Origin of the sequence: Pedobacter sp. (assembly GCF_965279535.1) — a bacterium.
In the GTDB taxonomy this organism is placed as follows: domain Bacteria; phylum Bacteroidota; class Bacteroidia; order Sphingobacteriales; family Sphingobacteriaceae; genus Pedobacter.
Genome location: NZ_OZ257244.1, coordinates 2,191,515 through 2,652,887 on the forward strand (window position 1 = coordinate 2,191,515; position 461,373 = coordinate 2,652,887).

Annotated in this window: 388 protein-coding genes, 7 tRNA genes, 1 pseudogene and 2 riboswitches (2 of these 398 running past the window's edge); of the genes and pseudogenes, 176 read left to right on the top strand and 220 right to left on the bottom strand. The window is 38.5% G+C overall.

Going from position 1 to position 461,373, the window contains the following annotated elements:
- From ACQY77_RS08640 to ACQY77_RS08650, 3 genes are all read left to right on the top strand, one after another.
- Positions 1–30: the 3' portion of a hypothetical protein gene (locus ACQY77_RS08640; protein ID WP_421938379.1), read on the top strand. It extends 561 nt beyond the left edge of the window; only the last 30 of its 591 coding nucleotides appear in the window; its start codon lies beyond the left edge, outside the window; its stop codon occupies positions 28–30.
- 2 nt (positions 31–32) lie between these two features.
- Positions 33–479, top strand: a complete 447-nt coding sequence (locus ACQY77_RS08645; RefSeq protein ID WP_421938378.1) for a GNAT family N-acetyltransferase — start codon at positions 33–35, stop codon at positions 477–479.
- Positions 480–563: 84 nt separating this feature from the next.
- Entirely contained in the window at positions 564–1,679 is a 1,116-nt protein-coding gene (locus ACQY77_RS08650; RefSeq protein WP_421938377.1) for a M42 family metallopeptidase, read from the top strand.
- A gap of 853 nt (positions 1,680–2,532) precedes the next feature.
- Here ACQY77_RS08650 and ACQY77_RS08655 read toward each other — a convergent pair.
- Positions 2,533–2,955 (bottom strand): hypothetical protein, encoded by a 423-nt coding sequence (locus tag ACQY77_RS08655; RefSeq protein WP_421938376.1) that lies wholly within the window; start codon positions 2,953–2,955, stop codon positions 2,533–2,535.
- Positions 2,956–3,223: 268 nt separating this feature from the next.
- Between ACQY77_RS08655 and ACQY77_RS08660 the strand changes: the two genes are divergently transcribed.
- From ACQY77_RS08660 to ACQY77_RS08690, 7 genes are all read left to right on the top strand, one after another.
- A complete protein-coding gene (locus ACQY77_RS08660) occupies positions 3,224–3,637 on the top strand; it encodes a DUF1801 domain-containing protein (protein ID WP_421938375.1) in 414 nt (137 codons plus the stop codon).
- 107 nt (positions 3,638–3,744) lie between these two features.
- Positions 3,745–6,162, top strand: a complete 2,418-nt coding sequence (locus tag ACQY77_RS08665; protein WP_421938374.1) for a prolyl oligopeptidase family serine peptidase — start codon at positions 3,745–3,747, stop codon at positions 6,160–6,162.
- 152 nt (positions 6,163–6,314) lie between these two features.
- A complete protein-coding gene (locus tag ACQY77_RS08670) occupies positions 6,315–7,208 on the top strand; it encodes a DnaJ C-terminal domain-containing protein (protein WP_421938373.1) in 894 nt (297 codons plus the stop codon).
- A 4-nt stretch (positions 7,209–7,212) separates the two neighbouring features.
- Positions 7,213–7,509, top strand: a complete 297-nt coding sequence (locus ACQY77_RS08675) for a chaperone modulator CbpM (protein ID WP_421938372.1) — start codon at positions 7,213–7,215, stop codon at positions 7,507–7,509.
- A gap of 124 nt (positions 7,510–7,633) precedes the next feature.
- On the top strand, positions 7,634–9,208 hold the full coding sequence (locus tag ACQY77_RS08680) for a helicase HerA-like domain-containing protein (protein ID WP_421938371.1): 1,575 nt from the start codon (positions 7,634–7,636) through the stop codon (positions 9,206–9,208).
- Between the two features lie 128 nt (positions 9,209–9,336).
- Positions 9,337–10,236: a nucleotidyltransferase family protein gene (locus tag ACQY77_RS08685; RefSeq protein WP_421938370.1), complete on the top strand. Its 900-nt coding sequence runs from the start codon at positions 9,337–9,339 to the stop codon at positions 10,234–10,236.
- A complete protein-coding gene (locus ACQY77_RS08690; RefSeq protein ID WP_421938369.1) occupies positions 10,227–11,303 on the top strand; it encodes a phosphotransferase enzyme family protein in 1,077 nt (358 codons plus the stop codon). Before ACQY77_RS08685 ends, ACQY77_RS08690 begins: the two co-directional genes overlap by 10 nt.
- 114 nt (positions 11,304–11,417) lie before the next feature.
- Here the strand turns inward: ACQY77_RS08690 and dnaK are convergent, their stop codons facing one another.
- Positions 11,418–13,313, bottom strand: a complete 1,896-nt coding sequence (gene dnaK, locus ACQY77_RS08695; protein WP_421938368.1) for a molecular chaperone DnaK — start codon at positions 13,311–13,313, stop codon at positions 11,418–11,420.
- Positions 13,314–13,732: 419 nt separating this feature from the next.
- Here dnaK and ACQY77_RS08700 point away from each other — a divergent pair, with 419 nt between their 5' ends.
- Positions 13,733–14,161, top strand: a complete 429-nt coding sequence (locus ACQY77_RS08700) for a CBS domain-containing protein (RefSeq protein WP_421938367.1) — start codon at positions 13,733–13,735, stop codon at positions 14,159–14,161.
- A 4-nt stretch (positions 14,162–14,165) separates the two neighbouring features.
- Here ACQY77_RS08700 and ACQY77_RS08705 read toward each other — a convergent pair whose 3' ends face one another.
- From ACQY77_RS08705 to ACQY77_RS08715, 3 genes are all read right to left on the bottom strand, one after another.
- Positions 14,166–15,611, bottom strand: a complete 1,446-nt coding sequence (locus ACQY77_RS08705; protein ID WP_421938366.1) for a M20/M25/M40 family metallo-hydrolase — start codon at positions 15,609–15,611, stop codon at positions 14,166–14,168.
- A 112-nt stretch (positions 15,612–15,723) separates the two neighbouring features.
- The gene (locus tag ACQY77_RS08710) at positions 15,724–16,779 is read right to left on the bottom strand and encodes a TerC/Alx family metal homeostasis membrane protein (protein ID WP_421938365.1); all 1,056 of its coding nucleotides are present in this window, start codon (positions 16,777–16,779) and stop codon (positions 15,724–15,726) included.
- On the bottom strand, positions 16,779–17,750 hold the full coding sequence (locus tag ACQY77_RS08715; RefSeq protein WP_421938364.1) for a polyprenyl synthetase family protein: 972 nt from the start codon (positions 17,748–17,750) through the stop codon (positions 16,779–16,781). The genes ACQY77_RS08710 and ACQY77_RS08715 overlap by 1 nt, the downstream gene beginning before the upstream one ends.
- 292 nt (positions 17,751–18,042) lie before the next feature.
- Between ACQY77_RS08715 and ACQY77_RS08720 the strand changes: the two genes are divergently transcribed.
- Positions 18,043–19,029, top strand: a complete 987-nt coding sequence (locus ACQY77_RS08720) for an alpha/beta hydrolase (protein ID WP_421938363.1) — start codon at positions 18,043–18,045, stop codon at positions 19,027–19,029.
- A gap of 365 nt (positions 19,030–19,394) precedes the next feature.
- Complete coding sequence (locus ACQY77_RS08725; protein WP_421938362.1) at positions 19,395–20,114, top strand: NIPSNAP family protein; 720 nt, start codon at positions 19,395–19,397, stop codon at positions 20,112–20,114.
- 204 nt (positions 20,115–20,318) lie between these two features.
- On the opposite strand, the gene ACQY77_RS08730 is transcribed toward ACQY77_RS08725, so the two are convergent.
- The 5 genes from ACQY77_RS08730 to uvrA all read right to left on the bottom strand — a co-directional run bounded on the left by ACQY77_RS08730 (position 20,319) and on the right by uvrA (position 27,833).
- Positions 20,319–21,284: a YpdA family putative bacillithiol disulfide reductase gene (locus tag ACQY77_RS08730; RefSeq protein ID WP_421938361.1), complete on the bottom strand. Its 966-nt coding sequence runs from the start codon at positions 21,282–21,284 to the stop codon at positions 20,319–20,321.
- Between the two features lie 26 nt (positions 21,285–21,310).
- Positions 21,311–22,723 carry an MBL fold metallo-hydrolase gene (locus ACQY77_RS08735; protein ID WP_421938360.1) on the bottom strand — a complete coding sequence of 471 codons (1,413 nt, stop codon included), beginning with the start codon at positions 22,721–22,723 and terminating at the stop codon, positions 21,311–21,313.
- Between the two features lie 169 nt (positions 22,724–22,892).
- Entirely contained in the window at positions 22,893–23,915 is a 1,023-nt protein-coding gene (locus ACQY77_RS08740) for an asparaginase (RefSeq protein ID WP_421938359.1), read from the bottom strand.
- 128 nt (positions 23,916–24,043) lie between these two features.
- A complete protein-coding gene (locus ACQY77_RS08745) occupies positions 24,044–24,811 on the bottom strand; it encodes a TatD family hydrolase (protein ID WP_421938358.1) in 768 nt (255 codons plus the stop codon).
- Positions 24,812–24,989: 178 nt separating this feature from the next.
- Positions 24,990–27,833 carry an excinuclease ABC subunit UvrA gene (gene uvrA, locus ACQY77_RS08750; protein ID WP_421938357.1) on the bottom strand — a complete coding sequence of 948 codons (2,844 nt, stop codon included), beginning with the start codon at positions 27,831–27,833 and terminating at the stop codon, positions 24,990–24,992.
- A 212-nt stretch (positions 27,834–28,045) separates the two neighbouring features.
- Here uvrA and ACQY77_RS08755 point away from each other — a divergent pair, with 212 nt between their 5' ends.
- Both ACQY77_RS08755 and ACQY77_RS08760 read left to right on the top strand, forming a co-directional pair.
- On the top strand, positions 28,046–28,255 hold the full coding sequence (locus ACQY77_RS08755) for a DNA-directed RNA polymerase subunit alpha C-terminal domain-containing protein (protein ID WP_421938356.1): 210 nt from the start codon (positions 28,046–28,048) through the stop codon (positions 28,253–28,255).
- Between the two features lie 111 nt (positions 28,256–28,366).
- The gene (locus tag ACQY77_RS08760; RefSeq protein ID WP_421938355.1) at positions 28,367–28,807 is read left to right on the top strand and encodes a VOC family protein; all 441 of its coding nucleotides are present in this window, start codon (positions 28,367–28,369) and stop codon (positions 28,805–28,807) included.
- A 73-nt stretch (positions 28,808–28,880) separates the two neighbouring features.
- On the opposite strand, the gene ACQY77_RS08765 is transcribed toward ACQY77_RS08760, so the two are convergent.
- A complete protein-coding gene (locus ACQY77_RS08765) occupies positions 28,881–29,927 on the bottom strand; it encodes a 2Fe-2S iron-sulfur cluster-binding protein (RefSeq protein WP_421938354.1) in 1,047 nt (348 codons plus the stop codon).
- A gap of 579 nt (positions 29,928–30,506) precedes the next feature.
- A complete protein-coding gene (locus tag ACQY77_RS08770; RefSeq protein ID WP_421938353.1) occupies positions 30,507–31,286 on the bottom strand; it encodes a lytic transglycosylase domain-containing protein in 780 nt (259 codons plus the stop codon).
- Between the two features lie 264 nt (positions 31,287–31,550).
- On the opposite strand from ACQY77_RS08770, the gene ACQY77_RS08775 reads away from it, so the two are divergent.
- From ACQY77_RS08775 to ACQY77_RS08790, 4 genes are all read left to right on the top strand, one after another.
- Positions 31,551–32,978 (top strand): pseudouridine synthase, encoded by a 1,428-nt coding sequence (locus ACQY77_RS08775; protein ID WP_421938352.1) that lies wholly within the window; start codon positions 31,551–31,553, stop codon positions 32,976–32,978.
- A gap of 114 nt (positions 32,979–33,092) precedes the next feature.
- The gene (locus ACQY77_RS08780) at positions 33,093–34,208 is read left to right on the top strand and encodes a lactonase family protein (RefSeq protein ID WP_421938351.1); all 1,116 of its coding nucleotides are present in this window, start codon (positions 33,093–33,095) and stop codon (positions 34,206–34,208) included.
- A gap of 4 nt (positions 34,209–34,212) precedes the next feature.
- Entirely contained in the window at positions 34,213–34,707 is a 495-nt protein-coding gene (locus ACQY77_RS08785) for an SRPBCC family protein (RefSeq protein WP_421938350.1), read from the top strand.
- Between the two features lie 4 nt (positions 34,708–34,711).
- Positions 34,712–35,428, top strand: a complete 717-nt coding sequence (locus ACQY77_RS08790) for a phytanoyl-CoA dioxygenase family protein (RefSeq protein WP_421938349.1) — start codon at positions 34,712–34,714, stop codon at positions 35,426–35,428.
- Positions 35,429–35,797: 369 nt separating this feature from the next.
- Here ACQY77_RS08790 and ACQY77_RS08795 read toward each other — a convergent pair whose 3' ends face one another.
- From ACQY77_RS08795 to ACQY77_RS08810, 4 genes are all read right to left on the bottom strand, one after another.
- Positions 35,798–36,244: a KTSC domain-containing protein gene (locus ACQY77_RS08795; RefSeq protein WP_421938348.1), complete on the bottom strand. Its 447-nt coding sequence runs from the start codon at positions 36,242–36,244 to the stop codon at positions 35,798–35,800.
- 151 nt (positions 36,245–36,395) lie between these two features.
- Positions 36,396–38,282 (bottom strand): glycoside hydrolase family 35 protein, encoded by a 1,887-nt coding sequence (locus ACQY77_RS08800; protein ID WP_421938347.1) that lies wholly within the window; start codon positions 38,280–38,282, stop codon positions 36,396–36,398.
- 258 nt (positions 38,283–38,540) lie between these two features.
- Entirely contained in the window at positions 38,541–39,683 is a 1,143-nt protein-coding gene (gene bshA / locus ACQY77_RS08805) for an N-acetyl-alpha-D-glucosaminyl L-malate synthase BshA (RefSeq protein ID WP_421938346.1), read from the bottom strand.
- 91 nt (positions 39,684–39,774) lie between these two features.
- Positions 39,775–40,236, bottom strand: a complete 462-nt coding sequence (locus tag ACQY77_RS08810) for a hypothetical protein (protein ID WP_421938345.1) — start codon at positions 40,234–40,236, stop codon at positions 39,775–39,777.
- 13 nt (positions 40,237–40,249) lie between these two features.
- Between ACQY77_RS08810 and ACQY77_RS08815 the strand changes: the two genes are divergently transcribed.
- Positions 40,250–40,447, top strand: coding sequence for a hypothetical protein (locus ACQY77_RS08815; protein ID WP_421938344.1), 198 nt, complete (start codon positions 40,250–40,252; stop codon positions 40,445–40,447).
- Positions 40,448–40,509: 62 nt separating this feature from the next.
- Here ACQY77_RS08815 and ACQY77_RS08820 read toward each other — a convergent pair whose 3' ends face one another.
- Both ACQY77_RS08820 and tilS read right to left on the bottom strand, forming a co-directional pair.
- Positions 40,510–40,998, bottom strand: coding sequence for a hypothetical protein (locus ACQY77_RS08820; RefSeq protein WP_421938343.1), 489 nt, complete (start codon positions 40,996–40,998; stop codon positions 40,510–40,512).
- Entirely contained in the window at positions 40,999–42,330 is a 1,332-nt protein-coding gene (tilS, locus tag ACQY77_RS08825) for a tRNA lysidine(34) synthetase TilS (RefSeq protein ID WP_421938342.1), read from the bottom strand.
- 65 nt (positions 42,331–42,395) lie between these two features.
- On the opposite strand from tilS, the gene ACQY77_RS08830 reads away from it, so the two are divergent.
- Entirely contained in the window at positions 42,396–44,732 is a 2,337-nt protein-coding gene (locus ACQY77_RS08830) for an OstA-like protein (RefSeq protein WP_421938341.1), read from the top strand.
- A 9-nt stretch (positions 44,733–44,741) separates the two neighbouring features.
- Here ACQY77_RS08830 and ACQY77_RS08835 read toward each other — a convergent pair whose 3' ends face one another.
- Complete coding sequence (locus ACQY77_RS08835; RefSeq protein ID WP_421938340.1) at positions 44,742–45,317, bottom strand: non-canonical purine NTP diphosphatase; 576 nt, start codon at positions 45,315–45,317, stop codon at positions 44,742–44,744.
- A gap of 138 nt (positions 45,318–45,455) precedes the next feature.
- Positions 45,456–46,109 carry a hypothetical protein gene (locus ACQY77_RS08840; protein WP_421938339.1) on the bottom strand — a complete coding sequence of 218 codons (654 nt, stop codon included), beginning with the start codon at positions 46,107–46,109 and terminating at the stop codon, positions 45,456–45,458.
- A gap of 104 nt (positions 46,110–46,213) precedes the next feature.
- Here ACQY77_RS08840 and ACQY77_RS08845 point away from each other — a divergent pair, with 104 nt between their 5' ends.
- From ACQY77_RS08845 to ACQY77_RS08865, 5 genes are all read left to right on the top strand, one after another.
- A complete protein-coding gene (locus ACQY77_RS08845) occupies positions 46,214–46,801 on the top strand; it encodes a hypothetical protein (RefSeq protein WP_421938338.1) in 588 nt (195 codons plus the stop codon).
- 57 nt (positions 46,802–46,858) lie between these two features.
- Positions 46,859–48,223, top strand: a complete 1,365-nt coding sequence (locus ACQY77_RS08850; RefSeq protein ID WP_421938337.1) for a foldase protein PrsA — start codon at positions 46,859–46,861, stop codon at positions 48,221–48,223.
- Positions 48,224–48,228: 5 nt separating this feature from the next.
- Positions 48,229–49,191: an AAA family ATPase gene (locus ACQY77_RS08855; RefSeq protein WP_421938336.1), complete on the top strand. Its 963-nt coding sequence runs from the start codon at positions 48,229–48,231 to the stop codon at positions 49,189–49,191.
- An 878-nt stretch (positions 49,192–50,069) separates the two neighbouring features.
- Positions 50,070–50,591, top strand: a complete 522-nt coding sequence (locus tag ACQY77_RS08860) for a hypothetical protein (RefSeq protein ID WP_421938335.1) — start codon at positions 50,070–50,072, stop codon at positions 50,589–50,591.
- A 159-nt stretch (positions 50,592–50,750) separates the two neighbouring features.
- A complete protein-coding gene (locus ACQY77_RS08865; protein WP_421938334.1) occupies positions 50,751–50,924 on the top strand; it encodes a hypothetical protein in 174 nt (57 codons plus the stop codon).
- A 69-nt stretch (positions 50,925–50,993) separates the two neighbouring features.
- Here the strand turns inward: ACQY77_RS08865 and ACQY77_RS08870 are convergent, their stop codons facing one another.
- The 6 genes from ACQY77_RS08870 to msrA form a co-directional block, all read right to left on the bottom strand.
- Positions 50,994–51,884 carry a glycerophosphodiester phosphodiesterase family protein gene (locus ACQY77_RS08870; protein ID WP_421938333.1) on the bottom strand — a complete coding sequence of 297 codons (891 nt, stop codon included), beginning with the start codon at positions 51,882–51,884 and terminating at the stop codon, positions 50,994–50,996.
- A 231-nt stretch (positions 51,885–52,115) separates the two neighbouring features.
- The gene (locus ACQY77_RS08875; protein WP_421938332.1) at positions 52,116–52,973 is read right to left on the bottom strand and encodes a DUF4440 domain-containing protein; all 858 of its coding nucleotides are present in this window, start codon (positions 52,971–52,973) and stop codon (positions 52,116–52,118) included.
- Between the two features lie 80 nt (positions 52,974–53,053).
- Positions 53,054–54,034 carry a M28 family peptidase gene (locus ACQY77_RS08880; protein ID WP_421938331.1) on the bottom strand — a complete coding sequence of 327 codons (981 nt, stop codon included), beginning with the start codon at positions 54,032–54,034 and terminating at the stop codon, positions 53,054–53,056.
- Positions 54,035–54,090: 56 nt separating this feature from the next.
- Entirely contained in the window at positions 54,091–55,551 is a 1,461-nt protein-coding gene (gene cysS / locus ACQY77_RS08885) for a cysteine--tRNA ligase (protein ID WP_421938330.1), read from the bottom strand.
- Between the two features lie 60 nt (positions 55,552–55,611).
- A complete protein-coding gene (locus tag ACQY77_RS08890; RefSeq protein WP_421938329.1) occupies positions 55,612–55,965 on the bottom strand; it encodes a VOC family protein in 354 nt (117 codons plus the stop codon).
- A 17-nt stretch (positions 55,966–55,982) separates the two neighbouring features.
- A complete protein-coding gene (gene msrA / locus ACQY77_RS08895; RefSeq protein ID WP_421938328.1) occupies positions 55,983–56,582 on the bottom strand; it encodes a peptide-methionine (S)-S-oxide reductase MsrA in 600 nt (199 codons plus the stop codon).
- 224 nt (positions 56,583–56,806) lie between these two features.
- Here msrA and ACQY77_RS08900 point away from each other — a divergent pair, with 224 nt between their 5' ends.
- The 3 genes from ACQY77_RS08900 to ACQY77_RS08910 all read left to right on the top strand — a co-directional run bounded on the left by ACQY77_RS08900 (position 56,807) and on the right by ACQY77_RS08910 (position 59,875).
- Complete coding sequence (locus ACQY77_RS08900; RefSeq protein WP_421938327.1) at positions 56,807–57,769, top strand: isopenicillin N synthase family dioxygenase; 963 nt, start codon at positions 56,807–56,809, stop codon at positions 57,767–57,769.
- 91 nt (positions 57,770–57,860) lie between these two features.
- Positions 57,861–58,712: a DUF6929 family protein gene (locus ACQY77_RS08905; RefSeq protein ID WP_421938326.1), complete on the top strand. Its 852-nt coding sequence runs from the start codon at positions 57,861–57,863 to the stop codon at positions 58,710–58,712.
- A gap of 629 nt (positions 58,713–59,341) precedes the next feature.
- Positions 59,342–59,875, top strand: a complete 534-nt coding sequence (locus ACQY77_RS08910) for a hypothetical protein (protein ID WP_421938325.1) — start codon at positions 59,342–59,344, stop codon at positions 59,873–59,875.
- A gap of 261 nt (positions 59,876–60,136) precedes the next feature.
- Here the strand turns inward: ACQY77_RS08910 and ACQY77_RS08915 are convergent, their stop codons facing one another.
- From ACQY77_RS08915 to ACQY77_RS08925, 3 genes are all read right to left on the bottom strand, one after another.
- Positions 60,137–61,954 carry a serine hydrolase domain-containing protein gene (locus ACQY77_RS08915; RefSeq protein WP_421938324.1) on the bottom strand — a complete coding sequence of 606 codons (1,818 nt, stop codon included), beginning with the start codon at positions 61,952–61,954 and terminating at the stop codon, positions 60,137–60,139.
- Complete coding sequence (locus tag ACQY77_RS08920) at positions 61,941–63,572, bottom strand: amidohydrolase (protein ID WP_421938323.1); 1,632 nt, start codon at positions 63,570–63,572, stop codon at positions 61,941–61,943. Before ACQY77_RS08920 ends, ACQY77_RS08915 begins: the two co-directional genes overlap by 14 nt.
- 74 nt (positions 63,573–63,646) lie before the next feature.
- On the bottom strand, positions 63,647–64,210 hold the full coding sequence (locus ACQY77_RS08925; protein WP_421938322.1) for a DUF4870 domain-containing protein: 564 nt from the start codon (positions 64,208–64,210) through the stop codon (positions 63,647–63,649).
- Between the two features lie 184 nt (positions 64,211–64,394).
- On the opposite strand from ACQY77_RS08925, the gene mutL reads away from it, so the two are divergent.
- The 6 genes from mutL (at position 64,395) to ACQY77_RS08955 (ending at position 73,640) form a co-directional block, all read left to right on the top strand.
- Complete coding sequence (gene mutL / locus ACQY77_RS08930; RefSeq protein ID WP_421938321.1) at positions 64,395–66,236, top strand: DNA mismatch repair endonuclease MutL; 1,842 nt, start codon at positions 64,395–64,397, stop codon at positions 66,234–66,236.
- Positions 66,237–66,350: 114 nt separating this feature from the next.
- Entirely contained in the window at positions 66,351–67,091 is a 741-nt protein-coding gene (locus tag ACQY77_RS08935; RefSeq protein ID WP_421938320.1) for a rhomboid family intramembrane serine protease, read from the top strand.
- The gene (locus ACQY77_RS08940) at positions 67,084–67,938 is read left to right on the top strand and encodes a rhomboid family intramembrane serine protease (protein WP_421938319.1); all 855 of its coding nucleotides are present in this window, start codon (positions 67,084–67,086) and stop codon (positions 67,936–67,938) included. The genes ACQY77_RS08935 and ACQY77_RS08940 overlap by 8 nt, the downstream gene beginning before the upstream one ends.
- Entirely contained in the window at positions 67,938–69,047 is a 1,110-nt protein-coding gene (locus tag ACQY77_RS08945; protein ID WP_421938318.1) for an endonuclease/exonuclease/phosphatase family protein, read from the top strand. Before ACQY77_RS08940 ends, ACQY77_RS08945 begins: the two co-directional genes overlap by 1 nt.
- Before the next feature lie 1,028 nt (positions 69,048–70,075).
- The gene (locus ACQY77_RS08950; protein ID WP_421938317.1) at positions 70,076–70,708 is read left to right on the top strand and encodes a nitroreductase family protein; all 633 of its coding nucleotides are present in this window, start codon (positions 70,076–70,078) and stop codon (positions 70,706–70,708) included.
- 205 nt (positions 70,709–70,913) lie between these two features.
- Positions 70,914–73,640 carry a carboxypeptidase regulatory-like domain-containing protein gene (locus ACQY77_RS08955; protein WP_421938316.1) on the top strand — a complete coding sequence of 909 codons (2,727 nt, stop codon included), beginning with the start codon at positions 70,914–70,916 and terminating at the stop codon, positions 73,638–73,640.
- Between the two features lie 71 nt (positions 73,641–73,711).
- On the opposite strand, the gene ACQY77_RS08960 is transcribed toward ACQY77_RS08955, so the two are convergent.
- The 9 genes from ACQY77_RS08960 to ACQY77_RS09000 all read right to left on the bottom strand — a co-directional run bounded on the left by ACQY77_RS08960 (position 73,712) and on the right by ACQY77_RS09000 (position 91,041).
- The gene (locus tag ACQY77_RS08960; RefSeq protein WP_421938315.1) at positions 73,712–74,671 is read right to left on the bottom strand and encodes a 2-hydroxyacid dehydrogenase; all 960 of its coding nucleotides are present in this window, start codon (positions 74,669–74,671) and stop codon (positions 73,712–73,714) included.
- Positions 74,672–74,793: 122 nt separating this feature from the next.
- Complete coding sequence (locus ACQY77_RS08965) at positions 74,794–75,594, bottom strand: DUF4249 domain-containing protein (RefSeq protein WP_421938314.1); 801 nt, start codon at positions 75,592–75,594, stop codon at positions 74,794–74,796.
- A gap of 3 nt (positions 75,595–75,597) precedes the next feature.
- A complete protein-coding gene (locus tag ACQY77_RS08970) occupies positions 75,598–77,919 on the bottom strand; it encodes a TonB-dependent receptor (protein WP_421938313.1) in 2,322 nt (773 codons plus the stop codon).
- Between the two features lie 782 nt (positions 77,920–78,701).
- Complete coding sequence (locus ACQY77_RS08975; protein WP_421938312.1) at positions 78,702–79,820, bottom strand: multiheme c-type cytochrome; 1,119 nt, start codon at positions 79,818–79,820, stop codon at positions 78,702–78,704.
- 90 nt (positions 79,821–79,910) lie between these two features.
- Positions 79,911–81,686 (bottom strand): cellulase family glycosylhydrolase, encoded by a 1,776-nt coding sequence (locus ACQY77_RS08980; protein WP_421938311.1) that lies wholly within the window; start codon positions 81,684–81,686, stop codon positions 79,911–79,913.
- Between the two features lie 35 nt (positions 81,687–81,721).
- Positions 81,722–83,134 carry a glycoside hydrolase family 30 protein gene (locus ACQY77_RS08985; RefSeq protein ID WP_421938310.1) on the bottom strand — a complete coding sequence of 471 codons (1,413 nt, stop codon included), beginning with the start codon at positions 83,132–83,134 and terminating at the stop codon, positions 81,722–81,724.
- Between the two features lie 86 nt (positions 83,135–83,220).
- A complete protein-coding gene (locus ACQY77_RS08990) occupies positions 83,221–84,750 on the bottom strand; it encodes a RagB/SusD family nutrient uptake outer membrane protein (RefSeq protein ID WP_421938309.1) in 1,530 nt (509 codons plus the stop codon).
- A 10-nt stretch (positions 84,751–84,760) separates the two neighbouring features.
- Positions 84,761–87,880 (bottom strand): SusC/RagA family TonB-linked outer membrane protein, encoded by a 3,120-nt coding sequence (locus tag ACQY77_RS08995; RefSeq protein WP_421938308.1) that lies wholly within the window; start codon positions 87,878–87,880, stop codon positions 84,761–84,763.
- Positions 87,881–88,137: 257 nt separating this feature from the next.
- Entirely contained in the window at positions 88,138–91,041 is a 2,904-nt protein-coding gene (locus ACQY77_RS09000) for a triple tyrosine motif-containing protein (RefSeq protein ID WP_421938307.1), read from the bottom strand.
- Positions 91,042–91,283: 242 nt separating this feature from the next.
- On the opposite strand from ACQY77_RS09000, the gene ACQY77_RS09005 reads away from it, so the two are divergent.
- Positions 91,284–92,783: a carboxylesterase/lipase family protein gene (locus ACQY77_RS09005; RefSeq protein ID WP_421938306.1), complete on the top strand. Its 1,500-nt coding sequence runs from the start codon at positions 91,284–91,286 to the stop codon at positions 92,781–92,783.
- Positions 92,784–93,205: 422 nt separating this feature from the next.
- Here ACQY77_RS09005 and ACQY77_RS09010 read toward each other — a convergent pair whose 3' ends face one another.
- Positions 93,206–93,874 carry a GDSL-type esterase/lipase family protein gene (locus tag ACQY77_RS09010; RefSeq protein ID WP_421938305.1) on the bottom strand — a complete coding sequence of 223 codons (669 nt, stop codon included), beginning with the start codon at positions 93,872–93,874 and terminating at the stop codon, positions 93,206–93,208.
- Positions 93,875–94,155: 281 nt separating this feature from the next.
- On the opposite strand from ACQY77_RS09010, the gene ACQY77_RS09015 reads away from it, so the two are divergent.
- The gene (locus ACQY77_RS09015) at positions 94,156–96,552 is read left to right on the top strand and encodes a TonB-dependent receptor domain-containing protein (RefSeq protein WP_421938304.1); all 2,397 of its coding nucleotides are present in this window, start codon (positions 94,156–94,158) and stop codon (positions 96,550–96,552) included.
- Between the two features lie 202 nt (positions 96,553–96,754).
- A complete protein-coding gene (locus ACQY77_RS09020) occupies positions 96,755–97,867 on the top strand; it encodes an acyltransferase family protein (protein ID WP_421938303.1) in 1,113 nt (370 codons plus the stop codon).
- Between the two features lie 40 nt (positions 97,868–97,907).
- On the opposite strand, the gene ACQY77_RS09025 is transcribed toward ACQY77_RS09020, so the two are convergent.
- The 3 genes from ACQY77_RS09025 to ACQY77_RS09035 all read right to left on the bottom strand — a co-directional run bounded on the left by ACQY77_RS09025 (position 97,908) and on the right by ACQY77_RS09035 (position 102,892).
- Positions 97,908–99,158, bottom strand: coding sequence for a DUF2264 domain-containing protein (locus ACQY77_RS09025; protein ID WP_421938302.1), 1,251 nt, complete (start codon positions 99,156–99,158; stop codon positions 97,908–97,910).
- Positions 99,159–99,179: 21 nt separating this feature from the next.
- Positions 99,180–100,520, bottom strand: a complete 1,341-nt coding sequence (locus ACQY77_RS09030; RefSeq protein ID WP_421938301.1) for a glycoside hydrolase family 88/105 protein — start codon at positions 100,518–100,520, stop codon at positions 99,180–99,182.
- 119 nt (positions 100,521–100,639) lie between these two features.
- Positions 100,640–102,892 carry a glycosyl hydrolase family 95 catalytic domain-containing protein gene (locus tag ACQY77_RS09035; RefSeq protein WP_421938300.1) on the bottom strand — a complete coding sequence of 751 codons (2,253 nt, stop codon included), beginning with the start codon at positions 102,890–102,892 and terminating at the stop codon, positions 100,640–100,642.
- Positions 102,893–103,936: 1,044 nt separating this feature from the next.
- Between ACQY77_RS09035 and ACQY77_RS09040 the strand changes: the two genes are divergently transcribed.
- Together ACQY77_RS09040 and ACQY77_RS09045 are read left to right on the top strand one after the other, a co-directional pair.
- Positions 103,937–104,305 carry a hypothetical protein gene (locus ACQY77_RS09040; RefSeq protein WP_421938299.1) on the top strand — a complete coding sequence of 123 codons (369 nt, stop codon included), beginning with the start codon at positions 103,937–103,939 and terminating at the stop codon, positions 104,303–104,305.
- 127 nt (positions 104,306–104,432) lie between these two features.
- Entirely contained in the window at positions 104,433–104,861 is a 429-nt protein-coding gene (locus ACQY77_RS09045; protein ID WP_428430130.1) for a hypothetical protein, read from the top strand.
- A 401-nt stretch (positions 104,862–105,262) separates the two neighbouring features.
- Here ACQY77_RS09045 and ACQY77_RS09050 read toward each other — a convergent pair whose 3' ends face one another.
- The 4 genes from ACQY77_RS09050 to ACQY77_RS09065 form a co-directional block, all read right to left on the bottom strand.
- Positions 105,263–106,417 carry a putative phage abortive infection protein gene (locus ACQY77_RS09050; RefSeq protein WP_421938297.1) on the bottom strand — a complete coding sequence of 385 codons (1,155 nt, stop codon included), beginning with the start codon at positions 106,415–106,417 and terminating at the stop codon, positions 105,263–105,265.
- A gap of 408 nt (positions 106,418–106,825) precedes the next feature.
- Positions 106,826–107,293, bottom strand: coding sequence for a nuclease-related domain-containing protein (locus ACQY77_RS09055; RefSeq protein WP_421942390.1), 468 nt, complete (start codon positions 107,291–107,293; stop codon positions 106,826–106,828).
- A gap of 35 nt (positions 107,294–107,328) precedes the next feature.
- Positions 107,329–110,085 carry a class I SAM-dependent DNA methyltransferase gene (locus ACQY77_RS09060; protein WP_421938296.1) on the bottom strand — a complete coding sequence of 919 codons (2,757 nt, stop codon included), beginning with the start codon at positions 110,083–110,085 and terminating at the stop codon, positions 107,329–107,331.
- A gap of 73 nt (positions 110,086–110,158) precedes the next feature.
- Positions 110,159–110,812, bottom strand: coding sequence for a hypothetical protein (locus tag ACQY77_RS09065; RefSeq protein ID WP_421938295.1), 654 nt, complete (start codon positions 110,810–110,812; stop codon positions 110,159–110,161).
- Positions 110,813–111,066: 254 nt separating this feature from the next.
- On the opposite strand from ACQY77_RS09065, the gene ACQY77_RS09070 reads away from it, so the two are divergent.
- From ACQY77_RS09070 to ACQY77_RS09080, 3 genes are all read left to right on the top strand, one after another.
- On the top strand, positions 111,067–111,690 hold the full coding sequence (locus tag ACQY77_RS09070) for a hypothetical protein (RefSeq protein ID WP_421938294.1): 624 nt from the start codon (positions 111,067–111,069) through the stop codon (positions 111,688–111,690).
- Positions 111,691–111,911: 221 nt separating this feature from the next.
- Complete coding sequence (locus tag ACQY77_RS09075; RefSeq protein ID WP_421938293.1) at positions 111,912–112,376, top strand: hypothetical protein; 465 nt, start codon at positions 111,912–111,914, stop codon at positions 112,374–112,376.
- Between the two features lie 111 nt (positions 112,377–112,487).
- Positions 112,488–112,560, top strand: a tRNA-Lys gene (locus ACQY77_RS09080).
- Positions 112,561–112,666: 106 nt separating this feature from the next.
- Here the strand turns inward: ACQY77_RS09080 and ACQY77_RS09085 are convergent.
- Both ACQY77_RS09085 and ACQY77_RS09090 read right to left on the bottom strand, forming a co-directional pair.
- Positions 112,667–113,149 (bottom strand): GNAT family N-acetyltransferase, encoded by a 483-nt coding sequence (locus tag ACQY77_RS09085; RefSeq protein ID WP_421938292.1) that lies wholly within the window; start codon positions 113,147–113,149, stop codon positions 112,667–112,669.
- A gap of 515 nt (positions 113,150–113,664) precedes the next feature.
- A complete protein-coding gene (locus ACQY77_RS09090; RefSeq protein WP_421938291.1) occupies positions 113,665–114,447 on the bottom strand; it encodes a hypothetical protein in 783 nt (260 codons plus the stop codon).
- A 574-nt stretch (positions 114,448–115,021) separates the two neighbouring features.
- On the opposite strand from ACQY77_RS09090, the gene ACQY77_RS09095 reads away from it, so the two are divergent.
- The 4 genes from ACQY77_RS09095 to ACQY77_RS09110 all read left to right on the top strand — a co-directional run bounded on the left by ACQY77_RS09095 (position 115,022) and on the right by ACQY77_RS09110 (position 119,707).
- Entirely contained in the window at positions 115,022–115,672 is a 651-nt protein-coding gene (locus tag ACQY77_RS09095) for a heavy metal-binding domain-containing protein (protein ID WP_421938290.1), read from the top strand.
- A 125-nt stretch (positions 115,673–115,797) separates the two neighbouring features.
- Positions 115,798–116,448, top strand: a complete 651-nt coding sequence (locus ACQY77_RS09100) for a hypothetical protein (RefSeq protein ID WP_421938289.1) — start codon at positions 115,798–115,800, stop codon at positions 116,446–116,448.
- 633 nt (positions 116,449–117,081) lie between these two features.
- Positions 117,082–117,735 (top strand): hypothetical protein, encoded by a 654-nt coding sequence (locus ACQY77_RS09105; protein WP_421938288.1) that lies wholly within the window; start codon positions 117,082–117,084, stop codon positions 117,733–117,735.
- 1,345 nt (positions 117,736–119,080) lie between these two features.
- Positions 119,081–119,707 (top strand): hypothetical protein, encoded by a 627-nt coding sequence (locus tag ACQY77_RS09110; RefSeq protein WP_421938287.1) that lies wholly within the window; start codon positions 119,081–119,083, stop codon positions 119,705–119,707.
- A gap of 1,370 nt (positions 119,708–121,077) precedes the next feature.
- On the opposite strand, the gene ACQY77_RS09115 is transcribed toward ACQY77_RS09110, so the two are convergent.
- Entirely contained in the window at positions 121,078–121,350 is a 273-nt protein-coding gene (locus ACQY77_RS09115) for a hypothetical protein (protein ID WP_421938286.1), read from the bottom strand.
- Positions 121,351–121,625: 275 nt separating this feature from the next.
- Between ACQY77_RS09115 and map the strand changes: the two genes are divergently transcribed.
- Both map and ACQY77_RS09125 read left to right on the top strand, forming a co-directional pair.
- A complete protein-coding gene (gene map, locus ACQY77_RS09120; RefSeq protein ID WP_421938285.1) occupies positions 121,626–122,387 on the top strand; it encodes a type I methionyl aminopeptidase in 762 nt (253 codons plus the stop codon).
- A 100-nt stretch (positions 122,388–122,487) separates the two neighbouring features.
- The gene (locus ACQY77_RS09125; RefSeq protein ID WP_421938284.1) at positions 122,488–122,673 is read left to right on the top strand and encodes a KOW motif-containing protein; all 186 of its coding nucleotides are present in this window, start codon (positions 122,488–122,490) and stop codon (positions 122,671–122,673) included.
- A gap of 556 nt (positions 122,674–123,229) precedes the next feature.
- Here ACQY77_RS09125 and ACQY77_RS09130 read toward each other — a convergent pair.
- The 4 genes from ACQY77_RS09130 to ACQY77_RS09145 all read right to left on the bottom strand — a co-directional run bounded on the left by ACQY77_RS09130 (position 123,230) and on the right by ACQY77_RS09145 (position 128,316).
- On the bottom strand, positions 123,230–123,592 hold the full coding sequence (locus ACQY77_RS09130) for a hypothetical protein (protein WP_421938283.1): 363 nt from the start codon (positions 123,590–123,592) through the stop codon (positions 123,230–123,232).
- A gap of 230 nt (positions 123,593–123,822) precedes the next feature.
- Positions 123,823–126,270 carry a TonB-dependent receptor domain-containing protein gene (locus ACQY77_RS09135; RefSeq protein WP_421938282.1) on the bottom strand — a complete coding sequence of 816 codons (2,448 nt, stop codon included), beginning with the start codon at positions 126,268–126,270 and terminating at the stop codon, positions 123,823–123,825.
- A 72-nt stretch (positions 126,271–126,342) separates the two neighbouring features.
- Positions 126,343–127,962, bottom strand: a complete 1,620-nt coding sequence (locus ACQY77_RS09140; RefSeq protein WP_421938281.1) for a PspC domain-containing protein — start codon at positions 127,960–127,962, stop codon at positions 126,343–126,345.
- 18 nt (positions 127,963–127,980) lie between these two features.
- Complete coding sequence (locus ACQY77_RS09145; protein WP_421938280.1) at positions 127,981–128,316, bottom strand: PadR family transcriptional regulator; 336 nt, start codon at positions 128,314–128,316, stop codon at positions 127,981–127,983.
- A gap of 360 nt (positions 128,317–128,676) precedes the next feature.
- Between ACQY77_RS09145 and ACQY77_RS09150 the strand changes: the two genes are divergently transcribed.
- Together ACQY77_RS09150 and ACQY77_RS09155 are read left to right on the top strand one after the other, a co-directional pair.
- A complete protein-coding gene (locus tag ACQY77_RS09150) occupies positions 128,677–130,134 on the top strand; it encodes an amino acid permease (protein ID WP_421938279.1) in 1,458 nt (485 codons plus the stop codon).
- A 250-nt stretch (positions 130,135–130,384) separates the two neighbouring features.
- Entirely contained in the window at positions 130,385–130,549 is a 165-nt protein-coding gene (locus ACQY77_RS09155; RefSeq protein WP_421938278.1) for a hypothetical protein, read from the top strand.
- Positions 130,550–130,610: 61 nt separating this feature from the next.
- Here the strand turns inward: ACQY77_RS09155 and ACQY77_RS09160 are convergent, their stop codons facing one another.
- The 3 genes from ACQY77_RS09160 to ACQY77_RS09170 all read right to left on the bottom strand — a co-directional run bounded on the left by ACQY77_RS09160 (position 130,611) and on the right by ACQY77_RS09170 (position 133,125).
- Positions 130,611–131,507 carry an NAD(P)/FAD-dependent oxidoreductase gene (locus ACQY77_RS09160; RefSeq protein ID WP_421938277.1) on the bottom strand — a complete coding sequence of 299 codons (897 nt, stop codon included), beginning with the start codon at positions 131,505–131,507 and terminating at the stop codon, positions 130,611–130,613.
- 70 nt (positions 131,508–131,577) lie between these two features.
- Entirely contained in the window at positions 131,578–132,201 is a 624-nt protein-coding gene (locus ACQY77_RS09165) for a class I SAM-dependent methyltransferase (RefSeq protein WP_421938276.1), read from the bottom strand.
- A gap of 12 nt (positions 132,202–132,213) precedes the next feature.
- Entirely contained in the window at positions 132,214–133,125 is a 912-nt protein-coding gene (locus ACQY77_RS09170; protein WP_421938275.1) for a hypothetical protein, read from the bottom strand.
- A 150-nt stretch (positions 133,126–133,275) separates the two neighbouring features.
- On the opposite strand from ACQY77_RS09170, the gene ACQY77_RS09175 reads away from it, so the two are divergent.
- Positions 133,276–133,917: a DNA alkylation repair protein gene (locus ACQY77_RS09175; protein WP_421938274.1), complete on the top strand. Its 642-nt coding sequence runs from the start codon at positions 133,276–133,278 to the stop codon at positions 133,915–133,917.
- Here ACQY77_RS09175 and ACQY77_RS09180 read toward each other — a convergent pair.
- The 5 genes from ACQY77_RS09180 to ACQY77_RS09200 form a co-directional block, all read right to left on the bottom strand.
- Positions 133,886–134,182, bottom strand: a complete 297-nt coding sequence (locus ACQY77_RS09180) for a GIY-YIG nuclease family protein (protein WP_428430131.1) — start codon at positions 134,180–134,182, stop codon at positions 133,886–133,888. The two genes, ACQY77_RS09175 and ACQY77_RS09180, sit on opposite strands and share 32 nt — an antisense overlap.
- A gap of 120 nt (positions 134,183–134,302) precedes the next feature.
- Positions 134,303–135,073: a hypothetical protein gene (locus tag ACQY77_RS09185; RefSeq protein WP_421938273.1), complete on the bottom strand. Its 771-nt coding sequence runs from the start codon at positions 135,071–135,073 to the stop codon at positions 134,303–134,305.
- Positions 135,074–135,077: 4 nt separating this feature from the next.
- Positions 135,078–135,956 (bottom strand): SMODS domain-containing nucleotidyltransferase, encoded by an 879-nt coding sequence (locus tag ACQY77_RS09190; RefSeq protein ID WP_421938272.1) that lies wholly within the window; start codon positions 135,954–135,956, stop codon positions 135,078–135,080.
- A 93-nt stretch (positions 135,957–136,049) separates the two neighbouring features.
- The gene (locus tag ACQY77_RS09195) at positions 136,050–136,808 is read right to left on the bottom strand and encodes a hypothetical protein (RefSeq protein WP_421938271.1); all 759 of its coding nucleotides are present in this window, start codon (positions 136,806–136,808) and stop codon (positions 136,050–136,052) included.
- A 404-nt stretch (positions 136,809–137,212) separates the two neighbouring features.
- Positions 137,213–137,662 carry a hypothetical protein gene (locus ACQY77_RS09200; RefSeq protein ID WP_421938270.1) on the bottom strand — a complete coding sequence of 150 codons (450 nt, stop codon included), beginning with the start codon at positions 137,660–137,662 and terminating at the stop codon, positions 137,213–137,215.
- A gap of 165 nt (positions 137,663–137,827) precedes the next feature.
- On the opposite strand from ACQY77_RS09200, the gene ACQY77_RS09205 reads away from it, so the two are divergent.
- Complete coding sequence (locus tag ACQY77_RS09205) at positions 137,828–138,304, top strand: hypothetical protein (RefSeq protein ID WP_421938269.1); 477 nt, start codon at positions 137,828–137,830, stop codon at positions 138,302–138,304.
- Positions 138,305–138,422: 118 nt separating this feature from the next.
- On the opposite strand, the gene ACQY77_RS09210 is transcribed toward ACQY77_RS09205, so the two are convergent.
- Positions 138,423–139,124 carry a hypothetical protein gene (locus tag ACQY77_RS09210; RefSeq protein ID WP_421938268.1) on the bottom strand — a complete coding sequence of 234 codons (702 nt, stop codon included), beginning with the start codon at positions 139,122–139,124 and terminating at the stop codon, positions 138,423–138,425.
- 167 nt (positions 139,125–139,291) lie between these two features.
- On the opposite strand from ACQY77_RS09210, the gene ACQY77_RS09215 reads away from it, so the two are divergent.
- The 7 genes and pseudogenes from ACQY77_RS09215 to ACQY77_RS09245 all read left to right on the top strand — a co-directional run bounded on the left by ACQY77_RS09215 (position 139,292) and on the right by ACQY77_RS09245 (position 142,335).
- A complete protein-coding gene (locus ACQY77_RS09215; RefSeq protein WP_421938267.1) occupies positions 139,292–139,453 on the top strand; it encodes a hypothetical protein in 162 nt (53 codons plus the stop codon).
- Positions 139,450–139,731 (top strand): recombinase family protein, encoded by a 282-nt coding sequence (locus ACQY77_RS09220; protein ID WP_421938266.1) that lies wholly within the window; start codon positions 139,450–139,452, stop codon positions 139,729–139,731. The genes ACQY77_RS09215 and ACQY77_RS09220 overlap by 4 nt, the downstream gene beginning before the upstream one ends.
- Positions 139,677–139,847 (top strand): annotated as a pseudogene (locus ACQY77_RS09225) (recombinase family protein); the annotation flags it as partial. The gene ACQY77_RS09220 and the pseudogene ACQY77_RS09225, both read left to right, overlap by 55 nt.
- A 290-nt stretch (positions 139,848–140,137) precedes the next feature.
- Entirely contained in the window at positions 140,138–140,521 is a 384-nt protein-coding gene (locus ACQY77_RS09230) for a hypothetical protein (RefSeq protein ID WP_421938265.1), read from the top strand.
- 74 nt (positions 140,522–140,595) lie between these two features.
- Complete coding sequence (locus tag ACQY77_RS09235) at positions 140,596–140,898, top strand: hypothetical protein (protein WP_421938264.1); 303 nt, start codon at positions 140,596–140,598, stop codon at positions 140,896–140,898.
- Between the two features lie 65 nt (positions 140,899–140,963).
- Positions 140,964–141,374 carry a hypothetical protein gene (locus ACQY77_RS09240; protein ID WP_421938263.1) on the top strand — a complete coding sequence of 137 codons (411 nt, stop codon included), beginning with the start codon at positions 140,964–140,966 and terminating at the stop codon, positions 141,372–141,374.
- Positions 141,375–141,639: 265 nt separating this feature from the next.
- On the top strand, positions 141,640–142,335 hold the full coding sequence (locus ACQY77_RS09245) for a recombinase family protein (protein ID WP_428430144.1): 696 nt from the start codon (positions 141,640–141,642) through the stop codon (positions 142,333–142,335).
- A 634-nt stretch (positions 142,336–142,969) separates the two neighbouring features.
- Here the strand turns inward: ACQY77_RS09245 and ACQY77_RS09250 are convergent.
- From ACQY77_RS09250 to recO, 3 genes are all read right to left on the bottom strand, one after another.
- Positions 142,970–143,044 (bottom strand) — tRNA-Val (locus ACQY77_RS09250).
- Positions 143,045–143,081: 37 nt separating this feature from the next.
- Positions 143,082–143,156, bottom strand: a tRNA-Val gene (locus tag ACQY77_RS09255).
- Between the two features lie 103 nt (positions 143,157–143,259).
- Positions 143,260–143,985, bottom strand: coding sequence for a DNA repair protein RecO (recO, locus tag ACQY77_RS09260; RefSeq protein ID WP_421938262.1), 726 nt, complete (start codon positions 143,983–143,985; stop codon positions 143,260–143,262).
- A 122-nt stretch (positions 143,986–144,107) separates the two neighbouring features.
- On the opposite strand from recO, the gene ACQY77_RS09265 reads away from it, so the two are divergent.
- Positions 144,108–146,459: an efflux RND transporter permease subunit gene (locus tag ACQY77_RS09265; protein ID WP_421938261.1), complete on the top strand. Its 2,352-nt coding sequence runs from the start codon at positions 144,108–144,110 to the stop codon at positions 146,457–146,459.
- Positions 146,460–146,558: 99 nt separating this feature from the next.
- On the opposite strand, the gene ACQY77_RS09270 is transcribed toward ACQY77_RS09265, so the two are convergent.
- Positions 146,559–146,825, bottom strand: coding sequence for an isoleucyl-tRNA synthetase (locus tag ACQY77_RS09270; RefSeq protein ID WP_421938260.1), 267 nt, complete (start codon positions 146,823–146,825; stop codon positions 146,559–146,561).
- Between the two features lie 269 nt (positions 146,826–147,094).
- Here ACQY77_RS09270 and ileS point away from each other — a divergent pair, with 269 nt between their 5' ends.
- The 4 genes from ileS to ACQY77_RS09290 all read left to right on the top strand — a co-directional run bounded on the left by ileS (position 147,095) and on the right by ACQY77_RS09290 (position 152,225).
- The gene (ileS, locus tag ACQY77_RS09275) at positions 147,095–150,496 is read left to right on the top strand and encodes an isoleucine--tRNA ligase (RefSeq protein ID WP_421938259.1); all 3,402 of its coding nucleotides are present in this window, start codon (positions 147,095–147,097) and stop codon (positions 150,494–150,496) included.
- Between the two features lie 30 nt (positions 150,497–150,526).
- Positions 150,527–150,910 carry a TraR/DksA family transcriptional regulator gene (locus ACQY77_RS09280; RefSeq protein ID WP_090881725.1) on the top strand — a complete coding sequence of 128 codons (384 nt, stop codon included), beginning with the start codon at positions 150,527–150,529 and terminating at the stop codon, positions 150,908–150,910.
- Positions 150,910–151,512 (top strand): lipoprotein signal peptidase, encoded by a 603-nt coding sequence (locus ACQY77_RS09285; RefSeq protein ID WP_421938258.1) that lies wholly within the window; start codon positions 150,910–150,912, stop codon positions 151,510–151,512. The genes ACQY77_RS09280 and ACQY77_RS09285 overlap by 1 nt, the downstream gene beginning before the upstream one ends.
- Before the next feature lie 197 nt (positions 151,513–151,709).
- Entirely contained in the window at positions 151,710–152,225 is a 516-nt protein-coding gene (locus tag ACQY77_RS09290; protein ID WP_421938257.1) for a DUF4269 domain-containing protein, read from the top strand.
- A 141-nt stretch (positions 152,226–152,366) separates the two neighbouring features.
- Here ACQY77_RS09290 and ACQY77_RS09295 read toward each other — a convergent pair whose 3' ends face one another.
- The 4 genes from ACQY77_RS09295 to ACQY77_RS09310 all read right to left on the bottom strand — a co-directional run bounded on the left by ACQY77_RS09295 (position 152,367) and on the right by ACQY77_RS09310 (position 158,505).
- Positions 152,367–152,726: a DUF2809 domain-containing protein gene (locus tag ACQY77_RS09295; RefSeq protein ID WP_421938256.1), complete on the bottom strand. Its 360-nt coding sequence runs from the start codon at positions 152,724–152,726 to the stop codon at positions 152,367–152,369.
- 145 nt (positions 152,727–152,871) lie between these two features.
- The gene (gene odhB / locus ACQY77_RS09300; protein ID WP_421938255.1) at positions 152,872–154,101 is read right to left on the bottom strand and encodes a 2-oxoglutarate dehydrogenase complex dihydrolipoyllysine-residue succinyltransferase; all 1,230 of its coding nucleotides are present in this window, start codon (positions 154,099–154,101) and stop codon (positions 152,872–152,874) included.
- Positions 154,102–154,192: 91 nt separating this feature from the next.
- Positions 154,193–156,988: a 2-oxoglutarate dehydrogenase E1 component gene (locus ACQY77_RS09305; protein WP_421938254.1), complete on the bottom strand. Its 2,796-nt coding sequence runs from the start codon at positions 156,986–156,988 to the stop codon at positions 154,193–154,195.
- Positions 156,989–157,230: 242 nt separating this feature from the next.
- Positions 157,231–158,505: a DASH family cryptochrome gene (locus ACQY77_RS09310; protein ID WP_421938253.1), complete on the bottom strand. Its 1,275-nt coding sequence runs from the start codon at positions 158,503–158,505 to the stop codon at positions 157,231–157,233.
- Positions 158,506–158,683: 178 nt separating this feature from the next.
- On the opposite strand from ACQY77_RS09310, the gene ACQY77_RS09315 reads away from it, so the two are divergent.
- The 3 genes from ACQY77_RS09315 to ACQY77_RS09325 are packed head-to-tail and all read left to right on the top strand — an operon-like array spanning position 158,684 to position 161,265.
- Positions 158,684–160,066: a DUF4139 domain-containing protein gene (locus ACQY77_RS09315; protein WP_421938252.1), complete on the top strand. Its 1,383-nt coding sequence runs from the start codon at positions 158,684–158,686 to the stop codon at positions 160,064–160,066.
- A gap of 29 nt (positions 160,067–160,095) precedes the next feature.
- The gene (locus tag ACQY77_RS09320; RefSeq protein ID WP_428430145.1) at positions 160,096–160,299 is read left to right on the top strand and encodes a DUF4139 domain-containing protein; all 204 of its coding nucleotides are present in this window, start codon (positions 160,096–160,098) and stop codon (positions 160,297–160,299) included.
- A gap of 48 nt (positions 160,300–160,347) precedes the next feature.
- A complete protein-coding gene (locus ACQY77_RS09325; protein WP_421938251.1) occupies positions 160,348–161,265 on the top strand; it encodes a TIGR01777 family oxidoreductase in 918 nt (305 codons plus the stop codon).
- 4 nt (positions 161,266–161,269) lie between these two features.
- Here ACQY77_RS09325 and ACQY77_RS09330 read toward each other — a convergent pair whose 3' ends face one another.
- On the bottom strand, positions 161,270–162,355 hold the full coding sequence (locus ACQY77_RS09330; protein WP_421938250.1) for a hypothetical protein: 1,086 nt from the start codon (positions 162,353–162,355) through the stop codon (positions 161,270–161,272).
- A gap of 363 nt (positions 162,356–162,718) precedes the next feature.
- Between ACQY77_RS09330 and ACQY77_RS09335 the strand changes: the two genes are divergently transcribed.
- The 14 genes from ACQY77_RS09335 to ACQY77_RS09400 all read left to right on the top strand — a co-directional run bounded on the left by ACQY77_RS09335 (position 162,719) and on the right by ACQY77_RS09400 (position 173,626).
- On the top strand, positions 162,719–162,913 hold the full coding sequence (locus ACQY77_RS09335; protein ID WP_421938249.1) for a hypothetical protein: 195 nt from the start codon (positions 162,719–162,721) through the stop codon (positions 162,911–162,913).
- Between the two features lie 94 nt (positions 162,914–163,007).
- On the top strand, positions 163,008–164,666 hold the full coding sequence (locus ACQY77_RS09340; protein ID WP_421938248.1) for a tetratricopeptide repeat-containing sensor histidine kinase: 1,659 nt from the start codon (positions 163,008–163,010) through the stop codon (positions 164,664–164,666).
- 10 nt (positions 164,667–164,676) lie between these two features.
- Positions 164,677–165,342, top strand: a complete 666-nt coding sequence (locus tag ACQY77_RS09345; RefSeq protein WP_421938247.1) for a response regulator — start codon at positions 164,677–164,679, stop codon at positions 165,340–165,342.
- 170 nt (positions 165,343–165,512) lie between these two features.
- Positions 165,513–165,848 (top strand): YegP family protein, encoded by a 336-nt coding sequence (locus ACQY77_RS09350; RefSeq protein ID WP_421938246.1) that lies wholly within the window; start codon positions 165,513–165,515, stop codon positions 165,846–165,848.
- A 10-nt stretch (positions 165,849–165,858) separates the two neighbouring features.
- The gene (locus ACQY77_RS09355; RefSeq protein ID WP_421938245.1) at positions 165,859–166,923 is read left to right on the top strand and encodes a type I restriction endonuclease; all 1,065 of its coding nucleotides are present in this window, start codon (positions 165,859–165,861) and stop codon (positions 166,921–166,923) included.
- A 186-nt stretch (positions 166,924–167,109) separates the two neighbouring features.
- A complete protein-coding gene (locus ACQY77_RS09360) occupies positions 167,110–167,478 on the top strand; it encodes a hypothetical protein (RefSeq protein ID WP_421938244.1) in 369 nt (122 codons plus the stop codon).
- Positions 167,479–167,813: 335 nt separating this feature from the next.
- Positions 167,814–168,050, top strand: a complete 237-nt coding sequence (locus ACQY77_RS09365) for a hypothetical protein (protein ID WP_421938243.1) — start codon at positions 167,814–167,816, stop codon at positions 168,048–168,050.
- Positions 168,050–168,334, top strand: coding sequence for a membrane protein insertion efficiency factor YidD (gene yidD, locus ACQY77_RS09370; RefSeq protein ID WP_428430146.1), 285 nt, complete (start codon positions 168,050–168,052; stop codon positions 168,332–168,334). Before ACQY77_RS09365 ends, yidD begins: the two co-directional genes overlap by 1 nt.
- A gap of 138 nt (positions 168,335–168,472) precedes the next feature.
- Complete coding sequence (locus ACQY77_RS09375; protein WP_428430147.1) at positions 168,473–168,856, top strand: DUF6804 family protein; 384 nt, start codon at positions 168,473–168,475, stop codon at positions 168,854–168,856.
- Positions 168,857–168,861: 5 nt separating this feature from the next.
- The gene (locus tag ACQY77_RS09380) at positions 168,862–169,269 is read left to right on the top strand and encodes a hypothetical protein (protein WP_421938240.1); all 408 of its coding nucleotides are present in this window, start codon (positions 168,862–168,864) and stop codon (positions 169,267–169,269) included.
- Between the two features lie 5 nt (positions 169,270–169,274).
- Positions 169,275–170,603 carry a hypothetical protein gene (locus ACQY77_RS09385; protein ID WP_421938239.1) on the top strand — a complete coding sequence of 443 codons (1,329 nt, stop codon included), beginning with the start codon at positions 169,275–169,277 and terminating at the stop codon, positions 170,601–170,603.
- Between the two features lie 11 nt (positions 170,604–170,614).
- On the top strand, positions 170,615–171,463 hold the full coding sequence (locus tag ACQY77_RS09390; RefSeq protein ID WP_421938238.1) for a hypothetical protein: 849 nt from the start codon (positions 170,615–170,617) through the stop codon (positions 171,461–171,463).
- Between the two features lie 215 nt (positions 171,464–171,678).
- A complete protein-coding gene (locus ACQY77_RS09395) occupies positions 171,679–172,257 on the top strand; it encodes a thermonuclease family protein (RefSeq protein WP_421938237.1) in 579 nt (192 codons plus the stop codon).
- 64 nt (positions 172,258–172,321) lie between these two features.
- Positions 172,322–173,626, top strand: a complete 1,305-nt coding sequence (locus tag ACQY77_RS09400) for a cryptochrome/photolyase family protein (RefSeq protein WP_421938236.1) — start codon at positions 172,322–172,324, stop codon at positions 173,624–173,626.
- On the opposite strand, the gene ACQY77_RS09405 is transcribed toward ACQY77_RS09400, so the two are convergent.
- The 10 genes from ACQY77_RS09405 to ACQY77_RS09450 all read right to left on the bottom strand — a co-directional run bounded on the left by ACQY77_RS09405 (position 173,616) and on the right by ACQY77_RS09450 (position 186,922).
- Entirely contained in the window at positions 173,616–174,518 is a 903-nt protein-coding gene (locus ACQY77_RS09405) for an FKBP-type peptidyl-prolyl cis-trans isomerase (RefSeq protein WP_421938235.1), read from the bottom strand. The two genes, ACQY77_RS09400 and ACQY77_RS09405, sit on opposite strands and share 11 nt — an antisense overlap.
- Before the next feature lie 5 nt (positions 174,519–174,523).
- The gene (locus ACQY77_RS09410) at positions 174,524–175,000 is read right to left on the bottom strand and encodes an FKBP-type peptidyl-prolyl cis-trans isomerase (RefSeq protein WP_421938234.1); all 477 of its coding nucleotides are present in this window, start codon (positions 174,998–175,000) and stop codon (positions 174,524–174,526) included.
- A gap of 177 nt (positions 175,001–175,177) precedes the next feature.
- On the bottom strand, positions 175,178–176,971 hold the full coding sequence (locus ACQY77_RS09415; protein ID WP_421938233.1) for an acyl-CoA dehydrogenase family protein: 1,794 nt from the start codon (positions 176,969–176,971) through the stop codon (positions 175,178–175,180).
- A 205-nt stretch (positions 176,972–177,176) separates the two neighbouring features.
- Entirely contained in the window at positions 177,177–178,352 is a 1,176-nt protein-coding gene (locus ACQY77_RS09420) for an acetyl-CoA C-acyltransferase (RefSeq protein ID WP_421938232.1), read from the bottom strand.
- A 70-nt stretch (positions 178,353–178,422) separates the two neighbouring features.
- A complete protein-coding gene (locus ACQY77_RS09425; protein ID WP_421938231.1) occupies positions 178,423–178,779 on the bottom strand; it encodes a four helix bundle protein in 357 nt (118 codons plus the stop codon).
- A gap of 126 nt (positions 178,780–178,905) precedes the next feature.
- On the bottom strand, positions 178,906–181,311 hold the full coding sequence (locus ACQY77_RS09430) for a 3-hydroxyacyl-CoA dehydrogenase NAD-binding domain-containing protein (RefSeq protein WP_421938230.1): 2,406 nt from the start codon (positions 181,309–181,311) through the stop codon (positions 178,906–178,908).
- Position 181,312: 1 nt separating this feature from the next.
- Entirely contained in the window at positions 181,313–181,747 is a 435-nt protein-coding gene (locus tag ACQY77_RS09435; protein WP_421938229.1) for a MarR family winged helix-turn-helix transcriptional regulator, read from the bottom strand.
- 135 nt (positions 181,748–181,882) lie between these two features.
- Positions 181,883–183,202 carry a DUF6089 family protein gene (locus ACQY77_RS09440; RefSeq protein ID WP_421938228.1) on the bottom strand — a complete coding sequence of 440 codons (1,320 nt, stop codon included), beginning with the start codon at positions 183,200–183,202 and terminating at the stop codon, positions 181,883–181,885.
- 251 nt (positions 183,203–183,453) lie between these two features.
- Positions 183,454–185,175 carry a gamma-glutamyltransferase gene (ggt, locus tag ACQY77_RS09445; protein ID WP_421938227.1) on the bottom strand — a complete coding sequence of 574 codons (1,722 nt, stop codon included), beginning with the start codon at positions 185,173–185,175 and terminating at the stop codon, positions 183,454–183,456.
- Positions 185,147–186,922 carry an AMP-dependent synthetase/ligase gene (locus ACQY77_RS09450; protein ID WP_421938226.1) on the bottom strand — a complete coding sequence of 592 codons (1,776 nt, stop codon included), beginning with the start codon at positions 186,920–186,922 and terminating at the stop codon, positions 185,147–185,149. Before ACQY77_RS09450 ends, ggt begins: the two co-directional genes overlap by 29 nt.
- Positions 186,923–187,190: 268 nt before the next feature.
- On the opposite strand from ACQY77_RS09450, the gene ACQY77_RS09455 reads away from it, so the two are divergent.
- The gene (locus tag ACQY77_RS09455) at positions 187,191–187,655 is read left to right on the top strand and encodes a hypothetical protein (RefSeq protein ID WP_421938225.1); all 465 of its coding nucleotides are present in this window, start codon (positions 187,191–187,193) and stop codon (positions 187,653–187,655) included.
- Between the two features lie 191 nt (positions 187,656–187,846).
- On the opposite strand, the gene ACQY77_RS09460 is transcribed toward ACQY77_RS09455, so the two are convergent.
- Positions 187,847–189,676 (bottom strand): M61 family metallopeptidase, encoded by a 1,830-nt coding sequence (locus ACQY77_RS09460; protein ID WP_421938224.1) that lies wholly within the window; start codon positions 189,674–189,676, stop codon positions 187,847–187,849.
- A 433-nt stretch (positions 189,677–190,109) separates the two neighbouring features.
- Here ACQY77_RS09460 and ACQY77_RS09465 point away from each other — a divergent pair, with 433 nt between their 5' ends.
- The 6 genes from ACQY77_RS09465 (at position 190,110) to htpG (ending at position 199,171) form a co-directional block, all read left to right on the top strand.
- Entirely contained in the window at positions 190,110–191,201 is a 1,092-nt protein-coding gene (locus tag ACQY77_RS09465; RefSeq protein ID WP_421938223.1) for an efflux RND transporter periplasmic adaptor subunit, read from the top strand.
- Between the two features lie 2 nt (positions 191,202–191,203).
- Positions 191,204–194,314, top strand: coding sequence for an efflux RND transporter permease subunit (locus ACQY77_RS09470; RefSeq protein WP_421938222.1), 3,111 nt, complete (start codon positions 191,204–191,206; stop codon positions 194,312–194,314).
- 1 nt (position 194,315) lies between these two features.
- Positions 194,316–195,626 carry a TolC family protein gene (locus ACQY77_RS09475; protein ID WP_421938221.1) on the top strand — a complete coding sequence of 437 codons (1,311 nt, stop codon included), beginning with the start codon at positions 194,316–194,318 and terminating at the stop codon, positions 195,624–195,626.
- 17 nt (positions 195,627–195,643) lie between these two features.
- Positions 195,644–196,507 carry an N-acetylglucosamine kinase gene (locus ACQY77_RS09480; protein ID WP_421938220.1) on the top strand — a complete coding sequence of 288 codons (864 nt, stop codon included), beginning with the start codon at positions 195,644–195,646 and terminating at the stop codon, positions 196,505–196,507.
- A gap of 103 nt (positions 196,508–196,610) precedes the next feature.
- A complete protein-coding gene (locus tag ACQY77_RS09485) occupies positions 196,611–197,003 on the top strand; it encodes a response regulator (RefSeq protein ID WP_090881799.1) in 393 nt (130 codons plus the stop codon).
- Positions 197,004–197,284: 281 nt separating this feature from the next.
- Positions 197,285–199,171, top strand: coding sequence for a molecular chaperone HtpG (gene htpG, locus ACQY77_RS09490; protein ID WP_421938219.1), 1,887 nt, complete (start codon positions 197,285–197,287; stop codon positions 199,169–199,171).
- 182 nt (positions 199,172–199,353) lie between these two features.
- On the opposite strand, the gene ACQY77_RS09495 is transcribed toward htpG, so the two are convergent.
- Both ACQY77_RS09495 and ACQY77_RS09500 read right to left on the bottom strand, forming a co-directional pair.
- Positions 199,354–199,839 (bottom strand): type I restriction enzyme HsdR N-terminal domain-containing protein, encoded by a 486-nt coding sequence (locus ACQY77_RS09495; RefSeq protein WP_090881801.1) that lies wholly within the window; start codon positions 199,837–199,839, stop codon positions 199,354–199,356.
- 24 nt (positions 199,840–199,863) lie between these two features.
- Positions 199,864–200,235: a hypothetical protein gene (locus ACQY77_RS09500; RefSeq protein ID WP_421938218.1), complete on the bottom strand. Its 372-nt coding sequence runs from the start codon at positions 200,233–200,235 to the stop codon at positions 199,864–199,866.
- A gap of 363 nt (positions 200,236–200,598) precedes the next feature.
- On the opposite strand from ACQY77_RS09500, the gene ACQY77_RS09505 reads away from it, so the two are divergent.
- Positions 200,599–201,342: a LytR/AlgR family response regulator transcription factor gene (locus tag ACQY77_RS09505; protein ID WP_421938217.1), complete on the top strand. Its 744-nt coding sequence runs from the start codon at positions 200,599–200,601 to the stop codon at positions 201,340–201,342.
- On the opposite strand, the gene ACQY77_RS09510 is transcribed toward ACQY77_RS09505, so the two are convergent.
- Entirely contained in the window at positions 201,343–201,489 is a 147-nt protein-coding gene (locus tag ACQY77_RS09510) for a hypothetical protein (protein WP_421938216.1), read from the bottom strand. It abuts the gene before it with no gap.
- Between the two features lie 135 nt (positions 201,490–201,624).
- On the opposite strand from ACQY77_RS09510, the gene ACQY77_RS09515 reads away from it, so the two are divergent.
- On the top strand, positions 201,625–202,752 hold the full coding sequence (locus tag ACQY77_RS09515; protein WP_421938215.1) for a sensor histidine kinase: 1,128 nt from the start codon (positions 201,625–201,627) through the stop codon (positions 202,750–202,752).
- On the opposite strand, the gene ACQY77_RS09520 is transcribed toward ACQY77_RS09515, so the two are convergent.
- The 4 genes from ACQY77_RS09520 to ACQY77_RS09535 all read right to left on the bottom strand — a co-directional run bounded on the left by ACQY77_RS09520 (position 202,749) and on the right by ACQY77_RS09535 (position 218,876).
- Positions 202,749–205,541: a thiopeptide-type bacteriocin biosynthesis protein gene (locus tag ACQY77_RS09520; RefSeq protein WP_421938214.1), complete on the bottom strand. Its 2,793-nt coding sequence runs from the start codon at positions 205,539–205,541 to the stop codon at positions 202,749–202,751. The two genes, ACQY77_RS09515 and ACQY77_RS09520, sit on opposite strands and share 4 nt — an antisense overlap.
- 103 nt (positions 205,542–205,644) lie before the next feature.
- Positions 205,645–207,645 carry an OmpA family protein gene (locus ACQY77_RS09525; protein ID WP_421938213.1) on the bottom strand — a complete coding sequence of 667 codons (2,001 nt, stop codon included), beginning with the start codon at positions 207,643–207,645 and terminating at the stop codon, positions 205,645–205,647.
- Positions 207,646–207,657: 12 nt separating this feature from the next.
- Positions 207,658–208,659: a PorP/SprF family type IX secretion system membrane protein gene (locus ACQY77_RS09530; RefSeq protein WP_421938212.1), complete on the bottom strand. Its 1,002-nt coding sequence runs from the start codon at positions 208,657–208,659 to the stop codon at positions 207,658–207,660.
- A gap of 41 nt (positions 208,660–208,700) precedes the next feature.
- Positions 208,701–218,876 carry a putative Ig domain-containing protein gene (locus ACQY77_RS09535; RefSeq protein ID WP_421942372.1) on the bottom strand — a complete coding sequence of 3,392 codons (10,176 nt, stop codon included), beginning with the start codon at positions 218,874–218,876 and terminating at the stop codon, positions 208,701–208,703.
- Between the two features lie 239 nt (positions 218,877–219,115).
- On the opposite strand from ACQY77_RS09535, the gene ACQY77_RS09540 reads away from it, so the two are divergent.
- A complete protein-coding gene (locus ACQY77_RS09540; RefSeq protein WP_421942371.1) occupies positions 219,116–221,698 on the top strand; it encodes a hypothetical protein in 2,583 nt (860 codons plus the stop codon).
- Positions 221,699–221,738: 40 nt separating this feature from the next.
- Here ACQY77_RS09540 and ACQY77_RS09545 read toward each other — a convergent pair whose 3' ends face one another.
- From ACQY77_RS09545 to ACQY77_RS09670, 26 genes are all read right to left on the bottom strand, one after another.
- Positions 221,739–222,578: an OmpA family protein gene (locus ACQY77_RS09545; RefSeq protein WP_421942370.1), complete on the bottom strand. Its 840-nt coding sequence runs from the start codon at positions 222,576–222,578 to the stop codon at positions 221,739–221,741.
- Positions 222,579–222,622: 44 nt separating this feature from the next.
- Positions 222,623–223,285, bottom strand: coding sequence for a DUF2461 domain-containing protein (locus ACQY77_RS09550; protein ID WP_421942369.1), 663 nt, complete (start codon positions 223,283–223,285; stop codon positions 222,623–222,625).
- Between the two features lie 54 nt (positions 223,286–223,339).
- Positions 223,340–223,735 carry a DUF983 domain-containing protein gene (locus tag ACQY77_RS09555; RefSeq protein ID WP_421942368.1) on the bottom strand — a complete coding sequence of 132 codons (396 nt, stop codon included), beginning with the start codon at positions 223,733–223,735 and terminating at the stop codon, positions 223,340–223,342.
- Positions 223,736–223,741: 6 nt separating this feature from the next.
- Positions 223,742–224,014, bottom strand: a complete 273-nt coding sequence (locus ACQY77_RS09560) for a hypothetical protein (protein WP_421942367.1) — start codon at positions 224,012–224,014, stop codon at positions 223,742–223,744.
- A 105-nt stretch (positions 224,015–224,119) separates the two neighbouring features.
- A complete protein-coding gene (locus ACQY77_RS09565; RefSeq protein ID WP_421942366.1) occupies positions 224,120–225,460 on the bottom strand; it encodes a DUF4302 domain-containing protein in 1,341 nt (446 codons plus the stop codon).
- Between the two features lie 11 nt (positions 225,461–225,471).
- Positions 225,472–226,833 carry a zinc-binding metallopeptidase gene (locus ACQY77_RS09570; RefSeq protein ID WP_421942365.1) on the bottom strand — a complete coding sequence of 454 codons (1,362 nt, stop codon included), beginning with the start codon at positions 226,831–226,833 and terminating at the stop codon, positions 225,472–225,474.
- A 2-nt stretch (positions 226,834–226,835) separates the two neighbouring features.
- The gene (locus ACQY77_RS09575; RefSeq protein WP_421942364.1) at positions 226,836–228,296 is read right to left on the bottom strand and encodes a RagB/SusD family nutrient uptake outer membrane protein; all 1,461 of its coding nucleotides are present in this window, start codon (positions 228,294–228,296) and stop codon (positions 226,836–226,838) included.
- Positions 228,297–228,306: 10 nt separating this feature from the next.
- Positions 228,307–231,927: a SusC/RagA family TonB-linked outer membrane protein gene (locus ACQY77_RS09580; RefSeq protein ID WP_421942363.1), complete on the bottom strand. Its 3,621-nt coding sequence runs from the start codon at positions 231,925–231,927 to the stop codon at positions 228,307–228,309.
- Between the two features lie 330 nt (positions 231,928–232,257).
- Positions 232,258–233,409, bottom strand: coding sequence for a FecR family protein (locus ACQY77_RS09585; RefSeq protein WP_428430132.1), 1,152 nt, complete (start codon positions 233,407–233,409; stop codon positions 232,258–232,260).
- Between the two features lie 73 nt (positions 233,410–233,482).
- On the bottom strand, positions 233,483–234,082 hold the full coding sequence (locus ACQY77_RS09590; RefSeq protein WP_421942361.1) for an RNA polymerase sigma-70 factor: 600 nt from the start codon (positions 234,080–234,082) through the stop codon (positions 233,483–233,485).
- 143 nt (positions 234,083–234,225) lie between these two features.
- A complete protein-coding gene (locus ACQY77_RS09595) occupies positions 234,226–234,768 on the bottom strand; it encodes a DUF420 domain-containing protein (RefSeq protein WP_421942360.1) in 543 nt (180 codons plus the stop codon).
- A 26-nt stretch (positions 234,769–234,794) separates the two neighbouring features.
- A complete protein-coding gene (locus ACQY77_RS09600) occupies positions 234,795–235,490 on the bottom strand; it encodes an SCO family protein (protein WP_421942359.1) in 696 nt (231 codons plus the stop codon).
- Complete coding sequence (locus tag ACQY77_RS09605) at positions 235,490–235,846, bottom strand: cytochrome C oxidase subunit IV family protein (RefSeq protein ID WP_421942358.1); 357 nt, start codon at positions 235,844–235,846, stop codon at positions 235,490–235,492. Before ACQY77_RS09605 ends, ACQY77_RS09600 begins: the two co-directional genes overlap by 1 nt.
- 27 nt (positions 235,847–235,873) lie before the next feature.
- The gene (locus tag ACQY77_RS09610; RefSeq protein ID WP_421942357.1) at positions 235,874–236,587 is read right to left on the bottom strand and encodes a cytochrome c oxidase subunit 3; all 714 of its coding nucleotides are present in this window, start codon (positions 236,585–236,587) and stop codon (positions 235,874–235,876) included.
- Positions 236,588–236,618: 31 nt separating this feature from the next.
- Entirely contained in the window at positions 236,619–237,185 is a 567-nt protein-coding gene (locus ACQY77_RS09615) for a cytochrome c oxidase subunit 3 (RefSeq protein WP_421942356.1), read from the bottom strand.
- Between the two features lie 15 nt (positions 237,186–237,200).
- Positions 237,201–238,109 (bottom strand): heme o synthase, encoded by a 909-nt coding sequence (gene cyoE, locus ACQY77_RS09620; RefSeq protein WP_421942355.1) that lies wholly within the window; start codon positions 238,107–238,109, stop codon positions 237,201–237,203.
- A 12-nt stretch (positions 238,110–238,121) separates the two neighbouring features.
- On the bottom strand, positions 238,122–239,180 hold the full coding sequence (locus tag ACQY77_RS09625; protein ID WP_421942354.1) for a COX15/CtaA family protein: 1,059 nt from the start codon (positions 239,178–239,180) through the stop codon (positions 238,122–238,124).
- A gap of 80 nt (positions 239,181–239,260) precedes the next feature.
- Entirely contained in the window at positions 239,261–241,141 is a 1,881-nt protein-coding gene (locus tag ACQY77_RS09630; RefSeq protein ID WP_175474467.1) for a cytochrome c oxidase subunit I, read from the bottom strand.
- A gap of 24 nt (positions 241,142–241,165) precedes the next feature.
- Positions 241,166–242,398: a cytochrome c oxidase subunit II transmembrane domain-containing protein gene (locus ACQY77_RS09635; RefSeq protein ID WP_421942353.1), complete on the bottom strand. Its 1,233-nt coding sequence runs from the start codon at positions 242,396–242,398 to the stop codon at positions 241,166–241,168.
- Positions 242,399–242,468: 70 nt separating this feature from the next.
- The gene (locus ACQY77_RS09640) at positions 242,469–243,722 is read right to left on the bottom strand and encodes a quinol:cytochrome C oxidoreductase (protein ID WP_421942352.1); all 1,254 of its coding nucleotides are present in this window, start codon (positions 243,720–243,722) and stop codon (positions 242,469–242,471) included.
- Between the two features lie 16 nt (positions 243,723–243,738).
- Positions 243,739–244,362, bottom strand: a complete 624-nt coding sequence (locus ACQY77_RS09645) for a c-type cytochrome (RefSeq protein ID WP_421942351.1) — start codon at positions 244,360–244,362, stop codon at positions 243,739–243,741.
- Positions 244,334–244,870, bottom strand: a complete 537-nt coding sequence (locus ACQY77_RS09650) for a DUF3341 domain-containing protein (RefSeq protein ID WP_421942350.1) — start codon at positions 244,868–244,870, stop codon at positions 244,334–244,336. Before ACQY77_RS09650 ends, ACQY77_RS09645 begins: the two co-directional genes overlap by 29 nt.
- Before the next feature lie 2 nt (positions 244,871–244,872).
- Positions 244,873–246,345 carry an NrfD/PsrC family molybdoenzyme membrane anchor subunit gene (nrfD, locus tag ACQY77_RS09655; RefSeq protein ID WP_090881858.1) on the bottom strand — a complete coding sequence of 491 codons (1,473 nt, stop codon included), beginning with the start codon at positions 246,343–246,345 and terminating at the stop codon, positions 244,873–244,875.
- 26 nt (positions 246,346–246,371) lie between these two features.
- Entirely contained in the window at positions 246,372–249,404 is a 3,033-nt protein-coding gene (locus ACQY77_RS09660; RefSeq protein WP_421942349.1) for a TAT-variant-translocated molybdopterin oxidoreductase, read from the bottom strand.
- Positions 249,405–249,453: 49 nt separating this feature from the next.
- Positions 249,454–250,746: a c-type cytochrome gene (locus tag ACQY77_RS09665; RefSeq protein ID WP_421942348.1), complete on the bottom strand. Its 1,293-nt coding sequence runs from the start codon at positions 250,744–250,746 to the stop codon at positions 249,454–249,456.
- A gap of 254 nt (positions 250,747–251,000) precedes the next feature.
- On the bottom strand, positions 251,001–251,981 hold the full coding sequence (locus ACQY77_RS09670) for a deoxyhypusine synthase family protein (RefSeq protein WP_090881864.1): 981 nt from the start codon (positions 251,979–251,981) through the stop codon (positions 251,001–251,003).
- A gap of 456 nt (positions 251,982–252,437) precedes the next feature.
- On the opposite strand from ACQY77_RS09670, the gene ACQY77_RS09675 reads away from it, so the two are divergent.
- Complete coding sequence (locus ACQY77_RS09675; protein WP_421942347.1) at positions 252,438–253,517, top strand: BamA/TamA family outer membrane protein; 1,080 nt, start codon at positions 252,438–252,440, stop codon at positions 253,515–253,517.
- 4 nt (positions 253,518–253,521) lie between these two features.
- Here ACQY77_RS09675 and ACQY77_RS09680 read toward each other — a convergent pair whose 3' ends face one another.
- Complete coding sequence (locus ACQY77_RS09680) at positions 253,522–254,190, bottom strand: DUF1345 domain-containing protein (protein WP_421942346.1); 669 nt, start codon at positions 254,188–254,190, stop codon at positions 253,522–253,524.
- Positions 254,191–254,194: 4 nt separating this feature from the next.
- Positions 254,195–254,977, bottom strand: coding sequence for an O-methyltransferase (locus ACQY77_RS09685; protein WP_421942345.1), 783 nt, complete (start codon positions 254,975–254,977; stop codon positions 254,195–254,197).
- 44 nt (positions 254,978–255,021) lie between these two features.
- Here ACQY77_RS09685 and ACQY77_RS09690 point away from each other — a divergent pair, with 44 nt between their 5' ends.
- On the top strand, positions 255,022–255,879 hold the full coding sequence (locus tag ACQY77_RS09690) for a transglutaminase-like domain-containing protein (RefSeq protein ID WP_421942344.1): 858 nt from the start codon (positions 255,022–255,024) through the stop codon (positions 255,877–255,879).
- Between the two features lie 18 nt (positions 255,880–255,897).
- Entirely contained in the window at positions 255,898–257,034 is a 1,137-nt protein-coding gene (locus tag ACQY77_RS09695) for a glycoside hydrolase family 18 protein (RefSeq protein WP_421942343.1), read from the top strand.
- 48 nt (positions 257,035–257,082) lie between these two features.
- On the opposite strand, the gene ACQY77_RS09700 is transcribed toward ACQY77_RS09695, so the two are convergent.
- The 5 genes from ACQY77_RS09700 to ACQY77_RS09720 form a co-directional block, all read right to left on the bottom strand.
- On the bottom strand, positions 257,083–257,907 hold the full coding sequence (locus ACQY77_RS09700; RefSeq protein ID WP_421942342.1) for a hypothetical protein: 825 nt from the start codon (positions 257,905–257,907) through the stop codon (positions 257,083–257,085).
- 38 nt (positions 257,908–257,945) lie between these two features.
- Positions 257,946–258,821 carry an alpha/beta hydrolase gene (locus tag ACQY77_RS09705; RefSeq protein WP_421942341.1) on the bottom strand — a complete coding sequence of 292 codons (876 nt, stop codon included), beginning with the start codon at positions 258,819–258,821 and terminating at the stop codon, positions 257,946–257,948.
- 46 nt (positions 258,822–258,867) lie between these two features.
- A protein-coding gene (prfB, locus tag ACQY77_RS09710; protein WP_421942340.1) for a peptide chain release factor 2 occupies positions 258,868–259,942 on the bottom strand; the annotation gives its coding sequence in 2 pieces (ribosomal slippage) (positions 258,868–259,881 and positions 259,883–259,942; 1,074 coding nt in all).
- Positions 259,943–260,019: 77 nt separating this feature from the next.
- Complete coding sequence (locus tag ACQY77_RS09715) at positions 260,020–261,324, bottom strand: amidohydrolase (RefSeq protein WP_421942339.1); 1,305 nt, start codon at positions 261,322–261,324, stop codon at positions 260,020–260,022.
- A 256-nt stretch (positions 261,325–261,580) separates the two neighbouring features.
- Positions 261,581–262,090 carry a hypothetical protein gene (locus tag ACQY77_RS09720; RefSeq protein ID WP_421942338.1) on the bottom strand — a complete coding sequence of 170 codons (510 nt, stop codon included), beginning with the start codon at positions 262,088–262,090 and terminating at the stop codon, positions 261,581–261,583.
- Between the two features lie 158 nt (positions 262,091–262,248).
- Here ACQY77_RS09720 and pgi point away from each other — a divergent pair, with 158 nt between their 5' ends.
- The 7 genes from pgi to ACQY77_RS09755 all read left to right on the top strand — a co-directional run bounded on the left by pgi (position 262,249) and on the right by ACQY77_RS09755 (position 270,642).
- Complete coding sequence (gene pgi, locus ACQY77_RS09725) at positions 262,249–263,895, top strand: glucose-6-phosphate isomerase (RefSeq protein ID WP_421942337.1); 1,647 nt, start codon at positions 262,249–262,251, stop codon at positions 263,893–263,895.
- 143 nt (positions 263,896–264,038) lie between these two features.
- Complete coding sequence (locus tag ACQY77_RS09730) at positions 264,039–265,355, top strand: M16 family metallopeptidase (protein ID WP_421942336.1); 1,317 nt, start codon at positions 264,039–264,041, stop codon at positions 265,353–265,355.
- A gap of 35 nt (positions 265,356–265,390) precedes the next feature.
- Entirely contained in the window at positions 265,391–267,466 is a 2,076-nt protein-coding gene (locus ACQY77_RS09735) for a M16 family metallopeptidase (protein ID WP_421942335.1), read from the top strand.
- Positions 267,467–267,977: 511 nt separating this feature from the next.
- Positions 267,978–268,538 (top strand): YceI family protein, encoded by a 561-nt coding sequence (locus ACQY77_RS09740; RefSeq protein WP_421942334.1) that lies wholly within the window; start codon positions 267,978–267,980, stop codon positions 268,536–268,538.
- Between the two features lie 4 nt (positions 268,539–268,542).
- Positions 268,543–269,481: a DUF5777 family beta-barrel protein gene (locus ACQY77_RS09745; RefSeq protein WP_421942333.1), complete on the top strand. Its 939-nt coding sequence runs from the start codon at positions 268,543–268,545 to the stop codon at positions 269,479–269,481.
- An 11-nt stretch (positions 269,482–269,492) separates the two neighbouring features.
- Positions 269,493–269,948: a ubiquinol-cytochrome c reductase iron-sulfur subunit gene (locus ACQY77_RS09750; RefSeq protein WP_421942332.1), complete on the top strand. Its 456-nt coding sequence runs from the start codon at positions 269,493–269,495 to the stop codon at positions 269,946–269,948.
- A 163-nt stretch (positions 269,949–270,111) separates the two neighbouring features.
- Complete coding sequence (locus ACQY77_RS09755) at positions 270,112–270,642, top strand: DUF4251 domain-containing protein (RefSeq protein ID WP_421942331.1); 531 nt, start codon at positions 270,112–270,114, stop codon at positions 270,640–270,642.
- A gap of 98 nt (positions 270,643–270,740) precedes the next feature.
- Here the strand turns inward: ACQY77_RS09755 and ACQY77_RS09760 are convergent, their stop codons facing one another.
- From ACQY77_RS09760 to secA, 8 genes are all read right to left on the bottom strand, one after another.
- Positions 270,741–271,823 carry a glutaminyl-peptide cyclotransferase gene (locus ACQY77_RS09760; protein ID WP_421942330.1) on the bottom strand — a complete coding sequence of 361 codons (1,083 nt, stop codon included), beginning with the start codon at positions 271,821–271,823 and terminating at the stop codon, positions 270,741–270,743.
- Positions 271,801–272,166, bottom strand: coding sequence for a YraN family protein (locus ACQY77_RS09765; protein ID WP_421942329.1), 366 nt, complete (start codon positions 272,164–272,166; stop codon positions 271,801–271,803). Before ACQY77_RS09765 ends, ACQY77_RS09760 begins: the two co-directional genes overlap by 23 nt.
- 7 nt (positions 272,167–272,173) lie before the next feature.
- A complete protein-coding gene (gene dnaG, locus ACQY77_RS09770; RefSeq protein ID WP_421942328.1) occupies positions 272,174–274,168 on the bottom strand; it encodes a DNA primase in 1,995 nt (664 codons plus the stop codon).
- 160 nt (positions 274,169–274,328) lie between these two features.
- Positions 274,329–274,988, bottom strand: a complete 660-nt coding sequence (locus ACQY77_RS09775) for an SGNH/GDSL hydrolase family protein (RefSeq protein ID WP_421942327.1) — start codon at positions 274,986–274,988, stop codon at positions 274,329–274,331.
- Positions 274,989–275,030: 42 nt separating this feature from the next.
- Complete coding sequence (locus tag ACQY77_RS09780) at positions 275,031–275,978, bottom strand: hypothetical protein (RefSeq protein WP_421942326.1); 948 nt, start codon at positions 275,976–275,978, stop codon at positions 275,031–275,033.
- Between the two features lie 96 nt (positions 275,979–276,074).
- Complete coding sequence (locus ACQY77_RS09785) at positions 276,075–277,259, bottom strand: M20 metallopeptidase family protein (RefSeq protein ID WP_421942325.1); 1,185 nt, start codon at positions 277,257–277,259, stop codon at positions 276,075–276,077.
- Entirely contained in the window at positions 277,246–277,686 is a 441-nt protein-coding gene (locus ACQY77_RS09790) for an SPOR domain-containing protein (RefSeq protein WP_421942324.1), read from the bottom strand. Before ACQY77_RS09790 ends, ACQY77_RS09785 begins: the two co-directional genes overlap by 14 nt.
- Before the next feature lie 314 nt (positions 277,687–278,000).
- A complete protein-coding gene (gene secA / locus ACQY77_RS09795) occupies positions 278,001–281,303 on the bottom strand; it encodes a preprotein translocase subunit SecA (protein ID WP_421942323.1) in 3,303 nt (1,100 codons plus the stop codon).
- Positions 281,304–281,707: 404 nt separating this feature from the next.
- On the opposite strand from secA, the gene ACQY77_RS09800 reads away from it, so the two are divergent.
- Positions 281,708–282,397, top strand: coding sequence for a hypothetical protein (locus ACQY77_RS09800; protein ID WP_421942322.1), 690 nt, complete (start codon positions 281,708–281,710; stop codon positions 282,395–282,397).
- Between the two features lie 422 nt (positions 282,398–282,819).
- Here ACQY77_RS09800 and ACQY77_RS09805 read toward each other — a convergent pair whose 3' ends face one another.
- Complete coding sequence (locus ACQY77_RS09805; protein WP_421942321.1) at positions 282,820–283,773, bottom strand: Smr/MutS family protein; 954 nt, start codon at positions 283,771–283,773, stop codon at positions 282,820–282,822.
- Positions 283,774–283,987: 214 nt separating this feature from the next.
- Here ACQY77_RS09805 and ACQY77_RS09810 point away from each other — a divergent pair, with 214 nt between their 5' ends.
- Together ACQY77_RS09810 and ACQY77_RS09815 are read left to right on the top strand one after the other, a co-directional pair.
- A complete protein-coding gene (locus ACQY77_RS09810) occupies positions 283,988–287,038 on the top strand; it encodes a SusC/RagA family TonB-linked outer membrane protein (RefSeq protein ID WP_421942320.1) in 3,051 nt (1,016 codons plus the stop codon).
- Positions 287,039–287,056: 18 nt separating this feature from the next.
- Positions 287,057–288,508 (top strand): RagB/SusD family nutrient uptake outer membrane protein, encoded by a 1,452-nt coding sequence (locus ACQY77_RS09815; RefSeq protein WP_421942319.1) that lies wholly within the window; start codon positions 287,057–287,059, stop codon positions 288,506–288,508.
- A 49-nt stretch (positions 288,509–288,557) separates the two neighbouring features.
- Here ACQY77_RS09815 and rsgA read toward each other — a convergent pair whose 3' ends face one another.
- Complete coding sequence (gene rsgA, locus ACQY77_RS09820) at positions 288,558–289,478, bottom strand: ribosome small subunit-dependent GTPase A (RefSeq protein WP_421942318.1); 921 nt, start codon at positions 289,476–289,478, stop codon at positions 288,558–288,560.
- A gap of 177 nt (positions 289,479–289,655) precedes the next feature.
- Between rsgA and ACQY77_RS09825 the strand changes: the two genes are divergently transcribed.
- The 4 genes from ACQY77_RS09825 (at position 289,656) to thrC (ending at position 295,435) form a co-directional block, all read left to right on the top strand.
- Positions 289,656–290,105 (top strand): GyrI-like domain-containing protein, encoded by a 450-nt coding sequence (locus ACQY77_RS09825; RefSeq protein WP_421942317.1) that lies wholly within the window; start codon positions 289,656–289,658, stop codon positions 290,103–290,105.
- A gap of 433 nt (positions 290,106–290,538) precedes the next feature.
- On the top strand, positions 290,539–292,989 hold the full coding sequence (thrA, locus tag ACQY77_RS09830; RefSeq protein ID WP_421942316.1) for a bifunctional aspartate kinase/homoserine dehydrogenase I: 2,451 nt from the start codon (positions 290,539–290,541) through the stop codon (positions 292,987–292,989).
- A 96-nt stretch (positions 292,990–293,085) separates the two neighbouring features.
- Positions 293,086–294,021, top strand: coding sequence for a homoserine kinase (locus ACQY77_RS09835; RefSeq protein WP_421942315.1), 936 nt, complete (start codon positions 293,086–293,088; stop codon positions 294,019–294,021).
- Between the two features lie 106 nt (positions 294,022–294,127).
- Complete coding sequence (thrC, locus tag ACQY77_RS09840) at positions 294,128–295,435, top strand: threonine synthase (RefSeq protein ID WP_421942314.1); 1,308 nt, start codon at positions 294,128–294,130, stop codon at positions 295,433–295,435.
- A gap of 45 nt (positions 295,436–295,480) precedes the next feature.
- Here thrC and ACQY77_RS09845 read toward each other — a convergent pair whose 3' ends face one another.
- The 12 genes from ACQY77_RS09845 to murQ form a co-directional block, all read right to left on the bottom strand.
- Positions 295,481–296,248: a LytR/AlgR family response regulator transcription factor gene (locus tag ACQY77_RS09845; RefSeq protein ID WP_421942313.1), complete on the bottom strand. Its 768-nt coding sequence runs from the start codon at positions 296,246–296,248 to the stop codon at positions 295,481–295,483.
- Positions 296,248–297,426 carry a sensor histidine kinase gene (locus tag ACQY77_RS09850; protein WP_421942312.1) on the bottom strand — a complete coding sequence of 393 codons (1,179 nt, stop codon included), beginning with the start codon at positions 297,424–297,426 and terminating at the stop codon, positions 296,248–296,250. The genes ACQY77_RS09845 and ACQY77_RS09850 overlap by 1 nt, the downstream gene beginning before the upstream one ends.
- 234 nt (positions 297,427–297,660) lie before the next feature.
- Positions 297,661–298,080: a tail fiber domain-containing protein gene (locus tag ACQY77_RS09855; RefSeq protein ID WP_421942311.1), complete on the bottom strand. Its 420-nt coding sequence runs from the start codon at positions 298,078–298,080 to the stop codon at positions 297,661–297,663.
- 85 nt (positions 298,081–298,165) lie between these two features.
- A complete protein-coding gene (locus ACQY77_RS09860; protein WP_421942310.1) occupies positions 298,166–298,471 on the bottom strand; it encodes a hypothetical protein in 306 nt (101 codons plus the stop codon).
- Between the two features lie 35 nt (positions 298,472–298,506).
- Positions 298,507–299,901, bottom strand: coding sequence for a pyridoxal phosphate-dependent decarboxylase family protein (locus ACQY77_RS09865; RefSeq protein ID WP_421942309.1), 1,395 nt, complete (start codon positions 299,899–299,901; stop codon positions 298,507–298,509).
- An 18-nt stretch (positions 299,902–299,919) separates the two neighbouring features.
- Positions 299,920–300,873, bottom strand: coding sequence for a methylenetetrahydrofolate reductase [NAD(P)H] (gene metF, locus ACQY77_RS09870; RefSeq protein ID WP_421942308.1), 954 nt, complete (start codon positions 300,871–300,873; stop codon positions 299,920–299,922).
- 42 nt (positions 300,874–300,915) lie between these two features.
- Positions 300,916–301,119 carry a four helix bundle protein gene (locus tag ACQY77_RS09875; RefSeq protein WP_421942307.1) on the bottom strand — a complete coding sequence of 68 codons (204 nt, stop codon included), beginning with the start codon at positions 301,117–301,119 and terminating at the stop codon, positions 300,916–300,918.
- Positions 301,055–301,291 carry a four helix bundle protein gene (locus ACQY77_RS09880; RefSeq protein ID WP_421942306.1) on the bottom strand — a complete coding sequence of 79 codons (237 nt, stop codon included), beginning with the start codon at positions 301,289–301,291 and terminating at the stop codon, positions 301,055–301,057. The genes ACQY77_RS09875 and ACQY77_RS09880 overlap by 65 nt, the downstream gene beginning before the upstream one ends.
- Positions 301,292–301,521: 230 nt before the next feature.
- The gene (gene metH, locus ACQY77_RS09885; RefSeq protein ID WP_421942305.1) at positions 301,522–305,220 is read right to left on the bottom strand and encodes a methionine synthase; all 3,699 of its coding nucleotides are present in this window, start codon (positions 305,218–305,220) and stop codon (positions 301,522–301,524) included.
- A 170-nt stretch (positions 305,221–305,390) separates the two neighbouring features.
- Positions 305,391–305,493: riboswitch (SAM riboswitch) on the bottom strand.
- Between the two features lie 136 nt (positions 305,494–305,629).
- A complete protein-coding gene (locus ACQY77_RS09890) occupies positions 305,630–306,385 on the bottom strand; it encodes a Bax inhibitor-1/YccA family protein (RefSeq protein ID WP_421942304.1) in 756 nt (251 codons plus the stop codon).
- Positions 306,386–306,422: 37 nt separating this feature from the next.
- Positions 306,423–306,989, bottom strand: a complete 567-nt coding sequence (locus ACQY77_RS09895; RefSeq protein ID WP_421942303.1) for a hypothetical protein — start codon at positions 306,987–306,989, stop codon at positions 306,423–306,425.
- A gap of 66 nt (positions 306,990–307,055) precedes the next feature.
- On the bottom strand, positions 307,056–307,871 hold the full coding sequence (gene murQ / locus ACQY77_RS09900; protein WP_421942302.1) for an N-acetylmuramic acid 6-phosphate etherase: 816 nt from the start codon (positions 307,869–307,871) through the stop codon (positions 307,056–307,058).
- A gap of 190 nt (positions 307,872–308,061) precedes the next feature.
- Between murQ and ACQY77_RS09905 the strand changes: the two genes are divergently transcribed.
- The 4 genes from ACQY77_RS09905 to blaB1PEDO all read left to right on the top strand — a co-directional run bounded on the left by ACQY77_RS09905 (position 308,062) and on the right by blaB1PEDO (position 311,863).
- Entirely contained in the window at positions 308,062–309,669 is a 1,608-nt protein-coding gene (locus ACQY77_RS09905) for a S41 family peptidase (RefSeq protein WP_421942301.1), read from the top strand.
- Positions 309,670–309,735: 66 nt separating this feature from the next.
- Positions 309,736–310,332 carry a short chain dehydrogenase gene (locus ACQY77_RS09910; RefSeq protein WP_421942300.1) on the top strand — a complete coding sequence of 199 codons (597 nt, stop codon included), beginning with the start codon at positions 309,736–309,738 and terminating at the stop codon, positions 310,330–310,332.
- A 314-nt stretch (positions 310,333–310,646) separates the two neighbouring features.
- Positions 310,647–311,150 carry a GNAT family N-acetyltransferase gene (locus ACQY77_RS09915; RefSeq protein WP_421942299.1) on the top strand — a complete coding sequence of 168 codons (504 nt, stop codon included), beginning with the start codon at positions 310,647–310,649 and terminating at the stop codon, positions 311,148–311,150.
- Between the two features lie 8 nt (positions 311,151–311,158).
- Positions 311,159–311,863: a PEDO-3 family subclass B1 metallo-beta-lactamase gene (gene blaB1PEDO / locus ACQY77_RS09920; protein ID WP_421942298.1), complete on the top strand. Its 705-nt coding sequence runs from the start codon at positions 311,159–311,161 to the stop codon at positions 311,861–311,863.
- Positions 311,864–312,871: 1,008 nt separating this feature from the next.
- Here blaB1PEDO and ACQY77_RS09925 read toward each other — a convergent pair.
- The 3 genes from ACQY77_RS09925 to era all read right to left on the bottom strand — a co-directional run bounded on the left by ACQY77_RS09925 (position 312,872) and on the right by era (position 315,879).
- On the bottom strand, positions 312,872–313,387 hold the full coding sequence (locus tag ACQY77_RS09925; protein WP_421942297.1) for a GNAT family N-acetyltransferase: 516 nt from the start codon (positions 313,385–313,387) through the stop codon (positions 312,872–312,874).
- Positions 313,388–313,493: 106 nt separating this feature from the next.
- Positions 313,494–314,795, bottom strand: coding sequence for a ribosome biogenesis GTPase Der (gene der / locus ACQY77_RS09930; protein WP_421942296.1), 1,302 nt, complete (start codon positions 314,793–314,795; stop codon positions 313,494–313,496).
- Between the two features lie 184 nt (positions 314,796–314,979).
- On the bottom strand, positions 314,980–315,879 hold the full coding sequence (era, locus tag ACQY77_RS09935) for a GTPase Era (protein WP_421942295.1): 900 nt from the start codon (positions 315,877–315,879) through the stop codon (positions 314,980–314,982).
- 113 nt (positions 315,880–315,992) lie between these two features.
- Between era and ACQY77_RS09940 the strand changes: the two genes are divergently transcribed.
- Positions 315,993–316,068: transfer RNA gene (locus ACQY77_RS09940), tRNA-Met, on the top strand.
- Between the two features lie 74 nt (positions 316,069–316,142).
- Positions 316,143–316,214: transfer RNA gene (locus ACQY77_RS09945), tRNA-Glu, on the top strand.
- Positions 316,215–316,268: 54 nt separating this feature from the next.
- Here the strand turns inward: ACQY77_RS09945 and ACQY77_RS09950 are convergent.
- On the bottom strand, positions 316,269–316,862 hold the full coding sequence (locus ACQY77_RS09950; protein ID WP_421942294.1) for a dihydrofolate reductase family protein: 594 nt from the start codon (positions 316,860–316,862) through the stop codon (positions 316,269–316,271).
- A 113-nt stretch (positions 316,863–316,975) separates the two neighbouring features.
- Positions 316,976–317,371 carry a hypothetical protein gene (locus ACQY77_RS09955; protein WP_421942293.1) on the bottom strand — a complete coding sequence of 132 codons (396 nt, stop codon included), beginning with the start codon at positions 317,369–317,371 and terminating at the stop codon, positions 316,976–316,978.
- 495 nt (positions 317,372–317,866) lie between these two features.
- Here ACQY77_RS09955 and ACQY77_RS09960 point away from each other — a divergent pair.
- From ACQY77_RS09960 to ACQY77_RS09975, 4 genes are all read left to right on the top strand, one after another.
- Positions 317,867–317,942: transfer RNA gene (locus tag ACQY77_RS09960), tRNA-Met, on the top strand.
- A gap of 72 nt (positions 317,943–318,014) precedes the next feature.
- Positions 318,015–318,086: transfer RNA gene (locus ACQY77_RS09965), tRNA-Glu, on the top strand.
- Positions 318,087–318,148: 62 nt separating this feature from the next.
- Positions 318,149–319,027, top strand: coding sequence for a PfkB family carbohydrate kinase (locus ACQY77_RS09970; protein ID WP_421942292.1), 879 nt, complete (start codon positions 318,149–318,151; stop codon positions 319,025–319,027).
- Between the two features lie 64 nt (positions 319,028–319,091).
- Positions 319,092–319,271, top strand: a complete 180-nt coding sequence (locus ACQY77_RS09975) for a hypothetical protein (protein WP_421942291.1) — start codon at positions 319,092–319,094, stop codon at positions 319,269–319,271.
- A 33-nt stretch (positions 319,272–319,304) separates the two neighbouring features.
- Here the strand turns inward: ACQY77_RS09975 and ACQY77_RS09980 are convergent, their stop codons facing one another.
- Positions 319,305–319,670, bottom strand: a complete 366-nt coding sequence (locus tag ACQY77_RS09980; RefSeq protein ID WP_421942290.1) for a DoxX family protein — start codon at positions 319,668–319,670, stop codon at positions 319,305–319,307.
- 100 nt (positions 319,671–319,770) lie between these two features.
- On the opposite strand from ACQY77_RS09980, the gene ACQY77_RS09985 reads away from it, so the two are divergent.
- The 7 genes from ACQY77_RS09985 (at position 319,771) to ACQY77_RS10015 (ending at position 329,078) form a co-directional block, all read left to right on the top strand.
- Positions 319,771–320,157 carry a winged helix-turn-helix transcriptional regulator gene (locus ACQY77_RS09985; RefSeq protein WP_421942289.1) on the top strand — a complete coding sequence of 129 codons (387 nt, stop codon included), beginning with the start codon at positions 319,771–319,773 and terminating at the stop codon, positions 320,155–320,157.
- A 71-nt stretch (positions 320,158–320,228) separates the two neighbouring features.
- Positions 320,229–320,753 (top strand): hypothetical protein, encoded by a 525-nt coding sequence (locus tag ACQY77_RS09990; RefSeq protein WP_421942288.1) that lies wholly within the window; start codon positions 320,229–320,231, stop codon positions 320,751–320,753.
- 662 nt (positions 320,754–321,415) lie between these two features.
- Positions 321,416–321,718, top strand: coding sequence for an ArsR/SmtB family transcription factor (locus tag ACQY77_RS09995; RefSeq protein ID WP_421942287.1), 303 nt, complete (start codon positions 321,416–321,418; stop codon positions 321,716–321,718).
- Positions 321,719–321,728: 10 nt separating this feature from the next.
- Entirely contained in the window at positions 321,729–322,829 is a 1,101-nt protein-coding gene (locus tag ACQY77_RS10000) for an NADH:flavin oxidoreductase (RefSeq protein ID WP_421942286.1), read from the top strand.
- 514 nt (positions 322,830–323,343) lie between these two features.
- Positions 323,344–326,370, top strand: coding sequence for a SusC/RagA family TonB-linked outer membrane protein (locus tag ACQY77_RS10005; RefSeq protein WP_421942285.1), 3,027 nt, complete (start codon positions 323,344–323,346; stop codon positions 326,368–326,370).
- 10 nt (positions 326,371–326,380) lie between these two features.
- A complete protein-coding gene (locus ACQY77_RS10010) occupies positions 326,381–328,039 on the top strand; it encodes a RagB/SusD family nutrient uptake outer membrane protein (RefSeq protein WP_421942284.1) in 1,659 nt (552 codons plus the stop codon).
- A 148-nt stretch (positions 328,040–328,187) separates the two neighbouring features.
- Positions 328,188–329,078, top strand: a complete 891-nt coding sequence (locus ACQY77_RS10015) for a pirin family protein (protein ID WP_421942283.1) — start codon at positions 328,188–328,190, stop codon at positions 329,076–329,078.
- A gap of 79 nt (positions 329,079–329,157) precedes the next feature.
- Here ACQY77_RS10015 and ACQY77_RS10020 read toward each other — a convergent pair whose 3' ends face one another.
- Entirely contained in the window at positions 329,158–330,327 is a 1,170-nt protein-coding gene (locus ACQY77_RS10020) for a hypothetical protein (protein WP_421942282.1), read from the bottom strand.
- Positions 330,324–330,962, bottom strand: a complete 639-nt coding sequence (locus ACQY77_RS10025) for an RNA polymerase sigma factor (RefSeq protein WP_421942281.1) — start codon at positions 330,960–330,962, stop codon at positions 330,324–330,326. Before ACQY77_RS10025 ends, ACQY77_RS10020 begins: the two co-directional genes overlap by 4 nt.
- A 248-nt stretch (positions 330,963–331,210) precedes the next feature.
- Between ACQY77_RS10025 and ACQY77_RS10030 the strand changes: the two genes are divergently transcribed.
- Positions 331,211–331,963, top strand: a complete 753-nt coding sequence (locus tag ACQY77_RS10030) for a hypothetical protein (RefSeq protein WP_421942280.1) — start codon at positions 331,211–331,213, stop codon at positions 331,961–331,963.
- A gap of 49 nt (positions 331,964–332,012) precedes the next feature.
- Here the strand turns inward: ACQY77_RS10030 and ACQY77_RS10035 are convergent, their stop codons facing one another.
- Positions 332,013–332,411, bottom strand: a complete 399-nt coding sequence (locus ACQY77_RS10035) for an HIT family protein (RefSeq protein WP_421942279.1) — start codon at positions 332,409–332,411, stop codon at positions 332,013–332,015.
- A 423-nt stretch (positions 332,412–332,834) separates the two neighbouring features.
- Complete coding sequence (gene greA / locus ACQY77_RS10040) at positions 332,835–333,308, bottom strand: transcription elongation factor GreA (RefSeq protein ID WP_421942278.1); 474 nt, start codon at positions 333,306–333,308, stop codon at positions 332,835–332,837.
- A gap of 255 nt (positions 333,309–333,563) precedes the next feature.
- Here greA and ACQY77_RS10045 point away from each other — a divergent pair, with 255 nt between their 5' ends.
- Positions 333,564–335,447, top strand: a complete 1,884-nt coding sequence (locus tag ACQY77_RS10045) for a M1 family metallopeptidase (RefSeq protein WP_421942277.1) — start codon at positions 333,564–333,566, stop codon at positions 335,445–335,447.
- Between the two features lie 48 nt (positions 335,448–335,495).
- On the opposite strand, the gene ACQY77_RS10050 is transcribed toward ACQY77_RS10045, so the two are convergent.
- The 10 genes from ACQY77_RS10050 to ACQY77_RS10095 all read right to left on the bottom strand — a co-directional run bounded on the left by ACQY77_RS10050 (position 335,496) and on the right by ACQY77_RS10095 (position 342,636).
- Positions 335,496–335,972, bottom strand: a complete 477-nt coding sequence (locus ACQY77_RS10050) for an OsmC family protein (protein ID WP_421942276.1) — start codon at positions 335,970–335,972, stop codon at positions 335,496–335,498.
- 357 nt (positions 335,973–336,329) lie between these two features.
- Positions 336,330–337,058, bottom strand: a complete 729-nt coding sequence (locus ACQY77_RS10055) for an energy transducer TonB (RefSeq protein ID WP_421942275.1) — start codon at positions 337,056–337,058, stop codon at positions 336,330–336,332.
- 22 nt (positions 337,059–337,080) lie between these two features.
- Positions 337,081–337,377 carry a TonB-dependent receptor plug domain-containing protein gene (locus ACQY77_RS10060; RefSeq protein ID WP_428430134.1) on the bottom strand — a complete coding sequence of 99 codons (297 nt, stop codon included), beginning with the start codon at positions 337,375–337,377 and terminating at the stop codon, positions 337,081–337,083.
- Positions 337,377–337,685 carry a hypothetical protein gene (locus tag ACQY77_RS10065; RefSeq protein ID WP_428430135.1) on the bottom strand — a complete coding sequence of 103 codons (309 nt, stop codon included), beginning with the start codon at positions 337,683–337,685 and terminating at the stop codon, positions 337,377–337,379. Before ACQY77_RS10065 ends, ACQY77_RS10060 begins: the two co-directional genes overlap by 1 nt.
- A 13-nt stretch (positions 337,686–337,698) precedes the next feature.
- Positions 337,699–339,687, bottom strand: coding sequence for a TonB family protein (locus tag ACQY77_RS10070; protein WP_421942273.1), 1,989 nt, complete (start codon positions 339,685–339,687; stop codon positions 337,699–337,701).
- Positions 339,684–340,061 (bottom strand): BlaI/MecI/CopY family transcriptional regulator, encoded by a 378-nt coding sequence (locus ACQY77_RS10075; RefSeq protein WP_421942272.1) that lies wholly within the window; start codon positions 340,059–340,061, stop codon positions 339,684–339,686. The genes ACQY77_RS10070 and ACQY77_RS10075 overlap by 4 nt, the downstream gene beginning before the upstream one ends.
- 140 nt (positions 340,062–340,201) lie before the next feature.
- Positions 340,202–340,843 (bottom strand): response regulator, encoded by a 642-nt coding sequence (locus ACQY77_RS10080; protein ID WP_421942271.1) that lies wholly within the window; start codon positions 340,841–340,843, stop codon positions 340,202–340,204.
- 6 nt (positions 340,844–340,849) lie between these two features.
- Positions 340,850–341,503 (bottom strand): sensor histidine kinase, encoded by a 654-nt coding sequence (locus tag ACQY77_RS10085; RefSeq protein ID WP_421942270.1) that lies wholly within the window; start codon positions 341,501–341,503, stop codon positions 340,850–340,852.
- Between the two features lie 104 nt (positions 341,504–341,607).
- The gene (locus ACQY77_RS10090; RefSeq protein ID WP_421942269.1) at positions 341,608–342,255 is read right to left on the bottom strand and encodes a hypothetical protein; all 648 of its coding nucleotides are present in this window, start codon (positions 342,253–342,255) and stop codon (positions 341,608–341,610) included.
- A gap of 3 nt (positions 342,256–342,258) precedes the next feature.
- Positions 342,259–342,636, bottom strand: coding sequence for a hypothetical protein (locus tag ACQY77_RS10095; protein WP_421942268.1), 378 nt, complete (start codon positions 342,634–342,636; stop codon positions 342,259–342,261).
- Between the two features lie 185 nt (positions 342,637–342,821).
- Here ACQY77_RS10095 and ACQY77_RS10100 point away from each other — a divergent pair, with 185 nt between their 5' ends.
- Complete coding sequence (locus ACQY77_RS10100) at positions 342,822–343,052, top strand: response regulator transcription factor (RefSeq protein WP_421942267.1); 231 nt, start codon at positions 342,822–342,824, stop codon at positions 343,050–343,052.
- 103 nt (positions 343,053–343,155) lie between these two features.
- Here the strand turns inward: ACQY77_RS10100 and ACQY77_RS10105 are convergent, their stop codons facing one another.
- Genes ACQY77_RS10105 through ACQY77_RS10115 form a run of 3 tightly spaced genes read right to left on the bottom strand, consistent with a single transcriptional unit; the run spans position 343,156 to position 345,121 of the window.
- A complete protein-coding gene (locus ACQY77_RS10105) occupies positions 343,156–343,956 on the bottom strand; it encodes an ABC transporter permease (RefSeq protein WP_421942266.1) in 801 nt (266 codons plus the stop codon).
- Between the two features lies 1 nt (position 343,957).
- Positions 343,958–344,866: an ABC transporter ATP-binding protein gene (locus ACQY77_RS10110; RefSeq protein ID WP_421942265.1), complete on the bottom strand. Its 909-nt coding sequence runs from the start codon at positions 344,864–344,866 to the stop codon at positions 343,958–343,960.
- Positions 344,867–344,869: 3 nt separating this feature from the next.
- Positions 344,870–345,121: a hypothetical protein gene (locus ACQY77_RS10115; protein WP_421942264.1), complete on the bottom strand. Its 252-nt coding sequence runs from the start codon at positions 345,119–345,121 to the stop codon at positions 344,870–344,872.
- Between the two features lie 243 nt (positions 345,122–345,364).
- On the opposite strand from ACQY77_RS10115, the gene ACQY77_RS10120 reads away from it, so the two are divergent.
- Both ACQY77_RS10120 and ACQY77_RS10125 read left to right on the top strand, forming a co-directional pair.
- Positions 345,365–346,396: a sensor histidine kinase gene (locus ACQY77_RS10120; RefSeq protein ID WP_421942263.1), complete on the top strand. Its 1,032-nt coding sequence runs from the start codon at positions 345,365–345,367 to the stop codon at positions 346,394–346,396.
- 38 nt (positions 346,397–346,434) lie between these two features.
- The gene (locus ACQY77_RS10125) at positions 346,435–347,184 is read left to right on the top strand and encodes a LytR/AlgR family response regulator transcription factor (RefSeq protein WP_421942262.1); all 750 of its coding nucleotides are present in this window, start codon (positions 346,435–346,437) and stop codon (positions 347,182–347,184) included.
- Positions 347,185–347,192: 8 nt separating this feature from the next.
- Here ACQY77_RS10125 and ACQY77_RS10130 read toward each other — a convergent pair whose 3' ends face one another.
- The 3 genes from ACQY77_RS10130 to ACQY77_RS10140 form a co-directional block, all read right to left on the bottom strand.
- Positions 347,193–347,930: a lysophospholipid acyltransferase family protein gene (locus ACQY77_RS10130; protein ID WP_421942261.1), complete on the bottom strand. Its 738-nt coding sequence runs from the start codon at positions 347,928–347,930 to the stop codon at positions 347,193–347,195.
- Positions 347,931–347,962: 32 nt separating this feature from the next.
- The gene (locus tag ACQY77_RS10135; RefSeq protein ID WP_421942260.1) at positions 347,963–348,517 is read right to left on the bottom strand and encodes an NUDIX domain-containing protein; all 555 of its coding nucleotides are present in this window, start codon (positions 348,515–348,517) and stop codon (positions 347,963–347,965) included.
- Between the two features lie 71 nt (positions 348,518–348,588).
- Positions 348,589–351,075, bottom strand: coding sequence for a TonB-dependent receptor domain-containing protein (locus tag ACQY77_RS10140; RefSeq protein ID WP_421942259.1), 2,487 nt, complete (start codon positions 351,073–351,075; stop codon positions 348,589–348,591).
- 259 nt (positions 351,076–351,334) lie between these two features.
- Between ACQY77_RS10140 and ACQY77_RS10145 the strand changes: the two genes are divergently transcribed.
- Positions 351,335–352,261, top strand: coding sequence for an NAD(P)-dependent oxidoreductase (locus tag ACQY77_RS10145; RefSeq protein ID WP_421942258.1), 927 nt, complete (start codon positions 351,335–351,337; stop codon positions 352,259–352,261).
- Between the two features lie 67 nt (positions 352,262–352,328).
- Here the strand turns inward: ACQY77_RS10145 and ACQY77_RS10150 are convergent, their stop codons facing one another.
- From ACQY77_RS10150 to ACQY77_RS10175, 6 genes are all read right to left on the bottom strand, one after another.
- The gene (locus ACQY77_RS10150) at positions 352,329–353,099 is read right to left on the bottom strand and encodes a succinate dehydrogenase/fumarate reductase iron-sulfur subunit (RefSeq protein WP_421942257.1); all 771 of its coding nucleotides are present in this window, start codon (positions 353,097–353,099) and stop codon (positions 352,329–352,331) included.
- 85 nt (positions 353,100–353,184) lie between these two features.
- Complete coding sequence (locus tag ACQY77_RS10155) at positions 353,185–355,164, bottom strand: fumarate reductase/succinate dehydrogenase flavoprotein subunit (protein ID WP_421942256.1); 1,980 nt, start codon at positions 355,162–355,164, stop codon at positions 353,185–353,187.
- 17 nt (positions 355,165–355,181) lie between these two features.
- Positions 355,182–355,862, bottom strand: coding sequence for a succinate dehydrogenase cytochrome b subunit (locus ACQY77_RS10160; RefSeq protein WP_421942255.1), 681 nt, complete (start codon positions 355,860–355,862; stop codon positions 355,182–355,184).
- A gap of 342 nt (positions 355,863–356,204) precedes the next feature.
- A complete protein-coding gene (locus tag ACQY77_RS10165) occupies positions 356,205–356,396 on the bottom strand; it encodes a cold-shock protein (RefSeq protein WP_090882055.1) in 192 nt (63 codons plus the stop codon).
- Between the two features lie 227 nt (positions 356,397–356,623).
- A complete protein-coding gene (locus tag ACQY77_RS10170) occupies positions 356,624–357,130 on the bottom strand; it encodes a hypothetical protein (RefSeq protein WP_421942254.1) in 507 nt (168 codons plus the stop codon).
- A 194-nt stretch (positions 357,131–357,324) separates the two neighbouring features.
- Complete coding sequence (locus tag ACQY77_RS10175) at positions 357,325–358,881, bottom strand: trypsin-like peptidase domain-containing protein (RefSeq protein WP_421942253.1); 1,557 nt, start codon at positions 358,879–358,881, stop codon at positions 357,325–357,327.
- Positions 358,882–359,132: 251 nt separating this feature from the next.
- Here ACQY77_RS10175 and dapF point away from each other — a divergent pair, with 251 nt between their 5' ends.
- The 5 genes from dapF to ACQY77_RS10200 all read left to right on the top strand — a co-directional run bounded on the left by dapF (position 359,133) and on the right by ACQY77_RS10200 (position 367,274).
- Entirely contained in the window at positions 359,133–359,915 is a 783-nt protein-coding gene (gene dapF / locus ACQY77_RS10180; protein WP_421942252.1) for a diaminopimelate epimerase, read from the top strand.
- Between the two features lie 394 nt (positions 359,916–360,309).
- A complete protein-coding gene (locus ACQY77_RS10185; RefSeq protein WP_421942251.1) occupies positions 360,310–361,479 on the top strand; it encodes an efflux RND transporter periplasmic adaptor subunit in 1,170 nt (389 codons plus the stop codon).
- Between the two features lie 43 nt (positions 361,480–361,522).
- Entirely contained in the window at positions 361,523–364,699 is a 3,177-nt protein-coding gene (locus ACQY77_RS10190) for an efflux RND transporter permease subunit (protein WP_421942250.1), read from the top strand.
- An 11-nt stretch (positions 364,700–364,710) separates the two neighbouring features.
- Positions 364,711–366,111, top strand: a complete 1,401-nt coding sequence (locus ACQY77_RS10195; RefSeq protein ID WP_421942249.1) for an efflux transporter outer membrane subunit — start codon at positions 364,711–364,713, stop codon at positions 366,109–366,111.
- A 104-nt stretch (positions 366,112–366,215) separates the two neighbouring features.
- Entirely contained in the window at positions 366,216–367,274 is a 1,059-nt protein-coding gene (locus tag ACQY77_RS10200; protein WP_421942248.1) for a nucleoid-associated protein, read from the top strand.
- Positions 367,275–367,333: 59 nt separating this feature from the next.
- Here the strand turns inward: ACQY77_RS10200 and ACQY77_RS10205 are convergent, their stop codons facing one another.
- The 6 genes from ACQY77_RS10205 to ACQY77_RS10230 are packed head-to-tail and all read right to left on the bottom strand — an operon-like array spanning position 367,334 to position 373,411.
- Positions 367,334–368,680 (bottom strand): DUF58 domain-containing protein, encoded by a 1,347-nt coding sequence (locus ACQY77_RS10205; protein WP_421942247.1) that lies wholly within the window; start codon positions 368,678–368,680, stop codon positions 367,334–367,336.
- Positions 368,681–368,683: 3 nt separating this feature from the next.
- A complete protein-coding gene (locus ACQY77_RS10210; RefSeq protein WP_421942246.1) occupies positions 368,684–369,661 on the bottom strand; it encodes an AAA family ATPase in 978 nt (325 codons plus the stop codon).
- A gap of 2 nt (positions 369,662–369,663) precedes the next feature.
- Positions 369,664–370,845 (bottom strand): DUF4350 domain-containing protein, encoded by a 1,182-nt coding sequence (locus tag ACQY77_RS10215; protein WP_421942245.1) that lies wholly within the window; start codon positions 370,843–370,845, stop codon positions 369,664–369,666.
- Positions 370,842–371,609 (bottom strand): hypothetical protein, encoded by a 768-nt coding sequence (locus ACQY77_RS10220; RefSeq protein ID WP_421942244.1) that lies wholly within the window; start codon positions 371,607–371,609, stop codon positions 370,842–370,844. Before ACQY77_RS10220 ends, ACQY77_RS10215 begins: the two co-directional genes overlap by 4 nt.
- Complete coding sequence (locus ACQY77_RS10225) at positions 371,572–372,459, bottom strand: hypothetical protein (RefSeq protein ID WP_421942243.1); 888 nt, start codon at positions 372,457–372,459, stop codon at positions 371,572–371,574. Before ACQY77_RS10225 ends, ACQY77_RS10220 begins: the two co-directional genes overlap by 38 nt.
- Entirely contained in the window at positions 372,443–373,411 is a 969-nt protein-coding gene (locus ACQY77_RS10230) for a stage II sporulation protein M (protein WP_421942242.1), read from the bottom strand. Before ACQY77_RS10230 ends, ACQY77_RS10225 begins: the two co-directional genes overlap by 17 nt.
- 98 nt (positions 373,412–373,509) lie before the next feature.
- Here ACQY77_RS10230 and ACQY77_RS10235 point away from each other — a divergent pair, with 98 nt between their 5' ends.
- Positions 373,510–374,244, top strand: coding sequence for an RDD family protein (locus ACQY77_RS10235; RefSeq protein ID WP_421942241.1), 735 nt, complete (start codon positions 373,510–373,512; stop codon positions 374,242–374,244).
- A gap of 3 nt (positions 374,245–374,247) precedes the next feature.
- Here the strand turns inward: ACQY77_RS10235 and ACQY77_RS10240 are convergent, their stop codons facing one another.
- From ACQY77_RS10240 to ACQY77_RS10260, 5 genes are all read right to left on the bottom strand, one after another.
- The gene (locus ACQY77_RS10240) at positions 374,248–374,589 is read right to left on the bottom strand and encodes a DUF2752 domain-containing protein (RefSeq protein ID WP_428430137.1); all 342 of its coding nucleotides are present in this window, start codon (positions 374,587–374,589) and stop codon (positions 374,248–374,250) included.
- 3 nt (positions 374,590–374,592) lie between these two features.
- Positions 374,593–375,081 (bottom strand): DUF5684 domain-containing protein, encoded by a 489-nt coding sequence (locus ACQY77_RS10245; protein ID WP_421942239.1) that lies wholly within the window; start codon positions 375,079–375,081, stop codon positions 374,593–374,595.
- A gap of 74 nt (positions 375,082–375,155) precedes the next feature.
- The gene (locus ACQY77_RS10250; RefSeq protein WP_421942238.1) at positions 375,156–375,815 is read right to left on the bottom strand and encodes an SGNH/GDSL hydrolase family protein; all 660 of its coding nucleotides are present in this window, start codon (positions 375,813–375,815) and stop codon (positions 375,156–375,158) included.
- A gap of 81 nt (positions 375,816–375,896) precedes the next feature.
- Positions 375,897–376,637, bottom strand: a complete 741-nt coding sequence (lipB, locus tag ACQY77_RS10255) for a lipoyl(octanoyl) transferase LipB (RefSeq protein WP_421942237.1) — start codon at positions 376,635–376,637, stop codon at positions 375,897–375,899.
- Positions 376,637–377,281 (bottom strand): 4'-phosphopantetheinyl transferase family protein, encoded by a 645-nt coding sequence (locus tag ACQY77_RS10260; protein WP_421942236.1) that lies wholly within the window; start codon positions 377,279–377,281, stop codon positions 376,637–376,639. The genes lipB and ACQY77_RS10260 overlap by 1 nt, the downstream gene beginning before the upstream one ends.
- Positions 377,282–377,352: 71 nt before the next feature.
- On the opposite strand from ACQY77_RS10260, the gene dcd reads away from it, so the two are divergent.
- The 5 genes from dcd to purD all read left to right on the top strand — a co-directional run bounded on the left by dcd (position 377,353) and on the right by purD (position 383,781).
- Positions 377,353–377,889 carry a dCTP deaminase gene (gene dcd / locus ACQY77_RS10265; protein ID WP_421942235.1) on the top strand — a complete coding sequence of 179 codons (537 nt, stop codon included), beginning with the start codon at positions 377,353–377,355 and terminating at the stop codon, positions 377,887–377,889.
- 83 nt (positions 377,890–377,972) lie between these two features.
- Positions 377,973–380,663 (top strand): TonB-dependent receptor plug domain-containing protein, encoded by a 2,691-nt coding sequence (locus tag ACQY77_RS10270; protein ID WP_421942234.1) that lies wholly within the window; start codon positions 377,973–377,975, stop codon positions 380,661–380,663.
- Positions 380,664–380,671: 8 nt separating this feature from the next.
- Complete coding sequence (locus ACQY77_RS10275; RefSeq protein WP_421942233.1) at positions 380,672–381,433, top strand: enoyl-CoA hydratase/isomerase family protein; 762 nt, start codon at positions 380,672–380,674, stop codon at positions 381,431–381,433.
- A gap of 73 nt (positions 381,434–381,506) precedes the next feature.
- Positions 381,507–382,382 (top strand): SDR family oxidoreductase, encoded by an 876-nt coding sequence (locus ACQY77_RS10280; protein ID WP_421942232.1) that lies wholly within the window; start codon positions 381,507–381,509, stop codon positions 382,380–382,382.
- A gap of 127 nt (positions 382,383–382,509) precedes the next feature.
- Positions 382,510–383,781, top strand: coding sequence for a phosphoribosylamine--glycine ligase (purD, locus tag ACQY77_RS10285; protein ID WP_421942231.1), 1,272 nt, complete (start codon positions 382,510–382,512; stop codon positions 383,779–383,781).
- Between the two features lie 72 nt (positions 383,782–383,853).
- Here purD and ACQY77_RS10290 read toward each other — a convergent pair whose 3' ends face one another.
- Positions 383,854–384,999, bottom strand: coding sequence for a redoxin domain-containing protein (locus ACQY77_RS10290; RefSeq protein WP_421942230.1), 1,146 nt, complete (start codon positions 384,997–384,999; stop codon positions 383,854–383,856).
- 65 nt (positions 385,000–385,064) lie between these two features.
- Positions 385,065–386,246 carry a formimidoylglutamase gene (locus tag ACQY77_RS10295; protein WP_421942229.1) on the bottom strand — a complete coding sequence of 394 codons (1,182 nt, stop codon included), beginning with the start codon at positions 386,244–386,246 and terminating at the stop codon, positions 385,065–385,067.
- Between the two features lie 72 nt (positions 386,247–386,318).
- Here ACQY77_RS10295 and ACQY77_RS10300 point away from each other — a divergent pair, with 72 nt between their 5' ends.
- Entirely contained in the window at positions 386,319–387,281 is a 963-nt protein-coding gene (locus ACQY77_RS10300) for an NAD-dependent epimerase/dehydratase family protein (protein WP_421942228.1), read from the top strand.
- Entirely contained in the window at positions 387,281–388,582 is a 1,302-nt protein-coding gene (locus ACQY77_RS10305; RefSeq protein ID WP_421942227.1) for an HAD-IB family phosphatase, read from the top strand. Before ACQY77_RS10300 ends, ACQY77_RS10305 begins: the two co-directional genes overlap by 1 nt.
- Positions 388,583–388,632: 50 nt before the next feature.
- On the opposite strand, the gene ACQY77_RS10310 is transcribed toward ACQY77_RS10305, so the two are convergent.
- Positions 388,633–389,910 carry a voltage-gated chloride channel family protein gene (locus ACQY77_RS10310; RefSeq protein ID WP_421942226.1) on the bottom strand — a complete coding sequence of 426 codons (1,278 nt, stop codon included), beginning with the start codon at positions 389,908–389,910 and terminating at the stop codon, positions 388,633–388,635.
- Positions 389,911–389,927: 17 nt separating this feature from the next.
- A riboswitch (Fluoride riboswitch) is annotated at positions 389,928–389,989 on the bottom strand.
- 62 nt (positions 389,990–390,051) lie between these two features.
- Here ACQY77_RS10310 and ACQY77_RS10315 point away from each other — a divergent pair.
- Positions 390,052–391,017 (top strand): tryptophan 2,3-dioxygenase family protein, encoded by a 966-nt coding sequence (locus tag ACQY77_RS10315; RefSeq protein ID WP_421942225.1) that lies wholly within the window; start codon positions 390,052–390,054, stop codon positions 391,015–391,017.
- A 136-nt stretch (positions 391,018–391,153) separates the two neighbouring features.
- Positions 391,154–392,218 carry a branched-chain amino acid aminotransferase gene (locus ACQY77_RS10320; RefSeq protein ID WP_421942224.1) on the top strand — a complete coding sequence of 355 codons (1,065 nt, stop codon included), beginning with the start codon at positions 391,154–391,156 and terminating at the stop codon, positions 392,216–392,218.
- A gap of 189 nt (positions 392,219–392,407) precedes the next feature.
- Here the strand turns inward: ACQY77_RS10320 and ACQY77_RS10325 are convergent, their stop codons facing one another.
- The 5 genes from ACQY77_RS10325 to ACQY77_RS10345 all read right to left on the bottom strand — a co-directional run bounded on the left by ACQY77_RS10325 (position 392,408) and on the right by ACQY77_RS10345 (position 398,363).
- A complete protein-coding gene (locus ACQY77_RS10325) occupies positions 392,408–392,872 on the bottom strand; it encodes a DUF4920 domain-containing protein (protein WP_421942223.1) in 465 nt (154 codons plus the stop codon).
- Positions 392,873–393,813: 941 nt separating this feature from the next.
- Positions 393,814–395,190 (bottom strand): DNA repair protein RadA, encoded by a 1,377-nt coding sequence (gene radA, locus ACQY77_RS10330; protein ID WP_421942222.1) that lies wholly within the window; start codon positions 395,188–395,190, stop codon positions 393,814–393,816.
- A gap of 149 nt (positions 395,191–395,339) precedes the next feature.
- Positions 395,340–396,890, bottom strand: a complete 1,551-nt coding sequence (locus ACQY77_RS10335) for an Rne/Rng family ribonuclease (RefSeq protein WP_421942221.1) — start codon at positions 396,888–396,890, stop codon at positions 395,340–395,342.
- Positions 396,891–397,170: 280 nt separating this feature from the next.
- The gene (locus tag ACQY77_RS10340) at positions 397,171–398,049 is read right to left on the bottom strand and encodes a tetratricopeptide repeat protein (protein ID WP_421942220.1); all 879 of its coding nucleotides are present in this window, start codon (positions 398,047–398,049) and stop codon (positions 397,171–397,173) included.
- An 11-nt stretch (positions 398,050–398,060) separates the two neighbouring features.
- Positions 398,061–398,363 carry an HU family DNA-binding protein gene (locus ACQY77_RS10345; RefSeq protein WP_055909222.1) on the bottom strand — a complete coding sequence of 101 codons (303 nt, stop codon included), beginning with the start codon at positions 398,361–398,363 and terminating at the stop codon, positions 398,061–398,063.
- 170 nt (positions 398,364–398,533) lie between these two features.
- On the opposite strand from ACQY77_RS10345, the gene mutY reads away from it, so the two are divergent.
- Complete coding sequence (gene mutY / locus ACQY77_RS10350) at positions 398,534–399,589, top strand: A/G-specific adenine glycosylase (RefSeq protein WP_421942219.1); 1,056 nt, start codon at positions 398,534–398,536, stop codon at positions 399,587–399,589.
- Positions 399,590–399,647: 58 nt separating this feature from the next.
- Positions 399,648–400,091: a single-stranded DNA-binding protein gene (locus tag ACQY77_RS10355; RefSeq protein WP_421942218.1), complete on the top strand. Its 444-nt coding sequence runs from the start codon at positions 399,648–399,650 to the stop codon at positions 400,089–400,091.
- Positions 400,092–400,144: 53 nt separating this feature from the next.
- On the opposite strand, the gene glmS is transcribed toward ACQY77_RS10355, so the two are convergent.
- From glmS to ACQY77_RS10370, 3 genes are all read right to left on the bottom strand, one after another.
- The gene (gene glmS, locus ACQY77_RS10360; RefSeq protein ID WP_421942217.1) at positions 400,145–401,983 is read right to left on the bottom strand and encodes a glutamine--fructose-6-phosphate transaminase (isomerizing); all 1,839 of its coding nucleotides are present in this window, start codon (positions 401,981–401,983) and stop codon (positions 400,145–400,147) included.
- A gap of 129 nt (positions 401,984–402,112) precedes the next feature.
- A complete protein-coding gene (locus ACQY77_RS10365; RefSeq protein WP_421942216.1) occupies positions 402,113–403,522 on the bottom strand; it encodes a DUF4270 domain-containing protein in 1,410 nt (469 codons plus the stop codon).
- A gap of 21 nt (positions 403,523–403,543) precedes the next feature.
- Positions 403,544–404,368: a glycogen/starch synthase gene (locus ACQY77_RS10370; protein WP_421942215.1), complete on the bottom strand. Its 825-nt coding sequence runs from the start codon at positions 404,366–404,368 to the stop codon at positions 403,544–403,546.
- Between the two features lie 149 nt (positions 404,369–404,517).
- Here ACQY77_RS10370 and panC point away from each other — a divergent pair, with 149 nt between their 5' ends.
- The 4 genes from panC to ACQY77_RS10390 all read left to right on the top strand — a co-directional run bounded on the left by panC (position 404,518) and on the right by ACQY77_RS10390 (position 408,126).
- Positions 404,518–405,363: a pantoate--beta-alanine ligase gene (gene panC, locus ACQY77_RS10375; protein ID WP_421942214.1), complete on the top strand. Its 846-nt coding sequence runs from the start codon at positions 404,518–404,520 to the stop codon at positions 405,361–405,363.
- Between the two features lie 159 nt (positions 405,364–405,522).
- Positions 405,523–405,873, top strand: a complete 351-nt coding sequence (panD, locus tag ACQY77_RS10380) for an aspartate 1-decarboxylase (RefSeq protein WP_029274491.1) — start codon at positions 405,523–405,525, stop codon at positions 405,871–405,873.
- A 4-nt stretch (positions 405,874–405,877) separates the two neighbouring features.
- Positions 405,878–406,870: a lysylphosphatidylglycerol synthase transmembrane domain-containing protein gene (locus ACQY77_RS10385; RefSeq protein WP_421942213.1), complete on the top strand. Its 993-nt coding sequence runs from the start codon at positions 405,878–405,880 to the stop codon at positions 406,868–406,870.
- A 116-nt stretch (positions 406,871–406,986) separates the two neighbouring features.
- Positions 406,987–408,126 carry an acyl-CoA dehydrogenase gene (locus ACQY77_RS10390; protein WP_421942212.1) on the top strand — a complete coding sequence of 380 codons (1,140 nt, stop codon included), beginning with the start codon at positions 406,987–406,989 and terminating at the stop codon, positions 408,124–408,126.
- 67 nt (positions 408,127–408,193) lie between these two features.
- Here the strand turns inward: ACQY77_RS10390 and ACQY77_RS10395 are convergent, their stop codons facing one another.
- Entirely contained in the window at positions 408,194–408,538 is a 345-nt protein-coding gene (locus tag ACQY77_RS10395) for a phage holin family protein (RefSeq protein WP_421942211.1), read from the bottom strand.
- 43 nt (positions 408,539–408,581) lie between these two features.
- On the opposite strand from ACQY77_RS10395, the gene ACQY77_RS10400 reads away from it, so the two are divergent.
- The 4 genes from ACQY77_RS10400 (at position 408,582) to infB (ending at position 413,912) form a co-directional block, all read left to right on the top strand.
- Complete coding sequence (locus ACQY77_RS10400; protein WP_421942210.1) at positions 408,582–408,989, top strand: hypothetical protein; 408 nt, start codon at positions 408,582–408,584, stop codon at positions 408,987–408,989.
- A gap of 120 nt (positions 408,990–409,109) precedes the next feature.
- A complete protein-coding gene (gene rimP / locus ACQY77_RS10405) occupies positions 409,110–409,574 on the top strand; it encodes a ribosome assembly cofactor RimP (RefSeq protein ID WP_421942209.1) in 465 nt (154 codons plus the stop codon).
- A 2-nt stretch (positions 409,575–409,576) separates the two neighbouring features.
- On the top strand, positions 409,577–410,818 hold the full coding sequence (gene nusA, locus ACQY77_RS10410; protein WP_421942208.1) for a transcription termination factor NusA: 1,242 nt from the start codon (positions 409,577–409,579) through the stop codon (positions 410,816–410,818).
- A gap of 61 nt (positions 410,819–410,879) precedes the next feature.
- Complete coding sequence (gene infB, locus ACQY77_RS10415) at positions 410,880–413,912, top strand: translation initiation factor IF-2 (protein WP_421942207.1); 3,033 nt, start codon at positions 410,880–410,882, stop codon at positions 413,910–413,912.
- Between the two features lie 89 nt (positions 413,913–414,001).
- Here the strand turns inward: infB and ACQY77_RS10420 are convergent, their stop codons facing one another.
- Positions 414,002–414,748, bottom strand: a complete 747-nt coding sequence (locus tag ACQY77_RS10420; protein ID WP_421942206.1) for a DUF268 domain-containing protein — start codon at positions 414,746–414,748, stop codon at positions 414,002–414,004.
- Between the two features lie 212 nt (positions 414,749–414,960).
- Here ACQY77_RS10420 and ACQY77_RS10425 point away from each other — a divergent pair, with 212 nt between their 5' ends.
- Complete coding sequence (locus ACQY77_RS10425) at positions 414,961–416,052, top strand: acyltransferase family protein (protein ID WP_421942205.1); 1,092 nt, start codon at positions 414,961–414,963, stop codon at positions 416,050–416,052.
- Here the strand turns inward: ACQY77_RS10425 and ACQY77_RS10430 are convergent.
- A complete protein-coding gene (locus ACQY77_RS10430) occupies positions 416,049–417,053 on the bottom strand; it encodes a glycosyltransferase family 2 protein (RefSeq protein ID WP_421942204.1) in 1,005 nt (334 codons plus the stop codon). The genes ACQY77_RS10425 and ACQY77_RS10430 overlap by 4 nt on opposite strands.
- On the bottom strand, positions 417,050–417,907 hold the full coding sequence (locus tag ACQY77_RS10435; protein ID WP_421942203.1) for an alpha-1,2-fucosyltransferase: 858 nt from the start codon (positions 417,905–417,907) through the stop codon (positions 417,050–417,052). The genes ACQY77_RS10430 and ACQY77_RS10435 overlap by 4 nt, the downstream gene beginning before the upstream one ends.
- Before the next feature lie 170 nt (positions 417,908–418,077).
- Here ACQY77_RS10435 and ACQY77_RS10440 point away from each other — a divergent pair, with 170 nt between their 5' ends.
- Positions 418,078–419,196 carry a glycosyltransferase family 4 protein gene (locus ACQY77_RS10440; protein ID WP_421942202.1) on the top strand — a complete coding sequence of 373 codons (1,119 nt, stop codon included), beginning with the start codon at positions 418,078–418,080 and terminating at the stop codon, positions 419,194–419,196.
- A 29-nt stretch (positions 419,197–419,225) separates the two neighbouring features.
- Complete coding sequence (locus ACQY77_RS10445; protein ID WP_421942201.1) at positions 419,226–420,098, top strand: glycosyltransferase; 873 nt, start codon at positions 419,226–419,228, stop codon at positions 420,096–420,098.
- Between the two features lie 2 nt (positions 420,099–420,100).
- On the opposite strand, the gene ACQY77_RS10450 is transcribed toward ACQY77_RS10445, so the two are convergent.
- From ACQY77_RS10450 to ACQY77_RS10475, 6 genes are all read right to left on the bottom strand, one after another.
- Complete coding sequence (locus tag ACQY77_RS10450; RefSeq protein WP_421942200.1) at positions 420,101–421,042, bottom strand: glycosyltransferase; 942 nt, start codon at positions 421,040–421,042, stop codon at positions 420,101–420,103.
- A 9-nt stretch (positions 421,043–421,051) separates the two neighbouring features.
- Positions 421,052–421,945, bottom strand: coding sequence for a glycosyltransferase (locus tag ACQY77_RS10455; RefSeq protein WP_421942199.1), 894 nt, complete (start codon positions 421,943–421,945; stop codon positions 421,052–421,054).
- Between the two features lie 2 nt (positions 421,946–421,947).
- Complete coding sequence (locus ACQY77_RS10460) at positions 421,948–422,745, bottom strand: hypothetical protein (RefSeq protein WP_421942198.1); 798 nt, start codon at positions 422,743–422,745, stop codon at positions 421,948–421,950.
- A 2-nt stretch (positions 422,746–422,747) separates the two neighbouring features.
- On the bottom strand, positions 422,748–424,568 hold the full coding sequence (locus tag ACQY77_RS10465; RefSeq protein ID WP_421942197.1) for an ABC transporter ATP-binding protein: 1,821 nt from the start codon (positions 424,566–424,568) through the stop codon (positions 422,748–422,750).
- Positions 424,569–424,697: 129 nt separating this feature from the next.
- On the bottom strand, positions 424,698–425,684 hold the full coding sequence (locus tag ACQY77_RS10470; RefSeq protein ID WP_421942196.1) for a glycosyltransferase family 2 protein: 987 nt from the start codon (positions 425,682–425,684) through the stop codon (positions 424,698–424,700).
- On the bottom strand, positions 425,685–426,563 hold the full coding sequence (locus ACQY77_RS10475) for a glycosyltransferase family 2 protein (protein WP_421942195.1): 879 nt from the start codon (positions 426,561–426,563) through the stop codon (positions 425,685–425,687).
- A 97-nt stretch (positions 426,564–426,660) separates the two neighbouring features.
- On the opposite strand from ACQY77_RS10475, the gene meaB reads away from it, so the two are divergent.
- On the top strand, positions 426,661–427,557 hold the full coding sequence (meaB, locus tag ACQY77_RS10480) for a methylmalonyl Co-A mutase-associated GTPase MeaB (protein ID WP_421942194.1): 897 nt from the start codon (positions 426,661–426,663) through the stop codon (positions 427,555–427,557).
- A gap of 61 nt (positions 427,558–427,618) precedes the next feature.
- On the opposite strand, the gene ACQY77_RS10485 is transcribed toward meaB, so the two are convergent.
- On the bottom strand, positions 427,619–428,908 hold the full coding sequence (locus tag ACQY77_RS10485) for an aminopeptidase P family protein (protein ID WP_421942193.1): 1,290 nt from the start codon (positions 428,906–428,908) through the stop codon (positions 427,619–427,621).
- Between the two features lie 171 nt (positions 428,909–429,079).
- Here ACQY77_RS10485 and ACQY77_RS10490 point away from each other — a divergent pair, with 171 nt between their 5' ends.
- From ACQY77_RS10490 to ACQY77_RS10525, 8 genes are all read left to right on the top strand, one after another.
- A complete protein-coding gene (locus ACQY77_RS10490) occupies positions 429,080–430,432 on the top strand; it encodes an OmpA family protein (RefSeq protein WP_421942192.1) in 1,353 nt (450 codons plus the stop codon).
- Positions 430,433–430,546: 114 nt separating this feature from the next.
- Positions 430,547–430,684: a DUF6728 family protein gene (locus ACQY77_RS10495; protein WP_421942191.1), complete on the top strand. Its 138-nt coding sequence runs from the start codon at positions 430,547–430,549 to the stop codon at positions 430,682–430,684.
- Positions 430,685–430,706: 22 nt separating this feature from the next.
- On the top strand, positions 430,707–431,087 hold the full coding sequence (locus tag ACQY77_RS10500; protein WP_421942190.1) for a RidA family protein: 381 nt from the start codon (positions 430,707–430,709) through the stop codon (positions 431,085–431,087).
- A gap of 2 nt (positions 431,088–431,089) precedes the next feature.
- Positions 431,090–431,989, top strand: coding sequence for an EamA family transporter (locus ACQY77_RS10505; RefSeq protein WP_421942189.1), 900 nt, complete (start codon positions 431,090–431,092; stop codon positions 431,987–431,989).
- 8 nt (positions 431,990–431,997) lie between these two features.
- Complete coding sequence (gene recG / locus ACQY77_RS10510; protein WP_421942188.1) at positions 431,998–434,103, top strand: ATP-dependent DNA helicase RecG; 2,106 nt, start codon at positions 431,998–432,000, stop codon at positions 434,101–434,103.
- Positions 434,104–434,570: 467 nt separating this feature from the next.
- Positions 434,571–437,843 (top strand): SusC/RagA family TonB-linked outer membrane protein, encoded by a 3,273-nt coding sequence (locus tag ACQY77_RS10515; protein WP_421942187.1) that lies wholly within the window; start codon positions 434,571–434,573, stop codon positions 437,841–437,843.
- Positions 437,844–437,878: 35 nt separating this feature from the next.
- Positions 437,879–439,753, top strand: coding sequence for a RagB/SusD family nutrient uptake outer membrane protein (locus ACQY77_RS10520; RefSeq protein ID WP_421942186.1), 1,875 nt, complete (start codon positions 437,879–437,881; stop codon positions 439,751–439,753).
- Between the two features lie 180 nt (positions 439,754–439,933).
- Entirely contained in the window at positions 439,934–441,217 is a 1,284-nt protein-coding gene (locus tag ACQY77_RS10525; protein ID WP_421942185.1) for an MFS transporter, read from the top strand.
- Positions 441,218–441,309: 92 nt separating this feature from the next.
- Here ACQY77_RS10525 and ACQY77_RS10530 read toward each other — a convergent pair whose 3' ends face one another.
- From ACQY77_RS10530 to ACQY77_RS10540, 3 genes are all read right to left on the bottom strand, one after another.
- Complete coding sequence (locus ACQY77_RS10530) at positions 441,310–443,061, bottom strand: ABC transporter ATP-binding protein (protein WP_421942184.1); 1,752 nt, start codon at positions 443,059–443,061, stop codon at positions 441,310–441,312.
- A gap of 98 nt (positions 443,062–443,159) precedes the next feature.
- On the bottom strand, positions 443,160–446,318 hold the full coding sequence (locus tag ACQY77_RS10535; RefSeq protein ID WP_421942183.1) for a carboxypeptidase regulatory-like domain-containing protein: 3,159 nt from the start codon (positions 446,316–446,318) through the stop codon (positions 443,160–443,162).
- 185 nt (positions 446,319–446,503) lie between these two features.
- Complete coding sequence (locus tag ACQY77_RS10540; RefSeq protein ID WP_421942182.1) at positions 446,504–447,064, bottom strand: DUF1543 domain-containing protein; 561 nt, start codon at positions 447,062–447,064, stop codon at positions 446,504–446,506.
- A 131-nt stretch (positions 447,065–447,195) separates the two neighbouring features.
- On the opposite strand from ACQY77_RS10540, the gene ACQY77_RS10545 reads away from it, so the two are divergent.
- Both ACQY77_RS10545 and ACQY77_RS10550 read left to right on the top strand, forming a co-directional pair.
- Positions 447,196–447,891: a hypothetical protein gene (locus ACQY77_RS10545; RefSeq protein ID WP_421942181.1), complete on the top strand. Its 696-nt coding sequence runs from the start codon at positions 447,196–447,198 to the stop codon at positions 447,889–447,891.
- A 29-nt stretch (positions 447,892–447,920) separates the two neighbouring features.
- Positions 447,921–448,334, top strand: a complete 414-nt coding sequence (locus ACQY77_RS10550; protein ID WP_421942180.1) for a hypothetical protein — start codon at positions 447,921–447,923, stop codon at positions 448,332–448,334.
- 287 nt (positions 448,335–448,621) lie between these two features.
- Here the strand turns inward: ACQY77_RS10550 and ACQY77_RS10555 are convergent, their stop codons facing one another.
- From ACQY77_RS10555 to fumC, 6 genes are all read right to left on the bottom strand, one after another.
- Positions 448,622–449,353, bottom strand: coding sequence for a ThuA domain-containing protein (locus ACQY77_RS10555; RefSeq protein ID WP_421942179.1), 732 nt, complete (start codon positions 449,351–449,353; stop codon positions 448,622–448,624).
- A 42-nt stretch (positions 449,354–449,395) separates the two neighbouring features.
- Positions 449,396–449,830: a low molecular weight protein-tyrosine-phosphatase gene (locus tag ACQY77_RS10560; protein ID WP_421942178.1), complete on the bottom strand. Its 435-nt coding sequence runs from the start codon at positions 449,828–449,830 to the stop codon at positions 449,396–449,398.
- A 2-nt stretch (positions 449,831–449,832) separates the two neighbouring features.
- Entirely contained in the window at positions 449,833–450,273 is a 441-nt protein-coding gene (locus ACQY77_RS10565) for a hypothetical protein (protein ID WP_421942177.1), read from the bottom strand.
- A gap of 156 nt (positions 450,274–450,429) precedes the next feature.
- Positions 450,430–451,236 (bottom strand): S1/P1 nuclease, encoded by an 807-nt coding sequence (locus ACQY77_RS10570; RefSeq protein ID WP_421942176.1) that lies wholly within the window; start codon positions 451,234–451,236, stop codon positions 450,430–450,432.
- A 1-nt stretch (position 451,237) separates the two neighbouring features.
- On the bottom strand, positions 451,238–451,753 hold the full coding sequence (locus tag ACQY77_RS10575; protein WP_421942175.1) for a fumarate hydratase: 516 nt from the start codon (positions 451,751–451,753) through the stop codon (positions 451,238–451,240).
- 198 nt (positions 451,754–451,951) lie between these two features.
- Positions 451,952–453,349: a class II fumarate hydratase gene (gene fumC, locus ACQY77_RS10580; RefSeq protein ID WP_421942174.1), complete on the bottom strand. Its 1,398-nt coding sequence runs from the start codon at positions 453,347–453,349 to the stop codon at positions 451,952–451,954.
- A gap of 377 nt (positions 453,350–453,726) precedes the next feature.
- Between fumC and ACQY77_RS10585 the strand changes: the two genes are divergently transcribed.
- Both ACQY77_RS10585 and hisS read left to right on the top strand, forming a co-directional pair.
- Positions 453,727–454,329, top strand: coding sequence for a LytR/AlgR family response regulator transcription factor (locus ACQY77_RS10585; RefSeq protein ID WP_421942173.1), 603 nt, complete (start codon positions 453,727–453,729; stop codon positions 454,327–454,329).
- 172 nt (positions 454,330–454,501) lie between these two features.
- Positions 454,502–455,893 (top strand): histidine--tRNA ligase, encoded by a 1,392-nt coding sequence (gene hisS / locus ACQY77_RS10590; RefSeq protein ID WP_421942172.1) that lies wholly within the window; start codon positions 454,502–454,504, stop codon positions 455,891–455,893.
- 87 nt (positions 455,894–455,980) lie between these two features.
- Here hisS and ACQY77_RS10595 read toward each other — a convergent pair whose 3' ends face one another.
- On the bottom strand, positions 455,981–456,712 hold the full coding sequence (locus tag ACQY77_RS10595) for a class I SAM-dependent methyltransferase (RefSeq protein ID WP_421942171.1): 732 nt from the start codon (positions 456,710–456,712) through the stop codon (positions 455,981–455,983).
- 147 nt (positions 456,713–456,859) lie between these two features.
- On the opposite strand from ACQY77_RS10595, the gene ACQY77_RS10600 reads away from it, so the two are divergent.
- On the top strand, positions 456,860–458,155 hold the full coding sequence (locus ACQY77_RS10600; protein WP_421942170.1) for an MFS transporter: 1,296 nt from the start codon (positions 456,860–456,862) through the stop codon (positions 458,153–458,155).
- 2 nt (positions 458,156–458,157) lie between these two features.
- Here the strand turns inward: ACQY77_RS10600 and ACQY77_RS10605 are convergent, their stop codons facing one another.
- Positions 458,158–458,538 carry a VOC family protein gene (locus ACQY77_RS10605; RefSeq protein ID WP_421942169.1) on the bottom strand — a complete coding sequence of 127 codons (381 nt, stop codon included), beginning with the start codon at positions 458,536–458,538 and terminating at the stop codon, positions 458,158–458,160.
- 132 nt (positions 458,539–458,670) lie between these two features.
- Here ACQY77_RS10605 and ACQY77_RS10610 point away from each other — a divergent pair, with 132 nt between their 5' ends.
- Both ACQY77_RS10610 and ACQY77_RS10615 read left to right on the top strand, forming a co-directional pair.
- Positions 458,671–459,951 carry a replication-associated recombination protein A gene (locus ACQY77_RS10610; protein ID WP_421942168.1) on the top strand — a complete coding sequence of 427 codons (1,281 nt, stop codon included), beginning with the start codon at positions 458,671–458,673 and terminating at the stop codon, positions 459,949–459,951.
- 53 nt (positions 459,952–460,004) lie between these two features.
- Positions 460,005–461,373 carry the 5' portion of a DUF5687 family protein gene (locus tag ACQY77_RS10615; protein ID WP_421942167.1) on the top strand. 104 nt of this gene lie beyond the right edge of the window, so the window shows 1,369 of its 1,473 coding nt (coding positions 1–1,369); it begins with the start codon at positions 460,005–460,007; its stop codon lies off the right edge, out of view.

Below are 461,373 nucleotides of genomic sequence, written 5' to 3' on the forward strand. Positions count from 1 at the left end.
GCTAAAATCGGCTTTAACTATTTATTATAAACATGTCTTTAGTCCAAATTGAACAAATATTTCCTTCGCTAACCTGGAGAATCAGGCATGAAACGATGTACCCAGATCAGCCTTTCGACATTGTTAAACTAAAAGATGATTTCGAAGGCATTCATTTTGGCTTATATGCCGATCACAAACTCACAGGGGTAGTGTCATTATTTCAAGATGGAACAGAATATCAGTTTAGAAAATTAGCCATTCTACCACAAGCACAAAAATTAGGTTATGGCACCATGTTAATGGCGTATATATTAGATTTCTGTAAAATTCAGAAAGCGACCAGACTATGGTGCAATGCACGTGCGAATGCTAAAGAATTTTATCATAAATTTGGCTTTCATGAAACAGAAACCACCTTTTTAAAAAACGGTTATGATTTTGTAATTATGGAATTAATCTTAAATTACGAAGCCGGGGAACAAAACCAGGTGAGTTAATAAAAAAATATAAAATTTGGACGAGCATGATTGAATCAGGCCAGTTTAAATCACTCATCCAATCATTCAACAATTTGAATACATATGGCAAAGAAAAAAGAAGAAGAAAAGAAAAAGCACCAGGCGGTTGTCACTAAAAAATCGCTTCAGTTTTTAGAAGAATATATCAACAACCCTGCTCCTACCGGCTATGAGTGGGAAGGGCAAAAACTTTGGTTAAACTATTTAAAACCTTACATCGACGAGCATTTCGTTGATAATTACGGTACAGCTGTCGGAGTAATCAATCCTAAAGCCCCATATAAAGTGGTTATCGAGGCGCACGCAGATGAAATTTCATGGTACGTAAATTACATTACAGCCGATGGTTTAATCTATGTGATTCGTAACGGAGGTTCAGATCATCAGATTGCCCCTTCTAAACGTGTAAATATCCATACAGAAAAGGGCTTGGTTAAAGCAGTATTCGGTTGGCCCGCAATCCATACCCGTCATGGAGAAAAGGAGCAAACACCCGAATTAAAAAACATCTTCTTAGATTGTGGCTGTACTTCTAAAGATGAAGTAGAGCAGTTAGGAATCCACGTAGGTTGTGTAATTACTTACGAAGATGAGTTTATGGTTTTAAACGATCGCTATTACGTTGGCCGTGCACTGGATAACCGTGTAGGTGGATTCATGATTGCAGAAGTGGCGCGTTTACTAAAAGAGAACAAGAAAAAACTTCCTTTTGCCTTATACATTGTGAACTCCGTGCAGGAAGAAATTGGTTTAAGAGGTGCAGAGATGATTGCTCAACGCATTAAACCCCATGTGGCTATCATTACCGATGTAACACACGATACTACCACGCCAATGATTAACAAAAACACACAGGGTGAGTTGTTTGCAGGTAAAGGACCAGTTGTTTCTTATGCGCCTGCAGTTCAAACCAACCTAAATAAATTGTTAATTAAAACAGCAGAAAAAAATAACATTCCATTCCAACGTCAGGCTTCATCGCGGTCTACAGGTACCGATACGGATGCTTTTGCTTATTCTAACGGAGGCGTACCTTCTGCGTTGATTTCCTTACCATTACGTTACATGCACACTACCGTAGAAATGGTACATAAAGAAGACGTAGATAATGTAATCAGCTTGATTTACGAAAGCCTATTGAACATTAAAGACGGACAGGATTTCAGAGAATTCAAATAAGCTATGGCTGATCTAAATAACGGAAGAATACCTCATGGTAAAATTTTACTCAGCACCCTTTTAAAGGTCTTGCTGATGATAGTGATTATCGTTACCCTGAACTCCTGGCCCTCTATTAAGCAAAGTTTTAATGGAGAGATACCTCCTTTCGAATATTGGCTGGACCATAGTATAAAACCCAGTAACATCATTTTGATCCTGGGTTTTGGGGCGTATTTTTACTATAAGGATTTAACTGACCGCAAGGAAAAGCTGAACGCGGAAAATTAGGTTACAATTGTTAAATACCAGAATGCTCATAGAGAACTGCCCAATTATTTAGCTATTAAGATGACTTGATTGTTAATTCAAATCATTCAACATCTGACATTCAAAATTCGGTCCCCGGTCTAAACAATCGGGGACTTTTTGTTTATCTTATTTCACTTTAAACCTGGTGATGAGGGCATTTTGCCCTATAACTTACAACAGGCACCTTTTATGGCAAAAAGATATTAACATTATCCACAGGATGTGTAAAATTTTTAGGCGAAACAAAACCAACTTATGCCTAAATTGTTATCAACAAAAAGAGATACAAAAAGTCCTGTGAGCGGGATATCCGCGGAGGGCAGGCACACCATAAAAAGAATTATTCTTTTAAACCAATAGCTGCTTTCGGGTGGCTATTTTTATGTTGGCAGAGAAGGGAAAAAAATGAAGCAGAACCTTTCAACTCTTTCAATTATTAACGGGACACATTAATCAAGATCAAAGTTCTACTTCACAAGGTTGGAGTGTAGATTTAAAAATTAGTTACTTTTTTAAAAATACAGTTTTCAGAAGTTGCTGCTGTCTCAGCAGGTTAAACAAATTACTGGTACAAAAAAGTCTCTGTCCTCTTGTTTCGAAGCGGCAAATCTTTTGAAATTGGGTCGAGTAATAGTTTCTGTTCCTCCGCACTTAATAAATCATTGTACTTTTCGAGCAAGTGGATGTACTTGTTCATCCAGAAATACACAGAGTTACCATCTGTACCTACCATTTTTCCATCGGATTGACTATCCTGCTCCAAATTTTGCTTTGGAAATGCATCAGGAAATGAGGTTGATAAATCCTGGCCTAATAAGTTTCCTACCTGCCAAATGATTTCATGGTTAAGACGATCCTGTCCAAACCAATTGTAAATGGTTCTGCGGCTAACATTAAGCTTTCTGGAAAGTTCGCTAATGCCCATCCGGTCACGGCGTACTAACCGTTCGAGAATTTCTCCTTGTTTAAGTGTTTGTGGTGTCATAGAGTTAATTTATTTTTAAGGGATGACTAAAAATAATTAAATCTGTATCAGGGACGATTGACAATACGAATGTAAGTAAAAGAGTATAACTTTGTATAAAATATGCGCATTTTTTGACATATGTCAAAAATTTAGCCCAAAAAACTGTAAAACAGCTGTTTTCGGAGACCATAAAAAACTACCAAAGTACTTTTAAAATCAATGATCGGGTAAAAATTCGGATCGGAATTACATTTTTTTGTACCTTAAAACAATCAAATCAGCGCAAATGGCACAGAATAAAACCCAGGAAACCGAGAATAGTGTTAGCGATTTCCTAGAAACTGTTTCCAATGAAACAATGAAAAAAGACAGTTACGAGCTTTTAAATATTTTTGAGGAAGTTACGGGTTTTAAAGCCCGAATGTGGGGACCAGCTATAGTTGGCTTTGGTCGTTATCATTACAAATATGATAGTGGCAGAGAAGGAGATGCACCCATCGCCGCATTTTCACCCAGAAAAGTTGCGATCAGCTTGTATCTCGATACAGAGTTTGAGGAAAAGACCTTGCTGCTCTCCAAATTTGGAAAGTACAAAGCCGCGAAAAGTTGTATCTATATCAAAAAACTCTCCGACGTTAGCATAGACATTCTCAAAATCATGATCGCCAATTCTACGGCACAAACAAACAGACATTGTTAAACAGCTGTATTCTTAAGTAAATAAGCAGTTACTAACATAAATAACTGCCCTTTTTTTTCAATCTTTGGTATTAACTCATATTCAAACGAACTATTAACTAACTTAATATGATCAAAAGACTACACCTCTATTTCCTAATAGCAGGCGCTTGCATTTCATTACATGTAAATGCTCAGGATGCTATTAGCTACCAAACTCCACCCAAAGAAATTGCTGATTTACTATTGGCAAAACCTACACCAGGCGTTAGCATTGATGGAAAGGCTGAGTGGATACTGTTTAGCGAACGCAATTCATACCCTTCTGTAGAAGAACTGGCTATGCCAGAATATAGAATCGCAGGTTTGAGGTTAAATCCGAATAACTACTCGCCTAGCAGGCAGAATTTTATTAATAATTTCAGCTTAAAGAATATTAAAAGCAATCAAACCTCTCCGGTTACAGGATTACCAACACCTTTATATGCTGGCAATATATTATGGAATCCTGCAGAAAATAAAATTGCTTTTACCAATACCACGCAAAAAGGTGTTGATTTGTACATCATCGATATTGCCACTAAAAAAGCGACCAAAATTAACAAAGCCTACTTAAACGTAGTTTTGGGAAGCGGTCTTACCTGGTTAAACGATAATACCATCATTTACCGCACAGTAACAAAACCTGCAAGCGCCGCTCCTGCTAAACCTTTAATGCCTAAGGGTCCAACCATTCAACAGAATTTGGGTAAGGCAGCACCAAGTGCAACTTTTCAGGATTTAATTAAATCTCCATTTGATGAACAATTATTCGAATTTTTCGGCACTTCACAATTGGTAAAAAATACCAGTGGCATAGAAACACCAGTAGGTAAACCAGCCATTTATTCTTCCGTGAGCTTATCACCAGATAAGAATTATATGATGATAGAAACCATCCGTAAGCCATTTTCTTATTTGGTATCGGCTGGAGGTTTTCCTTCTACAGTTACCATTACAGACCTTGCAGGCAAAACGGTTAAAGTAATAGCCGAACTTCCTTCAGCTGAAGGTACCCCATCAGGTTATGATAATACACAAAATATACCAAGAGGCTTTGATTGGAGAAGTGATGAAGCCGCTACTGTAGTATGGGCCAAACCTTTGGATAGTGGATTAATTAAGAAAAACGTACCCTTTCATGATGCAGTATATGCTTTGAGTGCACCTTTTACCGGATCGGAAAAAGAATTATTCAAAACTCAAACCCGCTATCGTGGTGTTCAATGGGGCAATGCAACACTTGCCTTAGTGATGGAAGGTTTAAGAAGCAAGCAAACCAATAAAGTAAGTGTTTACAATCCAACAACCGGAAATATTGAAGAACTTTATACCAGGAACCAAACCGATGCATATGGCAACCCTGGTACTCCTGTAACTACCAAAAACAAATTCGGCCGTCAGGTAGTACATGTGGTGGATAATGGTACCAAGTTGCTGATGAATAACCCTGTGGGCTCATCAGAAAAAGGAGATTTACCATTTTTAGCTAAGTTTGATCTCAGCAGTAAAAAGAATGAGATTATATGGAGAAGTGCTGAAGGAACTTATGAATATGTAAGTGACGTAATTGATCCGGACAAATTGGTATTGCTTACCCGCAAGGAAAGTCAAAAACTGGTGCCTAACTACTACATTAAAAACCTGATATTACGTGTTGCAGACAGACCAGTAACTAATTTCAGTAATCCATACCCTTCTTTAGACGGGATTACAAAAGAAAAAATCTCGTATAAAAGAGCTGATGGTGTAGATTTAACAGGCGATTTATATTTACCAAAAGGTTATAATAAAGAAAAAGACGGACCACTGCCTACTTTAATCTGGGCATATCCAAGAGAATTTAATTCTGCAGCAGATGCGGCGCAAATTCGTGGCTCTAAAGATAAATTTACAGCAATTAACTGGGGCTCTCCAATTTATTGGGTAACCAGAGGTTATGCCATCCTGGATAATGCTGAAATGCCAATTGTTGCCAAAGATGGTAAAAAACCAAACGACACCTTTGTAGAACAATTAAAGCTTAATGCTGAGGCAGCTATCAACAAATTATCAGATTTAGGTGTTGGAGATAAAAACCGTATGGCTGTTGGAGGCCATAGCTATGGTGCGTTTATGACCGCTAACCTGTTGGCCCATACCAATTTATTTGCCGCAGGTATTGCCAGAAGTGGTGCTTATAACCGTACCTTAACACCATTTGGTTTCCAAAATGAAGAGCGCACATACTGGCAGGCTCCTCAAATGTATTATGAAATGAGCCCTTTCAGCTATGCTGATAAAATTAAAACACCTATTTTATTAATCCATGGCGATTCTGATGATAACCCAGGTACATTCCCAATCAACAGTGAGCGTTTATTTAATGCCATAAAAGGTGCAGGCGGAACTACCCGTTTTGTATTTTTACCTTACGAAGCGCATGGTTACCGCGGTAAAGAAAATATTCTGCACACCTTGTGGGAAGAAGATCAGTGGCTTGAAAAATATGTAAAAAATAAAAAGTAATCTCTCTACTGTCTAAATACAAAAATGCCTCCAATCGGAGGCATTTTGCATTTAATTAATAGTATAATAAGGCTATTGAAACCCGATTCTATAAAGCTTACCTTTAACATTTTTCAACCTGAACATTCAGGCTAATTATTTGTTATGCATTTATGGACTACATAGACTATTATAAAATTCTCGAACTAAAAAAAGATGCCAGTACCGAGGAAATCAAAAAAGCCTATCGAAAACTAGCGAGGAAACATCATCCGGATCTTAATCCGAATAATGCAGAATCTAACAAGAAGTTTCAGCAGATTAATGAGGCCAATGAAGTTTTAAGTGATCCGGAGAAACGAAAAAAATATGACAAATATGGTAAGGATTGGCAACATGCCGATCAGCTAGATGCCCAGCAGGAACAACAGCGTCGATATCAATCACAAAGTAGAAACGGAGGATATTCGGGTTACAGCGGAGGCTTTGAAGATGGCGATTTTTCAGACTTCTTTTCTTCCATGTTTGGTGGAGGAGCCAGAAGCAGTGGACGATCGCCGTTTAAGGGACAGGATTACAACGCCAGTTTGAACCTCAATCTTATTGATGCTTATACCACACACAAACAAACCTTAACGGTAAATGGCAAACAGGTACGGATTACTATTCCTGCAGGGGTAGATAATGGGCAAAAGATCAAACTACCCGGATATGGTGCTCCAGGCGCTAACAACGGCCCACCAGGCGATCTTTATATCACTTTTAATATTGCAGAAGACCCTAAGTTTACACGAAAGGGAAACGACATTTATCTTCAGGAGGAAATAGATTTATATACGGCCATTTTAGGTGGTGAAAAAATTGTAGAAACACTCAATGGAAAGGTAAAATTAAAAATCCCTGCAGAAACTCAACCCGATACCACTCTTCGCTTAAAAGGCAAAGGCTTTCCGGTTTACAAAAAAGAAAATCATTTTGGTGATTTGTATGTTAAATGGCAGGTAAAGTTACCTACAAACCTTAACGCCGATCAAAAAGAACTGTTTGAAAAACTTTCTAAACTATAATCTGATGGGAACAAAATTAATTCCAGTTAATGATGTCTGTACACACCATAAGGTAGAAATCCAATTTATCCAGTCGCTAGAAGAAATAGGATTAATTCATACCAAGCTCGTTAAAAGCTCAATTTTTATTGATATGACTGAGCTGGCTAAGCTGGAGCGCTACCTCCGTTTGGCGCAGGATTTAGAAATTAATGTAGCGGGACTTCATGCTGTTGCTACACTTTTAGAACAGATTGAAAACATGCAAAATGAACTTGCATCACTTAAAAATGAATTAATCTATTATAAAAAAATCAATTAATTTCTAAATCCACTTACAGTATACAATTTTAAAGATCTGAGTTTTACATTTCTAAACCCTTAACACAAAAAGACTTTACTTTTAAGATTAGTTTCTTAAATTGTGCGAATAAAATATCTGATGTATGAGTAATTCTTCTGCTAAATTTATCGAAAAAATAAAATCATCCTACGCCCCCACGGGCTCTTATATCTATCTAGGTGCTGGAATTTTAGACGGACAGGTTTACAGCGAGGCAGAGGTTAACTTATCATTAAAAATGATGAACAGGCATGGTTTGATTGCCGGAGCTACAGGAACAGGTAAAACACGTACCCTACAGCTTTTAGCCGAACAATTATCGGATGCAGGAGTTCCGGTTTTCATGCTTGATGTTAAAGGAGATTTATCCGGTTTACATCAGCCAGGGGCTATCAATCCGAAAATTGAGGAAAGAGCAAAACAACTGAATAAACCATTTACACCGGCTGGTTTCCCACTGGAGATTTATTCTTTATCCGGAAAACTTGGCTCGCAAATGCGCGCAACGGTTTTAGAATTCGGACCAACATTGTTATCCAAAGTGTTGGATTTAAATGATACCCAGGCTGGAGTTATGGCGGTAATTTTTAAATATGCCGACGACAACAAAATGCCTATTATTGATCTAAATGATCTGAAAAAATTGGTTTCCTACCTTTCTGAAGGAGCTGGTGCTGCCGAAATTAAAAGCAGTTACGGCACCATTTCAACCGCAACTTCAGGTACCATCTTAAGAAAAATAGTTGCAATAGAGCAGCAGGGCTTAGGTGGTATGTTCGGAGAAAAATCATTCGATATTGAAGATTTATTTGAACGCGTGGATGGCAAAGGTGTAATTAGTCTTTTAAATATTGCTGATGTTCAAAATCAGCCGGTTCTGTACTCTACTTTTCTATTAAGCCTTTTAGCTGAACTATTTAATACCATGCCAGAGGTTGGCGACCTGGATAAACCTAAACTGATTTTCTTCTTTGATGAGGCACATTTACTATTCAAGAACTCTTCTAAGGCGTTCTTAGAACAAATAGAAACCATCATCAGGTTGATCCGATCTAAAGGAATTGGCGTATTCTTTTGTACGCAAGCGCCGACTGATGTTCCTGAAAGCGTTTTAGGGCAACTCGGAAACCGGGTTCAGCATGCCCTCAGAGCTTTCACACCAAATGATGTAGATGCACTTAAAAAAACAGTAAATACATACCCGAAATCTGAGTTTTATCAGATTGATCAAATCCTGACATCTTTAGGTACCGGACAGGCCCTGGTTACCGTACTCAATGAAAAAGGTATACCAACCGAAGTTTCAGCAACAATGCTTACACCGCCAAGGGCCATTATGGGGCCTTTAACAGCGGCTGATTTTGAAAGTGTGGTGCATAGCAGCCAAAAGTACGCGAAATATAAAGATGTTGTAGACCCTGAAAGTGCCTACGATATTTTAACAAAACGTATAAATGAACAAACGCAGGCCGCAGAAGAAGCTAAGCAGGAAATAGAAGCAAAAAAACAAGCTGAGGCAGAAAGCAAACCTAAACCTGGAGAAAAAAGTTTGGTTGAACAAGTAATGGGTGCAACCATAACCAGACAAATCGGCAAGGAAATTGTTAGGGGAATATTCGGAATGTTAACCGGCAAGAAAACACGATCAAAAAGCGGTGGCGGACTATTTGGATTTTAACTTTAATAATAACATTAATAATCACAACTCAATTACTATTTTCGCAAAATGTATTTCGCAATCGCTCAACGTTCTCGTTACCAATCAGTGCTAAAGCAGCGCGAATACTATAAAATCAATTATAATTAATGAAACCAACCCTATTAATATTGGCCGCTGGGATGGCGAGCCGCTACGGAAGTATGAAACAAATTGATGGCTTTGGCCCAAATGGCGAAACCATTATCGATTACTCTATTTATGATGCCATTAATGCTGGCTTTGGTAAAGTAGTTTTTATCATCAAAGAAGAATTTGTAGAGAACTTCAAAGCCATTTTTGAACCTAAGTTAAATGGTAGAATCGAAACTGACTATGTTTTCCAGAATTTCGATTTAACACAGTTCGGCATTGAAGAAGAAATCTACAGAGAAAAACCATGGGGTACAGCTCATGCAATTTTATCTGCCAGAAACGCCATTAAGGAGCCTTTCTGCGTAATTAATGCGGATGACTATTATGGATTCGATGCGTTCAAAAAAATGGTCGATTTCTTAACTACGGATGTTACAGACAGCAATTATTCAATTATAGGATATCAGATTGGAAAAACACTTTCTGAGTTCGGTGCAGTGTCCAGAGGCGTTTGTAAAGTAGATGCTTCAGGTAACCTGACTGAAATTGTGGAGCGTACAAAGGTATACCCAAAAGATGGTGCTATTTTCTATGAGGAAGATGGAGAAGAGTTTCCATTAGATTATGAAACTCCTGTATCTATGAATTTCTGGGGTTTTACGCCTGCAGTTTTCCCAATCACAGAAGAACTGTTCGTAAAGTTTGCAGCCGAAAATAAAGACAAACCTAAAGCGGAATTTTTTATCCCGCTTATTGGTGAAACTTTAGTAAAAACAGGACAAGCAACCTTTAAAGTGGTTCCTACAGCTAACAAATGGTTTGGTGTAACATATAAAGAAGATAAGCCTTTTGTTCAGGACAGCATTGATCAATTGATCAAAAACGGGGCATATCCCGAAAAATTATGGAACTAAGCTTAGATGACCATATCTTAAAAGCTTACGGACTCCAAAAAGAACATTTAAAAATAAGTCAGGTAGGTTCGGGTTTAATTAACCGAACCTACCTGATTTCATCTTCCGCTACCACCCGGCAGTACATTCTTCAAAATATTAATACAGAAGTATTTCGGCAACCTCAGCTAATTGCTGATAATCTCAGGCTTATTGCAGCCTACCTCCATTTAGAACATCCTGATTATCTTTTCATAAAACCAGTTAAAACCACTTCAGACGAAGAAATGGTACACCTGGATAATGAATATTGGCGAATGCTGCCTTTTGTTGCAAATACCGTTTCACTTGATGTACTAACGACTGAAAAACAGGCATACGAAGCAGCCAGGCAGTTTGGTAAACTTAGCCGCATGCTTGATGGATTTGAAGCGCATAAACTGCATGCCACAATTCCTGATTTCCATAACCTCAGCCTACGCTATGATCAATTTGCCTTAGCACTAAAAAAAGCTGATCATAAGCTCAAAGTACCCGCTGAAGAAGAAATTGAACGGGCAATTGATTACCGGCATATTCTGGAATATTTCAATTCTTTCCAACATCGACAAGACTTTCCAGACCGGGTTATGCATCATGACACAAAAATCAGCAATGTGTTGTTGAACAAGCAAAACAATGAAGGAATTTGTGTTATCGATTTAGATACCATAATGCCTGGTAAATTCTTATCAGATTTAGGCGACATGATCCGTACCTACACCTGCGCTTTTTCAGAGAATGAAACAGATCTCAGTAAAATTAAAATCAGAATATCTTATTTTGAAGCACTCATCAAAGGCTATTTATCGGAAATGAAATCCATACTTACCGAAACGGAAAAGGAACTGATCCTTTTCTCAGGCAAATATATGGTTTACATGCAAGCATTGAGGTTTCTAACCGACTTTCTAAATGGAAACCCCTACTATCCGATTCAATACCCTCAGCAAAACCTGGATAGGGCCAGAAACCAATTCAAACTGCTACAGGAGCTGTATCATAATGAAAAGGAATTGCAGGACATTATTGAAGAAAATTTAATTTAGTCGCTTTTATACAGAGAATTCCATTCCACCTCATAAAAATAATAGTGCAAAAAAAAGCGTCCCTGAAATGAATCAGGAACGCTTTTTTATTAAGGATTCGTTTATAATTTAAACTTATTTCACTTCTTCGAAGTCAACATCAGTTACATTATCACCACCTTGAGGTTGTGCTTCAGCCTGTGGTTGTTCAGCACCACCCTGAGGCTGCTCACCTGCTTTATACATCTCTTCAGAAGCTGCATTCCAGGCGTTTTGTAACTCTTCCTGAGCTGCATCGATATCTGCGAAGTTACGAGCTGAATGAGCCGCTTTTAACTTCTCTAAACCAGCTTCGATTGGCGCTTTTTTATCAGCAGATAATTTATCACCAAACTCTTTTAATTGTTTCTCAGTTGAGAAAATTAAAGCATCAGCTCCGTTAATTTTATCAGCTTCTTCTTTTGCTTTTGCATCATCTGCAGCATTAGCTTCTGCTTCTTCTTTCATTTTCTTAATCTCAGCATCAGTTAAACCTGAAGAAGCTTCGATACGGATTTTTTGCTCTTTACCAGTAGCTTTATCTTTAGCACTTACGTGTAAGATACCGTTAGCATCGATATCAAAAGCAACCTCTACCTGAGGAACTCCACGAGGTGCTGGTGGAATACCATCTAAAATGAAACGTCCAATTGTACGGTTTTGAGCAGCCATTGGACGCTCACCTTGTAAAATGTGGATCTCTACTGATGGCTGATTATCGGCAGCAGTTGAGAAAGTTTCAGATTTTTTAGTTGGGATAGTTGTGTTAGACTCGATTAATTTAGTCATTACACCACCCATTGTTTCAATACCTAATGATAAAGGCGTAACGTCTAATAACAATACATCTTTTACATCACCAGTTAATACACCACCTTGAATGGCAGCACCAATTGCTACTACCTCATCAGGGTTAACACCTTTACTAGGCTCTTTACCAAAGAAAGCTTTAACAGCATCCTGAATTGCAGGAATACGAGTTGAACCACCTACTAAGATAATTTCATCAATATCACTTGTGCTTAAACCGGCGTTTTTCAAAGCAGATTTACAAGGATCGATGGTACGTTTAATTAAGCTATCAGCCAATTGCTCAAATTTAGCACGGGTTAAAGTACGTACCAAGTGTTTAGGGCCGCTGGCATCAGCTGTAATATATGGTAAGTTAATCTCAGTTGAAGTAGTGCTTGATAACTCAATTTTAGCTTTCTCAGCAGCTTCTTTTAAACGTTGTAAAGCCATTGGATCTTTACTTAAATCCATGCTGTTCTCAGCTTTGAATTCAGCGTTTAACCAATCAATGATTACGTGGTCAAAGTCATCACCACCTAAGTGCGTATCACCATCAGTAGATTTTACTTCGAAAACACCATCACCTAATTCTAGAACAGAAACGTCATGTGTACCACCACCACAGTCAAACACAACAATTTTCATGTCTTTGTGTGCTTTATCTAAACCATAAGCTAAAGCAGCTGCAGTAGGCTCGTTAATGATACGTTTTACTGATAAACCAGCAATTTCACCTGCTTCTTTAGTTGCCTGACGTTGTGCATCGTTGAAATATGCAGGAACAGTAATTACTGCTTCTGTAACTTCCTGACCTAAGAAATCTTCAGCAGTTTTCTTCATTTTCTGCAAAATCATTGCAGAAATTTCCTGAGGTGTATATTTTCTATCGTCAATTTCAACACGTGGAGTGTTGTTATCACCTTTAACCACTTTATATGGTACACGACCAGCTTCTTTCGAACTTTCGTCGTAGCTGTTACCCATAAAGCGTTTAATTGAGTATATAGTTTTGGTTGGGTTAGTTATAGCCTGACGTTTAGCAGGCTCGCCAACCTTACGCTCACCGTTTTCTGCAAAAGCAACAATAGACGGTGTAGTACGTTTACCCTCACTGTTCGCAATAACTACAGGCTCGTTACCCTCCATTACTGCTACGCAAGAGTTTGTTGTTCCTAAGTCTATTCCAATAATTTTTCCCATTGTATTATATATTTCTTCTTTTTTAATTTTAATTCTACTCCTATTAAACAATGCTTGTGCCAATTGGTTTTTGTCAGTTAAATCTCTCAAAACACTGAAAAAATGTAAACAAACCTGTAAATTCCTACTGACAGCATGACAGAAAAGAAGTATGGAGTTGGAAGATTAGGGTGGAGAGTTGGGGGTTTGGAGTTGGGACAGGCAGGGAGGTAAAAGAGTAAATCTGTTCTTAAATCCTTAATGGTTTCATGAAAAAGAAATAAACAGATTAGCCAACCCCAATTTAGCGGAATTGCCAAATGTTTGCTTGGTAATGGTGTACAGGTGTGGTAAAACATTTCACATCGCGAACAAACCGAAACAAAACTTTGATTTACAGACAATTATTTAGTAAATTTCAGTAACCTAATTTGAATGTTATGAAAATTGTAAAACATTTACTCGACACCAAACCCAGCAGGGTGATTTCTGTTTCTGAAAACATCTCCGTTTTAGATGCACTGAAAGTAATGACCGAGAAAAATATCAGTGCAGTACTGGTAATGGAAAGCGATCAGTTGAGAGGCATTTTTACTGAACGTGATTATGCCCGCAAAATCATTCTACAAGGTAAAGCTTCCAAAGATACGCTGATTAAAGAAGCCATGACCCCTAATCCGATTACCATCTCACCGGCCGATAATATTGATTTTTGTATGGAACTCATGACTGAAAAGCACATCCGGCACTTGCCTGTAGTTGCCAACGGTGAAGTTAAAGGAATGGTTTCTATCGGAGATGTGGTAAAATTTATAATAGAAGATCAAAAACAAACGATATCTCAACTGGAAAGCTATATTAGTGGATAATTAATTACCACCTCCATTCTCCGGCAATCATCAAAGGCTCTTTTAAATTCTGAGCTTCTAAGAATGCTTTCAGTTCTGCCTTCCCTTGTATCCCTACAGGGATTTTTAAGGTATTGGCCAGGGCGTAAGTAAGCATGGCGCTATAACGTACTGTATTTTTTAGCTCCTGTTCATCAACTAAGTTGAATGAATCACCATCCGAGTGATAAAAAGGGCCGGAATTATTAGGTAATTTACCGCCAAAGCCCCCTCCTGTTGGAATACCTTCCAGCATAAAAGGTTGGTGATCGCTATGTAAACCTGCACCTGCATTAAACAAATTTTTGAATCCCGTATCAATTTGGGCAATATCTGATCCCCAAGCGGTAAATAATTCCTTCATTTCTGCTCTGGAAGTGGAAAATCCCTTAGGGTCGTTCGTCATGTCATAATTGAGCATAAACTTAACTTCATTCAATATTCCTGCTTTCTTCGCTTGTTCTACGTAAGCTTTGGAGCCTAATAAGCCCTGCTCCTCACCCATAAAAAGTACAAATTCTACAGTGCGCTTAGTTTTAAGATTTAATTTTTTAAAGGTTCTGGCCATATCGATTATTGCAAAAGAACCAATGCCATTGTCAATTGCTCCTGTCGCTAAATCCCAGCTGTCCAGGTGACCGCCCACCACAATTTTTTCTTTAGGGAGTTCAGTACCTTTGAAAGTGGCAATTACGTTTCTGGCTTTGATTATTCCCGAGAAATTGGTCATGGCAATGTGTGCGATCTGCATGCCTGATTTTAATTTTTCTTTCAGCGCCATTCCATCTTCTAAACCAATGCAAACCGCAGGAATTGGAATAAGCTTACCCGTAACCGAGGCCGTTCCGGTTAAAAGAACGCCGCCTTTAACAGTATTGATAATGATCACACCTTTAGCACCATGCTTTGTGGCTATTGCTGTTTTTTCTGAACGGTGCAGTGATTTTGTTCCTTCAGCAGATCCGGGTAAAACCCCCAGATAAATCAACGCAATCTTTCCCTTAAACTGACCTGGCTTGGCCTCATAATCTGCTTCCAAACCATTGCCTGCATCCACAATATCCGCGGTTACATTTGCACTTACCGGAGAGTGTGCCAATGTAACAGCTTTCAGCTTGCCGAGGCTATTTTTAGTTGAACCGATTTCCACACTGATACTTTTTCTGTTCCAGCTTTCTACCTCAAAAGGCTGAAATTTAACCGCACAACCATAAGATTTTAGTAAATCAGAAGCATATTGCTCTGCTTTGGCGCCATTTGCGGATCCGGTTAAACGGTGACCAATTGTTTCTGTTTCATACTTCAATGTTTGATATGCTTTGCTGTTTTGCTGCACATCTGCATTAATTTGTTTAAAAACACCAGAAAATTGGTCTTGAGCGTAACCACCAAGCACAGAAAAGAACAGTGCAGCAGAAAAGAAGTACTTCATAGGAATAATTTATCCGCTGAAATTACAAATAATAAGCTGAGGAAGCACCCTGTAACGCATATTTTGCGTTCTCCAAAGCATTTCCTGAAGATTTTAGTTCGACAACGACTTGCTATTTATGTACCCTGGTTCTCTTTTTTGGAAAAGCCAGGGAAGCAACAACGCTAATGACCAAAATACTTAGAATAATAATTAACGAATGCTCGGTAGTAAAGCCCCACTTCTCCAGATAAGAATGTCCCAGCATTTTAATTCCGATAAATGTAAGTAAAAAGGCTAATCCCGTTTTAAGGTAATGGAATTTGTGAATAATGTTTACCAGTAAGAAGAACATTGAACGCAAGCCCATAATGGCAAAAATATTAGAAAAGAAAACAATATAAGGATCTTTGGTTACCGCAAAAATTGCCGGAATAGAATCTACAGCAAAAAGCAAATCGGTAAATTCTACAATCAGCAATACCAGAAAAAGAGGGGTAACCATTCTTTTATGATTGATTCTTACAAAGAAATTCCTGCCTTCGTATTTAGGGTGAATGGCAAAAATTTTAGAAGCCCACTTCACTACCGGGTGGTTTTCAGGATCAATTTTATCGTCTCCTTCTTTGCTGAAAAACATTTTTACCCCGGTAAAAACTAAAAATGCACCGAAAAGATAAAGGATCCAGGCAAATTTGGTAATTAAGGCCGCCCCTACAAAAATGAAGATGAACCTCATAATAATTGCGCCTAAGATTCCCCAGAATAAAACCCGGTGATAATATTTCTCTTCAACTGCAAAAGCAGAAAATATCAATACAATAACGAATATATTATCAACAGAAAGCGCATACTCAATCACATACCCGGTTAGAAATTCTAAACCTAAATTCTGCTTGTAAATGGCTAAGCTTTGCTCAAAATCATCTGGTATGAGTTTAATGTGGTGTTGATGCCTCAGCACAATATCTTTAAGATGAGCAAAATCTTTAATGCCATGAAGCTGTTGTCCTTCTGTAAGCAGAATAAAGTAAAAACCAATGGCAAGACCTACCATAACCAAGCTCATAATACCGGCTTGCTTTAAACTCACCACATGTTCTTTTTTACTAAAAAGCCCCAAATCCAAGGCTAAAATAAGTACAATAAACAATAGGAAACCGATGCTGAATAGTAATTCGTTGCTCATTATTTTTTTCTTTCTGTAGTATACAATACAAGCTCTTCCAATCCGGTCCTGGCTTCTCCAGGTTCAAATTGATGAAGAATATCAAAGGCTTCCTGTTGGTAGGCCAGCATTTTCTGGTTGGCGTAATAAACGCCTTTCTTTTCATTTACAAAATCAATAATCTGCTGAATTTTCTCCGGATCATCCTGATGGTTCTTCACCAAATTGATAATTCGTTTCCGTTCGGGTTTTTCAGCATTATTTAGGGCATAAATTAGTGGTAAAGTTACCTTTTTCTCTTTAATATCAATTCCAAGAGGCTTACCTACATCATCTGTTCCAAAATCGAATGTATCATCCTTTATCTGAAAAGCGATTCCTACTTTTTCACCAAACAAACGCATTTTTTCAATGGTAGCATCATCTGCTCCCGAAGATGCCGCTCCTGCTGCACAACAAGAAGCAATCAGCGATGCCGTTTTCTGTCTGATTACATCGTAATAAAGTTCCTCAGAAATATCCATCCGTCTCACTTTTTCTACTTGTAAAAGTTCGCCCTCACTCATCTGTTTGACTGCTTCTGATACAATTTGTAACAAGCGGTGTTCATTATTGTTTACCGAAAGCAGCAAACCCTTTGCTAAAAGATAATCGCCCACTAAAACTGCAATTTTATTCTTCCACAAAGCATTGATGGAAAAAAAGCCACGTCTTTCATAAGCATTGTCCACCACATCATCATGCACTAAGGTTGCCGTATGCAAAAGCTCTACCAGGGCTGCCCCTCTGTGTGTGGATTCTGTAATTCCACCACACAATTTTGCAGCAAAAAATACAAACATGGGCCGCATTTGCTTCCCTTTTTGTTTTACAATATAGTGGGTAATCCTATCCAGCAACGGAGCGTCGCTGTGCATAGAGTCTTTAAAGGTTTTCTCAAACGCTTTAATATCAGCAGCAATAGGTTTTTTTATCTGTTCGATTCCCGGCATTAAGTCGAAAAATTTTGATTGCAAACTTAAACTAATTTCCCTTAAAAAGATAATCTATCACCGTATTAATAAGGAATTGAAAATTAACGGGCAGAATATATCAGCTGCTTTCGTCCTGCTATTGCCTGTAGTCCTCGCCCTCATTCTTCGTGCTTGCGGGCTACCTGGCGCTATCAGGTTTACTAATCATAGCCAGTGGTTACCATTTCCCCTCAACCAGCAGATTATATTCCATAAAAATCTGGCTTTATTTCGGCCAAAAGTTTACATTTAAACCATCATAGTCACATCGATGAAAAAACGCTACAAAGCTTTCTGGGCACTTACCTTTGGTTTAGTTGTAGGTTATCTTTTAGGTCCTAAACCTAAAAAGCCGGTCTATAATGAGGAACTTCCTCAGGTTCCTGAATTGCCTGAGCTCGAAGATTATGTACACCAAAAGGAAAGCGGATACAAAATCAAGCCCGGCAATGAGGCAGAAATAGTTTGGGCATATCCTAATCATCAGCAAACCGAATATGCGCTCATTTATCTGCATGGCTTTTCTGCCTCCAAATATGAAGGCAATCCTGTGCACCTCAACCTTGCAAAAAAGCTAAATGCTAATTTATATCTTCCACGTTTGGCCGAACATGGCTTAGAATCTTTGGCCCCCATGCAGTACCTTACTGCCGATATGCTTTGGGAAAGCTGCAAGGAGGCTTACGTTATCGGGCAGAAACTAGGCAAAAGGGTTATACTAATGGGTAGTTCTACCGGAGGTACCATGGCGCTGAAACTTGCAGCTAACTATCCCGAGATCCACAGTCTTATTCTGATTTCACCCAATATTGAAATTAATGACAAAAAGGCCTGGATGCTGAACGACCCCTGGGGTTTGCAGATCGCCAGGCGTGTTTTAAAAAGTGATCAACGTAAAACCGACGACCGTACGGAAGAATTCAGAAAATACTGGTACACCAGTTACCGGATCGAATCGCTGGTACAACTGCAGGAATTAGTAGAGGGTACCATGACCAGAAAACTTTTTCAAAGGGTTAAGCAACCTGTTCTTATGCTGTACTATTATAAGAATGAATTAGAGCAGGATCTGGTAGTACGGGTGAGTGCCATGTTAAAGATGTTTAACCAATTGGGCTCAGTACAAAAACAAAAAGTAGCCATACCCAATGGCGGCAATCATATTTTAGCTTCTTATATTATTTCTAAAGATTTACCTGGCGTAGAAGAGGCTATTGAGAAATTTATGAAGGAAACATTGAAAATTATGAATCAATAAATTTGGAGTTACCTTATTTTCAGTTATTCCGGCCGCTGTGGCACCCACTGATAGATTTAAACAAACAATACTTTTCTTTTGTGATGTTTTTTTCTGTAACTTTTTTCGAGATCACAACAAAACATGTTACAAATGTGTAACATGTTTTGTTGTAACATTTTTTTGTGTAACAGAAAAATATGTACATTTTCCTATGTTTATTTTATTCCCCACTTAATTGAACGTAAAAAAATGGTTAGACATAGCCTTACCGATCAACCTTTTAGTAGATTAGCCGTACCTAGCCAATCCACACCATGTGTAAACGCCTTTTATATTCAATTTTCATTTTCTCAGTTGTTTTAGCCCCGCTAAGTGCTTACTCAGTGGCAAAACGGTATTTTTATCAAATTAAAATTTACCATTTCAGTACTACTGCACAAGAGAACAGATTAGATAATTATCTAAGCACCGCTTATTTACCGGCCTTACACCGTGCAGGAATTGAAAGTGTTGGCGTTTTCAAACCCATTGTCGACGCCTCAAAACCTCAAGGAGAGAAGCTGATTTATGTACTCATCCCATTTTCATCAAAAAATGCATGGTTTGAGCTGGATGCTAAATTAGTTAAAGATCAGGACTACCAATTGGCAGGAGCCGAATATCTTGCCGCAGCACATAACGACCCTCCATATAGCAGAATAGAAACGATTCTTTTAAATGCCTTCGAGAAAAGTCCTGAACCTAATTTACCTGTACTAACTACAACTAAAAAAGATCGGGTATATGAATTGAGAAGCTATGAAAGTCCGACAGAAAAACTGGCTGCCAATAAGATTCGCATGTTCAATACTGGCGATGAGATCGGGCTTTTTAAACGCCTGGGCTTTAATGCAGTTTTTTATGGAGAAGTTGTTGCCGGGAGTACCATGCCCAATCTGATGTACATGACCACCTTTAACGACCGTGCGGATCGCAATAAGCATTGGGAAGCTTTTGGAAAAGATGCGCAATGGAAAACGCTTTCGGCCTTGCCAGAATATCAAAAAAACGTTTCTAAGAACATCAGTTTATTCCTGTATCCAACAGATTACTCAGATATCTAGCTAAGTAAATCCCCAATTTAAGGCATTGGACAGAAGCAAATTGCAACCGCCAGGCCTTAACTCCATCCTAATAGTGTTTCTCTCGCAAGGGCTAATGTTAATATGAAGGAAGCATGGGCAAATTCTAATAAGATTACTTAGCTCCCAATACCCTACCTCAGTGAGTGAAAAATCGTAATTCGTCAATCAAAAATCGCAAATCTCTTAACCTAGAATATTCTTTACGATCATCTCTGCGTGAATCCTGGAGTTTTCGATAAATAGCTTATGCGTATCCATACCACCACATACTACCCCTGCTAAATACAAACCCTTCACATTGGTTTCCATGGTTTCATCATTGTACGCCGGACAAAGGCTATCGGGCAAATCAATCCCAAATTTCCTGAGCATGTTAAAGTCAGGCTGATATCCTGTCATCGCGATTACAAAATCATTTGGAATCGTTTTTACCCCTGCCGGGGTTTTAACAATCACCTCATTGGGTTTTATTTCTAATACCTCTGAATCAAAATAAGCAGTAATTTCCCCTTCCTTAATCCGGTTTTCGATATCAGGGCGAACCCAGTATTTAACGTTTTTACCAAGCTCGGCACTGCGTACAACCATGGTCACATTTGCCCCCTTGCGGTAAGTTTCTAAAGCCGCATCAACGCCTGAATTATTGGCTCCAACAACCAATACATTTTGGAAAGCATACAAATGCGGGTCTTTATAATAATGGGTTACTTTTGGAAGCTCTTCTCCTTTAACATTCATTAAAAGTGGAACATCATAAAAACCTGTTGCGACAATTACATTTTTGGCCGTATAATCGGTTTTAGAAGTGTTCACCGCAAAAGAATCCCCATTTTTGGTTACCTGATTCACGGTTTCAAATAGATTGATATGCAAATCAAACTTCCCGGCTACGCGGCGATAATATTCTACAGCCTCATTGCGGTTTGGCTTTGGGTTTATGGTTACAAACGGAACGCCCCCAATCTCCAACCTTTGTGAGGTAGAGAAGAAAGTCATAAACACCGGATAATTAAAAAGACTGTTTACCAGCGCACCCTTTTCGATGATGATATAGCTTAAATTAGCTTTTTTTGCTTCAATGGCACAGGCCATCCCAATTGGGCCAGCCCCGATAATTAAAACATCATAATGATTGTGATTTTCTGACATGCAGTTTTGGGACGTATTAATTACTGTTAGGCTTTCATTGCTTTGCTTGGACAAGCAAAATCAGTTCTTTTTAAACCTGTGCTTTTAATAGCACCATATCCACCTGCCACATCGATAACATTTTCAACTCCACGTGATTTTAAAATAGAAGCGGCAATCATTGAACGATATCCACCTGCACAGTGGATATAATAGGTAGATTTCGGATTAATCTCCGACATCCAATCATCGATATAATCTAAGGGGCGACTAAGTGTAAATTCCAGATGCTCGGATTCATATTCACCAGGCTTACGTACATCAAGAGCAATTATTTCGCCTTCATTCGCGGCAGTCTCAAAAGCTGTGGCAGAAATGGATTCTATTGTATCGATTTCTTTATCTGTCGCGATCCAGCTTTCAAATCCACCCTCCAGATAACCAATAGTGTTATCATAACCAACGCGCGTTAAACGGGTAATGGTCTCTTCTTCCTTCCCTGCTTCAGTAATTAATAAAATCGGTTGCTGCAAATCGGTAATTAAGGCGCCAACCCAGGGTGCAAACTGCCCGTTTAAACCGATATTGATGGCATTCGGAATAAATCCTTTAGCAAAAATCTGTGGATCCCGGGTATCTAACAAAATTGCTCCGGTTTGATTGGCTGTATCTTCAAAAGCCTGTGGTGTTAAGGCGTTCAGTCCTTTTTCAAAAACATCGTCTATACTTTCTACACCACCTTTATTAATAGCTGCATTTTTGGCAAAATATTGAGGCGGAGGCATAATTCCATCCGTTACTTCTTTAATAAACTGTTCTTTTGTTTCTGCTTTTAAGGCATAGTTCACTTCTTTTTGATGTCCCAGGGTATCAAAAGTTTCCTTGCTCATGCTTTTACCACATGCAGAACCTGCTCCATGGGCGGGGTAAACGATTACATCATTAGCCAAAGGTTTAATTTTGCTATTCAATGAGTCGTAAAGCATCCCTGCCAAGTCTTCCATCGTTAAATCGCCTTTTTGGGCTAAATCCGGGCGACCAACATCTCCAATAAAAAGGGTATCACCACTGAATATGCAATGATCTTTGCCATGCTCATCAGTTAACAAATAAGTGGTAGATTCTAAGGTATGGCCAGGCGTGTGTAAAGCGGTAATGGTTAAATCGCCAATTTTAAATTGCTCACCATCTTTTGCGATGTAAGATTCAAATGCAGTTTTTGCTGTTGGACCGTATACAATTTGTGCACCGGATTTTTCTGCCAAATCTACATGACCAGAAACAAAATCAGCATGAAAATGGGTTTCAAAGATATATTTTATAGCTGCACCGGCCTTTTCTGCTTTTTTCAGGTAGGTTGCTACTTCTCTAAGCGGATCAATAATTGCAGCTTCGCCATTACTTTCAATATAATAGGCGGCTTCTGCCAGACAACCAGTATAAATTTGTTCTATTTTCATTGTTTATTAAGCATTATAGCTCCGAATTATTTCCGAGCCAGATCGATACCGATATCAGTTCAGCATAACGAATAAGCTATTAGCAAAAATAGGGCTAAATAGCGATAACCCGAATGATACAGGTCATAATTGCAGAAGTTTTACTTAAAAAACACTTCGGAGGATTTTTCTAAACGTTATCTGGTGTCATCTCACCACGAATAGATTTTTCCATCAGCTTGCTACTTTCTTTCACTGGTAAGCCTAAGCCCATTACAAACATTAATTTGGTTACTGTAGCTTCAAAAGTCAAATCATGACCGCTTAAGACTCCCATTTTTTGAAGTTCGCGGCTCGTTTCGTACCTACCCAACTGCACTGATCCCTTTTTGCACTGTGAAATGTCTACGATGATTTTTCCATTGTCTATAGCCTGTTTTAAACAGCCTAAAAACCATTCTGCTGTAGTGGTATTCCCTGAGCCAAAAGTTTCCATAATGATGGCATCAACTTTTGAATCGGTAATGGCCTGAACGGCTTGCGGGGTAATGCCCGGATATAATTTTAAAACACCAATATTAGCGTTAAAATTGGTTCTCAGGTTCAGCTTTCCATCTGGCGCCTTTAAAATATAATTTTTATAAAATTGAAGATGAACCCCTGCCTCTGCCAGAACCGGATAGTTTGGTGAGCGGAAGGCCTCAAATTTTTCGATATTGTATTTAATAGAGCGGTTTCCCCTAAACAACTGCGCATCGAAATAAATGCAAACTTCTGGTACCAATGCCTTTCCATCTTCCTTCGTTGCTGCAATTTCCAAAGCGGTAATCAAATTTTCTTTTGCATCGGTACGTATCTGACCAATAGGTAATTGCGAACCTGTTAAAACAACGGGCTTGGCCAGATTTTCTAACATAAAGCTTAATGCAGAAGCTGTAAAAGCCATGGTATCCGAACCATGCAGGATAACAAAACCATCATACAAGTCGTATTTCCTGTAAATTAATTCGGCTAAGGTTTTCCAGATTATCGGATCCATATTAGAAGAATCGATAACAGGATGAAATGAATGAACATCCAAATGATAGTTTAAACGACCTAATTCAGGTACATTATCTTTTATCTGCTCGAAATCAAAAGGAACGAGGATCCCATTAGAATCATTTACCATACCGATTGTACCACCGGTATAAATAATAAGGATTTTATTCATTTGGCTAAGTTAGTTGCTCAGCGCAAAAGAACGCAAAAGATTTCTATTTGGCTAATTTAAGGACAAAGAAACGCCATAAGCTATTGAACTATTTTCACTCTGTTTAATATAAATCAGTGCTAAAACGATTAAACCCCGAAAATTTTTATTGAATTTGCCGTGGTTACTTCTGCAATCTCAGATATGGGCTTCTGGTAAATATCAGCTAGTTTTTGAGCGATATAAATCAGGTAACTGCTTTCATTGGGCTTTCCCCTGAAAGGTACTGGTGCCAGGTAAGGAGAATCTGTTTCCAAAACCAGGTTAGCCAAAGGAATCTCAGAAAGTACGGCATCCAATCCGGCCTTTTTATAGGTTACCACACCTCCTATACCCAGGTAGAAGTTTAAATCAATGGCTTGCTTTGCCTGCGCCACATTTCCGGTAAAACAATGAAAAATTCCTCTTAATTTTTCATCTCTTTCACTTTCCAACACTTCAAACACTTCATCAAAAGCTTCTCGGCAGTGAATTACAATGGGCAATTCCAGTGTTTTGGCCCATGCAATTTGTTTATGAAAGGCATCTTGCTGAATGGCCAAAGTAGTTTTATCCCAATACAAATCAATTCCTATTTCACCTATCGCATATATATTACGCGGAGCAATGCTTTGATAAATCTCGTCCAGAACGTTTAGGTAATCATCCTTCACATCACATGGGTGCAATCCAGCCATGGCAAAGCAGTTATCAGGATATTTGCGCAGCAGCTCATCGATCATCGAAATAGAAGCAACATCCACATTAGGTAGAAACAATCTGTTTACATTATTCTCAAAACAACGCTCCATTAATTGTGCTTGTTTCTCTAAATCTTGTTCGTAGTATAAATGGGTATGGGTGTCGGTAAAAATCATGATAAGATGATAAAATACTTGTTGTAAAATTTCCCTGGCTGCGTAGACACCAACCAGTAGATAAATGCTATAAACTTAAATTATAAAACGCCGTCATTCTGAGCTTGTGGAAGAATTTTTGACAAGGATAAAACTAAAATGTATTATCTTCAACAGGCTCAGCATGACAATACATCCATTAGCTTTCCATCTCTTTTTTCAGGAATTTACCTGTTAAACTAATTGGGTTTTGAATCAAGCCTTCGGGGGTTCCTTCGAAAAGGATTCGTCCGCCTCCTGCTCCACCTTCTTCGCCTAAATCTATAACCCAGTCGGCTACTTTTACCACATCTAAATTGTGTTCAATAACTAAAATTGTATTTCCGCGATCAACCAATTGATTTAGTACGCCCAATAAAACATTAATATCTTCAAAGTGTAAACCCGTAGTTGGCTCATCTAAAATGTAAAATGTTTTCCCGGTATCTTTCTTAGAAAGCTCTGTGGCCAGCTTAACCCTTTGTGCTTCTCCTCCTGATAAAGTAACAGATGACTGGCCTAAAGTAATATAACCTAAACCTACATCTTTTAGCGTTTTGATTTTGCGGTAAATAATTGGAATGTGCTCAAAGAAAGTACAGGCATCTTCAATACTCATATCTAAAACATCGCTAATCGACTTCCCTCTGTAACGCACCTCCAATGTCTCCCTGTTATATCTTCTGCCGCCACATTCCTCGCAGGGCACCTGAACATCAGGAAGGAAGTTCATTTCAATCACCTTCATTCCAGCTCCCTGACAGGTTTCGCATCTTCCGCCTTTTACGTTAAATGAAAAACGACCAGGCTTATACCCCCTTATTTTTGCCTCTGGAAGCTGAACAAACAGATTTCTGATATCAGAAAAAACACCAGTGTAAGTAGAAGGATTAGATCTTGGCGTTCTGCCAATAGGCGTCTGATCGATTTCAATTACTTTATCAATTTCCTTTAAACCAGTAATTTTTTCGTAAGGAAGCGGTGTTTTTTTAGCCCTAAAAAAGTGATGGTTTAAAATAGGATATAACGTTTCTGCTATTAAACTTGATTTTCCACTTCCAGAAACACCTGTAACGGCTATAAATTTACCCAAAGGAAAATCTACAGACACATCTTTTAGATTATGGCCACTGGCTTTAATAATGGATAATTTATGTCCATTACCTTTACGTCGCTCTTTAGGCACTTCAATACTTTTCTTGCCATTGAGGTAAGCCGCTGTCAGGGTTTTCGATTTTAAAATATCTTTGGCTGTTCCCTCCGCTACGATCTGCCCGCCATGAATTCCTGCCCCCGGACCTACATCAATTACCCAATCGGCCTCCAGGATCATGTCTTTATCATGTTCTACTACTAAAACCGTATTGCCTAAATCGCGCAAATTTTTCAACGCATTAATCAAACGTTCATTATCCCGTTGATGAAGGCCAATACTTGGTTCATCCAAAATGTACATTACATTCATCAGCTGAGAACCAATCTGTGTAGCTAAACGAATACGCTGAGCTTCTCCACCAGATAAGGTTCTTGCGGTACGGTCTAATGTTAAATAGGTAAGCCCAACATCGGTTAAGAATCCGATCCTGGCTTTTATTTCTTTTAAAATTTCTTTGGCAATAATATTCTGACGCTCAGAAAGGCGGCTATCTACATTGTCAAACCAGGTTCTTAACTGGTTAATATCCATAGAAGCGAGATCAAAAATATTCATCCCATCTACCTTGAAGTGCAAACCTTCCTTCTTTAAACGGGCTCCGTTACATTCCGGGCAGGTTTTCAGCTTACGGAAGGTCTCCATATCATCAACAGCAGCCTCTCCACGTTTCTCATTCTGTTCTTCCAACATTTTGATGATACCATCAAAAGTAATGTTGTAATTCTGAACATTCCATTTGTTATATTCTACAGCAACGCTGATGAGATCATGAGAACCATTTAAGATAATATTGATTACTTCATCACTCAGTTTTTCAATTGGTGTAGAGAGTGAAAAGTTGTATTTTTTGGCTAATGCTTTCAATACCTGGAACATCCAGATGTCACGGTATTCGCCCAAAGGTGCCAAACCTCCATTTAAGATACTCAGTTTTGGGTTTGGAATAACCGATTCTTTATCCACCACAAAAATATAACCCAATCCATCGCAACGCTCACAAGCTCCGTATGGGGAGTTGAAAGAAAAGCTGTTCGGTTGAGGTTCATCATAGGAAATACCTGTGGTAGGGCACATTAAAAATTTACTAAAATGAGCAACATGATTATCCTTATCACTGATCTTAATTACACCTTTCCCCATCTTCATGGCAATTTGCAGAGAATCTAACAGGCGCTTTTTATCTTTTTCATCAATGATTAATCGATCTATCACCACTTCAATATCGTGGATTTTATAGCGGTCTACCTGCATTTTAGCAGTAATATCCTTAATTTCTCCATCCACACGCACCTTTACATAGCCCTGTTTGCGGATTTGTTCAAAAAGTTCGCGGTAATGCCCCTTTCTTCCTTTAACTACCGGCGCTAAAATATTGACAGCAACACCTGAAAATTTCTTAAAAATATTCTGAAGGATCTGGTCCTCGCTCATGCGCTCCATTTTCTCTCCGGTATTGTAAGAGTAGGCATCTGCTACACGGGCATATAGCAAACGCATAAAGTCGTAGATTTCAGTAATGGTACCAACCGTTGAACGCGGATTTTTACTGGTTGTTTTCTGCTCAATGGCAATAACCGGGCTCAGGCCAGATACCTTGTCAACGTCAGGTCGCTCCATCCCCCCCATAAACTGACGGCTATAAGCACTAAATGTCTCCATATAACGGCGCTGCCCTTCCGCATAGATGGTATCAAAAGCCAACGAAGATTTCCCACTTCCGCTTAATCCGGTAATTACGACCATTTTATTACGGGGAAAACTTACATCAATATTTTTTAAATTATGTACTCTGGCTCCATAAACTTCTACTTCTTTTTGCTCACCCAGATCGATTGATTTACTGCTCATATTGTCTTAAAAAGTTGCTCGGAATCAGACGGAAGAAAGACTAAATTCCAATCCGCAAAATTGCTAAAAATTTTATCAAAAAGAAAGCTTAAATCAATCTGTATTCAGGACTGATTGTCATATTTACACTTAACTAAATTTAGGATCAATTTAAAAGATTAACACGTCAGTGATTCAAGTGTTTTCTTAATTTTATAAAAAGATTAAATCGCATGAAACAAGATATTCCGATAAACACAATAAAACTTGCTGCACCCGCCCGAAGAGCGCTTCATAACGCCAATATCCTATTTCTGACCGACTTAATTAATTATACCGAACACGAAATTACTTTGCTGCATGGAATAGGGCAAAATGCTTTAAACCTAATTAAACAAGCAATGGACCAAAACGCAATCAACTTTAAAAAACAAGACGTATAAAACGGATGATTTAAGATAAATTATGCTACTTTTATACTCCCCAAAAGAATAACCAAATTGGCTATATCCAAATAGCGACATTTAAAAGACACAAACAAAACAAATCATATTATGGCATCAGTTAATCCTTATCTTACCTTTAAGGGAAATTGCGAAGAAGCATTTACCTTCTACAAATCTGTTTTTGGAGGAGAATTCCCTTACATCGGCAAATTCAAAGATATGCCACCTGCAGAAGGTAGCGAACCTTTATCTGAAGAAGATGGCGAGAAAATCATGCACGTTTCCTTACCCATCAGTAAAGAAACCATTTTAATGGGCAGCGATACCGTTGGCAGTTATTGTGCAGCAGTTACATTTGGCAACAACTTTTCTATTTCAATCAATGCAGACAGCACAGAAGAAGCAGATAAATTATTCAATGGTTTATCTGCCGGAGGACAAGTTACCATGCCCATGAACAAGACTTTCTGGGGTGCTTATTTCGGCATGTTTGTCGATAAATTTGGCATTAGCTGGATGGTGAATTACGATGAGCCTCCAAAAGGCTAATCACCCAATCAATAAAGAATATTAATTTCAATGGAGGCTGCGTATGAGTAATGGGCAGCCTTTTATTATTAAACTACCATTTAATGGTCGTACCATTTTCTGTAGGATGCCCTGTACAAACCAGCACCCGTCCTTTTAGAAGTTCTTCATCAGTAAGTACTTCATTGTAATCCATTCGCACCCCTCCTTTGGTACAAGTAGCAGCGCATGTACTACACATCCCAGCGTGACAACTGTAAGGCAATTTGATTTTATGCGCTAAAGCCACATCCAATATCCTTTTTGGCCAGGGAATATCTAAATGATAAACTTCGCCCCTGAAATCTAAAACTACCGAATAAGTATTTTTGTCTACTACTTTTTCAGCTGAGTTATCATCTTCATCCAATTCATCTTCTGGTAAAACGAAGGTTTCTCGTTTGATTTGCTTAATATCGAAGCCCATGCCCAGTAAAGTAATCCGGCAAAGGTCCATATAGATAACAGGTCCGCAGGTATAAAATAAAGCGTTCTCCTTATTAAACTGCAAATGTTCTTTCAACAGTCTTTCAATGTAAAACTTATTCAGGCGGGCGGTCATCAGGTTTTTGCTGTTGCTGAAAACCCATACAATCTTAAATCTATCAGGATATTTTTGCTGCCAGCTGCTCAATTCATCATAGAACAGAGTATCTTCTTTTGACCGGTTGCTGTACACCAAAATAATCCTTGACTGCTCCTCTCTAACCAATGCGGTCTTAAGAATGGAAAACAACGGTGTTATACCTACCCCCGCAGCAAAGAGAAATACATCCCGCTGGATGTTTTTATCTGGCAAATAACTAAACAAACCTTGTGGTTCCTGTGCAATCAGAACATCATTTACTGTTGTTTTATGATGCAATAACCTCGAAATCTCGCCATTCTCTACCCGCTTAACCGTAATAGACAAGGGCTCATCCACATCGGGCGAACTATTGAAAGAATATGATCTTCTAACTTCTTTGTGTTTTCCCTGAAAAATCAGTGATAGAAACTGTCCTGCCAGATAATTGGGGTAAGCTTCATCTACAGGTTCAAATTGAATGGTAATATTTTCTCCTGGCTGGTTGATGATCTTATTAATCCGAAGTTTGAACATATTGCAAAGAAAAGGATTTGGTTCGAAAGCGAAAAGAGGAAAACTAGTCTTAAGTCGGAAGTCTGTAGTCCTCAGTATTTTTATATAGTAGTTAGTATTTAGTCGTTAGTACTTAGACATGCAGTCGCTTTACACAAACAATTAAACAATTCAGCAATTAAACATCCTTTTCTTGATACTTGATACTAGCATCTTGATACTTCTATAGTAGTTAGTATTTAGTCGTTAGTAATTAGACATTGTGCCGAACCCGCGCCTGGCTCTTAAACAACAATTCGTTATTCCTTGCTCCTCCAACCTCCAAATTCACATTAGCACATAGCCAGATAGTCGTTCATAGAACAATTAAACAATTAAACAATTCAGCAGTTAAACATCCCTTATCTTGATACTTGATACTAGCATCTTGATACTTCTATAGTATTTAGTCGTTAGTAATTAGAAATGCAGTCGCTCTACAAGAACAATTAAACAATTCAGCAATTAAACACACTCCTATCCCAATGCTGCAAAAACAAAAAGCGTCCCGATTAAAACCGAGACGCCCTTACCAAATGCTTTGTCTTTTATATTAATTCATTATTCAGCGTTATAAGCTAATAATGCTTTCGGTTTTTCGTATCCGTAACGTACCGGGTGTTCCATAATCTGTTTCATAGAGATCAGTTTATAAACATAGCCACCGGTTTCTCGGTTAAGCTTCAGCTTATAATAATTATCCTGATTTTGATTATTGATTTGTTTGCGTAAGCGCACATCCCCGACATTGTAGGCCGCAGCTACCAGTGTCCAGCTCTCTAAACCTCCATACATTTCTTTAATGTATTTGCAGGCTGCGATAGTTGATTTACGCAAGTTATAGCGTTCATCTATCTTACCGTTCACTTTTAAGCCATACATGCGTGCCGTAGCTGGCATAAACTGCCAAATTCCGGCTGCACCCTTTGGAGAAACACCAGCCTGTAAGCCAGATTCTACCAATGCTACATATTTAAAATCGTTAGGGATTCCATAAGCGGCGAGGATAGGTTCGATAATAGGGAACCATTCAGCCGCTTTTCTATGTAAACGATGTGTTTGCAGGTGAGCATAAGCGTGTGCTGCAAGGGTTTTCTTCATTTTGCGCTCGATCCGCTTATCCCCTAGAGGTAGCGTTTCATCTGCAAAATTTAACTGAGCCATTAAAGAAACCGGTTCTTTTTCTGGTGTTTCAGTTTTTTGTATTGTTGTTGTTGTCGTGTCAGACTGTTCTTTTTTTAAAAGACTTTCTTTTGCTTGGGGCATTTGGTAAGCGAACACTTTTGCCAATATAAATAATGCTGCCATTACTATAAATGGGATCATGTGTTTCTTTAACATCTTCCTCCTTTTTTTGGTGAAACTTATAAAAAACGTTGGCAAAGGTAAAAAATATTAATCAGATTATCAAGCAGTTACAAAAATAAGCCTAAAAAACAGCCTTTAAAGTGCTTTAAACGTGGATTTTAAATTTGCTTTTTCGAGGCAATTTTCCTATTTTAGAGGCTATTTTTTGATCAAATTTTTCCGCTCTTCAAAATTGTTTTATTGGTCTATTTTACATAAATTTGCAGCCCGCATTTTTGATGTGGATAAAAGCGTATCATGATAAATAAAAACAACAGGAACAGTCGGGATGACAAGTCCAAATCCGGTGGTCGAAAATCAGAAGGCAGAAGTAATGATGCCAGACCTGACAGAAAAAGAACAGGCGATAGAGACCAAAAATTCAGCAAATCATCCGATTCAAAAGAAGGCTTCAGACCCAGAAGCACAGAAGGAAAAGATTTTAAATCCAAATCCTTCGGAGACAAAAGAGAATTTAAACCCAGAGATCGTGATTTTAAATCTAACGATGGAGAATCAAAAGGATTCAAATTTGGCGATAGAGAATTCAAATCTAAAGATTCAAATTCCAGATCTGAAGACCGCAGTTTCAAATCAAGAGATTTTAAACCAAGAACAGGCGACAGAGACTTTAAACCAAGAGAAGACAGACCCAGAACAGGTGATAGAGATTTTAAGTCGAGAGATGACAAACCAAGGGATTACAAACCAAGAGGAGAACGTGATTTCAAATCTAAGGATGGAGGTTCGAGAGATTTTAAACCGAAGTCTGGGGAACGTGGATTTAAACCTCGTGATGGAAGATCTGACGGCTTCAAACCGAGTGCAGGAAGTTCAAGAGATGTAAAACCAAGACCTGGTACCGATAGCAGACCATTCAGAAAAAGAGAAGAAGCAACAAGAGATACCGAGTTTAACCGCGAAGCTAGAACTGTAATTAAACAAGGTCGTAAAACGAATGAAGACAAAGGCTTAATTCGCCTTAACCGATATATTTCAAACGCAGGAATCTGTTCACGTCGTAAAGCAGACGAACTTATTGCCGCAGGTATCATTACCGTAAATGGCGAAGCCATTACCGAACTGGGCCACAAAGTTGATCCTTCAAAAGACCTGGTACGTTATGATGGTGAATTATTGAAACGCGAAAAGAAAGTTTACGTTTTATTGAACAAACCAAAAGACTACATTACAACAACTGACGATCCGCAGGAACGTAAAACAGTTATGCAACTGGTTGATAAAGCAAGCAGAGAACGCATTTACCCTGTTGGACGTTTAGACAGAAACACTACCGGCTTGTTATTGATGACTAACGACGGTGATTTAGCCGACAAGCTTTCTCATCCTAGAAACGGCATTACCAAAATCTACAATGTAGAGTTAGATAAAAACCTGTCACAAGGCGATTTGAATAAAATTGCATTCGGATTAGAGCTGGAAGATGGTTTAATTAAACCTGATAACATTTCTTATGTTGCCGGAGCTTCAAAAAAAGAAATCGGCATCCAAATCCACAGTGGCAAAAACCGTATCGTGCGTCGTATTTTCGAGCACCTGGGTTACAGCGTTGAGAAATTAGATCGCGTGGTTTATGGTAACTTAACTAAAAAAGACCTTCCACGTGGAAGATGGCGTTACCTGGAAGAACACGAATTGATTCAAATCAAGCACCTGATAAAATAATAATTTAAGGCAATCGAGAGATTGCCTTTTTTGTTGCCCTAATTTTCCATGCAACATTCTGCTGATGGTGTTTCATGAAGTTTTTCCCATATTTGTTTATATTAAAAAAACCTCATGAAAAAAATCACATCCCTTATATTTGCCCTGGCCCTGTCAGGCGCTGCATTAGCACAAAAAACCAATTACAATCTGCTTATTGGTACTTACACCAATACAGGTAAAAGCGAGGGCATTTATACCTATCAGTTCAATACACTTACCGCTAAAACTACCTTAAGGCACATCACAAAACAAGTAGACAATCCGAGCTATCTTGCTATTTCTCCGGATCAAAAATTTGTTTACGCTGTAAACGAAACCGGCAATACCAGCACTGTTAGTGCATTTAAATATAATGCTCTGACAGGCGACCTCTCCTTTTTAAATAAGGTGGATAGCCAGGGGGCTGATCCTTGCTACATTATTGCAGACAATCGAAATGTCATTGTAGCCAATTATTCAGGTGGCAGTTTAGCTGTCTTTCAGCGCAAGGCGGATGGATCAATAGCGGAAGCAAAACAGATTATTAAACATACCGGAAAAAGCATTGACCCGCAGGGCAGGCAAAAAAGCGCACACGTACATATGGTACACTTTAGCCCAGATCATAAACACCTCATCTGCAACGACCTTGGGGAAGACCTCACTTACATATACAATTATAATGCCTTAGCCAAATCGACAGTTTTATCCATTAAAACTGTTTCCAAAACCAACCCTGGTTCAGGACCAAGACACCTTGCTTTTTCTCCTAACGGAAGATTTGCCTATCTGGCTCACGAGTTCAATGGAAAAATTACCGGATTTGTGTACAGCAACGGAAACCTTAAGAAAATTCAGGAAATTGGTACCACACCAAAAGATTTTGCAGGAAAAATAGATGGGGCAGATATCCATGTTTCAGCAGATGGCAAGTTCCTTTATGAAACCAATCGTGGTGATGCAAATACAATCTCTGTTTTTTCTATCCTGCCAACAGGTATTTTACGTTTCGTACAAACGGTAAGCACCCTGGGTAAAGGCCCTAGAAACTTCAGTATTGATCCCAGCGGAAAGTTTTTACTGGTTGCGCATCAATATACCAACGACGTTGTGATATTCAAAAGAAATAAAATTACAGGTAAACTTACGGATAGCGGCCAACGCATTGCGGTTGGTGCACCGGTATGCCTCGTTTTCGACAAAAAATAAACCCATGAAAAATTTTGACTGGACCCGATTTACCATCAGGATTGCTATAAAAGCAAGCATTGAGGAAATTTATAATGCCTGGACAATTCCGGCAGAAATTGAAAAATGGTTTTTAAGCGATGCAAGCTACCAGGATGAAAATGGGATTGGCATCCCCAAAGATCAGAACATACTCAAAGGAGACCAGTACAAATGGACTTGGCACCTTTATGATGAAGTAGAAGAAGGTTTAATTACGGTAGCAGATGGCTACGAATCTCTTCATTTTACTTTTGCCGGAAATTGCCTTGTTGAAATTCAGTTGAGAACAGAATACGAGTATACGATTGTAGAGCTTACCCAAAAAGATATCCCAACTGATGATGAATCCAAGAGAAATATCCGCCTGGGCTGCCATGGTGGATGGAGCTTTTACCTGGTTAATTTAAAATCAGTGTATGAAGGTGGCTTGGATCTCAGAAATAAAGATAGCCGTTTTAAACCGATGCTCAACAATTAGCTAAATGAAGGAAACCATTGAAGCAGTTGACACCTATGGATTTTCCATAGTAGATGGAATTTTCAGTTCGTTTGAAGTCAATAAGATTATAGACATTATAAACCAGGCAAACCCCAATAAGCAAACTTTCAGAAAATCTGCCGACCTGTTTGCTATTCGCCGGTTTTTAAAGGAATTACCATCAGCTACCGAATACATCTTCAATCCAAAATTAAGATCATTAATCAGTACTGTATTTGGCGAAGACTATTTCCTGGTTAAGTCCATTTATTTTGATAAACCGGAAAGCTCCAATTGGTTTGTTTCCTATCATCAGGATTTGACCATATCGGTTGATCAGATCGTTGATCTGCCCGGATTTGGACCTTACACCACGAAACCCAATCAATTTGCCGTACAACCTCCCTTACCTATCTTAAAAGACAATTTCACCTTGCGCATCCATCTTGATGATACTGATGAAGGTAATGGGGCTTTGAAGGTCATTCCGGGATCGCACCATAAAGGCATCTACAAAGCAACTGATATTAACTGGAATACAGAACAAGAACTGAGTTGCAATGTAGCATCAGGAGGAGTTATGATTATGAAGCCCTTATTGCTACACAGTTCGGGCAGAACTACGAATAACAAGAAGCGAAGGGTTATCCATCTGGAATTTAGCAAACAGGTATTGCCCGAAGGATTAAACTGGGCCGAGCTTTATGAACTTAACCAGTAATTAATGATAGAATGAGTGAATGATGGAATGAGTGAATGATAAAAACGCTATTCACATTCAATCATTCTAAACTCGATCCTTCAATTATTAATGAGTGAATGAAACAATGATAGAATGAGTGAATGATAAAAATACTATTCACGTTCAATCATTCAAAACTCAATCCTTCAATAATTAATGAGCGAATGAAACAATGATAGAATGAGTGAATGATGGAATGAGTGAATGATAAAAATACTATTCACGTTCAATCATTCAAAACTCAATCCTTCAATAATTAATGAGCGAATGAAACAATTATAGAATGAGTGAATGATAAAAACGCTATTCACATTCAATCATTCAAAACTCAATCCTTCAATAATTTATTTATGCTGGTTCTGCAACCTTAGCTACATTCCGGTATGGGAACTCGCTGAAAATATGTCTGCGGGCAAATCTTCCAGGAGAGTCTGCATTCACCAGTTTAATGTATGTTGCCCTGGGTACGTCAAAATATTCGTAAGCACTACCATCAAAAAACTGGACATTAAGTACTTGTTGTTTGTACTCAAAATCCATAATGTTTGATGTTGTAATGGTTTGCGTGTAAGTGTCTAAATTTTGTTCTCTTGTTTCAGGGGCAATGCTAACCAAAAAATGATAAGCTTCAATAATATCCTTACTTCTGGCTTCGGCTGCTAATTTCTCTTCATCTTGCTGAAATTTATCAGGATGGCAATCTTTCATCAATGTTCTGTACACTGTTTTAAGTTCCTTTAATTCAGCCGTTTTATCTACGTTTAGAAGCTTTCTGTAATCCACTATTTTTTTCATGGCCGCAAAGGTACGATTTATAATGATTTGATTTTGAGAAAGTTTTGTTTTATTAAATATTCTTTGAAGTGCTTCTCAAAAATGAAAAATCCCTGGTTAATATTGAATGCATCAACACTAACCAGGGACATTCATGGCATAACCATCAGCCTTATTTAGGTAGACCTTTTTCTGGTTTCAGTTCTTCTAAAATCGGTGTAGCAATGGATTTAAGTGATTTTTGAATGGCATCATTCTTCTGCTCGAAGATTACAATATCATTCTTACCTGCTTTTAACCAGCAACCTGGTAAATAAAGTGTTTGCTGTGGACCAACACTCCAATAACGACCAATATTAATTCCATTTACAAAAACAATCCCTTTACCAAAATCGCGCATATCCAGGAAAGTATCGCCAGTCTTTGTTAAATTAAAGCTTCCCTGATAAACCGCAGGTTTACCTGCAACTGCAGAGTTCTGAGCCGCAGCCAAATCAGGTGCAACATCCATTGGTAATTTATACATATCCCAATTACCTGTAATGGTTTGTCCGTTGATAATTACCGGAGAGATGATTCCCTTTGTACTATTGATAATTTTAGATCCATAGTTAATGCGCCCCATGTTTTCTACAACAATATCTAAAGTAGCATTAAAAGGAATATCAATATCGCAATCGTATTTTTTGTAATAACTATTGAGTTCGGCTACTTTTGTTCCGTTAACATAAACAATGGCATAATCTCTCAATCCGGCCAGTTCCAGTTTACCACTAATGGGTTGATTAAACTTCTTACTGTACCAAACGTAACCATGGCCCTGATTCAATTCTTCAAATGTTAAAGGCTTATCATCATTTACAGGTGTAATTTTATTCTTAATATCTTCCAGATCAACCGCTTTAGTTAAAGCAATATTTGAAATTTCGATTACCGGAGTTTTAGCTGGAACAGCAGGTGTTTCTGCAGTTTTAAGCATGGTTCTCAAGGTATCATATTTTTTAGTTGCCCAACCTGCTTCACTGATTGGCGCATCGTAGTCATAACTGGTTAAATCAGGCTGGATATCATGTTTGTTATCATAGTTGGCACCTGAAGTAAAGCCAAAATTGGTTCCACCATGTACCATGTAATAATTAAATGAAACGCCACCATCCAGGTATTTCTGTGTTTGCTTGGCTGTACTTTTGTAAGAAACTTTTGGAAAAGGTTCGGCCCAGTGATCTAACCAGCCTGGATAGAATTCAGCAACCATGTATGGGCCTTTTCCACCGTTAAACTTGTTAACGATTTCTTTTAGCTTGGCAACATCATCTTCTCCGTTGGCAGTTGGTAATGCCCCTGGCAATGCACCACCTTCAAACAGCCAGCTTCCATCAGAAGTAAAAAATGGCACATTAAAGCCCACATCTTTTAATTGCTGAAATACTGCTGCACTGTATTTTTTATGGTCTTCTAAGGAAATATCTTTACGTTGTGCTACATAAGAACCAAATTCGTTCTCACCCTGAACCATGATAATTGGCCCTCCATTGCTCACCAAAAGATTTTTCACCTGACCATATAGCGCGGTAAAATAAGCTTTGGTAGCAGCAAGATACTGTGGATTGTTTCCGCGAATAACCATTCCCGGTACTTTTTGCAAGAACCATGGGTAACCGCCGAATTCCCATTCAGCACAAACGTATGGCCCCGGGCGAAGAATAACGAATAAACCTTCTTCCTGTGCCGTTTTAATATATTCTGCTATGTCTTTGTTTCCCGTTTTAAAATCCCATATTCCCGGAGCTGTTTCATGGTAGTTCCAGAATACATAAGTAGCTACTGCATTTAAGCCCATGGCTTTCATCATCTTTAAGCGGTGGCGCCAATAAGGCTTGGGGATTCTTGCATAATGCATCTCTCCGCTGTGAATCTGGATTGGTTTTCCATCCAAAAGGAAATTACCATCGGCAATGGCAAAAGAATGTTTAGCAGACTGGCTCTTGTTTTTTGTTTGCGCATTGGCATTCATGGCTAAGCCAGCCAGTAAAATCAAGCTAAATAGTTTGGTTTTCATCTGTGTTTAATTGTTCAAAAAAAATGTAGTTCAAGCTTTAAAAAAGGGCGTCGGTTTGGCAGTATTTTTTTTGAAAAAATTTTATTCTCAAACCATTTTCCTTTCGAAAAATCCAAAAAGCAGGTTTTCTTCTCCGGAAATGGGCTAAAGAAGTCAAACGTTTGATTGGCCTTGACTTCTCAGAAACAAAGATTTTTATTATACAAAAATATGCTCAAACCCTTAAATATAAACGATTAAGCCACAAAAATCCAAAATTTAATATTTTGTCTGCAACGAATTTTCGATTATTTCTTTATAAAAATCTATGTAGTGAGGGAGGATTTTTTTAAGATCAAAATCCTGAGCTCTTTTAAAAGCATTTTCTTTAAATTGTTTAAGGGTTTCTTCCTCCTTCAAGATTTCAATGGCGTGCTTAGCCATACTATCTACATCTCCTACATTACTCATATAACCACAGAAGCCATCTATGTTTAGTTCGGGCAAGCCTCCTGCGTTTGTGGTAATGATTGGAACTTTACAAGCCATGGCTTCCAAAGCGGCTAAACCGAAGCTTTCAGATTCAGAAGGCATTAAAAAGAGGTCGGAAACAGACAGAATTTCTTCAACTGCGTCTTGCTTACCTAAGAAACGTACATTTTCGCAAATATTTAAACTTCTGCAGAGTTGTTCGTTATAAACACGTTCAGGCCCATCTCCTACCATCAAAAGCTTAGAAGGAATAACCGATTGTACCTTTTCAAAAACACGGATCACATCTGAAGTACGTTTTACCTTTCTAAAGTTACTGGTGTGGATTAAGATGCGCTCATTATTAGGCGCTATTGCTTTTTTAAAATGATCTTTCGCCTGAAGGCTAAAACGGCTAAAATCTATAAAATTCGGAATTACTTTAATGTCTTTGGTAATTTCGAAGTGTCTGTAGGTATCCTCTTTAAGATCCTGCGAAACGGTGGTTACACCATCGCTTTGATTAATAGAGAAAGTAACTACTGGTTTATAGGTTGGATCTTTTCCTACCAAAGTTATATCTGTTCCGTGTAAGGTAGTTACTACAGGAATATGTATGCCATAACTTGCTAAAATTTGCTTCGCCATAAATGCTGCTGAAGCATGGGGAATGGCATAGTGAACGTGCAACACATCCAACTGCTCGAATCGAACAACATCTACCAGCTTGCTCGCCAGGGCAGATTCATACGGCGCATAATCAAACAGCGGGTAATCTCTTACCGACACCTCATGATAAAACAAATTGGCCGAAAAAAAGTCGAGCCTGGCAGGCTGACTATAAGTAATAAAGTGAACCTGATGGCCTTCGTTAGCTAATGCCTTACCAAGTTCAGTTGCAACTACTCCACTACCGCCAAAAGTGGGGTAGCAAACAATTCCTATCTTCATTATGTACGTGTTGTTGTTACCGCAAATGTAACCCAATTAATCCTAAATTGTGTGTAAGACAATTGCAATAAAACAACAACAAAAACCAGGATTACTTATTAAAAGCAACCCATGGTTTCACATAACCGATCTTACGTTCCTCAGCCTGGATTTCTAACCTTAATTTTTCAACTTTAGCAATCTGCTTATTAAACCGATCAAGGGCCTTTATTGCATCTTCACTATCGTTTTTGGCTTGTTTAGATAATTTCTCCATGGCCTTCAAATCAACTTCTGCACCCTTACCCGTTTTTGAACCATGAGCGCTCGTTTTCTCTGCAGAAACTTTCATTTTGCCATTGGCTTCCATAAGCTTTAAACGCAGCTTTTCTACCTCCTCTTCTTCTTCAGACTCTTTTATCTTCATTTCAAGAAGGTCTATATTCATTTTAAGAATCTTAACCCGCGCGGTTAATACACCTAATGAGTCTTTTGAAACCTGTGGAGTGTATGTTTGTGCGAAAACAGAAAAACAGGATAATAAAAGTTGGCTCAAAAAAAATATTTTTCTCATAACATTCGATTTGATGATGTTATCCAATTTGGATGCCCAAAAGAAAATGCACCACCACCTGCCAGATTTAAGTGATTGGTTACTGATACTGCAAATGCATGTTGAAATTTGGGAAAAATATTCTACATACCAGCAACAGGAGCACAAGAGCAATACCGAAATTAGTATTGGGTATGAGCAATTGTTATGCGATTTCAGCAAGGTTGTGTGATATAGGAAAGGTAATAACTATTAACCCATATTTACGATGGACTGTGAGTCACAGACCATGGCCTATTTCAGGTTTCGCATCTCCTCCTTAATGACCAGGAGCAGTTCGTTTGGTCTTTGCGTACCGATAAAATATTCCAATCCATCACGATCTACCAAAACAACGGCATCCTTACCGGAAGAATAAAAACGGATAGTACCTTTAGTATGCAAGTTGTAAACAGGGTTATTGAAAAAGTACCGGCTATAAGTTGCCTTTTTAACTTCAACAATACTCTTTAGATCAATTTTCACACGCTTGGTTGTCCAAAGGCCGTCTAAAATTACACTGCCCTTATCAACAATAATTTTATACTGTATTAAGAACAACAATAGCATAGACACACCAATGATCCCGAAACCCACAACCAGGAAAAGATCCTGGGTATTATCGCGGTCACGTTCGTAAACATAGGCCGCAAAACAGAAGGCAGCCATTATCAAACGGATAAATATGCGAACATAATCCCGGCCAATGTATTGTTTTTCGATATAGGCGTATTTACTATCCACTTAGTTGATTTTGAGTTCGAATATAGCAACTTTTTTTGTTGTACCTGTTAATTTATATCGGTTATCCTGTCGCATTCCTGCTAGCCAGATAATCTCTCCATTCCCATTAACCAAAACAGGAATACGCTCTTTTAGGTGTAGTGCAAGTTTCTCGTCGATGAAAAAATCACTTATCTTTTTAAACCCATTCATCCCCAGCGGGATAAACCGATCTCCATATTGCCAGGTTCTGACAATCAAAGGAAAAATCAATTTATCGCTATCAACATAGGCTTTAGCAGCATTAATATCAAACCTGATTGCATCAGAAAAAGACATCGATATTGCTCCATTTAGAAATTCAATTTGCTTTGTATTGGGGTGGATGACCTGATTTTGAACAATACTGTCCTCCCTGGCAACGATGATCAATTCATTTCGATTGATTATTGCTTCATGGCTTGTACTAAAAAAATGCTTTCCACTCTGTGCATTGATATGCTCTAAAATCTCTGCAACCACAGATTCGGTAAAGCCATAAGGTTTGAGCAACTCAAAAAGCAACAACTGCCTGGGCTCCAGCTGACCGATGCGCTGTAAGGAAAGATATATGCCCCCTTTTTTATGCTCCAGCAAGGCTTCAGATAACCGCTCCACTTCCCGACTTAAAAACAACTCAATCTCTGCGAACCGGGAAATATTCTCAGCAAAGGTTTTTTCCAACCGGGGATTAATTTCCTGCAAGGCAGGAACAACACTATGTCTGATTTTATTCCTGGTATAATCGCTGTTGGCATTAGAGCTATCTTCTACAAAGTCTAACTGGTTTTCGCTGATCAGCACCTCAATCTCAAACCGGTTTAAAAATAACAGCGGTCTGATTAATTTATCCCTTTTAGGTAAAATACCATGCAGGCCACTAATGCCTGTTCCACGGGTAAGGTTAATCAAAAGGGTTTCAACGGCATCATTCTGGTGTTGCGCCAAAGCAATGAAATCATAGCCATGATTAAGCCTGATTTCCTCAAACCAACTGTATCGCAAATCCCGTGCAGCCATCTGCGTAGAGATTTTATGTTCCCTGGCATATTTTTTTGTCTCGAAATGCGTTACATGAAAAGGTAAGTCTAAACTCGAAGCCAACATCTCAACAAAATGTTCATCGCGTTGTGCCTCTGCCCCCCTTAAGTTGAAGTTACAGTGTGCCACACCAAAATCAAACCCTAACGCCTTAAAAAGATGCAACATTAATACCGAATCTTTACCCCCACTTACTGCCAGTAAAATGCGATGCTCTTCGGAAAAAAGTGCATGTTCACGGATAAAATCCTGAAATTGCTGTAAGGGTAACATCTGTCAAAAATATTTAATTTTAACTGGTATTCCGAACCTTCAGAACAAAAAACTAACTTTGTAACGTGCAAAAACTATTTGTCCTTTTATTTTTACTGGCAGGTCCGCTGTTGCTCTTCGGACAACAAAAGCCATCAAAGATTGAGATTCTCTCGTCTGAACAGCTTACGGGCGACCTTAAAAATCAAATTAGCTATTTAAGAAAGCCTGTTTTCAGACAAGATAATGCCACATTATCCTGCGATAGTGCAGTGTATTACAGTAAGCGAAACTACTTTGAGGCTTTTAAAAATGTTCATATTAATCAAGGTGAAACAAATATTTTTTCCGACCAGTTAGAATACGACGGGAATAAAAAACATGCACATTTAACAGGAAATGTTAAAATGCAGGATCCCAAATCTATATTAACAACCAATGTGCTCGATTATACTACCTCCAGTAAAATTGGCACCTACACCAGCGGCGGCAAAATTGTAAGTGAACAGGTTACCATCACCAGCAAAAACGGCCATTATTTTAACTTTACCGGGGACGCTTATTTCCGGTATGACGTAGTTGCAGTTACACCTCAGGTAACGGTAAAGTCGGACACGTTACGCTACAATATGGATACTAAATGGACGTATTTTTACGGGCCAACCAATATTAAGGGTAAAGATGACAACCTCTACACCGAAAATGGGGCCTATAATACACTATCAGAGGATGCTTATTTTGGAAAGAAAAACCTCTATACACAAGGTACACGATCTTTAAAAGGTGATAGTTTATACTATTATGGTAAAGTGGGTTATGGAAAAGCAGTAAAGAACATTGTTTATTCTGATACCAAGGATAAGATGAAAATGTTTGGTGATCTGGGTTATTACTATAAGTCAGATCAGCGGGCATTGGTAACTCGAAATGCCTATCTCGGTATAGGAACCGCAGATTCCATTTTAGTAAACAAAAAGAAGAAACCAGATAGTTTGTGGCTTGGAGCAGATACTTTGGAAACCCAGATGGTATTGCAAAAAACACTTAAACTGATCCCTAAAATTTCCATCAAAGCAGATAATGAGGTTGGCGAAGATGATGAAGATGGCGGAAAAGTAAAAAAAGGCGAAGGTGAAGCGGGCGAAACGAAAATAGATCCCAACGATCTTCGAAAAAGTGTTGAACCTTTGAAGAAAAGAAACGATCGAAAATCAAGAAACAAAAAAGACAAGGATAAAACTGCAGCTTCAGATATAGAAAAACCTGGAACAGATAGTTTGAAATCAAAAGTCGATTCACTATCAAAGGACGTAATTAAGCTTAAACCCGATAGTTCCAAGACCAATTTGCTCAAAGAAAAGGCAGATTCTATCGTTAGTAAACTACCCAAACTGAAAACGGACAGTCTGGCAAAAAAAGCTGCTGATAAAACAAGCGAAATGATCAAGGCTGCTCCTAAAGGGATTACGGATAGCTTAAAGAAAAATCTTCAGAAAAAAGGATTAAAAGATTCTGTTAGTAAGGTAATTGCGGGAGTTAAACCCGGGGCACTTGCTACAGATACCGCCAGGTTCAATCCGGCCGACACTGTTCAGGCACGTATTATTAAGGCCTATCACGGAGTTAAAGTATTCAAAACAAATATCCAGGCCAAAACCGATAGTTTGTTTTACACCAGTGCCGATTCTACTCTTCGCTGCTTCATGAATCCAATTATCTGGTCGGAGGGTTCTCAACAAATTGGTGATACGATATATGTGCAGTTAAAGAACAATAAACTGAATAATTTACAGGCATTCAGAAATGCTTTCCTGGTTAATACTCCAAAAGATTCCCTTCGATTTAACCAGATAAAGGGCCGTTATATGACCGGTTTTTTCACCGATGGTAAATTAAAAACGATGTATGTTGATGGAAATGCAGAAAGCATTTATTACACCCAGGACGACAGCACGAAGGTTTATAAAGAAATGAACCAAACCCTTAGCAGCAGGATTAAGTTCGTTTTTAAGAAAGAAGAAAATGCAATTGAAGAGATTGTGTATATCAAAGGTGTTGAGGGCGCACTCAACCCTGAAAATAAAGTAGCCAAAGACCATGTGTTGAAAGGTTTTTCATGGAAACCAACGGAACGGCCTAAATCTAAAAAAGATGCTGTAGGTTCTGCAGGGAAACTGAAGGCTAAACCTAAAGCTAAAGCACCTACACCAAAGGGTAAAGTACCTGCAAGTCAAAAACCCGGCACTTCAGTACCTGCTAAAAACCCTGTTAATGTAAAAACCACCGCTACCCAGGATAGCTTGATCAGGAAGAATAATCTTCCTAAAAGCACAACAATAAAGGATACAAGCAACTTTGGGATAAAGCCTATTTTACCCAAAAAGGATACAACAGGTATAAAAGAGGTTAAGAAACAATTGTAATAATTGCCGTTATTGGCTTTTTAAAAAATCGATCATCTTTTTCAAAGCGATTGCTCTGTGGCTGATTTGATTCTTTTGTGCCATATCCATTTCTGCAAAGGTAATATCATAACCATCTGGCTGAAAAACAGGATCATAACCAAAACCCTTTTCACCGCTTTTTTCTGTTCGGATGGAGCCTTCAATTATTCCTTCAAAAATATGATTTTCTCCATTTTGGATAAGGGAGATTACGGTTTTGAATCGTGCTTTTCTATTGGTTTTATGCTGCAACTTTTCCAAAACTAAAGCTATGTTCCGATCATTATCCCGCGTTCCCGAATAGCGTGCAGAGTAAACACCAGGTTCATTGTGAAGTGCTTCAACTTCTAAACCACTATCATCCGCAAAACAATCTAACTGATAATTTTCTGCAACGTAGCTACTCTTAAGTGTGGCATTACCAACAAAAGTATCTGCTGTTTCTGGTATATCTACCAAACAGCCAATATCCTCCAAATTCAACACTTCATATTCTCCTTCCAATGCAGCACGGATTTCTGCAGTTTTATTTTTGTTGTTGGTAGCGAATACAAGTTTTTTCATTGTGTTAATATTTAGTGAACTGCTGAGTGATGGAATTGTTTAACTACTGAATTGTGGAGTTGGTGAGTTGTTTAACTAATAACTAAAAACTGCCAACTGAGAATTTTTAACTGTGAACTGAAAACTGTGAACTGAAAACTACTTTATCTTCTGGAGATTACCCCAAAGGGATTTTTTAGCAATGATATCGCTGTCAAGCTGGTGCAAGTTAGGTGCAAATATAATCCTCGTGCTCCCGTGAAGGATAATTTCATTTTGCCATGTAAGGTTGAGCTTCAGTGCTGATATTTCTACCCCGAAAGAAAGCATGAGTTCGGGTTTAAAGAACTGATGAAATGCTGTAAAATCAGTACCCGGATAGTTGGCATAGTTTACCAAAGCAAAATCTGGAGTACCCAGGTCTACAGCCTTAACAATTTTACGTAAAAGTTCCCGACCCTGTTCGGTACTTACATCATTATGCGGATCGTTTACCAAAATTAAAACAGACTTTTTATTTCCACCTAAAAATCTGAATGTTTTAGCAGCTTCTGGCTCGGCCAAAACACTTGGAATTTCGACGCTTTCCGGATAAGGTTTTACTGGTTTTACAGTTTCTTCCTCAGCCTGAGCCGGAATATTAACGGATAAACTGGCCACTACCTCTTTCATAGAAGCAGTAGGTTCGCTTGTCAAAACTGGCTCATTACTAGCAAAAAGGGGTATTTTTACGCTTTTATCCTCAACCAAAAAGACCTCTTCATTAAAAAATAAACGTAAAGCGTTGGCATTGTTGGTAACCTGGTTTTCCATTCGTATTTTTGTTGGATAATAATTTCTGTTAAAATTAGTTAAATATCTTATAATAGCGCCGCTAATTGTTACTTTTATCCCTTAAAATTTATAGACGCATCTGTGTGAGAAAAGCTTACAGTTTAATTATTTTCAGCTTTATTTACAGCATATCTTTTGCACAAAATGTGGCTGTAATTAATGGTAAGCCTGTAAACACTAAAGAGTTTCTGTGGGCTTACAAAAAGAGCCACAACGGGAATACACCTACAGATTATGAGAACTTACAGGCTTATTTAAACCTGTACATAAATTTTAAACTCAAGGTTTTAGATGCCAAAGACATGGGGCTTGACAGGAATGCTGAGTACCAGGAGGAAATCAAAACATATGAGAATAATTTACTTGCCCGGAAAAAGGCTGGTAATGGAAGTAAAGATTATGAATTGTTATTAAATGAATATCGTGAAGGCGTGCTGATGTTCAATGTTTCTGAGCAAAAAATATGGGACAAAGCCCAAAGTGATGAGGCAGCTTTATATGATTTCTACATTAAAAACAAAGATAAATACAACAAAGCCTTTAATGAGGTAAGAGGAGAAGTAATTGCCGATTACCAACAAAGCTTAGAAGAAAAGTGGCTCAGTGGGCTAAAACAGAAGTACCAGGTTAAAATTAATGATAACGAGCTTAAAAAGCTCACCAAACTATAGTTCAGGTCGGTTTTATTTCGGCTATAAGTACTAAATTTGCAAAATATACAAAATAGAATGAAGAAAGTTTTTTTAGCAGCAACTGCTTTATTAGGCATATGTTTAAACAGTTTTGCCCAAAAGCACACCATTGATAAAGTTGCCGCTGTAGTTGGAAACAACCCCATCCTACTCTCTGAGTTGAATCAACAATACACTCAATATTTATATCAGGGAAATCCCGCAAATGTAGATATCAGATGCAAAATTCTTCAGCAAACCTTAACTGAAAAGCTATTGAAACAACAGGCAGAAATCGACTCTGTTATGGTTGAAGATGGGCAGGTAGACGAAGAAGTAAACAGAAGAATGCGCCAGATGGTTCAACGAGCCGGTGGCCAGGATCGTTTAGAGCAGTTCTTAAATAAATCAGTGTTGCAATACAAAGATGAGATCAGACCAAACATTAAAGACGGATTGATTGCTCAAAAAATGCAACAAAAAATCACAGAAAACATTAATGTAACGCCGATGGAAGTAGAGAAATACTTCAAATCATTGGGAGATAGTGTTCCTGAATTCAATACAGAAGTAGAAGTTGGAGAGATTATTTTAAACCCTAAACTAACAAGAGCAGAGAAACAACGCTTCCGTGATAAAATTGAGGCTTTACGGGCACGTGTGAAAGCTGGAGAAGATATGGGGGTATTAGCTAAAACCTACTCTGAAGATCCCGGATCTGCAGCAGATGGCGGTGACTATGGCTTTATCGACAGAAATACCATGGTAAAAGAATTTACCGCCTGGGCCTTTAAACTTAAAGCTGGCGAACTTTCTCCGGTTTTCGAAACGGAATATGGTTTTCACTTTTTGCAGGTATTAGAGCGCCGTGGTGAGCAGGCACACGTTAGACATATCCTGATCATGCCTAAAACAACACCTGAAAGTTTAACCCGTTTAAAAAGCCATGCCGACAGTATCTATAACAACATTATGGATAAACGATTAAGCTTTGCTGCTGCTGCAAACCTGTATTCAGATAATAAAGAAACTAAATATAATGGTGGTATGATGTTGAACGCAGAAAACGTTCAATCCAGAACTACTTTTATTCCTGTAGATAAATTAGATCCTTCTGTGTTTCTGGTTATTGACAGTATGAAAGTTGGGGGTATTTCAAAACCAGATTTATATACCGCTGCTGATGGTAAACAGGCGTATCGTTTATTGTATCTGAAATCAAAAATCCCGCCTCACAAAGCAAACATGGCCCAGGATTTTCCAAAAATTAAAGATGCTGCACAAGCTGACAAAATTAATCGTACCTTAAGCGAGTGGTTTGAAAAACGTCGTGAAACTACCTATATTAAAATAGATAACGAGTTTGACACCTGTCCCGAATTAAGAATCTGGACAAAACAAAATACCGGAGAAGCAAAGTAATTTAAATGCAGTACCAGAACGAAGTAGAAGCCGTTGATGCCCTTCATCAATCATTTAACAAGATAAAAGCCGAAATCGGCAAAATTGTAGTTGGTCAGGACGACATCATCAAATCTGTTTTAATTGCCATATTCAGTAACGGACATTGCCTTTTGGTAGGTGTACCGGGATTGGCAAAAACCCTACTCGTTCAAACTGTTGCCGGCGTACTCGACCTGGATTTTAACCGAATCCAATTTACACCAGATTTAATGCCCAGCGACATTATTGGCGCTGAGATTTTAGGAGAAGACAGGCACTTTAAATTTATTAAAGGCCCTGTCTTTTCCAATATTATTCTAGCTGATGAGATTAACCGTACGCCACCTAAAACACAGGCAGCGTTACTGGAAGCCATGCAGGAAAAAGCGGTTACCGCTGCTGGTCAAACGCACCGGTTACCACAACCATTTTTTGTTTTAGCTACACAAAATCCTATTGAACAAGAAGGAACATACCCGCTTCCGGAGGCTCAACTGGATCGTTTCATGTTCCATATACAACTCAACTATCCTGCTTTTGCAGATGAATTGAACATTGTTAGAAATACAACAAGTAACAGGGCCGTTAAGCTCGAAAAAATTATACATGCAGATGATATCCAGTACTTCCAAAAACTGATTCGTGATATTCCTGTAACGGATAACGTTTTAGAATATGCGGTTAAACTTGCTGCCAAAACACGTCCGAATACCGAGCATGCCACTGAAGCGGTAAACAAATACATCAGCTGGGGTGCTGGTCCGCGTGCATCTCAATTCTTAGTGCTGGGAGCCAAATGCCATGCTGCAATTTCTGGTAAATATGCTCCGGATATTGAAGATGTAAAGGCAATAGCCGAACCTATTCTTCGTCACCGGATTGTTCGCAATTACCGCGCTGAAGCTGAAGGATTATCTATCGAAAAAATCATCAAAGATTTATTGTAAGTTGTAAGTCTGGACGCTTGAAAGTTGTAAGTTTTAGGTTATAAGTTGTAAGTCTGGGCGTTTAGAGTTAAAAGTTGAAGGTTAAAAGTTAAAAGTCTGGTGTGCTAAAAAAGTTATAAGTTTTAGGTTATAAGTTTTAAGTCTGGGTGCTTAAGAGTTAAAAGTTCAAGGTTAAAAGTTTAAAGTCTGGTGTGCTAACTTTTCCGGGTTCTAAGTTCGGCGGTTGGTTGTACCAACTGCTCTCTTTTTCTCTGTGTAAACGCTGTGTCCTCGGTGGTAAAATTGTTGATAAATATCCATACCCGTGGTTCGTGGCTCAGGGCCCAATTTCGGCACTAAATCTTTTCGGGCTGTGGACTATACATCTGGTCAACTTAACAGCTAGGCAACTCACCTAATAAGTTGTAAGTTTTAGGTTGTAAGTTGTAAGTCTGGGCGTTTAGAGTTAAAAGTCTGGTGTGCCATATCCGTGGTCAGTGGCTCACGGACCACTTTTCGGTACTAAATCTTTTCGGACCGTGGACTATACATCTGGTCAGCTAAACAACTCACCTGTTAGTTAAAATTTGTAAGTTCTAAGCTATAAGATCAAATCCAGGCTACTTTCGTGTTTAAAATAAATCTGTCCGAAAAATTAATTTGTAATTCCCTGAAATTAAATATCTTTGCATCAAAATTTTAATTATCATGCTAAAACTAAAACATATTCAACAACCGAAATTTAGCCCGTCTTGTGGTCTAAAGGGTTTGGATATGGACTTTAGTTTCCTTCCGAACCACTAGTTTTATTATCCTTAAACAGATAACAAAATCAATTTTATTTTTTTAATCCATCTGTGAACAGCGCTTAGCTATAAACAGATTTTACAATATCCATCATGGACATATATACAACTGTAGAGGAAAAATATCTACAAGCTGTTGAAGAGCTACATTACGGAGAATTACCTAAAGCACTTCAATATTTTAATGCCATTATTGCTTTTGATGAAGAATATGCCAGGGCCTATTTTCAGATCGGAAAGTTATACCATTATCATTTTAAAGATTTTAAGGCCGCTGGCTACTATTATAATAGAAGTATTGAATTAGATGCTGCGTTTCCTGAAACTTACGAACCTTATCTGGAATTAGTAGTTACCTTAAAAATGAACAAGCTGGTAAAGCAAGTAGCAGAAAAAGCTTCGCAGGTGCCAGGTGTAGACCAATCGGTAATTTTTAAACAGTTAGGGTTACACGCCGAGCAGCAACAGCAATTTACCGAGGCTTTTAATTACTTCAGAAAGGCAGAACTTTTAAATGCGGTTCAGGAAGAACAAAACACTCTTCAAGAGCATTTAAAACGCATTAAAACAAAAATTAATAGTCAGAAAACAATGATTTATGATTTACAAGGATAAGGGCTGGGCCTTTATCCTTTTTTCGTTATTCAACTAACCCACTATAATCTTACCTGATATTGCTATCAATAAATCACGCATTTAAGCTTTAATTTTTTAAAATAGTTATTATCTTTATCGCCTGTTAAGCTTAATTATTAAATTCAAAAATATATAGATATGTCAGGTCACGACTCACACGCACCCGTTCAAGAAACAAAAGGAATTTGGGCATTACCATTAGCCGCTTGGTTATTCGTTATTGTTTTGGTTTTTGTTTTCACTATTGATTGCTCAAAAGATTCTGGTGAAAAACATGGTGAAGAGCACCACAAAACAGAAGCTCACCACTAATTTCGGGGAGACCTATCTAAAAAGATAAAAAAAGCGCTGATTTAACATTAGCGCTTTTTTAGTTTTCAACTACTTATCTTTTATCTGCCCCATTAAATTAGGGAAATCGGTTATAACGCCGTCAACGCCTAAGCTCATAAAATAATTCACCTCTTTGAGCGAATTTACCGTCCAGGGGATAATTTTTATTCCCATGTCATGACACCGGTCTACCAGTCCTTTCCCTACCAAAACCGAGTAAGGGCTATAAATAGTTGGCTTAAAACCTAATTTCTCAATATAATCTTCAAAGGGTTCCTTTTCATCTATTAACAAAGAGGTTTGTATTTTAGGATATTTTTCATGCAAATATTGCAGGGTACGCATATCAAACGATTGGATAATCACCCGCCTGGCAATCTTTTTTTGATTCACCACTTCCATAATCAAATCCACAAATTCAGCTGGCTCAGGATGAAATTCATTATCGCCATTTTTGATTGTTTTAGTTTCAATACTATAAACAGGTTTAGCCATCTTATGGGTTTTCACATAATCCTCTACCGCATCAATGGTTTCAGATAATAATGGCTTATAGGCTTTAAATTTTACCTGTCCGGGAAAACGCGCATGTACCTTGCTCCCTACATCAAATTTCTTCACCTGTTCATAATCCATTTTATAGATATTGAAATTCTTCTGGTCTTTCAAAGAAATGGGTTTACCATTGGGCTGTAAAGAGATCTCATTGTTAAAATAAGGCTCCTGTGACAGCACTACCTGCTTATCTTTAGAAATTACAGCGTCCATTTCGAGCGTGGTAACGCCCAAATCCAGGGCTTTAAGCATTCCTTCAATGGTGTTCTCCGGCATAATTCCCCGGGCTCCGGCTTTACCCTGCACATCGAATTTCTTTTTCTGCCCAAAAACAGTTAAAAAAGTTAAAATAAAAAAAGAGAGTATGAGTAGTTTTTTCTGCATGGAATTTAAACGTAAAATATCTAATTAAGTTATTGGGGAAGACATTTTGTAGCGGAAAATGCATTGCCACTTACGACCGGTGGTCCCGCTTTCCGCTAAATCTCTACGCTGCGCTTCGAGGATACCGCTTCAATCGGGGCTAAACGGAAAGGCATTGTAATCAAAGGCCAAAGTCTCTAAACAAAAAAGGGCTTTCGAAAAGAAAAGCCCTTTTTTATTCACATTAATCATCTATCTGTCAGCAGGTACAAATGCTTGGACGATTAAGTTCCAGCTGGCATCAGCAGCTTTTTCATATACAAAAACGTAGTTAAAGCTTTCTCTCAAATCAGCTTTGTAATCAATAGTAGCTATTCCATAAGTATAAGCTAAATCGCTACCAATTGCTTTATCTACACCTGTTGTTTTTAAGTTTACTTTGCTTACCATTCCATTAAAGAACGATAAAATTTTTCCTTTACCATCAATTGCTTCATTGCCTGGAAAAAGCAATCTGGCATCATTGGTTAAGAAACCTCCAAAAGCCGCAATACCATGCGTTTTAAGCATTGTATTTAAGGTTTTCTCTGTGGTTAATATAATGTCTCTGCCCGCTTTAATTTCTTTTTCATTTAAAAACTTAGGCGCTACATGATCTTTAGGCTCTACAAATTTAGGCGTTGTCTTAGCCAAAGGTTTGTTGCTGGTTGTTCCTAAATCCATAGCCAGTTTCCATCTGCCATTCTCAGGTTTCCAGATAGACAAATACTGACCGTATTTTTTCTCAGTCCCACCAATCTCATATGGTCCAGTAGTAAAACCCAAATCGCCACTGCGTGAAACTTTAGCCAGGTTTGGCTCCCAGGTAAGATCGGTTTCTTCTTTGGTTTGACTGGCATAAAAAGTTTTAGCATTAACCGGGTTTGGTCTAAAAACCAATGTATTGGCTGATGAATATTCGATATATGAATCCTTCTCGCCATTTTTAGCGATTGATTTTGCAAATTCTTTCTCTGCATTAATCAATGATTTGGTGGTTCCATCACTTTTTTGTGCGAATGCACCCAGGGTGATCAATAAAGCTACAGCAGTAGAAGATAGTTGTTTCATTGTGAGTTTAAGATATAGTTTTGGCGAATATAAAATTTTCTTTGTTGAACACTTTCAAAAGTAATTAACAATTACACATTTTATTTTTCTCTGTAAATGGTTTCCAACACGGTTTGTCCGGTCGCTTTTAAAGTGTTTTTATCAATATTGGCCAGGTTATCAAGCTGTGTATGCCAGTTGATGTAAAAACCGCTATTGTCATTGTAGTGGATAATATCTATTGAAGGTACGCCCGCTTTGTTCATCCAGAAATGGTCATCTACTAATCTACCACTTGGAATACTTACAAAATAAGAAGCATAGCCAATCTGGTTGCCAATTTCCCATACTTTATTAACTACATCCGGAGCTGATTGACGGGAAATTTCATCTTGTGTAAACTGTGCATTTCCACCACCAACCATGTCCAGATTGATGCCGTATTTTGCTTTGTAGCCCGTAGCAATGGCATTCTTAGCCCAGTACTGCGAACCCAGGCACCAGGTTGTTTCATCAGGGCTTTCATCATTGGCTTTACCATAGTCTTCCAAATCCCAAAGTGCAAAATCTACGCCCACATCAGGCTGTTTTTGCTGAATCTGGCGGGCCATTTCCAATATTACCGCTACACCACTGGCTCCGTCGTTAGCCGCATCAAAAGCCTGATCGCGCTTAGCCGGATCCGTATCCTGATCTGAAAAAGGACGTGCATCCCAGTGCGCCGAAATCAGAACGCGTTCCTTTTTTTCCGGACTAAAAGAAGCTAAAATATTTTTCAGCTGATAGCTTTTTCCATCGTATGTGCTGGTTTTTGCACCTTGAATTTGAACCGTTGCACCGAAAGATTTTAATTTCGCTACCAGATAATCTGCACATTTCTGGTGCGCTGTAGTCCCTGGAATTCTTGGTCCGAAATCTACTTGCGCCTTTGTATAGCTATAAGCACTATCAGCATCAAATACCGGCGAAACCAATTTTATCTCTTCAGTAGTTGTGCTTTCTTCAGTATTTTTCTTTCCGTTTTTACATGCCTGAAAACCGATTAAAGCCAGTAAAGGCAGTATTAAAAGTTTTTTATTCATAATAATCTAATTATTACTTCATAGGGTGGCATTTAAAGGCCACCCTATGAAGCCTATCAGGCCTTGCTCCAGGTTGTTCCTTCTTTGCTATCTTTCAATTGGATGCCTAACTCTTGCAATCCAATGCGGATTTTATCAGAAGTTGCGTAGTCTTTATTGGCTTTTGCTTCACTGCGCAGATTGATAACCATATCCAGCACACCGTTGAGATCTGTATTGCTACTTTCTTCATCTTTCAATCCGAGAATATCAAATACAAAATCGTTCATCAGTTGCTTAATCTGTTCTAAAGCCTCTGCAGAAATTTTTGCCTTACCGTCGTAAACAGTATTAATAATTCTTACCGCTTCAAAAAGCTCGGCTATTAACACCGGGCTATTAAAATCGTCGCTCATCGCGGCAACACACTTTTCTTTTAAAGCAGCAATATCAAAATCATTCTGTTCTGAAGGGCTTAACTTATCCAGCAAGCTCACTGCCGACATCAATCTTCTAAAACCTTTCTCTGATGCATCTAAGGCATCATTAGAGAAATCAAGCGTACTTCTGTAATGTGCCTGCAGCATGAAGAACTTTACGGTCATTGGGCTATATCCTTTTCTCAATAGGGGATGATCGCCCGAAAAAAGTTCTAATGGAAGAAAGCCATTACCTGCCGATTTAGACATGCGGGTGCCATTTACGGTCAGCATATTCGTGTGCATCCAGTAGCGTGCCGGCTGGTGATGGCTGCAAGCCTCACTTTGTGCAATTTCATTGGTATGGTGTGTAGCAGCTAAATCCATTCCGCCTCCATGAATATCAAATTCGGCCCCTAAATATTTAGCACTCATGGCCGAACATTCGATATGCCAGCCCGGGAAACCCATGCCCCATGGCGATTGCCACTGCATCAGTGTTTCGGGTTTGGCTTTGATCCAAAGGGCGAAATCCAGGCGGCCACGTTTTTCATCCTGACCACCCAATTCGCGGGTATTGTTCAGCATATCTTCGAGGTTGCGATTGGTTAGTACAGTATAGTTATATTCTTTACTGTATTTTTCTACATCAAAATAAACGTTGCCACCTATTTCGTAGGCATAACCATTCTCAATGATGATTTTAATCATCTCTATCTGCTCAATAATGTGGCCTGTTGCGGTAGGCTCAATGCTGGGTGGCAAGGTATTGAACATGCGCAATACATCATGGAAACCTAAAGTATATTTTTGTACAATCTCCATTGGCTCCAGCTGTTCAAGCTTTGCTCTTTTTGCAAATTTATCATCACCCTCATCCCGGTCGCCTTCTAAGTGACCGGCATCGGTAATATTGCGTACATAGCGTACCTTATAGCCCAAATACTTCAGGTAACGAAAAATAAGATCGAAAGAAATAAATGTGCGACAATTGCCCAGGTGCACATCGCTATATACGGTTGGACCGCAAACATACATCCCAACGTTGGGTGCGTTTAGCGGTTGAAAAAGTTCTTTTTTACGTGAAAGCGTATTATAAAGCTGTAAGCCAGTATTCATACTGCAAATGTAAGATTAAGTTAGAAAGTTGAAACGATTTAATGTCTAACTTCCGTAAATCTAATTTCCGGTGTGGGATAAAATATTGATCAACTTGCCAAAGGGATCGCGCACATAGAAACGCCTTACTCCCCAGGGCTCATCAGCCGGACCATATTCAATAGAAAAGCCGGCTAATATACACTTGCTCATTACTTCTTCGATGTTATCTACTTCTATAGATAAATCCGGAACTAAAGTCCCGGATCCACCTTGTGAGGCAAAACTTAACTGAACATCCATTTGCCGGTCAAGCCCGTAAGTCGTAATCCAGCCATGATCCATCAACATATTCAACCCCAGAATATCTGAATAGAATGTTTTCGCCTTTTGAATATCTGCAGTGGCAATATTCGCAACGATGCGTTTAACCATAAAAAGTTCTTAAATTATTAATTTTTAAGTTTGGCTTTAAAAATCTTCTCCAGCTTTTGAATTTTCGGCAGAATAACCAATCTGCAATAGGGCTCGCTACCATTTTTAAGGTAATAATCCTGATGATAGTTTTCTGCTACATAAAAAGGCTTGGCCGCCTCAATGGCTGTGACTACCTTTTTACCAAAAGCATTGGTTTTGTTCAGCTCTGCTTTATATTTTTCGGCCAGGGCTTTTTGCGCTGCATTGTGGTAAAAAATAACCGAACGGTATTGTGTTCCGGTATCTGCCCCCTGGCGGTTCAAAGTAGTTGGATCATGGCTTTTCCAGAAAACTTCTAACAAATCTGAATAACTGATTACTGCAGGGTTGTAGTTAATTTCCAAAACCTCTGCATGTCCTGTGGCTCCACTACATACTTCTTCATAGGTAGGGTTGGTAAGTGCTCCGCCTTCATAACCAGACCTCACCGAAGTAACACCTTTCAATTTTTGAAAAATGGCTTCTGTACACCAGAAACACCCCATACCGAAGGTTGCCTTTTCTGTTTTGTTGCCTTGTGCATTGGCTTGATTAAATGCCAGTAGGGTTAATATAATTAAAACTATCCTTTTCATTGATGTGTTGTATTTTGTTAGTTAATATTACGAAATAAAATACTTTATAGTTTCTGTTTCTGGAATGATGGATTTGTGATGACAAAGCTAAAGTATTGGATTTTAACTAAATTGTTAATAACTTAAAACATTCATAATCAAAAAACTAAACCCACCAAAAAGTTATCAACAAGCGTTATTAACAATTCTTTTTTAAATTCGTTTAACTCATAAAAAATAAAGATATGTCAACACCTTATATTCCATGTTTGGATTTAGGCTCGTACGTTAACGGTACTGAAGCTGAACGCAAAAAATTTTCTGATGAACTGGGAAAGGCTTTCAACGATTCTGGATTTGTAACGATAACCAATCACGGTTTGAGTCAGGAATTAATAGATAAACTATATGAAAACATAAAAGCAGCATTTTCCCTGCCTTTAGAAACCAAAAGGAAATATGAAAAACCAGAGTTGGCAGGTCAGCGTGGTTATACCAGTGCCGGAAAAGAAACCGCAAAGGGTGCAAAAACTCCTGATTTGAAAGAGTTCTGGCAAATTGGGCAAGAAGTTACTGATGGCGATCCGGTAAAGAATGAATATCCCGACAATGAAGTTTTAGAAGAACTGCCGGAATTCAATTCAGTAACAGGAGAAATTTATCGCAAACTGGAAGATAATGGAAAACAATTGCTTCGTGCCATTGCAACCTATTTAGAATTGCCTATCGATTATTTCGATAAACACGTACACAATGGCAATTCGATTTTAAGGGGTATTCATTATTTTCCTATCGAAAATCCGGAAAGCATTCCGGACGATGCTGTTCGCGCAGGCGCACATGAGGATATTAATCTGATTACTTTATTAATTGGTGCAAGTGCCGACGGTTTAGAAGTTTTAACCCGCAGTAATGAGTGGTTGCCAATTAAGGCGCATCATACTGATATTGTAGTCAATGTAGGCGATATGTTGCAACGTTTAACCAACAATAAATTAAAATCAACCACGCACCGTGTGGTTAACCCTCCGCGCGAGTTAATGAAAACTTCGCGGTTCTCTGTTCCATTTTTCTTACATCCGCGCAGTGATATGGACTTAACCAGTTTATCTTCTACCATTGATGCAGCGCATCCGAAAGTGTACAGCGATATGACGGCAGGTGAGTATTTAGATGAGCGATTGAGAGAAATTGGGCTGAAGAAATAATCTAAAGTCAACAGGCTCAAGTCTGGAATTTATTGATCTAAAATATGATAAGCATCGGGATATTCTCGATGCTTTTTTGTTATTTTAAACCATGTATGCTACTCATTTAGAAGTTTTCGCAGAAATTCAAGGTATCGGCGCTGCCTCAGGGCTATTCTTAGCTTCCAATTCCCTCTATATTATTGGTGATAACAGCGGGTATCTGAATGAGTATTACATCAACAGCAAACAGCTCAATAAAATTCAGATTTTATCTGGTGGTTTGAAATCGCTTGACAACATCCCCAAACCTGAAAAACCAGATTTCGAAATCCTTTGCCCCTTTGGCGATGAACTATACGCTTTGGGATCGGGTTCTACCAACAACAGGAACCTGGGGGTTATATACCAGCTCAAAAGCCAAAAAATTACCAGGATAGATTTGGGCTTACTGTATCAAAAATTTAAATCTACCGCACAAATCACTGACGAGAATTTGAATCTGGAAGGGGCAGTTTTTACGGGTAGCGATTGGTTATTTTTTAACAGGGGAAATGGAGCTGAGGCCAAAAATGGTATATTTCTAATGAAGGGCAGAGATTTAAGCCAGCCGGGGGAGATTGACTTCTACCCCATTAAACTACCAAACATTAATCATGTTGAATCATCTTTTACAGATGCAACCATCGTGAATAAGGAGATATTTTTTATTGCTACAGCAGAAGATACCCGATCAACCTATCACGATGGTGAAATTTTAGGCAGCTTTATTGGGAGTATTAACCTGGAAACCTTGAAGCTAAACTTCAGCACTAAAATTCCCGGCAACCATAAGTTCGAGGGGATTACTTTTTATCATGAGGATGAAAGAAAAATAGAATTTCTGCTTTGTGAGGATCGGGATAGCGAAGAGCTGAAGACAACAATATATAAACTTAGTTTAGTACAAAAATATAAGGGGTGAGATTTTACCAATAGAAATTGTAACATATTTTTATGATACACCAAAAAATGTTACAGCAAAATATGTTACAGTCGTGTAACATGTTTTTATGATACAGAAAAAAGTGTTACAGCAAAATATGTTACAAGGTGAAACAAATTATCTTAAGTTGAGTCGGAAGCTTAAGTTCATGCTGTGAATAAACCACCCCACCATTTCTCTTTCCTACGCTTCCCCCCTTGAAAAAGGAGAGAGTTGCAAACGCCTAACCTGGATTAAAAGCTTTCCGTGTTTCCGTGCTTATTGATTGTATTAACCACCAAGGCACGAAGGCACAAGGAGCTTTATATGTGTAAGAAATATTAATATGGTTGGTGGGGACACCAACCATTAGAAAAATTTGGTACTCCGAGACACTTTAACTATCATTTGAAGCACTTTTTGTAATTATATTTCGGGGATTAATTTTTTGTTTGCAACTTGCACATGCAGATTAATAAATAATTATTTTTTCACCATTAATTCAGAGACCAAAGCGAAAATTATTTTTTCACGATATTCCCGGATGAGCGTTTAGGAAACGCATTGCCAATTCTCTGAAAAGAGTTATTTGTTAGTCTGCAGCGTCCGGGAACTTTTATTTAAATGTTATGCAGACTAACAAAAGTAAAAACCAAACCGCACCGCTCCCTATTCAGGTTGAAGCTGTAAATCAATTCCATCAAGTTATTGAGTCGTATTTTGACATCAATAATTTAAAAGGAATTAACGGAGTACTTATCGAACTAGTTAGTGCCGTTACAGGACCCGATCCACGTGTTGGGAAACATGCCCCTATTCACATTGCCGGCACACTTACCGATGTACGCAATACCATTAACCTGATTAGCAAAGCTAAGGTATTGGTAAATGAGCCATCCTTTAAAGACTATACCCAAAACTTAGCCTACAACTTACAAGCGGTTGGTAGTTTTGATACGGATCACCTTTCAGATTTATTGTACACTGCTTTAGATTGCTACATATTTCAGGAAGATAACTTTGAAGGAGCAACTTTACAATTTGCCAGTGAAATAACTGCAACATTTAAATTCATTTATGATTGGTTAGTTGAATGTGATGCATGGCTTAAAGTTTCAACTGTAAATGAATCACTAAATCAGGAATTAGTAATCAGCGGCTGAGCCCTTTACACCATGATGTTATTATTTTTCTGGTGGTTGGTGGATGTAATTTATCATGATCATAACAACCACCCCTGCCACTTCACGCACCTCCCACCCCCTCCTTGAAAAAAGGAGGGGAGTTGCGAACGATATAAACTTGAATAAAAGCTTTCCGTGTATTCTTTGTTTCCGTGGCTGATTGATTAATTGCATTACGCTCCAGAACGAATATCTCTGTGTGCTTCGTGCAAATCTCTTTTTTCTCTGTGGTTAATATCCTCACCTCTTCGATTCATCAATAGCTTTAATCACCACATCCTGAATTCTTCCCCTGATTTTAAGGTTGGATAATTTATCGGTAACGGTTGGATTAACCCTGTTGGATAAAAATATATAAACCAGGCCTCTTGACGGATCTACCCAAACGCAGGTACCGGTATATCCGGTATGACCATAAGTTTGCGGCGAAGCCAGTTCTGATGGATAATGTTTGGTTGTATCCGGATCCCAGCGATCGAATCCTAAACCTCTTCTGCTTACATTGGATTGTTTAGAGGTAAACATATCTACCGTTTGTGGTTTAAAGTACTCCTGACCACCGTAAGTTCCTCTATTCAGCAGCATCTGATAAATTATGGCTAAATCATTCGCGCTTGAAAATAATCCGGCATGACCTGAAATCCCTCCCGCTAATGCGGCTCCCTGATCGTGAACATAACCAACCAATAATGTTTTTCTGAAATACTTATCATCCTCAGTAGGTACAATCTGCTCGGGTTTAAAACGGTTTCTTGGTAAGAAGCCGGCAGTTTGCATGCCCAGGGGCTTGTAGAAATTCTCGTAAGTGTATTGGTTTAATGGCTCTTCGCTGATGTGCTCTACAATATCTTTCATCACATACATACTGATATCGCTGTACACGTATTTGCCACGGGTTTTAATGGGCGAATTCAGCATTTTAGGCCACATAAAATTTTTAAAGAAATCCTTCTTAATATAATAGTTATCGGCCACTTTGGTGGGATAAGCTGCAGAAGAATCACGGCTGTAATCGCCGGTTTTCACATAATCGTGAAAAGGGATGTAGGGAATAAATCCCGCCTGATGCAGCATTACCTCACGTACCTGGATGTTATTCATAGGCGAAGTTCTGGCTTTTGGAATATAGGCTCCAATGTTGGTGTCTAACTTCAGCTTCCCTTCTTCGAAAAGGCGCATTACCGATGGGGTTGTAGCCGTAACTTTAGTTACCGAGGCTAAATCAAAAATATCGGTTACTTTATCGGGAGCATTGGTATCATAAGTGTGGGTACCATAAGCTTTATTAAAAATTACTTTACCATCTTTAGCTACCAGCACCACTAATCCGGGAGTAGCTTTCTGACTAATGGCTTCAGAAGCAATTGCATCTATTTCCCTTAATTGATTGGAATTTATACCTGCATCCTCGGGCACCGTGTATTTCAAACGGGTGGCCTGGGTTACAAAACCTGATCCGGCAGTATATTTTGCCGAAAAAGCAGTAGTTAACTTATTGGTAGCAGCAATACCTCCAAAAATATATTGCGGAATGATGGCCGCTGCATCGGCACTGTTCTGTCCTGTCCAGATAATGGGCGCCTTTAGTAAATCGAAAGCTTTCAGACCCGGTCCGTTACCGAAGTAAGCAATGATAACCGATTTATTTTTACTGATGCTGTTAATGAAGTTTACGTACTTTATTTTGTTTACATTTTGATCATCAACGCTAACAATAACGGTATTAAAATACTTTAACTCATCTTCCAGGTCGTTCAGGTTTACACTGTCGCGATAGGCATCTGCAGAGAAAGAGGTAACCTGATCATATTTATTAGCCAAGCTATCAAAAACCGAACTATAGGCAAAACTAAGCCCTACGGATGCAATATTTTTCTTATCTAAAGCTTTTAGCGGAATAACAGCATCCTGGTTATTCAGTAAAACAGTAGTTTGAGTGATGCTATTGGTAATGGATAATTTTTTCTCGTTTTGGGTATGATCCTGTGCACAAGCCGCCAGGCATAAAACATTAAAGAAACTTGCTGCAGCAATAATGAACAATCTATTTCGCTTCATATACTTTTTCTCCGTTCAGGTAGGTTTTTAAAACTTTGGTTTTTAATATGTTTTGTGGTGATGATTTTAAAATATCGGTATCCAGTATAACAAAGTCGGCAAGTTTACCAACTTCTAAGCTGCCTTTTTCCTTTTCTTCAAAATTGGCTTTCGCTGCCCAAATGGTCATACCTTTCAATGCTTCTTCAGGTGTGAGTGCATTCTCCATTTTAAATCCGCCTTGCGGAAAACCTTTGGCATCTGCCCTAACCGTTGCAGCATAAAACGTTAAAATCGGGCTAATGTTTTCAACGGGGAAATCTGTACCCAGAGGAATCCAACCATTTTGCTTAAGCAATTGTTTGTAGGCATAGGCATCTTTTAAGCGTTGTGCACCTAAACGTTCTCCTGCCCAATACATATCAGAAGTAGCATGGGTAGGTTGCACGGAAGGAATGATACTGGCTTTCCCGAAAAGATCAAAATCCAGATGGTTTACGACCTGGGCATGTTCTATCCGCCAGCGCTTATCATTTTTCCCTTTTAAAACGTTATTGTAAATCTTAAGCATTATCCTATTGGCAGAGTCACCAATGGCATGCGTACACATCTGAAAGTTATTTTTAGCAATCTGGCCGGCAATTTCTTCAAAATGTTTTTTATCACTAAGCAGGAAACCACTCTTTTCTGGCATATCTGTATAAGGTTTCAACAAGCAGGCCCCGCGCGACCCGAGGGCTCCATCTGCATACACCTTAAATGACCGTACATTTAATCGCTCGGTTTTGATTGCCCCCCTCCCAAAAAGATATTTAAAATTTTCTGCCTGATCAGAAAGCATGATATAGAGGCGCATTTTGAGTTTTTTATCTTTTTGAAGCTTTTCGACAAATTCAACGGCACGCCAATCCAAGCCACAATCATCAATGGTTGTTAATCCTGCAGCAAAACAATTTTGTTCGGCATCATGCAGAATTTTTTCTGCCAAGGTTGCATCAGGGCTTGGAATTTTATGCTCTACAAGGGCCACAGCATTATCGATGAGCACACCCGTAAGCTTTCCGTTCTTTACAAGCATATCGCCACCAGTTAAAGCCCGGGCTTGTTTAATCCCCGCTTCATCCAGGGCCTTTTGGTTGGCCACAGCGGCATGACCATCTACACGGTTTAAAAAAACCGGACGGTCAGGAAAAAGTGCATTTAATTTCTCATTGGTCGGAAAGGCTTTATCTGCCCAATCATTTTGATCCCAACCATTACCAATCAGCCAGCCATCGGGATGGGTCTTAGCAAAATCAACCAGCTTCTGGCAAACTTCTTCCCATGATTTTGTCCCTCTTAAGTCGGCAGTTTGCAGGCTTTGTCCGTAACCAAAAAAGTGCGCGTGGGCATCAATAAAACCAGGGTAAACGGACTTTCCATCTGCATTGATCTCCTCTTTTGCCTGGAACTGGCGCCTGATCTCTTCAGTTTTACCAACAGCTATAATTCTTCCGTCTTTTACGGCAAAGGCCTCCAGGGTATCAAAATTATTATTCACCGTATAAACCTTTGCATGGTAAACAATTACATCTGCTTGTTTTTTATTGCAGGAGGAAAATATAATCAGCAGCAAAGCAGCGAATAAAATGGATTTCATATGGATAAAGATAGAAAAATGTCCTTACTCCCTTTAACTGAAGCCACAAATTACTCTGTAATAATTTTGGTGTACTAAATCTTAAAAAAAGGAATGGCCGGCTGATAAAATACAGTTTTGGATTGCGCTGTGCGGATGAGGTTGATCAGGATAAAAATCAAATTCAGCATGTATAACAATGCGATACAGGATAACAGATATGGAAAGTAACCTCCTAAATGCAAAAATTTGCCGAGAACAGCAAGCACGTAAATCGTAAATGTAAGTATACCCCAGGTTGCCTGGAAATTCAATACGCGTTTAGCGGTTTGATCTTCATAATCTGTACGATCCTTTTTCAGAATCCAGATAAACAAGGGCAAAAGAAGTCCCAATAATGGAAAAGCTATAAATCCCAGGGCAGACAAATTAAAAACATTGGCCCTTCCCTGTCCACCCCGGTATTCGCCAAGGGTAAAGGTATCCAGCTCGACTGCTAATGCCTCTGCAAGCTGTTTTAGGGTATGCCCTCTGGGAATGGTTTCATCCTGCTCAATTCTTTGAATCGTTCTTAAGCTAATGCCAGATTGCTGAGCAAGATCATCCTGACTAAAGCCTTTTTGACTTCGCAGTTGTTTAATTTTATCGCCTAATTTCATTTTGTGTTAACATGTGTTGCAAAGGTAAATGAAGGTTCTAAATTGAAAGAAAACATTTTTACGTCATTTATATGCCAATCGTTTTATTGTGATAGTTAACAGTCATTTACATGTTGAGTTTTACACAATCAAGGGCCTTTTGTCTTATTTTACCTAATTTAGCAAATTCACATTGCCTTAATACATGACAGATATAATCCAATTATTGCCTGATGCCGTTGCCAATCAAATTGCTGCAGGGGAAGTGGTTCAACGCCCAGCTTCTGCAGTGAAAGAATTGCTTGAAAATTCGATTGATGCAGGCGCAGATAAGATTCAACTGGTCATTAAAGATGCTGGTAAAGGGCTCATCCAAATTATCGATAATGGTTGTGGTATGAGTGTTACCGATGCACGTATGTGCTTTGAGCGGCATGCCACCTCTAAAGTTAAAAAGGCTGAGGATCTTTTTGCTATACGTACCATGGGTTTCCGAGGTGAGGCCATGGCTTCTATTGCGGCAATTGCCCAGGTAGAAATGAAAACCCGCAGGCATGAAGATGAAATTGGCACCTGCATTTCTATTGAAGGCTCGCAGGTGGTTAATCAGGAACCCGTAGCAACCGCAGCCGGCACCCAGATATCCATTAAAAACCTGTTTTACAATACTCCTGCCAGAAGAAACTTCTTAAAGAGCAACCCGGTAGAAATGCGTCATATTATGGATGAGTTTCAGCGTGTAGCACTTGCCCATCCGGCCGTTTTTTTTAGCCTGCACCATGACGGGGTTGAAGTTTTTAACTTACCCAAAGGCAATTTAAAACAACGTATTGTTCACCTTTTTGGCAATAATTATAATGAACGTTTGGTTCCTGTAGAGGAAGAAACAACCATAATAAACCTCAAAGGATACATTGGCAAGCCTGCGTTTGCTAAAAAAACCCGTGGTGAGCAGTTTTTCTTTGTGAACAACCGCTTTATCAAAGATCCTTATCTCAACCATGCGGTTAGCTCTGCTTTTGAAGATTTACTGCCTGATGACAGCTATCCGCTTTATGTACTTTTCATAGAGATTGATCCAGCTAAGATTGATGTAAATGTACATCCAACGAAAACAGAGATCAAATATTTAGATGAAAAATCTATCTATGCAATTTTAAAATCGGCTGTAAAGCGTTCTATTGGAAGGTATAACATTTCACCAACTTTAGATTTTGATCAGGAAACAGGATTTAGCAATATGATCTCTCCTAAAGCGGTAGAAGATATTGTTCCTCCAAGCATCAATTTCAATCCGGATTTTAACCCTTTCGCATCAGAAAGCCCATCTGCTCCTACTAACTACAGCGCTCCGGCCAGGGGCTACGAGCCAAAGGCCAGTACAAAAAACTGGGGTTCACTTTATGAGATTACTCAGGAACCTGTGGTAGAACAAACGGCTATTTATGCCGCCGATGATGCAATTTTGGAAACCAAGCAAAAACAATATATGCAGCTTCATAATCGCTATATTGTGTCACAGATAAAATCGGGCCTAATGGTAATCGATCAACAAATGGCGCATGAGCGCATCCTTTATGAACGTTTTCTCGTACATCTGGAAGATCGAAAGGGGGCATCACAACAAAGTTTATTCCCACAAACCATTACACTTAACGCCAATGATTTTGAATTGGCTAAAAGTTTGCTTGAAGACATAAAAAGTTTGGGTTTTGATGTACGCGAATTCGGTAAAAATACGTTGGTGGTAGAGGGGGTTCCTGTTGATTTAGGAAGCAGTAACATTAATGAAACACAGTTATTTGAACAATTAATAGAGGGCTTTAAAAACTCTCAACAAGAGTTAAAACTGAGCAAAAGAGACAGCTTAGCCCGGAGTTTAGCCAAAAACAGTGCAATTAAAGCGGGTACAAATTTGGGACAAGAAGAGATGAACACCTTAATTGATGAATTATTTGCTTGTAAAACCCCTAACTTTAGTGTAACCGGTAAACCGATTATCCAAACCATTACTTTAGCAGAGTTGGATCGGAAGTTTGAGAAATAGTTGGGAACTGGGAGTAAGGAGGAAGAGCAAGGAACAAAGCCTAAACAGTTAAACAATTAGCCGGTTCAGCAGTTAAACAAGTCCATCTGGACACAAATACTTGATACTAATTAAATGAACAACATATATATCCCACCAGTAGTTAAAAATTTACTGATAATTAATATACTCTTTTTTCTAGCAACACTATATTTTCAATCACAGGGAACTCGACTAGAGTATGTATTGGGGGCATTTTATTTTGACTCTCCGTTAGCTAAACCATGGCAGCCAATTACCTATATGTTTATGCATGGTGGTTGGGCACATATTTTCTTCAACATGTTTGCCCTTTATTCATTTGGTACTTTGCTGGAAAGTCGTTGGGGTATTAAAAAATTTATTACCTTTTATTTAATTACAGGCTTAGGAGCCCTGGCCTTGCAATTAGGTGTTCAGGCATTTGAAACCTATCAGTTAACAGGTACAATTTTCAACCCTCATGCTGTATCCGTAGATTTTGGCACAAGTATGGTTCAGGCTAATGTTAAGGGGCTAAACAATGAACAATTAGGAAAATTAATCGATATTTACACCACCCCGATGGTAGGTGCCTCTGGCGCCATCTTCGGACTTCTGGTTGCCTTTGGGATGCTGTATCCTAATGCAGAATTACTCATTATGTTCATCCCTGTTCCGGTAAAAGCCAAATACATTATACCTGTTTATATTTTAGTTGAACTATCTTTGGGGGTAGCGCAGATTCAAGGCGATTCGGTTGCGCACTATGCACACCTGGGAGGCGCCTTAATCGGTTTTATCCTGGTTAAGATTTGGAAAGACAAAAACGATACTTTTTACACGCTTTATGAATAACAACATTTTTAAAGATTTAAAATTTAAGATTTTTCAGTCGGGAAATCCCTTATTCTTTTACATTGGGATTAATGTGATTATATTTCTTATGGTAGCCATTGTTGGTGTAATTACCTGGTTGAGCAGAACAGATTTAGGCATAAATGCTTTCATTCAGGAATACCTGGCACTTCCAGCCGCATTTTCGAGTCTCCCTAAAAGATTTTATACGATTTTCACTTACATGTTTTTCCATGCCGATATATTCCACATCCTCTTTAATATGCTGGGATTGTTCTGGTTTGGAAGCATTTTCATGAACTTCCTGAAAACCCGCCAATTTCATTTTGTATACCTGGCAGGGGGATTAGCGGGGGGGCTATTTGCCGTAGCAGCACTAAATCTATTCCCGGTATTTACCGATCAGCTCTCTCAGACTTACATAATAGGTGCGTCTGCGGCAGTAATGGCGGTGATTTTCGCTACAGCCACCCTTGTTCCCAATTATACACTCATGCTGCTCTTTTTTGGAGAAGTTAAAATTAAATGGATTGCCCTGGTGTATTTCGTCCTTGATTTCATTTCAATTGGTGGTGGAAATGCCGGAGGTAGTTTCGCACATATTGGTGGCGCATTATTGGGCTTTTTATACATCAAGAGCCTTCAAAATGGAAGGGATTGGAGCAAGATATTCGAGCGAAAAGCAAAAATGCGGGTAGTTAGAAATGAAAAGCCATCGAAAAAACAAGATGTAAAGGGTGTTTCCCAACAGGAAATAGATGCTATTTTAGATAAGATTTCTACTTCTGGTTATGACAAACTCACCGCAAGTGAAAAAGAAAAACTTTTTAAAGCAAGTAAGGATTAATGGCGCAAAAGAAGAAATATAATTTCTTAGATAAAGTGATTCTGCCCATTGCAGTTGTTTTGGCCATTGCATTGGTAATGGGCACCCTTGCAGGTGGCTTAGATCCGCGCCAACACTCCATTATCGCCTTTTTCGGTCTTGCCTATCCATTTGTATTATTTGCGAATATCATCTTCTTAGCCTGGTGGCTCATTAGCAAAAAATGGATCTTCGCTATCGCTACCCTTATTATTATTGCTTCTGGCTCTAAAACATTAAAGGCTACATTTTCGCTTGGAGGTAATGAAGGCAGAGCAGAAAAGGTAGATAACAGCATCAGAATGATGACCTACAATGTGCACAATTTTAAGCTTTACGGCGGCGATAATGATGAATCTGTGAAAGAGAAAATGCTACAGGTAGTGAAAGACCAAAATCCGGATATTATTTGTTTCCAGGAATTTTACACCCGATATAAAGGTCCTTTCGACATTGTTGACAGCCTAAAGAAAATCCTCAAAACCCGACATTTTTATTTCGTTCCAACCAATAAAAATGATTACGAGGCTATGGGATTGGCTATTTTTTCGAGATACCCCATAAAAAATACCGGAACAATTCCTTTTTTAGAGGGCGTTCAGGGAAATATGAGTATTTATACCGACCTGGAAGTAAAAGGTAAAACCTTAAGGATTTATAACGTACACTTTCAGTCTATCTCTTTTGAAAAACAAGATTATGAATATCTCGACAAGGTAAAAGAGATGAATACCGAGCTTCAACCTTCTAAACGGATATTAAGAATGTTGAAGAATGCTTTTTTAAAGCGCAGCGGACAGGTAGACATTATGAAAAAAGAGATGGCCACCTGCCAGACACCTTATCTTATTGCAGGTGATTTTAACGATACTCCAGCCTCGTATGTGGTAACACAGATTACCAAAGGCCTTAACAATGCTTTCATTAAACAGGGATCAGGATTCGGCAAAACCTATAACGGCAAATTCCCGAACTTTCAGATTGACTACATTGCTACTTCGAAAGAACTTGAAGTACTTAATTATAAGATTACACAAGCTAAGCTATCAGATCACTTTCCCGTACGGAGCGATTTGAAGTTTGTTGATTAGCTTTTTACAGCAAAGAAAAACATGTTTTACGCAGGTTAAAAGAGAGGCAGTACCGAGTGGTTTCTTAGCCACGAACCAGAGATAGAGACTTTTAACTTTTAACTTAAAGGGTGAGTTGCTAGCTGTGTAGCTGGCCAGGTGCATAATGTACAATTCAAAAGGATTTAATGGCGAACGGTTGGCCTTGAGCCACGAACCAGGGATATGGATGTTTATCAGGCAATTTTACCACCGAGAACACAAAGTTTACACAGAGAAAAAGAGAGCAGTTGGTACAACCAATCGCCAAACTTAGAACCCGGGAAAGTTAGCATATCAGACTTTTAACCCTTAACTTTTAGTTTGAAGTTTTCAGTTGGGAGTTTTCAGTTTTAGGCGCCCGGACCTGTAACTTGCAACCCGGCCTGAGCCATGGACCACGGATATGGATATTTATCAACAATTTTACCACCGAGGACACAGCGTTTACACAGAGAAAAAGAGAGCAGTTGGTACAACCAACCGCCAAACTTAGAACCCGGAAAAGTTAGCATATCAGACTTTTAACCCTTAACTTTTAGTTTGAAGTTTTCAGTTGGGAGTTTTCAGTTTTAGGCGCCCGAACCTGTAACTTGCAACCCGTAACTCACAACTTGTTTATGCGCCCAGACTTAAAACTTATAACCTAAAACTTACAACTTTCTTAGCACACCAGACTTTTAACCCTTAACTTTTAGTTTGAAGTTTTCAGTTGGGAGTTTTCAGTTTTAGGCGCCCGAACCTGTAACTTGCAACCCGTAACTCACAACTTGTTTATGCGCCCAGACTTAAAACTTATAACCTAAAACTTATAACTCTTAAGCACACTTTTAGCCTTCAACTCCCGAGCCAAGTCCCATCTTCATACTTTATACTTGATACTTCATACTTGACACTAACAGAAACTATCCTTTAAGATACCGCCCCTACTTTCTTACCATACATCAACAAATGGTTGCTTCTTAATATTGATATTTGCTTCATAAAATTTGAAATAAAATACTATTGATATGAGTTTAATTGAAGCCCTAAACTGGCGTTATGCCGTTAAGAAAATGAATGGCCAACCTGTAGAGCAAGCAAAAGTTGATAAAATCATTGCTGCAGCTCATTTGGCTCCTACTTCATCTGGTTTACAACCTTTTAAAGTGATTGTAGTAACCAATGACGAATTAAAAAAACAAATTACCCCGATTGCTTTTAATCAGCCACAAATTGAGGCAGCTTCTCACGTATTGGTTTTTGCTGCAGATGAAAACTATACAGACGAAGGTATTGATGCGGTTTTTAGCAGAATGAATGCAGAACGTGGTTTACCTGAAGATACTACTGATGCCTACAAAAACCAACTTAAAGGCATGCTGTTAAACAGATCGGCAGAAGAAAACTTTAACCATGCTGCCCGTCAGGCTTATATTGGTTTTGGTTTAGCTATTGCTGAAGCAGCACTTCAAAAAGTAGATGCTACCCCTATGGAAGGTTTTATTGGTGCTGAACTGGATAAACTTTTAGGTTTAGATAAACAAGGTTTAAAAAGTGTTACCATTCTTCCCTTAGGTTATAGAGATGAAGCCGGAGATTGGTTGGTAAACTTGAAAAAAGTACGTAAGCCTTTAGACGAGTTTGTAATTGAGTACAACTAAGCGCGTAACCGAAAGGTTGCAATTTGCTTAATATTTAATAAATTAAAAGAGATGTCTGCTGTAGTGGTTACAGCGGACATTTTTTTTGCTGCTGCCCAACAATAATGTAGAATTTTTATGTAAAAAAATGTTAAACCAGCCAACAAGTTGGGTGCTATATTTATAATTGGATATATTTACAACCTGAGTAATTAATATCTAATTCATGAAGATTTCTAACATCTCCTTTACTATACTTTGTTTTTTAAGTTTTCTGGCTTTCCGTTCGTCGGCTCAAACCGATACTGTTGGCATCAACACCATCATCAGTAAAACCAATAAGGTTTTGAATGATTATCCGCAGGAGCGAATTTACCTCCACTTTGATAAACCTTATTATGCTGTTGCAGATACCGTTTGGTTTAAAGCCTATGTAACTGAAAATCAAAATTTCCTTTCGGGATTGAGTAAAGTAATTTATGTAGATGTAATCAATCAGCGCGATTCGTTAATCGAAACCTTAAAGCTTCCGGTAAATGGAGGTATAGCCAATGGCAGTTTCCCATTGGATCAAATCAACTATAAACAAGGTAATTACCACATCCGGGCATACACCATGTGGATGTTAAACTTTGATAGCCCGGCTTATTTCAATAAAACATTCTATGTGGGCGAAGCTATTGATAAAGAAGTTAAAACACACATCAGTTATAAAAATCTTTCTACAGATAAGCAGGAAAAAATTGATGCCCGGGTACAATTCAGAGATGCCAACAACAAGCCATATGCCAACAAAAGTGTAAACTGGAAAGTAGTAACCAGTTATACCGAAATTGCCAAAGGCAGGGGAACTACAGATGCGAATGGTTATCTTACCATTTCAATGACTGCCAACCAGAAAGCAGAGTACCAGTTGCAAAAAGGTGAATTAATCACGACCATTAATACCACCGAAAAAGATGTGGCCAGCAGTACCTTCCAGCTTAAAAACGCCATAATCAATAAAGATTTTCAGCTTTTTCCTGAAGGCGGAAATTTAATTGCAGGATTAACCAATAAAGTAGCTTTTAAAGCCATTAAGAGTGATGGACTGGGCATTAGCAGCAAAGGTACCATTACAGATAGTGAGGGGAAGCAGGTAGCCACTTTTACAGCGCAGCATTTGGGTATGGGTACCTTTAGTTTACCTGTTGAAGCGGGCAAAAGCTATAAAGCCAATGTTACTTATGCCGATGGAAGCACGCAAAGCTACCCCCTTCCGGCAGTTGTTGCTTCTGGAATTACAATCAGTATTGATAATGCTGAGCCCGACAATGTGGCCGTAAAAATTAACGCCAATGATACTTTCTTTGATCAGAACCAGGGTAAAAAGTTTTACCTCATTGCGCAAAGCAAGGGGGTAATCTGCTATGGTGCACAAACCGCTTTATCTAGCAAAACCTATAGTACAACCATTCAAAAATCTAAATTCCCTAATGGTATTGCCCAGTTTACATTATTTGCAGAAAATGGAAAGCCATTGAGTGAAAGACTCGTTTTTGTGCAAAATAAGAATAACCTGGCCCTGGCTTTAAGTTCTGCACTGCCAAGTTATGGCGTTAAGAAAAAGGTAAAAATAAATTTAGCGGCTAAGAAAGATGGGGCACCTGTTGAAGGAAATTTCTCTGTTGCTGTTGTAGACGAAACTAAGGTTCCGGCTAATGAAGATGCTGCAACCACCATTTTAACGGGTCTATTGTTAAGCAGCGATTTAAAGGGTTATATCGAAAAACCGAATTATTACTTTAATGCACCAGATGCTAAAAAAGCAGCAGATTTAGATGCCCTATTGCTAACCCAGGGTTACCGTTCTTTTGCTTATACCGATGTAATTGCCGGAAAGTTACCTAAAATCAGCTTCCTTCCTGAACAGGGCATCGAAATATCAGGTATCCTTCGTATGGGGAACGGTATCCCGGTAAGAAAAGGTTCACTTTTACTGAGTATTCCCGATAAGCGTTTTAACCTTGAAGGAACCACCGATCCGGTAGGGAATTTTAAATTCCAGAACCTCGTGTTCAACGATTCGTCTAAAGTGACCATTACTGCTAAATATAATGTGAACTATAAAAACATGACCCTAAGCATTAACGGTGCACCTACCCCAACGCTAACCAGAAATTTCAGTGCAGCAGATGAGGTTTTAAATATTGATAGTGCCTTAAATACTTATTTGGATAACAGCAAAAAGCAATATGCCTATCTACATGTTTTAAAAGATGTAAACATTAAAGCAGCTGCCATTCCTAAGGTTAGCCACAAAGATTATCCTGCTTTAAGTGGCTTGGGTCAGATGGCCGACCACGAGGTTACCGGCGATCGTTTACAAGGGTGTGGATTGCTGATTAACTGCTTACAGGGCATGCTGGCTGGGGTTACCTTCGCTGATAATAATTTTTACGTTACACGCGATTATAATGCCGGAAAAAGGGTGCCTATGGGTATTTTCATTAACGGTATGAATGTAGATGTAAATCAGATCAACACCATAGATCCAAATCAAATCGAATCCATTGAAATCTTTTTAAGAGATGAGTTAGGTCTGGTAAACCGTGCAAATAATGTAAATGGTGTAATTGTATTCAACCAGAAAAAGGCACCAAAAGGCACCAAAATATCGAAAGCACAGCTAATGGACTTACTACCTAAGTATTATGAACTTAGCTTCTCTCCGGGTGGATATAACAAGGAAAAACAATTTTACTCACCTAAGTATGAGGTTGCCGCAAGCATGAACCGCAACGATTTACGTACCACCATTTACTGGAATCCGAAATTAATGACCGACGCTACAGGAAACACCTCTTTCGAATTTTATAATGCAGATGGCAGAGGCCAGTATAAGGTTATTGTTGAAGGTATTGATGCCAACGGGAATTTAGGCCGTTCGGTATTTAGATATAATGTAAAATAAGTCATTAGGCATAAGCCTGAAGTAAAAAAGGATCAATATATGGGTTGGTATCGCCACCAACCCATACATTATCAATCAACCGGATAAGGCAAAGGTTCGCCTTTTAAGCCGGCTAAAATATTCTCTGCTATTATTTTCGACATGGCTGTTCTTGTTTCTTCTGTAGCCGACCCAATGTGTGGAAGTACAGCAACATTTTCCATGCTCAATAAAGGATTATCCGGATCCATTGGTTCAGGGTTGGTCACATCAAGCCCTGCTCCCCAGATTATTTTTTGTTGTAAAGCTTCAATCAGGTCATGTTCATTATGAATCCCGCCCCGGGCAGTATTGATAAAGATGGCATCAGGTTTCATCTGTTTAAAAACATCCAAAGTGAACATGCCTTTTGTTTCGGGTGTTAAGGCAGTATGAACCGTTAATACATCGCTTTGCGCCAATAATTCCTCAAATGAAACATATTTCGCACCGATCTCTTTTTCGGCTTCTTCATTTCGGGATCTGTTGTGATAAATCACGGGCATTTGATAGGCTCCAACACATTTTCTGGCCATTTCAAGGCCAATATTTCCCAAACCCAACACCCCTAAAGTTTTTCCCTTTAATTCTATTCCCAACTCCCGGGTTGGCTGATAAGCTCTCCAGTTGCCTGCAAGGATTTTCTTATGAAGAAAAAACGCTTTTCTGCTTACGGCCAGCATCAAAAGAAATGCGGTATCAGCCGTAGCTTCATTTAATACCCCTGGTGTATTCCCAATGGGAATGTTTAATTTTTTCGCAGCATTAACATCTACCTGATCATACCCCACCGAATGTAATGCAATAACCTTTAGGTGCTTGCAAGCCTGGAGAAAATCGGCATTAATTTTATTTCTGCCCACACTAATAAGCGCATCACTTTTCTGGCAAATTTCAATCAGCTCATCTGCGGTTATGGGTCTATCCTCTTTCCATTGTGTAATTTCGACATTGTTTGCTCTAAGCTCTGCTATCCCCTCTGCTGCAATATTTCCACTAATAAATACCTTCATTAATTTTTAATTAAGTTTACAATGAAGCATTATATAAACTTCATATTAAGTTGTCTTATTTATCAACAACTTCATGCATATGGAGTTTAATATTTTTTCAATAAAAGAAAATATCTTATTTATTATTTAACAGTAGCCCCTAATTTTTGATAAGTATTGGCACTAAAGTAACCCAGGGCATTATTCGAGATATTAGAGGGTGGATTGGCAGGTGTAGTACCTTGATTTGGGCCTCTTCCTACCTGCTCAGCCAGAGAGAACCAGTAATCAAAAACCTGGGCATCTACGCATTCCAACTCCACTACCAGTTGATCGCCGGTGTTGAGTTCCTCATCCCGCTCTTCATCAGTAAAGAAAAACAACTGCACCCTTAAGTCGTTACCATCCGTTAAACGGTCGTTGTTGGCATAAATACTTTTAGAAAGTACTCCATTTCGGTAAAGATAGAATCGATATTGATTAGGCTCATTTTTAGGATCAGTAAGGTAAGCTGCTGTGGTTTTACGGTTACTTCCAAAAAAGTAGTTGTTAATTACGCCAATCGAATCCATCAGCACCTTTTTAGGCATCATTGAATTGGCTGTATATACCGATCCTTCAGCCGTTACGCTCATGCTATAAGTTGTTCCGGGTACCCCTTTCATTCTATTGGTATAAATTCCCGGAGCGGTTTCTTTGAATTCAAATTTATTGCCCTTGTTATCTGTAACGGTAACCACCGCACCAGATACCTTTGGATAAATGCTCAGCTCACTGTAACCTACAGTTTTAGAAATCTTAATTTGTTGATCGATAAGGCTATCAATGATCTTTCCTTCAATAACAATTTGCGGTGGGGCATCTTTTGTATCAATATCAATAATTTTCTTGCAGCCACCGAGTGATAACAACAATAATGCAAAGTATAATATAAGCCTTTTCATGAATTAAAATTTAAAATTCCAGGTAATAGATGGAATAAGCCCGAATAAAGAAGTTTGTTGTGCGGCAGTTTTTCGCGGATCATTTGGATCGTCAATAAACTCGATTGAATATGGATTTTTTCTACCCAGAAGGTTGTATACACCAAAATTCCAGCTTGACTGATATCTTTTGTGTTTCTTACCTTCAAGGGTGGCACTTACATCCAAACGCATGCTGTAGGGCATTCTGCCTGCATTTCGCTCGGTATAATAATAACTGGTTTGCCCCCCAATGGAATATTTTCCGGCAGGAAAAGTTACCGCATTGCCAGTGCTGTATATAAAGCTAGAAGAGAAGGTCCAGCGTGAGCTGATGTTGTAAATACCTACTACCGATAAATCATGCGTCCGATCCTGGCGGGAAGGAAAATATTGGCCATTATTCAGCTCTTTAAATTTTCTTTCGGTACGGGATAAGGTGTAACCCACCCAGCCATTCAGCTTGCCAAATTTCTTTTTAAAGAACAATTCCAACCCATATGCACGGCCACTGCCATATAATAATTCAGACTCGACATTTGAATTGGCCAGCAACTGTGCTGCATTTTTATAGTCGATTTGATTTTGTAGCCATTTATAATAAACCTCGCCTGAAAATTCGTAATTGTTGTCCTCAAAATTCCTGAAATAACCCATCGAAACCTGATCTGCAATTTCGGGTTTAATGTTATTGCTGCTCAACACATATTGATCGGTTGGAGAGCTTGAGGTGGCATTGGTAAGGATGTGAACATTCTGGGTATTCCGGTTATAAGATGCCTTAATGGAGTTAGCTTCATTAAACAGGTAACTTACTGAAAAACGGGGCTCTAGATTGAAATAATTCTTGTAAAATTTACCACCTGATACACTTTCAGTAGATGTAATATTTCCTTCCTGATCGTAGGTACTAAAATTACCGGGGCCCATTAATGAGAATGCGGCCAGACGAACGCCGTAAAGAAAATTTAAATGCTCAGTTGCAGCCCATTCATCAGAAATATACGCTGCAGATTCTATCCCATATCTTTTTTGCTGGGTAAGCGGGTTAACCTGCGATTCCTGGGTAACACTGATATCTATCGGAGAAATGCGGTGTTGCGTTGCATTAACACCAAATCTTAGCGTGTGCTTGTTGCTGAAGTATTGAAAATCTTCCTTGAAATTAAAATCACGTACCAGCGAGCTTGCCTTGAAATTGGTGGCATCATTTAACAAACGTACCGTGTAATTGTAATTGTTGTAAATGAGCGAGGTATTGGAAAACAACCGGTCGCTGAAAATGTGGTTCCATCGGAAAGTAGTTGTCACATTTCCCCAGTCGTTGGCAAAAAGATCTTTTACACCAATATTGTCTTTACCAAAATATCCGGAGATATAGATCGTATTTTTATCGTTGATTTTGTAGTTTGCTTTAGCATTAATATCGTAGAAATTGAGTGTACTGCCATTAATGGCAGAATCTGGCGAAGCTCTGAGAAATAAATCGATATAGGTTCTGCGAAAGCTTACCATAAACGAACCCCGATCTTTTACAATGGGGCCCTCAGCTTTTAAACGGGATGCGATTAAACCTATCCCTCCTTGAAATTTAAATTCCTTATTGTTACCATCATCCATTTTTACATCTAAAACCGATGATAAACGCCCTCCATATTGTGCTGGCATTCCACCTTTATACAAACTCACATCTTTAATGGCATCGGCATTGAAGGTGGAGAAAAAGCCCAGAAGATGGGAAGAATTGTATACTACCGCCTCATCTAAAATGATCAGATTTTGATCTGCAGCACCTCCCCGTACATAAAAACCAGTATTTCCCTCACCACCGGATTTAACCCCCGGTAATAGCTGAATGGTTTTTAAAACATCTTTCTCTCCGAGCAATACGGGAATACTGTTGAGCGATTTCATATCTACACGCTCCAGTCCCATTTGTGCGCTTTTCACATTCTCATTTTTGCGGTTGGTAGCACTTACCACCACCTCTGCCAGATCGCTTCCACTCTTTAATTCTTCATTGAGCTTAGTATCTTTATTTAAGGTAATGGTTTTGGTTACCGGTGTATATCCGGTATAACTGACTACAACGGTATAACTCCCTTCTATTTGGCTTAAAGCAAAATAACCATAACCATTGGTCAGTGTTCCTGCAGTGGCAGGTCCGGAGATTTTAACGGTAGCACCAATGAGGGTTTCACCTGTACTTGCATCACGGATAGTTCCGCTTAAAGTAAATTTTTTCTGTGCTAAAAGTGCTGTACTAAAAAAAAGGAATATAAAAGACAGGTAATATTTCATCGGCATGCAGCTACTGTATAAGGTGAATGATGTGAGCCAAATGTACGAATTATGTCTGATTGCTGAAGCGCTTAGATCGTAGGTGAGGTGGTTAAATGTTTAGTTGTCCAGCGGCATGATGTAAATTCGAAAAGGATTTAATAGCGAAAGGCGGGTCTTGAGCCACGAACCAGGGATATGGATGTTTATCAGGCAATTTTACCACCGAGAACACAAAGTTTACACAGAGAAAAAGAGAGCAGTTGGTACAACCAATCGCCAAACTTAGAACCCGGAAAAGTTAGCACACCAGACTTTTAACCCTTAACTTTTAGTTTGAAGTTTTCAGTTGGGAGTTTTCAGTTTTAGGCACCCGGACCTGTAACTTGCAGCCCGTAACTCACAACTTGTTTATGCGCCCAGACTTACAACTTATAACCTAAAACTTACAACTTTCTTAGCACACCAGATTTTTAACCCTTAACTTTTAGTTTGAAGTTTTCAGTTGGGAGTTCTCAGTTTTAGGCGCCCGGACCTGTAACTTGCAGCCCGTAACTCACAACTTGTTTATGCGCCCAGACTTACAACTTATAACCTAAAACTTACAACTTTCTTAGCACACCAGATTTTTAACCCTTAACTTTTAGTTTGAAGTTTTCAGTTGGGAGTTTTCAGTTTTAGGCGCCCGGACCTGTAACTTGCAACCCGTAACTCACAACTTGTTTATGCGCCCAGACTTACAACTTACAACCTAAAACTTACAACTTTCAACCACCCAGACTTACAACTTACAACCTAAAACTTACAACTCATTTCCCATAAATCCCTATCCTGTGCGATCTTAGCAAATAAGGATTTGGCTGATCTTTGCCTGCCATTTGGAAAGAAATCAATCTGGAAGCTTCTTTAGGCATGTGACAATCAATACAATTACGAACTAATGGTCCCTTAGCTAAAGTTGCCTGACTGTGTTTGGTACTTTGATGACAGCTGATACAGCGTTGCGAATAAGCAGACAAGTTTCCTTTAATACTTTCATGTGTACTGTGGCAGGATTGGCAGGTCATGTCTTTACTTTTTCGAAAGCAGTTGCTGCCCTTGAGCATGGCGGTCTGATTACCGTGCACATCAGGATTAGCACCTCCGAAAGAAACAAAATCCTGCACAAAATAATCTTCAAGCTGATCTCCGGGCTGGAAACCAAATATTGATTTTTGTACCATTAAATCATTTCCGGAATGACAGGTACCACAAGCATCCATTTGCTGTTTCCTGCTTAATTCTTTAAATACAGTAATGTATTGTGCCTTTTTCTCTTCAGGGTTTTCCAAATGAAAAACCACATGCTGCTTCGCCGGTCCATGGCAACGTTCACAATCAATCCCATAAATAATTGATCCACGCTCCATCTCTTCATCAACCTGCGTACCCGCTCTTTGCGAACTGTTAGACTGGATGTAAGAAGTATGACAAGCCAGACATCTGCTGGTTATCGCCCTGTCGAAATACATTTCATTACTCGGAAAGCCCGGACTATTGGCCCAGTTCCCAATAGTTGAGAAGTAAGAAAGTGGGAGCTCATATAACTTTTTACCTTTCCAGTAGGCATAGGTAAAAGCCTTTTCCCCTGAGCCAAAAATCACATCAAACTTCTGATTTCGTACCGCCTTACCCTGATAATAGCCTACCTGATAAATGCCGCTATCACTTTGCTCAATCATCACCTTCATGTGATCATTAAACATAAATCCATTTTCATCAGCTTTTAAAAGCTTAGCTAGCGATTGCGCTGTAACAGGTGCAGAGGTTAATCCGTGATTGTTATGGGCATAATTGCTGGCAATATCCTGATGGCATTTTACACAGGTAGCTGCCCCTGCATAGTTTTCTCCACGGATGTCTTTTGGAAGCTGATCTGCCGTATTCATACAGCGCGACAAAATCACAACCGTAAGTGCAATTACAGCAATTACAATGAATATACGCGGGATGCCTTTCAAAATAGGATATCAGGTTAGTTATTTTATAAATTGAATATAGCTAAAATTATATCCTCCAGCATCTGTAAGTATGCGGATGGTATTTTTCCCTGCTTTCAATGGCACATTTTTAATCTCGAAAGTTTTAAAGTTTTTAAGCCCTCCCGAGTTCGGAACGTTAACATTTTTGGCTACAAGCAAGCCATTAATGAAAACAGACAGTTTGCCTTCAGCATCCTGAGCAGCTGTATTCAGTTTTAAAATATAGTTTGCTTTGTTTTTGGATGATACCGTATATTGTAACCACTCTCCTTTTTCGATATGATTAACATAATATTTTTCATATTGTGCAGAATCTTTGGCAATATCTACACCATCATTTCTATAAATACGGCCCCTGTTTCCGGCACTTCTTTTATTTGTCGACACATGATAATCAGCCGTATCTACATCAAAATAAGCTTTGCCGTTTCTCCCCAAATCGTAGTCCACAGCAAAAAGGATAGACTTATTTTGTATCTTATTTGCTTTAAATGGTTTAGTTTCCTTACTAAAAGGTTGACGTATCATTGCATCAATCACATCTCTGTGGATAATGGTATTTTCCAGTTTGGTGTAAATAGCGAGCTCCATCAAGCCGCTGTATACATTGCTATCCTTAGGTTTATTCCCGCCATTATTAAAATACCGTACCAGTGCATCATAATTTGGGTTAGACCGGATTTCCATCGGATTGTTGCTACCAACCTTTTTTAGCGGCCACCAGGCCCATCCAATATTGTTCTTTTCTAAAAGACTAATGGCATCAGTAAACCAAACATTTGAGTTTTCTCCTGTTTCGCCCAACCAAACCGGCACTTGCTGTTCATCTCTTGCCTTGATGATATGTGCAATTGAGGCCTGGTTGTTGTAGTTCCAGTATTTGTGGAAGCTGAGTACCATATTTTTATCCCATACCGGAAAAATACCATTGTAATTATTTCCCCAGCCATTGCCTTCTATAATGATGATGTGCTTCTGATCAACCGATCGGATAGCCTCAGTAATCTCAACCATTAATTTTCTGAGGGGGGCATTTAATTTCTCTTTTGTTCCATTTTTATCCTCCTCAGGATTTTGAAAACCATAGTTTGGTTCATTCAAAATATCATAAGCACCGATATACGGTTCGTCCTTATAACGCGCTGCAAGTTTTTTCCAAAGGGCAACAGTCTTCTGCTGATTGGCTTCACTTGTCCATAAATATGGCTTTGAAGGATCACGATCAGCGATATTTACATCGTTGCCTTGTCCACCTGGTGCGGCATGCAAATCTAAAATCAGGTACATCTGGTTCGCTTTACACCAGGCCAGCAAACTATCGGTTAGTGCAAAACCTTTCTCTAGCCAGGTATCTTGTCCTGCAACGGGTTCCTTATCTACAGGTAGCGTATAAAGATTGTAATGCATCGGCAACCGGATAGAATTAAAACCCCATCTTTTTAGCGAGTCAACATCAATTTTACGGGTGTGGTTAGACAGCCAGGCATCATAAAATTCCTGTGTTTGCTTCGGACCCATTAGTTCTTCAATGCGTTCGCGAATTCTGTACTGCTGAGATTCTTTGTTAATCTTCAGCATGTATCCCTCCTGAAGCATCCATCCGCCCAGCCCTATACCACGGAGCAATACATTTTCGCCCCTTTCATTGACGATTTTAGTTCCGGCAGTTCTTAAAAACCCTTGGGCATTTGCGTACTGAACAGCCATACACAGTAAAAAAACTGCAAAATATTTACCTAAACGAGGCTTTTTATAATGAAGATGCTTAAACATAGGAGAATTTATAAAGGTTAATTGGGAAAAGATAATTACCAAACATAAGTGGCAACAGCACCAGCATCTAAACTGGCAGACAAACACTGGCCACCAATGTTGATGTTAAAGGCAGATATAGCCTTACCCGTATTGGCTACAATCAATACTTTTTTCCCTTCGGGAGTTTTAAAAGCCACGTTGGGTAAATCTGTTGGTTCGCTGGAAGCAATGCGCAAAGAACCTGGCCTTACAAACTTAGAGGCATGTGCTACAGAATAATAAGCCAGATTTCGGGTAAAGTTATCCCCATCTATGGTTACTGCACCCTGGCACATAGAACAGCCACCCCGGTCGGTATATGGCTTATTTTCCGGGTCGGCAGCCAAATTCCACTCTAAAACATTCCTGCTCCAGTTTCTGCTGGCACCAATAATGAGTCGCTTTACCGGATTGACAATATTAATTTCGGTTGCATTTGGCCTTTCTACCACCATCTGTTCAGAAAAATAAATGTGTTTATCAGGATGTGCGTTGTGTACATCTGTTAATGCTTCGATTTTCCCACCATAGAGATGAAAAGCCGAGCCATCAATATACTTGCTGGCCTCCGGGTCATCTAAAATGCTGATGGGGTAGTCGGGCCTGTCGGCATTATGATCATAAACAATAATTTTGGTTTTAATGCCGGAAGCCAGGAAAGCTGGTCCCAGGTATTTCTTCACAAAAAGGGCCTGATCTGGCGCTACCATTAATAAACTGGGATTGTTTCCGGGATGGAGGGGTTCATTTTGAACCGTAATGGCATCAATTTGAATCCCCTCTTTTTTCATCTCAGTAATGTAGCGCACAAAATATTTTGCATAGGCAGCATAAAATTCGGGCTTTAACATGCCCCCACGGGCATCGTAAGCCGTTTTCATCCACAAAGGTGGCGACCAGGGCGAACCCATAATCTTAATCTTCGGGTTGATGGCTAAAATCTCTTTCATCACCGGAATGATGTCTTTTTTATCCGGTCCCAGATCAAACTTAGCCTGTTCCAAATCCTGTTCCCCTTCAGGAAGATCATTGTATGAAAAAACCTTTTCATTCAGATCAGAAGCGCCAATGCTTAACCGGAGATAACTAATGCCGATATTATTTTCATCAGTTGCAAAAAGCTCACGAAGCAGTTTCGATCTGGCTGGGGCAGACATTTTAACAATGTGCTGTGCACTTCCACCCGTTAATGCAAAACCAAAACCATCTATGGTTTGAAAGCTTTCTTTATCGTTGATGGAAATGGTGGCATTATTGTTTTGCTGTTTGCCGAACCGGAGCTCATGCGCTTGCTTTTGAAACAAAACAGTTCGGTCGGCCTTGGTTAGCCAAACCTGGGTATCGTTTATTTTCTGAGCCTCTGCTGTTAAATTAAGCGTTAGAGAAAAGAATATGGCAGTACTCAGTACGTATCTGGAAAAAATCATAGAATTTGAAGTAGAAATTATAAAAAACAGGAAGAGCATTTGATCTCTCCCTGTTAACAATTATAACTAAGCAATAATGAGCCTGATTATTTGGTTCCTCCCCATTCTTTACTCTGCACAATTTTAGAATTGGCCAATTCCCTTTCCGGGATTGGGAAAATCTCATTTTTTCCCGCTTTAAATCCTTTTCCGGCCAATACTGTTGGGGCCAACCCCCAGCGCACTAAATCAAACCAGCGGTGACCTTCTGCAGCAAGTTCCAAACGGCGTTCGCGCATAATATTATCCATGGTTACTGGCAGTGGATTTAAGCCCACACGGGCCCTCACAGCATTAAACATCGTATAGGCTTTTGTACCTGCACCAACCGCAGCACCACTTTTCAATAGCGATTCTGCCTCTAACAAATAAGTATCAGCCAATCGGATCTCATACATGTCCTGCCCAAAGTTTAACTCTAACTGCCCGCTTCCTGCTTTTGTTGAAACCCGGCCGGCATATTTTTCAATAAAATATCCCGTATTGGCATAAGCATGTTTATAAGTTACAATACCCGCTTTTTCCAAACTGTCTAAGTTGGCAACTGTGGCTTTATTACGGGGATCAAAATGAATCTGATCAAAGAAATCTTTGGTAAATGGCAGGAAACTCCAACCAGAAATGTAATCTGGTGCCAGGGCTGCATTTACGGGCACATAATTTCGCGGACCAACCAAAATACTCATCACATTGCCTTCACGGCTACCCACTGTTCCCCATCCCATATCAGAGGTGGTATTGTAAACCAATTCCAGGATAGATTCTGAATTGAACTTATTTTTCACATTCCACAAATCAGCATAATTGGCCAATAGTTTGTAACCATACTGGCTTGCACCTGGTGCAGGGCCGTTTACCAAGGCAAATTCTGCCGCAGCTTCTGCCCATTTTTGCTGCCACATGTAAACTTTACCCAAAACGGCATGAGCAGCACCTTGTGTTAACCTTCCACCCTGACTAGCCGCCGGAACGGTTGGTGGCAAATTAGGAATGGCTTCTGTGAGGTCTTTAATTACCAACGCATACACCTGATCAGCAGGCGCTTGTACAACGTCATACATGGCATTCGGCTCCACCACCTCCGTTAACAGCGGAATATTTTTAAACAGCTTTACCAGGTCAAAATAGTAGATTGCCCTTAGTGCTTTTACCTCAGCGATATACCTGGTTTTAGTCGCGTCATCCAATCCGGCATTGGCCACTTTTTGCAGAAATACATTCGCACGGTATACACCGGTAAATCCTTTACTCCACAAGTGGCTGGCAGCGCCAGATGTAGAGGTTAAAGTATAATTATTAATGGTTTGTAAATCACCAATATCAGAAGGCGAATCTCCGCCGGCAAAATGATCATCAGAACCTGCCGAAAGTATATTTATCTTGGTAAGATAACCTGATGACTGGTTTCCCAAAATATCATAAACGGATATTAATGAGGTTAAGGCTTCAGACGGTGTTTTATAATAACTGGTTTCCAGAATACGTTCTCTTGGGTTTACATCAAGCTGTTTTTTGCATGAGGTAAATAACTGTGTTGAGGCTGCAATAGCCGCAATATATAAAATGCTCTTTTTCATTGTTCAAGTATTAAAATCCAACATTTAATCCAACCATAAATGAACGGGCTTGCGGATAAACACCTCTATCAACCCCTAATACAGTTCCACCGATTTCCGGATCATAACCTGTGTAGTCTGTAATTGTCCACAGGTTTTCACTCATTAAATAAACCCTTACTTTTTGAGCACCTACTTTGTTGGAAATTCTTTGAGGAAGTGTATAACCTACCTGTAAAGTTTTTAGTCTGAAATAATCTCCCTTTTCCAGGTAAAGTTTAGAGAACTTGATGTAGTTACCATTGGGATCCGATTCTACAATGCGGGGCATGGTGGTTGATGGATTGCCCGGAGTCCAGCGATCTAAAATTTTAGTTTGCCAGTTGGCATAGGTAACATCTAAGCGGCGTAAGCCCTGAAAAATCTGGTTTCCACCAACACCGTTACCAAAAGCTACCAGATCCCAGTTTTTATACGCCAGGTTAATGGTTAAACCGTAGGTATATTTGGGTATAGGGCTGCCAAGGAAAGTTCGGTCAGAAGAATTGATGGCTTCATCACCATTTAAGTTGGCGTATTTAATGTCTCCAGGTTTAGCATTAGGCTGAAGTTTCGTACCCCCAGGACCAACATAACTGTCGATTTCTGCCTGTGTTTGAAAAATCCCCAGCATATCATAACCATAATATTCATTGAAAGATCTGTCTAACCCTGTTCTGGTAAAGTTCCCCATGGTTTGGAAGCTCTGTGCGTTATCCTCAATAAAGGCCTTACCTGGCAACAGTCTGGTCACTTTATTTTTAAGGAAAGAGATGTTTCCGTTGATCCCCAAATTCAGTTCACCGATTTTTTTGCGGTAACCCAATTCAAACTCAAAACCAGTGTTCTCCATATCGCCTACATTTTGTGTAGGGCCACCAGCTGCCCCCACATACAAAGGGATATCAGGTGTTTGTAATACCCCTACTGTTTTCTTTTTGTAGTACTCAGCAGATAGTGTGAAGTTGGTAAACAGGGTAGCATCAAACCCGATGTTGGTTTGACGGGTTTCTTCCCATTTCAAATCAGGATTAGATAAAGCCGCAGGGCTCCAGCCAATTACACTCTGATCCGTTGTACCAAAGGTGTAGTTCCTGCCGCTGCTCACCAAAGAAACGTACCTGAAATCGCCTAGTGCATCATTACCTGTTACCCCATAACCTCCACGGATTTTTAAGAAATTAACAACATTATTTTCTTTCCAGAAGCCTTCTTTTGAGGGTACCCAACCCAACGAGAATGAAGGAAAGTAACCAAAACGGTTGTTGGTACCAAAACGAGACGAACCATCACGTCTCATGATACCGGTAAAAAGGTATTTCTCATCATAATCATAAGTAACCCGGGTAAATAAAGAGTTTACCACATGAAGCGTTCCGTCACTACCGCCAACAAGTTTATTGGCTGTTCCCGGATCGTAGTTTAAATTTGCCTCATAAAAATTATTGGCAATGATGTTTTGATAAGTTGTATTTAAACTTCTGGTATTGTTATCCATATAATAACCCTGACCTAAAATGATGAAGGCATGGTGTTTACCAAAGTTTTTCGCATAGCTCAGGGTATTTTCCCAGTTATAGTTCAATACCGTATTGATTTCACGATAGAAAGATTTTTTATCGTTTTTTGATGAAGAGTTTAAGTAAAAAAGTGGTGTAAATGAATCACCTCCGTAAAAGGCTACTTTAGTACCTAAGGTAGATCTGAATTTTAAATTGGTAATTGGTTCTATTTCTGCAAAAACGTTACCTACAATATTATGGTCCCAACTGTAATTGCCCAATCGGGTTTGCATGTATGCAACGGGGTTGGTCATTTCCTGCCCTACAATTGGCGAAATTCCATAGGGGAAACCATCGGCATTTCTTAATGTATTGGCAATTGTATATGGCGATTTATTAATTAAATTCGGATTAGTTTCTACAACCGGGGTAATTGGATCTAAGTTAATGGCCGAACTTAAAGGTCCGCCAAATTCGCTGTTGGTGTTACCTAAGCTGCTGTTTACCGCATGGCTATAACCTAAGTTTTCGCCAATGGTTACCCATTTGGCTGGCTTATAAGTCGAATTGATCCTTACGTTTGCCCGGTTCCATTTAGAAATTGGGCTGGCCACAATACCATCCTGATCAATATAACCAAAAGAACTGTAAATGGTAAACTTCTCACTGCCACCACTAATGCTAAATTCATGTGTTTGGCGGCGTGCGTCATCATTAAAAACCTGGTCTTGCCAGTTTGTACCCTCTCCTAAAGCGGCAGGGTTAGCGTAAGGCTGTGGTAAGCCAGAATTTGCTGCCGACTCATTTCTAATGGTGGCATACTGGGTAGCGTTTAATAAATTTAGTCTTTTAGCAGGGGCAGATGTTCCATAAAATGCATTATAATTAACATTTATAGAACCTACTTTACCTTTTTTAGTGGTGATAATTATTACCCCGTTGGCTGCTCTGGCACCGTAAATGGCTTGTGATGCTGCATCTTTTAAAACCTCAATGGATTCAATATCTGCCTGATTCAGGTAGCCAATACCGCCATTATCTACAATTACACCATCAACTACCCAAAGCGGATCGTTGTTGCCACCAGAGGCAAAAGAAGTGTATCCCCTTACCCTAACCGTAGATGAAGAACCTGGCTGGCCATTACCAGAAGCAATGGTTAAACCAGAAGTTCTGCCCTGTAGGGCTTGCTCTACCCGGTTAATGGGCATGCTCTCCAAATCTTTGGCCTTAACGCTGGAGATAGATCCGGTAACCACACTTTTCTTTTGTGTACCATAACCTACCACCACCACATCAGTCAAATCTCTGGTATCGGCAGATAAAAAAACATTTAATGTAGTAGAAGTAACGGTAACCGTTTTTGGAGCCATTCCTACTAATCGGAAAACGAGCTTAGCTCCATTAGGTACCTGAATGGAATACCTTCCCTCCGCATCGGTAGATACCGCTTTGGCGGCATTCTCTTGTTTAACAGTAACACCCGGTAGCGGTGTCCCGTCTTTCTCATCGGTAACTTTTCCTGTAACGGTAATATCCTGTGCAAATAGCACCATTGGAAATACCATGATACAGTAAATGAAGAATACGAACGTAAATCTTCTGCTCATAGAAAATAATTTTAGGTTAATACTTGGTTAGTTAGCGCATGGTCTTTGGGCGACCAAAACAATGTTCCAAATCTATAGGGGGCGCTATACTTTTACCGCATCTGCCACCACTACACAAACCATACATTACCTTGTTTTTAACCTAAAATTGTTTTTTAAGACCCTACATAGCCCCTACAACATCAAATCAAAATATTGATTACTAAACACTTACAAACAAACCATTTTAAAAATGGCTTTGTAACAAAAACAGTAACTTAATCGGGTTTTTGGCGCGAAATACCAATTAAAAACTCGTAAAGATTAACATCCGGACGCAATTGAAGCTTCTTTCTTAAGCGATACCGCCCTACTTCTACTGCCTTAATGGTAATATTCATCAACTGTGCCATCTCCTTGGAGGAAAGATTCATAGACAAATAAGCACAGAACTTAAGGTCGTTCTGGCTCAAATCAGGATACAGGTCTTTGAGTTTATTGAAGAAGTCTTTGTTCACCTGGTTGAAGTGCATGCTGAGGTGATCTAATTCCTGATCCTTTTTCTCTACTTCTTTAATTAAACGGATCAAATGCCTGAAGCTTGGCGAACTTTCAGTAATGTCGTGATTTTTAACTACCGCAGAAATAACCTCTTTTATTTTAGCTAAAACCTTACCCCTTTGCACCAGGTGCATATTCATGGTAGAAAGTTCCTTGTTTTTGTAATTAACATCAGCCTCGAGCTTCTCATTCTGCAGGCGAACAATCTCTTTTTCATTGCGATCCAGCTCCAGCTGATGCAGATAACCCATCCGTTCCTGCTCTTTATGGTGTTTTTTCTTCTGCCAGCGGATAATTAAACGAATAAGCAAGACAATGAGCGCTAGGTAAACCAATCGCATCCAGATGGTATTGTACCAGGCAGGCAAAACTTCAAATGTATAGCTCACCACATCAGATTCATTGCCTACATCAATTCGTGATTTAATCTTGAAAGTGTACTTGCCTGCCGGAAGATTGGTATAATCCTTTTCGCTTTTGGTACCCCAGGCAGACCAGGCTTCATCAAATCCAACCAGCTGATAGCTGAAGTTAATATTTTTATCATGCTCAAATAAAGTGGAAGAAAATTCGAAATGAATAGAATTGAACTGATAACTGTATTCAGGAAGGCTCTTTTCATCCTGCCTGGCAGCTAGCTGATCCCTGGATAAGAAGTATCCCCCAAACACGGTACTATCCTGGAGCTTTACTGTTCCTAAAAGTACATTGGGCTTGGTTATGTTTTGGATGTATTTATTATAATTAATGTGATATGCGCCTTTATTGGCCCCGATAAAAATGTTCTGATGATCTAAGGCATAAATGGATTCGAAACCCCCAACCACTTTACCGTCCAGCTCGGGCAGGTAAAAAATATTAAAAGATTTATCGCCCTTAGGCTTCGAAAAATCAATTACGCCAACCTTCTTATTACTTACAAACCAGATGTTACCCTCATTATCCTCTTTTAAATATTGTACTGAAACTCCATTTAAAGCATCTCCAAACAACTTAAAACGAACAAATTTATGTTGTTGGGCATCGTACTCAAAAACCCCGTTTGATGTAGCGACCACTACCCTGTTCTTAATCCGGTAAACATAATTATACAACTTAGAAGGTAGCCCCTCTTTATCGGTAAACATGGTTGTGCGTTTAACACGTTTTCGATCTGCCTGGAGTTCAATGCGGTACACACCATGATAGGGATGGGAGGCCCAGATGTTATCGTTATTATCAACCACAATAAACCTTAAGGTTTCATTTATACCATCTACCCTTTCCGAGCCCACAAACTGCCCCTTAACATAATTTATCTTCTGCAAACCCTGGTAGGTGCCTGCCAGCACATTTTGAGCGGGGTAAACATTGTCTAGGGGCTGATACATCCAGGTACCCGGAAGCACGTATAAAGGTTTAGCCAGGTTGCCGTTAATTACAGATGTCCCATCCTCGTGGGCCATTAACAGTTGGTTGTTAATCTCATCTAAGCCCCATACCTGTCCTTTTGTATTTTTAACCTCCGTAAAATTGGAGGTAGAATAACTTAAATCGCGTTTATTGGGCTCCAGGTTAGAAGTGTAAAGTCCGTTTGAAGTACCAATGTAAAGCTGCTGCCCAAATTTTCTGAAAGCATAACTGGTTGTTTGTTTAGTGCGGTCAGGAAAAATTCTCTTAATGGCGCTGTTAATCGCCACGTAAGAGATCCCATCATCCAGGGCCAGCCACATGTTCTTATCGCGATCCAGTAATATGCCGCGTACATTGTTGTTCTGAAGCCCTTCACGGTAATTGTATTTTTGGATCAGATTGCCTTTCTTATCCATGATATATACTCCTCCGGAGGTGGTACCAATGGCATAATGTCCGTTGTTAATCTGGCTGGCAAAGAAAATGCGGTCATTAAAAAACACCCGGTCTAAGCTGGTTTGAAAAGGTTTGAGCATGCCATTGCTAACCAGAAACAATCCTTTTTTTAAGGTAGAAACCAAAAGGGTATCGCCGCTATATGGCAAAATACCAGTCACCGATGATACCTTCATCTCCTGGGCAGCACAAAAAGGTTTCCAGAGTTCTTTATCATAAAGCAGCAAACCTGCATCCTTATCCTGCGAGAGTACCTTGTTGTTTACTGCCCCTACAAAAAGCCAGGTAGAACTGGGTTTATAATATTTAATGGCACCATCCCGATAATGAAGAATGGCATTGTTAGAACGAAAGTAAACCTCATCGTTGATGATGGCAATATCCCAAATGTCAGCAAGTTTACGCATGCTTTCAGGAATCAGATTGAGTAAAGAAGTATATTGAAGTACCCCCTGTGCATTGGGGAAGAAGTATCCGACTTCATCCTGAGCACCAACATAAATCCTGTTTTTAGAATCGATACCTACCGATCTTACAGAAGTATAATTGGGAAGCCGGTAAAGGTTCCAATATCTTCCGTTAAAGGTTAGCAGCCCCTCATTATTGCCAAAGTATAAAATGCCATTCCGGTCTTGCTTAACATCCCAGTTTTGGATGCCACCGTTATATTGTTCATTGTTGTAATTCACAATTTGTGGAATTCCCAATAAATCTTGGGCTTGTGAAGTATAGCAGCTCAGAAAAATGATGAAAAGGGATAAAAGTTGCTTCATTTGGTCAGGGATGATTTCCGCAAGGATAAATATATAAATTTTAATTTCTTTTAAATATGATGTCCAGCATTGAAGAACGAACACTTTGCCATCCTGAGCCTGTCGAGGGCCTGTGGAAGGGCTGTTCTATCTATCACACTAATAAGTATCCATTAATGAACCTCCCGTAAAGCCAAAACCAAAGTAAAATTGACCGATGTAATTTTAAGCAAATAGCATAAATTGCAGCCAAATCATTACCTATGAAATTCATCTCCAAATACTGCCATTACACCTTGTTCTTGCTAATGCTCTGCTATCTTTCCTATTCAGCGAATGCGCAGGATTATGCTATCCTAAAAACACAAGGTGGTTATTTAAAGGGGGCAAAGGAAGGCCAGACCTGGGTTTTTAAAGGCATCCCCTATGCCGAAGCACCCAAAGCTGCATTGAGATTTTTACCGCCCGTGCCTAAAAAAAACTGGCCCGATACACTTAACTGTACCACTTTTGGGGAAGTATCTGCACAATACAACGGAAACACGAAAGAAGTTAGGGGAAACGAGGACTGTTTAAGCCTAAATGTCTATACACCTAGCTTAAAAAAACAATCCAAGTTACCTGTACTGGTGTGGGTGCATGGCGGCTCTATGACGGGTGGCTCGGGCTCCGGACAAAACGGGCATGCATTTGCAGATAAAGACAGCGTAGTAACCATAACCATCAATTACAGACTGGGTGTTTTCGGATTCCTTTACCTGGGTGATGTTGATCCTAAGTACCGCAGTTCGGGCAACAATGGATTACAGGATTTAATGCTTTCCTTACGCTGGATTAAAGAAAACATCGCTTCTTTTGGTGGAGATTCCAATCGGGTAACGGTTATTGGTGAATCGGCAGGTGCTAAACTGGTGAGTACACTGCTGCTCAATAAAGATGCTAAAGATTTATTCGGGCAACTGATTTTAGAAAGTGGGGCCATACAATGCGTAAGGGATTCGGCAACGGCTAAATCTATTCGCAAAAGATTATTAAAAGAATTAAACCTTAAAAAACCCGAAGAACTCCTCAACCTTTCTACCGAACAGCTTATCACCGCCCAAAATGCCATTTGTAAAGGTGCACAGGGTACCAATTATTTTGGTCCGGTTGCAGATGGACAAGTGATCAGCGGCAATGGTTATCAATACATCAGGCAAAATACCGATCAGAGTAAACGCTTCCTAATCGGCACCAATAAAGCAGAAAGCCGCATGTTTATAGATATGGATAAACGTTTGCAGCATCCTGAACAGCAAGCATTGAAAGATTGGTTTGGGAAAAACGGCCGCCTGGTTTGGAAAAATTTTAAAGCCAATGAAAAGCAGCTAGGCACCGACTCGGCAGCAAAAATGGTACTTACGCAATACATGTACACCATGCATTCCTACCGCCTGGCAGATACTTTAGCACAGGTGAACCCTAATGTATGGATGTATCGTTTCGATTATAGCAAAGATGGTAAAGGCGCTTCGCACGCTGCAGAATTACCCTATGTGTGGCTAGATCCATATGCGAAAAACGCAAACATGAACTATGATCTGGCTGCATTAATGCATGGCTATTGGGTAGATTTTATCCATGGTAAGCCAATTGCTAACTGGCCAAACTATTTACCGCAGCACAAATCAATCAAGATCTTCGATCAAATTACAACCGTAGAAACACCAAAGGCTGTTTTTAATGATCCAAAGCATCCGGCAGCATGCCTGGTATTACGGTAGGGATATTTCTGCCTAATCACAAAGTAGACCTCGGGTATGGATGTTTATCAGCAATTTTACCACCGAGGACACAAAGTTTACACAGAGAAAAAGAGAGCAGTTGGTACAACCAAACACCGAACTTAAAAGGTGAGACGATGAGGTGCTAAGTTGTTTAGCTGACTAGTCGTATAAACAACAACTCAGAACTTTCTAAGCGCCCAGACTTAAAACTTATAACCTACAACTTATAACTTTCTTAGCACACCAGACTTTTAACTTTTAACCTTCAACTTTTAACTCTCAACCGCCCAGACTTACAACTTACAACCTAAAACTTACAACTTTAAAGCGTCCAGACTTACAACTTATAACCTAAAACTTTTTAACCGCCCAGACTTACAACTTACAACCTAAAACTTACAACTTTAAAGCGTCCAGACTTACAACTTATCACTTTTCAAAAGATGTGGTTCAACGGCTTTCCGCCAGATATCATATCCTGCCGCATTCATGTGGAGCATATCACTAACAAAAAGCTCCGGTCTGAGTTTACCATCAGACGTTAGCATTAAAGGATAAACATTAATGAAGGTTGTATTTTTTTCCCGGGCCAGAAATTTCTGAATCAACAGGTTGGCAGCAATCGCTTTTTCCCTAAACTTATCGCGACTTGGGCTTGGTTTTATAGAGATATAGGCAATTGGCACTTTGGGTAATTTTTCCCTGATGGCTTTATATAATTTTACTGTTCTGTTTAGCACACTGTCTGCTGTGGTTTTATCATCTGGCAAGTCGTTCTCCCCAACATAAATTACAATCTGGCGAGGATGATAAGGAAATACCACATCATTTAAGTAGAATGTAATATCGTTGGTTACTGCACCACCAATACCGCGGTTAAGGGCATTGTATTTTGCAAAATCCTTAGTCAATGTGTCCCATTTTCTGATGGATGAGCTACCTACAAACAGCACCGGATTGGCAGGAGCTTTATACAGCTGATCGTACTTTTTTATTGTTTGTACATCTTCCCAAAAATTAGGTTTGGCTTGCGCAAAGCCGAAAGTAGTTAATGTGCAAAAACAGGCTGCTATAAGGTATTTTTTCATGGGATTGGGGTTGATTATATGGAATACTGCTTTTCAAATGATATGGTCTTATTCAAACGAACAGAATTCCTTTTCATTACAGAAATGCTTAAAACCGGGCACAATATACCAATATCTCCAGCTTTGAAGCAAATCTAATCGGGCTTGTAACTAAAATTTGATCAGGGACATTTAGTTGACTCGGATTGATCCCCGATTCAACTATTTAGAATTATTATAAATAATTTGTTTAGAATGATTATAAACAATAAGTTTGCGGCGACAACCAATTGTATAAACCCATGATAAAAAAAATTACTTACGTCATAGCCATATTCCTCTTTGGGCTTAGCGCTGCATACGCACAATCAGGAAGTATAGGCGGAACCGTAAAAACTTCTGACGGAAACGCTGCAGAAGCGGTATCAATTACAGTAAAAGGCACAGGAAAAGGTGCCTTAACCGATAAAAACGGTTATTTTCAAATAAAAGGCCTTAAACCAGGTACGCAAACTATCATTGCTTCTTTAATCGGTTTAAGTATCCAGCAGCAGCAGGTAGAAGTTAAGCCTGGAAGTTCGGTTACTGTAGATTTTATTTTAAAAGAAAGCTCTGCACAATTACAGGAAGTAACCATTTCTTCCAGAAATTCGAACAAAATAAACAGTACTGTGGCTAAAATGCCACTTACAAAATTAGAAAACCCGCAGGTATATACCGCTGTTTCATCAGATCTTATTAAGCAACAAGGCATTACCAATTTCGATGATGCGATGCGAAATGTTCCCGGAATTTCGAGAACCTGGGAATCGACTGGAAGAGCAGGCGATGGTGCCAGCTATTTCTCTTTGCGCGGGTTTGAAGCACAGCCCGCCCTTTATAATGGCTTGCCTGGCTTTACCAGCGGCGATCTGGACCCAGCCGATATCGAAGAAATTCAGGTAATAAAAGGCCCTTCAGGCACATTATTTGGCGCTACATTTTATGGTTATGGCGGAATTATTAACACCGTAACCAAAAAACCTTATTTCAATACCGGAGGCGAGGTAACCTACAACACCGGGAGTTTTGGCCTTAACCGCATTGCAGTAGATGTAAACACCCCTTTAAGTAAAATAGAAAAGGTAGCCCTTCGCATTAATACCGCCTACCATTCTGAAGGAAGCTTTCAGGATGCTGGCTTTAAAAAGTCATTTTTTGTTGCCCCTGCCCTGGTTTATGAAGTTAATGAGAAGTTAAGTTTTAATTTTTTGGCCGAGATTTTAGAACAGGAAAGGGCACTTGCACCCGTATTCTTCCATTCTAACCGTGCCGATGCCTTGACTTTTAAAGATGTAGCAGCACTTAACCTCAACAACAACCTTTCTTTTACCAGCAACGAACTTACCATCAAAAACCCGAGGTTTAACTTACAGGGGCAAATGACTTATAAGATTTCCGATCAATGGACTTCACAAACGGCCATCTCTCGCGGAACCTTAAAATCTCTTGGTTACTATGGTTATATTTATGGTAATGAGCCGGGGAGTAATGAATTTGCACAATTCATCCACAAAGAAAACTCAACCACCAATACTTTTGATATCCAACAAAACTTTAATGGCGATTTCAAGATCGGAAGCATAAGAAACCGACTGCTGATTGGCCTGGATTATTTTAACAGAAATGTAGTAGATAATGGAACAGGCTATGGCCTTATGCGCAATGTAACCCCGCAGGGTGATGTAGTTTATCCAGATCCCGCTCATCCGGTGTATACCACCAAAGCCTCAGTAGATAGTTTATTGGCCGGAACAGGTGCCAACAACGCGAAAATCAGCAACAGTGTATACAGCATTTACGCCTCAGATGTAATTAACATTACAGATAAATTAGCTGCCATGGCCAGTTTAAGAGCTGATTATTTTGTTTCCAACGGCGACGTAAACGACGATACTGATGGATATAATCAATTTGCTTTATCGCCTAAATTTGGATTGGTATACCAACCAATACTTAACAAAGTATCTGTGTTTGCTAACTACATGAACGCTTTCTTTAATGTTGCGCCAACCAAAAATGTAGATGGCTCAGTAAAATCGTTCAAGCCAGAAAATGCGAACCAATGGGAGTTTGGTGTAAAAACTAACCTGTTTGATGATAAATTAAGTGCAACGTTCTCTTACTATGATATTAAAGTAAAAAACCGTGTATATCCTGATCCGGCAGATATTAACAATTCCCTTCAGGGTGGTAAAGTGGGTAGCAAAGGCTTTGAAATTGATATTAATGCCAACCCGGTTCAAGGTTTAAACTTTATTGCAGGATATAGCCATAATCGCTCGCAGGTGTTGGTAGGCAATCCGGCAGGTACCGACTTTTATAACGAGCCTGGCCGGGCCCAGGGCGGACAAGGCCCTCAGGATTTAGCCAACCTATGGGCTACCTATAAATTTACGCGCGGTAGCTTAAAAGATTTCGGTTTTGGTATTGGCGGTAACTACGCCGGTATTTACAAAGTAATTGATAATAGCCAGACTGGTGTATTCGAATTGCCAAGCTACACACTTTTAAATGCCAGCTTATTTTACAATGCCGATCGTTTCAGCATCAGGTTTAATGCCAATAACATTACCAATGAAAAGTACTATATCGGTTATTGGTCCATCAACCCTCAAAAACCGGTAAATTATACCGCCAGCTTCAGCTTTAAATTCTAAAACATTAATGCCTCAATATAAAATGCCTCTAACCATAAGGAAAGAGGCATTTTCTTTTTACATCAGCTTATTTCCTATTCCAGCCGCTCAATTTACAAGGCTGGGTTCAGTGCTCGATTATTAAACAATTACCAATACATGTAACTCATTACTTACAGCTGCCAGCCCGAAACATTTAGCTTCATCATGTATATTTGAAGCTATGCATAACCCATCTTTGTTAACGAAACCTCACTATGCCATACTGGATGGCCTGCGGGGTGTTGCGGCACTCATTGTTGTCATCTTCCACATTTTAGAAGCCCATTCTACCAGCCATCTGGATTTGATGATCAATCACGGCTACCTGGCGGTTGATTTCTTTTTTCTACTTTCTGGCTTTGTAATTGGCTACGCTTACGATGACCGCTGGACAAAACTCAGCATTGGCGGCTTCTTTAAACGGCGCTTAATCCGCCTGCAACCATTGGTTGTTTTAGGAATGATTATCGGTGCTTTGGGCTTTTACGCTTCCGATTCGGCAATGTTTCCGTTAATTCATACCATTCCACTTTGGAAAGTGATTGTAGTGATGTTAATCGGCTTTACACTCCTTCCGATCCCCATTTCTATGGATATTCGGGGCTGGCAGGAAATACACCCCTTAAATGGACCCGGATGGTCACTTTTTTACGAATATATAGCCAACATTTTGTATGCCCTTGGTTTTAGAAAACTGCCCAACTGGGCCCTAACAGCATTGGTAACCGGCGCTGGCACCTGGTTAATTTATTATGCAGTAACCAGCAAAACCGGTGATGTAATTGGGGGCTGGTCGCTCAATGCCGAACAGATTCAGATTGGTTTAACCCGCATGATGTTCCCTTTTTTTGCAGGGCTTCTGCTTTCCCGTTTAACCAAACCCTCACAAATTAAAAATGCCTTTATCTGGAGTAGTTTGTTGCTGGTCATTACCCTGGCCATTCCCAGAATTGGGGGCGCAGATAAACTTTGGCTTAACGGACTTTACGATTCCTTAACCATTATCTTCATTTTCCCCATTATTGTTTATGTAGGTGCCAGTGGGCAAATCCGCAGCCAATCGGGATCTAAAATCTGCAAATTTCTGGGCGACATTTCTTACCCGATTTACATTACCCATTATCCGCTTATTTATATTTATACCGGTTGGGTTAGTGATAACCGCGGCCTGGGTTTCTCTGCTTACTTACCTTACGGGCTGCTCACTTTTGTGGCCGCTGTTGGTATAGCTTACGCCGCATTAAAATTATATGATGAACCCATCAGGGCCTGGTTACAAAAAAAACTGCGCTAAGTAAATTACTTAACGCAGCGCTAAAAACACCAAAATAAGATTAGTAATCTACATGGTAGTCTTTTTTAAAGGCCTGGCCACTCCAGGCTTTTTTTGCCGTCCAATCTGCCGCAGGGTCCGTCCAGAAAGGGTGATCAGCAGGTAAACCCAAGGGCAGGAAACCCAAAGTAGCCATATACAGGCTACCTGTAGAAGTGTAACCATCCGCAATCATTGGTTGCGACCCGCAGAAACCCAGTACCAGCCAGCCCCTGGCATCAAAATTATTGCAAACATCAAACATGCGGTGCATCACTGCAGATATGCCACAGCGTACCTGCGCCGGACTAATGTGCGCCGGGAGTTTCTCCATTAAAGCCACCTGGGCCAGTGCCTGAAAAGCCGCAGTTCGGTAGGTTGCCGAGCGACCCATAGCAGGGTAAGTACCCTCCGGACTAATAATCCGCTCAGAAAATTCGGCATAGCGTACCATTCTTTGCAAAGCGGTATTATACTCCTCAACAGATGCTCTTTTCTTATCCGATAATACTTTTAAGAAATCAACCAGCATGGGGTGGATCACATACGAATTATAATAGTCCATGCTAAAGCTTGGCCCATCACTGTACCAGCCATCACCTTTGTACCATTCGGTCATTTTCTTGCGGGCAAACTCTATCCTTGCCGGATCAGGCTTTTCGCCCGCACTCAGCAAAAAGCATTCATTTATCCCTGCAAACAACAACCAGTTGTTATAAGCACCGGTTCGGGTTCTTAAGGTTTTAAATTCTTCTATTATCCTGCCTTTGGTTACTGCATCCAAAGGTTCCCACAAAGCTTTGGGTGCACGCAAAAAAGCCTGGGCCATGTAAGCTGCATCTACAATAGGCTGACTTTCTGTTCTAAAGTTCAGGTAATCGGGGTTAGCCGGATCAACAGCATTAACAATACCTTTTAACAAAGCCGTTCGCAGCTCCTTACGCATTTTACCTTCTTCGGTATCATCATCCGGGAGCGCCAGCCAGGGCGCTACCCCAGCCATGGTACGGCCTACGGCTTCCAGATAAGTTACCTTTTTAAAAAAGTCTGTTTTCATCCCGGGAGGAACTTCAACAGGCATATTTTTCTTTAATGTGCTGTTCGATAAATTCAGAATAACGGGCGATGCCATTTTATAAAGCAACTTCGACCAGTAAGCACGTTCTTGCAAACCCGTACTTTGTGCTTTGCTTTTCGTTTTTTGTGCCTGTGTAACGTTCAGGTTCGCCACGCTAATGCTGGCTATTAGCAAGCTAATTTTTAATATTTTCATCTGAGTCTGAAATGTTAAAAGCTATTGAATATGGAAAAAACGCGTAGCTCCGGCACTGAGCTGTACTTCAAAATTTAACGCTTTGGGCCTGGTGCCATCATAATCAATATTTAAAGGGATAATTTCTCCGGTTGCTGCATCTTTCACCTGTACTTTCTGAGGATCCTGACCGGCCACTTTTTTAGCAAGGCTTCGCCATGGAATTTCTATTTTTTGCGTTTTAGGCTTTGCTGTGGTGTTTTCTACCTCGCTAATCCAAACCTTACTTTCTTTTTCGAGCTTTAGCTTAAAAATTTCTGTCCCCGCTAAAAGGAAAGCACCTACACCATACACATCTGTATCCTCGTAACCTACCTTATCCGGTGCTGCGCCCTGGGCCTGAACAAAACCTAACTTCCCATCGGGATGTACCGAAGTACTCAAAGCTACCCAGGCCTTATCTAACACACCCTTATATTTTTTATAAGGCAACAAATTGTTGTTAATGCCCCATGCCATGGCATAAGCAATAAATCCAGTACCGCTGGTTTCTTTACTTGCATAGCTCTCCGGATCGAGCAAACTGGCATGCCAGGTACCATCAGGCTGTTGCAGTGCGGCCAACCTGCCCGACATTTCTTTGTACAGCTTTGTAAAACGTTTATAATCCGGATGCGTTTTCGGCATGGTAGATAAAACCCTTACCAGGCCGGCAATTACCCAGCCGTTTCCTCGGGCCCAAAATACTTTGGCCCCATTCTTTTCCTGCTTTTTAAAATAGCGGCTATCGCGATAAAATAAATGTTCGTCCTTATCATATAAATAGGCTGTAGATTTCCACCATAAAGCAGATGCTTTATCCAGGTATTTGGTGTCGCCTGTAGCCTGACTTAAATAGGCCAGTGCCGGAGGCCCCATAAACAAGGCATCGCACCAGGCCCACTCGCGAATGTGAATCGATTTTTTCCATTCTAAAGATTCCGTATGCGGTAAAGCCACCAGCGAATCTGCCATGCTTTTAAAATCGGCAATATATTTTGGGTTTTGATAAATGGAGTACAACTGCGAATACAACTGTCCAACACAATAATCGTCGGCAAAATGGCGGTAATGACCGATTTTCCACTGGTTATCTTCCCCTACCTGAATTAATTTCTGATAATAAGAATCCGTTCCCGCAAGTCCGCTAAAAGCCATCATACCGGTGTACATGGCGCCAGATGTCCAGTCTTTTTTAGGATTTTTCCATCCCGATGTTTCCAGGGTTTTCCATTGCCAATCGGCTACCCTTTTCATTTGAATAAAAATGCTGTCAGGAGAAAGGGATTGCCCCTGCACCACGATGGCATAACTGCACAATAAAAGCACTAATAGTTTACGCATATATTTGGTTTATTTGTTAATCTTTTTTTGTTCTTTTCCCAGTTTCAAACTTTCAACTCTCCACTTTCAACTTTAAACTCCCTACTCCCCTCTCCAAACTCCCTACTCCAAACTCCCACCTACCCATTCTCAAAAGTAACCTCTTGTTTCTGTGCCAGTTTAACTACAGTAAGCCCCTCGTTATTGGTTTTAACAGCTGCAGCAGGTACACCCTTTACCACAAAAGTTTTAAAAGGAAGTTTAATCTTTAACCAGCCACCTTTTTCGGCCAGTACTTTAACCTTTGCCGGCACACCGTTTTCCTTTATGGCGCTCACTAAAAAAGCTCCTTCAGTACGGAGGTTGTTAAAAGAAACATTTTTCCAGGTTGTTGGTACAGCAGGAAAAACCTGGATGTAATTATTCCGGCTTTGCAACAGTAATTCCTGAACACCCTGTGCAAAAGCAAAATTCCCTTCTAAAGTAAAGGGGCGATAGGTGAAACCCGAGTATTGCCCTCCCTTTTGATCCCCATTGAGGTGGAAACTGTTAGGCGAGCAGAAGTTCGAAGCAAAAATCTGCAATTGCTTCAGTGCTTTATCGGCCTGGTAAGCACGTGCATACAATGAAGCCATCCAGCTAAAAGAATAACCACACCAGGCACGTGTACCCATTTTTTCGAGCTGGTTAAGCGAATGATCAATAATTACCCTGTCTTGTTCGCGGTTTACATCCAATAAATCCAATGGGTAAATGGCCATGTACTGCGACATGTGGCGATGTGAACTGGTTAAATCTGCACCCGGGGCAATGGTAAATCCGGTTTGGTTTACTTCGTAATCTGGCAGTTGTGCCAAAATGGTTAACCAATGCTTGCTTTCTGATGGTTTTCCATTGGCCGCACTTACTTCGGCTGCTGCCTTAAATAAAAATTTGCTCAGCGAGAGGTCGAAGTTTGTCCAGTTAAAAAACCAGGCATTAATACTGTTATCATTATATTCCGGACTCGAGCTTAAAGGCAGTTTACGCACACCATCTTTTAGCCGGGTAATACTTTCGAGGTAGGTAGCCACCTCATGAATGTAGGGATAGGCCCTGGTTTTTAAGAAGGCATTGTCCATACTGTATTTCCATTGCCAATAAAAATGCTGCGAAGCCCAGGCCCCTACTGTTGGCGAAAGTGCATACTGGATCCAGCCGCCCATAGGGTCGCCGCTTAAAGTTACCACACCCGGTACATTTAATCCAGCAACGCCGAAATATTGTTTGGTATAGGCCAGGTTACGGTTTCTGATTTTCCATAACCAATCGGTAAAAGTTGCAGCCTCATCCAGTCGATTTGCGGTATAGCTTGGCCAATAACTCAGCTGGGTATTCAAATCGTTGTGAAAATCGCCTTTCCATGGCGGCAAGCTCCCGTTATCGGCAGTCCATACCGCTTGTAAAGTAATGGCCGGCGCACCTTTACGCGCTACTGCACCCAGCTTATATAATTCCAGGTAATACTGTTTCTGAATAAGTGTATCGGGAACAGAGAGGTTGGATTTTCCCCAGTATTGTTTCCACCAGGCCAGGTGCTCTGGCCAGCCTGTAGGTTCCTTTGCTGTAGCAGCTATGGCAACCGGAACGGCAGGCTTATCGTTACTAATGGTCCACGAACCTATAACCTGATCTTTCGCCATCCGCTGCCACTGAATCAGCACTTCATAATAATGTCCCTCGGCGGTAGGCTGATGGTAAAGTATCGTATTAGCTGTTTTGGTAAGCGTACCTTTGGCATAGCCCAGCTTTTGCAGGCCACTCCCCGCATGACTGTTATCGCCCTGCTCTGTCAGGTTATTGGCATAATTGTGTACAATTAAATCGGGTATAACGGTGATATCTTTAAGCTCCTCAAAACCAAAATACCCTCTGGCAGCAGTAGCATGAATGTAACAGTTAAATATGGTGCCGCTTTCGAACTTAATGGTATTTAAGGCGGTTTGAATATCCAGCTCGTTGCTTACCACCTTGCCCAGTTTAGCCAGATCAAATTCTACAGCAGCTGCCGGCAACTTGGTCGGGTACGGACTGGTATCATAGGGTGCATCGCCTATTTTCTGCACCGCACCATAATTCTTTTGAATTACCTGTTCTTCTACCCATTTAAAGGTTAGTTTAGAAATATCTAGGGCTTTACGCTCATCCCATAAATCGGCCCGGTCTAATGACAAACGGAGCTTTTGATTTTTTTCCCAGATTAAAGCACCCAACATGCCATTACCCAGCGGCATGGCTTCGTCCCAGCGGTTAGCCAGTTTGGCAAACCTGAGGTTATAGGGTTTAAGCGACTGCGCATAAACGGAGCTTGTTATAACGAATAGTGACCAAAGAAAAATCAGTCTTGTTTTCATAGTAGGTTTGTGGTTAGCAAAGATCATGGTTAGCGATCCTCGTCTAAACTAGCAATATTTGACCAGAACAGTAAAGTTAAACACTGCACAAACGTTTGTTTTTTACCGCAAAAGGCACCAGGTGTTGATCAGGGAATTTTACCACCGAGAACACCGAATTTACACAGAGAAAAAGAGCGCAGTAGGTACAACCAAACGCCAGAGTTAAACTCGGAAAGCTTAGCACACCAGAATTTTAACCCTTAACTTTAGTTTGAAGTTTTCAGTTGGGAGTTTTCAGTTTTATGCTCCCAGACTTACAACTTACAACCTAAAACTTACAACATTAAAGCGTCCAGACTTACAACTTATAACCTAAAACTTACAACTTTCTAAGCGCCCAGACTTACAACTTATAACCTAAAACTTACAACTTTCTAAGCGCCCAGACTTACAACTTACAACCTAAAACTTACAACTTTAAAGCGTCCAGACTTACAACTTATAACCTAAAACTTACAACTTTCTAAGCGCCCAGACTTACAACTTACAACCTAAAACTTACAACTTCTCAACCGCCCAGACTTACAACTTATAACCTAAAACTTACAACTTTCTAAGCGCCCAGACTTACAACTTACAACCTAAAACTTACAACTTTAAAGCGTCCAGACTTACAACTTATAACCTAAAACTTACAACTTTCTAAGCGCCCAGACTTACAACTTACAACCTAAAACTTACAACTTCTCAACCGCCCAGACCTATAACCCATAACACACAACACACAACCCCACTTACTGAATACTCAATTATACACCCAGAATAAACTTAGCCCCCATTTTCTATAAGCAGCCATGTTCCCCAAAATCCAATTTACCGTTTTTAATTAAGCCATATAATGAACAGCAGGCTCGGGCCTGAATATATTCCCGTAATGCTATCCAACAGATTACCAATATTTCATGTTCAGCGTAAAAAGATTAAAATTCTTCTAATGTTATTCATTCCATTCAACTAAAGTGATAAAAAAGGAGATGGCACAGTGTTCTCATAAGCACAGCTATGACCAAACATCTTGTCCTTGTCTCACTTTTTTTGATCGTGTACTGTTCTTCTGCTGTTGCCCAACTTAAAGGTTGTTTAATAGGCTCAACAACCACGGGTACGCTTTATACTCAAAAAAACTCCTTATTTACCAGTCTATACATCACTTCGAGTGGTGGATATCCTACCTCGCCTCCGGCATGCCCCAGGGTTCTGCTGGGTACACCTACAGGTGCAAGCTGTGGCTTTACCATTTTTACGCCCACTGCTTATACTGAATATAATTACACCCTCCTTACCGCACCCGTTGGATGCGCCTTAGACAGTTGCCTTATTTTGGTTATAGGTGTGCTGGGTATTTATGGTATCAGGAGAATGAGGGGTTGAGTTTATTGTCTCTGTGCATCGTTTGCGCAATGTTTATTAGGTTTGTTTTTTTTGACAAAGAAAGAGAATATCACAATAAAGTATTAATTTGCCGGCTTAATAAACAAATCGGACAAACAATCTTATCATGAAAACCACGCTCCTTTCATTTTTCCTTTTTTTTGCATTAAACCTAACTAAAACCTGGGCACACGACGAGCTTACTGCCCAGCAGATCGTTGAGAAATCAATTGAAGCCACCGGAGGAAAACAATACCTGCAATCTATCAAAACGCTTTACTCCAATATTGCCACCCAAATGGAAGGCCGCAATGTAAACTGGATTACCAAAGAGATGCTGCCCAATAAAGGCGCTTTCCTGATCGTATATCAGGGTCGTACCGTTTTCCGAAATTTCTATGATGGCGAAAAAGGTTACGAAGTTTCTGGAGGGAAAACACAACTTGCCAACCAGGATGAGTTCAGTGATAAAAAATACCGCAAAAACATATTCAACGAACTGGACTATCTGGATCCAACTTTATATACGCTGGCACTGGCAGGCTCGGAAAAGTAGCCGAGGAAGACTGTTATAAAGTAAAGGCTACCTGTACCAACGGAACTGTCCGGGTACTTTACTACAGTAAAAAAACATTCCATCAGCTACGCGAGGACAAACAGACTACAGAAAAAGGAGGCTTCAGCTCTACTCTATTTTCAGGCTATAAAAAATACGGCAAATTAACCTACTACACGGAGATGGCTTTTAAAGATGGAGAGACTATACAAAAAGCTCAGATGGTTGAATTGCTGGTCAATGAGAAGGTTAGTGAAGAAGATTTTCGTTAGCGATAGTATGCTGAGGGTAACATCATAGCAGTAGTTAGCCCCCTTTACCTGATTTGGGTAAGCCGTTGGAATATTTAAACCGGAAGGTTTTTTTCTTGTTATGCCGCTAGTTTTGAGGAAAAGCAAGTGCTAGTAATTAAAAAAATGCTTTCGTTTACGATTATAAATATCCCGATAATGCTTTTTAACTTCTGTATCGAATGATCCTTCAAATGTTAAATGAGGATAAATTTCACTAATTGAAATGTTTGTGATGAACTCATTAGGTATGTTTCTGATTAAGTTGTATTTAGTAATAAGCCCATTATAGATTTTATAATCTGAAATCTTTGATGCTTTAACATTTTCCAGATCTACATCTAATTCCCAAGTTCTACCTAGATTACTTATGCTATTAAAGAAAAGCAAAGTTTGTTCATAGGTTGACAATTGGGCTCTAACAATTTTAACATATTTATACTTTTGTGAATAAGTCAGTTTATCATTCTCATCTATATATACAATTATCTGATACAGGTGTCTAAAGTAGTGCCCAAGTCTATACTGGTGGCCGCCATAATATTTTGTTCTAGCTAATAATGAAGTTTTATTTAGTGAATCAACTTCATCAACCATTTTCGTACACGAAAATGATTGATCGTTCGCATTTGAACGTTGCCAGACTGCAAATATATTTTCGAGTTTTCCAATGACGCGATCGATTAGATTTTCATTATATCTATTGCTTAAAATGTTGCGTAATGATTGCTGTCCTTCCTCACTCATCCCAAAAAACAGACATAGATAAGCTACATTGAACTTATCAAGCTTTTGAATTGAAACATTGCGCTCAACTGCAATTTTATCAAGTGTCCCAATATCGTTTAAGTTCTTCTTATAACTTAAATCTTCATTAAAAAAATGCTCAATTATTGATATTATTGTATTCATTTGCTTATGAATCTCCCGAAGAGCTTTCTGACCTTCATAATATACCTCTGAAACCTTATCTGGAGCCCTCATTTTGATTATAGCAACATTGTCTCTGTGATATCTGATTAATTCAAATACTCTGTTCTCAAATTGGGTAAGATTAAAAGTATCGGCTTGGTAGGTTAACGTACGGTATATCAGGTAAACACTTACAATTGAAAAAACTCCTGTTAAAGCATTCCCATATCCTTCAAAAGCTTCAAAATCAATGGCAAGTCTTTTATCTGGAGGGTGCTGAATTAATAGCTGTATGGAAAAAAATAAAAAGACTGCGATAGAGAGTGCAAGAATACCTTTAACTTCCTTTTTCATCTGAGAGTATTAGATTTAAATTTCAATTCAATTATAATAAAAAAGAGCCGCATTGTTATGGCTCTTCATATAACTGATTTATAAATTACAGCTGTAAGCAGACTCAAACGTATTTAGATTACATGGAGAACCAATAGTTCCAATAAATATCCATGACTCCCCTACTTAATTTAAGTGTCACTATTCTAGCGGTCACTTAAAACTACTTTGCCTGAAAAGATTTGCACACGGAACAATGTAAAGCGGACCCATGGAAACTAGCAACAGTCAGCGTATTATTTCAGTCGGAGACCTGCCTTTCAAAGGGAGATTTAAGTGACCCGATGGAACACTTAAACCAGAAGGGGGATATAATGATTACCCTGTATTTTTATAAGGGGCAACTTTCGATGATTTTCAATGAAATGTTTATGTTTCAATCGTCTTTTGATTATTAATTTCTAACAAAAACTCAGCAATTCTTTTTGTCTCATAATTTGAAAAAACTGGTTTAAAGTAGTTTATGTAGCTGAGAAGTTCGTTTAATGTTACAATCTTCACATATTGAAATTCTTCTTTTGGTCTGGTGTTGGTCAAAACAATGAGGTTTTTGATTGATATTTTTTTATCTCCCCAATGATGTTTGCCCAAGCTAAGATGAGAATTACTAATCTCTTTATTAAGCAATTTAAATAGAACAAAGTTTGTCCTTTTGATTTGCTGTACTGGTGAACGTAAGTTTAAATCCTGTAATGATTTTACACTCCAGTTTTTTGTCTCGATTAAGAATATTCCTGATGGTGCTACAAGTATATGGTCAATTTGAATAGATTTTATGTAATCATTCTCTCGTCTGTTATAAATTGCTGGGGAAAAGGAAATATCAAAGTCGTTAATTAGATAGTATCTTGATTTCTTACAAGTCTACACTTTTAAAGAAGAGGATCAGACTTGCGTCGCTTCGTCTTGATAAGCTTACTCTCACTGAAAAGATCTGCTGTGTATTGCTCATACAACTCGAATAGGAATTCCAATCGCTTAACCTCGTTAATGAACGGCTGCGGACGATACGCTAAGTCTACTGCTTTATCCAATTCAGAATGTGCTTTCACAAGAACCGGAGGCATAGTTAAAGGATTGTAAAGGTCAGCTAGAGAGTTGTTCTTAAAAGCATTACGAGCATTTATTACCTCTCTTGCTTTATCTTCAATAGACTTTATTTGTTTATCAGTTGGGTTAACAGGCCATGGATAGTTATTGTAAACAATATCCTTTGAATACCTCAACCGACTTTCAAGTCTTCCACATACTGTTTTAACCCATACCATGTGCATGTTAGACATGAGCACACCAAAATGATAATAGTTTCCATTAGGTACAATGTGACAGCTATTGTTAGCAATATCATCTTTAGTAAAGAACCCCATTGGTATATACTTCCTGTTTTCAGAGGTTGTACTTGGGATAAGGATGTATGTATCTGGCTGGTTCCTGTCACGAAATAAAGCGGGCGTTACACTAAACTTCTGTGTGGATGGTGCTACACTACTTAAGCGAAACGATTTTACTTTGTCAATGCGCTTCAACACCTCGGGTAGTTTATTAACTATTGATGGGTCTGCATCAACTAACCAAAGGCACCAACGATGAAATCCATTAAGATACTCATAAGCTGAGATCAAAGGTTTTATGAATGGTTCTGAGTTAGGGTGGATGGATAGAAGAGCATCTTTCTCTTCATCAGTCATTAGTAAATTCCCTCCATCTAATGGCATGTTACCGAAACTCATCTTCGGAACATTACTTATAGGGTTCGACTGTTTAACCACCAGTATATCTTTTGCATCTATCAGATATGGATTAATGTTCCTTGCTTGTACCTCATGAGGTTCACCTTTTATGTCTTCGTACTCGTAAAGTTTTTTACTTGCCGTATCAAAGCTTGCAAAACCAACAATGATGCAATAGACTCCGGCGTTCCCTTTTGCCTCGTTTGTCCATTTAAAGGTCCTATGTGCAAAGTGAATTTTGATACCATATTCTTCTATAAGAGGTTTCCAAAGTAAAGATGTCTGTTCCCCTTGTACAATGGAATTGGTTGATACAAATGCAACCCTTATTTTAGTTCCGCCTATATACTTTGCGGCTTTCATGTACCATCCACTAACGTAATCAAGAGTTCCACTACCTGAATCGCCACCAAACTCTTTTACGATTTGACTTCTTTGCAAAGGTGTCATGATCTTGGAGCCTATGAAAGGTGGGTTTCCAATAATATACGATAGCTCTTCATTATTAATTAGGCTGTTCCAGTCTGTTTCAAGCGCATCCGCATTAAGTATGCTAGCCGACTTTTTTAGCGGTAGTCGAATAAAGTATTGTCCGAACTCGCTACTGATTTGCATATTCATCTGGTGATCAATCAGCCACATTGCAACCTCAGCTATCCTTGCGGGAAACTCTTCGAACTCGATACCGTAAAACTGGTCCACATCAAGCCAGATAATACTTTCTATACTGGTTGCAATCTGATTCTTAAACTGATAACGAAGTATCTCAATCTCTAATAATCTCAACTCCCTATATGTGATAACCAGAAAGTTACCACACCCACAAGCGGGATCAAGAAACTTCAATAGGCTAAGTTTCTTATGAAATGCAGGCAGCTTGTTCTTATTATCTTTGATAGACTCAAACTCTTTCCATAACTCATCCAGAAATAACGGTTTGATGAGTTTCAATATGTTTTTCTCGCTTGTATAATGCGCACCAAGGTTTCTACGTTCTTGGGGATTCATTACTCCTTGAAACATTGAACCGAAGATGGCGGGCGATATCTTACTCCAATCGATATAACAACATTCAAGTAGTGTGGTTCTCATGGCACTATCAAAGCTCGCGAATGGCAGTACCTCTTCAAACAGTTTCCCGTTAACATAAGGAAAGGCATTTAACTGTTCATCAAGGTTCTTGAATCTCCGATCATTGGATGTATTAAGTGTTTGAAACAACTCTTGCATTTTAGCAGCAAGATCACTACCATCCTCACTTGTTCTATCTTCTATGAAGTTTTGAAATTGTTGCCTTTCGAAGATAGTTGTATCCTCCGCAAACAAACAGAATAGAAGCCTAACTAAATAAACTTCCAGTGGGTGACCATCATATCCGATGAACTTCAATCGATCATGCAGCTTAGCCATTAATGCTGCCGCTTTGATGTTGATAGGATCTTGTTCCTTGTATATTCTTTTTTGATAGCCTGCTATAAACCCAAAGTTCTGTACGTTGTGTACCAGATCTTTTAACTTGAACTCAACTGTCTTTTGATCCTCTGTATCGAACAGCCGGAAGTTCTCAAAGTCCGATACCAATATGTATTTGGGTAGATCGTATTCCTTTAGCCCATGAATATAGTCTTTAGCTTGAATGAATGCTTTGTCAAGGTTCTTGCCCTTGGTCTTCATTTCAATTAATATTGTGCCTTTCCAGAGCAAGTCAATATAACCATCTGCCTCACTTAGCTTTTTTACTCTATGTTCGAACGTGCCAACTCGCTTTCTTGTAATGCCAAAGATGTTGAAGAACGCCTCAAGGAAGGGTTTAGCCTCTGCTTCTTCATTATAGGTGTCTTCCCACTCCTTAGAGAAAGCTACTGCGCGATCTTTGATTTCATTCCAACTGAGAGCCATTGATTTTATTTTGGTTGACTTCAAATATATAATAAAAAATTAAACTGGTGATGTCGGTATTATGCTTCCATAGCTACAGGTCTGGAAACCATCGTCTTAGTTGGCTTAGCGTTTGTTCATAACCAATTATTATAGTAACCACTCCGCTTACAAGACTGATAAGTGCAATAACCGCGGTGACAAGCTTATAAAGAAAGCTGTGCGTAATAGTAGATACTGCATTTGGCTGGAGAAGACCAATCCACTCAAGCACTGATAATGGTAAACCAATAATAGCCCTAACTCCTGATCGAAACCATATAACTGGGTTTATCATTTCTTTAAGTGAAAGACGAAGCCGTTCATCAACGTACCCAATTTGACGCAACAGACAATCATCAACTGCGTTGATATCAAATGGCTCAATCGTTCCTGTCCGAAACTTTGGCAATGTATTAATGACTAGCTGATAACGTGGAACCCGATATCTTTGTAGTGGCGCAACATAGTCCATTATACCTAAAACACCCAATTCATTTTGCATACGATTAACATTCATTGTCAGCCAACTATATTTCTCGCTATCGAATGTATTGCTATGATACGCTGATACAAATTGCATGTAGTTCTCCCTGAAGCTTTGTGTAAAATTAAGCCCCTCAACATTTCTCCTATGTCTTAAAATAAGGGTGATTAATCCGGTTAGGGCAATTGCTGATATAGCTATCGTTATATTGAAAGTTGTCATCGGGATTAAAGATAATAATTGCGCACGATCTTCCAAAGCTGATTTGTGAACCTAATCTGCGAATGGAGAGAGGGTCACTGGAGTATAAAGCTTAGCAGGAGCGATGCAACGGCATTTATAATAAAATAGATCATCCAAAGTATCAATCCTTTTTGTATAATGCTTACCAAGCCTGTGATTGACGTTGAAATAACCTAATGCCCTTTAGATTATTTCATATACAATTGAGCTTATTTATTATATCTTTAAATAAGATGTCAGTTAAAACAGAACCAATAGTTTCTTCCTTGGATGAAAGTATCCACATTCTCAACGTTATTGATGAAAAACTCAATAATTACTTCCAAGCCTTAACAATGTTGGCGGAGTTTAATGTGTCAATAGAGGTAGTTGCACCATTGCACCAATTAACCTTTGAACACGGGGTAATCCTAATAAATAGTTATTTGGATGAACTTCATAGGCACTTCAAGCCTCTCTTAGATAATTCAGAAAGGGTAAAGTTTTCTCCGTATTACAATCTGATTAAACGAGAAATCAAGAGGTTTCACGATATTAAGAGTTATAGGAATAATGTTTGTGCACATAATCTACGGGATAATAAAAGGAGCGTTTATCTATATGGGAACTTAAGGCAATATAGAATACCTCAAAACATCGCTGAATTCAAATTTGTAAAGGATTGTATTAACTTAATGACTCAAGTCGTTAATATGATTTTTCCTGTCTCTTGCAGTAATGTCAGGGCAGTATTGGGTGCTAGAATCAAAAGTGACAAAACACCATACGTTACTAGCTTGCCAAGGGAGAAACTAGAAACTATGACCTCGGACTTATTGAACAAATTACAGATTCTTGAGCAAAAAGACAAGCAATAGCTTAATGTCGTACTGTTAAGCGAGCCGCTGCGAACTGAGAAAATGTGTGAGAATCGGCAGTTGCACAGCAACGGGATTCGATCTATGTTTTAACACAAGCGTTAGCGCAGGATTTTCGATTACCTTACCTGATTTAAGTGTTCGCTATTTCAGCGGTCACTTATATATCACTAAGATTTTACCTGAAAAGATTTTGCAGAAGGAATAATGTAACTTTAAATATGAATCAAAAGAAGATTAAACCACAACTGCTTTGGGATTTATACCATATTTCTTCAAATAGAGCTGATGAAATTCTGGTGGCGCTTGGCTTCAGTCTCAATAAAAAGGTAGAAAATTTAATTCTTTATCGGAATTACGACGAAGGCTTTATTTTAACCGAAGAAGCCGGTGTAATAACGAAAGTGCAATACAGGATGAAGGAAGAAGTAACCTACCATGAATTTATTGAATATGCAAGAGGTCCTTTAGCTTTCGAAACCATATTTGAAAGATTTGAGCCATCTGCAGAGGTTTTGCGTCTTGATGATGAAACCTGTAGTCTGGTATGCATAATTATTACGATTAATGGCAATCATCAATCGTTAGAAATAACGCTACTCAATAAACTTCCATACCCAACACCCGAAAACAAGGTTGAGGTAATATTGGCTCCACCACCAACATCTAAAGAAAAACCCAACTAGTATGATGCAAATCAACCAGGTTGTATTTTAAAGGTTAGGAATATTGGCAGCACTCATAAAAGAAACTTTAACACCTAACACGCTGCATTTTATCTTATATTTACGTAACCCGACTCCGTAGCTCAGTTGGTAGAGCAACAGACTCTTAATCTGTGGGTCCTGAGTTCGAACCTCAGCGGGGTCACGATGTTGGTTCAATGGGCATTGGTTTATTGGGCATTAGGCATTGGTTCATTAGTCAATGGTCAGTAGGCATTAGTTCAATAGTTAGTGGGTATTGGTGCAGAACCTTAGCCGGTATAAATCATTTTATGGATATTATAGCGAATGCCATTATGCTCCATCACTTTACAGCGTTCAGGTAAAAACTTAAAGCCTACAGATTCATAGCATTTAATTGCTGCATAATTCTTTTCCCAGGTAAAAAGTTCAACCGTATTGGTTTGGTAGCGTTTCATGGCTTCGGCTAGCAGCAGCTTAATAAAATGGCGGCCTAAGCCCTGCCCCCGCAAGGCTGCCTCTCCCACTAAAATCCGTGCTAACCTGGGGTAACCATTTTCTTGCGGAATAATCTCACCAAAAGCGAATGGAAGCTGATCCGAGGTATAGCCGATGTAAAAGCGCCGATCTGGATGAAGCACCTGATAATCTGCCAGCTGCTTTTCTGTTAGTGGATAAGAAAAATCAGTTCCTGAAAACTGAAGCAACAGGTCCCCATCAGTTACCCAGGAATCCAGTATATGAAAATGAGCGTTGTTATAAGGCTGGAGCATATTGGTTATTCTTTATTTATACATGGGTTGCCCGCAATTGAATGAATGTTTTGTAAAAGCATACAGTAAAAATACAACAAAGCCCAACAAAAAGCCCTGATCCTCGCCAATAGTTTTTTCCAGAGAAGGCTCTGGTTTTACCTTTTTCTTCGCAGAAACCTAAGCATTAAGAACACCATCAAAATTACAAATGATATAACTAACAATTTCCACAGTAATAGTGGCCACGCTACTGCTTACTTTTCACAATTACAGCAATCTGCTTATTCAAGCAATTTTCCAGTACCTTAATTAATAGCCGTTTTAAATTCCATTCGCTGCCTGTTTATCGTGCTAAAGCTTTCGGTAATTAGAGGTGCCAGCTGTCAAATATATATTAAAAACCAATGCCATAGCAGTTATAAATGGAGAGATTTTAAGCAATCTGTATTAACCTTGTCTGCCCGCAGCCTCTCTAAGGGTTACAGAATAGATCTGAGTTTTTGAACTCAATGAATGCTTAAACCTGCTGAACGTTAATTGCTGTGCTGTTTCAAATATATTTCTTCATCCCGATTAAATTTCTGAATAAACTGAAGAAGTTCCGCTTTATTCTGAACGATGATCTTGTTAATCTCAACAGACCACTTCTTTCTCGGAAGTGGTCCTTTATATGAAGGTACATCTACAACTTTTGCAGCCATTATCGCTTCAAATTTCCATAGAAACAGGTCACTGTTCTTTACTGAAGGATTTATGAGCGGTATAGCGATAGGCGCACTGCTATAATAGTAATATAGCGAATCGGGTTTGCCCGGTTTAGGGTTGATGATTTCAAACCTTTCAATTACATCGCCCGATGACAAATCTTTTGTCGATTTTACCAATCGTGCCAAAGAATCTATCAAAGGATAAAAGTGTTTTGGAAATACAAGTTCGTCGTTTATAAGAGAATCTACCGGATACTTGGCTCTCGCCTTAACAGCTTGCAGAGAATCATAAACCAAACCGAATTTTTGATTCTTCCTGGTAATAAAACTCCGGTAATAAGTTAGGCTTTTTTTACGAACCAAACTATCCTTTCCATCAATCTTTCTTCGTTCAGAGATTATTTTCTCCACAGGTTGCTGTACAATGCAATAATCGCCTCCGAAATAAATAAAAGTACTCCGATCAAATTCAGCAGCAACAGGCAAGGTAAAGAACATATCAAAATGGTTGTCCACCCTGGCACCATCAAACTCAATGTTTTTTTCCTGACAAGAAGCCCCATGTGCCAGGATACTCAGTGCCACAATTGTGAAAATAAAATATCTCATCTATAGCAGGCTAAACTAAGGAATAAATATTGATATTTTAATTGCTTCCATATAAAGTATCCTGATTTATGTAGCCCTTCGCAGTTTGAACGGCCATATTTCTACGGTCTATAAACCCAATGCTAAACAAAAATCGGAGTTTGTCAATCCGAGTTTGTCAACCCGATTTTGTCAGTCTAAACTTGTCAGTCTGAGCCTGTCGAAGACCCAACCAACAAAAAACAAAAATGTATTTCAACCTACCTTAATCGCATCAGCGACGTTAAGACCATGGAGGTTACCCTGTAGCCACATAAGAAAATATAAGCAAGGCAAATAATGCCTACATGTCTTATGTGGTTAAAAAACAACACGCTTAACTTTTTACCATTTAAGCCAGAGCGAACAATACTTATGTGACTTATATGGTTATAAAAAAATATACAGCATTTACTCCATTTTGATATTTTTTATCTAAAGTGACATCAAGTCGATTACTTACTTATCAAGTAATAAGGATGCTGCTTATGTTTCTAAAAGATAAGTAATAAACAAACTTATAAAGTAGGTATCTTGGTAGTCTAAATTAATTCTTATGTCATACAAAAATTGCCCAAACTGCGAAAAGAAAATGGATGGACTTTTAACATCCAGACACATTTTAAGCGAATCTACAACAACAATAATCAACTCATTCCATTCTCCAAAATCTGAAGCATATTGCAACAGTTGTGGTATCAATATTATCGCTGAGAAGAAAGTATTGGTCGATTCCGCCAAAGCAAGTCTAATGTCTGAAATAGAAACACTAATTGGTGCGATCCCAATCATTACAATTCAACAGCCAATTAAATGGGATTACCGAATTTTAGGTTTAATTAGTGCCCAATCTATTTCTGGTACTGGTTTCCTTTCAGAACTATCTGGATCATGGGCTGATTTCACAGGCGGACAATCATCAACCTTGGCAAATAAAGTTTCCTCAGGAGAAGATATTTGCAAAAAGAAATTACGCTTAACCTGTGCGTTACATGGTGGTAACGCCATTATAGGTACAGATATTGATTATTCTGAAGTAGGCGGCGGGAAAGGTATGCTAATGGTTTGTATGGCAGGAACGGCAGTGAATGTTAAATTAAACAATGAAGATTTCGATAGCAAAACAGAAAGGCTGGAATTACTTGCAAGCAAAGTAAAAGAATTAAATGCTTTACCTAATCTGAATCATAGTGAATATTACAGTTAGTTAAATTAAGGATGCGTAGCGACATGCGTATACCACTATACACACTCGTGCTGATTCTCTATATGACAACAGGCTTCCTCAGATGCTTGGCTCTACCAATGTTGACTGTAATAAATAAATTCGATATGACTAAAAAAATTATTTTAATGTTGCTTTGGATTTTACCCGCTGCATCTTTTGGCCAGTCCAAAGGACGTGGTGTTACCCCAATGCATAAATTTTTTCAACAGTACACCGATAGCACCATTATAGTAGAGTATTCACAGGTAGCGGATGGAAGGCCTTCTTTTTATAGGGTTATAAGCAAAACGGGGGATCTTGTAGATGCTTTCAAGTATGAGCCGGTAGACAGTTCATATTATTCGGTCTTCAAACTTAAAAGATCAATGCCTGTAGTACTATGGAATATGTTTACTGCAAAACGTACAGGGTTCAAGCATAATCCGGCTGATATTAATATATTTTTCAATCACGTCCATATGGGCACCGACCGGACAAAAAAGCTATGGCAGGAAATAATATCACTTAAACCCTGGCAACTTGTTGATGACTATAATTATGGTACTGAATGTAAAGGCATACCCGCAGGGATAACATACGATGGCGGCACCTGGATAATGCATTTGGTTACTAAAAAAGAAATCAAAACTTTATATTATCTGCTCCCGGATTATTTTGAAAAGCAATGCCCCGGAAATAAAAACAGGCAGGCGGCAGTTAGAATTGAAGAAATCTTTAACGAATCGTATCCTGCATTCAATTTAATGAAATATTAATAAACTTGCGATTGGTAATGAACTAAAGACATATATTCTTTAATCCTTTCATTGGAGGATTACCTATATCGATTGCATTTTGTGTACTAATCTAAGCTTGTCAATCTGAGCCTGTCAATCTAAACTTGTCAGTCTGAGCCTGTCGAAGACCCAACCAACAAAAATCAAAAATGTATTTCAACCTACCTTAATCGCAACAGCGACGTTAAAATCACAAAGACATCCTATAAGCCACATAAGAAAATATAGGCGCATGGCTGATCATGCGTAACCACCTGTTACCAAAATATTGTAAAAAATAAGCACCTGTATTATGTTCCCCTACAAGCATGAATTTGAGCAGTTTATGGCTGATGAAACCAGGTAGCAGAAAATCTGTCAATCTGTAGCTTGTCAGTCTTAGCCTGTCAATCTGGAACTTGTCAGTCTGAGCCTGTCGAAGACCCAACCAACAAAACAAAAATGTATTTCAACCTACCTTAATCGCACCAAAACAATATAAAAAATGAGCAACTGTATTATATTCCCAATACAACCGTTCACATGCAGGCAGATTCTTTATTCAGCCTGAAACTAAACAACATTAATAACGATTCCCAGATCAGTTGCCCATAAAAACTTTATTTTAGAAGAATGAAAAGCATATTTCTTTTAACGATTATGGTGGTCACTATCCAGATCAGTAAAGCACAATTTATAGCCACGCCCAAAGTGACGCCAATGCATAAATTCTTTCAGCAATACGCAGATAGTACTGTAATTATTGAATACCAAAACGAGGGGAACGAACCCACTAAATACCGGCTAATATGTAAAAGGGAAGGGTTGATAAACGTCTTCATTTACGAACCGATAGATACTAGCTGGAAACTAGTAAGTAAGATAAAAGCTTATACCCCCAAAGAATTATGGCAGGTATTAGCGGCTAAAAAAGTCTTGTTCCAAAATACGCCAGCTGATATCAACATTTTCTTCCACCCCTCAAAAATGGGTAAGGAAAAGGCCGATCGTGCCTGGAAGAGTATCCAAAAATTAAGTTTATGGAACCTTGTGGACGATAGTAGTTTCGGACCTGGCTGTAACGGAAAAACCACTGGTGAAGCATTGGAAGGCAAACCAGATATCATTCACCTCATTACGAAGAATAATATTAAAACTTTGGTTTACGAATACCCGGATGTATATGAGAAACGATGCCCGGGAAATGAGAACAGACAAAAGGTAATCGCGCTGAATAATCTATTTCGTTTAGCATTTGAGCAATTTAAAGATGATGATACCAGATAGCATAAAATTTGTCAATCGGAACTTGCCAGTCTGAGTTTGTCAATCCGATTTTGTCAGTCTAAACTTGTCAGTCTGAGCCTGTCGAAGACCAAACCAACAAAAAACAAAAATGTATTTCACCTATCTCAATCTCATCAGCGACGTTAAGACCATAAAGGCACCCTATAAGCCACATAAGAAAATATAGGCGCATGGCTAATCATGCTTAGGTGCCATATGGAATTGGTACCTGTACCTTTTGCTTACCTTTCCTGTACCCTTTGTTAACCCTTTCTGTACTGTTTGTTTACCCTTTCTGTACCTATTGTCTACCCTTTCTGTACCCTTGGCTTACCCCTGGTTAACCCCTGCTTTACTGTTTCCTTACCTTTTCTTTACTGTTTGCAGTGTTAAACGTTACCTCCGGGGTATAGAATGGGTATGTATTGGGTTACCAAAAGGTTAATTGGCTCACCGGCCATTGGCACATGAGCACCCGCTATCCGCATGTATTATTTAATGCGACTCTGCGCTTTGCAATCAGTCCCAGTGCTAACCTGGATAATGCAGCAGTATGCAACGAGCCTAAAGCGCATGCGGCTTACTTCAACCATAGGTGAAGAGGCTTTTATCATCGGCTTAACAGGCCAGTAGCTTTAAATGTAAAGGCATGCAAAGTCGGACTTAACATGGACTTGAGGCGGACTTGAGGTGGATTTGAGTTAGAGATTAGCGGGAATAGAAGTCAGGAAAAATATTAGCCCTGCTTGATTCGGGTTGGTTAAACAAATATACAAAAAATGATGCACATGGGTATTGCTGCTTGAAAGTTGTAAGTCTGTTTAAGTTGTAAGTTTTAGGTTATAAGTTGTAAGTCTGGGCGGTTTAAAGTTGTAAGTTTTAGGTTGTAAGTTGTAAGTCTGGACGCTTTTAAGTTGTAGGTTTTAGGTTGTAAGTTGTAAGTCTGGGCGCTTTTAAGTTGTAAGTTTTAGGTTGTAAGTTGTAAGTCTGGGCGGTTAAAAAATTCTGAGTTGTGGGTTATATGACTAGCCAGCTAAACAACCCAGCACCTCAACGTCTCACCTTTTAACTTCGGCGTTTGGTTGTACCAACTGCGCTCTTTTTCTCTGTGTAATTCGGTGTTCCCGGTGGTAAAATTGTCTGATAAGCATCCGTCTGTGGTCCGTGGCTCAGGGCACACTTTTCGCTACCAAATCCTTTCGAATTGTACATTATACATCTGACCAGCCAAACAGCTAAGCAATTCACCCTTTAACTCAAAAGTTATTCATTAATATTTAACAATAACTTAATCACTAAACATTATCTTTATGTTTAATCTGATACCTATTTATACCCCTTAAGTATGAAAAACGCTCTACTTGTTTTATTTTGCATCATCCTGTTTATTTCATCCTGTAAAAAACATAAACTCGGTCCCGATCCCAATATCCCGGCCTTACCAGAATATTCTGAGGAGGGCGCTAATCGTGGCGGGATGATGATAAATGGAAGTGCCTGGTTAATTAGCAACGGGCAGGGCATCTTCAATTATTCGATGCATGTAATGAGTTATCCTAAAGCAGATTCTTTGGTGATTTGCTTTTATGGAAGTTACGTGAATCAATTAAATTTCGAACGTCCGCATGGAATCTATGTGGTATTCAAGAATATCAAAATCAATAACGCTGAAGAACTCATTGCCCTAAATGGTAAAAATTTTACACTCGACGGCAAAAACTGCTATGGTGGCTTTTGCAACTGGTATGCCAGCGATAGGTCTGGCACAGCCACCGGAAACATCAGTTTTAAAAAGGTTGCGCGCTATACAAAACTGGTATATGCCGATGGTCCACCTGAAAATCCTTACCGTTATTTTTATATTATTGCCGGCCAGTTAGAGATGAAGGTAAAATCGGATAAAGATTACGACATTAAATCCGGTCGTTTTGATATTAGGGTATTGGATAAAACTAATATTATCTTTTATTGATTTTTAATGACCCATGTCCCTGGTTCGTGGCTCAGGGCCCACCTTTCGCTACCAAATCCTTTCGAATTGTGCGTTTTACCACTAGCCAGCTAAATAACTCACTGTTTAAGTTGTAAGTTTTAGGTTATAAGTTGTAAGTCTGGGAGGTTAAGAGTTAAAAGTTGAAAGTCTGGGCGCTTTAAAGTTGTAAGTTTTAGGTTGTAAGTTTTAAGTCTGGGCGGTTGAGAGTTAAAAGTTGAAGGTTAAAAGTTGAAAGTCTGGGCGCTTTAAAGTTGTAAGTTTTAGGTTGTAAGTTGTAAGTCTGGGCGCCTAAAACTGAAAACTCCCAACTGAAAACTTCAAACTAAAAGTTAAGGGTTAAATTCTGGTGTGCTAAGCTTTCCGAGTTTAACTCTGGCGTTTATTTGTGGCAACTGCGCTCTTTTTCTCTGTGTAAACTTGGTGTTCTCGGTGGTAAAATTGTCTGATAAACATCCGCCAGCTAAACAACTCAGCACCTCACCATCTCACCTTTTAAGTTCTGCGATTGGTGGTACCAACTCCGCTCTTTTTCTCTGTGTAAACTCGGTGTTCTCGGTGGTAAAATTGTCTGATAAGCATCCGCCAGCTAAACCACTCAGCACCTCACCGTCTCACCATTTAAGCTCGACGTTTGGTTGTACCAACTGCGCTCTTTTTCTCTGTGTAAACTCGGTGTTCTCGGTGGTAAAATTGTCTGATAAGCATCCGCCAGCTAAACAACTCAGCACCTCACCGTCTCACCTTTTAAGTTCTGCGATTGGTGGTACCAACTCCGCTCTTTTTCTCTGTGTAAACTCGGTGTTCTCGGTGGTAAAATTGTCTGATAAGCATCCGCCAGCTAAACAACTCAGCACCTCACCGTCTCACCTTTTAAGTTCTGCGATTGGTGGTACCAACTCCGCTCTTTTTCTCTGTGTAAACTCGGTGTTCTCGGTGGTAAAATTGTCTGATAAGCATCCGCCAGCTAAACCACTCAGCACCTCACCGTCTCACCTTTTAAGTTCTGCGATTGGTGGTACCAACTCCGCTCTTTTTCTCTGTGTAAACTCGGTGTTCTCGGTGGTAAAATTGTCTGATAAGCATCCGCCAGCTAAACCACTCAGCACCTCACCGTCTCACCATTTAAGCTCGACGTTTGGTTGTACCAACTGCGCTCTTTTTCTCTGTGTAAACTCGGTGTTCTCGGTGGTTACAAGTATTGTGGCTTAAAAAAAAAGCCGCCAGATTAAACCAGCAGCTCATTTGAATTATTTCAATAAAATAGGTAGATGTACGATAAAGACAACTTTATGGCAGAATTGTTTAGAGAAAATTACTTTTTTCTTTAAACAATTCATTATCAACCCACTTTATTCGCGTTTATTATCTTTTGCCGTCGCAAATGTCTTATCAAACTCCCCTTTTATCCATTGGTTTTTACTATTGGTTGAAGCACCCGTTGTGAAAAGGTAATTCCCGGTTTGAGTATCGAGGATAAAAACGAAATTGCTGTCATTAATTCTCGTTTGATACCTGTTAGTAGTGCTTTGATCTGTCGGGTTTTTACCACTGATGCTCATAAACATAAACCCTGCTGCAAGAGCGCCCAATACGAGCGACTTGGTGTCGATTTTAATTTCCATATTCTTAAAGGTTAAATTGTGTGTACTACAAGATAAGCAACAAATACAGCATTATTGATTTCTATCTAAAATGTTTCATTGTAGTTAAATTGGCCATGAAACACGGGGAAGAAAATGGAATATAAAATAGACTGGCCTGGTTACACTTTAGCCACAATCACTGGCACTTTTTTATATTGCTCACATGGTAAAACAACCGTCCCACATCCTGACCCCGACTTTACAAAAACCACTCAATTTTATTTTATCTTTGTATCAGCACAAAAGGAGGATAAATGTCTATATCAACAGAATCAGAGTTAATGGGAATGCAGCAAGCCAGTGAGGCTGTAGCATATACTTTAAAAGAAATGACAAAGTATGCTAAGGTAGGCATGACCACCAAAGAGCTTGATGAATATGGCGGACGCATACTGGAACAACTGGGCGCTAAATCGGCACCATATGTAACCTATAAATTCCCTGGTTATACCTGCATTAGCGTAAACAATGTAATTTGCCATGGTATCCCAAATGATCTTGTTTTGGCCGAAGGCGATCTGATTAACATTGATGTTTCAGCTGAGCTTAATGGCTTTTTCTCTGACAATGGAAACTCTTTTGTACTGGGCGAAGATATTCATCAACACCAGAAACTGGTAGATGCGTCTAAAGAAATTTTACATAAGGCCATTCACAGCATTAAAGGCGGTGTAAAAATTGCCGATATTGGTCACCTGATTGAAACTGAGGCCAAAAAGCGCGGTTACACCGTAATTAAAAACCTTGGCGGACATGGCATTGGCCGCGGCCTACATGAAGCTCCAGATGAATTGCTCAACTATAAAAACAGATTTGACCAACGTCGCTTCAGGAAAAATTCGGTAGTAGCCATCGAAACTTTTATTGCTACACACTCTACCTATGCCGATACCCTTAGCGATGGCTGGACCATGGTGGGCAACAAAGGTGGTTTTATGGCGCAACACGAACATACCATTATGGTTACAGATGGCGAACCTATGATATTGACTGCAAGTAACGAGATATTTGAATAATTTTGAATGATTGGATTTTGAATGAGTGAATGTAACCAGCAATCGTAACATCATTCATTAATTCTATCATTCACTCCTCCTATCCTTTGTAATCATACTTATGGAAAAAAACATTACACTTCAGGACGGCGACAAATGCAAGGTTATCGGCGGAACCCACAAAGGTAAGTCGGGTACGGTTACTGATATCCATACCAGTAAAACAGGTCATATTACCATCACCGTGGTGCAGGAAAATGGGCTTAGGTTTAAAACGCTGGGAAAGAATGTAGAAGTAGTTCAGTAATGCGAAGGGGCTTAAAGGCCCAGACCTCCATTTTGTCCAGATACTTGTTATACCTCGTTTTTACCCCCCCAAGTTCCTCTTTTTTTCAAGGAGGGGTGCAGAAGCCTGTGTGGTGGCAGGGGTGGTAAAACATCATAGAATCCCATGAGCGTTTGAACCATATAAGGCATTTAAGAACATATAAGTTCAACTTACTCAATTCTAATGCAATGTTTTAACCACCATGCTTTACCACCCAGCTAGGCCTCAGCACTGTTTCCCCGTTCTACTCGGATCGGCCTGATAAAGTTTTCGGGTTGCACAATCCAAGCCAGAGCACACACTTTCAAAGAAAAACGGCGTAGCCCTCATGAATACCATCAAGGAAAATGAACACTAATGAATAATTTTAAGCCGACACTTTATTAATAGTTGTTTATTGTTTTTTAGTTGTATTAATGAGCTCGCGAAGGGCTCGGTTTGCTTCTTTTGACGCCAACCTGCGCAGCAAGCTTGAAGGCCGATGAAAACATAAGAACTACTGAAAAAAGAAGATAAGCCCGTCCGGCCAGGACAATTACTTCCCTGTAATCTTCTTCCCTATCCCTTCTGTAAGTTGCTTAACTTTTAGATACCCCGCTAAAGAGCTGTTTTTCTTATCGAAAGTAATGGCCAACCAGCCCTTTTTGGCCTTCAGGTTAAATTCTTCCGATCTGCCGATACGAATTAGCAAATCAATATCTTCATCCAGCGGGAGATCATTCTTTAAAGCGCTGTCCAGGTATTGCTCCAGTTTATCTACTCGCCTCTCAGGATATTTAGCCTCAAAATGGAAGATATCCGATTTCTCATATGTACTAATAGAGACATTATCATTATCCCTATGACATCCATAGCTCATGATAGTCATGAAGATTAAAGTAGAAATTAGTGTTTTCATATTTTTGATTTTTTAAGCTGAAAAAGGAACAAGGAGTTAGCCTAAGACGACTTAAGTACCTATTTTTAAGTTAAAAGAACAAGGAGTCGGGATTTAAGCAAAACTGTGTTGAAGGACGAAAAGACCTCTAATAAAATCGACTTCAAACTTTAGTTTTTACTCAAACCCCGTTCTCCTAATTATTTCCTGACCGTTTATTTAAGACTTATGACTACAGACTTAAGACTCCCCTAAGAACCCGCCCTATTCTTCAAATCATCTCCGGCAGTATTTCTTGATCTTGCTGATTTTACATTCTGATTTCCGAAACCATAACTGATGCTGAAATTGGCTCTCCTGCTGGTATAGCGATTAGCAACAGTCATGTTGAGGTTTTGGTATACCAGTTTCCCTTCCCAACGGTTGGTTAAAAAGATATCGTCCATGTTTAACCTGAACTTAAGTTTTTTATCCATCATTGTTTTTTGTATTCCGGCATTTACCGCGTATTGGGTAATGGTAGTTTGCTCTACACCGTTTACTCTCGGACTATTTAACCAGAAGCTAACTTCTATACTGAAGTTTTTAGGCAGTGTAATAGAATTGGAAGTATAAATATTAAAAGCCACTTTACTGGCCTGATAACTTGCACCTTCCAGATTTCCATCTTCAAACTTGCTGAAGTAAATACTTCCATTGTTCTGAATATTCCACCATTTGGCGATTTTAAAAGGAATGGAAATATTGGCCGAATAATTCTGCGCACGTCCTAAATTCTGACGGATTACTTTTACGATTCGCGTAGCATCATCCTGCTGACTAATCTGCGTAATCATATCGCGTGTGTCAGAGTAATTAACTGAAATTGAAGCTTGTTTGTAACTATAATTAATTTCGTAATTATCGGTAAACTGAGGTTTTAAGTAAGGATTACCCTGATCAACCGCCAATGGGTCCATATAAAAAACAAATGGGTTTAACTGTTGATAGTTGGGGCGATCTACCCTGCGGCTATAAGAATAGCGGATATTATTGTTCTTATTGATTTTCTGATTCAGAAAAACTGTTGGAAAAATAGAAAGATAGTTACGATCTACCTCCTTATTATCGGTTACCGATTGCCCGTTAGAATGGGTATGCTCTGCCCTTACCCCTATCTGTACCTGCCATTTTTCCCACTCTTTGGCTAAGTTCATGTATGCCGCATTGATATTTTCCTTATATACAAAGTTGTTAGATTTGCCGGTATCATTTTGCCATACCCCACGAATAAACTGCTCAGAAATAAAATCGTTGTTGGTAATAACATAGCTGCTTTTTAAACCAGTTTCGATTTTCATCTTTTTGCTTAATGGGAGCGTTAAATCGGTTTTTGCAGCATACACATCAATTTGGGCATTGGTATAATTGCGCAAGGCTGTATTATTGGTAGAAGATCCGGCACCGTTTAGGTAATCGGCCAAAAAACCTTCATCTTTTTTATTGCTAAAGCCCGAATAATCGGCATCAAAGGTGATGCTTTTGCCTTTTTTATCAAAATCATGCTTGATGTTGAAATTGGCTGTCAGGTTACCTATCGGGGAGCTCGAAGAAGCATCCTGCAGAATGGCACTTGAGTTTGCATTACCATTTTGCAGCTCACTGATATTGGTTCTGCTTACATTGCTAAGCTTAGTTTTAATGGTATTCGCATCCAGCATAACGCCAAATACAGTTTTCTCTGATACATAGTAGTCCGCACCCAATTTCCCCTGAAACCCATTGCCACGGTTTAAGCGATTAAAATTTTGGTTTAAGGTACTGGCTAATCCTGAAGATGCAGTAGTCCTGTCTACTACAATATTGTTAAAGTTAGCTTTATTCATAAAAGCGCCATTACCAAATATGTTCCATTTTCCTTGCCGGTGATTTAAATTGATATTCACCGCGGTGCGATTGATGTCGTTTGGAGCGTTTGGCATAAACGCCTGACCAAAATTAAACGTAGCTACACCGTTTGTACCGAAAGCTTTGTTGCGTTTCAGTTTAATGTTGATAATTCCGGCGTTTCCGGCTGCATCGTACCTGGAAGAAGGATTGGTTATCAGTTCGATAGTGGCAATCTGATCACTGCTCATATTGCTAAGTAAAGTAGTTACATCGGCCCCTGAAAGGAAATTGGTTTTGCCATCGATCATAATCACTACACCAGATTTATTGTTGAGTTTAATCTGATCGCTTTGCCTGTCAATTTGCACACCAGGTGCTTTTTCTAATACTTCTAATGCCGTTCCGCCGGCTGAGGTAATGCTATTTTCAACATTCAATACCGTTTTGTCGATCTGATGCTCAATAAAAGGTTTTTTAGCTTCAACACTTACTTCCTTTAATTGCTTCGCCGTGCTTTGGATGGTTATTGCAGCAAGTTTTTGATCGCCAGATACAATCAAATCCGGAATTTGTCTGGTTTTAAAACCCAGCATAGAAACGCTGAGCTTATAATGCCCGGGTTTTACCTGGTCTAAACTAAACTCCCCATCAATATTGGTTGCGGTCTTTTTTACAGTTGCAGTATCCTGGATGTTCTTCAAACTCAGCACAGCAAATGCTACAGGTTGTGCTTTTTCATCCACTATTTTGCCGGATATTTTGCTCAATTTTTGGGCAAAAAGAGTCCCCCATGCCATCAGGCATGTCATTAATACGAATAACTTTTTCATGTTTTTTTCGGTTAGCGTGCTTTACCCCCAGGCAGCAAAGCACGCTCCAGGGACTAAAACAGTATTAATTTTTTACTGGTCTTCGCTTTTTTCTTCTGGGTGATCCAATTCATACTTACATTTTAATCCGTCTTCAGTCATAATCCAAACACTGTAATCATCTTCATTTTCTCCTTTATCATTACAACTCCAGCCATAATAATTGCTGATGTAGCGATAAGCATCCTGCTTTAAAATCAGCCTGGTTCCTACGGGTACTTTTAAATTAACCCATACTTCCTGATCTCTCCAGATACTTCCCTTTCTCAGTTGAAACCTCGGACTAAACAGCAGTAAAGAATCTTTAACCACATAATTGTAGCTGATGTTCTGTGCATTTTGCAAAGCCAACTGGTAGGTTTTACCCTGCGACTCGTAGGTTTGCGTAACACTGGTTGCATTGCCTTCACTCTTTTGAATATTTATCCGGGCAAATCTTGGCGTACGAAAAGGGTGATGCTCGAAATCATCTACCACAATCCGGTTTTTAAAATCGTGGTCTATATGGTAGAGCAAACTGTCTTCTTTGCTGAAAAACTTGGTCTTATCAATATCTACCACGTATGTTTTAGCTACCTTAAGTTCTGTTGTTTGTGAAAGCTCTGCATGTTCTTTAAACTCCGAAGTGATTTTAGCTACCTGATATCCCGTAATGGCCACACCTATTAACCAGATAATTAATAAAGCAAAAGAAAGAATCTTATTGATGGCCTGTTTGTTAAAAGCTACACGGATAGAGAAAAGAACAAGGGCCAGTATGGGAATAAACAATACGATAAAGGCTCCGAGAAGTACGATTCCCCTATGACTATCGTCTACAATAGAAAGGAAAAAGTAGTCTTGTGTACTTCCATCCCAAAAGCCAAAAAATGCGGCTGTTGAAATGATTAGTGCAAGCAGGAATAACACCCCAAATACTACAATAAAGCCAGCAATTATTTTGAAAATTAATTTTCCTGTACCTGAGATGAAGCGTCCGAGCCACTCGAAAAATTCGCCGATAAACATTCCGAAGCGGGCAAATAGTGGCTGAGAGCGCTTATTCACTTCTGATAGCCTTTCTTTAACTGCCTGTAATTCTTCATCTAAATTCCTTTGAAAACCCTGTAGGTTGGCAGGTTCGCCTTTCATTTCCATTTTCTCAATACGAGATTTTGCTTTGGGCATGATGATCCACAATAAGGCGTATACTAAAATACCCAGCCCCCCGAAAAGAATGGTTAGCAAAGCTATAAGCCTAACCCATTTAGATTCGATATTTATGAAATGCCCGATCCCTGCACAAACTCCCGCAATTACGCGTTCGTCCATGTCGCGGTATAATTTTTTATCTGCCGATTGGTAGTGGAACTGTTGGTTAATTACAGGTTCTTCTTCCCCTTCTTCAAGGGTTTCAAAATCTTTTACCCTGCCCATTTGTCCAATCACTGCATTTACATTGCTGGCATCTACCACTTGTTTTTTCTGTTCTTCTAACTGCTCGGTTAAAAGCTCAGCAATTCTGTTTTCGATATCTGTAACGATTTCCAAATCGTCGGCGTTGTTGGCAAAATGTTGTTTTACCTCCATAAGGTACGCCTTTAAGAGTTCGTAGGCACTCTCCTCAATATGAATGATGGTATTGCCTATATTTATGATGATGGTCTTTTCCATTTCTTTTCTGATAATTAATTACGATTCGGCTCCTTTTTGTGATACCACCACAGCATAAGCCAGCTCTTGCCAGGTTTGGTCTAACTGAGATAAAATACCCTTACCGTCTTCAGTTAAGGCATAATATTTACGGGGAGGGCCCGAGGTAGATTCTACCCAGTTATAGCTCAATAAACCATTGTTTTTAAGCCGTGTTAATAATGGATATAATGTGCCTTCCACCACCAGTAGCTTTGCCGCCCTTAATTCGGCAATAATATCAGAGGCATAAATCTCGCCCCTGGAGATGATGGATAAAACACAGTATTCCAGAATTCCCTTCCGCATTTGTGTTTGCGTATTTTCTGCTATCATAATACAAAGATATATGTTAAATAATGTACTATGCAATACATAGTACTAAGATAATTTCAATAATTATTCTAAAACACTGATTATCAGTTAAATAATTTTAATAAGAATTTTGCCGAATAGTATGATCTATTCAAAAAAGAAAAATATATTGTTGGAAACATACCAATCTTTACGATATAATAAACAGATTGTACATCACACAGTATATTCTATACTTATACCATAGAATTAATATATTTTAATATTTTTGCACTCTAATTTATTTTCATGAAACCCTTTTTGCGTGCTTGAGCTATACTTTAAAAGTATACCTTATTGCCACGCCAGACTGCTTTCATTTGGAATAAAAACTTAATATTCATGAAAAAAACCATTACAAGCATTGTTGCCGAAGCTAATGAAGGTGGTGAAGGTACATTAAAGAGAACCTTAGGCCCTGTTAACCTTATTTTAATAGGTGTTGGTCTTACTTTGGGTGCAGGCCTGTTTTCAATAACGGGTTTGGCAGCAGCCAATCATGCTGGCCCGGCGGTTACCCTATCATTTGTAATTGCTGCTCTAGGCTGTGGTTTTGCGGCATTATGTTATGCCGAATTTGCCTCAATGATTCCTGTGGCAGGCAGTGCCTATACCTACTCTTACGCCACTATGGGCGAATTATTTGCCTGGATTATTGGCTGGGATTTAGTACTCGAATACTCTGTTGGCTGTGCTACAGTTGCCATTAGCTGGTCGCAGTATTTAACTAAATTTTTAAGCAGCATGGGCATATACCTTCCTGCACAGCTTACCCTCTCGCCTTTCGAAAGTGCTAAACTTGCAGATGGAAGTACAGTGAATGGGATTATCAATATTCCCGCAGCTTTGGTAGTGGTATTAATGACAGCTATCTTGATCAGGGGCACCAAGGGCTCAGCCATTGTAAATGGTATTATTGTATTCTTAAAAGTAGGCGTAGTACTTGTTTTCATTGCCCTGGGATGGAAATATATCGATCCCTCGAATTATCATCCCTATATCCCTGAGAATACCGGCACATTCGGGCATTTTGGCTGGAGTGGCGTTTTGCGTGGCGCAGGATTAGTATTCTTTGTATTTATTGGCTTTGATGCAGTAGCTGCCTCTGCACAAGAGACTAAAAATCCGTCCAGGGATTTACCAATCGGAATTATTGGTTCGCTGCTGGTATGTACGGTGCTTTTTGGGCTTTTCGGACATGTTATGACGGGTTTAGCCAATTATAAAGAATTTGCAAACAGTGGCGCTCCGGTTGCCATTGCCATTCAGAAAACGCCATATGCCTGGCTAAGTCAAGCCATTATTTTAGCCATTTTGATCGGCTATACCTCTGTCATTCTCATCGATTTAATGGCGCAATCGCGGATGTTTTACTCGATCAGTAAAGATGGATTATTGCCTAAGATTTTCTCGGATATTCATCCTAAATTTAAAACACCCTGGAAATCAAACTTAATGCTTTGCCTGTTTATTGCGGTATTTGCGGCTTTTGTTCCCATCAATGTTGTAGGAGAAATGACCAGTATAGGTACGCTGCTTGCCTTTTTAATGGTATGTGTAGGGATATTAATTTTAAGAAAAACTAATCCGGAAGCGAAACGTCCGTTTAAAGTTCCCCTGGTACCACTCATTCCGATTTTAGGTATTTTAACTTGTGTTGCCATGATGGTTTTCCTGCCTTGGGAAACCTGGATAAGATTAGCTGTTTGGTTACTGATTGGTTTAGCCATCTATTATGGCTATGGGAAGAAAAACAGTAAATTGGGGATAGAAAGCAGCAATAAACCAGAGCATGGCTAGTGGCAGTTAGAAACGCTATGTACCACATCAAACATGGATGCTAAAACATACACCTATTTTTCTGATTAATAAACAGATAGACTATTTTCTATACACCTGACTCTTATAAAATTTTAATGGGAAGCTAAGATGTGAAAATGCACAATCGTTTTAGTTTACAAAAAAATATAAGTTATTAACAATTAAACATTTACTTTAACTTTTGGCCTGGCATTTGTCATTTGGAAAATAACCTATAAACATTTTCCCCATGATTATTAAACTAGACACCTCGATATTCAGACTGGTACGAGCAAAGACACAGGGTACTAGGAAAACAGCTACACCATTAACTAAAGCGCAATGGGTAACTGCCGATCGCATTGTAATTGCCATTATGTTTTTAGCGGCCGTTGTTGGTGCAATTGCTTTCTAATGCAAATGATGTAATACTGTCGCTAACTTCCCAGAGGTATGCTTTTAGAAGACTGGACTGATTAAAAATCTTCAGCAATCAATTCCCTGTTTATCATTACACCTGCTATGGTACCTACCGCAGTAACAGTAGATAAACCTCTTAAAGGAGAGGCACAATCGCCTGCCGCATAAACCCCTGCAACAGTTGTTTGGCATTGTTCATTTACCTTTATGATACCTGTTTCAGTTAATTCGCAGCCAAAATTCTGGTATACACCTGCATGCTGAATGAAGGCAGGTCGAGCGTAAAGTGATTTAATGTTCAACTTCGGTTCATTTTTAAATACAATCGATTTTAACTGCCCCGCTTCTTCTTCGATTTCAACTACTTCATCTTCAATAATCCTAATCGAATTGGCTGTCAGTTTCCGAACCTGCTCATCTGTTAATGTGGATTTTCCGTTGGTAAGCAAGGTTAAATCTTTATTCCAATGGTGGAGCATGCGCGCCATTTCAAAAGCCATCTCACCATTCATTAATAAAGCAATTTTTTCACCCTTAACTTCATATCCATGGCAGTAAGGACAATGGATTACCGATATTCCCCAACAATTTGCAAATCCCTTGATATCCGGCATAATGTCTTTTAAACCTCCAGCTAAAAGTATTCTTCTGGCAGTAAATTCTTCCCCATTAGCTGTTCTCACTTCAAACAAATTGTTATTTTTTCTGGCAGCAATTACTTCTCCGTCTAAAAAACTAACCGTCGGATATTTCAGCACTTCAGCCTTAGCCTGAGCAGTAATAGCGGCGGGTTTCTTACCATCCTGAGTTAAAAAATTGTGAGAATAAGGTGTTTGAGCATTACAGGGCTGCTGATTATCGATAATCAATACCTTTCTAATGGCACGTCCAAGTGCCAAACCTGCAGATAAGCCAGCATAGCTTCCACCTATTATAATAACTTCGAAATCCATATTTATTTGTTTTTAAAACAAATATCTCTGATTTCAGTATTAAACGCAATATAGTTGCATTAAATAAATGTCATTTTTGATAAATAACTGCCTTTATAAAATCTCGGTAGTAATGTTTAGTTTGGATCTGCTTATAATCACGTTGCAAAAAGAAGGGCGTTACATCAACCAGATGGCTGGCTTCTACCATTTTAATGAGTCGAAAAAAACCGTACATGGTTTTCAAAAGCGCATGCTTCCACCAGCCACCACTTCCTGATGTACTGAAATCAACCCAAAACCATAAGCCGCTTTTTACGAGACAATTGTCCAGTTTTTCAAAGACAAATAATGCTCTTTCATGCTCAAAATTATCGAAAAGAAAAGGTGTCAGGATAACATCGAAGTCTTGACCGGTATCGAAATCCTCTATGCCTGAATGTAAAAAAAGCACCCCATTTTCACCCAGGTTTCTTTTTTTCGCCCGGTCAATCATCTTTTCTGCAATTTCTACGTAAGTAATTTTTAATCCTTCAGGTTTTACTTTAGCTATTTCTTCCAGAATCCAGCCGGTTCCCCCACCAACAATGAGTACACGGCCTTGATGGGGCAAGTATTTTAACTGATCAATCTGGGCATTTACCTGCGATTTTAAGAATATCATTCTACTGAGTAGATCGTAGTAGGGAGCAATTCTGTCGTAGTTATTTAGCATTTGATTAAAAACTTATTGCACAAACTGCATTCCTAATATACCACAGAGTGCTTTGAAAAGAATCAGCCCATCAATAACCATCAGATAATAAAGAATGTTTTTACGCTTGTGCATAGAATAGGCCACAAGAATGGTCAAGATGAAAGGCAGTACATTACATATTACCTGCGGAAAACCAAAGCCTTTAAAATAGGCAAACACCCCAAGTGAAAGGAGTCCGATTACCAATAAAGGGATGAGGATATTAAATATCGTTCTGCGCAACCCGTATCGTACAACGAATGTTCTTAAATGTTTGTTGGCATCGGTTGGATAATCCTTAATATCAAAAATAATTGCATTAACGGTACAAAACATCCAGTTCTTGATAAACAGCCAGGTCCAGAGTACCGAATCGTGATAGCCAATTCCGGTTTCAATTTTAAGCATAATGAGAGGAAGTACATTCGCACAACATGCCCACACAAAACCAATTACAAAAGCTTTAAGCCAACCAGTGCTTCTTAGGTTAAATTGAAGAAAAGATTTTGGTAATAACCCATAGTATAACGCTCCTGCCGAAACTATTACAGCAATAGCAGCCCAGTAGATAAAAGGAAGCCTTAAAAAGTTATTATAATTCTGGTACAACAAATTAATTGCCAATATCATGCAGAGTGTAAAAAGCACCTTTTGGCTTATATTAATAAAAAGCTTATGCTTGTAATACCACTGATTTCTGGGGTTATTACTGGAGGGATTTACCGAAACCTTATTATACGCATAGGTGTAATAAACCGTTGGGGCTAAAAACAGCAATAAATAGTAATTGAGAGAATGATAAGGTAACCTTAACTGTTGGGTAGCCTCGACGGTTAAAGCAACAGCCAGAATCCCGACAAAGTAGTTTCCGAAGAAGATAAACCTTATAATTTTATTACCCATTAGTACTAACAATTGCTGGCACAATTTCGGATATAATTTTGAATAACCAGGGCTAAAATATTGATATAATATCCCTATCTACCGTGATAACCATCTTTGGTGAATTATGCCGATTTTTTAGTTACTTTCAGTTAATAAAAGGAAGTCTCTATGATACTTAATCCAAAAGCAGAAGAAATTTTGAGTCAGATTAACACCACCACCAAACTGGGAGATCTACGAAAGATTGCAAAGGAAATCGGAAAGGATCACGATCTGGCATTAGCGCTATGGTCTGCTAAGCACTTTTTCTCAAGGCTATTGGCCATCTTGATTATGGACCCTAAACTTATTTCACAGGAGGTTGTTAATGCGCTTGATGAGGATATGCAGACACACCCATTTGATGAGCGAAACCAACTGATGGACTGGTTTATGGCTAACCAACTGGTAAAAGACAAGAAAACAATTGCGCTGATTGAATCGTGGGAAGACAGTGATTCTGTTCTTCAGCGGCGCATATTCTGGTATTACCAGGCACGTTTAAGATGGACAGGGCAAAAACCTCCTGGCAATTCTCCAGAATTGCTAAATAAAATTGAGGCCAACATTTCCAAAGAAGAGCCAGAAGTTCAATGGGCAATGAATTTCACCGCAGGCTGGATTGGGATTTACGAAAAACAATATCGAAATCGCTGCATCAGCCTTGGAGAGCAGACTGGCCTTTACAAAGGCGAAATGGTATCAAAAGGATGTACGCCCAATTATTTGCCTGCGTTTATTACCATTGAAAGCAACAAGCGAGATTTGTAATCCAGCTAATCAGCATTGCATTTTGTAGCCGCTCTCCAAGGTTTGAAGTGTGGCCAATGTAATATTTGTTTAGGGATGCACTGAACATGATGTAGAGATAATGCATATGGCTTAAATAAAAAAAGCCAGACTGTATGTCTAGCTTTAGTGGTCCCTTGCTTACGTATTTCGAACCATTTCTTGGATGATTTACATTTAATACGCGATTGGGATTTATTCTAAAAAAATCTTTTTTGCTAAAACTATTGGTATAAAAGATAAACATTTTCAAATATGCTATGTTATTTTGGGAGTCCAGCTTCTTAAATTGAGAACTGGTCTCTCATTCTAGTAGCACCTTTAAAATTATTGCAGCGATTAATAATTCGGGCAAAATAATAAAGTATTAAGAGTCAATTTTATATTCTTTCTTAAGGATCTCCCAGTCGGAAGCTAGCTGCTCTCTTAACTTTAAGAACACCTTGGTATCTAAAGGGGTGGATGCCCATGCAAGTGTGGTTTCATACTCGATAACATACCGCATAGCCTCTGGTTCCTTATCGACGAAATGACTTGTTTTTATTGATGTAAAGAATGACTTGAAGTTATCGAGTAAATTTTCCAATCTTAAAATAAAGAAAGAAAGCTTGATGGCTTCTTGTAATAGGGCTAAAGGTAAAATGGCTTCAATTATAGACCTCACAACGCCTTTATCGCCTACTGCCGCAGAAAATATAAATACCAGAACTACGACCACTGCTTTTACATAAGCTTTTGGTTGCATTTCCCTTGTAATGCTGACGGTATGAAAAATATTCTCAAAGCAGTTCACAGATAATTTGTAAAATCCAGATGCCAGTTTATCCTGTGAAAAATAGTTCTCGACTTTTCGGCCAGCAAAATTAGTATCAAAAGAGTTATCTAGGTATTGCAGCGTGCGTGTCCGCTCTGCTCTGGAGAAAATATATGTTGCCCGGAAATCAAAAATTAAATAACCGACGATAAGTACAAGGTTCAGCGCAACAACAACCTGTATGTAAACATCGAATGCCTTAACCCCACTTGTGAACTGCTGCTTTTCATTTATAGACAACAATAATGTTATTATCGTTGAAATATACAGTAGCCAATTTTTGCGTTTATTGATGTCATTAACGCGATCATAATTCGATTTCATATAGCTATCGGTTTGGAAATTCAGAATTGAAAAAAATATTCCATCGCTCAAAACACTTATCTAAATTACTATCCCTTACATTATAAGCTTCTTCCGCTCTTTTAAAGTCGGCTTTGACTTTGGTTAATGAGGTATTATATTTATCATCTGTAGAACAAGCAGCAATTCGTCCTGAAATGCCCAATGGATCATTAATTGATGGAAGCTCATTATCATTTAAGTACTTAAAAAACCTGTACAAATCGATATCGTAGATGATTGAACTTTCCCCCTCTGCATATTTGGTTACTCTTACTTCTAAATAAAAAGAGCTGATCGGTGCGTTATTGTAGTATTTCCACGCTTTTACCAACTGTATTAACGGTTTTAATTTCCCTCCCAAACGCTTGTCGTGGTGTTTTACATAAGCATTAAAAGCACTTGGACTGGAGTCATGCCAACCACCTGAGCCGTCTGGTATATGGTATTTATAGAAATTACCGTGGGCCGTAGTAACAGTATCGTTGGTGCAGCAAGGAGTGATTTCTAACATTTCCGATGCATAATTGCCAAAAGGTATCCTTACGGCGGGAGAATTGACTACTATCCCATCTGTGCGAGGAAACGTTTCTTGCAAGGATTCTTTAATTTGCCTAAGCGTATACGCAGAGTTTTCCCATAAATTTGCAGCAGGAAAAACAGCAAAATAATCTGTGTCACTTTTGTGCCTTATTCCAGTACCAGCACCAAAGGATCCCGTTTCAAACATTCTGGTGCAATTATGTTTATTTTCCAGGCACCGTTGAACGGATGCCTTGTGGGAGATTGCTTTTTGGTGTTCGGAGGTTAGGGGTTCTAACCAGGATATAAACGTATCAAATCCTTGTTCTAAGGTTTTAGCCATTATTATGAGAGTTTTAACTTGATTTTTCAGTAAATATAATTACTTATACATTAATACTACAATGAGCTCTAGTACTAATCTTTTCAGGAAAACCTAGATTATCTTCCCAGTAAAGGCCATAAATACACTTTCGATTACAAATTCAAATTGAGAAATTGCCTTATAAGCATTAACCTTGGTGCCATATGCACTATCTGCACCATGGAGTATCTTGTTGCGACTCAAAACATTGGGATACTTTAGGTACTCGTCATTAGAAAATCGGAGACCAATAATATCACCATTGCTAACTGCGTCGATAATATGGATCATTAATGGTGTGAATTGCACGTCTTGTCTTTCTTTTACAATATTTGCCATCTTTGATTTAGGATTTTTGGAAAATAAATCATTTCCCGTCAACTCTCTAAATATCCCTTCTGACAAAATTAGAAAGAGTGGTATCGATGCCAGATAGTTACCTTGCCAATGGGAGATGAATGCACGATTGATCATTTGGCGTCTATGAGGAAATTGTTTTATAGATTGCCTTCGGAGTTTAATCGTCGAAAAGCGTAACTGCTTAATAAAAAATTTATCTACCGCATCGTGTCCCTGTTGGATGTAAGGTATCAGATCATTAGGATGCATCCATAAACGAATATGCCAACCATAATTTTTGAGAAAAACATCAAATGCTTCACTCATTTCCTTGGGCCATTTATTGTTAACGACATCATGTATTAATGCCAGTGAATCTCTGAAAGTGCTAATTTCTTGCTCTGTTAACGTATCGTAACCATCTTCTTTTATTTGTGCAAATGTTCTACCCATTACTTGAATATTAATTTTATTTTCCGTGATTTCTACCAACTGGTTTAGTTTGCTAACTTACCGCTGGCACAAAATAAAATGCTAACTACGCAGCCTATTTGCGTAGCCGTATTAAAATTGCATTTTCCTGCCTAAATACTTGATTTACAAACCGAATATACCATTTCAGGATTCTAATTAGGCTAATTATTCCAGAAGCGACATGGTTAAACTGTATTTTTCGATGAATAAATAGAGGATCAGTTCATGTAAAACGGTTCGAATGGAATTTAAGGTTAAATCGCTATTTGCTAGCGTTTTAATGGTATCCCTTAAACGTTATCAACCAAAAAAAGTCCCTTGCTTACGCATTTTCGAACTATTTCTTGGCTAATTTGCATCTAATACGCGATTGGGATTTATATTGAGAAACCTTTTTTTGCTAAAATTATTGGTTAACCAAGTTAATCATTAATGTGATCTTCGAAAGAAAAATAAAATTCGCTCGATAATTGAATAGACTCTTGATCTCTAAATCTTAGATCAAGAGTCACCTTTTTCTTTTCATCACCTAATTTCTTAAAATCGTTTACCGCAGCACTAAAGAATTTTGCAGGAATTCCAATAAACAGTGCCTGATTGTTCGGGATTGAGATTTCTAGTTCTGATCGATCGTTAGTGTATCTCTTCAGGGTAATGTCTGTAGTAAATGATTCTGTATTTTCCTTAAGGTTATCTAATCCGTTTTCTTCATCGTTGAAGTCAGTAAATTTCATTACGAATTTATCATCTGCTAGATAAATTTCGTGGTGTTGGGCTAACGCTGCAGCAATAGACTGCGCTATAATGGCTGGATGTTCGAATTCGGCTTTGAACCCATCGCGTTCTTCTTGACTGTGCTGGTTATCACTCATAATCGTTTTTTTACAAAGCTATTTTTTTTCAAGGATTACATACTGAAAAAATTGCCTGGGAAGCAATAAAATTAATAGATTAGCTAACAATTGCATCAGGGTATAGGCGACCTTGGCAGTGCAAGTCAAATGGAAATTAACAGACCCAAACCCAAATAAAAATATATGGAAGTTCCGCTCATCACCTATTATAGCGCAGTTGTAGCAACAATTAGCCTTATTGTGGCAGGGTCGCTTGCAATAATTAAGATTATAGAATACCGCAGAGATAGTCGTGGCCTTTCCGTGAGCTATGCGTGGACAGGCAACCCTAATGATTCAGATAAGATTTTTTTAACGAACTTATCCGCCATACCAATGCTGGTAAGGCATTGGTCGTTAGAATGGCATGAGCCGAGAATCCTCCGAAAACCCAAAATAACTCCAATTCGCTTATACGATGATGAGGATTTGCACATCACATTGGAACCGAGAAAACGGCATACCCTGGAATTCTCAGAACAGTACCGATTTAATTGGTTTCCCAAAAACAAAAAGCAATCTGCTCTTTATATCCGGCTTTTGATTACCGGAAAAAGAAAACCAATACTGCTAAAGGTCTTGCTGCATTCCTGCGTCTTCAAAAAGGTTCCAGAGCAATAAAAAATTCTTCACCCTGTCCAAACCTTCTGCTTTAAGATCACCCGCGCCGTTCAGGAATCCTGTTAGCCACTCTATTTCGTTATATTGTTCGATCATGTTGTAATATTAAGCCTTGAAATTACACTTTTGCCCCTAAAATTTTCCTGAATTCGTCTTCGATCTGTGAGATGATCAGAGGAAAGTCTTTCACCACCCTTTCAGAAATGGCGTTTAGTTTATCCATTTGGATGGTATAGGATTCTTTCGTATCGCGGCCCATTTTTAGCATCCTTTTGGCCAGGTCGAAGTCGTATGCCTCAGACCAATATTTCTCCAGGATTTCATCCAATTGTGCCGCTATCCCTTTATCCAAATAGAGTTTTTTGGGCAGGTAGAAATTTTTAAATGTACTAAAGGCCTGATTAAAACGATCTACCCTGGCCGATTCTTCTTTATCGACATCTTCTTTTACCCAATGCATGGTCCTTGTAAAATCCACCATCGCGCCATGTAGTTCAACCAGGTGTGCATACAAATCCCTGATCACCCCAGCACGTTCCAAATGCAGGTGTGAAAACTGAATCTGAGATTCCTGCTTCATCAGGTCGAGTTTGTTTTTGTGTGCCTCCAGGTTCTGGTTGAGCTGATGGGTAAAATTTTGGTTTTCCCTGGCTAGGGTTGCTTTGTAATCTTCTTCTTTTTTGCTCAGTTCGGACTTTTTTTCTTCTATGTCTCTTGAAAAAGTAAACTGGATCAGGCTTTTGCTCCAGAAAAATATAATGCCCAGAATGATAACGTATGGGCCATTGGTAATTGCGAGTTGGATAAGCGTTGCTTCCATATTTTATTAAGTGATAGGTTAATCTTGGACCTGCAGTTCGTCTGCGTCCTCAATAATAATATATCAAAGTACTACCATAATTGCAAACAATTAAATCAGGGGAGTCCCCAAAAAAGGGATGATATAGCTATAGCTGAAATTTCAATATTGGTGAAATAAATAAACCTATGGAAATACTGCATCAGGATCACCAGCAAATTACAACCGAGCAGCTGATTGGTCTTTTAAAAAAGGAAGGCATGGAAGTAAACCTCCATGAGGCCAAACCAATCAGGGCATTTTTAATACTTCTGGCGGATATATTAATTGAAGAGCTTTTGCAGGCATGAGTACCGCTGACCTATACATCAGGGTAAGTACCGATGAGCAGGCCGATAAAGGCTATTCCCAGCGTAACCAAGAAGAGACCTTACGCAGGTACTGCCTGAACCAGGGGATCGAAGTTCGTGAGGTGATCCATGAGTACCATTCTGCTAAAACGTTTAAAAGACCAGCCTGGCAAGGCTATATAAGCAGGGTAAAAAACACAGGCATCGTTACCAGGGGCTGGTACTGTTTACCAAATGGGACCGCTTTAGCAGGAATGCAGGAGATGCTTATCAGATGATCAATATTTTAGAAGCCTTAGGCATTGAACCCCAGGCCATCGAGCAACCATTAGACCTTAGCATTCCTGAAAACAAAATGATGCTGGCGATTTACCTGGCTGCACCACAGGTGGAAAACGAACGCCGGGCTCTGAATGTATTTTATGGCATGAGAAGGGCACGGAAAGAAGGACGGTTTGTATCGGCACCACCGGTGGGATATGGGAACTTCAATGAGAACGGCCGCAAATACATCGCTGCAAAGTACCCTCAGGCAGACATTATGAAATGGGCATTTTCAGAAATCAGTAAAGGAGAATTTACCACTGAGCAGATCTGGAGAGTAGCATGTAAAAAAGGGCTCAAAGTTGGCGCAATAATTTTTATACCATTCTGGGTAATCCGGTTTATTGTGGTAAAATCCTGGTGCCAGCTTATAGAGATGAACCAGAATATTGGGCAGAAGGGCAGCACGAAGGCATCATCACTGAAACCTTGTTCAGGAAGGTTCAGGAAATACTATCAGGCAGGAAAACCAAAGGCCGAAAAATCTATGTACCTGACCAGCTACCATTAAGGGGATACCTCTACTGCGGAAATTGCCAAACAGCATTGTCAGGTAGTGCCAGTAAAGGCCGATCAGCCTATTATTACTACTACCACGGCTTTAAATCCTGTAGATGCAGGTACAAGGCTGTAGCTGTCAATACCGCATTTGTAGCTCTACTAAAAACCTTTATTATTAACCCGGCAATCGAACCTGTATTCAAGAAAATTCTTAAACGCGCCTCGCTATTCAGCAAGGTGTAACCATCACTAAAAGAACTGAACTCGAGCAAAAAATAGAACGTTTAAAACAGCGGCTGCATAAAGCAAGAGAGCTGATGTTAAGTGGTGACCTTGAACCAACCGACTATCAGGAAATCAAAGTGGATGCAGATGTGCTGCTAACTCAACACAAGCAGACGTTAGACAATATGCCTGATTTAGATCTGCAGCTATCCCATATCCTCCAAAAAAGCAAGTCTGCAATCTTATCCCTGGATGGTATTTATAAAAAAACCAGTACAGAAAATAAGCGCAGCTTGATAGCAATGCTATTCAAAGGAAAATTAATCTATATGGGTACCAAGGTGATTTCGACGGAGCAAGGTGTAGTTTTGAATCGCTGTTTTGATCAGGTGTAAAATATTTCTAAAAAAAATATTTTGGCATTCACAAAAGCAGGCCGGTATAATATTTTTATCTGTATATGTATAAAAATAGATTAGAGTTGACAGAGGACCAGGTGTCCAGAACAGTTGAGTTGCCAAAGGGCAAACTGCTGGAGGTGGTTTTAGACCGCAGTGAATTAACCGTAAGGTTTTATGATAATGGCATTGAAATCAAAACAAACCATTACTTTGCTTTTAAAGCACATGATGAAAAAGAGGATTGGTATTTAATTACCAATATGTTTTCGCCTTACCCTAAATTTGGATTGGGCAGAGTGGCATTGGAACTCTTTACCGAGGAAATGAATGCCATTCTTTATGTACGGGCATTTGATTGCCCGGAAATGTCTGACGGCAGCAACATCTTACCCGAAGCAAGAGGGTTTGTGCGCAAAATGATTGGAGAGGGGCTTATTGAGGATAATTCCGAACAGGATGATGATTTGTAAGGGACTAAAAAGAGGTGTTTAAAATTGATTAAACACCTCTTTTTCATTAAATTAGCAGCATACTAACCAAATTATTCATGTCTGCTGATCTTTACATTAGAGTGAGTACAGATGAACAGGCTTCCAAGGGATATTCACAGCGAAACCAAGAGGAAGTTTTACGAAAATACTGTGCACTCCAGAATATTACCATTCGCCAGGTACTTTAGAGGACCATTCTGCCAAAACGTTTAAACGTCCGGTATGGACCAAACTGCTGGCTTATCTGAAAAGAAATAAATATAAATCTGACCTGGTGCTTTTCACCAAATGGGACAGATTTAGCCGCAACACTAGTGATGCTTATAGCATGATTGATATCCTAAGAAAGCTAGGCGTAGAAGCCCAGGCAATAGAACAGCCCCTGGATCTTTCTGTGCCTGAAAATAAGATGATGCTGGCCTTTTACCTCGCAGCACCAGAAGTCGAAAACGACAGGCGTTCCATCAACGTGATTAATGGGATGCGTACAGCGCGAAAAGCCGGCCGTTGCGCTGCTGCTGCACCTTTAGGTTATGCAAACTGTACCGATGAAAGCGGGAAAAAATATATTGTACCCGTAGAACCCTCCGCTTCTGCGATGAAGTGGATCTTTGAAGAAATTGCTAGTGGTCACTATACCATCAAAGAAATCTATAGGAGAGCGCTGCTAAAAGGGTTGAAGGGAGGTTTAAATAATTTGTACATCGCTATACGTAATCCCGTTTATTGCGGTAAGGTTACTGTTCCGAAATACAAGGATGAAGAGAGACGCCTAGTAGATGGCATACACACGCCCATAATCTCTGAAGGATTATTTTACAGGGCACAAGAAGTGATGGATGCCCGCAAGGTAAGTCCGGTTTCCGAGGCTACGAAAGTTGACTCTATAGATCAATTGCAGTTAAGGGGATTCTTGATCTGTCCAATCTGCAGCCGATAGCTATCAGGAAGTGCCTCTAAAGGACGAAGCCGCCATTATACCTATTACCACTGCTTTAAAGGCTGTCCAAGCAGGTATAAAGCAAAAGAAGTTAATGACACTGTAGAGCAGGAACTGACTGATAAATTCCCACAGGCATTGTACAGCAAGTTCTATATCGAATGTATCACAAAGGCCTATAAATTGGCACATAAAGACGACCATGACAGCAGAATGGATATCGTAAGGCAGATCAGGGAACTAAATACCAAAGTTGCTAATGCCAGGGATTTGGTAGCGTCAGGTGTTTTTGATGTAAATGATTTTACGATTATCAAAAAAGAATCAGAAGAGAAAATCACCAGATTGGAAGCCCAAATTCCCGACCTGATAGAGGCGTGCAGAAATTTGGAGACAGACCTTACTGTGTGCTTTTCGAACCTTAAATTCGCTTTCCGCAAATATATAAATGGCAGTAATATTACGCGTAGGGCGATAATTGGTGCATGTTATCCCGAAGATTTGATGTATGATGAGGGTAGAGTTCGAACCGCCAGGGTGAATGATTTAAACTATAATATTGCACTGATTAACAAGGAATTAGTGGAGCAAAAAAAATGGACAACCGAAGAGTTATCTAGGTTGTCCATTAGGGTGGAGGATACTGGGTTCGAACCAGTGACCCCCTGCTTGTAAGGCAGGTGCTCTGAACCAGCTGAGCTAATCCTCCGAGGGTTTATTTGTGGTTTTACAATAAAGTAAAATAGTGGAGGATACTGGGTTCGAACCAGTGACCCCCTGCTTGTAAGGCAGGTGCTCTGAACCAGCTGAGCTAATCCTCCAATAATTTAGTCTTTCTTCGCGAAAAACTTTCACCCTCCGTTTCCGTTTGGGAATGCAAATATAGCGCTATAAAATTGTTCTGCAAGATTTTTTTGAAATTTTTTAAGCTAATAATGTTTCCAGAATCTTATGTGACTGCACTTCCCCGAATGAAGCCGTGTGTAAGTTATAGAAAACCAATATCTTATCTAAAAGAAATCTGCGCTGACTATTACTCAATTTAATTTCAGAAATTTTTTCTAGCGGTGTATTAAGAAGAGCAATAAAGCATAGCGCATCTTCTAATTGAAGATAATGGGCATGGATAGGTGTTCTGGAGGCGAACTCTCCTTCTTGCAAATCGAAGTAAATTTGATCGGACCTCCTATTGCTGTTAGGAGAAAAACCTAAAAATCGACTGAGTTTAAGTAAAAATGAAAGGTGAAAATTGGGATCTATTGCATTATTTTCATCAAACCAGGCAATCGCATTGAAGATAAAATCAAAAAGTCCGTCATCAGCAGACTGCTGCCTGATACTTTTATAAAGCACCTCATTTAAAAAAATTACAATGCTGCTTTTAATTACATCATAAGGGATGCTTTTAAAAACTGGAGAAGGTCGAAGTTCGGAAACACGTTGAATACTCGTATTGGCTTTATGGTAAACCACCATATCTAGCAGATGAAGCGACTGGAGCATATTCATTTTGATCTTGGCTTTAGGCTTCTTTACACCATTGATCATATAAGATTGCATTCCGAATTTGTCGGTAAATACCTGAACAACTACACTGCTTTCACTGTAATTCGTAGTTTTTAAAACAATCCCTCTAACCTTATGAAGCATCAGTATCAAACAATTTTTTCAAAAGTATGTTATTTGTGCAAATTAAAATGTGCAAAAAGTAATCATCATACTCAAATTAGATTAGTTTTGCCCTCAAAATTATTATTAAAACTAAGTGGCACATGTGGGTAAAGCTATCAAGATTTATTCTTCAGAATCGAATTGCAATCATCGTATTTTTTTTATTGGGTACCGTTTTCATGGCGTATCAAGCCAAAAACGTAAAGCTCTCTTATGCAGGAAGTAAAATTTTACCCGTAACTGATAGCGCATTTATTAAATATAATGCCTTCAAAAAACAGTTTGGCGAAGATGGAAGCATCATGGTTATCGGGATCCAATCTTCGGATATTTTTAAGAAAGAAACCTATAACCAGTGGGTTCAGCTTTCTAATGATATCCAGAAATTAAAAGGCATTAAGCAGGTACTTTCAACAGGAAGGATTTTTCAGCTGGATAAAGATACGGTTAACCAGAAATTTGTACTGAAACCTATACCAGGAGAAAAAATATCTTCTGATGCACAAATGGATTCCATTAAAAACGCTTTATATAACACCCCATTTTTCGAAGGATTGGTATTTAACAAGCAAAATGCCACATTAATGGCTATTACATTTGATACTAAAATTCTCAATACAGCAGCAAGAAATCCGATATTAAAAGAAATAGAAAATAAGGCTAAAGCATTTGAAAAAGCAAGTCAAATTAAAGTTCACATTTCTGGCCTGCCTTATATCCGTACTGCGGTAAGTAAATTGGTAAGCAACGAGTTTGTATTGTTTTTAGGCCTATCTATATTAGTATCTGCTTTAATTCTATTGTTTTTCTTCCGAAAATTTTACGCAGTATTTTTTCCGATTCTGGTTGTAATCATGGGCGTAATCTGGAGCATAGGCACACTGGTATTATTTGGCTTTGAGCTAACCATTTTGACTGGATTGATACCACCCCTCATTGTAATAATTGGTATTCCGAACAGCATTTTGTTATTGAATAAATATCAAAATGAATTACGGAAAGATGGCGATAAGCAGCGGGCATTAAGTGTAACCATCGAACGGATTGCTGTTACAACCCTTATTGCCAATATCACAGCAGCTATCGGCTTTGCTGTACTTTACTTTACTGGAAGCGAATTATTGATGCAGTTTGGTAGTGTAGCTTCAATTAATGTAATGGTTACGTGGTTAATGTGCTTATGCTTAGTTCCTATTATTTTCAGTTATTTACCAACCCCCAAAATAAAAGCACAAACGCATGTTGAAGAGGGTTTCCTGCATAAACTTTTAGTGAAAACAGATCACTTGGTTCAGCAAAAAAGCAGTTTGATTTACATCAGTACAGTCGTAATTTCCATTATCGCCTTTATTGGTGTTTTAAGAATCAATGTAAATGGCTATGTAGTTGACGATCTACCCAAAAATTCCGAAATACTGACAGACTTAAAATTCTTCGAGAAGAACTTTGAAGGAATCCTTCCATTGGAGGTAAGTGTAGATACCAGGAAAAAGAATGGTGTTTTCAACCTTACCAATTTAAAGCGGATTGAAAAAATGGAAAAAATGATCGCTTCTTATCCTGAGTTTTCAAGACCTATTTCTGTAAACATGGGCCTTAAATATGCAACTCAAGCCTTTTACAATAATGATACTACATTTTTCCGTTTGCCAGACAATCTGGAAAAGAATTTTATTCTGGCCTATATTGCTAATGGTGGAAAAGGGAATGCCAGTCTGTTAACCAATTTTATCAGTAAAGATAATCAAAGTACAAGGATTAGTTTTCAAATGGCCGATGTAGGATCTAAGCGATTGGATGCGATCATGGCTGAGTTGAAACCCCGCATTGATAGCATTCTACCTCCTGCTAAGTTCAATGTAGAACTTACTGGCTCTAGTATTATTTTTTCCAAGGGAACGGATTATATGTTGAAGCACTTGGTGGAAAGTATTGCATTAGCCATTGTACTAATCTCTTTGTTAAGACTGGCGCAGTTTAAGAGCATCGGAATTATGTTCATCTCCTTACTTCCCAATATTGTTCCGCTAATTATCACAGCAGGAATTATGGGATATTTCGGAATTTCTTTAAAACCTTCAACAATATTGATTTTTACAATCGCATTTGGTTTAGCTTCAGATCAAACCATATACTTCTTAACCCGGTATCAGCAGGAACTTAACCTTACAAATTTCACAATTCCAAAGGTTATTACAGATACAATTACAGAAACAGGGGTAAGTATGACGCATATTGCCCTAATCTTGTTTTTTGGTTTTGGCATCTTTACTGCTTCTACTTTTGGTGGCACTGTAGTATTGGGCTTACTCTTGTCGATCACACTTTTTGTAGCCCTGATATTTAACCTTACGCTATTACCTGCATTGGTATTGTGGCTAGACAAGAAAAAGGTAAGGAAGCAGATTTCTGATGAAGAATCTGCAAGAAATGCAGCAGAATTTGATCATTAAAACAAAAAGCTATACAATCATAGAAGCACTGACTCTAACAAAATCAGTGCTTTTATTTTAAGTATCTTTTTTACTCAGCTAATACAATTACCTGCGTTTTCAAGCCTCTGCCTTACCCTCCTCATCTACCGGCACTTCTACAGTTGGATCGGTAATGATTTCAACATTACCATCATCATCTTTTTTGGCAAACAGAATAGGATATAGAAACCAACAGGCGCCTACAATTAGCAATACACCGGCCAACATCTCTAAATAGATGCTCCATTTAATTTCGTAGGCATATAGCACACGATAAGCAACAAAAGAAATGATCCCCGCAAGGATAACAAAAACTGCTTTTTGTAATTTAAGGAGCTTAATCATGGGTTTCTCTTTTTTAAGTTGACAATATGAATCAAAACAAAAATGAGCCCAATAAGTTCTAACAATCCACATAAATAAAAGCCATACAACACAAAATTTCTGTTGGCTGGATTAATAACTGCAATAACAGGCAAGGCAATTACTGCTATTATCATCAAAGAAAGGCCTATATTAAATAATTTCACCGCAAAGTATTTACATCTAAACTACTAAAATTGGGCGAAAAACGTTAACTTTGCAACCTTAATTTTTTTGAAGGTACTTTATTGATGTATAGGGAATTTAAACAATTGGAACTTGCCAAAATAGGGCAAGAAATACTCGATTTTTGGAAAGCAGAAAACATCTTTGAGAAGAGCATTTCTTCACGTCCAAAATCTAATCCGTTTACCTTTTACGAGGGTCCGCCATCGGCTAACGGTATGCCTGGTATTCACCATGTAATGGCCCGTGCTATTAAAGATATTTTTTGCCGCTACAAAACCTTAAAAGGCTATCAGGTTAAACGTAAAGGTGGCTGGGATACTCATGGCTTGCCGATAGAATTGGCTGTAGAGAAAAAATTAGGCATTACCAAGGAAGATATCGGCAAAAAAATTAGCGTTGATGATTACAATGCAGCCTGCCGTACTGAGGTAATGAAATATACAGATGTTTGGAACGACCTAACCGAAAAAATGGGTTACTGGGTTGATCTTGAAAATCCATACATCACTTACGAAAACGATTATATTGAGACCCTTTGGTGGATCTTAAAACAATTATATAATAAAGGCTTCCTTTACAAGGGCTATACTGTTCAACCTTACTCCCCTGCTGCCGGAACCGGACTAAGCTCACACGAGTTAAACCAGCCGGGAACTTATAAGGATGTAAGTGACACCACCATTGTAGCACAGTTTAAAGCCATTAATGAGACTTTACCCAAAGCATTAAAAGCATTTGGAACGGTTCATTTCTTAGCATGGACTACCACCCCCTGGACATTACCAAGTAACACAGCCTTAACGGTAGGTCCGAAAATTGATTACGTTTTGGTTAAAACTTTTAATCAATACACATTCGAACCCATCCAGGTGGTGTTGGCAAAAGCACTTGTATCTAAGCAATTTGCAGGAAAATACTTTTTATCTGAAAATACTGAAGATTTTAGCAACTATAAAGCTGAAGATAAAAAAATTCCATATACCGTTTTAGCTGAACTTACCGGAGCCGATTTAGTTGGCATCAGATACGAACAACTATTACCTTATGCCCTTCCTTACCAAAATCCTGAAAATGCTTTTAGAGTAATTTCCGGAGATTTTGTAACGACTGAAGATGGTACAGGTATTGTTCACACTGCCCCTACCTTTGGTGCAGATGATGCGAGGGTGGCGAAATTAGCTACCCCTGAAGTACCACCAATGTTGGTTTTGGATGAGAAAGGCAATGCCGTTCCTTTGGTTGATTTGCAGGGTAAATTTATTGCTGCTTTAGGTGGCAATTATGGAGGCAAGTACGTTAAAAACGAATATTATAAAGACGGCGAAGCACCAGAGAAATCTGTAGATGTTGAACTGGCTATTCAGTTAAAAGAGGAAAACAAGGCTTTTAAGGTAGAGAAATACGTCCATACTTATCCGCACTGCTGGAGAACGGACAAGCCTGTATTATACTATCCTTTAGACAGTTGGTTCATCAAAACCACTGCAGTTAAGGATAAAATGGTGGAACTAAACAAAACCATCAACTGGAAACCTGATGCCACCGGAACCGGTCGTTTTGGTAACTGGTTGGAAAATTTAGTAGACTGGAACCTTTCCCGTTCACGTTATTGGGGAACACCGTTACCAATCTGGCGTACCGCCGATGGTGCTGAAGAGAAGTGTATCGGCTCAGTTGCTGAATTGAATGCAGAGATTGCCAAGTCAGTAGCAGCTGGTTTTATGCCTGAAGGATTCGAACTTAAAGACATGCACCGCCCTTACGTGGATGATGTAATCTTAACTTCATCAAAAGGCGAGAAAATGACCCGTGAAACTGATCTGATAGATGTATGGTTTGATAGTGGTGCAATGCCTTATGCGCAATGGCACTTCCCTTTCGAAAACCAGGAGGCCTTTGAAAATGCCTACGCGGCAGATTTTATTGCCGAAGGTGTGGATCAAACCCGTGGTTGGTTCTTTACCTTGCATGCTATTGCTGTAATGTTAAGCGAAGCTAGTGATGAGATTAAAGCAGTAAATGCAAAAGTTGGCAATCCGGGAGTAGCATTTAAAAATGTAGTTTCAAACGGATTGGTATTGGATAAAAACGGTAATAAAATGTCTAAACGCTTAGGCAATGCTGTAGATCCTTTTGCTACCATTGAAACTTATAGTGCTGATGCCACCCGATGGTACATGATTAGCAATGCATCGCCATGGGATAATCTTAAATTCAGTATTGAAGGATTAGATGAAGTACGCCGTAAGTTCTTCGGAACGCTTTATAATACTTATGCATTCTTTGCATTATATGCGAATATCGATAAATTCGAAATCGATAAGAATAATTTAAGTAAAGTTGCAGACAGAACAGAACTGGATCGTTGGATTTTATCTTTATTACAAAATCTAATCAATGAGGTAGATGAAAGTTACAATGCTTACGAACCTACTAAAGCTGCAAGGGCTATCCAAACGTTTGTTGATGAGCATTTAAGTAACTGGTATATCCGTTTAAGTCGCCGCCGTTTCTGGAAAGGTGAAATGACTGAGGATAAACGTGCCGCTTATGAAACACTTTATACTTGTCTGGAAACACTTGCACAGTTAATGAGCCCTGTTGCTCCATTCTTTGCCGATTGGTTATACAAAAACTTAACGGTTACGGATAAACATGCTGAACAATCTGTGCACTTAACCTTATGGAAAGAAGCAGACACCAATCTGATTGACAATGCTTTGAATGAAAGAATGCTCTATGCCCAGGATATTTCTTCGATGGTATTATCATTGAGAAAGAAATCGGGTATTAACGTACGTCAGCCTTTGGAAAAAATCTTAATCCCATCGTTAAATGGCGATTTCGAACAAAAAATTGCTAAAGTTGCCGACTATATCCTTTCTGAAACCAATGTTAAACATATTGAGTTCATTACCGATACACATGGTATAGTGAAGAAGAAATTAAAACCTAATTTTAAATCACTTGGCAAGAAAGTTGGTAAGGATATGAGCATTGTGAAAGCGGCTTTAGAAAATGCAACACAGGATGACATCCAACGTTTAGAGATGGATGGCTACATTAATGTTTTCGGAAGTGAAGGACAACAACATGCTGTTGATTTAAACGATGATGTTGAAGTTTTCGCCGAAGATATTCCGGGATGGCAGGTCACCAATTTAGGAAGCTTAACCGTTGCGCTGGATGTAACCATTACAGAAGAGCTAAAGCAAGAAGGAATTTCCCGTGAATTGGTGAACAGAATTCAGAATTTACGTAAAGAATTGAACTTTGAGGTGACAGATAGGATAAAAGTTACCTTACAAAATGATAACTTGGTGGCGGATGCAGTGGCTAAAAACAAAGCTTACATTTGCGCTGAAATATTAGCTGATGAATTTGAATTAACAGATGCTGTAAATAATGCAAACAAAATCGTGATCGATGATGTTGAGTTAAGCATTTTAGTAAATAAAATATAAATCCATAAATTAGAAAATTAGATAAGTAACATGGAAAACAGCAACAAAACACGCTACTCAGACAGTGAACTACAAGAATTTAAAGATTTAATCCTAGATAAATTACGTATGGCAAAAGAAGAGTTAAACTCTTTAACTGCCTCTTTGAGCAATCCAAATGCAAATGGCACTGAAGATACTTCTGGTGCTTACAAAACTTTGGAAGATGGTTCTGCAACAATGGAAAAAGAGCAGATCAACCAGTTGGCTGCGCGTCAAAGAAAATTTATCGACAACTTAGAGAACGCTTTGGTTCGTATTGAGAACAAAACTTATGGTATTTGTCGCGAAACCGGTAAATTGATTCAGAAAGAACGTTTACGTGCGGTGCCGCATGCTACACTAAGTATGGAAGCTAAATTAAAGCAAGGTTAATGAAAGGCTATACGAAACCTTTAATTCTAATCTTTTTGGTTTTGCTGGCCGATCAGCTGGTAAAAACCTGGGTGAAAACCCATATGTATCTGGGTCAGGAATTTAATATTCTTGGCAAGTGGGCCATTATCCATTTTACCGAAAATAACGGGATGGCTTTTGGTATGGAGTTTGGCGGTGAATTCGGTAAGCTTGCACTTTCTCTTTTTAGAATTGCAGCGGTTGGTGGAATTGGCTATGGCCTACATTATCTCATTAAGCATAAATACCACAGAGGGTTAATCCTGAACGCGGCCTTGATCTTTTCAGGGGCTTTAGGGAACATTATTGATTCTGTTTTCTACGGTAAGATATATGGTTACGAGAACTGGTTTCATGGCAGAGTAGTAGATATGTTCTACTTTCCTATTGCACAAGGCCATTTCCCAAGCTGGTTTCCCATTTGGGGAGGCGAAGAATTCATTTTCTTCAGACCTGTTTTTAACCTCGCAGATGCGGCCATTTCTGTAGGGGTAGTACTTATACTGATTTTCCAGAAAAACTACTTTAAAGAGGACGTAAAGGACGATGTGAGCATTAACAGCGAGATTGTTGAGGATTAAATGAAGAATCGTATTGCTGAATTCATTTTACAGTAGCTCCTGCTACCCCTTCAGAACAGCATTTTTAACAAAGCCCATTCCCAAAAGAATTGGGCTTTGTTATTTTAACAGCATTAACCTGTAAGGGCAAAACACACATAATGATGCTGAAAATAAAAATTAAGACCCGGCCAAACCACCAGTATTTTTTTTAAACCATGATTAATTTTCTTGATATAGCTTATCTGCGGAATGGGAACAATAAACAGCAAAAGGCTTATCACATTTTGAAAAGCAACAAGGTGCTTGAAAAATTGCATAGTTATGCACCAATTTTGGTTGGAACCATCCCAATTGAAATTGACATTACAACCAGTGATTTAGACATCATTTGTGAGATGAAGGATGAGCTTGCCTTTACAAACGATCTGAGTAATTTCTTCGGTGCAGAAAAAGCATTTTCCATTTCCAGAAATGACTCATTCAAATCTATCAAAGCCAGTTTTATTATTGGAGGTTTCGAGGTAGAGATTTTTGGGCAGCGCATCCCTACTATTATGCAAAATGCCTATCGGCATATGCTGATGGAACATAAAATACTGCAGGAAAAAGGTGAAGATTTTAAACAGGAAATTATAAAGCTTAAAGCATCAGGCTACAAAACAGAGCCCGCCTTTGCCAAGTTACTAAATCTGGAAGGAGATCCATACGAAGCACTTTTACGGATTGAGTAGCACAACCTGGTGTTAATAAACCGTATTGCAGCGGCATCCTTTTTGGGATAAAAATGTGCTTCTTCTGCCAAAAAATTCCAAAAAGATATAGCGGAAAGACGGACAGCTGGTGGCGATAAGCACCGAACTTGCTTTACCTATTTAATCCTTTAGCATCAAGCAAATGAGGTAGCCTCCAAAATAGGCCAACAAATCGTAATAACTGAACGAGGTTCCCATCACGATGCTCATCAATTTATTATCTTCTAAACCAAACCAGGTAACATAATGAAGGGCCTGTAAAAACTCAATGATACAGGCAAAGACGAATACACCTGATGCGAGTTTTTTATTATTGGTTAACAGAAAGGTACGAAGGAAAGCATAAATGAGTATAACGACCAATACGTCACCTCCGAACGGACGAATAAAGGGGTCGTGCAGGTATTTACCAATGAGTATTTCGGCAATAAGGATAACCAGAAAAAGGATTAAAAACTTGTAACTGAACGTTAATTTCATCGGGCAAAGATAGATTTATTTAGTCATGAGTCTAAAAGTCTGTAGTTCCGAGTAAGCTAAAAGCCGAAAGCAAATCACACTATACTAAAAAACAAAAAGCCCCGACTACGCGTCGAGGCTTTGGTATGTTTAAGCTAGTGAAAGACTAAACGCCTAATAATAATCTAGCCGGATCTTCTAATAATTGTTTCACACGAACCAGGAATCCAACAGATTCACGTCCGTCGATAATTCTGTGATCGTAAGATAAAGCTACATACATCATCGGGCGGATTACCACTTCACCTTTTTCAGCGATTGGGCGTTCTACGATGTTGTGCATACCTAAAATCGCAGATTGGGGCGCATTGATGATCGGTGTAGACATCATTGAACCAAATACACCACCATTGGTAATGGTAAAGGTTCCACCTGTCATTTCTTCGATGGTTAATTTTCCATCGCGTGCTTTTAAAGCCAATGCCAAAACAGATTTTTCAATCTCAGCCAAAGACATGCTTTCAGCATTGCGGATTACCGGAACAACCAAACCTTTTGGCGCAGAAACCGCAATAGAAACATCAGCAAAGTTGTTGTAAACCAATTCTTCACCTTCAATACGTGCATTAACTGCAGGGAAATCTTTTAAAGCTTCTGTTACGGCTTTAGTAAAGAAACTCATGAATCCTAAACCTACACCGTGTTTTTCTTTAAAAGAATCTTTGTATTTAGCTCTCAAATCCATGATTGGCTTCATGTTAACTTCGTTAAATGTAGTTAACATAGCGGTTTCATTTTTAACAGCAACTAAACGTTTCGCTACGGTTTTGCGAAGTGGCGACATTTTCTCACGACGCTCTGTACGGCTTCCTGCAGGAGCAGCAACCGCAGCAGGAGCAGCAGCAGCTTTAGGTGCTTCCGCTTTTTTACCAGCCTCAGCTTTTAGAGCATCCTCTTTCGTGATACGGCCATCAACACCTGTACCTTTTACAGTACCGGCATCAACACCTTTTTCTGCTAAAATTTTACCAGCAGCCGGAGAAGGTGTACCAGTAGCATAGCTTTCGCCAGATCTTTCTGCAACAGGGGCTGCAGTTTTATCTTCAGCAACCGCTGCCTTTTCTTCAGCTTTTGGAGCCTCTGCTTTTGCAGGAGCAGCGCCACCATCTTCGATTTTACAAACAACTGCACCAATCGGCAATGTATCACCTTCGGCGGCAATGGTTTTTAAAGTTCCAGCTTGTTCTGCAGTTAATTCAAATGTAGCTTTATCCGATTCTAATTCAGCAATAACTTCATCCATTTCAACAACATCGCCATCGTTTTTAATCCAACGCGATAAAACAACTTCGGTTATAGATTCTCCAACCGCAGGAACTTTTATTTCTAAACTCATATTTGTAACGTTATGTATTTTATGTTAAAGGCATACCGCAGCAAGACTTAATTCGGTTTATCCTTTTAAATCTTGCTACTTTAACCTCGATTTAATCTATTTGAACCAATTTTTTTGTTGCTTTTTTAGCGATATCCTTTACATCCTCTGTTACCGGAATTTCTAAAGCTTTAGCTAAAATATACGCTTGCTGGTTAGCATGTTGTTTTGCAAAACCTGTTGCTGTACTGCTGCTTTCTTTTCTGGAAATTACATCAATACCTTTTAAGGCTGTTTTGTACAACTTGCGGAATAAATATGGCCATGCACCCATATTTTCTGGTTCTTCCTGTACCCAGAAAACCTCTGTAGCATTTTTATATTTCTTTTGAATCGCCTCCATTTGGTCAATCGGAGTTGGATACAACTGCTCTACACGGACAATTGCAACATGTTTCAATTGATCAGCTTTTTGTTTCTCTAATAGCTCATAGTAAATCTTACCTGAACAGAAAAGTATCCTGGTTACATCAGCAACTTTTACATTCACATCATCAATTACTTCTTTAAAGCCTCCTTCAGTAAATTCTTCTAATTTAGAAACACAAGCCGGATGACGCAATAAACTTTTAGGAGAGAACACGACTAAAGGTTTACGGAAATCGCGTTTAAACTGACGGCGCAATACGTGGAAGAAGTTGGCCGGAGTAGTTGCATTTACTACCTGCATATTATAATCAGCACAAAGCTCCATAAAGCGCTCAATACGTGCTGATGAGTGCTCAGGTCCCTGACCTTCATAACCATGAGGTAATAACATTACCAAACCGTTTTCACGTTGCCATTTGGTTTCTGCACTCGCAATGTACTGATCCACCACAATTTGTGCCCCGTTAAAGAAATCACCGAATTGTGCTTCCCAAATGGTTAAAGCATTCGGGTTGGCCATTGCATATCCATATTCAAAACCTAACACACCATATTCTGATAAGTGCGAATTATAAATATCGAAAGGTGCCTGCTGATCAGAAATGGTAGCTAAAGGAACATATTCTTCCTCACTATCTTCTAAGGTTAAAACGGCATGACGGTGAGAGAAAGTACCTCGCTCCACATCCTGACCACTTAAACGTACACGTTTACCTTCTGATAATAAAGTACCATAAGCCAACTGCTCGCCCATTGCCCAATCGAACACCTGTGTCTCGTTAACCATTTTACGACGTTCATCAAATAATTTCTCAATTTTCTTGAAGAACTTTTTGTTAGATGGTAACGTGGTAATGCGTTTACCAATCTCTAGCAAAGTCGATTTTTTTACCGCCGTAACAGGTGAAGTTTCAAAATCTTTAGGAGTAGCCATACGCAAATCTGCCCATGCTCCACCGAATTTAATTTCAGCATTAGTAGCCACAAATTCTTTAGCTTCATTTAACCGTTCCTGCAAAATACCACGGAATTCTTTTTCCATTTCTTTTGCTAATCCTGCTTCCAGTTTACCTTCTTCTGTTAACTGTTTAACATAGATTTCTCTTGGGTTAGGATGTTTCTCAATGGTTTTGTACAATAAAGGCTGTGTGAATTTAGGTTCATCAGATTCATTGTGGCCAAAACGACGGTAACATAGAATGTCAATAAAAACATCATTTTTATATTTCTGACGGTATTCCATTGCTAAGTTGATCGCATAAACCAATGCTTCAGGATCATCTCCGTTTACATGGAATACTGGCGATAGCGTTACTTTGGCAATATCTGTACAGTAAGTACTGGTACGTGCATCTTTATAATTAGTTGTAAAACCTACCTGGTTATTGATCACCAGGTGGATAGTTCCACCAGTTTTATAACCTTCAAGGCCGGCCATCTGAATTACTTCATAAACGATACCCTGGCCCGCAACAGAAGCATCACCATGAATTAAGATCGGTGCCAGGCGGCTATTATCACCAGCATATTTGAAATCGATCTTAGAGCGGCTCATTCCTTCTACAACACCATCAACAGTTTCTAAGTGCGATGGGTTAGGGCATAAACTCAGGTGAACGTTTTTACCTGAATTAGTGGTTACATCGGTAGAATAACCTAAGTGATATTTTACGTCGCCTCCATAAGGGGTATCAGCGCTATAGCTTTTACCTTCAAACTCAGCAAAAATATCTTTGTATGTTTTTTGCATGATATTGGCCAACACGTTTAATCTTCCGCGGTGAGCCATACCAATTACAAATTCTTCAATTCCTAAATCTGCTCCTTTTTCAATTACAGAATCTAAAGCAGGAATTAAGGCCTCTGCTCCTTCTAAAGAGAAGCGTTTCTGGCCTAAAAATTTTGTGCCTAAGAAATTCTCAAAGCTAACCGCTTCGTTTAATTTTTTAAGGATTCGTTTCTTCTCGTCGATAGAAAAGTTAGGCGTATTCCTGGTACTCTCCATTTTTTGCTGAATCCAGTTCAACACTTCTGGGGTACGTAAAAACTTAAACTCCGCTCCGATAGAGCCAGCATAAGTTTGCTTTAAAACTGCTAAAATATCTTTAAGCTTAGCTGCTCCGATGCCAAGTTCAACTCCTGAGTTAAAAACCGTTTCTAAATCAGCCTCAGATAAACCAAAATTAGCTAAATCTAAAGTTGGTAAATGTTTACGTCTTTCCCTTACCGGGTTAGTGTGTGTAAATAAGTGACCACGACTTCTGTAGCCATCAATCAGGTTAAGTACATTAACCTCTTTTAAAAATTGTTCGGGAGTTGCCGCACTAACAGCTGGCGCCTCTGACCCTCTTCCAAAATCAAAACCTTCAAAAAATTTTTGCCAGCCAAATTCTACTGACTCAGGATCTTGTTGATACGACTGATATAAAGACTCTATATATTCGGCGTTTGCGCCATTGAGATAAGATAATTTATCCATTATTAACTTTTTACTATAAGCATTACAAAATTAGCTTTTTACCTTGTAAAAAAAGGCAAAAATCTTGATTAAAAATAGAATTTGTATTTATTCTAAACGATTAATTCATTTGGAAAAAAAATAGTGTGATAATATCATAGAATACATAGCAGATCATTTAAAACCTACAGCAACTCTAAATCGATTAAATGTTATAATTTAAAATATTAATCGAGATAAAATCCACGAATTGTTCATTGCAATTATGATGCCCAAGTAATGGCGTAATTTCCCTTTGGATCGAGGTTTTTAATATTTTTATCGAGATCAAAAACACTTTTTGATTTTTGATCATTACCAACACCCGCAATATTGGCCCAGTTACCCCAGTTACTTGCCGGATTATAATCAACTAATCTCTCTTCAAAATAAGCTGCACCATATACCCAGCTTACCTCCAGATTATTAATTAAATATAACGCTGCAGTTTGTCTGGCAATATTGGAAATATAACCAGTTTGATTCAGTTCATTCATCACGGCATCTACCACTGCAAATCCGGTTTGCCCGGTTCTCCATTTATCGAAATTTTCTTGCTGATTATCCTGATCAACCAATCCCTGACTTCCAAAACCATTGGGCTTAAAGAAAATATTGCCGTACTTTTTAAACATGAAACGAAAATAATCTCTCCAAAGCAGGCCTAAAAGCACATGATTAAACATGGCTTTGGCATTGGGTACACTCTCCATCTTTTTGATTTCCCAGTATACTTTTCGAGGGGAAAGGGATCCCATCGCCAGCCAGGCAGATAGTTTGGAGGCTAATATCAGGTTCTTTGAAGTTGCCGCCTGCTGCATGGTATTGATTACCTTATGTAAGTGTTGGATACCTTCCTGCTCACCACCTATAAATTCAAAATCCGAACGTTGGTCTCTGGGTTGAGGTTCGAGGTTTACATCCTCAAGTGAGAAAATATTTCCCCAATCTATTACCTCAGCAACATTTATCCGATCTGGGGCTGCAAAGCAGGGTTTGATAATGGAGTCGCGTTCAATCTTTTTCTTAAACTGATTAAATGCATCAGGAATATCTTTAATGGGAAATGGTAAATCTTCCTTATTATATAAAGTATGACCGATGAAATGTTTCAGGTTTACCCGCAATTTCCATAGGGCATTTTCTACCAGAGTAGAAATGTGCGTTTCTTCCATGGCTACCTCACGGTGATGGTAAACCTCTGTAATTTCATACTCCTGAACCAATTGAGGGATAATTTCTTCTGGCTGCCCTTTGGCAATCAGCAAATTTCCTCCAATTTGTTTTAAAGAATTGCGTAGTGATTCAACACTTTCAATGATGAATTGAGCCCTGATGCTCCCCGTTTTTTGTGTATCGTATTTAGTTTTATCGAAGAGGCGGGTATCAAGGATATAAACTGGTAAAACGGCATCGGATTTAGCAATAGCCTCCACCAACATTTCATTGTCGTGCAAGCGCAGATCATTTCTAAACCAGACTAGTATTTTTTTTGACATCTATCTTAAAAAAGTGCTAAGAACGCAATAACAAAAATATCTTATTTTTCCTTTGCATCAAAAAGATACACCTTTCTTTACAAATAGGCAACAAAAAGAATTGTTCATTTTATGGAAAATCAAAAATCAGGGCATCTTCCCTTCAACATTGATTTCAATCCCCCCAAAAAAAATGAAAATGAAACAAATATTGATCGCGCTACTCCTCCCGCTAACGGCATTGGGGCAACAGCAAATTAAAAGCAAAGCAGGTTTAGAAAGTGTAACCGTGTATAACAATGGTGCACAACTTGTACACAAAGGGATTGTTAGTTTGCCGGCAGGAACCTCAGAGGTAGTAATCAACAACATCTCAGGCCGCGTAAATGAAAACTCTATTCAGGTAAGTGTTTCTCCGGGAGTTACCATTTTAGCTGTTCAATTTAATAAAGACTTTCTCAATACAGATGCAGCAAACCCGGAAATTAAGAAATTAACTGACAGTATTAAGATTGCTACTGCAGAATTAACTAAAACCAGGAATGCCAAAACCATTGAAGAACAAACCTTAGTTTTACTGGATGAGAACCGAAAATCGGGAGGAACAAGCAGCGGAACCAATGTTGCCGAACTGATCAAACTGGCTGATTATTACCGAACAAAAAATGCTGAAGTAAGAAATGCCATTGCTAGCCTTACCTTAATCGAAGATAAGCAAAATCAGAGACTCAATGCCTTACAGCAACAGCTTACTGAATGGCGCAATAACCCCAACCAACAGCTGGGACAACTGGTGCTTCAACTCATGGCTAAAGAAAATATGGAAAGCAGTTATCAGCTTTCCTATGTTACCCCTAATGCAAACTGGCAGGCTAGTTACGATATTAAGGCCATAAGCACCGCTAATCCTTTGGCAATAGTTTATAAGGCGGCCATTACCCAAAACACCGGCCTCGACTGGAAAAAAGTAAAGCTTTCGCTATCTACCGGCAATCCAAATTACAATATTACAGCCCCCACTTTAAACCCTTGGTTTGTATCTACTTATCAACCGCAGCAGATCAGAATCAGGGGAATGGCTTCTCCAAGTATAAATGAAGACAAAAGCCTTAGTGAAGTAGTTGTTGTTGGTTATGCAAAAGCTAAAAAAGAAGCGATAACAGGATCCGTTTCTACCGTAAATAATTACACTTCAGTAAATGAATCTCAACTGGGGGTAACTTTCGATATTTCTATCCCGTATGATGTAAATAGCGATAACAAGCCTCATACCGTAGCTTTTAAAGAGTATGAAGTTCCTGCAACCTATAAATATTATGCGGCACCTAAGTTAAGTACCGACGCTTACCTGTTAGCAGAGGTAATTAATTGGGAAAATTTTAACCTTCAGCCTGGAAATGCCAATATTATTTTCGAAGGCACTTATACCGGAAAATCTTATATCAACCCCGCAAACATACAGGATACCCTTAGTTTAAGTATGGGCAAAGACAAAAAAATTATCATTACCAAAGAGAAACAACAGGATTTTAGCAGTACTAAATTTATCGGGACCAATAAAAAGCAGTTTTCTCTTATTTAATCAAAATCCGAAACACCAAAAAAGAAAGCATAGATTTATCCTTAAAAGATCAATATCCTTTATCAACGGAAAGTGATATTGAAGTAGAACTGCTGGAAAGCAGTGGTGCAGAAGTTAACAAAGAAAACGGGATGCTTTTATGGCAGTTAAAAATAGCACCCAACGAAACCAAAACCATTAAATTAAGCTATTCGGTAAAAGCACCTAAAAATAAAGTTATTACTGGCCTTTAATTAAACCACAGGCCTCAAACCCTTTTGTATCTTTAGTGTTTTAAAAACATGGCTAAAAAGATTCTGATTACCGGTGCAACAGGTTTAGTAGGCAATGCGCTTCAAAAACATTTAAAGCCCAGGGGATATAAAATCAATACCCTTTCCAGAAAGAAAAGTAACGACCCAAATAGTTATGTATGGAATGTTGAACAACAGCAGATTGACCCAAAAGCTTTTGAAGGGGTATGTGCCATTATACACCTTGCCGGTGAAGCGGTAGCGGATAAAAAGTGGACTGAAGAACGTAAGGAGGAGATTATTGACAGTCGGGTAAAGTCTACTCAGCTGCTGTATAAAACATTGAGCTCGATTTCGGACCATCAGGTAAAAACCATTATTTCTGCCTCAGCGGTAGGCTATTACGGTGATTGTGGCGATGAAATATTAACGGAAGAAAGCGAAAATGGCTATGGTTTTTTAGCCGAGTGCTGCAAACTTTGGGAACAAGCTGTTGATGAAGGCAAGCGGCTGAGCTTAAGGGTAGTGAAATTACGCACAGGTATTGTACTCAGTACAAGGGGTGGCGCATTGCCTCAAATGGCTCTACCAGTAAAATTATTTGCCGGTTCTGCACTCGGAACAGGAAAACAATGGGTGCCCTGGCTGCACATTGATGATATGGCCGAAATGTATGTACACACTTTAGAAAACATAAATACAGCGGGTAGCTATAATGCCTGTGCCCCTTTTCCGGTAACTAATGCCACATTGACTAAAGCCTTGGCTAAACAGCTCCATCGGCCGTTTTGGCCCATCAAAACACCCAAAAAAGCAATTGAACTTTTAATGGGCGAACGGGTTGACGCCGTGCTCATGAGTTCGAATACATCTGCACAAAAGATACTGGATTCAGGCTTTAAATTTAAGTTTACCCATGTGGAAGATGCGCTGAGGGATTTGTATTTCCCTGGCAGGAAGTTATAGTTACTTAAACCGCAGTCAATGATTTCTTCTTTACTTCTTTCCTAATTAATACAACTAATAGTACAATAACCGAAATGATGGAGATTCCCCAAACCAGTCTTGTTAATTGATATCGATGATATGAGGTGTATTTGAACAATATATAAGCTGTAAGCGGTCTTAATCTTTTAGCTGTGTCAACAGGATGCATCCCGCTATCGCTGAAGAATTCATGGTGTCCTTTGATGTTTGAATACCAGACTTTGCCAATAGCGTTTTTAGTCAAAGTATCTGGCACAGTAATCTTTGTCAAATGCATGAGTTTATTTCTGTCCATCTGAACTACAGGAGTACTTATATTATTATTTTTATCACAAGCTATTCCTTTATAATATTCTCCTGCCCAATACATACACTTGTCAGGAGTTGGTGTAGGCCTATCCAGAATATTTTCCCAGAGTAAAGAAGCTGCTCCCCCAATTAAAAGAACAACAATGCTACCGAATAAAACCCACTTCAATGATATAGAAGATTTTACTGTATCTGTCAACACACTTGTGCCTGTTGAAGTGTCGGGTTCAATTATTTCTTCTTCTGGTTTACCCCCCTTATCAATTAATACATCAACTTCGTTGGCAGCTGCGTCTTCCTGACCTAGAACCACAACGACTACAGGAGGATCTTGTGAAGGATCAGTTTGATTTTCCCCTGCTTCCGTTAACTCAGTTACATCTTCATTCTCATCCGCCTCAAGTTTCAGTTTTCTCTCCTTCCAATCATCGTAGGATTCAAAATCTATTAGCCAAGCTAAAAGTTTTACAGGTTCCTCATCCCTGATGCTTGTTCCTTTCACCAAAAAACTTTCTAATGGCCTAAATTTCTCTAAATCAAATTTTTCTATACTTCGTATTGCGTCATTATATTGATTAAGCGGATCAAAAAATGCTTGAACAGTACGGTCATTTATTTTTGATGTTCTTTTTGAGAATTTATTTAGACACTCTCTTCTTAATCTTGCTCGAGTTAGTCTTTGTAAATTATCAGAAAGTAGATATGATGCCTTCATTTCCAGATAGGAATTTCTTACTTCAAGTTTATAATCCTCAAACATTTTCAAAAAATTTAGCGTAAAAATAGGGCGGAATTTTCGGAATTTTTACGGTTTTCCGGAATTCTAGAGGAAAGATAGGAAACTTCGGAATCCTTTGATAACTAATCTTTTGCAAGCCCCCATATTTGTCTCAATAATTAGTTCAAGCGGCGCTTCAAACTTAAAACGCAGCACAACCAACTAATTAAAAAAGAGTAGAAATCGCGGTAGTAAATAGCCGGTTTGGGAAGCAGTTATCTGCCCCCGCGATGGACGCTCGGACTTCCCAAAAATTTCAGAAGGCCTTCTGATTCACCATGTGGCAAACCCCGCGAAAAGGCTCGCGGGGAACCACCGAATTAGTAACTGTAAATTTTTGACAAAATGATTATTCCAATTTTTATCGCTATCCTTTTAGGATTAGTAAATCCTGATAATACCAATACAAACAATTGTAACGGTACAACCCAAGTTAGTACTGCTGATGCGGATCCAGAAGATGGTGATCCTGGTGATACTGATCCCGGAGATGAAACTGGTGGTGACAACGGACAATTGCCTCCACCAAGAAACCCATAATTCAATAAACAAAAGGGCAGTTTTTATTCTGCCCTTTTGTTTTATATTTCAGATGTTGTCTATATTTTATAAATTAGACAAACCTTAAAAACCATTGAAATCATATTTAACGCCTCTGCTCCTGTTATTGTTTATTTCTTGCCGCAAAGAAAAAGAAACAACTATCCCTAAAACGGGTAATCCTTTTTATGATAAAGCATTCGAATATCAGGAACAGGAAAAAAGCGATAGTGCTTTTCTATATTTTAATAAAGCCAAAGATGTATTTCTTCAAAGAAGTGATAGCTTAAATGCTGGGGCATGCCTCATATATATGGCGATCATTTCTACAAATAAAGGCGACTCTTTTGACGGGCAGGAAATTTCTCTGGATGCACTATCATATTTTAATAAAAACAAGAAGGAGCATGCCGCATACATTAAATCAACGCTTAACAATCTCGGGATTACCTCTTTTAATTTAAAAAACTATACCCAAGCCATTGATTTTTATAATCAATCTTTAAATTTTACTCCAGACAGCGCCTCCATATTGGTTATTCAAAACAATATTGCAAATGCCTACAGGGAGAAAAAAGAATACAAAAAGTCGCTACAGATTTACAGCAATATTTTAGATCAAAGGGTGAAGAATCAGGTAGAATTTGCAAGAACGCTGACCAATATTTCTTTTACCAAATGGCTTCAAAATCCAAATTATATAGCTAGCGCCGAATTATTAAAAGCACTACATATTCGCGAGCAGGAAAAAGATCTTTGGGGATTAAACTCAAGTTATGCCCATCTTACAGATTACTATCTTAAACGCAAGCCAGATTCAGCCTTATACTTTGCTCAGAAAATGTATCAGGTTGCCCGAACGCTCAATAGCGTTGACGATCGTTTGGAAGCCCTTCAAAAACTGATTAAGCTAAGTCCTGCCACCGCTTCAAAACAACATTTTGAAACCTATCAAAGTCTTAACGATAGCATATTAACTGTTCGTAACGCAGCAAAAAATCAATTTGCACTCATCCGTTATGAAATGGAAAAAAATAAAGCCACCAATTTAGCTTTACAAAAAGATAATGCAGCAAAACAATATCAGATCATCATTATTGCATGTGCTGCATTGGCTACAATCACCATCGGGTTTATCTGGTATAAGAAAAGAAAGCAAAAATTAGAATCGGAAGCCAGAAATGCAATAAAGGAAAGTCAGCTCAAAACTTCTAAAAAAGTGCATGATGTTGTGGCTAATGGATTGTACAGGGTTATGTCTGAAATTCAAAATCAGGACGAAGTAGATAAAGATGGTGTATTAGATAAAATTGAAGATTTATATGAGAAATCGCGTGACATCTCTTACGATGAAATTGTTTATCATGATCAGGATTTCCATCTTAAACTGCTAGAATTGCTCAGCTCTTTTGCTACAGATCAAACTAAAATTCTACTGGTCGGGAATACAACAGCACTTTGGAAAAATATAAATGCTCAAATAAAATATGAACTGGAGCATATTCTGCAAGAATTGTTGGTCAACATGAAAAAACATAGCCAGGCTACCAACGTCGTAATTAAATTTGAACAGGTTAATCAACATATAACGATTTATTACACCGATAATGGTATTGGAATTGCAAAAAATACTTCTTTCAATAATGGGCTCAGCAATACGGGAAACCGTATAAAAACCATTCACGGAGCGATTACTTTTGATACTCAAACTGAAAAAGGGCTTAAGATTCAAATCACCTTTCCAGTTGCTTAAATGAATGACTATGTTTAAAAGAGTACTAATTGCCGAAGATCACGAAATCGCCAATATTTCTGTTGTTAAAACATTAAAAGAACTGGGAATAGCCGGCACCGATTATGTTTATTATTGTGACGATGCTTTAACCTGGATTCAAAAAGCAAATCAAAGCGGTCAACCTTATGATTTGCTAATTACCGATCTTTCATTTGAAGAAGATCATCATCAGCAAAAAATACCCGATGGCTCTTCCCTTATCCAGGCTGCCAAGCGCATACACCCTCATTTAAAAGTACTCGTATTTTCCGGGGAACACAAACCAGCGATTATTGATTCCCTTTTTAAAGAACTGGATATTGATGCGTATGTACGTAAAGCACGCCATGATGCTCAACACCTCAGCCAGGCAATAAATGCAATTTATAATGGTAAAAAATTTTTGTCTCCCGACTTAAAATTATCTTTAAAAGAAAAGAACGCTCACAATTTTACCGATTTTGATATCACTGTAATTTCGCTGCTTGCACAAGGCACCCTACAAAAAGATATTCCATTATACCTACAGCAAAAAAATATTAAGCCATCAGGCCTAAGCAGTGTTGAAAAGCGACTTAATCTGATGAAAGAAGTGCTTGATTTTTCTAAAAATGAACAACTGGTCCTGTATTGCAAGGATATGGGCATCATTTAAACCAAAAAATGTTCTCCTTTAAATAAAACTACTCTACTCCAATAGGGTCCTGGAATCACTTTGTCTTTTTTTTATTTAAGTCATTTAAAAATTCTGGCTTTTACGGCTTCCCGTAAAAATTAGTTTGGGGATCAGGGTACTTTCGAACACTAAACCAATAACGCATTTACATGATGGGAAAATTTATCATCACCAAAAGGAAAGACAACGAATTTCAATTCAACCTGAAAGCGACCAACGGCCAGGTTATTTTAACCAGTGAGGGCTATACTGCTAAAGCTTCTTGCACTAAGGGTATTGAATCGGTAAAAACCAATGCCCTATCAGACAGCAGGTATGAAAGGAAGATTGCCCGGAACGGCTTATATTATTTCAATCTTAAAGCAGGTAATGGAGAGGTTGTCGGCACAAGCCAGATGTACACCTCTTTTACAGCAAGAGACAACGGTATTGAATCGGTAATGGTTAATGCTCCCGGAGCAACAATAATGGATGAAACCACTTAAACCTAACGCTATGGAACTTAAATTAAAGCTAGAACAGCTACATCAAAGGGTAAACGGCTTAAAAGATCAAATCTGTACTGAAGAGGCGACAAAAAATGCTTTTGTAATGCCTTTCATTCAAATTTTAGGCTATGATATCTTTAATCCGACAGAAGTTATCCCGGAGCATATCTGCGATATTGGAACCAAAAAAGGGGAGAAAGTAGATTATGTCATCCGCAAAAATGACGAGCCTATTCTCATTTTCGAATGTAAACATTGGAAAGAGAATGCAGATGCCCATAATTCACAGCTCCACCGATATTATCATGTTTCGAAGGCCAGGTTTGGTGTATTAACCAATGGAACCATTTACAATTTCTATACAGATCTGGAAAAACCAAATATTATGGATGAGAAGCCTTTCTTAACCATTGACATTGAAGACCTTAAAGATAGCTCGCTTAAAATCTTAGAAAGTTTTACCAAAACTGAGTATAATTTAGAAAGTATTCTTGATTCGGCAGAAGCGCTAAAATACATTAAAGCTATTCGCAAAGAATTTGAAAAGGAAATTGAAAATCCGACAGATGAACTTGTAAAATTATTGGTGAATCGTTTTTTTGATAAACCACTAACTGCAAACCGGATGATTGCTTTTAAAGAATATACCAAAAAAGCACTTTCCATTTCCATTAATGAATCGATTAGCCACCGTTTAAAATCGGCCTTAAACATTAATGAAAAAATCGAAAGCAATGAAGAACCGAAAGTAAATCCTGTTGATGATAACAGTGATGCGCCAAAGGTCATCACTACCGATGAAGAAGTAGAAGCATTCCAAATTGTAAAAGCCATTTTAAGAGAAAAAATATCAGCAGACCGAATCTCTCCCCGAGATACCCAATCGTATTTTGGAGTATTGCTGGATGATAATAACCGGAAACCGATTTGCAGGTTTCATTTTAACACCGCAAATAAATACCTGGAAATCTTTCACAATGGCAAAGATGCAGGCGAGAAAAAGCAGCTCAACAATCTGGATGAAATATATGATTACAGAACCCAGCTGCATCAAACGATAGCACTTTATTAAATTTTAGTTTTAATGCTCGGTAAATGTTGAGGTTGTTCCTGCCCGGCAGAATAATCTCACATTTTCTCCCCAAAACCATTACTGCCATGTAGCTGTAATGGTTCTAAACTTCTTCTTCAAAAATTAAACTGTGTTACGGTTTCCTGTAAGGAAAGCACTTCCAGCTAAGATATTTTTGAAGTGTTTATGAAATCGTTATATCTCATTTTATTGTTCGTTATCTTCTCTGCATCTGCATTTGCACAGAAACGAAAAGTAGCCACCTTCCAACTGATGGAACCGCAGTTTAACACCAAAACCATCAAAGGTACCATCACTGAGGTATATGTAACCCAACGGTACGGAAAAACATTTTGGTGGGTAAAAATAGGTAGAGATACCATTATCCATGTATGGGGCAAACACCTGGACACAGCCACCATGAAACCTGGAATTACCGGAACATTTTACAGCATAAAACGCTTAAAAAACAACTGGTGGAAGAAGGAAAAATCTGAAATATCATCCAAAAAAACAAAGACACAACTAACTAATAATAAGCAAGATGCTCCTTAACCAGGCCTTATTTATTTTTTAAAATTATTTTATTGATTTACGGTTTCCCGTAAGGGAAGCCGTATGGGTTTGGGTAGTTTTGGAGTGTTAAATAATTAAAAAATGTATGGAAAGATATGCTAATAAATTGGGAATTCTGGAGTTTCAAAATATCAGATAGGAGCAAACTATATCTGTATAGAGTTTAAAAGAGGTAGCATTTATGAATATACCAATTTAAGCGCAGGTGTTAATAATAGTAACACCATGAAATCACTAGCGATTTTTAGAAGCGGATTGAACAGCTTCATCATGAAAAATGTAAGAACTAACTATTCACAACAAATAAGATAATCATGGAATACAAAGTAGTACCGTTCACAGCAACACTAGACCAAAAGAAAGAAACTACAAGAGTAGTAGCAGAACAATTAGAAAAATTGATTACACAATTTACAAATCAAGGATGGGAATATATTAGGTTAGAAAGTGTATCAACCTATGTCCAACCTGATCCAGGGTGTTTTGGACTAGGAGCAAAGCCTGGCTATATGGCATCGTATCAAATGGTAGTCTTTAGTAAGTCTGTATGATGAAAAATCTCCTTCTATTAGTTATTAAATTATACTGGGCAATAGTTCCAAAAAACAAAAGGCGAAGATGCATTTTTAAAATAAGTTGTTCTCAATATGTATATCATAAGACTAAAAATGAGGGGCTTATAAAGGGGATAGCTGCAATCAGATATCGGTTTAATAATTGTAGGAGTGGGTTTCACATCTATGAAGATCCGATTGACAAGTGCAAAACAATGATTCTTCCAAACCTACAAATGATCAAAGAAAATGAAATTTCAGAAAGATTTTTGAATGGCTAAAAATCCTCACAAAATATTTTGATTGTATTTAATCATTTATCTATTCCTACTAAATCTAAACTAAGATAAATAGTAGAGATGCAAATCAATATACCGCTAAAAACTCATACAATTCTTTTCACTCTCAACCCCATCCCCATGAAGTTCTTATTTACCTTTTGTGCCCTATGCTGTTTTACAGCTATATACTACTGGCCAATAGAATATTATACATTTTTAAGGATAATTATTTCTATTGGGGCACTCTTAGTGATCTACAACGCTCTAAAATTAAAAAGCTATTTGTGGATACCGATTTTCTGCATAGTACTTGTTCTCTTTAATCCCATACTCCCTATTTATCTACACAGGAAAAGCATTTGGGTTCCAATAGACCTCTTGGTTGGAATATTATTCTTATTCCTCGCTTTTTTCAAAAAAAAGGAAAGCAAAGAAATCAGCAATATTCAAGCTTACCCTATTTCTAAAACCTATACCAGAGATCGAATTATTAGTTCTAAAATCTTAACCAAACAAAAATAATATTCATGGAAACAATTCAAATCACAGAAAAACTTAAAGCACATTTTTTAAGGCTGTATCAAATGGCCATTTGTGATAATAATTTTAGCGAGCTGGAGCTTAAAATGCTTTATCGATTTGCCGAAGAAAGAGGTATAACTGCACAAAATTTAGATAAGATTTTGCTCAATCCTATAGATTCTAAAACGATGCTTCCAGAATCATTAAATGAAAAAATAGAGTATCTGTATGACTTAACTCTAATGATTTGGGCAGATGAGCAAATAGACGACAACGAACGCTCTGCTCTTGAAAAGTACATCCAGCTTTTCGGATTCGTAGATGAAAATATTGCTGGAATTGCAGATTACTTTTTAGAAGCTGTGAAGTTAGGTAAAACCAAAAATGAAATTATTAATGAACTTCAAAACTAATTGTTATGACTACTCAAATTAAGAACCTATTTCGTTTAAAGTCTATTCCAGAAGCTGGAAGTGAAAAACATGATACCATGCAAATCCTGGCAGAAGAAAATCCTGAAGTAAGAAAGAGAACTTACCATGAAGCTGGCTTTAGAGATGGCTCAAGAAACATCGGTACACCCCAAGCATTATCTATTTGTCTGAAGGCTATTTATGCCAAATTCCAAAATGAGGAAAAAGAATTGGTAGACAAACAAAAGCAGATTAAACAGCCCTATATTAATGAACAAAATAACAAAGAGACCGAAATCAAAGCTCTTTCAATAAGTAAAGAGAATAAACAGGAGCAGATAGCCGCAATGGATGGTAAAATAGGATCAATTAAAGATATGATTGAATCCTTAAAATTTGAAATTAATGATCTTGCCCGTGATCCTGAAAAGTACCACATTAATGCTAAAAAAGGAGCGTCAACAAAATTTTGGATTGGTCTAATTATTTTAATCCCCATTAGTTTATACCTATTTACCTTTTATATCTCTACCTCTTATTCTGCATTTTTCAAAACTTTCGATCCAAACAGCAATTTAATGATGAATGTTTTAGATCCAAAGGCTTTTGATAAAGCATGGGCTGATGGAACACTTGAAGGAGCTTTTGTTTCATTCATACCCTTTGTATTCTTAGGTCTTGGCTACTTGATACACATGTTTAGCGAAAACAAAAGTATCGGCAATTATTTTAAAATAGGTCTACTATTCCTTATCACCTTTTTCTTTGATGCCATTTTAGCCTATCAAATTGAAGAAAAACTTTATGATTTAAACAAAACCTTTGATTCGCCTCCATTTGATTTGGGAATTGCTTTTACCAAAATTCAGTTTTGGGGAATCATTTTCGCAGGATTTGTAGTGTATGTAATTTGGGGTTTAGTTTTCGATTTCATCATGAAGGAACACAGAGAAAAAGATAAAATAAAGCACGAACAGCAACGCAGACAAAAGAACATTCTTATACACAATGTCAGAATCACAGATTTAGAAAAACAAAAAGAACTGCTCATTAAAGAATTAAACAATATCAAGGAACTTATTGCAAAAGCCCAGGGTAGGGTTGCAGAGTTGCAAAGAATTATTGATGCAGTAATCATTCCTACCAAGGAATACGTATTGTACGCTTCAGAGTATCTGCAGGGATGGATCACCTTTATTATGGAAGGCTTATTTGCACCTCAAACTAGAAAAGAAACACTTGTTTCAGAATGTATTACTACCTACCATGAAGACCTAAAAAATGTTGGCGCAAGTGAAGATTCCTTAAATTCTATTTATTTATCAGTTGTATAAATCTAATCATCATGAAAACTAAATTTTTACTCTTTATACTAATTTCTATAGGCTCAATAGGCATGAATATCGCTAGTGCGCAAAATCTAAACATTAGCTTTCTCCTGGATTTATCAGACCGAATAGATCCCAAAAAGAATCCAAGTACTGCAATGCAGTATTATCAACGAGATGTTCAATACATTAAATCTGTCGAAAAAGCATTTATCAATCATGTAAAGCAGAAAAAAATAATTCAATTAAAAGATCAGATGCAGGTTTTCTTCGACCCTGCTCCTCAAAACCCAATGATTGATAAATTAAGTAATCAGCTGAAAGTAGCTTTTGATAGATTTTCCAGTAAAAAAAGTATTATGGATATTGATAATATTTTTTCGACAATTCCCATAAAAATTTATCAATCGGCTATTAAAGACAATCAGTATATCGGTTCAGATATATGGAAATTCTTTCAGAAAAAAGTTAAAAATTACTGCATTCAGGATAATCATAGAAATATTTTAGTCATTATAACCGATGGTTACATGTATCATGAAAACAGTAAAGTTACCACTGGCAATAGGAGTTCTTACATCACGCCTGCTTTCATTAAAGCGAAAAAACTGACTTCTGCTGACTATAAAGCAATTATTAAAAAAAGCAATTTGGGATTTATACCGGCAACGACGGGTTTACAAAATCTGGAAGTACTTGTTTTAGGGATCAATCCCTCTAAGGGCAACCCGTTTGAAGAAGAAGTAATTAATGAATACTGGTCTGACTGGTTTAGAAAAATGAATGTCAAAAAGTTTAACATTCTATCTGCAGATCTGCCTGCAGATTTAGATCCGGTAATTCAAAAGATCATTTCAGGAAAGTAGTATTCGCCAAAATGTTTAAATATTATGAAAACCCTCTCCCTCCTCTTTCTCTTTTTAATCAACACTACTTGCACTGATCCCAAAACGGTGTACATTTGCGGCAGTGGCAAAACCCATAAATATCATTTAACAGATAAATGCAGAGGTTTGAACAATTGCCAGTACAAAATTTTACAAACAACTTTAGATAAAGCGAAAAAAGAGGGCAAAACCTTATGTGGTTGGGAAGACTAATTTTAATTACATCACTTTTATATTTCAATCCTGTTTTTAGTCAGTTCAAGAGTAATGAACAAGTACAATTAAACTTAAAAAATCAAACTTTTGTAGCGAAGGTGATCGGCATTTCAGATGGCGATACAATGGAAATTTTATATCACAATGCACCCATAAAAATACGTCTTGCACATATAGATTGTCCGGAAAAAAGAGGCGCACAGCCTTATGGAAATAATGCAAAGAAATCGTTATCTGATTTATGCTTTGGACAGCGGGTAACAGTTTATGGGCAAAAGTATGATCGTTACCGCAGATTGATTGCCATTGTTAAAACCAATAACAATCGGGTTGTTAATGAGGAAATGATTAAGCAGGGAATGGCATGGCATTTTAAGAAATACTCCCATGACGTTACTTATGCCAATCTGGAAATCAAAGCCAGAAAACAAAAAATAGGGCTTTGGAGAGATCCAAGCCCTATCCCACCCTGGGAATGGCGTAAAACGAAACACAAAAAAGCGATTTACAGGGTTTCCTTTGCGGAGACGCTAAACCCTCAAGGGGTAAGAAATTAATACCGTTTTTGCTTTTCTGTTGTTAAGTTTGTTACCTGACTAAAACATTATCCTTACATAATAAATGAAGAAGAGCTGCAATATCCTTTGGTTCCGTCGCGATTTACGATTAGACGACAATGCTGCACTGTATCATGCACTTAAGGGAGAACTGCCGGTTTTACCACTATTTATTTTTGATCAAACCATACTGGCTCAACTTCCAAAAGATGATGCACGGGTAACTTTCATCTATGAAGCGATTGAAAAACTTAAGTCTGCACTTCAAAAACAGGGTTCAGATCTTTTGGTAAAATATGGTAAGCCTGAAAAGATTTGGCCAGAGGTTTTGGAGGAATATGAGGTAAAGGCAGTATATACCAACCGGGATTATGAGCCCTATGCCCGTGAACGCGACGATCAGGTAGCAGAATTTTTAACAAGCGAAAAAATCGCTTTCTTTACTTATAAAGATCAGGTTATTTTTGAAAAGAACGAGGTTTTAAAAGCCGATGGAACACCTTATACCGTTTTTACACCTTATTATAAACAATGGCAGGCTAAGCTAAATAATTTCTACTTTAAGCCTTATCCTGGTCAAAAGTATTATAAAAACCTATTTCAAACTAAACACCTGCCCATACCTACACTGGCAAACATGGGGTTTGAGAAAAGCGAACAGCAGTTTCCTAAGTTGAGCTATCAAACTAAATTGGAACACTATGCTAAAGAAAGGGATTTCCCGGCACTGGATAGCACAACCCATATCGGAATCCATTTAAGATTTGGCACCTTAAGCATTAGAAAGGCTGTTGCAGATGCGCTGGAACATAAGTCGTATGTTTGGTTATCAGAGCTGGCCTGGCGTGAGTTTTACATGATGATTTTATGGCACTTCCCTTATTCTGCCTTTGGTTCTTTTAAAAGGCAATATGATAAAATCAGGTGGCGAAACAATGAAACCGAATTTAAGGCCTGGTGTGAAGGAAATACGGGTTATCCAATTGTAGATGCAGGCATGAGACAACTAAATGAAACAGGCTGGATGCATAATCGGGTAAGGATGATCGTAGCCAGTTTTCTAACCAAACACCTATTAATTGATTGGCGCTGGGGTGAAGCCTATTTTGCAGAAAAACTATTAGACTACGAAATGGCGAGCAATGTAGGAGGCTGGCAATGGGCAGCAAGTTCTGGCAACGATGCTGCACCTTATTTCAGGGTTTTTAACCCCGAATTACAGATGAAGAAATTTGATCCAAACTTCGAATACATTAAAAAGTGGATACCAGAATATGGCACAAAAAAATATGCCCAACCAATAGTTGAGCATACATTCGCACGCGAAAGGGTGCTTAAAGTTTATAAAGAAGCTTTATCTAGTTCGTAACGCTAACAATTTCCAAATCAAAATCCAATATGGCATTTGCAGGAATTACACCATCTGGAAGTCCGGTTGAAGCACTGATACTTCCACTAGATCCATAAGCCAAATCTGAAGGGATAATTATCCTGAATTTCGCTCCTGCAGTGTACTTGGGAACAATTTTTCCCCAGCCTTTAATTACGTTTGCTAAAGTAATAGAAAAAGTTCCGTCTGTTGAAGAATCAAAAACGGTTCCATCCACAAAACGGCCCGTATATTTGAATACAATGGTACTGTTTTCATCAATTACATCTGTACCTGTTCCTGGAGTATTAGTAATATAATAAACCCTCGATATATCTTTTGTTGCAGTTAAACCTTTAGCAGCCAGAAAAGCCTGGATTTTCACATCATCCCATTGCCATTGCCTGGTATAAGTAGAAGTAGTAATATAGGTATCGATTATAGCATTTGAAGGCACATTTGGACTTGAGCTACCATTCTTTCCGTAAGCCAGATGAGAGGGCACCAGTAAACGAACCTTTCCGCCAAATTTCAAATTATTTAATGCTTCCGACCAACTTCCATTGAACCTGTTACGCATATAACCTAAATAGGTTCCATCATTGCCATTCGCAGAGGTAGTGTAGTATACAGATCCATCGGTAATTGATTTTTCCTGATAAGTAAATAATACAGAATCTGCATTTTTTATCAAATCACCACTTCCTGCATCTAAAACCTGATAGTAAACGCCAAGGGCATCGCGCTTCATACCGGTAAGATTATTCTTTTTAATATAAGCTGAGATGGCAGCTTCATCGACACTTTCAATAGAATCGTATTCTTTTTTACAAGAATTGAATAGTAAAGTAGAAGCTAAAAGTGTAATGATAGCTAGAGTATATTTTTTCATTATATTTATTGTACGTCTGTTAGTGATATGGTAAAATCTAGAATTGAATTGGCTGGTATACTGCCTGCAGCCGAATTACCATAACCGTAATAAGAAGGGATAATTAACCTGATTTTTCCTCCTTTTTGGATTTTTTGAATACCAATTTGCCAGCCGGGAATTACTTGTCCAAGTGCAAAAGTAGCAGAAGTTGAGCTATCGAACTTGGTTCCGTTTAATAGCTTCCCTTCATATGAGGTTGTTACTTTTGTTGCCGCATTATAGGTTACACTTCCAGTACCCGGCTCGATAATCTGATAAAAAATACCATAAGAATCTTTTAAAGCAGGGATATTGTTGGTGGTTATAAATGTGCGTATTGCCGCTGTATCTGCTTTGAACTGCGGAGTAGGATCATACTCGTCTACATTAGTAGATTTTTTACATGCCGCAAAGCAGGCAACTAAAGCAACGAGCAGAAAGATGTATTTAAACTTTACCATTATCCGCAAAAATAAGCTTTTAATACGGATGCTACAATTTTTAACCTATTTTAACATTAGTTCGTTTGGCAAACTGAACTTGTATAGGGATAGCTGGAGGTTATTAAACCAAAAAAGGTTTAAGATACAGACCTTAATCTTATCTTAAACCTGTTAGTTAAAATCATTTTTTAGAAACTAGTACAAATACTTGTTGGCTTCAATTAGTTTCTGCGCTACCCTTTGGCGTGCATCTTTTACATTAAATGGCTCCATTTTGGTAAAACGGCGCAAACCCACTAACATCATTCGCTGTTCATCTCCTTCAGCAAAAGCCCAAAGTGCTTCTTTTCCAGCTTTGTTTACCGCATCAACTGCTTCAACCAGATAAATACGTAACAAATCTAATTGTGTTACTGCGGCATCTTCGCCTTTTAAGCTTACTATTTTCTCGGTTCTCAGCAAGGCGGATTCGGCAACATAAACATAGCCTGCCATATCTGCGATATTCATTAAAATTTCCTGCTCCTTACTCAAGGTCATCATTAATTTTTGAACCGCAGCACCAGCTACCATTAAGGTTGCTTTTTTCAAATTAGCCAATACCTTTTTCTCGGCTGCAAAAAGTGTATTATCTTCTTCACCAAAGTCAGGAATACTCATTAATTCAGCTGCAACAGCTGTTGCGGGAGTCATTAAATCAAGTTCTCCTTTCATGGCCCGCTTTAACATCATATCTACGGTTAGCAAACGGTTAATTTCGTTTGTACCTTCAAATATTCTATTGATTCTCGCATCCCGGTAGGCACGATCCATTGGTGCATCGGCACTGAAACCCATACCGCCATAAATCTGAACGCCCTCATCCACAGTATAATCCAATGCTTCTGAGCCCCACACTTTCAATATTGCACACTCTACCGCAAATTGCTCTACCGATTTTAAACGCGCTTTCCCCGATTCCATGCCGCCAGCTACCAAAGCATCGTATGTATCATCAATGTTTTGTCCGGCGCGATAGTTTGCTGCATCAACTGCGTAAATCTTAGATGCAGCCTCTGCAATTTTATATCGGATGGCACCATATTTTGAAATAGGCCTGCCAAACTGGATCCGTTCATTTGAATAATTGATAGCGGTATTCAATGTCGCTTTAGAGGCACCAATAGCAGCTGCTGATAACTTAATCCTGCCAATATTTAAAATGTTTACTGCAATTTTGAATCCGTTCTCTCTATCGCTGAGCATGTTTTCAACTGGTACAGGACAGTCATTGAAAAATACCTGACGGGTTGAAGAACCTTTGATACCCATTTTGTGTTCTTCCGGGTTCATGGTAATGCCTCCAAAATCCTTTTCTACTATAAATGCTGTTAAATTGGCATCATCATCTATTTTGGCAAAAACAATAAATATGTCTGCAAATCCACCATTGGTAATCCACATTTTTTGTCCATTAATAATGTAATGCTTACCATCATCGCTCAGCTTAGCTTTGGTTTTGCCCGAATTCGCATCTGATCCAGAATTAGGTTCTGTTAAACAATATGCGGCTTTCCATTCTCCAGACCCTAATTTTGGGATATATTTTTCTTTCTGGGCATCATTACCGTAGTATAAGATGGGTAAAGTACCTATTCCTGTATGTGCAGAAAGTGCAACGGCAAAGGAATGGCCAGCTCCCACAACATCCGCTACCAACATAGATGTGTTAAAGTTTTTGCCAAAACCACCATATTGTTCCGGCACAGAAACGCCTAATATACCCAGTTCTCCAGCCTTTGTTAATAAGGTGGGCATCAATTCTGGATCTTCCTGCTTGTCTATCTTATCCAAATTAGGATAAACTTCAGCCTCCAAAAAATCACGACAAGTTTGTGCAATCATCTGTTGCTCTTCGTCAAACTCTTCCGGAATAAATACATCCTGGTAAGCGGTTTCTTTAATTAAGAATTCTCCGCCTTTAATTGTCTTTTTTTCAGTTGTTTCCATTTTGTCAGTATCTAGTAGCGAGTATCAGGTATCAAGACATAGTCTCAGTCCATAACAATCGCGGTTGTTAGTTTTAGTAATAAGTGGCAACGGGTACGAAGTAGCAAAGTTGAGTGATTGTTCTAGTTTGTACCAGGAAGCGATTTAGTTTTTTATTTATGCTTATCATCTTGATATTCGATACTCATATCTTGCTACTATATCACTAAAGCAATTCAAAAATCCCTGCTGCACCTTGCCCGGTTCCTACACACATGGTAACCATGCCGTATTTCTTGTTTTGCCTTTTTAGTTCATTCATAATTTGAACCGTTAGTTTAGCCCCCGTGCATCCCAGTGGATGTCCGAGTGCAATTGCTCCGCCGTTTACATTGATAACTTCTGGATTTAGATCCAGGGTTCTGATAACCGCCAGTGATTGTGATGCAAAAGCCTCATTCAACTCAATCAGATCGATATCTTCTTTTTTAAGACCTGCTTGCTTTAAGGCTTTCGGTATAGCCTCAATTGGTCCGATACCCATTATTCTTGGTGGTACACCTGCAATACCATAACTTACCAATCTGGCAATTGGCTCTACATTCAACTCCTTCATTTTCTTTTCAGAAACCACAAGCACAAACGCTGCACCATCAGAAGTTTGAGAAGAATTCCCTGCCGTGATACATCCATTAGCATCAAATACGGGCTTTAATTTGGCCAGTTTATCCAAAGTGGTATCTGCTCTCGGCCCTTCATCAGTATCTACCACATAAGAGCGGGTTTTCTTTTTAAGGTTTTCATCCAGGTAATTTTCATTTACCGTAATTGGCAGTATTCCATCTTTCAAATGACCATTTTTTATGGCATGTACAGCTTTTTCATGTGATTTCAATGAAAAAGTATCCTGATCTTCCCTACTTACATTGTATTCCCGGGCTACGGCTTCTGCAGTTAAGCCCATCCCCCAATACCAGTCGGGATTGTTTTTGGCAACGTCGGCATTCGGCACCAGTTTCCATCCGCCAAATGGCATTCCACTCATTACCTCAACACCGCCTGCGATAATACAATCAGCCATTCCGGCTTTAATTTTGGCCACGGCTGTTGCAATTGTATCTAAGCCTGAGGCACAATAACGGTTAACTGTTACGCCGGGAACTTTATCGGTGTCAAGGCCCATTAGCGAAATCATCCTGCCAATGTTCAACCCTTGTTCAGCTTCTGGGGTAGCATTACCCACAATTACATCGTCTATTTGTTCTTTATCCAAATTCGGAACCGATGCCACTAAAGCACGAATGACTTCTGCTGCTAAATCATCAGCTCTGGTAAAACGGAATACACCTCTAGGGGCTTTCCCCACTGCTGTACGATATCCGGCTATAATATATGCTTCCATATTCTTTTAGTATCTAGTAGGGAGTATCAAGTATCAAGACAGATCTTAATACCGGAACATCGCCAAGTCTTTACTTATTTGTTAACTTTCTTTCTAAAGCGCAAACCATTTTCTGAATTTCAATTGTTCTATCAATTAGGTCTGTAGCAAATGTATCATCAAGCAATTCAAGTCTTTTCGCAAGGATAAGTTGTGTTTCCAATTCAAATGCTGAACCTTGACTAATGGACAAAAAATACTTAAACTGAGCAGAACTCCCTCTTCCCGATCCTTCCGCAATATTTGAAGATATCGAAATCGCACATCTTTTCATCTGCGAAACTAAACCGTACTTTTCATCTGATGGAAGACAAGCTATTACTTTATAAATCGCAATCGCTAAATCCATAGACTTCTGCCAAACTTTCAACTCTTTAAAATTATGCATACCTGATTATATAAAATTAAAAATCAAGTAGTTAATTATGATATTTATAAATTGTTTCCAACTTTCATTCTCCTGCCTCGGGATCAATATCTTGATACCTGATACTCCAATCTTGCTACTAAGAAATTAATTCCTCAGTGGTTTACCTTTTGTAATAATGGATTGGATTCTTTCCAAACTCTTTCTTTCTCCTGCCAATGATAAAAAGGCTTCTCTTTCTAAATCTAAAAGGTATTGTTCTGTAACTTCGGTAGGGGCTGATAAATCACCGCCACACATCACATAGCCTAGTTTCTCGGAGATTTTCTTATCGTGTTCGGAGATATAATGACCAGAGTACATGCTATTTGCTCCAGCGTACACGATACCTAAACCCTGCTTACCCAGCACCTTAATGTCGTTGCGTTGCACCGGTTTAGTGTAACCGGCATCTGCCAGTTCAATTGCTTTGGCTTTAGCATCTGCCAATAAGCGATTGCGGTTCATGGATATAGAAAATTTATCTTTTTGCAGATAACCCAGCTCGTAAGCTTCATAACCTGAAGTAGAAACTTTGGCCATACCAATGGTTAAGAATCTTTCTTTAAGTGCATTTTGTACAATCTGGTCGTCCTTAAACTCATCCGATGCGCGTAAAGCAAATTCCTTTGTTCCGCCACCACCAGGGATCACGCCTACACCAAACTCTACTAAACCCATATAAGTTTCGGCAGAAAGCTGGACGTGATCGGCATGAAGACTAAACTCACACCCGCCACCCAATGTAAGGTTATGAGGCGCTACAACTACCGGAATTGAGGAGTAACGAATGCGCATAGAGGTGTTCTGGAACATTCGGATGGCCATATTCAATTCATCCCACTCCTGCTCAACAGCCATCATAAAAATCATTCCAACGTTAGCACCTGCAGAAAAGTTAGCGCCATCATTCCCAATCACCAAACCCCGGTAATCCTTTTCGGCCATATCTATAGCCTTATTTATCCCTGCAATTACATCGCCACCTATGGTATTCATTTTAGTGTGAAACTCCACATTCAAAATGCCATCGCCCAAGTCTATAATAGATACCCCTGAATTTTTCCACAGGGTTTTGTTTTCCCGTAAATTATCTAAGATGATAAACTCATCCGTTCCAGGTAAGGCTTTGTAGCTTTTTGATGGGATATCATAATACTTCTTAGTACCGTTCTCTACTTTATAAAAGGCAGTATTTCCAGCATTAAGCATCTCATGCACCCAGGGAGCAGCTTGGTTACCATATTGCTCCATGCCTTCAATCGCTTCTTTCACGCCAACGGCATCCCAAAGCTCGAATGGTCCCAGCTCCCATCCGAAACCTGCCCGCATCGCATCATCTATTCTATATAATTCATCTGAAATTTCAGGAATCCTATCCGAAACATATTCAAATAACCCAAAGGATGAATGACGAAATAACTCTCCTGCTTTGTCTTTACCTTTAGCAAAAATCTTCATGCGCTCACGCAAATTTTCAACTGGCTTGGTCATTTCAAGGGTAGCTGATTTTACCTTTTGCTGAGGCTTATATTCCAGTGTTTTTAAATCGAGGGCTAAAATTTCAGTCTTACCATCAGCAGATTTGGTTTTTTTATAAAATCCCTGTTTGGTTTTATCACCCAGCCACTTATTTTCTTCCATTTTCTGCACATATGCAGGAAGTTTGAAAAGTTCATGTGCTTTATCTTCGGGGCAATTGTCATATAAGCCTTTGGCCACCTTAATCATGGTGTCCAAGCCCACCACATCAGACGTACGGAATGTAGCTGACTTTGGCCTGCCTAATGCCGGACCGGTGAATTTATCAACTTCCTCAACGGTCAGATCTAATTTTTCGACCAGGTGAAGTAGCGCCATGATGGAATAAACCCCAACACGGTTTGCAATAAATGCAGGGGTATCCTTACATAAAACAGTGGTTTTACCCAAAAACTTATCACCATAATGCATTAAGAAATCTACAATCTCCGGTTGTGTGTGAGGTGTAGGAATAATTTCTAACAACTTTAAATACCTTGGTGGGTTAAAGAAGTGAGTTCCACAGAAGTGGGCTTTAAAATCCTCAGTTCTGCCTTCTGCCATCAAGTGGATTGGGATGCCTGAAGTATTAGAAGTGATCAGTGTGCCTGGTTTACGGTATTGCTCTACCTGTTCAAAAACCTTCTTTTTTATATCAAGATTTTCTACCACAACTTCTATCACCCAATCGTAACCAGTAATTTTCGACATGTCATCATCGAAGTTCCCTGTTTTGATTTTATTTACTACTTTCTTAGTGTAGACGGGGGAAGGGTTGCTTTTGATCGCGGTTTGTAAAGCAGTGTTCACAATCCTGTTTTTAACCACAGGATGTTCAAGCGTTAGTCCTTTTGCCTGTTCTTCCGGACTCAGTTCTTTGGGTGCAATATCTAAAAGCAAAACCTCTACACCAATATTGGCGAAATGGCATGCGATACGCGAACCCATGATTCCAGATCCTAAAACGGCAACTTTGTTTATGCTTCGTTTCATATTAATCAACAGTATATGCGACAGTTATATCATTTAGTTTTATCAATAGGTTGATGAAGGTTTCTTTTTCTTTTTTAGAAAAATGCTCATCCAGGTATTCATTAAATTTGCGAACAACGCCTTTTGCTAATTGTTTTTTTTCTTTACCAAAATCTGTTAAAAAAACCTTTACTGAGCGCTTATCTCCCGCGGAAGTCTCTCTATAAATCAACTTCATTTCTTCCATATTATTCAGCATCCTTGATAAACTGGTTGCCTTCACGCCTAACAATCCGGCCAGGTTGGAAACAGCAGTTCCTTCCAGGTCGTCGATATTGATTAGCATATAACCAATTGCTTGAGTAATCCCAAAACCCGCAGCCATCTGATTATATTTATTAAACATATTTTGCCAGGCGAACTTAACGTGGTAATCTATGGTTTGTTGTTGTTTCATTAAAGAATTTATTATGCTTGCATAACAAAGCTAATGAATGTATTTTGTTAATACAAGTACAATCTGAAGATTTTTTGTCATAAAAAAAGCGTCCTTGAACTTAATCAAGGACGCTTCTTAATATTTTAAAACTGACTAGTAAAGTGTAAACTCTACGCGACGGTTTTGTTGACGACCAGCTGCTGTTTTATTAGTAGCAATTGGTTGACCCATACCGTAACCTGTAGCTTCGATACGAGATGCGTTTGCACCTTGAGAAACTAAGTAAGCTTTTACTGATTCGGCTCTGTCTTTTGATAAACGCAAGTTTAATGCTTTTGAACCAGTGTTATCAGTATGACCGGCTAATTTCAAGCTGAAGTTTTTCTCGATCAATAAAGCTGCTACGCGGTTTAAGGTAGCGTAGGATTTTTGACGGATAGTTGCTTTACCTAAATCAAATTCTAAGTTTTTAATTGCATCAGCAACAACTTTACGATCTGCTTCAGTAACAACAACTTTTTCAACTACTTTTTCAGGAGTTTTCAACGGACAACCAGAACCATCTACTACTGTACCAGCTGGCGTTCCAGGGCATTTATCTAATTTATCAGCAACACCATCACCATCAGAATCTTTTAAGATATCAGCCATTTCTGAACGCAGTTTTGCATTTTCAGATTTCTGCGCATCTAAATCAGACTTTAAAGCATCAGCAGTTTGTTTAGCTTTTACAGCCTCATCGTATGTTACTGCTACCGGATTATGGAAAGCTAATTGTTTTCCTGTTCCTAATGCAAATTCTAAACCAGCGTATGCATAGTTATATTTGTCATTAGATCCTCTGTAATATCCATCTAGGTTATCGCCATCTACGTAATTTATGGTCCAACCTAAATCGAAGTTAATCGCATCAGAGAGTTTGAATTTAGCACCAACACCTACAGGGATGATTAATTCACTGATGGTTTTGTCTCCAGCATAATCAAATGTACCTGCAGCGGTAGTGATTGTTGGTTTATAACCTGCTAAACCGGCACCTACTGAAGTATAAAGTTGTAAAGCATTTTCTTTTTTGAAAAGATCGATGTTGAACAAGTTTACTACTGCATTTAAACTTGCAGAATAAGATAATTCAGTGTCAAAAGCTCTAACAGGAGAATTGTTTACCAAACCGCTTTCATAAGCTTCTGTATTATCTCCTTTTAATTTACCTCTAACTCCGTCTAAACGTAAAGAGAAATAAGGGGTAAATTGCTTTTTGATATATAAGCCATAACCTAAAGATGACTTATTGTTACTGAAATCGTTTTTACCACCTAGGGGCGAAAGTGGGGTTAAAACACCTGCATTTACTCCGATAGACCACGTTCTGAATTTAGTAGCGCTAGTTTGAGTTTCCTGAGCATTTGCAGCTGATCCGACGAATAGTCCGGCTACTGCAACCGGCAATACTTTGAATAATGATAATTTCATAATGTCTTTTTTTTAAAGCGTTTGCTGCATCATCTTCAAGAGCCGTACCAAAGATTATGTGAAAAACAATAAACTTTTCAACTTACTAACAAACAGCCCATTAACATGCTTAAAAAGCGATATTAAAAGTACAGAAAATAAGACATCGATGAATTTTTACACATAAACATACATTTGTTGAGGAAACAGTTCTACTACATTGCTCAATTATCCTAAAAATTAGTCAATAGCTGACTCTATTCTTACACCTTTTAGTAGCCAATAGCTTTATCATCCCCCCTGGGGTCGGCACCCCCCTGATAATACCCCCATTTGGTTCTAAGAATGGCATCAACCCGTCCGATAGAACTTCGGGGAGCAATATGATAGCCTTTAGCTTCTAATTTTTGGGTAGTTAAGCTATCTACAGCATCTTTCTCTACATAAACTTCATCTGGTAACCACTGGTGATGGAATTTTTTTGCAGCCACTGCTTGTTGCATGGTCATATCGAAATCGATCACATTAATTATGGTTTGAAATACAGAGGTAATGATTGTTGACCCGCCTGGTGTACCTACAACCATGAAAAGTTTTCCATCTTTTTCTACAATACTAGGAGTCATGGAGCTCAGCATTCTTTTATTTGGTGCGATTGCATTGGCTTCTCCTCCTACCAGGCCATACATATTGGGTGATCCGGGTTTAACGGAAAAATCGTCCATCTCATTATTTAGTAAAAAACCTGCCCCTTTTACTGCTACCAGTGAGCCGTAAGATCCATTTAAAGTTGTAGTAATTGAAACCGCATTCCCCTCCCGATCCACAATAGAAAAATGAGTAGTTTCCTCATGCTCTTTACCATTTACAGTACCCGCAAGTACCGTACTGCTTGGAGTAGCTGCAGCCCATGTAAAACTCTCCATCCTTTTTTTATTATATGCCGGATTAATTAATGCATTTTGTGGAACATTATAAAAATCTGGATCACCTAAATGAGTGGCTCGATCAGCATAAACTCTTCTTTCAGCTTCCACAATTACCTGTATGGTTGAATCGACGTTATGGCCCCATTTTTTTAGTGGGTAAGGTTCTACCGATTGTAACAACTGAATTAAGGCGATGCCACCACTGGAAGTAGGCGGCATGGTAATAATTTTATACCCTCTGTAAGTGCCGGTTATGGGTTTTCGCCAGGCAGAATGATATCCTTTCAGGTCTTCTTTTGTAATCAGCCCTTTGCCCCGCTTCATTTCAGCCACAATTGAATCGGCTACTGCACCTTCATAAAATCCGGCACGCCCCTTTTCCTGAATCAGTTTTAAGGTTTTCGAAAGTTCGCTCTGGCTTAGAATGTCTCCTTCCTGCCAGGTTTTCTCGAGGTTAACAAAAGCCGTTCCGCCAGGGTTAAAATCCATAAATTTACGGTGTAAACTATTCAGTTCTGTTGCCTGGCGCTTAGTGATTTTAAATCCATTTTGTGCCAAATCAATGGCAGGTTGTAATACCTGTGCCCAGCTTAACTTTCCATATTTTTGATGTGCAACTACCATCCCATCCACAGATCCGGGAACACCGACGGCGAGATGTCCATACAGACTTTTATCTACAATTGGATTTCCAGCGCTATCGAGGTACATATCACGGCTTGCTGCCGCAGCTGCTTTTTCTCTAAAATCAAGGGTATTCACTTCTCCCGATGCCGCACGATAAACCATGAACCCACCACCACCAATATTTCCGGCATTTGGATAAACTACAGCTAAAGCAAATTGAACTGCCACGGCCGCATCAACAGCATTACCTCCTTTTTTTAAAATATCGATGCCAACTTGTGACGCTTCAGGATGGGCAGAAACCACCATCCCATTTTTATATTCATCACTATTTTTTTTACCCAGTTGCCCGGTTACGCAACCAGATAAACTAATGAGAACCAAGCCACAAACCAGGTTTTGCTTCCAATTACTGAGGTGCTTTATAGTCTTCTGCATCCTTATAGATTTTTTCAATGGTATCGTTGTTTTTTTCTGTTATTATTTTTCTTTTTAAACTTAGTTTGGGTGTTAATTCTCCCCCGTCTATGCTCCATTCTTTTGGTAGTAAGGCAAATCTTTTTACCTGCTCCCATTTCCCAAACCCTACATTTGCCGCTTCAATAACCTCATTGTATTTTGCAAGTACCTGCTCGTTTTTAATGATTTCTTGGTTATTGGTAAAGCTAATTCCTTTACGACTGGCCCAGGTTTTTAAAGTTTCGAAATTAGGCACAATTAACGCGGAAGGGAATTTTCTATTCTCTCCAAGCACCATAATCTGCTCGATAAAAATCGACTCTTTATATTTATTTTCCAGCATCTGTGGGGCAACATATTTACCTCCCGCTGTTTTAAACATTTCCTTTTTACGATCGGTGATTCTTAAAAACTTTCCATCTACCAACTCACCTATATCCCCTGTATGAAACCAGCCATCTTCATCAATAGCTTCAGCGGTCAGGTCAGGGCGGTTATAATAGCCCTTCATTACATGGTGGCCACGGGTTAATACTTCGCCATCTGATGCAATTTTCACTTCTACTCCCTGAATCACTTCACCCACCGAACCAAATAAAGTTGCACCAAAATGATTTACGGTAATTACCGGTGAAGTTTCTGTTAAACCATATCCTTCAAAAACCGGCATTCCCGCCGCCCAGAAAATCCTGGCCAATCGCGGGTTCAGGGCAGCTCCACCCGATACAATAACCACAATTTCTCCTCCCAGCGCCTCTTGCCATTTCTTAAATACCAGTTTTCGGGCTATACCCAACTGGAAATTATACCACCATCCTGCATCTGTTGTATATTTTTCGGCCAATGCCAATGACCAGAAGAAAATCCCCTTTTTAACTCCGGTTAAGGCTTTTCCTTTCTCCATGATCTTATCATACACCTTTTCCAATAATCTTGGAACAGTTGAAAAAGCATTGGGTTTAACATGCTGAATATCTGCTACGATTGTTTCCATACTTTCGGCGTAATAAATGGCCGTATGGTTAAAGAGGTACAGATAAATGATCATACGCTCGAAAATATGTGAAAGCGGAAGAAAGCTTAATCCTTTATTAACTCCTTTAGGCATTACCACTGCAGAATTTATAAAATTGGCTACCAAATTATCATGGGTTAACATTACTCCTTTTGGGGTACCGGTTGTTCCGGAGGTATAGATTAAAGTGAGGATATCTTCTGGTGTAATTTGATTGCGATAAATATCCAGGTCAATATCAGTAGCTGATTTTCCCTCCTCAACCAGCGTTTTCCAATGAGATACGTTAGAAATTTCATTGAAGCTATATATTTTGATAGCCGGATTTACAATTGCTGCGCAAGGTTTTATCTTTTGATACAAGGCTTCGTCGGCAACGAAAACAATGGAAATATCTGCATCTTTAAGTATAAACTGAATATCGTGTTCGGCTAAGGTTGGATATAAAGGAATTTGATAAGCACCAATCTGGTTTGCAGCAAAATCTGCAATGTTCCACTCCGGTCTGTTATGAGACATTACTGCAACACGGCCCCCTTTACCAATTCCCTGCCTGATTAAGCCCCTGCTTAAATGATCAACAGTTTCACAAAAGGCTTCTGTACTATAATTTATCCATTTACCATTTATTTTGCCATTGATAAATTCTTGCTTCGGATTTTGCAGGCTATGTCTTAAAAGATCAAAAACCCTTGTAATTGCTGCAGCCATATCTTAAATATATTTGGTTAAGTTAAAAAATCAAACATAAAGTGTAAACACTTATATGCTTCAATCTGCTTTACAAATCGATAAATTTTGTTAGACCGATAAATACCAGAATCACTTTTGGTATAAAACACAGGAATAAACTTAACAATAACATTATTACTATGCAAGCATTGTTTTTTCCTATTCACATTTTTACTTAAAAAATATAAACGGCATTAAAGTTGTTAGGCAGTTTACAATACTTTAAAAACATTTATAAAAATCAATTATGAAAAAGTTATTTACAATTTTAGGATGCATTGCACTATTTGCTTTAAGTACTGCCACTGTTAAAGCTCAGAATTACAAAACTGGCTTAGGCTTAGGTATTGACTTTGGAGATGGTGCAACATTGGTTGGTCCTTCAGTAAGACATCATTTTAGTCAAAAAGCGGCAATTCAAGGTGAGGTTTTATTTGGTGCTAACTCTACCTTTATTCAAGGATTCTTACAGTATAATTCTGCAATTCCTGGAGCAAGAGGTTTGGATTGGTATTTAGGTGGTGGTCCATCTGTACAACTTTATGATGGCGGTTCCAGCTTCTACCTGGTTCCAATGGTTGGTTTAGATTACAAATTTAGCGGAGCACCTTTAGCAGTAGCTTTAGACTGGAGACCTAGAATTTATCTTGGAGATAATGATAGCGATTTCAATGCAGGTAGATTTGGTTTAGGCTTTAGATACACTTTTTAGTATCAAACAGATAGTACTGAATACCAATTAACGAGCACTGATGGTGAATTAGATTACATCAGCTAATTAATTCATTTTCAGAACTAAAAAAAAACCCGTAAAATTAATTTACGGGTTTTTTTTATCTTCAAACATACAGGTTTAACTTTTGGATTTTTTTAACTCAGTACTGAAGCCTCAGCACTCCAGACTTACTTTCCTGTCCATTTGCTGAATACAGCTTTCTGTGCTGCTGTAGCTTTTTCATTAATTGTGGCTTTCAGTCTAACACTTGGGTTTTCTTTTAAGGTTAGTGCAAACTCTCTTTCAATACCATCTCTTTTAACTTTCAGCTTTAACACCTCGCCAATATTCTTTTTGGCTACTACAGGTAAAATATCCAATGAAAACAAAGGACTTTTCAATCTGATGGTAGAAAAAGCTTCGTCCAAACCTATACCATCTAAAGAGATGATCTCATCGTTTACGTTTAGGCCATCCAGCCATGCTGCAGAATTTCTGGTAATGGAGCTTACGGTTAAACCAGCGGTTGATAGCTGAACAGTGGCGCCTGTTACCGGTTTCCCTGGCGTTGCGTTTTCGGTGCTCACCTCTACTCCTGCATAACCGAAGTATTTGGTATATTCTACATCATCAACACCAGTTACATATTTCGCCCAAAAACTGGTAAAGCTCATTCCTGAGACCTTCTCTACCATGGCTTTAAATTCTGCATCAGTGTATCCACGTTTTAAGGTTTTACATTGCAGGTACATGGCCTTCATTACATCATCTAAACTTTTCGCACCCTTGGTTGCATTGATGATCTCCAAATCCATCAAAATACCGATCACTTCTCCTTTGTTGTAATAGGATATGGCATTGTTTTTTGAATTCTCATTTGGGCGGTAACCAATAATCCAGGCATCGTAACTAGAAGAGGCTGCAGACTGGTATTTAGATCCCGGGGTGTTTAGTACTGTTGCAACACCCGCTGCCAGGTCTTTCAAAAACTCATTGGCATCAGTAAATCCTGCTCTATGTAAATACTTGTTTTCGTAATAAGATGTAAATCCTTCTGCCACCCAGAGGTTGGTGGTATAATTTTCATTATCATAATCGAATGGTCCTAAAGCAACCGGACGCAAACGCTTAACATTCCAGAGGTGATGATATTCATGAGCGACTAAGCCTAAAAAGCCTTTATATCCTTCTTCAGTATTATAAGCATTTCTGGTTGCCCCCAATGTAGTCGAATTTAAATGTTCCAGGCCACCACCGCCTTTAGTAAAATTATGAACAATGAAAACATAGTGTTTATTTGGATTTTCACCGTAAACAGCCGTTTCGGCTTCTACAATTTTAGCCATATCTACTTTAAGCTTTTCCTTGTCGTAGTTACCACCACCATACATGGCCACTTCATGACGCAGGCCTGCAGCATTGAACTCAAAAACATCCTGATTACCTACTTCAATCGGACTATCATATAGTATATCAAAATCAGCAGCGCGGTAAGTAAATGTTTGTCCGGCCACTGGTTCCAGGCCTGTAGATACTTTACTCCAACTTTTATGTGGTATGATCTTTACAGTACTTGGAGCGCTGATCATACCATCAGGATGCATAAATATTCCGGTTGGGGATAAGAATGCATGAGCATCGTCTATAAATGGAGTACGTACTGAGATCTCAAATGCGTATACACGGTAATTGATTTTGATCTCATTGGCCTTATTAGAAAAGATACGCCATGCGTTCTTTCTTACTTTCTCCACCCTTAGCTCTTTCCCTGCGGCAGAAGCTTTAAACTCTTCTACACTTTTTTCAAATTCACGAATCAGGTAAGATCCCGGAGTCCATACAGGCATTTTTACATCAACATAATCTTTATTCAAGCCCGAGATATTCATCTGAACTTCTGCATAGTGAGCTTGTGGTTCCTTAAACGAAACCTCAAAACCTATTTTTACCTGCGCCATCGCTGTCATAATACACGTTAGTAATAAAACTAAACTTAAAACTGATTTTTTATTAAACATAAAGAGGGTATTTTGTCACAAAATTAATTTTATTGGCGGTGTTTTAGAATTAATTAGCTAAATGTGTGTAATTTTTTTATCGTATAGATCGTTATCGATTGAGTTTTGAATGGGTACATGGATGAATAACCTGGTAACCACCCATACGATCACCCCTTTATCCTCTATCTCAAAAATTTTACCAGCCAGGTAATTGGCTAAGCTGTTATACTGATAACCAGTCTAGTAACCATCAGATAGCTTCACCAAAAGCTAACTTATCCTCTTTATCCTGATCTCATAACAATCTAAACCCAGCCGATATCTCTCTAATAGGCTGTAACATCCTTAATACAACAATTTTAGGACGTAAGAATTGAATATTTTTACACGCTGTTTTTCCTAAAGCCGGTACTCCAGCAGCATTGAAAAACACATTATCTAACACACACAAATGAAAAAGAGATATATCTTTTATATAGTTATAGCCTTAGGCTTGGCTTATCTGGTTTATTATCGCATTAACGCCAACAAAAAAATTGAAGGAAAGGGTGCACCCGGTGCTTCAACAGGAAAAGGAAGCAAAGATGGAAAAGGAGCACCACCGCTTGTTGTAGATGGTGTAGTGGTAAAACTTGTTTCTTTTGATAACGATCTTGAAATTACTGGTGCCATTGAGGCTAATGAATCTGTGGTTCTTAAAAGTGAGGTTGCCGGATTGGTAACCGGCATTTATTTTAAGGAAGGTACTACGGTTAGTAAGGGAAGCGTATTGGTTAAGGTTAACGACCGAGACATTCAGGCGCAGCTTCAGGAAGCATTGACCAAGCAAAAACTATCCTCTACTAATGAAAGCAGAGCTAAACAACTTTTGGCCAAAGGTGCAATTAGTCAGGAAGAATATGATACCGCTCTGGCTGATTTAAAATCATTACAGGCACAATCGCTGTTAATCAGGGCTCAACTTGCCAAAACCACTATCAGAGCACCATTTTCAGGCCGTATAGGCCTGCGCGGCATCTCGGAGGGAACTTACCTGACGCCAGCCACTGTAATTGCGAACCTGGTGAGCACCAATCCGGTGAAAATCACCTTTTCTGTTCCGGAAAAATATGCCAGCCAAATTAAGCAAGGCTCTAACATCACTTTTACCACAGATGGTTCTGCCAAAGAGAATCAGGGTAAAGTATATGCGATTGAGCCTGGCATAGATGCGGCAACAAGAACTTTACAAATCAGGGCCCTGGCGCCAAATGCAGACAATGTGTTGCTACCAGGATCATTTGCCAAAATAAAAATAGCCCTGAATACGCTTAACAATGCCATTCTTATCCCGAATGAGGCCGTTATTCCGGTATTAAAAGGAAAAATTGTGTATATACAGAAAAATGGCAAGGCGCAGGAGGTGAAAGTAGAAGCAGGAACAAGAACAGATGAAAATATTGTGATAACTTCTGGTTTAAAGGCTGGTGATACGGTACTGACTACTGGCTCCATGGCCTTAAAACAAGATGCCCCGGTTAAAGTTCATTTGGTAAAAGAATAACTATGAGTATCTCTACAACCAGTATAAAAAGGCCTGTTCTAGCCATTGTAATGAATTTGCTGATTGTCCTTTTTGGGGTAATCGGTTATAATTTTCTTGGCGTTCGGGAATATCCTTCTATTGATCCTACGGTGGTTTCAGTAAGAACTTCCTATCCAGGAGCAAACTCTGACATTATTGAATCGCAGATTACCGAGCCCTTAGAAAAATCAATTAACTCTATTGATGGAATTAGAAATATTTCTTCTTCCAGTAATCAGGGTTCCAGTAATATTACCATTGAGTTTAATCTCGATAAAAATATAGAAGAAGCTGCTAATGATGTAAGGGATAAGGTTTCTCAGGCTGCGAGGAACTTACCTAAAGACATAGATGGTTTACCCATTGTAAGCAAGGCTGATGCAAACTCTGATGCCATTCTTTCTATGACCATTCAGAGTGATAAAAGAAATACCCTGGAGTTGAGTGATTTTGCCGAAAACGTAATTGCAGACCGGATTCAAACCATTCCCGGGGTAAGTAGCGTGCAAATTCAGGGGCAGCGTAAATATGCCATGCGCATTTGGATGGACCCCATTAAACTGAGTGCTTATGGTTTAACTTCTCAGGATATTGTTACCGCACTGGATAACGAAAACGTTGAGCTTCCTTCTGGAAAAATTACCGGTGCAACAACAGAATTAACCGTTAAAACATTGGGCAAATTAACCAATGAAAGCGAGTTTAATAATTTAATTTTAAAAGCAGACAGTAATCAGGTTGTTAAATTAAAAGATGTTGGTTATGCTGTTTTAGGGCCAGAAAACGAGGAGACGGTATTAAGAGAATCAGGTCGGCCAATGGTTGCCGTGGCCATCATTCCACAACCAGGCGCAAACTACCTGGAAATCAGCAAGGAGTTTTACAACCGTTTTGATAAGCTTAAAGCCGACATTCCGAAAGATATTAAGCTAAAAGTGGCCCTTGATACAACGTTATTCATTAAGCGTTCAGTAACCGAAGTAGCAGAAACCATTGGTTTATCACTTGTACTGGTAATCTTAATCATCTATTTATTTTTTAGAGATTGGGCGATCGCCTTCAGGCCACTAATTGATATTCCTGTATCCCTGATCTTTACTTTCTTTATCATGTATGCTTTTGGTTTCTCCATTAATGTACTCAGCCTGCTTGCCATTGTGTTGGCTACGGGTTTAGTAGTGGATGACGGTATTGTAGTAACTGAAAATATCTTTAAGAAAGTGGAAGAAGGTATGTCGCCCTTTGAAGCGGCTATAAAGGGATCGAATGAGATTTTCTTTGCGGTAATTTCCATCTCTATTACCCTTGCAGCGGTATTTTTGCCGGTAATCTTTTTACAGGGCTTTGTGGGCCGATTGTTCAGAGAGTTTGGAGTAGTAATTGGGGCGGCAGTATTAATTTCTGCATTTGTATCATTAACGCTAACCCCAATGCTGAATGCCTATCTGATGAAAAAGGGTGGTCATAAACCTTCGAGGTTTTACAATTGGACAGAACCTTACTTTGTTAAACTTAACGATGGATATGCCTCAAATCTGAACAAATTCCTGGATAGACGATGGTTATCGATTCCCATCATTGTGGTTTGTATGGGATTAATCTTCCTCTTCTGGAAATTACTACCCAAAGAGACAGCCCCATATGATGACCGCAGTGCCATCAACATTAATGCAACTACACCAGAAGGAGCATCTTTTGCTTATACCGATAAGTTTATCATGAAGCTGAATCAACTGGTACTTGATTCAGTTCCTGAAAAGAATGTAAACATTACCATTACCTCTCCTAGTTTCGGTGGTTCAGGAGCAGTAAACTCGGGCTTTGTTCGTATGGGTTTAACAGATCCTGAAGAGCGTGAACGCACACAGAAAGATATTGCGGATATGCTGACCAAGGTTACCAAAAAATATACCGAAGGCAAGGTAATTGTGAATCAGCAACCAACTATTTCTGTGGGGAGAAGAGGTGGATTGCCGATCAGCTATATTATTCAGGCTCAAAATTTTGAAAAGTTAAGAGAGAAAGTTCCTGTGTTTATGGACGCAGTAGCTAAAGACCCTACTTTTACGGTTTCAGATGTTAACTTGAAATTTAATAAACCTGAAATCAATTTAACTATCGACAGAGATAAAGCCAAAAATTTAGGGGTTTCTATTTCAGCGATAGCTCAAACTTTAAATCTTGGACTCAGTGGCCAGCGTTTTTCTTACTTTTTCATGAATGGGAAACAATACCAGGTAATTGGTCAGTTTGATAAAGGAGACCGGAAAGACCCGCTTGATTTAAGTTCGGTATATGTAAGGAATGACAAAGGCGAGCTCATTCAACTGGATAACGTGGTTACAGCCAAAGAAGAAAGTAGTCCGCCTCAACTGTATAGAAATAATCGCTTTATTTCGGCTACCGTATCTGCCGGATTGGCTCCGGGAAAAAGTATAGGCGAAGGAATTGATGCCATGGATGCCATTGCGAAGAAAGTGCTGGACGAAACCTTTTCAACCGACTTAAGTGGTGAATCGCGCGATTTTAAAGAAAGTTCATCCAATACCTTTTTTGCCTTTGGTTTAGCTTTATTACTGGTTTACCTGATTCTTTCTGCACAGTTTGAAAGTTTTAAAGACCCCATTATTATCATCTTAACCGTACCTATGGCGGTTGCAGGAGCGTTTTTATCCCTATGGTTATGTGGCCAGAGCTGGAATATTTTCAGTCAGATCGGAACCATTATGTTGATTGGTCTGGTAACCAAAAACGGGATTTTAATTGTAGAATTTGCCAATCAGTTGAAAGAAAAAGGTATTCCAATACCTGAAGCCATTAGGGAGGCTGCGGTTTCGCGTTTAAGGCCTATTTTAATGACCAGTTTGGCCATCGCCATTGGTGCCTTACCTATTGCAATGGCTTTGGGGGCAGCAGCAAAAAGCCGCATGAGTATGGGTACTGTAATTGTTGGAGGAACACTTTTCTCATTGGTATTAACACTATTTGTAATTCCGGCAATTTACTCTTACTGGGCAAAACCTTACAAACCAAATGAGCAGCTCAAGGATGCGGCTCGCTTTGAACATGAAGCCATGGAAAAATCAGAATAAGATGGGCAGGAAATTAAAATTATTTGCGCTATTGTGTTTAACTGCTGTTTCGGCTTTCGCACAACAACAACTGACTTTGCAAGAAGCCATAAGCATTGCCTTGCAAAACAATTACGACATTAAAATAAGTAAAAATGTAAGCAGCATTGCCAAGAATAATGCTAATATTGGCAATGCCGGGATGTTACCCAACCTTACGGGAAGCTATACCAACGGAGGAAGTATCCAAAATACCCGTCAAACGCCAGCAACAGGACCAGATCGTGTAATTACAGGTGCAAAAAGCACGAATCAAAGTTACGGTGCAGATTTAAACTGGACCATCTTTGATGGTTTTACCATGTTTGCAAATTACGACCGGCTAAAGGAGCTGCAAAAGCAAGGGGAAGTTAACTCCAGACTGGCCATTTTAAATACTGTATCTGATGTGATTACCGCCTACTATGATGTTGTCAGGCAACAACAACTGATAATTGCAGCAGACAGTGCCATGGATGTTTCTGTATTGAGGACCAACATCGCTAAAACTAAACTACAACTGGGTAGAGGCTCTAAACTCGATGTTTTAACCGCCCAGGTAGATTACAATACTGATACCTCAAGCTATTTACAAACCAAAAATGCTTTGCAGGTAGCCAAAGTACGCTTAAACCAGCTATTGGTTAGAGATATCAGTACAAATTTCACTGTAGATAAGTACATCGAACTGGAAAAAGGCCTGTTGTACACGCAATTGGCAGAGGTTTCCACTAAACAAAATCCGGCTGTTCAAAATGCTTTTATCAATCAAAAGATAGCTTCATTGAACCTCAAAGCAGTTAGAGGCGCAAGATATCCGTCAATCAGCTTAAATTCGGGCTATAGCCGGGCAAATAGTACCAGTCCGACCGGTTTTAACCAAAAATTTGCGGCCAATGGTTTTACTTACGGAGTAACGGCCAGTATTAACCTGTTTAACGGTTTTTTACAAAGACAACAGGAAAGAAATGCTAAAATTGAAATAGATAATGCTGGCTTAAACTTAGAAAAAACCAAATTGGATGTTAATGCACAATTGTTGTCAGCCTATCAAAATTACACTACCTATTTAGATTTGGTAAAACTCGAACAACGTAACGTAGATATTGCAAAAGAAAATTTAGATATCACTTTAGCCAAGTATAGATTAGGAAGTATTGCTCCTTTAGAATTAAGAGAGGCTCAGCGCAATGCTATCGACGTGCAAAATCGATTTATTGAGATGCAATACCAAGCTAAGTTAGCAGAAACGACCTTAAAAGAAATCAGTGGAAGCATCAACTTATCTAATTAATTTTTATATTTAAGCCCATGATACTTGTTGCAGATAGTGGCTCATCAAAAACTGATTGGATGGGTTATCATAATGGGGAAACCATTAAATTCAATACACCGGGAATAAACCCTTATTTCCTAAGTGAGCAAGACATTACCAAGCTCATTTCAAAAAATGAAACTGTAATTAAATACGCAAAAGAGGTAAAAGAAATTTACTTTTTCGGTGCTGGCTGTTCTTCTCCAGATAAACATGAGGTAGTTTCTAATGGACTTTCAGCTGTTTTCTCTAATGCATTTATCTCGGTAGATCACGATCTTTTAGGTTCAGTTTATGCTACTTGTGGTGATGCTGAAGGCTTAAACTGTATTTTAGGAACCGGTTCAAATATCTGTTACTTTGATGGTAAAAAAATTCATGATGGCTATCATGGCTTAGGTTATGTTTTGGGCGATGAGGGTTCAGGAACTTTCTTTGGTAAAAAGGTATTGCTTAGCTATTTATACAAGAAAATGCCTGCAGATTTAGCTGCCGATTTTAAAAAGAATTTCCCATCAGAAAAGGAGGCTATCATCACCAATGTTTACCAAAAACCTTTTCCAAATATATATCTGGCAGGTTTTAGCCGTTTTATGGCTAGCCATAGTGAACACCCATTTATTCAGGAAATATTAAAGACGGGTTTTCAGGAATTTGTAGACACCAATGTTAAAGATTACCCACGACATAAAAATATTCCTTGCCATTTTGTAGGATCTATAGCCTATTATTACCAGGATGCACTGAAAGAAATTTTAGCCAAAAACGGGATAACTGCTGGCAAAATCTTACAGAAACCCATTGAAGACCTTTTCAATTATATATTGCAAAAAGAAGGAGTTAAGCAGGCAGCGGTATAACATTTCCCGTTTTACCACTATGTTAAAATATTTTTAAGATTTTAAACATAACAGTGTATAATATTGTTATAATTACATCAGCAAAAAAATTGCTCCTAAACATATGAAGAGAATACTGGTAGTTGACGATGATATTGAGGTTTTAGAAACCATTCAATTGATACTCGAAATCGGGGGGTTCAAAGTGTCTGCCCTGAATGATGGAGAAGAGGTTTTTAATAGGATCGAAAGTTTTAAACCAGATTTAATTTTGCTAGATATTTCTCTGGGTCATATAGATGGCAGAGTACTTTGTGAACAACTGAAAGCGATTGAAAGCACCCGTAAAATACCCATTTTACTGATTTCAGGCCTTTATGACCAAAAGGATTTCACCACATTAAACTACGGACAGGACGATTTTTTATCGAAGCCATTTCAAATGGATGTATTGTTAAAGAAAATTACTAAAATCCTTTCCTTAGAAGAAGATAAGCCTAGTTTCTTAGTCAATTAATTAAAAATATAAATAAATAAAGCCCGAAGAAATAAGAACTTCGGGCTTTTTATTTTGTTGGGGTTGCATATAGCGAGTTACACACTACGAAAGCTTATGATGTTTCAATATCTTTCCAAATTCTGGGGTAATATCAATTCCATCTCTTAATTCATCTCATATCTCGCTTAACATCTCTCGTATCTAAGCCCATTTTCAATCTGCTACTGTCATTTTGGCAATTAAAACCCTTTGGAACGAGGCTTGATATGCAAGAGTTAGATTAAACAATTAATTTATATATGAGCATACAAGAAAAAGGAAATATCTCAATCCATACGGAGAATATCTTCCCAATAATTAAGAAATTTTTATACTCTGATAACGAAATTTTTCTTCGTGAGTTAGTTTCAAATGCAGTTGATGCCGTTCAAAAAATTAAAAGACTAGGTTCACTGGGTCAGTTTAATGGTGAAGTTGGTGCTCCATTGGTACAAGTTGCTGTAGATAAAGATCAGAAAACAATTACAATTAGCGACAATGGCTTGGGGATGACTGCCGAGGAGATTAAAAAGTACATTAATCAGGTAGCTTTTTCTGGCGCTAGCGAATTTGTAGAAAAGTTTAAAGATGCAAAGGATGCCAATGAGATCATTGGTAAGTTCGGATTGGGTTTTTATTCTGCTTTCATGGTTGCAGATTTAGTTGAAATTGAAACTTTATCTTATCAGGATGGCGCAGAACCTGCGCGTTGGGTTTGCGATGGAAGTACTGAATTTGAAATTACCGAAGGACACAGAACTACCCGCGGTACCGATATTATTCTTCACATCAACAAAGATTCTGAAGAGTTTTTAGAAACTTTTAAACTTCAGGAGATTTTAGATAAATATGCAAAATTCTTACCTGTTCCGATTAAGTTTGGCACCAAAACAGAATCTGTTGAAGATGGTGAAGATGCAGAAGGCAAAAAGCAATACAAAGATGTTGAGGTAGACAACATTATCAATACTACCAATCCAATCTGGACGAAAGCGCCTGCAGATTTGTCAGACGACGATTACTTGAGTTTCTATCGTGAACTCTATCCGTTTAGTGAAGAGCCCCTATTTTGGATTCACCTGAACGTAGATTATCCATTCAATTTAACAGGAGTTTTATATTTCCCTAAATTGAAGAACGACTTCGAGATGCAGCGCAATAAGATTAAGCTATTCTCTCGCCAGGTATTCATCACCGATGAGGTAAAAGATATTGTTCCTGAATTCTTGATGTTACTTCACGGTGTGATCGATTCACCAGACATCCCATTAAACGTTTCCCGTAGCTTTTTACAGGCTGATAGCAATGTAAAAAAGATCAACAACTACATTACGAAGAAAGTTGCTGATAAGTTAGCAGAGCTGTTTGCCAAAGATCGTAAAGCTTACGAAGAAAAATGGAAGGATATTGGCTTATTTGTGAAATATGGAATGATCAGTGAAGAGAAATTCTATGACAAGGCTAAGGATTTCGCTCTGGTTGGAAATACCAAAAATGAATTGTTTACTCTTCCTGAATATAAGGATAAGGTTTCTGCACTTCAAACAGACAAAAATGGCACTGTAGTTTATTTGTATACGAATGATGCAGCTAAACAAGATGCTTTTATTCAATCAGCGAATAAAAAAGATTATGATGTGCTGGTTTTAGATTCTCCAATTGATAACCACTTTATTAATCAGTTGGAGCAGAAATTAGAGAAAACATCTATTAAACGAGTAGATTCCAGTGTGGTTGATAAGTTGATTGAGAAAGATGAGCAGCTAGAGCATGTACTTTCAGAAGATCAGGTTAAGGAAGTGACAGAAATTTTCCAAAAAGCCATTACTAAACCAGGGATGCAGGTAGAAATTGTGGCTTTACACCCTGAAGAACTTCCGGTAACGATTACTATGGACGAGTTTATGCGTCGCATGAAGGACATGGCTGCGATGGGTGGTGGAATGGGTTTTTACGGGCAAATGCCAGATAACTATAAAGTTGCGATTAATGGCAATCACAAGTTAATTGGTAAAATTTTAAATGCTGAAGGAGAAGAGCAAAGTAACTTAGCTAAGCAAGCAGTAGATTTAGCTTTATTGGCTCAAGGTATGCTAACAGGATCTGAGCTAACTGCTTTTGTGAGCAGAAGTGTTGAGCTGATCTAAGCCATCCAAAATCATATTAAAGCCGAGCATTTTGATTAATGCCCGGCTTTTTTGTTTTATTCAATGGCAACATTATGGCGCGGGCAAATATAGAAATGCGCATAAAAATAAAAGTCCCGATTTTTCAATCGGGACTTAATATTGTAGAATTATACGGGACTTTATAGATTAACTACTATCTTTTAGCCTACTGCTTTTTGATCAACATTAAAGAAATCTTTATGTTCTTCAATCATTTTAGCAATAGTAGCTGCTTTTGTATCTGTTAGTGTGAACTCAAATGCTGGTTCTTGTTTCTTTTTAGATCTAACCATTTTATCGGTATAAAATCTATAGACCAGTCCGTTGGTTAATAAACCATATTTTGCTTTGGTTTTGCGGAAGTATTTAGCTAATCGCGAATCATCCAAATCAAGATTTTCCTCGTGATGCTTACATTCTACCAAAATAGTTGGCTCACCATCTTTCATAATGGTATAATCAACTTTTTTACTTTTCTTAACGCCAAAATCCAACACAGCTTCCGATTGAACTTCAGAAGGATCAAAACCTAAAATTTGGATAAAAGGCATTACTAATGCATTTCTAGTCAGATCTTCGGATTGTACCTGAGGAAGCATTTTTTTGATTCTGGTGGCAAATTGCCCGATTTCGTCTTTAAGCTCCATATTCTTGTGTCTTTATATTGGGGATTAGTTTTTCAATTGGTATTGGTTAAAAACCTCATTTGCTTTTTCAATAATCTGATCTAAGCTTTGTTTATCAAAAAAATTGCGGTCGAGCAGCGCTATCATTTGTGTTAACTTTTTAACATCGCTGGTGTTCATTACAAACTGGAAATTTCTTAATCCGTCTTTAATGGCCTGTTGTACATAGTTTCTAACCACAACAAATGCTTCTCTGAAAGCGAAATCAATTTCCATTTCTTTCTTTAAACCGTATGCAGCCAGCTTGTTATGTTGATGCTGCATTTTTAAATACATATCAGCATTTATTCCCTGTTTTTGAAGCACTTCTGCGTAGTAAACAGTGTTCAATAAATACTCGTATGCTATTCCTTTCATTAATGTTTGGTAAAGAGCCCTAATCTGTTTGTTTGTTTACTTTATAACCATCTTAAACCCAGTGTTGTATGGCCTGTTTTAAATTAAATATCCACAGGCTACACAAGATTGGGCAGGCAGATGTTTTTAATTGATTGCGTTACTCTATCAATTAATTTTAATTGTTTTTGGCAAACATTATAAAGTTTAAAAAAAGAAATCAGAAGGCTAATTTTTTTACACGAACCATGGGGATTATTACACGAACCCCTGGATTTTATTAGACGAAAACACTTTGTATTTTTTTTCCTTAGCTAGAAAAATACATGTTTTTTTATTTAACTTGCAGTGTAAACATTCCCCAAACATCATATTTATAAAAACATGAATCTAAAATGCGTTGTTATTGACGATGAACAACATGCGATTGAGGTATTGACAGATCATATTGCAGAAATGCCGGGTTTAACGGTTTTTAAAACTTTCACCAGTCCGGTGCAAGCATTAACCGAAATCAGTATTGAAGATGATATCGATATTCTTTTTATGGATATTGATATGCCAGGTATAAATGGTCTTGAATTAGCCAAAAATATCCGCGAAAAAGCTAAATATCTTGTTTTCACAACTGCCCACCCTGATTATGCCTTACAGGCATTTGATGTACAGTCTGACCAGTATTTATTAAAGCCAATTTCCTTTGCGAAATTTGCTTTGGGTGTTGATCGTATTTTGAAAAAAGAAGCCAACAGTGCAAAAGCGGTTTCAAAAGAAACGGAGCAAGCAGCAGCTTTATATATCAAAGGTGATCACAAATACGCTTTTTCAAATATTGCTATTGATGAAATCCTTTACATCAAAGCTTTACAAAACTACATTCAGATCATTACCAAAACTGAATCTCATACTACTTACCTTACTTTGAAGGAAATTGAGAAGGCTTTGGAAAGTCACCCTTTTATCAGAGTTAATAAATCTAATATTGTGGCTAAATCCGCGATCAAAAAGGTAGATGGAAATATTATACGTTTAGTAAACAATGAAATGATTCAGATTGGCGAAGGCTATAAAGAAGCTTTCTTCACCTATGTTCAAAGCAGCTTACTAAAATCGAACAGAAATCAGTAATTAAAAAATTCCAAAAGTACCTGCGGTTGTCTGAGTTTGACCCATGTCTCCAAGAGGACCACCAGTTGAAAAATTGTTTTGGCTTTTGATATTTTTATAAACAAATACTGTTTTTTTTGCAAGTTTGGTAGTGTTAAGTGCTTTCATGATATTATAAATTTATTAATTGTTGTTATTAATTTCTGTAAAGGTGCAGCACAAAATCCAATGACACTATTTTTTTACACAAACCCCTCGTTTTAGGAGATAAAAACGCATTTTAATTAGATTAACAGCAAAAAAATGAACATTTTAAGTATAAAAAAATTTTATAAAAAGTATAAATTCCACCTGGTAGCCTGGAGTCTTTACATCATTTATGAGGTATTTCTTTTGGGTCTTGTGACCAATACCTTCAGACAACCGGGTGCCTACGTTATTATTTATCTTACCAACATTACTATCTTTTATACCAATGCTTATTTTCTGATTAAGGTATTAAACAATAGTTCTGGCACGCTTCGGATTATTAAAATTACGGTTCTACTTGCTCTGATAATTGCGACCTACATAGGCGTAAGTTATCTGTTAGGAACTGCTTTTGGAAAAATTGGTTTTATCAAACTTGATACACCAATGGTTTTAGATCGGGCATTTATACTTATTTGTATCTATCGGTCTTTGTATTTCATTGGCTTTTCTACTGGCTATGTTTATATCATTCAATCTTTGAAGGAAAGAAAGAAAGTAGAGGCTTTGGAAAAGGAGAATTTGATTACTCAGATTGAGAAACAAACTTTGGAGAATGATTTGGTACAGTCTCAAAACAATTATCTCCGTAGTCAGATTAATCCGCATTTCCTGTTCAATACGCTGAATTTCATCTATAATGATGCCCGTAAAAAAGCACCCATGGCCGCTGATGCAATTATGAACCTGGCCGAAATGATGCGCTATGCACTCAAAAGACCGGAAGCATCAGAAATGGTTCCACTTAGTGAAGAAATAGAGCAGATTGAGCACCTGATTAATTTGCACAAACTCCGTACTGCAGACAATATCAACCTAGAACTACAGGTTACCGGTGATTTATTTGGCCTGCGATTTCCGCCCCTTATCCTCTTAACTCTTGTAGAGAACATTTTTAAACACGGAAATGTTTCGCACTCGACACAACCTGTTCAGATAAAAATTGTCTACGAAAAAAATAATCTGAATATTACCACCATTAATATGATTAATGACGTAGCCAAAAGAAAGGTAGAAAGCCATCATGTAGGCATTGATAACATAGCCAAAAGACTAAACAATTTCTATGGTGACGATTACGTTTTCAGGTATTACAAAGATCCTTTAAACCGTTATATTACAGAAATAGATGTTGAAGTGGTTAACCCTATGGCGAGATTAAATAAACAAATCCAGAATTAGCCTATTGACATTTTTCTTTGCAAACTTTTGAGGAGAAAATAGTACATAATCATTTCATGACTGCGTTGATTTTTATTAAACAGCCGGTTTACATGCATGTGCATTAAATCACCAAATATTTTAACGCGCTGAGATTCATCACAGTTTTCCAATAAACCAATGAATGAGCTCACAAATTCATTGTATGTTGCTATTTCCAGGTAGTTAGCGGTGTTGTTAGCGGTTTTAAAAAATTGCTGGTATTGTATGTTTAGTTTTTTAAACTCGGCCGGACCAAGATCATGTTCCCGATTAAAGGCATCGGAAATTTTTCTAACTACTTTAACGAACTCGTAATTGCCAAGGACTCCGGAATCATCCACTTTTAGTGCCACATCAATGCAAAGTTTGTATTTAGTCCAATCATCTGCCTGTGCTTCGAGAACTGCAATTACCCAACGACTGTCAATATCAAAATGTGATTCTGTTTGTTCGATTAAATTTGCACCATAACGTTCCAGTTCGCGCTTATATGTTTTTAACTGAATGTCTGAAACCAATCCGGAGCTTAGGTATTCATCTAAATAAGTTAAGAGATTTGAAGTGATTACTTGTCCCCTTGCCACATCTTTTAATAAGATTCTTAGCCTGATATGATTTCCATTTTCATCATATTTAATAAAGAACCATTTTTTTATATCAGCCTCATTATTGGCAAGAAAAGGATTAATACAAGCGACAAGTAACTCATCTGAGCGTTGTTGGTGACAGAATATTTCGAAATAAAGCCATTCGCTTCCTGGGGGGAAAATTCGTTTTACGCTCATTTCTTTAGAACTGGCAGCAGGGCGATAGATATTTTGGTCATGGTAAATACTCAGTATAAATTGCTCTAAGTATGGCCTTTTTGCTTCATCGGTTACCGCCGGAAGATCGGGAAGATTAACTTCTTCTACATAAATACTGGTTTGTTTTTGCATGTATTGCACAAATGCTTCCATGTCTGTCTTTTCTGCCAGGGAGAAACACAGTGTTTGATCAGATAATCCGGTTTTAAAAAATTTAGAAACACCCATTTTTGTAAGCTGAGCTTTGCAACTTTCAGCAGTAATCAGCTTTTTACGCTGATCAAAAAGATCATCTTTCTTTATTTTCCACTTTTTAGGACTTATAACAATGTTTTGATATTGCAGACGGGGATAATAGTCTAAATCTGGAAACAGGTTATCAAGGGAAAGCGAAAGGCTACTGTTGAGGCCATGATGCTGAAGATCGCAAAGCAACCTGAAAACAGAAAGATCAGAACGGGTATAATTGTAAGCTGACGCCATTCTCGGAACAAGGCGTTTATTTAATTTTTTTGATCTCAATATAATTTCAGAACCCACAACCGAGATCTGCAGATCATTTAAGGTTAATGGAGATTCCGAGGTATCAAAGTTTAAAATGGCCAGCTGGGCATCATAAATTAATTTACGTCTGTTTACATTATCAATGCCGGTTTCTACCATATACGCTACATCAAAGAATAAGATATCGGGATTTGCATTCTTTTCTATATTGGCTATTTCCTTTGCATAATTTTCTACCTGTTCACCCACCATTGTAAATCTACCCGTTAGTGCATTTGCCGTTACTCCACCAATCTGATTGGCAAAAATCAACTCATCACTAACAGACATTACCATACTGATGGTATTGGGTATGGTTTTAGGCGTTTCGTTAATCTGCAGGTCGAGCTTATTAAGTAAAATGGTTTCATGATCAGCAAACTGATTCAGGTTCAGATTATTTTTTAATACAGTCTTCAGCTGATCCAGCTCATTGTCTTTATTCTTCGACTTACTATTTACCTGAAGAATAAAGTCGTCGCTATTTTCTGCTTGCTCCAATTCATCATACCCCACCCCCATTTCAGGATCCAGTGCTTCTATTAAAGCGATCTCCTGCCCTTCAAATTTTTTCTTAAATCGTTGTATGAATTTGCTCAATGCATCCCTTTCAGCAGCGGGGAGGATAGCTTGTAAAAGATTCACTAAACCAGGGATTGCGGCCAATGACCGCTCTGCAATGTTACCTGATTTAACCTTTCTTTGAGCAATGATATATTGTGGTGGGTTTTCTGCTTTTACATTTAAGCGTTCAAAGTAATCCTCTCCAATAATATTGGGATCATAATTGGTAAAAATAAGCTGTAGATCGTGCATGTCCTGCAGCAAACTAAAAAAACCTTCTTCTTCGCTGCTTTCTAAACCCAATGCCTTAGTCAAATCCTGGATGCGAATGGGTGTAGCACAAGTGTCTAATACCCTTTTTACAAAATCATCATAATCCAGTTCAGAAAGCTCAAAAGTTCCATCATTACAGGTGATGTATCTGATACTGTTCTGAACAATATAGTAACTGCTGTTACTGAACAACAAGCAGTTATTTGGTATTAAATTAGCGAGTTGCAGGGGTAGATTATTCTTAAAAGGCCAATCTATAAGGGTACGTAACTGCTCGTTTTTTTCAATTCTTATTGGGTTGGCAACAGGCTGAATCCCTTGTTCCGTGATACTGAAACTTGCAAAAGTTCCATATGGTGTTGAGCGATACCTGGCGCGGTTAAAGTACTTCCAAACGGTAAAAAAAACTTTCGGTGGAAGACTTGATATCTGATCAGCTTCCACATCCTTAATGATCTGATAAAAAGCATCTGAAGAAATTGCAATGGCTGCTTTCAATTCATTCCAACTGGCTTCCAGATTTGCCAGGTAGGAAAATTTGGGTGTTCTTAAAATTACAGTTGGGTGTATAATCAGTTTCATATCAGAATAAAAGATGAGCTACAAATATAATTTTAAAAGCTACATAACAAAAAAGCCATCTCCTGTTATGAAGATGGCTTATCGGGACGTTAGATTACTAAAATTATTTTTTGGTTACTTTAAATTCTGTTCTTCTGTTTTTTGCCCTGCCTTCGGGGTTATCTTTCATTTTCTTGCCTTTACCCGTGCTATTTGGTGCCACAGGCATAGATTCTCCATAGCCTTTTGAGGTCATTCTGCTGGCAGCGATTCCTTTACTTACCAGATAATCAACGCAAGATTGTGCCCTTCTGTTTGACAGGTCCAAGTTATACTCATCAGTTCCGATGTTATCGGTATGTGCGCCCAATTCGATTTCCATTTCTGGATTGTCTTCCATAATTGGCACCAATGCATCTAAAACACGTTTTGATGGTTCAGTTAAATCTGCTTTATTAAACTCATAATAAACATTATCCAATACAATTGGAATACCCAATTTGAAAGGACTGATACAGTAGTCTCTGTAGATTAAAGTATCGGCCTTTGCCAACTCTTCATAAGCATAATTCTTAGTGATGGAGAAGTAGTTATCTTTTGCAAAAAGTAACTTAACCGGACGTTTAGAATCTACCTTGAAAGTATATTTACCATCTGTACCGGTGATTATTTTTTGTTCTCCTTCTACATTGGAAAGGGTTACTTTCGCTTCTGCCAGCGGCAATTTGGTTTTACAATCTGTTAATATACCTGCGATAGAAAGAAACTCTTTTTTAACTTCAAATACTTCTAAACAGCATGAAGACTCACGGTCGCTGCTGATAAAACCCCTGGTACCCTTTTCATCCGATGCAGTAAAATAAACATCATCTTTTGAAGAGTTAAAAGGGTAACCTAAGTTTTTTGGTGTGCTCCAATCTACAAGATCACCTTCAGCTTCAAAAAAGTCTAATCCGCCCAAACCAATCCTGCCATCGGTGCTAAATAAAAGTTTTTTGGTAGAGACATTATAGTAAGGTGCTCTTTCATCGTCTTCAGTATTGATAGTAGGGCCAAAATTTACTGCCTGCCCCAAAGAACCATCTTCTCTGATGGCACAATACCATAAATCATATTTACCGTAGCCTCCGGTTCTATCAGAAGAAAAAAGTAAAAACTTTCCATCTGCCGTTACAAAAGGTTGTGCTGCATTAAAATCTTTACTGTTTACCTGTAAACCAGCTTCAGTAGGTTGACTCCATTTATCACCTGTTTTCTTTGCTGTATAAATCGCATAGTTTTCCTTTTCTCTCCAGGCGGTGAAATATACTGTGTTTCCGTTAGGACTAAAAGTGCTTGCTGCAACTTCCAATCCCTTAGGGATATTGATATCCAGCATTTTTACAGTTACTTCTGTGGCAGCAGGATCATTTTTAGCGGTGTACAAATTATTAAGAAAAGGGTTTGATTTGGTAGAAACCTGGACCTCTCCTGCATCCGTTTTAACAATATCGCGTTTTCCTGCAATGGATATTGGTCTGGATGAAGTAAAATAGAATTCGTTACCATACTTTACAGGTGCATAGTTTGATCCTAATCCGTTAACCTGTGCCGGAAGTTTTTTTACCTGAACCATACGAGGAAAGCGCATTTCCTCAATTGCAAACTTACAAGAAGCAATTTCCTTTTTGGCATCCTTTATCAAGGCATCGTTTGGATTTTTCTTGATATACTGCTCAAAAGCATCGATTGCCTGATTGAACTTTTTATTAGCCCTTAAACTTTCGGCATAATAAAATAAGGCTTTTCTGTATTTGGTATTGGTAAAGGTTGTGGCTACTGCATAGTATTTCTCTGCTTCAGAAAATTCTCTATACATTCTGCTTGATTCGGCCAGATTGTAAACAGCACCTTCATAATCTTCCATTATTTTCTCTTCACTGGCGGTTTTTCTTTCCTTACCATATGGCAAAATAGCCTGGGTACTGTCTCCAGTAATTTTTAATGCTTTCTTATAGAAAGTTGATGCGGCATAATAATCCTTATTTTCAAAATAGGTATCGGCAACTTTCTTATAATTTACCACATATTGTGCCTGCGTAAAGCCCGCATAAGTCATCAATAAAAACAGTAATATTTTTTTCATATTGAGTATTGATTATAAACGTGGACAAAAGAAATTAGGGCCTATGATACCGTTACGTCCGATAAGTGAGATAGAGAGCTCCAAGCCACCATTACTGTTAGATGCCCTGTTAAATGTTGAGGTATTAACATCGTAACTTAAGCCAAATACCATGTTTTTAAGTTGCAGCCCTACAAAAGCAATTGCAGCATCCTTAACGCGGTAGTTACCTCCAAACAGAATGTTGGAAGATGGATTAACATTAAGTTGTGCATATGCACCCAGTGACACTTCATTGGTATTACCCTGGGTCATTACCAAAGCATTGGGAACGATATCAAGCAGTTCTGAAGCCCTTACTCTTGCACCTCCATGTGCAGTAAAGCGGATTGGAATGCGTGAATTGCTTCCGGTGAACCGATCAACAGGACGGGTTAAGTGGGCAGCACTGGCACCCACAAATATGTTGACACTCTGATTCGGATTACCGTCAAAGTACATAACTCCCGCATTAACATCAGGTACAAGTGATGATTGTGACGAAAGGGTTTCTCCACTCATCATTCCACCATCGTAACCAGCTACCGGATTAAATTGGTTACCGAACCTTGCCTGAGAAAAGTCAAAGCTGCGATTAATAATGCCTGCCTGCAACCCAAAGTTAATCATCTGCAATCCTTCGAAGCCGAATCTTAATCGGTATGAACCTGAAACCAATGCTGTAAGGTAGTTAAAATCTAAATCACCAGCCCTTTGGTTCATCACGGTTGCTCCGAAGGCAAAGTTCTTTTTCGGAGCCATGTCAAATGAAGCGCCTCCTGTTAGGAAAGAGTTATTCAGTGCGCTCCACTGTTGTTTAAAGTTTACCGAACCCCTGTAATCACCATCAATTACGCCAGTTAACGCAGGGTTTAACCAAAGCGGATAGGCATAATATTGTGAAAAGTGAGGATCTGTCTGTGCAAAGGATTTTGCAGTACACAGCACTAAAACCAGTACTGTCACATATATTTTTAAAGCCGATAATATTTTCATGGTATCTAATTTTATCTGTTTTTTATTTAACCCTGTTCTCACTATCTAATTAAGGTTATAGTGCCTTTTTTCATGGTACTGGTTCCATCATTAAACTGAACTTCTACCATGTATACATACACGCCCAGAGGTTGATTTACACCTTTAAAGGTTCCATCCCATCCGTTTGCAACGTTATCCGACTGGAAGATTAATTGACCCCATTGTGTATAGACAAACATTCTGGCACTTGAGATGGTATTTCCGTAAATCAGGAAGACATCATTTTTACCATCATTATTCGGCGTAAATGCATTTGGAATATATACTTCATTACCCAATGGATTGCTCGCTTTTCCTGTAACCGGTGTAGCATTGGCACTGGTTTGACAATCTAATTGCCCTTTGGCTCTTACAATGATGGTTACACTTTGATCTGGTTTTAAACCTGTAACAAAATAGGTTGTACCTGTGGCACCATTTGTAGGTAATATCCAGGTTAAACCATTGTCAGTTGAAACCTCATATCCTGTTGCTCCTGCAACTGCCGGCCATCCGAAAGTAACACTATTAGGTGTTGTTGCGGTTACCGTTACAACTGGTTTTTCTAATACTGGTAATGCCGTTACGGTTACCGGTGTTCTGGTTGGACTTGCACAACCGCCTACTGCAATACTTTCTACATAGTAAGTTGTAGTTGAATTAAGTGCCGGGGTGGTAAATGAAATGCCTTCTGCCAGCACTGCACCACTTGAACTTGCTGCGTACCACCTGTAAATCAGACCTGCAACCGGATTGTTCACGGTTATTGTAGTTGAGCTTCCTGCGCATAATGTGCCGTTTGCAGGCGTTGCACTTGCCGGAGCTACCGGCACTGGCAGAGGAATAACATTTACCGGTGTTCTGGCTGTTGAAGTACATGAACCTGAAGTGGCTTCTACATAATAAGTTGCATTTGCATTAACTGCCGGAGTAAGGAAAGTTGATCCTGTTCCCACCACTGTACCACCTGCTGCTGAAGTATACCAGTTATACGTAATTCCTGTTTGAGGATTTGATACGGATAAACTTGCTGCGCTGCCTGTACAAACACTAACCGATGATGAGGTTACTGTTGGAACAGTAGGTTTTGGATTAACAGTTACGGTTACTTTTACTCTTCCACCGCTGTTATTACAGCCACCAGCGCCTATCGCAACAACATAATAATCTGTTGATGCATTTAGAACAGCTGTTGTATAACTGATACCTGTGTAAAGTAAGTTTCCACCAGTTGCTGCGCTGTACCATTCGTAAGTAACGCCTGCCTGAGGATTGCTCAGATTAAGTACTGTTGTTTCTCCTGAACAGATATTTGTACCTGCACCGGCCACAACCGGATTAACCGGAAGAGTATTTACCGTTACGGTTACTGCTTTTGCTGTTGCTGTAGTGTTCTCACATCTGTTGCTACCTTTAACAGTTACATAATAAGTAGTAGTAGCGGTTAGGTTCGGTGTTGTGAATACCGCACCCGTGTAAACGACATTGGTTAATGCAGCATCACTATACCATGTAAATACAGGGCTGGTTACTGTTGTAGTACTTGCTGTTAATACTGCAGCCGAGCCAGCACAAGCAGCTGTTGAACCTGTTACCGATACATCACTGGCTATAGCTACCGGATTCACGGTAATGGTTATTGCTTTAGCATTTGCCGCAGTATTTTCGCATTTATTGCTGCCTTTAACAGTTACATAATAAGTAGTAGTAGCGGTTAGGTTCGGTGTTGTATATGACGGACCAACATAAGCTACGGTAGTTAAAGAGGCATCTGTATACCAGGTAAATACCGGACTGGTAACCGTAGTTGAACTTGCATTGATTACCGCTGTACCAGACCCACAAACAATGGCTGGAGTAGACAAAGTAATATCAGCAGCAGTAGAAGCATCATTAACATTTATGGTTACCACTTTAGCAGTGACACCTGTGTTTTCGCATTTGTTATCTCCTTTAACGGTTACATAATATTTAGTTGTAGCTGTTAATGCAGGAGTGGTGAAGGACGCGCCTACATAAACTACAGTTGTTAAAGCTGCATCACTATACCACGTAAACGTTGGATTGGTAATAGTAGTAGTTGTTGCTGTTAGTATTGTTGGAGATCCTGCGCAAATTGTTGCATCTGCAGCCGTAATGTCGGCAGCTGTCGATACCGGCTTCACTGTAATGGTAATTGCCCTTGCTGTTCCAGCAGCATTTTCACATTTATTATCGCCTTTAACCGTTACATAATAAGTGGTGGTAGTGGTTAAAGTTGGTGTGGTAAAGTTGGCACCAATAAAACTTACGTTTGTTAAGGCGGCATCACTGTACCAGGTGAATACCGGATTAGTTACTGTTGGCGAAGTTGCCGTTAATACAACAGATGAACCTGCACAGGCTGTATTATCTCCGTTTAAGATAATATCAGTTGTAGTAGCAAGTGGGTTAACAGTTACTGTTACCACTTTTGCATCAGCAGCAGCATTTTCGCACTTATTGGCTCCTTTTACGGTTACATAATAAGTTGTATTGGCGGTTAAACCAGTTACCGTGAAGGTTGGGCCAACGAAAGCTACACTGGTTAACGATGCATCACTATACCAGGTAAATACTGGTTGTGTTACAGTTAAGCTTGAAGCCATTAATACCGCACTACTTCCGGCACAAATTTGGGCATTGCTCACTGTTACGTCTGCTGATGTTGCGTAATCCTTAACGGTTACGGTTATTACCTTAGCAGAGGCTGAAGTATTTTCACATTTATTATCACCTCTAACAGTTACGTAGTAAGTAGTAGTTGCGGTAAGTGTTGGCGTAGTAAATGTTGGTCCAACATGTGCTACAGTCGTTAAAGCTGCATCAGTATACCAGGTAAATACTGGGTTGGTTACTGTAGCGGTAGTGGCTGACAAAACAGTTCCCGAATTTTCGCAGATTGAAGTTAATCCGCTTAATGCAATATCCGAATCTGTTGCAAATGGGTTAACGGTAATGGTTACAGATTTCGCTGTAGCGGCGGTATTCTCACATTTATTGTCACCTTTAACAGTTACATAATAGGTTGTATTGCCTGTTAAAGCAGGAGTCGTAAATTCTGATCCTGTGAAAACAGCGGTAGTTAATGCTGCATCACTGTACCAGGTGAATACCGGATTGGTTACTGTTGTAGTACTTGCTGTTAATTTAACAGTAGAACCATTACAAATGGTACTCGTACCTGCCAAACTAATGTCACTGGCGGTAGAAACCGGATTTAAAATAATGGTTACTTCTGCCGCAGCACCAACCTGATTTGCACATTTATTGGTTCCGCTTACGGTAACATAATATTTAGTTGTTGCGGCAGTTACAGCCGGTGTTGTAAATACTGCTCCGGTGTAAACAGGGATGGTTAAAGCTGCGTCGCTATACCATTTAAAAACAGGGTTGGTTACTGTTGTACTGCTTGCGGTTAATACTGTTGTTCCGGCAGCACAAATAGCTGTATTACCTGTAACTGTCACATCAGCTGCTGTTGATGATGGATTTACAGTGATTGAAATTTTTGTACGTGTTGGATTTGAGCAGCTGTTTCCATTTACTGCTTCCACATAGAAATCGTATGTTCCAGGTGCCAATGAAGCAGAGGTGATGTAGTTACTATTATTGCTTACCAGCATATTGCCGTTAGTAGCGGCATCATACCAGTTAAATGTTACTCCGGCAACAGCCTGAACACTTAAAGTTGCAGGTGTGTTGATACAGGTTGTAGCTGGATTTCCTGTTGCAGCAACCGGCGCTGAAGGCGGAGGTAAAATGGTTACGGTTACCTTAGTTCCTTTAGTTTCGCAACCGTTTGCAGTTGCTGTAACAAAGAAGTCGTAGGTACCAGCTGCTAAGGTTGGATCGGTTGTATAAGTTGGCCCATCTTTAGCCGCACCCAGATAGGTTGTTCCCTGATACCATTTATAGATAACTCCTGTTGCTTGTGGGTTTTGAACACTTAAAGTTGCAGCAGATCCCTGGCAAGCACTTGCAGTAGCTGAGGTTACTGTAGGAACAGGTATTGTACGTTGCGCATAATCTAAGTTAACCGAAGTTAATGCACCCAATAAACCTGAGTTTAACCTTAATTCTACACCATCAAATTTACTAGTTGGTACAAAAGTTAAGATGGCCGATGCATCACCGCTTAATAAAGTAAGGTTAATGAACGGATTAGAAATTGAAGTAAGATCATTATTTGGGGTTGTTCCCTGATAAGTTCTCACAGTTAAGTTTTGTAAAAGTGCCAATGACAATAATTTACCAGGAGTAGTAATTTTTACCCTTAAGGTATCGCCCACATTTGACAATCCGGTGAAACCTACATGGTGATAAGCTGAAGCACCTAACAAACCAACTGGAATAACCAGACTTGATCCTGTGTTAACATCATTATCTACAGCAAAGGTTGGATTAAATACACCTCCTAATAACGCTACTCCATCAACGCCGCTTGCTATTGTAGTTGTAGCTGCTCCACATGGGGTAGTTTCTGGACTGCCGTTAGGAATAACGGTTACCACAACAGAAGCTTTCGCAGTAGCCGGACAACCACCTGGAACTGTTGCTTCTACATAATAAGTTGTAGTAGCACTTAATTGTGGTGTTGTGAAAGTTGGACCTACAAAAATCGGAATAGTTGCAGTTTCACTATCATACCAGTTGATTGTTGCACCAGCTGTGCTTGAAGTAGCTGTTAAAACTGCTACAGCACCCTGGCTAATGGTGGTAGCCGGAGGCGTTACCACAGGAATATCAATAGAACCGATATTGATTTTACCCTCTGTTCTTGTTGATGAACTTCCGCAGCTATTTACCGCCTCTACAAAATAACTTGTACTGGCTGTAACTGTTGGCGTATTAAAAGTAGCACCTGTAAATAAAATTGTTGTAGAAGTAGCACTATCATACCAGTTATAAGTTGTTCCTGCTATAGGATCTTTAACCTGGAAGGTAACCGCTGTATTTGCACAGGTATTTACATTCGGAGCCAACAATACAGGTGTTACCGGTGCCGGGTTAGTCGTAATATTAACTACTGTTTTATAGCTAATGCATCCGGAAGGCGAAACAGCTGCAACATAAAATTTAGTATCAGCTGTTAAAGCAGGTGTTGTAAAAGTAACACCATCTTTTCCTGCTAAATAAGTTCCTGTTGCATCATACCATCTGTAAGTAAATCCAGCTGTTGGGTTACTCACTTCTAACTGCGTAGTTTGACCAACACATGCTGTAACATTGGCAGCAACTACAGTAGGTGCTACCAATATACGTTGTGCGTAATTGAAGTTTATAGAGGTTAAAGCGCCTAATAAGCCTGAATTTAATTTTAACTCTACTGCATCAAATGTTGCGGTAGGTACAAATGTGATCAAGGCTTGCGTATCGCCGCTTAACAATTGAAGGTTTAATAAAGTTGTGTTGCTTAATGCTCTTGCATCATTGTTGCTGGTACCGGCGTTAAGTGTGCTGAGTTCAGCATTTCCTAAAAGGCTCAACGAAAGTAATTTTCCAGGAGATGAAACTAATACTTTAACGGTATCTCCTAATCTTGATACAGAACCGAAGTTGAGTCTTTGATAAACAGAGGCACCTAATGCACCCACTGGCATAACCAATGATGAAGCGGTTTGCGTATCATTATCTATGGCTAAGCCAGAATTAAATACACCCGATAATAAAGCTACGCCATTAACACCATTTGTTTCAGTTAATGCGGCTTCACATGGAACTGGGTTAGGTGATCCATTTCCATCAACGTTTATGGTTACCTGAACTCTACTGGCAGAAGCACAACCGTTTGCATTCACTGCTTCTACGTAATAGGTAGTTGTTGCAGTTAAAGGTGGAGTTACGTAGGTTGCACCGGTGTAAACAGGGCTTGTTGCTATAGCTGAAGTATACCAGTTAAACGTAATATTAGATTCTGTTGAGGTGGCGGTTAAAATTGCTGTCTGCCCTGCGGTTACAGTTGTTGAACTCGTTGTTACTACAGGTAATACCGGACGTGGGTTTACAGTAATTGCTGCTTCCGCACGAGTTGCACTTGTACAGTTTCCTTGCGAAGCTTCAACAAAGTAAGATACATTTGCTGTTAATGCAGGCGTTACGAAAGTACTACCGGTAAACAATAAATTACCACCTGTAGCTGCATCGTACCATTTATAAGTTACGGCAGCATCTGGATTTGAAACTGATAAAGTTGCTGTTGAACCAGCACAGCTTGCCGTTGTAGGCGCAACAACAGGTACAGGCAATACCGGAGTAACCGTTACCGTTACCGGAACGCGTGTTGTGTTTGCACAGGTTCCTTTGCTAACTTCTATATAATAGGTTGTAGTTGCATTTAATGCTGGTGTAGTATAAGTTTCGCCGTTTGCTAAAAGTGTACCGCCTACTGCTGCACTATACCAGGCTAAAGTTGTACCACCATTGGCCGTTGCAGTTAATGTTGCTGTGCTACCCGAGCAGATGGTTTGGTTACCAGCAGTTAAAGTTGGATTCGGATAAATTACAGTGGCACCATAAATATCTAAACTGGTTATGGCAGATACTAATGCACCAAAGCGAATCTCTACCCTATCGTATGCACCACCAGCAAGAACTGTGGCTGCAAAACGATTTCCAGTTAATAATTGAAGGTTTAATAATGATGAGTTTAACTGCACCGTTTTCACAACAGTAGTTCCATTCATCACATTGATTGTATAATTGCTTAAAGCATTTAAATCAAGAAGTCCGGTTGGTAAGGCTAAATCTAAACGGATGCTATCTGTTGCTGCGCCTATAGAAGGGAAAATCAATTGCTGATACCCTGTTGCGCCCACACCCACTCCTAATGTAATTCGGGTATAATTGGTTATATCGGCATCTGTTGAATTACCAGCACCATTAATGCTGCATAATAAACACACGCCTGTAATGGCTGTATTTTGTGCATTTGCAGCATTACAAGCCGTTCCGCCACCACCGTTAATTACAGTTACAGTAACCGGAACACGACTAGCACTAACACAACCATTACTGTTGGTAGTTTGAACATAATATGTAGTTGTATTAGTTAAAACAGGCGTTGTGAATGAACTACCTGTACCTACCTGATTTCCATTGGTAGCTGCATCAAACCAGGCAATGGTATTGCCTGCATCTGCAGTAGCAATTAGCGTTGTAGTTTGACCTGCGTTAATGACCTGATTGTTTGTAGTTACCGTAGCTAGTGTAGCCGGAGGATTTACCGAAACAGTTACAGCTGTACGGCTACTTACTGCAGTTCCTGAAACTGCTTCTACATAAAATACAGTTTGAGCTGTTACTGCCGGAGTAACAAACACTCCTGTATTATTAGTAGCTAAAGGTGTACTTCCTGTAGAAGCATACCAGTTATAAGTTACACCCGCTTGTAAATTACTAACACTAAGTGTAGCTGAACTTCCAGAACAAACAGTTGCAGCAGCTACCACTGGTGCATTTACAGTTACAGTAATGCTATAATCGGTATTTACTTTATTTCCATTAGCATCGGTAGCCGTTAATGAAACAGTATAAGTACCACCCAAAGTTGGGGTACCTGTTATTTCTCTTGTAGTCGTGTTAAAGTTTAAGCCTGGAGGCAATCCTGTAGCCAAATAAGTATATGGTGCTGTTCCACCGGTTACAGCAGGTAAGGTTTGTGTTGGGTATGAGGTTCCAACAATTCCATTAGCCAATGTTGCAGATGGTAATGATAATACACCAATAACTTTAAGAGGATATGTGTTTGTTGCAGTTTTACCTTCGCTATCGGTAACATTTACCGTTACAACATAATTTCCGGCTTGAGTAGGCGTACCGGTAATTTCTCTTGTTGCCGGATTGAAAGTTAATCCCGGAGGCAAATTGCTTGCAGTATAAGTATATGGCCCAACACCACCTGTAGCAGACGGAATGGTTTGAGTTGGATAAACCGCGCCCTCAGTTCCATCCGCTAAAGTAGCTGCTGGTAATACCAAAGGATCTACAACCGTAATGGAGTAATTTGTCGTAATAGATTTTCCATCACTATCCGTAACAGTTACGGCAACAGGAAAGGTACCTGCCTGAGTAGGTGTTCCGGTAATTTCTCTTGTTGTTGAATTAAAAGTTAATCCAGGAGGCAAACCAGTTGCGGCATAAGTATAAGGTGCAGAACCACCTGTAGCAATAGGAATAATCTGTGTAGGATATACCGTACCAGTTGTTCCATTTGCAAGTGTTGCGGCTGGAAGCACTAAAGGATCGGTTATTTTTACCGTGTAATTTGAAGTTACCGTATTACCATTAGCATCTGTAACGGTTACCGGAATAGTATAAGTTCCTGCTTGAGTGGGCGTGCCTGTAATCTCTCTTGTTGCCGGATTAAATGTTAAACCTGGAGGCAGATTGGTTGCCGTGTAAGTATAAGGTCCCGTACCCCCTGTTGCTGGAGGAATTACCTGGGTTGGATACGGTGTATTGGTAACACCATTAGGTAGTGCACCCGGAGTTAGCACCAATGCATCAGTTACTGTTAAATTATAGGTTGCTGTTGCGGTACAGTTTTTAGTATCTGTAGCAACCACAGAAAAGGTATTGCTGTTTGCAAGCGTTGGTGTACCTGTAATTAAGCCAGTTGATGACAATGTTAATCCAGCCGGCAAAGTACTTCCCGGTGCTAATGCATAAGTAAAGCCAGGCGTACCCCCTGTAGCAGCATCAATTTGTTTGGTATAAGCAGAACCAGCAGTTGCATTGGTTAATGTAGCACCATTGAAAACTATCTGTGGATTTACGACTACACTCACCGGAACCCTTACAGATTCTGAAGTACATCCTGCTTTTCTGGAAGCTACATAATAAGTTTTGTTGGCAGTTAATGCCGGAGTAGTGAAAGCGGCATTGTAAGCTACAGCTTGTATTGCTGTTCCGCCATCAGCTACATCATACCAAACCAATTCATTTGCCGCTGCAGTAGTAGCAGTTAAGTTTGCTGTAGTATTATAGCAAGTATTTACAGTATTGGTTGCCGGAGCTACAAACGTAGGAAAGGCCGGACTCCTTGTAATACCATAAACCTCTACATATTGTGTGAGGTTTGCACTTACCAAGTTGTTCAAAGTAATTGTTACCCGATCAAACGCAACACCAGGTGCAAAAGGCAGGGTAGCAATTTGACCATTGTTGAGCAAACCGAGCAAATCTGCCCCCAGCAAGCTGGATACATTTGATGTATATACCGGGGTATTGCCATTATAAGCGGTAACAGTGAGATTATTCAGTAAACCTAAGTTTAATAAAGCGGCCGATGTTCTAAAACGAAGGTTAATATTATCTGTCGTATTAGATAAATTAGGAAAATAAACATTTAAGCTTTTAGAAGCCGCAACCCCCAGAACACCCGTGCTTAAATTGTAAAAATTGGTTTTATCGTTATCAATAATTTTTTCGAAATCGAAGTTCTCGCCACCAGAAAGGTTTAATGCATCAAGCGATATCCCCTGTTCGTCGTAATTGGCATAAACATTATTATCGCATAAATCATCCCCGTCAAGGTGATAGGCATAATAAACTTTGGTTTGATTGATGGTAGATAATAATAATGCGGTAGTCCTGTCGGTGATATAAATCCGATCATAGGCTTGAGCCGGGGTTAAAGCCAATAAGGTATAACCATTTTTATCCTTTACCAGTTTAATCCTCGAGTTATTATCAAAGCCCGCAAAACTACTACCGGTAAGTATTGATGTGCCCGATGAATTTCTGACATCTACTTCAAAGCGATGGTTTCCGATTACTAACGATCCTACCACACTTGATAATGTTCCACCCAACGTACCTCCTAAAAGCCCGTTGAGTGCCGCCGGGTCAAAATCTATCCGCACATAAGTTGTTTTGTTTGCCGGAATATTCGCCGGGAACTTTAAAATGATTCCTCCAGAATAAGCGCCTAAACCCAGCGCTGCCCCTCCGTAAGATTTTAAGGTTGCGAAGGTAGCATCATTTGTGGTTATCGCTGCTCCAATGTTATCTACATGAGATCCTCCAACTCCTGTTGAATTCTCCGTAACATCATTTGCAAAAACTTTTGTTTGTGCATACGATTTAACCTGAAAGAGCGTTAATAAAATGATGAGTGCAATAAAGGTATTGCAGAAGATCCCTTTTAAGGAACGAAAGGTAGAATGTTTCATCATATTAGGCGTTAATAAGGTGTGACGACCAATGTTGCATCGTGTATTTGTTTGATTTGGGATATAACACTAACAACAGCAACAAATCTACGCCTACACCCTTGTTCTACCCTATCCATTGCTATTCATTCTTTATGCAATCCATTTCATTCATTTTATTCATACCTGTGATTCTTAAAGAATTCATTTCAAACATTGTGAAATTTTCATGACATTAGCAGAGTCATCCATCTATATGTTTAATGAACGCTAATGAACTCCTTATCGAACTCAGGAAGTTCGTACTTATCAAGTCCGGCTTAAGAAATATAGATCCAGGTCATTGTAAGATCATTTCTGAGTATGTATTCCAAGAAACCAAAAACTACGTTAGTGAAACTACCGTAAAGCGCTTTTTTGGATTTGCCAATACATTGCATAAATTTTCATTATTTACACTTAACAGTTTATCTCAATATATAGGCTATACAGATTGGGACTCCTTTTGCAAAGACAGAGAAAACCATACCTCTTCTGCTCAAAGCATCTGGCAGGATTTAAGAATGAAAACCCATGCCATCACTGATATTTCATTGATTGCTAAAAAGAACAATTCCGGGATTCCATTTAATTCTACTGCCAACAGAAGTTTCTTTTATCCTGATTTCGACTATTTCTTAAAAAACAACTATCAGTTTACCACTATAAGCGCCCAGCATGGTCACGGCAAATCTATTTTACTGGCCCATATGGTGGAGCATTTTTTTTATTCTGAATTCGCCCCCTATAAAAATGATATTGTTTTATTGATCAATTCAACCAGTATCAATACCATTATCCAGAATGGCCTTACCTTAAAAGATTGGTTTGCAAAAGAGTTTAAATTCGGAAGTTTAAGCGAATTGATCAGCTATTTTAAGAAACAACCCGATAAGCGCGAAGGTAGGTTTATCATTATAATAGATGGAATTGATGAATATTTAAGCAAGCCTGATTATTTCAAAACATTTACTGATTTATTGTATAGTATAGAAGAAAACAGCTTTGTTAAAATCGTTTTAGGATTAAGAACCAATAGTTGGATCAATTTACAACCTGTTATTTCGAGCTCAGCCTTTTTAACCAAGGCCTGGTATACCAGCGTATTTTACGATTCTGATTTATTAAGCAACGTGCCACTCCTCAATAAAGAGGAAGTTTTGTCTACGCTTAGCCTGATAGAGGGCAAAACCATCGGCCAGGCAGATATCAATCCAGATCTTCTCGATCAATTTAAAACCCCTTTTTGGCTACAGGTTTACTATAAACTCAAATACGAAAATAATTTCCTCGAATTAATCAATCCGCTTCTTCGGTACGAACTCATCAATTATTTCCTTGAAAAAAGGGTATTTCTGGCTAAGAAAAGTACAGAAAAGATTTTTCTGCTTAAAAAGATAAGTGAAAGTATTACCGAAGGTGCTAAGAGTTTAAGGGTAGCCAAAGAAAAAATACTAAGCTATATTAATTGCTATCCAGATGCTTATGAGGAATTAATCTATAGCGGAATTATCATCGAAGAAAAAAGACTCACAACCTCAATACCTACAGAGGTTGTTCGTTTCTTAAATAACGACATCTACACGTATTTTATTTTTATACAGCTCACTGAAAAGTTCGACTATAAGCCTTCAAGAGAATTTTTTGCCCATATACTATCCAGCTATCCGCAGCAAAAAGCTCACCTCAGGGATCATATTCTGAATTGGGCGATCCGATTCTGCATCAATAGAAATGAAATAGCAGAGCTGAAAAATATTTTCAAACTCCCTTTTTCCAATCAGGAAAAAAATAACGCTTTCGATTTTATCTGTTACGTTTCCAGATATGAATTAAGCAAACCCAGTGCTAAGTTTAACCGGCAAAATATCGGAAAAGACTTTATAGACATTATGGCCATGGGCAGAACCATGAGCAAGCTTTATAAAGAAACCATTAAATATGTTTCGGATAATGTACTGAATGAGGATATCCAGGCAATGCTGCACATTATTGAATGCAATATCGCACTTATTGATGTGGATAAGGTTGGCCTAACCAGCACCATGCATCTGCTCAAAAGAAATTACAAACGCCTAAATGAGCTCTTTCCGATCAATCCGTATGATTTATTGCTCTTTTTTTATAACAACCTCATAAACAAGCCAAATGAGGGACGTTCATTAGACGATAAAATCGTAAAGCTTTGTCACCAGATAGATCGCAGCCCTTCGCTTAAAAACGAAGAGTTTACTACAGAGGAGCTGCTCTGTTACCGACTGGTATTGATTACCCTTTTTGCACAGAAAAATTATGCAGAGTGCCATCGTTTTATCATGGCCATATTAAATAAATATCCTAATATCTTTTTTATCCGCTATTCAGTATTCTCTCCTTTTCTACTGATCCATTTAGGTCAAACCTATCTCAAGTTGAATTACTTTAAAAAGGCTCAAAGAATAATGCAGTTTTTGGAAAAAATTATTGATAGGGAATACATTTACTACACCAATTTTATATTGGCAGGATTTAGTGTTTTCAAGGCCAATTTCTATAATGCTACGCAGCATTATGACCAGGCCATTCTCAACGCAGAACAAGGAATAGCGATTACCAGTAAGCATGATTTTAAAATGTTTGAGATTTCTCTAATGTTAATTAAAATAGATACGCTAAAACACACCGATTCTTCTGAGCAGGTTTCAACGATAATTAAAGATCTGTTAAACTTCTTAAATCAGCATAAGATTTCGATGCCAGAATATTCTAATCTGAATGGTGGAGAATTTGAAAATACCTTTAAAGTATTGAAATCATTTAAAAGATAAAAAGTCCTGTTGATATAATCAGCAGGACTTTTTAATATATTTATTTAATAAGGTTATAAAGTTCATCCAACTTTGGAGAAAGTACAATCTCAATCCGTCTGTTTTTACTTCTTCCATCTGCTGAAGCATTTGATCCAAGTGGCTGATACTCTCCTTTTCCGGTGGCTGTCATCCTTACGCTTTCAACCTTTTCGTTTTCGGTTAAATAACGAACAACAGATGTTGCCCTCAATACGCTAAGGTCCCAGTTATCTTTAATCTGTCCTAAATTGTTAATTTTTTGATTATCGGTATGCCCTTCTACAGCGATATTAATTTCAGGTTGCTGTTTCAAAACATTGGCCAGTTGGGTTAAGGCCTGCTTTCCCTTATCGTCAATGATGATACTTCCTGATGGGAATAAGAGTTTATCAGTTAAAGAAACATATACTTTACCGTTCTTAATTTCTACTGTTAAGCCGCTTTTAGTGAAGCCTAATAATGCCTGCTGTAATTTTTCTTTAAGCGAATTGGTGGCTTCATCGCGTTTACGCAAAACTTCCTCCACCTCTTTTAATCGTTTTTCGCGTGATGCTAAATCACCTGATAATTTAGAAATTTCAGAAGTACTGTTACTTTTAAGCTTTTTGTAATTCGCGTCAACTTCATTGTAATCCTTTTGAAGGTTACGAAGCTCTTCCGCCATAAGCGTAGTATCTTTTTTAAGTTTGGCTACCTCTTTTTCCAGATTTTCAATTTTAATTAGTCCTTCATTAAAGGCTGTATAGAGAGAATCTTTACTTCCTAAAAGGGCTTTATATTTTTTGGGTGACAGCACCACACATGATGAAAAGGCAGTAATGAATAAAGAGAGTGCAAAAGCAAAAAAGATTTTTTTCATTTTAAGGTTTAGGTTAATCAATATATACGTGCAGTTTATATGCACTACACGTCAATAGCGTTGCGTAAAAATGCAACTAATGGCTGTACTGTTTGAAAAGAACTTATCAACTTATTAACGATGGATGGTTTATGAAACGCTGCATCATCCAGTTTCATTGTCGCCTCAAAGCTTTTCAGTTTTAAATATTCTATGTTGGGATCGTTGGGATCATAACCCTTTGGTGCATTTTTCAGTGCATTTGCTGTTCCCAGGGTAAAACGCTCTTTAAAAGTTTTATCTTCAACAATCTCCTTAAAATCAGCCACATTGTAATCAATCTCCTGTCGGATAAGTTTAACATGTTCGGCCTCAGGCATCCAATATCCACCTGCTACAAAACTGTTCCCAGGTTGAATATGAAAATAATAACCCGGTTCATTCCCCCCTTTACTTTTAGCCGAGAACCAGATACCGAAATTAGTTTTATAAGGGTCTTTATTTTTGCTGAACCGTACATCCCTGTAAATTCTAAGCAAGCATTTTTTGGGGTCCAGATCCGAAGGAATCAAAGGATCAATCCTGGCCAGTTCCGGAATTATCTGCGTCACCAATTTTAAAACGTCAGCTTTGGCTTCCTCATATTCCTGTTTGTGCAGGGCAAACCATTCACGGTTGTTATTTTCGGCAACTTCTTTTATAAAATGGAGTGTTTCTTTTCTTAACATAATTTAATTGTTCATTGGCCAAACAGCTTAGCAGCTCACCTGTTTACGCCTCTGCTACTGATCATAATATGGTTTATACTTAATATTAGGCGATAAAACATGTAGCAATATTATCCTTGAATATCGATAATTAAATGGATACAATACAAAACATCCCGTAAAAATAACAACAAGGTAATTCCAGAAAGTTTCATCTGTTAAGGGGCCACAAAAGAGGTAAGTGATGTAGCTGGCTACGAGCATTTCAATTACATTCATGGCATAGCTTACGTACATCGCAGCATAAAAATAGCCTGGCTCTATCTCTATTCTTTGTCCACAGTGTGAACATATTTCTTTTGTGTGTTGAATGTTAAAACCGTACATGCTCCCGGTAAAGATATCACCTCTGCGGCAGTGCGGGCATTTGGCGTGTACAATGGCATAAAACTTTGACGTTTTTCCTTCCATGCCCGATTAATTGAGGTTAATAGGCTCTCTTTTGATATTTATGGCTACATTTTTCTTGCGGTATTTTTTATACCAGATAATACCCACTACTGTAGCCAGCAAATAAGGTATAGCCAACAGATACAAAACCCCTGTATTTAAGCCCGCAGTTGTGGTATTTCCATTCTTAACACCTTGTTCGGCATTAATGGTACACATTGAACATTGCGCAGAAACCTCAGGAACCACAGCGAAGCAAAACAATGCCACAAACAAGATAAAAACTGCTTTCTTCATCATCGTTACAAATATACTGAATTAACGATTGGAAGGGTTTAAAAATTATGTCATAAAAAAACCCCGCTTTTTAGGGCGGGGTTTACAGAGAGACGATTTAGGGTAATGTTATTGCAAAGCTCCGGTGAAAGTAAAATCCGGATGCTCAATGCTTTTAAATTGACCAAGCAATGCACCAGTTGTTGGATGAATAAAATAGTCCAGTGTAAACGTATCCACATTTATTCTTTCCTGTAATACCGGATCTAATGGTTTAGAGGCCTGGGTGTAAAAGAATGCTGAGTTGCCATCAAAGCCTGATCCTATTGTAAATTTGAACACTCCATTAGCAGTTTTGGTATAGGTATATGGGTAAGTTAAATTCAGTGAATTTGCTCCATACGGTGTGTTCCAAACCAATACCATGGTTTTAGATACTGAGTTAAAAGTAAATCTCATTGATCCCAATGATACAGGAGTTGTACCTACAACAATGTTGGCTAATGACCTTTGATTTGCTAAAGCTCTTCTCGCAACAAAGTCTGTTCCCCATCCAGGGTAAGTTGCTGCATTTGGAGCGGTAATACGGGTGTAATTAATACCCATCAACAAATGTAAAGGCAAAATAGGGCTTGAAGAGCTCTGTACTTCTATACGTGCACCATCAACAGTTGTAAAAAATAATTTTTTAACCGGATCCCAGGTCAGTTCCGTTATTTTTTTACCATTATAAAAAAGCGGCTCCTTGAGTACAATACCTGTCAACGTAAAGGCAAAACCGGTAGAGGTTGTATTAATTGCACCTGCTTCTTCCCAGGTTAAGCTAAAAACTTTATTGTTAACATCGATCGTGGTTTGGACTTTATTGGTACTGCCCAATAAGATAAACAGATTGCTGTTAGCAAATATATAGTCAACAGAAGCATTAATTGAGTTTAGCAACCCCTGCTCATTATATAACTTTTGCTCAGCCTGAGTGGCTTTTACCAGCACCATTTTACTACCTAGTAGTTTACCGGTAAGTTTTACTGAATCACCTACCACTTTATCCAGCGAAAACTCAAAGTCGGAATAAACGCCCCAACCCGCTACGCCGCCAAAAGTACTGGGATCTGGATCGGCTAAAATGTGCATATAGTTATACGTATCGAAAGATAATGTTGGATTTTGTAAGGCCTTGATACGATAGGTGCTGGAAAAACTTTCAGCAGCAGCATCCGGATCAATATCTGCATACATGGATACATTATTCTCCTTGTCAAAATTCAAATAAAATGAAAATCCACCACCACCGTCTGGATATAAGTAAGCTTTCCATCCATAAGGGCTACCTGTTAAGATATCAGCGTATTTAGCTACAGTTTCTGTTAAGCGCTCCTCTGGCCTTTGTCCATCGACTAATATTTCGTCCTTTTTACAGCCAGCAAAAAGGCCAAAGGATAAGAGTATATATAAGAATATTTTTTTCATTGTTTCTTTTTTTAGTTCATTACTCCATAGATGTATGAATTGGCATTAGCAGTCTTGTAAAATGCACCCAAAGAACCTACAAATCCTATTTGTCCCGGAATGATCTGATTGATCCAGTTGATTCTGAATGTACCTGAGGTTAAATAGGTATTTATTGCTGCCACCCCTGGTCTTAAAGTGTTCATATTACCGTAAGTTGTAGTAGTAGGTTGGGTAGCATTCAAGGTAATTGTGGCTACACCTGTTGTTGCATTTACAGCCATTGTGTAATCTGCATCCGCTTGAAGCGCTGATCCTGCCGAATTGGTATAATTATACCTCACAGTGAGTAAATTATTAGCCCCAAAGATCAACTGCATATTATTCAGTTGTCTTCCGGCACCGCCAATTGCTGCAACAGCTGACTTCGCGGTATTCCAGGCTGCTAAAAATTCTGCAGATTGATTTGGTTCAGCTGAAGGATTTGTTGTTAATGTGGTATAACCAATACCTGGACCAATCATCCGGTGCAAAACGGGAGCTGAAATATTAAATAATGCCTTTTGAACCTCAGATTGAAGTTGATAGAAATCAATGTTGAAAGCTGTTTTGAAATAATCAACTACATACTGTTCTTTCTTTTTCAATTTTGCCTGTGCGTCTGCCGGTAATGAAGCAACAATACCATTGTATTTAACACGCCCCATCATCAACATGTTAGAAGATTGTTCAGCAAAATCTTCTAAAGGAGATACTCTCGCATATTGCGTGATAAACCCTAATGAATAAGCTTCGGTTAGTGGCCTTTGTGTCCAGTTGGCTTCATATCCACCACGAGATACCGTCTGGTATTCAGGTGTGATGTCAACCGTTTGATTCAAAATATGGGTATATTCATGTTGAATAACCTGAATCATACGGGTAACAGATGGCAAACTGGTTTTGTCAAAATCATTCAATACATAGAGAACAATCTTTCGCCCACCTTCTGCCGTACCTAATGTTATTGTTCCATTGCTGTTATATTCTGCACTTCCTGCAAGCACAAATTGTTTGGGCGATATCCTTTTAATGAAATCAGCTCCTCCGGCGGCTTCGAAAGGTTTAATCCATACATCACGAACGGTTTCCATAGCTGGAATAACTTGTTCAATTAATGGCGGTGTAATGTTTTTACTAAGCGCCAGTTCGAACCTGTCATAACGATATTTGGTTTCAATGTTATAAGGATTTAGAAAGTTTTGATCGAGCCAAATGTCTGTTGCATTTTTATTTTTAATAATATTCTGATCAATGATATCAAGATTAGCATTAAGAGTACCTTCTTTTTTGCAAGAAGCAAGGAAAGCGATCACAGCCAGTGCTACTATTCCTTTTTTAAATATTTTATTCATAATCATCTTGGATTTTGTTGAACACCAGATAATGTAACCTGATTGGGTAATTGAAATAATTTTCTTGGATCCTCTGCTGAAAGTTCGATGGTTTCGAATGAGCCGTTTACAGCAAAAACTCTATGCTTTACCGGAAGTTTGTATCTTAAAATATCAAACCAGCGTAATCCTTCCTGCGTAAATTCCTTTTTCTTAAAATCCAGAATGGTGGCTATTAGTCCTGCCTTTGGATCTGTTGTGCCGTAATAACTTGCAATTTTTGCCAAGGTCACCGCATGAGTAGTAGCACTGTAGTTTAATATCCTTACACTGCAATAAGTATTCAGATCTTGAAGAGCAAGTGCATTTTGCCCTGTTGAAGCATAAGCCTCTGCTCTGTTCAGCAAAGCCTCATCTGCCGTTAATACCGGAACAATAGTATAAGGAAAACCAATTGTTGCGTTAGGATTAGTCTTAACAAAATACTCGTTCCACTTCAACATGGTATAATGTGGAACCCCATAGTATGCTGATTTATATGCCCAGCGTGCACCGGTAACGTTATTGGTAAACATCTCGTTATTCTGTATTTGTCCGAAACCGTAACGTGGAGTTACTGTTCTGGCCCAAGATGAGGCTGTTTCAATCAAAAGTAAGGTAGAAGGTTCGGTAGCTTGTGTAAAGTAAACCTCCATTTCATCCAATGTATAGGTATTATACCTTGTATTCCAGGGCCTTAAAATAGTTGCAAAAGCATTTCCGGGAGATACTGCACTTGCGTATTGAATAACCTTCTCATACTCCTTTTTAAACAAGAAAAATCTAGCTGCGAATGCATTTCCAGCTGCAACATTGAAATGGTATTTAGGTACTTTATATGAAGTATTCTTCAACAAAGGCAAGCCTTCTAATAAGTCCTTTTCAATACTGGCATAAACCGATGCTACTGTACCTCTTGAATACTGCCCGGTAACAACCTTTTCTGGTTCTGTTACATAGGGAATTCCGGGAGAATCGTTGCTGGCAGCAGGGTCATATGTTTTAGCATACAAAGTTACCAGCATAAAATGTGCATATGCACGAGCTACCAATGCTTCACCTTTGTAAGGCAAGGCCTCAGCCCCAAAATTGTTATTCTTTATGGCTTCCAAAGCTGCGTTGGCTGCAGCTATTGCCTCATAGCAAGAGTTCCAATAGTAAATAGGTGTATCCTGAGCATCGTCGTCATTATCTAACCAATAGAAGGGTTGTGTTATTGCCCTACCCTCTGTACCCACACCCGGGCCTTTATCTTCTGCATTATCCGATGCATTTTCAGTAAATGGAATGTAATTTGCCTCCGGGTATGCACTGGTAAGCAATTCTGCAACTTTCTCTACAGTGTTAATTTGTGTTCTTTGATCTGGTGCTTGCTCCAAAAATTTCTTACAACCAGAGCTGAGTATAATTGTGGAAGCTAAAAGCGATATATATAATCTTTTCATGATAGTTTATTTAGAATCCTACTTTTAATGATAATGTAAACTGACGGGGAATTGGTAATGCGACACCACCCGATCCAAAAAACTCAGGATCCTGCCCGTTTAATTTTTTATCTGAATAAATCAAAAATAAGTTGTTACCTACTGCACTTACTGAAGCGTTCGCCAGGCCTAATTTCTTAGAAAATGTACCTGGAATGTTATAGCTCAATACGATTTGCTTCATTCTCACAAAGCCACCATCCGCAACCCGCTCTGTCGAATAATTGTAGTTATTGTAAGCATAATTACTACCAAATGCAGTAGCTTCCTGTGCATCTAAAATAGAGGGAACGTTGGTTTTCAACTCATCGCCCTGCATTACCCAACGACTTAAAAATGCCTTAGGCATAGCGTCTAAGTCTGTATAGCTTGTTTTGAATGATGGACTTAAACGAACCTTATTTCCGGCAGCAAAAGTGATTAATGCAGATAAACTAAAGTTTTTGTATTTAAAAGTATTAGAGAAACCACCAGTATAGGTTGGGTCAATCGCACCTTCATATTTCAGATACTTAATTTCATCACTTTGAAGATAAACGTCTCCATCTACTTTACCTTCTTCATTGATAAACTTTGGTGAGCCGTTTAACGGGTCTAAACCTTGAAAATCTAACGAAAACAAACCTCTTTGGGCATAACCTTCGAGCGGACCACCATCCGGACCAATCAGTCCGAAAATTGTTGGTTGATTTTTAAGGTTGGTAATCTTATTCTTGTTATATGAAAAAATAAGCTGCGTAGACCAGTTGAAATCTGCTACTTTTAATACTTTGGCGCCTAAGGTTGCCTCAATACCCCTTGACGTCATATCTGCGTAGTTAGCTTGTTTCACCGCTTCTCCACCAATACCTGATGTTCTGAAAGCGCCAATTAAATCAAAACTGTTACGTTTGTACGCATCCACTGTTAGCGTCATCCTTTCTCCGAAAAACCCTAAGTCCAAACCAACATTCAGCTCATTTAACTTTTCAAATGTCAGTTCTGAGTTTTCTAATCCGGAAATATAAAGCTTGGTTTCTTTTTCGCCCAGGTAAGGTCTGCGTGTGCCCATGCTTTGAACCACAAGGCTTGAATTGGTTGCCGACCCCATACTTGCAACTAAACCATAGGTTGCGCGTAAGGTTGCCCTGTTAACCACTTTCTTAATTGATTCTGATTGCATAAAGTTTTCTGTATCGATATTCCAGGCCCCTGAAACGTTCCAGGTTGGCAACCATCTGGCGGTCCTGGATTCACCAAGTAAGTTAGAGCCATCATAACGACCGGTAGCATTAATACTATATTTACCTTTGTAAGAATACGCCGCTCTTAACGAATAATTCAAATACCTTTCATAACGATAACCCATGCTGTAGTAGTTAAAGCCTCCCTCAACATTAGATTTCACAATATTTGGATCAATAAATGGAACCCCACCTTTGTCATACTGGTATCCATAGCCATCAAAAACTTTATTTTGACGGTTTATGTACCTCAATTCCTGCGTGGCAAAGAAGTTTACCAAATGATCTTCGTTAAAAGTTTTATCGTATTCTAAACTGTTACGTACATAATAGTTGGTAATATTATCATCGTTTGTTTTATAAAAACCACCATAAGGAAGTACTGATACAGGTAATGCATTCGGATCATCAGGATTTTTATAAAGGAACTTGTTGTTGGCTCTTATCGTAGCATCTGCAGGGCTTATACCAGCGCGATAGGCTTCGGCCATATTAGAACGCTCTGTGATTTTATGTTCCTGACTGGTTTTAGCATAGCGATAAGCACCATCAAATGAATATTTCAAATCTTTGGTGATTTTATACTTTAAGCCACCCTGTACTTTGAAATCAATTAAATTTAACTCCAACGTATTGTTTTCCAATTCATTCAGAATATTAAACGGTGCATAATTTTGAGTAAAAAATTCCCGGTTTCCATTTGCATCATAGGGAGTTAAAGTTCGGCTGGTATTTAATGCGTAACTAAATGGATTGATATCGAAATCACGGTCATATGTTCCATATACCGGGTTACCATTTCTACCCAATGTACCCGGAGCTCTTTGATCTCTGATAGATCCTTGTGTAATTAACTCAAAACTCAGTTTATCGCTAATTTCAAAGTTACCTCTAACATTACCTGTAAAACGCTTTACATTATCTCCAACCGTCCAACCATTGTCTTGAAGGAAACTGGTAGAAGCATAAAATTTCGATTTTTGAGTTCCTGTAGATACACTAACAGAATGTTCCTGCATAAACGATTGTTTAAACAAAACATCGAACCAATCGGTATTGGCATCGGCATAGCGCTGTAAGAATTGCTTTTGGCTTTGTGCATCATTCTTTAACCCATAAGTACCGGTTGCAGGATCATAAACATACATTTGGTTGTACATTTTAGTAAAAACCCCACCATTAGCACTTCTGGATGAACTCGAATGATTTAACCAGCCTTTGTTTTGCATCTCCAGATAAACATTCATCTGATCTGCAGAATTTAAAATATCAAAATTACTATATGATGGTTTCATATAGCTAGAGAAGTTACCAGTATATGAGATCACTGGCTTTCCCTCTGTGTTTCTTCCTTTTTTAGTTGTAATAATAACAACCCCATTCATCGCCCTTGCGCCATACTGAGCAGTAGCTGCAGCATCTTTCAGGATATTAAAACTTTCAATATCATCGGGGTTTAATCCCGCTACTGATGAACCAATTAAAGTAGAAGGATCTCCTGTAGACAACTGCTCATTTGATATGTTAACTACATCCTCTAAAATGATCCCATCCACTACCCAGAGTGGTTTGTTATCTCCCGAAATAGAGGTTGCACCCCTAACACGAATTTTCGGTGCGGCACCAAATGTACCTGACACGTTTTGTACCGATACCCCGGCCACACGTCCTTCCAACATTCGGCTAACGTCATTAATACCATCCCGCTTTACGTCAGAGGCTTTTAATGCTGTTGCCGAACCAGTAAACAATTTTTTATTCAGATCCTGATAACCTGTAGATACTACGTTAACTTCCTTTAATTGTGCAGCATCTTCTTCAAGTGTTACGTTTACAACAGTTTTACCCCCCAAATCTATCTCTGCTGTTTTATAACCAATGTAGCTAAAGGTTAGGGTTGCACCTTCTTTCACGGTGATCGTGTAGTCGCCATTTGAACCGGTAGATACTGCATTTGCAGCTCCTTTCTCGCGAACACTTACCCCTGGAAGCGGGCTGCCATTTTTATCCCTTACTTTACCGGTAACTTTAACTGCGGCAAAATAATCTACAACTTTATCAAAAATAGATTTCTCTTTAGGCTTAATCAAGATGGTTTTGTCTTCAATACTATAGACCAAATCCTTGCCTGCAATAATCTTTGTCATCACCTCTTCTATGGTAGCATTATTAAAATTGGCGTTGAAGGAGGTAGAGGTCTTAATCTTATTTGTAGATAGTAAAACATCATAGCCAGATTGTTTTCTAATCTCTCTGATAATTCTTTCCAGTGTTACATTTTTCTCTTTCAAGGTAACGAGCTGGCCAAATGATGCAGCGCTAACTTGCATTAGCGAAGTAATTAAAATGAGCGTAATTAACTTCATCATTAATAACAATTTAGGTATGTAGCCGGGACGCGTACATAAAATTCTGACATAAATTTTGTACATTTAATGGTCTGTTTTTTTGCGTACGCAGTTATGTTTAGCGTTAAATGCGTCGCTGGTTAATCCAAAAAAATAATAAGATTCAGTCCGTGAAACGGATGAGTTACAGATGAACAGAAAAGGGGGTGTTGGTAGCACTCCTTTTTCTATTAAGCATACGGGCTGGTTAAATTTTGAGTTGAAGTTTTTTCATTGTTTGTAAGGTTAGTAGTTGATTATTTATGGTTCTTTTATCCGGTAGAGTTAGTTCGGTCTCTACCTTCTTTTAGGTTATTCTTTATGTACTATAATTTTGCTAGCCTTAATATCAAAACGAACTTCTCCTGTTTGTTCGAATTTCCTTAAAACCTTCGATACTTTTTCAAATCTGCTCACCGTACCATAGTACATTACATTCCGGGCAGCTTCATCAGCATATTCTACCTCAACATTATACCAACGGGCAAGTTTACGCATAATACTTTCCTGGCGTTCATTGTTAAACATGAAGTAACCTTTGGTCCAGGCAACAAACTCATCTGTGTCTACTTCATTAACTTTAATACCTGCGGCCGAAACGATAGATTGTTCACCAGGCTGCAGAATTTCAGCCTCTTGCGTTTTGTTGTGTAAAACGCGAATACTGCCTTCTAATAGTGTAGTTTTAGTTACCTGTTCGTCAGGATAGCTATTGATATTAAAATGTGTGCCCAACACTTCCACCTTTTGCCGGGAGGTTGAAACAATAAATGGGTGCGCCTTATCTTTGGCAACCTCGAAGTACGCCTCGCCCTGCAACTCAACTGAACGTTGTTTCGCAGTTGCTATATTCAAACTATAGGTTAAAGAGGAAGCGGCATTAAGCCAAACCAGAGAGCCATCAGGTAACTTGATCTTCCATTCACCCCCATTTGGGGTTGATATTGTATTTTTACGATCGTCTTCAACATTTGCAGTTTTAGCTATACTGTAAACGATCTGTCCATCCGCTGTTTTTGAAATGGAAATACCCGATTGCTCAGCAATATCACCAGTAACCGCATCAGACAATGAAATTTTCTTGCCATCTGCAAGCGTTAATATGGCTTTGTTGTTACCCGGAAGCACATCAGCAGTATATACATGATCTTTCTTCTTATTGAGAAAAAAAAACATACTGAATGAAGCTGCAATAACGATAATTGCTGCTGAAAGCCATTTTACTACCCGAATTAAGCTTAGTTTTCCATAAACCTGACCTTTGTCTACTGTAAAAACTTTATTCAAAACAGCAGACCAATCAGAACTGGTAGCATATTTTGCAGGATTCCCCTCTTCTTCAGCAATCATCTGCATAATTTCTGCAGTAAGCAAATCAGGATGAGCCTCTACCAGAACTAAAAGTTCCTGGCGCTCATCCAGACTTAACTGTCCAGATTTAAATTGCTGTAATAAGTGATTCACCCGGTTTTCCATAAAGATTCTGATACTATGAAGCAGTAAAAGAAATTTAGGACTATCGGAAATTTAATTTATTTTAATTTATTTTTAAAAAGTATCCTGCAAGGGGAAGAACGAATACTATTCCATGCTGATCAAGATGATTTCTGATGGCTTTTAAGGCAATAACCAGTGCGTTTTTAACGGTATTTTGAGAAATATCCAATAATTCTGCAATTTCGGGAATCGTTTTACCCTCCTGTCTGCTCAACTGATAAATTTTCTTTCTTTGAGAAGGAAGCTGATCAACTGCAACATTAATAATCCTGGTAATTTCATTTAGATGAATAGACTCAGAGGTAACATCACTGCTGTTTGGCTGTTTTTCCCTGAACCTGTCAATAACTTTATCCTCTTTTAATTTTCTTCGAAGATAGGTTAAGCATTCATTAGAAACATACTTATACAGATAGGCTTTAATGTTAATTACATCGAGAAGTTTATCCCGATTTAACCAGATCCGCAAGAAAGACTCTTGTATAATTTCTTCGGCGTCCTCATCGGATTTAGAAAATTTGACTGCAAAGGATTGTAATACCGGAAGATAATTGAAGAATAAAACAGAAAATGCATGTTCGTCCCCTGCCACAATCCTTTCAATCAACACACGTTCTTGTTCATTTCCACTTATAGCCATATAACTATCCCATTTTTACACCCAGGTTAAGTACACAATTATGATTTGAGATACCTAAAAATGCAAAAAAAAATAGGATTTAACTAAACAAGATTAAAATACCTGGAAATTCTGTATCAGAAAAGACTTATAACCTTTAATTACTAGTATTGATAATATGGCGAGATCATTAAATATACCACTACACCAGTAACCGCAACGTATAACCACAAAGGAAAAGTAATTTTTGCTATTCTGCGGTGTTTATCGAACTTTTGAGCCAGTGCCCGCACGTAGGTGATCAGTACCAAAGGGATAATCGCGATTGATAGTAGAATATGCGTAATTAGAATAAAGAAATAAATGTATTTAATCGCACCTTCTCCGCCAAATTTTGTAGAGTCAGAGGTCATATGATAAGCTACGTACATCGCCAGGAAAGCAACAGATAAGCCAATAGCAAACTTCATTAAGTTTTCATGGAGTTTCTGTTTACCATTTTTGATGGCCCATACCGCAAAAACCAATACAACAGCTGTTATACCATTAATGGTAGCATATATTGGAGGCAGAAACGATAAGGGTTTTACATCATATCCCAGTTTCCTTAAATTAACGCCAAATAAGATCGCCACAACAACTGGAATAGCAATAGATAACACGACTATCCACTTATTATATTTCTTTTCAATAGCATTATTTTCCATGTCTTTAATATTTGATTGTTGCTGACCTATCGGCCATCTTTTACATTTCTGAGGTACTCCGCAATGAGCACTTTTATTTCATCTTCCAGGCTGGCTGTGGCTTCGGGGTTATCGGCTTCATAAATACCACGAATACGATGAAGGTTATCAATTAATACAATTTTATTACTGAAAATATAATTGGGTTTTACATTACTTTCGTCAGCAATTACATCCAGCAATAAGCCCGATCTAATCAAAGGATATACTGTTGCAGTGTCACCAGCCAAAAAATCCCATTTGCCTTCTTTCGCGCTTAAATTAGCCGCAAAGCTCTTTATTTTATTTCGATCTGCTGGATCAACTGAAAGGCTTAAAAACTTAACCAGGGGCTTTAATGCATAGCCTTCTGAGAGCTGTTTAAGGTATTGACTGCTTTGCTGGTTGTTTGCACCGGTATAAAAAAGATTAATTACAACTAACTTATCTTTTAATGTTGACCAGCTAACGGTATCCTGATGCTGGTTGACTAACTTGAAATCGGGAACCTGGTGATAAATCGTATCGGCAATTTTCTTCCCTTTTACAGTATGAAATGTTTTGGCTACAACTTTATTTCCGAAGATTGGGAGGCTCTTGTATCTGTTCTTGGCGAACTGGGGCAATAAGTAAAAAAATAAAAATCCCGGTATAGCTAAGATGCTTACCAGGATTATTACCTTTTTAATAGGATTTCGTTTCATTAACGGTTTTGAAGCATGTGAATATTTAGGAAATTTCCTTCAATTAACATTAACACGATAAAGTAGATAATGAATATGAATGAAACCGTTAGACACAACTGCAATCCTAGTTTTTCAAATTTCAAGTGCATGAAATAAGCAACAATATAAAATGCTTTTAATAAAGTAAGTATAATATAGATGTAGTTACCCACTTTTTGAGTCATCATCCCGTGAGGGATAACATAAAGGGCAATAACAAACTCGATAACGGTAATGAGCAATAAGATACCGAATACCTGCCAGATTTTACCTTTGGTTAAACCTGCATGATCTCCGTGCTCGTGGCCTTCTGCTGCTGAATGATGTTCTGACATAATAATATTTTTATAAGTAATGATAAATTAAACCAAATAGAAGAATGTAAATACGAACACCCATACTAAGTCTACGAAGTGCCAGTATAAACCAACTTTTTCAACCATTAAATAGTGTCCTCTTTTTTCGAACGTTCCGTTAATGGTCATCACTAAAATGATGATATTAATGATAACACCACTAAATACGTGGAAACCGTGGAATCCTGTAATGGTAAAGAATAAGTTAGCAAATTGCTGTGCAGCTACTAATGATACATCCTCCGGCTTAAGGAAAAAGTTCTTTAATTCTTCAGCAGAAGGGATATGTCCCCACCAGAAACCATCATGGTGTAAGTGAGTCCACTCAATTGCCTGACAGCCTAAGAACATAAATCCACCAATGATTGTGGCAATCATCCAACCGATTACTTCTTTTTTCGAACGTCTGTGACCAGCCTCTACAGCCAATACCATTGTTACAGAGCTCATGATCAAAATGAAAGTCATGATACCAACGAATACCAATGGTGCGCCATGTTCGGCAATACCGGGTATAGATTGGAAAACTTTATCTGGAGCTGGCCATGTTAATTTAGAAAAACGCTGAGCGCCGTAGTAGATCAATAGAGATGAAAAGGTAAAAGCATCTGATAAAAGGAAAAACCACATCATTATCTTACCATATTCTACCGACCACGGTGAACGACCACCATTCCATGGTCCGGTTTTAACTTGATCTAATTGTGATACTGCATTCATTTGGAAATAGTATAATAGTTTGTTAACAAATTTAACGGTTCAAAAGTAAAAAAACATAAAGATATATCCATAATATATCTATAAAATGCCAAAAAATAGAGGCGATCTCCATTCTGTACTGGTTTTTTGCCACTGGTATATTTTTATAGCTCCCAGCTAAAGCATTGATAATTAACGCTACTCCGCCAATAATGTGAACCAGGTGAATACCTGAAACCACATAGATAAAAGAAATAGCTGCATTATTACCTACCATGGTAGCGCCGGTATTCACCATACTGCCCCAGGCGTTGAATTGTAATACGCCGAAAACAACGGCTAAAATCATGGTAATCCAAAGCATGTTGCGCTGTAAACCAAAGTTCAGTTTTCTTAAGGCCTTTGAAGCCAAAACCAGCGTGATGCTGCTGATTAAAATAATGACGCTGCTGTATATAAAAGCATCTGGCAGCACTAAACCATGCCCCTTACCCTTAGAAGCTGCAAATACCAGGTAATAACTGGTAAAGCCTCCAAACATGATTGTAGAAGATACTACAAACAACCAGACAATAAATTTCTTGGGTTTCGGATCAAATGTATCTTGTATATTTCCCATTGCTAACTCCATAAATTATTTTGCGATAAAATCAAATAATAAAACCAACTGCACTGCAGGTATATAAAAAAATGAGCAGAACATTACCTTTTTCGCATCGGCAAGCGTTCTGTTTAACAATAACTTTAATGCTAACCAGGAGAAAATTAATCCGGCTACCAGCGATAATCCGGCTACGAAATAACCACCAAAACCATAAATTGTTGGCAATAAACTCACTGGAATTAAAATCAATGTACTTACAAAAGTAAATACAGCCGATACATGGTCTCTTTTCTTTGAAGGAAGTAATCTAAAACCTGCCTTTTTATAGTCATCGTCCAGCACCCAGGCAATGGCCCAAAAATGAGGGAACTGCCAAACAAACTGGATTAAAAATAGGATTCCGGCGATATAATAATCAATCTCATGGAAATATTCTGCCTGTAAATCACCAAAAGCAGCTAAGTATCCAATAAGTGGTGGTAAAGCACCCGGTATTGCACCTACGAATACGGCTATTGGTGATTTCCGTTTTAAAGGTGTATAAGCAAAGGCATAAAGTAATATGGAGAAAACTGATAACAAACCAGTTTCTAAATTCAACTTACCCAATAACCAGGTGCCTAAAAAGCTCATAAAGACCCCTAAAATAAGACCTTGCCCCGTGGTCATTCTGCCAGCAGGCATTGGTCTGTCTTTAGTCCTGCTCATTAGCTTATCGAGATCTTTTTCTATAATCTCATTAAAGCAATTGGCTGCTGCAGTTACTAAAAAACCACCCAAAATCAGAATCACCCAGTTTCCCCACTCAATGCTTGGAATATGTCCCCTACCAACCTGTATCTTTTGCCCAATCAAAAACGAGATAGACGCAGAAAACACAACCGTAAAGGTCAATCTGAATTTAATAAGCTTAGAAAAATCCGACAAAAACTGTTTCAATTCTCTTTTATATTATTGTTTATAAGTACTTGTGCGATAAACCAACAGGTACAAATAAAACTGTAAACTAAATAACAGCGTAGAAAACAGAATATGTACTGCCTGCGCCACCGGTGGAAAAGCAATGTATGCCAAAGCAAATCCACTTATTAATTGAATGAGAAGCGTTCCAAGTATAAATCTTACGGTTAACAAAGGTGCAGCTTTGCCACTAAACCTGTCAATAACCATTTTATAAACAATAGCGTTGAAAATTACAACAGCAATGGCTATGTCTCTGTGGTAAGAGAATACTGAACCCACCTTTGTAATCCAGGATGACCTGCTGCCATCTCCCAACGATTTGGCTATCACATCTACTGCTTCCCTAACTTCTGTACCCATTACAATCTGTACAATGCTTAAAACTAAAGTAGCCAGCAAGAATCCCTTGAGCCACAATATTCTATACATAATAACAGATGGTGCCTTATGTAATTGCTTAGCATAGTTGTAGGTATAGATTGATATCGCTAAAATGACCAGAGCAAGTAACATATGTACTGTTACAATCCATTGAGCCAAATTAGTGGAAACCACTATAGAGCCTAACCAGGCTTGATATCCTACGACAAAAATATTTAAAATACTCAGTACAATAATCCGTTTGGCTGTCTTCTTATAAGCAAATGAATATATTGCAGTCAGCAGTAAAAATATCCCCGCCAAGGCACCAGCCAGACGATTCAGATATTCAGTCCAGGTTTTAGCCGGATTAAACTCCTCAGGTACAGTAATGCTCTTATCATGCCTGATGCTATCAGCTAAAGCCACTTTACCCATACTTTCCAGGTACCTGGCAAATTTCTCATTCTTCTTTAGTCTGCCTGCAACATATTTTTCTTTGTAATTGGCAGGCAATTGTGATACATCGGTTGGCGGAATGTATTGATCGAAACACTTTGGCCAATCAGGACAGCCCATACCTGATCCGGTACTTCTTACAATACCACCGGCAAGTATAACCAGCAACGTAACGATGATGGTTATAAAGTTAATCCTGATAAAACGTGTTTCTGATCTGCTGACCATATATCTTTTAAGAAGAAAAGGGTATCGGATAAGCAGAAACTTAATCAGATACCCCTTTTCAATTATTTTAAAGCTTTATACTAGCCTTTGTTTTCTTGTACCGGATTGGCTAATTCCCATTCCTGCTGAATTTTTTCAGCTTCAGCATTTCCTTCAAAATCATGAGGTAAATTAGAGCTCATGGTTTGAGAGAAAGGAACTGTTTGCGGAATAAAATCAACATCATGTCCTGGTTTACTGTAGTCATAAGGCCATCTGTGAACTGTAGGAATTTCTCCTGGCCAGTTACCATGGATATGCTCAACAGGGGCAGTCCATTCTAATGTATTTGATTCCCATGGATTTTGAGGTGCTTTTTTACCTTTATAAATCGAATAGAAGAAGTTGAATAAGAAAGCTACCTGAGCCAATGCTGCCATAATAGCTGCCCAGGTTACGAATACGTTCACTGTCAACCATTTTTTCATGAATTCAAATTCAGTGAAAGCATAATAACGACGTGGAACACCATCTAAACCTAAGAAGTGTAATGGGAAGAATACCAGGTAAGCAGCGATGAAAGTTAACCAGAAATGCAGGTAACCTAATTTCGCGTTCATCATTCTTCCGAACATTTTTGGATACCAGTGATAAACCCCTGCAAGCATACCGAAGATTGCTGCAGATCCCATTACCAGGTGGAAGTGGGCAACAACAAAATAAGTATCGTGTAAGTTAATATCCAATGAGGCATTACCTAAGAAGATACCGGTTAAACCTCCAGAAATAAAGAAAGATACTAAACCGATTGCGAACAACATCGCTGGAGTGAAACGAATATTACCTCTCCAAAGTGTAGCTAAATAGTTAAATGTTTTTACTGCTGAAGGAACCGCAATAATCAATGTAGTGATCATAAATACACCACCCAATAATGGATTCATACCAGTTACAAACATGTGGTGACCCCACACGATGAATGAAAGTACAGTAATACCAATTAATGAATAAACCATTGCATGGTAACCGAAGATTGGCTTACGGGAATTTACCGAGATAACCTCAGATGAAATACCTAACGCCGGCATAATTACAATGTATACCTCCGGGTGACCTAAGAACCAGAATAAGTGTTGCCATAAGATTGGTGAACCACCTTCGTTAGGTAAAATATTGCCACCTAAAACGATATCTGACAAATAGAAACTTGTTCCTACACTACGGTCGAAGATTAACAAAACCACACCCGCTACTAAAACCGGGAAAGATAAAATACCTAAGATTGCAGTTAAGAAGAATGCCCAGATTGTTAAAGGCATTTTCCATAAATCCATTCCTTTAGTACGCATGTTTAAGATTGTACTTACGTAGTTGATACCACCCATTAAAGATGAAGCAACGAAGAGTACCATACTTACTAACCATAAGGTCATACCCAATCCAGATCCTGGCATTGCTTTAGGTAAGGCAGATAAAGGAGGGTAAACGGTCCATCCACCAGATGCTGGTCCGGTTTGAATAAAGAATGAAGACATCATCACCACACAAGCCAGGAAGAAGAACCAGTAAGATAACATGTTCAAAAATGGCGATGCCATATCTCTTGCTCCAATTTGTAATGGAATTAATAAGTTACTAAATGTACCACTTAAACCCGCTGTTAATACAAAAAACACCATGATGGTACCGTGGATGGTAACCAATGCAAGGTAAAAATCTGGTTTGATACGACCACCTTCAGCCCATTTACCTAAAAATGTTTCTAAGAATGGAAAATCTTTATCTGGCCATGCTAATTGGATACGGAATAAGATTGATAAAATCATTGCTATAACCGCCATAATAATACCGGTTACTAAAAATTGCTTAGCAATCATTTTATGATCCATACTGAAGATATACTTTGAAATCAAAGTCTCCTTATGGTGCCCATGATCAGCGTGATCGTGATTGTGTTCGTCGTGTAATGCTATTGTTGACATAATTCTTTTCGCTCTGCAGTAATATTATTTATTTAAAGCCATTTGGTTCGTTTTAGCAGCTACTGAATCGGTTGCTGCCGAGTCTGCTACAGATTTAACTGGTGCAGGTGCCACTGGCAAATTAAATTCTTTTCTTAAATCGTCGTTTAAGTAGGTTTTTTGTTCGGCAAGCCACTCTTCATATTCCTTCTCTGTTACTACCCTAACGTCTTTCTGCATATTGTAGTGACCACCACCGCAGATTTTTGCGCAAAAGAAAAGATACTTGAAGTTAGGATCATTCGTTTTCTCCTGCATTTCCTTTGTGGTAATGGTAGGTGTAAACTCGAACACAGTCTGCATACCTGGTACAGTATTTAATTGTACCCTGAAGTGCGGCATATAAAAACTGTGGATTACATCTTTACTGTTTAAAAGAAGCTTAACTGGTCTGTTCACCGGGATAACCATTTCATCAGCCATTTCATCATCGCGAGAGTTCAGATCTTTAAAATCGATACCCAATGCATTTGAAGCAGTTGTTAATTTGTAGTTTCTTTTTCCAACAATACCATCAGCTCCTGGATAACGGATAGACCATTTGAATTGCTCTGAAGTTACCTCGATTTGAATGGCTTTATTTTTAGGATCTTCAACCTTGTAGAAAATTGATCTCCAGGTTAAGAAACCCATTAATACCAATACTGTTAATACCAATGCCGGAATAATTGTCCAGATTTTTTCAATCGTATTATTGTGCGGATAGTAGTAAGCTTTTCTTTTAGCTGAATATTTATAGATATAAGAAAATCCAAATAATAAGATGTGCGTTACTACGAATACGATTGTAGTGATGATTAATGTTAAATTAAACATCTTATCAATACGCTCTCCGTGTACAGATGCTGCATCTGGTAATAACATTGCACCATGTACAGTATATTCCCAATAAACACCATATAAACCTACAACCAGGAATAATGCAAATAAACTTGCATGTACCCTGTTCCAGTTAATACCTACTGGCTTTCCTTGTGCTTCACGGCTTAATTCATATACTCTGATGGCTTTACCCACAATTGCAATGAATAAACATATGGCCAAGAAAACCAGTACATAGAATATTACTGATTTGTAAACCTCGCCCATATCAACTTTCGGTGCCGCTGCAGCTCCAGCTGCTGCCTCTTGCGCAAACGCGCTCGTGTTTGCAAAAACAGTAAGTAGAACTGCTAAAGCTGCGGTCGTTTTATTTGTGATAAACTTTCTTAAACTCATTTTCTTAAAAGTAGTACGCTGTACTGCTAATTATATAATAATTAAATATTCGCTGTTTTAAATTCAACAACTATAGTTGGTGATGCAAACTTTCTTGTAAAAATGGGTGATTCTTTGCAATTAATGGCTTTTTGCTCAAAGCTGTTAAAACTGTAAAGGTAAATAATCCTACAAAACCCAATGCTGTACCAATTTCGATAACACCAAATCCATTTGAACCTTCTTCTACTGCTCCTGGCATAATCATTTGATAATAATCAACCCAGTGTCCGAGCAATACTACAATGGCAACAAATAATAATTTCTTATCTGTTCTTTTGTTATCTCTATCCATTAATAATAATACCGGCGCTAAGAAATTCATGGCAAGGTTTAAGAAAAACCAGAATTTATAGTATTCAAAGCGTTTGTAGAAATAAACTGTTTCCTCTGGCATGTTGGCATAGTAAATCAATAAGAATTGAGCAAACCATACGTAAGTCCAGAAGATAGAGAAACCAAATATTAACTGACCTAAGTTATGCAGGTGGCTATTGCTAACCCATTGCATGTAACCTGCTCTTCTTAATAAAATAAGAATTACCGCAATTGTTGCTAAACTGCTTACCCACATGGCAGCAAAGTTATACCAACCAAACATGGTTGAGAACCAGTGCGCCTCTAAAGACATCACTGTATCAAATGCAAATATTGGCGTTGTAAATCCATAAATTACAAGGAAAATACAGGCGTTTTTGAAACTTGTTCTGTAAGAATTTAAACCACCGTTTAAATCTTCGTTGTAAGATAAGTTTACAAATTTGATTGCGAAGAAGCTATAAATTCCTAAAAAGATCACCAATCTACCTAAGAAGAAAGGGATATTTAAGAATACTGATTTACCTGCAATAATTGCATCATAATGCTCAGATCCTTTTTCAGCTAAACCATGAGTGGCCCAGTGTTTATATAGATATGGAGCAGTAACGGTTTGACCGTGCTCGATAATATCATGTTGTAACAATAAGCCAGCACCGGCAATGGCGATTAAAATAATCGATGCTAGTGGTAATGTTTTAGCCATCGCTTGTGGTACGCGCAAAATTGCTGCAGACCAACCCGCTTGTGCTACATATTGAACAGCTAGGAAAAATGATCCTGACATACAAACGCATGCAAAATAATATCCCATAAGCAACAAGTTAGCAAAGGTGCGCTCATGATGGCCACTTAAAAATCCGTAAGCAATAGCAGCGATACCTAAAACGATACCAACTATACTTAAGGTTTTTGCTTTACCTGTAAACTCAAACTGTTCACTAAAATTAAAATTGTGAGTTCCCATTTATATTCTGCTTTACTTATTGTCCTTTTTGTAATTGTTGAACATACATCACTACTTTCCAACGATCTGTTGGTGAAATTTGTGAAGCATGTGAGCCCATGTTATTTACACCATATGTAATGGTATGGTAGATTTTACCTGCAGTAAGATCAGCCATGTTGCCGCCCCTTGATGAAGCACCAGCAAAGTATGAAGGTACTCCACTGAATTTCTCGATCTTAACCAGGTGGCCTTGTCCATCACCTTTATCACCATGGCATGGTGCACAGAAAACGGTGAAAAGGTGTTTTCCTTCTGCTAAGTTAAGGGTATCAACAGGTAGTGGGTTTACCATACTTACACCTGCTGCATCATATCCTTCCTTAGTATTCGGATACTCATCATATTCTGTGAAACCTACTGGTTTGGTGTGCGCAGGTGGAACCTGTGCTGCATGACCATTAAAGCTTTTTAAATATTCGTTTGTTGTTGATACAGGTTGATCTGGATTCAGCGCAAGTGCATCATACATGTTTCTGGCATACTCCATACCAGTACTGCGTTTATCTCTACAAGCCGATAAAGTAGCTGCAAATGCGATAGCTAAAAACGCGGCATAAACAAATTTATTCTTATTCATAGCTAATGTACTTCCTTTCATTATACTTTACTTCTAAAGCACCTGCTCCTTTTAATAAACCATCAATTACAGTGTGCTCTGCATTTTCCTTTGCATCAACTGCGATAATAAAACGATCGTCAGTTGCACGAAGATCCATTACTCTTGGTGCTCTTCCAGGAAATAAATGTGTAGATGCATAATAGCTTAAAACCATGCCGAATGCACAGAATAATACTGTTAATTCGAACATTATCGGAATGAAATCCGGCAATGCAAATGATGGTTTACCACCAATGTTTACTTTCCAATCAATAACTGCGCAAAAATAGATTAAAGCAAAAGCTGCGCAAGTACCGGTAATACCAAAGCAAAATGCAGCGATATCGATTCTTGATCTTTTAATTCCTAATTTGGCTTCTATTCCGTGTATAGGCATTGGAGTATATACATCATAAATGCTGATGTTATTTTCCTGAAGTTTCTCGATGCCGTGCATCAACTCATCAGGATCGCCAAAGCTGCCTAAAATATATTTGATATTACTCATTGTTATATTTTTGCGTATTCTTCTTGTTTAACACTATCAAATTTCTCTAACGACTCTACATATTCGTCTACGTATTCTTTCTTCTCTGATCCTTCTGCAATAATCTTTTTCTTAGCTTGCTCTGAAGCTGATTTCAAGATGATTTTAACCTCTGCAATAGCGATTGAAGGTAAAACTCTCAAGAACAATAAGAATAATGTGAAGAATAGACCAATTGAACCTACGAATACACTGATATCAACCCAGGTTGGATAGAACATCGCCCAGCTTGAAGGAATATAATCACGGTGTAGTGAAGTAACGATAATTACGAAACGCTCAAACCACATACCTACGTTTACTACGATCGACAATATCCAGGTAGCTTTGATGCTTAAACGGATCTTCTTGAACCATAACAACTGAGGAGAGATTACGTTACAAGTCATCATCATCCAGTATGACCACCAGTAAGGACCAGTAGAACGGTTGATAAATGCATACTGCTCATATTCTGAACCAGAGTACCATGCAATGAAGAACTCGGTTAAATAAGCCACACCTACGATTGAACCTGTTAAGATGATAATCTTGTTCATAGATTCAATGTGGAACATGGTGATATAGTTCTCTAAACCTAAAACTTTACGTGCAACTAATAATAAGGTTAATACCATGGCAAAACCAGAGAAGATCGCTCCTGCTACGAAGTATGGAGGGAAAATCGTGGTGTGCCATCCCGGGATTACCGAAGTTGCAAAGTCCATGGATACAATCGTGTGTACAGAAAGTACCAGTGGAGTTGAGATACCGGCTAAGATTAGAGATACAGCCTCGAAACGTTGCCAGGTTTTAACACTTCCGTTCCATCCAAAAGAGAAGATAGAATAGATTTTTCTGCGTGTTCCAACTGCACGGTCGCGAATGGTTGCAATATCTGGTAATAAACCTGTGTACCAGAATAATAATGATACAGAGAAGTAAGTAGAGATCGCAAACATATCCCATACCAATGGCGAGTTAAAGTTTACCCAAAGTGATCCGAACTGATTCGGTAAAGGTAATACCCAGTAAGCTAACCAAGGGCGGCCCATGTGTGATACAACATATGTTGCCGCACAAATAACCGCAAAGATCGTCATCGCCTCTGCCGAACGGTTAATTGAGTTACGCCAGTTCTGACGGAAGAGTAGGAGTACTGCCGAAATTAGTGTTCCGGCGTGACCGATACCTACCCACCATACGAAACCGGTGATATCCCATGCCCATCCAACTGTTTTATTTAAACCCCATGCGCCAATACCATTCCAAAAGGTATAACTCACGGCAACAACCCAAAGTAAAGCACCTAAAGCGGAAACGATGAATCCAATCCACCATGCTTTGTTTGGCTTATTCTCTACCGGGCTTAAAATGTCATCCGTAATTTTTGCATACGTGATGTCATTTCCGGTAATTAAGGGTTCTCTAAGTATTGATTCGTTATGTCCTGACATAATTTGTATTTTCTTTATACTAAAGCTTACGCTTGTACTGTTGTATCTGTGTTTCTAATCTTTGTCATATATCCGATACCCGGTTTCACGTTGATCTCTTCCAGAACATAGTAAATACGCTCTGAACGTAAAGCTTTTGAAACCTCTGAATTTGGATCGTTTGAATCACCAAATATGATTGCATTTGCTGAACAAGCTTCCTGACAAGCCATTTTGATATCGCCATCTTTCAATGCACGTTTCTCTAATTTTGCTTGTAATTTACCTCCCTGGATACGTTGGATACACATTGAGCATTTCTCCATAACTCCTCTAGAACGAGTAGTTACATCAGGATTCAATACTAACTGCGTAAATTCATTGTTTAGATAGTTATCAAAACGAGAATCATTCCAGTAGTTGAACCAGTTGAAACGACGTACTTTATACGGACAGTTATTTGCACAGTAACGAGTACCTACACAGCGGTTATAAGCCATGTGATTTAAACCATCTGAAGAGTGAACAGTAGCCAATACCGGACAAACTGTTTCGCATGGTGCGTGATCACAGTGTTGACACAACATTGGTTGGTGAACTACAGAAACATTATCTAAGTTATCTAACTTAGCGATTTCTTTCTCTCTCGTTACATCACCTTCTGGTGTTTCAAAGCTATAGTAGCGATCGATACGGATCCAGTGCATCTCACGACGACGACGAACCTCATCACGACCCACAACAGGAATGTTGTTTTCTACGTTACAAGCTACTATACATGAACCACAACCTGTACAAGCATTCAAATCGATTGCCATAACCCAGTTGTTTCCTGGTTTTTCGTATTGATCCCATAGATCGTAATCTTTATGATCGCCTTTATGGTTACCTGCAGCAGGATTTTTAAGATATTCTTTGAAAGATGCTTCTTTAATTACCGCACGACCTTCGAAAGAGTGGTGAGTTTGCGTTTGAGCCAGCTCATAAAAACCACCCGTTGGTGTAATGGTAACTGTATTTGCATATTGCAAAGTGCCATTCACGAAAGTTGCAAATGGGAATGCATTTTTACCTACGTTATTACCAGCTTTACCAGCTTTAGTACGTCCGTAACCTACAGAGATTGAAGCAGTACCTTGCGCCTGTCCTGGTTGAATCAATACAGGAAGTTCAACAGAATACCCGTTAGCAGCTTTAACTTCTACAACATCAAATTCTTTAACTTTTAACTTCTCTGCAAATTTAGGAGCTAAAGCAACGAAGTTATCCCAGGTTACCTTAGAAACCGGCTCTGGCAATTCTTGTAAAAACGCATTATTTGCATTTTTACCATCACGCATTGGAACAGTTTCATAAACCTGTAGTTGTATACCTTTATCAAAGGCTTTACTGCTATTGGTAATTGAAGTAGCCACTGCAGCTAATGATAAGCTGAAAGTATAAGCTCCTGCTGGTTTAGCAGCAGCAGTAACCACACCTTTATCTAAAACCTCTTCCCATTTCAAACCAACTGCCGGCAACATTTTGGTTTCCCAGTTGTTACGAACAAATTGATAGTAATCTTTAACCGGAGCATCAGCCCAGGTTAATAAACTTTCTTCTGCCTGACGGCTGTTGAAAACAGGGTTGATAGTAGGCTGTACGATAGAATAATATCCTTCGTAAGCGTTGGCATCACCCCAAGATTCTAAATAGTTATGGTTAATCGCAATAGCATCACATAGTGAAGCCGTTTCATCAGCGCGATCAGAGAATGAAACCTTAGTCGTTACCTTAGCTAATGCGTCAGTAAATGCTTTAGCATTGATATAATCGTAGCCAGGGTTGCTGTTTAAGAATAAAACTGCACCAACTTCACCACGAGCCATCTCAGCAACTAAGCCATTAAATTCTGCATCGTTACCCGCATATAAATAGCAAGGGTTATCTAAATCAATAGTGGTACCATAGCTACCGATGGCAGCATTAATAGCATTTACTAAGATTTGTGTAGAAACATCGTTAGAACCACTTACTACAAGAGATTTTCCTTTTAATTGTACTAATTCTTTGGCAGCAAGTTTGATTACCTTATCAGCGTTTGCGTTATTACCTAAAGCAGCGCCAGGTAATGCAGCACCAGTGATGGCATTATATAAAGCTAATAAAGCCGGACCTTCTTCTGATAACTTAATCGGAATACGGGTATCAGCATTGGTACCTGTTAAGCTCATTCCACTTTCAAACTGAATGTGGCGGCTCATCTTTTTATTTTCTAATGATTTATAGTTACGGTTAGCAGTATACTGAGCTGTAAACTCTTCACCGCTGATCCAGGTACCTAAGAAATCTGCGCCAAAACTTACAATTAAGTCAGCTTTATCGAAGTTGTATTTAGGTAAAACGGCTTTACCGAAGCTATTTTGATTCGCCTGGATAATACCGGTATAAGAAACTGCATCATACTGAACCAATTTCGCAGCAGGATATTTTGCAATGAAAGCTGCAATAACTGCATTGGTTGAAGGACTATTTACAGTTGATGATACAATACGGATCTTTTTGCCGGAAGCCTGCGCTTTCGCTAAGCCTTCTTTAACAAAAGAATCGATTTTTGTCCATGATGTTTCTTCTACATTACCACCATTTACCATGGCAGGTGCTTTAAGTTTAGAAACATCATACAAATCTAATACAGAAGCTTGCGCTCTTGCATCAGTTCCGCAGTTAAACTGGCCGGCATTAGGGTTTGGCTCAATTTTAATCGGACGACCTTCTCTGGTTTTAACCAAGATACTCTGGCCGTTAAAGCTAGAAGTATAATAGTTAGGAATACCTGGAGTTACTTCTTCAGGTTTTACCAAATAAGGGATTGATTTTTTTAACGGTGTACTTTGGCACGCAGCTAATGTAACGGCACCTAAACCAAAACCTAACGCTTTTAAAAAGTCGCGGCGTGGGGTAACGGTACTTAACCCTGCTTCATTTAAAACATCTTCTATTGGAAGTGGCTCGGCGAATTCGTTTTTGTTATTCTTAACAAAATCGGGTGTATTGTTATACTCCTCTAAGCCTTTCCAGTATTTTTTATTGCTTTCCATTTAAGCTATATTACTGTTTATTCGATCGTTCTTACTAAACTCTAATCTATTAATAGTGGCATTTACCACACTCTAAACCACCCAACAACGCTGGTGTAATTTTCTCGCCTTTTTTAATCTTCTCATGCGCTTCGATAACCTTAGCGTAGAAAGCATTGTTTTTCTGGCCAGAAATATCAGTTTCCTTGTGGCAGTTGATACACCATTTCATGGTAAGCGGAGAGTATTGATAAATCTCTTCCATAGTATTAACCGGACCGTGACAAGCGAAACATACTGGTTCAGTTGGCTGTAATCCTTTAGCTTTACGGATAGCATCTTCAGCAACTACTACGTGTTGAGAGTGGTTGAAGTAAGCGAAATCAGGTAGATTGTGTACACGTACCCATTCCATTGGTTTAGCTTTGCTTTCGTCATATTTCTGAGTCTCAGGATCGTAACCTAAAGCATTGTAAATTTTCTTGATCTCAGGAGAAATCTCACCATCATATTTATCTCTTGCCTGTACCGCTTTGTGGCAGTTCATACAAACATTTAATGATGGAATAGTTGCATTTTTAGATTTGAACGCTCCGTTGTGGCAATACTGACAATCAATTTGATTGATACCAGCGTGCAACTCGTGAGAGAACTTAATCGGCTGAACTGGTTGATAACCGGTGTGAACACCCGTATTCCACATACCCATCCATCCAAATGAACCTAAACAGATAATTAAACATAAAATGAAGAACATCACAAATTTCTTGTTCTTGAACATTTTACGGATACCTACCTTTAATGGCACATCCTCTTCAATCTCGATACCTTGTTTTTGTAGGATTAAACGCTCTAACAATTTAGAAGCGCGACCTAATACCACTAAGATTACAATAGCAACCGCTACAATAGCAACGATACCGGCAATAGATAAACCTGAAGTGGTGTCATCTTTTGCGGCAACCGGACCATTCTCAGCAGTAGGTTTTGGCTCGCCCTCTTTAATGTATGCTAAAATGCTTTTAACTTTTGCCTCATCCAACTCAGGGAATGAAGTCATGGCAACTTTATTGTTTTCGTTGAAAACTTTAACAGCTGCAGCATCGCCAGAAGCGATTAACGCCTGCGAATTTGGAATCCACTTCAATAACCACTCTTCCGAATGTCTATCTGAAATTCCTGTCAACGCAGGACCTATCAATTTAGCATCTAAGGCATGGCATGAAGAACATTTTGCTTTGAAAAGCGTTCTCCCCTCTTTAGCATCTTGCGCATTTACGGTAGAAACCGCCATTACGGAAATTGCTGAAAACACGAATAACGACTTCCAAACGCTTTTTAAAATCATCGAGATATCTCTCATAATGAACACTTTATACTTATTTAATTTATTTTTTGTTGTGAAATAGATGATCAGACTGCAATAGCCCTTTCAAAACTTGAACAAAAGTATAACTTATTAATAAATCCCATGACATAATAGTGACTTGAAATACAATTTATAATCATTCTAAACAAATGCCATTTCAAGCTATTCAGCCAATAAAAATGCCCATTTCCGAAGTTCATCGTGAATGGGCATACTCAAAACCAATTTGGTTTTGAACAAAAAATTAATTATTGTTTTAATATCCAGGCAAACATTAAAGGTGCAACAATTGTTGCATCGCTTTCCACAATAAATTTCGGGGTATGAATATCTAACTTACCCCAGGTAATTTTTTCATTGGGTACTGCACCTGAATATGAACCATATGAAGTAGTCGAATCAGAAATCTGACAGAAATAGCTCCAGAAAGGAATATTCTCCATTTCCATATCCTGATAAAGCATAGGTACTACGCAAATCGGGAAGTCACCGGCAATACCTCCACCAATCTGAAAGAAACCGATTCCTTTACCTTCACTGTTGGCAATATACCAATCGGCTAACCAACCCATATATTCAATACCACTTTTCATAGTTGTTGCTTTAAGCTCCCCTTTCATTACATAAGATGCAAAGATATTCCCCATGGTAGAATCTTCCCATCCTGGTACAACAATTGGCAAATTCTTTTCAGCAGCAGCAAGCATCCATGAGTTTTTTGGATCAATTTCATAGTATTGCTCTAAATCGCCGCTTAATAACATTTTGTACATAAACTCATGTGGAAAATATCTTTCACCACTGTTATCTGCATCTTTCCATATTTTATGGATATGTTTTTGCAGGCGACGGAAGGCTTCTTCTTCCGGTATACAGGTATCCGTAACGCGGTTATAGTGGTTTTCTAAAAGATCCCACTCGTCTTGCGGGCTTAAGTCGCGGTAGTTGGGCACACGTTTGTAATGAGAGTGCGCAACCAAATTCATAATATCTTCTTCAAGATTGGCTCCAGTACAAGAAATAATCGCCACCTTATCCTGACGAATCATTTCTGCAAGGGAAATTCCCAATTCAGCAGTACTCATCGCACCAGCAAGGGTGATCATCATTTTTCCACCTTCGTCCAAATGTGTTTCATACCCTTTAGCTGCATCCATCATTGCCGCAGCATTAAAATGGAGGTAATTGCGCTCCATAAACTGAGATATTGGTCCTCTTGTATTGCTCATTTCGTTTTGTATTGTTTGCCGCAAAAATAGCGGTTTTTTTTTAACTGGGTAATTCTTTAATTGCTTAACCGTTGAATAGCTTAATTGTTGAACCCATTGGTCCCTGGCTCACGGAACAATTTCCTTACCAAAGCACCAATAAGGTTGCCATACGTTTAATTGTACAACTGTTTAATGGTTTAACTGTTTTAATCCAACCCAACCCTTGGTCCGTGACCCACGGACCAATTTCCTGCCCAAAGCACCAATAAGGTTGCCATACGTTTAATTGTTCAACTGTTTAATGGTTTAACTGTTTTAACCCAACCCCTTGATCCCTGACCCACGGACCAATAATCTAACCATTCAACAATAATAGTATACCTTCAGCACTTACCTTTCAGCTAAATTCCTTTTCTTTGCCACATGAAACGAACGCTTGTTTTACTATCCCTAGTCTGTTCAACTTTGCCTGGAATGGCCCAGATGAAATTGATTAGAAAAATGTTATCCAATACAAAAGATACTACCCGCAAAGCCAGCTTAATGCCTATCCCAGCTTTGGGCTATGCCCAGGAAACCGGCTTCGAATTTGGTGTCGGTGTATTGTATTCTTTTTATATGGATAGAAAAGATACCACCAACCGAAGCTCTAACTTTTTTGGTAATGCAACCTATTCTACTAAAAAAACCTATAGCGTAGCGCTCAGAGGTGATGCCTGGACAAAAGGAAATCTTTATCACATCCTGGGTGAGGTCAGATTTAAAAGAATGCCTTTTAACTTTTATGGATTAGGCAATAACACTTTAAGCAGTAATGAAGATGACCTGGTACAGCAACAATTGAAGTTTCAGTTCGACCTGGAAAAAACCTTTATTAAAAATGCTTACACTGGGGTTTCACTTGGCTTTGAAAACTATAGTTTTGATGATAAGGTTGAGGATGGGGTATTTGCTAAAGATCCCAATATATTAGGTAAACCTGGGGGGAGGGTGCTTTTTCTAGGCGTATCGCAAAGTTATGACACCCGAAATTCTAATAACTATCCAACAAAGGGATTCTTTGGCCGGGTAACCTACCAGTATGCCCCTGATTTTTTTGGCGGGGATAATTTTAATGGCGGCCAGATTAAAGTAAACATTCGCAACTTCTGGCCAGTAAGCAGCAAATTTGTTTTAGGCGTTCAGGGAATATACAATACCATTGTGAGCAATAATACACCCTTCTATCTCCTTCCTCAATTGGGTAATGATGAAATGATGCGCGGTTATTATACTGGCCGTTACCGGGATAAGAACCTCTTAGCTATGCAAGCTGAATTGCGTTACCGCTATAATAATCGCTTTGGTGCAGTCCTTTTCGCCGGAACAGGAACCGTTTGGGGAAGTTCTGAATTTAAAGCCAATGCCTTTAAACCTAATTATGGTGGAGGTTTACGTTACTTCTTTGATCCTGCAAAAGGACTCAGTGCACGTTTAGACTACGGTGTTGGCGAGAAAAAGCCTAACGAAAAAAGACAAAGTGGATTTTATATCAGTTTTGCAGAAGCTTTTTAACATCTTACTTACTCAACCCTGCCAATGCATTAATCGTTAATGCAACAATTACGGTATTAAAGATAAAGGCGATGAGGCTATGGAGCAGCGAAAGGCGTCTGATTTGCCGGTTAGAAATCTCAACATCAGAAACCTGAAAGGTCATGCCCAATACAAAAGAAAAATAAGCGAAATCAATAAAGTCTGGCTCATCATCTCCGGGAAATTCTAATCCTGCACCATGCTTGCCTGAATTACTTTTTGGGCGATCGCCGTAATACAGGTGTGCATAACGCATGCTAAAAGTGGTATGAACCAAAAACCAGGACAAAAACATCCCCGAAATGGCAATAATTAAATCCAGCGCTGACACATCATTATTAATCAGGAGTAAAATTACGGCCAGTAAACCTGCGAAGGTAGAAACCAATACAATGGCAAAGATTTCTCCACGGGTTTCATCCTGCATTTTGGCTTTCAAATGTGTTTCGGCAGCAGAGGTGTGAAAGAACATATACCAGTGGAGCGTGATCAACACCAAACAAAAGATATCCCAGCCCAACATCACATGGGTTAAAGTCCCCATGTTAATCATTAGCGATCCAAAATAAAAGACTATCCCGGTAAAAAGACTAATCAGCAATATAAATAACGCTGACCGCTTCTGGATGCCTTTCAATTTTGGTTCAGTCATGTTTCTAAAACTTGAGTTTAAAATGCTCTTTTGCCTGTCCTTTTCTGAAGTAAACCAAACCAATCCAGAATAAATCTACTGTTACAGTAACATCCGGATGATTTTTAATTTCCTCCCAGGCTTCCTTCATACCCTCACTCCAATAAATATCGTCAAAAATCAACAAAGAATTCTCAGTTACCTTAGGCAAACACCATTTAAAATAATTTAATGTGGCATCTTTCCGGTGGTTACCATCTATATAAACTAAATCTAATGTGGCTTGCCCGGCTATAATATCAGGCAGGATTAAATCAAAATTACCTACATGAAGTTCGATATTATTTAAATCAAGCTCATTGAAATTCTTTTTGGCTACCGCAGCGGTTTGAGGACAGCCCTCTATGGTAATAATTTCTGCTTCAGGGCTCGCTTTTGAAAGGTATGCGCTTGTAATCCCCAAACATGTTCCCAATTCTATGGTGATTTTAGGATTGGTATGCCTGGACAAGCGATAAATCAACTGGGCCAAGCGTGGACTTTTAAGTGCATTCTTAGCAATCTGACTAACTTTCTTGGTTCGGTTCTTATTCAGGTGTGAACCTGCTCCAAGATCAGTTACAGTGATAATTGAATCGTCATTATAAAGTTTTTTTCGCTGCAATTCAATATTTTTGTATTCAGATTTCTCGTTAAAATCGTAAATTACCTCATCAGCTAATTGATAAACGAATGGAGAATGTGTACCGTGTCGACTTTTAGCAGTGAAACGGTGTTTTAAATAATCTGTAATAAATTGAAATAGCATATTATTGCAAAAGTAATTAAACGCCGCAAACGAATGTATTTTTTATGGAAAATATCGCAGAGATAAGTGCTTTAGTTAAATTATTAGATGATCCTGATGATGAAGTCTTCCATCATGTGGAGAAAAAGCTGTTGGAATATGGTGGGGAGGTGATTCACTATTTAGAAACTGCCTGGGAGCAATCGTTTGACGGGCTGCTGCAGGAACGCATTGAAAATATTGTACACCAGATTCAATTCAATACCGTAAAAGAGGACCTGCATTTATGGTACCTGAGTGGTGCTTTTGATTTGCTTCAGGGCGCGCTAATCGTTAACAGATACCAATACCCGGATTTGGATGAGCAAAAGGTAATCAACCAAATTGAAGAGATTAAAAGAGATATCTGGCTGGGCTTACAATATGAAATGAGTTCAGTAGAAAAAGTAAAGCTCATTAACCACGTTTTATACCAACAATATGGCTTCGGTGGAAACACCAAAAATCATCATGATCCACAAAACTCTTACCTAAACCAGGTTTTAGAAAGTAAAAAAGGAAATCAGATTTCTTTAGCCATCATTTATTCAACCCTGGCGCAAAAGCTAGATTTGCCAGTTTATGGCATTAACCTACCTCAGCACTTTATTTTAGGCTACATTGATGAAAGCAAGCAAGATGGAACTGAATATGGGGTGCTTTTTTACATCAACGCCTTTAACAGAGGGAATATCTTTGGAAAGCATGATGTAGACCAGTTTCTACGCCAACTCAATTTAGAGCCATTGCCCGAATATTACAGACCTTGCAGCAATGCTGATATTATCCGAAGGGTAATCAGAAATTTAATCTCCGCATATGAAAATGCAGGGGCCACAGAAAAAGTAGCAGAACTAAACCAACTTCAGGAAATTATTGCCTAAACCAACCAAGCTAAAACCGTGCAGAGAACATTCATCATCCCTAAAAAAAGTATTCTATTCGCTGTTTCATTCCTCTTTATTAATTTTTTTAGTACCCATCTCAAGGCTCAAAGCACATCAAAGCCCAATGTAATCGCGTACTACACAGGTAACAAAACAGTTATTGACAGCTTCCCTATTGAGAAAATAAGTCACCTCATTTATAGTTTTGCACATTTAAAAGGCGATAGCCTGCATATTAATGCCGCCAGAGACACCGCTTTGATTAAGCAAATGGTAACCTTGAAAAAGCGTAATCCAAACCTAAAGGTAATGATCGCTATGGGTGGTTGGAGCGCCTGTCCAAATTGTTCTGAAGTATTTAGCAGAGCTAACGGACGTAAAACGTTTGCTCAAACCACCAGGCAACTACTGGATTTCCTGCAGGCAGATGGTATAGATATCGATTGGGAATATCCTGCAGTAGTAGGATTCCCAGGGCACAGGTATGCAGAAGCAGATAAACACAATTTTACACTGCTCATTAAAGAACTGAGAAAGACCCTGGGCAAAAAAGCTGAAATAAGTTTTGCAGCCGGAGGCACAAAAAATTGTATCGACTCTTGCTTTGAATGGGATAAGGTAATGCCTTTGGTTAATCGGGTAAACTTAATGAGTTATGATTTGGTAAGCGGTTATGCTACCACCAGCGGGCATCACACATCGCTCTTTTCAACGCCACAGCAAGAGCTCTCTACTGATTACGCCATCAAAGCCCTTAAAGCTTATGGTGTTCCTTCTGATAAAATTGCATTGGGAGCTGCATTTTATGCAAGGGTTTTCAAGAATAGTACAGATGCCAACCAGGGACTGTATCAACCTACCAAATTTGCTTATGGTGTATCATTTAAGCAATTTAAAGATAAATTCTCTGCCGAAAATGGCTTTAAATACCACTGGGATGATGTAGCAAAAGCACCCTACCTTTATCATGCCGAGAGCAGAAGTTTAGTAACTTTTGACGATCCTAAGTCTATTACGCTAAAAACAAAATATGTAATCGATCAAAAACTGAATGGAATCATGTTTTGGGAACTGAATGACGATACTTATAAAAACGGCTTATTAGATGTTATTCACGACACGATATACACCAAAAATACTCCGGGGAAATAAAAAACAAGGAGAATAATCATACATAACCTCCTTATTTTAAATATGTTATTATTTACAAGTATAACTTAAATCGTATCTCGCGGTAAATGTGTTCACTACAGTATAAAAAGTAGAAACTGCATCCATTTTTACAGAGGTGGCATTACCTTTTGCATCATATTGACTGTTAAATGTTATGACCTCTTCAGAAAAAGGATCTCCGTTTTGATCTGCTGTTACTGACGAACTCTTGAGCAAAACATTCTTAGATTGCTTTCCAAAATAGCCTCCGGGAAAGTAATCCACGTGATAAGAAAGCGGATCAGAAATCTCATAAACATTAACCGCAACATTACCGGTAGAATAGCTGTAATCGGTAGTTGTGGTGTGTCCTGAAGTTTCCATTACCAAAACAGCTTTAACCAGGTTTCCATTTGCATAACTTAAATTATCGATAGAGTATAACTCCCCGTTCAGATAATTTTTCACCTGGATTAAATACCCCTCTGCATTGTAAGTATACTTCCGGGTATATTCATAAACAACATTTCCTACTTTGATCACGCCGTCACTTCCACTGGATGCCGCTCTTCCGTTTTCTAAGTTAATCTCGGCCACGTAACCATCCTGGTCTTTAGCCGTTATTTTATTTGCAGAATAAGTATAAGTATTGGTCTCAGCACCAGCCGTAGCTTTCGAAATTCGACCCTGAGCATCGTATTGGAAATTAATGGTATAATTTCCAAAGCCATCAAAATCTGCCTTTAAAGTACTTAGTTTACAACCGTTTCCATTGGGATCAGGAAAAGCATTCCAGTTAATTTCTTTTTTACAGCCCGCAATTGCGATGACAGCCACAAAAGCTACCATTAAATACTTGATTGTTTGGCGCATTAGTTTTTAGATAAGAGGTTAAAATATCTTCAAAGATATTAAAATTTCTCTTTTTTCATCCACACACTCAACAAGTTGAACCAATCTACATCGGAAGTCTTGTTCTTCAAACCAAAACCATGGCCCCCGTTCTCATAGAGATAAATTTCCGAATGAACTTTATTTCGCTTTAGCGCTTCATTTAACAAAATACTGTTGGCAACAGGTACTGTTTTATCATCTTTAGCATGAACCAAAAAAACAGGCGGGGTTTCAACCGATACATTATTATTGGCAGAGAAATAATGTTTCATTCCGTCAGAAGGGTCAGGTCCCAGAAGGTTCTTCATTGTTCCCGTATGTACCGATTCTTCAAAACTGATAACAGGATAAACCAATACCCCAAAATCTGGCCGCAAACTAATCTTACCATTCCCCTCTATTTTTACATCATCATAATGTCCTAAAAGGGTTGAAGCAAAATGTCCACCGGCTGAAAACCCTAAAATACCTACCTTGTTTGACTTGATACCGTATGTTTTTGCATTTTTCCTCACCATATAAATCGCCTGTTGTCCATCCTGCAACAAGGCATATGCTTTGTCGACCATTATTTCATCACTTGGCAATCTGTACTTTAAAACAAATGCGGTTACGCCTATTTCATTAAATCTTTTGGCTACATCAAAACCTTCATGACCGATTGCTAAAATCGAATAACCGCCTCCCGGGCAAATAATTACCGCAGTTCCTGTGGCTTTTTCTTTTGGAGCACGAAAAACAGTTAACGTAGGTGTTGTTACCTTCCCGATCCTGGCAATACCATCTTTACCCAATTGAGATGTTTCGGCATAGGTTTCAGAAGCTTTTGCGCCTGGAATTGCACCCTCATATAAAGGAATGACTTCCTGGGCCTTTAAAGATGTTAACATCATAGTTAATAAAACAACGAAATAGGATGATTTGATCATGTGTATGATTTTAAAATTCCATTAAATAAGCTTTAAGAAAGTCGTTGATATCACCGTTTAAAACAGCATCCGGGTTGGAAGTCTGATAATTGGTCCGGTGATCTTTCACCCTTCTATCATCCAATACATAACTTCTGATTTGCGAGCCCCACTCTATTTTTTTCTTCGAGCCTTCAATGGCTGCTATAGCTTCATTGCGTTTACGTTGCTCAACCTCATAAAGTTGCGACTTTAATAAACGAATGGCATTTTCCTTATTTTGAAGCTGTGACCTTGATTCCTGATTTTTAATAATGATACCAGATGGTTTGTGATAAAGCCTGACAGCGGTTTCCACTTTATTTACGTTCTGTCCTCCTGCACCGCCAGCCCTGAAAGTTTCAAATTCAATATCTGCAGGATTAATATCAATCTCGATCGTTTCATCCACCAAAGGATAAACATAAACCGAGGCAAAAGAAGTGTGTCTTCTGGCATTAGAATCAAATGGCGATATCCTCACCAGGCGGTGAACACCATTTTCTCCCTTTAAATATCCGTAAGAAAAGTCACCGTCAAATTGTAGCGTTACAGATTTTATACCTGCTACATCTCCCTCCTGACTATCTTGTTCTGTTATTTTATAGCCATTTTTCTCTCCCCACATCAGGTACATCCGCATTAGCATATAAGCCCAGTCGCAACTTTCAGTACCACCAGCTCCTGCGGTAATCTGCATAACTGCTGATAGTTGGTCTTCTTTGTTGCGGAGCATATTTTTAAGCTCAAAATCTGCAACGGCTTGTTTACTCAGGTCAAATTGCTCCTGCAGTTCTGCCTCAGTTGCATCTTCCGATTGGAAAAAGTCAAACATAACCGCAGCATCTTCTACCGCAGCCTGAGTTTGATTAAAACCATCTGTCCATTTTTTCTTGGCACTGATTTCAGCTAGAATTTTCTCTGCTTTTTTTGGATCATCCCAGAAATCGGGAGCCATTGTTAATTTTTCCTCTTCACGAATTTCGTAGAGTAACTCTTCGACGTCAAAGATGCCTCCTCAGGGCCTCTACTCTGTCCCTTAAATCCTGTATTTGTTCCTTGGTCATAGGTAACAAAGATAGAAAATAACCCCATGGATGAAAATCTTTTGTTGGGTATCACAAATCAATGCACTCAGAAAGGATTATTTTTTCATAGTCATATAATCCAGTGTAAGATTGGATAGGAGTTTAACGCCCAGAATAAAACCACTTTCATCTAAATAAAAATCCGGGGTATGGTGTGAAGGTGCTTTTAAGGGATCTTTACCCTTGGGCATCCCGCCTAAAAATACAAACAACCCGGGAATTTTCTCCTGGAAGAAAGAGAAATCTTCTGCCCCGGTTACTGGTGGCTTCAGCTTAACATGGTCTTTGCCGGCCGTAGCCTGCATGCTTGGCAACATTTTCTCTGTTAAGGCCACATCGTTAAAAGTTACCGGATAGTGATTACTGTAAGGAATTTTAACTTCTGCAACTGCACCACCGGCCTCAGCAGTTTTGGTTGCAATGGTTTTAATCCGCTCTATAAACATCGCCTCATCCTCTTTGCTAAAGTTTCTTACTGTTCCAAGCATCTCCACTTTCTCTGGTATAATGTTAGATCTTACACCTCCATTAATTGCACCAATGGTAACTACGCCAGGGTTTTCGGTTACATTAAGGTTCCTGCTTACTATCGTTTGCAAATTATTGATAATCTGCGCCGAAATTACAACCGGATCGATACTACTCCATGGATAAGCTCCGTGGGCCTGTCTTCCGGTAACCGTTATTTTCATATCGTTAACAGCCGCCATGGTTCCTCCGGGACGATAAGTTACATCACCAACCTCGGTTTGTGAATTAATGTGTAAACCAAAAATGGCTTCCACCTTCGGGTTTTCAAGCACACCTTCCTTCACCATAAGTGCGGCACCACCTTCCTCACCGGCCGGCACACCTTCTTCTGCAGGTTGAAAAATGAACTTTACTGTACCAGGAATATCTTTTTGCATGGCCGACAATACTTCAGCAACCCCCATCAGTATCGCCATATGGCTATCATGTCCGCAAGCATGCATAACGCCAACTTCTTGTCCGTTATATTGCGTTTTTACTTTTGATGCAAAGGGAACATCAACCCTTTCTGTAACCGGTAAGCCATCCATATCTGCACGTAATGCAACCACTGGCCCGGGTTTACCACCTTTTAATATCCCCACTACTCCTGTTTTGGCCACTCCTTTCGTTACTTTAATCCCTAACGACTCTAAATGTCTGGCTATTATCCCTGACGTTCTTACTTCTAAATTTCCCAATTCCGGATGTTCATGAAAGTCTCTTCGCCAATTAATTACTTTTTGAGTGATCGCATCAGCTTTGCTGGATACAGTTGCTCTTAAATCAGATTTTTGAGCATAAGTATTTATCGCCAATAAGGATAAAAGGGCTAAGGGAAGTTTTTTCATAAAAAGGAATAATTTAGGTTTGGATGCCCTAATCTAAAGATTTTAACGGATTTATTTGTAGAAAAGCGTAGAAAGCTTGTACGCTATAAGCTAAAAGGCCTAAAGTCCTGGATGCAAATCATATAGTTGCTTAACTAAGCTTAAGTTTTTAATGTTTTACAGTGCTAGTTCAAACTTTGGGCTAAGTGAAGCAGAGATCACTCAAAAAAAAGGCCGTACATAAATGTACAGCCTCAATAATCTATTAAAAAATAGCTTAATTAAACATGCCTTTCAGTTTGTCTAATATTCCTCCGCCAGATGCCTGAGCCCCGCCAGCTTGATTTTGACCGCCATTAAACATTCCGATTACGTCGCTCACATCAAATTTCCCATCTGCCCCACCTAAACTTCCTAATATATCTTTGATATTAAAAGAGCTGTCATTAGGGTCAGCAGTTTTTTGGGTAAGCTTTCCTAAAATAACCGGAATAATACTCGCTCCAATTTTCTTTGCCGTTTCGGCATTAATCCCTAAACCACTCAGCTTATCGGTAAAACTACCTGCTGCTTGCTGGGCAACTTCTGTTCCTTCTGCATTTCCACCGTTAAAAATATCGGCTAATCCGCCTATATTTCCTGAGGACAATTGATTTTTCAGGGTATCGAAAATCGAGCCCGAAGCCGCCTGAATCACTGCTTCATTTTTTTCATTCGGAATTTCACTGTTATTAACAACAGCGTCCTGTACATTTTCACGTACCAATTCATTTAAATTTTCTAACATAATGTTAAGTTTTTTAATAATTAGGATGGTTAATATTAACAGGGGATACCACTAATTTACATGGTTTAATTGATAAAAAAAATTCTTATTCTTTTTGAACACTAAAAAGACAATTTTAAAATTTTGCTTTATTACTTTTACAAAAAACTCAAAGGATTATGTTACCAAAAATTAATTTTACTGAAACAGAGGCTTATAAATATCTGGCCGATCATTTTATAGATATCAATCAAAAAAGCATCAAAGATCTTTTTGCAGAAGATGCCAACCGATTTGAAAAGTTCTCTGTTTTTTTTGAGGACATTTTGCTCGATTACAGTAAAAACAGAATCAGCGATGAAACTTTAGCCCTATTGATGCAACTTGCCCGCGAATGCAGGTTAGATGAAGCTATAAAAGCCATGTACGGGGGCGATAAAATAAATGAAACCGAAAACCGTTCAGTACTCCACATCGCCCTGCGAAACTTAAGTAATACACCTGTTTTAGTAGATGGAAAAGATGTAATGCCCGATGTAAACGCCGTACTGGCCAAAATGGAAAAATTCAGCAACAGCATTATTTCTGGCGATTGGAAAGGCTATACCGGTAAAACCATCACCGATATTGTAAATATTGGTATTGGTGGCTCTGATTTGGGTCCGGTAATGGTTACCGAAGCTTTAAAACATTACAAAAATCACCTCAATATTCATTTTGTTTCTAATATCGATGGCACACACATCGCAGAAACACTTAAGGATTTAAATGCAGAAACTACCCTTTTCTTAGTCGCTTCTAAAACTTTTACTACACAGGAAACCATGACCAATGCACATTCTGCACGTACCTGGTTCTTGGAAAATGGGGCTAAAGAAAGTGATATCGCCAAACATTTTGCTGCGCTTTCTACCAATGCAAAAGATGTTGCTGCATTTGGTATCGATACCGAGAACATGTTTGAGTTCTGGGATTGGGTTGGTGGCCGCTATTCTTTATGGAGTGCTATTGGCTTATCCATTTCATTGAGTATCGGCTTTGACAATTTCAAACAATTACTGGCCGGTGCACATGCTACAGATAATCATTTTAAAACTGCAGAATTCGAAAATAACCTTCCGGTAATCCTGGGTTTACTGGGCATCTGGTATATCAATTTTTATAACGCCGAAACACAGGTCATTCTTCCATATGATCAATATATGCATCGCTTTGCGGCCTATTTTCAACAAGGTGATATGGAAAGTAACGGTAAGCATGTGGATAGAAATGGTAATGAGGTAGATTATGAAACCGGACCAATTATTTGGGGTGAACCAGGAACAAACGGGCAACACGCCTTTTATCAATTGATTCACCAGGGCACCAGAATCATCCCTGCAGATTTTATCGCTCCCGCACAAAGTTTAAATCCGCTTGGTGATCACCATCCGATTTTATTATCTAATTTCTTCGCACAAACAGAAGCCTTAATGAACGGCAAAACCGAAACAGAGGTAACAGAAGAGTTGAAAAAAGAAGGTAAAGCGGCGGCTGAAATTGAAAAGTTAGCACCCTTTAAGGTTTTTGAGGGTAATCGTCCAACCAATTCAATCTTACTGAAAAAGGTCACACCATACACTTTGGGAAGCCTTATTGCCATTTATGAACATAAAATTTTCGTTCAAGGGGTAATCTGGAATATTTTCAGCTTCGACCAATGGGGAGTGGAATTGGGTAAACAATTGGCCAAGAAAATCTTGCCAGAATTAGAAGGAAATGAAAAGATTTCCAGCCATGACAGTTCAACCAACGGCTTAATTAATCAATATAAAGCCTGGAGATAAAGATAAAAGCGAGCTTAGCCTCGCTTTTTTTATGTTATTTCCTATTTTAGCAGGATCATTCTCTAACATTCAACCATCTACGAATTAACTTAATTATTTAGAATGCGTTTCTTTAACGATTCTATTCATTAAAAAATAAAATAATGATAAAAAAAACAATTCTCTCCACACTGGCTGTTTCCAGTCTGTTATTAAATGCAGCTGCACAACAGGTGAAATTTACGGAGTATGATTTAGACAATGGCCTTCATGTAATCTTACATCAAGATAAAAGCGCTCCTTTAGTAGCCGTATCAGTGATGTACCATGTAGGTTCTAAGGATGAACAAACCGAGCGCACAGGATTTGCACATTTCTTTGAACATTTGCTGTTTGAAGGCTCTAAAAATATCAAACGCGGTGAGTTTATGAAACTCGTAAGCAGTAATGGCGGACAAAATAATGCCAATACCACTCAAGACCGTACTTTCTATTATGAAGTTTTTCCATCAAACCAATTAGAACTTGGCCTTTGGCTGGAAAGTGAGCGGATGCTTCATCCTGTAATTAATGAGGTTGGTGTTAAAACCCAGAATGAAGTTGTAAAGGAAGAGAAACGCATGCGTATTGACAACGCTCCATATGGCAAGTTTACCGAGAAAATTTTTAACCATTTGTTTGATGGGCACCCCTATCGCTGGCAACCCATTGGTTCTATAGAACACTTAAACGCTGCAAAACTGGATGAATTTATTGCCTTCTTCAAAAAATATTATATCCCTAATAATGCAGTATTGACAATTGCGGGTGATATTGATGTCGAAAAAACCAAGACATTGGTAAAATCATACTTTAGCGAAGTACCAAAAGGCGAAACTGTAGTACGTAAAAAATACGATCTTCCACAAATTACTAAAGAAGTTATCGATACAGCTTACGATGCGAACATTCAAATCCCTGCAATTTTTGCTGCTTACCGCGTACCAGGCATGGAAAGTCGTGATAGTAAGGTGCTGGGCATGATTAGCTCCATCTTATCAGGAGGAGGTAGTTCGAGATTAAGTACCAAAATGGTGGACGAAAAGAAAACTGCACTTCAGGTAGCTGCATTTAACTATTCGTTAGAAGACTATGGAGCCTATATTACGCTTGCACTTCCAAACAAAAATACCGCTTTAAATGACCTGTTAAAAGATATCGATGATGAGGTTGCCCGCTTACAAACCGAACTGATTAGTGAAAGCGAATATAAAAAGCTTCAAAATCAGTTTGAAAACAGCTATGTAAGTACAAACAGTAAAATGCTTGGTGTAGCAGAAAACCTTGCTAATGGCTATACTTTCCACAATAAAGATGCAAATGATATCAATAAACAACTAGAGGTGATCAAATCCATCACTCCTGAAGAAATCAGGGAGGTGGCAAAAAAATACCTCAACAAAAACCAGCGTGTGGTACTCTACTATTTACCTAAGAAATAAACAACTGTTAGCTATTCATATCAATTATTAAAATCATGAAGAAATTATTTATTATCGCTGCAGTTTCCTTATTCGCTCAAGGTATTTCAGCACAAACAATAGATCGCACACATAAACCAAAACCCGGCCCGGCACCCGTTATTACCATTGGAGATCCGGTAATTTACAAACTGGCCAATGGCATCACTGTTTTGGTAGTAGAAAACCACAAACTACCTAAAATATCTGCCAGCTATAGCATTGATGCAGGCCCTATTTTTGAAGGCAGCAAAGCCGGTGTTGTAAGTTTAATGGGAGGAATGCTGAACGAAGGTACTACAACTAAAACAAAGGCTCAGTTTGATGAAGCTGTTGATCAGTTGGGTGCTGATGTTGGAGCTTCTGCCGCAGGTGGATCAGTATCTGCACTAACGCGTTACTTTCCCCCGGCCTTTGCCTTAATGGCCGAAGCCATCCGTCAACCCTCATTCCCTCAGTCATCGTTCGAGAAATTAAAATCGCAAACCTTAACCGGACTAAAATCTAATGAGAAAAGTGCAAAAGCAATTTCCTCGAGAGTAGTTAATGCACTGGCTTTTGGAAAAAATCATCCACAGGGAGAATTTACAACTGAAACATCAGTAAACAGCATTACGCTTGATGATGTGAAAGCTGCTTATAAAAAATACATAACCCCATCCAGAGGCTACTTAACGTTCGTTGGCGATATTAAACCTGCCGAGGCGAAAGCGCTTGCTGAAAAAGCATTTGGAAACTGGAAAGGTACAGCATTAACGCTACCGGTATTGACTAAGGTGGCTAACCCGGCAAAAACAGAGGTTGATATTGTAAATGTAAGCAATGCGGTACAATCAGAAATCACCGTTGTTAATCTGATTGACCTACCTTTAAGTAGCCCTGATTATTTCGCTACTTTATTGGCTAATCAAATTTTAGGCGGAGGTTCTGAATCCCGTCTGTTTAATAACCTGCGCGAAAAACATGCCTTTACTTACGGTGCATATGCAAACACAGGATCAGGGAGATTCCAGTCTAAATTTTCTGCCAGCGCAGCAGTGAGAAACGAAAAAGTGGATAGTGCAGTAGTTGAATTCCTGAACGAGATTAATTCAATCAGGACTACAAAAGTATCTGCAGAAGAATTGCAAAGCGCCAAAAACCTATACAATGGTTCTTTTGCGCTGAATCTGGAAAACCCGGCTTTAATCGCTTCATTTGCCAGCAATATTCTGATCAACGGCTTACCTAAAGATTTCTACAGAACTTACCTGCAAAAAATTAATGCGGTAACTACTGATGATATATTACGCGTGGCGAAAAAATACTTTAACCACGATAACACCAGGGTCGTAATTGTTGGTAAAGCTGATGCCTTTACAGCAGGCCTGAAAAAAGCAGGCTTTAACACACGCCTTTTTGATAACTATGCCGATGCTGTTAAACAAGAAGCAAATACAGCTCCGGCAAAATCTCCTAATGTAATTATTTCAGATTACCTCCAGGCCATAGGTGGCGAAGCAGCCCTTAAAAAGATAACAGCGATCCAGCAGAATGCTGAGTTAGAGATCCAGGGAAATAAACTCACCATGACCATGAAGAAACTTGCCCCGAATTTGAGCAGTAATGAAGCAGCAATGATGGGACAAACGGTTATGAAACAGATTTTCAACGGAACAACAGGCTATCAGATGCAAATGGGTAAAAAGGCAGACTTAAGCGCAGATGAAATTGCAGATGCAAAAGCAGATAAGGGTCTTTTTAACCAATTAGATTATGCTACAGATGGTACAAAGTTAGAAGCAGCAGGAGTAGCAACCCTTGGTTCTGCAACCGCTTATAAATTAAATGTAACCTCTGCCAGTGGTAAAAAGAAAACCCAATATTATGATATAAAATCAGGTTTACTGCTGCGTGAAGAATCTACATCAAAGAAGCAAGGAACAGAAATCAGTCAGACTTTTGACTTTAGCGATTATAAGAAAGTAGGAGACGTTTTATTTCCACATAAGATTGTTCAGGCCATGCAAACGCCAATGGGTACACAAGAACTGAATATCATCATTAAAGAAATCAAGATCAATCCTGCTTTACAAGCCAGCGATTTTAATTAATCTATCAAAATCTTCTAAGGCCGCCATGGGAAACTATGGCGGCTTTTTTATTAAATCATTACAGATTCAACATCAATCACAGTCATTATGCTATACTGTTAACCAAACCTGCAGTCTTGTAAACTATTTTTTGTCTCTCCTAAAATAGTTTCGCTTTAGAGAAACTATTTCTATCTCATTGAAAAGCGTTTCGAAAGAGTATTATAAACAGCTATGCACTCAGCAAGCCCTGAGCAGTTGTCCGTCACACAGTAATCTTATCCATTGAAAAAGTAAAGACGGCTACAATCCTCACAACACCCATGAAAAGAATTTCCTGAATTAATTCCCGGCACTTTATTCTTGATACCTCATTCTTGCTACTTGATTCTTGCTACTTGATACTAAATCCCTGATACTTTATATCCCACACTTTTTACTTTTTACTTTCCCCCCTTCCCAGGCAACCATTACAGATCAACCAACGTAATCACTTCGAATTCAATAACGATTCGACTTGAAAGTATTGGTTATGACAAAAAAAACAATCATCCTCGCTGTTATTACCTTCGTATTCCTGCTACTGCACCACATGGCTGCAAAAGCGCAGAATTATATCTCCAACAGTGTAAAAACTTCTTTTTTTTCTTCTACTCCGATTGAAGATATAAAAGCAGCCAGTTCCAAAACTGCAGCAATACTAATCTCTAAAACAGGAGAGTTTGCCTTTCAAATCCCGATTAAAAGTTTTGAATTTGAGAAAAGACTCATGCAGGAGCATTTCAATGAAAATTACATTGAAAGTGATCGTTATCCTACAGCAAGTTTCAAAGGCACTATTAATCCTAATATTAACTGGCAAAAAGATGGAGAATACAATACCGTGGCCAAGGGCACACTAACGGTACATGGTGTAAGTAAAAGCCGCAATATACCTGCTAAAATCCTGATTAAAAATGGTTCAGCTACCATCATGGCCGATTTTGAAGTAGCCTGCGCTGATCACAACATCAAAATTCCATCGCTCGTATTTACCAAAATTGCCAAAGTTATACAGGTAAAAGTAAATGGAACATTAACCCCAAAACCTTAATCCCATGTTAAAAATCGCTACAATTATCGGCTTTACATTTTTCACCGGCTGTGCTGCTTTTGCCCAATCGGCAGACTCACTTTTGAAGACCATTACCGATACCAGTCTGGTTAAAGTATTAAACCCAACCTTTAAATCAACCAGAATAGTCTTATCGCATTCTACAGAAACCCAGAAGAAGCATGATCTTGATCTGCGTATCCGACACCATTTTGGTGATATTGGCGGAGAGTTTGGCGGTGGGCATACACTTTATGGCCTGGATGTAGCTTCCGATTTATTCATTGGCCTTGATTATGGCATAACCGATAAATTAACTGTAAGCATTGGCAGAAGTAAACATGATGAGCTTTACAATGGGTTCTTAAAGTATAAAATATTAACACAGGGCGGTGGTAAATCTGGAAACATGCCATTAAACCTTACTGTTCTCGCACAAATGGCCTGGATAACAAGAGCGCCCTTTGCCACCACAGAATTCACTACTTATGCCAACAGGTTCTCTTATTTTATACAGCCCATATTTTCCAGGAAAATTACCCAAAGAATCTCCCTGCAAGTAGCACCAGCTGTATTACTTCGTAAAAACACAACAGAGGCCGAAGATCCGGAGAACTTATTTAGTATAGGTTTTGCCGGGCGGGCTAAAATCACAAAAAGACTCTCTTTCGTTGCCGATTATACACTTGTTAACGGAATTAACAGGCCAACAGACTTAACCCAGAAATTCTACAACCCTTTGGGTGTTGGCCTGGAAATAGAAACCGGCGGGCACGTTTTCTCTTTCAACTTCATGAACTCAGAATTTATTACTGAAAATAGTTTTATACCGAATACCAAAAAATCATGGAAACACGGTGGAGTAAGATTTGGATTTACCATTTCGAGAAACTTTACCGTATTCAAATCAAAAGACAAAGACATTCAATCTAAAATATACTAATTAAAACAATTATGGAACGTAACGAATTTATCAAAAGCCTTGGCCTTGGAGTGGCGTTAGTTTGCACAGGTGCTTGTTTTTCTGCCTGTGGTAAAAAAGGTTCAGGGGAAAGCCCGAATCCACCATCTGGTGGAGGTGGAGTGCCATCAGGAACTACTGCAAGCATAGATTTAAATAGCCAGTTGCTTGCTGTGGGTGCATCAACGGTTGTTAACGGAATTCTCTTTATACGTATAGCTACCGGAAATGTTGTGGCCGCTTTTGCAGCAACCCAGGCGGTTTGCCCACATCAGGGAGGTACTTTGAGTTTTATCCAGGCCAACAATTTTATCCAATGTAGCTTGCATGCTTCAAGATATAGTACTACCGGGGCCATTTTGGCGCAACCCAGTGATGGTGGCACCACAAGTGCCCTAAAAGTATATCCACTTACTTTAACAGGAAGTACATTAACCGCAACAGCATAGTTGTTTTTTATTTTTAGGATAAAGCAGTATCAATAGCGTGATACTCCTTTTTATTTTACTTAAAAATGGTTAAATTTATATATCTGATTATGTTCCGGGCACGATTTATGGAATATACCGGTTTTGGGCATCTATAAGTTGTTATTAAATAAAACACATGATTATGAAACCATTAAAATCGATATTGACCGCTGCACTCATCCTGGTTGCGGCTCAAACATTCGCACAAACCGATAAAGAAACCACGTTAAGGATTGTAAAAGATAAAACCTACACTTTTGTGGCCAATACAGCGATACCCATGTCCAACACAGATATTAACAAGGTATTAAACATGATGCCGGGTGCTCAGGGTGGAGGTTCCATTAACCTAACCGGATCTCAATATGATGTTAGGATAACACCTGATAGTGTAATCGCCTATTTACCTTATTATGGAAGAGCTTTTAACGCCCCCATGAACCCTAGTGAAGGTGGAATAAAGTTTACCTCTAAGGATTTTACCTATAAAGAGAGTAAAAATAAAAGGGGTAACTACACCATTCAAATTAATACGAAAGATACCAAGCAGGATAATTATAATCTCACACTGAGTATCTCTACAACCGGCTATGCCTCGTTAACGGCAAGTAGCAACAATAAACAGCCGATTATGTTCAATGGATACCTGCAAGAACCTAAGAAGAAAGATTAATTCAGGAAGTTTCCTTGCGGAAATACCCTATCAAACCCAATAAAACGCAAAACGCCCGGGTGCTTCACACCCGGGCGTTTTTTTCTTTTGTCAGCCCCCTATTTCTTAACCAATTTAATTTCGAAAATATGTGGCCATTTTTTGCCCGTAACAAATAACCTTTTACCTGCTTTATCATAAGCAATTCCGTTAAGTACATTGTTGGCAACGGCATCTTCGGTTTTGAAATATCCTTCTGGTAATAACCCGGATAAATCTGCTCTCCCCTCAACCACCCCGGTTTCCGGATTGATAATTAAAATATAATTGGTGGTGTACACATTCGCATAAATCTTCCCATCAATGATCTCCAGTTCATTCAAATTATCGATCTGACTTTTATTATCAAAAACATCAATTGAGCCTGTTTTACTGTAATTATTCTTATCCAAAAAGAAAATCGTATTTGAACCATCGGTATTGTACACCTTTTGACCATCGAAAGCCAATCCCCAGCCTTCTCTTCCTGTTGTATACTGAAATTCGCTCAGTTTCTTAAAAGTACTTTTATCATAAACAAAACCAACTTTTTCCCTATAAGTAAGCTGAATAATCTTATCTCCGATTACCGTAATTCCCTCAGCAAAATATTGCTTGTCCAAATCGGCTTGTTGCAGTACTTTTCCCGTTGGCGGATTTACTTTACGCAAGCTTGAATGGCCGTAATCGCCGGCACTTTCATAGAAAAAGCCATCGTGATATTCTAAACCTTCAACATAAGAAGAGGTGTCGTGAGGTAGCGTATTAACAACCTTGTAGGTGTATTCATCCGGGGCTTTGGCAGATAAGATATTCACATTGGAAGTCAAATCTTCCGATTTCCCTTCACCATATATCTTGGCCGTAATTAAATGATTTCCAAGCTTTAGCCCTGCTGTTTTAAACAGCACTGCTGTAGTATCCGTTTTAACAAAAACCCGGATAGTATCCATCAGATAAACTACTGAATCTACCTTCCTTTCACTGCCAAAAAGCACTTTTACTTCAAATTCCTTTCCTGAGGCAATGTTCTGGCCAATCATTGGCGAAACAAAGCTTCTGTAAGTTGTTGGTTTGTCCTGACGACAAGCAATTGCTAAAGATAAAATAGCAAATAGGACTAATAATTTTTGAATCGGATTAATCTTCTGGCCAAAAAGCATCTTCAATATGGTTTAACGTGTAATGATTATCTTTTGTAAATGTTATTGCAATTATATCAAATCTAATCTCATTTTGATGGTTCATCAGCTCGATATAGGCAAGGGATGCGGATTCCAGTTGCTTTTGTTTGGCTGTGTGTACAAATTCCTCCGGCTGCCCAAAGGCTACAGAGCTCCTGGCCTTAACTTCTACAAACACCATCAAGCCTTCCTTATAGGCAATGAGATCAATTTCTGCCTTTCCATGTGTCCAGTTTTCCTCTAAAATTTCAAAGCCTGCGTCTTCAAGATAGGTTTTAGCAATACTTTCTCCATGTTTGCCCAGCTCATTGTGTAAAGCCATATATTACCTATTTAACAATCACCGAACCTAGAAATTTAGATATTTCCCGCTCCACTCCTTTTATCACCCCATAACGTTGCATGAGAATCATCTGGTTGTCATTATCCTTCTCTTCCTTAATCTCTTTTAAAAGATTTCCTAAAATCTTATCAACCTTTTTCTTTTTTAGGTGGAATATACCACCCAAAATCGTTGCTTTAAGATTCATGGATTCATCTTTAACATAAATAAGGTGTTTATTTAACCAATTTTCACTCAAGGCATAGGGCGAAGTAGAAAGCGTAATGGCTAAATCTGCAATTGCGTGATCCTGATGCTTAATAAAATGATTGGCTGTTGGTAACCTGCCATTATCTATTTCCTGTTTATAGTAGTCGATAATTTGCTTACAGATGGGATCTTCAAATTCAACATCGGCTAAGTTCTGCATGACAAACGAACCAATGTACATGTCATCAATCTTATCCCAATTTACCAACTCATGCCCATAAGCCAGCAGGAGCCTTATGATTTCCTTTTCCTGAACTTCATCTTTTTCAGCTACAGGTTCGCCAAAGCCCGAAGGCCCGGCATTATCATCCCATAAATCATCAGGCGGACCAAGTGGCTCTGGTGGTCCTCCGCTAAAAGCCGGGTTTCCACTAAAATTAGAATGACTACCCGCGGATCTGTTATTGCTTTCGAAAGTCTTTTTACTTTTTGTTGAACGCATTTTGTTCAGTTCAGTTAGTAAAATTCTTTCTTCTATCTCTAAAAGACTGCTACACTCCCGGATAAACACCGAAGCTTTTATGGGATCAGGAATTTTAGCAATACTCTCAACAATATCACGAATAATTCCTGCCCGTTTGATGGGGTCGTTTCCGGCCTCTTTTAGCAAAACATTGGCTTTATAGAGAATAAAATCCTTTCTATTGTTTTCAATGTAAATTTTAAACGCTCCTGCACCCACATGATGCATGTATGAATCGGGATCATGCCCATCGGGGAAGGAAACAATTTTAACATTCAGTCCTTCCTCCAGGATCATATCTAAACCGCGCAATGATGCTTTAATCCCCGCAGCATCGCCATCAAAAAGAATGGTTACATTTTGGGTAAACCGACCAATCAATTTGATTTGCTCGGTTGTTAGTGAGGTTCCGGAAGAGGCTACCACATTTTCTACCCCGGCCTGATGCACCGAAAGTACATCAGCATATCCTTCAGCTAAATAACAGTTATCCAGGTCTCTAATCGCTTTCTTGGCATGAAAAAGGCCGTAAAGCACATTGGATTTATGATAGATATCACTCTCAGGAGAGTTGACGTATTTAGGAACATTTTTATCGGTTTTTAACGTCCTGCCCCCAAAACCGATTACCCGCCCGGTAAAGTTGTGTATAGGAAACATTACCCGACCACGGAAACGATCGTAGATCTTTCCCTTATCATTCTTGATCGATAATCCCGTTTGCTCTAAAAATTCAAGTTTATGCCCTGCATTGGTTGCACTTGAGGTTAATGCCTCCCAGACATCAGGAGAATAACCTACTTCAAATTTTTTAAGAATATCTTCTCTAAACCCACGCTCCTTAAAATAACTTAAACCAATTGACCGCCCTTCATCTGTATCCCAGAGTTGCTTAACAAAAAACGCTGAGGCATATTGAGAAACAATGTATAAACTTTCTTTGGCATTTTGTGCTTCAGTATCTTGCGGACTAAGTTCAGTTTCCTCTACCTCAATATTATATTTGTTCGCTAAAAACTTCAGTGCCTCGGGATAGGAATACTTCTCATGATCCATGATAAACCTGACCGAATCTCCTCCCTTACCACAACCAAAACATTTGTAAATGCCTTTGGTTACCGATACGTGAAATGAGGGGGTTTTCTCGCCATGAAAAGGGCAATTACCGATTAAGCTGGTACCACGTTTTTTCAAGTGCACAAAATCTCCCACCACCTCTTCAATACGAGCGGTTTCCATTATCTTATCTATCGTTTCCCGATTTATCATATATTTCTAAAGTTCACCCTCGCTGAAAGTAAGGACGAAACAATCTTGGTTTTATTATTTCATTCTATTTGTTTGAGCCCCAATTTATTACCTTATATAGTATAATCGGATTGCTTCAGCCTACGCTATTCAGTTTTGCAATCCAAAACATTCAAAATATTTACTTCACTAAAGGCAACAACTGATCTGCTACCAATTTATTGCCTTGTTCATTCAAGTGTACCCTGTCCGTTGTTAAAATTCCTTTTTCTTTATCATCTGCATTGTTTTGGGCTTCGTATTCAGTAAAAACTTTTCTTAAATCACAAAGTGGAAGGTTGTTTTTTGCGGCCAGATTTCTTATGCCCTGAGCGTATTTGTTCAAGTCGGCATCCAGTTCATTTGTACCATCCTTTTTCTCGCCAACAACTGATGGCGTGCAGAGTACTACCTTACTTCCAGCACCTTGTATCTTATTAATTAAAGCCTGATAAAACTTAAAATATTTATCATAATCTGTTCCGGTATGCGAAGTTTGTTTATGCCATACATCGTTAATGCCCACATAAATAACTACCAGATCAGGTTTTTTATTCAATACATCATCTTCTAAACGGAGATAAAGATCGTAAACTTTATTCCCACCAATTCCAGCCCCGATTACGTCATAGCGGGTAGAATCTAAAGATTTTTTAATTAGTGTAACATAGCCATTTTTAGATACCCCTTGTTGAGTAATAGAGTCGCCAAAAAAGATAATCCTTTTAGGTTTAAATGTCATGGAGGTTAAAAAAAATAAGCTGGTTAGCAATAAAATGCTCGTTTTAAATAGGGTTTTCATGGTTCTTAAGGTTAAACCATAAAGATAATAAATCTTTTAAAGCTACTTCTGTTTTTCGAGGTGGTAGTCTTTGTGAAGTACCAGAAAGCTAGCGCGTTCTTCCTTTTTAAAGGGAACATTCCAATTGCCCTGATAAGTAATTTTTGTAGGTAATTTATCTTCGCCGAAATAGCCCATTTCGATATTCATCTGAACATCAAAATCGAACAACATATTGCTATATTTCATATCAACATACCTACCGAGGATATTAAAGTTACGCTTATCAAAAATGGTTACCAGCTCCTTAATCATAATACCATCCTTTGTCCAACTGCTTAAATCAGGCTTTACAGAAACCTTAAAGCGATAAACCGGGATCGAATCAAGATAAGTGGCTGAAGTAAATCCATAGTCGTAATACTGGCGCATATTGGCACTAAAAATCTCCGTTTTACTCCCTATAAATGGAATACCTTTAACAGGACGCCCAGGGTTAAAAATCAATGTTTTCAGTTTATCTTTATAACTTTCGTTAGTACCACCACCTTTTTTCCCATCCATTGGGGCATTCTTAACGAAATCGGTACTATAGGCATTCATAAAAATGTAATCAAACATCTCTACCGTATAAAGCTGATATTTCCCGTTTTTCTTATACATCTTACCTGTATCCTGCTTAACCAGGTATTCTAATTTATACGGACCGCTATTGTTATGACGTATTTTTCTATAAATACGGCCATTAACTTTATTCTTCTTATCATAAGTGTAAATGCGGTTTTCAGCGATAAAAGTATAACGCTTCATATCCCTGAATGACTGGTAAAAAGAAGTATCGTTAATGATTTTATTGATAAAGGTTTCCACATTCAAGCGTTCTGCCTTGATATTTACAGCAGAATCGAGGGTAATGGTTTTAAGTGTATCCGGGTTAAACCGTGATATTTCCTGAGTATAGCCAACAAATACGCAGAATGTTAACAAAAAGAACAGAAATATTTTCTTCATACCTGATGTACTGACAAAAACGATGCCCGTTTAAAAATGGAAATAACTGAGCATGCAAACCAGATTATTTACAATGCTCAATTGTATAAATTAGCGCTAGTTTCCGAGTTGTTTCAGCGTGATGTAAGCCATAAGTCCGGTAGATATCTTAAGCGCATCCTCATCAATATCAAACTTCGGCGTATGTACAGAGTGCATGGTATCCTTCGCTGCATTTCCTGTACCCAACCGATAAAAACAGGCATTTGTTACTTGCGAATAAAAGGCAAAATCTTCTGCCGCCATCCAGATATCTAAATCGACAACATTTTCCTTTCCTAAAAAATCCTCCGCAAATTGCCTTGCGTTTGCAGTTAGCTTTTCCTCATTAATTAAAAACGGATATCCTTTATGAATATCGAAATCGCAGCTACCGCCCATACTTTCAGCTATACCTTCTGCCATTTTCTTCATGCGCCTGTGTGCTTCTGCTCGCCATTCTTCATCCAGGGTTCTAAATGTACCCTCAATTTTAACCTCATTTGGGATAATATTGGTTGCACCATTTGCAATTACCTTTCCGAATGATAGCACGGAGGGTAAACGTGGATCGGCATTACGGGATACAATTTGCTGCAAAGCGATAATGATGTGAGAGGCAATAACAACAGGATCAATATTTTGATGCGGCTGCGCACCGTGGCCACCTTTACCTGTTACAGTTACATAAAGTTCATCAGTAGAAGCCATATAAACCCCGGAACGGAAACCAACTTTTCCACTTTCAATCATCGGCATTACATGCTGACCAACAATGGCCTGAGGTTTTGGATTTTCGAGCACACCTTCTTTAATCATGATACTGGCTCCACCGGGAAGTAACTCTTCCGCTGGCTGAAAAATCAATTTGATTGTACCACCATATTCATCTTTCAATTGATTTAAAATATAAGCAGTGCCTAAAAGCGAAGAGGTGTGAACATCATGTCCACAGGCATGCATTACACCATGATTTTTAGATTTATAAGGCTTATCATTGGCTTCATGAATGGGTAAGGCATCCATATCAGCTCGCAGAGCGATAATCTGATCAGAAGGTTTGTTTCCTTTAATTAAACCCACTACACCCGTATTGGCGCAAGATGTAAACTCAATGCCCCACTTGGTTAATTTATCCTTAACAAATAATGAGGTTTCAAATTCTTTAAATGATAATTCCGGGTTTGCGTGCAGGTGGTGGCGAAAACCCACAACATCATTGAAAATATGGCCAGCTAATTCTTGAATCTTATTTTTGATCATTTGTATTGGTCTCTAAGGTTGGTGCATTGATTTTTTCCCTAAAAATAAATAAAGTGGGGAAGCTGGGACGTAATTCGCTAATTAAGCGCTGCGCTTCCAGCCTTGTTCTGAAATCACCTACCCGAACGTAATAATTAGGTTCTTTGTAGGTTATATAAGTATTTAATTTAGGGTAACTACTTTTAAAGCGGGCTTGCTGGTTAAAAACTTCCCGTCTGTCAGAACCATAGAAAACCTGAACGCGATAACCGTAGGCAGATACAATGGGTTTATTGGGTTTTACCTCGCCTGTGGTTCTGTAAACTTCAGCCCGCCTGGCAATCAGACTATCTATTAACGGATCTTTTATCACAATCACTTCGCCCTTTTGCGCAAACGCTGCTACAGACAAAAGTAAACATCCAATAAAAGTAAAAACGTATTTCATGTTCTAATCAATTAGGCTATTCTTAAACAACAAGAATGCCAAATATTTGCAAAAATCGGCATTCTTTGTGGGGTATGCAAATGGAATCGAGGCTAATATTTTACATGAAGTATATGCAAGGTTAAAAACTAAAGCTTGTTTAAATTCCGATTCGAGAGACCACGAACCAGGGAGTTAAGTGAAACCTTAACTTTCTAGCATTAGAGTCGCTACAAACAGAGGATAGGCAACAGTCATTGCTAATTGTTACCGATAATCAATAAAAAAGGCTACATCGCAATGATGTAGCCTATATTCATTTTAAAAATTTCTACTTAAAGATTAGCACCGTGGCAGTTTTTAAATTTCTTACCACTTCCGCAAGGACAAGGCTCGTTACGCCCAACTGTTGCTTCTTTACGAATCGGTTGCTGAGGAACCGCTTCACGTGTATCGCCAAATTCAATACCCGGCTCATCGCTGCCAAACTCTTGTTTGGTGGTTTGTAATTTAGGCTGTTTCTGTGGTGCAGGTGCTTCTCTTACCTGATCTGGCTCCTGCTGAACAGGGATTCCTCCTTTATATAAGAAACTTACTACTTCTTTATTTACAGCATTCAACATATTTTTAAACAGGTTAAATGCTTCCATTTTATAGATTACCAATGGATCTTTTTGCTCATAAACCGCATTCTGAACCGATTGTTTTAACTCATCCATCTCGCGCAGGTGCTCTTTCCAGCTCTCATCAATCAATGCTAACACAATGGTTTTTTCAAATGCACGAACCACTTCTCTACCTTTGTTTTCTATTGCCTTTTTCAAATCAACCGCCACTTGAATTCCGCGGATGCCATCTGTAAAAGGCACTACTATTTGTTCGATATGCGCACCACGCTCTTCATAAACCTGTGTTAAAACAGGTAATGACTGACCGATAATGGCATCAGATTTACGGGTATAGAAAGATTCTGCTTCTTCAAACAATCGCTCGGTTAACTGAGTGATGTTCCCTGATGAGAAATCTTTTTCAGTAATTGCTGTATCAAAAGAGAAATTCTTAATTACTTCTAATTTAAAGCCATCAAAGTTCGCCTCTTCTTTATACTCTGTTACAATATCCTCAGCTACATCGAACACCATGTTGTTCATATCTACATCTAAACGCTCACCAAAAAGTGCATTTTTACGTTTAGCATAGATTACAGTACGTTGAGAGTTCATTACATCATCATACTCCAACAAACGCTTACGAATACCAAAGTTATTTTCTTCTACTTTTTTCTGAGCACGTTCGATAGATTTGGTAATCATGGAGTGTTGAATTACTTCACCCTCTTCGATTCCCATCCGAACCATGATACTGGCTATACGCTCAGAACCGAACAAACGCATCAGGTTATCTTCCAGTGAAACGAAGAACTGTGAAGAACCCGGATCGCCCTGACGACCTGCACGACCACGCAACTGTCTGTCGACACGACGAGATTCATGGCGTTCAGTACCTACAATGGCTAAACCTCCCGCATCCTTAACACCTGGGCCTAATTTAATATCCGTACCACGACCCGCCATGTTGGTTGCAATGGTTACTGTTCCAGCCTGACCAGCTTCGGCAACAATATCAGCCTCTTTCTGGTGCATTTTAGCATTCAACACATTGTGTTTAATTCCACGCAACTTAAGCATACGGCTAAGTAACTCCGAAATTTCTACGGAAGTTGTACCCACCAATACTGGTCGGCCAGCTTGCGTGAGTTTCACAATCTCATCCGCTACGGCATTGTATTTTTCACGAACAGTACGATAAACGTAATCCTGTTCATCTTTTCTTGAAATTTGTCTGTTGGTTGGAATTTCTACAACATCCAATTTATAAATTGACCAGAACTCACCTGCTTCTGTGGTTGCAGTACCTGTCATACCGCACAGTTTGTGGTACATACGGAAGTAATTCTGCAAGGTTACAGTTGCATAAGTTTGCGTCGCATCCTCAACTTTAACGTTTTCTTTAGCCTCAATCGCCTGGTGTAAACCGTCAGAATAACGACGGCCATCCATAATACGACCTGTTTGCTCATCTACGATTTTAATTTTTCCTTCGTCAATGATATATTCTACGTCGATTTCAAATAAAGTATAGGCTTTTAATAATTGGTTTACAGAATGAATACGTTCAGCTTTAACTGAATAATCACGCATCAAAGCGTCTTTATTAGCAACCTTCTCATCCAATGGCAAGTCAGATTTTTCCAGTTCAGCTACTTCAGTACCTACATCCGGTAATACGAAGAAATGAGGATCTTCACCCGATTGGGTAATCAATTCAATACCTTTTTCTGTTAATTCTACCTGGTTATTTTTCTCATCAATGTAGAAGAATAATTCGGCATCAACTTTAGGCATATTTTTAGATTGATCTGCCATATAATGGTTCTCAACCTTTAATAATAATTGGCGAACACCTTGCTCACTTAAAAACTTAATTAAAGCTTTGTTTTTTGGTAAACCACGATAAGCACGCAATAAGGCTAAACCACCTTCGCCCTCTTCGGTTCCGGTATTACCTGCATTAATTAACTTTTTAGCTTCGTTTAATGCTTGGGTAACATATGCTTTTTGTGCGTTTACCAAACGCTCAATGCGGGGCTTTAACTCATAAAATTCATGCTGATCTCCAAAGGGAATCGGACCTGAAATGATTAAAGGTGTACGGGCATCATCAATTAAAACTGAATCGACCTCATCCACCATGGCAAAATGTAGCTTACGTTGAACCAGTTGGTCAGGTGTTTGCGACATATTGTCACGCAGGTAATCAAAACCAAACTCATTGTTGGTTCCATAAGTAATATCTGCAGCATAAGCTTTTCTTCTTTCCTCAGAATTTGGCTCATGCTTATCAATACAATCAACAGTTAAGCCATGGAACTCAAATAAAGGTCCGTTCCACTCACTATCCCGACGGGCAAGATAATCGTTCACAGTTACAACATGAACTCCCTGACCTGCCAAAGCATTTAAATAAGATGGCAAGGTACTCACCAGGGTTTTACCCTCACCAGTAGCCATTTCGGCAATTTTACCGCTGTGAAGTACAATACCACCAATTAACTGAACATCGTAATGAACCATGTTCCAAACCACTTCTGTTCCGGCAGCATCCCAACGGTTAGCCCATTGTGCTTTATCTCCTACAATTTTAACATTGTTTTTTCTGGCGGCGTAATCTCTGTCAAACTGCGTTGCTGTAACCTCTAAATAATCGTTTTCGCTTAAGCGGCGAGAGGTTTCTTTAACTACAGCAAAAGCTTCAGGAAGAATTTCTAAAAGCACTTTTTCAAGTTCTTTATCCCTTTCTTTACCTAAAGCATCAACCTCATCATACAAGGCTGTTTTTTGGTGAAGATCTAATTCTTCATTTTCAGCATCAGCTTTAAGCGCAGCGATTTTACCATCAATATCAGTTAAAAAGTTAGAAATTCTGCCTTTAAACTCAATGGTTTTCGCCCGTAACTCATCATTACTAATGGATGAGAGCTTGGCATACTCTTCATTTATCTTAACAACCAGTGGCTGTATACTTTTTATATCTCTTTCTGATTTACTTCCGAAAACCTTCGCTAAAAATCCTAACATTATATTTTAAATCGTATTTATTAATAAAAAATGGTGTGTTACAACAACCAAGCCATTGCTTTAGTTAAGTCAGTTTGGCAGTTGTAAGGGGCTAAAATTAAGGATATATTTTCTAATTGAATAGATATTAATGAGATAATAGCAATATTTATCAGATTGATTTTTCATTTAATATCGCTTTTGCATATTAAATGGGGTAATGTGCTTCACATTGCTACTGGTCTGCCAGCTAATCCCGCCTGTAAAACAGAAAATTAGGTCCGCATATACCGCTTACAATTCATTATTAAAAAGATTTGATCGCTATGATCGACAATCAATTGCTATTTTCGCATTTAAATTGAAAGAGATTGTACGAGATGTTTAGACCATCAATAAAGTGTATATCTATAATAAGGAGCAACATGGAAACTAATTTAGGAAAAGTATACCCTGCCAACGAACGTGGATTAACTGAAACATCGGCACTAAAGTGTTACAGCACGTTTAATTTTGAAAAGCACCAGGAAATGCAAAACAATCCATTTGCTGAACTCTTTCTTTTTAATGATAATTTTATCCCCGGAGGAAAGTTAACCTTCTATTTAGCTAAAGCAGATGCTATCCAGCTATTCCTGCCCATAATTGGTGGATTAGACATTGTTGCTAAAGGAGATGAATATGCCATTAAGACCGGGCAGATTCAGGTTCTCCTGATGGAGAAGGGGGAAGTTTTGGAAATCAGCAATCCTTACCCTACCGAGGCCATTAACTATTTACAAATCGGCCTCCAGACTGAAGCCTTTTTCTTTAAACAGAAAGAACCCTTTTATTTTAATTTAGAACAACATCAAAATCAACTCATTGAGATCATTGCCAGTTACAAGTTACCCTTCAAACTTAGCGCAGGATTATTCACTGAACATGAAGCAACTAATTACAAGCTTCAAAATAAACAAAGCAAGCTATTTATATTTGTTATATCAGGCGATTTTGAAATTGAAGGTAAAACGATACATACCAGAGATGGATTAGCATTGGAAAATATTGAAAACGCAGAAATAAAAGCTGTTAGTGAGAACGCCCTGATTATAATCCTGGAGCTAACACCGTAAAAGCATTCTGTGTTGGCTCCTTGCTTCTTACCCAGTCTTGATACCTGATACTAGCAGCTTGATACTTTTTTCGTAGTTAGTACATAGTCGTTAGTAGTTAGACATTGTGCCAAGTCGTCCCATCGCTGTCTTGATACCTGATACTAGCAGCTTGATACTTTTTTCGTAGTTAGTACGTAGTCGTTAGTAGTTAGATATTGCGCCTAGTCGTCCCATCGCTGTCTTGATACCTGATACTAGCAGCTTGATACTTTTTTCGTAGTTAGTACGTAGTCGTTAGTAGTTAGATATTGCGCCTAGTCGTACCATCGCTGTCTTGATACCTGATACTAGCATCTTGATACTTTTGTAGTAGTTAGATATTGCGCCTGGTCGTGCCATCGCTGTCTTGATACCTGATACCAGCATCTTGATACTAAACCCTACTTAAAAACCACCTCCGTTGCACCATATCCAAATTTTTCTTTCTGTGCATCCATATAAGTTTTTACCTGAGGGTTTTGACTAATCAGTTTATGAATCTTACTTCTTAGAACACCGTTACCTGATCCGTGTATGAAAGTAATCTTATCAAAATGGTGAACAATAGCTGCATCTATTGTACTTTGAAATACCGCCAATTGTATATTTAGCATTTCATCAGGTTCCAAAAAATGATAATCGTCCCGAAGTTTTTCTATATGCAGATCTACCTCCTTTGAAGGTACAGCTACTGTTTTCTTTTCCTCCGCTGTTTTAAAGAAGCTTTCTTTCAGCTTTTGAGCATCGATTAAAGGCGCTTGTTCATCCAACCTAATGATCCAGCCTTTTTGTTTCAACTGTGGCAAGTCTTTTTGTTCGACACTAAAGTCTTTTGCCCTAAATTTTTTAAGGAGGTTTAAAGGATTTACGGGTTTAACATCATCTTTATGATGGAGCAAAAACTGAAAGCTGAATTCTGGCCATATGTCCAGATCGGCTAAAGATGCCGAATAAATCAATGAAGAACTGAAAGATTCCAATACCCCATAAAAAACGCTGCTATACTTATCTTTACGGAAAGCATGAATAGAAACCAGCATGGTTGTGGGAGTTTGATTTTGCAGGTGAAAATGCACCACATTTCCTGCTTTATTATCGTTTGCTACGGCAACATAAATGCCATTTTCAACTTTACTGATTGCAGGAACATTAACAACAACCGGTTTGGGCATTTCTTCCTTTTCAATTTCAGTATTTCCATGTCCATGAACATAAGTGAGGTTACTTACAACAACAGGGATTTCAAAACCATCACTATCGGTAACCCCTAAAGTTTGGGCATCGATAATTTTAGTTACATATCCTTCTCTTTTCTCATCCACAAAGCGGACAAAGTCTCCTAGTTTAAATTTCATACCCTTCAAATTCAGTAATTCAATTGCAAATTACGATGCGCAATTTAGTTATTAAATGCACCTCTGGCATCATGAAATTAATTTTTTGGAAAAAATTTCAAACGATAGAAACATGATTTAATAAGTCTTTTGACGATCAGGCACTTTTCTCTTCCTGATTTAGGTAAGTTTTATCTCTAGCTTTACTTCATTACATTACTCTAACCAAAATATCATGAAAAGAACTATTGCCTTAATTACCGGGTTATTTGTTTTTATATGCAGTTTCTGTTATGCCCAAAATGTGAGTGTAAAGGGAACTGTTAAAGACAAGAACGGCGCACTTCCAGGAGTATCAGTTACTGTAAAAAACTCCAAAATTGCTGTCATAACCAATAATGATGGGAATTATACTATTGCTGTTCCTCAAAATGCAGTGCTGGTTTTCTCAGCTGTTGGATACAAAACTCAGGAAACAACTCTGGGCAATCGCAGCACCATAAATATTGTACTAGCCGAACAAGCTAACGACCTAACTGATGTGGTGGTAATTGGTTATGGAACGGCAAAGAAAAAAGACATCACCGGATCGGTGAGTTCTGTTAGTCTAAATAATGTTGAAAAAACGCCTGTTTTCGGAACAGCTCAGCTTCTTCAGGGACAAGCGAGCGGTGTTCAGGTAACGCAAACTAACTCGCAACCTGGCGCATCCTTTTCTGTCAGAATCAGGGGAACCAATTCTATTAACTTCAGTAGTGACCCCCTTTACGTTGTAGATGGCTTTGCAGGAGCTGACATTACGGCCCTTAACCCCAATGACATTGCTTCAATGGACATTCTTAAAGATGCATCTTCAACGGCAATTTATGGGAACAGAGGGGCAAATGGCGTAGTTATTATTACTACAAAATCAGGCTCTGCGGGAAAGAAAACTTTAAATGCTGAAGTTTATACCGGTTTTCAGCAGGTAGGCAAAAAGCTTGATATGATGAACGCTACAGAATTTGCCACCTATCTTAACCGGGTTACTGCTATTGTAACACCCACCGCTGCCCTACCCTTTACCCAAAGTCAAATTGATGCCCTGGGTGAAGGAACAGATTGGCAAGAAGAACTGTTTAGGGTTGCACCAATTACCAGCGCCAATCTATCACTAACAGGTGGTAGTGCAGACACTAAATACCTGGTAAGCGCTAACTTTTTCAATCAACAGGGCATCATTATTAATTCGGGCTATCTGAGGGGAACATTGAGATTGAACCTTACTCATAACATCAGTGAAAAAATCCATTTTGGTATTAATACCCAAATTTCCTTCGACAAGCAAAACCTGGCCAATGTGAATACCACTGGTGGTAGTACTGGTGGCACTTTATTAGATGCATTAAGAATCAGTCCAACAGTACCTGTATTTGATGCCAGTGGTGCATATTCGTTTCAAAATGCACCTCTTGGTTACACTACGGTTGTTGGCAACCCTGTTGCCGCAGCAAATCTGAATACTGATATTATGACCAATTTACGTCTGTTCGCCAATGCTTATGCCGATTATGACATCATTAAAGGATTGAAATTCAAAACCAGCATAGGCACGGATGATAAATTTACAAATGAGAAGATTTTCAGACCAAACACAACTTATTTAGGTGCGCAATCAGGAGGTTTCGCCCAGATTATCAATCCCATAAACTATAATTGGCTGAATGAAAATACATTGAGCTACAACACCATCATTAGTGGGATCCATTCTATAAATGCGCTTGCGGGATTTACTTACCAGGAATTCAGATTTAATTCGAGTACGTCTACCGCACAGCAACTTACCACAAACAATCTGGGGGTCGAAAACCTCTCTGTTGGTTCTAGTTTATCATCAGCATCCAGTGCAAACAAAAGTTCACTGGCCTCTTTTATCGCGAGATTAAACTATAGTTTACTGGATCGTTATTTATTAACAGCTTCTATCCGGAGAGATGGCTCATCATCTTTAGGACAAAACAGTAAGTGGGGTACTTTTCCATCTGTTGCCGCAGCCTGGAGGATCTCCAATGAAAGTTTCATGAAAAATATGACGAGTGTTAGCGATCTTAAACTACGTGTTGGTTACGGTGAAACCGGAAATGCAAACATTGGTCAGTATAACTCCTTACAACAGTACATTTTCAACAACTATGTGCTTAACGGAAATCGTGTTGTAGGTGTGTCTCCTGGCAATTTCCCTAATGCAGATTTACAATGGGAGGCAACTAAGGCATTCAACATTGGATTGGATTTAGGCTTATTTAAAAATCGTATCACTTTTACTGCCGATTACTACAATAAAAAGACATCACAATTATTATTCTTCAGAACAATTCCATCAACTACTGGTTTTGCAACTGCATTGGTTAACCTCGATGGCAACAATATTCAAAACAAAGGTTTTGAATTTGCTTTAAATACCATCAATATCAGCACTGAGAATGTAAAATGGAGTACCAACTTCAACTTCTCGCGCAACATGAACAAAGTACTGAGTATCGGCAATATTCCTTTTCAATTAACTGGTAATGTGAGTTCAAGCTTATATCCAGGAGGAAATACGGCTGGTATTTTGAAAGCCGGAAGTCCGATCGGTTCATTCTATGGTTACGTTTTTGATGGAATCTGGCAAACACAGGCAGAAATTACTGCCAGCGGACTGACCAATACCCTTAAACCAGGCGATCCTAAATACAAAGATCTAAACGGGGATAAAGTGATTAATGGCGCTGACAGAACGATAATTGGTCAGGCGGTTCCTAAGTTTAGCTATGGTTTCAACAGCAATCTAACTGTTGGGCGATTTAACCTGTTTTTATTACTTCAGGGCGTTTACGGCAACCAGATTATGAATGAAAACAGAGTTGAAGGGGAAAATGGAACAATATCTGATAATAAACTTGCATATGTATTAACCGAAAGCTGGAACGGCCCTGGAACAAGCAATACTTTACCAAGCCTGGGTAGTACTTTACGGAGAAGTATTGGCCCTACAAGTGATATATTGGAAGATGGAAGCTACTTGCGCTTCAAAACCATTACCTTAACTTATGACTTGCCTTTACCTAAACTGAGTTCGGTCTTCAAATCAGCCAGCATTTATGTAACCGGACAAAATTTATTTACCATAACCAAATACTCAGGCTACGATCCGGAAGTTAACGCGTACTCAAATTCTGCTGGTAATTATACCTCATTGGGAATGGACTACAACCCGTACCCAAATATAAAAACGTATTCATTTGGCATCAAATTAGGGTTCTAATCACTTAAGCAAAATAACATGAAAAAGATATATTTATTGAGTGCTTTTATGGGTTTAGCATTCATATCCTGCAAAAAACAACTGGAAGAAAAACCTTATAGTATTTTAACCAATACCAATTTTTATCAAACAGCTACAGACGCACAAGCGGCAATCAACGGCGCACTAAGCCAGCTTCAGCCACAGGCGTATTACCAGCGAACCGTATATATCATGGGCGAGCTGTCTGCAGATTGCCTGATGCCATTACTTACCCAAAACCAGGAACGCATTGATATGTTTAAGTTTACCTACGGGCCAAACAATATTGAGATTAATAACTGGTGGCAGAACAGCTATAAGCTTATCAGCAGGGCAAATGATATTATCACCAATGTACCTCAGATAAGTATGGATGTTTCGGCGCGGAATAATATTATTGGAAATGCCCTGTTCTTACGCGGCATGGCCTACTTTGATCTGGTAAAAGCCTTCGGAGATGTTCCATTGATTACAACACCCATATCGGGGATTTCTGATCCTGATCTACTTCCAACCAGAACAATTGCTTCTAAAGTTTATGAACAGGTAATTGCCGACCTGAAAGCTGCTGAAACCAACTGTTTTACTGAAGACAAAATTACTTCAGCAAATAAAGGCATGATATCTTCAGGGGCAGCATCTGCCATGTTGGCGAGGGTTTATTTACAAAGGGCTAGTACTGCTTTTGCTGATCCTAGCGACAATCAGAATGCATTGGCACAATGTAATAAGGTAATCGCCTCCAATACCTACAAATTAATGACCGATTACACTGATGTTTTCAATTGGGATAAGAAATATTTCCCAACACAAACGGAAAATATATTTTCCGTTCAATTCGGAAATAACGCTTCAAGTACCACCCAAAATATTACCATAAGGATGTTTTCGCCTTCAGGGTTAGGAGGATCTGGCTCATTTACGGCCAATCCTTATTTTTTCAGCAATGGATATTTCGGACCAGACAAACGTAAAGCTTGGAATCTGGCAGATAAGGTAGGTGCAGCCACAGTTACGCCATATATTTACAAGTACCGTGATGCACAATGGGTTGCAGGCTCCAATAATTCACGCATGAACTGGATTGTACTGCGTTATGCCGATGTTTTAATGATGCAATCTGAGGCAATGAACAACATCAATCCGAATGACCCTAATAAATTTAACGGATTAAATGCGGTTAGGGATCGTGCTGGTATGAATGCTTATCACCTGGATTTGGTCAATACACCCACATCAAGTGCATTTATAGATACATTGGTGAAAGATCGTGCCCGTGAACTATGTGTAGAGGGACATCGCCGCTGGGATCTGATTAGACTTAAAAGGCTGCAGCAGGTTGTAAAAATTGCTAATGGAGTTACCGTTACCGATGATCAGCTTCTGCTTCCTTTACCACAGGCAGAAATGGATGCCAATACCAATTTGAAACAAAATAAAGGATACTAATTAACCATTACAAAATTCCGGGGTGCATTTATCCGCCCCGGGATTTTTATTAATGCCTGGTATCGTTTCCATGGTAAATGCTTAAATAGCTTTCATATCTCGATATGGCAATTTCTCCCTCATTTACGGCTTCCATTACCGCACATCCGGGTTCGTTTACATGACGACAGTTATTGAAACGGCAATTGTGAGAAGTTTTAAAAATCTCCGGAAAGAAATGACCCAGTTCTTCTTTTTCAATATCGATAATCCCCAACTCACGAATACCTGGCGTATCCACAATAAAACCACCTTGTGGGAGCTCAAACATTTCAGCAAAAGTGGTAGTATGTTGCCCCTTGTCACTCCATTCAGATACCTCTCCTGTCCGCAAATCGCGATCGGGCAATAGTGCATTTATCAAGCTGGATTTCCCAACTCCCGAATGACCTGAAATGAGGGTAATTTTATTGGTAATCAGTTCCTGGATAACTGGAATGTTTGTTCCCTTTAAGGCAGATACTTCATAACACGGGTAGCCTATTGATTCATATATATCTTTAAATTCCTGAAGAATTTCGAGTCCTTTCGGACTAAAGAGATCGAGTTTATTAAATACCAGAACAGTTGGTACATCATATGCTTCGGCAGTAACCAGGAAACGATCGATAAAACCCAGCGATGTTCTGGGCGAAGCCAATGTTACCACTAAAATGGCCATATCCAGGTTGGCAGCCAAAATTTGTGCCTGCTTGCTTAAATTAATCGATTTTCTGATGATGTAGTTCTTGCGGGGCAGCAGTTCATTGATTAGTCCTGTTTGCCCATCGCGTTCAAAATCAAACTTCACCCGATCGCCAACCGCAATGGGATTGGTTGTTTTAATTCCTTTAATTCTGAACTTTCCGACAATGCGACAGTCGTAACGTTCGCCATTATCGGCCAAAACGTTATACCAGCTCCCGGTAGATTTAATTACTAATCCCTGCATATTTTGCAACAAAGGTATGAATTAGTGATGGAAAAAGGTGGTGGTTAAAAATGGAACACATTTATAAGCTATTCCTTTTGATTCCCCTTCTAATTTAGGAGGGGAAAGGGGTGGTTAATATCAAATTGAACTTTCCCTTCCTTTTAAAATCTTACCTTCGTTTCGTAAATAAGCATTATGAATAACTTTAAAATAATAGGAATTTCAGTGGAAACCACTAATCAAGATAACCAGGCGGCAACTGATTTAGGCCAGCTTTGGGAAAAGTTCTACGCCGAAGAAATATTCAATAAAATCCCCAACAAAGAAAGCGAAGAAGTTTATGCGGTTTATACCAATTATGAAAGTGATTTTACAGGAAAGTACACCACTATTATCGGACAAAGAGTAAGCACCTTAGCAAACATCCCTGAGGGATTAATAGGCAAAGAAATCAAAAATGACAAGTTAACAAAATATATAGCTAAGGGAGAAATGCCGGGTGCAGTAATAAATATATGGAAAGAAATTTGGGCAAATGACCAGATCTTAGGCAGAGCCTATGAAGCAGATTTTGAAGTTTATGGATCAAAATCTCAAAATGGCCCGGATTCAGAAGTTGAAATTTATATTGGAGTTAATATATAATGGTTGCTCCATTTATCCCACTAGTATAAACATCAGTTTTTCAGTCATCTAAATAAATTGCACGGAAATATATATCAAATAAGCATTTTCTTGATCACATAAACGTAGTAAACACGTTTAAAAACGCTTTAGTAGAGGTTAAAAATTGGCAACCTTTACAAAAAAAATACGTCTATCGCACCCATTTAAACGTTTTATTAAAAAATTTGAAATAAATTTTGAAAAGCATTTGCATTTTAGAAAAATTATCACCTATTTTACGGTGTACAAAGTACAAGAAGAAGACATGAATTTTAACACTTCAATTATTACAACAATTATTACAACCACCGGTATAAACCAGAGGGGCTAATTTGCTGTAAATTGATAAAACATAAAACAACAGAAAACGCCCCCGAAAATCGGGGGCGTTTTTTTTTAAACCCCAAACTCAATGAAAGTACTAAAATTCGGCGGCACATCCGTAGGTTCGGCCGAGAACATTAAAACGCTTTTACGCCTGGTTGGCGAAGAAAATTTACAACAAAAGCCGGTAGTTGTATTATCGGCAATGAGCGGTGTAACCAACCTCCTAACAGACGCAGCCGAAAAAGCTGAACGTGGTGAGGATTATGACAAGCACCTCAAAGAAATTGAGGACAAGCATTTTGCCGTTATACGCACGCTTTTACCTGCAGCCGCTCAAAACCCGGTGTTTACCCGCCTAAAAATCTTTTTTAACGAACTGGAAGACCTTTTACAGGCTGTTCACAATTTAAAAGAACTGAGCTTACAAACCAAAGATCAGATTTTAAGTTATGGTGAGCGTTGCTCAACATTTATGATCAGCCACATTGCCTCGCAACAATTTGCGGATGCTGTATATGTGAATGGATCCGAATTGATTAAAACTGACAGTAATTTCGGACAGGCCAAAGTAGATACCGCTTTAACTGAAATGCTGATCAAAAACTTTTATGCTGCAAATAAGGATAAAGTTCTATTTGTAACGGGTTTTATCTCCAGCAATGCCGCTGGCAGGATTACAACTTTGGGCCGGGGTGGATCTGATTATACCGCAGCCGTTTGGGGCGCAGCCTTAGACGCTGCTGAGATTGAAATCTGGACCGATGTAAACGGTATGATGACTGCCGATCCAAGGATGGTGAAAAAAGCATTTTCACTTCCGGAACTGAGCTATACCGAAGCTATGGAACTGAGCTATTTCGGAGCCAAGGTAATCTACCCCCCTACCATGATTCCGGCTTTTATGAAGAAAATTCCGATCGTGATCAAAAACACCTTCGAGCCCGAATTTGCCGGAACTTACATCAAAAGCGATGTTAAATCATCTAATCTCCCGATAAAAGGGATATCATCAATTGATCATATCAGCATTATCAACCTCACAGGTAGTGGTATGGTTGGGAAAGCTGGCTTTAGCGGCCGCTTATTCTCGCTTTTATCACGCGAACAGATTAATGTGGTATTAATCACCCAATCTTCATCAGAGCACAGCATCACTTTTGCGGTGAAGCCTTCTGATGCCGGACATGCAATAGCACTAATCAAAAAAGAATTTGAACTTGAACTGGATGCCAATAAACTGGCGCTACCTGAAGTTGAAAATAATCTGGCTGTACTTGCCATTGTAGGCGAAAATATGAAACGTACACCAGGTATGAGTGGTCGTCTATTTAGCGCATTGGGCAGAAACGGTATCAACGTTAGGGCCATAGCACAAGGTTCATCTGAATATAATATCTCGGTAATTATCAGTAAAGATGATTTATCTAAAGCCGTTAATGCGGTACATGATGCCTTTTTTACCGATTTAAAACGTACTTTAAATATATTCTGTTTAGGTACAGGAAACATAGGCAAAACCCTGTTCAACCAATTAAAAGAACAAATGCCGTTCCTTGCTGCCAATAACGATCTGCAGGTTAAAGTTGCCGGAATCTGCAATACCCGTAAAATGATTTTAAATGCTGATGGTTTATCTTTAGAAGATTGGGATAATGAATTAAACAACCATGGCGAGAAAGCAAACCTGGCTGGTTTCGTAGAGAAAATGAAAGCACTGAACCTGCCAAATGCAGTTTTTGTAGACAATACCGCCAGTGAGGCACCTATCTCCTTTTATCAAGGCATCTTTGAAAGTAGCATTTCAGTAGTAACCTGTAACAAAAAAGGTAACTCCGCAGATTATGAACAATACAGATCATTCAAAGATACTGCCCGCAAATTTGGTGTAGATTTCTACTACGAAACAAATGTAGGTGCAGGGCTTCCAATCATCCGTACCTTAAAAGAACTGATGATGAGTGGAGATAAAGTGGCCAGAATTGAAGCCATTCTATCAGGAACAATTTCGTATATCTTCAACAATTTTAAAGGAGATGCCGGATTTTACGAAACGGTTAAAGAAGCACAGGAATTGGGTTATACAGAACCAGATCCACGTGATGATTTGAATGGTAAGGATTTCATGCGTAAAATGCTTATCCTTGCCCGTGATGCAGGTTATCCTTTAGAAGCTGAAAACGTAAAAATCGACAATATCCTTCCTGAAGCCTGCCTTAAAGCGGCTTCCGTTGAAGACTTCTACAAAGAACTTCAGGCAAATGCCAGCTATTTCGAAGAACTAAAAAACAAGGCCGCAAGCGAAGGAAAAGTATTGCGCTACATTGGTAAACTCGAAAATGGAAATGTAGAAATCAGCCTCCAGATGGTTGATGATAGTCATCCATTCTTTATGCTTTCCGGAAGCGATAATATCATCTCTTTCACTACAGATCGATATAAATCACGTCCCTTAGTAGTAAAAGGTCCGGGTGCTGGCGCTGAAGTTACCGCAGCAGGTGTATTTGCAGATATTATAAATGTGGGAAGCTTAAGTTAAAAGCATAAAGTATCCAGACTATAGCCAAAAACTTCATCTCGATACTTAATTCTCAATTACTTGATACTTAATCCCCAATACTTGATAACAGATTAAATGAAAAATTATATAAAAGTTTTTGCCCCTGCAACCGTTGCCAACGTAGTTTGTGGCTTTGACGTACTCGGTTTTGCCGTAAATGAGCCCGGAGATGAGGTTGAAATGCGCCTTACCGATAAACCGGGTGTTACCATCAAAAGAATTACCGGAGATGACGGTAAATTGCCCTTAGACGCAGCAAAAAATACCGTAAGTGCCAGCGTTCAACATTATTTACAACACATTAATCGCCCTGATGTTGGTGTAGAAATTGAGCTTCACAAAAAAATGCCAATTGGCAGTGGTTTAGGTTCCAGTTCAGCCAGTACCGTTGCCGGTTTATTTGCCATTAACAAACTGATGGGTGATTTATTAACCGCTAAAGAATTGGTTCCTTTTGCTATGAAGGGTGAAGAACTGGCTTGCGGTTATGGTCACGCAGATAACGTTGCTCCCGCCATTATGGGTGGTTTTGTACTGGTTAGAAGCTATGATCCATTAGATGTGATTTCCTTACCTACTCCAGAAGGAATGTATGCAGCTATTGTATATCCGGAAGTAGATGTACCCACAAAAGATGCCCGTCAAATGATCCGCAGCAAGGTGTTTTTAAAAGATGCAGTAACCCAATGGGGAAACGTGGCCGGATTGGTTAGTGGATTATTTATGAAAGATTTCGATCTCATCGGAAGAAGCATGAAAGACGTACTGGTTGAACCAACCCGTTCTATCTTAATCCCTGGTTTTGAAGACCTGCGCAAACTGGCTATGGAAAATGGTGCCATTGGTTTCGGAATTTCCGGGTCGGGCCCTTCTGTTTTTGCTTTAGCCACAGACGAAGCAACAGCCAAAAAGATTACCAAAGCCCAACAGCAATATTTAAATAAATTGAACATTAACAGCAAAGCTTTCGTATCATCGGTTAATGCCGAAGGTCCGAGAGAAATTGAATAAGCCTGTAAAAAGGTTTGAGGTATCAGGTTCATGGTAAAATGTATAAAGCAACAAGCATAAAAAACCTTAAGTCCTAAACCTCAAACCCTAAACCCTAAACCTCCACATGAAATTATATTCAACCAACAATAAAGACTTACGCGTTTCCTTTAAAGAAGCCGTTTTTAACAGCATGCCTTTAGATAAAGGATTGTATATGCCCGTTGAAATTCCTCAATTAGACGCAGATTTCATTGAAAATATAGATCGGTATTCACTTCCGGAAATCGCTTACAAAGTAGCTTCTACCCTATTAAAGGATGAAATTCCTGCTGAGGATTTAAAAGCCTTAGTTGAGGAAGCCATTAATTTTAATGCACCGGCAGTAAAATTAGATGAAAAAACATTTGTACTCGAGTTGTTTCATGGTCCTTCGTTAGCATTTAAGGATTTTGGTGCCCGTTTTATGAGTCGGGTAATGGCTTACTTCCTCAAAGATGGAGAACAGCTTTTAGATGTACTGGTAGCCACTTCTGGCGATACTGGTGGCGCTGTAGCCCTGGGATTCTTAGGTGTACCCAATACCAGAGTTACCATCCTGTATCCTGAAGGAAAAGTAAGTCCGATACAAGAATTACAGTTAACCACCAACGGAGCCAATATCAGGGCCATTGAAGTAAAAGGCACTTTTGACGATTGCCAGGCCTTGGTTAAACAGGCTTTCGCAGATGAAGAATTGAATAAAAAATTCCGCTTGACCTCTGCAAACTCAATCAATATTTCCAGATTAATCCCGCAAACTTTTTATTATTTTAATACCTATGCCCAGTTAAAAAGGCAAGGATTAAATGATGTGGTTTTCTCTGTTCCAAGTGGTAACTTCGGTAATATTGGTGCTGGCTTACTGGCTTATAAAATGGGCTTGCCGGTAAAACAATTCATTGCGGCCACCAATGTGAACGATACCGTACCCCGTTACTTAGAAAACGGTGTTTATGAAACCAAACCATCTGTACAAACCTATGCAAACGCCATGGATGTTGGCGCACCGAGCAACTGGGTTCGCATCATGGATCTATTTAACCAGGATTTAGCCAAGCTAAAAGAAAAAGTGGTGGCTTACCGCTTTGATGACGAAGAAACGTTATCGGCTATTAAGGAAATTTATAAAAAATTCGATTATATCGCTTGTCCACATACAGCCATTGCTTATTTGGCTATTGATCAATATCGCAAAGATAACCCAGCGGATAAGAGTGCAGCCGTTTTCCTTTCTACCGCACATCCTTGTAAGTTTCCCGATATCTTCCCTAAAGATATGGCCAACGAAATCACTATTCCATCACAGGTAAAAGCTTTAGAAAACAAGCCTAAACATGCCGATAAACTGGGAGTAGATTTCCAGGGATTTAAAGATTACTTGTTGAGTAAATAAATGATTAAAATGCAAAAGCCTGGTCAAATTGACCAGGCTTTTGTGTTAAAGATCTAAGGCCAACCTGATTTGGTTAATGTAAGTTGTTCCTGAAACGATCTTGGTATTTCGATTGTCGCTCATTAAAATAATTAACCGGTTATTGAAATACTTTTTAATCTCCTGTATCTTATCGGTATTAATAATGTATGACCGCTGAACACGTAAAAAACCTGAGGGTAATTTTTCCTCCAACTCTGACAATGAAAGCTCAGTTAAAAACTGCTCGCCATTATCTGTATGAATAGTAACATAGCCTTGTTCAGCTAATAAATAGGTTATTTTACTCAGGCGTACCAAAAGTATTTTATCTTTTACTTTGATCGGAATTGCTGTAATCTCCTTTTTAGGTTGTAAACGATCAAAGAATTGCTTCAAACTATTAAAATCAACCAATTGTGGTGTACCATGAGCAACACTTTTCAGCTTTGCAATACATTTTGCAAATCTATCTGGCTCTATGGGTTTTAAAAGATAATCGATAGCATTCTCTTCAAAAGCTTTTATCGCATACTGCTCATAGGCCGTTGTAAACACCACCATAGGTTGATGCTTTAGCTGCAGTAACATACTAAAAGCTTCCATATCTGGCATCTGGATATCTAAAAATATTAAATCAGGTTTTAGCGAATCAATTAGTTCAATCGCTATCCTGCCATTTTCAGCTTCACCAATCACTTCAATCAGATCCAAATGATCATGGGTTAACTCCTTCATCATGAGCCTGGCAGGATATTCATCATCTACAATGATGGTTCTAAATTTCTTAATCATTACAATAATTTCTTATGGTCGCCAATGGATATGCAAACCTGCTTCGGATTATTTTCAAAAGCAATTTCATAACTTTCAGATGTTAGGAGATCCAGTTTATCATACAATGATTTTATGCCATAACCTGGGCTAAAGTCCTGATCAAAAGGTTTCCCATTATCGGCCACGCAGATTATAATTTCCTTTTCATGCTTACTTATAGAAATATTAACTTGTAAATGATCTATGCTCCCCCCATGCTTTACGGCATTTTCTACCAGGGGCTGAAGCAAGTGCCTTGGAATTAACTCTTCTTCCAAATCAGCAGGTACATTACAGCTATATTGCAACCTTTGCTCAAATCTGATTTTCTCGATCTCTAAATAAGTCAATACCATTTCCAGTTCTTCCTTAACACTTACATAATTACTTTCCTCTTTATTAATGTTGTACCTGAAAAGCTTAGAAAGTGCAATAGCCATGTTTCTAGTTTTAATACCATCAGATGCAGCTAAACCAGCAATTGAATTGAGGGCATTATACAAAAAATGAGGGTTTATTTTAGAGGAAAGCGCATCTAGTTGCGATTGTGAAAGCTGCTGCTGCAGCCTCGAAATTTGTAACTCTTTCTCCTGCATTTTCAGCCCCTTGTGATAGTGGTAATAATTATAAGCTACGAATGCCAGCGCACAGCCTGTAGGTCCTGGAATCCATACAGTTATGGAATAAATAATATTCCCGAACCCTCGAAAACTTATCTGGGTAATGCACATAGCCGACATCGTAATTACAAAAACAAATACAGCATCTGCCAGCATTATTTTGGAAATACTCCGCATTCGCTGTTTCCAAAATCTATTCACCCACAAATAAAACGTAAAAATTATAGCTACACTTATGGGAATCAGAATGATGTACTCTAAATCTCCAAACTCAAATTTAAAGTTGGTTTCATTCCCAAATCTTGTATGTTCTATAAACCTGGCAAAATTTTGTACTGCCTGCACAACAAGATACATGGCCGACACAATAAACCAGGAGACAAAAATATTCGTAAACCAGGTGTAACCTTTTATTCTAACGGGATACTTTTTAAACCTGTAAAAACTAAAGAGAAAAACGAGTGTATAAAAGAAAGAACTGAGCGTGCTCTCACTGAGTAAGTGATCCAGTCCACTAAGTATAAAATTACTGTTCATGAGATTTCAATTTATGGATTAATAATATCCAAATAGACATCCTTTAATCTTTTGATCCAATCAAAATTCTATGAACCTGAATATTCAGCCAGTAAACCTAGATCAGTTGGTTATCAGGCTACGAAAATAATATAAAAAAGAAAGGATGCTTAAAAACTTGTAGCAATTGCCCAAAGATTTTTAAACATCCTTAAAACTGGTTCGCCAACCAGGAACTAAAACTTATACCAGATCTTATTTTGCAGACCTGCTTTTTAAAGTACTGATTTCTCTTTTCAGTGCCTCAATCTGTTCTTGTTGTTCTTTTATGCTTCCTACCAAAAGCGGAATCAAGCGCTCGTAATCTACCGTAGCTACAGTTGCAGTTCTCAGTGCATTTTTACCTACCGAATAGCTTTTAGCATTTTGATTAACCAATTCAGGCATCACTTTCTGAACATCTGCGGCAACGAAACCCAGCTGCGGTGCAGCAGAAAGTTTCAATTTTTCAGCCCAAGCCTTATCATAACTGAAAGTTACCGGCTGCAGTTGCGAAACTACTGATACAGAATTATTTAATGGTTTTACGTTAGTTTGTGCCACTTCCTGTGCACTAATTTGTAATGATGCAGCTACTAAAAATGCTGCAAAAGAGAATGAAATTGCTCGTTTCATATGATATATTGATATATAAAATAGATAATAGCCCATCAATAATGATAGACTGTATGATTAATAAAATTTTAAAAGATGTTTAATATTACCCCAATAATGGAGGAGGTGTTAATACCTCAGGGAAATAGGATAGGATGAAGAAGTGCTCGGGAAGAGCAGGCTTTGTTTGCGGAACGATTTCCTGGTTTAAGCCTTCATAAGCCATAAATTGATGATCGAAATACTCCGTTTCTACCTTTTTTTCTTCTTTTTCGGTAGCATCATCATGAGCCATTACATATGTACTTTCAGGATTAAAATGGTAAAGATATGCTGTAATGCCTCCCACCTTAGCCAGCAAAGTAGCTACCAGGCAAATCATTAGCAGATATTTTAAGCCATTTAATTTCATCCTTGCAAATATAATGACTTAACAACTGAGCTGTGTTAAAGTTCTGCAAGAATTTGATTCATTTCAGCAATTACGGTTTCAACATCAGCTGAAGCTGTTCTCCAATTTACAAATGCAGCCCTGATACCCTTTTTACCTTTATATTGGGTAGCAGTCATAAAAACCTTTCCACTGGTATTAAGTTTTTGTAAAAATGGAGTAACTAATTGCTCATTTTGAAGCGTAAAGCAAACTGTATTTAATCGAACAGGTGCCAGAAGTGCTAAGGCCGGATGTTGTTCAATAAAGCTGGCAAAGGCTAGGCTGAGGGTTACACAATCTTCTATCAGCTCCTGATATCCCTTTTTTCCATAACTCATTAACGTAAACCATGCGGGCAGGGCTTTTAAGCGCCTGGAGTTTTCTGGCAAAAAATTGAGGTAACTGAAGTTATCTAATGGATTCCCCAGATAAGCGGCATTGGCATTCTGAAAGGACTCCATTTGCAGGAGCTGATGCTGTTCTTTAATTAAAAAGACCGCACTTTCATAGGGTACATTTAACCATTTATGGCAATCTACGGTTATGCTATCGGCATTTTCCCAACCCTTAACCAAATGCCGGTATTTTGGCGAACAGGCAGCAAAGCCACCAAAAGCAGCATCAATATGCCACCAGAAATTATATTCAGACCGAAGCGCATTAATGGCCTCAAAGTCGTCAAAATCAACAGTATTTACAGTGCCTGCGCTGGAGATGAGAATAAATGGCTCATTATTCAATTCCTCAATCTTTTTCTTCAGGTCGACCATATCTATGGCTTCACGGTTACCTTCTGCTACCTGAATGGTGATCACATTAGCACTTCCAATCCCCAGCATAGCCAAAGATTTTACAGATGAGGAATGTGGTGTAGCCGAGAGGACATGAATTTTCTCTGAAATTCCGTCTTTGGCAAAATCCTTACCTTTTTGTTTTCCAAACCACTGTCTGGCGACTGCCAAACAGGTAAAATTGGATAATGTTGCACCAGTTACAAATCCACCGAAATAATTGCGGGGTAAGTTAAAAAGCGAAATCAGTAACTGAATCGTTTCTAATTCAATTGTAGCAGAAACATCCCCAGCACCTTTGGCAGACTGTGTATTCTGATCATAAACTGTAGCAAGCCAGTCGCCGGCAATAGCAGCAGGTGTTGTTCCCCCTGTTACAAAGCCCCAATACCGCGGACCCGACGAGCCCACAATAACAGGTTCAAAACGTTGGTTAAATTGCTGTAGAGTTGCAACTGTACCTAGCCCCTCCTCCGTTAACACATTTACCTGATCAACGGTTGCATCAGTAGAAGTAGATCTATTGTGCAGGTCATCAAGATAATCTATTCCTTGCTGTTGAATAAGCTGAAGGATTTCATGCAATATCTGATTGTCTTTTTGGAGTTGTTGGTTCATGAATCAACGAAAAGAAGTTTAGAAAATAGCCTTGGCAATACGCTTGGTTTGTTCAGGTTTACCCATGGTATAAAAATGTAATACCGGAACGCCAAAATCCATTAATTCTTTACATTGCTTAATCATAAATTCAGTACCTGTTTCTCTGATATCTGCTGCTGTTTTGCAGTTTTCTACCGCATCACTTAAATCTTCAGGAATATCGATATGGAAAATTTTTGGTAGTGCAATGAGCTGTTTAGCAGTACTAATTGGTTTTAACCCCGGAATAATCGGCACGTTAATATCGTTTTCTCGGCATTTTTTCACGAAATCGAAATACTTTTGATTGTCAAAAAACATTTGCGTAACGATAAATTCAGCGCCCATATCCACTTTCTTTTTCAAATACTTAAAGTCGGCGTTGAGGTTAGGTGCTTCAAAATGTTTCTCCGGATACCCGGCCACACCAATACAGAAATCACTTTTAAAAGTTTCTACATCCTCATGAAGGAATTTTCCCTCATTATGGTTTTTAATGTGCTGAATGAGGTCTGTAGCATAAGCGTGTCCACCTTTGGTCGGTATAAACGCGGCATCGGCCTGACGTGCATCGCCACGTAAAGCTAAAACATTGTCGATACCCAAAAACTGCAAGTCAATTAACGCATTTTCTGTTTCCTCTTTGGTAAAACCACCACAAATTAAATGCGGTACAGCATCGATTTTATACTTGTGAATAATAGCCGCACAAATCGCTATTGTACCCGGACGTTTACGATAAGAAACCTTCTGTAACAATCCATTATCCTGTTCTTTATAAATATAATCTTCTCTCAATGAAGTCACATCTATAAAAGGTGGTTCAAACTCCAATAATGGATCAATAGCATCATATACCCATTGAATACTCTGTCCTTTAATTGGCGGCAACAGTTCAAATGAGAATAGGGTTTTGCCCTTTGCGTTTTTAATATGGTCTGTAATTTTCATATTTGGGTTACGTGTTATGGGTTCAAGGTTACGGGTTTGGGCTTACTTTACTAGTTGCTGATAATATTTTATGAACCCATTTAATAATTTTCTAGTCGTTTCTAATTTTAACAAAGTTGATTGTAATACCAAATCATCAATATATTTTTGGTCAAATGATATATATAATTGAGTTTCTAATTCATAAATAGAACCTCTTGCAATAAAAAAAAAACTGAATGCTCTCTTTTGGATAATTTCTACCACACCCCTCTGCTATATTTGAAGGGATAGATACTGCTGATCTTCGCATCTGACTGGCCAGGCCAAATACTTCATCCTTTGGAAATAGTTTGGTTGCAACGTATATAGCATTAGTTAAAGCTCTGGCTTCCTTCCAAACATCTAATTCTGTATACAACTTCTTTTCTTTCTCCATTAACCTTTAGTTTGGTTTATATATTTTAGGTTTAATATTCCTTTTCATCAGGCGATGGGTTTTCCCCGCAACTCACAACTCATAACCCACAACCCTAATATCCCCTTTCGTAAATCAGGCGATGGGTTTTCCCCCGCAACTCACAACCCGTAACCCACAACCCTAACATTCCATTTCATCAATCAGGCGATGGGTCTTCCCCCGCAACCCACAACTCATAACCCACAACCCTAATAGGCTAAATTCGGGCTCAACCATCGTTCCACCTCTTCAATCGGCATATTTTTACGGATGGCATAATCTTCAATCTGGTCTTTAGTGATTTTTCCCAAACCGAAATATCTTGAATCGGGATGAGCAAAGTAAAAGCCACTTACTGCTGCTGTAGGATACATGGCATAGCTTTCGGTTAAGCGCAAGCCAATTCTGTTTTCCGCATCAAGCAGGGCAAATAAAGTACCCTTTTCTGTATGCTCCGGACAAGCAGGATATCCTGGTGCCGGACGAATACCTGCATATTCTTCCTTGATCAATTCCTGATTGCTAAGGTTCTCATCTTTTGCGTAACCCCAGTATTCTTTACGTACACGCTCATGCATCCGCTCTGCAAAAGCTTCTGCTAAACGATCAGCCAGTGCCTTAGCCATAATGCTGTTATAATCGTCATGATTGGCTTCAAACTCCGCAACCAGCTCATCCACGCCTATACCTGTAGTTACTGCAAAACCACCAAAGTAATCCTGAATGCCGCTTTCTTTTGGCGCGATAAAATCTGATAGTGCATAATAAGGTTGACCATCTACTTTCTCTGCCTGCTGCCTCAGGGTGTGAATAGTCACGGGTTTAAGGTTTGAAAATTGGGGTTTGGCATCTCCCAACTCAGGACTATCAACGCTCAACTCTATGTCATCCCCCACCGAATTCGCCGGCCAAAATCCAATAACACCCTTAGCTGTAAATAATTTTTCGTCCAGTACACGCTTCAATAAAGTCTGTGCGTCATCAAAAAGTTTCTTCGCTTCTGAGCCTACATTTTTATCGTCGAATATTTTGGGGTAGCTTCCGCGAAGTTCCCAGGTATGGAAAAAAGGTGTCCAATCAATGTAAGGAACCAATTCTTCCAGGGGATAATCATCAAACACCTTGGTGCCTGTAAAAGCAGGCGTTGGCAGGTTTGGCTGAAAATCTATCTTAAATTTATTTTCCCGGGCCTCTTCAATCGTTTTAAAACGTTTATCAGAACGCTTATTCAAATGCGCCTCCCGGGCTTTATCATATTCTTCTTTAATCTGATTAATATAGGTATCACGGGTTTCGCCATTCATTAAAGTACTACAAACGGTAACACTTCGCGAAGCATCCAGCACATGAATTGCAGGGCCTGAATAACTAGGTGCAATTTTTACCGCGGCATGGATTCTGGAGGTTGTTGCACCACCCACTATTAAAGGAATGGTAAACCCTTCACGCTCCATTTCTTTGGCAAAATGAACCATTTCATCTAAAGATGGGGTAATTAATCCACTTAAACCGATGATATCAGCCTTAATTTCCTTTGCTTTTTTAATGATTTCCTGAGCCGGAACCATTACGCCCATGTCTATCACTTCAAAATTGTTGCAGGCTAAAACTACCCCAACAATATTTTTTCCAATATCGTGAACATCGCCTTTCACTGTTGCCAGTAAAATTCTTCCCGCAGAAGAGTTTTGATCCTGATCCGGATTGTCTAACTTTTCCTGCTCAATAAAAGGAAGCAGGTAAGCCACGGCCTTTTTCATTACTCGGGCAGATTTTACCACCTGCGGCAAGAACATTTTACCTGCTCCAAATAAATCCCCAACAATGTTCATCCCATCCATCAACGGACCTTCAATTACCTGGATAGGACGGGCGTATTTCTGTCGGGCTTCTTCTACATCACTATCTAAATGTTCAATTAAGCCTTTTACCAGCGAATGGGATAACCTTTCCTCTACTGTTCCTTTTCTCCATTCCTCATCCTTCACAATTTCTTTCCCTTTGGATTTTACGGTTTCTGCAAACTCTACCAGGCGTTCAGTAGCATCATCACGGCGGTTTAACAATACATCTTCCACCCTTTCCAATAATTCTGGTGGAATTTCCTGATAAACTTCCAACATCCCCGCATTTACAATTCCCATATCCAATCCTGCCTGGATGGCATGATAAAGAAAAGCCGAGTGCATGGCTTCGCGCACTACATTGTTTCCTCTAAATGAGAACGAGATATTAGAAACACCACCACTAACTTTCGCATGTGGCAGGTTTTGTTTAATCCAACGGGTAGCATTGATAAAATCGACAGCATAGTTATTATGTTCGTCTAATCCGGTTGCTACCGTTAATATATTTGGGTCGAAAATGATATCCTGCGGCGGAAAACCAACCTCATTCACCAGGATATCGTAACTTCTTTTACAAATTTCTATTCTGCGCTCGTAGTTATCGGCCTGCCCCTGCTCATCAAATGCCATAACCACTACCGCAGCACCATAAACCATAATCTTCTTAGCACTCTCTATAAACTTTTCTTCTCCTTCTTTTAAGGAAATAGAGTTTACAATACCTTTCCCCTGTAAACACTTCAAACCAGCCTCAATTACGCTCCATTTCGATGAATCGACCATGATCGGCAATTTAGCGATATCAGGTTCTGAAGCAATCAGGTTGAGGAATTTAGTCATGGCAGCTTCCGAATCCAACATTCCTTCGTCCATGTTCACATCAATTACCTGTGCACCACCTTCTACCTGTTGGCGGGCAACGGCAAGTGCAGCTTCATAATCTCCACTTAAAATTAATTTAGAGAATTTCGGAGAACCGGTGATGTTTGTTCTTTCACCAACGTTTACAAAAATACTTTCCGGAGTAATAGTTACAGGCTCCAGACCGCTCAAACGCATATTTGGAACAGGTGTAGGAATCTTTCTAGGGCTTGCTTTGCGTGCATTGGCTGCAATACAACCAATGTGATCAGGTGTAGTACCACAACAACCACCTACAATATTAACAAATCCGGAAGCTATAAAATCATCAACCAAATGCGCGGTTTCGTGAGGTTGCTCGTCATAAGCACCAAACTCGTTTGGTAAGCCTGCATTTGGGTAGGCAGAAACATAACACCCTGCTTTTGCGGCCAATTCTTCTATGTGCGGACGCATTTCTTTAGCGCCTAAAGCACAGTTAAAACCAATACTTAAAGGTTTTGCATGCACCACAGAGTTTAAAAAAGCCTCGGCTGTTTGCCCCGACAATGTACGGCCGGAAGCGTCGGTAATCGTTCCAGAGATCATAATCTCCAGTTTTTTACCCACTATCTCTTCATATTTTTTAATAGCGGCAATGGCCACTTTAGCATTTAAGGTATCAAAAATGGTTTCAATCAGGAGAATATCCGAACCACCATCCACCAAACCTCGAACTTGTTCATAGTAAGCATCAAAAAGTTCCTCGTAACTGATGGCCCTGAAACCAGGATCATTCACATCTGGCGATAAGGAAAGCGTGCGGTTAGTGGGTCCAACAGCTCCTGCAACAAAGCAAGCCCGATCTGGATTTTGCGCCATAAATTCGGTTGTAGCCGCTTTCGCAATACGTGCACCCTCAAAACTTAGCTCATAGCTCAGCTCTTCCATCTGGTAATCAGCCATAGAAATACGCTGTGTACTGAAAGTGTTGGTTTCGATAATATCAGCACCCGACTGCAGATATTCTAAATGAATCTGCTTAATAATATCCGGACGTGTAATATTAAGCAAATCGTTATTGCCTTTAACATCACAGGGGTGATCTTTAAAGCGCTCGCCTCTAAAATCTTCTTCCGTTAAAGTATAGCGCTGAATCATGGTACCCATAGCACCATCAATCACCAAAATACGTTTCTCTAATTCTTCTCTTATACCCATTTGTTGTTGTCTAGTAGTAAGTACTAGGTATCAAGTATCAAGACTGACTCACAGACTGAAAACTGATCAAAAAAGATCCTATTATAAGAACCTCGTCTTGATACTTGATACTGTATACCCGATACTTAAAAAAGCTTATTTAAAAAGTTGGCACATGATCGTACTTCCTAAACTTATCTTTCCCCGAATAAATCGGGATAGAATTTAGCACCTTGTTGGCACAGGTTGCTAAGACTTCGTTGGGTCTAATCCCTCCGTCTTTCTTAATAAGCATACAAAAATGCAACAAAGCAACATCATTTCCAAAAATTATCGCCCTGCTGCCAAATAAAATTACAAAGGCCATGCAAAATTGCACAGCCTTAAAGAATATTGTTCGGTTTGAACAGAAAATTGTAAACCGTTATTTCTATTTTCTACTTCCGAAAATACGAAGTAAGAAAAGGAAGATATTTAAGAAATCAAGATATAGTGATAGTGCAGCAACGATAGCCATCTTTTTAGAATCTACCTGTAATACCTGCTCACCACTCGCTTCAATTCCTTCGCCAATTCTTTTAATTTTTTGTACATCATAAGCTGTTAATGCAGTAAAGATTGCAATACCAATAAATGCCATAAACAAACTAAATTGTTCACTTTGGATAAACATATTGATTACGCTTGCAATTACCAATGCTATAACGCCCACCATTAAAATCGGACCGAATTTACTCAAATCAATGTTGGTTGTGTAACCCATAAAGGCCATAATTCCGAAGATTAAGGCAGCGCCACCAAAGCAGCTTACTACCGAACCTGAGGTATAAGTTAATAAGATAAAGCTTAGACTAATACCTGTTAATACGGCATAGAGCACGAAAACGCCGATCAGTGCTGGCAATGATAATCTGCTTAAACCAAAGCCCATCAATAACACTAAGCCTAGCGGTGCAAACATAGCGATATATCCAAAAATAGACATTCCTACTTTTCCTGTTGATGGATTAACGGTAAGTAAGTATTGCATTAAACTTTCACTAGTGCCAAATAAATAGGCCGCTACAGTAGAAAGACTTAAGGCAACAAACATCCAGGTAAAAACGTGTGCAAAGAATTTCTTAGAAACGCTGCCTTCCTGAACAAAAACACTGTTGTCCTGATATTGATAATTTTGTTGTTCCATTGTTATTTTGTGTATTTATGAATATAAAAATAAGTTTTTAATTTAATCTTTTTGTCAGCTGTTCTTCAACTTTCTTAAAGAACTGTAGTGGTTTTAGTGTTCTCCAGGGCAGATTATCCAATTCACCACCGAAGTTAATGTAATAATCGATATTATTATCACGAAATTCGCGAATCACATGCTCCTGAAAGTTAACGCCAACAATCCATCCCTCTTCTACTTCCTGAAACCATTCTTCATAGTAACTGTCATCAGAAGCATGAAAGTTCAGCACATTTTCACCAATCAGGATAAATTTATTTATTCCCTCATCCATCATCAGCTCCAGAATATCCCGCTTCAACATCATAATATCATTATTGATGGCATCATTCCACTCGCCAATAAATTCTATAATGGCATAAGCACGATCATAATCAGCAAATAATACCTTCATGTAAAGTGTATTTGAGCCAAACTCATCCCACTGCGGGTGTAATAAGAAGTTATAAATCTGTTTATCAAAATATAACTCCGAATATTCGGTATTGTAAAATGGAGAACGTTCGTCTTCTGCTGAAATGTATTCATCTCTCCATTGGTAGTAAGGCTCAATCTCGTGCATCAGTTCATTTTTTTTCCTGGCCCAAATTACAGCGGTATCCGAAGCCAAAAGTCCTTATCTTTAAAATTAATGTGGCGCCTGATGGCCTGCTTCTACTGCTTTACGCACGCTTCCATAACGGCTAAGCAAATCGGCAGCCTCATCGTAGCCAATATTTAGTTCATCGGCAACCATAAGTGTACCCCGATCTACTAACTTATGATTGGTTAACTGCATATCAACCATTTTATTACCTACCACACGGCCCAATTGAACCATTACTGTGGTGCTCAGCATGTTTAAAACCAGCTTTTGCGCTGTACCAGATTTCATCCGGGTAGATCCCGTTATAAACTCGGGGCCTACAACCACCTCAACAGGAAAATCAGATTCTGCAGCTATTGGCCCACCCGTATTACATACGATGCAACCCGTTAAAACACCGTGTTTACGTGCAGTATTCAATCCGCCAATTACGTAAGGTGTTGTACCTGAAGCCGCAAGACCTACCAAACAATCTTTTTCATTGATTTCAAATTCCATCAAATCTTTCCAGGCTTGTTCCTCATCATCTTCGGCAAACTCTACAGCTTTTCTAATCGCGGTATCGCCACCAGCAATGATTCCTACAACCCAATCAAAAGGTACGCCATAAGTTGGTGGACATTCAGAAGCATCTACCACACCTAACCTCCCGCTCGTTCCGGCACCGATATAAAATAACCTGCCACCCTTTTTCATTCTTTCGGCAACTGCCGAAGTTAACTTCTCTATCTGAGGCAAACATTTCTCAACCGCATATGCAACCGTTTTATCCTCATTATTAATGCCTTGCAAAACCTCCATTACCGACATTTTCTCAATGTGGTTATAGTGCGATTCCGACTCGGTAACTCTATTCATAAATTTAATTTTGATAAAATTCGGTAAATTCTTTCTAAAACCTTGCTTAAAAATTCAAAAATATGAAGCAAAATGAAGATTTGTATCAGGCGTAAAAAAGTTACCGTAAAATAATGTAAACAAAATGTATGAAAATAAGGTTAAAAAAATACATCAACCCGCTAATTTTCATAAATTTGCAGTAACGCTAATGAAAAAGAACACCCGCTATAATCTCCTCATCGCCTTAAGTTATTCCATCGTTTTAATTGCAGGAATGATCTTGGGTATTAAATTCATCAAGGATCAGGGATTTGGTGTACAGAGAAGTCCGCAATTGGCTAATGGAAACTCCGACAAATTAGACGAAATACTCCACATCATCAATAAAAATTATGTAGATGAAATCAATACAGATTCACTACATAACTTACCTATTGACAGCGTTTTACATCAATTAGATCCACATAGTGTATACCTCCCGCCCACCGATGCGCAGGACATGACCGATAACCTCGAAGGAAATTTTGAAGGTGTTGGCATAGAATATTATATGCTCAATGATACCATGATGGTAACTGGCGTAGTTAAAGACGGACCGGCTTATCAGGCAGGAATAAAACTGGGCGACAAAATATTGAGTATAGACTCGACAATGGTAAGTGGCAGACAGTTGCCGAAAGATCAGCTAACCGGAAGATTTAGGGGGAAATCCGGAACAGGTGTAGGCGTTGTACTGCTCCACAATGGCAGCACACAGCCCAACCGCATCATGGTAACGCGAGGTAAAGTGAATATCAGTAGCATTGATGCCGCTTACATGATCAACAATGAAACAGGATATGTAAGAATCAGTAAATTCGGTGCCAACACCGATAGCGATTTCACAGCTGCAGCTGCCAGTTTGAAAGCAAGGGGCATGAAGAAACTCATTCTCGATTTGCGGGACAATGGCGGAGGGTATTTTACCGCTGCAACCGGCCTCGCAGATCAGTTTTTACCCGAAAATAAGTTGATTGTTTATACCCAGGGTAAACACGAGCCAAGAACCGATTATTTTTCTACCGGAACAGGCGCCTTCCAAAATGGCAAACTCGCTATCCTGATTAATGAAAACACCGCCTCAGCCAGTGAGATCGTTGCCGGTGCCATTCAGGATTTAGGACGGGGTATTATTGTTGGCCGCAGATCTTTTGGCAAAGGACTGGTGCAGGAACAATTTGCCTTTAACGATGGCTCAGCCTTAAATTTAACCATCGCAAGATATTACACACCTTCTGGTCGCAGTATCCAAAAATCTTACAAAAAAGGATATGATGCTTATAAACACGAACTCGATGAGCGAATGATGGATGGTGAGTTAACGGGAGACAGAACATCTTTTAAAGATTCTATTGAAAAAGCAGAAGGTGTAAATGTAAATGTTTCAAAAAGGGGAAAAACCGTAGGCGGTATACAACCGGATGTTTTTGTTAAACTGGATACTACCGGCTATAATAGATTTTATAGCAACCTGGTGAGCAAAAAAGTCCTCTCAGACTACGTTTTTAATATTTTAACCTTTAGATACAGTGCTTCATTTGTAGAGCAGAATATCAATACATTCAACATCAGTGATAACGATTTTAAGGATTTCATCGGCTTTATGCAACGCAGAAATGTTCCCATAGATCGTTTTCAACTATATAGTGCCAAAGCAATCATTTTAAACGACCTGAAGGCGTTACTTTGCCGTTACTACCTTGGAGATGTTGGCTATTACAAGGCTGCGAACCAAAGCGATAACGCTGTAAAACAGGCGCTGGCTAATCTACAATAAGCTAATTTTCAATAAAGAGAAAACAATTTACTACCCCTTAATTGTTTCCTATCAAATGCTATTGATATGAAAATTATTATTGTTGGGGCTACCGGAACATTAGGCAAAAAAGTAGCAGATGCCTTTGCCCAAAAACATGAAGTTATACGCGTAGGCCACACCCGTGGAGATTTTCAAGTGGACATTACCGATGAATCTTCCATAAAAAAAATGTTCGATCAAATTGGGCCTTTCGACGCCCTGATCAGTACTACGGGTAAAGGTCCTTTTGCAAAAATACAGCAAATGACCGGTGATAACATGAAGAAAGGCTTACTGGATAAATTATTGGGCCAGATTAACCTGGTACTCATCGGACAGCATTACATTAATCCATCGGGCTCATTTAGCCTAACATCCGGTATTCTTGCCGATCATCCCGTAGCCGCCGGCGCTGCATTGAGTACCATTAATGGCGGACTTAATTCTTTTATTGTGGCTGCAGCAGCTGAGCTATCCAACCATGTACGAATAAATGCGATTAGCCCCAATGTAGTGGAAGATTCTCCGGCTTACTTTGACTCCTTTCCCGGAGAAACTCCGGTTAGTATGAACAAAGTAGTTAAAGCCTTTGAAAAAAGTGTATTAGGAATTATTACAGGACAAGTAATTAAAGTATACTAAAATTGGAAAATTTTAAGTGATTGGATGAATACCAGTATAATCTAATACTTATCTACCTATAAGTATATACGGATTTTGTTCGGGGTTAGTTCGGACTTATGACGGAGATGAGAGGCCGTAACCCGACCGAAATCCGGCGAATAGCCGTTTTAAATTTATTAATTGGGTTTAATCAGTAGAGATAATACCTGGTTTGATATTTATAGAATAGATTTAAAGACAAAACTATAAACAAGTAAAAACACTTTTTTTTATTGGTATAATATTTTTAGTTTCCGGTAAAACACTAATTTTATTTAAGTTAACGCCCATTTATGATAGAGACCGACCGTTTAATCCTCAGACCCTTAACCCATAAGCAGCTTTTAAAATACGTTAAGGATGATCATTCCCTTGAAAAAGAATTCAACCTGCTTCCCATGAAGAAAAATATCTCTCCTGAACTTCAGGAAGCTTTAAAATATAGTATCCTTCCCAACGTTTCTGATAAAGACAAGGATTATCTGTATCATACCCTATGGACGATCATTTCCAAACCCGACCATAGCATGGTTGGCGATATTTGTTTTGTAGGCGAGCCCGATCAGAATGGTGAAATCGAGATTGGCTATGGCACTTACGAAGAATTTAGAGATAAAGGATTTATGACAGAAGCAGTAGGCAGAATAATTCAATGGGCCAAAGAGCAGCCCAATGTCAAATCGGTATTCGCCTCTACAACTAAAGATAATGTTCCTTCCTATTCTGTATTGGAGAAGAACGGCTTTATTCATGTTGGGGAGGTAGACGATATGCTCAGCTGGCAACTTAAATTTTAAAATTATATATGCGATTTATTTTCTCCCTATTATTTTGCGCCATTATCAGCCCGGCGATTGCACAAACAAACCCGTTAAAAATCAGTCACTTAAAGGGTGATCTTTATGTGTATACTACTTATAATGATTACAAAGGGAATTTAACAGATGCTAATGCGATGTATTTGGTTACCAATAATGGTGTTGTTGTAATTGATGCGCCCTGGGATCCGAAACAGTTTCAGCCTTTTTTAGATAGCATTGAAGCGAAGCACCAGCAGAAAGTAGTACTGGCCATTGCGACCCATTCACACGCAGACAGAGCAGGTGGTTTAGCCTTTTTTAAAAGCAAGGGCATAAAAACCTATACCACTAAATTAACGGATCAGATCCTGAAGGCGAATAACGAGCCCAGGGCCGAAAATACTTTTGATAAGGATACCACCTTTACTGTGGGGCAGTATAAAATCAATACTTATTATCCAGGAGCAGGTCATACCAAAGACAACATCCTCATTTGGTTCGAAAAAGATCAGGTACTCTTTGGGGGTTGTTTTGTTAAAAGTACAGAGGCTTCGAATTTAGGCAACATAACAGAATCGAATTTAAAGGCCTGGCCTGGCAATATCCAAAAGACAAAAAAGAAATATCCCAATACAAAATTTGTGGTTACCGGCCACCAGGCCTGGGGAAACAGGGAATCACTGGAGCATACTTTAAAGTTGCTGCAATAAATAGATATCGTAGTTGTTTTACCAGCGAGCACGGCTTATATGGTTCAAAAAATAAGGCGCCTTCTTCCACCATGTAAGACATTTAAGTAAATGGCGTGTTTCTTACCACCGAGTACACAGAGAGAAAGCACAGAGTCCGCAGAGTTAGATAGAAACCCTCGGTGATTCTCTGTGTAATACTCCTTTTCTCTGTGGTTAAATGTCGTATTTCTTACCACCGAGCGCACAGAGAGAAGGCACAGAGGCCACAGAGTTAGATGGAAACCCTCGGTGATTCTCTGTGTAATACTCCTTTTCTCTGTGGTTAAATGTCGTATTTCTTACCACCGAGCGCACAGAGAGAAGGCACAGAGGCCACAGAGCTGGATACATATTTTACACGAAATACTACTATTGAGGATTAATTTTCCTTTTTGTGTTTGAGGAAATCCTCGGTGAGTCTCTGTGTAATACTCCTTTTCTCTGTGGTTAAACCTCGTATTTCTTACCACCGAGTACACAGAGAGAAAACACAGAGTCCACAGAGTTAGATGGAAACCCTCGGTGATTCTCTGTGTAATACTCCTTTTCTCTGTGGTTAAATTTCGTATTTCTTACCACCGAGCGCACAGAGAGAAGGCACAGAGGGCACAGCGTTGGATGCATATTTATACAAGAAAACAAAAAGAACACTAAGGATTAATTTTCCTTTTATGTTTGAGAAACCCTCGGTGATTCTCTGTGTACCACTCCTTTTCTCTGTGGTTAAACCTCGTGTTTCTTACCACCGAGTACACAGAGAGAAAACACAGAGTCCACAGAGTTAGATGGAAACCCTCGGTGATTCTCTGTGTAACACTCCTTTTCTCTGTGGTTAAATTTCGTGTTTCTTACCACCGAGTACACAGAGAGAAAACACAGAGTCCACAGAGTTAGATGGAAACCCTCGGTGATTCTCTGTGTAATACTCCTTTTCTCTGTGGTTAAATTTCGTCTTTTAACCTCAGATTGCACAGAGACAACACACACTTAAATCTTGATTTCGAATAGACTCAAACTAATCCCCTCATAATGTTTGGGCAGCCCTTCCGAGTTTTTCAGATCAGCTATACCCACATAATCAAAACCGCTTTGCGTATAATGTTGGAGCAGTTTTTCGTTATCTGCCCAGGTATCCATGCGGATGAATTTTAAGTTATTTTCAGCACAAAAAGCCTTCGCCCAGTCAATAATTCTCTTCACAAAAGCAAAGCCTCTAAAATCAGGATGGGTAACAATGCGGTGAATGTAAATGGCATCCTGATCACGATCGCCCCAAATTAGCTTATCATCAAAAGTTACGGCAAAAATACAAGCCACTTGCCCGTCCACCAGGATTTTATATTGCCTGTTTTCGGCCACTTCAGTTTCAATAAGCGATCGGCTAAACCCTTGCCAATGTTTATTAAAAACCTTTTTTTGATGCGCTATCGCCATATCATAAAATTCGAATATGATATCTATATCGGCTGTACTGCTATTTACAACGGCTATTTTATTTTCCATCGTTATTAAGGTAAAAAAGAAAAGCAGCTAACCCTTCTTTCGAAATGTTACCTGCTTTCCGGTTATGATCATTCATGTTGTTAAAACGATAACACCATTACAAATGCTATTTTTGTCTGAAAAAGATTTGAATAGGTGCGCCGGAGAAATTAAAATTCTCCCTCAACTTATTCTCTAAGAAACGCTTATACGGATCTTTAATGTACTGCGGCAAATTACAGAAGAAGGCGAACATTGGAGAAGTACCATTAATCTGTGTAATGTATTTAATCTTAATGTGCTTCCCTTTTAATGCCGGTGGCGGATAAGCTTCAATTAATGGAAGCATAACATCATTCAGCTTCGAAGTAGGGATTTTCTTCCCACGGTTTTTATAAACTTCTAAAGCTTCTTCTATGGCCTTAAAAATACGTTGCTTATTCAGTACTGAAGTAAAAACAATTGGAACATCGGTAAAAGGTTTAATACGTTCTTTAATCTCATCTTCGAAAACCTTCATCGTTTTGGTATTCTTTTCGATCAAATCCCATTTGTTAACCAGAACTACGATTCCCTTCTTATTTTTTTCTGCCAGGTGGAAGATGTTAATATCCTGACTTTCGATCCCTTCAACAGCATCAATCATCAAAACCACCACATCAGCTTCTTCTAAAGCCTTAATGGTACGCATCACCGAGTAAAATTCAATATTTTCTTTAACCTTGGTTTTTTTACGTAAACCGGCGGTATCAATTAAAGTAAATTCATGTCCAAACTGGTTGTAGTGAATTTTAATCGAATCGCGGGTGGTACCTGCTACATCCGTTACGATATTACGTTCTTTACCGATAAGTGCATTAATCAATGAAGATTTACCTACATTCGGGCGACCAGCAATGGTAATTTTTGGAAGGGTACTTTCTTCTTCCGGAACGTCTTCGAAGTGCTTAATAACTTCGTCTAATAAATCACCTGTTCCAGAGCCAGTCATTGAAGACACAGCGTGAACCTCTCCTAAACCAAAGCTATAAAAAACACCGGTTTCATTGTGTAAAGCTGTATTATCTACTTTGTTAGAAACTACAAAAACAGGCTTTTTACTTCTGCGAAGCACTTTAGCGATCTCATCATCTAGATCAGTAACCCCTACCGTAACATCTACCATGAACAATACCACACTGGCTTCTTCAATGGCAATGAGTACCTGCTCGCGAATAGCAGCCTCGAATACGTCGTCTGAGCCCGAAACGTAACCTCCAGTATCAATTACAGTGAACTGTTTATCTGTCCACTCACCTACACCATAATGTCTGTCGCGCGTTACCCCGCTAAAATCATCCACAATGGCTTTACGGCTTTCGGTTAATCTGTTAAAAAGTGTGCTCTTGCCTACGTTCGGCCTGCCTACGATGGCGATAATATTACTCATGATCTGGCTGTAATGTTATTAAACTTAATGTTTTAGGGCACGTTTTAGTCATTAATACACTTATATTAACAGCAATTTCTGCCCAGTTTTTGTTCGATATTGAGTTCAATTAATTGATAATTTTAACATCAACCATTGAATATCAACAACTAACCCTTTTTCCAAAGAGCCTGCAAAGGTACGGTTAATTTTCGTAGCCGAAGCTTTTTAGATAGTTCTTTTTACTTCTCCAGTCTGGAATCACCTTTACAAACATCTCTAAGAACACTTTTCGCTCTAAAAATTTTTCAATTTCCAAACGTGCTTCTGTGCCAACTTTCTTAAGCATACTCCCTGCTTTACCAATGAGGATGTTCTTTTGCGAGTCGCGCTCTACTATAATTTCTGCACTGATTCTGATTACACCACCTTTTTTTCCGATTGTTTCTTCCTCATCTTTAAATGATTTGATAATCACTTCGGTGCTATAAGGAATTTCTTTTTGATAGTTGGTGAAGATTTTCTCCCGAATCATTTCCGAAACAAAGAACCGCTCAGAGCGATCTGTTAAATCTTCTTTATCATAATATGGTGGGTGCTCCGGAAGAATTTCCAAAACTTTATCCAATAATCCGTCAACATTGTGTTTATGCAAAGCAGAAATGGCATAAATTGCTAAGGGATTAATCTTTTCCTGCCAATAAGCGATCTTCTCTTCTACTTGTGCCTGATCTGCAGTATCTATCTTATTAATGAGTACAATGGTAGGGATATCCCGGTTTAAAACTTTCTCCAAAACATCTTCCTCATCATACTTTTCATGAATATCAGTTACAAATAAAAGTACATCAGCATCTGTTAAAGAACCGTTAACAAAACTCATCATACTCTCTTGCAAGCTATATTTTGGCTTGATAATCCCCGGTGTATCCGAAAATACAATCTGAAAATCTTCCTCGTTAACGATGCCTAATATACGATGCCTTGTAGTCTGTGCCTTAGGGGTAATGATACTAAGTCGCTCACCTACAAGCACATTCATAAGGGTAGATTTACCAACGTTTGGCTTACCTATTATACTTACAAAACCTGCTTTATGCGCCATTGAAATATTTTTTTAAAAAAATTTGCACTACAAAGAAACGAATTATATCTTTGCATTCCAATTCGGAAACAGTGTTAAGGATTTAACAATAGCATCATACGAGTTGTATATAGTGCGGGGTGGAGCAGTTGGTAGCTCGTCGGGCTCATAACCCGAAGGTCGCACGTTCGAGTCGTGTCCCCGCTACCAATTAAGTCGTGAGTCGACAGTCTTGAGTCATTAGCCTCCGGACTTGAGACTAAGAACTTAAGACTAAAAATAATGGCCCGTTCGTCTAGGGGTGAGGACGCCAGATTTTCATTCTGGAAACAGGGGTTCGATTCCCCTACGGGCTACGAAGCCGCTTTACGAAAGTAGAGCGGCTTTTTAGTTTTAGATACGCTACAGTTTTAAACCCCAACAGTACCGGTTTTCACTTCTCCTGCCCGCCTGTAATTCGCAATAATAACACCAGTGCTGGTAATTGTACTTTCGGCAAGCGTAAACGCGGCAGAAATAGCATGATCATCAAACAACTTTTTCCCTTTCCCTAAAATCACCGGATGGATATTGAGCCAGAATTCATCTACCAGGTTATGATTTAGCAACAGCTGAACAAGCTTACTACTGCCCCAAATTTTAATGTCTGAACCTTCAGTGTTTTTGAGCTTCTTGATATCGTCCACATTTTTAACGAACACCGTGTTTACCCAATCAGACTTCTCTTTCGTATTGGATAAAACATATTTAGTCACTTCGTTCACACCTAGCCAGTGTTCGGCATGTTTCGGCCAGTAATCCTCCCAAATATCAAATGTTTTTCTTCCTAAAAGAAGATCGGCAGGCAACAATTGCTTTTGCATGGCACCGCCATATTCCTCATCTCCGTAAGGCGCTGTCCAACCACCGTATTGAAAATCTCCTGATGGATCTTCTTCCGGCCCACCCGGCGCCTGCATTACACCATCCAGGGTGACAAAGGATAAAACAATTATTTTTCTCATATCATTTCGATTTTATTTAAACACAAGTATAAATTTCGGAAATAATAAAAAAGTACAAGAGGCATGCATACGGCAAATCCACGGGGCGAATGCGACAACAGTGCGATAAAAAGCTACTCCAGCTCTACCTGTTCAGGCCCGGAAATTTTCTCAATATGACAAGCACCTCGTCCACCCTTAACTTTTACGGTTACACTTTTTGTGGTATTGTTCACACTATCGAGGGCAGAAACCATCAGCTCATCTCCGCTCGAACGAACTTTCTCAACCGATGAATCGTCGATTACAATGTACAGTCCTTTTAATGCCCCATGCGAAGAAGAAAAAATCTGTTCAGCAGTCCTCTTGTTTATTACTTTAAAATTTTTCACGGCACGTGGCTGACCAACCTTATCTACAAAGGTAATACCAATATACCTAAACTCCTTGGTACACGATTTAAATGGAAAATCATTGCAAGCAAAAATGGTTAACGAAAGAATCAGGAAGAGATAGCGTTTGTTCTTCATAAGGGTTTTAAATGGAAACGTTTACCTGCAACAAACCGCTACACCATGATCCATTAAAACTAAAGATAAAATTTCTCAATAAAAATCACAGCGATATTTTGGCATGTAGTGCCTGATTTACCCACGTCAGATCAACGTGGGCAAACAGGGCTTAATAATCAACATAACCAACCAAAACTATATTGAACGTATCTTTAAAGCAATCCTACTAAAGAGAATTGAATACTATTATTATTTAGACTAATTATAAACAAAGTAACAATACAAAGTTTAACTTTCCAAATCTTTCTAATAGATTTTTTTTATTCGATGGAAATACAACATAGCGAAACCATCCATTCAATTGATTTTAAATCGATTACGATACCTGCATATTAATCACCAAAATTGTTCATTAAATTATTTTAAAATATTTTTCATTTACTATTTTGATTATTAAAAATAACGCTTACCTTTGCACTCCTTCAGATGCGAAATCAGAAGTTAAAAATAGAGTGCGGGGTGGAGCAGTTGGTAGCTCGTCGGGCTCATAACCCGAAGGTCGCACGTTCGAGTCGTGTCCCCGCTACCAATTAAGTCGTGAGTCGACAGTCTTGAGTCATTAGTCTCCGGACTTGAGACTAAGAACTTAAGACTAAAAAAGGGCCCGTTCGTCTAGGGGTTAGGACGCCAGATTTTCATTCTGGAAACAGGGGTTCGATTCCCCTACGGGCTACATTGGAAAAGCCTTCAACAAAATGTTGAAGGCTTTTATTATTTTACACCAAATTTAAGGCTATGTATGATATTTGTTGCGTAGGCCATATCACTTCAGATAAGGTTGTAAATACCCACACCACGCTTTATATGCCCGGTGGAACCGCTTTATATTTCTCAAGCGCATTTAGTCAGCTAAATGCAAAATACCTGTTAGTTACAGCTCTGGCAGAAGCTGACTTTGGATATGTGCGCGATCTGCAGCAAAAGAACATAACCGTAAAAGCATACCCTAGCCCTGAAACAGTTTACTTTGAAAACATCTATGGTGAAAATCAGGATGACCGGACTCAAAATGTTTTACATAAAGCTGCCCCCTTTCACAGCGGTCAGTTTAATACCATTGAATCTGTTTTTTTTCATCTGGGTCCTCTTCTTGCAGACGATATTCCCGCTGAACTTGTTCAAACCCTTTCAAAAAAAGCCCGTGTCAGTTTAGATGTGCAAGGTTTTTTACGCGAAGTAAAAGATCAAAAAGTTTATGCTGCTAAATGGCCACAAATGGCAGAAGTTTTACCTTTTATAGAAATTCTTAAAGCAGATGTTTCTGAGCTCGAAGCTTTAACCGGATGCCCAGAGACTTTAGATGGCGTTAAAATTGTTGCTGATTTAGGCGTTAAAGAAATTATTATCACCAATGGCAGTCAGGGCTCTGTAGTATATGCTGATGGATATTCTTATGCGATCCCCGCCTATCCTCCTGATGAAATTATTGACGCAACAGGTTGTGGAGACACCTATATGGCCGGCTATTTATTCCAACGCTTTAAAGGCACAGATATAGAAGAAGCAGGTCATTTCGCCGCAGCAATGGCCGGACTTAAAACCGCTAAAACTGGCCCTTTTATGGGTACTGAACAAGACGTGTTGGCTTTTCTCAATACATTTGCAACGCTTTAATAAGGTTTACTAAACGATTGCTTGCTTTTAAGAACCTTTTAAGTTATTCCTTTGTTGATATCGTATGGCAAAAGCGAAACGAAAATCTAAAAGTCCACGAAGAAAACGTAATAAATTAGGGGTTAAAAACAGTCTCGTTAACAACATCAATGCCCGGAAGAAGAAAGGGATTTCCCGTTCAAAGAAGAAGAAAACCATAGCTAAAAAGGCCTACGCCAAGAAGAAAAATAATTGGAAAGAATGACCCAAACAGCAGGTCATTCCTATTCATCATAGATTAGCGTTCTTGCCTGTGAAAAGTAAAATAAGACAGCGCCAGCACCATCAGGAAAATTAATGGTGCAACCTGGTTACTTACGGGATCTGCTGACGCATTATGGGCAATAAAAGCAGAGACAAAAGTGAAAGTTAAACCTGCATAGGCCCACTCTTTAATTACACCTTTCAGCGGGATAATCAACAACACCGCTGCCAGTACTTTCGCTATAGCAAGCTCTATTCGAAAATAGTCTGGAAAACCTAAATGTTGAAAGCCTTGTTTCACCATGGGGTTGCTTAAATAAGAATAAGCTGAAAACAACATCATTAAAGAAACAATTGCTGTACTTATCCAATAGGCAATTTTAATAGCTTTGGTATTCATATATCTTTTTTTGTGCAAACTTAGCCAGATTTACTATCCTAATGATACTAGTTTCCAAAAGGATAGTGGTATCCTTTGAGAAAGCAACTAACTTTGTATCATGACATTTAAAGAGAAACATCACGATATAGAAAGCTGTAATATCAGTTTAAATGCGGTTAAGGATGCGCTGTATGTGTTGAATGGAAAATGGAAACTTCCTTTAATTATCAGCTTGCAGGATGGTCCGAAACGTTTCAATGAAATCCAGAAATCTTTAGGTGAGATCACACCAAAAATTTTATCGAAAGAACTCAAAGACCTGGAGTTGAATGAATTTGTAATCCGCAAGGTATTCTCTACAACGCCAGTTACCGTAACATATGAAATTACACCATATAGCAACACACTGAATAAAGTGATAGACGAACTGAGGGATTGGGGACTAAAACACCGGGAGAGACTGATTGCTAACCGGAAAAATGGTGCTGCACCAGAAAAACCTTAACAATTTCAAAAGCAACTCATTCATTACCAATCGATTTTAAAGCATACTTTAAAGGTAAAATTAGGCTATCTTTGAAGAAAATAAAATCCATGGCAATACTACATAAAAAAGAAGAAAAGATACAAGCGGTAATTGGCCGATTACCTAAAAAATATACAGATGATGCTTTTGTTGAAATGTTTATTAAACTTTTTTCAAAAGATTGGGGAAAGATAAAATCAGCCTACATCAAACAATCGCAAGATAAAGAAGTAGGCACCGTGATTACAATGCCGAAGCCTGCTGATTATCTTAAACAAATATTAAATACTTTTCTTCAACAAAGTAAAACTGTAGAAGTAGCTGAAAAGCCTGTAAAAGCAGATAAAAAAGCAGCAGAACAACCGGACGCTGAAAAAGCAGTTGCTGTAAAGAAAGCTGTTGCGAAGAAAACAAAAGTGACAACCGCAACTGCAGAGCCAAAACCTAAAGTCGAAGTTGAAAAGGCTACGAAGGCAAAGAAAGCTCCTGCAAAAAAAATCGCAAAAGCTACTGAAGAAGCTGAAGAAGTAAAGAAGACTAAAACGACAGCAAAGAAAGCAATTATAAAAAAATAACTTTTTTTTCGCTCTTATATAATAAATCAGATTTTTTGGTGTTTATATATTCGAGAGCGTTAATTTAGATGACGGGGATAGGTCGGTATGATTTATCCCCGTTCTTTTTTAGTACGGCCTTGCAATACCTAATAGTTTCAATTAGACCTGCCTCGAATGCCCCCTAACAATTAGATACAAAATTGGTCCTCGACAAAGAAATTTCAAGAAAAAATAATCTCCAAAACAATAAAACAGCTCTTTGGCTGTTTATATATACGAGAGCGTTAATTTAGATGACGGGGATAGGTCGGTATGATTTATCCCCGTTCTTTTTTTTTGCTGGCCTTGCACTAAAACACTTAACAACCTATCTCGGATAGCCACCACTTCCCTAACAATTAGATTGAAAATCGGTCTTCGACAAGGAAATTTCAAAAAAAATAATCTCCAAAACAATAAAACAGCTCTTTGGCTGTTTATATATACGAGAGCGTTAATTTAGATGACGGGGATAGGTCGGTATGATTTATCCCCGTTCTTTTTTGCCTGGTTTTTCCGCCCCCTCTACCCTTTCTTTTTCTACACAAATGATCCGTTTCTGATTTTCTCCATTCAACAGAGAATTGTAAACTTTGACCTATAAATTGGCATATCGGGAAAAGTCGATATACATTTGCATCATGGATCAAGTAGAAATTTTTAAAGCTTTATCGAATAAAACCCGCTTACAGATATTAACCTGGTTAAAAACACCTGCTGAGAGCTTCCCTGAACAATTAAATCCGGATTTTGAAAATTTAGGGGTCTGTGTAGGTCAAATTCAGCTAAAAAGCGGGTTAACCCAAAGTACCATCTCTGAGTATCTTTCAATTTTGCAAAGGGCAGAACTGGTAACCGCTACACGTTTAGGTCAATGGACTTATTACAAACGAAACGAAGAAGGCTTTAAAAAATTAAGTTCCATGATCAATTCAACATTATAATTTAGAAAGTATGAATACAGATAGCTTATTCGGTCCATTTAGTTTAAAAACTTTAAATATTAAAAATCGCATCGTAATGGCGCCAATGACCCGTTCATTTTCTCCAAACGGTGTACCCACTGATGACGTTGCCAATTACTATAGCAAAAGGGCCGCTGGTGATGTAGGATTAATCCTCTCCGAAGGCACAGTAATTAACCGCCCGTCGTCATCTGCAGATCCTAATATTCCACATTTTTATGGAGATCAGGCATTGCAAGGCTGGAAACAAGTGATTGATCGGGTTCATCAGGCAGGTGGAGCAATGGGACCTCAAATCTGGCATCAGGGTATCATGGATAATCATGCGTCTGGGTGGATACCAGGTGCTCCCTTTGAGGGCCCATCTAGCTTTAACAAACCAGGTTTTGAAAATGGTGTTCCAATGACCGATACTGCGATTGCTGACACCATTGCAGCTTTTGGGCAGGCAGCAGCTGATGCAAAAGCATTGGGATTTGATACTGTTGAAATTCATGGTGCACATCAATATTTAATTGATCAGTTCTTTTGGGATGGAACAAACAACCGAACAGATATTTATGGTGGAAAGACCCTTGCCGAACGTACCCGTTTCGCAGTTGAAGTGATAAAAGAAGTTAGAAAAAGAGTAGGAGAAGATTTTGCATTGATAATCCGATTATCACAGTTTAAACCTGCTGCCTACGACTTCAAGTTAGCCAAAAACGAACAGGAAATGGAACAATGGTTAACTCCATTGGTGCATGCTGGTATCGATATTTTTCATTGCTCACAACGTCGTTTCTGGGAGCCAGAATTTGAAGGTTCAGATTTAAACTTCGCTGGCTGGGCAAAAAAAATAACAGGTAAAGCAACCATTACTGTTGGTTCTGTTGGATTAGATGGAGACTTTTTCGGTGCATTTGCCGGCCAGAGCTCAGCACCAAGTTCATTAGATGAACTGATCAGGAGAATGGATCGTGGTGATTTTGACCTTGTGGCAGTGGGCAGACCATTATTAGCCGATCCGGAATGGGTTCAAAAAATTAAAAGTAATCAAACCTCAGCATTAAAAGGCTTTAGTAAAGAGGCCCTGATGGAATTGGTATAGGCTAATTTTATTTTAAAAGTTAAAGGGCATTTTAAATAAAATGCCTTTTTTTATGCCCTCCTAAATGGTACGAAAACAGGCTTATTGTAGCTATTCCCCTTTCTACTATTATCACTATACTAAAAGCTTTTAGTTTTTATTCTGAGAGGATTTGTGTTTTATTATACAAAAATCAAAAACTTGCTTATTTTTTTTGGGAATTAAAAAAAAGTATAATACATTTACAACAGTAAAACGTTTTAGTCTAAGCTGCTGATACTGTAAATATTTATCACATTTTAAACCAAGCTAACTCATTTGCTATAACCAAAAGATAAACCGGAACTAAACTTACATCTTGATCATCCCTAGCCCTATTCACAAATAGGACGCAACCTGAGTATTTTATTCGGGAAGGAATTGCTTTGCCTTTTAACAGCTTGCAAAACATGCTCACCATGCTTTAATCTTCCGTTTTTTCCTTTTGAAAACCAGATAAGGAAACTAACTAATCAATTAATAATAAAACCTCTAAATGAAGATTAATTTACTCAAAATGATGGGGCTATCAGCGGCAGTGCTGCTCAATAGTCCGGTGTTTTCAATGAGTGCGAATGAAGAGCGGGCCGCAACGTTGAAAAACCCTATTTCCTTGCGGGCGCAAGCGAAAAAACCAATCACAGGAAAGGTTATGGATGAGAACAACATCGGAATTCCTGGTGTGGGAATCAAAAATGTAACCTCTGGGAAAAGTGCGCAAACAGACTCAAACGGACAGTTTACCATCGAAGCTAATGCCGGTGATGTTATCCGTTTCACGTACATCGGGTATGATAGTCAGCAGATTACCGTTGGCGAGCAAAACAGTGTAAACATTAAGTTAAAACCATCTGCAGATACCAAGTTAGATGATGTGGTGGTAGTAGGTTATGGTACATTAAGAGAAAAAGAGATTACCTCTGCCATTGCCAAAGTAGATTCTACCAAGTTCAGACAGAGCGGATCAAGAAACCCTTTGGATTTATTGGTTGGTAAGGTTGCTGGTTTGCAAATATCAAGGAACAGTTCAAACCCTAATAGTGGTGTTGGTATTCAGTTAAGGGGTGTAACTTCAATCAGTGGCACGGCCAGTCCATTAATTATTATTGATGGAATACCCGGTGGTAACCTGGATCTTTTACAGCAAGATGATATCGAATCCTTCAGCGTTTTAAAAGACGGTTCTGGCGCAGCTATTTACGGTACAAGAGCAAATGCTGGTGTTATTTTAGTAACTACTAAAAAAGGGAAGAAAGGTCCGTCAAGGTTTGATTACAATGCCTATGTAAGAACAGAGACTTTAGTAAAAAGACCTGATTTTATGAATGCAGAGCAATGGAGAGCCCGTATAGCCAGTGGAGAATATGTGGTGCCGGATAAAGGTGGTGATTTCGATTATTTCCAGGATCTCATTAATAAAAACAACGTTTCTAATAACCATAACTTAGCTATAGCCGGTGGTGGCGATCACTCCAACTACAGGGTAAGTGCTAATTATAGAGAGCTACAGGGATTTGCAAAAGAAAACGGGAGAAAAGAATATGGTGTTCGTTTAAGCTTAACTCAAAAAGGCTTACAGGATAAACTTCAGGCACAATTCAATGTTTCAACCAATTTTAACAAAGCCAACCTGCTTGGTGGTGGTGGTTGGGAAAATGTATTAACCAAGAATCCGACAGAATCTTATTATAATCCGGATGGTTCTTATGCATTTACCAGAACTATTACAAACGAGGTGGCCCGCTTAGAGCAAGAACGTTACGGTTTACAACAACAAACCTCATCTGTAGATGGCAAACTTGAATTAGAAGTAATTAAAGATTTGAAAATTGCCGCGTTCGGAGCTGTACAAAGAAATAACAGAATCTGGAGTGAATACAGGGATAAAGCAAGTCAGAACTCAGTAGAAAACGGAGATTCGCCTAATGGTGGCTACGCAGCCAAATCTACAGAGTTGAACCAAAACCTAAACTTTGAACCAACTATCGAATACACCAAAACATTTGGCAAGCACAAAATTTCTGGTATTGGAGGCTACAGTTTCAGATATGAAGTAAATGAAGGTTTCAATGCGAATAACAGAGGCTATGTAAACGATTTATTCGAAGACAATAACCTGGGTAGTGTACCAGTTAAGGTAAATACAATCGGTATAGGAAGTTTTAAAAACGACAACACCTTAATTGCTGTTTTTGCCAGAGTAAACTATGCATTAAATGATAAATATTTTGCTCAGGCCATTTTCAGACGTGAAGGATCATCAAGATTCGGAGCGAATAATAAGTGGGCTAATTTCCCTGCTATTTCCGGAGGTTGGAACATTACACAGGAAGATTTCATGAAGAATGTAACCTGGGTAAACAATTTAAAATTAAGAGCTGGTTATGGTGTTACCGGAAATTCTGGTTTTGCTAACTATGCTTCCCTGGTTACTTTATCTGGAGGTGGTATTTACTTATTCCCTACCAATGAGTATCTGCAAACTTATGGGCCAAGCAGAAACCCTAACCCGGATTTAAGATGGGAGAAAAAACAAGAAACCAATATCGGTTTAGATTTCACGATCTTAAACAATAAGTTAACCGGTTCGATTGATGTATACAAACGTAAAACTAAAGATCTTTTAGATACTTACACTTCTCCTCAGCCACCATTTGTAACCTCAAGTATCTATACCAACGTTGGAACAATTTCAGCAAAAGGTATTGAGTTAAGCTTAAGCTATGCTGCGATAAAGAATAAAGATTTTAGCTGGAACATTGACTTTGCCGGAAGTACAACAAAAAACATCTTAGATAGCTACTCTAATGATGAGTACCGCAGAGATATGAAAACGTTCGGTAGCATTGGAGGTTTCGGTGCTTTGGGCGATGCATTCAGAACTTATGAAGGCAGAGAGGTTGGTGAATTCTGGGGGAAACGTTTTGCTGGTTTCAGTCCCGATGGCAAATGGACGTTCTTCAATAGAAATAATGAAGTTGTGACTAATGCCCAAATTAACACTTCAGTTTTCAGAGATCAAACTGATTTAGCTGTAATCGGAAATGCTGTGCCTAAGTATTACCTATCGCTATCAAACGATTTTACATATAAAGGATTTGATTTGAGGGTATTTTTAAGAAGTAAGCTTGATTTCGATGTGCTTAATACCATGGCAATCTCTTATGGTAATAAAAATGGTGCTTCTACAAACTTGTTAAACAGTGCTTTCACAAAGTATGCTGAAATTAAAGATACTTATATGTACACTGATTATTATCTGGAGAGCGGTAGCTTCCTTAAATTAGATGAGGTAACACTGGGTTATACCGTTAAACTGAACTCAAAATACTTCAGAAATCTAAGAATGTATGTTACAGGTCAAAACTTAGTTACGATTACAGGTTATACGGGTAATGACCCAGACTTCATTCAGGATACTGGATTAGGACAAGAAATCAACGGCAGAAGCTTAGGTATCGATACCAGAAGCCCTTACCCTGCAACAAGACAATTCTTATTTGGTGTTAATTTCGGATTTTAATTTTTAGGCAATGAAAAGATATAAAAAAATAGTACTAGTCGCTATGCTTATTGCTCCTGTTCTGTTAATGAACAGTTGTTCTAAACTAGATGAAAATGTATATGATCAGTTAATAACTGACAACTTTTACAATAACAAAAATGAAGTTTTATCAGCTGTGTTAAGGCCATACACGCATGCAAATGCATGGGTTACACCTTCTGGTCAGGACGGATGGTGGAGGCCTGCTGAGCTATCAGCAGACCAATTGGCCTGGCCAACAAAAGGACGTCATGGGGAAGATGGTGGTAAATGGAAAAGATTACATTATCATACCTGGTTAAGTGATGACGGGCCATTAAATAATGCCTGGTCTTTGATGTATTGGGGAATGGGCTTATGTAACGACCCGATCGAAAACTTAGAAAAAAGAAGTATCGCTCAAATGGGCATTACGCAGGCTGAGAAAGATGCATATATCGCAGAATTGAAATTGCTACGTGCTTTTCACTATTTGAAATTAATGGACCTATTTGGCAATATTCCTATTGTTACTCAGGTAGGTATCCCTGCTAAACCGGAAACACAATCAAGAGCTGCTGTTTTTGCTTTTATCGAAAAAGAAATTAAAGAAAATGTAGATAAAGCACCTAAACATTCTAAAACGATGATTGGTAGAATGAGTCAGGCAGGTGCCTATGCCATGCTAGTTGAGCTTTATTTAAATGCTCAGGTTTGGACGGGTACAGCACGTTGGGATGATTGTATTGCTGCAGCTAATAAATTAATTAATAATGAAGTTGGCGGACAAAATGGGGCTATGCGTTTAGATCCAAACATTACCGATCAGTTCAAATCTTCAAACGATCTTTCAACAGAAGCAATCTTTTCTATTGCTTATGAATTCGCAAAAGCTTCATTTCAACCTTCATGGACAGGCGAATTCTTTCACTTTCAACAAGATCAGATTTATGGCGGCGCCAGAAATGGCAACGACGGTATTGTAGTTGTTCCTGGAGTATTCACCAAATACGAAGATGCTGATTTAAGAAAAAGAACCTGGCTACTAGAAGGCCCAATGGTTAGATTCGATAACGGCCAGCCTGCGTTAGCAAAAGGCGGAAACGAATATGATGGTCAACAAATTGTTTTTGTAGATAATATTCGTAAAAACAAAACTGGATCTACGGTTTCAAACATGAGCGAAGGCGAAGAAAACAGTGGAGTACGCTTTAACAAATACAAATTGGGCAATCAGGTTGCTGGTGTAGTAAATGGTGTAAATGTTCCTGCAGATCCTAACTATAACAACACGGACTGGAACATTTATCGTTTAACATGGATTTATTTCGCCAAAGCAGAAGCCATTATGCGCAAAAACAATGGTGTAGCAACCGCCGAAGCTGTTCAATTGATTAATGACTGTAAGAAAAGGGCTTTTACAGATGCCAATTGGGCAACAAGGGCTTACACTACAACTTCATTAACCTTAGATGAGCTTTTAGCAGAAAGAGGTAGAGAATTTATTTTCGAAGGATTTAGAAGAGATGATTTAATCCGGTTCGGCAAATTCCATACTGATTCCTGGTGGGACCATACCCCATCGGCAGCATTCAGAACATTGTTCCCTATCCCTCAGGTGCAACGTACTTTAAATGGTAATTTAACACAAAATCCTGGTTATAACTAAGGAGTGTGAGGTTTTAGCAAAAAGAGTCTGATCAATGATCAGGCTCTTTTTTGTTTAATGTCCTTTCATTCTTGAATTGTAATACTTTTATCCTTGCTGGTTATTTCCTTTCAAAATCACTAAATTCGTTCATCAAATATCCCACCTCATGTCAAACATCAAACTCATCATAGAAGAAAGACCCGCTAACATTGGGAACTTTATGGTAGGCAGATTATTACCTTTCAGAGAAAAAAGAACCGTAGGCCCCTTTGCCTTTATCGATCACATGGGGCCAGTATTGTTAAAAGATTATGAAAATTTTGATGTTGCTCCTCACCCACACATTGGGCTATCTACATTAACTTTCTTGTTCGAAGGGGAGATTATGCATAAAGACAGCCTTGGAACTGAAGTGGTGATAAAACCAGGACAAGTTAACTGGATGACGGCGGGAAGGGGAATTGCCCATTCTGAACGAACTCCCGAATACCTGCGTCACACTGAAAAAGCCATGCATGGTTTGCAAATCTGGGTAGCACTGCCAAAAGATTTAGAGCAAATGGAACCAGAATTCTGCCATGTTGAAGAGCAAGATATCCCCAGTTGGGAACAAAATAATATTCAGTTCAAGTTGATCGCCGGAGAAGCATTCGGGAAAAAATCTCCAGTGCCGGTTTATAGCCCCTTATATTTTCTGGAACTAAAAAGCACTGCAAAACAAAAAATAAATATTGGTGATTATTTATTTGGAGAAAGCGCACTGTATATTTTAGAGGGCGCAATTGAAAGTGATGGGCATCTTTTTGAACCCAGACAGATTTTGATTGCCAACGATGCCAAGCTCTGTGAGTTTACCATGCATGAAAATACAACCATATATATATTTGGTGGTGAAGCTTTCCCGGAAGAACGATTTATTTACTGGAATTTTGTCGCTTCTGATAAAGAATTAATTGAAAAGGCAAAAACCAGGTGGCTCGCACAGGAATTTGCCCCTGTTCCCGGCGAAACAGATTTTGTTCCGCTACCCGATCAAAGTAAATACATTAAACACTAGCAGAAGGAATAATTATTTATGCAGATACAAAAGATTTTTTTAGATCAATCATTTTAAATCTGCGGGAAAGATATTGATACTAATTCCCTTTTTCAAACAAATTCATATTTACTGATACCGCTACTCCTGTAGACGACAACCTGGAATTTCCGTAACCAATACCTGTTAGCGGCAACTTCATAAAGGGTTTAGCGCTAATGCTAATTTTTTCATTGATTTTATGCTGAAATTCCAAACCAACATTGGCTACCCCCATGTAGTGTTGGTTTTGATTTCTCACCTCGTAGGCTTGCGGTCCCTGATAATTGCCATCATAAGAATAGCTATATTTTTCTTTCAGCATCAGGTAACTTGATAGTCCGGTACTTACGGAAATGGCATTTTTACTGCTTTCAAAAATTTTATAATTGATGTTCAACGGAATATCAATTACATCACAGTTAGCATGAATGTTAGAGGGCGTTACGCGAAATACATAATTTGTATTCGGTCTGTACAAACTAAAATCAGAATCATAGATCTTTTTTGCATAAACTGCACCTGTTGTAATGCTTAGTTTTTTGGTTAATGATAGTGTGGCCTCAATGCCAAAACCGCCACTCAAGCTGCTTCTCCCCGATTTTTGAACGCTTGTCAAATCTGGCGCAGCCAGAATACTTAACGTCAAAACTGGCTTTTTCCTGATTATGATAGCTGTATTTTTTACTTTTGTACCCAAAGCAGGGCTTAAACTGGCTAAGCTCCCATTAAAAGATGCTGTTCTCCCTGAACTGATTAGAGACACAACATTCCCATTTTTTTGAGGCAAGCTCAATAATGTTGGATTTATCACACCATTTAACTGATTTTCATTGTCAATTTTAGCTTTTGAGGCAAAAGGTTGATTCTCTATAACTCCCGCCCATACTGGTTTTTCTGTTATTAATTGTTCTTTCGAGCCAGGTATATCAATTGGAGCAACTGTTGTCCCTTTACTTTCTCCTAATCCCCCTCCTTTTTGAGTATCTGTTTTACGGTGAACCATTTCTTCCTGTTTATTCAAAAGCTGTGGCTTTAAAACTAAAAAAGCAATAACAAGCACGGCTGCTATGCCCGAAAGTACGGTTAGCCAAACTATTGGTGCAATTCTTTTTCTTTTTTCCGGATATAACCTGTCCTCCAATGTATCCCAATCCATTTCACTGAAAGGAATATCTGGATTTTCAAGTTTATCTTTGAAAAATCTGTCTATATCTTTTCCCTCTTTCATTGCGTTTTTGTATTTAGTCTCACAGGCAAATACTGGCTTTCCACAGCGGATGTGCTCACTTCATAGGTACTTGCATTACTAGCCCGCAGCATTTCCTGCAATTTTTGCCTCGCTTTAAATAAATTGGATTTTGAAGTTCCAATTGATATGTTTAGCATTTCTCCAATTTCTTCATGTGTATATCCGTCAATTGCGTAAAGGTTAAAAACAGTCCTGTAAGCGGGACTTAATTTTTGCACTAGCGCCAATAAATCATTATAGTTAAGCTGGTCATACACAGAGCTAACCTGAGCAATATTTTCATGTTCAGATATATCCAGATGATCAGTAAACTTTAAATTTGTACGGTAATAATCAATAGCCGTATTGGTTATTATTCTACCTAACCAAGGCATAAAAGCTTTATCTGCTTCATACTTTGAAATATGTGTAAAAGCCTTAAAGAATCCATCATTTAATATCCCAGCAGCATCCAACCTGTTATTTGCGTAGCGTAAACATATAGCCATAGCAAAGCTGTAGAAATGCTTGTATAGTGCCTTTTGACTATCTCTTTCACTTCTAATGCAGCCTTGAATAAGCTTTTTTATAATATGATCATTTTCGCTACTAGCGGTCACATGTTCTCCTTTCAATTTACATTACGGAATGAAATGATAAAAGGTTGCCTAGCAATATTTTTTTATCTGAATGATATGAAAAGGAAAATACCAGAATGAAAGCAACCATTTTTTACCTTCTGGCGTAATGACACTATATCGTTTAGTAAATAACCTAAAATAAAAACCTTATGCTAATCTACTTAAAAAGAAATCTAATATCCATGATGTGCCTGATATTAGTATTTACCGTTTCTTGTAAAAAAAGCAAAAACGATCCCCCTGTGGAAAAAAAAGGCATACAACTGGCTGTTGATGCCAAATTCGGAACTATTTTAACAGATAAAGAGGGTAAGACCTTGTATTTCTTTTCTACTGATGTTGCCGGTACTGCTAACTGTACGGGAGCATGTGAAACCATTTGGCCACCCTATTATTCAGCAGATGCCAGTACAGACATGAACCTAAATCCAGTCGAAGTGGGAGAAATTACCAGAACAGATGGGAAAAAACAAAGTACCTATAAAGGTTATCCACTTTATTATTATCAAAATGATGCAGCCGTTGGTGAAATTAAGGGAGATGGAGTAGCTGGAATTTGGTTTGTAGCCAAACCCGATTATACTTTGATGCTGGCCAACACCCAACTTGTGGGCCTAAATGGTAAGCAATATACCAGCACCTATACTGAGGGTACCGGTAATACCCGGTATTTTACTGATGGAAAAGGAAGAACACTCTACTCTTTTTCTCCTGATAAAAACGGGAAAAACACTTTCACTAAAGCAGATTTAAGTAACAATACCGTTTGGCCAGTTTACGAAGCTGAGCTTAAAAGTGTTCCATCAATTATCACTAAGGACTTAGTTACTGTAATAGATGTTTTCGGAAAGAAACAATTAACGTTTAAAGGTTGGCCGTTATATTATTTCGGGCAAGATACAAAGCGTGGAGATAACAAAGGAGTTAGTGTAGGGGCATTTCCAGGATTTTGGCCCTTGCTAAACGTAACAACTACTGTTGCTCCGGCACCATAAGAATTGGGTTAAGAGGGGTTAGGATAAGCTGGTGCTTTGGCACCAGCTTTTATGCTTCAGATAGCGCCTTTCTAATCTTTTCGGCTGCGTCGGCTAGTTCCTCGTGTGTAGGCTTTAGCTTTTCTTTGCTAAAATTCATATCACTTACATTATTCATCGGAATTAAATGGATATGGGCGTGAGGAACCTCCAATCCGATAACCGATACACCCACCTTTTTACAAGGAAAGGCTTCTTTTACACCTTTTGCTACAATTTTAGCGAACATCCAGAGCCCAACGTACAAATCCTCTTCCATATCAAAAATATAATCAGTTTCGATTTTTGGAATAACCAATACATGGCCGGCTGTTAAAGGTTGAACATCTAAAAAAGCTAAATATTCTACCGTTTCCGCAACAATATGGGCGCTAATTTCGCCAGCTACAATCTTTGAAAAAATAGTCATTAAGGTAAGGGTTTGTAAAAAGTTACTTTTAGTCGTTAGTATTAAGTCGTTAGTAGTTAGACATTGTGCCTATTCTTCTTTAGATCCAGGCATTCTTGCCTTTGTTCCTTGCTCCTGATTCTTTGCTCCTTCAGCAGTCTGGCTACCTGCTACTAAGTAGTTGATCTTTTAGTCGTTAGTAGTTAGACATTGCGCCTATTCTTATTTAGATCCAGGCATTCTTGTCTTTGTTCCTTGCTCCTTATTCTTTGTTCGTTCAGCAGTCTGGCTACCTGCTACTAAGTAGTTGATCTTTTAGTTGTTAGTAGTTAGACATTGTGCCTATTCTTCTTTAAAACCAAGGCATTCTTGTCTTTGTTCCCTGCTTCTTATTCTTTGCCCCTTCAGCAGTCTTGCTACCTGATACTAAGTACTTGATACTTATTAACGCGTAATCTCTAAAACTTCAAACTGCATTTTTCCTGCAGGCACTTCAATTTCTGCAAATTCGCCTACTGATTTTCCTAACAGCCCTTGTGCAATTGGAGATTTTACTGAAATTTTTCCGGTCTTCAGATCAGCTTCGCTTTCTGCTACCAATTGATAAGTCATGGTCGCATTATTTTTTACATTTTTGATTTTAACAATCGAAAGAGCCAAAACCTTACTGGTATCTAATTTAGATTCATCTAACAAGCGTGAATGCGCCAATGTATCTTCTAATTTAGCAATTTTCGCTTCGTGCAAACCTTGAGCCTCTTTCGCTGCATCGTACTCTGCATTCTCCGATAAATCACCTTTATCACGAGCTTCAGCAATAGCTTTTGCAATTGAAGCACGCCCTTCTGTTTTAAGATAGTGTAATTCTTCCTTAAGTTTTTCTAAACCTTCTTTTGTATAATAGGTAATCTCTGCCATAGCTCGTTTTCTTTCTTTAGTCCTATAAAAAACAAACAAGACTACATAGTTGGTTTGCTACATAGTCTTGCTTCAATTATAACGAAGATAAAATGCTGAAATTACAAAAGCAAATAAAAATTTAAGATTAACAGGAATATGATCTAAAGAATTCAATATACCCGCGCTATTTAAGAAATTTGTATCTTTTTATGGCTTTTCCGGAATCCTTAATTCCACCATTATTTCTACTTTTAGCAAAATTATTCAGAAAAAATGAAAAAGATCTACTCCTTTGTCCTGTTCTCATTTATGGGCATACAGGCATTGATGGCTCAAGAGCTTTATATGCCTCGAAATATCAAAGCTTCTTACAGTAAAGGTACACGTGCTATGGATGGAAAACCAGGGCAAAATTATTGGCAAAACCATGGAAAATATACCATGGATATAAAGGTAGATGCAGAGACCAAAATGGTTAGTGGTACGGAAGAGATCCTATACAGCAATAATAGTAATGACACCCTTAAAACATTGGTCATCCGTTTTGTGAATAATATCCATAAACCTACCTCTCCCAGAAGCGGAAGTGTTAGTGAAGATTTTCTTTCTGCCGGATTAAATATTAAATCATTTTATGTTGATGGCGAAAAATATAATATAGATGCTAAAGGCTGGGGTACGGTAGGCGATGTGAAATTAAAAAAACCACTTCATCCCAAATCCAAAGCCAATGTGAAAATCGATTGGGAATATCCGTTGTCAAAAGAAAGCGGTCGTGAGGGACAGATTGATCCTAACTCCTTTTTTGTTGCTTACAGCTATCCAAGGATTTCCGTTTATGATGATTATAATGGCTGGGATAGGATTCCGCACGCAGACAGGGCTGAATTTTACAATGATTTTAACGATTATGTTTTCTCGGTAACAGCACCAAAAGATTATGTAGTTTATGCTACAGGCGATTTTCTTAATCCTGATGAAGTGTTACAGCCAGAAATCTCGGCCCGCCTTAAAAAATCATATAACAATGATGAGGTGATTCATATTGCTACTGCGGATGAATTAAAAAATGGCAAAGTAACGGCTCAAAAAGCCTGGAATACCTGGAAGTTTGCTGTCAATCACATTACCGACGTTTGCTTTGCCTTAAGCAATCATTATGTTTGGGATGCTGCAAGTGTAATTGTAGATTCAAAAACCAACAGAAGATCGAGTGCACAAGCGGCCTACAATCCAGCTACCGGACAAGATTTCATCAACTCGGTTAAGTACAATATCAACGCATTATCCTGGTTCTCTAACAATTGGCCAGGCATTCCTTATCCTTATGTTAAAACCATCGCGTTTCAGGGTTTTGCCGATATGGAATATCCAATGATGGTAAACGATTCTAATTTTGGCGATCCTGTGTTTGCGCAGCTTGTTCAGGACCACGAGGTTGCCCATACATACTTTCCTTTTTACATGGGGATTAATGAAACCCGGTATGCCTATATGGATGAGGGCTGGGCCACCACCTTGGAATATTTAATCGGCATTGCAGAACATGGCAAGGAAGCCGCAGATAAATTTTATAAAACCTTCAGGGTGAATAAGTATATCAACGATAAATCTGCAGAAGAAGATCAGCCGATTATCTCTATGTCTGATCAGGTTTCTGGTGCTGGCTATGGCAATAATTCGTATGGGAAAGCGTCCCTTTCCTATTTGGCACTAAAAGATATGCTTGGCGATAACTTATTTAAAAAAGCACTACATACTTACATGGAAAACTGGAATGGTAAACATCCCATTCCATGGGATTATTTCAACTCCATGAATGCTGGTGCTGGGCAAAACTTAAACTGGTTTTTCCAGAATTGGTTCTTCACCAATCACTACATTGATTTGAAATTGAATTATAAAATTTCCAAAATGGCTAATTTCCCTGTATCTGTTCAAAATGTTGGGGGCTTTGCCATTCCTTTCGATCTGGTAATTACTTATACAGATGGTAAAGTAGATCGTGTTCATTACAGCCCTGCGATTTGGAAAAGCAATCAAAAAGCTGCTACAATTACAGTTAAAAATAAGGGAAAAGCAGTAAAATCAATTTCAGTGGATGGTGGTATTTTTATGGATGCTACCCCACAAGATAATACCTGGACAAGTAAATAATGTTCAATTGGCAGTTTTCAATTTCAACCAACTGAACATTGAAAACTGCTAATTATTTTCGGCGTTAAATGTTGACTGGTGTGTAACCGGAAAATTAAGTGAATTGGCAATAAAACACATTTTATTTGCTTCAGCATGCAACGATTCGGCCAATGCCAAATGAGCCTTATCTGCAATAAGCACCTGTGGGTGAAGCGTCACTTCTCTGAATCTTCCACTTCCATCAGCAGACTCTTCCATTGTTCCTACTGCTTCATCTTTATAATCAATTACAACAATTTCATTTTTAGAGCAGAGGTGTAAATACCACAACATGTGGCAGCTCGATATGGAAGCCAATAGTAAATCCTCCGGGTTATATTTTGATTTATCTCCTAAAAAAGCAGAGTCTGAAGAGCCCAATATATCTGCCTTACCTTTTACAGAAATAACATAATCGCGATCATAAGAACGGTAATCCATTGTCCCTGAACCTTTATTACCTGTCCAGGTTACCGTAGTAGAATATAAGTGGTCTTTCGGCATGATATTTTAGTTAGAGTTTATATAGCCAATTTAAGAAAATAGGTTTAGAATATTTGCTAAATTATTTTTTATCCCATTGATAAATATCTGGTATGCCAAATTAAGAAAAGAATCGAAAGTGAATAATTAAAAAAACGAAACACATTAAAAGAAATGAAAGCAAATTAAAATTTGCGAAATTGGAAATATTCCTATGTATGCATATCAAAAAATTATGTAATTAAAAATTATATTCTGTAATATTTGCATATACGTTAAAATATTTATATTTTTATTGTTCCGAGACAGGAGAGAAAGCATAAAACCCCGGCTATTTTAGCTGGGGTTTTGTGTTTATGATCATTTAGGTTGAGGAAGCTAAGAAGTTTTGAAATTGATGGGCAACACATACTTTACCTCAACAGGCTTACCATTTTCTATTGCAGGGTTCCATCGTGGCGATTTTCGCATTACTCTTAATGCTTCCTCATCTTGGGGCCCAGACAAGCCCTTTATCACTTTTAATTCAGATAGAACGCCATCTTTTCCTATTAAAAAGGAAACGTAAACTTTTCCTTCTTTCTTTGTTTGTGTAGCATGAGTGTATTGAATGTTTTTAGCTAAATAAGTACGAAGCCTTTCTTCGCCTCCAGGGAATTCGGCTTTCAAATTTTTATGAACTGATCCTGTTTTTTGTTCTGGCTTATTTTTGCTCAAACTAAAATTCACATTAATATTGTACTTTACCCGCACAGGTTGCTGTTTGTCTAATCCTGGATTCCAGGCCGGGCTATTTTTCAGCACTCGTATCGCCTCCTCATCGGTTCCACTTCCCAATCCCCTGGTCACCTTAACATCGCTTAGCTGGCCATTCTTCTCCACTACAAAGCTTAAAAAGACTTTTCCTTCTACATTATTCTTTTTGGCCAGTTCAGGGTATTTGATGGCCTGCCCCAGATATTCGTAGAATCGCTTCATCCCTCCTGGAAATTCTGGCTGCTTATCTATACTTACAAAATCGTAAACTCTATCTATGTTCTGCGCTTTTACAACATTAACAGACATAGCAATTCCCGTTAGGGCTAATAAAACTAGCTTTCTCATCATATTAGGTATTTAACTGTGGTTCTTACTTATTTTTAGAATTCTTTGTAGTGATAATAATTACGCCATTCTTGCCCTTATCTCCATGGAGGGTAATTGCAGAAGCTGATTTTAACACCTCTACACTCTTAATGCTATTTGGATCGACAGTTTCGGTCTCTTCCTGAGTCATCTCTTTCCCATCAACAACATAAAGAGGCCTTTTATCTGGATCCAGTTTCTTTAAACTTATCGAACCTGCATTCTGCTTTTGGGCCCTGATTGAAATTCCATTGATATTCGCAAAAATTGGCTCATTGTGATCTTTAAAATGATTATTCACTATTTCATCAATCCCGATTTTGTATCAATTAATATCACTCCATTCTTGCCTTCAGCACCATACTTAGCTACAGCTTCCTCATCTTTGAGTACCGTTATGGATTTGATATTATGATTATTGGCATTCAGAATGCTATCGCTATTTAAAATCTGCTTTTGTCCATTGATAATGATTAAAGGATTAGCGCTTTGGTTACTTTTTTCCCTTAGCTTAATGGAAACTTTCTTCTGTTTAGTTTCTAAATTTTGCGCATGGCACAGCCCTGCTGCTCCGCTAACGAGTAGCAGAACGGTTGTTAATTTTCTCATGATATTTAGGTTTTTAAAATTTCTTACTGAGCTCTAACGGTTGTAGAGTAGGTTTTCCCTCCACAGATATACTATTATCTTTCTTTCCAGCTTTTGTTTTCACGATAATTACCCCGTCTTTACCCCGCGAGCCGTATAAGCTTGTGGCCGACTGATCTTTAAGAACAGAGACAGATTCAATACTATTGGGGTTTATTGTATTTAATGAAGCATTATCTATAACCACCCCATCTAAAACATATAGTCCTTTAAAGGTTTCATTTCCACCTCTGATTTTAATTCGACCTGTTGGGTCATTTAGATTTTGAGATTTATTGCCTGGTTCCGGTTCTTTAGGTTTGTTGTTATCATTATTGAGTGAAAAGTTAACATTGATGTTATACTTTACACGAACAGGCTCACCTTTCACTATACCGGGATTCCATTTTGGACAATTTTCTAAAACCCTGACGGCCTCTGCATCCAACTCATCTGAAACCCCTCTGGTGATCATAATATCGGATAGTTTTCCATCCTTTTCTACAACAAACGATACAAAAACTTTACCCTGAATATTCTCTTCTCTGGCTTTTTTAGGATAACGAATGTTTTCCCCAAAGTACTCGTACAATTTCTTAATCCCCCCCGGAAATTCAGGTTGCTTATCAATAGAAACAAAGTCAAATACATTATCTTTATTCGGTTCAGGCTTCTGAGCGCCATATCCCATTATAAAAATGCCCGAAAGGTTTTGATAGCCCTGAACCGCTGTAAGCTTTTCATTTTTAAATCCTTCATCAACGCCCATCAATTTAAAAGATGCCTGCATTGCATACTTACCATCCGGGATATTTTTAAACCGGGGATAAGACAGTACCGCCTTCATTACTTCCTCATCACAGCCATAACCCAAATCTATATGAGCACTGATACTGTTTACCCTACCATTTTTCAATATGAACTTAATTTGGGTATTTCCCTGAAAGTTGGAGGCCTGTGCTTCTTTGGGATACTTGACAGATTGGCTTAAAAAACGATAGAAATCTTTCCATTCTGGCTCCAGCTTACCTTTCACCGAAATATTTGGTGCTTTAACTTCAGTAAGCTTTACTTTTGTAACTGGCTCAGCTACCATGGCTTCAACAATCTCTAATGGCTTTTCTAAAGGAATTTGTTCTGAAAAAGTAATTAACTTCTCGTTTTTCCTAACTGTTGCTGAAGAAAATACAATCAGTATCGCAAAGAGCGGAATAAAGATGCCGTACTTCATGACCGCAATTTTTTTAGATCTTTCTTTGTGAAGCATGAAAATACGTTGTTTAATTAAGGATTTTTTAAAAAAGCCGTTGGCCAATGAATTTGGAGAAAGGCCAAAAGATTTACTCAGCAGCAGCATAGCATACTCTGCTTTGTCTCCCTGAAATTCGGCTGCCTTTTCATCTGCGAGAAATTCGTGGATATTTTTTATAGAGCGTTTATAAAAATAGATTACCGGATTTAGCCAGGTTACGATCCCTATGATTTCAAAAAACAGGATATCCAAACTGTGCCACTGCTTAATGTGCGTTTCTTCATGAATATCTATTACCTCAATTTCTGGCAAATCCTGGTCTACTACCTTTTTACTGAAAAAGGTAAAAGCTGAGCCAGCCTTAGCACCAGTAATCAATCGCTTAACACTGATGAGGTTATAAACCAACCTACCTAAAAAGAACAATATACCAGCACAATACACATAAACAACTAAATTACCCCAGTTTATCCCAGATTTGGGTTCTGTAATAACGGTGGCCTGCGTTAACATGGCTTCCCAGTTTACAGTGGTATAAACCTGCTGTGCTGCTTTCTGCTCTGTTAACCACTCTAATCGTATAAATGGAATACACAGAGACAAAACTCCGGCTGAAACTAAATAAATGCGATTTAACATGAAGTAAGTCTCTTTATCTAATAACAGTTTATAAAAACCGTAAAAAATGATTAGATAAATATTGATCTGCAATAGGTAGTGTGCGAAACTCATTTTGGTGTATGCTTAATTTTATTGATCATTTTTAATATCTCATCCACATCACTTAAATCCAATTTTTCTTCTTTTACGAAAAATGAGAACATGCTTTCTACTGAATTTTCAAAATAGTTCCCTAATAGTTTTTCCGTTGCATGCCTTTTATATTCTTCCTTGCTTATAAGCGGAAAATACTGGTGTGCCTTCCCAAAAGCCTCATGCCCAATAAAACCTTTCGTTTCTAAAATTCTGATAATGGTTGACACCGTATTATAAGCAGGTTTTGGGAGCGGTAATTCATCGATTACATCTTTTACAAATGCTTTTTCCAATTGCCACAACACCTGCATAATCTGTTCTTCGGCTTTGGTTAAATCTTTAATTTCCATGATAATATTATAATAAGGACAGGCAAAACCTTATTGCCATAATTAAAGTTAAAACTAATTTCTTAGTTATCCAAATTTTAAAGAAGATTTTTGAAGGCAAATTAGGCCCGGCTGAGCCTGTAAATACGAGAAAACAAAGATTATATGGTAATCAGATCATTTTTAATGCCATAAACAACAAGACCAGTGCGCGACTTGATGTTAAGTTTGGCAAATAAAGATTCACGATAGTTATCAACTGTTCGCGGGCTAACGTTCATTTGATCTGCGATTTCTTTATAAGTTAATTCGGTACTGCAATGCTGCAGGAAACTAAGCTCCCTGGCTGTAAATATTGGTCTGGCGTCTCCGTCTTTGAGCGCTACCAATAATCGGCCAGAAACCAGCTCATTTACGTAAAAACCTTTATCCATTATTGCTTTAATGGCAATGAGTAAGTCGGATGGTGTAGATTCTTTAAGCATATAACCTCCTGCACCCGCCTTTAACATCCCTATGATAGCTTTTTCATCTTCCAGCATACTCAATGCAAGCACATGAACATTCGGGTATTCCTCTTTTATCCATTTAGTTGCGGCATATCCATCCATGATTGGCATGCTAATGTCCATTAGAATAAGGTCTGTAAGTGGATTTGACTTAATTTTAGTTTGCAAATCGGCACCATTTGTTGCTTCAAAAACAACCTCAATTTCGTCAAACTCTTCTAAAAGACTAGCTAAGCCCGACCTAAAAAGTGTATGGTCATCTACAATTGCAATAGATATGATAGCGTTCTTCATAATTATTTAAGGATAGGGGATCTCCAGAGAAATTGATGTTCCCTGGCCAACAGCCGAATTTAATATTAATTTTCCATTGATCATCTCCATTCTTTTATGAATTGAATTTAATCCCATCCCAGCATTATTTTTCCTTGCTTCATTGTAATCGAAACCAATACCATTTTCAGAAATATGAATAAAAAGCTTATCATTTTCCATAAAAGATTTGATTTCGATGTGCGTTGCCTGAGCGTGTTTGATGATATTATTAAGGATTTCTTGTATTAAACGAAGAATAATTAAATCTTTATCTGGCGAGGATTGCTCAAACTTAAGGAGATCATTCTGGGCTTTAATCTCAAATACTCCACTTTTATTGAGCCAGTTTAATTCTTGTTCTATGGCATGCCCTATACCATCAGAAACCAGTTGCTCTCCATGCAACAATTTAGCCAGCTCCCTCAATTCTTTAATAGACTTGTTAACGAGCGACAAGGAATTTTCGATTTTTTTAGCCGCCTTTTCGGTTTCGTCCAGATTTACAGAATTTAGCGTAAGTGTAGTTAAGCTTAGCAGTTGTCCAACGTTATCGTGAAGTTCTGTGGCAATACTCTGCATGGTTTGATCCTGAACCTCAACCCTGGCTTTAAGCATTTCAGATTCAAATATCTCCCGCATAAGCAGCTTCTCTGCGTGGTGATTCTTTTTATGCCTGTTATAGGATCTAATGTATAAAATTAGAAACACAGGCATGAGTAAGAATATCAAAGTTGATATGACAACTAAGACTGCAATTTTCGCTGTTTCATTCTGCATATAAAGGAATAAACCCAAAAGCTATGTAAAATTAAATTTAATACAATATAGATGATATATCTTAATGGTAACCAGTTTAAAACCCTAACACTAAACATTCCATCGAAGATATTAGCCATGGTACTACCGAAATAATAGAATAAGACACCGGTAATCCACCAGAATTCGGGATGACTTTTTAGTGTGATGTAATGCTCATCACGCAATAATAAGTAGTAATAGTAAAGAGCATAAACAGTAAAAAGCACCGACATTACATTTACACTTAGCACATTGTATTGCTTTGCGCCATTAATGATTACAGACAGGCCATAGCTTCCATATATTAGTATGACTCCTATGGCAACTATATTTCTGGGATTGATATATTCCCGCAAGCAATGCCATAATCCATATAGAATAAATCCGGCTTCGAAAAAAATAAACAAATTAAACCACCAAAGGTTATTGATTTTCCGATGACTCAAAAAACTGCCATAGCTCTCAAAAAGCAGGGCTATGGCAATATAAAGCAATAATATCTTCCAGAAGCTTTTTTTATCTTTAATCAATAGCAATGTAGCAGTTATTAAACTGACGATTTCGATAATAATAATCGGACTTGGAAGTTTCATCGATTAAAGAATAACACCTTCACATTTGTCAGGACAAAGCTCACCTCTGTTTTCAATATCCTCGGGGTCATCCTCGTGCCCACCACCATCTGTTCCCTCTAACTTTGGATATGTTGGCACCAATAAGACTGTATTTCTACCATCATAAGATGTGGGAACACCCTCTAACTGACCAGACACATACTGTGCAAAATAAATCCGGAGTCCATCTCCACCCTTTTCCTTTAACTTTTCGGCAATGCTAATAATCTGTTCGGCGGGGAACCAAACAGCCTTCGAATAAGATTTGGGGGTATATTGGAAGGTTTCTTTGGCATAAGCATCTACCATTTTTTTTGCAGCCTCTTCAGGCACATTTCTTTCGTTTTCAGTATTAATCATGTTTGTTTGGGTTTTTGATAAAAATCGAAAAATATATGGGCATTGACAAATGTATCCGATTTATTTCTATACCGTAAAAACACCTTTTTAATTAGGGTCATTAAACCCTTACACATAAAATGCAATGTACTTAGTTTTGTGTATCACAGTTCAAACAAACACTTAGTACTTAAAAAAATCAGGCGATGATAAACAGTATCTTATTACAAGAAAATCAAGTTGCGATTAGTGAAAGAGAAGTTGAGATCGTACACCTATTATCAATGGGGTATAACAGCAAAGAAATAGGTGAAATGTTATTTATCAGTGAACATACCGTAAATACCCACCGGCGGAACATGGTGAGAAAACTTGATCTTAAAAATTCTTACCAGTTAATTGTATGGGCATTTAAAGAAAAAATATTGTCCTTTTAAGGCCAACGTGCCATGGATAACGCATCTCGAAAAGCAAAGCCTGCATTTTGACATCCCTTCAAAATTGCGGGCTTTTGTATTTATATATTTATAGCTTATACACTTACTTAATGCTTTTCTTACTTACAATTACATAACCTATCAAAAATAAAATCACAGCGTAAATCAGACTGGTGATGATTTCTGATGTAAAAACCGGGAACTGAAGTGGATCAGCTGTCTTTTTTGCTTCATTTGTAATCCTCAGAGCTAAAGTTGGATGACTATAAGGAATAAAATAAGCATACTTCCAACCTACATTGGCCGTAATCAGCCCCATAATGGTACCCACAAATCCGATTCCCATGGGCTTTAAGAAATCACTCCAAAGTAAGCTAAACACAAATTGAAGAGAGAGTATCCCTAACGAGGATAGAAAAATTTTACCATAATACTTGAATAATATGGGAATTGGATTATACCCGCTGAAACTGTACCGGGGAACTAAAACCTGAAGCAAATGGCCAAATGCAACAGTTAGCGCAGCAAAAAGAAAGAGGCAAATAAGAATGGTTAATATTGCAAATACGTATTTCGCTGCATAAATAGAAAATCTATTTAATGGTTGTGCAAACAGGGTTTTCCAGGTATCATTTTTATGCTCAATATTGCTAATAGAAAAAGCCATAAAAATTACATAAAAAGGCATTATGAGCATCCCCATCACGCCTAATGCGTTGCCGCTATATCTTCCCCACAAGGCCATTGCAGGATAATTTAGCTTTAATATTTTTTCGGAATCGGTATAAAAGCCAAAAGAAATTAAGCCACATATAATAACCGGAAGTAAGATGGCAGCCCAAAAAGCCAGGGTTTTTCTCGACTTATAAAACTCCGAAACCAGGGAAATGTATAAAGCGTGCATATCAGTTGCCTTTGGTAATTTCTAGAAATAAATTTTCGAGATCTTTTTTCTGCTGATGGAGTGCAGTAACAACAAATCCATCCTTAATCAACATTGTATTAACTTTCCCGCTATCACTTGGAGACAGGTAAGGCGTTGTAATCGTATTCAAATCATGTGACAATACTTCAATACCATTATCCTTTAAAAAAGCTGAGGCTTTACCTCCATCGTTTACTGCTATCTCTAAAACAGGTTTATTCAATTGCTGAAGTTCGGCAATTGTACCTTGAAAAAGTAACTCCCCTTTATTGATAATTCCTACGTGCGTAGCCACACGCTCAATTTCGGCAAGTAAATGGCTGGATACCAAAATTGTTTTTTGATGTTTTGAGGCTAGCTCTACCATCAGGTTCCGTATCTCAATGATACCATTTGGATCTAATCCGTTAGTAGGTTCATCCAAAAGGAGCATTTCAGGATCTGAAATTAAGGCAAGGGCTATCCCTAATCTTTGCTTCATTCCCAATGAATATTCTTTTGCTTTTTTATTGGCGGCGGCCGTTAAATCAACAAGTTGCAACATTTCGGCTGCCTTTCGCTTTGAAATACCTAAAAGTATGCACCTGTTAATTAGATTTTCTCTGCCAGATAAATGGCCATAAATAGCAGGTTGCTCAACCAGAGCACCTACTTTTTTGAGTATCGCTATACGATTATGATTGATTTCCTTACCGAAAACGAATACTTTATCGGCAGGTGATTTTAACAGATTGAGCAGAATCTTTATTGTAGTGGTTTTTCCAGCCCCGTTAGGACCAAGAAATCCATAAATGCTTCCTTTCGGAACCTGTAGTGACAAGTTTTTTATAACAACCTGATTCCCGAACTTAAAGTTAAGATCTACAGTTTCGATTGCATATTTGCTCATTTCTTATTTGAAAACAGCAGATACTTGTTTAACGATAGATGTTTTTGCAGGTTTTACCACTACTTCAGCATCATTTTGTGTATTACTAACGGTTAAGAATAATACGAACATGACAAATACTGGTAATAACATTAATAAGAAAGGCGAGGTATTGGATAATTTTTTCATGACAAGGTTATTTAGTTTTTCGGTAGATAACAGGACATCTGCGTTTACCGCCTGGTTATTGGTTAAGTATGCAGCTGTTGTTTTCATTTTGTTTTCGTTTTGATGATTCAAAGAAACTCAAGAAAAATTACCTGCGAAAATCTATTATACCAAGTGTTCAAGATTCTAGATAAACGGGCATTTTTGGCGTTTGTCGATAAATTTTGCCATTTCGCCTGTTCGTAGAAAAAAAATGCCCGTTCGTAGATTGTCTTATCTCAAACTTTAAAACTTTCTTTATTTTGGATGCATCTAAGATTATAGTGTTATAATCTCAACTTTGATTATTATATGAATAAAAGTAAAGGCCCGGTAGTACTGCATTCCCTTTTTTGGAGTTTGATCATTCTTTTTTTAATCATCATTACCATATTTGAGAAAGAACCACATACGATGAAAGACTACTTTCTCTCGTATGGAGTTTTAGGGATCCTGAATGTCTCTATCTTTTACATCAACTACATCATCCTGATACCAGGTTTGATCAAAAAACGAAAAAAATATTGGCTTTATTTACTTTGCTTTCTATTATTGATGGTAACAACGAGTTTTGTTAAAACCATTGTTGCTGTTTTAAATCCTACCGAGTTACTTCACTATTCGATGAATGGAAAAATAGAAGAAGTATCAGTTACCAACTTTTTCTTTACCCGATTTTTCGTCATTGGTTTTTTCCTCGTTGCCAGTTGTATTATCAAATTCACATTAGACTGGTTTTCTAACGAGCGCATCCAGCGCAACCTGGAAAGCGAGCGCAGAGAAATGGAACTTCAGTTTTTAAAATCTCAGTTGAATCCACACTTCTTATTTAACTCTTTAAATAATATTTATTCTTTAGCGTACCAGAAATCAGATAAAACTGCAGATGCAATTATGAAGCTTTCAGAAATTATGCGATACATGATTTATGAAAGCAATACCCCAACTGTAGCGCTTAATAAGGAAGTAGATTATCTAACCAGCTACATTGAGCTACAAAAGATAAGATTTAAAGATGGCGCGTACATAGAACTTAGCCTGAACGGAGAAATTGACAACCAGCAGATTGTACCATTAATGCTAATTTCATTTGTTGAAAATGCTTTCAAACATGGTGTTGTAACAGACCCGAACGATCCGGTTAAAATCAATATTATTGCCAATCAGAAAATACTGCATTTTAGTGTAGTGAATAAAAAAAATCAGCAAAATAAGGATGCCCAGGGCGGTGTTGGTTTAACAAACGTAGAACGGAGATTACAGTTGGTTTATCCTGAAAGATATAAATTAAATGTTGTAAATTCGTCTACGCATTATACCTGTGAACTGATGATTGATATTTAGTTTCTAAAATTGATCAACCTATAGACCCCTATTTCAAAATGAACCTAAACTGCATTGTTGTTGATGATGAGCCTTTAGCGCTCGATATTTTACAAGATTATATTTCTAAAGTTCCCTTTTTAACGTTGGTAAAGAGATGCGAAAACCCTATTGAGGCTTTGCAAATTGTTCAAGCCGGGGGAATTGATCTGGTATTTTTAGACATTCAGATGCCTGAATTAACCGGGATACAATTTCTAAAAATTGCGGGAAATAAATGCCATTTTATTTTGACAACGGCCTATCCTCAATATGCGCTGGAAAGCTATGATTTAAATGTTTCGGATTATTTATTGAAGCCTATTGCTTTCGATCGCTTCTACAAAGCTGTGGAGAAAGTTCATAACCAGTTTAAACCTGCAGATGTTCCAGTAAGTATTGCGCAACCGCTGGTAACGGCAGCACCGTTTTCAGCATCAACCAACCCGGTTCAGGACTTCATTTTTGTAAAAACAGAGCATAAAATACAGAAGATATATCTTCACGATATCCTGTACATTGAGGGCCTGAAAGATTACATTTCCATTTTCACAAAGGATGAGCGGGTGATAACATTACAAAGTATGAAGAAAATGGAAGAGGCTTTACCGGCTAGCCAATTCATCAGGGTACATAAATCTTATATTGTAGCGATAGATAAAATTGAAAGTATTGAACGCAGCCGAATAACCATTTCAAACAAAATTATTCCGGTGGGCGACACCTATCGTGACGAATTCTTTAGGGTAATCGGAAATAAAAATATCTGATCTTTGAATTAAAGTTGCTTTAAAAGCTGTTTGATTTCGTTCTCTGCCTCAATGGTTATTTCGTTAGGCGATTTTCCTTCCGGCTCGATGGGCTGTAATACAGTCCATTTTATTGCATTCCCTGTAGATAAAGGAAACTTGCCGAATCTAACTATTTTCCAGGAATTCTCAATTGCTACCGGAACCACTACAGCATTTGGAACGGCCTTTAACAAGGTAGCTATTCCTCCGAATTGAAAGGTTTTAACTTTCCCATCTTTTGCCCTGGTACCTTCGGGGAAGATAACGGTACTCCAGTTGTTTTCTTTCATTCTTCTGCCAAGCTTAAGAATCTCCATGATGGCCTGCTTATTATCCTTTCTATCGATATTTGCTCCACCACCTAATCTTAAGTTAATTGAAATAGAAGGTATTCCTTTGGTTAATTCTATTTTAGAAATAAACTTAGCATGGTGTTTTCTTAAAAACCAGATCAATGCAGGGATATCGTACATGCTTTGATGATTGGCAGCAAAAATAATGGGCCGATCAGTTGGGAGCTTATAATTGTTCCTAAACGAAATAGAGTTGCACAGAAACAGCTGGGAATAAGTGAGAAAGAAATTGAGGATGTCTACTGAAAGTTTATGTGCTTTATAGCCGAAAAATTTGTGGCAAATCCATTGAATGGGATGAAAAATAGCCAGCATTAACCCAAAGGATAAATAAAAAACAGGGCTCAACAGATATCCGAAAAATTTCCTCATCAACTATTATTTTTAGGCGACAAAGATAAGCATTACAATTCTCCGTTTAAAATCATGATTTTTACTCTTAAAATAGCCGCAACACTCATTGAATCGGTGATTTCACCCTTTGTAACCATATCATACGCAGTTTCAAAAGATACCTTTTTAATTTCCAGCTGTTCAGTTTCTTCGGGCATTGGAATACCTTGTATTAAGTTCCTGGCGACATAAATAATCGAAAGTTCGTCGCTAACAGAGTTAGAAAGATGCATGCGCTGAATCTCTATCCAGCTTTCTGCGCTCATACCTGTTTCCTCCAATAACTCTCTTCTGGCACTTTCCAAAGGTTCTTCATCTAATGGACCGCCCCCTTCCGGAATCTCCCAGCTGTAAGCTTTCATGGGATATCGGTATTGGCCTACCAGCCAGGTATTATATTCTTCATCGAGCGCTAAAATGCCGATTGCATAATTTTTAAAATGAACCTCTCCATAAATCCCTTTTCCACCCGATGGATTGATTACCTGATGTTCGGTGAGTCTAATCCAATTGTTATCATATTTAACCTCGCTCTCTAATGTTTTCCAGGGGTTTTCTTCTTTCATGTTGCAATATACTCAGGAATCGTCAGTTTTTAAGTAACAAAAAAAGGCGCTTAATTAAGCGCCTTATATTTTTAAAATGAACCTTCATCAGGACGATTATCCTGCTGGTCATCTTTCTTTTTCTTGTTAAAGTTAAATGTATTTTTTCCGAAGCGGTAAGAGAATGTTAAGTTACCCATCGTTCCCTGCATTCTGCGTTGAAAATCGATATATGTGAAATTATCATCGGTAGTCATGCTCCATCTTCTGGTATTAAATACATCACGAACGTTGAAGCTTAAAGAAGCTTTTTTGTTCGGAAAATCATATTTGGCTCCTGCATCTAAACCGTACATTGCATTTCGTCTTCCCTGAGCCATTACTTCAGGTGCACGATAATCTCCTCTCATTTGAAGCGAAACATTTTTTGCTACCGTTAAGTTCGCGGTTAAGTTTGCATTCCAGCTAAATCCGCTTCTATCAGCAATATTGAACCGCGCATCACCATCAAATTTACTTTGATAAAGGTTTACATTAGTGGTAAAGTTTAAATCCTTAATTAAGTCAAACCTTCCAATCAGTTCTAATCCGCTATTAATCTGCTGTGTTAAATTTTGTGGTGTTGTAGTGATAATTCCGGAGGCATCTGGCACACTTCTCACCCTTTGAATTACATCATTAGTTTGACGGAAGTAAAGGCTTGAGGTTAATGTTACTTTTTTCCAATATTTACTGTAGCCCAATTCAAATGAGTGAACATCTTCAGGTAATAGATTTGGATTTCCAGCTCTGTAATTTAAAGGTTCAGAAACATCAAGGAATGGGTTTGTATCCCATGGACGTGGGCGATTAACACGCCTGGTATAACTTAACTGTAATTGTTGCTCGCCTTTTAATTTCTGCGTTAAGAAAACACTTGGATAAAGCCTTTTGTAATGAATATTGCCTTCGTTACCCGTTAAAATATTATTCTGATAGCCTTGAAGGTAAGTATCTAAACGGGCGTCTTCTGCACGTAAACCCAATTGATAGCCAAAATCTTTGATTTGGTTCTGATAATTCAAATAAAGGGCATGAACCTGGTCTTTACTGTTAAAATCATTAATAAGCTTATTGTTTTGAACATACACATTGGTATTAACCAAAACAGAATCGGCGTATTGATCATTATTTCCCAGACGAATCTGACTTCGGTAACCAGCTTCCATTTTTCCGGCTTTACCTAACGGAAGAGTATAATCTAACTGAATGTTGTAATTTGTATTGTCTCCTGTGTTTGTGATTCGTTGCAAGCTCGGATTCAAGTTTACAGTATTCCCATTTAAGTTGGTAACGTTTGTATTGTAAGTTTGATAATTATTATTTGTTCCGTTCGAATAGCCGAAGTTAAAAGTCAATTCTTCTTTTGGTTTTTTAAACTTCTGATTAAAATCGAGGTTTAGGTCATAACTGTTACCATCACCGGTAGTAGCATTATTTCTATTACTCAATAAAACAGGATTTAAAGCCGTACCTAACTGGTTAATATTAATTAGCTCATCCCGATCATTCACTCTGTTATTAAATCCTCCAGAGAGACTTAAAACGCTTTTAGGAGCAAGGTAATAATCCAGACCTGCTTTCACATTATGTCCTTTATCAAGGGAATTTGTTGAAGTGTTTTGATTGGCAAAAGCAGTTGAGTTTGTAGAATTGAGGTACGTGATATCCTGAAATCCACCGCCTAAACGATTGCCATAACGATAGCTATAATTGCCGTACAAATTTACTTTACTGTTCTGAAAACTCAAGTTGGTATTTGCGTTATAATTATCTCGATTTCCGGCTGTTAAGGCTGCTGAACCATTGAAACCCAGCTTGGTATTTTTCTTTAACACAATATTGATAATACCAGATTGCCCCTCTGCATCGTATTTAGCAGAAGGATTGGTAATTACCTCAACACTCTCTATTGAACTGGCAGGTATTGACTGTAAAATCTGCGCCACGTTTCCTCCTGCAATTAATGAAGGCTTACCATCAATTAAAACTTTAACACCAGATGATCCTCTTAAGCTTACATTACCATCTATATCAGTAGAAACTGAGGGTACGTTTTGCAATAAATCGCCGGCAGAGCCACCTTCACTTACCAAACTTTGATCTACAGAAAAAACTTTTTTATCAATCCCCATTTGCATGGCGGCCTTTTGTCCTGTTACCGTTACTTCACTTAATACATTACCTTTTGACGCATTCATTTTAATTTCTCCAAAGTTTATGGTTCCGGAATTTGCTGTGATGGTAATATTGTCTCTTACCATGGTTTGGTAACCAACGAAACTGATTTTGAAAGTAAATGTACCGGCTGGTACATCGGTCATGGTAAATGCACCATTTACATCTGTTTGTGCTACTTTAGCATTGGCCTTTGTTGCTTTATTAATGAGTACAGCTGTGGCAAAAGGAATGGTTTCATTTGTCTGGGCATCCTTAAGCACACCCGTAATTTTGGCCTTACCAGCCTGGGCAAATACTTGTGCAGTTAAGATTGCAAATAACAGGGTTAACTTTATAATTTTAGATTGGAATACTTTCATTAAAAATTGAGTTTTTGTGTGTTTTTGTAAAGGGAGACAAAGTAACGGCAAGGAAGTTTAATTAGAGTGCAGTAACTATTTTATTACAGCTATTTCAGCGTAATATTTTTGTTGGCATTTAAAGCTTTATGCATAAGCAATTGTTGCCTGAAGGCATTTAATGGCAATATATTAGGGCAATATCCATTACCGTCAGATAAAAAACATTTTTTGTACAGTAGAGTTTAAAAACCACCGGATTGTTACTTTTGTCTTTATCATGAAGAAAATACTAATTGTTGATGATTTACATCCTGTTTTTAAAGAAAAAGCCATAGCCCTGGGTTACCAGGTTGATGATGAACCACAAATTACCCGTCAGCAAACTTTAAACAGAATTAAAGATTATCACGGTATTGCAGTTAGAACTAAATTCCGCATTGACCGGGAATTATTTGATGCGGCTCCGAATCTGACATTTGTTGCCCGGGCAGGTGCCGGATTAGATAATATCGATGATAAGATTGCTTTTGAGCGGAATATTCAACTTATAAATGCTCCGGAAGGAAATTGTGATGCTGTTGGTGAACATGCAACAGGAATGCTGTTATCCTTAATGAATAACTTTCGCCCTGCGGATATAGAGATAAGAAATGGGATCTGGGATAGAGAGGGGAACAGAGGGTATGAGCTTAAAGGAAAGAAAGTTGGTATCATTGGTTATGGCTTTATGGGGCAAAGTTTTGCAAAAAAACTTGCAGGCTTTGAAGTGGATGTAATGGCTTATGACAAATATAAAACAGGCTTCTCTGATGCTTTTGCACGTGAGGTGAGCATGGAAGAAATTGTAAAACACAGTGATGTTTTAAGCCTTCATATTCCTTTAACTGCAGAAACCCGCCAAATGGTGAATGACGAATACTTCTTTCATTTCAAAAAGCCTATATTTTTTATCAATACCGCCAGAGGTGAGATTGTGGATACATTAGCGGTATTAAAGAATATTTCGGCTGGTAAAATTCTTGGAGCCGGTTTGGATGTTTTACAAACTGAAAAGTTTCCGGCTTTGGGAGAGCAACCTTGGTATAACGATCTAAAAGCTAATGAAAAAGTTATTTTAACACCCCATGTTGGCGGTTGGACGTTTGATTCTTATCGGAAGATTTCCGAAGTCTTAGCTGAAAAGCTCGGGAATTTAAGCGTCTAAAATAAAAAAGCCTCCACAAAGTGGAGGCTCAAGAATCCCGATTCTCATCAGGATGCACAGTATATTTTTAAACCGTTTCTTCCGAAACGAATTTTGCTGATGCAAAATCACGGTTCATGCGGGCAATATTTTCTAAAGAAATTCCTTTAGGACATTCCGCTTCACAAGCACCTGTGTTGGTACAATTACCAAAGCCTTCTGCATCCATTTGAGCTACCATGCTTTGTACACGACGGTAACGCTCTGGCTGACCTTGAGGTAATAATGCCAATTGAGAGATTTTTGCAGATACGAAAAGCATTGCAGAAGCATTTTTACAAGTAGCTACGCAAGCACCACAACCAATACAGGCCGCAGCTTCGAAAGCCGCATCAGCTTGCATTTTAGGAATTGGCAAGTTGTTTGCATCTTGTGCATTACCAGTATTTACAGAGATAAAACCTCCTGCTGCAATTACTCTGTCAAACGCAGAACGATCAACTGTTAAATCCTTTACTACCGGGAATGCAGCAGCTCTCCAAGGTTCTACAACAATGGTATCACCATCTTTGAATGAACGCATATGCAACTGGCAGGTAGTTACTAAATCTTTTGGCCCGTGAGGACGACCGTTGATAAACATTGAGCACATTCCGCAAATTCCCTCGCGACAATCGTGATCAAATACAATCGGTTCTTCACCTTTATTAATTAATTGTTCGTTTAATACATCGAACATCTCTAAGAAAGACATATCCGGTGAAATATCGGCCAATTTATAATCCACCAAAGCACCTTTGGTTTTGTTATTTTTTTGACGCCAAACTTTTAGCGTTAAGTTCATATTTCCTGTACTCATGATATTGAGATTTAAGTATCAAGTAGCGAGAATCAAGTATCAAGATATTGTTCAAGTCTTGATACTTGATACTTACGTCTTGCTACTATTTATAACTTCTTTGTGCTACTTTAATATTTTCAAACTTCAACTCTTCTTTATGAAGCTCAAAGTTTACACCTTCTTTAAATTCCCAGGCGGCTACATAAGCGTAGTTTACATCATCACGTAATGCTTCGCCTTCTTCCGTTTGATACTCTTCACGGAAGTGACCTCCACAACTTTCGTTACGGTTTAAAGCATCGATACACATTAACTCACCTAGTTCAATAAAATCTGCCACTCGACCAGCTTTTTCCAATTCTGTGTTTAACTCGTCAGCTGTTCCAGGTACACGAACATCTCTCCAGAATTCTGCGCGTAAAGCTCTGATTTCTTCGATAGCTTCTTTTAAACCTTTTTCATTACGTGCCATACCACATTTCTCCCACATGATGTGGCCTAAACGTTTGTGAAAATGATCTACTGATTTTGTTCCTTTAATATTGATTAAAGTATTTAAAATTCCCTTAGCCCTTGCTTCCGCTTCTACGAATGCAGGGTGATCTGTAGGAATAGCTTTTACTGAAATTTCTTTTGATAAATATGCACCAATAGTATATGGAAGAACGAAATAACCATCAGCTAAACCTTGCATCAAGGCTGAAGCACCTAAACGGTTAGCGCCGTGATCTGAGAAGTTAGCCTCACCAGTACAATATAAACCAGGTACTGAAGTCATTAAATTATAATCTACCCAAAGACCACCCATTGTATAGTGAACCGCTGGATAAATACGCATTGGCGTTTCATATGGATCTTCTCCTGTAATCTGCGCATACATATCGAAAAGGTTACCATATTTTTCTTTTATAACAGCAGTACCTAAACGCATGCAAGTTTCTTTATCAGGATTGTGGTTACCTGCTTTGGCAGCTTCAATACGGCCATAACGCTCCGTATTCGCTTTAAAATCCAGGTAAACTGCCAGTTTAGAAGCACCTACACCGTAACCTGCATCACAACGTTCTTTAGCTGCACGGGATGCCACATCACGCGGCACAAGGTTACCGAAAGCAGGGTAACGACGCTCTAAATAATAATCTCTTTCATCTTCAGGAATTTCTGAAGCCTTACGGTTATCATCTTTCTTTTTAGGCACCCAAATACGACCATCGTTACGTAACGACTCTGACATTAGGGTTAACTTAGACTGGTGATCTCCGGAAACCGGAATACAAGTAGGGTGAATTTGAGTATAGCAAGGATTTGCAAAATAAGCACCTTGTTTGTGTGCTTTCCACGCTGCTGTAACATTACTACCCATTGCATTGGTAGATAGATAGAATACGTTTCCGTAACCACCTGTTCCTAATACAACTGCATGACCGAAATGGCGCTCAATTTCTCCTGTGATTAAGTTACGGGCAATGATACCACGTGCCTTACCATCGATTTTAACCACCTCCAGCATTTCATGACGGGTATACATTTCTACTTTACCCATACCAATCTGGCGTTCTAAAGCAGAATATGCACCTAATAATAATTGCTGGCCTGTTTGACCTGCTGCATAGAAAGTACGTTGAACCTGAGTACCACCGAACGAGCGGTTATCTAACAAACCACCATATTCACGTGCTAAAGGAACACCCTGAGCTACACATTGATCTATAATGTTCGCACTCACTTCTGCCAAACGATGTACGTTTGCTTCGCGGGCACGGTAATCACCACCTTTAATGGTATCGTAAAATAAACGGTAAACACTGTCACCATCATTTTGATAATTTTTTGCTGCGTTGATACCACCTTGAGCTGCAATTGAGTGCGCTCTACGAGGTGAATCCTGGAAACAGAAACATTTTACTTTGTAACCCATTTCGGCAAGGGTTGCTGCTGCCGAAGCACCTGCTAAACCTGAACCTACAATAATTACTTCAATTGTTCTTTTGTTTGATGGGTTAACCAAAGGCACAGAAGACTTATACTTAGTCCATTTACTGGTTAATTCGCCTTCCGGAATATTTGAATTAATATCTGACATATCTTTTGTGCTAAAAATTAATGAACTAAACCTGCATAAACTGCAATTGGCATCGCTGCAAAAAGCAACGAAATGATGATAGAATACCAAACGCCAACACTTTTAATGATTCCATTGTATTTGCTATGGTTCCAACCCAAAGTTTGGAATGCAGAAGCAAAACCGTGCAATAAGTGATAGCAAAGTGATACCATAGCCAACGTGTAAAGAATCACGATCCAGATATTTTGGAATGTTAGCGCCATTACTGCATATAAATCTTCGTGACCATTTGCATCTACAGTTGGGATACCCGTAAAACGAGACACTACCCAAAAGTTAGACAAGTGAACAATAAGAAAAATTAACAATAAAGTACCTAATAAGCCCATTGAACGGCTATACCATTTACTATTTGCGTTACCTGCATTAACGGCATATTTAACTGGGCGGGCCTTCTGATTTTGAAGTGTTAACCTCAAAGCCTGAAAAATGTGTGCCAATAAGCCCACAAACAACACAATTTCACCAGCCCGGATAATCCAGTTTGAAGCCATAAAATGTGCGCCAATGTTAAATGTTAAGCCACCGTCGTTAAAAAATATTAACGCATTAATAAAACAGTGTACAATTAAAAAAAGTACCAGGAATAAACCTGTAATACCCATGATGAATTTCTTCCCTATTGAAGAAGAAAATGCATTACCGAAACCACTCATTTGATTAGGATTTATATCTATTTTTCTGCAAAAGTATTTAATTATGAGTTTAATTTATAAACGATTATGACAAAACAACGATAAACTATTTATTTAGAAACATTCTAAGATAAATATGGTGGTTTTCTTTAAAATCAGATTAGAAAATACTCGAATTGTGCGTAAAACTGATTTTGAGCCTTTAAATCCGTTAAACGTTTTAGTAAAAATGAGCTGTATAAGGATTTAAAATCCAATAATCAATACGCTCTTTTGTAAATGATTTATTTAAAATTTTGCATCCATAAAAAAAGTCCCAGCCAAACGGCTGGGACTTTTTACGATTTATGTAATTGAGTTCTATTAAGCTACTTTAACATTTACCGCGTTTAGGCCTTTTCTACCTTCTTCTACATCGTAGGTTACGGTGTCATTCTCGCGAATGTTGTCGATTAAGCCTGAAGCATGAACGAAGATTTCGCTATCACCATTAGCTGGCACGATAAATCCAAAACCTTTTGTTTCATTGAAAAATTTTACTGTTCCTTGTTGCATTATATTGTATTTAATTTGTACAAAGGTAACTTTAAATAAATCGGAAACCTATTAATTATTGTATTCATTTTTAAAATATGCGATTAAACCTAAATGAACGCTATTTTAACATATAATTTTGGCTTATAAATTATTAAAATTCAGGAATTATAAATGCTGAAACCCTTTCAAAACAGGGCATTAACTTTCTTTTTCTGCTTAAAACACTTTAAGAGAACCGATAAAATTTACATATACATTAATTCTTCCGTTTTAATATGGGTGATTTCCAGTTCAGGTGTTAATTGAACTGTGAAAGGCTGATTTTGCTTTGGTGTACCATAACTCAATATTAATGCATCAGCAACCATTTCATGGAGCACCAATTTTGGGCTCACATAGGTAAGAGAAACCACATGCGCTGCTTTATTTAACAAATCTGAGGCATGAATATGAAGTTCAGCAGAATCAAACAAAATAGGCTGACCATAATGATTAAACAAATTGGGTGTCTGATTTCCTAAGGTTTCTATAGTATCCACTACTGCAGCATTCAATTTACGATTTAAAACCTTCGCCTTTTCATTATGGCGACACATTTGTTCGAAAGTATGCAGACTTTGATTCAAATTGTAGATTTTAGACTGCTGCTGAAACGCGCGGTAACTATCATGAAATATCCGTCTTTCAAAATCTGTTTTACACATAAAGTTGAAATATTGTTTAGCGCTAAGTTTAATGTAAGCTAAAGCCATAATAATCGGTTTTGATGCTAATCGAATCTGGGTTGTTAATCCTGCTGTAGTTAATTTTAATAGTTTTTAAATGATATTTAAGAACGAAACTAAATGCTAATGATGAAATTTGAATGAATAATTGTTCACATTCTCTTCAGGGCAAAAAAAAAACGCCTTCGAATGGAAGGCGCTTTAATAAATCTTTGCTTTAACTATTGAGCTGGGAAACTGAAATTGAAAGTTCCCTGTGCACTCACTCCTGACATGTAAATCATGTTATTTCTGGTTTGAGGTAATGCTTTTTGAACATCAGCAACACTGTTTACAGGCACCCCGTTTACTTTTGTAATGATTAATCCTTTTTCAACACCAATATTATCAAAAGCCTTTCCAGTAACAACAGAACTTACTACCACACCACTATTGATACCAAACTTAGTTTTTTGTGCTGTTGTTGCAGGAACAAAGGTTGCACCAAGCTTAGAAACTTCTACTGCCTTTGCTGTGCTTGTAGCAACAACACCTACACTTGATTCGCCTTTTAAGGTGATGGCATAATCTTTTAACGAACCGTCCCTTAAAACAGTTAATTTCACTTTATCACCTGGATTTAATCTTCCGATTTTTTCCTGAAGATCCGGAGAATCATAAACGGTAATACCATCAACTTTTTTAATAATATCGCCAGCTTTAATACCTGCTGCTGCTGCCGCACCGTTTGGCACTACATCACTGATATACAAGCCTGTTGTTTCGGTAGTTTTAACATCTTTATTGTTATAATCGCCACCAAGCGGAGCAAAGCTTACGCCAATATAACCTCTTTTAACTGAGCCATATTTCATAAAATCGTCTACAATTTTTCTGGCTAAATTAACCGGGATTGCAAAACCATAACCCTGATTATAACCGCTTTGAGAAGCAATTGCGGAGTTAATACCAATTAACTCTCCATTGGCATTAACCAATGCACCACCACTATTACCCGGGTTAATTGCAGCATCTGTTTGGATAAAAGATTCGATACTGCTATTCATGGCAGAAGCAGGTAATTTACCTGTACGGTTAAATTGCTGTACTTCTTCTTCAGAAAGGTTTTCCAATTGTTCTTGTTGTTGCTCGCGTCCAATGATTCCAATACTACGTGCTTTAGCACTTACAATACCTGCTGTAACCGTAGTATTCAAATCCAATGGATAACCTACAGCCAAAACCCACTCTCCAACCTGTACATTATCTGAATTACCCATTTTTACAACCGGCAAATTGTTGGCACTAACTTTAATTAAAGCTAAATCGGTATTTGGATCACGTCCGATCACTTTAGCTTCAACTTTACGTCTATCAGTTAAAATTACCTCTACCTTATCTGCATTTTCAACTACGTGGTTATTCGTTACTATATATCCATCCTGGCTGATGATTACACCTGAGCCTGATGCAGCCCTTGGTTGTCGCTGCATTTGGCGGCCACGACCTCCAAAAAAATCATCGAACATATCAAATGGTGAAGATCCACCTTGCGCGCCACCTTTAGCAGCATATGTGGTTTTAATGTGCACTACCCCTGGTGCTACCGCAGCGGCAGCCTGGGTGAAATCAGCTGTACCCGCTGATGAGATTTTTAAAGGGTTATTGGCAAAATACAAATCTTGTTTTTCAGAAATTGTCCCGCCAATCTGGTTACGCTCAAATAATTTGTAACCCCCAACTGCGGCTGCACCACCTATAAATGCAGCTAACACTGTAATTCCTAATATTTTTTTCATGTGTCTTGATATTTATTCTTTTATTAAAAAAGATTGCGAGAGCTTTCTATTCACTTTGATTTAAGCAGATTGCTCTGGCAGTTTTTATCTGCTCAAATTTTCTTTCTTTAGTTTATTCAAATTTAATACCATATAAACGATATTTGCATATGTAAAGCACTTGATTTGGTGTTAAAAAATGTTAAATTATAAAACCCTATCCAGATAATGCTTTCTGCAACTCAAATATTGCATTTTAAAATGAAGATTAAATGAAAATTAATTTCTATAAATACCAGGGTGCCGGCAACGATTTTATTTTAATAGATCACACTGAAAGCCCCATTAAAAACATTGATAATGAAATGGTTGCAAATCTTTGTCACAGAAGATTTGGGATTGGCGCTGATGGGTTAATGTTCCTGACCTCACACGATCAGTACGATTTTGAAATGCATTACTTTAATGCAGATGGAAATCTGGGCAGTATGTGTGGAAATGGTGGAAGATGTATTGTGGCTTTTGCCAAACAACTGGGTATTATCGATAAGGAAACGAACTTTTTGGCAGTTGACGGGCCTCACTATGCCAGAATTTCTGAAAATGGCGAATGGGTGGATCTGCAAATGATTGACGTAGAAAGCATTGATCAGGATAATGAGGCTTATATTTTAAATACAGGATCACCTCACTATGTTGCGCTAACAAGCGATTTAAAGGATCTGGATGTTTTTCATGAGGGACAAAAAATCAGATACAATGATACCTATAAAGAAAAAGGAATCAATGTAAATTTCGTTGAAGATAAGGGAGATCACTTGTTTGTTCGCACCTATGAACGTGGAGTTGAAGACGAAACCTATGCCTGTGGAACGGGTGTTACTGCTGTAGCCATGGCCATGGCCAAACATAAAGGACAAACCGGTCACATTAAAACCGATATTAAAGTTTTAGGTGGCGACATTAAAATCGAATTTGATTACGATGGGAAAATTTTTACCCATGTTTTTCTATGTGGTCCCGCAAAACTCGTGTTTGAGGGTGAGGTGGATTAAACAATCAGATTTAAGATCGCAAAAAACACAGTCTGTTTAGTGTGTAAAAAATACACTAAGCAGAGCTGTAAAACAGACGATTTCCAGAAATTTAGTGTGAATAAAACTGAACATTCCAAGTGTTTTTAACAGGTTTTAACATCTGTCGCAATATATTTACACTCCCGGATTTACCAAAAAACTTACGCTATAAGCTTAAAAAAGAGCCAATTAAGCCTTACTATGGAGTTTTTTAATCAAAAAATAAATCAATCGATTGATTAAATGACAGAACTTGGACAGATTTATTTTTTTTTAGGCGCTATTTTTGGGCGCTTATTTAGTGATCAGATCCTTAATCTCTGATAGCGCTTTTAACTCCAGAATTTAAATTTAAACACACAAGAATAGATCCATGAGAAAAGTAACAACTCTCTTATTTAGCTTAAGTATAGGTATGCTTTTGGCGTCATGTGGAAACAGCGATGAAGCAAAGAAAGCTGCCGCCGCTGCTGCCGCAGGTCCACAAGCCTACCCTGTTTTTACAGTAAGTACACAATCAACCGAACTTAATTCAGATTATCCGGCTACTGTAGAAGGTATCCAAAATGTTGATATCCGTCCTAAAGTAGATGGCTTTATTGAGGAAATATTTGTTGATGAAGGTGCGATGGTAAAAAAGGGACAATTGCTTTTCACCATTAATGCACCTCAATACGAGCAACAGGTTAGAACTGCTAAAGCGGCTATTAGTAGTGCTGAAGCAGATGTTAATGCAGCTCAACTACAGGTAAATAAAACTAAACCCCTGGTAGAAAAGGACATCATCAGCAAATTTGACTTGCAATCGGCTCAATTAACTTTACAAAGCAGAAGAGCTGCACTTGCGCAAGCAAAAGCAGAATTGGTAAATGCTCAGGTAAATTTAGGTTATACCAGAATTACCAGCCCTGTTGATGGTGTTGTAGGAAGTATCCCTTTTAAAGCCGGTAGTTTGGTAAGTAGCGCAAGTACAGAGCCATTAACAACGGTTTCAAATATCTCGAAAGTATATGCTTACTTCTCATTGAATGAAAAGCAGCTGTTAGACTTTTCTAAAACCTATAAAGGGAAAACACTTGCAGAGCAAATGAAAAATATACCCGCAGTTAGCCTTGTGCTCGCTGATGGAACTCCTTATGCTCAAAATGGTAAAATTGAATCTATCATTGGGCAAATTAATACTGCCACGGGTTCGGTTAGGCTGAGAGCTACTTTCCCTAATCCAATTGCGTTATTGAAAAACGGTGCAAGTGCATCAGTTCGCATCCCGCAGGCGGTAGATAACGGAATTCTGATCCCTCAAAAATCTACAATGGATTTGCAAGGAAAGAAATTTGTGTACGTTTTGGGTGATTCTTCGAAAGTTGTAAGTACCGAAGTAGAAATTATGGACCTTTCAAAGGATAAATTTTACGTAGTAACCAAAGGCCTGAAGCAAGGCGATAAAGTTGTACTTGAAGGTTTCCAATCGTTAAAAGACGGAACTAAAATTAAACCGGAAGAGCAGAGTGCCGATGCCGTTTATGCTGATTTAAAGAAATAATATCCGATACATACCGATTAATCATCGGAAGAAATGAACATCTATGTTTAAAAAATTTATAGAGAGACCCGTTCTGTCGACGGTAATTTCAATTATCATCGTTATCCTCGGGATACTCGGTTTAGCTACGCTGCCGGTATCACAATATCCAGAAATTGCGCCACCAACCGTTCAGGTTTCTACGTCATATCAGGGTGCAAATGCCGATGTGGTAATGAACAGTGTAGTTGTTCCACTTGAAGAACAAATTAATGGTGTTGAGGACATGACTTATATGACTTCAACTGCCAGTAATGATGGTAGTGCAACGATTACAGTAAACTTTAAGTTGGGTACCAACCCCGATCTAGCAGCAGTAAACGTTCAGAACAGGGTGGCCAGGGCCACGAGTTTATTGCCGGCCGAAGTAACCAAATCTGGTGTGATCACCGCAAAGAGACAAGCGAGTAACGTGTTAATCTTTGCTATTTACAGCGATGATCCTTCTTACGATCAAACCTTTCTTCAAAACTACGCCAACATTAATATCATTCCACAAATCAAACGTATTAACGGTGTGGGTGATGCAAGTGCTTTCGGTACTTTAGATTATACCATGAGAATCTGGTTAAAGCCTGATGTGATGGCCACCTATGGTTTGGTTCCTAATGATGTAAGCGTTGCATTGGCCGAACAGAACATTGAAGCTGCTCCTGGTCAATTTGGCGAACAGGGCAACCAGGCATTTCAATATACTTTAAAATATACCGGAAGGTTAAAGGACGAAGCTGCATTTAGTAATATCATTATTAAAGCTGATGCAAACGGACAGGTATTGCGTTTGAAAGATGTGGCCAGAATTGAACTCGGTGCCCAGAGTTATGCCAGTTCCGTGAAATTTAATGGTAAGCCTGCCTTGGGTATTGCCATCAATCAAACTGCAGGATCGAATGCAAAAGAAGTTATTGAAAACTCCATTAAAACATTAGATGAAGCTCAAAAATCTTTCCCTAAAGGGGTTCATTATACTACCCTGGTAAACGTTAACGATTTTCTTGATGCTTCTATCGAGAAGGTAATCCATACATTAGTTGAAGCCTTTATCCTGGTATTCCTGGTGGTATTTATCTTTTTACAGGATTTCCGTTCCACGTTGATCCCGGCGATCAGTGTTCCCGTGGCCATTATCGGTACATTTTTCTTCTTAAGTTTGTTCGGTTTTACCATAAACCTACTTACGTTATTCGCATTGGTACTGGCCATTGGTATTGTTGTGGATGATGCAATTGTGGTTGTAGAGGCCGTACATGCCAAGTTAGATGCGGGCTACAAGGATGCCAAAAAAGCAACAATTGATGCAATGGATGATATCAGCGGTGCCATTATTTCCATCACATTGGTTATGGCTGCTGTATTTATTCCGGTAAGTTTTATTCAGGGATCTTCTGGTGTATTTTATAAACAGTTTGGTTTAACACTTGCCATCTCTATTATCCTTTCGGCGATTAATGCCTTAACGCTGAGCCCGGCACTTTGTGCACTTTTCCTAAAACCCCATAAAGAGGATCATGAGAAATCTAAAAATTTCTTACACCGCTTTTATGATGCGTTTAACACATCTTTTGATGCTGTAACAGCAAAATATAAAAAATCAGTTAGTTTCTTATCCAGAGCCAAATGGGTGGTGGGCTTAATTATTGCCTTCTTTACCGTGGCTTTAATATGGACCATGAATACTACCCCTAAAGGCTTCGTACCGAACGAGGATTTAGGAACCATCATGTCTGATATTTCATTGCCTGCCGGAACATCACAAGAAGAAACCAATTTAATTATTTCGAAAATCGACAGTGTTGCCAAAACGGTTCCAGAAATTAAATATGTTCTTCGTGTGGTAGGTAGGAGTATGATTAGTGGTTCGGGAAGTTCATATGGTATGGTTATAGGTCGTTTAACGCCATGGAATGAAAGAAAACGGGATGTTAAAGCGATTATCGGAGAATTATTTGCGAAAACTGCCAGCATTAAAGGCGCGAGAATTATATTCTTTGCTCCACCAACCATCCAGGGATTTGGTACCAGTGGAGGCTTTGAATTTCAACTTCAGGATAAAACGGGTGGCGATATCAAAAAGTTTAATGAAATTGGTAATGGATTCTTAGCCGCTTTGAGTAAGCGTCCGGAAATTCAGTATGCTTCAACTTCATTCAATCCAAATTTCCCTCAATATCAAATTGAAGTTAATGTGGCCAAAGTAAAACAGGCTGGATTAACAGTAAATGATGTTTTGGGTGTTTTGCAAGGCTATTACGGTGGGGTTTATGCGTCGAACTTTAACAAATTCGGTAAGCAGTTCAGGGTAATGTATCAGGCAGATGCACAATATCGTGCAAATCAGCAAAGCTTGACCAGCATTTACGTAAGAACTACATCGGGCAGCATGGCTCCGGTATCTGAATTTATTACCTTAACAAAAGTTTACGGTCCGCAAGCCATTTCGCGCTTTAACCTATTTACTTCAATTTCAGTAACAGGTAGTCCGAACCCAGGCTTTAGTTCTGGCGACGCACTGGCCGCCGTTCAGGAAGAAGCAGCGAAGCATTTACCTGCGGGATATGGTTATGAATTTTCAGGTTTATCACGTGAGGAAATGAGCAGTGGCAGCCAAACCATTTTTATCTTCTTACTCTGCGTAATCTTTGTTTATTTTTTACTGGCAGCACAATATGAGAGTTACATTCTGCCTTTAGCGGTATTAATTTCATTACCGGTAGGTTTGGCAGGCGTATTCGTTTTCGACAAGATATTCGGCATTGATAACAATATCTATACTCAGATTACATTGATTATGCTGGTTGGATTGTTAGCCAAAAATGCAATTCTAATTGTTGAGTATGCCGTAGACAGGCGGAAGAAAGGAATGAGCATTGTGAACTCAGCTATTGATGGTGCCACAGCTCGTCTTCGTCCGATTTTGATGACTTCATTTGCATTTATCCTTGGACTATTACCTTTGATGCTATCTTCAGGTGTAGGTGCAGCCGGAAATAAATCCATTGGTACCGGTGCTGTTGGAGGAATGCTGATTGGTACCATCTTCGGTGTATTTGTAATCCCGGCATTGTTCATCATTTTCCAAACCTTACAAGAAAAAGTGAGCAATAAATCTCCTTTTGAGGAGGGCATTACACGTGAGCAAACAGAAGAAGAGTATGAGTTAGCTGTTAATCGCGAACATTAATATTAAGAAACATGAAATTCAGATATAAGCATTCATTTTTAATCGGTTTTACAATCCTGAGCTTAAGTGCATGTGTAACTCAAAAATACACCCGCCCACAGGTAACCAGCGAAGGTCTTTACCGAGATAACAATACAACTGATACAGCTACAATGGCTGATATTCCCTGGAAAAGTCTTTTTTCAGACACAACGCTTCAATCGTTGATCCAGGAAGGAATTAATCAAAATCTTGATTTGAAGCAAGCCATTGAGCGCATTAAAATCTCTGAAGCTACGCTTCAACAGAGCCGTGCAGCATTTTTACCAAGCTTACAGGGAGATCTTTCTGTTACTGATGCTAAACAATCTGCCGCAGCATTGAATTTTCCGGCAGGCATTAACATTAACCTGGAAACGCAAACTTACAGGGCGCAGTTAAGCACGGCCTGGGAAGCCGATATTTGGGGCAAACTAAGCAGTGCCAAGCGCGCAGCATATGCAACCTTAATTCAAAGCGATGCTGCAAAAAGAGCTGTGCAAACGCAACTTATTGCCACCATTGCCAATAGTTATTATACACTTCTGGCCCTGGATAAGCAATTAGCCATTACGATGGAAACAATCAAAATTCGCCGCAAAGATGTAGAAACAGTAAAAGCCTTAAAAGAAGGTGCGGTAGTGAACGGAGCGGCAGTAGTACAAAGTGAGGCTAATTTATATGCTGCAGAAGTAAGCTTGCCCGATTTAAAACGAAGCATTAAAGAGGCAGAAAATGCATTGAGTGTAGTTTTAGCAAAAGCTCCGGGTACAATCAACCGCAGCACTATTGATCAGCAGGTTCCTTATGCTAATTTGCAAACCGGAATTTCAGCTCAATTGTTGCAGAACCGTCCGGATGTAATTGCTGCAGAGTATGGTTTCAGGTCAGCATTTGAGAACACCAATGTAGCTAAAACTTACTTCTATCCGGCTTTAACTCTAACAGCATCCGGAGGTTTATCGAGCCTACAGTTGAAAAACTTCTTCGATAACTCTATTTTTTACAATTTAGTAGGTGGCATTACGCAACCAATTTTTGCTAAAGGCCAAAATAAAGCGCGACTAAAAACGGCTCAGGCGCAACAGCAACAAGCTTTTTATACTTTCCAGCAAACCTTATTAACTGGTGGGCAGGAAGTTTCTAATGCACTGTATGCTTATCAAACTGCAGTAGAAAAAGAAGAAGCCAGAGCGAAGCAAATCGCCTCATTAACTAAAGCTGTAGATTTTACCAAGGAGTTACTGCGCTATAGTTCGGCAACCAATTATACCGACGTTTTAACTTCTGAGCAAAGTTTGCTAACTGCTCAATTGAGCGGGATAAACGATAAATTACAAAAACTTCAATCGGTGGTTAACCTGTACCGCGCTTTGGGCGGTGGCTGGAAATAATAGCCAACAACAATATATATCAAGGCATCCTGAAAATTTGGGATGCCTTTTTTGTTTAAAATCAATACCATCATTGCCCAAGCTTTTTTACTACTTTTGCCGCCATGATATCATTTTTCGAAGCCTCGCTAAAGCATCTTTCTATCCACCATACCGGTAATAAATTAGTAGAAGAATATTACAAATTAAGTGATGCACCTCTAAAAATTGAGGATGAGTTATTAGGTAACTTATTGATGCAATATTTCCTTAAGCCCTTCGAAAAAGTGAATGAGGTTTATCACCTTTATCACCCCAACGATAATCTGAACCTCAATGAAGTTTATCACTTTGTTCATGAAATTTTTGAGAACAATGCTTTGTTTCATGAGGATTCTCAACAGCTTGCCAAGCATTTGTACGAAGTGGCTAACCACCCTAAAATCAAATCGGGTGAGTTATATGTAGCCTATTTTGAAAAAGTGCAGATTGAAGGCGAACAATTGGATGTGATCGGCATTTTTAAATCTGAAAATAAAGATACCTACCTGAAGGTTTATCCAGAACAGGATGGTTTTGGGATGAGTTATGAACAGGAAGCCATTAGCATCAATAAACTCGATAAAGGCTGCTTGATTTTTAACACCAATGTTGAAGAAGGCTATAAGGTTGTGGTGATCGATCAAGCTAAAAGCAGTAACGAATCTGCTGTATACTGGAAGGATGAGTTCTTAAAACTTCGTATACGGAACGATAGCTACAACCAAACCAACAATGTTCTGGGCGTTTATAAAAATTTTGTAACCCAAAAACTTGATGACGAATATGAGATCAGCAAAGCCGATAAAATCGATCTTTTAAACCGTTCGATGAAATATTTCAAAGAGAAAGAGACATTCGACATAGAAGAGTTCGGGCAAGAAGTAATCGGAAATGATGAAGGTATAGAATCTTTTAAAAACTTTAAAAAGAGCTACGAACAAGAATTTGATAGCCCAATTGCTGATACCTTTGAAATTGCAGAAGCTGCTGTTAAAAAGCAGGCGCGTGTGTATAAAAGCGTTTTAAAACTGGATAAAAATTTCCATATCTATATTCATGGTAATAAAGAACTGATTGAGAAAGGCTATGACGATGATAAATCGATGAATTTTTACAAAGTTTATTTCAGGGAAGAAGAATAAGTTAGTTGGGGTTTTGAGTTCGGAATTGAGATTTCAAAAAGCCGATTAATGACTTTAGATTAAATTCGTTGTCTTGCCTTAAGCGCCAGATACTCGTTAACCACATTAACAGTTAAGTTTTGAGGAGCAGTGAGCAGGCTTAAAATACCATGCTTAGTGAGTTCCTTAACCATCAGTTTCTTTTCGTAGGCGAATTTTTCGGCAATAGTCTTAATGTAGATGCCTTCAATATCTTTTGCGGGTTCCTGGCTTAAGGATTTCAAGGTAGTGTTTTCGAAAAATACGACCAACAACAAATGAAATTTAGCAATTCTTTTTAAAAAAGGTAATTGCCGCTCCAGGGCAGACATGCTCTCGAAATTGCTGAAGAATACAACCAGACTGCGTTGTTTCAAAGTTGCCCGTATGCTGATGTACAAGGCCTCCATATCACTTTCCAGGTACCTTGTCTTTTCCTTATACAACACCTCCATGATGCGGTTCAACTGCGTTGGCTTCCTATCTGCAGGTATAATACTTCCTGTCTTCTCTGCGATGGTAATTAACCCAGCCTTGTCTTCTTTTACTAAGGCTACGCTGCTCAATATTAAACTGGCATTTATGGCATAATCCAGTAAAGATAATCCTTCAAAAGGCATTTTCATTGCTCTGGATTTATCAATTACACAATAAATGTGCTGTGCTTTTTCGTCTGTGTAAGCATTTACCATTAAATCACCTTTTCTGGCGGTGGCTTTCCAGTTAACAGTTCGATAGTCATCGCCGGCAACATAATTCTTCACCTGATCAAACTCCATGCTATGCCCCACCCTCCGTATTTTTTTAAGACCAATCTCTGTTAAACGATTCGATACCGCCAGCAGCGAATACTGTCTTAATTTGAGAAAGGAAGGATAAACCGGAACAGTCTTATTGATTCCGAAATTAAACCTTCTGCTTAATAATCCGAGTGGAGACTGAACATACAACCTGGTCTGACCAAATTCATATTCGCCGCGCCTTGTTGGGTATAGTTGATAGGTGATGGTTTTATTTTCACGAACTGCCAATTCGGTAGAAAACCACAAATCTCTTTTTTGAAACTGAACAGGTATTTCATCAATGATTCCGATCTTTACCTTAAAAGAATAAAAATTTTCGAGATAGATCTTAATATCATTATCATCTCCATTGCTTAAACGCTCGGGAATGTCCCTACGTAAAAAAACAGCTTTTTCGCTTCTGTACAGCAAAAGTAAATCGACAAAGACCAGAATGATCAACATACCAAAAACGAAATAAGGAAGGTCAGTCAGGAAGGATAGAAAAAAAGAAAACACAAACAGGGTAACGCATACGCCAAGGCCAATAAACAAGCGCCTGTTTAAAAACAAATCTGTATAGTATTTTCTTAGAAAAGCTTTCATGTCTTATCTTGGCACTTCAATTTTTTTAATGATCTGGGTAATGATATCTGATGGTGTTAATCCTTCCATTTCCTTTTCAGGGCTTAACATTATTCTATGAACTAAAACAGGTGTAGCTACCTTAATGATGTCATCAGGCGTTACAAAATCCCTTCCCGCCATAGCGGCTATTGCTTTAGCCCCATTAATAATAGCAAGAGAAGCCCTCGGTGATGCGCCTAAGTATAACGACTTATTATTCCTGGTTTCGTATACAATTTGGGCAGCATAAGCTAAAAGCTTAGGCTCTACAAATAAAGCTTTAATGGTTGCCCGCAGTGCTTTAATTTGTTCAACACTTAATACGGTTTCAATTTCCTGAAGCTGGTCTTCAGATCGTTGCTGGTGCTGATTGCTTAAAATCTGTATTTCCTCTTCTAGTGTAGGGTATTTGACGTCAATTTTAAACAGAAAACGATCTAACTGCGCTTCAGGTAAGCGATAAGTTCCCTCCTGCTCAATTGGATTTTGAGTTGCCAATACCATAAATGGTTCTTCCAGATGGTAGGCATGTCCGTCTACGGTAATCTGCCGTTCTTCCATCGCTTCAAAAAGTGCTGATTGGGTTTTTGCAGGAGCCCGGTTAATCTCATCCACTAAAATAATGTTACCAAAAATTGGCCCTTGTCTAAATTGAAACTCAGCCGTTTTCGGACTGAATACTGCTGTTCCCAGCACGTCTGAGGGCATTAAATCTGGTGTAAATTGAATTCGGGAAAATGTTGCCGAAATACACCTGGCTATCAACTTTGCTGATAATGTTTTGGCTACGCCCGGCACACCTTCCAATAAGAGGTGTCCATCTGCCAAAAGGCCGGCAATCAATAAATCAATGGTATCTTTTTGCCCAACAATCACTTTTCCCAAGGCAGCCTTAATCTGTTCTACAGCAGCATTCAACTGACTTAAATCAGTACGTTGGTTAAACATTTCCTGTTCCATATCTATTGGTCTTCTTTATAAAATTGTTCTATTATTTGGTTAAGCTCAATTAAATCATCATCAGTCAATGCAGTTAAATACTGTAATTTATTGATGGCAATGCAAAGTTGGTTAACCGTTTCCGGGGTGGCCCCTGATAAATGGATTAAGTTTTCACTAAATTCGTTATCGAGCTTAACAGTCCTTATGCGATATTTATTGCGAATGTATGCTAATAAGTATTGGATTTTCTTCTGCCCAAGATCCTGATTATCACGTTGCTGATAATAAACCCGGCCAACTGTTTTTACAAATTCTACCGATGTATTACCGGGGCGCGATATAATTGGAATAATCCTTTGTCTCCTTTTAATTTCAAACAATACGAAAGTAACTAAACTCAAAAGCGAGATCAGGTACGCCCACCTTAACTGGTCGTGCTTAAAAAGAAGTCTGAGCGGAGAGGTATCCACCGTTGAAGGGCGGGTAAAATGTTCGTCCCAGATTAATTTTTTGCTTGCTGGGAGATAAGAAAGTGCTTTAGCAGCATAGTCCGATCCGCTGGGTTTGAGCAAACTATAATTGGTAAACAACTGGGGATTAGGCGTTATAAACAAGGCTCCTTTACCCATTTTATATTGAATAAAATTGGCTTTCCCCTCCTCATTTGTTCCCAGAACTATTGCTTTGGCAGTATCAATTTCAGCAAAATATTGCTGGCTTGTTCCTTTATCAAAATAATAACCCCTGGGAATTCGCAATAAAGGATTTTGAAAATTAACTGAAGTTTTCTTTTGAGCATTAATCTTAAAACCTGCCGATATCTTAAGCTTCAAAGTGTCTTGCAATCCCTGTATCCTGAAAGCCGCAATGAATACATGATTACCATTTTCAATAAACCTGAACAATTCTTTGCAATCCAGTTTATCAGCCTTAACGGAAGAAGCAATAATCAGATAATTACTCGCGCCAGCTGCAATATTTCCCTTTACTGTATTATAAATGGGCTGGCCAGACTTTTTCAGCTCAACACCGGGAAAAATATCTGTAATACGTTGATGTAAAATATAGGTACCATAGGGAATTTTATCTTCCATTAAATAGCTTGGCGACCAATTTGTAGGTTTCGGCTTATAATATTGCGCAACCAGATACAGCAATAACAATACTCCACTTATTATCAAATATTTTTTAAACCCTGTCATGCCTTCGAAGAATTAAACTGTTTGAAGGATTGATTTATGGATTCGAACTCATTTTTGTCAATAGAAAAATCGCCGTACCAGATATATTCAAACTGCAGGGTTAAATTAGCGAAAACCTGTTTTTTTTCTACATTATGGATTTCGTTTACGTAAGTCTGGTTCGTTTTCTCCGGCAACCAATTAATCATCTTTTGATCACTCAGGTGCTTTAAGGTTTTTAAATACAGCAACCTAACTGCCAACCGATAGTTATTGTTTTGTAAAGCCTGCGCCAATTGCTCATCAAAGTCAATCTCATGAATATTATCCAGTGTTTCTTCAAAGGGTATATCCAACGATTTTGATTTGCCTGCAAGCACCTTATAATCGAGACCAGCGAGTTTAATGATGAGGAATACTACAATGGCCACCACCAAACCAATTAGTATATATTTAATGAGGGTTCCACTTAATTTGCCATTAAAGGCATTTCCTATTAAGTTCCACAACCAATTCCAAAATCTATCCCAAAGGCTCAAACTATCAGGAGGAACATCGTCATAAATGAAATCTTTTTGTTTACTGTAACTTTTTACCGCAGCGCTATCTATTTTCCTGACATCTACCTTACTGGTGTCATTTTTTACAATTGAAGAACTCTTTTTGGGTTGTTGTTTTTGGCCATAGCAAAGCCCGGTTATAATAACCAGGTTAATCAACACCATAAAGAGGAACTTCAAACGCATGTTAATATTCTTCTTCTGGATGATGAGTTTCTGCGGCATCTGCACCTAAGTTTTCTATTCTGCTCATTAACCCTACACTTTCCTTTCGTTCTACCAGATTAAAGTAAATTAGCGCAGAAGCTATGATTGGAATAATAAAAAAGATATAAGATAGATACTGACCACAAGCACTTAAAATAATATAAGCATCGCTAATTGGTTGTTCTGTATGCGTAAATGCACTAATCATCATTATAATGGCAGCCGGCATTTGAATAACCATAGACATAAAATAAGTAATGATCCAAACTACAAGTAAAATTGCTGCCGTTATCCACCATTCATTTTTTACCAACTTGAAAGAACGATCAAAAGAATGCCCCAAGCTGCTGTTTTCCATGATTATAACAGGATAAAATAATGACATAGCCGGAAAGACATATATACCGGGTATGATACAACAAATAAAGCAGATACCCATAAAAAGACCCGCAACAATAGAACTTCCTAACACTCTAAAAAAGTAATACTTGTAATAACCCCAAACCTCCTGAATACTTGGTGCAATATTTCCCTTTTCGATGTATAATGTAATATAACTTAATATGCTTACATATATAGCATTGTAAAAGAGCATGACAAATATGATCAGCAATAGATATTGGCCTACAAAGTCACTGATGCGAGCAGAATTATTGGTGTAAATAGGAGCTATTTTCGTTGCGCCGGTTTCGCGAAACAAATTTAGCTGAACCATAATGGCAGTGATGAGTCCTGCAAGCATGAAAAAACCACAAAAGTAGACAAAGGTTTTTAACAGGGGCTTAAAATTTTGTTTAATAAAGAGAAAGGTATCACCGATAACTTCTCCAAAATCGCGTACTTTTTTAAATTCAACTTGTTGCGCCATTAGCTGTAGATTGAGTGCGTTTAATTAATAGATTAGGGTATATGATTACATACCAGATTATAAAAAACAATGATCCGGCAAGAATAATAATGCTCAGCCATAAGGGCATTTCGGTATGCCTGGTTACAAAACTTTCGAAAAAGGCGGCAAGTAATATTATGGGAATGATGCCCAGCGCTATTTTTGAAGCAGACTTCGCATTGCTTTTAAATGCTTCAAAGCGGGTATAGGTTTTAGGAAACAGGATGCCATTACCCAGTACCAGTCCGGCACCACCTGCAATAACCGCAGAGGCAATTTCCAGAGTGCCATGAATCCAGATCACCAAAATAGATTGTGTTCCCAAACCTTTACTGAAAAAGAAATATTCGAATGCTCCAATCATAATCCCTGTTCTTAACAGAAAGAAAACGGGCCCAATAGAAACAAATATCCCGCTAATAATCATAAGGAGCATTACCCAAACGTTATTAGAAGCGATTTGAAGAAACATCATAAGTTCGGTCTGTTGTTTATAAACACCGAAAGGATCGCCTTTTGCAATATTTTCATTGGTCATGTTTACATAGGCATCTCCAAAAAACATGCGAAGAAAAGAATCATCATACTTTGCCGACAGTACTCCTATTGCTGTAGAGATCACAAAAAACAGAAGGGAGTATAAAAGTTGCTTCCGATACTCATAAAATTTAATGGGAAGCTCATACTTCCAGAAGCGTAAAAACCGTCCTTTGTCTTCCTTTTTATTTTTGTAAATGGCCTGGTGAAGTGTTGAGGCTATTCCGTTTAAATAAGCGGTGGTTTTGGATTTAGGATAGAAAGTTTTAGCATAGGCCAAGTCATTGGTAATATCAATGAAACGTTGCGCTAATTCATCCGGATTATTGGTCTGCAAAATTTCATAGCCTTTCCATTTTTCAGAATTTTGCTTTACAAACAACGCTTCTCTCATATTAACAATCCAGTCCGGCTTAAATTTCTGTTAAAATAGAAACAAAATTTCTATTCGTCAATAAAAATTAAAAAAGCATATGATATATTTGATTAACCATGGAAACGATTAAAGTAAGTACAAGCCAGCATGTTGATATTGATTATGCTGTTGCCGGATTAGGCGAAAGAGTTGCCGCAAGATTAATAGATTTTGGCTTATTTGTAGTCGTATTCCTTGTTTTTCTGTTCTTTTTTAACTTAACAGGCTTTTTAAATTCTGGAGGCACAACACTAATCGTACTCCTGATCATTTATGGTGCAGGATTCGTTTTCTACGACCTCATTTGCGAGATATTTATGAATGGCCAGAGTATTGGAAAGCGATTACTGAAGATTAGGGTAATCAGTCTTGATGGTAGCCAGGCAAGTTTAGGACAATATTTTATGCGTTGGGTTTTCAGGATTGTTGACTTCACCCTAACCTCATGGGTAGGTGGATTAATCTGTGTGGCAGTAACCGAGAATAAACAACGGATCGGAGATCTGGTTGCAGGCACAACCTTAATTAAAACGGAGCCACCCACAGCCTTTAACCAAATTGCTTTTCACCCTCCTGTTGAAGCATATACCCCTGTTTTCGATACTGTTCATCATTTAACAGACAGAGATTTAGAATTGGTACATGAAGTAGTTTCAACTTATTATAAAACAGGGAATCATACCTTGATTTATCAGATGGCAACAAAGCTATCAAACCATTTGCAGATTGTTATCCCGGAGGGGATGAATGAGTTAAAATTCCTGGAAACTATTGTTAATGACTACAATCACCTAACTGCAAGGCTGGATTAAATGCTACAGATGAATGTGGGTAAACATTTTTAAAAAATAGCTGAGCAATATAAAATTCCCCACCAATAAAACCAGAATCCTAAAAATAAGCGGCTGTTTTTTGAAGTTAAACCTATGCGTAACTCCTGCGAAAACAAACAAGATTAATAATGGGATTAGTGCTGGGTATAGATTCCAGCTTTTGCCAAAATCACCCTGTATAAGGGCAATAAACGACCTTTGAAAACCACATCCTGGGCAATCAAATCCGGTTAAAGCCTTAAAAGGGCAGGGTATTAAATGATTTTGCAGCCAATCAAAAACATTGATTAAGCTGCAAAATACGTTTGAAAATATCATTAACATCTATTAAACAACAGGCGGAGGCGTGTCATTTGGTGTATTAGGGTTGTTAAACGGGTTATTTGGATGATTAAAAGGATTATTACCAAATCCATTTTGAGCTTCTGCAGCTGATGGGCCCAGATATTTCGCAGGTCCAAATCCTAAGATTGGCCAAAAAATAAAGGATAGCAAGATTAACCCTACCGTGAACCCTTCAGTTTTACCAAAGCTTTTACTGATTAAATTCGTTAACCAGATCCCAAACACAATATTGCTACAAGGCAAAAGCAGCCACAGAATCCATATCATTGGTTTTCCAACAATTTCAAGCATAATTATGGTGTTGTAAATGGGAATGATAGCGGCCCAACCTGGTTTGCCCGCCTTTTCAAATACTTTCCACATGGAAGCTACCATAAGCACCCAAATGATAAGAATAAAAACAAAATACGCTCCTAAAAATGCGGCAAAGAAGCCACCGCCGGCTGATTCATAGTAATCTGAGTTTTCCATAGAATTAGTTTAATTTAAATGATTATAACTAAAATTAGAAAAATAAAACAGATAATCAAATGCTTGATTACAAATTACTTCAACCTGGCCAGAACCTTCGGTAACAAAGCAGCTGCCCATTCAGCATACATTTTATCGCTCGGATGCAATCCATCAGAAGCCACTAAGCCCGGGTCGAGACCTGCATTTCTGGAAGCGGGAGTAATATCCGTATAGCTTACGCCAGCCAGATCTGAAATCTCTTTATTTGCAGCATTGAAGAGATCAATTTCATGGGCTATTGTTTCTGTACTTTGCCCTTTTTCCTGCCCAAACGGTGTTACACCCCAATCTGGAATAGAAACAACGAAAACCCGATTCTTATCTCCTTTGGCAAAAGCGATGGCCTGATTAAGGAGTGCAAAGAATTCCTTTTTATACTGCTCCAAAGGATAGCCCCTATATTGATTATTTACCCCAATAAGCAAGGTTATAAAATCATAGCTGGGTGTTATTTCTGTATGGTTAATGGCATCTTGAAGCTCATTGGTTGTCCAACCAGTGGTTGCGATAATTTTCGGAGCAGATACATCTAAACCTTGTTCTTTTAATAATGCCTGCAATTGATAGGGAAAAGATGCTGATTGCGGCACTGCTTCACCTATGGTATACGAATCGCCTAAAGCAAGATAAGTTTGGTTCAATTTATAAACAACAGAATTTGTATTTTTTTCTGAAAGAGGATTAGTCAGCATATCGTTAGGTTTCGTACAATAAGAGGTTAATAGAGAAAATAAGAGACAAATCAGTAATTTCATCTCTGATTTACGAAATTCTTAGCCTTGAAGATCCATTTTAAAGAGCTGAGCAATGTGATTTTTCAACTTTTCCTTAACTTCTTCCATATCCAGGCTATGGCCTAGCTCCTTTGCCAATGAGGTTACGGCTTTATCATCAATACCACAGGGAACAATATTTTTAAAGTAGTCTAAATCTACATTCACATTAAAAGCGAAACCATGCATGGTTACCCAACGGCTGCAGCGAACACCCATGGCACAAATCTTTCTGGCTTTATCATTATCGGCATCCAGCCATACGCCTGTATATCCCGGATAACGGCCTGATTCGATACCATAATCCTTTAAAGTTAAAATTACTGCTTCTTCTAATGTTCTTAAATAAAGATGAATATCAGTAAAAAAATTATCCAGGTCTAAAATCGGATAGCCCACAATCTGACCCGGGCCATGATAGGTGATATCACCACCACGATTAATCTTATAGTAGGTAGCTTGCTTATCCTTTAAACCTTGCTCATCCAATAATAAATTTTCGGGATGGCCACTTTTTCCTAAGGTGTAAACATGAGGATGCTCATTAAAGATCAGATAATTTGGTGTAGGCAAATGTGTTCCTTTAACCCTGTTCTCGGTTTTCAAAGCAACAGTTTGGTTAAGCAATTCCTCTTGTCTGTCCCAAGCCTCCTGGTAATCTGTTAAGCCCCAATCTATAAACTGAGTAGGAACCCATCCAACTGAAAGCGTTTGATCTTCGTTACTGTTCATCTTCTTCATTAATTGCTAACAACATAGCCCAACATGTAACCATCATTCGTTTTAAAATAGTTCACAGCGAGCTCTCTGGTTCCGGTTGGTAATTCTACTATTGCATTTAAACAGCCTTCGGCTTTTAACTTAAATGGCTTAATGTGAATATGTTGTTTAAATTCCAGACCCTTTTTCCCGTGCCATTTATAAATGGCTTCTTTAGCACACCAGGCTACATAAAGTCCTTCGGTATTATCGCCAATTTGTTTTTGGGCAAGTTCTATATCGCTTAAAAACTTATGTTTTATACTTTTTATTTTATGCTTAATCAGCTCTATATCCACACCAACAGAAGATGTTTTGCTCATCATCACCGCAGCATAATCATAGCTATGGCTTAGCGAAATGTGGTAATCGAAATTTACCAGATAGGGTTTCCCATCTTCGTCAAACTGACAATCTATATACTCTTTGGTGTTAAGCATAGTTCGAAGCAAGAGCCGCGTACTTAGCCAGTGAAGCAATCTTTTTCCATTATTAAGGGATGAAATGATATCGAGTTCATGCTGCTTAAGCTGCAATCCGGCCAACAGCTCTTCCTCGGTTTCTGTGATTTTCCAGATAGCCAGAACGGTATGCTCTTCAATATTTTTATTATAAACTATGGGCATTTATAAAAATGGCGTTTACATGCAAAACTATCTTAAATAAATGATAATTTAGGCCAAAAATACGCATAAAAATGATATTATCGGATAAAAGGATTTTAGAAGAAATTGATAAGGGCACAATTATTATTGAGCCATTTAAAAGAGAAAGCTTAGGAACGAATTCTTACGATGTTCATTTAGGAAAATATTTAGCCACTTACAAAGACAGGGTACTTGATGCAAAGAAACACAATGAAATTGAGCATTTTGAAATCCCCAAAGATGGTTATGTTTTACAACCCGGAACCTTATATCTTGGTGTAACCCTTGAGTATACCGAAACCCATGGTCACGTTCCGTTTTTAGAAGGGAAAAGCAGTACCGGAAGACTTGGGATCGACATTCACGCTACTGCTGGTAAAGGAGACGTTGGCTTTTGTAACACCTGGACCTTAGAAATATCTGTAGCCCAACCTGTTAGAATTTACGCAGGGATGCCAATTGGCCAATTGATTTATTTTGTGGTTGAAGGTAATATAGAAACCATGTATAACACCAAGGGCAATGCCAAATACAATAATAAAACAACAAGACCTGTTGAGAGCATGATGTGGAAGAACAAATTCTAAGGCTACGAAATTCAGGATAACTTCATAAAAATATGCCTCAGGTTTTGTACCTTGAGGCATATTTTATTTACACCAAGCCACAAATGAAACTCAAAATTACTCTCGCACTCAGCGTTATCGCTGTTTTAATTGGTTTTTCGGCCTTTAGAATGGATGATGATCCTTTCACAACGCTAATCAAAAAACTAGATGAATACACCAGTAAATATGCTCAGGAAAAAGTCCATCTCCACCTAGATAAACCTTACTATGCCATAGGCGACGATATTTGGTTTAAGGCTTATGTTATCAATACCAAAACATCCGGACCATCAAACATCAGTAAAATCTTGTATGTAGAGTTAATTAACGAAAAAGACTCTTTAAAAAAACAACTTAAGCTTCCCTTAATGAGTGGTATTACCTGGGGAGATTTTAAATTGACCGACTCCCTGTCTGAAGGAAATTACAGAATCAGGGCATATACCAATTACATGCGCAATTTTGGAACGGAATTCTTTTTTGATAAAACCATTAAGGTTGGAAACAGCTGGGCGAATAAAGTATTTACCCAAACGCAATACAGTTTCAGCAAAGAAAACAATATTGAAAAGGTTACTGCTACTATACATTTTGAAGATAAAAATGGGATTGCTTATAAAGAAAACGAAGTAAGTTATGATGTGCAACTTGATTATAGAAGCGTATTAAAAGGTAAAACTAAAACCGATCTGAAAGGCGATGCGTTAATCAGCTTTACAAACAGTCAGTCTTTCCAAAATAAAAAAGGAAAAATCATTGCAACTTTGACATTGGAAAACAAACAAAAGGTAATCAAATCTATTCCGATTACTTCAACCTCGAACGATATAGATGTTCAGTTTATGGCTGAGGGTGGCACATTAATTCAGGAGCTCCCTCAAAAGGTAGCGCTAAAAGCTGTTAATGCCGCCGGTCAGGGTGAAAGCATCCAGGGAACGGTAGTAGATGAAACTGGGAATGAAGTAACCAGCTTTAATTCCAATGCTTTGGGCATGGGAAATTTTGTTTTCAATGCACAGGCTGATAAAAGTTATAGCGCAAAGGTCAAATTTAAAGATGGTTCGGAAAAAAACTTTAAGCTACCACTAGCAGCTAAAAGTGGATACGCTTTAAATGTCAACAACCTCGATACAGGTAAAGTAGCACTGAAAATCATGGCATCAGAAAATTTAGTAAATGGCGCCGAACTTAAGGTTGTTGCACAGCAGGGCGGAAATATTTATTATGTGTCGAAAGCCAAAATGGATAAACAAGTTTTGGTAGCTAACATTGTAAAGAAGAATCTTCCCAGCGGAATTGTTCAGTTTACGCTTTTTTCAGCTGATAACCAGCCGGTGGCGGAGAGATTGGTTTTTATTAAAAATAATGCTGATGCAATAGACCTTAGCCTCGGAACCGACGGAATCTCTACCGCAAGAAAAGGCAAATCATCATTTACATTTGACGCCCATAATCAGCAAAAACCAGTTTTAGGAAGCTTTTCAGTTGCGGTAACCAATGCCACAAAAGTTACTCCGGACGAAAACAATGAGAGCAATATTTTCAGCTCACTTTTGCTTACCTCAGATTTGGTTGGATATGTAGAAAAACCCAACTACTACTTTTTGAAAGATGATATTCAAACTCAAAAAGACTTAGATAATTTGATGCTTACACAGGGATATAGAAGGTTCATCTGGAAAAATGTAATCAACGATATTGGCCCGAATATTACGTACAAACCTGAAGAATCTATTACCATCAGCGGTACCGTAATGAAAGGCGGCAAACCTGTAGTTGGCGGGAAAGTAATGTTAATGGCCACTAAGGGTACAGCTTATATCCTGGATACGGTTACGAATGCAGAAGGCAGGTTTGTATTCGATCGTTTAAGTTTTTCTGACAGCACCAAGTTCATCGTACAGGCCAGAACAAAAACAGAAAGGAAATTTGTAGATATTAATTTGGATGTAGTGCCGGGACAAATCGTTACCAAAAGCAAAAATGGAGCGGATATTGAAATCAATGTGAACAATACATTGATGAAATACATTAAAGAAAGTGATAATTATTTTAATGAAATGGCACGATTGGGATTATTGGAAAAAACCATCAAACTGGAAGAAGTTACCATCACAGAAAAGAAAAATCCGGCGAAAAATTCTTCCAATCTTAATGGAGCAGGGAGAGCTGATTTCGTTTTAACAGCCGATCAGTTATCAACATGCATTACCTTATCGCAATGTTTACAAGGCAGACTTCCGGGAGTCATTTTCAGGGGCAATATTCCTTATTTGATGCGCAGTCAAAATATTCCCGTAGCCATTGTGGTAGATGGTATGCAAATGGAAGCAGATTTCTTAGACAATGTGGTCCCAACCGATGTAGAGTCGATTGAACTGTTAAAAAGCATTGGCAACACTGCAATTTATGGATCAAGAGGTGGCGGTGGTGTAATTATCATTACGACCAAACGTGGTGATGGCGGAAGAAGTTATGACAGATATGCACCAGGAATATTAACTTACAACCCCAAAGGTTTTTCGGTATCTCGAGAATTTTATGCACCTAAATATGATGCAAATACCACAAGCAGCAGGGCCGATTTAAGAACAACCATTTACTGGAACCCTCAGGTTGTAGCTGATAATGCGGGTAAAGCCAGCTTTAATTTTTATAATGCTGATGAGCCTGGCACCTACAGAATCGTAATAGAAGGCATAGACGCCCTTGGCCATCTTGGAAGAAAAGTATATACTTATGAGGTTAAATAATTATTGAAATGAATACAATTAAAGTAAGTGTTAAGGATAGACTGGCCACAATAACATTAGACAGAGGAAAATCAAATGCCCTTAACCGTGAGCTGATTACAGAGCTGGATGAAATGCTCCATAATATTTCTGCAGATGACAATGTGGGTGGCGTGATCTTAACCGGAACCGCTCCGTTTTTCTCCGCAGGATTAGACCTGATAGAGTTGTATGATTACAATGAAGAAGAGGCTAAATCATTCTGGACATTGTTTTTAAACTTTACAGCCAATATGGTTGCTTTCAAAAAGCCGATAATCGCTGCAATTAGCGGGCATAGTCCAGCGGGTGGTTGCGTAATGGCATTAGCCTGTGATTACCGCATCATGGCCGAAGGGCAATACATCATCGGGTTAAACGAAGTTCCGGTAGGTATAATTGTACCCAATAGCATTTTTCAGCTTTATTCATTTTGGATCGGTAAGGCTGAAGCTTCCAGAAGCTTGCTAACCGGTAAATTATTTAGCCCGGAAGAAGCTTTGAAAATGGGTTTGGTAGATGAGTTAGTGAAAAGTGAAAGCCTGCTTACTGCAGCCGAACGTAAAATTAAGAAGTACATGGAATTGGAAAGCAATACCTGGTCACAAAGCAAACTCAATATCCGCGAAGAACTAATTGCCACAACTAAAAAGGATCAATCTGCTGAATTGGAGAAAATGCTTGCGCAGTGGTGGTCTCCTTCAACCCGCCATATCCTTAAAACCATCTTAGCTAACCTGCAAAGAAAATAAACCGGATATTTAGGGAAAAGCGCCAAAATGATTACTTTGTAACAATTAACTAACCGATTTAACCATAAAGATCATGCTTGCATATAATTCACCAATGCTCCGGGAAGACGCACTAAAAGGCAAAACCATTGTAATAACCGGTGGAGGTACCGGATTAGGTAAAGCCATGGGCATTTACTTTTTAAAATTAGGCGCCAACCTGGTCATTACTAGTCGAAAACAAGAAGTACTCCAAAAAACTGCGGATGAAATGGAGGAAAAAACCGGAGGAAAAGTACTTGCAGTTGCCTGTGATGTAAGGGATACGGAGCAGATTGAACAGGTTTTGGCCAAATCAATTGAGACTTTTGGTAGCGTTGATGTGCTGCTAAATAATGCGGCTGGCAATTTTATTTCGCCTACAGAGCGCTTATCGGCAAATGCATTCTCTTCCATTATCGACATTGTTTTAAAAGGCACTGTAAATTGTACCCTGGCTTTCGGAAAACACTGGATCAAAGAAAAACAAGCCGGAACGGTGCTTAATATCATTACTACTTATGCCTTTACAGGTTCCGCCTATGTAGTTCCTTCGGCATGTGCTAAAGGTGGTGTATTAGCCTTAACGCGTTCACTTGCAGTAGAATGGGGTAAATATGGTATTCGTACCAATGCAATTGCCCCTGGCCCTTTTCCAACTAAGGGCGCCTGGGAAAGACTTCTTCCCGGAGACCTGGCTAAAAAATTCGATTTCAAAAATAGGGTGCCTTTAAAGAGAGTTGGCGATCACCAGGAGCTGGCAAACCTCGCTGCATTTTTGGTAAGTGATTTTTCAGGTTATATCAATGGAGAAATCATCAGCATCGATGGTGGCGAATGGCTGCAAGGAGCCGGACAATTCAATGGCCTGGAGGCAATCCCTACAGAAATGTGGGATATGTTGGAGCAAATGACACGTAATGCAAAATAAATTACAATTTGACTTTTAAGTGCCCGGATCTTAAAAGTCAAATTGCTTAAAACCAGTACGATTATTCTTCAAAGTACTTTTCACATTTTCCCTCCCACATCTTACATTTTAATTTATCTTTGCCACTATGAATATCTTACTACTAGGTTCAGGCGGCAGAGAAAGTACATTCGCTTGGAAAATCAGTCAATCTTCGCTTTGCGACAAACTTATTATAGCACCAGGTAACGGAGGCACAGGCGTTTACGGTACCAATATTAATGTGAACGTTAATGATTTTGATGCCATCAAGAAAATTGTGGTATCAGAAAAGATTGACATGGTTGTTGTTGGTCCGGAAGAACCTTTGGTAAATGGTATTCATGATTTTTTCTTAAACGATAGCACGATTGCACATGTTCCGGTAATTGGTCCGAAGAAAGAAGGCGCAATTTTAGAAGGCAGCAAAGACTTCTCGAAACAATTTATGCAACGCCATAATATTCCTACTGCTGCTTCAAGGTCTTTCACTCCTGCAACTTTAGAAGAAGGTTTGGTTTACCTGCAAGATCATGCTTTACCTGTAGTTTTAAAAGCCGATGGTTTGGCTGCTGGTAAAGGCGTTTTAATATGCACAGAAACAATTGAAGCTCAGGAAGAGTTAAAATTAATGTTAGGAGGTAAATTTGGTGCCGCAGGAGCTACTGTTGTAATCGAAGAATTTTTAAGCGGTATTGAGCTTTCAGTATTTGTATTAACAGATGGGGAAAACTACATTACCTTACCTGAAGCCAAAGATTATAAAAGAATTGGCCAGGGAGACACCGGTTTAAATACAGGTGGTATGGGTTCTGTATCTCCCGTTCCTTTTGCCTCCAAAGAGTTTTTAGCTAAAATAGAAGAACGCATTATTAAGCCTACTGTTAATGGCTTAAAATCAGAAGGTATTGATTACACCGGTTTTATCTTCTTCGGCTTAATCAAAGTTGGAGAAGAGCCCTATGTTATTGAATATAACGCCCGTATGGGAGACCCGGAAACTGAAAGCGTGATCCCAAGAATTAAAAATGACCTGGTGGAACTTTTTATTGCAACTTCACAAAAACAACTCAATCAAGTTAATTTAGAGGTGAGTGAAGATGTAGCAGCAACAGTTATGATTGTGGCTGGTGGTTATCCTGGAGAATATTTGAAAGGTAAAGCCATAACAGGTATCGAAAACTTACGCCATTCTTATACATTCCATGCCGGAACGCTTTTAGAAAATGACGTGGTAAAAACCAATGGTGGTCGTGTTATTGCAATTACAAGCTTACAAAAGGACTTATTTACAGCATTACAATCGGCAACAGCCGATGCTGGCAGAATCTATTTTGATGGTAAGTATTTTAGAGAAGATATCGGGTTTGATTTAGTTTAAATTAAACTTCTGCATATAAAAAAGAAAGCCTCGGTTGATGGACAACCGAGGCTTTCTTGTAAAGAAATTTTATTATTTAGATTTACTTCCCAATAACTCCTGCAACTTATCTTGCAAAGCTTGCTCTCTAAGCCCTTTGGCAATAATTTTACCAGTCGGATCGATTAAGAAATTAGCAGGAATTGAATTAATACCATACATTTTCGCTACTTCATTATCCCAGAATTTCAAGTCCGAAACGTGTGTCCAGGTTAATTTATCATCAGCAATAGCCTTTAACCAGGCAGCCTTTTGTCCGGGACGATCCAGAGATACCCCTAAAACAGTAAAACCTTTATCTTTAAATTTATTGTAAGCAGTAACTACATTTGGGTTTTCGCCACGGCAGGGACCACACCAGGAAGCCCAGAAATCTACCAGTACATATTTCCCTTTAAAATCTGATAATTTAACCGGCTTTCCGTCGGGATCATTTTGGGTAAAATCCATTGCTAAAGCACCTATAGCAGTTTTTCTGCCGGCGTCAAACAATTGCGCTAATTTTTTACCTGCTGGGGTGGCTTTCAAATCAGTAGATAGTCCGTTAAAAGCAGCTTCCACTGCGGCGGCCTGTTCCGGATCATTCGTCAACTGGCTAACAGCCGATAAACTGATGTAAGATTTAGGGTTGTTTTTAGCAAAATCCAAAAAGATTGGCCCTAATCCTGAAGCGGCTTTTTCATACCTTGCACCCAAAGCCTCAACTAATGCTTTATCCTTTTTCTGTTCTGGAGTAAATTTTCCATACTCAGCATTAATTGCAGCAATTTGATCGTTGATAGATTTCGTTAGGTCTTTCAGTTTTTTAGCATCTTCATTAACCAGCGATCCGGTAATCACCGCATTTTTAAGTGAATCTGCTGCCTTAATTTTTAACGCTCCAGGTTCAACATAAAATGATAATGCATCTAATTTTTCACCTTGTGCCGGACGTTTTACATAAGGATTTTTATTTAGATATAATCCTCCCTGTGCAGGGTTTGCCAAAGTACCCTTAAATGCAAAAGCACCATTGCTAACCAATGCAGAATCGGTAACATTCTGGCCATCACCCTGATAAACAAGATAAACCTTGTCACCAGTTTTCAAACCTTTAATATCCCCGGTAAGGGTAAATGGCTTTTGAGCCAGCGCTGCTAAAGGCAATATAGCCATTGCAGACAATAATATTTTTTTCATGGAAAAGTTAGTTTAAGTTCAAATATAAATATATGTACGCCTAAAACGCATTTAGCTGTGTAAAATTATGATAGCTTTTGATAGGTCCGCCACCACAAATCAGGCATATCTCCATTTACTGCCGTTTGATAATCATCGTATCGGCAAGGCACAAGGTGATACCGCTCATTTTTCGATTGCCCGGAAGGATACGGAACCTGCATCCACCATCGATCTGATTTTTTGCTTTTCACAAAAGTCATCTCACCTGACCCGTCCTTCAAACTGGTTCTATAAATAATGAATTGAGATTTCGGACTCAACGGAAAATCTTTCTTACGGGAGTAAAACCCATCTATAAAATACCAAACCATCTGCGCCAGCAAAAAAGCAGTTTGCCCGTTGTTATCATATGCAGGATTGAATTCATAGAATCCTATCGAAGTAAGCTTATCATTCATGCCTGCATAACGGGCAAGTCTGCAAGCTTCTTCCCCATCAAAACCATTTGGTGTAGTGTTCGCATTTCCCGCTGCATCAGCCGAACGGATAGCACCCATATCAAAACTGATCATATTCGCATTTCGAATAATAGGTTCTGTTAAAGTAATATCCTGAGCAAATTCCCCCAATCGGTGTACATCAAAGTAAAGCTTATCCATTACGCTTAAGCTTTCCTGATTCACAAAATAGGTTTGGTAACCAATGTTGCTAAAATTGAAAAGATAATTTGGCTGATGTAAAAAAATCTTATTCAGATAACAATCAGAGCGCGTAGCAATTCCTTCTTCATTATCATCATCGATATCAAATTGATTATCAACAATCACCAGATCCACTTTTTGCTCCAGGTCTTCATATCCCATGTATTGCGCGTAGGTCAAATCCTGACCGCCACCAATAATAACAGGAATAATATTTTTCTTTACCAATTCAGATACCACCATCTTCACTGCAATATAAGTATCGGCTAAAGTAGCACCATGCTTAATATTTCCCAGATCGACAATCCGACTGCTAAAAGCACCTTCATTCAATTTGTAAAACTTCTCCCTAAAATAATCAGGTCCTAATGCACAACCTTCATTATTAACAGCACTTCTTCCATCAAGTACCCCGAAAATCGCCAAATCAAAAGTTTCTTCCGTTAAATCAGGAAAGGTTTCGGTATAAATTTGTGCCCTCAACCCAAGCTGACTGGTTAAAAACCCTCGTTTGGGGGTAAAACTTTCGGGATTAATGGGTGAAAAGAAATCTGTTAATGACATATATTTAAAACTATCGGCTCAAATATCTATTTTTGAATGCGTATTTCCACACATAGCTCAAAAAAAATATAAATGATACTGGTAACAGGCGGAACGGGATTTTTAGGCTCCGAGCTTATTAAACAATTAACCAACAAAGGATTAACTGTTATCGCCATCAAAAGGGAAAAATCTAAAATCCCGGCCATGCTGCAAGATAACCTCTTGATTAAATGGATAACCGGAGATATTAACGAGCCCGCTACACTTGAGGATAGCTTTATTGGCATCACCCAGGTTTACCATTGTGCCGCTTTTGTTTCTTTAAATCCGAAGGATAAAAAAAAGCTTTTTCATGTTAATATTGATGGCACGTCAAACATTGTTAATCTGTGTCTGGAGAATAATTGCAAACTCCTTCATGTGAGCTCTATTGCTGCATTAGGCGAGGCAAAAAAAGGAAAAAAAATTACCGAGAAAGACCTTTGGGAATATAATGCCAAGGCACACGCATATGCATTATCTAAATATGAAGGAGAAATGGAGGTTTGGCGTGGTATTTCTGAAGGATTGAATGGAATAATTGTTAACCCTTCTGTAATCATCGGTAAAAATGCGGGCTTTGAAGGAAGCGGTGCAATATTCAAATTAATTAAAGGCGGTTTCCCATTTTTCACCAATGGCGCTGTAGGTTTGGTAGATGTAACAGATGTAGCCAAATCAATGATTCAGTTAATGGATTCTGATGTAAATGCCGAACGATATATTATCTCATCCGAAAACTATCACTACAAGCAACTTTTCACTGAAATAGCTGAAGGTTTCGGCGTTAAAGCACCCGAAAAAGAAGCAAAACCCTGGATGCTTGGATTGGCCTGGCGGGCTTTAAAATTCTTTTCTATCTTTACGGGCAAAGAACCATCAATAACAAAAGATACAGCCGAAAGCAGTACAACTTTAAGTTATTACAACAATAATAAAATAATTCAGCAAATAGGAATCAGTTTTAAACCTATTGCACAGAGCATAACCGATATTACCCAACACCTAAGATAATGCCCAAACAAAAAGCATATTACATTATCGATTTCGATAGCACATTTACCCAAGTGGAGGCTCTTGATGAACTTGCACGAATCTCTTTGAAAAAACACCCCGAAAAAGAACTGATTTTCCAGAAAATTGAAGATTATACCAATCTGGCAATGGAAGGAAAACTCTCTTTTTCTGAAAGTTTAGCTCAAAGGGTAAAATTGCTTGAAGCTAATGAAGAACATTTAAAGCAATTAATTAAGCACCTTAAAAAGAAAGTATCTACCTCTTTCTCCAGAAATGCTGCTTTCTTCAAAAAACATGCAGATGAAGTATTGATTGTTTCAGGTGGATTTAAAGAATTTATTACACCAGTTGTAAGCCAATACCACATTAAAAAGGAAAACATCTACGCCAATACATTTGTAACCACAGGAGATGGCAAAATAATTGACTACGATCATGCCAATCCCCTAAGTGAAGAGGGTGGTAAAGTTAAACTGCTTCAACACTTAAAACTAGAAGGAGAACTTTTTGGTATTGGAGATGGTTATTCAGATTTCCAGCTTCGTGAAAGCGGATTAATTAACAAGTTTTTTGCTTTCACTGAAAATATTGCACGCCAAACCATTATCGAAAAAGCAGACCACATCACGCCAAGTTTTGATGAGTTCCTATATGTTAACAATCTTCCAAGAGCAATTTCTTATCCAAAAAACAGAATTCTTACCCTCGTAATTGGAGATGTAGATCCAAAAAGTATTGCCTTATTAAAAAATGATGGTTTATCCATCAGGCATAAAACATCTTTCGAAGAGAAATACGTAAAAGATGTAGGTGTTATCCTTTTAGCAGATGGGGAAAAACTAACTAAGGAACAATTAAAAGCCGCAGTTAAACTAAAAACCATTGGTTACCTTGGAAATACCAAGGGCAAAGTGGATACCGATCTTTGCACCAAAATGGGTATCGTTGTTTTTGATGACCCGAAAAATAATCCGCGAAACATTGATTTCGTTCCGAAACGGATGATCGATTTTATGAATACTGGCGCTACCTACCTGAGTTCTAATTTCCCGAATCTTCAGCTTCCTAAAATTGATAAGTCACATCGTTTGATTCATATCCATAAAAATGTTCCAGGAATTATGGCGAAAATCAATACTGTTTTTGCAAAACACAACATTAACATTGTTGGTCAGTTCTTAATGACCAATACTGAGATTGGTTATGCCATCACCGATATCAATGCAGAATACGACAAGCAATTGTTCAAATCACTCAAGAAAATTGAGCAGACTATCAAGTTTAGGGTATTGTACTAAACTAATCACCATTGATCATCTTCTTCATCGGGGATGATCAATGGTAATCATTACCGTCTTTTCAAAAGTAAATGTTTCGGGCTTCCAATACGTTGAGCGCTGTAAATTCCGGTATGACCTGAGAAAAGATATGCAGTTACGCAGGCCAATGCTATATATATCCCCGACTCTGCTCCAAATAACTCTATGCCCATTAAAATACAGGCTAACGGTGTATTTGCTGCGCCGGCAAATACAGCAACAAAGCCCATGCCTGCAAGTAAACCCAAGGGTAGAGGTATAAATAGGCTTAAAAAACTTCCTAACGAGGCGCCTATAAAAAACAAAGGCGTCACCTCTCCGCCTTTAAATCCGGCGCTAAGTGTTAATGCTGTCAGCATAAGCTTTATTGCAAATACATAATAGGCTTGGCGTTCAGTAAAAGAAGCAGAGATTGTTGGGATTCCGAGGCCAATATATTTGGTCGTTCCCATCAAACAAATTATGGCAACTAAAATTATCCCGCCAATTAAAGGTCTAAAAGGAGGATATTTTATTTTCGAGAATAGATTCGATAAACTATGGTTAAGAGCAGAAAAGCTACGTGCAACCCAGCCAAAAACAATTCCACCAGCCAAAGCAAAAAGTATGTTTAAGGTATTTAAAGCTGGCACAGTCCCTATCGAATAATGCGTATGGCCAACTCCCCAGGCCAAACATACATAATGCGCCATTACTGCAGTAATGAATGCAGGAAGTATTGCGCTATAAACCAAACTTCCAACTACAAATACTTCAAGTCCGAATACAGCACCTGCAAGCGGTGTACCGAAAACCGAGGCAAAACCAGCACTAATCCCACAAATGAGTATGATTTTCCGGTCTCTGGGCTTGAATTTAAACAGTTTTGTAAACTGATCGGCGAGTGCACCTCCGATTTGTACCGCAGTACCTTCCCTCCCGGCAGATCCACCAAAAAGATGGGTAACAACGGTTGCGACATAAATTAACGGAGCCATAACCAATGGAATTACCTGCTTAGGACGCTGCAGTTCTTCAATCAACAGATTATTCCCTTTAACTACATCTTTTCCGTAATAATAATAAGTTAAACCAATTAACAATCCGGCTATGGGCAAAAAATAGATGATCCACAGGTGACTTTCCCTCCATTGCGTGACCCAATTTAAACTCTCTAAAAAGAATGCTGATGCCGAACCAATTAAACTTCCTAACAGTGACGCCAATAGCAACCATTTTAAGGTGTTCAAAAAAAGTACTCCGAATTCTATTTTTAGAAACTGGTAAGAAGGCAACAGAAAACCCTCAGTTATTTTTTTAACAGGCATTTTTAATCAATTATCGATAAATTGTAGGAGTCATCAGCCTGTCTGGCGGTTTTGGCGGTACCCCATCGCCATTAATCAAATGTAGAAATTTTAGCATTTCTTCCAAAATCTTTATCAACTTTGTAGCGATAACAACACATAATGAACCTAACACCTGAAATTAAAGACAAACTTAACCAGCTTCAGGAGAAGTACACGGCTATGGGCCAAGATATGGCCTCCTACCTTGATGGCTTGCTCTATGCTGATTTTTTAACCTATTGGGATTACATCCACCTGGATACACTCCTGAGTTTACAAAATCCTAAAACTCCATTCCCTGATGAAGAAATATTCATCATGTACCATCAGATTACGGAGCTTTATTTTAAACTTACGCTTCATGAGTGTAAACAAATTGCTGAACATGAAGAATTAACGGCGAGCTTTTTCACCACCAGGGTTAAAAGAATCAATGCCTACTTTAATGCCTTAACCACCTCTTTTGAGGTAATGGTTGATGGAATGGACAAAGAACAATTTCTAAAATTCAGAATGTCTTTACTCCCGGCCAGCGGCTTTCAATCTGGTCAATACCGGATGATCGAAATATGCTCAACTGACTTTATCCGATTGGTAGATAAAAGCAAACGCGCTGAACTTGCAACTGCAGGTATAGAAGAGCAATTTGAGCATATTTATTGGAAATTTGGTGCAACAGAATTAGCCTCCGGGAAACAAACCCTAACCTTAAAGCAGTTTATCAGGAAATATGCAGATCAGTTTCTACAATTGGCTAAAAACAGGGTACAAACAAATTTCTCCTCCCTCTATCTTCAATTACAGGCCAAAGGTGAAGATGTTACTGCTTTAGCTGAAGAATTGCGGAAGTTAGATTTATACGTGAATGTAGAATGGCCGCTGTCACATTACAAATCTGCAGTAAGGTATTTAGAGAAAGATCCGGTAGATGTTGCCGCCACGGGTGGAACCAATTGGCAGAAATATTTGCCGCCACGTTTTCAAAAAAGAATTTTCTATCCTTTTTTATGGACAGAAGAACAGATGGAAGACTGGGGTAAAGGCTGGGTGCTTAGTGTACTTAAAACACTCAAAAACAAAGATTAATATTCGAAAAAACTATAAAAAAAGCGCCTTTTTTGCTAATTTTGCGCTATAATAATTTAATGATAGCATGAGTGAGCTCTGAATGAATGAAGCACTATTAATCATTCAAAATTCACACATTCAAAATTTCAACAGTATGACCGAAACATTAGACATAAAAATCACCAAGGCTGATCAAACCCGTTTGACAGTTACTGATTTTTCACAATTACCCTTCGGTAAAGTTTTTACCGATCATATGTTTACTGCCGACTACGAAGACGGCGAATGGAAAAATCTTCAGGTCTTACCTTACGGTCCAATTTTAATGAGCCCAGCTATTTCTGCCTTACATTATGGCCAGGCTATTTTTGAAGGCTTAAAAGCATACCGTCAACCTGATGGAAAGATCAGTGTCTTCCGTGCAGACAAGAACTTCGAGCGTTTTAATAAATCGGCTGCGAGAATGTCTATGCCTGCTATACCAGAAGATATTTTTATGCAAGGTCTTGCTGCCCTTATTCAGGCTGATGAAAAATGGGTTCCTTCTCAGGAAGATTATGCCCTTTATATCCGTCCGGTAATGTTTGCTACCGACCCATATTTAGGCGTTAAAGCTTCTGATACTTATAAATTTGCACTGCTAACAACCCCTACAGGGCCTTACTATAGTAATGCGTTAAAAGTTAAAATCGAAACAGAATATACCCGTGCAGACGATGGTGGTGTTGGTTATGCTAAAACTGCAGGCAATTATGCCCGTTCTTTATATCCTTTCGAAGAAGCAAAAAAAGAAGGTTTTGACCAGCTAATCTGGACAGATGCATCTACACATGAGTTTATTGAAGAAGCTGGAACAGCTAATCTCATTTTTGTAATAAATGGTAAATTGGTTACTCCTTCTGTTAGAAGTACAGTATTAGATGGCGTTACAAGAGATACCATTATCAAATTAGCCAAAGATGCTGGCGTAGAAGTAGAAGAAAGACGAGTATCTGTAAAGGAAGTAATTGAAGGTATTGAAAACGGCAGCTTAACAGAAGCTTTTGCTGCTGGTACAGCTGCAACAGTTACCCACATTGGCGAAATTGGATATCAGGGTAAACTTTATAAGTTAACCGATCCTGCTACCAGAAATATTTCTAACGGAATTGCTAAGCGACTTAACGACATCCGTTACGGATTAGCTCCTGACGAATTCGGTTGGAACTGGGTTCTTTAATCAGATTTAACCATTAAAAAAGAAATCCCGACACGTCATGTATCGGGATTTCTTTTTTATATCCACTTATGAGTACAAGGCATCAATAAACTTATCAAACATGGCAGCCTATATTCTCATTTGTCTATTCACTGCCAATATGATTTAAGCAGTAAATACTTAATTTCCAATTATCTGGGATTGAAAAAATTATTTATCCAGAATCACCACACCTTTTGCTTCGAAAGCTAATTCTTTCTTTGGGTCTGTGATTTTTGCTACTTCTTCAGCTGATTTCCTGGCATCTTCGGCATAATGTCTCAGCGTTTCAACCGAAATGGTTTGTTTTTTAGCTACACCGTCTAAAACTACATTTTTACCTACAATGTCTTTAGGCATGAAGAAAGCATAATCTTTGAAAGTTACCCGCATCGGATCACCATTAGGCATTTCCAAAGTCATCCAACAGCCTTTTTTCTTACAAACCTCAACCACTTTACCTTCAATCTTCATATCCATCTGCTTCTGGTCACCCATTGTAGCTTCCATTTTAGCTGCCGGTTTAACGTTACCCGGTTTTACCCCATCACCAAATTGTTGGCCCTTGTAATCTGCTTGTGCAAAAGCAAAAACAGCTATCAAACAAAAGCTTAGAGTTAAAATTATTCTTTTCATTATAATATCTTTTAGAATTTGCAGTTATATAATCTGAATTCAAATTTAGATAAATTTTCGATACTTAGTTGAGACATTTCTTATGACTTAACGGAGGATATAATTTAATGTTAAGTTTGAAAAACACTAACCAAAAAACTTAAAAAACACTCCAATATTGTTTAAGCACTTGATTCTGTAACAAACAAGTTATAAATTGTATTAACTAAACAACCAAACTATGATAGAGACGTATAATATGATCGCCGGTTCAGTTACCATTCTTATTAGCATTTTCCTGCTATTTTATCTATGCAAACCAGAGGGGAAAGAAAGGTCGCATTAAGAAGGTAGGTGTCAATTGGAAATCAGTGATTTAAATGCATTCCAATTGACATCCCGAACAAACAAAGTTAATCTGTCACAGATTCACCCCAGCCATAGTTTACTTATTTCCTCCATTAAGGCCAACCTCAACTTTGGCAAACAAAATCCTTAATTAATCGTTTTAGCCTGAGCCTTGGTTTTTTTGCCAATGGGTATTTATAGGTTAAAGATTTAACTCATGACAGGAAAAGCATTAATTTTTGTAGGAATAACAATAGGATTAGTTTCTTTTTTTGGTTTTCAGTATATAGTCAAAAATCCGAGTGCAAGCGCTGGGAGAAAGAACTAAACTTGAGGCCTATAAATTGAGATAATAAAAAAAATCCTCGCTAGCTACCGCTAACGAGGAAAATCATCCCTATTGTTATAGATCACATCCCATGACGTACAACATATATCATTAGGCAAATCTTACTCCAAAGCATAGACTACAACAATAAACATTTTAACTAATTGTAATTCAACTGTTTATGTTTTTAAAAAAATAATTTTAAAATTAATTTTCTGAGAAGCGGGGAATGTTGGAGAAATATTGTGGAATTTTGGGGAATTTATTCCCCAAAACAATCTGTCATTTAGCCGAAAATTAGACTAAAAACCTCCTCAATCTTGCTCACTGCTTTAACTTCTAACTGATATTTATCCAATGCCAGTCCTTTAAGGTTATATTTAGATATGTAGATCGTTTCAAAGCCCAATTTATCTGCTTCGGCTATTCTTTGCTCAATTCGATTAACAGCACGTATTTCTCCTGACAAACCGACCTCAGCTGCAAAACAATTTTTGGATGATACCGGGATATCTTCATGTGAAGAGATTATAGCAATCAAAACCGCCAGGTCAATAGCGGGATCTTCGACTCTTATTCCACCAGCAATATTTAAAAAAACATCTTGGGTACTTAAGCGAAAACCACAACGTTTTTCTAAAACAGCCAGCAACATGTTCATCCTTTTGGTATCAAAGCCTGTAGCCGATCGCTGAGGTGTTCCATAAGCCGCATGGCTAACCAATGCCTGTGTTTCAATTAGCATCGGTCTGGCGCCTTCTAACATGGCTGAAATAGCAATTCCGCTAAGCTCTTCTTCACGTTGGGAAAGTAAGATTTCTGATGGATTAGAAACCTCCCTTAAACCACTTCCCTGCATTTCATAAATTCCGAGCTCTGCAGCAGCTCCAAACCGGTTCTTTATTGACCTCAGGATGCGATAAACATGATGCCTATCGCCTTCAAACTGCAAAACGGTATCTACCATATGTTCCAAAATCTTGGGCCCTGCAATAGCGCCATCCTTGGTAATGTGACCGATCAGGAAAATAGGGGTTCCGGTCTCCTTCGCAAAACGCAATAATTCAGCTGTACATTCGCGTACTTGCGAAACGCTTCCTGGTGTCGAATCTATATGTGAAGAATGAAGCGTTTGGATAGAATCTACGATTAAGATTTCCGGCTCTAAAATCTCTATCTGTTTAAAAATATTCTGTGTAGAGGTTTCCGTTAAAATGTAACAATCTGCTGATGGTTCCTTAACAATTCTTTCTGCCCGCATCTTGATTTGTTGTTCGCTCTCTTCGCCAGAAATGTAAAGCAGTTTCTTCCCCTTTAAATTAAGGGCTAACTGGAGCATAAGGGTAGACTTACCAATCCCTGGTTCACCCCCAATCAGCACCAGGGATCCTTCTACCAGGCCACCGCCTAAAACACGGTCTAATTCCTGATCGCCTGTTAATATTCTGGTTTCTGTTGAAGTTTGTATTTCCGCGACCTTACTCGGTTTGCTCAACCTGCGGCTCCCCGATTCTGTTTTCCAGGTTGGAACTGCCGAAGTACTTTTTTCTACAACTTCTTCAACGAAAGTATTCCATTGACCACAAGATGGACATTTCCCTAGCCATTTGGCCGATTCATAACCACAACTCTGACAGAAATATGCTGTTTTTGATTTTGCCAATTGATTTAAATTTTAAGACTTACGAAGTTAGATTTTAGTTATCGAAATCAACAGATAACTTTTACACATCCGCGTACCATGAAATATTCTTCCACAAAAAAAGGCCTGATGTGAAATCAGACCTTTATAACTTGTAATGTAAATCTTATTTACAACTTTATTTCTTCATCTTTTGAAGAGATAAAGTGAAATTCGGTTAAATAATATGATGATTGTGCCTTTACTTTAACCCACTGACCATATTTAAAGAACCAACGGCGTTGCAGGCTGAAAATACCTTTTGTGATGAACGCTTCGATGTAAGGATGAACACAAAGTGTAATGCCTTTTTCATTTTGCTCTCTTAAAATATAATTGAGGTTATTTTCAATATCATCCATTAAAACAATACTTGCCTTAATTTCTCCCGTCCCGTCGCAGGCCGGACATTTTTCTACCGTAACAATATTCATTTCCGGACGTACACGTTGTCTGGTGATCTGAACCAAACCAAATTTGCTTGGAGGCAAAATGGTATGCTTAGCTCTGTCCAGCAACATCAATTCCCGAAGATGATCAAATAATATCTTACGGTTAGCTGGTTTGTGCATATCGATAAAATCGATTACCACAATACCGCCCATATCACGCAGGCGCAATTGTCGGGCAATTTCTTTAGCCGCCTCTTTATTCACCTGTAAAGCGTTATCTTCTTGATTTTCTTTACTGGCTGTGCGGTTTCCACTGTTCACGTCAATAACGTGAAGTGCTTCGGTGTGTTCTACAACTAAGTAAGCTCCACCAGGTAAGTTTACTGTTTTGCCAAAAGCATTTTTAATCTGCTTTTCTACTCCGAAATGATCAAATATAGGTTCTTTCTGTTTATAAAGTTTCACAATTTTCTCCATTTCCGGGGAGATATCATGAACATAAGAACGAATATCATCGTAAAGCTCTGGAGTGCTCACGTAAACGTTTGTAAAATCAGGATTCAGAATATCACGTATTAACGTAGATGATCTGTCCATTTCGCCCCAAACTCTCTTTGAAGGCTCAGCAGATGGAAGTTTCTTGATGAAGTTTTCCCATTTGGCAATCAGATCCAATAGATCTTTCTGCATCTCGGCAACCCCTCTGCCTTCTGAAACGGTTCTGATAATTACCCCAAAATTTTGAGGTTTAATACTTTCGATAATCTTTTTTAATCGATTACGCTCGGTATTACTTTTTATCTTTTTAGATATGGATATGGTATTGGAGAATGGCACCAGTACCACATACCTGCCGGCAATTGATAGATCGGAACTTAAACGCGGCCCCTTGGTTGAAATAGGCTCTTTGGCAATTTGTACCGGTACGAGCATATTTTTTGTAAGCACATCAGATATCTTCCCCGCCTTATTAATATCGGCTTCGAGTTTCAAATTATCTAATAACGTGCCTGTAACCGAGCCATTACGCTTGATCTTAGTTAGCTTAATTAAAGATTGTACCTGAGGGCCCAAATCAAAATAATGCAAAAAAGCATCTTTCTCATAACCAACATCCACAAACGCAGCATTCAGACCGGGCATAATTTTTTTTATGCGGCCTAAATAAATATCGCCTACAGCGTAGTTATTATTGATTTGTTCTTTATGAAGCTCAACAAGTTGTTTGTCTTCAATCAACGCTATGGTAACTCCGGCAGGAGTCGAATTGATAATTAATTCTTTTACCAACAGCTACAGATTTAAGGCTTTCGCCTATTAAACAAATGGATAGTAATTAAGAAAACATTGATGCAGCCAAAATTATATAATTTAAAATCATATAAAAGTATATAAACCTCACAGTACAAACTGTGAGGTTTAACAAGCTATATCAAAATAAGAAATTATTTTTTCTTATGTCTGTTTTTTCTTAAACGTTTTTTCCGTTTGTGCGTAGCCATTTTATGTCTTTTTCTTTTTTTACCGCTTGGCATAATTTTAAGTTTTAAATGTTTTTATTAATCTGTTATTAATTTTTATTTTTTAGTTCGGCAATCTTTTTATCTATAAACGAAGATAAAGTAGGATTTGCCGCTAATTTTTTCGATTTTAAATAAGCGTCTACCGCTTCTTTATTTCGGTCTAAGCTTTCAAGGGCTGTACCCAGGTAAAAATAGGCCTCAGGGCTTGGTTTGGTTTCAATTACGGTATTAAAACGTGGAATTGCTTTATCAAACTGGCCCGATTTAATGGAGAATAAACCTAAATTCATATTCGCTTTAACATTTTTAGGTTCTTTAGCAACAACCTCCAGCAACATTGCAATACCTTGCATTGGTGCCCCTAAGCCATTTACTATCGTAACACCTAATCCAGTTTTCGCTTCAATGTTTGAAGGATCTTTCTCTAATACATTTTTAAAAGATGTATTGGCTCTTTGTAATAGTACAGGTTGCGCAACACTATCCTGTGTACTTTCGAACGCTTTCAGGAAACGGTTACCAGATGCCAACCAATTTGCAGCGGTAGGCTCTCCTTGTGCAACAACTTCCAAATAAAGCGCAGAAGGTGTGATTTGCTCTACATCATCCCATTTCTGAGCCAGTTGTTTCGCAAATCCAATTTTCTCAGTTGCATCAGCATTTTTATAACTTCCTTCTAAAGCAGTAATATCAGCAGCTAAATTCTTATTGATGACATTTTTTGCAGCAGTTGAAGAGGTTTCTATGCTGATAGAAGCAGAAGAGTTTGGCGCTTGCGCTTCGGCTACCTGACCTGAGGCAGGCATTTTGCCATTTTCTTCTGTTGGCTTAACTAAACCCTTTATATCTCTTGTGAATAAAAAAGCTACCAGCAATAAAATCGCGCCAATAATGATGATTTGTTTTGATCTGATGCTACTACTCACTTCTTAAGATATTAAGCTTCTACTTTGATTTTTTTTGAATTACTTTTCACTTTGTCTACGAATACTTTTGCTGGTTTAAAGCTAGGTACAAAGTGTTCAGGGATAATTATTGCAGTGTTTTTTGAGATATTTCTTGCAGTTTTCTGCGCTCTCTTCTTAACAACAAAGCTTCCGAAGCCTCTTACGTAAACATTTTCGCCGCCAATCATGCTGGTTTTAATCACCTTGAAAAATGCCTCAACTGTTTCCTGTACATCAACCTTCTCAATTCCGGTTTTTGTTGATATTTCTGAAATAATATCTGCCTTAGTCATATTTTATTGTTTATATATATTGTGTTTTAATATTTATAACTGTTTTGGGGTTGCAAAAGTATTGCTTTTTAATGAGATAGGAAAATAAAAGATGATTTTTTTCACTATTGTCGTATCACCGAAATGCAAGTTTTTTTATTAAACCGATAATAACCCCGTAATTTGCAGCAATGGCATTCCAAAATGAACTCATAAATTGGTATCAATCAAACAAGCGTGATCTGCCCTGGAGGCATACTACTGACGCTTATACGATATGGCTTTCAGAGATTATATTACAGCAAACCAGGGTTGAACAAGGCATGCCCTACTTCAATAAATTTTTAGAAAATTTCCCTACAGTTTCTCATTTTGCAGCAGCTTCAGAAGTGCAGGTTTTGAAATTATGGCAAGGATTAGGCTATTATTCCAGGGGAAGAAACATGCATAAAACAGCACAAAGTGTAGTACAGGATTTCGCCGGTCGGTTTCCAACTTCGCATGACGAGCTCATAAAATTAAAGGGAATCGGGGAGTACACGGCCGCAGCAATTTCATCTTTTTCTGCCAACGAAGCTCGTGCTGTAGTGGATGGCAATGTGTTCCGTGTTCTTTCCAGATACTTTGGAATAGCTACCCCAATTAATACTCCTGCAGGAAAAAAAGAATTCTTAAAGCTCGCTAACGAGCTACTGTTTTTACCAGATCCTGCCACCTATAACCAGGCTATCATGGAGTTTGGGGCAGTGCAATGTAAACCTAAATCGCCAAATTGCGGTGTATGTCCGTTAAATCTGGATTGCTTTGCATTTAAAAATGATAAGGTTAAGGAATTGCCTGTTAAAACTGCTAAGATTAAGCAAAAACATCGGTTTATTAACTATTTTATCCTTAGAAAGGATGAAGAGATATTGGTTAGAGAACGACAACCGGGAGATATCTGGCAACATCTTTACGATTTTCCATCAATTGAAACGGAGCAGGCAGTAAATATTTTTGATCAGGAATTCCCTAAAAGAATTGAAAATGAGTTTGGTATGAATACAAATTTCACACTAATCAGCGCTAAAAAACACATTTTAACGCACCAAATTATACACGTACAATTTTTTGCATTAAAAAATTATATATTTAACTTTAATAAACAAAAGGAACTTAATTGGGTTTCTTTAGAAAAGTTAGATGAGTTACCGCAACCGAAAGTTATTCATGATTTTATTCAGGAATATCTTTATAATAAGAGATGACATAACTAATCATCGAGGCGTAACCATTTAAAAACGAAACAACTAACCAAAAATATTTATGTCTGGGATTAACAAAGTTATTTTAGTAGGGCACTTAGGCAAGGACCCTGAAGTACGTCATTTAGAAGGGGGTGTTACCGTTGCTAGCTTCCCATTAGCCACATCAGAAACTTACAACAAAGATGGAAAAAGAGTAGAACAGACCGAATGGCATAACATTGTTTTGTGGCGAGGCCTTGCTGAAGTAGCTTCAAAATACCTTCAAAAGGGAAAACTTGTTTACATTGAAGGAAAACTAAGAACCAGATCTTTTGAAGATAAGGAGAAAGTAAAAAAATATGTGACCGAAATTGTTGCTGAAAATTTTACAATGCTGGGTAGGAAAAGTGATTTTGAACCAGGGCAAAGCTCTACTCCTATTGCTACTCCGGTAAATGATGCCAAAATAGAGGATGAATTCACGATCGGACCATCAGACGAAAATGGAGATCTTCCATTCTAAAAAACATAAATCAACAAAAAGGGCTTCAGTTTAAATTGAAGCCCTTTTTGTTTTTATTCAACTGTAACTGATTTAGCCAGATTTCTCGGTTGATCAACATTACATCCTCTCATTACTGCGATGTGATAAGATAAAAGCTGCAATGGAATAGTTGCCAGAAGTGGTAAAAATGCCTCATTAGCATCTGGGATTTCAATGCAGTAATCAGCCATTTTCTTCACCTCCACATCTCCTTCAGTAACAATTGCGATTACTTTTCCTTTTCTTGCTTTTACTTCCTGAATATTACTGATTACCTTTTCATAAGATGAATTTTGAGTGGCTATAAACACCACAGGCATTTCCTCGTCAATTAAGGCGATAGGGCCATGTTTCATCTCCGCGGCAGGATAACCTTCGGCATGTATATAAGATATCTCCTTGAGCTTTAAAGCGCCCTCTAAAGCCACAGGGAAACCGCTACCCCTACCAAGGAACAAACAGTTCCTGGAATCTTTGATTTTCTCTGATACTTCCTTAATCAGTTCGTTAGACTCAAGAGCTACCTGTATCTTATCCGGAATTTCATTTAATTCGGTTAGGAGTTCAACAAGTTTAGATTGAGTAATAGCTCCACGTTGCTGAGCCATGTAAAATGCCATTAATGTAAGCACTGTTACCTGTGCAGTAAAGGCTTTAGTTGAAGCAACACCGATCTCGGGCCCTGCATGGGTATAAACGCCTGCATGAGATAATCTTGGAATAGAAGCACCAGCAACATTACAAATCCCAAAGATGGTGGCACCACGTTCTTTGGCCATTTCTATGGCCGCCATTGTATCTGCTGTTTCTCCAGATTGGGATATTGCGATAACGACATCCTTTTCAGTGATAATTGGATTTCTGTACCTAAATTCTGAAGCATATTCTACCTCAACAGGAATTCTGGCATACTCTTCAATCAGGTATTCGCCTACCAGACCAGCGTGCCAGGAAGTCCCACAGGCTACAATAATAATTCTATCTATATTTTTAAGTTTATCAGCAAATTCTTTGATACCACCAAGCTGAACTTTACCTTCCTCAGGATATATACGTCCACGCATACAATCTCTTATTGATCTTGGCTGCTCATAAATCTCCTTCAACATAAAATGGTCATAACCACCTTTTTCTAGCATTTCCAGTTTCAATTCCAGCTCCTGAATCAAAGGTGTTTGAACCACATTATCCAACTGCTTTACTAAAAGATCATTTTTAGTAATCAAGGCGATTTCATTGTCCTTTAGATAAATTACATTTTTAGTGTACTCGATAATTGGAGTAGCATCAGAAGCAATGAAATATTCGCCTTTTCCCACACCAATAACCATTGGGCTACCTTTTCTTGCAGCAATTAAGCGATCTGGATTTTCCCTGTCCATAATCACAATCGCATAAGCGCCACTAACTTCATGCAAAGCCAAACGAACGGCTTCGAGCAAATCTATCTGCTCAATATTCTGGATCTCTTCAATTAAATGAATTAAAACCTCCGTATCTGTATCACTTTTAAATTCATGCCCACGTCCCATTAATTCTTCCTTAAGCGTAGCATAATTTTCAATAATCCCGTTATGGATAATAGCCAGCTTATCGTTATTAGACGTATGTGGATGGGAATTGCGATCAGATGGCACCCCATGCGTGGCCCACCTGGTATGCCCCATACCAATTGTTCCGGTTCTGTCCTGATCAGCCGCGAACTCTTCCAATACAGCTACTTTACCGGCCTTCTTATAAATATGTTGTCCGCTTTCATTAATTAGCGCTATACCAGCGCTATCATAGCCACGGTATTCCAGTCTTTTCAAACCTTTTAATACAATCGGCCAAGCTTCTCTATAACCGATATAACCTACAATTCCACACATGTTTAAGATAATTAAATTAATGGCCGAATATACAAAACAAACGTTTGTTTTAAAGGCTTATGTAAAATTTTGGTTAAAAAAAAAGCCCATCAAAATTTGATAGGCCCCTTAAATATTATAGTAAAACGTTTAATTTATCTTGGTATAGTAGATATTTAATTTCATTTTATTCGTGGTATTGGTATTTGCACCAATAACTGATCTTCCCGCCATAGCACCTGTTGGTGTCATTTCAAATGCGGTTAAAGAAGTTGGCGCTATAAATGTACCATAATCCACTAACTTTTTATCGATCAAATCCTGAATGTAACTGGTTACGATGAATACATATCTGTTTTGTACAGAATCATAATACCCACCAAAAACAGCATCATTAACTGTTCCTGCTGCACCAGAAGCCGCTCTTGGATCTGTACTGTGATCAGGAAGTTGTGCAGGTTGCTCGGCAATATCCCATCTGTAAAGCGATAATCGTTGCGCAGGGCTAAAAGGATAAGCATAAGTCGCATTGCTCAAAGGAATAACTAACTCCGCACGATTTACAACTACTTTCCCGTATGTACTTGAAAAGTTAGCTAAATTAGGAAAGGATATTTTAGTTTTAACACCAGCCAATCCTTGTAAATAATTTACTGTGTACTGAGTTGTTGGATTATCCAACTGGGTCTTAACAGCTGTTCCCGTATAATCATGTTTAATATTAGCCGTAACCACGCTTAGTGCGTTATTCGTTCTGCCAATAGGGAAAAGAGTAGAAATTGTATCAATACCATTAGAGGTATTAACTTTTTTATATACCAGTTGTACATAAGAATTTGATGCTGCAAAATCTAAGAAAGCCACTCCACCTGTTCCTGTAGTGGATGTTTTATTAACTTCCGCATACAAACCTTTAAACGCATCTACAAATTTTGGAGCAGATGCCGTTACCGTTGAAGCCAAACCTAAAATATTGGCCTGAATAAATGCTTTGTTAAGCGGGATCCTAATCTGCGCAGTCATTGTTTTTAAGGTATCGGCTTTACCCGTTACAATATCGTATACCTTTATAGGTGTATTGGGATAAATCTTACTATTAAAATTACCCAACAACGTGGCATTATGCGCCTGCACATCAGAGCTTTTATAATTTGCAATCTTATTGGTTAACTGATATACATCAATGCTATACTTAGATGTAGTGGTATCACCATAAAATTGCTTACCCAGATTCATAACTAAAATAGCTGAATCTAAAGTAGAGGTAGTGCCAAAATCCGGAGCAGTGCTTGGTGGTACCACAGTCATAGCTACGCTAGATTCTGTTTTACCAAAAACAGGGTCTACTATATAGCCCAGTGGATGCGCAGTTAGTAAATTAGTAGCAGCAATAGCCGACTCCTGAATAGTATTAGACGTAATGGTTTGATTATCTACAAGCGTGCCTTGAATCGCTGTATTCGGATCAACATCTAAACCAACACCATCGGGATTTTTACATGATGCAAAAAGAAAAAGACCTATCAACAGGGTTAATAAGTCTTGTTTAGTAAATTTCATATATAAATTAATAATACCTAATTAAGCAACAGAAACCAATTCGTCATTTGAAATTTCTTCATAGAAAGTATAGAAGTTTTCAAAATTTTCGGTTAAGTTATAAGCTAATGTTGGCTTATTGGAATCTTTAACAAATTTTAACACATCTTTGTCCAGATTTTCATCACCTAAAACAACTGCATCTGAATGGGTAACAGCGCCGATATGCATACTGTTACAATCTGCCGGCACAAATGCTTTTGTATCTTCTTCAGTCATGTTAGCCATTACAGCTTTCTTCGCAAAATCAGCATTTAGTTTTTCTGTGAAACCATCTTCATAAACAGAGTAAACAACTCTTGAATTTTTGAAGGTTGGATCGTTTTTATAAGTAGTTTTGATATAGGCCGGAACCAAAGAACTCATCCATCCATGGCAGTGAACGATATCCGGAGCCCATCCTAATTTTTTAACGGTTTCTAATGCACCTTTACAGAAAAAGATTGTGCGTTCGTCGTTATCATCAAAGAATTTCCCGCTTGCATCTCTAAACACCTGCTTACGTTGAAAATATTCTTCATTATCCAGAAAATAAACCTGCATACGTGCGGCCGGGATAGAAGCTACCTTAATAATTAAAGGATTATCATTGTCATCAATAATGATGTTCATTCCAGACAAGCGTATTACTTCGTGTAAACGATTTCTTCTCTCGTTAATGTTCCCAAACTTTGGCATTAAGATGCGGATTTCAAATCCTTTTTCTTGCATAGCTTGAGGTAATTGGCGAGTAATTTCAGAAATTTTAGTAAGCTCGAGGAAAGGCGACATCTCGTGTGTAACAATCAGCAGCTTCGTTTTTGCCATCTCCATATTTTGAAAAAATATTAAGTTAAATAAAAGATAATGAGCTGCAAAGATAAGAATAATAATACTATTTATCAATATAGCAAGCATTTGTTTGCTTTCGTTTAGATTAATTTACACCTTTACGCCTTTAATTTAGAAAGCCAAAATTGGAAATTTTTAAAACCAAATCGGCGCTCAAAGATTACTTGGCGCCATTAAAAAAAGAAGGGAAGAAAATTGCCCTTGTACCTACCATGGGAGCCCTTCATAACGGGCACATTTCTTTAATCAAGCTGGCGCAAGAGCATGCTGACATCATCATTTGCAGTATATTTGTTAATCCTACACAATTTACCGACCCAAAAGACTTAGAGAAATATCCGCGTCCAATTGAGCATGATCTTGCCATGCTGGATGAAGCCGGATGTCAGGCTGTATTTATGCCCAATGTTGAAGAAATGTATCCAGATGGAAAGGACGAGAATTGGCATATCGACCTTGGTAAAGCAGAATTTCTACTTGAAGGCGCTTTCAGAAAAGGACATTATCAGGGCGTAACGCAAATTGTTAAAAAACTCTTTGATGCAACAGAGCCAGATATTGCCATGTTTGGCCAAAAAGACTTTCAACAGGTATTGATGATTAAAAATATGCTCGCGCACTTTAAACTGCCCATTGAAATTATAACATGTCCTATAATACGTGAAGATGATGGACTCGCCATGAGCAGCCGGAACATCCACTTATCTCCTGAAGATAGAACCCATGCACTGGTACTGAGTAAATCTTTACAATTTGTAATCAATCATTTTGATGACTACGAACTCAATGAGCTTGAAGGAAAAGCTAAAGCTTTTTATGATGATATCGAAGGCGTACAACTCGATTATTTTACCATTGCTAATGGAGATACGCTAGAACCTGCTCAATCTAAGACGGAAAACAATCTTGTAGTTCTGGTTGCTGCAAAGGTTGGATCGACCAGATTGATAGATAATATGATTGTAGAGTAAAACAAGCAGGGAGTGTTGAGTAACTAGTATCTAGACCGAATGCAATAGCTATTATGTCTAAGTACTAAATATTAATTAATGAAGCACACAAGACCCTACGCTACTCCAAAACTCCAATATCATGACTAAAAACTCCAAACTGATTACTAACTTTGCCGAATGGTTATCACAATATTAAAATCGAAAATACATCGTGTTAGAGTAACACAGGCTGAGCTCAACTATGTTGGCAGTATTACGATTGATGAAGATTTAATGGATGCAGCTAACATTATTGCTAACGAGAAGGTGCAGATCGTAAACAATAATAATGGCGCGCGCTTTGAAACTTATGTAATTAAAGGAGAGCGTGGCACAGGAACCATTTGCTTAAATGGTGCTACAGCTCGTTTGGCACAACTTGGCGATATCCTTATTATTATGTCTTATGGCTCACTTCCGATAGAAGAAGCTAAAAAATATAATCCTATCTTAGTTTTCCCGGATGACAATAACCATTTGTTAAAATAAAATTGTGAACCTGAATCTAAAAACAGTATTGAAATATCTGATCCTGTTTTTAATAGGATTAGGTGTTTTATTTTTAGCATTTAGGGGTCAGGATCTAGATAAAATCTGGCTGGAGATCAAATCTGCGAACTTTTTATGGATTGGGATCTCTGCTTTCTCCGTGTGGATTGCCCATATACTTCGTGCCCTGAGGTGGCGAATGTTATATCATTCTATGCGCTATCCTGTAAGTTTCTGGAATACCTATCATGCGGTAATGGTTGGTTACCTTGCGAACTTAGCTCTACCAAGATTTGGAGAAATTGGCCGCTGCACGGTTATTCACCGCACAGAAAAGGTACCCATGTTTGCATCTATCGGAACAGTAATTACTGAAAGACTTTTTGATATTGCGGTTTTGATACTCACGGCGACTGTTATGCTGATCTTTCAGGATGATATAATTGTAGATTTTTTATCCATCTCCATATATCCTGTTCTTGAAAAAAAGATTAGCTCCATAAGTTATTTCTGGCTCATCTCTATCGGCATTTTAGTTATTGCTTTAACTGTTTTAGGAATTTATTGGCTAAGGCAAAAATTCGGGCATAAACTATTGAGAATCTTTGTCAACCTCCGCCTGGGTTTTAGTTCTTACCATAAATTAAAACATAAAAGCATTTTCCTGCTTTATTCTTTAGGCATCTGGATCTGTTATCTGGTTTCCATCTATTTTGCTTTTTCGGCCATCCCTGCAACCAGCCAGCTTGGCATTAATGCTGCGTTTACTGCAATTGTATTTTCAAGCTTTGCTATGGCAGCTCCGGTTCAGGGCGGAATAGGTGTTTTTCATTGGATGGTTGCTCAAGCCCTTACCCTCTATGCAGTATCACTTAAAGATGGGCTTGCTTACTCCACCATTATCCATTCTTCTCAGATATTAATGGTTCTGCCATTGGGCAGCCTGAGCTTATTTATCAGTTTGGGCCACAAGAAAATGGCACAGTCTAAAATCTGATATCCTTGCAACTTTGGTATGAAGAGCAGGTAAAAAATAAAAAATTACTATGCAACCATAGTAATTTACATTTGAAATGCTACATTTGGATAACTAACCTTTTTATCCATAATGTTATGCATTTTGAATTAAGTGAAGAGCAATTAATGATTCAACAGGCAGCGAGAGATTTTGCGCAGCAAGAGTTGAAGCCGGGTGTAATTGAAAGAGACGAGCACCAGAAATTTCCCACAGAACAGGTAAAAAAATTGGGAGAGCTGGGTTTTTTGGGCATGATGGTCGATCCAAAATACAATGGAAGTGGCCTAGATGCCATCTCTTATGTACTGGTCATGGAAGAACTCTCCAAAATTGATGCATCTGCTTCAGTTGTCGTCTCTGTGAATAACTCTCTGGTTTGTTTCGGATTGGAAGCTTATGGCACTGAAGAACAAAAAGAAAAATACCTGAAGCCTTTGGCATCTGGAGAAAAAATTGGTGCCTTCTGCTTATCTGAACCGGAAGCTGGTTCTGACGCAACTTCACAACGTACTACCGCTGAAGACAAGGGAGACTATTACCTTTTAAATGGAACCAAAAACTGGATTACCAATGGCGGAACTGCTTCAACCTATCTAGTTATAGCACAAACGCATCCGGAGCTTAAGCACAAAGGCATAAATGCATTTATTGTGGAGAAAGGTATGAAGGGATTCACAGTAGGGCCGAAGGAAAATAAATTAGGTATCCGAGGTTCTGATACCCATTCTTTAATGTTCAACGATGTTAAAGTACCGAAAGAGAATAGGATTGGAGAAGATGGTTTTGGTTTTAAATTCGCAATGAAAACTTTAGAGGGGGGAAGGATCGGTATTGCCGCTCAGGCATTAGGAATAGCACAGGGAGCTTTTGAACTGGCCACACAATATGCAAAAGAAAGAAAGTCTTTTGGGAAACCTATTTCAGAACATCAGGCAATTGCTTTTAAGTTAGCCGATATGGCCACACAAATTGAGGCAGCCAGGCTACTGGTTTACAAAGCCGCATGGTTAAAAGATCAGGGCTTACCTTATACACAAGCAGGCTCTATGGCTAAACTCTACGCTTCTAAAGTAGCTATGGATGTAACCATTGAGGCTGTACAGGTACATGGCGGATACGGTTTTGTTAAAGAATATCATGTAGAAAGATTAATGCGTGATGCCAAAATTACCCAGATTTATGAAGGGACCTCAGAAATCCAGAAAATGGTGATATCGAGGGAAGTGATACGCTAGTCTTCAGTACTGAGTCTTTAGTCATAAGCAAATTCTTACTCATGACTAAAGACTATCCACTGAGAACTTACTCCTTCTCGCCTGCTATGGCGTTAAAAATGGCTTTTATTAGCGCAACTACTATTGCCAGGAATGCTGCTGCTAAAAATCCTGAAGTATTAAAAGAGGTCATCATATTATCAACCAATAAGATCATCAGTACGGTGATAATAAAAGAAACCAATCCAAGCGTTAAAAAATTAACGGGAAAGGTAAGTAACCGCAGAATAAAACCTATTGTTGCATTGGCAAGTGCAATTAAAATTGCTGCGATAATTGCATTGCCGTAACCATCAATCGATACGCCGGGAACTAATTTTGCACCCAGGAAAAAGGCTAATCCAGTTAAAAGGATTTCAATAATAAATCTCATAGTTTTTGTAATTTAGTGAATGTTTAAATGCGTTTTAAAATATATGGCTATTGTTGTTTTTGCCATTTGTGCTCAATCTTGCTCCAATGCAAAGAACAGGCCAATCATTAAGTTTTCCGGGGATAGCACAGCAATAATAATCAAAAATATTGATGAGGCCAGTTGGTTTGAAGCTCAAAAGGCCTATCAGGCTAATCCGGATTCTAACAACCTGGTAACAGTTCTGTTTATTCCTGGTGATCAGGATAGCTTAGAGATGGAGAGAGAAATTCCAGGCAAATTTAAATTAGCTGGCGATTCTGTTCGGTTTGACCCCGATAGCGCCTTTGTAAAGGGAAAAACTTACCTCATTGAAAACTATATCGGCGTTCAATTCGGATCGGTAGGTCAGCTGCTGAAAAACAATGTTAAAGCGCAGTTACAGCCACAACGACAAACACTTACGCGATAATTTTATACATAATTTTTAACCTTTAGATTTGATTTTATCCAAAAAATTACTACCTTTGTATTGTAATCGAAGAAAAGAGAAGGGGACATTGTCCCCTTTTTCTATGAAATCAGGTTAAATATGCAGGTAGAAAAGAGAGTAAAAGCGCTCGTTGAGGAGAAAATTGCAGATCGCCCCGAATTATTTTTGGTAGATGTAAAAATGTTACCAAATAATAAATTAATCATTCAGGTAGATGGTGACGAAGGAATTAGCATCCAAGATTGCGTAGCCATAAGCAGACATGTAGGTTTTCATTTAGAAGAAGAAAACACTATAGAACAGGCTTACAATTTAGAAGTATCCTCTCCCGGCGTTGGAGAGCCGTTAAAACTTAACCGCCAGTACCTTAAAAACATTGGCCGAACAGTAGGTTTAAAGCTTAAAGATGGGAAAAAGAGAGAAGGAAAACTTCTACAAGTTGCAGAAGATAGCTTAACGATTGAAGAATCGGTTAAAGAAAAAGGTAAAAAAGCGGTATCAGTTGAAAGCATTGTGCCGTTAAATGATATAATAGAAACAAGTGTGTTAATTTCATTTAAATAAAAATGAGTACTACAACAATTAATTTGATCGACTCTTTTCAGGAGTTCAAAGATTTTAAAAATATCGATCGCCCTACCGTGATCAGTGTGTTGGAAGAAGTTTTCCGCAGCATGTTGCGTAAAAAATACGGAACTGACGAAAACTGTGATGTAATTGTGAATCCTGACAATGGGGATTTAGAAATCTGGAGAACGAGAAAAGTAATGGAAGATGGATTTTCTGAGGATGATGATTTAGAGATCGAGCTTGCTGAAGTACACCAGTACGACCCAACACTAGAAGTTGGCGATGACTACATTGAACAAATCACACTTGAAAGTTTTGGCCGTAGAGCAATCCTGGCTGCCCGTCAAACTTTAGTTTCTAAAGTATTGGAATTAGAGAAAGACGAAATCTTCAAAAAATACAAAGATCGTGTAGGCGAAATTGTTACTGGTGAGGTTTATCAGGTTTGGAAAAAAGAAACTTTAGTTTTAGATGATGAAGGCAATGAACTTTTAATGCCTAAAACAGAACAAATCCCTGCAGATTATTTCAAAAAAGGGGATTCTGTTAAAGCAGTAATTTCTAAAGTAGAGATGATCAATGCCAATCCAAAAATCATTATCTCCAGAACAGCGCCTGAGTTCTTACAACGTTTGTTTGAACTGGAAGTTCCTGAGATTTTTGATGGATTAATTACGGTTAAGAAAATTGTGCGGGAACCAGGAGAGCGTGCTAAAGTAGCCGTTGAATCTTATGACGACCGTATTGATCCGGTTGGAGCATGCGTGGGTATGAAAGGTTCACGTATCCATGGTATTGTTCGCGAATTGAAAAACGAAAACATTGACGTGATTAACTTCACTAACAATATTTCACTATATATCACACGTGCTTTAAGCCCTGCTAAAATCACCTCTATTAAATTAGATGATGAAACAAAACATGCTTCAGTTTACCTGAAGCCAGACCAGGTTTCTTTAGCTATTGGCCGTGGCGGACATAACATTAAACTTGCTGGTAAATTAACCGGTTATGAAATTGATGTTTACCGTGAAGCAGGAGAAGAAGATGAGGATGTAGATTTGGAAGAATTCTCAGATGAAATCGATAGCTGGATCATTGACGAATTGAAAGCTATTGGATGTGATACAGCAAAGAGTGTTTTAGCACTTACTGTTGAAGATTTAGTAAAACGTACTGATTTAGAAGAGGAAACCATTAAGGAAGTGGTTCAAATTTTACAGTCAGAATTTGAATAAGTGGTGTAATTTCCAAATAAACACTACTTTTGTATAACAATTAGAAAATAAAAGGAGCTAAATGTCAGACGACAAACCAATCATTTTAATTAAAGCTATTAAAGAACTTAATATTGGCATGGGTACGGCCGTTGAGTTTTTAAACAAGAAGGGCTTCGCTGCCGAGAAGAGCCCTATGTTTAAACTTACGGGTGAAATGTACAATGCCTTGTTGAAAGAGTATCAGGGAGATAAGATCGTAAGAGAAGAAGCCAAACAAATAGTGATTGGTAAAATACGTCGCGACGAGCCTGAGACTGAAAAGCCAGTAGAAGCGCCAAAGAAAAATGCCGATTTTGAGAAAAATGAAGAGATTTTAATTAAAAATGCTCAGTCATTTACTCCTCCGGTAGAAAAACCAAAGGTTGTAGAAACACCTAAGGAAGAAACACCAGCTCCTGTGGCAGCAGCGCCGGTAAAAGAAGTTAAAGCAGAGGAAAAGGCCGATGAAGGCGCACTACCTGGCGTAAAAATTGTAGGTAAGATTGATTTAAATGATCTGAACTCAAAAACACGCCCGGTTAAGAAAGAAGAACCAACTACTCCTGCGCCAGAGCCTGTTGTAGCGAAAGTTCCAGAGCCTGTAAAACCTGTAGAACAACCTAAAGTGGAAGAAAAGCCTGTGGAAGTTAAAAAGGAAGAGGCTCCTGTTGTAGCGAAAGCTCCAGAACCAGTAAAACCTGTTGAACAACCTAAGGTTGAAGAAAAGCCGGTGAGCACACCAACAGAACCTGCTGAACCTGAGGTAATCAAAGCCCGTACAGTTAAATTATCTGGACCAAATATCGTTGGTAAAATCACTTTACCAACCGTTCCAGACAGAAGAAATAACCCTGTTGCATCTTCTAGCGATAGCGAAGCTGCAAAACGCAAGCGTAAACGCAAGAAAACACCAGGAGGACCAGGACAGCCCGGCCAAGGACAGCAAGGACAAAATCCTGCTCAAGGACAGGGCCAAGGTCAGGGACAGGGTGGAAATCAACCACGTCAGCCATACCAGGGTAACCGTCCAGGTGGTCAACCTTATCAAGGTAACCGCCCTGCCGGACAAGGTGGACAACCTTATCAGGGTAACAGAAATAATAACAGACCAGGTTTTCAAAATAGAAACGCAACACCAAGCGGGCCAAAAGAAGAACCATCTGAAAAAGAGATTCAAGATCAAATTAAAGCAACACTTGCCCGTTTAAGTGGAGCCGGTAAATCAGGTAAATTTGCACAACGTGCTAAGTTACGTCGTCAAAAACGTGATGATGTTGCATCATCAGCAGAAGAAGCAGCAAACGAGCTTGAATCGCAATCAAAAATTTTAAAAGTAACAGAATTTGTTACGGCTAATGAATTAGCGAACATGATGGACGTTCCGGTTACCAAAATTATTGGTACTTGTATGAGCTTAGGTATGTTCGTATCCATTAACCAACGTTTAGATGCTGAAACTTTAACCATTGTTGCTGACGAGTTTGGTTACGAAATTCAATTCGTAAAACCTGATGAAGAAGAAGACAATGTTATTGAAGAGGAAGATAACGAAGCAGATTTGATCGAAAGAGCTCCTGTAGTAACCATTATGGGACACGTAGATCATGGTAAAACATCATTACTGGATTATATCCGTAAAGCGAATGTTGTGGCAGGTGAAGCGGGTGGTATTACCCAACACATTGGTGCGTACATGGTTACAACTTCTTCAGGTAAAAAAGTAACTTTCTTAGATACTCCAGGTCACGAAGCCTTTACAGCGATGCGTGCACGTGGTGCGAAAGCAGCTGATATTGCCATTATTGTTATTGCAGCGGACGATGCAGTGATGCCTCAAACAAAAGAGGCGATTAATCACGCCCAGGCTGCGGGTGTTCCTTTAGTATTCGCTTTCACGAAAGTGGATAAACCAGGAGCCAATGCAGACCGTGTTCGCGAACAATTATCAACCATGAATATTTTGGTTGAAGATTGGGGTGGTAAATACCAATCTCAAGAAATTTCAAGTAAAAGCGGCTTAAATGTTGATTTACTTTTAGATAAAGTATTATTAGAAGCTGAATTATTAGAGCTTAAAGCTAACCCTAATAAACGCGCTACAGGTACAGTAATTGAAGCTGCTTTGGATAAAGGACGTGGTATTGTAACTACGGTATTGGTTCAAGGTGGTACGTTAAGAGTTGGAGATCCAATTTTAGCGGGTAGCTTCAGTGGACGTGTCAAAGCATTAACCAATGAGCGTGGAGCTAAAGTAGACTCAGCAGGCCCATCACAACCTGTACAGGTATTGGGTATGCAGGGAGCACCTACCGCAGGTGATCGTTTCAATGCATTAGAAAGTGAAAGTGAAGCACGTGACATTGCAAACAAACGTATGCAGTTACAACGTGAGCAAGGCTTACGCACGCAGAAACACATCACGTTGGATGAAATTGGTCGTCGTTTAGCAATTGGTAACTTTAAAGAGCTTAATATCATTGTTAAAGGTGACGTGGATGGGTCTATCGAGGCTTTATCAGATTCCTTATTGAAACTTTCTACTGAGCAGATTCAGATCAATGTTATCAGTAAGGGTGTTGGTCAGATCTCAGAATCTGATGTATTATTAGCATCTGCTTCTGATGCGATTATCATCGGTTTCCAGGTTCGTCCTTCAACCGGCGCACGTAAATTAGCAGAACAAGAGCAAATCGACATTCGTCTATATTCTATCATCTACGATGCAATCAACGAGATTAAATCGGCGATGGAAGGTATGTTGGATCCAGAATTTGAAGAGAAAATTGTGGCTAACGTTGAAATCCGTGAAACCTTCAAAATTACTAAAGTGGGTACCATCGCAGGATGTATGGTATTAGATGGTAAGATTACCAGAAACAGCAAAATCCGTATCGTTAGAGATGGTGTTGTAGTTTACACCGGTGAGCTTGCTTCATTGAAACGCTTTAAAGATGATGTTAAAGAGGTATCAAAAGGTTACGAGTGCGGATTGAACATCCAAAACTTTAACAATATTGAAGTGGGCGATATCGTTGAAGCTTACGAACAAGTTGAAGTTAAACGTAAATTATAATAGAACAATAGTTGTTTCTACAGAGGGTCTTAGCAAAAGCTGAGACCCTTTTTTATTCCCTATTGCTAAAAAAGCATTATCCTTTACAATTACTTTTTCTTGCTAAACCAAAAGCATCCACAACCATAAAATTGCCTACTTAGCAATTCATCTGATGGATCTGTAACTAAACCGCCATCCGATTCGTCTTCCGGTATTAAAGCAAATTGTATCAATTCTAAATCTGAAAACAGCGTTAAAACCTGATCCTTAGCATAAATCCGATGGGCATTGAAACAAATTACGTTCTTAGCACCTAAAGGAACCACAAAAAGCAGCGTACCACCTGGAGCAAGAACTCTTTTTAATTCATTTATAGCTTTTAAATCACCATCATAATCAATTGGATCTCCATACCTCCCCAGGCCAACATGTTCTACGGTATGCATGCAGGATAAGGAGATTACGGAATCTGATTCAAATGGTAGATTCAACAAATCACCAGCTAATGATTTCAAATTAGGCAAATCTAACTTAGCGGGACGATAATCATAAAACTCAACAGGTAAAAAAGCGGATAAAATGGATGAAAAATGTAATGTAGATGAAATGTCTATATGTTTATCTGGCTTATTCTTAAGTACAATTCGGGTAGCCCATGCTGGGTGGTAAACATAATGTCTGTCAAAGCCCGTTTCTGCGGTATTGTCATTTAAACAGGGAAAAAAAATTCGCTCATCTAAAGTAAAACGCTTAAGAGAATGTGTTTCCTGGTCAAGCAGCGCTTTAAATTCGGTTTTAAATCTTTTCTGTTGCGGATTACTTTTCGAAAATATTTTCTTTAATCTTTTTATCATACAATTTATATCCTATTTATCATATTTACTAAGATAAAGGAATAATTTAATGAAATATATAGGGTTAAATTAAAGTTTAAAGCCTGACAGAATTAAAAATTCACTTGTAATTGACTGTAATATTTTCTGTACATAAATGTTAAAAAAAACGAGAATGTTAATTCAACATTATTTTTTGCAGATATTCGCCGAACATCTGCCTTTTTTAATTAATGGATATTGAATTAACAAATAAAACACAGCCTCAGAAAAAAAATTTCAACTTTGTAGATACGATCAGGTGTATATCAATGATCGGTATTGTTATGGAACATTGCTCAATGGTCCCTTCTAATCATTACAACAGGCTGTTTGATAGAATTACTGAAACCTCTATAATACAATCTTTCAAATTCAGTACTATAGCTTTTTTCCTTATTGGAGGATTTTTAATCAATCATAAGTTCCAGGAATACACTCCCGGCCAATACCTTAAAAACAGATTTAAAAAGACTATTGGCCCATGGTTATTTTGGATTTTGATATTCATTGCATTGACAACTTTAGATCGATATATAGCTTATACCAAAGGCGGAGATGTAGGCCAGCTGGTTACCGAGCCATTTAAATTCATCAGTATGTTATTTTTTAGGATTGTGATGTTCAGCCCTTATTGGTTCATACTCAACTTTCTAATCTGTATATCAATATTACTTGTATTTAAAAAATATCTTTACAACATCTGGTTTGGAGCAATCTTATCTCTATTTTCATTGTTCTATAGCATTAACATCTACGCTGGCTGGATAGAAACCACTCACACTACTGCTATACTTGGATTTGTATTTTACTTATGGCTGGGTGTTTATTTCAACAAATATTATGACAAGGTAATCTGGCTAATTAATGCTGTGTCCTGGTCTAAAATAGTTATCATCACTATTATTTCTTTTGCAATTGCTGTTGCAGAATCTAGCTACCTGAATCATATTGGAATTGATGATGCCTATAACACTTTAAGGCTAAGCAATATTGTATACTCATTAATTATGTTTGTCTTATTACTTAAAATTGGCAACATTAATTGGTTGCAGCAAAATCTTAAACCCAGAGAAACAACTTTTGGTATATATTTACTCCACATCATTATCATTGATAGAGGCCTCCCGCTAATTTTTCAGCCTTTAAAATTAAATGTTCTTGAATTTACGATATGGCAAGATATTGGCACCTTACTGCTTAGGTTTTTAATCACCTATGGTACCTGCTTTTTATTAACCCGGCTTATTGGCAGAACAAAAATGAAATGGGCTGTAGGAAACTAAAACAAACCTCTTAAACTTATCTTAAGTATCCTGCGAAAAGATTTAAACCTAAAAAAAGACCATTCAAACAATTCTTTGTCGAAATATAGTTGTAGTGCTTTACCATTCTTCTTCTGGGATTGAATAATTTCCATCCCTTTACTGAATAAGAATGATTTGAATTTATGTTTATCAAAACGCTTTGATTTATCATTAGCAAATTTCATCTCCTTAAGAAGTTGAAAATACTCCGTAAAATGTGCTTTATCGAGTGCTCTGGTAAATACTTCCTGATGAGCTAGCAGAAGTTCTTCAGTAGGACTCATGCCTAAACTTATCTGCATTTTTGTCAATATCCTTTTTTCATTTTCAAATTGCCCATCAGATTTTTTTATGGTAATATTCTGACCATGTATCCGATACTGCACTAAAACTTTATCGGTATTGCATACACTGTATCTTTCTGATATTCGGAAGAAAAGATCCAAATCCTCTGCTAAGGCGTAATCACTATAGCCCTTAACTTCACGAAATACGTCTGCTCTGAACATTACGCTTGAATTGACAAATGGATTGCCAAAGAAGAAAAACATATTAATATTTTGATCAACAGGCTGTATAAATTTTTGGCCTGTTGGGTTCCCTTGTGTATCAATAATTTCGGCATGTCCGCCACACAGGGCTATATTTGAATGGCCGGAAAGAAATTCATGTTGTATCTCAAGGCGATCTGGAAAAGCAATGTCGTCACTATCTAAGATCGCAATATATTCTCCCTGAGCAAGCTCCAGCAATCTGTTTCGGGTAAAAGGAATACCCCTATTTTTATCATTATGAATCAATCTGATTCTAGGATCATCAAAACGCTCTACAACTGCAACTGTATCATCTGCAGATCCATCATTAACTATAATTAATTCGAAATCCTTAAAAGTTTGATTTAGGATACTTAAAATAGATGTTTCGATAAAATCGGCAACATTGTATGCAGCCATAAAAACGGTAACCTGTGGATGAATCATATTTTAATCCAATTTTTAGGGCACACATCACTATCATCATAACCCGGTTCATTTACCCATTTAGCTGGAGCAATTACCCGCTTTCCTTTATTAATATTTAACCAGGCAGCCCACCAACTGAAGCTGCTATTGGCAATTATATTATGCTTACATAGGCTCATGAGCTGCATATCTTTATAACTTTCTTTGGCTTGATTCCAGGCAATATATTTTGCATCCCCAACATTGAGATTATCCTTACACCAGGCTATATCATTAGAAAACACAAAAAAAACGGGATTTAAAACGCTTTCTTTAATGAGTGCTATTGCATTTTCATAGTAGTCCCGCTCACAAATTCCACCCAAAAGGCTGTGCCCAACATAATCTCCTCTTCTCACATGAATACTTATACTTTCTGAAGCGGCTATTAATTTAACAATCGCTTCATTTTGACCGGTTAATGGTTTCTGAAACTTAAAAGATGACCTGATCTTATCTTCTATATTCAGAAAATATTTTTCATTTTGCCAATATCCCCAGTATAACCTGTGATTGGTGTCAAGATATATGCTTTCATCAAAAACAAAAGGTTTTCGTTCTTCAAAATATGCATCCTTAAGACCCAAAACACGTCGCAACTTTCTAAATGCCCATTTTCTGCAATTAGGATCATATAGTTTGATATAAAATTCAGAAGCCCTATCTAACTGGATATTAAATACCTCTTCCAATTCCATTCCATTATGTAGTTCGTAGTTTTCAAAACCAATGATATCAGCCTTAACTTGCTTAAAATTATTTTTTAAAGACAGGTAAAATGCATATTGAAACATCTGATTACCCAAACCACCCAGGAATTTTACAATTTTCATTAATAGAGAATATCGTTTCTGATGAAATAACGTATTAATCCAAAGATATTAACAAAGTACAATATGTTGGGTAAATAATACTTTATCAAAAGTTATAAAATTAATTATTCCTTAATTTGCATCCGTAATGTTTATCGCCATTTTTACAGGGCCAGAACAACGTTTAAGATATGAAAAGAATATTATTTATTACGCAAGACTTAGGTAGAACCGGCTCTGAAATGCTATTGTGGTATTCTTTATTAAATCTTAACCGAGCGGAATTTACATCCTACGTATTTTGCAAACAAAAAGGGATACTGATAGATCAACTGCCTGCTCATGTAAAATGGTTTATAGCTTATAAAAAAAGTAAAAATTTATACCACAAAATTCTGCGTGGTGTTTTAAAGATATTTAAAATTGACCCCTTAGCTTACCAGCTAAAACAAATTCAGAAGAAAATTAAAGCTGATTTCTGGTATGTCAATACGATTGCCAATCCAGAAGTATATGACATCGCCAGGAAACTGGGGATTAAAATCATTACCCATTTTCATGAACTTCCAATGGCTTATAGTTTTATTACTTATCATAACCTGGAAAAAATCGTTAATTACTCCAGTGGCTTTATTGGATGCTCTGAAGTAGTATGTGAAAAAATAAGAAACATGGGAGCAAAAAATGTGGAACTCCTTTATGGCTTTATCGATCAAAACAGAATAAGATGCTCGAAACCCATTGATGTTGTTCGAACCAGTTTAGGTTTCGAATCAACTGATTTTATTTGGGTAATTTCTGGAAAAACAACTTTAATTAAAGGAATAGATTTTTTAATTCCCTTATTGGGATTGATACCCGCCAATGCTAAAATCCTTTGGATTGGAGGAGAGGAACCTAGCGGAACATATTATTATGTAAGTAAGACTATAGCGGCAAAATTTCCTGATAGGGTTAAATTTATTGGTGCCCAAGAAGAAGATTACTATAATTACTTAAATTGTGGCAATGCCTTTTTGCTGCTATCCAGAGAAGATTCCTTTCCATTGGTCATGTTAGAAGCAGCATCCCTGGGCAAGCCAATTGTTGGTTTTAACTCAGGTGGAATTAAAGAATTCATCCGTGAAGACACCGGAATTGTTGTTGACCAGGGGAATTTTGAAAATCTTGCTGAGGCGATGAATCTGGTGGCTGAGCATCCTGAAATGTTCAATGTTAATAGTATTAAGATGGCAAGCGCAAATCACGAAGTGACCAGACAAGTAAATGCATTAGAAGATATTCTTCGCAAATTTTCATTAAATAATTAACAATTTCCAGGTTTAGAACTTGAATAGCTATGATTTCTGTAATTATTTCATCTGCAAAACCCAAATTATTGGCCGCTACCGTTAAAAATATCGAACAAACCGTGGGTCTTGAGTTTGAAATACTGGCTTATGAAAATGCCGATGGTAAAAAGAGTATCTGTGAAATTTACAACTTAGGAATAGAAAATGCCCAGTATGATATCTTATGCTTTATGCATGAAGACCTTTTAATTAAGACCAACAATTGGGGTGAACATGTTCTTTCAGTCTTTAAGAAACATACCAAACTGGGTGTATTAGGAGTTGCTGGGTGTGCGTATAAAACATATGCACCATCCGGATGGGATGTTGAAGGTAATGAGGCTAATGTAAAGTGTATTAATTATATCCAGGGAAATCAGAACGCTGATGTTGATGGAGTTCATATTTATTATAATCCAGGCAATAAGCACCTTGAAACAGTAGCCGCTGTTGATGGAATGTGGTTGTGTACAACAAAAAGCATCGCAAAATCACATCTTTTTGATGAAAAAACTTTGACAGGCTTTCACGGTTACGATTTAGATTTCTGTTTAAATGTTGGCCAAAATCATCAGATTGCCGTTACTTTTGACATTTTAATGGAACATTTTTCTTCAGGTAATTTTGGTCGAGATTGGTTCTCAGCAATACTGAAACTGCAGGAAAAATGGGAATATCTATTACCTGTGATAGAAAAACCGTTAACGATTTCCCAGCAAAATACTTTTGAAAAGCGAGCGTACAAACGAAATATTATTAATATGTTGTGCTTTGGATATCCAAAAAAAGAAATCTTTAATTACCTGTTAAAGTTCAAAAAGAAGGGCAAAATTTCAACTGCTCTTTTCTTAAAATTAAACTATTATTTATTGACTAAGTAATTCTATTTAAGCCCTTTGCTTTCTTTAAAGATTAATATCATCCTGCTAAAGAACGATTTGTGATAAAGCTTAAACAACGAAGATTGATGCCACGTTAAAAAAAAGAATAGCGAAGTTGAAAATGTTTTTTCATTAAGTGTTGAAAGCTTCGTCCTCAACCGTTCAATAAAACCTGCCTCTGATGTACTTATATTAGCAGATATTAGCACAGCAAGATGTTTTATCCTATTTGAATTAATATTTCGACGTTTTGTAAGCTTTTCAAAACCGGGATCTACCTCTTTCAGTTTCTTTAAATGATGGGTAAAAGTAACAGTATGTTCATGTTGTCTGTAGCAGACTAAATTCTGTTTCAGATACCTGACATTACCAATTGATAGTGCATTATAAGCAATCCAATGATCATGAGGAATATCGAGTGGTAGTGGCAAAACCATCTCTAATAAGGTTTTTTTAATTAACATGGCATGACCAGCCATGCAGTTATTCAGTAGCAGGGAGCGATGCTCTTTGCCATCAATGTACCCAATAGCCTTTGAAAGGCTTTTTCCCATTGATTTACCATCCGCTGTAATCATCAAAGAATCGTGATAGATCAAAATATCCTCTTCTTTAAGGTGGGAGGATAAAATAGACAGTTTTTTCAGATCCCAAATATCATCCTGGTCGCACAGGGCAATTAATTCGCCCTTAGACAATGTTATTGCCCGTTCGAAGTTTTTAATATAACCAAGATTTTGTTCGTTCTGATAGACCTTAAAGAATGAATATTCAGTTTCATAACGCCTTAGGATACTCATCGTATCATCATTGGATCCATCATCTACCACAACAATTTGTTTATTGGGATAATCCTGGTTCACAAGACTATCCAACTGTGCTGACAGGTACTTTTCACCGTTAAATGTGCATACGGCTATACTGATTAACGGCATTTCTATCATAGCCCAAAATTAAGGATTACGCCTACACTCTGCTAAAATAATTTTAAGCTTTGAAAAAATTGATCTTTTGCGGATATAGAAAAGTGAATGGAAATTTTTCAATAAAGTAAATAATAATCTCGGGGAAAAGGATTTTACATCTAATACATGATATCCCTCAAGTAAATCATACAATAACTTTTTGGTTTTCGGAGGGGTACTTAAATAGTTTGCGAAATACTTAAGTTGCAGTCTGCGAATTTCTTTATTATTCTTTTTATCGGTAGCAGTAGAACTTTTATTATGCCTCCTATGCTGCACCAATTTTTCCTTTACAAAATTCAGTCTGTTTTCGCAAGCCGCTATATAACCGAACCACCAATCATAATATATACCCTCCGGAATTTCATGAACATATTTAAACAATTCTTTAGCGATTAAACATGCGTGACCGGAGATACAATTATTATATAGTAACTGTATGGTACTCTCCCCCTTAACAAAGTGGTGTAAAGAGGAGATACTTTTTCCATTTGGTACTCCATTCTCATCTATAAAAGCAGAATCATGATAGATTAACAGGTTATTACCGACATTCCGGATCATCATTGTGATCTTGTTGCTATTCCAGATATCGTCCTGATCAGCAATGGCTATATATTCTCCTTTGCAACTGCTAATGGTGCTTAAAAAATTTTGATTGAATCCGAGATTATGCTCATTTACTTTAAAGTTAATGCCAGGATTTGACGAAACATATTCATGAATAATAGCAACAGTATTATCAGTAGAACAATCATCGCTGATTACGATTTCTATATTAGCATAATCCTGGGCAAGAATAGAATCTAACTGCGTTGCCAGATAGTCCTGGCCATTATAAGTACATAAAGCAATAGATACTAAGGGAAGCGTTTCTTTCATGGCTAAACTCTTTTTTTTAATCCATTCCACATTCTAACCAAGAATAAAAAAACTGGATTACCGCACATTCTCCCAAGAAATGATCCCGACAAATGGAAAACGGTAGAGTTGGTTTGTACCCATCTTGTTCTAAAAAAGCGATTATACTTGGAAATTAATGCTTTTCTTATCAAATAAAAGCTGGGATCTCTGTTTCCCCTGCTTTTGTGCGTAAGGTTGAAAGGAATGACATATGACGAAAAGCCATTTAATTCTGCCTGTAAAACCAGTTCAGTGGCATATAAATGGAATCCATTTAAATTACTGGAAACCTTTAGATTTGCCTTATTTTTTATTAGTAGAAAGTTTTCGTCCAGTGCTGATACTTTCAACGGGAATATTCCCTTATCCATAAATGTACCATCTGGGTATGAAATATGATAAACGATATGGTTGGGCCCTGCTGCACCGGCGTTACCACAGATTCCCCAATCAGGATCTATTTCATCTAAATTCTTTAAACAATTTCTTAAATGGTTAACATCATCTTTATCTATTAACACATCTTGATGGCAGATAATTACAAATTTTCCCTTTGCCTGTCTTAAAAACAAGTTAATAGCAGCAAATGCATCAAATTCATTATGCTCGGAATTATCGACATATAAAAATTCAGCAATTTGATCCGAAAAGCCTTTATTTTTAAATGACTGTAGCATTTCTAAATATTCGCTTTTTCGGGTAATCAGCGTACAAATAGAAAACTCTAAATCGAATTGGCTTTCCCGTATTCTACGTGCAAAATTAGAGATGTCTGTCATTTTTAATCATTAAAAGCCTGCATATCAATTAATCTCCGATATAGACCATTGTGCGCCATTAATTCTGCATGATTACCCGTTTCTACTACCTCTCCCTTATCAATCACAACAATTTTATCGGCGTGTTGAATGGTACTTAAACGATGTGCAATTACAATGGAAGTACGGTTTTTCATCAAATTATTAAGGGCGTCCTGCACCAGTTTTTCTGATTCAGTATCCAATGCAGAAGTAGCTTCGTCTAACAACATGATTGGTGGATTAGCTAAAACTGCCCGGGCAATACAAACACGTTGTCTCTGTCCACCAGAAAGTCTATTTCCGCGATCACCTACAAAGGATTGGTATCCACCTTCAGTATTTTCGATAAAATCATGTGCATTTGCAATTTTGGCAGCCATTACAACTTCTTCCATAGAAGCATTCGGTTTTGCAAAGGCAATATTATTAAAAATGGTATCATTAAAAAGAAACGATTCCTGGTTTACAGTTCCCATTTTCTCCCGTATACTTTCTACCGCTAAATCTTTATAATTATGTCCATCAATTTTAATATTCCCTGCTTTTGGATCATGAAAACGAGGAATCAGATCCATCAAAGTACTTTTTCCACCTCCTGATGGCCCAACCAAGGCTACAGTAGTTCCCTTCTCAATGGTAAAATTGATGTCTTTCAGCACTTCTTTTTCACCATAATTAAATGATACGTGCTCAAAAGATAAGCGTTGATTAAAACTTGCTAAATCCTGTGCATCTTCCTTATTAACCAATTCTGGTTTAGTATCGATTAAATCCAATACCCGGTCTCCTGCCGAAATTCCTGAATGTATTCCACTAAAAGAATCAGTAAGTGCCTTAATGGGCTGCATTACCTGAGAAAAAGTTGCTAAGTAAACTACAAACTCCGAAGCTTCTAAATCTCCCTTTCCACTTAAAATCATTGTCCCACCATATAGCAAGATAAAAACAACGACCAGAACACCCAATGTTTGAGAAACGGGTGAAGCAAGCTGCTGTCTTCTAGCCATTTTTCGATTTAAAAAAGAATAAAATTTATTTTCCTCATCAAATTTCTCTTTAATTCTCGCTGTAGCATTGAAAGCCTTTACGATCTTGATTCCGCTTAGAGATTCGTCCAGGAAGCCAATCATCTTAGCAAAAGACTCATGGGATTGCGTGGCTTGTTGTTTTAAGCGTTTTACGATTTTACTAATAATAAATCCTGATACAGGTATAACCAGTAAAGAGAAAATAGTAAGTTTAAATGAGATGGAAACTAAAACTCCAATAAAAAATAACAGCTGAACAGGTTCTTTGAAAACTACCTGTAGCGTATTGGTTACGGTAAACTGAACCACCTGAACATCAGATGCAACTTTTGAAATAATATCTCCTTTTCGTTCATTGTTAAAAAATGCCACATGAAGATTCATTACATTGTTAAATACTTTTTTCCGCATATTAAGTAAAGTATGAACGCGTAAATCTTCCATAAACCGTTGCGAGAAGTACCTGAAAAAATTGGAAAGAAAAACGGTTATTACAATTACTACACAGATAACCTTTAATGCATAAACTTTATCATCCGCAATAATTGTGTTCATGTAATCATTAAACTGTCCTAAAAAATCGAATGATCCTTTTGGTTCAATGCCTTTAATTGGTCCTTCAACTTTCCCTAAAAACAATGCCTGCATTAGTGGTCCGAGAAGCGTAAAAAGAAATGTATTGAAGATAATGGCAAACAGTGTTGCAATTATATAAGGTATTGCAAATTTTTCAATGGGTTTGGCAAACGACAATAAACGGAAATAGGTCTTCATTTTAAAAAAATGGAATATGTGAAATGGAGAATGCTTGTGCCCTATCCCCAAAAAAATCAGTTTAAAATTAGGCAAATGTACGGTTTTCGATTTAACCCGACAGATTTTGGAAATTAAGAGGCTATAAAATTACAATCGATTAATTTTCTTTGAAACCGTGGATTGATCTATGAACTTAATTACATCTGAAATATTTAAAGCTGATTGATGTTTCTTTTTTAATGCACTAAGATGTTGCCTACTTAAATTGATACGTTGTTTTTGCTCAAGATAGGCTTTATAGCTTTTCCATACCCAAAGCTTCCCCGTTAATATTTTAGGGATCAGTTCAGTAAACAGTTGCTGTAAAGGATACAATATCTTCCTTAGACCTTCCAAATGAATTCCCTGTAAGATATAACGGTTACGATAATATATTTCTTTGATAAGGTTCGATTTGATCTGGGTTTTGGTACTTCCGCTTACGTGATGAAAACATACAGATTGATGCTCATAATAGCATTTCCATCCCAATTGCCATGCCCTTAAACTTAAATCGAAGTCCTCAGAAGAAAATGGTGAATAAATTTCATCGAAACCCTTAAGTTCTTTTAGCTTTTTAGCATCAACCAATGCGTTGGCACCTGAAAGATAAGCGGTGTAAACCTCCCGGTCTGAAGGTTCTTCACTGAAATAAAATTTATTGGCTTTAATTCTACAACCACTATAATATAAAAGTCTGGCTGCATCTTCTATCCTGGTTTCGTCAAAGCTCATAATCCGGCCCATCACACCAAATGTATCTGATTGCTCAAAATACTGCCACTGCTGTTCAAAATAATCAGGAGTAAGTTTAACGTCAGAATTCAGGAGTAAAATCAGTTCGTATTGTGCAGCGTTGATTCCCTGATTACAGGTATAAGAAAATCCGCTGTTTTTTTCGTTTATAAGTAATTTTACATTTGGATAGTGTGTATTTATAAAGGCAATACTCTCATCTTTAGAGCCATCATCAATAACTATTACCTCAAATAGGGTTTTAGCATTTTCGGCAGCAAGAAAAACAGAAGGTAAATATTTCTCCAATAAATGCCTGCCGTTATAATTAGGAATAACAATAGAAATGCTTTTCTGCATCTACTTCACAAGTTTATAGTTACGGTATTCGAATAAACGTAGTCCGGTTAAATCTTCAATTTTCTGGAGAATTCTTCTCCTAAAATTCATTTTCGGCGTTTCTCTGGTCAGGTCTTTATCGAATTTCCAGTTAGCAGCTTCAATTCTTAACTGCATTACTTTGGGATGTGTTCCTCTAAAGTGAACCAAACGATCAGCATTATGCATATCAAAAGTTTCCTGAACCGGATAGTTCTCTTCAATCCACTCTTCTGTTTGATAAAACTGATTGAAATTTCTCACTTTCCCCTGCAATCCTTTCGGTGGCTTCACCCATCCATAGTGATAAACATAGGCATCGATTAACTTCGCGCTAAGTTTCCGATCGTTAATCCTAAAACCCTGTGCATCCCGGTATGAATGCACACCGGGAAGGTTCTTAATTATTCGAACCTCTCTCCTGTACCAGCGCCTTGATTCAGCAAGATAATCATATGACGCGTAAAAATGACGGTATTTTAGAAGCAAAGCTTCTATTTTCTTATTGTGGAGCTCTGCTTCCATTTCAGCTTTAATCAGCGGCAGATAATCTTCATGAATGGCTTCATCACCCTGAATGTAAATCATCCAGTCTGTATCCTCAGCAATAGCCGCTAAAGCCTTATTTGTTTCATCGGCGAAAACTCTTCCCCCCTCTCTTATGCTTTCATCCCAAACGGTATTAACAATCCTGATTTTATCGGAACCGATGCTTTTAATTAATTCTGCTGTTTCATCAGTCGAGTTGCCCAAAGCAACAACAAAGTCATCACAGAGTGGCAGAACGGAAAGTATGGCTTCCTTTGCTGGATAATCATTTACTACTGCATTTCGAATAAAGGTAAAACCTGTAACTTTCATGAATAATTAGAGTAATTGTGCTGGTTAAATTAATCCCCTGGAAGCACAATAACGATTGAAAATAAATCTGTTTCTTTGTACAAAGATAGTTTTATTGATGAATACACCTCTATCCATTTTGAGCGAATTGAATGCAGGTAATTTCAAGGCATTGGCCAGAGCTTTAACGCTGGTTGAGAATGACATTGAACCAGCCCATCAGCTCTTAAGAAATTTAAAGTACGATGTTGAGGTTCCGGTTATAGGCATCACAGGCCCTCCCGGTGCAGGAAAGAGCACCCTTATTAATGCATTAGTTTCCATATTAACCAGTCAGGGTAAACGCATTGCGATACTGGCAGTAGATCCTACATCCCCTTTTAATTTCGGATCATTACTGGGCGATCGGATCAGAATGGCTGCTCAATTTAATAATCCCAATGTTTATATCCGATCTATTGCTACCAGAGGAGCTTTAGGAGGGGTATCGGCAAAAACGATTGAAATGGTTGATGTATTACGCGCTGCTGGTTTTGATCTGATTATTATTGAAACTGTTGGAGTTGGCCAATCGGAAGTTGAGATTGCAGGCCTTGCAGATAAAACGATTGTAACTTTAGTTCCAGAATCCGGAGATGAAATTCAGCATATTAAATCGGGATTAATGGAAATAGCCGACTGCTTCGTAATCAACAAAGCGGATCGCGAAGGCGCTGATATTTTCTTCAATAAGCTCACAAAATTAATTCATCAAGGTGAAAAACGAATTCCGATTTTAAAAACTGTTGCTGATAAATCTGAGGGCGTTTCTGCATTGTGTGATTGGATATTAAAATCCAATGCTTCTCTGAATAAAAAAAGGACGTTCCTTTTAACGGAAAAAGCATGGAAAATTATACAACACCAAAAAATGCAATCCATAGATAAAAAAAGGCTGCAAGAAGAAATTCAAGCAGCCTGTAATCAAAAAGATTTTAATATTTATCGTTTTGCCGATAATTGGGCTAATATTTAATTCTTTAATTGAAGATCAACGATACAATTGCTCAACTGTTAATTGTAAACTGTTAACTGATTTAGCTATTCATAATAGCCTCTATCTCTTCTGCTTCCAGTGGAATATCAGCCATTAAATCGATATTTCCACTTGAAGTGATGAGTATATTATTTTCTAAACGGATTCCCAACCCCTCTTCCGGAATATAGATTCCTGGCTCAACAGTTAAAATATTGCCGGCAGCAAACGGGGTATACCTTCCTGCAAAATCGTGCACATCTATTCCTAAGTGATGAGAATTTCCATGCATAAAGTATTTTTTATAAGCAGGATATGATGGATTTTGATTTTTTATATCCTCGGTAGAGATTAACCCCAGTTTTATCAGTTGTTCAGTCATAAGTTCACCTACCTGTTCGTGATAGGTATTCCAAATCGTTCCTACCTGGATCAATTTTATCGATTCTCTCATCACATGCAACACCGCGTTGTAAACATCCTTTTGTCTCTGGGTAAATTTACCATTAACCGGGATAGAGCGACTCATGTCGGCATTGTAGTTAGCGTACTCTGCTCCGAAATCGAAAAGAATAACATCCCCATCCTTGCAAATCTGGTTGTTATCATTGTAGTGAAGAATATTGGCATTATGACCAGATGCGATAATTGGAGAATAAGCATGCCCTGTTCCACCCTGTTTAATAAATTCGTGAATGATTTCAGCTTCGATCTCATACTCCTTCACCCCGGGTTTGGTAAATTTCAACACCCTAACGAATGCATCACGGGTTATTGCACAGGCCTTTTTGGTTAGCTCAATTTCTACATCTGACTTTACAGCACGTAAATCGCGCATAATTGGCGCAGACCTTTGATAATTGTGTAAAGGGTATTTAGCTTTCATTTGATCAATGAAACGGAGATCGCGATAGGGCACAGTTGCTGCGTACCGATCATTTTCATTGGTATTCAAATAAATATTTTCAGCATAGTTAATAATACTGTGCAAAATGTTATCAAAATCTTCCAACCAATATATACTTGATATCCCTGAGGCTTCTTTTGCTTGTTCCTTTGTATACTTGTATCCTTCCCAAACTTTAATATAATCATTGGTCTGTCTTAAAAACAGGACTTCTCTGTACAATGGATTAGGACAATCTGGATAAAGCAATAAAATGGTTTGTTCCTGATCGATACCCGATAAATAAAACAGATCGGGATTCTGTTTAAAAATAAAGTTTTGGTCGCCGCTTCTTGGGAACTCATCGCTGGCGTTGAAAACCGCTAAGGAATTGCTTTTTAACCGTTTAATAAAGTTCTTTCTATTTAATACAAATAACGATTGATCGATAGTTGGATATTTCATAAATGAAGTATTTTAGTACGAATAATGGCCAAATGTAAGAAAATGATTAAGACCTGAGAAGTTTGGAACGGAGTTTGTATAAAAGTTTGAAAATTTAAAAATTTGTTTAATTTTGCGATTACTAAAAAATTAATCAATTAAATTGTTTAACCCTTAAAAAAGAAAAAGATTATGAATTATTCTACTTTAAAGAAAAGTCTTGCTGTTTCTTTAGTAGCTTTAACAGGACTAGCTTCTGTTGCTGTTGCTCAAGATGCTCCGGCAACGACTTCTTCTACCAAGGTATTTGGTGGAAGAGGACAGTACAGAACGTGGTCAATTGGTGTTAACGGTGGTGTTTTAGCTCCTGTTATCGCAATCGGCGGTTCTAACGATTTCAACAAATGGGATGTTAACTTAGGTTACGGTTTAAACATCCGTAAACAATTAGGTCACTCGTTCGCTTTAGAATTAAACGGATTACGTGGTAAAGTTTCTGGTTCTAACGATGCTGCACAAGTTACTGCTTCAACTGCTAGAGAATTCGAAACTGAATTACAATATGCTGTTGATTTACGTGGTGTTATCAACGTAGGTTCTATCGATTTCTTACGTCGTGAGAACTCTGTTGGTTTCTTCGTTACTGCGGGTGGTGGTTACTTAGCTTATGCTCCAAAAGTAACTTATACTAACGGTACTGTTGTTGATTGGAAAGGTAAATCTACTGGTCCAGTTGGTGACAAACACGATGCTAAAGACTATGTAAAAGGTTTCTATATTCCAGTTGGTGCTGGTGTTAAATTCAAAGTTTCTGAGCGTGTTAACTTTAACTTAGGTTACACTATGAACTTTGTTGACGCTGATAACTTTGATGGAGTTTATGCAAAAGGAACTACTAAAGATAAATTCTCTTACGGTTATGCTGGTTTAGAATTCTCTTTAGGTTCATCTGCTAAACCTAGCTTAGAGTGGTCTAACCCATTAGCTACTATGTACGATGAGTTAAAAGATCCTACTTTACGTCAAGAAGTTGAAGCATTGAAAAACCGTGTTTCTAACGTAGAGAAATCTGTTGAAGATTTGAAAAAAGATACTGACGGTGACGGTGTTGCTGATCAATTCGACAAATGCCCAGGAACTCCTGCTGGTACTGCTGTTGATGGTTCTGGTTGTCCACTTCCAAAACCTGAAGTTACAACTACTGCACCTAGCAATGTAACTGGTTTCGAGAAAATCGGTTTCGATTTCAACTCTTCAGTTTTAAAAACTGAATCTTATCCAACTTTAGATAAATTATCTTCAGTGTTACGTGAAAACGGTGGTAAAGTAACTGTTAACGGTTATGCTTCTAGCGAAGGTACTGCAGCATATAACTTGAAGTTATCTAAAGACAGAGCTAACTCTGTTAAAACTTACTTAGTAAACTCTGGCGTTAGCGCTAGTCAGGTTGCTACTAAAGGTTTCGGTGAAGCTAATCCAATTGCTTCTAACGATACTGAAGAAGGTCGTATCCAAAACCGTCGTGTTGAAACTGCTAGAAACTAGTATTTCAATATAACTGATTAGAAAAAGGGTTCCGAAATTCGGAACCCTTTTTTTGTGGTCATTTTTTTCCTTCCTCCATTATAAATGCTAAGGGGTTTTATCTAAGTTTGTATTATGTATTTCTTCAGAAAAAAAGACCCCAACCGGCCAACCAATATTAATATTAAAATCATGCATTTTATTAATGCACTGGCCATAACCATTTTTTTAGCTGGAATCATCTATAAGCTAATTCAATGGCTTACTAAATAACCTTATTTTCTTAAAATTGATTATGAAACAAATTATCAATACTACAAATGCACCCGCCCCCATCGGCCCCTATAGTCAGGCCGTGCAGGCAGGCAACTTTTTATTCGTTTCGGGCCAGGTAGCTATCAATCCTGAGAGCGGAGAACTGAATATCGGAAACATTCAGGAGGAAACCCATCAGGTTATGCGCAACTTAAAAGCAGTCTTATTAGAAGCTGGTTTAACTTTCGATAACGTTGTAAAATCTACAATCTTCTTGAGCGATATGGGTACCTTTGCTCAGGTTAATGAAGTTTATGGACAATATTTCAGTTCAGATTTTCCTGCCCGTGAAACCGTTCAGGTATCTGTTTTACCTAAAAACGTTAACGTTGAAATTTCTGTAATTGCCATAGTCTCATAGTTTTGGCATTAGGAAAAAGTAAATATTTTTTAGCAGGCATTGTTCCTTACATTATATGGGGAACAATGTCTATCCCACTGCGCAGCATAAAAGGCTTTCCGCCAACAGAAATTTTATATTACCGAATCCTGGTCTCCATTATAGTTGTATGGTTGGTTGCTTTTATTTTTAGAAAAGCAGCAATTAAAAAAGATATTGCACTGTTTCGTGCCTTAAGTGGCAAAGAAAGAAAGCGTCTGTTCCTGTATATTTTTATATCAGCAATTTTAATCACAGGGAACTGGTTTAGCTATATTTATGCAGTAAATAGTGTAAGCCTGAAAGCAGCAGCTTTTGCATACCTGGTTTGCCCATTGCTTACCGCGCTATGCGGTTTTATTCTTTTGAAGGAACAGCTTACAAAAGCCAAAATAGTTGCCATATTAATTGCCTTTGTGAGTATCATGCTATTGGCAACAGGCTCACTAAGCGAAGTACTTTGGGCTATTCTCATCGCTGCATTTTATGCATTATACGTAGTTGCATTGAAAGTAATTAAAGGAATTGATAAGTTTAACCTATTGGGTATTCAGCTTGTTCTTTCCGGACTAATGATGTTGCCACTATATATATTTACTGCAGCACCATTCCCTACTGATACTTTTTTTTGGGCGAATATTTTTTTAATAGCAATTGTATTTACTATTATCCCACTATTTCTGAACGCTTACGCCCTTGTAGGCATGCCTTCCTCTGCCCTGGGAATACTCATCTACCTTAATCCAATTGTAGCCTTTACAGTAGCCTTCTTGTATTTTAAGGAACCGATTGATTTGCATCAGATTTTTTCATATTTGCTTTTACTGCTGTCGATAATTATTTTTAATGCGCAATTGCTGAAAGGCATCATCAATAAGAAATAGAAAATATTTTGTATCATTCGATTTTAGATACTTCTGTTGAGTTTATTAAAGGAGTTGGTCCTACCAAGGCTGATGTACTCAAAAAAGATCTGGGTATTTTCACTTATCAGGATATGCTTGCTCATTATCCTTTCAGATACATCGATAGAACCAAATTCTACAAGATTAATCAAATCAATCCTGATTCACAGTATATCCAAATCATTGGACGGATTATAAGTAAAAAAGTAATAGGAGATAAACGTGTAAAACGTATTATAGCCGTTTTTAAAGACGAAACCGGCATCATGGAGCTTGTATGGTTTCAAAGCTTAAAATGGGTAGATACCAATATACAAGTGGGTGTTGCCTACGTTGCCTTCGGGAAACCGAATCTTTTTAATGGAACTTTTAGTATTTCCCATCCTGAAATGGAGCTATATCAAAACAGGCAAGTTGGACGGGGCAACCTTACGCTTCAACCTGTTTATAATTCGACGGAAAAATTAAAGAAGTTTAACCTGGATTCTAAAGGTATTCAAAGATTGATTGCCGGGTTATTGGATCAGGTTATCCCCCAGGTACCGGAAAATCTTCCTCAGTATATTTTAGATAAATATCAGCTTCCGGATAAACGTACGGCACTGTTAAATATTCATTTCCCAAAAAACCAAAGGGATTTAAATGCAGCAGAAAGAAGGCTTAAGTTTGAGGAGCTTTTCTTTATCCAGCTTCAGCTACTGCATAATAAACAACTTCGCCAGCTAAAATTTAAGGGCTGCACTTTTGAGGTTGTTGGAGAAAAGGTTAACCGTTTTTACAATGAATTTTTACCCTTTGAGCTTACTAATGCTCAAAAAAGGGTGGTTAAAGAAATTAGATTAGATACACAGCGGGGTGTTCAGATGAACAGACTCGTTCAGGGCGACGTAGGAAGCGGGAAAACGGCAGTTGCCTTAATGAGTATGCTTCTGGCCAATGATAACGGCTACCAAGCTTGTATGATGGCTCCCACTGAAATTTTAGCCAGACAGCATTATGCTTCTGTTGTAGAGCTCGTATCTGATGACCTGGTTAAAGTTGCTATTCTTACCGGAAATACCAAAAAGAAAGAACGCAATATCTTACATGAGCAATTAGAAAATGGAGAAATAGATATACTGATTGGTACGCATGCCTTAATAGAAGATAAGGTTCAGTTTAAAAATCTGGGGCTGGTGGTAATTGACGAACAACATCGGTTCGGAGTAGAACAAAGGGCCAAGCTTTGGCGCAAAAATGTAATCCCGCCACACATTCTCGTGATGACAGCTACGCCAATTCCACGTACGCTTGCGATGACGCTCTACGGAGACTTGGATGTTTCTATTATTGACGAATTACCCGCAGGAAGAAAACCCATCGAAACGAGGCACCTGTACGAAAGCCAAAGAATGCGGATGTTTGGTTTTATGAAGCAGGAAATCGCTAAAGGACGGCAAGTTTATATCGTTTATCCATTAATAAAAGAGAGTGAAAAGCTTGATCTTTTACACCTTGAAGCGGGTATTGAACAATTAAGCTATCAGTTTCCTCGTCCGGATTATCAGATTAGCATTGTTCACGGACAAATGCCTAATGCCGATAAGCAATTCGAAATGCAGCAGTTCATTGAAGGCAAAAGCCATATTATGGTGGCCACTACAGTGATAGAAGTTGGTGTAAACGTGCCGAATGCCTCGGTAATGGTGATAGAGAACGCAGAGCGCTTTGGTCTGTCTCAACTCCATCAATTGAGAGGACGGGTGGGTAGAGGGGCCGCACAGTCTTTCTGTATCCTGATGAGCGGAAACAAACTTAGCAAAGAAGGCAGAATCAGACTGGAAACCATGGTAAAAACAAATAATGGTTTTGAAATCTCTGAAATTGATTTACAGCTTCGTGGCCCTGGCGATATAACCGGCACACAACAAAGTGGTGTCTTAGACCTTAAACTTGCAGATCTTGCAAGTGATAAAATCATTTTATCAGAAGCCAGAAATACCGTAATAGCACTTTTCGAGGAAGACCCTCAGTTGCTAAAAGCTGAAAATGCGATATTAAAAGCTTTTCTGCAAAAACTTCAAAGAGGAATTTCCTTTGATAAAATCAGTTAATTAAAAATCCTGTTCCAACTAATTATGCCTGAGACATTGGGTTCTCAGCAAGATTCAAAAAGTAAGTATTATTTATAATACGACTTGTATATACAAAAATTATTTTACTGATTCATCCCCTCATTTTTATTGATTTACCCCTGCTCCAAAAATCATAATAATTTTTATATTGCAGCTAACCAAGTATAAACTGTTTAGCTGGTTGGTCTATTATTGACCGAATATCGCCTAGTGGTTTAAAATCTCATAATCATCCAAAAAACATGATTTAAGTGGATTTTACTTGATTTACATGACATTTTTTTGATGTGTACCCAAGAGTGTGGCTCCACTTTGGGATGCAAAAATGCATTAACCCTAAATGTCTTAAGACCAAAATTACTAATACACATTAATTACAAAAATGTTTACTTACATGTACATCAAATAACTACAAAAAATAATCTAACCAATATTAACTAAAACCTATGAAAAAAAATCTATTGAGATCTTTTGCCGAAAGTAGTGTGCTTGTTGTTTGCGGAGGGTGTTTAATACTTGCTCCCTTGTCAGGCATGGCTACAGTCACATTATCTAAAAAAGAATCCCTTGATCATTTTGCGCTACTTCCTCAGGACATTGTGGTAAAAGGCCAGGTTACAGATGACAAAGGTGGGCCAATACCAGGCGTAAGCGTCAAAGTAAAAGGCGGTACTGCCAGCAGCGTTACAGATGGGAATGGAAGATTTAGTATTAAAGCCCCAGAGGATGCCATCTTAGTATTTACCTACGTTGGCTATGTAGACCAGGAAGTTCAGGTAAAAAACCAAAGTAGCATTAATGTAAAGCTCGTAGAAAACAATCAAAACCTCTCAGAAGTAGTGGTAGTAGGTTATGGAACACAGAAAAAAGCAGTGGTATCGGGGGCTGTAGCTGCAGTAAAAGGCACCGAGCTCGCTAAATCCTCATCTGTAAATTTAACCAATTCACTGGCCGGTCGTTTACCGGGTGTTACAGCCCTCCAAAGTAGTGGAGAGCCGGGGTATGATGGCTCTACCATTCGTATAAGGGGAATTAACTCGCTGGGGAATAACAACGCGCTAATTGTTATTGATGGAATTCCGAACCGTGCCGGGGGGATGGAGCGCCTAAACCCGAATGATATCGAAAGTGTATCGGTACTTAAGGATGCTTCTGCAGCCATTTACGGCTCACAGGCAGCAAATGGTGTAATCTTAATCACTACTAAATTAGGAAAATCAGGTAAACCACAATTTTCTTATGATTTTAGCTATGGCCTGCAGCAACCTACCCGAATTCCAAAAATGGCCAATTCGCCACAATATGCAGAAATCTTAAATGAGTTGAACATTTTTGGTTCCGACCTTAATCCCGGCGAATGGCCTGCAGCCTGGAATAGTTTTAAAACAACTGGCGTATATCAATCTCCAACAGGAAAAACCATCAATGCAGCCTACACACCTGATCAGATTAGAAAACTTGCTGATGGTTCGGATCCCTTACGTTTTCCAAACACCGATTGGTTCGACACTACTTTTCAAGAGTGGTCTCCACAACAAAAGCATAATGTTCAAATTAACGGTGGAGGAGAATTCGTGAAGTATCTGATCTCTTTGGGTTACCTGGATCAGGATGGTTACTACAAGAAATCTGCAACCGGATATCAGCAATACGATATGCGGATCAATCTCGAAGCCAAATTAAGCAAATATATTACCACCACATTGGGTGTTACTGCACGTGAAGAGGCCCGTAATTTCCCTACCGTAAGTGCTGGTGATATTTTCAGGTTTTTAATGCGTGGAAGGCCAACCGAAATTGCAGTTTGGCCTAATGGCTTACCAGGAAGAGATATCGAATACGGTTACAATCCTGTAGTATCTACAACCGATTTGACCGGCTATAATAAAGACATTAGAGATTACCTCCAAACCACGGGTAAAGTAGAAATCAAAATCCCGGGCATTGAAGGATTAAAAGTTACCGGAACTGCCGCAATTGATAAGTATTCTGGCAGGCAAAAAAACTGGCAACTTCCCTGGACACTATACGACTGGGATAAAAAAACTTTTCAGGCAGATGGCGTTACCCCAGTATTAACGGGAACAGTACGATCTCAATACACAGATCCAAGACTTAGAGAAACTGCTGGTGGACAATTGGCAACAAACTTAACCGGAATGATCAACTATGATAAAAAAATCAGCGATCATACTATTGGTTTAATGGCAGGCGTAACCCGTGAGCAGGTTAGCAATGATGGTTTTACTGCCTTCAGGAGATACTATTTATCATCTGCTATTGAAGAACTCCTGGCAGGAGATGAAAGAGAACAATCTTTGGGAAATAATCCCGGAGACCCAAACAACCTCTATAACAGGGCTCGATTAAGCTATTTTGGAAGGGTAGGATACAATTATAAAGAGAAATATCTTGCTGAGTTTCTTTGGCGTGTAGATGGTTCTTACATCTTCCCTACTGCAAGGCGCTTTGGTTTCTTCCCAGGCGTATCTTTAGGCTGGCGCTTATCAGAAGAGGCATTTTTTAAAGACAATGTTGGTTTCGTCAACAACTTAAAATTAAGGGCATCATGGGGTCAGATGGGTGCTGAAGCCTACTTCGGCGATGCACTTCAAGAATATCAATACCTGAGCCTGATGAACTTTGGCAGTTATGTCTTTAACGATGCCATCACTAAATCCATTTATGAAGGTAAAGTGCCTAATTTGGATTTTGGCTGGGAAGTGGCAAACAATACCAATGTGGGCTTAGATGCTTCATTCTTAAATAATAAACTGTCTTTGGAATTTGATTATTTCTATAACAAAAGAACCAATATCCTGATTAGCCGCGGAAGCTCTATTCCAGAAAGTTCAGGTATCGCAGATCGACTCCCTCCGGTAAACCTGGGGAAGGTAAACAACAAGGGTTTCGAGTTTAAACTAAGCTATAACGATCAGATTGGCGACTTCAATTTTGGCGTCAGTGTAAACGGTGGATATGCCAAAAACAAGATCATATTTTGGGATGAAACACCTGGCGCGCCTGAATGGCAACGTTCAACCGGCAGAGTAACCAACTCCTGGCTGGTATATGATTATGATGGTGTTTTTAAAGATCAGGCAGAAATCAGTGCCAATAAAATTAATTATGGTGCCCTTACCAATAACCTACGTCCTGGTGACATGAAATTTAAAGATACCAATGGTGATGGAAAAATCAACGCAGATGATAAAATCCGCCTAGACCAAAACGGTACGCCAACTTTTACAGGGGGTGTTAACCTCAACCTTCAATACAAAGGATTTGATTTATCGGTGCTCATTCAAGGTGCTACCGGAGGGATGCAGATTGTTGGTATTACCGAATCAGGAGATATTGGTAACTTCCTGGAATGGTCATATAATAATCGCTGGAGTATTGATAACCCAAGCGCTATCAATCCACGTTTATCTAATCGTGGGGCAACTTATTATACCGATGGAAACAATGCCCTGAATAATACCTATTGGTTGAGAAGTAACAATTATATCCGACTAAAAAATATCGAACTGGGCTACACACTTCCTACCAACTGGTTAGAAAAAGTGGGCTTAAACAGTGTGAGGTTATATGCTAATGGCCTTAATCTCTTTACTGTAGATAAAATTAAAATCTGGGATCCTGAATCTACCAATTCGAGTGGCCAATATTATCCACAGGCCAGGGTGATCAACTTTGGTGTTAAAGCTGCTTTTTAGCAAGGTATTACTGTTTATCAATAACAATGAAGAATATGAAAGCAAAAAATAAAAATATAAAATTATATACACTCGCCTTTATTTCCATTTTTGTCATCTCTTGTAAAAAGGACTTTATGGACGTTACGCCACCAGATAAAATTTCGTCGGAGCTGGTTTGGAATGATGCTGCACTCGCTCAGGCCTTTGTTAATGATATTTATAATGGGCTGGGAAATGGCGGATTCTCTGAAGAGATGTTATCTTCAGTTTCTGATGAATCCTTATTTACCCACCCTACCCGTGGAATAGACTTGGTGAATAATGGCACGATAAACCCATCTACATTAGGCTGGGTAAATGATAGTTGGGCCTACAAGGCGATGTACAACCGGATCAGAGCTTGTAATACAACGGTTGAACGCATCGCGGGTGGGAACAATGGGCTTGCCAGTCAGGACCTGAAAGACAGACTTCTTGGTGAGTCTTATTTTTTGAGAGCTTATTTCTATCAGCAGCTTTTAAGATTTTACGGTGCTGTACCCATCATCACTAAGACTTACAGCTTAACTGATGATTTCAATGTTAAACGCAATACCTACGAAGAATGCGTGAACTTTATTCTTAAAGACTGCGAGGAAGCCAACAAATTACTGGCCGGAAAAACGATGGATAAAGGCAGATGTACAGCCTTGGCTGCACTCGCCCTAAAAGCAAGAGTATTAATTTATGCTGCAAGCGACCTACACGACCGGGCAAAACTCACCGCAAAAGTAAGTGCTATTCCCAATCAAAAATTAGATTTTTTAAGTTATGCCTCCGGAAACCAAACAGACCGATACAGACTTGCGCAAACTGCAGCGAAAGCGGTTATAGATCTGGGAACAGGTTACAAACTAAATTTATCTGCTCCCGTTTCAGCTGCTGATGGTACTAAAAACTACAAAAACATTGCCATGGGCGGAGGAAGCAATGCTCCGGGCATTGATCTGAGTGCCTCATCAGAGTTAATTTTCGCCAGATACTTCATTATTCAGAATAACATCAAACATGCTCAGCAAAACGGGCCAAATGGGTACCATAACTGGGCAGGGAATACACCTTTGGGCTTATTGGTTGATGATTATGAAATGCAGGATGGGAGCAAATTCAGCTGGACGAACCCTACACAAAAAGCTAATCCCTATCAAAACAGAGACCCCCGCTTTTATGCAACCATTTTGTACGATGGTGCGGGCTGGAAACCTCGTGATAAGGCCTCAGGCAATGTAGATCCTGCTAGTCAAATCCAAACCGGGATTTACGACTTGATAGACAACGGAGCCAGAATTGATTTTAAAGGTTTAGATACCAGGGGAAGCACAATAGAAAACTGGAATGGAAGCTGGACGGGCTATTATTATCATAAATTCATTGATCCGGATCCGAATATTGTGGATGCATCCATGTCGCAAAACGTTCCATGGCCTTTTTTGAGGTATACTGAAGTCGTTTTCAACTACATCGAAGCCAGTATCGAGCTTGGAGAATTAGATAATGCCAAAAACTGGTTAAACAAAATTCGTTTCCGTGCCGGAATGCCAGCCATTACTTCAAATGATCAGGCAGAACTCCGTGAAATTTACCGCCACGAACGCCGCATTGAGATGGCCTACGAGGAACAACGTTACCACGACACCCGCAGGTGGTTAATTGCAGATGTAACGCTAGGCAGAAAAGCGACCTATATTAAGGTAACCGGTAAATTTAAAGCAGGCAAAACCATGTCTGCACCTTACCACTACGACCCTACTGTTTACGATTACACTTATACCCCAGTAATAGAAAATGCGCAGGAGAACCGCAGCTGGGACAACAAACTCTATTTCAGACCATTCAGCAGGGATGAAATCAATAAGAATAATCTTTTAGAACAAAATCCGGGGTATTAGAAAACCCTGCTTAAAAGGCCGGTGGGTAGCAATATCCATCGGCTTTTTGCTTTCTAAACCCTTTTAATTGATGCTGGCTGCAATTTTTACTTTTCAATAGAAAAACATAGCTGTTAAAAAACACATTTTGTACAGTTATTTACAACGTGATGCCGTAGTTTTGCAAGAAATTATTTTCCTGTGGCAGATTCAGACCCCAATTCGGTTTCAGTAAAACCAGATCCTTTCGCGGCCTTGCGATTTAAAGAGTTCAGATCGTTTTTAGGCATGCGTTTCTTTTTCACGCTTGCCTATCAAATGCAGGCGGTAGTGATTGGATATCATATTTACGACTTAACCCACGATCCATTAAAACTGGGATTAGTTGGCTTGTGCGAGGCGATCCCCGCAATTGGCATTGCCTTATATGGCGGGTATATTGCCGATAAGAGCGAAAAAAGAGGGTTACTGATTAAAATTTTTTCCTGCGTACTCCTGGCATCAGTCATTATGCTTTTGATTACCAGCAAGTATCTTCACCTCAAAGAAAGTGTAATTGTACTTATCATGTACGGTTTAGTATTCTGCATTGGCCTGGCCAGGGGATTCTTTGGCCCGGCAACATTCTCTTTAATGGCTAAGATTGTACCGAAAGAATTATATCCCAATTCAAGCACATGGAACAGCAGTAGCTGGCAGTTAGCTACAATTATAGGCCCCATGCTTGGCGGACTAGTGAACTGGCTGTGGGGGATCACTGCAGCTTACAGTGTTATTGTAGTTCTAATTTCTATATCTCTCCTCTGTATTCTCTCATTTAAAAAGCACCCTGCTACCTTTGTACCTACCCAGGATATTTTTGCCAGCTTAAAAGAGGGGATTCAATTTGTATTTAAAACTAAAATGATGGTTTGGGCCATGAGTTTAGATCTGTTTTCTGTTTTTTTTGGTGGTGCTGTGGCCCTGCTACCTATTTTTGCAAAAGATGTTTTCCACCTCGGTTCATTTGGATTGGGCATGATGCGTGCTGCAGCTTCATCTGGTGCAGTAATCACCATGTTACTCATGACCCGTTTCTCGCCAATGGGTAAACCCTGGAGAAATTTATTAATCGCAGTAACAGGCTTCGGTTTAAGTATTATTTGTTACGGATTATCTAAAAACTTCTATTTAACCTTATTCTTCTTATTTCTGGAAGGCTCATTTGATAGCGTAAGTGTAATCATCCGCCAAACCATTATGCAATTGCTTACGCCTGATGAAATGCGTGGACGGGTATCTGCGGTAAACAGCATGTTTATTGGTTCTTCTAATGAGATTGGAGAATTCGAATCTGGCTTAACGGCAAAATACATGAGATTAGTTCCTGCAGTTGTATTTGGAGGAAGTATGACCATTGCCATTGCCGCTATTACCTGGTTAAAGACTAAATCGTTGACGAAATTAAGTTTACAGGATATCCACGATCAAACATCATCTAAGTGAATTAGTCCTGAGCCAAAAGTCCTGAGTCTAAAGTCTTGAGTCCTCAGTCTGATTTTGACTCCAGACTAAGAACTCAAGACTCAGTACTAAAATTAAGCTTCTACAATGCGCTCGCCAATTTGCTGACGCCACATGGCCTGGTACAAACCGTTTTGAGCAATTAATTCCTCATGATTTCCCTGCTCGATGATATGCCCTTTTTCTAAAACATAAATGCAATCGGCATGTTTAATGGTCGATAAACGGTGTGCGATTAATATGGTGATATGATCTGTCAAATTCGAAACCGAGCGGATGGTTTTGGTAATCTCCTCTTCAGTGATTGAATCTAATGATGAAGTGGCTTCATCAAAAACCAAAATATCTGGTTGACGCAATAAGGCACGTGCAATAGAAAGACGTTGTTTTTCTCCTCCCGAAACTTTAACACCCCCTTCACCGATTACAGAATCCAATCCTTTATCTACTCTCGACATTAATGTTTGGCATGCTGCCTGATGTAGCACTTTTAAACATTCCTCATCTGTAGCGGTTGGGTTAACGAAAAGTAAATTCTCTCTAATGGTACCCGAGAATAGCTGAGTGTCTTGTGTTACAAACCCGATTTTCTCACGTAAAATATCCAGATCAATTTCATTACTTGGAATTCCATTGTATAAAATTGCACCCGCTTTAGGTTGATACAAGCCAACCAACAATTTTACCAGGGTAGTTTTACCAGAACCAGAAGGACCTACGAAAGCAATGGTTTGACCGTTGTGTGTTTTGAACGATATATTTTCTAAAGCGTTCCTGTTTGCAGTTTGGTGCTTGAACAATACATTATCAAAAGTTAAATCATGTATCTTTTGTACAGTTCTTGGATTGGCCGGTTTTTTATCCACCGGTGTGTTTAAAATCTTTTTAAAGTTTCCTAATGATACTTCTGCTTCCCGCCAGGTTAAAATAACATTGCCCAGCTCTTGCAGAGGGCCAAAAAGGAAGAAAGAATAAAACAAGAAAGAGAAATATTGTCCGGCAGAGATGGTATTCTCAAAAATAAGCAACAATAAAACTACAATCATCGTACTTCTTACCAGGTTAACGGTAGTGCCCTGCACAAAGCTCATACTTCTTACATATTTTACCTTTTTTAGTTCAAGGCCCAATATTTTATAAGTTGTTTTATTTAAGCGCTCAATTTCCTGATCGGCTAAGCCTAAACTTTTTACCAGCTCAATATTACGAAGCGATTCGGTTGTTGATCCTGCCAAAGCCGTCGTTTCGCCTACAATAGAACGCTGTATGGTTTTAATTTTGCGACTCAGGAACCAACTAACAAAGCTGATGATTGGAATGGCAGAAAAATAAACCAAAGTAACTTTGTAGCTTACCGAAACAGAGTAAACGATTACAAAAACCATCCCAATCAGGCTGATAAATAAAATACTGATAAAAGCTGTGATGAACTTCTCTGTATCCAACCTTACTTTCTGCAGAATACCCAGAGTTTCTCCACTCCGTTGATCTTCGAACACTTGATATGGCAATTTTAATGAATGTTGCAATCCGTCTGCATACATTTTAGCACCAACCTTTTGTACAATTACGCTTGTAAAATAATCCTGAAAGTTTTTAGCAATACGCGAAACCATTGCTGCGCCAATAGCCAGACCAATAAGTCCGAGCGAACCCCATAGATATTCACTGCGGCTCATAAAGTCTTTTCTGTTAATGTAACGGTCTAAAATCCGTCCGGTAATGTATGGATCCAATAAAGAGAACCCTATATTGATAGCTGCAAGCAGTAGAGCCAAGGCTACAATCCACTTGTGCTTTTTTAAGTAGTTTAATAATAAGCCCATGAAAGTTTTGTCGTTTGAAATACAAACATAAAAAAAGGGAACGGATAAAAATCCATTCCCTCTTTTTATGACTTTATACTAAGAAATTTAGCTACTGATTAAAACCCGTAGCGTAAACCAATTTGCATTTGCCAAGGGTTACCTGATGGTGTTACTACACCTGTATTGTTTACGCGATAAGTAAAGGATTTATTTACAGCATCAAAACCAGAAACTGCATATAAGGCTTGATTTCCTAATGTTTCGTTAACACCCCACTTCTTATTCAATAAGTTACCAAAGTTGAAGATATCGCCAGAAAGTTCTAAAGTTTGTTTATTTCCGAACTTGAATTTCTTGCTTACACGTACATCAACAATACCGAAGAAATCGTTAACACCGCCATTACGTTCTGCGATTTGACCAGAATATCTGGTGATATACCTTTTTAAACTTTCGCTTGCTGATGGGTTATCTAATAAAGTTTGTAGTCCTGTACGGATACTTTGAGGCACATTTTGGTTATTTCTATCAAACACATAAGCTAAATCGTTAGTCGCAACAAAATCTCCGTTAATGTTACCACCTGCCAGTAAGCTATAGCGCGTACCACCAATACCCGAGTAACGTACACCAACAGTTACGCCGTAAAAAGTTGGTAAGGTTCCATAAATTACTACTTTGTTACGGAAATGGTTATCCGAATAACTCATTCTGCTTAAATCTCTCGGATCATCTTTAACCGGGAGCGATAAAGTTGCGGAGTTGGCTACGTTACCATTGAATGAGGTATTGTCTTTAGTATCGTTCCAGGTATAACTTACAAAGATTTCGCCATCTCTGAAATATTGCCAGGTTGCATCAGCTACAACCGCAAATTGGTTTACCCGGCCTTTAGAATTCAACTCCAACACACGCCCGAATTGATTGGTTAAACGACCGCCTTTCCAATCGGCTACGCCATTAGTGGTTCCAATACTTGCAATTGGCACAAAAACACCACGGTTTGCTTCATTGGCCAATGTAAAGAAAGGTGTTGCAGCCATATTTCTATCCACGTACATGTAGTTGTTACGGCCCAAAGTTGCATAACCGGTAATACCAACTTTTAAACGGTCTGTAATTAGCTTACTATAAGATAAATTGGCTTTATAAATTACAGGAATTTTAGCATCCTCTGCATAAGTATTAATGGTAGGAACCTGTAACGATGCTAGTGTTGGCGTACCCGCAGTTCCGTTTCTGTAACCAATAAAATTAGGCGTTGGAACATCATTATTAATTACATCAACGGTAGCCAAATGCTTACCATCAAACGTTAAGTTATTAATGGTAACATAGTTATTTACATCTGATCCAAAAATACCTGCACCAAAGCGTACAAAATCGGTTCTGTTTTCATTGATATCCCAGTCGAACTGAATTCTGGGCTGAACCAGAAACTGCTTCAATTCATGGTCGGTCCTCACTCCAATTGCATCAAATAATTGTTGGTTAAGCGGAGACTTTGGATAAGCACTATAATCAACACGGATACCACCTGTAAATTCTAAACCTTTAGCCAGTTTTGTTTGCATCTGCCCATAAATGGCTGTATTCCAAATGCTGGCTTTTACCGTTGGATCTGGCATTAAAGGCACCTCGCGATAAAACCTGTTCGGAATTAAATTATTAAAATTCTGCAAAGAAGTTATTGCTCCTGTATTGCTATACTCGAAACGGCCGTTTACTTCACTACCATAAAGCGATTTTGCATTGGTGTACTGTAAATCTACCCCAAAAGTATATTTTACCTTATCAGTATTGTAATAGAAATTATCTACTAACTGGATTACATTATTCGTGAAACCTTCCTGACCAAAACGATGTCCTCCAATTTGTATTGCCGTGGCCACATTACTGCCATCAGATAAGGTAGAGCCTACATTGTTTACTATCGCTCTCGGTATAGCCCCAGGCAATTCATCATTTTGTGTACTCGCCTGGAAAGTATATAAGTGCTGAACTTTTAACTCGTTAGTAATTTTGCTGCTTACTGTAGTACGTAAAGTAGCTAACAAGTTATTATCCACATTTTTATCGTTACCATAACTTTCGAAAAAGTTAATGGCGGTATTATCTGCCAGGCCTAGTGGATTTCTGTCGTTAGTATAGTTATCTCTAACGGTTAATAAGTTTTTCTCATCAATTTGCCAGTCGATACGAGCAAAAGCAGCATCAGATCCACGCTTTTTATCAAATGATCCATATTGTGGATTATCAGAAACGCCATATTTGGTACGGGCAATATCAAGGAAGCTTGATAAAGTACTGTTGGTTATTCTAAACCGGGCCTCATCTGCCGGGCCATTAATATCGGCAATAATGAGCGGGCGGGCATCTCTTTGATGGTCCCATCCGACAAAATAATGTAGTTTATCTTTAATGATTGGACCACCTAAGGTAAAACCATATTGATAGGTAGAGAAATCGTTATCGCGTTTTACGCCTCTGATGTCATATTGAGAAGATAACCAATCTGCACGGCCGTACATAAAAGCGCTCCCGCTGATGGTGTTGGTACCTGCTTTGGTAACCGCACTTACTGTTCCACCGCCTGCTCTTCCAAATGTAACATCGTATTGGTTGGTAATTACTTTAAACTCACGTACAGCTTCCATAGAAATGGAGTAAGGTGCACCGCTCCGGCTGGTGGTTGCACCTGCAGAAGTTGGATTTTTAGCACCCATACCATCAATTGTATAGTTTGTAGACGAACCCAACTGACCAGAAATACCACCACCACGACTTAAAGGAGAAAGATCCATTAAGTTAGAAAAGTTACGGCCGTTTACGGGCAATTGATTCATGGTTTTCGCCGAGATTTCGGTAGACGCACCAAAGTTTTTCACTTTGTTTCTTAAACCCGAAGCCACAACTTCTACCGCTTCTAAGTTTTGCGAAGCCTCTTGCATATTGATGGTTATTTTAACCGCGTCGCCCTGGTTAAGCATGTAACCACTCCTGGTTTGATCGCCAAAACCAATATACACAGCCTTAACGGTATAGGGGCCGCCTAATGGGAGCTCCTTAAAAGTATATTCCCCTTGCGCATTGGTAGAGGTTCTGGTAGTGAAACCAGTAGCGTTATTTCTTATTTGAACAGAGGCACCTGGAATGGGTTTCTTCTGTTCGTCGGTAACAATCCCCGAAATTGAGGCTTGTGTAGTTTGTGCCCATGCAGTATTGGTGACATAAAAGCACAATAAAAATACTGCAACGAGTAAATTTTTGATCATGATTAGTTCCGATTTGTTTATGACCGCAAAGATGTCGTTGCTGTGTTAAGGGAACTATATCTTCAGATTAAGAAAAGGTTATGGTTTTTTTGCCGGGATTTATCCCTGAGGTGCAAAAAAAGTAATTTTATTGTTGAGCCTTATAATGCTTTCTTGCTACTTACGCTATGTGCCGTAATAATGTTTTACTTGATGTTTCTTAAAGGAAGATACCCTAAATGTATTTCATCAGTTACATGTTGATCAGTAAGTGTAAATTTAAGTCTGAATTTCTTTCGGGTTTGTTTGCTTAATACATCGTCTATATCCAATACATCATCTACATCAACCCCATATTTATCATCGATGTGAGAAACTGCTCCTGTAAATCCTGTATGGAGGTAAAATGCAGATTCCTTTGCACGTTTTATGGCAATAGCCTTATCAGCAGCTATAAGTAGCATTTTATAGTGGGGCTCATCAAACTCATGGGGTTTATAACCACCCAGATTGAGAAAAAATAAATGAGGTTCATTTACCGCGTGGTCTGCTACGGAAATAACTTCTACACTATAACCATCAACATAATTTATTTCCCTCCAGGCATCAATGTGTAATTTATCTTTAGCTTCCGGCCAAAAAGCCTGAAGTTCAGGGATAAGATTTTTCAAACTTGTTGCAATTCCAAAAAAGATATCGTGTTGTTCGGTATGTCTACCTTTTGGTTTACAGCCAAGCATGAGCATAAAGAGTTTATTTTTTTCCATGTTAGTTTAATATTAGGCCAACGTCGCTAACTTTTTACCTGAAATTATCGGTTATGTTTGTTACATAATGATATTTCGACATATTGAATAGAATTTAAAATTACTTAACCTTTTTAAAAATAAGTGTTTTTATGCAGAATCCTCCAGATGGTGGTACGATGTACACAGAAACCGACCTTAGTCAGTTTTTCCCTGAACCGCTTAATGCCATAACCAGTTGCTTTTTTCTGGCAATAGCCATTTTTTGGACTATCAGGCTCCGCGGTGATTTTAAATATCATTCCTTTCTTACCATAGCACTTGTGCTAATGTATATTGGTGGCATTGGTGGCACCACTTATCACAGCCTGAGGCGCTGGCCCATTTTTATTTTAATGGACTGGCTGCCCATCATGCTTTTATGTCTTTCTGCCGGCGTATATTTTTTAGCAAAAATTACCAAATGGTATTACGCTGCACTAATTGTGGTGATTTACGCTATTTTTCAATTTTACATCCGAAGCTTGTTCACCAACAGAGACTTCCAAATTTTCATCAACATTAATTATGCTTTTATGGCTTCGCTGGTATTGTTTCCTGTATTTGGATACCTGATCAAAACAGAATGGCTTAATGGTAAATGGGTGGGTTTTGCATTGGTAGCTTTTGTGTTTGCTCTTACTTTCCGCATTGCAGATAAATGGGAAATTTTGACCACGGGCACACATTTTCTGTGGCATACCTTCGGCGCAATTGCTTCTTTTTGCATGCTTAATTTTATTTATTTAATAAATGCCAGGAAAGTAAATGTGAGTAGAAGAAATATTCCAAACAGGAATAACAAGTAGTATATTCGTTTATTAAATATTTTTTAAAAATGAAGAAACTATTCATCCTATCGGCATTAGTACTGGGCTTAAATCTGGCGGCTAATGCACAAAGCATTTTAAATAAGGTTGGAACGGCAGCTAACGTTGCTACTGCCGCCGGCATTGATGTTAACAGTTTAACATCTGGCATTTTAGGCAAACTGACACCAGCGCTTAGTTTAACCGAAGTTCAAAAACCAAAAGTGAGCACCATAGTAAAAGATTTTCTGATTCAGAAAGCCACCATTTTAGCAACAAAGAAAACTGACCCAGCTGCTTACCAATCTAAGTTTGGAAAGCTTGTTTCTGGCTTAAAATCTAACCTGGGAACGGTATTAACGGTTGCACAATTGACTAAATTTACTTCTTTAAAGCCAACTACAAACACCGCCAGTAACGCTCTTTCACAATTATTTTATTAGTAAAAAGCGGAAACAACAAAGTTGAATACACTAATGCAAAGCTAAATAACAGGCTTTCAGTGTTTATAAACATTAAGAAGTTAAGGAAAATCAAATATCCATTTCTTAACTTCTTAATGTAAAATACTTTTTAAAGTAGTTAGCAAATATTGTTTAGTTCTTAGAAGTATTGCCTGGCTAAAGTACTTTAAACTTAGGGGCTTTGCTCTTTATTCCTTGATCCCCTCAAGTCCCCTCTTAATACTTGATACCTTGATTCCAGCTACTTGATACTAAATTCCCGCTACTTATTTCCTCCCCACGGCATAATTAATCCCACCCAAAAGATGTTGCAAAAATTTATCTTCTGCCCAACATTCTTTGGTGTGACCCATTGAGGTGTAAAAAGCTCTTCCCCCATCATATGCATGGTACCAGCTAAAGGGATGGAAGCTTCCGTTTTTCCCGCCTTTGTAAGATTGCTCATCAATGGTAATCAATACTTTAATATCGGGATTGATATCCTTAAAGTTATAAAGTTCATCTTTATGCATCCATATCGAATCTGTAAAGAATTGAGTTGAAGGATGTTTGGTATCTTTAATAATAAATTTTGCCTCCTGAACCACTGGATGACTGGTAAAGTAGGCTCCGGCCAATTTTCCATACCAAGGCCAATCATATTCGGTATCGGTTGCTGCATGAACACCAACAAAGCCTCCACCTTTTTTAATATAACGTTCAAATGCGGCTTGTTGCATATTATTTAAAACATCACCGGTAGTACTTAAGAACACAACCGCTGCATATTTTTTTAAATTAGCATCCGTAAACACATTGGCATTTTCGGTAGTATCTACTTTAAATTGATTGGCTAAACCAAGCTTTTGAATCGCTTCTTTTCCGGTTTCAATAGAATTATGCCTGAAACCTGTAGTTTTGGAAAAGACTAAGATCTTAACTTCTTTTTTTACGGGTAAAATAGCATCACAAGAAATAATGGTAAAAAGTAGAGCACAGAGCAGTAATATTTTTTTCATGGCATTTGGTTAGGATAAAAATCGAATTTTGAATCCTTAAATTTAGGAAAGTTGTTGAATAATTTCCCTACATCTTTCTTCAATCTGTTCGCAAACAGGGCCAAACAGTGCATTATCCCAATATGGGTCTGTAACTTCATCGTTATCAAGAAAAAGTTTTACTTTTTTACGTGCTGTTTCGTTGTTAGCCAGACTTTGTACATCACGTAAATTATTCTTGTCCATAACCAGAATCAAATCGTACTGATCAAACATCCGGGCATTAAATTGTTGTGCTCTTTGTTCGCTGATATCGTAGCCTAAAGATTTGGCAGCAGCGGTACTTCTATGATCGGGTGCTTTACCTATATGCCAGTTTCCGGTTCCTGCCGAAGCAATTTCCCAGTTTAAATTTTTAGCATTAACTAAATGTCGCATAATGCCTTCAGCAAGTGGTGAGCGGCAAATATTGCCTAAACAAACCATAAGTATTTTCAATGTTATTTTGGTTTTGCGGTGTATATATAAGTTACGGTATACGTGGTGTTGTTTTGCTCAAAAGTATATTTATCTGTGATGATATTACCCAAAACCTGTACTTTATGAGCCGTTCCTGTTCCATAGTTTAATGTAATCTCATTCCCTGTTTTTATCCATGTGGCGTTTTGATAACTAATCATGTCGCACAAAGGGCCATTTGAGCTAAAGGCAAAATTACCATTTTTAGAGAATTCTAAGGTATAATTGTGATTCAAACAGGCTTGAGAAGCAGACTTGGTTTTGAAATTTGTTTCCAGTTGTCCGTTGATAAGCAGGGCCGGGGAAACAGTTGCCGACTGTAAGGGCCATGAATATTTTGTCACGTCATTTTCCGCATCAACAGTTTTCTTTTTGCAGGCAAACCCCAGGCATACCATTAATAATAGAAGCGTTTTTTTCATATGGTTTTTTTGATTATCCGGTATTTAGCATCAAGTATGAAGACTGATTTGCTATAGGCAATATATCTAACTACTATATACTAATTACTATATTTAAACGGCCAAACCCGCAAAAACGCTACAAATGAAAATGCCCCATGTATATGAGGCATTTTATCAGGCATAAATATCGTTTAAAATTTTGGCGAGTCTTACTCCACCTTTAACCAATTGCTCATTTAAAATATCGATCCACTCGAAGTTGTAACGATAACTCAGTTTAGCCTCAGGCTTTATGTTATCATAAATTTTGTTGCATACCTGATAAGATTCGAAAACGCAATCTTTTAAACTGGCATTTTGCCAATTGTAAAGTTGTACTGCTGAGGGATGATTAATGGCTTTGGTATATTCGGTATAACTCAATTGCTGATAATCGATTAATTGCTCATCCCAAACGCGATGAAGGTTTGATTTTTCGTTAAACCATAGCACTGATATTCGATTACCACCTAAATCTTCTTTACGTGCGGTATGCATGGGCTGATGTAAATCGCCAACTAAATGCACCAACATCCTGATGGCTAATTTTTTCTGGTCGAGCGTACTTGCCTTATTTTTCAGGATGGCAATCAGGTCAGGAATTTTGGAATATACATTTGGCCCTTTATCATTTTCCAGAAAATTGAATACGCCCTCTTTGGTTAATCCAGCCTGAAGATTTACAAAATGCCAGTTATATAAGTAGTTATAAGCTGTGTCTGATTTAATAAAATCGCCCCAGTTGGCAGACATGGCTAAAGACTCACTTCCAAGGATACCGGTAATCGCTTTGCGTGTTTTTGCTTTGAGGTAGCTATCTGCTACTTCACCAACAATACGATGGCCAAGCATGCCCCAGGCGTTTACTTTTACAGGTGTATAAGCCAGTGCCGTAACTGCAATTGCTGTAATGAGTTTTGTTTTTATTGATTTGAAAATCATATTATAGTTCTTTTGGTACGCAGGTAATATTTTGCTTCAAAGCTAAATTGATTTCTTGTTGATCGCTTAAGCTTTGCAATAACAAAGTGTTTGCAGTACTTTTTTTGATTAAGAAGTTTTTCTCGTACCGGCCAATTCTGTAGCAGCCTGATATTTTTTGTTTGTAATTGGCGTGGGTAAAAGTTCCGCCTAAAAATAAAGTATCGCCCCTAACGGCGTAAACACCTTTTGCATATTCTTTCCAAATGCCATTGTTGTAGCAAGAATCTTCATAAAAATTAACTTTACTGTGGGTAGTAAGGTCTACATAAAATGAATCGCAGGTAAATTTAAAATGATGTTGAGTATAATTGCTTAGTTTGCTGCTAAAAGCAACAGAATCCTGATTCCACACCCCTTGCATAAATGTTTCTCCTTTCCCTTGAATGTTTGGACGAGGGCTACAACCTAAGTATAAAAGAGCGATGGATAAGAGTGAAGCAGACAAAAGCTTTAAGCCTAAATGTATTCTTTGCATAAAGGGCCGGGTATGTTTTGTTTTCAAGGCGGGCGTTTTGCCTCGCAATTAAATTTATAACCCCAAAGGGTTTAGGCTTTGGGGTTTTGAAATACTGTTTTGAGTTTAATAAACCCGATTGAAGTGATAGTTTGCAAAACTAATAACGGAAAGCGGGACTGAACGAAGCGAAAGGCTACAGTCACTGCTTTTCAAATGTTATTTTAAGCTTCCAACCATATCTTCCGGGCGTACCCACTCGTCAAACTGCTCATTGGTTAATAAACCCAACTCTACCGCAGCAGCTTTTAAAGTTTTATTTTCTTTGTGTGCTTTTTTAGCAATTTTAGCTGCATTTTCATAACCTACATGTGGATTTAACGCTGTAACCAACATTAATGAGTTTTGTAGGTGCTTCTCAATTTCTGGTAGGTTAGCTGTAATTCCTTCTGCACATTTATCATTGAAAGAAACGCAGGCATCGCCAATTAAACGGGCAGACTGCAATACATTCGCTGCAATTAAAGGTTTGAAAACATTCAGCTCGAAATGACCTGTTGCACCACCAATTGAAACCGCTACATCGTTACCCATTACCTGCGCACAAACCATGGTAAGTGCTTCTGGTTGTGTAGGATTTACTTTTCCTGGCATGATAGAAGATCCCGGCTCATTATCTGGAATAACAATTTCGCCAATTCCACAACGTGGGCCGGAACTTAACATGCGGATATCATTAGCCACTTTCATTAAAGCTACTGCAGTACGTTTTAAGGCGCCCGAAAGCTCAACCATAGCATCGTGAGCAGCTAATGCCTCAAATTTGTTTGGTGCTGTTACAAAAGGTAGTCCGGTTAATTCGGCAATTTTCTTAGCCACCAAAACATCATATCCTTTTGGTGTATTTAAACCTGTACCTACTGCAGTACCACCTAAAGCCAGTTCGGCAACCATTACTAAGGCATTTTTAATTGCCCTGATGCTGTTGTCAATCTGTTGAACATAACCAGAAAATTCCTGACCTAAAGTGAGGGGCGTAGCATCCATAAAGTGTGTACGACCTGTTTTAGTGATATTGGCAAATTCTGCTACTTTCTGAGCTAAAGTGTTTCTTAGTTTTTCTAAACCAGGGATGGTATTTTCTACTGTTAATTTATAGGCTGCAATGTGCATTGCAGTTGGGTAAGTATCGTTAGAAGATTGTGATTTGTTCACATCATCATTCGGGTGAAGGATTTTCTTATCATCAGCCAGTTGTCCGCCATTAATAACATGTGCACGGTTAGCAATTACCTCATTTCCGTTCATATTACTCTGTGTACCAGAACCAGTTTGCCAGATTACCAAAGGAAACTGATCATCTAATTGTCCAGCAATAATCTCATCGCATGCTTTAGCAATTAATTCAGCTTTTTCTGCAGATAATACGCCCAGTTCAGTGTTGGCTTGTGCGGCGGCTTTCTTTAAATATCCAAAAGCGTGGATAATTTCTTTAGGCATGGATCCTTCCGGACCAATTTTAAAGTTATTGCGTGAGCGTTCGGTTTGTGCACCCCAGTATTTGTCGGCAGGTACCTGAACCTCGCCCATGGTATCGTGTTCTATTCTGAAACTCATGATAATTTTTGATTTTAATGTGGCAAATTTAACTTTTTTGCCTATAAAGCAAGGGATTATATGAGATATTTAGGTTGAGATGATAAAAGGGTGCCAGACTTTCGTGACAAACGGATCAATGCAAGATATTATTTGCAGTAAATGCCCAGCATATTGTGATTTAATATAAAGTACAAATGGAATCAAATTAGCAGTTAATGAGCAAGAGGATATAGGTACAATCCAATCACATACTCAGTTAAACGATCTTAATACTCATTACTATGTCCTAAATCCTCATTCTGAATTTTTATAAAGGAGAAGTAATGATATTTTTGCTTCATCATTCGCGGAATGATTTTGTTATAAAACTTTTAAACAGTCTAATAATGCTTTCTATGAGAAATAAATTAATTTTTGCCTTGGTTTTTATCATTTGTTTCCAAATTCAAATTACCTATGCTGCTATGATTGGTATAACTGAGTTAATCATTATACTAATAATAGGAACTCTATTTTTAGCATTTATTGTTGGTATGGTGATCCTGATCTATTCCCTGATTAAAAGAAACAGCAACAAAACTGAGTGGCCAAACACCATTAATATTAATCAGCAAGCGCCTTATCAGCAACCCGCCACTGAGCCAAAAATTACACCAAAAGAAGCTGTTCCTAACAATAACAAAATAGCCCTGCCTCAACAAAATGAAACTCGCTATGTTGCGCCAGAAGAAATTTTGAGATGTGAGGCCGATAATAATTACACCAACTTCTTCTTTTCCAACGGGGAAAAACTACTCATTTCCAAATCGCTAAAAGAATATTCCGATTTACTTAAGCCCCAGGGCTTTTTACGCGCACACCAAAGTCATTTGGTTAACACCAAATTTGTGAAAAGCTGGTTAAAGGAAGATGGAGGCACTTTGTTGATGGATAATGGAGACAAGATTCCGGTTTCTAAACCTAACAGGGAGTTGGTTAAGCAAGTTCTGGGGAAATAAGGTATTGCCGAAGTGGTGACAACTGCCCTCGCTTAATGATTTTTAATGTGTTCTGATTATATGAACAACACTCATATTCTAGTTATATTAGGTTAAAATTTAAAGATGCAGATGCGAATTCTGTGAATGTGTTAAAAATACAATTTCTAAACATTTTTGTACTTTTGCGGCTATGTCAGTTATCAAACCCTCATTAGCAAAAGGTACACGCGATTTTACACCAGTAGAAATGGTAAAACGTAATTTTATCTACGATACCATTAAAACAGTTTTCAAAAAATATGGTTACGCTGAAATTCAGACTCCAAGTTTTGAAAATCTTTCTACCCTAACAGGTAAATATGGTGATGAGGGAGACAAATTAATTTTCAAGATATTAAATAGCGGCGAATTTTTAAAAGATCCAAAAAAGAAAGCTTTTGATTTTGATGCAGAAGAGAACAGCAATAAACTCATCCCATTGATTTCTGAAAAAGCTTTGCGTTATGATTTAACCGTACCCTTTGCGCGTTACGTGGTGATGCACCAAAATGAGATTGCCTTACCTTTTAAACGTTTTCAGGTGCAACCTGTTTGGCGGGCGGATCGCCCTCAAAAAGGTCGTTATCGCGAATTTTATCAATGTGATGTTGATGTGGTAGGTTCTGCAAGTTTGTTAAATGAAGCCGAATTTATTTTAATTTACAACGAAGCTTTATCTAATCTCGGATTAAAAGATTTCAGCATCAAAATCAACAATAGAAAAATCCTGTCAGGCATTGCCGAAATTATTGGTAAACCCGAATTGATTATCGATATGACGGTGGCCATTGATAAGTTAGATAAAATCGGTTTGGATGGTGTTAGCAAAGAATTATTAGAACGTGGTTTTACCGAAGCCGATTTAGAGAAACTCCGTCCGGTTATTTTACTGGAGGGATCAAATACAGAAAAATTAGCAAGTTTAAAAACCGTTTTGGCAAAATCTGAAACGGGCTTAAAAGGCATTACCGAAATTGAACAGGTTTTCAAATATGTAGATAGCCTTATTGCCTACAGTTTACCTTTAACCGCAAAACTGGAACTGGATATTACCCTGGCCCGCGGATTAAACTACTACACCGGATGTATTTTTGAGGTTAAAACCAATGAAGTGGCTATGGGCAGCATTGGCGGAGGTGGTAGATATGACGACTTAACCGGTATGTTTGGCTTAAAAGATTTAACAGGAGTTGGAGTTTCATTTGGTGCCGATCGCATTTATGATGTATTGGAAGAGCTCGATCTTTTTCCAACATCAACTGAAATCGGAACAAAAGTGCTGATCAGCAACTTTGACACAGAAGCCGAGTTATACGCCTTGCCAATTCTTCAGCAACTGCGAAATGCAGGAATTGCGGCAGAGCTATATCCATCAGCAGCAAAGCTTAAAAAACAAATGGCTTATGCCGATGCTAAGAAAATTCCTTATGTTGTTTTAATTGGTGGCGATGAAATGGCCAGTGGAGAACTTACCTTAAAAGATATGCAAAGCGGAGAACAGAAAAAACTGAGTGTTTTAGGAATATTGGATTTGTTAAAGTAACGATAGTCAGTTTAACCACAGAAAAAAGGAGTTTTACATCGGGGATCGGTATATTTTTAGATGTGCTCTGTGAGAAAAATACATCCCTTACCTCCCAATCCGCAGCAATATAGGAAAACGAACCTCCTTTTCTGCATCGTTACCCCAGGCTTCTTTAAGCGCGGTAAACATATATTCGAGCGGATTTCTGTCGTTTGCCTTTTTATAATGTTGTAAAGATGACCAGGTATTGAGATAACCAATAAGCTGCTTAAAATTCCAGGTGGTTTTTATCTGAAAATGTGGGGCAACAATCTCTTCGAATGGAAAGGGAATGGTCTTATAACCTTCCTCAATATATCTTCGCTCTGGATCCCAATATTTACCCAAAATATCTTCGTAAAGTTTAAATACTTCCTGATCTACCTTTTTATCAATATTCATTAAGCCATAACCAATTACTGCAAATAAGCCATCAGGTTTGAGCGTCCGTTTTACCTCAGCATAAAAAGCCTCAAAGTTAAACCAATGAATAGCCTGAGCAACAGTGATGAGATCAAAACTATCAGCAACAGCACTTACTTGTTCTGCCGGTTCTACCCTATAATAAATATTGGGAACTTTCAAAGCCTGACTCAATTGTTTTTCACTGATATCTGTGGCATAAACCTTTTCAAAATGCTGTGCCAAAACCCTCGCAACCTGTCCGTTGCCTGTGGCACAATCCCATGCCGCCTTTTTATCCATAACCAACGACAAAAGATAATCGTACAAGGCTTTCGGATATGTTGGTCTGTAAATGGCATATTCGGCAGATTGGGCAGAGAAGTTGTCTTTCATATTATTGAGTGAGTGAATGATTGAATGTTTAGTGAAAAGTTCTTATAATTAAATCATAATCTTACATTCGATGTAATTTAAACAAAAGGAAAGAATTTATGTTTAGCATTCCCTCATTCAAAACACAATCATCTTTCATTTTAATTTATGGACACTAAACATCAGGCAGAAATCAAAGAAGTAAAGCACAGACTGAAATCTATTTTCGGGGGCTCAATTGGCAATTTGGTTGAGTGGTATGATTGGTACAGTTATTCTGCATTCGCCTTATATTTTTCCCCGGTATTTTTCCCGAACAGTAACCCTACTGCCCAGCTTTTAGATACTGCAGGGATTTTTGCTGTTGGTTTTTTAATGCGCCCGATAGGCGGATGGCTTTTTGGGAGTATTGCTGACAAATACGGTAGAAAAAGATCAATGACCTTATCGGTGTTAATCATGGCAATTGGTTCGCTGATGATTGGTTTAACGCCTACCTATAAAGCCATTGGGATTGCAGCGCCACTAATTTTACTGTTGGCCAGGCTAATACAAGGGCTAAGCACTGGTGGTGAGTATGGCACATCGGCAACTTATCTCAGTGAAATGGCAACCAAAAAGCATCGTGGTTTTTATTCCAGCTTTCAATATGTAACCCTGATTGGCGGACAACTCCTGGCCCTGGGCATTCAATTGATTTTACAAAACTGGCTACTCAGCAGTGCAGAGTTGCATCAATGGGGATGGAGAATCCCATTCTTTATCGGTGCAATTTTATCTTTCATCGCCCTATACTTAAGGCGTCATATCAATGAAACAGCTGCCTTCGAATCTAAAAAATCACAAGACAGGAAAAGCGGTATATCGGCTTTGTTAAAATATCCAAAAGAGGTATTTACAGTAGTGGGACTAACTTTAGGTGGAACCATCGCTTTTTATACTTTTAGCACCTATATGCAGAAGTTTTTGGTAAATACTGTGCATTTAAGTAAGGAAACCTCTACTACGCTATCATTTATTTCCCTGTTCGTATTTGCAGTTATTCAACCCCTATATGGTTTGTTATCTGATAAAATTGGCAGAAAGCCGCTGCTTATAGGCTTTGGTATTTTAGGGAGTTTATTTACTTACCCCATTCTAACAGCCATCAAAATGGAAAGTAATACCACCATTATTTTTTTACTAATGATAGCTGCGCTGCTCATCGTTAGCGGATACACCAGCATTAATGCAGTAGTTAAAGCCGAACTTTTCCCTGCTGAAATCAGGGCTTTAGGTGTTGGATTACCATATGCCCTTACCGTTGCCATTTTTGGAGGCACTGCAGAGTATTTTGCACTTTGGTTTAAGAATATTGGGCACGAAAGCTATTTCTACTGGTATGTTACAGGCTGTATTCTAATCTCCCTGATATTATATACCACCATGAAGGATACAAAACACCATTCTAAAATTGAAGATTAGCCTTATATGTAGTTGCTGATTTCTATTAGGTTCATATCCGGATCGCGCAAATAAATGGATACGATTTTTCCTACAGCTCCCGTACGCGCTACAGGCCCCTCCTCAATCTCGAAACATTTATGCTGCAGCTCTTGCATTACTTCTTGCAATGGCATTTCGGTAATGAAACATAAATCTGCAGATCCGGCACCGGGCTTAAAGGCTTTCGGCTCAAATTCATTTCCGATATGGTGCAGGTTAATTTTTTGATTACCAAATTTCAGGGCTTTTCGATCTTCGTTAAAGGTGATGATCTCCATTCCCAAAGCCTCACTATAAAATCGACAGGTGCTTTCTAAGTTAGCTACCGTTAATACCAAATGATCTAAATTTTTTATTTTCATAATACTTGAGTTAAAAACCAAGTGCCAGTCCTTTTGTTTGATAACAGGTTAGGGGTTTGCCGCACTGTTTATCAACATTTGGTTAGCTGTTAATCCTTGAACAAAATAGCTGATTTTTATATCTTTACCAATATGCAGAACCAAGCCCCTTTAGCCGAAAGAATGCGCCCTCAAAATTTGGATGAATATGTTGGGCAAAAGCACTTGGTGGGTGAAAATGCCGTTTTACGTAAAGCGATTGAAAGCGGGCATTTACCTTCTATGATTTTCTGGGGGCCGCCGGGTGTTGGTAAAACAACACTGGCCTATATTATTTCTCAGGCACTTGACCGGCCTTTCTTTAATTTGAGCGCCATTAACAGTGGTGTAAAAGATGTTAGAGAAGTTATTGATAAAGCTGCTCAATTAAAAGACGGTTTTCTCGGACTTCCGATTTTATTTATCGATGAGATTCACCGTTTCAGCAAATCTCAACAGGATAGTTTATTGGGTGCCGTTGAACGCGGGCTGGTTACACTAATCGGAGCAACAACAGAAAATCCTTCTTTCGAAGTTATCTCCGCTTTATTATCCCGTTGCCAGGTATACATTTTAAAATCATTAACTGAAGAAGAGTTAGTATCGCTATTACAAACGGCAATAAAGGAAGACTCCATTTTAAACCAGAAAAAAATAACGATCAAAGAGCACGAAGCATTGATCCGTTTATCGGGAGGCGACGCCAGAAAGCTATTAAATGTGCTGGAGATTGCTGTTAATGGTATTGGTGGGGATAAAATTTCACTCACTAATGAAAACGTTCTGGCCCATGCGCAGCAGAACCTTGCACTGTACGATAAAGCCGGAGAACAACATTATGATATTATCTCTGCATTTATTAAATCCATTAGGGGTAGCGATCCTAATGCAGCGGTATATTGGTTGGCCAGAATGATTGAAGGAGGAGAAGATCCCTTGTTTATTGCCCGTAGGCTACTCATTTTGTCTTCTGAAGATATTGGCAATGCGAATCCAAATGCCTTGTTGCTTGCCAATAACTGCTTTACGGCCGTGAATGTTATCGGCTATCCTGAAGCCCGGATTATCCTATCGCAATGTGTAACTTACCTTGCAAGTTCGCCAAAGAGCAATGCGTCTTACGAAGCCATTAATAAAGCGCAGGCATTGGTTAGGCAAACAGGTAATCTCCCTGTGCCTCTTCATATCAGAAATGCGCCAACCAAACTGATGAAAAACATTGGGTATGGAAAAGATTATCAGTATTCACATGGCTATGAAGGTAACTTCTCTCCTCAAGAATATTTTCCGGATGAATTAAGTGGAACAAAACTTTATGATCCGGGTAAAAATGCTGCCGAAGAAAAGCTGAGAGAAAAACTTCGTAACAATTGGAAAGACAAATACAATTATTGATGTAACATTTATCAATCATTGCGTACTAATACTAAAATCATTATCTACAGTATATGCTGAACACTTTTTTAAGCCACCAATGGAAAGCATTTTGGCGATCGCGCAATAGAGGGGGTAGCATTGCTGCTCAAGTTGTTTTAGGTTTTTTTCTCCTCTATTTCTTAGCTGTTGCTATCGCTTTAGGTTTCGGGATGGCCTTCTTCCTTCCTGAAATATTTAAGGGGCAAGACATCGTAAAAAGCTTTAATGGCATTATCCTTTATTACTTTGCTTTGGATTTATTGATGCGTATACAATTGCAGGAACTACCCACGCTAAGCATTATCCCTTACCTTCATCTTAAGATTCCAAAGAGCAAAATCATTGGCTTTTTAAATATAAAGGCTTTGTTTTCAATGTTCAATATCTGGCCATTCTTCCTTTTTCTACCTTTCATATTCATTAAAATCGCACCACTTTACGGCACTTTTGCCGCCTTAATGTATATTATATCTATCTTCTCCATTACGGTTTTCCTCAATTATCTGGTGCTTTACATCAAACGTAAATCCATCAGTAATGTGTGGTATACAGGAATCGGACTTGGCATCATCAGTGTTTTTGCGGCACTGGAATATTATAAGGTAATCTCAATCATGTCGGGCTCTGATTATGTTTTCAGAACAATAGCGTTACACCCCTATCTGGGATTCATCTTTACCGTTCTTGCCTGGGCTGTTTTTAAAATAAACGCTGGTTTCCTTCGCCAAAATCTTTACGTAGAAGAATTAAGTAAGAAGCAAGAAAAAAAGGTAAGTACAGATTATGCATTTTTAAACCGTTTTGGGAAAGTTGGAGAGTTAGCAGCGCTTGAACTGAAACTCATTCTGCGACACAAAAGATCTCGTTCTGCAGTGATCATGGGCTTTTTCTTTTTATTCTACGGCTTCATCTTTTACAAGCAAAAAGCGATCGCGGATAATGCATTCGGGCAAATGATGTTTGCAGCTATTTTCATGACAGGAATATCCATCATCATATACGGCCAATTCATGTTTGCCTGGCAAAGTGCTCATTTTGATGGAATTCTCACCAACAAAATCAACCTCAAACATTATATTCAGGCCAAGTTTCTGTTATTTACCATTGCATCTACAATTATTACGCTGTTGGCAAGCTTTTACGGTTTTTTAAGCCCAAAGCTATTATTGCTACATGCAGCAGCATACCTTTACAATATTGGCTTCGGTACTGTTATTGTACTTTACCTGGCAACATTTAACTACAAACGCATTGATATTACCAAAGCAGCGAGCTTTAATTATCAGGGTACAGGCGCAACCCAATGGTTATTAATGTTTCCTTATGCGCTAACCCCAATATTACTTTACCTGCCTTTTGGACTACTGGATATGCCCTTTTGGGGATTACTGGTGGTTTCTA

Coding starts and splice junctions, on each gene's coding strand:
- rimP (WP_421942209.1), top strand. CDS start 409,110: ATGCAGGTAGAAAAGAGAGTAAAAGCGCTCGTTGAGGAGAAAATTGCA.
- ACQY77_RS09130 (WP_421938283.1), bottom strand. CDS start 123,592: ATGAAAACACTAATTTCTACTTTAATCTTCATGACTATCATGAGCTAT.
- ACQY77_RS10320 (WP_421942224.1), top strand. CDS start 391,154: ATGACCGAAACATTAGACATAAAAATCACCAAGGCTGATCAAACCCGT.
- ACQY77_RS09170 (WP_421938275.1), bottom strand. CDS start 133,125: ATGGGTAATAAAATTATAAGGTTTATCTTCTTCGGAAACTACTTTGTC.
- ACQY77_RS10605 (WP_421942169.1), bottom strand. CDS start 458,538: ATGAAAATAAAAAATTTAGATCATTTGGTATTAACGGTAGCTAACTTA.
- ACQY77_RS10390 (WP_421942212.1), top strand. CDS start 406,987: ATGCATTTTGAATTAAGTGAAGAGCAATTAATGATTCAACAGGCAGCG.
- ACQY77_RS08675 (WP_421938372.1), top strand. CDS start 7,213: ATGGGAACAAAATTAATTCCAGTTAATGATGTCTGTACACACCATAAG.
- nrfD (WP_090881858.1), bottom strand. CDS start 246,345: ATGTCAGGACATAACGAATCAATACTTAGAGAACCCTTAATTACCGGA.
- greA (WP_421942278.1), bottom strand. CDS start 333,308: ATGGCAGAGATTACCTATTATACAAAAGAAGGTTTAGAAAAACTTAAG.
- ACQY77_RS10310 (WP_421942226.1), bottom strand. CDS start 389,910: ATGCCTGTTAAAAAAATAACTGAGGGTTTTCTGTTGCCTTCTTACCAG.
- ACQY77_RS08835 (WP_421938340.1), bottom strand. CDS start 45,317: ATGAAAAAACTTGTATTCGCTACCAACAACAAAAATAAAACTGCAGAA.
- ACQY77_RS09435 (WP_421938229.1), bottom strand. CDS start 181,747: ATGAAACAACAACAAACCATAGATTACCACGTTAAGTTCGCCTGGCAA.
- ACQY77_RS08860 (WP_421938335.1), top strand. CDS start 50,070: ATGGACATATATACAACTGTAGAGGAAAAATATCTACAAGCTGTTGAA.
- dcd (WP_421942235.1), top strand. CDS start 377,353: ATGATATTATCGGATAAAAGGATTTTAGAAGAAATTGATAAGGGCACA.
- dnaG (WP_421942328.1), bottom strand. CDS start 274,168: ATGATAAATCGGGAAACGATAGATAAGATAATGGAAACCGCTCGTATT.
- ACQY77_RS09240 (WP_421938263.1), top strand. CDS start 140,964: ATGTATAAAAATAGATTAGAGTTGACAGAGGACCAGGTGTCCAGAACA.
- ACQY77_RS09335 (WP_421938249.1), top strand. CDS start 162,719: ATGATTATTCCAATTTTTATCGCTATCCTTTTAGGATTAGTAAATCCT.
- fumC (WP_421942174.1), bottom strand. CDS start 453,349: ATGAGTTTCAGAATAGAACACGATACCATGGGCGAGGTTCAGGTACCT.
- ACQY77_RS10045 (WP_421942277.1), top strand. CDS start 333,564: ATGAAAAAGATCTACTCCTTTGTCCTGTTCTCATTTATGGGCATACAG.
- ACQY77_RS10530 (WP_421942184.1), bottom strand. CDS start 443,061: ATGGGCTTATTATTAAACTACTTAAAAAAGCACAAGTGGATTGTAGCC.
- meaB (WP_421942194.1), top strand. CDS start 426,661: ATGAATACACCTCTATCCATTTTGAGCGAATTGAATGCAGGTAATTTC.
- ACQY77_RS08985 (WP_421938310.1), bottom strand. CDS start 83,134: ATGATTTTTTCCAGATACGTACTGAGTACTGCCATATTCTTTTCTCTA.
- ACQY77_RS08890 (WP_421938329.1), bottom strand. CDS start 55,965: ATGGTTAAACGCATCGTTGCGAATATTGCCACTGCAGATATTCAAAAG.
- ACQY77_RS09025 (WP_421938302.1), bottom strand. CDS start 99,158: ATGAAAATATTAAAAATTAGCTTGCTAATAGCCAGCATTAGCGTGGCG.
- ACQY77_RS09915 (WP_421942299.1), top strand. CDS start 310,647: ATGATAGAGACCGACCGTTTAATCCTCAGACCCTTAACCCATAAGCAG.
- ACQY77_RS10430 (WP_421942204.1), bottom strand. CDS start 417,053: ATGATTCATCCACAGGTTACCGTTTTTATGGCTGCATACAATGTTGCC.
- ACQY77_RS09625 (WP_421942354.1), bottom strand. CDS start 239,180: ATGGTCAGCAGATCAGAAACACGTTTTATCAGGATTAACTTTATAACC.
- ACQY77_RS09185 (WP_421938273.1), bottom strand. CDS start 135,073: ATGAAATCGAATTATGATCGCGTTAATGACATCAATAAACGCAAAAAT.
- ACQY77_RS09880 (WP_421942306.1), bottom strand. CDS start 301,291: ATGGAGAAAGAAAAGAAGTTGTATACAGAATTAGATGTTTGGAAGGAA.
- ACQY77_RS09280 (WP_090881725.1), top strand. CDS start 150,527: ATGGAAAACAGCAACAAAACACGCTACTCAGACAGTGAACTACAAGAA.
- ACQY77_RS09095 (WP_421938290.1), top strand. CDS start 115,022: ATGTCATACAAAAATTGCCCAAACTGCGAAAAGAAAATGGATGGACTT.
- ACQY77_RS09865 (WP_421942309.1), bottom strand. CDS start 299,901: ATGAACCAACAACTCCAAAAAGACAATCAGATATTGCATGAAATCCTT.
- ACQY77_RS09135 (WP_421938282.1), bottom strand. CDS start 126,270: ATGAAAAAGTTATTCGTATTAATGACATGCCTGATGGCATGGGGGACT.
- ACQY77_RS09270 (WP_421938260.1), bottom strand. CDS start 146,825: ATGATTAAGCTCCTTAAATTACAAAAAGCAGTTTTTGTTATCCTTGCG.
- ACQY77_RS09375 (WP_428430147.1), top strand. CDS start 168,473: ATGAAGTTCTTATTTACCTTTTGTGCCCTATGCTGTTTTACAGCTATA.
- cysS (WP_421938330.1), bottom strand. CDS start 55,551: ATGAATACTGGCTTACAGCTTTATAATACGCTTTCACGTAAAAAAGAA.
- dapF (WP_421942252.1), top strand. CDS start 359,133: ATGAAAATTAATTTCTATAAATACCAGGGTGCCGGCAACGATTTTATT.
- ACQY77_RS09985 (WP_421942289.1), top strand. CDS start 319,771: ATGACATTTAAAGAGAAACATCACGATATAGAAAGCTGTAATATCAGT.
- ACQY77_RS10165 (WP_090882055.1), bottom strand. CDS start 356,396: ATGCAACAAGGAACAGTAAAATTTTTCAATGAAACAAAAGGTTTTGGA.
- ACQY77_RS10010 (WP_421942284.1), top strand. CDS start 326,381: ATGAAAAGATATAAAAAAATAGTACTAGTCGCTATGCTTATTGCTCCT.
- ACQY77_RS09950 (WP_421942294.1), bottom strand. CDS start 316,862: ATGAGAAAAATAATTGTTTTATCCTTTGTCACCCTGGATGGTGTAATG.
- ACQY77_RS09975 (WP_421942291.1), top strand. CDS start 319,092: ATGGCAAAAGCGAAACGAAAATCTAAAAGTCCACGAAGAAAACGTAAT.
- ACQY77_RS08900 (WP_421938327.1), top strand. CDS start 56,807: ATGTCAACACCTTATATTCCATGTTTGGATTTAGGCTCGTACGTTAAC.
- ACQY77_RS09075 (WP_421938293.1), top strand. CDS start 111,912: ATGAATCAAAAGAAGATTAAACCACAACTGCTTTGGGATTTATACCAT.
- ACQY77_RS09495 (WP_090881801.1), bottom strand. CDS start 199,839: ATGGAGCTTAAAGACGAAATCGGGCAATTTGCCACCAGAATCAAAAAA.
- ACQY77_RS08810 (WP_421938345.1), bottom strand. CDS start 40,236: ATGAGAAAAATATTTTTTTTGAGCCAACTTTTATTATCCTGTTTTTCT.
- ACQY77_RS09015 (WP_421938304.1), top strand. CDS start 94,156: ATGATAAAAAAAATTACTTACGTCATAGCCATATTCCTCTTTGGGCTT.
- ACQY77_RS10315 (WP_421942225.1), top strand. CDS start 390,052: ATGAACCTAACACCTGAAATTAAAGACAAACTTAACCAGCTTCAGGAG.
- ileS (WP_421938259.1), top strand. CDS start 147,095: ATGTATAGGGAATTTAAACAATTGGAACTTGCCAAAATAGGGCAAGAA.
- ACQY77_RS08850 (WP_421938337.1), top strand. CDS start 46,859: ATGAAGAAAGTTTTTTTAGCAGCAACTGCTTTATTAGGCATATGTTTA.
- ACQY77_RS09200 (WP_421938270.1), bottom strand. CDS start 137,662: ATGAGTGATAACCAGCACAGTCAAGAAGAACGCGATGGGTTCAAAGCC.
- glmS (WP_421942217.1), bottom strand. CDS start 401,983: ATGTGTGGAATTGTAGGTTATATCGGTTATAGAGAAGCTTGGCCGATT.
- ACQY77_RS08870 (WP_421938333.1), bottom strand. CDS start 51,884: ATGCAGAAAAAACTACTCATACTCTCTTTTTTTATTTTAACTTTTTTA.
- ACQY77_RS10270 (WP_421942234.1), top strand. CDS start 377,973: ATGAAACTCAAAATTACTCTCGCACTCAGCGTTATCGCTGTTTTAATT.
- ACQY77_RS10125 (WP_421942262.1), top strand. CDS start 346,435: ATGAACCTAAACTGCATTGTTGTTGATGATGAGCCTTTAGCGCTCGAT.
- ACQY77_RS09635 (WP_421942353.1), bottom strand. CDS start 242,398: ATGAGTTTAAGAAAGTTTATCACAAATAAAACGACCGCAGCTTTAGCA.
- ACQY77_RS10465 (WP_421942197.1), bottom strand. CDS start 424,568: ATGAAGACCTATTTCCGTTTATTGTCGTTTGCCAAACCCATTGAAAAA.
- ACQY77_RS08955 (WP_421938316.1), top strand. CDS start 70,914: ATGAAGATTTCTAACATCTCCTTTACTATACTTTGTTTTTTAAGTTTT.
- ACQY77_RS08780 (WP_421938351.1), top strand. CDS start 33,093: ATGAAAAAAATCACATCCCTTATATTTGCCCTGGCCCTGTCAGGCGCT.
- ACQY77_RS09420 (WP_421938232.1), bottom strand. CDS start 178,352: ATGGAAGCATATATTATAGCCGGATATCGTACAGCAGTGGGGAAAGCC.
- ACQY77_RS08790 (WP_421938349.1), top strand. CDS start 34,712: ATGAAGGAAACCATTGAAGCAGTTGACACCTATGGATTTTCCATAGTA.
- ACQY77_RS10500 (WP_421942190.1), top strand. CDS start 430,707: ATGAAACAAATTATCAATACTACAAATGCACCCGCCCCCATCGGCCCC.
- ACQY77_RS09640 (WP_421942352.1), bottom strand. CDS start 243,722: ATGGGAACTCACAATTTTAATTTTAGTGAACAGTTTGAGTTTACAGGT.
- ACQY77_RS10090 (WP_421942269.1), bottom strand. CDS start 342,255: ATGAAACTTCCAAGTCCGATTATTATTATCGAAATCGTCAGTTTAATA.
- ACQY77_RS10445 (WP_421942201.1), top strand. CDS start 419,226: ATGATTTCTGTAATTATTTCATCTGCAAAACCCAAATTATTGGCCGCT.
- ACQY77_RS08670 (WP_421938373.1), top strand. CDS start 6,315: ATGGACTACATAGACTATTATAAAATTCTCGAACTAAAAAAAGATGCC.
- ACQY77_RS09735 (WP_421942335.1), top strand. CDS start 265,391: ATGAAGAAATTATTTATTATCGCTGCAGTTTCCTTATTCGCTCAAGGT.
- dnaK (WP_421938368.1), bottom strand. CDS start 13,313: ATGGGAAAAATTATTGGAATAGACTTAGGAACAACAAACTCTTGCGTA.
- ACQY77_RS08905 (WP_421938326.1), top strand. CDS start 57,861: ATGTATGCTACTCATTTAGAAGTTTTCGCAGAAATTCAAGGTATCGGC.
- ACQY77_RS09765 (WP_421942329.1), bottom strand. CDS start 272,166: ATGGCTTTACACAATGAGCTGGGCAAACATGGAGAAAGTATTGCTAAA.
- ACQY77_RS10545 (WP_421942181.1), top strand. CDS start 447,196: ATGCAGAATCCTCCAGATGGTGGTACGATGTACACAGAAACCGACCTT.
- ACQY77_RS09630 (WP_175474467.1), bottom strand. CDS start 241,141: ATGTCAACAATAGCATTACACGACGAACACAATCACGATCACGCTGAT.
- ACQY77_RS08795 (WP_421938348.1), bottom strand. CDS start 36,244: ATGAAAAAAATAGTGGATTACAGAAAGCTTCTAAACGTAGATAAAACG.
- ACQY77_RS09405 (WP_421938235.1), bottom strand. CDS start 174,518: ATGAAAAAATATACTCTAGCTATCATTACACTTTTAGCTTCTACTTTA.
- ACQY77_RS10085 (WP_421942270.1), bottom strand. CDS start 341,503: ATGCGGGAGATATTTGAATCTGAAATGCTTAAAGCCAGGGTTGAGGTT.
- ACQY77_RS09995 (WP_421942287.1), top strand. CDS start 321,416: ATGGATCAAGTAGAAATTTTTAAAGCTTTATCGAATAAAACCCGCTTA.
- ACQY77_RS08950 (WP_421938317.1), top strand. CDS start 70,076: ATGAGTTTAATTGAAGCCCTAAACTGGCGTTATGCCGTTAAGAAAATG.
- ACQY77_RS08815 (WP_421938344.1), top strand. CDS start 40,250: ATGATGTTATCCAATTTGGATGCCCAAAAGAAAATGCACCACCACCTG.
- ACQY77_RS09175 (WP_421938274.1), top strand. CDS start 133,276: ATGATACTTAATCCAAAAGCAGAAGAAATTTTGAGTCAGATTAACACC.
- mutY (WP_421942219.1), top strand. CDS start 398,534: ATGGCATTCCAAAATGAACTCATAAATTGGTATCAATCAAACAAGCGT.
- ACQY77_RS09465 (WP_421938223.1), top strand. CDS start 190,110: ATGAAAAAGAGATATATCTTTTATATAGTTATAGCCTTAGGCTTGGCT.
- recO (WP_421938262.1), bottom strand. CDS start 143,985: ATGCTTCATAAGGTTAGAGGGATTGTTTTAAAAACTACGAATTACAGT.
- ACQY77_RS08715 (WP_421938364.1), bottom strand. CDS start 17,750: ATGCCGGGAATCGAACAGATAAAAAAACCTATTGCTGCTGATATTAAA.
- ACQY77_RS09850 (WP_421942312.1), bottom strand. CDS start 297,426: ATGAACAGTAATTTTATACTTAGTGGACTGGATCACTTACTCAGTGAG.
- ACQY77_RS10520 (WP_421942186.1), top strand. CDS start 437,879: ATGAAAGCAAAAAATAAAAATATAAAATTATATACACTCGCCTTTATT.
- tilS (WP_421938342.1), bottom strand. CDS start 42,330: ATGTTACCCTTACAGCAATTTCAGGATTTTATCCGTGAACATGCACTT.
- ACQY77_RS09160 (WP_421938277.1), bottom strand. CDS start 131,507: ATGGATTTCGAAGTTATTATAATAGGTGGAAGCTATGCTGGCTTATCT.
- ACQY77_RS09575 (WP_421942364.1), bottom strand. CDS start 228,296: ATGAAAAGATTATATATATCGCTTTTAGCTTCCACAATTATACTCAGC.
- ACQY77_RS09890 (WP_421942304.1), bottom strand. CDS start 306,385: ATGGAACAACAAAATTATCAATATCAGGACAACAGTGTTTTTGTTCAG.
- ACQY77_RS08960 (WP_421938315.1), bottom strand. CDS start 74,671: ATGAAGGTATTTATTAGTGGAAATATTGCAGCAGAGGGGATAGCAGAG.
- ACQY77_RS10190 (WP_421942250.1), top strand. CDS start 361,523: ATGTTTAAAAAATTTATAGAGAGACCCGTTCTGTCGACGGTAATTTCA.
- htpG (WP_421938219.1), top strand. CDS start 197,285: ATGAGCATACAAGAAAAAGGAAATATCTCAATCCATACGGAGAATATC.
- hisS (WP_421942172.1), top strand. CDS start 454,502: ATGTCAGTTATCAAACCCTCATTAGCAAAAGGTACACGCGATTTTACA.
- map (WP_421938285.1), top strand. CDS start 121,626: ATGTCTATATCAACAGAATCAGAGTTAATGGGAATGCAGCAAGCCAGT.
- ACQY77_RS09220 (WP_421938266.1), top strand. CDS start 139,450: ATGAGTACCGCTGACCTATACATCAGGGTAAGTACCGATGAGCAGGCC.
- ACQY77_RS10035 (WP_421942279.1), bottom strand. CDS start 332,411: ATGACTATTTTTTCAAAGATTGTAGCTGGCGAAATTAGCGCCCATATT.
- ACQY77_RS09665 (WP_421942348.1), bottom strand. CDS start 250,746: ATGAGAGATATCTCGATGATTTTAAAAAGCGTTTGGAAGTCGTTATTC.
- ACQY77_RS09645 (WP_421942351.1), bottom strand. CDS start 244,362: ATGAAAGGAAGTACATTAGCTATGAATAAGAATAAATTTGTTTATGCC.
- ACQY77_RS10595 (WP_421942171.1), bottom strand. CDS start 456,712: ATGAAAGACAACTTCTCTGCCCAATCTGCCGAATATGCCATTTACAGA.
- ggt (WP_421938227.1), bottom strand. CDS start 185,175: ATGCAGAAGACTATAAAGCACCTCAGTAATTGGAAGCAAAACCTGGTT.
- ACQY77_RS10150 (WP_421942257.1), bottom strand. CDS start 353,099: ATGAGTACAGGAAATATGAACTTAACGCTAAAAGTTTGGCGTCAAAAA.
- ACQY77_RS10305 (WP_421942227.1), top strand. CDS start 387,281: ATGCCCAAACAAAAAGCATATTACATTATCGATTTCGATAGCACATTT.
- ACQY77_RS10070 (WP_421942273.1), bottom strand. CDS start 339,687: ATGAGTTTCGCACACTACCTATTGCAGATCAATATTTATCTAATCATT.
- thrA (WP_421942316.1), top strand. CDS start 290,539: ATGAAAGTACTAAAATTCGGCGGCACATCCGTAGGTTCGGCCGAGAAC.
- ACQY77_RS09605 (WP_421942358.1), bottom strand. CDS start 235,846: ATGTCAGAACATCATTCAGCAGCAGAAGGCCACGAGCACGGAGATCAT.
- ACQY77_RS10295 (WP_421942229.1), bottom strand. CDS start 386,246: ATGTCATTAACAGATTTCTTTTCACCCATTAATCCCGAAAGTTTTACC.
- ACQY77_RS10245 (WP_421942239.1), bottom strand. CDS start 375,081: ATGGAAAACTCAGATTACTATGAATCAGCCGGCGGTGGCTTCTTTGCC.
- ACQY77_RS10400 (WP_421942210.1), top strand. CDS start 408,582: ATGGCTATTGTTGTTTTTGCCATTTGTGCTCAATCTTGCTCCAATGCA.
- ACQY77_RS09040 (WP_421938299.1), top strand. CDS start 103,937: ATGACCAAACATCTTGTCCTTGTCTCACTTTTTTTGATCGTGTACTGT.
- secA (WP_421942323.1), bottom strand. CDS start 281,303: ATGTTAGGATTTTTAGCGAAGGTTTTCGGAAGTAAATCAGAAAGAGAT.
- ACQY77_RS09460 (WP_421938224.1), bottom strand. CDS start 189,676: ATGTTTAATAAAAAATCAGTTTTAAGTTTAGTTTTATTACTAACGTGT.
- ACQY77_RS09520 (WP_421938214.1), bottom strand. CDS start 205,541: ATGAAACTGATTATACACCCAACTGTAATTTTAAGAACACCCAAATTT.
- ACQY77_RS10470 (WP_421942196.1), bottom strand. CDS start 425,684: ATGCAGAAAAGCATTTCTATTGTTATTCCTAATTATAACGGCAGGCAT.
- ACQY77_RS08980 (WP_421938311.1), bottom strand. CDS start 81,686: ATGTTTAAGCATCTTCATTATAAAAAGCCTCGTTTAGGTAAATATTTT.
- ACQY77_RS09525 (WP_421938213.1), bottom strand. CDS start 207,645: ATGAAAAAAATATTACTGTTTTTATTGATGACTTATGCGGGCTTTACG.
- ACQY77_RS08920 (WP_421938323.1), bottom strand. CDS start 63,572: ATGAAATCCATTTTATTCGCTGCTTTGCTGCTGATTATATTTTCCTCC.
- ACQY77_RS08840 (WP_421938339.1), bottom strand. CDS start 46,109: ATGGAAAACCAGGTTACCAACAATGCCAACGCTTTACGTTTATTTTTT.
- ACQY77_RS08685 (WP_421938370.1), top strand. CDS start 9,337: ATGAAACCAACCCTATTAATATTGGCCGCTGGGATGGCGAGCCGCTAC.
- ACQY77_RS09680 (WP_421942346.1), bottom strand. CDS start 254,190: ATGACTGAACCAAAATTGAAAGGCATCCAGAAGCGGTCAGCGTTATTT.
- yidD (WP_428430146.1), top strand. CDS start 168,050: ATGAAAAATCTCCTTCTATTAGTTATTAAATTATACTGGGCAATAGTT.
- ACQY77_RS10555 (WP_421942179.1), bottom strand. CDS start 449,353: ATGAAAAAAATATTACTGCTCTGTGCTCTACTTTTTACCATTATTTCT.
- ACQY77_RS09290 (WP_421938257.1), top strand. CDS start 151,710: ATGATTAATTTTCTTGATATAGCTTATCTGCGGAATGGGAACAATAAA.
- ACQY77_RS09380 (WP_421938240.1), top strand. CDS start 168,862: ATGGAAACAATTCAAATCACAGAAAAACTTAAAGCACATTTTTTAAGG.
- ACQY77_RS09085 (WP_421938292.1), bottom strand. CDS start 113,149: ATGCTCCAGCCTTATAACAACGCTCATTTTCATATACTGGATTCCTGG.
- ACQY77_RS09760 (WP_421942330.1), bottom strand. CDS start 271,823: ATGCTTTTTGGCCAGAAGATTAATCCGATTCAAAAATTATTAGTCCTA.
- ACQY77_RS09570 (WP_421942365.1), bottom strand. CDS start 226,833: ATGAATAAAATATTTAAAAAAGGAATAGTAGCACTGGCTGTGATCGCT.
- ACQY77_RS10160 (WP_421942255.1), bottom strand. CDS start 355,862: ATGAGTGGTTTCGGTAATGCATTTTCTTCTTCAATAGGGAAGAAATTC.
- ACQY77_RS08915 (WP_421938324.1), bottom strand. CDS start 61,954: ATGAAGCGAAATAGATTGTTCATTATTGCTGCAGCAAGTTTCTTTAAT.
- ACQY77_RS10355 (WP_421942218.1), top strand. CDS start 399,648: ATGTCTGGGATTAACAAAGTTATTTTAGTAGGGCACTTAGGCAAGGAC.
- ACQY77_RS09750 (WP_421942332.1), top strand. CDS start 269,493: ATGGAACGTAACGAATTTATCAAAAGCCTTGGCCTTGGAGTGGCGTTA.
- ACQY77_RS09615 (WP_421942356.1), bottom strand. CDS start 237,185: ATGGGAAATATACAAGATACATTTGATCCGAAACCCAAGAAATTTATT.
- ACQY77_RS10075 (WP_421942272.1), bottom strand. CDS start 340,061: ATGGAAATTAAAGATTTAACCAAAGCCGAAGAACAGATTATGCAGGTG.
- ACQY77_RS10095 (WP_421942268.1), bottom strand. CDS start 342,636: ATGATTAATACTGAAAACGAAAGAAATGTGCCTGAAGAGGCTGCAAAA.
- ACQY77_RS10220 (WP_421942244.1), bottom strand. CDS start 371,609: ATGCCGCAGAAACTCATCATCCAGAAGAAGAATATTAACATGCGTTTG.
- ACQY77_RS09580 (WP_421942363.1), bottom strand. CDS start 231,927: ATGATGAAGTTAATTACGCTCATTTTAATTACTTCGCTAATGCAAGTT.
- ACQY77_RS09110 (WP_421938287.1), top strand. CDS start 119,081: ATGAAAAACGCTCTACTTGTTTTATTTTGCATCATCCTGTTTATTTCA.
- pgi (WP_421942337.1), top strand. CDS start 262,249: ATGTTACCAAAAATTAATTTTACTGAAACAGAGGCTTATAAATATCTG.
- metH (WP_421942305.1), bottom strand. CDS start 305,220: ATGGGTATAAGAGAAGAATTAGAGAAACGTATTTTGGTGATTGATGGT.
- ACQY77_RS10250 (WP_421942238.1), bottom strand. CDS start 375,815: ATGCTGACTAATCCTCTTTCAGAAAAAAATACAAATTCTGTTGTTTAT.
- ACQY77_RS10540 (WP_421942182.1), bottom strand. CDS start 447,064: ATGGAAAAAAATAAACTCTTTATGCTCATGCTTGGCTGTAAACCAAAA.
- ACQY77_RS09115 (WP_421938286.1), bottom strand. CDS start 121,350: ATGGAAATTAAAATCGACACCAAGTCGCTCGTATTGGGCGCTCTTGCA.
- ACQY77_RS10100 (WP_421942267.1), top strand. CDS start 342,822: ATGATAAACAGTATCTTATTACAAGAAAATCAAGTTGCGATTAGTGAA.
- ACQY77_RS09595 (WP_421942360.1), bottom strand. CDS start 234,768: ATGGAAAATAATGCTATTGAAAAGAAATATAATAAGTGGATAGTCGTG.
- ACQY77_RS09480 (WP_421938220.1), top strand. CDS start 195,644: ATGATACTTGTTGCAGATAGTGGCTCATCAAAAACTGATTGGATGGGT.
- lipB (WP_421942237.1), bottom strand. CDS start 376,637: ATGAAGAAGATGAACAGTAACGAAGATCAAACGCTTTCAGTTGGATGG.
- ACQY77_RS10420 (WP_421942206.1), bottom strand. CDS start 414,748: ATGATAAAAAGATTAAAGAAAATATTTTCGAAAAGTAATCCGCAACAG.
- ACQY77_RS09530 (WP_421938212.1), bottom strand. CDS start 208,659: ATGAAAATATTATCGGCTTTAAAAATATATGTGACAGTACTGGTTTTA.
- ACQY77_RS09355 (WP_421938245.1), top strand. CDS start 165,859: ATGGAACTTAAATTAAAGCTAGAACAGCTACATCAAAGGGTAAACGGC.
- ACQY77_RS09670 (WP_090881864.1), bottom strand. CDS start 251,981: ATGAGCAATACAAGAGGACCAATATCTCAGTTTATGGAGCGCAATTAC.
- bshA (WP_421938346.1), bottom strand. CDS start 39,683: ATGAAGATAGGAATTGTTTGCTACCCCACTTTTGGCGGTAGTGGAGTA.
- ACQY77_RS08965 (WP_421938314.1), bottom strand. CDS start 75,594: ATGAAAAGGCTTATATTATACTTTGCATTATTGTTGTTATCACTCGGT.
- ACQY77_RS09455 (WP_421938225.1), top strand. CDS start 187,191: ATGAAAAAGTTATTTACAATTTTAGGATGCATTGCACTATTTGCTTTA.
- ACQY77_RS09000 (WP_421938307.1), bottom strand. CDS start 91,041: ATGAAGCAACTTTTATCCCTTTTCATCATTTTTCTGAGCTGCTATACT.
- ACQY77_RS10570 (WP_421942176.1), bottom strand. CDS start 451,236: ATGATTTTCAAATCAATAAAAACAAAACTCATTACAGCAATTGCAGTT.
- ACQY77_RS09475 (WP_421938221.1), top strand. CDS start 194,316: ATGGGCAGGAAATTAAAATTATTTGCGCTATTGTGTTTAACTGCTGTT.
- ACQY77_RS09715 (WP_421942339.1), bottom strand. CDS start 261,324: ATGAAAAAACTTCCCTTAGCCCTTTTATCCTTATTGGCGATAAATACT.
- ACQY77_RS09070 (WP_421938294.1), top strand. CDS start 111,067: ATGTCAGTTAAAACAGAACCAATAGTTTCTTCCTTGGATGAAAGTATC.
- ACQY77_RS10225 (WP_421942243.1), bottom strand. CDS start 372,459: ATGGCGCAACAAGTTGAATTTAAAAAAGTACGCGATTTTGGAGAAGTT.
- ACQY77_RS09910 (WP_421942300.1), top strand. CDS start 309,736: ATGAAAATTATTATTGTTGGGGCTACCGGAACATTAGGCAAAAAAGTA.
- ACQY77_RS09315 (WP_421938252.1), top strand. CDS start 158,684: ATGAAACAAATATTGATCGCGCTACTCCTCCCGCTAACGGCATTGGGG.
- ACQY77_RS08785 (WP_421938350.1), top strand. CDS start 34,213: ATGAAAAATTTTGACTGGACCCGATTTACCATCAGGATTGCTATAAAA.
- ACQY77_RS10195 (WP_421942249.1), top strand. CDS start 364,711: ATGAAATTCAGATATAAGCATTCATTTTTAATCGGTTTTACAATCCTG.
- ACQY77_RS09450 (WP_421938226.1), bottom strand. CDS start 186,922: ATGGCTGCAGCAATTACAAGGGTTTTTGATCTTTTAAGACATAGCCTG.
- ACQY77_RS10230 (WP_421942242.1), bottom strand. CDS start 373,411: ATGAGAGAAGCGTTGTTTGTAAAGCAAAATTCTGAAAAATGGAAAGGC.
- ACQY77_RS10455 (WP_421942199.1), bottom strand. CDS start 421,945: ATGAAAGAAACGCTTCCCTTAGTATCTATTGCTTTATGTACTTATAAT.
- ACQY77_RS09845 (WP_421942313.1), bottom strand. CDS start 296,248: ATGATTAAGAAATTTAGAACCATCATTGTAGATGATGAATATCCTGCC.
- ACQY77_RS09925 (WP_421942297.1), bottom strand. CDS start 313,387: ATGGAAAATAAAATAGCCGTTGTAAATAGCAGTACAGCCGATATAGAT.
- ACQY77_RS10105 (WP_421942266.1), bottom strand. CDS start 343,956: ATGCACGCTTTATACATTTCCCTGGTTTCGGAGTTTTATAAGTCGAGA.
- msrA (WP_421938328.1), bottom strand. CDS start 56,582: ATGAAAAGGATAGTTTTAATTATATTAACCCTACTGGCATTTAATCAA.
- ACQY77_RS10460 (WP_421942198.1), bottom strand. CDS start 422,745: ATGACAGACATCTCTAATTTTGCACGTAGAATACGGGAAAGCCAATTC.
- ACQY77_RS08990 (WP_421938309.1), bottom strand. CDS start 84,750: ATGAAAAAGAGCATTTTATATATTGCGGCTATTGCAGCCTCAACACAG.
- ACQY77_RS09690 (WP_421942344.1), top strand. CDS start 255,022: ATGGAAAATATCGCAGAGATAAGTGCTTTAGTTAAATTATTAGATGAT.
- ACQY77_RS09430 (WP_421938230.1), bottom strand. CDS start 181,311: ATGAAACGAAGCATAAACAAAGTTGCCGTTTTAGGATCTGGAATCATG.
- ACQY77_RS10610 (WP_421942168.1), top strand. CDS start 458,671: ATGCAGAACCAAGCCCCTTTAGCCGAAAGAATGCGCCCTCAAAATTTG.
- ACQY77_RS09855 (WP_421942311.1), bottom strand. CDS start 298,080: ATGAAACGAGCAATTTCATTCTCTTTTGCAGCATTTTTAGTAGCTGCA.
- ACQY77_RS10260 (WP_421942236.1), bottom strand. CDS start 377,281: ATGCCCATAGTTTATAATAAAAATATTGAAGAGCATACCGTTCTGGCT.
- ACQY77_RS08690 (WP_421938369.1), top strand. CDS start 10,227: ATGGAACTAAGCTTAGATGACCATATCTTAAAAGCTTACGGACTCCAA.
- ACQY77_RS10550 (WP_421942180.1), top strand. CDS start 447,921: ATGAAGAAACTATTCATCCTATCGGCATTAGTACTGGGCTTAAATCTG.
- ACQY77_RS10200 (WP_421942248.1), top strand. CDS start 366,216: ATGATATCATTTTTCGAAGCCTCGCTAAAGCATCTTTCTATCCACCAT.
- ACQY77_RS08875 (WP_421938332.1), bottom strand. CDS start 52,973: ATGAAACAACTATCTTCTACTGCTGTAGCTTTATTGATCACCCTGGGT.
- ACQY77_RS08665 (WP_421938374.1), top strand. CDS start 3,745: ATGATCAAAAGACTACACCTCTATTTCCTAATAGCAGGCGCTTGCATT.
- ACQY77_RS09815 (WP_421942319.1), top strand. CDS start 287,057: ATGAAAAAGATATATTTATTGAGTGCTTTTATGGGTTTAGCATTCATA.
- murQ (WP_421942302.1), bottom strand. CDS start 307,871: ATGAATAGAGTTACCGAGTCGGAATCGCACTATAACCACATTGAGAAA.
- odhB (WP_421938255.1), bottom strand. CDS start 154,101: ATGAGTTTAGAAATAAAAGTTCCTGCGGTTGGAGAATCTATAACCGAA.
- ACQY77_RS09105 (WP_421938288.1), top strand. CDS start 117,082: ATGAAAAGCATATTTCTTTTAACGATTATGGTGGTCACTATCCAGATC.
- ACQY77_RS09650 (WP_421942350.1), bottom strand. CDS start 244,870: ATGAGTAATATCAAATATATTTTAGGCAGCTTTGGCGATCCTGATGAG.
- ACQY77_RS08730 (WP_421938361.1), bottom strand. CDS start 21,284: ATGTCAGAAAATCACAATCATTATGATGTTTTAATTATCGGGGCTGGC.
- ACQY77_RS10515 (WP_421942187.1), top strand. CDS start 434,571: ATGAAAAAAAATCTATTGAGATCTTTTGCCGAAAGTAGTGTGCTTGTT.
- ACQY77_RS09775 (WP_421942327.1), bottom strand. CDS start 274,988: ATGAAAACCCTATTTAAAACGAGCATTTTATTGCTAACCAGCTTATTT.
- ACQY77_RS10185 (WP_421942251.1), top strand. CDS start 360,310: ATGAGAAAAGTAACAACTCTCTTATTTAGCTTAAGTATAGGTATGCTT.
- ACQY77_RS10115 (WP_421942264.1), bottom strand. CDS start 345,121: ATGAAAACAACAGCTGCATACTTAACCAATAACCAGGCGGTAAACGCA.
- ACQY77_RS09330 (WP_421938250.1), bottom strand. CDS start 162,355: ATGTTTGAGGATTATAAACTTGAAGTAAGAAATTCCTATCTGGAAATG.
- ACQY77_RS08655 (WP_421938376.1), bottom strand. CDS start 2,955: ATGACACCACAAACACTTAAACAAGGAGAAATTCTCGAACGGTTAGTA.
- ACQY77_RS10135 (WP_421942260.1), bottom strand. CDS start 348,517: ATGAAAGAAGAAAACCCCTGGAAAACATTAGAGAGCGAGGTTAAATAT.
- ACQY77_RS09090 (WP_421938291.1), bottom strand. CDS start 114,447: ATGAGATATTTTATTTTCACAATTGTGGCACTGAGTATCCTGGCACAT.
- ACQY77_RS09540 (WP_421942371.1), top strand. CDS start 219,116: ATGAACGCTAATGAACTCCTTATCGAACTCAGGAAGTTCGTACTTATC.
- ACQY77_RS08705 (WP_421938366.1), bottom strand. CDS start 15,611: ATGAAGTACTTCTTTTCTGCTGCACTGTTCTTTTCTGTGCTTGGTGGT.
- ACQY77_RS08940 (WP_421938319.1), top strand. CDS start 67,084: ATGAATAACAACATTTTTAAAGATTTAAAATTTAAGATTTTTCAGTCG.
- ACQY77_RS09550 (WP_421942369.1), bottom strand. CDS start 223,285: ATGTTAAGAAAAGAAACACTCCATTTTATAAAAGAAGTTGCCGAAAAT.
- ACQY77_RS09980 (WP_421942290.1), bottom strand. CDS start 319,670: ATGAATACCAAAGCTATTAAAATTGCCTATTGGATAAGTACAGCAATT.
- ACQY77_RS10495 (WP_421942191.1), top strand. CDS start 430,547: ATGTATTTCTTCAGAAAAAAAGACCCCAACCGGCCAACCAATATTAAT.
- panD (WP_029274491.1), top strand. CDS start 405,523: ATGGTTATCACAATATTAAAATCGAAAATACATCGTGTTAGAGTAACA.
- ACQY77_RS10215 (WP_421942245.1), bottom strand. CDS start 370,845: ATGACAGGGTTTAAAAAATATTTGATAATAAGTGGAGTATTGTTATTG.
- ACQY77_RS09800 (WP_421942322.1), top strand. CDS start 281,708: ATGGAAACTAATTTAGGAAAAGTATACCCTGCCAACGAACGTGGATTA.
- ACQY77_RS09020 (WP_421938303.1), top strand. CDS start 96,755: ATGCATAACCCATCTTTGTTAACGAAACCTCACTATGCCATACTGGAT.
- ACQY77_RS09440 (WP_421938228.1), bottom strand. CDS start 183,202: ATGAAATTATCATTATTCAAAGTATTGCCGGTTGCAGTAGCCGGACTA.
- ACQY77_RS08800 (WP_421938347.1), bottom strand. CDS start 38,282: ATGAAAACCAAACTATTTAGCTTGATTTTACTGGCTGGCTTAGCCATG.
- ACQY77_RS09740 (WP_421942334.1), top strand. CDS start 267,978: ATGACAAAAAAAACAATCATCCTCGCTGTTATTACCTTCGTATTCCTG.
- thrC (WP_421942314.1), top strand. CDS start 294,128: ATGAAATTATATTCAACCAACAATAAAGACTTACGCGTTTCCTTTAAA.
- ACQY77_RS09215 (WP_421938267.1), top strand. CDS start 139,292: ATGGAAATACTGCATCAGGATCACCAGCAAATTACAACCGAGCAGCTG.
- ACQY77_RS08755 (WP_421938356.1), top strand. CDS start 28,046: ATGAAACAAGATATTCCGATAAACACAATAAAACTTGCTGCACCCGCC.
- ACQY77_RS09285 (WP_421938258.1), top strand. CDS start 150,910: ATGAAAGGCTATACGAAACCTTTAATTCTAATCTTTTTGGTTTTGCTG.
- ACQY77_RS09675 (WP_421942347.1), top strand. CDS start 252,438: ATGGCCCAGATGAAATTGATTAGAAAAATGTTATCCAATACAAAAGAT.
- ACQY77_RS10370 (WP_421942215.1), bottom strand. CDS start 404,368: ATGGCAAAAACGAAGCTGCTGATTGTTACACACGAGATGTCGCCTTTC.
- ACQY77_RS10140 (WP_421942259.1), bottom strand. CDS start 351,075: ATGAAAGTATTCCAATCTAAAATTATAAAGTTAACCCTGTTATTTGCA.
- ACQY77_RS10450 (WP_421942200.1), bottom strand. CDS start 421,042: ATGATAGAAATGCCGTTAATCAGTATAGCCGTATGCACATTTAACGGT.
- ACQY77_RS09535 (WP_421942372.1), bottom strand. CDS start 218,876: ATGATGAAACATTCTACCTTTCGTTCCTTAAAAGGGATCTTCTGCAAT.
- ACQY77_RS08720 (WP_421938363.1), top strand. CDS start 18,043: ATGAAAAAACGCTACAAAGCTTTCTGGGCACTTACCTTTGGTTTAGTT.
- ACQY77_RS09415 (WP_421938233.1), bottom strand. CDS start 176,971: ATGGAAACAACTGAAAAAAAGACAATTAAAGGCGGAGAATTCTTAATT.
- ACQY77_RS09210 (WP_421938268.1), bottom strand. CDS start 139,124: ATGGAAGCAACGCTTATCCAACTCGCAATTACCAATGGCCCATACGTT.
- der (WP_421942296.1), bottom strand. CDS start 314,795: ATGAGTAATATTATCGCCATCGTAGGCAGGCCGAACGTAGGCAAGAGC.
- nusA (WP_421942208.1), top strand. CDS start 409,577: ATGAGTACTACAACAATTAATTTGATCGACTCTTTTCAGGAGTTCAAA.
- ACQY77_RS09395 (WP_421938237.1), top strand. CDS start 171,679: ATGTGGTTGGGAAGACTAATTTTAATTACATCACTTTTATATTTCAAT.
- ACQY77_RS10130 (WP_421942261.1), bottom strand. CDS start 347,930: ATGAGGAAATTTTTCGGATATCTGTTGAGCCCTGTTTTTTATTTATCC.
- era (WP_421942295.1), bottom strand. CDS start 315,879: ATGGCGCATAAAGCAGGTTTTGTAAGTATAATAGGTAAGCCAAACGTT.
- ACQY77_RS09010 (WP_421938305.1), bottom strand. CDS start 93,874: ATGAAAAAATACCTTATAGCAGCCTGTTTTTGCACATTAACTACTTTC.
- ACQY77_RS08995 (WP_421938308.1), bottom strand. CDS start 87,880: ATGAGCAGAAGATTTACGTTCGTATTCTTCATTTACTGTATCATGGTA.
- ACQY77_RS09345 (WP_421938247.1), top strand. CDS start 164,677: ATGTTTAAAAGAGTACTAATTGCCGAAGATCACGAAATCGCCAATATT.
- ACQY77_RS09790 (WP_421942324.1), bottom strand. CDS start 277,686: ATGAAATACGTTTTTACTTTTATTGGATGTTTACTTTTGTCTGTAGCA.
- ACQY77_RS10015 (WP_421942283.1), top strand. CDS start 328,188: ATGTCAAACATCAAACTCATCATAGAAGAAAGACCCGCTAACATTGGG.
- infB (WP_421942207.1), top strand. CDS start 410,880: ATGTCAGACGACAAACCAATCATTTTAATTAAAGCTATTAAAGAACTT.
- blaB1PEDO (WP_421942298.1), top strand. CDS start 311,159: ATGCGATTTATTTTCTCCCTATTATTTTGCGCCATTATCAGCCCGGCG.
- ACQY77_RS10050 (WP_421942276.1), bottom strand. CDS start 335,972: ATGCCGAAAGACCACTTATATTCTACTACGGTAACCTGGACAGGTAAT.
- ACQY77_RS08925 (WP_421938322.1), bottom strand. CDS start 64,210: ATGAAATTAGGCGATAAAATTAAACAACTGCGAAGTCAAAAAGGCTTT.
- ACQY77_RS09125 (WP_421938284.1), top strand. CDS start 122,488: ATGGAAAAAAACATTACACTTCAGGACGGCGACAAATGCAAGGTTATC.
- ACQY77_RS10565 (WP_421942177.1), bottom strand. CDS start 450,273: ATGAAAAAAACGCTTCTATTATTAATGGTATGCCTGGGGTTTGCCTGC.
- ACQY77_RS09555 (WP_421942368.1), bottom strand. CDS start 223,735: ATGGAAGGAAAAACGTCAAAGTTTTATGCCATTGTACACGCCAAATGC.
- ACQY77_RS09145 (WP_421938280.1), bottom strand. CDS start 128,316: ATGATAGCAGAAAATACGCAAACACAAATGCGGAAGGGAATTCTGGAA.
- uvrA (WP_421938357.1), bottom strand. CDS start 27,833: ATGAGCAGTAAATCAATCGATCTGGGTGAGCAAAAAGAAGTAGAAGTT.
- ACQY77_RS09030 (WP_421938301.1), bottom strand. CDS start 100,520: ATGCGTAAACTATTAGTGCTTTTATTGTGCAGTTATGCCATCGTGGTG.
- ACQY77_RS09365 (WP_421938243.1), top strand. CDS start 167,814: ATGGAATACAAAGTAGTACCGTTCACAGCAACACTAGACCAAAAGAAA.
- ACQY77_RS08855 (WP_421938336.1), top strand. CDS start 48,229: ATGCAGTACCAGAACGAAGTAGAAGCCGTTGATGCCCTTCATCAATCA.
- ACQY77_RS10475 (WP_421942195.1), bottom strand. CDS start 426,563: ATGAAAGTTACAGGTTTTACCTTTATTCGAAATGCAGTAGTAAATGAT.
- ACQY77_RS09730 (WP_421942336.1), top strand. CDS start 264,039: ATGATAAAAAAAACAATTCTCTCCACACTGGCTGTTTCCAGTCTGTTA.
- ACQY77_RS10235 (WP_421942241.1), top strand. CDS start 373,510: ATGGAAACGATTAAAGTAAGTACAAGCCAGCATGTTGATATTGATTAT.
- ACQY77_RS09805 (WP_421942321.1), bottom strand. CDS start 283,773: ATGAAATTTAAACTAGGAGACTTTGTCCGCTTTGTGGATGAGAAAAGA.
- ACQY77_RS10155 (WP_421942256.1), bottom strand. CDS start 355,164: ATGTCAGATATTAATTCAAATATTCCGGAAGGCGAATTAACCAGTAAA.
- ACQY77_RS10055 (WP_421942275.1), bottom strand. CDS start 337,058: ATGATGAGAAAGCTAGTTTTATTAGCCCTAACGGGAATTGCTATGTCT.
- ACQY77_RS09035 (WP_421938300.1), bottom strand. CDS start 102,892: ATGAAAACAAGACTGATTTTTCTTTGGTCACTATTCGTTATAACAAGC.
- ACQY77_RS09165 (WP_421938276.1), bottom strand. CDS start 132,201: ATGCTAAATAACTACGACAGAATTGCTCCCTACTACGATCTACTCAGT.
- ACQY77_RS09515 (WP_421938215.1), top strand. CDS start 201,625: ATGAACATTTTAAGTATAAAAAAATTTTATAAAAAGTATAAATTCCAC.
- ACQY77_RS10365 (WP_421942216.1), bottom strand. CDS start 403,522: ATGAAATTTACTAAACAAGACTTATTAACCCTGTTGATAGGTCTTTTT.
- ACQY77_RS09150 (WP_421938279.1), top strand. CDS start 128,677: ATGAAAAAAACCATTACAAGCATTGTTGCCGAAGCTAATGAAGGTGGT.
- ACQY77_RS09685 (WP_421942345.1), bottom strand. CDS start 254,977: ATGCTATTTCAATTTATTACAGATTATTTAAAACACCGTTTCACTGCT.
- ACQY77_RS09385 (WP_421938239.1), top strand. CDS start 169,275: ATGACTACTCAAATTAAGAACCTATTTCGTTTAAAGTCTATTCCAGAA.
- ACQY77_RS10345 (WP_055909222.1), bottom strand. CDS start 398,363: ATGACTAAGGCAGATATTATTTCAGAAATATCAACAAAAACCGGAATT.
- ACQY77_RS09600 (WP_421942359.1), bottom strand. CDS start 235,490: ATGAAACGAAATCCTATTAAAAAGGTAATAATCCTGGTAAGCATCTTA.
- ACQY77_RS08760 (WP_421938355.1), top strand. CDS start 28,367: ATGGCATCAGTTAATCCTTATCTTACCTTTAAGGGAAATTGCGAAGAA.
- ACQY77_RS08645 (WP_421938378.1), top strand. CDS start 33: ATGTCTTTAGTCCAAATTGAACAAATATTTCCTTCGCTAACCTGGAGA.
- ACQY77_RS08975 (WP_421938312.1), bottom strand. CDS start 79,820: ATGAATACGGCAGATCAGCTTCCAAAAGACATCCGTGGAGAAAACTAT.
- ACQY77_RS09050 (WP_421938297.1), bottom strand. CDS start 106,417: ATGAAAAAGGAAGTTAAAGGTATTCTTGCACTCTCTATCGCAGTCTTT.
- ACQY77_RS10020 (WP_421942282.1), bottom strand. CDS start 330,327: ATGAAAGAGGGAAAAGATATAGACAGATTTTTCAAAGATAAACTTGAA.
- ACQY77_RS08945 (WP_421938318.1), top strand. CDS start 67,938: ATGGCGCAAAAGAAGAAATATAATTTCTTAGATAAAGTGATTCTGCCC.
- ACQY77_RS08765 (WP_421938354.1), bottom strand. CDS start 29,927: ATGTTCAAACTTCGGATTAATAAGATCATCAACCAGCCAGGAGAAAAT.
- ACQY77_RS09305 (WP_421938254.1), bottom strand. CDS start 156,988: ATGGATAAATTATCTTATCTCAATGGCGCAAACGCCGAATATATAGAG.
- ACQY77_RS10440 (WP_421942202.1), top strand. CDS start 418,078: ATGAAAAGAATATTATTTATTACGCAAGACTTAGGTAGAACCGGCTCT.
- ACQY77_RS09425 (WP_421938231.1), bottom strand. CDS start 178,779: ATGCATAATTTTAAAGAGTTGAAAGTTTGGCAGAAGTCTATGGATTTA.
- ACQY77_RS09235 (WP_421938264.1), top strand. CDS start 140,596: ATGTTAAGTGGTGACCTTGAACCAACCGACTATCAGGAAATCAAAGTG.
- ACQY77_RS09155 (WP_421938278.1), top strand. CDS start 130,385: ATGATTATTAAACTAGACACCTCGATATTCAGACTGGTACGAGCAAAG.
- ACQY77_RS10065 (WP_428430135.1), bottom strand. CDS start 337,685: ATGAGAAAATTAACAACCGTTCTGCTACTCGTTAGCGGAGCAGCAGGG.
- ACQY77_RS09500 (WP_421938218.1), bottom strand. CDS start 200,235: ATGAAAGGAATAGCATACGAGTATTTATTGAACACTGTTTACTACGCA.
- ACQY77_RS10240 (WP_428430137.1), bottom strand. CDS start 374,589: ATGTTAATGATATTTTCAAACGTATTTTGCAGCTTAATCAATGTTTTT.
- ACQY77_RS10000 (WP_421942286.1), top strand. CDS start 321,729: ATGAATACAGATAGCTTATTCGGTCCATTTAGTTTAAAAACTTTAAAT.
- ACQY77_RS08735 (WP_421938360.1), bottom strand. CDS start 22,723: ATGAAAATAGAACAAATTTATACTGGTTGTCTGGCAGAAGCCGCCTAT.
- ACQY77_RS09610 (WP_421942357.1), bottom strand. CDS start 236,587: ATGAATGCAGTATCACAATTAGATCAAGTTAAAACCGGACCATGGAAT.
- ACQY77_RS10290 (WP_421942230.1), bottom strand. CDS start 384,999: ATGAAAAAAATATTATTGTCTGCAATGGCTATATTGCCTTTAGCAGCG.
- ACQY77_RS10535 (WP_421942183.1), bottom strand. CDS start 446,318: ATGATCAAAAATTTACTCGTTGCAGTATTTTTATTGTGCTTTTATGTC.
- ACQY77_RS10280 (WP_421942232.1), top strand. CDS start 381,507: ATGCTTGCATATAATTCACCAATGCTCCGGGAAGACGCACTAAAAGGC.
- ACQY77_RS08770 (WP_421938353.1), bottom strand. CDS start 31,286: ATGTTAAAGAAACACATGATCCCATTTATAGTAATGGCAGCATTATTT.
- ACQY77_RS09660 (WP_421942349.1), bottom strand. CDS start 249,404: ATGGAAAGCAATAAAAAATACTGGAAAGGCTTAGAGGAGTATAACAAT.
- ACQY77_RS08650 (WP_421938377.1), top strand. CDS start 564: ATGGCAAAGAAAAAAGAAGAAGAAAAGAAAAAGCACCAGGCGGTTGTC.
- ACQY77_RS09310 (WP_421938253.1), bottom strand. CDS start 158,505: ATGTCAAAAAAAATACTAGTCTGGTTTAGAAATGATCTGCGCTTGCAC.
- ACQY77_RS09190 (WP_421938272.1), bottom strand. CDS start 135,956: ATGGCTAAAACCTTAGAACAAGGATTTGATACGTTTATATCCTGGTTA.
- ACQY77_RS08740 (WP_421938359.1), bottom strand. CDS start 23,915: ATGAATAAAATCCTTATTATTTATACCGGTGGTACAATCGGTATGGTA.
- ACQY77_RS10175 (WP_421942253.1), bottom strand. CDS start 358,881: ATGAAAAAAATATTAGGAATTACAGTGTTAGCTGCATTTATAGGTGGT.
- purD (WP_421942231.1), top strand. CDS start 382,510: ATGAATATCTTACTACTAGGTTCAGGCGGCAGAGAAAGTACATTCGCT.
- ACQY77_RS09100 (WP_421938289.1), top strand. CDS start 115,798: ATGACTAAAAAAATTATTTTAATGTTGCTTTGGATTTTACCCGCTGCA.
- ACQY77_RS09780 (WP_421942326.1), bottom strand. CDS start 275,978: ATGAAGAAAATATTTCTGTTCTTTTTGTTAACATTCTGCGTATTTGTT.
- ACQY77_RS10005 (WP_421942285.1), top strand. CDS start 323,344: ATGAAGATTAATTTACTCAAAATGATGGGGCTATCAGCGGCAGTGCTG.
- metF (WP_421942308.1), bottom strand. CDS start 300,873: ATGAAAATTACAGACCATATTAAAAACGCAAAGGGCAAAACCCTATTC.
- ACQY77_RS09745 (WP_421942333.1), top strand. CDS start 268,543: ATGTTAAAAATCGCTACAATTATCGGCTTTACATTTTTCACCGGCTGT.
- mutL (WP_421938321.1), top strand. CDS start 64,395: ATGACAGATATAATCCAATTATTGCCTGATGCCGTTGCCAATCAAATT.
- ACQY77_RS10490 (WP_421942192.1), top strand. CDS start 429,080: ATGAATTATTCTACTTTAAAGAAAAGTCTTGCTGTTTCTTTAGTAGCT.
- ACQY77_RS09590 (WP_421942361.1), bottom strand. CDS start 234,082: ATGGCTATAAGTGGAAATGAACAAGAACGTGTGTTGATTGAAAGGATT.
- ACQY77_RS09400 (WP_421938236.1), top strand. CDS start 172,322: ATGAAGAAGAGCTGCAATATCCTTTGGTTCCGTCGCGATTTACGATTA.
- ACQY77_RS09545 (WP_421942370.1), bottom strand. CDS start 222,578: ATGAAAAAAATCTTTTTTGCTTTTGCACTCTCTTTATTCATTACTGCC.
- ACQY77_RS09970 (WP_421942292.1), top strand. CDS start 318,149: ATGTATGATATTTGTTGCGTAGGCCATATCACTTCAGATAAGGTTGTA.
- ACQY77_RS09060 (WP_421938296.1), bottom strand. CDS start 110,085: ATGGCTCTCAGTTGGAATGAAATCAAAGATCGCGCAGTAGCTTTCTCT.
- ACQY77_RS08700 (WP_421938367.1), top strand. CDS start 13,733: ATGAAAATTGTAAAACATTTACTCGACACCAAACCCAGCAGGGTGATT.
- ACQY77_RS10425 (WP_421942205.1), top strand. CDS start 414,961: ATGGATATTGAATTAACAAATAAAACACAGCCTCAGAAAAAAAATTTC.
- ACQY77_RS09560 (WP_421942367.1), bottom strand. CDS start 224,014: ATGATGAAGAAAGCAGTTTTTATCTTGTTTGTGGCATTGTTTTGCTTC.
- ACQY77_RS09140 (WP_421938281.1), bottom strand. CDS start 127,962: ATGGAAAAGACCATCATCATAAATATAGGCAATACCATCATTCATATT.
- rsgA (WP_421942318.1), bottom strand. CDS start 289,478: ATGCAGGGATTAGTAATTAAATCTACCGGGAGCTGGTATAACGTTTTG.
- ACQY77_RS08880 (WP_421938331.1), bottom strand. CDS start 54,034: ATGAATAAAAAACTTTTAATACTGCCTTTACTGGCTTTAATCGGTTTT.
- ACQY77_RS09510 (WP_421938216.1), bottom strand. CDS start 201,489: ATGAAAGCACTTAACACTACCAAACTTGCAAAAAAAACAGTATTTGTT.
- ACQY77_RS09360 (WP_421938244.1), top strand. CDS start 167,110: ATGAAATCGTTATATCTCATTTTATTGTTCGTTATCTTCTCTGCATCT.
- ACQY77_RS08745 (WP_421938358.1), bottom strand. CDS start 24,811: ATGATTTTTACCGACACCCATACCCATTTATACTACGAACAAGATTTA.
- ACQY77_RS09045 (WP_428430130.1), top strand. CDS start 104,433: ATGAAAACCACGCTCCTTTCATTTTTCCTTTTTTTTGCATTAAACCTA.
- ACQY77_RS09005 (WP_421938306.1), top strand. CDS start 91,284: ATGAAATTCATCTCCAAATACTGCCATTACACCTTGTTCTTGCTAATG.
- ACQY77_RS10205 (WP_421942247.1), bottom strand. CDS start 368,680: ATGAAAGCTTTTCTAAGAAAATACTATACAGATTTGTTTTTAAACAGG.
- ACQY77_RS10585 (WP_421942173.1), top strand. CDS start 453,727: ATGAGAAATAAATTAATTTTTGCCTTGGTTTTTATCATTTGTTTCCAA.
- ACQY77_RS09565 (WP_421942366.1), bottom strand. CDS start 225,460: ATGAAAAAAATATTCTTATATATACTCTTATCCTTTGGCCTTTTTGCT.
- ACQY77_RS10575 (WP_421942175.1), bottom strand. CDS start 451,753: ATGCAAAGAATACATTTAGGCTTAAAGCTTTTGTCTGCTTCACTCTTA.
- ACQY77_RS09295 (WP_421938256.1), bottom strand. CDS start 152,726: ATGAAATTAACGTTCAGTTACAAGTTTTTAATCCTTTTTCTGGTTATC.
- ACQY77_RS09705 (WP_421942341.1), bottom strand. CDS start 258,821: ATGATGTTAACATCTTTAAAGGCCCAGGAAGTCATTCCTTTATATGAG.
- ACQY77_RS10600 (WP_421942170.1), top strand. CDS start 456,860: ATGGACACTAAACATCAGGCAGAAATCAAAGAAGTAAAGCACAGACTG.
- ACQY77_RS09505 (WP_421938217.1), top strand. CDS start 200,599: ATGAATCTAAAATGCGTTGTTATTGACGATGAACAACATGCGATTGAG.
- ACQY77_RS09720 (WP_421942338.1), bottom strand. CDS start 262,090: ATGTTAGAAAATTTAAATGAATTGGTACGTGAAAATGTACAGGACGCT.
- ACQY77_RS10210 (WP_421942246.1), bottom strand. CDS start 369,661: ATGGAACAGGAAATGTTTAACCAACGTACTGATTTAAGTCAGTTGAAT.
- ACQY77_RS10170 (WP_421942254.1), bottom strand. CDS start 357,130: ATGGCTTTAGCTTACATTAAACTTAGCGCTAAACAATATTTCAACTTT.
- ACQY77_RS08775 (WP_421938352.1), top strand. CDS start 31,551: ATGATAAATAAAAACAACAGGAACAGTCGGGATGACAAGTCCAAATCC.
- ACQY77_RS09470 (WP_421938222.1), top strand. CDS start 191,204: ATGAGTATCTCTACAACCAGTATAAAAAGGCCTGTTCTAGCCATTGTA.
- ACQY77_RS09390 (WP_421938238.1), top strand. CDS start 170,615: ATGAAAACTAAATTTTTACTCTTTATACTAATTTCTATAGGCTCAATA.
- ACQY77_RS08660 (WP_421938375.1), top strand. CDS start 3,224: ATGGCACAGAATAAAACCCAGGAAACCGAGAATAGTGTTAGCGATTTC.
- ACQY77_RS09065 (WP_421938295.1), bottom strand. CDS start 110,812: ATGACAACTTTCAATATAACGATAGCTATATCAGCAATTGCCCTAACC.
- ACQY77_RS08865 (WP_421938334.1), top strand. CDS start 50,751: ATGTCAGGTCACGACTCACACGCACCCGTTCAAGAAACAAAAGGAATT.
- ACQY77_RS09825 (WP_421942317.1), top strand. CDS start 289,656: ATGAATAACTTTAAAATAATAGGAATTTCAGTGGAAACCACTAATCAA.
- ACQY77_RS10435 (WP_421942203.1), bottom strand. CDS start 417,907: ATGAAAATTGTAAAATTCCTGGGTGGTTTGGGTAATCAGATGTTTCAA.
- ACQY77_RS09350 (WP_421938246.1), top strand. CDS start 165,513: ATGATGGGAAAATTTATCATCACCAAAAGGAAAGACAACGAATTTCAA.
- ACQY77_RS09785 (WP_421942325.1), bottom strand. CDS start 277,259: ATGATCAAAAATAAGATTCAAGAATTAGCTGGCCATATTTTCAATGAT.
- ACQY77_RS10275 (WP_421942233.1), top strand. CDS start 380,672: ATGAATACAATTAAAGTAAGTGTTAAGGATAGACTGGCCACAATAACA.
- ACQY77_RS10485 (WP_421942193.1), bottom strand. CDS start 428,908: ATGAAATATCCAACTATCGATCAATCGTTATTTGTATTAAATAGAAAG.
- ACQY77_RS09700 (WP_421942342.1), bottom strand. CDS start 257,907: ATGCGCCAAACAATCAAGTATTTAATGGTAGCTTTTGTGGCTGTCATC.
- ACQY77_RS09180 (WP_428430131.1), bottom strand. CDS start 134,182: ATGTTTATCTTTTATACCAATAGTTTTAGCAAAAAAGATTTTTTTAGA.
- ACQY77_RS09205 (WP_421938269.1), top strand. CDS start 137,828: ATGGAAGTTCCGCTCATCACCTATTATAGCGCAGTTGTAGCAACAATT.
- ACQY77_RS08680 (WP_421938371.1), top strand. CDS start 7,634: ATGAGTAATTCTTCTGCTAAATTTATCGAAAAAATAAAATCATCCTAC.
- ACQY77_RS08910 (WP_421938325.1), top strand. CDS start 59,342: ATGCAGACTAACAAAAGTAAAAACCAAACCGCACCGCTCCCTATTCAG.
- ACQY77_RS09485 (WP_090881799.1), top strand. CDS start 196,611: ATGAAGAGAATACTGGTAGTTGACGATGATATTGAGGTTTTAGAAACC.
- ACQY77_RS08710 (WP_421938365.1), bottom strand. CDS start 16,779: ATGAGCAACGAATTACTATTCAGCATCGGTTTCCTATTGTTTATTGTA.
- ACQY77_RS09410 (WP_421938234.1), bottom strand. CDS start 175,000: ATGGTAAAGTTTAAATACATCTTTCTGCTCGTTGCTTTAGTTGCCTGC.
- ACQY77_RS10145 (WP_421942258.1), top strand. CDS start 351,335: ATGAAGAAAATACTAATTGTTGATGATTTACATCCTGTTTTTAAAGAA.
- ACQY77_RS09755 (WP_421942331.1), top strand. CDS start 270,112: ATGAAACCATTAAAATCGATATTGACCGCTGCACTCATCCTGGTTGCG.
- ACQY77_RS09325 (WP_421938251.1), top strand. CDS start 160,348: ATGGCTAAAAAGATTCTGATTACCGGTGCAACAGGTTTAGTAGGCAAT.
- ACQY77_RS08935 (WP_421938320.1), top strand. CDS start 66,351: ATGAACAACATATATATCCCACCAGTAGTTAAAAATTTACTGATAATT.
- ACQY77_RS10110 (WP_421942265.1), bottom strand. CDS start 344,866: ATGAGCAAATATGCAATCGAAACTGTAGATCTTAACTTTAAGTTCGGG.
- ACQY77_RS09895 (WP_421942303.1), bottom strand. CDS start 306,989: ATGCACGAGATTGAGCCTTACTACCAATGGAGAGATGAATACATTTCA.
- ACQY77_RS09265 (WP_421938261.1), top strand. CDS start 144,108: ATGTGGGTAAAGCTATCAAGATTTATTCTTCAGAATCGAATTGCAATC.
- ACQY77_RS10080 (WP_421942271.1), bottom strand. CDS start 340,843: ATGAAGAACGCTATCATATCTATTGCAATTGTAGATGACCATACACTT.
- ACQY77_RS09955 (WP_421942293.1), bottom strand. CDS start 317,371: ATGAAGAACAAACGCTATCTCTTCCTGATTCTTTCGTTAACCATTTTT.
- ACQY77_RS09810 (WP_421942320.1), top strand. CDS start 283,988: ATGAAAAGAACTATTGCCTTAATTACCGGGTTATTTGTTTTTATATGC.
- ACQY77_RS09860 (WP_421942310.1), bottom strand. CDS start 298,471: ATGAAATTAAATGGCTTAAAATATCTGCTAATGATTTGCCTGGTAGCT.
- ACQY77_RS10120 (WP_421942263.1), top strand. CDS start 345,365: ATGAATAAAAGTAAAGGCCCGGTAGTACTGCATTCCCTTTTTTGGAGT.
- ACQY77_RS10325 (WP_421942223.1), bottom strand. CDS start 392,872: ATGAAAAGAATAATTTTAACTCTAAGCTTTTGTTTGATAGCTGTTTTT.
- ACQY77_RS10300 (WP_421942228.1), top strand. CDS start 386,319: ATGATACTGGTAACAGGCGGAACGGGATTTTTAGGCTCCGAGCTTATT.
- ACQY77_RS08970 (WP_421938313.1), bottom strand. CDS start 77,919: ATGCCGATGAAATATTACCTGTCTTTTATATTCCTTTTTTTTAGTACA.
- ACQY77_RS09835 (WP_421942315.1), top strand. CDS start 293,086: ATGAAAAATTATATAAAAGTTTTTGCCCCTGCAACCGTTGCCAACGTA.
- ACQY77_RS09905 (WP_421942301.1), top strand. CDS start 308,062: ATGAAAAAGAACACCCGCTATAATCTCCTCATCGCCTTAAGTTATTCC.
- ACQY77_RS10395 (WP_421942211.1), bottom strand. CDS start 408,538: ATGAGATTTATTATTGAAATCCTTTTAACTGGATTAGCCTTTTTCCTG.